General features: G+C 55.0%; 410 protein-coding genes, 11 tRNA genes, 1 other RNA gene and 3 pseudogenes (2 of these 425 running past the window's edge). 263 read left to right on the top strand and 162 right to left on the bottom strand.

Annotation, left to right across the window (positions count from 1 at the left end; all coding sequences use genetic code 11):
- The 4 genes from F6Y09_RS11120 to F6Y09_RS11105 all read left to right on the top strand — a co-directional run.
- Positions 1–49, top strand: the 3' end of a protein-coding gene (locus tag F6Y09_RS11120) for a hypothetical protein (RefSeq protein ID WP_152206981.1). Its footprint begins 209 nt before the window's first position; only the last 49 of its 258 coding nucleotides appear in the window; its start codon lies beyond the left edge, outside the window; its stop codon occupies positions 47–49.
- Positions 46–693 carry a patatin-like phospholipase domain-containing protein gene (locus tag F6Y09_RS11115; protein WP_152206980.1) on the top strand — a complete coding sequence of 216 codons (648 nt, stop codon included), beginning with the start codon at positions 46–48 and terminating at the stop codon, positions 691–693. The genes F6Y09_RS11120 and F6Y09_RS11115 overlap by 4 nt, the downstream gene beginning before the upstream one ends.
- Positions 694–714: 21 nt before the next feature.
- Positions 715–1644, top strand: coding sequence for a metallophosphoesterase (locus F6Y09_RS11110; protein WP_152206979.1), 930 nt, complete (start codon positions 715–717; stop codon positions 1642–1644).
- A gap of 115 nt (positions 1645–1759) precedes the next feature.
- Positions 1760–2590: an STY4851/ECs_5259 family protein gene (locus tag F6Y09_RS11105; protein ID WP_179959402.1), complete on the top strand. Its 831-nt coding sequence runs from the start codon at positions 1760–1762 to the stop codon at positions 2588–2590.
- Between the two features lie 14 nt (positions 2591–2604).
- Here the strand turns inward: F6Y09_RS11105 and F6Y09_RS11100 are convergent, their stop codons facing one another.
- Positions 2605–2922 carry a type II toxin-antitoxin system CcdA family antitoxin gene (locus F6Y09_RS11100; protein ID WP_343031107.1) on the bottom strand — a complete coding sequence of 106 codons (318 nt, stop codon included), beginning with the start codon at positions 2920–2922 and terminating at the stop codon, positions 2605–2607.
- Positions 2923–3045: 123 nt separating this feature from the next.
- Between F6Y09_RS11100 and F6Y09_RS11095 the strand changes: the two genes are divergently transcribed.
- A complete protein-coding gene (locus tag F6Y09_RS11095; protein WP_152206978.1) occupies positions 3046–3960 on the top strand; it encodes an AEC family transporter in 915 nt (304 codons plus the stop codon).
- A gap of 6 nt (positions 3961–3966) precedes the next feature.
- Here F6Y09_RS11095 and F6Y09_RS11090 read toward each other — a convergent pair whose 3' ends face one another.
- A complete protein-coding gene (locus tag F6Y09_RS11090) occupies positions 3967–4923 on the bottom strand; it encodes a zinc ABC transporter substrate-binding protein (protein WP_152206977.1) in 957 nt (318 codons plus the stop codon).
- A gap of 166 nt (positions 4924–5089) precedes the next feature.
- Between F6Y09_RS11090 and gltX the strand changes: the two genes are divergently transcribed.
- From gltX to F6Y09_RS11075, 3 genes are all read left to right on the top strand, one after another.
- Positions 5090–6577: a glutamate--tRNA ligase gene (gene gltX / locus F6Y09_RS11085; protein WP_152206976.1), complete on the top strand. Its 1488-nt coding sequence runs from the start codon at positions 5090–5092 to the stop codon at positions 6575–6577.
- A gap of 119 nt (positions 6578–6696) precedes the next feature.
- A tRNA-Ala gene (locus F6Y09_RS11080) sits at positions 6697–6772 on the top strand.
- Positions 6773–6782: 10 nt separating this feature from the next.
- Positions 6783–6858: transfer RNA gene (locus tag F6Y09_RS11075), tRNA-Glu, on the top strand.
- A 109-nt stretch (positions 6859–6967) separates the two neighbouring features.
- On the opposite strand, the gene F6Y09_RS11070 is transcribed toward F6Y09_RS11075, so the two are convergent.
- Positions 6968–7819, bottom strand: a complete 852-nt coding sequence (locus F6Y09_RS11070) for a 6-pyruvoyl trahydropterin synthase family protein (RefSeq protein WP_152206975.1) — start codon at positions 7817–7819, stop codon at positions 6968–6970.
- 79 nt (positions 7820–7898) lie between these two features.
- Here F6Y09_RS11070 and F6Y09_RS11065 point away from each other — a divergent pair, with 79 nt between their 5' ends.
- Positions 7899–8567, top strand: coding sequence for a nucleotidyltransferase family protein (locus tag F6Y09_RS11065; protein ID WP_152206974.1), 669 nt, complete (start codon positions 7899–7901; stop codon positions 8565–8567).
- On the opposite strand, the gene F6Y09_RS11060 is transcribed toward F6Y09_RS11065, so the two are convergent.
- Positions 8533–9069: a hypothetical protein gene (locus F6Y09_RS11060; RefSeq protein ID WP_246180473.1), complete on the bottom strand. Its 537-nt coding sequence runs from the start codon at positions 9067–9069 to the stop codon at positions 8533–8535. The two genes, F6Y09_RS11065 and F6Y09_RS11060, sit on opposite strands and share 35 nt — an antisense overlap.
- A gap of 136 nt (positions 9070–9205) precedes the next feature.
- Between F6Y09_RS11060 and F6Y09_RS11055 the strand changes: the two genes are divergently transcribed.
- Positions 9206–12130 carry an insulinase family protein gene (locus F6Y09_RS11055; RefSeq protein ID WP_152206973.1) on the top strand — a complete coding sequence of 975 codons (2925 nt, stop codon included), beginning with the start codon at positions 9206–9208 and terminating at the stop codon, positions 12128–12130.
- A gap of 24 nt (positions 12131–12154) precedes the next feature.
- On the opposite strand, the gene ppsR is transcribed toward F6Y09_RS11055, so the two are convergent.
- A complete protein-coding gene (gene ppsR, locus F6Y09_RS11050; protein ID WP_152206972.1) occupies positions 12155–12970 on the bottom strand; it encodes a posphoenolpyruvate synthetase regulatory kinase/phosphorylase PpsR in 816 nt (271 codons plus the stop codon).
- A 198-nt stretch (positions 12971–13168) separates the two neighbouring features.
- Here ppsR and ppsA (F6Y09_RS11045) point away from each other — a divergent pair, with 198 nt between their 5' ends.
- Together ppsA (F6Y09_RS11045) and rraA are read left to right on the top strand one after the other, a co-directional pair.
- Positions 13169–15544 carry a phosphoenolpyruvate synthase gene (gene ppsA / locus F6Y09_RS11045; RefSeq protein ID WP_152206971.1) on the top strand — a complete coding sequence of 792 codons (2376 nt, stop codon included), beginning with the start codon at positions 13169–13171 and terminating at the stop codon, positions 15542–15544.
- Between the two features lie 24 nt (positions 15545–15568).
- Positions 15569–16057 carry a ribonuclease E activity regulator RraA gene (gene rraA / locus F6Y09_RS11040; RefSeq protein ID WP_152206970.1) on the top strand — a complete coding sequence of 163 codons (489 nt, stop codon included), beginning with the start codon at positions 15569–15571 and terminating at the stop codon, positions 16055–16057.
- A gap of 67 nt (positions 16058–16124) precedes the next feature.
- On the opposite strand, the gene F6Y09_RS11035 is transcribed toward rraA, so the two are convergent.
- On the bottom strand, positions 16125–16796 hold the full coding sequence (locus F6Y09_RS11035) for a TIGR04211 family SH3 domain-containing protein (RefSeq protein ID WP_152206969.1): 672 nt from the start codon (positions 16794–16796) through the stop codon (positions 16125–16127).
- Between the two features lie 107 nt (positions 16797–16903).
- Positions 16904–17203 carry a YciI family protein gene (locus tag F6Y09_RS11030; RefSeq protein WP_152206968.1) on the bottom strand — a complete coding sequence of 100 codons (300 nt, stop codon included), beginning with the start codon at positions 17201–17203 and terminating at the stop codon, positions 16904–16906.
- A 147-nt stretch (positions 17204–17350) separates the two neighbouring features.
- Between F6Y09_RS11030 and F6Y09_RS11025 the strand changes: the two genes are divergently transcribed.
- Complete coding sequence (locus tag F6Y09_RS11025) at positions 17351–18226, top strand: PHP domain-containing protein (RefSeq protein ID WP_152206967.1); 876 nt, start codon at positions 17351–17353, stop codon at positions 18224–18226.
- On the opposite strand, the gene F6Y09_RS11020 is transcribed toward F6Y09_RS11025, so the two are convergent.
- Both F6Y09_RS11020 and rne read right to left on the bottom strand, forming a co-directional pair.
- Positions 18211–18750, bottom strand: a complete 540-nt coding sequence (locus tag F6Y09_RS11020; protein ID WP_152206966.1) for a YecA/YgfB family protein — start codon at positions 18748–18750, stop codon at positions 18211–18213. The two genes, F6Y09_RS11025 and F6Y09_RS11020, sit on opposite strands and share 16 nt — an antisense overlap.
- A 77-nt stretch (positions 18751–18827) precedes the next feature.
- The gene (rne, locus tag F6Y09_RS11015; RefSeq protein WP_152206965.1) at positions 18828–22133 is read right to left on the bottom strand and encodes a ribonuclease E; all 3306 of its coding nucleotides are present in this window, start codon (positions 22131–22133) and stop codon (positions 18828–18830) included.
- 608 nt (positions 22134–22741) lie between these two features.
- Here rne and rluC point away from each other — a divergent pair.
- The 3 genes from rluC (at position 22742) to F6Y09_RS11000 (ending at position 25591) form a co-directional block, all read left to right on the top strand.
- Complete coding sequence (gene rluC / locus F6Y09_RS11010; protein ID WP_152206964.1) at positions 22742–23809, top strand: 23S rRNA pseudouridine(955/2504/2580) synthase RluC; 1068 nt, start codon at positions 22742–22744, stop codon at positions 23807–23809.
- Positions 23810–23885: 76 nt separating this feature from the next.
- Positions 23886–24533 carry an HAD family hydrolase gene (locus F6Y09_RS11005; RefSeq protein WP_152206963.1) on the top strand — a complete coding sequence of 216 codons (648 nt, stop codon included), beginning with the start codon at positions 23886–23888 and terminating at the stop codon, positions 24531–24533.
- 44 nt (positions 24534–24577) lie between these two features.
- Positions 24578–25591: a S49 family peptidase gene (locus F6Y09_RS11000; protein WP_152206962.1), complete on the top strand. Its 1014-nt coding sequence runs from the start codon at positions 24578–24580 to the stop codon at positions 25589–25591.
- Here F6Y09_RS11000 and F6Y09_RS10995 read toward each other — a convergent pair.
- On the bottom strand, positions 25558–26184 hold the full coding sequence (locus F6Y09_RS10995; protein ID WP_152206961.1) for a Maf family protein: 627 nt from the start codon (positions 26182–26184) through the stop codon (positions 25558–25560). The two genes, F6Y09_RS11000 and F6Y09_RS10995, sit on opposite strands and share 34 nt — an antisense overlap.
- 183 nt (positions 26185–26367) lie before the next feature.
- Here F6Y09_RS10995 and F6Y09_RS10990 point away from each other — a divergent pair, with 183 nt between their 5' ends.
- The 17 genes from F6Y09_RS10990 (at position 26368) to thpD (ending at position 42838) form a co-directional block, all read left to right on the top strand.
- Positions 26368–26919 carry a YceD family protein gene (locus F6Y09_RS10990; protein ID WP_152206960.1) on the top strand — a complete coding sequence of 184 codons (552 nt, stop codon included), beginning with the start codon at positions 26368–26370 and terminating at the stop codon, positions 26917–26919.
- Between the two features lie 82 nt (positions 26920–27001).
- Positions 27002–27181, top strand: coding sequence for a 50S ribosomal protein L32 (rpmF, locus tag F6Y09_RS10985; RefSeq protein WP_152206959.1), 180 nt, complete (start codon positions 27002–27004; stop codon positions 27179–27181).
- A gap of 36 nt (positions 27182–27217) precedes the next feature.
- Positions 27218–28222: a phosphate acyltransferase PlsX gene (gene plsX, locus F6Y09_RS10980; protein WP_152206958.1), complete on the top strand. Its 1005-nt coding sequence runs from the start codon at positions 27218–27220 to the stop codon at positions 28220–28222.
- 106 nt (positions 28223–28328) lie between these two features.
- The gene (gene fabD, locus F6Y09_RS10975; RefSeq protein ID WP_152206957.1) at positions 28329–29267 is read left to right on the top strand and encodes an ACP S-malonyltransferase; all 939 of its coding nucleotides are present in this window, start codon (positions 28329–28331) and stop codon (positions 29265–29267) included.
- A gap of 44 nt (positions 29268–29311) precedes the next feature.
- Complete coding sequence (fabG, locus tag F6Y09_RS10970) at positions 29312–30055, top strand: 3-oxoacyl-ACP reductase FabG (RefSeq protein WP_152206956.1); 744 nt, start codon at positions 29312–29314, stop codon at positions 30053–30055.
- Between the two features lie 121 nt (positions 30056–30176).
- Complete coding sequence (gene acpP, locus F6Y09_RS10965) at positions 30177–30410, top strand: acyl carrier protein (protein ID WP_152206955.1); 234 nt, start codon at positions 30177–30179, stop codon at positions 30408–30410.
- 155 nt (positions 30411–30565) lie between these two features.
- Positions 30566–31813 carry a beta-ketoacyl-ACP synthase II gene (gene fabF / locus F6Y09_RS10960; protein ID WP_152206954.1) on the top strand — a complete coding sequence of 416 codons (1248 nt, stop codon included), beginning with the start codon at positions 30566–30568 and terminating at the stop codon, positions 31811–31813.
- 7 nt (positions 31814–31820) lie between these two features.
- The gene (locus F6Y09_RS10955) at positions 31821–32630 is read left to right on the top strand and encodes an aminotransferase class IV (RefSeq protein WP_152206953.1); all 810 of its coding nucleotides are present in this window, start codon (positions 31821–31823) and stop codon (positions 32628–32630) included.
- Complete coding sequence (gene mltG, locus F6Y09_RS10950; RefSeq protein WP_152206952.1) at positions 32630–33694, top strand: endolytic transglycosylase MltG; 1065 nt, start codon at positions 32630–32632, stop codon at positions 33692–33694. The genes F6Y09_RS10955 and mltG overlap by 1 nt, the downstream gene beginning before the upstream one ends.
- A complete protein-coding gene (tmk, locus tag F6Y09_RS10945; RefSeq protein WP_152206951.1) occupies positions 33691–34332 on the top strand; it encodes a dTMP kinase in 642 nt (213 codons plus the stop codon). The genes mltG and tmk overlap by 4 nt, the downstream gene beginning before the upstream one ends.
- Positions 34333–34418: 86 nt before the next feature.
- Positions 34419–35249 (top strand): AraC family transcriptional regulator, encoded by an 831-nt coding sequence (locus F6Y09_RS10940; RefSeq protein ID WP_152206950.1) that lies wholly within the window; start codon positions 34419–34421, stop codon positions 35247–35249.
- 126 nt (positions 35250–35375) lie between these two features.
- The gene (locus F6Y09_RS20560; protein ID WP_425481836.1) at positions 35376–35570 is read left to right on the top strand and encodes an aldehyde dehydrogenase family protein; all 195 of its coding nucleotides are present in this window, start codon (positions 35376–35378) and stop codon (positions 35568–35570) included.
- Between the two features lie 307 nt (positions 35571–35877).
- Complete coding sequence (gene putP / locus F6Y09_RS10930; protein ID WP_152206949.1) at positions 35878–37368, top strand: sodium/proline symporter PutP; 1491 nt, start codon at positions 35878–35880, stop codon at positions 37366–37368.
- A gap of 170 nt (positions 37369–37538) precedes the next feature.
- On the top strand, positions 37539–38546 hold the full coding sequence (locus F6Y09_RS10925; RefSeq protein ID WP_152206948.1) for a TAXI family TRAP transporter solute-binding subunit: 1008 nt from the start codon (positions 37539–37541) through the stop codon (positions 38544–38546).
- Between the two features lie 104 nt (positions 38547–38650).
- Positions 38651–40834, top strand: coding sequence for a TRAP transporter permease (locus F6Y09_RS10920; RefSeq protein WP_246180469.1), 2184 nt, complete (start codon positions 38651–38653; stop codon positions 40832–40834).
- 2 nt (positions 40835–40836) lie between these two features.
- Complete coding sequence (locus F6Y09_RS10915) at positions 40837–41577, top strand: sulfite exporter TauE/SafE family protein (protein ID WP_246180493.1); 741 nt, start codon at positions 40837–40839, stop codon at positions 41575–41577.
- Positions 41578–41884: 307 nt separating this feature from the next.
- Positions 41885–42838, top strand: a complete 954-nt coding sequence (gene thpD / locus F6Y09_RS10910) for an ectoine hydroxylase (protein ID WP_152206945.1) — start codon at positions 41885–41887, stop codon at positions 42836–42838.
- A gap of 106 nt (positions 42839–42944) precedes the next feature.
- Here the strand turns inward: thpD and acnB are convergent, their stop codons facing one another.
- Positions 42945–45539 carry a bifunctional aconitate hydratase 2/2-methylisocitrate dehydratase gene (acnB, locus tag F6Y09_RS10905; RefSeq protein ID WP_152207021.1) on the bottom strand — a complete coding sequence of 865 codons (2595 nt, stop codon included), beginning with the start codon at positions 45537–45539 and terminating at the stop codon, positions 42945–42947.
- A 192-nt stretch (positions 45540–45731) separates the two neighbouring features.
- Here acnB and F6Y09_RS10900 point away from each other — a divergent pair, with 192 nt between their 5' ends.
- The gene (locus tag F6Y09_RS10900) at positions 45732–46337 is read left to right on the top strand and encodes a MiaE family protein (RefSeq protein WP_152206944.1); all 606 of its coding nucleotides are present in this window, start codon (positions 45732–45734) and stop codon (positions 46335–46337) included.
- 199 nt (positions 46338–46536) lie between these two features.
- Here the strand turns inward: F6Y09_RS10900 and F6Y09_RS10895 are convergent, their stop codons facing one another.
- Both F6Y09_RS10895 and F6Y09_RS10890 read right to left on the bottom strand, forming a co-directional pair.
- Positions 46537–47418 (bottom strand): LysR family transcriptional regulator, encoded by an 882-nt coding sequence (locus F6Y09_RS10895; protein WP_152206943.1) that lies wholly within the window; start codon positions 47416–47418, stop codon positions 46537–46539.
- Positions 47419–47537: 119 nt separating this feature from the next.
- The gene (locus F6Y09_RS10890) at positions 47538–48326 is read right to left on the bottom strand and encodes a universal stress protein (RefSeq protein ID WP_179959401.1); all 789 of its coding nucleotides are present in this window, start codon (positions 48324–48326) and stop codon (positions 47538–47540) included.
- A 241-nt stretch (positions 48327–48567) separates the two neighbouring features.
- Here F6Y09_RS10890 and F6Y09_RS10885 point away from each other — a divergent pair, with 241 nt between their 5' ends.
- Both F6Y09_RS10885 and F6Y09_RS10880 read left to right on the top strand, forming a co-directional pair.
- Positions 48568–49338 (top strand): ferredoxin--NADP reductase, encoded by a 771-nt coding sequence (locus F6Y09_RS10885; protein WP_152206941.1) that lies wholly within the window; start codon positions 48568–48570, stop codon positions 49336–49338.
- Between the two features lie 87 nt (positions 49339–49425).
- Positions 49426–50238, top strand: coding sequence for a hypothetical protein (locus F6Y09_RS10880; RefSeq protein WP_152206940.1), 813 nt, complete (start codon positions 49426–49428; stop codon positions 50236–50238).
- 9 nt (positions 50239–50247) lie between these two features.
- Here F6Y09_RS10880 and F6Y09_RS10875 read toward each other — a convergent pair whose 3' ends face one another.
- Together F6Y09_RS10875 and F6Y09_RS10870 are read right to left on the bottom strand one after the other, a co-directional pair.
- Entirely contained in the window at positions 50248–50973 is a 726-nt protein-coding gene (locus F6Y09_RS10875; protein ID WP_152206939.1) for a UDP-2,3-diacylglucosamine diphosphatase, read from the bottom strand.
- Positions 50970–51488, bottom strand: a complete 519-nt coding sequence (locus F6Y09_RS10870; protein WP_152206938.1) for a peptidylprolyl isomerase — start codon at positions 51486–51488, stop codon at positions 50970–50972. The genes F6Y09_RS10875 and F6Y09_RS10870 overlap by 4 nt, the downstream gene beginning before the upstream one ends.
- A 136-nt stretch (positions 51489–51624) precedes the next feature.
- Here F6Y09_RS10870 and F6Y09_RS10865 point away from each other — a divergent pair, with 136 nt between their 5' ends.
- The 3 genes from F6Y09_RS10865 to F6Y09_RS10855 all read left to right on the top strand — a co-directional run bounded on the left by F6Y09_RS10865 (position 51625) and on the right by F6Y09_RS10855 (position 56993).
- Complete coding sequence (locus F6Y09_RS10865; RefSeq protein ID WP_152206937.1) at positions 51625–53301, top strand: glutamine--tRNA ligase/YqeY domain fusion protein; 1677 nt, start codon at positions 51625–51627, stop codon at positions 53299–53301.
- Between the two features lie 21 nt (positions 53302–53322).
- Positions 53323–54705, top strand: a complete 1383-nt coding sequence (cysS, locus tag F6Y09_RS10860; RefSeq protein ID WP_152206936.1) for a cysteine--tRNA ligase — start codon at positions 53323–53325, stop codon at positions 54703–54705.
- Positions 54706–54812: 107 nt separating this feature from the next.
- Entirely contained in the window at positions 54813–56993 is a 2181-nt protein-coding gene (locus F6Y09_RS10855) for a malate synthase G (RefSeq protein WP_152206935.1), read from the top strand.
- Positions 56994–57060: 67 nt separating this feature from the next.
- Here F6Y09_RS10855 and folD read toward each other — a convergent pair whose 3' ends face one another.
- Positions 57061–57918 carry a bifunctional methylenetetrahydrofolate dehydrogenase/methenyltetrahydrofolate cyclohydrolase FolD gene (folD, locus tag F6Y09_RS10850; protein WP_152206934.1) on the bottom strand — a complete coding sequence of 286 codons (858 nt, stop codon included), beginning with the start codon at positions 57916–57918 and terminating at the stop codon, positions 57061–57063.
- Positions 57919–58147: 229 nt separating this feature from the next.
- Here folD and F6Y09_RS10845 point away from each other — a divergent pair.
- The 10 genes from F6Y09_RS10845 to F6Y09_RS10800 all read left to right on the top strand — a co-directional run bounded on the left by F6Y09_RS10845 (position 58148) and on the right by F6Y09_RS10800 (position 67627).
- Positions 58148–58224, top strand: a tRNA-Pro gene (locus F6Y09_RS10845).
- Positions 58225–58265: 41 nt separating this feature from the next.
- Positions 58266–58342 (top strand) — tRNA-Arg (locus F6Y09_RS10840).
- Between the two features lie 157 nt (positions 58343–58499).
- A tRNA-His gene (locus F6Y09_RS10835) sits at positions 58500–58575 on the top strand.
- Between the two features lie 94 nt (positions 58576–58669).
- A tRNA-Leu gene (locus F6Y09_RS10830) sits at positions 58670–58754 on the top strand.
- A 235-nt stretch (positions 58755–58989) separates the two neighbouring features.
- Positions 58990–60294, top strand: coding sequence for a trigger factor (gene tig, locus F6Y09_RS10825; RefSeq protein ID WP_152206933.1), 1305 nt, complete (start codon positions 58990–58992; stop codon positions 60292–60294).
- 162 nt (positions 60295–60456) lie between these two features.
- Positions 60457–61092, top strand: coding sequence for an ATP-dependent Clp endopeptidase proteolytic subunit ClpP (gene clpP, locus F6Y09_RS10820; RefSeq protein ID WP_218944145.1), 636 nt, complete (start codon positions 60457–60459; stop codon positions 61090–61092).
- 76 nt (positions 61093–61168) lie between these two features.
- Entirely contained in the window at positions 61169–62452 is a 1284-nt protein-coding gene (gene clpX / locus F6Y09_RS10815; RefSeq protein WP_152206932.1) for an ATP-dependent Clp protease ATP-binding subunit ClpX, read from the top strand.
- A 213-nt stretch (positions 62453–62665) separates the two neighbouring features.
- Entirely contained in the window at positions 62666–65083 is a 2418-nt protein-coding gene (gene lon, locus F6Y09_RS10810; protein WP_152206931.1) for an endopeptidase La, read from the top strand.
- A 237-nt stretch (positions 65084–65320) separates the two neighbouring features.
- Positions 65321–65593 carry an HU family DNA-binding protein gene (locus F6Y09_RS10805; protein ID WP_152206930.1) on the top strand — a complete coding sequence of 91 codons (273 nt, stop codon included), beginning with the start codon at positions 65321–65323 and terminating at the stop codon, positions 65591–65593.
- Positions 65594–65767: 174 nt separating this feature from the next.
- Entirely contained in the window at positions 65768–67627 is a 1860-nt protein-coding gene (locus tag F6Y09_RS10800; protein ID WP_152206929.1) for a SurA N-terminal domain-containing protein, read from the top strand.
- Positions 67628–67716: 89 nt separating this feature from the next.
- Here F6Y09_RS10800 and F6Y09_RS10795 read toward each other — a convergent pair whose 3' ends face one another.
- Positions 67717–68613: a MurR/RpiR family transcriptional regulator gene (locus F6Y09_RS10795; protein WP_152206928.1), complete on the bottom strand. Its 897-nt coding sequence runs from the start codon at positions 68611–68613 to the stop codon at positions 67717–67719.
- 209 nt (positions 68614–68822) lie between these two features.
- On the opposite strand from F6Y09_RS10795, the gene zwf reads away from it, so the two are divergent.
- The 3 genes from zwf (at position 68823) to F6Y09_RS10780 (ending at position 71718) form a co-directional block, all read left to right on the top strand.
- Entirely contained in the window at positions 68823–70298 is a 1476-nt protein-coding gene (gene zwf / locus F6Y09_RS10790; RefSeq protein ID WP_152206927.1) for a glucose-6-phosphate dehydrogenase, read from the top strand.
- Entirely contained in the window at positions 70291–71004 is a 714-nt protein-coding gene (gene pgl, locus F6Y09_RS10785; protein WP_152206926.1) for a 6-phosphogluconolactonase, read from the top strand. Before zwf ends, pgl begins: the two co-directional genes overlap by 8 nt.
- 63 nt (positions 71005–71067) lie before the next feature.
- The gene (locus tag F6Y09_RS10780; protein ID WP_152206925.1) at positions 71068–71718 is read left to right on the top strand and encodes a bifunctional 4-hydroxy-2-oxoglutarate aldolase/2-dehydro-3-deoxy-phosphogluconate aldolase; all 651 of its coding nucleotides are present in this window, start codon (positions 71068–71070) and stop codon (positions 71716–71718) included.
- A gap of 87 nt (positions 71719–71805) precedes the next feature.
- Here the strand turns inward: F6Y09_RS10780 and pyk are convergent, their stop codons facing one another.
- Together pyk and gap are read right to left on the bottom strand one after the other, a co-directional pair.
- Positions 71806–73254: a pyruvate kinase gene (pyk, locus tag F6Y09_RS10775; RefSeq protein ID WP_152206924.1), complete on the bottom strand. Its 1449-nt coding sequence runs from the start codon at positions 73252–73254 to the stop codon at positions 71806–71808.
- Positions 73255–73317: 63 nt separating this feature from the next.
- On the bottom strand, positions 73318–74322 hold the full coding sequence (gene gap, locus F6Y09_RS10770; protein ID WP_152206923.1) for a type I glyceraldehyde-3-phosphate dehydrogenase: 1005 nt from the start codon (positions 74320–74322) through the stop codon (positions 73318–73320).
- Positions 74323–74513: 191 nt separating this feature from the next.
- Here gap and edd point away from each other — a divergent pair, with 191 nt between their 5' ends.
- Together edd and F6Y09_RS10760 are read left to right on the top strand one after the other, a co-directional pair.
- On the top strand, positions 74514–76334 hold the full coding sequence (edd, locus tag F6Y09_RS10765; protein ID WP_152206922.1) for a phosphogluconate dehydratase: 1821 nt from the start codon (positions 74514–74516) through the stop codon (positions 76332–76334).
- Entirely contained in the window at positions 76331–77299 is a 969-nt protein-coding gene (locus F6Y09_RS10760; protein ID WP_152206921.1) for a glucokinase, read from the top strand. The genes edd and F6Y09_RS10760 overlap by 4 nt, the downstream gene beginning before the upstream one ends.
- An 87-nt stretch (positions 77300–77386) precedes the next feature.
- Here F6Y09_RS10760 and F6Y09_RS10755 read toward each other — a convergent pair whose 3' ends face one another.
- Complete coding sequence (locus F6Y09_RS10755) at positions 77387–78133, bottom strand: nitroreductase family protein (RefSeq protein WP_152206920.1); 747 nt, start codon at positions 78131–78133, stop codon at positions 77387–77389.
- A 56-nt stretch (positions 78134–78189) separates the two neighbouring features.
- Here F6Y09_RS10755 and F6Y09_RS10750 point away from each other — a divergent pair, with 56 nt between their 5' ends.
- Positions 78190–78792: a uracil-DNA glycosylase family protein gene (locus F6Y09_RS10750; protein ID WP_152206919.1), complete on the top strand. Its 603-nt coding sequence runs from the start codon at positions 78190–78192 to the stop codon at positions 78790–78792.
- A 48-nt stretch (positions 78793–78840) separates the two neighbouring features.
- Here F6Y09_RS10750 and glpD read toward each other — a convergent pair whose 3' ends face one another.
- Positions 78841–80337, bottom strand: coding sequence for a glycerol-3-phosphate dehydrogenase (gene glpD, locus F6Y09_RS10745; protein WP_152206918.1), 1497 nt, complete (start codon positions 80335–80337; stop codon positions 78841–78843).
- 205 nt (positions 80338–80542) lie between these two features.
- Positions 80543–81301 carry a DeoR/GlpR family transcriptional regulator gene (locus F6Y09_RS10740; protein WP_152206917.1) on the bottom strand — a complete coding sequence of 253 codons (759 nt, stop codon included), beginning with the start codon at positions 81299–81301 and terminating at the stop codon, positions 80543–80545.
- 312 nt (positions 81302–81613) lie between these two features.
- On the opposite strand from F6Y09_RS10740, the gene glpK reads away from it, so the two are divergent.
- Complete coding sequence (gene glpK / locus F6Y09_RS10735) at positions 81614–83107, top strand: glycerol kinase GlpK (protein ID WP_152206916.1); 1494 nt, start codon at positions 81614–81616, stop codon at positions 83105–83107.
- A gap of 29 nt (positions 83108–83136) precedes the next feature.
- On the opposite strand, the gene F6Y09_RS10730 is transcribed toward glpK, so the two are convergent.
- Positions 83137–85047, bottom strand: a complete 1911-nt coding sequence (locus tag F6Y09_RS10730; protein ID WP_152206915.1) for a sigma-54-dependent Fis family transcriptional regulator — start codon at positions 85045–85047, stop codon at positions 83137–83139.
- A gap of 288 nt (positions 85048–85335) precedes the next feature.
- Between F6Y09_RS10730 and F6Y09_RS10725 the strand changes: the two genes are divergently transcribed.
- The 6 genes from F6Y09_RS10725 (at position 85336) to F6Y09_RS10700 (ending at position 91376) form a co-directional block, all read left to right on the top strand.
- A complete protein-coding gene (locus F6Y09_RS10725; protein WP_152206914.1) occupies positions 85336–86424 on the top strand; it encodes an ABC transporter ATP-binding protein in 1089 nt (362 codons plus the stop codon).
- A 6-nt stretch (positions 86425–86430) separates the two neighbouring features.
- A complete protein-coding gene (locus tag F6Y09_RS10720; RefSeq protein WP_152206913.1) occupies positions 86431–87531 on the top strand; it encodes an ABC transporter ATP-binding protein in 1101 nt (366 codons plus the stop codon).
- Positions 87528–88394, top strand: a complete 867-nt coding sequence (locus F6Y09_RS10715) for a carbohydrate ABC transporter permease (protein WP_152206912.1) — start codon at positions 87528–87530, stop codon at positions 88392–88394. The genes F6Y09_RS10720 and F6Y09_RS10715 overlap by 4 nt, the downstream gene beginning before the upstream one ends.
- A gap of 16 nt (positions 88395–88410) precedes the next feature.
- The gene (locus F6Y09_RS10710) at positions 88411–89211 is read left to right on the top strand and encodes a carbohydrate ABC transporter permease (RefSeq protein ID WP_246180468.1); all 801 of its coding nucleotides are present in this window, start codon (positions 88411–88413) and stop codon (positions 89209–89211) included.
- A gap of 10 nt (positions 89212–89221) precedes the next feature.
- The gene (locus F6Y09_RS10705) at positions 89222–89497 is read left to right on the top strand and encodes a DUF2160 domain-containing protein (RefSeq protein WP_152206910.1); all 276 of its coding nucleotides are present in this window, start codon (positions 89222–89224) and stop codon (positions 89495–89497) included.
- A gap of 136 nt (positions 89498–89633) precedes the next feature.
- Positions 89634–91376, top strand: coding sequence for an ABC transporter substrate-binding protein (locus tag F6Y09_RS10700; RefSeq protein WP_152206909.1), 1743 nt, complete (start codon positions 89634–89636; stop codon positions 91374–91376).
- 139 nt (positions 91377–91515) lie between these two features.
- Here F6Y09_RS10700 and F6Y09_RS10695 read toward each other — a convergent pair whose 3' ends face one another.
- The 5 genes from F6Y09_RS10695 to F6Y09_RS10675 form a co-directional block, all read right to left on the bottom strand.
- Entirely contained in the window at positions 91516–92772 is a 1257-nt protein-coding gene (locus F6Y09_RS10695; RefSeq protein WP_152206908.1) for an ABC transporter substrate-binding protein, read from the bottom strand.
- A 276-nt stretch (positions 92773–93048) separates the two neighbouring features.
- Positions 93049–93546 (bottom strand): hypothetical protein, encoded by a 498-nt coding sequence (locus F6Y09_RS10690; protein WP_152206907.1) that lies wholly within the window; start codon positions 93544–93546, stop codon positions 93049–93051.
- An 11-nt stretch (positions 93547–93557) separates the two neighbouring features.
- Positions 93558–93830, bottom strand: coding sequence for a hypothetical protein (locus F6Y09_RS10685; RefSeq protein ID WP_152206906.1), 273 nt, complete (start codon positions 93828–93830; stop codon positions 93558–93560).
- A gap of 165 nt (positions 93831–93995) precedes the next feature.
- Complete coding sequence (locus tag F6Y09_RS10680; protein ID WP_152206905.1) at positions 93996–95015, bottom strand: polysaccharide deacetylase family protein; 1020 nt, start codon at positions 95013–95015, stop codon at positions 93996–93998.
- A complete protein-coding gene (locus tag F6Y09_RS10675; RefSeq protein WP_152206904.1) occupies positions 95012–95707 on the bottom strand; it encodes a DNA-J related domain-containing protein in 696 nt (231 codons plus the stop codon). The genes F6Y09_RS10680 and F6Y09_RS10675 overlap by 4 nt, the downstream gene beginning before the upstream one ends.
- Before the next feature lie 137 nt (positions 95708–95844).
- Here F6Y09_RS10675 and ttcA point away from each other — a divergent pair, with 137 nt between their 5' ends.
- From ttcA to F6Y09_RS10645, 6 genes are all read left to right on the top strand, one after another.
- Positions 95845–96813 (top strand): tRNA 2-thiocytidine(32) synthetase TtcA, encoded by a 969-nt coding sequence (gene ttcA / locus F6Y09_RS10670; protein WP_152206903.1) that lies wholly within the window; start codon positions 95845–95847, stop codon positions 96811–96813.
- Positions 96814–97606: 793 nt separating this feature from the next.
- Positions 97607–99208, top strand: coding sequence for an arylsulfatase (locus tag F6Y09_RS10665; RefSeq protein WP_152206902.1), 1602 nt, complete (start codon positions 97607–97609; stop codon positions 99206–99208).
- 79 nt (positions 99209–99287) lie between these two features.
- The gene (locus F6Y09_RS10660; RefSeq protein ID WP_152206901.1) at positions 99288–99476 is read left to right on the top strand and encodes a hypothetical protein; all 189 of its coding nucleotides are present in this window, start codon (positions 99288–99290) and stop codon (positions 99474–99476) included.
- 110 nt (positions 99477–99586) lie between these two features.
- Positions 99587–101524 (top strand): DUF3604 domain-containing protein, encoded by a 1938-nt coding sequence (locus F6Y09_RS10655; protein WP_152206900.1) that lies wholly within the window; start codon positions 99587–99589, stop codon positions 101522–101524.
- A gap of 50 nt (positions 101525–101574) precedes the next feature.
- Positions 101575–102414 carry a peptidyl-prolyl cis-trans isomerase gene (locus F6Y09_RS10650; RefSeq protein ID WP_152206899.1) on the top strand — a complete coding sequence of 280 codons (840 nt, stop codon included), beginning with the start codon at positions 101575–101577 and terminating at the stop codon, positions 102412–102414.
- The gene (locus F6Y09_RS10645; protein ID WP_152206898.1) at positions 102411–103409 is read left to right on the top strand and encodes a HupE/UreJ family protein; all 999 of its coding nucleotides are present in this window, start codon (positions 102411–102413) and stop codon (positions 103407–103409) included. The genes F6Y09_RS10650 and F6Y09_RS10645 overlap by 4 nt, the downstream gene beginning before the upstream one ends.
- Before the next feature lie 58 nt (positions 103410–103467).
- On the opposite strand, the gene F6Y09_RS10640 is transcribed toward F6Y09_RS10645, so the two are convergent.
- The 9 genes from F6Y09_RS10640 to ccoN form a co-directional block, all read right to left on the bottom strand.
- Positions 103468–104160 (bottom strand): sulfite exporter TauE/SafE family protein, encoded by a 693-nt coding sequence (locus F6Y09_RS10640; protein WP_152206897.1) that lies wholly within the window; start codon positions 104158–104160, stop codon positions 103468–103470.
- Positions 104160–104477: a cbb3-type cytochrome oxidase assembly protein CcoS gene (ccoS, locus tag F6Y09_RS20555; RefSeq protein ID WP_246180467.1), complete on the bottom strand. Its 318-nt coding sequence runs from the start codon at positions 104475–104477 to the stop codon at positions 104160–104162. Before ccoS ends, F6Y09_RS10640 begins: the two co-directional genes overlap by 1 nt.
- 39 nt (positions 104478–104516) lie before the next feature.
- Complete coding sequence (locus F6Y09_RS10630; RefSeq protein ID WP_152206896.1) at positions 104517–106976, bottom strand: heavy metal translocating P-type ATPase; 2460 nt, start codon at positions 106974–106976, stop codon at positions 104517–104519.
- The gene (locus tag F6Y09_RS10625; RefSeq protein ID WP_152206895.1) at positions 106973–107488 is read right to left on the bottom strand and encodes a FixH family protein; all 516 of its coding nucleotides are present in this window, start codon (positions 107486–107488) and stop codon (positions 106973–106975) included. The genes F6Y09_RS10630 and F6Y09_RS10625 overlap by 4 nt, the downstream gene beginning before the upstream one ends.
- A 52-nt stretch (positions 107489–107540) precedes the next feature.
- Positions 107541–108974, bottom strand: coding sequence for a cytochrome c oxidase accessory protein CcoG (ccoG, locus tag F6Y09_RS10620; RefSeq protein WP_152206894.1), 1434 nt, complete (start codon positions 108972–108974; stop codon positions 107541–107543).
- 105 nt (positions 108975–109079) lie between these two features.
- The gene (gene ccoP / locus F6Y09_RS10615; protein WP_152206893.1) at positions 109080–109970 is read right to left on the bottom strand and encodes a cytochrome-c oxidase, cbb3-type subunit III; all 891 of its coding nucleotides are present in this window, start codon (positions 109968–109970) and stop codon (positions 109080–109082) included.
- Entirely contained in the window at positions 109967–110152 is a 186-nt protein-coding gene (locus F6Y09_RS10610) for a cbb3-type cytochrome oxidase subunit 3 (protein ID WP_152206892.1), read from the bottom strand. The genes ccoP and F6Y09_RS10610 overlap by 4 nt, the downstream gene beginning before the upstream one ends.
- 5 nt (positions 110153–110157) lie before the next feature.
- Positions 110158–110766, bottom strand: coding sequence for a cytochrome-c oxidase, cbb3-type subunit II (gene ccoO, locus F6Y09_RS10605; protein WP_152206891.1), 609 nt, complete (start codon positions 110764–110766; stop codon positions 110158–110160).
- A 14-nt stretch (positions 110767–110780) separates the two neighbouring features.
- Entirely contained in the window at positions 110781–112211 is a 1431-nt protein-coding gene (ccoN, locus tag F6Y09_RS10600; protein WP_152206890.1) for a cytochrome-c oxidase, cbb3-type subunit I, read from the bottom strand.
- Between the two features lie 224 nt (positions 112212–112435).
- Between ccoN and F6Y09_RS10595 the strand changes: the two genes are divergently transcribed.
- Together F6Y09_RS10595 and rlmM are read left to right on the top strand one after the other, a co-directional pair.
- Complete coding sequence (locus F6Y09_RS10595) at positions 112436–113086, top strand: alpha/beta family hydrolase (RefSeq protein ID WP_246180466.1); 651 nt, start codon at positions 112436–112438, stop codon at positions 113084–113086.
- A gap of 136 nt (positions 113087–113222) precedes the next feature.
- Positions 113223–114299: a 23S rRNA (cytidine(2498)-2'-O)-methyltransferase RlmM gene (rlmM, locus tag F6Y09_RS10590; RefSeq protein WP_152206888.1), complete on the top strand. Its 1077-nt coding sequence runs from the start codon at positions 113223–113225 to the stop codon at positions 114297–114299.
- Here rlmM and F6Y09_RS10585 read toward each other — a convergent pair whose 3' ends face one another.
- Positions 114300–114584 carry an antibiotic biosynthesis monooxygenase family protein gene (locus tag F6Y09_RS10585; RefSeq protein ID WP_152206887.1) on the bottom strand — a complete coding sequence of 95 codons (285 nt, stop codon included), beginning with the start codon at positions 114582–114584 and terminating at the stop codon, positions 114300–114302.
- A 106-nt stretch (positions 114585–114690) separates the two neighbouring features.
- Here F6Y09_RS10585 and tusA point away from each other — a divergent pair, with 106 nt between their 5' ends.
- Positions 114691–114927, top strand: a complete 237-nt coding sequence (gene tusA, locus F6Y09_RS10580) for a sulfurtransferase TusA (protein ID WP_152206886.1) — start codon at positions 114691–114693, stop codon at positions 114925–114927.
- Here tusA and dsbD read toward each other — a convergent pair.
- Positions 114911–116863 (bottom strand): protein-disulfide reductase DsbD, encoded by a 1953-nt coding sequence (gene dsbD, locus F6Y09_RS10575; RefSeq protein WP_152206885.1) that lies wholly within the window; start codon positions 116861–116863, stop codon positions 114911–114913. The two genes, tusA and dsbD, sit on opposite strands and share 17 nt — an antisense overlap.
- Before the next feature lie 196 nt (positions 116864–117059).
- Between dsbD and F6Y09_RS10570 the strand changes: the two genes are divergently transcribed.
- The 3 genes from F6Y09_RS10570 to pdxB are packed head-to-tail and all read left to right on the top strand — an operon-like array spanning position 117060 to position 120148.
- Positions 117060–117632: an elongation factor P hydroxylase gene (locus F6Y09_RS10570; protein ID WP_152206884.1), complete on the top strand. Its 573-nt coding sequence runs from the start codon at positions 117060–117062 to the stop codon at positions 117630–117632.
- Between the two features lie 40 nt (positions 117633–117672).
- Positions 117673–118980, top strand: a complete 1308-nt coding sequence (locus F6Y09_RS10565; protein WP_425481834.1) for a DEAD/DEAH box helicase — start codon at positions 117673–117675, stop codon at positions 118978–118980.
- Positions 118981–118996: 16 nt separating this feature from the next.
- Positions 118997–120148: a 4-phosphoerythronate dehydrogenase PdxB gene (gene pdxB / locus F6Y09_RS10560; protein WP_152206883.1), complete on the top strand. Its 1152-nt coding sequence runs from the start codon at positions 118997–118999 to the stop codon at positions 120146–120148.
- Positions 120149–120157: 9 nt separating this feature from the next.
- Here the strand turns inward: pdxB and F6Y09_RS10555 are convergent, their stop codons facing one another.
- The 3 genes from F6Y09_RS10555 to F6Y09_RS10545 all read right to left on the bottom strand — a co-directional run bounded on the left by F6Y09_RS10555 (position 120158) and on the right by F6Y09_RS10545 (position 122837).
- Positions 120158–120340, bottom strand: a complete 183-nt coding sequence (locus F6Y09_RS10555) for a PA1571 family protein (protein ID WP_152206882.1) — start codon at positions 120338–120340, stop codon at positions 120158–120160.
- Positions 120341–120478: 138 nt separating this feature from the next.
- Positions 120479–121366 (bottom strand): protease HtpX, encoded by an 888-nt coding sequence (gene htpX / locus F6Y09_RS10550; RefSeq protein WP_152206881.1) that lies wholly within the window; start codon positions 121364–121366, stop codon positions 120479–120481.
- A gap of 256 nt (positions 121367–121622) precedes the next feature.
- Positions 121623–122837: a pyridoxal phosphate-dependent aminotransferase gene (locus tag F6Y09_RS10545; protein ID WP_152206880.1), complete on the bottom strand. Its 1215-nt coding sequence runs from the start codon at positions 122835–122837 to the stop codon at positions 121623–121625.
- A gap of 212 nt (positions 122838–123049) precedes the next feature.
- Here F6Y09_RS10545 and F6Y09_RS10540 point away from each other — a divergent pair, with 212 nt between their 5' ends.
- Entirely contained in the window at positions 123050–123547 is a 498-nt protein-coding gene (locus tag F6Y09_RS10540) for a glutathione peroxidase (RefSeq protein ID WP_152206879.1), read from the top strand.
- Between the two features lie 14 nt (positions 123548–123561).
- Here F6Y09_RS10540 and F6Y09_RS10535 read toward each other — a convergent pair whose 3' ends face one another.
- The gene (locus tag F6Y09_RS10535) at positions 123562–125898 is read right to left on the bottom strand and encodes a hybrid sensor histidine kinase/response regulator (RefSeq protein WP_343031102.1); all 2337 of its coding nucleotides are present in this window, start codon (positions 125896–125898) and stop codon (positions 123562–123564) included.
- A 64-nt stretch (positions 125899–125962) separates the two neighbouring features.
- Positions 125963–126736: a hypothetical protein gene (locus F6Y09_RS10530; RefSeq protein WP_152206878.1), complete on the bottom strand. Its 774-nt coding sequence runs from the start codon at positions 126734–126736 to the stop codon at positions 125963–125965.
- Positions 126737–127011: 275 nt separating this feature from the next.
- Between F6Y09_RS10530 and F6Y09_RS10525 the strand changes: the two genes are divergently transcribed.
- Positions 127012–128022 (top strand): LysR family transcriptional regulator, encoded by a 1011-nt coding sequence (locus tag F6Y09_RS10525; protein ID WP_152206877.1) that lies wholly within the window; start codon positions 127012–127014, stop codon positions 128020–128022.
- Here F6Y09_RS10525 and F6Y09_RS10520 read toward each other — a convergent pair.
- The 8 genes from F6Y09_RS10520 to cspD all read right to left on the bottom strand — a co-directional run bounded on the left by F6Y09_RS10520 (position 128011) and on the right by cspD (position 135205).
- Positions 128011–128976: a GNAT family N-acetyltransferase gene (locus tag F6Y09_RS10520; RefSeq protein WP_152206876.1), complete on the bottom strand. Its 966-nt coding sequence runs from the start codon at positions 128974–128976 to the stop codon at positions 128011–128013. The two genes, F6Y09_RS10525 and F6Y09_RS10520, sit on opposite strands and share 12 nt — an antisense overlap.
- Positions 128973–130124 (bottom strand): cupin domain-containing protein, encoded by a 1152-nt coding sequence (locus F6Y09_RS10515; protein WP_152206875.1) that lies wholly within the window; start codon positions 130122–130124, stop codon positions 128973–128975. The genes F6Y09_RS10520 and F6Y09_RS10515 overlap by 4 nt, the downstream gene beginning before the upstream one ends.
- Before the next feature lie 2 nt (positions 130125–130126).
- The gene (purB, locus tag F6Y09_RS10510; protein ID WP_152206874.1) at positions 130127–131494 is read right to left on the bottom strand and encodes an adenylosuccinate lyase; all 1368 of its coding nucleotides are present in this window, start codon (positions 131492–131494) and stop codon (positions 130127–130129) included.
- A 141-nt stretch (positions 131495–131635) separates the two neighbouring features.
- Entirely contained in the window at positions 131636–132277 is a 642-nt protein-coding gene (gene hflD / locus F6Y09_RS10505; RefSeq protein WP_152206873.1) for a high frequency lysogenization protein HflD, read from the bottom strand.
- Entirely contained in the window at positions 132274–133452 is a 1179-nt protein-coding gene (gene mnmA / locus F6Y09_RS10500; RefSeq protein WP_246180465.1) for a tRNA 2-thiouridine(34) synthase MnmA, read from the bottom strand. Before mnmA ends, hflD begins: the two co-directional genes overlap by 4 nt.
- Before the next feature lie 100 nt (positions 133453–133552).
- Complete coding sequence (locus F6Y09_RS10495; RefSeq protein ID WP_152206871.1) at positions 133553–134002, bottom strand: NUDIX hydrolase; 450 nt, start codon at positions 134000–134002, stop codon at positions 133553–133555.
- On the bottom strand, positions 133999–134619 hold the full coding sequence (locus F6Y09_RS10490; RefSeq protein WP_152206870.1) for a pseudouridine synthase: 621 nt from the start codon (positions 134617–134619) through the stop codon (positions 133999–134001). The genes F6Y09_RS10495 and F6Y09_RS10490 overlap by 4 nt, the downstream gene beginning before the upstream one ends.
- A gap of 256 nt (positions 134620–134875) precedes the next feature.
- On the bottom strand, positions 134876–135205 hold the full coding sequence (gene cspD / locus F6Y09_RS20705; protein WP_152206869.1) for a cold shock domain-containing protein CspD: 330 nt from the start codon (positions 135203–135205) through the stop codon (positions 134876–134878).
- 240 nt (positions 135206–135445) lie between these two features.
- Between cspD and clpS the strand changes: the two genes are divergently transcribed.
- Together clpS and clpA are read left to right on the top strand one after the other, a co-directional pair.
- Complete coding sequence (gene clpS / locus F6Y09_RS10480) at positions 135446–135805, top strand: ATP-dependent Clp protease adapter ClpS (RefSeq protein ID WP_152206868.1); 360 nt, start codon at positions 135446–135448, stop codon at positions 135803–135805.
- Positions 135806–135823: 18 nt separating this feature from the next.
- Entirely contained in the window at positions 135824–138094 is a 2271-nt protein-coding gene (clpA, locus tag F6Y09_RS10475; RefSeq protein ID WP_152206867.1) for an ATP-dependent Clp protease ATP-binding subunit ClpA, read from the top strand.
- 51 nt (positions 138095–138145) lie between these two features.
- Here the strand turns inward: clpA and infA are convergent, their stop codons facing one another.
- The 9 genes from infA to F6Y09_RS10430 form a co-directional block, all read right to left on the bottom strand.
- Positions 138146–138364 carry a translation initiation factor IF-1 gene (infA, locus tag F6Y09_RS10470; RefSeq protein WP_152206866.1) on the bottom strand — a complete coding sequence of 73 codons (219 nt, stop codon included), beginning with the start codon at positions 138362–138364 and terminating at the stop codon, positions 138146–138148.
- Positions 138365–138490: 126 nt separating this feature from the next.
- Positions 138491–139225, bottom strand: coding sequence for an arginyltransferase (locus F6Y09_RS10465; protein WP_152206865.1), 735 nt, complete (start codon positions 139223–139225; stop codon positions 138491–138493).
- A 30-nt stretch (positions 139226–139255) separates the two neighbouring features.
- Entirely contained in the window at positions 139256–139987 is a 732-nt protein-coding gene (gene aat / locus F6Y09_RS10460) for a leucyl/phenylalanyl-tRNA--protein transferase (RefSeq protein ID WP_152206864.1), read from the bottom strand.
- Between the two features lie 24 nt (positions 139988–140011).
- The gene (trxB, locus tag F6Y09_RS10455; RefSeq protein WP_152206863.1) at positions 140012–140965 is read right to left on the bottom strand and encodes a thioredoxin-disulfide reductase; all 954 of its coding nucleotides are present in this window, start codon (positions 140963–140965) and stop codon (positions 140012–140014) included.
- A gap of 64 nt (positions 140966–141029) precedes the next feature.
- The gene (locus F6Y09_RS10450; protein ID WP_152206862.1) at positions 141030–141941 is read right to left on the bottom strand and encodes an AAA family ATPase; all 912 of its coding nucleotides are present in this window, start codon (positions 141939–141941) and stop codon (positions 141030–141032) included.
- Between the two features lie 3 nt (positions 141942–141944).
- On the bottom strand, positions 141945–142868 hold the full coding sequence (locus F6Y09_RS10445; RefSeq protein ID WP_152206861.1) for a carbon-nitrogen hydrolase: 924 nt from the start codon (positions 142866–142868) through the stop codon (positions 141945–141947).
- Positions 142865–143899, bottom strand: a complete 1035-nt coding sequence (locus F6Y09_RS10440; protein WP_152207017.1) for an agmatine deiminase family protein — start codon at positions 143897–143899, stop codon at positions 142865–142867. The genes F6Y09_RS10445 and F6Y09_RS10440 overlap by 4 nt, the downstream gene beginning before the upstream one ends.
- Before the next feature lie 205 nt (positions 143900–144104).
- Complete coding sequence (locus tag F6Y09_RS10435) at positions 144105–144416, bottom strand: hypothetical protein (protein ID WP_246180464.1); 312 nt, start codon at positions 144414–144416, stop codon at positions 144105–144107.
- Between the two features lie 94 nt (positions 144417–144510).
- Positions 144511–145089, bottom strand: coding sequence for a PilZ domain-containing protein (locus F6Y09_RS10430; RefSeq protein ID WP_152206860.1), 579 nt, complete (start codon positions 145087–145089; stop codon positions 144511–144513).
- 118 nt (positions 145090–145207) lie between these two features.
- Between F6Y09_RS10430 and F6Y09_RS10425 the strand changes: the two genes are divergently transcribed.
- Together F6Y09_RS10425 and F6Y09_RS10420 are read left to right on the top strand one after the other, a co-directional pair.
- The gene (locus F6Y09_RS10425; protein WP_152206859.1) at positions 145208–146449 is read left to right on the top strand and encodes a lipoprotein-releasing ABC transporter permease subunit; all 1242 of its coding nucleotides are present in this window, start codon (positions 145208–145210) and stop codon (positions 146447–146449) included.
- On the top strand, positions 146442–147158 hold the full coding sequence (locus tag F6Y09_RS10420) for an ABC transporter ATP-binding protein (RefSeq protein ID WP_152206858.1): 717 nt from the start codon (positions 146442–146444) through the stop codon (positions 147156–147158). The genes F6Y09_RS10425 and F6Y09_RS10420 overlap by 8 nt, the downstream gene beginning before the upstream one ends.
- Before the next feature lie 5 nt (positions 147159–147163).
- On the opposite strand, the gene F6Y09_RS10415 is transcribed toward F6Y09_RS10420, so the two are convergent.
- On the bottom strand, positions 147164–147664 hold the full coding sequence (locus tag F6Y09_RS10415) for a DUF2062 domain-containing protein (RefSeq protein ID WP_425481833.1): 501 nt from the start codon (positions 147662–147664) through the stop codon (positions 147164–147166).
- 113 nt (positions 147665–147777) lie between these two features.
- Here F6Y09_RS10415 and F6Y09_RS10410 point away from each other — a divergent pair, with 113 nt between their 5' ends.
- The 8 genes from F6Y09_RS10410 (at position 147778) to murB (ending at position 156196) form a co-directional block, all read left to right on the top strand.
- Complete coding sequence (locus F6Y09_RS10410; protein WP_179959400.1) at positions 147778–150213, top strand: ComEC/Rec2 family competence protein; 2436 nt, start codon at positions 147778–147780, stop codon at positions 150211–150213.
- Positions 150214–150277: 64 nt separating this feature from the next.
- A complete protein-coding gene (locus tag F6Y09_RS10405) occupies positions 150278–150904 on the top strand; it encodes a MotA/TolQ/ExbB proton channel family protein (protein WP_152206855.1) in 627 nt (208 codons plus the stop codon).
- 5 nt (positions 150905–150909) lie between these two features.
- Positions 150910–151332 (top strand): ExbD/TolR family protein, encoded by a 423-nt coding sequence (locus F6Y09_RS10400; protein WP_152206854.1) that lies wholly within the window; start codon positions 150910–150912, stop codon positions 151330–151332.
- The gene (gene msbA / locus F6Y09_RS10395; protein ID WP_152206853.1) at positions 151322–153100 is read left to right on the top strand and encodes a lipid A export permease/ATP-binding protein MsbA; all 1779 of its coding nucleotides are present in this window, start codon (positions 151322–151324) and stop codon (positions 153098–153100) included. The genes F6Y09_RS10400 and msbA overlap by 11 nt, the downstream gene beginning before the upstream one ends.
- Positions 153097–154095 (top strand): tetraacyldisaccharide 4'-kinase, encoded by a 999-nt coding sequence (lpxK, locus tag F6Y09_RS10390; protein ID WP_152206852.1) that lies wholly within the window; start codon positions 153097–153099, stop codon positions 154093–154095. The genes msbA and lpxK overlap by 4 nt, the downstream gene beginning before the upstream one ends.
- A 57-nt stretch (positions 154096–154152) precedes the next feature.
- On the top strand, positions 154153–154341 hold the full coding sequence (locus F6Y09_RS10385; protein ID WP_152206851.1) for a Trm112 family protein: 189 nt from the start codon (positions 154153–154155) through the stop codon (positions 154339–154341).
- 34 nt (positions 154342–154375) lie between these two features.
- A complete protein-coding gene (gene kdsB / locus F6Y09_RS10380) occupies positions 154376–155140 on the top strand; it encodes a 3-deoxy-manno-octulosonate cytidylyltransferase (protein WP_152206850.1) in 765 nt (254 codons plus the stop codon).
- Between the two features lie 24 nt (positions 155141–155164).
- A complete protein-coding gene (murB, locus tag F6Y09_RS10375; RefSeq protein WP_152207015.1) occupies positions 155165–156196 on the top strand; it encodes a UDP-N-acetylmuramate dehydrogenase in 1032 nt (343 codons plus the stop codon).
- Positions 156197–156283: 87 nt separating this feature from the next.
- Here murB and F6Y09_RS10370 read toward each other — a convergent pair whose 3' ends face one another.
- On the bottom strand, positions 156284–158017 hold the full coding sequence (locus F6Y09_RS10370) for a proline--tRNA ligase (RefSeq protein WP_152206849.1): 1734 nt from the start codon (positions 158015–158017) through the stop codon (positions 156284–156286).
- Positions 158018–158123: 106 nt separating this feature from the next.
- On the opposite strand from F6Y09_RS10370, the gene F6Y09_RS10365 reads away from it, so the two are divergent.
- Positions 158124–158546, top strand: coding sequence for a PaaI family thioesterase (locus F6Y09_RS10365; protein ID WP_246180487.1), 423 nt, complete (start codon positions 158124–158126; stop codon positions 158544–158546).
- A gap of 22 nt (positions 158547–158568) precedes the next feature.
- Here the strand turns inward: F6Y09_RS10365 and F6Y09_RS10360 are convergent, their stop codons facing one another.
- Complete coding sequence (locus F6Y09_RS10360) at positions 158569–159066, bottom strand: Lrp/AsnC family transcriptional regulator (protein WP_152206847.1); 498 nt, start codon at positions 159064–159066, stop codon at positions 158569–158571.
- A gap of 133 nt (positions 159067–159199) precedes the next feature.
- Here F6Y09_RS10360 and leuA point away from each other — a divergent pair, with 133 nt between their 5' ends.
- The gene (gene leuA, locus F6Y09_RS10355) at positions 159200–160903 is read left to right on the top strand and encodes a 2-isopropylmalate synthase (RefSeq protein WP_152206846.1); all 1704 of its coding nucleotides are present in this window, start codon (positions 159200–159202) and stop codon (positions 160901–160903) included.
- A gap of 89 nt (positions 160904–160992) precedes the next feature.
- On the opposite strand, the gene F6Y09_RS10350 is transcribed toward leuA, so the two are convergent.
- The 3 genes from F6Y09_RS10350 to xseA all read right to left on the bottom strand — a co-directional run bounded on the left by F6Y09_RS10350 (position 160993) and on the right by xseA (position 164874).
- Entirely contained in the window at positions 160993–161202 is a 210-nt protein-coding gene (locus F6Y09_RS10350; protein ID WP_008169155.1) for a cold-shock protein, read from the bottom strand.
- A 293-nt stretch (positions 161203–161495) separates the two neighbouring features.
- Positions 161496–163388, bottom strand: a complete 1893-nt coding sequence (locus F6Y09_RS10345; protein WP_281347961.1) for a propionyl-CoA synthetase — start codon at positions 163386–163388, stop codon at positions 161496–161498.
- A gap of 103 nt (positions 163389–163491) precedes the next feature.
- Complete coding sequence (gene xseA, locus F6Y09_RS10340) at positions 163492–164874, bottom strand: exodeoxyribonuclease VII large subunit (RefSeq protein ID WP_152206844.1); 1383 nt, start codon at positions 164872–164874, stop codon at positions 163492–163494.
- Between the two features lie 154 nt (positions 164875–165028).
- Here xseA and guaB point away from each other — a divergent pair, with 154 nt between their 5' ends.
- Positions 165029–166492, top strand: coding sequence for an IMP dehydrogenase (guaB, locus tag F6Y09_RS10335; protein WP_152206843.1), 1464 nt, complete (start codon positions 165029–165031; stop codon positions 166490–166492).
- A 67-nt stretch (positions 166493–166559) separates the two neighbouring features.
- Positions 166560–168137: a glutamine-hydrolyzing GMP synthase gene (gene guaA / locus F6Y09_RS10330; RefSeq protein ID WP_152206842.1), complete on the top strand. Its 1578-nt coding sequence runs from the start codon at positions 166560–166562 to the stop codon at positions 168135–168137.
- Positions 168138–168302: 165 nt separating this feature from the next.
- Here guaA and F6Y09_RS10325 read toward each other — a convergent pair whose 3' ends face one another.
- Positions 168303–168728, bottom strand: a complete 426-nt coding sequence (locus tag F6Y09_RS10325) for a GFA family protein (RefSeq protein WP_152206841.1) — start codon at positions 168726–168728, stop codon at positions 168303–168305.
- 213 nt (positions 168729–168941) lie between these two features.
- Positions 168942–169604, bottom strand: a complete 663-nt coding sequence (locus tag F6Y09_RS10320) for a dienelactone hydrolase family protein (protein WP_152206840.1) — start codon at positions 169602–169604, stop codon at positions 168942–168944.
- Positions 169605–170024: 420 nt separating this feature from the next.
- On the opposite strand from F6Y09_RS10320, the gene malQ reads away from it, so the two are divergent.
- From malQ to glgC, 5 genes are all read left to right on the top strand, one after another.
- A complete protein-coding gene (gene malQ / locus F6Y09_RS10315; protein ID WP_152206839.1) occupies positions 170025–172154 on the top strand; it encodes a 4-alpha-glucanotransferase in 2130 nt (709 codons plus the stop codon).
- A 160-nt stretch (positions 172155–172314) separates the two neighbouring features.
- Positions 172315–174315 carry an alpha-1,4-glucan--maltose-1-phosphate maltosyltransferase gene (locus F6Y09_RS10310; protein ID WP_152207014.1) on the top strand — a complete coding sequence of 667 codons (2001 nt, stop codon included), beginning with the start codon at positions 172315–172317 and terminating at the stop codon, positions 174313–174315.
- 60 nt (positions 174316–174375) lie between these two features.
- Positions 174376–177708 (top strand): maltose alpha-D-glucosyltransferase, encoded by a 3333-nt coding sequence (gene treS / locus F6Y09_RS10305; protein ID WP_152206838.1) that lies wholly within the window; start codon positions 174376–174378, stop codon positions 177706–177708.
- The gene (gene glgB, locus F6Y09_RS10300; protein WP_152206837.1) at positions 177701–179917 is read left to right on the top strand and encodes a 1,4-alpha-glucan branching protein GlgB; all 2217 of its coding nucleotides are present in this window, start codon (positions 177701–177703) and stop codon (positions 179915–179917) included. Before treS ends, glgB begins: the two co-directional genes overlap by 8 nt.
- Before the next feature lie 73 nt (positions 179918–179990).
- Positions 179991–181253 (top strand): glucose-1-phosphate adenylyltransferase, encoded by a 1263-nt coding sequence (gene glgC / locus F6Y09_RS10295; protein WP_152206836.1) that lies wholly within the window; start codon positions 179991–179993, stop codon positions 181251–181253.
- A 37-nt stretch (positions 181254–181290) separates the two neighbouring features.
- Here glgC and treY read toward each other — a convergent pair whose 3' ends face one another.
- The 3 genes from treY to F6Y09_RS10280 form a co-directional block, all read right to left on the bottom strand.
- The gene (gene treY / locus F6Y09_RS20355) at positions 181291–186012 is read right to left on the bottom strand and encodes a malto-oligosyltrehalose synthase (RefSeq protein ID WP_218944141.1); all 4722 of its coding nucleotides are present in this window, start codon (positions 186010–186012) and stop codon (positions 181291–181293) included.
- Entirely contained in the window at positions 186009–188150 is a 2142-nt protein-coding gene (gene glgX, locus F6Y09_RS10285; RefSeq protein ID WP_152206835.1) for a glycogen debranching protein GlgX, read from the bottom strand. The genes treY and glgX overlap by 4 nt, the downstream gene beginning before the upstream one ends.
- A 392-nt stretch (positions 188151–188542) precedes the next feature.
- A complete protein-coding gene (locus F6Y09_RS10280; RefSeq protein WP_179959399.1) occupies positions 188543–191290 on the bottom strand; it encodes a cation-translocating P-type ATPase in 2748 nt (915 codons plus the stop codon).
- Between the two features lie 833 nt (positions 191291–192123).
- On the opposite strand from F6Y09_RS10280, the gene F6Y09_RS10270 reads away from it, so the two are divergent.
- The 6 genes from F6Y09_RS10270 (at position 192124) to F6Y09_RS10245 (ending at position 200794) form a co-directional block, all read left to right on the top strand.
- A complete protein-coding gene (locus tag F6Y09_RS10270) occupies positions 192124–192432 on the top strand; it encodes a hypothetical protein (RefSeq protein WP_152206834.1) in 309 nt (102 codons plus the stop codon).
- Entirely contained in the window at positions 192404–194014 is a 1611-nt protein-coding gene (otsB, locus tag F6Y09_RS10265; protein WP_152206833.1) for a trehalose-phosphatase, read from the top strand. The genes F6Y09_RS10270 and otsB overlap by 29 nt, the downstream gene beginning before the upstream one ends.
- The gene (locus F6Y09_RS10260) at positions 194011–196581 is read left to right on the top strand and encodes a glycoside hydrolase family 65 protein (protein WP_246180462.1); all 2571 of its coding nucleotides are present in this window, start codon (positions 194011–194013) and stop codon (positions 196579–196581) included. The genes otsB and F6Y09_RS10260 overlap by 4 nt, the downstream gene beginning before the upstream one ends.
- Complete coding sequence (gene ppsA / locus F6Y09_RS10255) at positions 196578–198986, top strand: phosphoenolpyruvate synthase (protein WP_152206832.1); 2409 nt, start codon at positions 196578–196580, stop codon at positions 198984–198986. Before F6Y09_RS10260 ends, ppsA (F6Y09_RS10255) begins: the two co-directional genes overlap by 4 nt.
- A gap of 123 nt (positions 198987–199109) precedes the next feature.
- Entirely contained in the window at positions 199110–199757 is a 648-nt protein-coding gene (locus F6Y09_RS10250) for a phosphoribosyltransferase (RefSeq protein WP_152206831.1), read from the top strand.
- 53 nt (positions 199758–199810) lie between these two features.
- Entirely contained in the window at positions 199811–200794 is a 984-nt protein-coding gene (locus tag F6Y09_RS10245; protein WP_152206830.1) for a ribose-phosphate diphosphokinase, read from the top strand.
- Between the two features lie 26 nt (positions 200795–200820).
- Here the strand turns inward: F6Y09_RS10245 and F6Y09_RS10240 are convergent, their stop codons facing one another.
- Complete coding sequence (locus F6Y09_RS10240) at positions 200821–201840, bottom strand: phosphotransferase (RefSeq protein ID WP_152206829.1); 1020 nt, start codon at positions 201838–201840, stop codon at positions 200821–200823.
- A gap of 432 nt (positions 201841–202272) precedes the next feature.
- Between F6Y09_RS10240 and tadA the strand changes: the two genes are divergently transcribed.
- Genes tadA through F6Y09_RS10220 form a run of 4 tightly spaced genes read left to right on the top strand, consistent with a single transcriptional unit; the run spans position 202273 to position 205589 of the window.
- Positions 202273–202767: a tRNA adenosine(34) deaminase TadA gene (gene tadA, locus F6Y09_RS10235; RefSeq protein WP_281347903.1), complete on the top strand. Its 495-nt coding sequence runs from the start codon at positions 202273–202275 to the stop codon at positions 202765–202767.
- A 3-nt stretch (positions 202768–202770) separates the two neighbouring features.
- A complete protein-coding gene (gene galE, locus F6Y09_RS10230; protein WP_152206828.1) occupies positions 202771–203760 on the top strand; it encodes a UDP-glucose 4-epimerase GalE in 990 nt (329 codons plus the stop codon).
- A 46-nt stretch (positions 203761–203806) separates the two neighbouring features.
- Positions 203807–205150, top strand: coding sequence for a UDP-glucose dehydrogenase family protein (locus F6Y09_RS10225; protein ID WP_152206827.1), 1344 nt, complete (start codon positions 203807–203809; stop codon positions 205148–205150).
- Between the two features lie 10 nt (positions 205151–205160).
- The gene (locus F6Y09_RS10220; RefSeq protein ID WP_152206826.1) at positions 205161–205589 is read left to right on the top strand and encodes an HIT domain-containing protein; all 429 of its coding nucleotides are present in this window, start codon (positions 205161–205163) and stop codon (positions 205587–205589) included.
- A 7-nt stretch (positions 205590–205596) separates the two neighbouring features.
- Here the strand turns inward: F6Y09_RS10220 and fabR are convergent, their stop codons facing one another.
- On the bottom strand, positions 205597–206232 hold the full coding sequence (gene fabR, locus F6Y09_RS10215; RefSeq protein WP_152206825.1) for an HTH-type transcriptional repressor FabR: 636 nt from the start codon (positions 206230–206232) through the stop codon (positions 205597–205599).
- Positions 206233–206691: 459 nt separating this feature from the next.
- On the opposite strand from fabR, the gene F6Y09_RS10210 reads away from it, so the two are divergent.
- From F6Y09_RS10210 to nadA, 15 genes are all read left to right on the top strand, one after another.
- A complete protein-coding gene (locus tag F6Y09_RS10210; protein ID WP_152206824.1) occupies positions 206692–206937 on the top strand; it encodes an FmdB family zinc ribbon protein in 246 nt (81 codons plus the stop codon).
- Between the two features lie 39 nt (positions 206938–206976).
- A complete protein-coding gene (gene aspS, locus F6Y09_RS10205; RefSeq protein ID WP_152206823.1) occupies positions 206977–208785 on the top strand; it encodes an aspartate--tRNA ligase in 1809 nt (602 codons plus the stop codon).
- Positions 208786–208829: 44 nt separating this feature from the next.
- A complete protein-coding gene (ruvC, locus tag F6Y09_RS10200) occupies positions 208830–209351 on the top strand; it encodes a crossover junction endodeoxyribonuclease RuvC (RefSeq protein ID WP_152206822.1) in 522 nt (173 codons plus the stop codon).
- A gap of 43 nt (positions 209352–209394) precedes the next feature.
- Complete coding sequence (gene ruvA / locus F6Y09_RS10195) at positions 209395–210015, top strand: Holliday junction branch migration protein RuvA (protein ID WP_152206821.1); 621 nt, start codon at positions 209395–209397, stop codon at positions 210013–210015.
- A gap of 125 nt (positions 210016–210140) precedes the next feature.
- Positions 210141–211169, top strand: coding sequence for a Holliday junction branch migration DNA helicase RuvB (gene ruvB, locus F6Y09_RS10190; RefSeq protein WP_152206820.1), 1029 nt, complete (start codon positions 210141–210143; stop codon positions 211167–211169).
- A complete protein-coding gene (locus F6Y09_RS10185) occupies positions 211162–211593 on the top strand; it encodes a YbgC/FadM family acyl-CoA thioesterase (protein ID WP_246180460.1) in 432 nt (143 codons plus the stop codon). Before ruvB ends, F6Y09_RS10185 begins: the two co-directional genes overlap by 8 nt.
- Positions 211594–211666: 73 nt before the next feature.
- Complete coding sequence (gene tolQ, locus F6Y09_RS10180; RefSeq protein ID WP_152206818.1) at positions 211667–212359, top strand: protein TolQ; 693 nt, start codon at positions 211667–211669, stop codon at positions 212357–212359.
- Positions 212360–212392: 33 nt separating this feature from the next.
- Positions 212393–212836: a protein TolR gene (gene tolR, locus F6Y09_RS10175; protein ID WP_152207009.1), complete on the top strand. Its 444-nt coding sequence runs from the start codon at positions 212393–212395 to the stop codon at positions 212834–212836.
- 13 nt (positions 212837–212849) lie between these two features.
- The gene (gene tolA, locus F6Y09_RS10170) at positions 212850–213902 is read left to right on the top strand and encodes a cell envelope integrity protein TolA (protein WP_152206817.1); all 1053 of its coding nucleotides are present in this window, start codon (positions 212850–212852) and stop codon (positions 213900–213902) included.
- A gap of 95 nt (positions 213903–213997) precedes the next feature.
- Positions 213998–215269, top strand: coding sequence for a Tol-Pal system beta propeller repeat protein TolB (tolB, locus tag F6Y09_RS10165; protein WP_246180485.1), 1272 nt, complete (start codon positions 213998–214000; stop codon positions 215267–215269).
- A gap of 79 nt (positions 215270–215348) precedes the next feature.
- Positions 215349–215927, top strand: a complete 579-nt coding sequence (gene pal / locus F6Y09_RS10160) for a peptidoglycan-associated lipoprotein Pal (RefSeq protein ID WP_152206815.1) — start codon at positions 215349–215351, stop codon at positions 215925–215927.
- 30 nt (positions 215928–215957) lie between these two features.
- Positions 215958–216713 (top strand): tol-pal system protein YbgF, encoded by a 756-nt coding sequence (gene ybgF / locus F6Y09_RS10155; protein WP_152206814.1) that lies wholly within the window; start codon positions 215958–215960, stop codon positions 216711–216713.
- A gap of 74 nt (positions 216714–216787) precedes the next feature.
- Positions 216788–216863: transfer RNA gene (locus tag F6Y09_RS10150), tRNA-Lys, on the top strand.
- A 69-nt stretch (positions 216864–216932) separates the two neighbouring features.
- Positions 216933–217008, top strand: a tRNA-Lys gene (locus F6Y09_RS10145).
- A 194-nt stretch (positions 217009–217202) separates the two neighbouring features.
- The gene (gene nadA / locus F6Y09_RS10140; protein WP_152206813.1) at positions 217203–218264 is read left to right on the top strand and encodes a quinolinate synthase NadA; all 1062 of its coding nucleotides are present in this window, start codon (positions 217203–217205) and stop codon (positions 218262–218264) included.
- A 42-nt stretch (positions 218265–218306) separates the two neighbouring features.
- Here the strand turns inward: nadA and F6Y09_RS10135 are convergent, their stop codons facing one another.
- Positions 218307–219785, bottom strand: a complete 1479-nt coding sequence (locus F6Y09_RS10135; protein ID WP_152206812.1) for a M48 family metalloprotease — start codon at positions 219783–219785, stop codon at positions 218307–218309.
- A 117-nt stretch (positions 219786–219902) separates the two neighbouring features.
- On the opposite strand from F6Y09_RS10135, the gene F6Y09_RS10130 reads away from it, so the two are divergent.
- From F6Y09_RS10130 to F6Y09_RS10045, 19 genes are all read left to right on the top strand, one after another.
- A complete protein-coding gene (locus F6Y09_RS10130) occupies positions 219903–220130 on the top strand; it encodes a sulfurtransferase TusA family protein (protein ID WP_152206811.1) in 228 nt (75 codons plus the stop codon).
- 45 nt (positions 220131–220175) lie between these two features.
- On the top strand, positions 220176–221258 hold the full coding sequence (locus F6Y09_RS10125) for an AI-2E family transporter (RefSeq protein ID WP_152206810.1): 1083 nt from the start codon (positions 220176–220178) through the stop codon (positions 221256–221258).
- 135 nt (positions 221259–221393) lie between these two features.
- On the top strand, positions 221394–222269 hold the full coding sequence (gene dapA / locus F6Y09_RS10120) for a 4-hydroxy-tetrahydrodipicolinate synthase (protein ID WP_152206809.1): 876 nt from the start codon (positions 221394–221396) through the stop codon (positions 222267–222269).
- A 41-nt stretch (positions 222270–222310) separates the two neighbouring features.
- Positions 222311–223375: an outer membrane protein assembly factor BamC gene (gene bamC, locus F6Y09_RS10115; protein ID WP_152206808.1), complete on the top strand. Its 1065-nt coding sequence runs from the start codon at positions 222311–222313 to the stop codon at positions 223373–223375.
- Positions 223376–223421: 46 nt separating this feature from the next.
- The gene (gene purC / locus F6Y09_RS10110) at positions 223422–224135 is read left to right on the top strand and encodes a phosphoribosylaminoimidazolesuccinocarboxamide synthase (protein ID WP_152206807.1); all 714 of its coding nucleotides are present in this window, start codon (positions 223422–223424) and stop codon (positions 224133–224135) included.
- A 38-nt stretch (positions 224136–224173) separates the two neighbouring features.
- On the top strand, positions 224174–224911 hold the full coding sequence (locus F6Y09_RS10105) for a TIGR04219 family outer membrane beta-barrel protein (protein WP_152206806.1): 738 nt from the start codon (positions 224174–224176) through the stop codon (positions 224909–224911).
- 46 nt (positions 224912–224957) lie between these two features.
- Positions 224958–225965 carry an NAD-dependent epimerase gene (locus F6Y09_RS10100; protein WP_152206805.1) on the top strand — a complete coding sequence of 336 codons (1008 nt, stop codon included), beginning with the start codon at positions 224958–224960 and terminating at the stop codon, positions 225963–225965.
- 266 nt (positions 225966–226231) lie between these two features.
- Positions 226232–227593: an integrase family protein gene (locus F6Y09_RS10095; protein WP_152206804.1), complete on the top strand. Its 1362-nt coding sequence runs from the start codon at positions 226232–226234 to the stop codon at positions 227591–227593.
- Entirely contained in the window at positions 227586–228191 is a 606-nt protein-coding gene (locus F6Y09_RS10090; protein ID WP_152206803.1) for a hypothetical protein, read from the top strand. The genes F6Y09_RS10095 and F6Y09_RS10090 overlap by 8 nt, the downstream gene beginning before the upstream one ends.
- 86 nt (positions 228192–228277) lie before the next feature.
- Positions 228278–228487 carry a helix-turn-helix transcriptional regulator gene (locus F6Y09_RS10085; protein WP_152206802.1) on the top strand — a complete coding sequence of 70 codons (210 nt, stop codon included), beginning with the start codon at positions 228278–228280 and terminating at the stop codon, positions 228485–228487.
- Entirely contained in the window at positions 228484–228720 is a 237-nt protein-coding gene (locus F6Y09_RS10080) for a hypothetical protein (protein WP_152206801.1), read from the top strand. The genes F6Y09_RS10085 and F6Y09_RS10080 overlap by 4 nt, the downstream gene beginning before the upstream one ends.
- A complete protein-coding gene (locus F6Y09_RS10075; RefSeq protein ID WP_152206800.1) occupies positions 228707–229051 on the top strand; it encodes a helix-turn-helix domain-containing protein in 345 nt (114 codons plus the stop codon). Before F6Y09_RS10080 ends, F6Y09_RS10075 begins: the two co-directional genes overlap by 14 nt.
- Complete coding sequence (locus F6Y09_RS10070) at positions 229044–231455, top strand: phage/plasmid primase, P4 family (RefSeq protein WP_152206799.1); 2412 nt, start codon at positions 229044–229046, stop codon at positions 231453–231455. The genes F6Y09_RS10075 and F6Y09_RS10070 overlap by 8 nt, the downstream gene beginning before the upstream one ends.
- Before the next feature lie 484 nt (positions 231456–231939).
- Positions 231940–232224, top strand: a complete 285-nt coding sequence (locus F6Y09_RS10065; RefSeq protein ID WP_152206798.1) for a hypothetical protein — start codon at positions 231940–231942, stop codon at positions 232222–232224.
- Positions 232225–232378: 154 nt separating this feature from the next.
- Positions 232379–233470, top strand: coding sequence for a phage major capsid protein (locus F6Y09_RS10060; protein ID WP_152206797.1), 1092 nt, complete (start codon positions 232379–232381; stop codon positions 233468–233470).
- 378 nt (positions 233471–233848) lie between these two features.
- Complete coding sequence (locus tag F6Y09_RS10055; RefSeq protein WP_152206796.1) at positions 233849–234166, top strand: hypothetical protein; 318 nt, start codon at positions 233849–233851, stop codon at positions 234164–234166.
- Positions 234167–234168: 2 nt separating this feature from the next.
- On the top strand, positions 234169–234411 hold the full coding sequence (locus F6Y09_RS10050; RefSeq protein WP_152206795.1) for a hypothetical protein: 243 nt from the start codon (positions 234169–234171) through the stop codon (positions 234409–234411).
- Between the two features lie 10 nt (positions 234412–234421).
- On the top strand, positions 234422–234592 hold the full coding sequence (locus tag F6Y09_RS20145) for a hypothetical protein (RefSeq protein ID WP_179959398.1): 171 nt from the start codon (positions 234422–234424) through the stop codon (positions 234590–234592).
- 379 nt (positions 234593–234971) lie between these two features.
- Positions 234972–235565, top strand: a complete 594-nt coding sequence (locus tag F6Y09_RS10045) for a DVUA0089 family protein (protein WP_152206794.1) — start codon at positions 234972–234974, stop codon at positions 235563–235565.
- A gap of 251 nt (positions 235566–235816) precedes the next feature.
- Here the strand turns inward: F6Y09_RS10045 and F6Y09_RS10040 are convergent.
- The 4 genes from F6Y09_RS10040 to F6Y09_RS10020 form a co-directional block, all read right to left on the bottom strand.
- A tRNA-Val gene (locus F6Y09_RS10040) sits at positions 235817–235893 on the bottom strand.
- A 67-nt stretch (positions 235894–235960) separates the two neighbouring features.
- The gene (locus F6Y09_RS10035; RefSeq protein ID WP_152207008.1) at positions 235961–236917 is read right to left on the bottom strand and encodes a DMT family transporter; all 957 of its coding nucleotides are present in this window, start codon (positions 236915–236917) and stop codon (positions 235961–235963) included.
- Positions 236918–237357: 440 nt separating this feature from the next.
- Positions 237358–237951 (bottom strand): YceI family protein, encoded by a 594-nt coding sequence (locus F6Y09_RS10025; protein ID WP_152206792.1) that lies wholly within the window; start codon positions 237949–237951, stop codon positions 237358–237360.
- Positions 237948–238742 (bottom strand): CDP-alcohol phosphatidyltransferase family protein, encoded by a 795-nt coding sequence (locus F6Y09_RS10020; protein WP_152206791.1) that lies wholly within the window; start codon positions 238740–238742, stop codon positions 237948–237950. The genes F6Y09_RS10025 and F6Y09_RS10020 overlap by 4 nt, the downstream gene beginning before the upstream one ends.
- Before the next feature lie 119 nt (positions 238743–238861).
- On the opposite strand from F6Y09_RS10020, the gene F6Y09_RS10015 reads away from it, so the two are divergent.
- From F6Y09_RS10015 to F6Y09_RS10000, 4 genes are read left to right on the top strand one after another with little or no spacing between them, the layout of a single operon-like run.
- Positions 238862–239899, top strand: coding sequence for a zinc-dependent alcohol dehydrogenase (locus F6Y09_RS10015; RefSeq protein ID WP_152206790.1), 1038 nt, complete (start codon positions 238862–238864; stop codon positions 239897–239899).
- Between the two features lie 46 nt (positions 239900–239945).
- Positions 239946–240344 (top strand): 6-pyruvoyl trahydropterin synthase family protein, encoded by a 399-nt coding sequence (locus F6Y09_RS10010; RefSeq protein ID WP_152206789.1) that lies wholly within the window; start codon positions 239946–239948, stop codon positions 240342–240344.
- A gap of 13 nt (positions 240345–240357) precedes the next feature.
- A complete protein-coding gene (locus tag F6Y09_RS10005; RefSeq protein WP_152206788.1) occupies positions 240358–242259 on the top strand; it encodes a glycosyltransferase in 1902 nt (633 codons plus the stop codon).
- A gap of 4 nt (positions 242260–242263) precedes the next feature.
- Positions 242264–243247 (top strand): lysylphosphatidylglycerol synthase transmembrane domain-containing protein, encoded by a 984-nt coding sequence (locus tag F6Y09_RS10000; RefSeq protein WP_152206787.1) that lies wholly within the window; start codon positions 242264–242266, stop codon positions 243245–243247.
- Here the strand turns inward: F6Y09_RS10000 and F6Y09_RS09995 are convergent.
- On the bottom strand, positions 243195–244061 hold the full coding sequence (locus F6Y09_RS09995) for a RibD family protein (RefSeq protein WP_152206786.1): 867 nt from the start codon (positions 244059–244061) through the stop codon (positions 243195–243197). The genes F6Y09_RS10000 and F6Y09_RS09995 overlap by 53 nt on opposite strands.
- 150 nt (positions 244062–244211) lie before the next feature.
- Between F6Y09_RS09995 and F6Y09_RS09990 the strand changes: the two genes are divergently transcribed.
- Together F6Y09_RS09990 and F6Y09_RS09985 are read left to right on the top strand one after the other, a co-directional pair.
- A complete protein-coding gene (locus F6Y09_RS09990) occupies positions 244212–245012 on the top strand; it encodes an enoyl-CoA hydratase-related protein (protein ID WP_179959397.1) in 801 nt (266 codons plus the stop codon).
- 81 nt (positions 245013–245093) lie between these two features.
- The gene (locus F6Y09_RS09985; protein ID WP_246180458.1) at positions 245094–245501 is read left to right on the top strand and encodes a helix-turn-helix domain-containing protein; all 408 of its coding nucleotides are present in this window, start codon (positions 245094–245096) and stop codon (positions 245499–245501) included.
- A 119-nt stretch (positions 245502–245620) separates the two neighbouring features.
- On the opposite strand, the gene galU is transcribed toward F6Y09_RS09985, so the two are convergent.
- Positions 245621–246493: a UTP--glucose-1-phosphate uridylyltransferase GalU gene (galU, locus tag F6Y09_RS09980; RefSeq protein ID WP_152206783.1), complete on the bottom strand. Its 873-nt coding sequence runs from the start codon at positions 246491–246493 to the stop codon at positions 245621–245623.
- A gap of 241 nt (positions 246494–246734) precedes the next feature.
- Between galU and F6Y09_RS09975 the strand changes: the two genes are divergently transcribed.
- The 6 genes from F6Y09_RS09975 to F6Y09_RS09950 all read left to right on the top strand — a co-directional run bounded on the left by F6Y09_RS09975 (position 246735) and on the right by F6Y09_RS09950 (position 254500).
- Positions 246735–247412 carry a GntR family transcriptional regulator gene (locus F6Y09_RS09975; protein WP_152206782.1) on the top strand — a complete coding sequence of 226 codons (678 nt, stop codon included), beginning with the start codon at positions 246735–246737 and terminating at the stop codon, positions 247410–247412.
- A 44-nt stretch (positions 247413–247456) separates the two neighbouring features.
- On the top strand, positions 247457–248341 hold the full coding sequence (gene prpB / locus F6Y09_RS09970; RefSeq protein WP_152206781.1) for a methylisocitrate lyase: 885 nt from the start codon (positions 247457–247459) through the stop codon (positions 248339–248341).
- Between the two features lie 256 nt (positions 248342–248597).
- Positions 248598–249725: a bifunctional 2-methylcitrate synthase/citrate synthase gene (gene prpC, locus F6Y09_RS09965; RefSeq protein ID WP_152206780.1), complete on the top strand. Its 1128-nt coding sequence runs from the start codon at positions 248598–248600 to the stop codon at positions 249723–249725.
- Positions 249726–249804: 79 nt separating this feature from the next.
- On the top strand, positions 249805–252402 hold the full coding sequence (acnD, locus tag F6Y09_RS09960; RefSeq protein ID WP_152206779.1) for a Fe/S-dependent 2-methylisocitrate dehydratase AcnD: 2598 nt from the start codon (positions 249805–249807) through the stop codon (positions 252400–252402).
- A 10-nt stretch (positions 252403–252412) separates the two neighbouring features.
- A complete protein-coding gene (prpF, locus tag F6Y09_RS09955) occupies positions 252413–253615 on the top strand; it encodes a 2-methylaconitate cis-trans isomerase PrpF (RefSeq protein ID WP_152206778.1) in 1203 nt (400 codons plus the stop codon).
- Positions 253616–253777: 162 nt separating this feature from the next.
- The gene (locus F6Y09_RS09950) at positions 253778–254500 is read left to right on the top strand and encodes a lytic transglycosylase domain-containing protein (RefSeq protein ID WP_152206777.1); all 723 of its coding nucleotides are present in this window, start codon (positions 253778–253780) and stop codon (positions 254498–254500) included.
- Positions 254501–254576: 76 nt separating this feature from the next.
- On the opposite strand, the pseudogene F6Y09_RS20850 reads toward F6Y09_RS09950, so the two are convergent.
- Positions 254577–254660 (bottom strand): annotated as a pseudogene (locus tag F6Y09_RS20850) (PEP-CTERM sorting domain-containing protein); the annotation flags it as partial.
- Positions 254661–255325: 665 nt separating this feature from the next.
- Here F6Y09_RS20850 and prpD point away from each other — a divergent pair.
- Both prpD and F6Y09_RS09935 read left to right on the top strand, forming a co-directional pair.
- Positions 255326–256810, top strand: coding sequence for a 2-methylcitrate dehydratase (prpD, locus tag F6Y09_RS09940; RefSeq protein WP_152206776.1), 1485 nt, complete (start codon positions 255326–255328; stop codon positions 256808–256810).
- A gap of 208 nt (positions 256811–257018) precedes the next feature.
- Entirely contained in the window at positions 257019–257756 is a 738-nt protein-coding gene (locus tag F6Y09_RS09935; RefSeq protein WP_152206775.1) for a PEP-CTERM sorting domain-containing protein, read from the top strand.
- Positions 257757–257846: 90 nt separating this feature from the next.
- On the opposite strand, the gene F6Y09_RS20845 is transcribed toward F6Y09_RS09935, so the two are convergent.
- The 3 genes from F6Y09_RS20845 to F6Y09_RS09920 are packed head-to-tail and all read right to left on the bottom strand — an operon-like array spanning position 257847 to position 258484.
- The gene (locus F6Y09_RS20845) at positions 257847–257954 is read right to left on the bottom strand and encodes a hypothetical protein (protein ID WP_425481842.1); all 108 of its coding nucleotides are present in this window, start codon (positions 257952–257954) and stop codon (positions 257847–257849) included.
- Positions 257927–258238: a hypothetical protein gene (locus F6Y09_RS09925; RefSeq protein ID WP_152206774.1), complete on the bottom strand. Its 312-nt coding sequence runs from the start codon at positions 258236–258238 to the stop codon at positions 257927–257929. Before F6Y09_RS09925 ends, F6Y09_RS20845 begins: the two co-directional genes overlap by 28 nt.
- A gap of 27 nt (positions 258239–258265) precedes the next feature.
- Complete coding sequence (locus tag F6Y09_RS09920; RefSeq protein ID WP_152206773.1) at positions 258266–258484, bottom strand: hypothetical protein; 219 nt, start codon at positions 258482–258484, stop codon at positions 258266–258268.
- Positions 258485–258871: 387 nt separating this feature from the next.
- Between F6Y09_RS09920 and F6Y09_RS09915 the strand changes: the two genes are divergently transcribed.
- The 8 genes from F6Y09_RS09915 (at position 258872) to F6Y09_RS09880 (ending at position 268114) form a co-directional block, all read left to right on the top strand.
- Positions 258872–260284 carry a TIGR03013 family XrtA/PEP-CTERM system glycosyltransferase gene (locus tag F6Y09_RS09915; RefSeq protein WP_152206772.1) on the top strand — a complete coding sequence of 471 codons (1413 nt, stop codon included), beginning with the start codon at positions 258872–258874 and terminating at the stop codon, positions 260282–260284.
- 38 nt (positions 260285–260322) lie between these two features.
- Positions 260323–261012, top strand: a complete 690-nt coding sequence (locus F6Y09_RS09910; protein WP_425481831.1) for an XrtA/PEP-CTERM system exopolysaccharide export protein — start codon at positions 260323–260325, stop codon at positions 261010–261012.
- A 51-nt stretch (positions 261013–261063) separates the two neighbouring features.
- On the top strand, positions 261064–262593 hold the full coding sequence (locus tag F6Y09_RS09905) for an XrtA system polysaccharide chain length determinant (protein ID WP_152206770.1): 1530 nt from the start codon (positions 261064–261066) through the stop codon (positions 262591–262593).
- Positions 262593–263534: a P-loop NTPase family protein gene (locus F6Y09_RS09900; protein WP_246180452.1), complete on the top strand. Its 942-nt coding sequence runs from the start codon at positions 262593–262595 to the stop codon at positions 263532–263534. Before F6Y09_RS09905 ends, F6Y09_RS09900 begins: the two co-directional genes overlap by 1 nt.
- A 109-nt stretch (positions 263535–263643) precedes the next feature.
- Entirely contained in the window at positions 263644–264819 is a 1176-nt protein-coding gene (locus F6Y09_RS09895) for an outer membrane beta-barrel protein (RefSeq protein ID WP_246180450.1), read from the top strand.
- Positions 264820–264924: 105 nt separating this feature from the next.
- Positions 264925–265791, top strand: a complete 867-nt coding sequence (locus F6Y09_RS09890) for an XrtA system polysaccharide deacetylase (protein ID WP_152206768.1) — start codon at positions 264925–264927, stop codon at positions 265789–265791.
- 9 nt (positions 265792–265800) lie between these two features.
- The gene (locus F6Y09_RS09885) at positions 265801–267123 is read left to right on the top strand and encodes a FemAB family XrtA/PEP-CTERM system-associated protein (RefSeq protein ID WP_152206767.1); all 1323 of its coding nucleotides are present in this window, start codon (positions 265801–265803) and stop codon (positions 267121–267123) included.
- 1 nt (position 267124) lies between these two features.
- Positions 267125–268114: a GNAT family N-acetyltransferase gene (locus F6Y09_RS09880; RefSeq protein ID WP_152206766.1), complete on the top strand. Its 990-nt coding sequence runs from the start codon at positions 267125–267127 to the stop codon at positions 268112–268114.
- An 11-nt stretch (positions 268115–268125) separates the two neighbouring features.
- Here F6Y09_RS09880 and F6Y09_RS09875 read toward each other — a convergent pair whose 3' ends face one another.
- On the bottom strand, positions 268126–269064 hold the full coding sequence (locus F6Y09_RS09875; protein WP_179959396.1) for a polysaccharide deacetylase family protein: 939 nt from the start codon (positions 269062–269064) through the stop codon (positions 268126–268128).
- A 139-nt stretch (positions 269065–269203) separates the two neighbouring features.
- Positions 269204–270382 carry a carboxylate--amine ligase gene (locus F6Y09_RS09870; protein WP_152206764.1) on the bottom strand — a complete coding sequence of 393 codons (1179 nt, stop codon included), beginning with the start codon at positions 270380–270382 and terminating at the stop codon, positions 269204–269206.
- Positions 270383–270498: 116 nt separating this feature from the next.
- On the opposite strand from F6Y09_RS09870, the gene F6Y09_RS09865 reads away from it, so the two are divergent.
- From F6Y09_RS09865 to F6Y09_RS09830, 8 genes are all read left to right on the top strand, one after another.
- Entirely contained in the window at positions 270499–271614 is a 1116-nt protein-coding gene (locus F6Y09_RS09865) for a glycosyltransferase family 4 protein (RefSeq protein WP_152206763.1), read from the top strand.
- The gene (locus F6Y09_RS09860; protein WP_152206762.1) at positions 271614–272165 is read left to right on the top strand and encodes an arsenate-mycothiol transferase ArsC; all 552 of its coding nucleotides are present in this window, start codon (positions 271614–271616) and stop codon (positions 272163–272165) included. The genes F6Y09_RS09865 and F6Y09_RS09860 overlap by 1 nt, the downstream gene beginning before the upstream one ends.
- A gap of 2 nt (positions 272166–272167) precedes the next feature.
- Complete coding sequence (locus F6Y09_RS09855; RefSeq protein ID WP_179959394.1) at positions 272168–273475, top strand: O-antigen ligase family protein; 1308 nt, start codon at positions 272168–272170, stop codon at positions 273473–273475.
- Positions 273476–273535: 60 nt separating this feature from the next.
- Complete coding sequence (locus F6Y09_RS09850; RefSeq protein WP_152206760.1) at positions 273536–274774, top strand: glycosyltransferase family 4 protein; 1239 nt, start codon at positions 273536–273538, stop codon at positions 274772–274774.
- Positions 274743–276734 carry an asparagine synthase (glutamine-hydrolyzing) gene (asnB, locus tag F6Y09_RS09845; protein WP_152206759.1) on the top strand — a complete coding sequence of 664 codons (1992 nt, stop codon included), beginning with the start codon at positions 274743–274745 and terminating at the stop codon, positions 276732–276734. Before F6Y09_RS09850 ends, asnB begins: the two co-directional genes overlap by 32 nt.
- Before the next feature lie 241 nt (positions 276735–276975).
- Positions 276976–277881: a hypothetical protein gene (locus F6Y09_RS09840; RefSeq protein WP_152206758.1), complete on the top strand. Its 906-nt coding sequence runs from the start codon at positions 276976–276978 to the stop codon at positions 277879–277881.
- Positions 277882–278210: 329 nt separating this feature from the next.
- Positions 278211–279458, top strand: coding sequence for a glycosyltransferase (locus tag F6Y09_RS09835; protein ID WP_179959393.1), 1248 nt, complete (start codon positions 278211–278213; stop codon positions 279456–279458).
- 219 nt (positions 279459–279677) lie between these two features.
- Complete coding sequence (locus F6Y09_RS09830) at positions 279678–280628, top strand: IS30 family transposase (protein ID WP_343031108.1); 951 nt, start codon at positions 279678–279680, stop codon at positions 280626–280628.
- Between the two features lie 120 nt (positions 280629–280748).
- On the opposite strand, the gene F6Y09_RS09825 is transcribed toward F6Y09_RS09830, so the two are convergent.
- The 8 genes from F6Y09_RS09825 to F6Y09_RS09795 form a co-directional block, all read right to left on the bottom strand.
- A complete protein-coding gene (locus F6Y09_RS09825; protein ID WP_246180483.1) occupies positions 280749–281885 on the bottom strand; it encodes a glycosyltransferase family 4 protein in 1137 nt (378 codons plus the stop codon).
- Positions 281886–281890: 5 nt separating this feature from the next.
- Positions 281891–282052 (bottom strand): hypothetical protein, encoded by a 162-nt coding sequence (locus tag F6Y09_RS20140; protein WP_179959392.1) that lies wholly within the window; start codon positions 282050–282052, stop codon positions 281891–281893.
- Positions 282053–282113: 61 nt separating this feature from the next.
- Entirely contained in the window at positions 282114–282992 is an 879-nt protein-coding gene (locus F6Y09_RS09820) for an ATP-grasp fold amidoligase family protein (RefSeq protein WP_218944140.1), read from the bottom strand.
- 224 nt (positions 282993–283216) lie between these two features.
- Entirely contained in the window at positions 283217–285025 is a 1809-nt protein-coding gene (locus F6Y09_RS09815) for an ABC transporter ATP-binding protein (RefSeq protein WP_152206753.1), read from the bottom strand.
- 65 nt (positions 285026–285090) lie between these two features.
- Positions 285091–286224: a glycosyltransferase family 4 protein gene (locus F6Y09_RS09810; RefSeq protein ID WP_179959391.1), complete on the bottom strand. Its 1134-nt coding sequence runs from the start codon at positions 286222–286224 to the stop codon at positions 285091–285093.
- Positions 286225–286258: 34 nt separating this feature from the next.
- On the bottom strand, positions 286259–287284 hold the full coding sequence (locus F6Y09_RS09805; protein ID WP_152207005.1) for a polysaccharide deacetylase family protein: 1026 nt from the start codon (positions 287282–287284) through the stop codon (positions 286259–286261).
- A 156-nt stretch (positions 287285–287440) separates the two neighbouring features.
- Complete coding sequence (locus tag F6Y09_RS09800) at positions 287441–288484, bottom strand: sugar-transfer associated ATP-grasp domain-containing protein (RefSeq protein WP_152206751.1); 1044 nt, start codon at positions 288482–288484, stop codon at positions 287441–287443.
- 374 nt (positions 288485–288858) lie between these two features.
- A complete protein-coding gene (locus F6Y09_RS09795; RefSeq protein WP_152206750.1) occupies positions 288859–289902 on the bottom strand; it encodes a sugar-transfer associated ATP-grasp domain-containing protein in 1044 nt (347 codons plus the stop codon).
- Positions 289903–290190: 288 nt separating this feature from the next.
- On the opposite strand from F6Y09_RS09795, the gene F6Y09_RS09790 reads away from it, so the two are divergent.
- The 3 genes from F6Y09_RS09790 (at position 290191) to xrt (ending at position 294240) form a co-directional block, all read left to right on the top strand.
- Positions 290191–291351: a glycosyltransferase family 2 protein gene (locus tag F6Y09_RS09790; protein ID WP_246180448.1), complete on the top strand. Its 1161-nt coding sequence runs from the start codon at positions 290191–290193 to the stop codon at positions 291349–291351.
- Between the two features lie 9 nt (positions 291352–291360).
- Entirely contained in the window at positions 291361–292536 is a 1176-nt protein-coding gene (locus tag F6Y09_RS09785; protein ID WP_152206749.1) for a DegT/DnrJ/EryC1/StrS family aminotransferase, read from the top strand.
- A gap of 132 nt (positions 292537–292668) precedes the next feature.
- Entirely contained in the window at positions 292669–294240 is a 1572-nt protein-coding gene (gene xrt, locus F6Y09_RS09780) for an exosortase (protein ID WP_152206748.1), read from the top strand.
- A gap of 192 nt (positions 294241–294432) precedes the next feature.
- Here xrt and F6Y09_RS09775 read toward each other — a convergent pair whose 3' ends face one another.
- Positions 294433–294750 (bottom strand): hypothetical protein, encoded by a 318-nt coding sequence (locus F6Y09_RS09775; protein WP_152206747.1) that lies wholly within the window; start codon positions 294748–294750, stop codon positions 294433–294435.
- Between F6Y09_RS09775 and F6Y09_RS20135 the strand changes: the two genes are divergently transcribed.
- Positions 294749–294886 carry a hypothetical protein gene (locus F6Y09_RS20135; protein ID WP_179959390.1) on the top strand — a complete coding sequence of 46 codons (138 nt, stop codon included), beginning with the start codon at positions 294749–294751 and terminating at the stop codon, positions 294884–294886. The genes F6Y09_RS09775 and F6Y09_RS20135 overlap by 2 nt on opposite strands.
- Here the strand turns inward: F6Y09_RS20135 and F6Y09_RS09770 are convergent, their stop codons facing one another.
- From F6Y09_RS09770 to F6Y09_RS09740, 7 genes are all read right to left on the bottom strand, one after another.
- Positions 294887–295267 (bottom strand): PA14 domain-containing protein, encoded by a 381-nt coding sequence (locus F6Y09_RS09770; protein ID WP_152206746.1) that lies wholly within the window; start codon positions 295265–295267, stop codon positions 294887–294889.
- A gap of 367 nt (positions 295268–295634) precedes the next feature.
- Positions 295635–298322, bottom strand: coding sequence for a tetratricopeptide repeat protein (locus tag F6Y09_RS09765; protein WP_152206745.1), 2688 nt, complete (start codon positions 298320–298322; stop codon positions 295635–295637).
- Between the two features lie 63 nt (positions 298323–298385).
- Entirely contained in the window at positions 298386–299759 is a 1374-nt protein-coding gene (gene prsR / locus F6Y09_RS09760) for a PEP-CTERM-box response regulator transcription factor (protein WP_152206744.1), read from the bottom strand.
- A gap of 125 nt (positions 299760–299884) precedes the next feature.
- Positions 299885–302065 carry an XrtA/PEP-CTERM system histidine kinase PrsK gene (gene prsK / locus F6Y09_RS09755; RefSeq protein ID WP_152206743.1) on the bottom strand — a complete coding sequence of 727 codons (2181 nt, stop codon included), beginning with the start codon at positions 302063–302065 and terminating at the stop codon, positions 299885–299887.
- Positions 302066–302114: 49 nt separating this feature from the next.
- Positions 302115–303065 (bottom strand): SDR family oxidoreductase, encoded by a 951-nt coding sequence (locus tag F6Y09_RS09750; protein WP_152206742.1) that lies wholly within the window; start codon positions 303063–303065, stop codon positions 302115–302117.
- On the bottom strand, positions 303065–303880 hold the full coding sequence (locus F6Y09_RS09745) for a lysophospholipid acyltransferase family protein (RefSeq protein ID WP_152206741.1): 816 nt from the start codon (positions 303878–303880) through the stop codon (positions 303065–303067). The genes F6Y09_RS09750 and F6Y09_RS09745 overlap by 1 nt, the downstream gene beginning before the upstream one ends.
- Before the next feature lie 14 nt (positions 303881–303894).
- Complete coding sequence (locus F6Y09_RS09740; protein WP_343031097.1) at positions 303895–304788, bottom strand: D-hexose-6-phosphate mutarotase; 894 nt, start codon at positions 304786–304788, stop codon at positions 303895–303897.
- Between the two features lie 492 nt (positions 304789–305280).
- Between F6Y09_RS09740 and F6Y09_RS09735 the strand changes: the two genes are divergently transcribed.
- From F6Y09_RS09735 to F6Y09_RS09665, 16 genes are all read left to right on the top strand, one after another.
- On the top strand, positions 305281–305892 hold the full coding sequence (locus F6Y09_RS09735; protein ID WP_246180446.1) for a 2OG-Fe(II) oxygenase: 612 nt from the start codon (positions 305281–305283) through the stop codon (positions 305890–305892).
- Between the two features lie 111 nt (positions 305893–306003).
- Positions 306004–306100: signal recognition particle sRNA small type (ffs, locus tag F6Y09_RS09730), an RNA gene on the top strand.
- Between the two features lie 175 nt (positions 306101–306275).
- Positions 306276–308222 (top strand): DNA polymerase III subunit gamma/tau, encoded by a 1947-nt coding sequence (gene dnaX, locus F6Y09_RS09725; protein ID WP_152206739.1) that lies wholly within the window; start codon positions 306276–306278, stop codon positions 308220–308222.
- Between the two features lie 69 nt (positions 308223–308291).
- The gene (locus F6Y09_RS09720; protein ID WP_152206738.1) at positions 308292–308612 is read left to right on the top strand and encodes a YbaB/EbfC family nucleoid-associated protein; all 321 of its coding nucleotides are present in this window, start codon (positions 308292–308294) and stop codon (positions 308610–308612) included.
- Between the two features lie 41 nt (positions 308613–308653).
- Positions 308654–309256, top strand: coding sequence for a recombination mediator RecR (recR, locus tag F6Y09_RS09715; protein WP_152206737.1), 603 nt, complete (start codon positions 308654–308656; stop codon positions 309254–309256).
- Positions 309257–309301: 45 nt separating this feature from the next.
- Positions 309302–310441 carry a ribonuclease D gene (locus F6Y09_RS09710; protein WP_152206736.1) on the top strand — a complete coding sequence of 380 codons (1140 nt, stop codon included), beginning with the start codon at positions 309302–309304 and terminating at the stop codon, positions 310439–310441.
- Entirely contained in the window at positions 310438–310731 is a 294-nt protein-coding gene (locus tag F6Y09_RS09705) for a YcgL domain-containing protein (protein ID WP_152206735.1), read from the top strand. Before F6Y09_RS09710 ends, F6Y09_RS09705 begins: the two co-directional genes overlap by 4 nt.
- Positions 310728–311174, top strand: a complete 447-nt coding sequence (locus tag F6Y09_RS09700; protein ID WP_152206734.1) for a YcgN family cysteine cluster protein — start codon at positions 310728–310730, stop codon at positions 311172–311174. The genes F6Y09_RS09705 and F6Y09_RS09700 overlap by 4 nt, the downstream gene beginning before the upstream one ends.
- Positions 311175–311276: 102 nt before the next feature.
- On the top strand, positions 311277–311618 hold the full coding sequence (locus F6Y09_RS09695) for a hypothetical protein (RefSeq protein WP_152206733.1): 342 nt from the start codon (positions 311277–311279) through the stop codon (positions 311616–311618).
- 69 nt (positions 311619–311687) lie between these two features.
- Positions 311688–313898 (top strand): VWA domain-containing protein, encoded by a 2211-nt coding sequence (locus F6Y09_RS09690; protein WP_152206732.1) that lies wholly within the window; start codon positions 311688–311690, stop codon positions 313896–313898.
- Positions 313899–314003: 105 nt separating this feature from the next.
- Complete coding sequence (locus tag F6Y09_RS09685) at positions 314004–314849, top strand: AAA family ATPase (protein WP_152206731.1); 846 nt, start codon at positions 314004–314006, stop codon at positions 314847–314849.
- 35 nt (positions 314850–314884) lie between these two features.
- Entirely contained in the window at positions 314885–316063 is a 1179-nt protein-coding gene (locus F6Y09_RS09680) for a vWA domain-containing protein (RefSeq protein ID WP_152206730.1), read from the top strand.
- Between the two features lie 331 nt (positions 316064–316394).
- Positions 316395–316568 (top strand): hypothetical protein, encoded by a 174-nt coding sequence (locus F6Y09_RS20130; RefSeq protein ID WP_179959389.1) that lies wholly within the window; start codon positions 316395–316397, stop codon positions 316566–316568.
- Between the two features lie 189 nt (positions 316569–316757).
- Positions 316758–318437, top strand: a complete 1680-nt coding sequence (locus F6Y09_RS09675; RefSeq protein ID WP_152206729.1) for an AMP-binding protein — start codon at positions 316758–316760, stop codon at positions 318435–318437.
- 192 nt (positions 318438–318629) lie between these two features.
- Complete coding sequence (gene hrpA, locus F6Y09_RS09670; protein ID WP_246180480.1) at positions 318630–322505, top strand: ATP-dependent RNA helicase HrpA; 3876 nt, start codon at positions 318630–318632, stop codon at positions 322503–322505.
- Between the two features lie 102 nt (positions 322506–322607).
- On the top strand, positions 322608–323729 hold the full coding sequence (locus F6Y09_RS09665; RefSeq protein ID WP_152206728.1) for a beta-ketoacyl-ACP synthase III: 1122 nt from the start codon (positions 322608–322610) through the stop codon (positions 323727–323729).
- Here the strand turns inward: F6Y09_RS09665 and F6Y09_RS09660 are convergent.
- The gene (locus F6Y09_RS09660) at positions 323726–324136 is read right to left on the bottom strand and encodes an acyl-CoA thioesterase (RefSeq protein WP_152206727.1); all 411 of its coding nucleotides are present in this window, start codon (positions 324134–324136) and stop codon (positions 323726–323728) included. The two genes, F6Y09_RS09665 and F6Y09_RS09660, sit on opposite strands and share 4 nt — an antisense overlap.
- Before the next feature lie 103 nt (positions 324137–324239).
- Between F6Y09_RS09660 and F6Y09_RS09655 the strand changes: the two genes are divergently transcribed.
- From F6Y09_RS09655 to cysB, 6 genes are all read left to right on the top strand, one after another.
- A complete protein-coding gene (locus F6Y09_RS09655) occupies positions 324240–325025 on the top strand; it encodes an MlaA family lipoprotein (RefSeq protein WP_246180444.1) in 786 nt (261 codons plus the stop codon).
- A 70-nt stretch (positions 325026–325095) separates the two neighbouring features.
- Positions 325096–326577 carry a DUF3336 domain-containing protein gene (locus F6Y09_RS09650; RefSeq protein ID WP_152206726.1) on the top strand — a complete coding sequence of 494 codons (1482 nt, stop codon included), beginning with the start codon at positions 325096–325098 and terminating at the stop codon, positions 326575–326577.
- Between the two features lie 50 nt (positions 326578–326627).
- Positions 326628–328397 (top strand): ExeA family protein, encoded by a 1770-nt coding sequence (locus tag F6Y09_RS09645; RefSeq protein ID WP_343031096.1) that lies wholly within the window; start codon positions 326628–326630, stop codon positions 328395–328397.
- 1 nt (position 328398) lies between these two features.
- Positions 328399–329142 (top strand): general secretion pathway protein GspB, encoded by a 744-nt coding sequence (locus tag F6Y09_RS09640; RefSeq protein WP_152206725.1) that lies wholly within the window; start codon positions 328399–328401, stop codon positions 329140–329142.
- Entirely contained in the window at positions 329142–331322 is a 2181-nt protein-coding gene (gene dinG / locus F6Y09_RS09635) for an ATP-dependent DNA helicase DinG (RefSeq protein WP_152206724.1), read from the top strand. The genes F6Y09_RS09640 and dinG overlap by 1 nt, the downstream gene beginning before the upstream one ends.
- Positions 331323–331483: 161 nt before the next feature.
- Positions 331484–332461: an HTH-type transcriptional regulator CysB gene (gene cysB / locus F6Y09_RS09630; RefSeq protein ID WP_152206723.1), complete on the top strand. Its 978-nt coding sequence runs from the start codon at positions 331484–331486 to the stop codon at positions 332459–332461.
- Between the two features lie 30 nt (positions 332462–332491).
- Here the strand turns inward: cysB and F6Y09_RS09625 are convergent, their stop codons facing one another.
- Entirely contained in the window at positions 332492–333214 is a 723-nt protein-coding gene (locus F6Y09_RS09625) for a phosphoadenylyl-sulfate reductase (RefSeq protein ID WP_152206722.1), read from the bottom strand.
- Between the two features lie 192 nt (positions 333215–333406).
- Between F6Y09_RS09625 and thrH the strand changes: the two genes are divergently transcribed.
- Positions 333407–334027 carry a bifunctional phosphoserine phosphatase/homoserine phosphotransferase ThrH gene (gene thrH, locus F6Y09_RS09620; RefSeq protein ID WP_152206721.1) on the top strand — a complete coding sequence of 207 codons (621 nt, stop codon included), beginning with the start codon at positions 333407–333409 and terminating at the stop codon, positions 334025–334027.
- On the opposite strand, the gene pabB is transcribed toward thrH, so the two are convergent.
- On the bottom strand, positions 334024–335382 hold the full coding sequence (pabB, locus tag F6Y09_RS09615; RefSeq protein ID WP_246180442.1) for an aminodeoxychorismate synthase component I: 1359 nt from the start codon (positions 335380–335382) through the stop codon (positions 334024–334026). The two genes, thrH and pabB, sit on opposite strands and share 4 nt — an antisense overlap.
- Before the next feature lie 453 nt (positions 335383–335835).
- Here pabB and F6Y09_RS09610 point away from each other — a divergent pair, with 453 nt between their 5' ends.
- From F6Y09_RS09610 to F6Y09_RS09565, 10 genes are all read left to right on the top strand, one after another.
- Positions 335836–336690 (top strand): DUF58 domain-containing protein, encoded by an 855-nt coding sequence (locus F6Y09_RS09610; protein WP_246180441.1) that lies wholly within the window; start codon positions 335836–335838, stop codon positions 336688–336690.
- On the top strand, positions 336687–338744 hold the full coding sequence (locus tag F6Y09_RS09605) for a transglutaminase TgpA family protein (protein WP_152206719.1): 2058 nt from the start codon (positions 336687–336689) through the stop codon (positions 338742–338744). Before F6Y09_RS09610 ends, F6Y09_RS09605 begins: the two co-directional genes overlap by 4 nt.
- A 3-nt stretch (positions 338745–338747) precedes the next feature.
- Entirely contained in the window at positions 338748–339767 is a 1020-nt protein-coding gene (locus F6Y09_RS09600; RefSeq protein ID WP_425481829.1) for a DNA polymerase III subunit delta', read from the top strand.
- 113 nt (positions 339768–339880) lie between these two features.
- Entirely contained in the window at positions 339881–340231 is a 351-nt protein-coding gene (locus F6Y09_RS09595) for a PilZ domain-containing protein (RefSeq protein WP_152206718.1), read from the top strand.
- A gap of 151 nt (positions 340232–340382) precedes the next feature.
- On the top strand, positions 340383–341159 hold the full coding sequence (locus F6Y09_RS09590; RefSeq protein WP_281347883.1) for an alpha/beta fold hydrolase: 777 nt from the start codon (positions 340383–340385) through the stop codon (positions 341157–341159).
- Entirely contained in the window at positions 341149–342051 is a 903-nt protein-coding gene (locus F6Y09_RS09585; RefSeq protein ID WP_152206716.1) for a DUF4892 domain-containing protein, read from the top strand. Before F6Y09_RS09590 ends, F6Y09_RS09585 begins: the two co-directional genes overlap by 11 nt.
- A 34-nt stretch (positions 342052–342085) precedes the next feature.
- Positions 342086–343300 carry a patatin-like phospholipase family protein gene (locus tag F6Y09_RS09580; RefSeq protein ID WP_152206715.1) on the top strand — a complete coding sequence of 405 codons (1215 nt, stop codon included), beginning with the start codon at positions 342086–342088 and terminating at the stop codon, positions 343298–343300.
- Between the two features lie 122 nt (positions 343301–343422).
- Positions 343423–344328, top strand: a complete 906-nt coding sequence (prmB, locus tag F6Y09_RS09575) for a 50S ribosomal protein L3 N(5)-glutamine methyltransferase (protein ID WP_152206714.1) — start codon at positions 343423–343425, stop codon at positions 344326–344328.
- Between the two features lie 36 nt (positions 344329–344364).
- A complete protein-coding gene (gene aroC / locus F6Y09_RS09570; RefSeq protein WP_152206713.1) occupies positions 344365–345462 on the top strand; it encodes a chorismate synthase in 1098 nt (365 codons plus the stop codon).
- 45 nt (positions 345463–345507) lie between these two features.
- On the top strand, positions 345508–346671 hold the full coding sequence (locus tag F6Y09_RS09565) for an MFS transporter (protein WP_179959387.1): 1164 nt from the start codon (positions 345508–345510) through the stop codon (positions 346669–346671).
- Here the strand turns inward: F6Y09_RS09565 and F6Y09_RS09560 are convergent.
- Positions 346665–347531, bottom strand: coding sequence for a LysR family transcriptional regulator (locus F6Y09_RS09560; protein WP_152206712.1), 867 nt, complete (start codon positions 347529–347531; stop codon positions 346665–346667). The genes F6Y09_RS09565 and F6Y09_RS09560 overlap by 7 nt on opposite strands.
- Before the next feature lie 168 nt (positions 347532–347699).
- Between F6Y09_RS09560 and leuC the strand changes: the two genes are divergently transcribed.
- The 21 genes and pseudogenes from leuC to cobA form a co-directional block, all read left to right on the top strand.
- Complete coding sequence (leuC, locus tag F6Y09_RS09555) at positions 347700–349118, top strand: 3-isopropylmalate dehydratase large subunit (protein ID WP_152206711.1); 1419 nt, start codon at positions 347700–347702, stop codon at positions 349116–349118.
- A gap of 10 nt (positions 349119–349128) precedes the next feature.
- Positions 349129–349767 (top strand): 3-isopropylmalate dehydratase small subunit, encoded by a 639-nt coding sequence (gene leuD / locus F6Y09_RS09550; protein ID WP_152206710.1) that lies wholly within the window; start codon positions 349129–349131, stop codon positions 349765–349767.
- Positions 349768–349782: 15 nt separating this feature from the next.
- A complete protein-coding gene (gene leuB / locus F6Y09_RS09545; protein WP_152206709.1) occupies positions 349783–350856 on the top strand; it encodes a 3-isopropylmalate dehydrogenase in 1074 nt (357 codons plus the stop codon).
- 118 nt (positions 350857–350974) lie between these two features.
- Entirely contained in the window at positions 350975–352090 is a 1116-nt protein-coding gene (gene asd / locus F6Y09_RS09540; protein ID WP_152206708.1) for an aspartate-semialdehyde dehydrogenase, read from the top strand.
- Positions 352091–352559: 469 nt separating this feature from the next.
- A complete protein-coding gene (locus tag F6Y09_RS09535; RefSeq protein ID WP_152206707.1) occupies positions 352560–355523 on the top strand; it encodes a FimV/HubP family polar landmark protein in 2964 nt (987 codons plus the stop codon).
- A 95-nt stretch (positions 355524–355618) separates the two neighbouring features.
- Positions 355619–356485, top strand: a complete 867-nt coding sequence (truA, locus tag F6Y09_RS09530) for a tRNA pseudouridine(38-40) synthase TruA (RefSeq protein WP_152206706.1) — start codon at positions 355619–355621, stop codon at positions 356483–356485.
- Positions 356482–357111: a phosphoribosylanthranilate isomerase gene (locus F6Y09_RS09525; RefSeq protein WP_152206705.1), complete on the top strand. Its 630-nt coding sequence runs from the start codon at positions 356482–356484 to the stop codon at positions 357109–357111. Before truA ends, F6Y09_RS09525 begins: the two co-directional genes overlap by 4 nt.
- The gene (gene trpB / locus F6Y09_RS09520; protein ID WP_425481841.1) at positions 357104–358312 is read left to right on the top strand and encodes a tryptophan synthase subunit beta; all 1209 of its coding nucleotides are present in this window, start codon (positions 357104–357106) and stop codon (positions 358310–358312) included. The genes F6Y09_RS09525 and trpB overlap by 8 nt, the downstream gene beginning before the upstream one ends.
- A 29-nt stretch (positions 358313–358341) precedes the next feature.
- Positions 358342–359154 carry a tryptophan synthase subunit alpha gene (gene trpA / locus F6Y09_RS09515; protein WP_152206703.1) on the top strand — a complete coding sequence of 271 codons (813 nt, stop codon included), beginning with the start codon at positions 358342–358344 and terminating at the stop codon, positions 359152–359154.
- Between the two features lie 50 nt (positions 359155–359204).
- A complete protein-coding gene (gene accD, locus F6Y09_RS09510; protein WP_152206702.1) occupies positions 359205–360131 on the top strand; it encodes an acetyl-CoA carboxylase, carboxyltransferase subunit beta in 927 nt (308 codons plus the stop codon).
- A complete protein-coding gene (folC, locus tag F6Y09_RS09505) occupies positions 360115–361419 on the top strand; it encodes a bifunctional tetrahydrofolate synthase/dihydrofolate synthase (protein WP_152206701.1) in 1305 nt (434 codons plus the stop codon). The genes accD and folC overlap by 17 nt, the downstream gene beginning before the upstream one ends.
- A gap of 143 nt (positions 361420–361562) precedes the next feature.
- A complete protein-coding gene (locus F6Y09_RS09500; protein WP_152206700.1) occupies positions 361563–362237 on the top strand; it encodes an SPOR domain-containing protein in 675 nt (224 codons plus the stop codon).
- An 83-nt stretch (positions 362238–362320) separates the two neighbouring features.
- Positions 362321–362866, top strand: a complete 546-nt coding sequence (locus F6Y09_RS09495) for a CvpA family protein (RefSeq protein ID WP_152206699.1) — start codon at positions 362321–362323, stop codon at positions 362864–362866.
- 36 nt (positions 362867–362902) lie between these two features.
- Positions 362903–364426, top strand: coding sequence for an amidophosphoribosyltransferase (gene purF / locus F6Y09_RS09490; RefSeq protein ID WP_152206698.1), 1524 nt, complete (start codon positions 362903–362905; stop codon positions 364424–364426).
- A gap of 11 nt (positions 364427–364437) precedes the next feature.
- A complete protein-coding gene (locus F6Y09_RS09485) occupies positions 364438–365661 on the top strand; it encodes an O-succinylhomoserine sulfhydrylase (RefSeq protein WP_152206697.1) in 1224 nt (407 codons plus the stop codon).
- A 75-nt stretch (positions 365662–365736) separates the two neighbouring features.
- A pseudogene (locus F6Y09_RS09480) lies at positions 365737–368086 on the top strand (DNA translocase FtsK); the annotation flags it as partial.
- Positions 368059–368343, top strand: a complete 285-nt coding sequence (locus F6Y09_RS20840; protein ID WP_425481840.1) for a DNA translocase FtsK — start codon at positions 368059–368061, stop codon at positions 368341–368343. The pseudogene F6Y09_RS09480 and the gene F6Y09_RS20840, both read left to right, overlap by 28 nt.
- Before the next feature lie 8 nt (positions 368344–368351).
- Entirely contained in the window at positions 368352–368993 is a 642-nt protein-coding gene (gene lolA, locus F6Y09_RS09475; protein WP_152206695.1) for an outer membrane lipoprotein periplasmic chaperone LolA, read from the top strand.
- Positions 368993–370330, top strand: coding sequence for a replication-associated recombination protein A (locus tag F6Y09_RS09470; RefSeq protein ID WP_152206694.1), 1338 nt, complete (start codon positions 368993–368995; stop codon positions 370328–370330). Before lolA ends, F6Y09_RS09470 begins: the two co-directional genes overlap by 1 nt.
- 141 nt (positions 370331–370471) lie before the next feature.
- Positions 370472–371746 (top strand): serine--tRNA ligase, encoded by a 1275-nt coding sequence (gene serS, locus F6Y09_RS09465; protein WP_152206693.1) that lies wholly within the window; start codon positions 370472–370474, stop codon positions 371744–371746.
- Between the two features lie 110 nt (positions 371747–371856).
- Positions 371857–372603, top strand: a pseudogene (cobA, locus tag F6Y09_RS09460) (uroporphyrinogen-III C-methyltransferase); the annotation flags it as partial.
- A 121-nt stretch (positions 372604–372724) separates the two neighbouring features.
- On the opposite strand, the gene F6Y09_RS09455 reads toward cobA, so the two are convergent.
- Positions 372725–373798, bottom strand: a complete 1074-nt coding sequence (locus F6Y09_RS09455; RefSeq protein WP_152206691.1) for a 3-deoxy-7-phosphoheptulonate synthase — start codon at positions 373796–373798, stop codon at positions 372725–372727.
- Between the two features lie 247 nt (positions 373799–374045).
- On the opposite strand from F6Y09_RS09455, the gene F6Y09_RS09450 reads away from it, so the two are divergent.
- Positions 374046–375887 (top strand): DUF1631 family protein, encoded by a 1842-nt coding sequence (locus tag F6Y09_RS09450; RefSeq protein WP_152206690.1) that lies wholly within the window; start codon positions 374046–374048, stop codon positions 375885–375887.
- Positions 375888–375911: 24 nt separating this feature from the next.
- Positions 375912–376313: a PilZ domain-containing protein gene (locus F6Y09_RS09445; RefSeq protein ID WP_152206689.1), complete on the top strand. Its 402-nt coding sequence runs from the start codon at positions 375912–375914 to the stop codon at positions 376311–376313.
- A 51-nt stretch (positions 376314–376364) separates the two neighbouring features.
- Here F6Y09_RS09445 and F6Y09_RS09440 read toward each other — a convergent pair whose 3' ends face one another.
- The 7 genes from F6Y09_RS09440 to gloB all read right to left on the bottom strand — a co-directional run bounded on the left by F6Y09_RS09440 (position 376365) and on the right by gloB (position 385627).
- Positions 376365–377162, bottom strand: coding sequence for an enoyl-ACP reductase FabI (locus F6Y09_RS09440; protein WP_152206688.1), 798 nt, complete (start codon positions 377160–377162; stop codon positions 376365–376367).
- Between the two features lie 80 nt (positions 377163–377242).
- Positions 377243–378862 carry an ABC transporter ATP-binding protein gene (locus tag F6Y09_RS09435; RefSeq protein ID WP_152206687.1) on the bottom strand — a complete coding sequence of 540 codons (1620 nt, stop codon included), beginning with the start codon at positions 378860–378862 and terminating at the stop codon, positions 377243–377245.
- Between the two features lies 1 nt (position 378863).
- Positions 378864–379892: an ABC transporter permease gene (locus F6Y09_RS09430; protein WP_152206686.1), complete on the bottom strand. Its 1029-nt coding sequence runs from the start codon at positions 379890–379892 to the stop codon at positions 378864–378866.
- 1 nt (position 379893) lies between these two features.
- Positions 379894–380970, bottom strand: a complete 1077-nt coding sequence (locus F6Y09_RS09425; RefSeq protein WP_152206685.1) for a microcin C ABC transporter permease YejB — start codon at positions 380968–380970, stop codon at positions 379894–379896.
- Between the two features lie 50 nt (positions 380971–381020).
- Entirely contained in the window at positions 381021–382796 is a 1776-nt protein-coding gene (locus F6Y09_RS09420; protein WP_425481839.1) for an extracellular solute-binding protein, read from the bottom strand.
- A gap of 93 nt (positions 382797–382889) precedes the next feature.
- Positions 382890–384656 (bottom strand): lytic transglycosylase, encoded by a 1767-nt coding sequence (locus tag F6Y09_RS09415; protein ID WP_152206683.1) that lies wholly within the window; start codon positions 384654–384656, stop codon positions 382890–382892.
- Between the two features lie 176 nt (positions 384657–384832).
- A complete protein-coding gene (gloB, locus tag F6Y09_RS09410; protein WP_152206682.1) occupies positions 384833–385627 on the bottom strand; it encodes a hydroxyacylglutathione hydrolase in 795 nt (264 codons plus the stop codon).
- A 124-nt stretch (positions 385628–385751) separates the two neighbouring features.
- On the opposite strand from gloB, the gene F6Y09_RS09405 reads away from it, so the two are divergent.
- The 4 genes from F6Y09_RS09405 (at position 385752) to F6Y09_RS09390 (ending at position 389581) form a co-directional block, all read left to right on the top strand.
- The gene (locus tag F6Y09_RS09405) at positions 385752–386549 is read left to right on the top strand and encodes a class I SAM-dependent methyltransferase (protein WP_152206681.1); all 798 of its coding nucleotides are present in this window, start codon (positions 385752–385754) and stop codon (positions 386547–386549) included.
- Positions 386542–386988, top strand: a complete 447-nt coding sequence (gene rnhA / locus F6Y09_RS09400) for a ribonuclease HI (RefSeq protein ID WP_152206680.1) — start codon at positions 386542–386544, stop codon at positions 386986–386988. Before F6Y09_RS09405 ends, rnhA begins: the two co-directional genes overlap by 8 nt.
- 12 nt (positions 386989–387000) lie before the next feature.
- Positions 387001–387726 (top strand): DNA polymerase III subunit epsilon, encoded by a 726-nt coding sequence (dnaQ, locus tag F6Y09_RS09395; RefSeq protein WP_152206679.1) that lies wholly within the window; start codon positions 387001–387003, stop codon positions 387724–387726.
- A gap of 145 nt (positions 387727–387871) precedes the next feature.
- Positions 387872–389581: a FimL-related protein gene (locus tag F6Y09_RS09390; RefSeq protein WP_152206678.1), complete on the top strand. Its 1710-nt coding sequence runs from the start codon at positions 387872–387874 to the stop codon at positions 389579–389581.
- A gap of 52 nt (positions 389582–389633) precedes the next feature.
- On the opposite strand, the gene F6Y09_RS09385 is transcribed toward F6Y09_RS09390, so the two are convergent.
- On the bottom strand, positions 389634–389948 hold the full coding sequence (locus F6Y09_RS09385; protein WP_152206677.1) for an SCP2 sterol-binding domain-containing protein: 315 nt from the start codon (positions 389946–389948) through the stop codon (positions 389634–389636).
- 215 nt (positions 389949–390163) lie between these two features.
- On the opposite strand from F6Y09_RS09385, the gene sohB reads away from it, so the two are divergent.
- Positions 390164–391234: a protease SohB gene (sohB, locus tag F6Y09_RS09380; RefSeq protein ID WP_152206676.1), complete on the top strand. Its 1071-nt coding sequence runs from the start codon at positions 390164–390166 to the stop codon at positions 391232–391234.
- Between the two features lie 64 nt (positions 391235–391298).
- Positions 391299–392297 (top strand): YhdH/YhfP family quinone oxidoreductase, encoded by a 999-nt coding sequence (locus tag F6Y09_RS09375; protein ID WP_152206675.1) that lies wholly within the window; start codon positions 391299–391301, stop codon positions 392295–392297.
- A 53-nt stretch (positions 392298–392350) separates the two neighbouring features.
- Here the strand turns inward: F6Y09_RS09375 and F6Y09_RS09370 are convergent, their stop codons facing one another.
- From F6Y09_RS09370 to metH, 4 genes are all read right to left on the bottom strand, one after another.
- Positions 392351–392854, bottom strand: coding sequence for a DUF934 domain-containing protein (locus F6Y09_RS09370; protein WP_152206674.1), 504 nt, complete (start codon positions 392852–392854; stop codon positions 392351–392353).
- Positions 392847–394499, bottom strand: a complete 1653-nt coding sequence (locus tag F6Y09_RS09365; RefSeq protein WP_152206673.1) for a nitrite/sulfite reductase — start codon at positions 394497–394499, stop codon at positions 392847–392849. The genes F6Y09_RS09370 and F6Y09_RS09365 overlap by 8 nt, the downstream gene beginning before the upstream one ends.
- A gap of 467 nt (positions 394500–394966) precedes the next feature.
- Entirely contained in the window at positions 394967–395185 is a 219-nt protein-coding gene (locus tag F6Y09_RS09360; protein WP_152206672.1) for a DUF2970 domain-containing protein, read from the bottom strand.
- A gap of 36 nt (positions 395186–395221) precedes the next feature.
- Positions 395222–398920 carry a methionine synthase gene (gene metH, locus F6Y09_RS09355; RefSeq protein WP_152206671.1) on the bottom strand — a complete coding sequence of 1233 codons (3699 nt, stop codon included), beginning with the start codon at positions 398918–398920 and terminating at the stop codon, positions 395222–395224.
- Between the two features lie 213 nt (positions 398921–399133).
- Here metH and nfuA point away from each other — a divergent pair, with 213 nt between their 5' ends.
- The 3 genes from nfuA to F6Y09_RS09340 all read left to right on the top strand — a co-directional run bounded on the left by nfuA (position 399134) and on the right by F6Y09_RS09340 (position 401444).
- Entirely contained in the window at positions 399134–399721 is a 588-nt protein-coding gene (gene nfuA / locus F6Y09_RS09350; RefSeq protein ID WP_152206670.1) for a Fe-S biogenesis protein NfuA, read from the top strand.
- A gap of 203 nt (positions 399722–399924) precedes the next feature.
- A complete protein-coding gene (locus F6Y09_RS09345) occupies positions 399925–401049 on the top strand; it encodes a DUF445 domain-containing protein (protein WP_246180440.1) in 1125 nt (374 codons plus the stop codon).
- An 11-nt stretch (positions 401050–401060) separates the two neighbouring features.
- On the top strand, positions 401061–401444 hold the full coding sequence (locus F6Y09_RS09340) for a hypothetical protein (protein ID WP_152206669.1): 384 nt from the start codon (positions 401061–401063) through the stop codon (positions 401442–401444).
- On the opposite strand, the gene F6Y09_RS09335 is transcribed toward F6Y09_RS09340, so the two are convergent.
- The 6 genes from F6Y09_RS09335 to F6Y09_RS09310 form a co-directional block, all read right to left on the bottom strand.
- Positions 401418–402479, bottom strand: a complete 1062-nt coding sequence (locus tag F6Y09_RS09335; protein ID WP_179959386.1) for a glycosyl transferase family protein — start codon at positions 402477–402479, stop codon at positions 401418–401420. The two genes, F6Y09_RS09340 and F6Y09_RS09335, sit on opposite strands and share 27 nt — an antisense overlap.
- Positions 402480–402522: 43 nt before the next feature.
- Complete coding sequence (locus F6Y09_RS09330; protein ID WP_179959403.1) at positions 402523–402840, bottom strand: TusE/DsrC/DsvC family sulfur relay protein; 318 nt, start codon at positions 402838–402840, stop codon at positions 402523–402525.
- Positions 402841–402845: 5 nt separating this feature from the next.
- Positions 402846–403118 (bottom strand): sulfurtransferase complex subunit TusB, encoded by a 273-nt coding sequence (gene tusB / locus F6Y09_RS09325; RefSeq protein ID WP_152206667.1) that lies wholly within the window; start codon positions 403116–403118, stop codon positions 402846–402848.
- 18 nt (positions 403119–403136) lie between these two features.
- Positions 403137–403484: a DsrE family protein gene (locus F6Y09_RS09320; RefSeq protein ID WP_152206666.1), complete on the bottom strand. Its 348-nt coding sequence runs from the start codon at positions 403482–403484 to the stop codon at positions 403137–403139.
- A 4-nt stretch (positions 403485–403488) separates the two neighbouring features.
- On the bottom strand, positions 403489–403905 hold the full coding sequence (tusD, locus tag F6Y09_RS09315) for a sulfurtransferase complex subunit TusD (protein ID WP_152206665.1): 417 nt from the start codon (positions 403903–403905) through the stop codon (positions 403489–403491).
- A gap of 112 nt (positions 403906–404017) precedes the next feature.
- Positions 404018–404737, bottom strand: coding sequence for a Bax inhibitor-1/YccA family protein (locus F6Y09_RS09310; RefSeq protein WP_152206664.1), 720 nt, complete (start codon positions 404735–404737; stop codon positions 404018–404020).
- Positions 404738–404969: 232 nt separating this feature from the next.
- Here F6Y09_RS09310 and F6Y09_RS09305 point away from each other — a divergent pair.
- Positions 404970–405060: transfer RNA gene (locus F6Y09_RS09305), tRNA-Ser, on the top strand.
- 154 nt (positions 405061–405214) lie between these two features.
- Here the strand turns inward: F6Y09_RS09305 and hemH are convergent.
- The 7 genes from hemH to F6Y09_RS09270 all read right to left on the bottom strand — a co-directional run bounded on the left by hemH (position 405215) and on the right by F6Y09_RS09270 (position 410750).
- Positions 405215–406306, bottom strand: coding sequence for a ferrochelatase (gene hemH, locus F6Y09_RS09300; protein ID WP_152206663.1), 1092 nt, complete (start codon positions 406304–406306; stop codon positions 405215–405217).
- Between the two features lie 130 nt (positions 406307–406436).
- Positions 406437–408194: a SulP family inorganic anion transporter gene (locus F6Y09_RS09295; RefSeq protein ID WP_152206662.1), complete on the bottom strand. Its 1758-nt coding sequence runs from the start codon at positions 408192–408194 to the stop codon at positions 406437–406439.
- A gap of 3 nt (positions 408195–408197) precedes the next feature.
- The gene (locus F6Y09_RS09290) at positions 408198–408629 is read right to left on the bottom strand and encodes a protein tyrosine phosphatase family protein (RefSeq protein ID WP_152206661.1); all 432 of its coding nucleotides are present in this window, start codon (positions 408627–408629) and stop codon (positions 408198–408200) included.
- Between the two features lie 45 nt (positions 408630–408674).
- On the bottom strand, positions 408675–409541 hold the full coding sequence (locus F6Y09_RS09285; RefSeq protein ID WP_152206660.1) for an MBL fold metallo-hydrolase: 867 nt from the start codon (positions 409539–409541) through the stop codon (positions 408675–408677).
- Between the two features lie 9 nt (positions 409542–409550).
- Positions 409551–409985, bottom strand: coding sequence for a YeeE/YedE family protein (locus F6Y09_RS09280; protein WP_152206659.1), 435 nt, complete (start codon positions 409983–409985; stop codon positions 409551–409553).
- A gap of 4 nt (positions 409986–409989) precedes the next feature.
- Positions 409990–410427: a YeeE/YedE family protein gene (locus F6Y09_RS09275; protein WP_152206658.1), complete on the bottom strand. Its 438-nt coding sequence runs from the start codon at positions 410425–410427 to the stop codon at positions 409990–409992.
- Entirely contained in the window at positions 410424–410750 is a 327-nt protein-coding gene (locus F6Y09_RS09270) for an ArsR/SmtB family transcription factor (protein ID WP_152206657.1), read from the bottom strand. Before F6Y09_RS09270 ends, F6Y09_RS09275 begins: the two co-directional genes overlap by 4 nt.
- Positions 410751–411157: 407 nt before the next feature.
- Here F6Y09_RS09270 and F6Y09_RS09265 point away from each other — a divergent pair, with 407 nt between their 5' ends.
- Complete coding sequence (locus F6Y09_RS09265; RefSeq protein ID WP_152206656.1) at positions 411158–411637, top strand: phasin family protein; 480 nt, start codon at positions 411158–411160, stop codon at positions 411635–411637.
- On the opposite strand, the gene F6Y09_RS09260 is transcribed toward F6Y09_RS09265, so the two are convergent.
- The 10 genes from F6Y09_RS09260 to F6Y09_RS09215 all read right to left on the bottom strand — a co-directional run bounded on the left by F6Y09_RS09260 (position 411628) and on the right by F6Y09_RS09215 (position 420136).
- Entirely contained in the window at positions 411628–412254 is a 627-nt protein-coding gene (locus F6Y09_RS09260) for a TetR/AcrR family transcriptional regulator (RefSeq protein WP_152206655.1), read from the bottom strand. The two genes, F6Y09_RS09265 and F6Y09_RS09260, sit on opposite strands and share 10 nt — an antisense overlap.
- A 25-nt stretch (positions 412255–412279) precedes the next feature.
- Entirely contained in the window at positions 412280–413092 is an 813-nt protein-coding gene (gene xthA, locus F6Y09_RS09255) for an exodeoxyribonuclease III (protein WP_152206654.1), read from the bottom strand.
- 91 nt (positions 413093–413183) lie between these two features.
- The gene (locus F6Y09_RS09250) at positions 413184–413963 is read right to left on the bottom strand and encodes a hypothetical protein (RefSeq protein ID WP_152206653.1); all 780 of its coding nucleotides are present in this window, start codon (positions 413961–413963) and stop codon (positions 413184–413186) included.
- A complete protein-coding gene (locus F6Y09_RS09245; RefSeq protein WP_152206652.1) occupies positions 413960–414484 on the bottom strand; it encodes a DUF2878 domain-containing protein in 525 nt (174 codons plus the stop codon). Before F6Y09_RS09245 ends, F6Y09_RS09250 begins: the two co-directional genes overlap by 4 nt.
- Positions 414481–415752, bottom strand: coding sequence for an SAM-dependent methyltransferase (locus tag F6Y09_RS09240; RefSeq protein WP_152206651.1), 1272 nt, complete (start codon positions 415750–415752; stop codon positions 414481–414483). The genes F6Y09_RS09245 and F6Y09_RS09240 overlap by 4 nt, the downstream gene beginning before the upstream one ends.
- On the bottom strand, positions 415740–416624 hold the full coding sequence (locus F6Y09_RS09235; RefSeq protein ID WP_152206994.1) for a DUF1365 domain-containing protein: 885 nt from the start codon (positions 416622–416624) through the stop codon (positions 415740–415742). The genes F6Y09_RS09240 and F6Y09_RS09235 overlap by 13 nt, the downstream gene beginning before the upstream one ends.
- Positions 416625–416650: 26 nt before the next feature.
- Positions 416651–417916 (bottom strand): NAD(P)/FAD-dependent oxidoreductase, encoded by a 1266-nt coding sequence (locus F6Y09_RS09230; RefSeq protein WP_152206650.1) that lies wholly within the window; start codon positions 417914–417916, stop codon positions 416651–416653.
- Positions 417913–418713, bottom strand: a complete 801-nt coding sequence (locus F6Y09_RS09225; RefSeq protein ID WP_152206649.1) for an SDR family NAD(P)-dependent oxidoreductase — start codon at positions 418711–418713, stop codon at positions 417913–417915. Before F6Y09_RS09225 ends, F6Y09_RS09230 begins: the two co-directional genes overlap by 4 nt.
- Positions 418710–419183 (bottom strand): nuclear transport factor 2 family protein, encoded by a 474-nt coding sequence (locus F6Y09_RS09220; RefSeq protein ID WP_152206648.1) that lies wholly within the window; start codon positions 419181–419183, stop codon positions 418710–418712. Before F6Y09_RS09220 ends, F6Y09_RS09225 begins: the two co-directional genes overlap by 4 nt.
- Complete coding sequence (locus tag F6Y09_RS09215; RefSeq protein WP_152206993.1) at positions 419180–420136, bottom strand: acyl-CoA desaturase; 957 nt, start codon at positions 420134–420136, stop codon at positions 419180–419182. Before F6Y09_RS09215 ends, F6Y09_RS09220 begins: the two co-directional genes overlap by 4 nt.
- 166 nt (positions 420137–420302) lie before the next feature.
- Here F6Y09_RS09215 and F6Y09_RS09210 point away from each other — a divergent pair, with 166 nt between their 5' ends.
- Positions 420303–421319: an NAD(P)/FAD-dependent oxidoreductase gene (locus F6Y09_RS09210; RefSeq protein ID WP_246180439.1), complete on the top strand. Its 1017-nt coding sequence runs from the start codon at positions 420303–420305 to the stop codon at positions 421317–421319.
- Here the strand turns inward: F6Y09_RS09210 and F6Y09_RS09205 are convergent.
- A complete protein-coding gene (locus tag F6Y09_RS09205) occupies positions 421302–422768 on the bottom strand; it encodes an HD domain-containing protein (RefSeq protein ID WP_152206646.1) in 1467 nt (488 codons plus the stop codon). The genes F6Y09_RS09210 and F6Y09_RS09205 overlap by 18 nt on opposite strands.
- Positions 422769–422902: 134 nt before the next feature.
- Here F6Y09_RS09205 and F6Y09_RS09200 point away from each other — a divergent pair, with 134 nt between their 5' ends.
- The 6 genes from F6Y09_RS09200 to F6Y09_RS09175 all read left to right on the top strand — a co-directional run bounded on the left by F6Y09_RS09200 (position 422903) and on the right by F6Y09_RS09175 (position 427470).
- Positions 422903–424087 (top strand): PP2C family protein-serine/threonine phosphatase, encoded by a 1185-nt coding sequence (locus F6Y09_RS09200; RefSeq protein WP_152206645.1) that lies wholly within the window; start codon positions 422903–422905, stop codon positions 424085–424087.
- A gap of 11 nt (positions 424088–424098) precedes the next feature.
- Positions 424099–424590 carry an STAS domain-containing protein gene (locus F6Y09_RS09195; RefSeq protein WP_152206644.1) on the top strand — a complete coding sequence of 164 codons (492 nt, stop codon included), beginning with the start codon at positions 424099–424101 and terminating at the stop codon, positions 424588–424590.
- Between the two features lie 72 nt (positions 424591–424662).
- The gene (locus F6Y09_RS09190) at positions 424663–425730 is read left to right on the top strand and encodes an NAD(P)H-dependent glycerol-3-phosphate dehydrogenase (RefSeq protein ID WP_152206643.1); all 1068 of its coding nucleotides are present in this window, start codon (positions 424663–424665) and stop codon (positions 425728–425730) included.
- Between the two features lie 18 nt (positions 425731–425748).
- Positions 425749–426198 carry a SixA phosphatase family protein gene (locus tag F6Y09_RS09185; RefSeq protein ID WP_152206642.1) on the top strand — a complete coding sequence of 150 codons (450 nt, stop codon included), beginning with the start codon at positions 425749–425751 and terminating at the stop codon, positions 426196–426198.
- A 38-nt stretch (positions 426199–426236) separates the two neighbouring features.
- Positions 426237–426806 carry a DUF1285 domain-containing protein gene (locus F6Y09_RS09180; protein WP_152206641.1) on the top strand — a complete coding sequence of 190 codons (570 nt, stop codon included), beginning with the start codon at positions 426237–426239 and terminating at the stop codon, positions 426804–426806.
- Positions 426807–427008: 202 nt separating this feature from the next.
- Complete coding sequence (locus F6Y09_RS09175) at positions 427009–427470, top strand: FKBP-type peptidyl-prolyl cis-trans isomerase (protein WP_152206640.1); 462 nt, start codon at positions 427009–427011, stop codon at positions 427468–427470.
- A gap of 71 nt (positions 427471–427541) precedes the next feature.
- Here the strand turns inward: F6Y09_RS09175 and F6Y09_RS09170 are convergent, their stop codons facing one another.
- Entirely contained in the window at positions 427542–429194 is a 1653-nt protein-coding gene (locus F6Y09_RS09170) for an electron transfer flavoprotein-ubiquinone oxidoreductase (protein ID WP_152206639.1), read from the bottom strand.
- A gap of 700 nt (positions 429195–429894) precedes the next feature.
- Here F6Y09_RS09170 and F6Y09_RS09165 point away from each other — a divergent pair.
- From F6Y09_RS09165 to F6Y09_RS09155, 3 genes are all read left to right on the top strand, one after another.
- Complete coding sequence (locus F6Y09_RS09165; protein ID WP_152206638.1) at positions 429895–430644, top strand: electron transfer flavoprotein subunit beta/FixA family protein; 750 nt, start codon at positions 429895–429897, stop codon at positions 430642–430644.
- Complete coding sequence (locus F6Y09_RS09160; RefSeq protein WP_152206637.1) at positions 430644–431585, top strand: electron transfer flavoprotein subunit alpha/FixB family protein; 942 nt, start codon at positions 430644–430646, stop codon at positions 431583–431585. Before F6Y09_RS09165 ends, F6Y09_RS09160 begins: the two co-directional genes overlap by 1 nt.
- Positions 431586–431694: 109 nt before the next feature.
- A complete protein-coding gene (locus F6Y09_RS09155) occupies positions 431695–431976 on the top strand; it encodes a peptidylprolyl isomerase (protein ID WP_152206636.1) in 282 nt (93 codons plus the stop codon).
- A 60-nt stretch (positions 431977–432036) separates the two neighbouring features.
- On the opposite strand, the gene F6Y09_RS09150 is transcribed toward F6Y09_RS09155, so the two are convergent.
- The 3 genes from F6Y09_RS09150 to F6Y09_RS09140 form a co-directional block, all read right to left on the bottom strand.
- Entirely contained in the window at positions 432037–432876 is an 840-nt protein-coding gene (locus F6Y09_RS09150; protein ID WP_152206635.1) for an ion transporter, read from the bottom strand.
- 110 nt (positions 432877–432986) lie between these two features.
- Positions 432987–433448: a hypothetical protein gene (locus tag F6Y09_RS09145; RefSeq protein ID WP_152206634.1), complete on the bottom strand. Its 462-nt coding sequence runs from the start codon at positions 433446–433448 to the stop codon at positions 432987–432989.
- 14 nt (positions 433449–433462) lie between these two features.
- The gene (locus F6Y09_RS09140; protein WP_246180438.1) at positions 433463–433804 is read right to left on the bottom strand and encodes a hypothetical protein; all 342 of its coding nucleotides are present in this window, start codon (positions 433802–433804) and stop codon (positions 433463–433465) included.
- Between the two features lie 208 nt (positions 433805–434012).
- Here F6Y09_RS09140 and F6Y09_RS09135 point away from each other — a divergent pair, with 208 nt between their 5' ends.
- Together F6Y09_RS09135 and F6Y09_RS09130 are read left to right on the top strand one after the other, a co-directional pair.
- Positions 434013–434432 carry a hypothetical protein gene (locus F6Y09_RS09135; protein WP_152206633.1) on the top strand — a complete coding sequence of 140 codons (420 nt, stop codon included), beginning with the start codon at positions 434013–434015 and terminating at the stop codon, positions 434430–434432.
- A 61-nt stretch (positions 434433–434493) separates the two neighbouring features.
- Positions 434494–435732, top strand: a complete 1239-nt coding sequence (locus F6Y09_RS09130; protein WP_152206632.1) for a saccharopine dehydrogenase family protein — start codon at positions 434494–434496, stop codon at positions 435730–435732.
- Between the two features lie 25 nt (positions 435733–435757).
- Here the strand turns inward: F6Y09_RS09130 and cydC are convergent, their stop codons facing one another.
- Genes cydC through F6Y09_RS09110 form a run of 4 tightly spaced genes read right to left on the bottom strand, consistent with a single transcriptional unit; the run spans position 435758 to position 441642 of the window.
- Positions 435758–437482: a thiol reductant ABC exporter subunit CydC gene (cydC, locus tag F6Y09_RS09125; protein ID WP_152206631.1), complete on the bottom strand. Its 1725-nt coding sequence runs from the start codon at positions 437480–437482 to the stop codon at positions 435758–435760.
- A complete protein-coding gene (gene cydD / locus F6Y09_RS09120; RefSeq protein ID WP_152206630.1) occupies positions 437475–439193 on the bottom strand; it encodes a thiol reductant ABC exporter subunit CydD in 1719 nt (572 codons plus the stop codon). The genes cydC and cydD overlap by 8 nt, the downstream gene beginning before the upstream one ends.
- Positions 439194–440195: a cytochrome d ubiquinol oxidase subunit II gene (cydB, locus tag F6Y09_RS09115; RefSeq protein ID WP_152206629.1), complete on the bottom strand. Its 1002-nt coding sequence runs from the start codon at positions 440193–440195 to the stop codon at positions 439194–439196.
- The gene (locus tag F6Y09_RS09110) at positions 440182–441642 is read right to left on the bottom strand and encodes a cytochrome ubiquinol oxidase subunit I (RefSeq protein ID WP_152206628.1); all 1461 of its coding nucleotides are present in this window, start codon (positions 441640–441642) and stop codon (positions 440182–440184) included. Before F6Y09_RS09110 ends, cydB begins: the two co-directional genes overlap by 14 nt.
- A 190-nt stretch (positions 441643–441832) precedes the next feature.
- Here F6Y09_RS09110 and F6Y09_RS09105 point away from each other — a divergent pair, with 190 nt between their 5' ends.
- From F6Y09_RS09105 to ltaE, 6 genes are all read left to right on the top strand, one after another.
- The gene (locus F6Y09_RS09105) at positions 441833–442456 is read left to right on the top strand and encodes a class I SAM-dependent methyltransferase (protein ID WP_152206627.1); all 624 of its coding nucleotides are present in this window, start codon (positions 441833–441835) and stop codon (positions 442454–442456) included.
- 87 nt (positions 442457–442543) lie between these two features.
- Positions 442544–442630 (top strand) — tRNA-Leu (locus tag F6Y09_RS09100).
- A 285-nt stretch (positions 442631–442915) separates the two neighbouring features.
- Positions 442916–443752 (top strand): hypothetical protein, encoded by an 837-nt coding sequence (locus tag F6Y09_RS09095; RefSeq protein ID WP_152206626.1) that lies wholly within the window; start codon positions 442916–442918, stop codon positions 443750–443752.
- A gap of 521 nt (positions 443753–444273) precedes the next feature.
- On the top strand, positions 444274–444969 hold the full coding sequence (locus F6Y09_RS09090) for an aspartate/glutamate racemase family protein (RefSeq protein ID WP_152206625.1): 696 nt from the start codon (positions 444274–444276) through the stop codon (positions 444967–444969).
- A 3-nt stretch (positions 444970–444972) separates the two neighbouring features.
- Entirely contained in the window at positions 444973–445356 is a 384-nt protein-coding gene (locus tag F6Y09_RS09085) for a DUF2750 domain-containing protein (RefSeq protein ID WP_152206624.1), read from the top strand.
- Between the two features lie 132 nt (positions 445357–445488).
- Positions 445489–446502: a low-specificity L-threonine aldolase gene (ltaE, locus tag F6Y09_RS09080; protein WP_152206623.1), complete on the top strand. Its 1014-nt coding sequence runs from the start codon at positions 445489–445491 to the stop codon at positions 446500–446502.
- A gap of 20 nt (positions 446503–446522) precedes the next feature.
- Here the strand turns inward: ltaE and F6Y09_RS09075 are convergent, their stop codons facing one another.
- Complete coding sequence (locus F6Y09_RS09075; protein ID WP_152206622.1) at positions 446523–446939, bottom strand: globin family protein; 417 nt, start codon at positions 446937–446939, stop codon at positions 446523–446525.
- A 127-nt stretch (positions 446940–447066) separates the two neighbouring features.
- Between F6Y09_RS09075 and F6Y09_RS09070 the strand changes: the two genes are divergently transcribed.
- Positions 447067–447855 carry an enoyl-CoA hydratase gene (locus F6Y09_RS09070; protein WP_152206621.1) on the top strand — a complete coding sequence of 263 codons (789 nt, stop codon included), beginning with the start codon at positions 447067–447069 and terminating at the stop codon, positions 447853–447855.
- 26 nt (positions 447856–447881) lie between these two features.
- On the opposite strand, the gene F6Y09_RS09065 is transcribed toward F6Y09_RS09070, so the two are convergent.
- Positions 447882–449237 carry an MBL fold metallo-hydrolase RNA specificity domain-containing protein gene (locus tag F6Y09_RS09065; RefSeq protein ID WP_152206620.1) on the bottom strand — a complete coding sequence of 452 codons (1356 nt, stop codon included), beginning with the start codon at positions 449235–449237 and terminating at the stop codon, positions 447882–447884.
- A 215-nt stretch (positions 449238–449452) separates the two neighbouring features.
- On the opposite strand from F6Y09_RS09065, the gene F6Y09_RS09060 reads away from it, so the two are divergent.
- Entirely contained in the window at positions 449453–452170 is a 2718-nt protein-coding gene (locus F6Y09_RS09060) for an HAD-IC family P-type ATPase (protein ID WP_152206619.1), read from the top strand.
- A gap of 8 nt (positions 452171–452178) precedes the next feature.
- Here the strand turns inward: F6Y09_RS09060 and F6Y09_RS09055 are convergent, their stop codons facing one another.
- From F6Y09_RS09055 to F6Y09_RS09025, 7 genes are all read right to left on the bottom strand, one after another.
- Positions 452179–452829: a cyclic nucleotide-binding domain-containing protein gene (locus F6Y09_RS09055; protein ID WP_425481828.1), complete on the bottom strand. Its 651-nt coding sequence runs from the start codon at positions 452827–452829 to the stop codon at positions 452179–452181.
- A 176-nt stretch (positions 452830–453005) separates the two neighbouring features.
- Positions 453006–453491, bottom strand: a complete 486-nt coding sequence (locus F6Y09_RS09050) for a DUF192 domain-containing protein (protein WP_218944138.1) — start codon at positions 453489–453491, stop codon at positions 453006–453008.
- A gap of 21 nt (positions 453492–453512) precedes the next feature.
- Complete coding sequence (locus tag F6Y09_RS09045; protein ID WP_152206616.1) at positions 453513–454274, bottom strand: ABC transporter permease; 762 nt, start codon at positions 454272–454274, stop codon at positions 453513–453515.
- Between the two features lie 53 nt (positions 454275–454327).
- The gene (locus F6Y09_RS09040) at positions 454328–455248 is read right to left on the bottom strand and encodes an ABC transporter ATP-binding protein (protein ID WP_152206615.1); all 921 of its coding nucleotides are present in this window, start codon (positions 455246–455248) and stop codon (positions 454328–454330) included.
- Positions 455249–455421: 173 nt separating this feature from the next.
- A complete protein-coding gene (locus tag F6Y09_RS09035) occupies positions 455422–456888 on the bottom strand; it encodes a PhnE/PtxC family ABC transporter permease (protein ID WP_152206614.1) in 1467 nt (488 codons plus the stop codon).
- Positions 456889–456896: 8 nt separating this feature from the next.
- Complete coding sequence (locus tag F6Y09_RS09030) at positions 456897–457547, bottom strand: phosphonate ABC transporter ATP-binding protein (protein ID WP_152206613.1); 651 nt, start codon at positions 457545–457547, stop codon at positions 456897–456899.
- A complete protein-coding gene (locus F6Y09_RS09025; protein WP_152206612.1) occupies positions 457547–458416 on the bottom strand; it encodes a putative selenate ABC transporter substrate-binding protein in 870 nt (289 codons plus the stop codon). The genes F6Y09_RS09030 and F6Y09_RS09025 overlap by 1 nt, the downstream gene beginning before the upstream one ends.
- Positions 458417–458635: 219 nt before the next feature.
- Here F6Y09_RS09025 and senB point away from each other — a divergent pair, with 219 nt between their 5' ends.
- Positions 458636–459619 carry a selenoneine biosynthesis selenosugar synthase SenB gene (senB, locus tag F6Y09_RS09020; RefSeq protein WP_246180437.1) on the top strand — a complete coding sequence of 328 codons (984 nt, stop codon included), beginning with the start codon at positions 458636–458638 and terminating at the stop codon, positions 459617–459619.
- On the opposite strand, the gene selD is transcribed toward senB, so the two are convergent.
- On the bottom strand, positions 459580–461373 hold the 3' portion of the coding sequence (selD, locus tag F6Y09_RS09015; RefSeq protein WP_152206611.1) for a selenide, water dikinase SelD. The gene runs 477 nt beyond the window's last position; 1794 of the gene's 2271 nt are visible here — the last part of the coding sequence; the start codon falls outside the window, past its right edge — the gene reads right to left on this strand; the stop codon is at positions 459580–459582. The two genes, senB and selD, sit on opposite strands and share 40 nt — an antisense overlap.

Raw genomic sequence — 461373 nt, 5'->3', positions numbered from 1 at the left:
AGGGAAAATTGACCCCATTATCAAGTTGCTCAGTGAGAGGGATTCATGATCGAAAACTTCAAAACCGACCTGGTGGTTCGTGTCGCCCCCATACCGCGAGAAGAGATCCTGAAAGCCATGGGCTATTCCAAGCCCGGCTCTGCACATTTAGAACGCCTGCAAACCGTACTGGATGATCCGGACTTCAGGCTGAACGATAGCGGTTTTGACTTCAAGTACAGCAGTGAGGGTTTTCTGCGAGCACTGTGTGTAGCCAGCGGCATGGACCTGGCGCTGGCGGAACAGCGGATAAGCCGCATTAAAAAGTACCTGGAAGACGAGCGAACGGCCTTCAAACCCTATATTTGGGTGAATACCGAATTCAAGCGACAAAACCAGCCCCTCTTTGCCCTGGCTGCCTGCGAACACCAGCGTTATCTGGAGTTCCCCAAGGGCTTCTGGCGGCTGGCTATCGACAGTCAACTGGGGTTGGCTCAATGTCGTGTTCGGGAACATGTATATGAACGTGGTGTAACGCTTGGCATCTGGGGGCAGATCAAGCAGTATTGGTTCTATTATAAAAACGAAGCAGCCTACCTATTGGCGCTGAACGGCGAAGTAATTGGCAAGCATGAGGGGTCTGTACCCAATAGGGCTACAGGAAGCAGGGAGCTGAATGTCGTTTCCCCTGCAACTCGTGAAGCCCAGCAGTAATCGTCTGAGGAAGAAGTAACAATGTATGACCTGATCGGCGATATCCACGGCTACGCCACTGAACTTAAAGCACTGCTCACCAAAATGGACTACCAGGAAATTGGCGGTGTGTGGCAGCACCCTCAGCGCAAGGCCATTTTTTTGGGTGACTTTGTGGACCGGGGCCCTGAGCAATTAGAAACCGTCATCATCGCCCGCAGGATGGTCGAAGAAGGTCACGCGCTAGCCGTAATGGGTAACCACGAATTCAACGCCGTAGCATGGGCCACAAACGATCCAGAAGCTCCCGGTGAGTATTTACGCCGCCACACTGATAAAAACCTGAATCAACACAAAGAGTTTCTCACTCAGGTACGTGAGCAGGGGTGCGAGGTTTACCACAATCTCATTGAGTGGTTTAAAACCCTGCCAGTGTATCTGGACTTGCCCGAGTTCCGTGTCGTGCATGCCTGCTGGCACCCGGAACACCTCGCTGTGATCGCCAAGTACACCGATGCAGAGAGCCGTTTACTGCCTGAGGCCTGGGAAAAAGCGAGTAGAAAGGGGACCGAAGCCTACGAGGCCATTGAAACCCTACTCAAAGGCCTAGAAATTCCGCTGCCTGGCGACCACCACTTTTTTGACGAATATAAAAACAAGCAAACCAACATCCGGACCGAATGGTGGCAGCAGGGTGAATTGACCTACCGTGATCTGGCCATGGTACCTGGTGACGCAATTGACAGGATCCCCCATGAACCGGTGGCATCTCATATCTTGCCGGGATACGACGGATTAAAGCCCGTATTTGTAGGGCATTACTGGCTGAAGGGCGAGCCTGCTCCGCTGACTGACCACATCGCCTGTCTTGATTACAGTGTGGCCAAGGGAGCTGGCGGAAAGCTATGTGCATATAGATTTCATGGTTGTAAGAAAATTAATCCGGCCAACTTTGTCTGGGTTTCAGCATGACTACTTTTAAAAGTACCAAAACTAGCTGAATCCGCGGGTATCACTGAAAGCTTTACTCACCAGATTTTCTATTGTTCAGCAAATAAATCCAAAAACGGCAGTAATGAGGAATTACATGGATGTCGGGAGCAGAAGTAAATCGAAAGCCTGGATCAAAGAATTTCTATTCGTCCGTGGAATGATTACAGGTCCAGATGCCAGCCCACTGTATTCTTATCACGTCACTGACGAAGAATACGCTGAGTTACCCAGCGTTCTTCGACAAGCTATAGCCGATATTGAGAGCCCATCCCATTCCTCATATTGGTCCGCTGCATTCTGTTTATTCGTGGCCGAAAAATATCGTCGAGAGTATGACGGCTCCAGCTTGGGGTGGTCGTGGAAAGGCTTCGAGAAGCCCTTATCAGTCGAGCTGACGAGTAGCCGTCACAGTGAGGTAGTCAAAAAAGGATTGGAGTTTTGGAAGCGTCCGATTCGTTTTAGAACTAACGGCTATGATTATCTCGGCTCTCTTTTTGACGAGGGCGGGCTTCCATGGCGTTTAGTGCAGAGCGAAACGCACGGGTTTGGCCGAGCCGTCCGAGGTGCCGTAAATCAGTATTATCGAGTGAAACAGGCCGGCCGCGACGTTGCATCGGTGATTGAGAACTACGCAGATTTTTTCCCCCAAACTTTCCGCACGTCTGAAAAATATCTTCTAATCGCATCAATCGTCGAATGGCTGATGCAGCTAGCTGAAACTCATCCAATTTCATCCGTTGAACAGCCAGCAGACTATTTGGACGAGCATGCTCCAGGTTGGCGAAAGAAGTCGCCTCTGCCGTTGGGCGAGTACAACGCTCGAAACCTAATCAATGATTGGCTAAAAGATGCTGGGCGGAGCCGTACTGAGAAAAAACAGCTAGGGATAAATTTTATTGGTATCATGATCAGTGTTTACGTATAGGTCGAACTGCTCCATCAGAATACCCGATGTTTGTCAGAGAAAAGACCGTTCTGTTCTGCAAGTTCATTACAGGTTTCAATGGCTTCGCGGTTATCTTGCCGCCATCGGTTGCGCTTTTCCTGTCGAACTTTTTCAGTCAGCGCCCACTCAAGAGTCGCAGAAAGGTTGATGTTCAGGCTGCGTGCCTCTGCCAATAACTCTCTGTTTATGGAAAGGTTTGTCGCTTTTTTAGGGGCTGCGTTGTCAGGTTGCATCACATTGGGTCCAAGCATAGCATATGCGCATCTATTATGCGTATTATCGTAATTTGGAGCATTTAACAAGTCAAGCAACCGGACGGCTTCACCGGCGTAAACCGGTCAAGATCGCCACCCATCCCTCAACCATGCCCCGCCCAATCAATCACTGCTATCATGCCCCGCTAACGAGACGAAATCTGCTTTGGAGTCAGCAGCATGTCGGTATTGATTGAGGCCCTGGTGCCGGTCTTTGGCCTGATTATCATGGGTTACCTGCTCAAACGCTGGAATTTCCCCGGCGAGGGTTTTTGGCCTCTGGCAGAACGCCTGACTTATTACGTGCTGTTTCCGTCCATGCTGCTGTTCAAACTGGGGAATGCGCAATTGGCGCCGTCGGCCTATCTTGAGGTGGCCGTGCTCATTATGGCCATGCTGGCGGCGATGACGGTGCTGCTGGTGATCTGTCAGGTTATCTGGCGCTGGCCGGGGGCGGTTTATTCGTCGGTCTTTCAGGGTGCCATCCGTTTCAATTCCTACGTGGCCCTGGCCGCTTCCGGGCTGCTTCTGGGCGACACAGGTATCTCTCTGATGGCCATTGCGGTGGCAGTAATGGTGCCGACTCTGAATGTGCTTTGCATTGTGATGTTTGCGTTGGTGGCCGGGCAGGGTGGCATAAAACTCAAACCGGTGCTGAAGGCGGTGGCGACCAATCCGTTGATCATCGGTTCGCTGGCGGGGGTTATCTGGAGCTTTTTCCGTATCGGCTTTCACCCGATCATCGCCGGGCTGCTTTCACCCCTCAGTGATCTGGCTTTGCCGTTAGGTTTGATGACGGTGGGCGCCGGGTTGCAGTTGAAAGCCCTGAGAGGGGCCTCTGTGCCGTTCCTGGTGGCTACTGCCGCAAAACTGGTAGCCTTTCCACTGATGACGGCCGGCCTGGCGCTCCTGCTGGGCATAGACGGTCTGTTGCTGCAGGTCGTCATACTGTTGTCAGCGTTGCCAACCGCCTCTTCCGCCTACATTCTTGCCCGTCAGCTTGGCGGCGATGCCCCGTTGATGGCGGGCATCATCAGTGGCCAGACCTTGCTGGCCACGGTGACAATTCCGTTGATGCTGGGTTTGCTCTGGTAGCAGGCGTTACCCGGGCAGGCAGGCCATCACTGCGTCGGCCAGCTGTTGCTGGAAATTCAGGTAACCGTCGGCGTCGGCAGTAATGTCCGAAGCCAACGGGTCCCAGGTGCTGAGCCTTGCCTCCACACCTTCGGTGATGGCGCGCCACCAATCGCGATCAAACTGCGGTTCGATCAGCAAGCAGGGCTGGCTGCTGGCTTTGAGTGTGTTCTGCACCTCCGCCACATGGCGAGCCCCGGGCGAGCGTTCCGGGCTGGGTGTCAGTACGCCGGCAATGGCCAGCCCGTAGTGTGCCGCGAACCGCCCGAAAGCGTCGTGGTAGGTAAACAGCGAGATGCCTTCTGCGGCCTTGAGTTGTTGCCTGATGGCGTCCTCTCGGGTGCCGAGGGCTTGCCGGAAAGCGTCGAGATTCTGCTTCAGTTGCGACTTGTCCGCACCAGGCTGTTCGGCCAGCCGGTCATGGATGGTTGCTGCCATTTGCATGGCGAGGGCCGGGTCCAGCCAGATGTGGGGGTCTTCACCATCGCCATGCTCGTGCCCGTCATGATCGCCATCGGTATCCTGCTCTTCCTGATGGGCGTCGTCTTTGCCTTCGTGTTCGTTCGGGTGAGGGACCTCGGTAGTGGCGGAGGGCGCAAGGGCTGAAAGCGCATGGGTGCGATGCTCAAAATCTTCCCCGCCCAGTATCCGGGTCAGAAACGTTTCCATGTCCGGACCTACCCAGAAGATCAGGTCAGCCTCATCCATGGCGCGACGCTCGGACGGTCGCATGTGGTAGGTGTGGGGGCTGGAGCCGGCGGGTACCAGCGTGGTGACGTTGGTACCCTCGGTAGCAACGGCTCTCACCAGCAGCTCAAGGGGTTTGATGGAGGTGACGACATTGATGGGCTCGGCGTGTGACAGCCCCGTCAGGAGCGCTAGTCCCAGGAAAAGACTGGTAGCCCGTATACGATGGTACTTCATGGGTTGCATGATCTCTGAGTGATATTGATATGTTATATTATTACACTATCATCACAAGTTGAAGTGAGTGTTGAGGGTTCATGGGATTTTTTTTGTGGGCCGGTATAATGCGGTGCACTCAATTCAACGGCTGCCACAGACTGGCGCTCGTCAAACAGGATTTATCATGACTGTACGTACCCGTATCGCCCCGTCACCCACTGGCGATCCACACGTTGGCACCGCTTACGTTGCGCTGTTCAACCTGTGTTTTGCCCGCCAGCATGGTGGCCAGTTCATTCTGCGGATTGAAGACACCGACCAGGCTCGCAGTACGGACGAGTCGGAGCAGGATATTCTGAAGGCATTGCGGTGGTTGGGCCTTGAGTGGGATGAGGGTCCCGATGTCGGGGGACCACACGGGCCTTACCGGCAATCCGAGCGCAAGCATTCCTATCGCCATTACGCTCTGGATCTGGTGGAGAAGGGTCACGCTTTTTACTGCTTCCGGACGCCGGAAGAACTGGATGTGATTCGGGAAGCGCGCAAGGAGGCCGGTCTTAACCCGGGCATCAAGGGGGACCTTGAGCTCCCGGAAGCGGACGTGCAGCGTCGGCTGGCGGCGGGCGAGCCCTATGTTATCCGGATGAAGGTGCCGGAAGAGGGCGTCTGCCGGGTCGACGACATGCTGCGGGGCGTGATCGAAATCGACTGGTCCCAGGTGGACTGTCAGATATTGCTCAAATCCGATGGTATGCCCACCTACCATCTGGCCAACGTTGTGGATGATCACCTGATGGCGATCACTCACGTGCTGCGTGGGGAGGAGTGGATCAACTCGGCACCCAAGCACCAGTTGCTCTATGAATACTTCGGTTGGGATATGCCGGTGCTGTGTCACTTGCCGCTGTTGAGAAATCCGGACAAGAGCAAGCTCTCCAAACGCAAGAATCCGACCAGTATCAATTTCTATGAGCGTATGGGGTTCATGCCTGAGGCGGTGCTCAATTATCTGGGTCGCATGGGCTGGTCGATGCCGGATGAGCGTGAGAAGTTCTCACTGGCCGAGATGGTCGAGCACTTTGATATCCAGCGGGTGTCTCTGGGCGGCCCGATATTCGATGTCGAGAAACTGCGGTGGCTGAATGGCCTGTGGTTGCGGGAGAACCTGTCGGACGAGCAGTTCATGGCGCGTCTCAAGGACTGGTGGTTCCGTCCGGAAGCACTGGCCCCGCTGGTGCCGCACCTCAAGGGCCGGGCAGAGGTGTTCAGTGATGTGGCCCCTATGGCCGCCTTCATGTTCTCCGGTATGCTGGGTGTCACCGCTGAGCAGTTTGTTCATAACAAGCTGGATGAAAGCGAGATCAAGCGGGTGCTGCAATTCACGCTCTGGCGTTTCGAGGCCCAGCGTCACTGGAGCAAAGAGACGCTGTTTGCGGACGTCAAAGCCTTGTCCAAGGCCATGGAGCTCAAGATGGGGGATTTCATGTTTCCGATTTTTGTTGCCATTGCGGGCACTCCGAACTCCTGGTCGGTCATGGACTCCATGGCGATGCTGGGTCCGGACATGACCCGTGCGCGGCTCCGGCATGCCCTCGAAGTGTTGGGGGGCTTTTCGAAGAAGGAAACCAAGCGGGTTGAAAAGGAGTTTGCTGCGTTTTCTAGCCTTTCCTGACCATCCCTGAGCATCCTGCGATTGATCAACTTTTAGTCATTGTCTGAAGTTGATTGAAAAAATGGATCGCAGGGGGTTGACGGGGCGGGAGTGGGTCACTAATATACCGCTCCGTTGATGGGGCCATAGCTCAGCTGGGAGAGCGCGACGCTGGCAGCGTCGAGGTCGACGGTTCGATCCCGTCTGGCTCCACCATTATTACTGTGTCCCCTTCGTCTAGTGGCCTAGGACACCGCCCTTTCACGGCGGTAACACCGGTTCGAACCCGGTAGGGGACGCCACTATTCAGAGTTCCGGTTTTGCACGGTTGCTCTACAAAAAAACCGCTCTTGTGAGCGGTTTTTTTGTGTCTGTTGTTTGAAGGTTTGGCTCTTTGGTTATCGCTGTCGTTTAACGCAGTGCAAACGCGCCTTTACCAACGCCTTCAAATGCCTTCACCTGAATTTCGTCGTCGGGGTACTGGGTTTTGCATTGCGAGGCAATGTGGTCAGCGATCAGCTCTACGGTGGTGTCGGTTGCCATCATATAGACCCGCGGGAGGGGCAGTGTCAGGCTGAACTCCCCCTGTTCGGCCTCGTAGTCAAAGGTGATGTAGGGGATACCCTTGGCGTCGACAAACTGTTCGGTCACGTCTTCCTCTGAGCCCACGTAAATATCCGACCAGCACCGGGCCCAGTCACGCTCAAGGTCGGTATCACGGTGGCCATTACGGCGGACCTGTATGGGGGAGCGATGGCCGTGGGCAATGCGTTGGCAATTACCCAGGTGCTTCTTGAGGCCGTGGACATAGTGGTAGTAGGCGCCATCAATTTCTTCTTCCCGAAGCTCAATCTGAACACCTTGAACGTTGGCCGGCAGCACCGCTTTCAGTTCTTTCTCCAACATGCTCGCCACCACAGAAGGCACCACCACGTCGCCGTCAATAAAGACGACGGCTTCCTGAGGGGAGCGATGGACAATCCGGGTGCCATCCTTGAGCTGCCATTCGAATTTGCCAGGGGCTTCTTCATCGATGCGAAGGCCGCTATAGTCTTTCGGAATGACCAGCCGATGATCAACGCGCTCGTCAATAATCCGCTTGATGGTGCGTTTGACGGCACTGAAATCGAACACCATGCCTTGCTCGTCAAGTTCACCGGTGAGAATCACATCTGCGATCCAGCTTTCGCCCACCAGGCCCCGTGTCGGGTCGAGGTATGCAAAATCAATGACGGTGAGGTTGTCGACGAAAAGGTGATTCATTAGAGCGGTCCGATAAACGTTATGCTTGAATGGCGGTGAAATTCTACCAAAATTCCGCCAATGTGAGTGAGAAATTGTGATGGCCGAACAACTCGCTGCCCGCCAGAAGTCTGCTTCGCGACCCGCCTTGGTGCTGGCGGCTGGCTCGTCGAGCAGAATGGGCAGGGCAAAGGGGCTGTTGTCCTGGGGCGAACTGACTCTGCTTGATCGTGCGGTTGACCAGGCGCGAACGCTGAGTTCGGAGGTGTGGGTGGTGGCGGGTTGCTACTACCCTCTGCTGCGATATCGCACCGGGCGCCGGCCGACCCGATGGGTGTTTAACCCGGACTGGCGGGCGGGGCTGTCGTCTTCGTTAAAAACGGGGCTGGCTGCATTGCCTGCCAGGGCAGTGGGTGCCTATGTTTTACTGGCAGATCAGCCGTTGATTTCGCCATCGGGCCTGATGCAATTGCGAGCAGCGGCCGAGCGTGAAACGGATTTGCCTGTGGCGACCGATTATGGCGATCGTCCTGGCGTGCCCGCCTATCTGCCCCGGGCATTATGGGCTCAGCTGTCTGATCTGGAGGGCGACCGGGGCGCCGCGGGCGTGCTGGCCGCCGCAGGTGCCGTGCGAATCAGACTGCCCGGCGCCGAACGGGATGTGGATACACCGGAGGATTGGCGCGAGGCTCGCCAGCACAGGGAGCGCTCTATGGAGCGCTCTATCGCACTCTCTATCGCACTCCGGTCGGAAGGCGGTCATGGTTGAGCTGCTCCCAGGCTCGCATGTGAACATCCGCTTCGTACTGGTAGGGTGACTTGAACGGCGTCAGGACAAAATCAAAAACCAGGAAGAAAAACCCGACCGACGCCCAGGCAATCAACAGAGTGTTGATGGTATTGGCCTGTACTTCGGGGTTGGCGCCCACGAACGATTCCAGTGCGGGCAGCACATCGTTGATCAGTACTACCGGGTTGAAGCTGGACAATACCAGCGGAACCCAGAACGCGATAAACACCGGGAAAAAACCGAACGACCAAAGTGTCCGTCGTAACGTATAGATAGCAATTGCGCGCCAGTATTGCTGACGAAGCTCCGGCACCCTGCGGACCCGAGCAAGGTAATCACGGCGTTCGAGCCAGTAAGCCGAAATGCCGTGTTGATATAGCCGGGTTTCCGGTAATGTTGCACTGGCAGCGTGAGAGGGTTGCCCGGTTTCGGATTTCTGGTCCGAAGCGGCGTGCGCGGCATCAGGAATATCGATTGTCATAGTGGTCGGCTTTTCCCGGCTTCAAGTAGGTTCTTCAACACTTTATTGTAGTTGAGAGTCGTACGGCATCTCTGCATGATAATCGATACAACGTGTTAACCTACAGACCTTAACTTGAGAAAGACGGAGTGTATTAATGACAGCAGTGAGCGAAAGCGGTATTCATCCAGCGTTTGAGAAACTGCGCAGTCACCGGATTGCGGCCCTGAACGTTACGGTCGAGGAGTATCGTCATCGCAAAACCGGTGCGCAGCACCTTCACATGGCTGCTGATAATGAAGAGAACGTGTTTTTTGTCGCCCTCCGTACCTTCCCGATGGACTCGACCGGCGTAGCACATGTCCTCGAGCACACCGTGCTGTGTGGCAGTGAGAAATTCCCGGTTCGTGATCCGTTTTTCATGATGATCCGGCGGTCCCTGAACACCTTCATGAATGCGTTCACCAGCAGTGACTGGACGGCGTACCCGTTTGCCAGCAAGAACCGGAAGGATTTTGATAACCTGCTGTCGGTCTATCTGGATTCGGTCTTTTTCTCCAGTCTGGACCCCCTGGATTTCGCCCAGGAAGGTCACCGGATCGAGTTCGAGAAGCCCGACGACTCCCAGTCCCCGCTGGTCTATCGGGGTGTGGTTTACAATGAAATGAAAGGCGCGATGAGTTCCGCGACCTCGCAGCTGTGGCAGAACCTCTCGAGCCATCTGTTCCCGACCACAACCTACCACTACAACAGCGGCGGCGAGCCAGATCATATTGTTGATCTTGAGTATGATGAATTGCTGGCGTTCTATCGCCACCACTACCATCCGAGCAACGCGACCTTTGCCACCTATGGCAACATCCCGGCCCATGAGCACCATGAAAAGTTCGAATCGCTGGCACTGTCACGGTTTGACCGGCTCGATATTGACCTGCCGGTTCGGGACGAAAAACGTCTGTTTGCGCCTGTCCGGGTAGAGCAGGGTTATGGCGTCAACGAGGGCGAGTCCACGGAGCACAAGACCCACATCGTGATGGGCTGGCTGTTGGGCCACAGTTTTGATCTGCAGAGCAATCTCGAAGGCCAGTTACTGGCCAGCGTGTTGTTGGATAACAGCGCGTCACCGTTGATGCGCGCGCTTGAAACCACCGATATCGGCCATTCGCCGTCGCCCTTGTGTGGCCTGGAAGATTCCAACCGCGAGATGACCTTTGTATGTGGTATCGAAGGCACGGAGCCGGGCAAGCTGGCGGAACTCGAAACCCTGATAGAGCAGACGCTGCAAACAGTGGTGGACGAAGGTGTCAGTGAGGAGCGGCTGGAAGCCATCCTGCATCAGCTTGAGCTGCACCAGCGCGAGATCTCCGGGGATGGCATGCCCTATGGTTTGCAGCTGATCATGACCGCGATATCACCCATGGTGCACGGGGGTGATCCGGTCGCCCTGCTTGACCTGGAGCCGGTGCTGGCGGAAATGCGCGAGAAGATTCGTGATCCGGATTACATTCCCGAGCTGATCCGCCGTAACCTGGTTGATAACCCTCACCGGGTGACGCTTACCCTGCGCCCGGATGACAAACTTGAGCACCGCCGACAGGCAGCGATCAAAGCGGCTCTGGCTGACCAGAAGGCAAAACTGACCGAGGCGGAAACCACCCGGATCATCGAGCGTGCGAAAGCTCTGGAAGAGCGTCAGCAGCGCAAGGACGATGACTCTATCCTGCCGAAAGTGGATCTTACCGATGTACCCCTGAAAATGCCGGAGCCGGCGGCGCGCTACGCGGGCGATATTTCCGCGGCGCTGTACGCCCAGGGCACTAACGGTCTGGTTTATGAACAGGTCATTTTACCGCTGCCGGCCATGTCCGATGACGAGCTGTTGTTATTGCCGCTCTACACAACCTGCCTGACGGACGTGGGCTGTGGTGAGCTCGACTACTTGCAGATGCAGGACCGGATTTCCGCTGAATCCGGCGGCATATCGGCGTTTGTGTCCGCCCGTGGCCGTATTGATGATGTTCAGAGCCTGTCCGGTTTTCTGGTGCTGAACGGCAAGGCGTTGGCCCGTAATCGGGAGTCTCTTACCGCGCTGCTGAAAGACGTGTTCAGTGGCGCCCGGTTTGACGAACAGGATCGTATTCGCGAAATGGTTGCCCAGGTTCGCTCCCGTCGGGAGCAGTCGGTCACGGGCAGCGGCCATGGCCTTGCCATGAGTGCTGCCAGCCAGGGTCTGAGTGCAGGCGCGTGGCTGGGCTTTCGTCTCGGTGGCCTGGAAGCGATCCGGGCTATCAAGGCCCTGGATGACGCCCTGGATGAGCCGGCGGAGCTGGCGAAACTGTGCTCACGCCTGGCCTCTTTGCATGAGCGTATGCAACAGCAGCAAAGACAGTTTCTGGCAATCGGGGAAGAAGAGCACCTTGACCCCATGCTGGAAGATCTTCGCGAGCTTTGGCACAGCGCTGAGCCTGCCGCCGGTGAAGCCTGGGATATCGATCCTGTCAGTTATCAAACCCGCCAGGCATGGTTAACCTCCACCCAGGTGAACTTCTGTGCGAAGGCCTACGCCACTGTGGCAATCGACCATCCGGATGCCGCTGCCCTGACCGTACTGGGTGGCTTCCTGCGCAACGGGTACCTGCACCGGGTCATTCGCGAAAAAGGCGGAGCCTACGGCGGTGGTGCGGGCCAGGACAGTGTGAATGGTACGTTCCGGTTCTTTTCATACCGTGATCCACGCCTGAGTGAAACCCTGAGCGATTTCGACGCCGCGGTTGAATGGATGCAAACGGCAGAGCACGACCCGCAGGAACTGGAAGAGTCCATCCTTGGCGTCATGGGTCAGTTGGACAAGCCCCGGTCGCCAGCCGGTGAGGCGCGTCATGCGTTCCAGAACCGCCTGTTTGGCCGCACGCCTGAGCAGCAAGCCCGGTTCCGGGAACGGGTGCTGGCAGTGACTCTGGACGACCTGAGACGCGTCGCCCGGACCTGGCTGAAGCCGGAAACCGCCAGCACAGCGGTGGTGACCAGCCCGGATCAGCGGGCGGTGGTTGAAGAGCTCGGCCTGACTATCGAAGAGCTGTAAGCTGGCCGCCTCAGGCGTAATCGCCTACCGATTGCGCTTGAGGCCGGTGCTGACGATGATTCGGGTTGAAATTTCTTCTACCGAAGAAGTCGTCGTATTCATGTAGGGAATGCGTTCGCGGCGATACATCAACTCGATCTCTTCGACCTCCAGCATGCATTGCTTGATCGACGAATAGCGGGAGTTGGGGCGCCGCTCGTTGCGGATCGTTGCAAGTCGCTCCGGCTCTATGGTCAGCCCGAAGATTTTCTCCTTGTAAGGTTTTAACGCCTCGGGGAGTTGCTGGTCCTGCAGGTCCTCTTCGGTGATCGGATAGTTTGCCGCTTTGATGCCGTACTGAAGTGCCAGATACAGACATGTCGGTGTTTTACCGCTCCGTGATGCTCCCACCAGAATCAGGTCCGCTTCGCTGTAATGGCGAATACGCGCACCGTCGTCGTTATCCAGTGCAAAGTTTACGGCCTTGATCCGTCTCTCGTAATTACTCTCGTTGCTGATCGCGTGGGAACGCCCGACCGTGTAAGAGGAGGATACGCTGAGCTCGGTTTCGAGTGGGTGCAGGAAGGTACCGAAAATATCCACCATAAAGCCGTTGGCTTTGCCGATAGCCTCACGGATGTCGTTATTGACGATGGTGTCAAAGACCAGAGGTTTGGCGCCATCGATTTCCGCCGCCTGATTGATCCGTTTCACCAGGTCATTGGCCTTATCAAGATCGTCGATGTAAGGCATGGTGCGACGCTCGAAATCGATCTTCTCGAATTGTGCCAGCAAGCTATTGCCCAGCGCCTCAGCGGTCAGGCCGGTTCCGTCAGAGATGAAAAACGCGGTTCGTTTCATAATCGGCTGTCTGGCTCCATTAAAGCTTGATTTGAATCTTGATTTGATTAGAACCGGGCGAAGTCGATGCTCCGTCCGCCGGGGCCGGTTGGCTAGGTAATCCTTGAAGGTTACAGTATGATACAGGGCAAGTTCGAGAGCCGTGGAGTCATTTTTGTACCACGGCTCTTTGCTTCAATGACTCAAGGGAGACGCGCTTTGGAAGAGTACATCATCTGGTTTGAGAACCTGGGCATCGCTGATGTTGATCGGGTAGGCGGTAAGAACGCCTCGCTCGGGGAAATGATCAGCAACCTTGCCAATGCAGGCGTCACGGTGCCAGGCGGGTTTGCGACGACAGCCTTTGCCTACCGTGAGTTTCTCGCCAAAGACGGGCTGAAAGAGCGCATTGACGAGGCCCTGGATGCGCTCGATATCAATGATGTCAATGAACTGGCTCGAGTCGGCGCGAAGATTCGGAAGTGGATCATAGAGACTCCGTTCCCCTCTGCGCTGGAAAAGGAACTTGAAACTGCTTACGACGCATTGCGTAAGGACAATAGCAATCTCGCAGTTGCCGTTCGGTCCTCTGCTACCGCTGAAGATCTGCCGGATGCGTCGTTTGCCGGTCAGCAGGAAACCTTCCTCAATATCGTTGGCCTCGATCAGGTGAAACTGGCCGTCAAAGAGGTGTTCGCCTCCCTGTTTAATGATCGCGCCATATCTTACCGGGTGCATCACGGCTTTGATCACAAGCTGGTAGCGTTATCCGCGGGCATTCAGAAAATGGTCCGCAGTGAAACCGCCTCCAGTGGCGTGATGTTTACCCTGGATACCGAGTCCGGTTTCCGGGATGTGGTATTTATCACGTCCTCTTACGGTCTCGGCGAAACAGTGGTCCAGGGTGCCGTAAACCCGGACGAATTCTACGTTCATAAACAGACCCTCGAAGCTGGCCGGCCAGCGGTTCTGCGCCGCAATCTGGGCAGCAAGGCAATCAAGATGGTCTACTCCGGCAGCCAGGAAACCGGTCGCTCGGTGGATACCGTGAAGGTAGAGCCTGAAGAACGGGGTCGCTTCTCGATCACGGATGCCGAAGTTTCGGAATTGGCCCGTCAGGCCATCACCATTGAAAGGCATTACCAGCGCCCGATGGATATCGAATGGGCAAAAGACGGCGACGACGGCCTGATCTATATCGTGCAGGCCCGTCCGGAAACGGTGAAAAGCCGTGCCTCTGCAAACGTCATGGAACGGTACCTGCTCAAGGAGCAGGGTAAAATCATCATTGAAGGCCGGAGCATCGGTCACAAGATTGGCAGTGGCCCGGTCAAGGTCATTACCAGCCTCAATGAAATGGATCGCGTGCAACCCGGCGATGTGCTGGTAACGGATATGACAGACCCTGACTGGGAGCCGGTCATGAAGCGCGCCTCCGCCATTGTGACCGACCGTGGCGGGCGTACCTGCCATGCGGCCATTATTGCCCGGGAATTGGGCATACCGGCGGTGGTGGGGTGTGGCGATGCCACCGACATTCTGAAGGACGGTCAATTCGTCACGGTGTCTTGTGCCGAAGGCGATACCGGCATGATCTACGAAGGCAGCCTGGATTTCGAGCTGCGTGAAAATACCGTGGAGTCGATGCCTGCAATTCCGTTCAAAATAATGATGAACGTGGGCAACCCGGACCGGGCATTCGATTTTCAGTCGTTGCCCAACGAGGGTGTTGGTCTCGCCCGGCTTGAGTTCATCATCAATCGCATGATTGGTGTACACCCGAAGGCGCTGCTCAACTTTGACGGTTTGCCCCGGGATATTCGCCAGACTGTTGAAAAGCGCATTTCCGGCTACAGTTCACCGGTCGACTTCTATGTCGACAAGCTCGTTGAGGGTATCTCTACGCTCGCGGCGGCTTTCACGCCCAAGAAAGTCATTGTCCGGTTGTCCGATTTCAAGTCCAACGAATACGCCAACCTCATCGGTGGCACGCTCTATGAGCCGGATGAAGAAAACCCCATGCTGGGTTTCCGGGGCGCGTCCCGCTACATTTCCGAAACGTTCCGGGACTGCTTCGAGCTTGAATGCCGCGCCCTGAAGAAAGTCCGGGACGAGATGGGCTTCAATAATGTCGAGATCATGGTGCCCTTCGTCCGGACGGTTGGCGAAGCCCGACAGGTGGTCGAACTGCTGGCTGAAAATGGTCTGAAGCGTGGCGAGAATGGTCTGCGGCTGATTATGATGTGTGAGTTGCCGGCCAATGCGATTCTGGCGGACGAGTTCCTGGAGTCGTTCGACGGGTTCTCCATAGGTTCCAACGATCTTACCCAGCTCACTCTGGGGCTGGACCGGGATTCCGGTATCGTTGCCCACCTGTTTGACGAGCGTAATGATGCGGTGAAAGCACTGCTGTCCAACGCCATCAAGGCCTGCAAGAAAGCTGACAAGTATATCGGTATCTGTGGTCAGGGGCCTTCCGACCATCCTGACCTGGCCAAGTGGCTGATGGACCAGGGCATCGACAGCGTGTCCCTGAACCCGGATTCCGTGCTGGATACTTGGTTCTTCCTCGCTGAAGAACATGTGGATTTTTAACAGACTGAACGCAGGAGAGTGCGAGTGCCTATCGTGACCCCCGATCTTTGTGATGATTACCCCGAGGTGCAGGTTGTGGAGCCCGGGTTCAGGAACTACGGCGGCATCACTGCCTTCGGCGGTGAAATCGTGACGGTGAAATGCTTTGAAGACAATTCCGTAGTTAAAAAGCAGGTTGGCTTGCCCGGGGAAGGGCGGGTCATGGTGGTGGATGGGGCCGCTTCCAAAAAGGTGGCTCTGTTGGGAGATATGCTGGCCGAGAAGGCCGCCGAGAAGGGCTGGGCAGGCCTCATTATCAATGGCTGTATCCGGGACGTTGATATCGTGGGCACCACGGCCTTGGGTGTTCAGGCGTTGGGGGCGCATCCGCGGAAGTCTGAAAAGCGTGACCTGGGCGATCTCAACGTGCCGGTTACCTTTGGTGGGGTAACCTTTTACCCGGGCCATTACGTCTACGCGGATAACAACGGCATTGTGGTGTCGGAGAAACCGCTGGACGTCACTGGCAATTAAAAGTGGGATGTTGGCCGGGGCTGTATTGAAGCGCCCCGGCCGATACCTTGAGAATCAGAAGCTTGTTTCAGGCCCAGTTATCGTTCTTGCGCGACGGCTTGAGCAATGGGATAACAACCGCCAGGAACATACCCAGCAATACCAGCCCCGCACTTAACAGCATGAAGTCGGATTCGCTTTTGGCTTCAAGGCGTTCCTTTTCCGCGGTAAGAACTTCCAGGTCATTGCGGATTTTCTGATTGGTTTCCTGCAACTCCCGGTTGCGGCGATCCAGTGTCAATGCGTTGGCGGAAACTGTTTTGACCTCCTCAAGTTCGCTGGCCAGCGACTGGGAACGGCTCTCGAGGGTTTCCTCGGAGGCGGCTAACTGGTCACGCTCGGCCTGAATCGATTGCAGTTGTTCCCGCACTTCCGCCAGTTGATTCTTGGTCGCTTCAAGCTCTTTGGTAGCTGCGGCCAAGCGATCCCGGGCAATCGGCTGTTCGGATAGAAAACGGGAGACTACCCAGCCTTCAAGGCCTTGCGGAGTGCGGATCCGGCTGTAGCCGGAGTCACTGCGCTCCAGTAACTCCACGGGGGTACCGCTACGCAGGCCATTGTGCAAAATCCGGTATTCTGTTCCCTGGCCACCGCGAAGGGGGACAAAGAGCGTGTCATCGATATAGACCGTTTGCGCCTGCGCTGCTGTGCAGCTGGCGACGGTCAAAAGTATGAAAGCAAGCAGACGAAATGAGATCACAAAATACGATTCCTGCGTGTCGTGTTCAAAGGCGCAATTTTGGCACAGTTCCTGAGCCAATCAAGCCGGTCTTTATTACAAAAAACTCATACTGGCCAGCCGATGGATCAGGGCAGAACCCGCTTGAAGGGCTTGACCACAACGCTCTCATATACTCCGGCGGCAACGTAAGGGTCGTCATCAGCCCAGGCCTGGGCTGCTTCAAGCGAGTCAAATTCGGCGATGACCAGACTGCCGGTAAAGCCGGCGTCGCCCGGATCCGGCGTGTCCAGAGCCGGATGGGGGCCAGCCAGCATCAGGCGACCCTCTGATTTGAGAGCTTCGAGTCTTTCCAGATGCGCCGGGCGGGCCGACATGCGTAGTGAAAGACTGTTCGGGATATCCTGGCTCATAATGGCGTAGTACATTTCTCGACACACTCCGGTTATGGGGTCAGTACAGGTAGATGCTATTTTAGTTGGCACTAATAAATTGTTACTAAACTGGTACACTCAGCGTAGTTGTTACCACAGGCCGGCTGCACGCTGGCAAGCCGACCCCAAAACGGATATTACGTGACTATACCTCAAGCCCGACCAGCCTGCATTGATCTCCACTGCCACAGTCGCATCTCAGACGGTGCATTAACACCCCGTGATCTGATATTGCGAGCAGAAGCAAACGGGGTCACCCATTTGGCGTTAACTGATCACGATACCATTGGCGGTATAGAGATGGCTCGCGCGGTTGCGGAGGAAGTGGGTATCACCCTGATTACCGGCATCGAACTGTCGTGCGTCTGGAAGTCGCTGACTATCCATATTGTGGGGTTGGACTTTGATCCAGATCAGCCTGAATTTGTTGCAGCGGTGGCAGAGCAGCACGACAACCGCTGGCGTCGCGCACGCACTATTGCCGATCGTCTCGAGAAGCTTCGGGTACCCGACTTATTGGCGAAGGCGACAGCCCTTGCGGATGACGATGTGCCGGGGCGGCCCCATTTTGCCAAGGCGTTGATCGAAGCCGGGGTAGTCAAAGATATGAACCAGGCCTTCAAGCGCCATCTGGGCTCGGGCAAGCCTGGTGATGTAAAGGCATTCTGGCCGGAACTTGAGACCGTTGTCGGCTGGATTCGCCAGGCGGGGGGGCTTGCAGTCATTGCTCATCCAAGAAAGTATAAAATGACGGCAACCAAACTGCGATCGCTGGTATCCGACTTCGGTCGTTGTGGCGGTCGGGGGATTGAGGTATCAACCTCCGGTCAGTCCAGTGGTGATCTGGGCTTTCTGGCGGAACTGTGTCGGCGTGAAAAAATGCTGGCGTCCCAGGGCAGTGATTTCCACTTTCCAGGCGCTGCCTGGTGTGAGTTGGGAGTGATACCGGACTTGCCAGAAGGGTTGGACCCGATCTGGCAGCATTTTAAAACTCCGGTCAATCAGGCCGGGGCGTGAAACAGCAGGTAGAGATCGGTTAAGGATTCGGGAATGGCTTCGGCCATTTGCTGAGTCAGCTGTTCGCTGTCTCTGACCTTCTGAAAATCCTCGTCATCAAATAGCCCCGACAGGGTCATCATCGGCACCAGTAAATCGGCGGTCTCAGCTTCGTCAATCTTCAGCCAGTCTTCCTCGTTTTCCAGGAAGGTATCAACGAAGCCGGCACACCAGTTTTCGAGAGCGTTTATGGGGTCGCCGTCTTCCGGCTCCGGAAGTTCAAGCGACTGTCCCATATCCAGTAAATGTGCCAGGGCATCTGCCAGTTGCAGAGCCAGGGTACCAAACGTGTCGGGCACACCGGCCTCCGGTAGGGCGTCCAGACCCGTTGCCAGCAGGAAAATCCTGTCTGTCGAGAGCTGAACCGGCCCGACGACACTGGCGCAGACGACGCCATGAAGCCCAAAGAAATCCAGAGCATCTTCGCCCCAGGGTTCAGCGAAAAGGATGTCTTCAAGTGCTTCGATTTCCGCATTGGATAGCATTGCATTGCTCCTGGCGATCAGCCGTGGCATTCGGAAAGCGGGAAGGGCCAAAAGAGGCGCCTTCCCGTCAGGTAGGTCTAGGAGTCTTTTGCTGACTCCTCAGAGCTGGACGTCTGGCTTCCGGCTTTGGCTTCTGCTGCGGCTTTCTCTGCGGCCAATTGACGTTTCCGAACCTCCCGGGGGTCATTGTAGGCGCGACCTGGGGTGGTTTGCATCGCCAGTTTCGGGTTCGATGCCTCGGTGGAATCAGACGACACGGCATCTGCCGGTTGTTGCGCAGCGTCCGGCGCTTGCCCGGATTCCGGTTTTTGCTCAGGTTCCGGCTTTGCGGCTGGCTGGGGCTTTTCCTTTGCCGCTTCTTTAGCCGGTGGAGCCTTGGCTGCGGGCTCGGGTGTCTCATGGGTTATGTGGCCAGAGTCTGCCGGGCTCTCGCTGGGCCTGGTTTCTGGCGCAGCAGAGGCCTTCTCGGCGTTCTCGGTGCTGTCTTTAACCGCCTCTTTGGTAGCAGCCGGCTTCTTGCTGCCTGCTCTGGGCCTACCCGGTGTACGGGGCTTTCGGGCAGCAGGTTTTTCGTCGGCTGACTTTTCTGGCACGGCGGTTTGCTCGGCGACCGTATCTTCCGGTGCGGCCTTGTCTTCTTCTTTAGCCGGGCTGGCCGCGGAAGCTGGCGATGCCGCTGGAGTCGGAGCTTCGGGAGTTTTATCTTCCCTGGCTTGCTCTGGTGCGGCGGTGGGTGCGTCCGCTGCCTGGTCCTTCGCAGGTTCTTCCGGTTGCTGGGTTGCCGGAGTCACGTCGGGCTTTGCCGCGCGCTCTGATTGCTCAGCTTTTGCCTGGTCTGTCTTTTCGCCCGGGGCCTTTTCCGCGTCAGTGTTCAACTTGTCGGACACTTGCGGCTGCTCAGCAACTGGCTTCTTGTCCGCAGTGGACTCTGCTGCCGGCGTGGCGGTACCCGCCGCTGCGGTTGCGGCTTCGGTTTGAGCACCTTGGCCTGAAGCTTCGGATTTCGCCGTATCACGGCGCTTCTGCGGCTCCGCTTTCGGCGTCTCCTGGCTGGCGGCGGTGGCTGCCGTTGCGTGCGGCTTGTCAGCGGCCTGGTCCGTGCCCTGGCTCTCTGCTGCACTGGGCTTGCGATCGGCCGGGTTGCTCACCGGTGTTTCTACCGGGGAGCCGTCCCGGGAGCGCTGGCGACGGGGCCGGCGGCGCTTTTCATCACCTCCGGTCTGGTCGCTACGGGTTGTCTGGCTCTGTTCGCGATTACCGCTTGGCTCGCGCTCGCCGCTAGGCTCGCGATTACTTTGGGGTTTACGCTCCGCATCCCGATTAGCTGCCGGTGTGCGTTCTTCTTTGCGGGCAGTTTCCTTGCGACCGCTGTCCGCAGTCGGGGTTTGTGCGGCGCTTTGACTCTGGCCCTGGGTGCGGTTCTGACCGCGGTTGTCATCCCGGTTATTGCGGCCACGGTTACTGCCATCCCGGCCACCGCGGCTCTTGTTACGGGTGTCATCGCCTGCGCTCTGCCCGGTCGGGCGACGCTCAGTGGTGCGATTCTCCGGGCGGCTATCACCACCTCTGGCCACTCTTGATTTGCGGCGATCCTGCCGATCCGGTGTGCTCCGTGCGCTCTGAGCAGGGCGCGCAGGCTGGGTTCTTTGGCCGGAAGTTTCTTCTTCACCGTTAAAGAAATTGGAGATTTTCCGGGACAGTTTGGCAAACAGCCCTTCTTCGTCCTCGACCTTGTTGACCGCCGCCACAGGGGCTGCTGCAGGGGAGGGCGCAGTCGTCGGGCGAATGGCCTTTACGGCAGCTTCTTCACGAACCGGTTCCCGACTTGCGGGCGCTTCGATGGCCTCTTCTTCCCGGACCGAGTATTCCTGTGCTACCTGATAGCTGGAAGTGCGCTCCGCACCGGACTCATCATCCCGCATCCGCAGGATTTCAAAGTGCGGTGTTTCCATATGAGTGGCGGGAACAATGACGATTTCAACTTCCTGGAGTGCTTCGATGTCGGCAATTTGCTTGCGTTTCTCGTTCAGCAGGAAGGTCGCGACGGAAATGGGCACGATGGCGCGCACTTCGCCGGTTTTATCTTTTGACGACTCTTCATAAATGAGTCGCATGATGCTCAGGGCAAGGGATTCAATGCCACGAATGGTGCCCTGTCCGTCACAGCGCGGGCAGACTTCGGAGCGCGTCTCGCCGAGAGAGGGGCGCAGGCGTTGTCTGGACATTTCCAGCAAGCCGAACCGCGAGATTTTTCCGACCTGTACCCGGGCACGGTCAATTTCCAGCGCTTCGCGAACTTTCTGCTCAACGTCGCGCTGGTGGCGGGCAGGGGTCATATCGATGAAGTCAATGACGATCAAGCCACCCATGTCACGCAGGCGAAGCTGGCGGGCGATCTCTTCCGCCGCTTCGAGGTTGGTTTGCAGCGCAGTTTCCTCAATGTCGTGACCTTTGGTGGCACGAGAGGAGTTGATGTCGATTGAGACCAGAGCTTCGGTCGGGTCGATTACGATGGAGCCACCGGAGGGAAGCTTCACTTCACGCTGGAAGGCGGTTTCGATCTGGCCTTCAATCTGGTATCGGCTGAACAGGGGGATTTCGTCCTGATACAGCTTGATCTTGTTTTCGAAGGAGGGCATTACTGCACGAACGAAGTTCAGCACGTCCTCATAGACCACCGAAGAGTCTATCAGCACTTCGCCAATGTCCTGGCGCAGGTAATCCCGCACGGCCCGGATAATAACGTTGCTTTCCTGGTGGATCAGGAACGGCGCCTTGCGTTCGCCCGCGGCCTGGCTGATCGCCTCCCAGAACTGGACCAGGTAATCAAGGTCCCATTGCAGCTCTTCAGCAGTGCGCCCGATCCCTGCGGTCCGGACGATGATGCCCATGGACTTGGGAACCTGAACACCACTCATGGCTTCTTTGAGCTGGGCCCGCTCTTCACCTTCAATGCGACGGGAAATGCCACCGGCGCGGGCGTTGTTGGGCATCAGAACCAGGTAGCGGCCAGCCAGCGAGATAAACGTGGTGAGGGCTGCGCCCTTGTTGCCGCGCTCTTCCTTGTCAACCTGGATGATGACTTCCTGTCCTTCGGAGAGCACTTCCTTGATGTTGACCTTGCCTTCAATCTGGCCGGGCGATTTCTTGAAGTATTCTTTTGAAATTTCTTTCAGTGGCAAAAATCCGTGACGATCAGCGCCAAAATCCACAAATGCGGCTTCCAGGCTAGGTTCTACCCGGGTGATGCGGCCTTTGTAGATGTTGGATTTTTTCTGTTCGCGGGAGCTGGATTCGATATCAAGATCGAAAAGGCGTTGTCCGTCAACGAGGGCGACGCGCAACTCTTCTGGGTGAGTTGCATTGATCAGCATTCTTTTCATGGAAAGTCGTGTTTCCTGTCGTTAGATGAAGACAGAAAACCGACTGAAGCGTACCTGCGAAGTATAACCTGCGCACCACCGCCGGTTCAGACGGCGGCCAGACGAATCAGATGGGGGCGGAAAGACGACCCGCTCGTCCGAAAATACCAAAGACTGTCTCGCTGCATTGAAGCAGGAGATGGTCAATGGAGTTCGTTGTCTGTTGATGCATGTTGTCCGTTTTCAAGTTCACGCTGGCGCCTGGGTCTCACGTCGTATTCGTAAGCTGGACGGCCCGGCCCTGCGTGTTGCTAGTGATTCTTCGAGATAGCGCCCGTCGGTTTTCCGTACGGTTATTTTAAAAAAAACTCTGTTCCCGGGTCCTCGGCTGCACCAGATTTGAGGTGAGCTGGCTTGCGCCGGCAACAATGAACACGCCTACGCCCTTACTTATCGGGACGCCGGCGTTCAATCTCTCTGATAGTGTCGGTATACTTCACCCGCTCCGGCGGTTGGCAGTCTGGCCATGCCGTAGACAAACGGAGAAGATCGCCGGAATATAACAGCAATTGTCTGGCTCATCAATCCCGCGCGCCCGCTGGTCGGCGCGCCAGCAACGACCTGGTGTTATGTCTGATTCCAAGCACAAACGATCCGGCCCGAAGCAAACCAAGCAGGGCTCCGGCCAACCCCCGGTTTCCCGGCCAGCGGTTTCTCCGGAGGCACCGGAAGATGGGGCGTCCACGTCGTATCGCAGTGACGTCCAGTTCGTGACGATAGATCCGGATGATGCCGGCCAACGCCTCGACAACTTCCTGATGGCGCGTCTCAGAGGCGTACCCAAAAGCCTCATCTACCGGGTTATTCGCAAGGGAGAGGTGCGCATTAATAAAGGCCGCACACGTCCCGACTCGAAACTGAATGCCGGAGACCTGGTGAGGATTCCTCCGGTTACCCAGAAACTGAAAGAACAGAAGCCTGCGCCCGGCACCCGGGTTCAGGGTGTTATGGAAGCCGCTATTGTCTTTGAGAACGATCAGATGCTGGTGGTGAACAAGCCCTCCGGGATTGCGGTTCATGGTGGAAGTGGTCTCAGTTTTGGTCTCATTGAGGTGTTGAGGGCAGCCAGGCCCGAGGCCAGGTTTCTGGAGCTGGTGCACAGGCTCGACAGGGATACCTCGGGTCTGGTGATGATTGCCAAGAAGCGCTCGGCCTTGAGGTTCCTGCAGCAGGAGCTGCGGGATAGGCGTATAAGAAAGCATTATCATGCTTTGGTCGCCGGAGACTGGCTGCAGACTTGCGAGCGTGTTGATGAACCCCTGCTGCGCTTCGAGCTCCCGAACGGTGAGCGCCGCGTACGTGTCGATGAGGCGGGCAAGGCCTCACTTACCTTGTTTCGGCTTTTGGAGTCTTACAGCGGGTACAGCCTCGTGCAGGCGTCCCCCGTCACCGGACGTACCCACCAGATAAGAGTGCACAGCGCCTGCGTTGGTCATCCGATTGCGGGCGACGACAAGTATATGGATGATGTCAGCCTTAAAGCTTTTCGCCGGGGCGGCGGCGCACGACTGATGTTGCATGCTTTCGGGCTGCAGTTTGCATTGCCGGTGACGGGAGAGCCGATGGATCTGGAGGCGCCCTATGATGAGGCGTTTTCAGCTTTCCTTTCCTTGCTGGACGGTCGTAAACGCTCGTAATGCGTAACGGCTTGTAATAGACGGTACCGGATAGACAGAACCGGCAGTGAAGCACACAACGGAGAATCGGGCAGGTATGACAATTAAAGTCGCAATATTCGATTGGGATGGCACGCTGGTGGATTCGGTAGAGCATATCGCCGGCAGTCTGCATCAGGCCGCCACCGAGCTTGGTTACCCGGCCCTGGAGTGGGATGCTTACCGCAACATTATCGGTTTGGGTATGGTTGAGGCGCTGGAATCGCTTTATCCCGGTATCACTCGGGCAGAGATGACGCGGCTGCGTGAAGGTTACGGACGGTATTTTTTTGCCAAGGTCACAACGCCCCGTGAGGTTTTCGCGGGTATGGTCGAGGTGCTGGTTGATCTCAAGACCGCTGGATTGGGGCGGGCTGTTGCGACCGGTAAAAGCCGGCGGGGCCTTGAAGGTGCACTGGTCTCCAGTGGGCTGGGGCCGCACTTTGATCTGACCCGATGTGCCGATGAAACCCGCTCCAAACCCGACCCCGCGATGCTGGCCGAGATCATTGCCTTTTATGGAATCCGTCCTGACGAGGCAGTCATGATCGGAGATACGATTTATGACATGGAAATGGCGCAGCGCATCGGTATGCCTGCAATTGGTGTTGATTGGGGCGTTCATGACGAAGTCACAATGTCGGTCTATGAGCCCAAAGCGGTGGTGAGCTCTGTCGCAGATCTGCGACGCGAGCTGGGGCTCTGAAGGCTTAGCCAGTATCTTCTTTTCTATTAATCAGGAACGTTTAAATGACAGATTGGGAATCAGGTCAGAAGCCAGACTGGGACAGCAAGTCCACATCGCCCTCGTCAGCCATAAAAGAGCCGGAGTCCAGGCGTGACTGGAAACTGATTGAAAAACTGGTGATGTCCCTGCAGTCGGAGCAGCGCAAAAGCCGGCGATGGGGAATATTCTTCAAGCTACTCACGTTTTTCTACCTGTTTGCAATTTTGTTGATGTTCAAATTTCCTTTCAGTAGCAGTCTCGATTCGGCCACGACTGATCACACCGCCATTATCGAAGTGAATGGCTCGATTGCCTCCGATGCGGATGCCAGTGCGGACAACATTGTGGGCGCCATGCGCGAAGCATTTGAAAATGAACGCTCCAGGGCGGTTCTGCTGCGCATTAACAGTCCGGGCGGCAGCCCTGTGCAGTCAGGGTACATCTATGATGAGATCAAGCGCCTGAGGGAAAAGCATCCGGATAAAAAGCTGTATGCGGTTATTTCCGACATCGGTGCTTCCGGCGCCTACTATATTGCCGCCGCCGCGGATGAAATCTATGCGGACAAAGCGAGCCTGGTGGGCTCTATCGGCGTGGTATCCGGTGGGTTCGGGTTCACGGGGATTATGGACAAACTCGGTGTTGAGCGCCGGCTGTATACCGCCGGCGAAAACAAGGCGTTTCTGGATCCCTTCTCGCCGGAGAGTGAAAGTGAGGTAAATTTCTGGGAGTCGGTTCTTGCCACCACTCATGAGCAGTTTATCGACCAGGTGAAGGCAGGGCGGGGCGACCGGCTCGCGAATGATGAGCGGTTGTTTTCCGGTTTGATCTGGACCGGGGAGCAGGCGGTCGAGCTTGGTCTCGTAGACGGCCTCGGGAGTGCCAGCTACGTTGCCCGGGAAATTGTTGGCCAGGAAGAGCTGGTGGATTACAGTCGTCGTGGCTCGCCGTTCAAAGAGTTGCTGGATCAGTTCGGCGTGTCAGTGGGTAGCGGTATCGTGGATCAGATTGTGGAGTCACGGCTGGAGTTACGGTAAGCCTCGGTAAGGGGGTTCAGCCCCCAGGCTTTCAACAGGTCGATCAGGGCGATCAGGGGTAACCCGATCAGGGTATTCGGGTCCCGGCCGTCGAGAGCGCTGAAGAGCGCAATCCCGAGACCCTCCACTTTAAAGCTGCCGGCGCAATCGTAGGGTGTCTCGGTCTTGAGGTAATGTTCGATGTCCTGGTCGGACAGTGGCCGGAAGTGAACATGAAAGATTTCACAGCGACTTTCCATTCGTCCGGTTGCGGAATCCAGCAGCGCCAGACCGGTATGGAAACTCACCACCTGCCCGCTGCAGGCTTTTAACTGAACACGCGCCCGGGTGTGATTGCCGGGCTTGCCAAGCTGGGTGCCGTCCGGCAGGGCAGCGACCTGGTCTGAGCCGATAATCCAGTGTTCCGGGAATTGCGCAGCCAATGCTCTGGTTTTTTCTTCAGCAAGGCGCGTCGCCAGTGCGGGTGCAGACTCTGCGGGTTGGCGGGTTTCATCAATGGCCGGGCTGGCGGTGACAAAATTTACGCCGAGCTGACTCAGAAGTTTCTTGCGATACGGCGATGAGGACGCTAACACGAGGTGTGGGTCTGGCATGTCGGTGCTTCCTTGAATTGATGCCTCCGGACAATAGAGCGCATCATAAGGGCATCGGGTGCAGGCACGGAAGTATTTTCGGTTACGAAGATGGGTAAAAACCCGTAATTTATAGCGCCGACCTGCTCAAATACTGATGAAGTCTTTGACAGCAGCCGGTCAGATCCCTAAAATTGCGCGCCTATGTCAAACACCGAATTGCCTAAAACCGTCGATCCATACCGGCTTGCGGAGCAGAAAACCGAACTTGAGGGGTTTATACCCCTCCATGCATTGGCGCGGTTTCTGGAATGCACGCTGCCCCAGGAAGCATCGAGCGGTGATGCCGTTTGTCACGTCAAGCTGAAATTTGATCAGGATGGCGAGCGCCGAAGATTGGTTGAGGGCGAGCTGGGAGCGGAAGTTGTGCTGGAGTGCCAGCGTTGCATGCAGCCTATGTCGGCAACACTCACTTCACAGTTCAGGCTCGGTTTCGTAACAAGTGATAAGCAGGCTCAGCAGCTGCCGAAAGATTTGGAGCCCTATCTCGCGGAAGATTTCAGCGCGAATTTATGGACTCTGATAGAAGACGAATTGATATTAGTGGTGCCTCCTTTTCCCAAGCACGAGCGAGAGGAATGCCCTGCCTCGGCAGCGCTGGAGGAGTTGGAGCCTGATTCGTCAGCTCCAGCTACTGAAGAGCCGCGGGATAACCCGTTCAGTGCTCTGGCAGGCCTGAAAACCAAGAAGCATTAATTCCGGGAGTAGCTGGCAATGAAATTCTGGTGCCGGCTCTCAGATTTTACGAACGTTAGTATTTAAAGTCAGGAGCTAGATCATGGCTGTACAGAAGAACCGAAAAACACGCTCAAAGCGTGGCATGCGCCGTTCACACGACGCCCTGAGCGCCGCAACACTGTCTACAGATTCCACGACGGGTGAGATCCATCTTCGACACCACGTGTCGCCAGACGGTTTTTACCGTGGCAAGCAGGTTGTTGAAGCGCGCGACGAGTAGTCGCGCCATCAACACCCGGCAATGCGAGTCAGTTAGATGGTGAGCCCAATCACCATTGCGGTAGATGCAATGAGCGGTGACCTCGGTCCTGCGGTTGCGGTCTCGGCGTCCCTGATTGCAGTGCGTGAAAATGAAGCCTTGAGTCTTGTTCTGGTCGGTAGTCCAGGTGAGCTCGAGGCTTTGTTGCATCCGACCCATGAGCGCATCCGGATTGTCGAGGCCGCTGATGTGGTCCGGATGAATGAACGGCCCTCCCATGCTCTTCGTCACAAACAGAATTCGTCCATGGCTGTCGCCCTCCGTCTGGTGCGGGACGGCGAGGCCCAGGGCTGTGTCAGTGCAGGCAACACCGGTGCACTGATGGCATTCGGGCGATCGATTCTGAGAATGTATCCGGGCATCGAGCGCCCCGCCATCACCAAGCTCATTCCTTCCTTGCGTGGCCGTTGCCATGTACTCGATCTGGGCGCCAACGTTGATGCCAGCGCGGAGAACCTGTATCAATTTGCGCTGATGGGCTCGCTGATGGCATCTGCCATTAATGATCTCCAGGAGCCCCGGGTCGCGCTGCTGAATGTGGGTGAAGAGGAGATTAAGGGCAACGAGCAGGTTCGCCTGGCGTCCCACATGCTTGCCCAGTGTGAAACCCTCAACTACATCGGTTACGTGGAAGGCAGTGATCTGTTTCGTGATGTCGCCGACGTGGTCGTCTGCGACGGGTTTGTGGGTAACATTGCCCTCAAGACCGGCGAAGGGGTTGCCGGCCTGCTGATTGAATTGCTTGAGCAGGCTTTCGCGAGAAATCTGTACGGGCGTGTTGTGGGTTGGCTCGCCCGCCCGATCCTCGGTCGCGTGCTCAGGCTGATGGACCCCTCTCGCCACAATGGCGCGAGTCTGCTTGGCTTGCAGGGCGTCGTCATCAAAAGTCACGGTAATGCCAATGAGCGTGCGATGCTGGCGGCGATACGTCAGTCAGTCTGTGAGGTGGAGCTTGAAGTCCCTCGCCGGATCAACGAGCGGCTGGATGATTTGTTGCTCTGACCGGATACCCCGTTTTTACCTCTCCCGCCTGGCATGGCTCATGGCCGCGTTACCTTGTACTATTGGCTAATCTCCCGGAACCAACAATCACGGTAAGATCGCGCTTATGAAATCAGCCTTTATTTTTCCAGGACAAGGGTCCCAGTCTGTTGGCATGCTTGGTAATTCCGCCGCCGACTGGCCCATCATTGAGCAGACTTTTGCTGAAGCCTCCGAGGTGCTGGGCTATGACCTCTGGCATCTGTGTCAGAAAGGACCCGCCGAAGAGCTCAACCAGACCATGGTCACTCAGCCGGCTCTGTTGACTGCCAGTGTTGCATTATGGCGTCAGTGGTTCGTATCCGGGGGTAGCCAGCCGGATTTCGTGGCCGGCCATAGCCTGGGGGAATACAGTGCCCTGGTGGCAGCGGAAAGTCTCAACTTTTTTGACGCGGTTAAACTGGTACGTTTGCGCGGTGAACTCATGCAGACAGCGGTTCCCGTCGGAGAAGGCAGCATGGCGGCTATTCTGGGTCTTGAGGATCAGGCCGTTATAGATGCGTGTGCCGAGGCCGCACAAGGCGATGTCGTTGCCGCGGTGAATTTTAATGCTCCCGGCCAGGTCGTTATCGCCGGTTCACGGGTAGCTGTTGAAAGAGCTGTCGAGGCGTGCAAGTCAGCAGGTGCTCGCAAGGCCATGGCTTTGCCTGTTAGTGTGCCGTCCCATTGCGCGCTGATGAAAGATGCAGCAGAAGAGCTTGCGTCCGCGCTGGATGAAGTGCGCTTTAACGATGCTGTCATACCGGTTATCCAGAATGTAACCGCCTCGGTTGAGCAAAATAGCGAAGCCCTGAAAGCTAATCTCGTGAAGCAGCTATACTCTCCTGTATTGTGGACCGATTCGGTCAACGCGCTGATTGCAAGGGACGTGACCAAAGCGGTTGAGTGTGGAGCGGGGAAGGTACTTGCAGGACTGATCAAGCGTATCGATCGCAGCCTGACGGTATACAGTCTGGAAACACCGGACGCGATGTCCGCTGCAGTGGCTGCTCTGAAGCAGAATTAATTCATTTGTTCCTCCGTGGACGAAAAGGGTGAAGGAAACCAACCATGTCACTTGACGGCAAAATTGCTCTTGTAACCGGTGCAACCCGTGGAATCGGTAAATCAATTGCCAAAGCGCTCGCCGAACAAGGTGCACAGGTAGTAGGTACTGCTACCAGCGAAGCGGGGGCGGAATCCATTACCGCAGAGCTCAAATCTGGCGGTTTCAACGGGTTCGGGATTGTTATGGATGTTTCCGATCCGGCCAGTATTGACGCAGGCCTCAAGTATGTTTCAGACCAATTGGGCGCACCCCAGATTCTTGTCAATAATGCGGGTATCACCCGTGACAACCTGCTGATGCGAATGAAAGATGACGATTGGTCTGCTGTGATCGAGACGAATCTTGCGAGTGTATTTCGAACCAGCAAAGCGGTTCTCAGAGGTATGGCAAAAGCTCGCTGGGGGCGTATCATCAACATCAGTTCGGTCGTTGCCGGTATGGGCAACCCTGGCCAGGTCAATTACTGCGCGGCAAAAGCAGGCGTGGAAGGCCTTACCAGAAGCCTGGCAAAAGAAATGGGCAACCGTGGGATCACGGCAAATTGCGTTGCTCCGGGTTTTATTGACACAGATATGACTCGAAAACTGGACGATAAGCAGCGTAACGCTATGATGGAAGTCATACCCGCTGGTCGTTTGGGGGATCCGGATGAAGTCGCTGCAGTTGTGGCGTTTCTGGCTTCCGAGGCAGCCGCTTATGTGACGGGTGAAACCATTCATGTGAATGGCGGCATGTTTATGGGGTAAAGCTTTGCGCAAGCCCTTGTAGCACAAGACTTTAGACCACACCCCTGCTTGTTTGCAGGTAGGGATTAAACTAAACTGGCAATCCAACAAGTTGCTTGGTTGACATCAAAGTGAGGAAATTATGAGTACAGTTGAAGAGCGCGTTAAGAAGATCGTCTGTGAACAACTCGGCGTGAAAGAATCCGAAGTTCAAAACTCATCTTCTTTTGTAGAGGACCTTGGCGCTGACTCACTGGACACCGTTGAGCTGGTCATGGCACTTGAGGAAGAGTTTGAGACTGAGATACCTGACGAGGAAGCAGAGAAGCTCGCCAGTGTTCAGGACGCGATCGACTATATCGTCTCGCACTCCTGATACTCCGCTCGATTAATACGCCAAGCATGAGCCGTCCTGAAGTTCGCTGAAAGGACGGCTTTTTTATTGGTGCGTATTACGTTTGAACCAGAACTATCAGACTTGAAGGCCGGGCCATCAGGTTATTCTGATGGTCTGCTTAGGTGAAGGGCATTATGGCTGAACGACGTGTTGTGATTACAGGTTTGGGCATGCTTTCCCCGCTCGGGAACGATGTGGCATCGTCATGGGAAGGTATCAAGGCAGGGCGTAGCGGTATTGCGCCTATCGACCGCTTTGATGCGACGGGCTATAACACAAGGATTGGTGGTGCTGTTCGGGATCTTGATTTCGAGTCTTACCTTTCTTCCAAAGACACCCGTAAAATGGACGCCTTTCTGCAATATGGCCTTATTGCTGCGCAACAGGCTATCGAAGACAGTGGCCTGACAAGATTCGAACAACTCGACAAAGAGCGCGTCGGAGTGGCTATCGGCTCCGGTATCGGCGGGCTTGAATTTATTGAAAAAAATGTGATTGCGCTGCATGAGAGCGGGCCCCGCAAGGTGTCGCCATTTTTTGTTCCGGCCACGGTTATCAACATGGTGGGCGGTAATGTGGCCATTCGATTTGGCTTCCAGGGCCCGAACATTGCGATCACCACGGCGTGTACCACAGGCACCCACAATATCGGCTACGCTGCCCGAACGATTATGTATGGGGACGCAGATGTGATGGTGGCCGGTGGTGCCGAAATGGCAACTACCAAGACCGGTATAGCGGCCTTTTCTGCCGCAAGGGCGCTTTCAACCCGCAATGACGAACCGGAGCGGGCCAGTCGTCCCTGGGACAAGAACCGGGACGGGTTTGTGTTGAGTGATGGTGCCGGCGTCATGGTGCTTGAGGAGCTTGAGCACGCACTGAAGCGCGGAGCGACCGTTTATGGTGAGGTGATCGGGTTTGGTATGAGCGACGATGCCCACCACATTACCTCTCCGCCGGAGTCTGGCGAGGGTGCCCAGCGGGCCATGAATAATGCGATTCGGGATGCAGGTCTTAACCCTTCGGATATCCAGTACATCAATGCTCACGGGACTTCCACCCAGGTCGGTGATGTCGCCGAGGTTGCTGCGGTGAAAAAAGTGTTTGGTGACCATGCCTATAAGCTGGCAGTTAGCAGTACCAAATCGATGACTGGCCACTTGCTGGGTGCTGCCGGAGCGGTTGAGGCCATTTTCTCTCTGCTGGCCATTCGTGACGGCCTGTTGCCGCCCACAATCAATCTCGACGATCCCGATGTGGGTTGTGATCTGGATTTCGTTGCGAACAAAAGCCGCAAGGCTGATGTTCGTGTGGCGCTGTCCAATTCATTTGGTTTTGGTGGTACTAACGGCACCCTGATCTTCAGCCGCTACGAAGCCTGAACGACTTGTGGCCACTGTAATCTGGGCGGATCAGCAGGACATTCCGGCGAGTGACCGGGGCCTGGCATACGGCGACGGGGTTTTTGAAACCATCCGGGTCCAGGCCAATCTTCCGACCCTGAGGCAGCGCCACGTGGCCAGGCTACTGGAGGGCGCAGAGCGGCTGGCAATCCCGTTGCCGACTGTGCAGCTCCACAGCGTCATTGATGAAGCCATAGAGCGCTACGCCTGCCCGGATGACTGGGTGCTCAAACTGATCCTTACCCGGGGCAGTGGCGGCCGGGGTTACCGGCCAGCCGCGGTGGCAGCGCCGAGACTGATTGTCAGCGCTCATCCGATGCCTCCGATGCCCCCCAGTGAAGGTGTTGTGGCCTGTATTTCTTCCCATCAACTGCTCGTGCACCCTCGTCTGGCGGGGCTCAAGTCCCTCGCCCGTCTTGACCAGGTGATGGCGAGTCAGGCCATGCCTGATGAATGCTTTGAAGCACTGATGGTGAATGGTACCGGTCATTTGTTGGAAGGCACTCGAACCAACATACTGGTGCTATTCGGGAATGTATGGTTGATGCCGGTGGTTTCCACTCTGGCAGTGGAAGGGACCATGCTGGGCCAAATTGTAGCCCTGCTGCGGAACCGGGGCGAAATCGTGTGTGAACAGGCTATTCTGCCCACATTCATCACCCAGCCGGAATTTCTCGGCCTCTGGCTAATGAACAGTGTCATCGGCATTGTTCCGGTTAGCCAGGTGGACGGAACCCGGTTGCCTGTTAATGCCCGCCTTGCGACAATCGTTGGCCAACAACTCTTCATGGACTAATGCTTTTGATTAAATCCCTCGTTATTGCCCTGCTGTGCGGGCTTGTCCTGGCTGTTACCGGTACCGGTTTGTGGGTGTGGCAAGGTTTGCAGAGCCTTGATTCACCGAGCGTACTGGAAGAGCCGGTTATGTTTGAGGTGCCTTCCGGCAGTTCGTTTGACGCAGTGGCCCGTTCCATGGAGTCGGAATCGTTGGTTGCAGACAGCTTTTGGCTGCGTCTCTACGGCAGGATCTATCCAGAGCAGGCCCGGATCAAAACCGGCGAATACGAATTCAGCAATGGAGAGACACCGAAGGACATGCTCGATGCGATGGTGGCTGGGCGGGTAAAAACCTGGAGTATCCAGTTTATCGAGGGCAAGACGTTCAGCGATATGCGTGCTGCGCTCGCGAGCAACCCTCAATTGGCCAAGGTAACGACTGACTGGAGCGCAGAACAGATCATGACAACGCTGGGTGCCGAAGGCGAGCATCCCGAAGGGCGGTTTTTCCCGGATACCTATCTGTTCAGTGGGCAGGAGAGTGATCTTGATATTCTGCGTCGTGCCTATGAAAAGATGAACAGAGTGCTCGCAGAAGAATGGGAGGCCCGGGCGGAGGGTTTGCCTTACGAGAGTCCCTATGAAGCATTGATCATGGCTTCAATTGTCGAGCGTGAAACCGGGGTGCCAGAAGAGCGTGATGAAGTTGCCGGTGTCTTCGTGCGCCGCCTTCAGAAAGGTATGCGATTGCAGACAGACCCCACGGTCATCTATGGCATGGGAGACCAATACGAAGGCCGGATTGGACGTAAAGATCTGCAAACCGATACGCCCTATAATACTTATAGAATCAACGGCCTGCCACCTACGCCTATTGCACTGACGGGGCGTGAAGCAATTCACGCGGCACTGCATCCGGCAGAGGGTGACACGTTTTATTTTGTCGCCAAGGGCGATGGCACTCACCAGTTTTCCCGTACCCTGGCAGAGCACCAGAAGGCCGTCAGAGCCTACCAGCTCCAGCGACGTTCGGATTATCGCTCTTTTCCCCCGGCAACTGCCGAGAAGGATCCCGAGGAATGAGCGGGCGAGGACGTTTCATTACCTTTGAGGGCACCGAGGGCGTTGGTAAATCGACACAATTGCAGCAGGCTGCCGCAACGCTCAGGTCAGCAGGGATTGTTGTGGTAGTGACTCGTGAGCCAGGTGGCACGCCCATGGCGGAAGCAATCCGGGAGTTATTGTTAGCGCCCAGGGCCGAAGCTGTTAACGAAACCACGGAATTGCTGTTGATGTTCGCTGCCCGGGCACAGCATCTGCACACGCTGATACTGCCAGCATTGGCGGCGGGACAATGGGTGCTATGTGACCGTTTCACCGATGCGACGTTTGCGTATCAAGGGGGAGGGCGAGGTGTTTCCACTGACCGGATCGAACAGCTCGAGACGTTGGTGCAAGGGGATATGCGCCCGGATCATGTCATTTTGCTTGACGCTCCGGTAGAGGTTGGTATGGCCAGGGCAAGAAAGCGTGGTGAGCTCGACCGGTTTGAGCAGGAAGCCATTGCATTTTTTGAGCGTATACGAGCTGTTTATCTGGATCGTGCCAGCAAATCGCCCGCTCAGTATCGAGTGATCAATGCAGTTCAGCCCCTGGATAGTGTGACCGAGCAGGTGACGCTATTGCTTCGGGAAATCATCAGCGAGGCCATGACTGATTGATGCGGTCTGACCAGTTCCGTGCAAGTCCCTTCTGAGTCTGCTTTAATAAAGTTACGTAGTTACCGGGGGTGCACCACTATTCGCCTATGCTGAACGCACGACTTATCAAGTTGCCTGAATCCGCTTGCCAGCACCAGCATGAGCACCATCAGTTGGTAATTGGTGTAGGGGGCGAGGCCGAACTCAGTGTTGATGGTATTGGTTCCAGACTGGATACCTGGAATGCCTGTCTGGTGCCAACCGATACTCGCCATGACTACTGTGGCGATGAGCGTAATCATGTGCTCGTCATCGATCTTGACCCATACCTTCCTGCCCTAAATAATCCCGCTCATGGTGATTATGAACGCCTGGCGCCGCTGTTTGATCGAGCTCGCAACATCGGCATGGATAACCGCATGCAGGGGTTGGTTCAGCTTTGTGCCGGAGAATTCAGCCGGGCCCCGGATAACGAGGCGATGCATCGCCATCTCGCTACCGGCATTCTGCACTGTATGTCGGAGCGGATTGACCGAGCCAGTAAAGTCCCGGCAAGCCGAACCGGGTTGAGCCCGGATACTGTTCGTCGCTATATTATGGAAAATCTGCATAAAAAAATCACGGTATCGGATCTGGCCAGGGTTGCCTGTCTGAGTGTCAGCCGTTTTCATGAAACATTTCGAGCGCTCACCGGTATAACGCCCCACCAGTTTCTGCTGCAAACCCGACTTGAGAAGGCGATTCAACTGCTCTGGGAAACCAGCCTTACGATATCGGAAATCAGCTTTCGCACAGGCTTCTCCAGCCAGAGCGCTTTAACCAATGCGCTGCAAAAACATCGGGGAACTACCCCGTCCGCATTGCGCTTTAAAGAAGCAAAAGCACCGGTAATGGGTTTGCAAAGCGAAGAATCGGACGTTTTCGTAAAAGAAGCATAGGTTTTTGTAAGTCATTAAATTTCAGCCACACTAAATTAGGGTAACGGATTTCTGTGGTCGGAAAGCCGTCGATTACTGTCGCGACTACGCCATTCGGGGCGCTCGCGCTTTACCTCCGTTATCAGTTTGCCTGGGTCGGCTGGTGAAAGTTATGAGCTATATTTCGAGGGCAGCGGCGTTTTCTTCTGTAACAGCCCCTGGAATCTACCGTTAGCTATTTTCGCCGGTCACTTGTTGACCGCCCTGGTGGCGGGTCATACGGTCATTGCCAAATCGGCAGAGCAGGCTAGTCTGGTAACAGGTCGTGCGGCGCACCCATAGTGGCAGTGGATTCACAGCTTACATAAACCGCAACCAGATTGGTGCGGCGGTGGGAGGTAATGCATCGTTGATTTTGCCAGGAATCGAAAAGGTTTGAAGAGCGAAGCAGTGCAGCGCGGTACGCACCCGAATCTGGACCATAAGGAGGTAAATATTGAGATGCAGTCGCTGGCGTTGTAGGCAGTAGCACACTATTACGTGATCAGGAGAAGAGTTACAACAACAAGGTGCGCGACTATCGGGATCAACACGGTAACCGCGACAAACGGTCGAGGCTATGCCCGACCTAATGACCTGGAGAAGTTTCATGGCTATTGGTGTTTGGATCAGTCTATTCCTTTATTTTGCGCTCATGATCGCCATCGGCGTTTATGCAATGCGCAGATCTACGTCTTCATCCGAAGATTACATGCTGGGTGGGCGAGCGCTCAGTCCAAAGGTAGCAGCGCTTTCGGCCGGGGCCTCGGACATGAGTGGCTGGTTGCTGCTGGGGCTACCCGGGGCACTGTTTGCATCGGGCCTGGGTTCGGCCTGGATCGGTATCGGTCTGCTTGTGGGCGCGTTCTTTAACTGGACCCTGGTAGCGCCGCGACTGCGTGAACAGACGGTTCACTATGGTAATGCGATTACGATTCCGGCCTTTCTGGCTAACCGGTTTCCGACACAGGCGCTTTCCCTGCGTACGGTGTCCGCCATTGTTATTGTTATCTTCTTCGCGGTTTACACAGCTTCCGGTCTGGTGGCTGGCGGCAAGCTGTTTGAAAGCGCGTTTGCCGGAATTTTCAACTTCGGTGGCCTGAGTGATTATGCTGTGGGTATCACCATCACGTTGGGTGTGGTTCTGGCCTATACCGTTGTCGGCGGTTTCCTGGCGGTGAGCATGACGGATTTTGTTCAGGGCTGCATCATGATGCTGGCGTTGGTGATCATGCCGGCGGTTGTGCTCTTTGGCGAAGGCGGCGGCGGTTACGCCCAAGCGTCACAGACCCTGAATGAAGTCGATCCCTCGCTATTGTCGTGGACAGAGGGGTTGACCTTTATCGGCTGGCTGTCGGCGGTTACCTGGGGACTGGGTTATTTCGGTCAGCCCCACATCATCGTGCGCTTCATGGCGATCCGTACGCTGAAAGACGTACCGATTGCCCGGAATATTGGCATGGGCTGGATGACCATTTCCCTGATTGGCGCAATCTCTCTGGGTGTGTTCGGCCGGGCTTACGCGATTCGTAACGGTTTGGACGTTGAAGATCCGGAGACCATCTTTATCATTCTGTCGAACCTGCTGTTCCATCCGCTGATCACTGGTTTTCTCTACGCGGCTTTGCTTGCTGCAGTCATGAGCACCATTTCCAGCCAGCTGCTGGTGTCCTCATCGTCACTGACTGAAGACTTCTATCGCCTGTTCCTGCGCAAGGAAGCGGCCGACAAGGAATGCGTATTCGTCGGCCGTATCTGTGTGGTCCTGGTGGGTCTGGTTGCCGCGGTGATCGCCTCCGACCCGGAATCCCAGGTACTGGCGCTGGTCAGTAACGCATGGGCAGGCTTCGGGGCGGCGTTTGGTCCGCTGATCATCCTGTCCCTGATGTGGCCGCGGACCAACGGCGCTGGTGCTATCGCGGGCATGGTTGCCGGTGCTGCCACCGTCATCATCTGGATTTCGCTGGGCTGGAACGGCGGGTTTATGGGTGGTCCTGGCGTGTACGAGATCATTCCAGGCTTTATCGTTGCCTGGGTTGCCATTATGGTTGTAAGCCTTAACACCGCCGATGCTGGCGAGTACCAGGTGATTACCCGGTAATCCCAAGCGTAACCACCATTCGGAGTGAGCAAGAGGGCGCCACAACATGTGGCGCCCTCTTTTTTTACGAAGGTATCATGGTCGTACGAGCGCCCAACGGCTATTCTGTCCAGGTGGCCATCCGGTCTGCGCGCGTACAACAACAAATAATACGAATGACGGGGAATTCCATGCAAAAGAAATCTTTTCTCAACTCAGCTCTCGGGCTGATTGCCGCCGCTACATTGAGTTTTTCTTCGGTTGTTTCGGCCGAGGGTAACTATGTGATGGGTACCGCGACAACGGGCGGCACCTATTATCCGGTCGGGGTTGCTCTGTCGACACTGATCAAGGTTCGCCTGGAACCCACCAACAATATATCCGTTTCTGCAATCAGTTCAGCGGGTTCCGGTGAAAACCTCAAGCTGATGGACGAGAACCAGATTCAGTTCAGCATTCTTCAGGGGCTGTACGGCGCCTGGGCATGGAACGGCAGTGGTCCGGTCCCCAAGGCTTATAAGAACCTGCGCTCGATTTCGATGCTTTGGCAGAACGTTGAGCATTTCGTCGTTCGAAGCTCGGTGGCGAAAACCGGCACCATGGATGACATGAAAAACCTGTACGGAAAGAGTTTCTCTATTGGTGCCAGAAACTCCGGCACTGAAGGCTCCGGACGTTTCATTCTCGGTAAGCTGGGGGTTGATCTGGAGCAAATGGATATTGCGTATCTTGGCTATGGCCCAAGCGCCGATTCCCTGCAGAACGGTAATATCGACGGTATGAATATTCCGGCCGGTGTGCCTGCTTCCGCCGTCACCCGTGCCTACGCCAATATGGGCAAAGATATTACCACTCTTGATGTGACCGAAGAGCAACTGGCGAAGATCAACAGCGAGTTCGAACTCTGGACGCCCTATGAAATTCCGGCTGATACCTACCCTGGTCAAACCAAGGTAATCAACACCATTGCCCAGCCCAACATACTGTCTGTAAGGGCGGATGTGCCGGAAGAAGACGTCTATCAAATCACCAAAACCATCTACGCTAACCTTCCTTTTCTTAACAACATCCATCCAGCCACGAAAGCCATGGCGCTTGAAAAAGCGATTGCGGGTTTGCCGATGCCACTTCACCCCGGTGCAGAGCGGTTCTATCGTGAACAGGGTCTTGATATCCCGGAGCGTTTGATCGCGAAATAGGCCAGAGATGAAAAAGGGCGTAACAGTTCACGCCAGGTCGCTATGCATCGTAATTCACCTCAGGGGCTTGGTGAGAACCAGCCCCCGGCTATATGGAGTTCTCCTTGAGTACGTCTGACCATCTGCCTGAAAAGTCGGATTCCAATCCGTCACTGGATAAAATTCGCGAAGAAAGCGCTGCTGAATCCCGGGAAAGGCTGGATCATCCGGTTATCGGGCGTGCCATATTTGCGATCGCAATTGTCACCGCGCTCAGCCACATCTATTTCAATACATGGTCGACGCTGTCCGAGCTTTGGATATCAGCCATCCATTTCGGACTGTTCGGCTTGTTGTGTGCGCTCACCATACCGATGGTAAAAACCCGGAATACAGGTACCGGACGGCTGGTCTTTGCCATCGATCTCATGATGGGTCTTGCCGCCCTTGGCTGTGCGTTCTACCTCATTGGCTTTGAAAATGCCCTTTACGCAAGGGGAGTTACCTTCTCCACTGCCGACTGGGTGGTCTCGGTGGTGGCCGTGGGGCTGATCCTGGAGTTCGCCCGGCGCACGACCGGGTGGTTTATCCCGGTGCTTTGCGTGGTGGCACTGACCTATGTCGCCTGGTGGGGTCAGTATGTCGACGGCCTGTTCAACTTCCCCGGACTGACCTGGGAAACCGTGTTGTTCCGCTCCTATATGGGCGGCCAGGGCATGCTGGGATCCATCGCCCGAATTTCCTGGACCTATGTGTTCATGTTTATCCTGTTTGGGGCCTTTCTGGTCAAGTCCGGCGCCGGAGATTTTATTGTCGAACTGGCGCGCTGTGCAGCCGGGCGTTTTGTCGGTGGGCCGGGCTTCGTGGCCGTCTTCGCCTCAGGCTTGATGGGGTCGGTATCCGGTTCCAGCGTCGCTAACACGGTGTCCACCGGTGTCATAACCATACCTCTGATGCGTAAGGCGGGTTTTCCGGCGCGCTTTGCTGCCGGTGTTGAAGCGGCTGCTTCCACCGGTGGCCAGTTGATGCCCCCCGTCATGGGCGCAGGCGCTTTTATCATGGCTTCCTACACGCAAGTGTCCTACCTGACGATTATCAGCGTGGCGGCATTGCCGGCATTGCTTTATTTCCTGTCGGTTGCGATGTTTGTGCGCATTGAGGCCAAGCGCAGTTACGCTGTTAAACTGGACGATGGCGACGCGCCCACCCTGAAAGAGGTTTTGAAGGACGGATGGCATTACCTGTTGCCACTGATTGTTCTGGTGGCGTCGCTGATCTATGGTTTTACCCCCACCTACGCAGCAGGCATTGCGATCTTGTCGGTTATTGTGGCGTCCTGGCTATCCAAAAAGCCGATGATGCCGAAGGATATTCTGGAGGCGCTGGTGCAGGGTACCCGGAATATTGTCACGACGGCGATTCTGCTCATTACGGTGGGTCTTATTGTAAACGTGGTGTCCACGACAGGCATTGGCAATACCTTCTCGCTGATGATTACCGAGTGGGCAGGGGGAAGCTTGCTGATTACTCTTTTACTGGTAGCACTGGCTTCGCTGATTCTCGGTATGGGGCTACCGGTAACGGCTGCGTATATTGTGCTGGCAACGTTGTCGGCACCGGCCATTTACACGCTTATTGCCCAGAGTCAGATACTTGAACTACTGACCAGTGGTCAGTTACCGGAGCAGGCAAAGGCCATTTTCATGTTGGCTGCGCCAGACCAGATGGACTTGCTGGGCGCCCCCATGGACATGGCGACAGCTCAGCAATTGTTGTCGTTGGTACCGGAATCGTTCTCCTCACAATTGCTTGAGCAGGCGTTATCACCCCATGCCATCGCCATGGCACTGGTGTCTGCGCACATGATCATTTTCTGGCTATCCCAGGACTCCAACGTGACGCCGCCGGTCTGCCTGACCGCATTTGCGGCGGCAGCCATCGCCGGAACCCCCCAGATGCGCACCGGTTTCACGGCCTGGAAGATCGCGAAAGGGCTCTACATCATCCCGTTGCTGTTTGCCTACTCGCCGCTGATCTCAGGTGATATTGGTGAGATGGTGCGGGTCTTTGCCTTCGGGTTGTTCGGTGTTTACGCCATTATTGCGGGCCTTGAAGGCTATCTTGAGCACCCCCTGAGGTGGTGGGTCAGGCTGGTTATGTTCCCGGTTGGCGCCCTGATGCTGTGGCCTCACGACAGCCTGATGCTCGATTTGGCGGGCCTCGGGATATTTATTGCCATCCTGGTCTGGAGTGCCCGAAAGGGTAACCGACAATCGGGCAGTCAGAGCCAGAGGCCGGTTACGGCGTGACGATGTTGGATGTGGTGGCGCTGCTGTTACTGGGTGGCGTTGCAGGCTTTATCAATGTGCTGTCGGCCGGTGGGTCGATGCTCACGCTGCCGCTGCTGATGTTTCTCGGCCTGCCGCCCCAAGTGGCCAATGGCACCAACCGCGTCGCCATAACACTTCAGAGCATTACGGCCGTGGGTGGTTTCTTTCGGGGTGGCCACGGCAACCTTGGAGTCAGCTTTCGCCTGGCTGTGCCCGCTGTCCTGGGTTCGCTCCTCGGGGCGTGGGTAGCCACGTGGGTGTCCAGGGAGATCTTCGAGTTTGTGCTGGTGGCGGCCATGATTGGCGCCTCTGTCTTCATGGTCTTGCCCCAGCCTGCGCTTGATACCCGGCCGTTAACACCTGACCGGCTGGGACCGGTGATTTACTTCGCGATGTTCCTGATCGGCCTTTACGGTGGTTTTATACAGGTGGGCGTAGGTGCGTTGTTTATTGTAGTCCTGTACCGGATGCTCAAAATCGATTTACGGCAGGTCAATGTTCTGAAGGTGTTTATTGTGCTGCTTTACACACTGCCTGCTCTAGCTATTTTTGCGATCAGTGATCAGGTGCGTTGGGGGATGGGGCTTACCCTCGCTCTTGGTAATATCTGTGGTGCGATGGTAGCCGTGCGGGTCAATATGGGGCACCGCGGTGCCCAATGGATCAAGTGGCTGACCCTGGTAATGGTGGTTGCGATCCTTGTCCGGCTGATCTGGTATTGATCAAAGCTGATGTGTAAAAGTAACTGTTTTAACAAGTAAAATTAGTTGTTCGATGGCGTGCATTACCTCTTTGTATGGAAAGTTTAATGGGTATTTCGGCCCCGGGTGGTTGATTCGATCAACCAAAATCTTCAGGCTGGTCCCCAATGTCAGTGCGTTGACGCTGACCTTCATTCGGCCGACAGCGTTACCTGCGCGTCGGGCTCGCAGTTGCTCCGGAATTCCCCTTTTGAGTAGTGCCTGAAAGCAATCCCTGAATCGGTCGAACACATTGATTGAAATACAGATAAATCAAGGTTCACCCGACATGATTAAAAAGCACGACCCATTTCCGACCCGCCTGAAAAAGCATCTTGATCCTTTCACCCGACTGGACCCTATCGTGCACTCCCGCAATCAGCGTCGTTGGGAAGGCCCCCTTGACGAGGTCGCTCTGTCCCGCTACGAACGTGATGGTTTTCTCTGGTTTGAGGGATTTTTCTCCAAGGAGCGCGTGGAGCCTTTCTTCGACGAACTGCGGGAAATGGCCAAAGATGAAAAGCTGATGGAGTCAGACCAGATCATCCGTGACCCCGCCAGCGGCGCCATACGATCGGTGTTTGGTATGCACGAGCTATCCGAGAATTTTGACCGGCTGACCCGGGACCCCAGAATACTGGGGATGGTGCGTCAGCTCCTCGGCAGCGAAGTTTATATCCATCAGTCACGGATCAATGACAAGTTCGGTTTCGAGGGTAGTGGCTTTGACTGGCACTCTGATTTCGAGACCTGGCACGCAGAAGATGGCATGCCAAGAATGCGGGCGGTAAGCGCCTCTTTGATGCTGACGGAGAACACCGAATTTAATGGTCCGCTGATGTTGATCCCCGGTTCCCATCACGTGTTTGTGCCCTGTGTCGGAGAGACCCCTGACATGAATTGGCAGGATTCTCTGAAGGCCCAGCGCCTTGGAGTTCCGGACCGGAAAGGTCTGGGCTGGATGGCAGACCGGGGCGGGATAAAGGCGCCCAAGGGCCCCGCTGGTTCCTTGCTGCTGTTTGAGTGCAATACCCTGCATGCGTCGAACGAGAACATGTCTCCGTGGCCGCGTTCGAATCTCTTCTTCGTTTATAACAGCGTCGACAATACTCTGGAGAAGCCGTTTGCGGGAACGACTGAACGTCCTGAGTTTCTGGGTAACCGCAAAAACACCGAGGCATTAACCATGCACGATGATTTCCCGGAATTGTCCAATCAGGGGGTCAAGCCATTGCGCGCTTAAACCGGCTATTGCTTTTCGAGGCTGTCCATCCCACAAAAAAACGCCAGCCCTGGGGCTGGCGTTTCTGGTTGACCCTTCCGGGCCATAGCTGGAATCAACTAACGACTCAGGCGACGTTCGCTTCCGCGGCGCGCTTGGTGTATTTGTCCATTTTGTCGAAGCTCAGGTACTTGTAGATATCCTTCGACATGCTGTTGAGGTCCTTGGCGTACTCCATGTACTCCGCTGGTGTCGGCAGCTTGCCCAGGACCGCGCCCACTGCCGCCAGTTCCGCAGAGGTCAGATACACATTGGCACCATCGCCGAGGCGGTTGGGGAAGTTACGGGTTGAGGTGGACAGCACTGTGGACTTCGCCGCGACCCTGGCCTGGTTACCCATGCAAAGGGAGCAGCCCGGCATTTCGGTGCGCACACCGGCAGTGCCATAGATGTTGAAGTAGCCTTCTTCCATCAGCTGGGCTTCGTCCATCTTGGTTGGCGGTGACATCCACAGGCGAGTCTTCAGCGGCTCCTTGTTCTGGGCCAGCAGTTTACCGGCTGCACGGAAGTGACCAATGTTGGTCATGCACGAACCGATAAAGACTTCGTCGACCTTGTCGCCAGCCACTTCAGACAACAGACGGGCGTCGTCCGGGTCATTCGGGCAGCACACGATGGGCTCTTTGATGTCCGCCAGATCAATTTCGATCACGTGGGCATACTCGGCGTCTTTGTCCGCACGCATCAGCTTGGGATCGGCCAGCCAGGCTTCCATGTTCTTGGCACGACGCTCCAGGGTACGCGGGTCGCCATAACCTTCTGCAATCATCCAGCGCAGCATGGTGATGTTGGAAAGCAGGTATTCCGCTACCGACTCTTCCGACAGGTTGATGGTACAACCGGCGGCAGAGCGCTCGGCAGAGGCATCGGAAAGCTCGAAAGCCTGTTCGGCAGTCAGGTGCTCAAGGCCTTCGATTTCCAGGATGCGACCGGAGAACTCATTGATCTTGCCTTTCTTCTCGACGGTCAGCAGGCCCTGCTTGATGCCATACAGAGGAATCGCATGGACCAGATCACGGAGCGTGATCCCGGGCTGCATTTCACCCTTGAAGCGAACCAGGACGGACTCCGGCATATCCAGCGGCATAACGCCGGTAGCAGCAGCAAAAGCCACCAGTCCGGAACCGGCGGGGAACGAGATGCCCATCGGGAAACGGGTGTGGGAATCGCCACCGGTGCCGACGGTGTCTGGTAGCAGCATGCGGTTCAGCCAGGAGTGGATGATGCCGTCACCCGGACGCAGGGCAACACCGCCACGGGTCTGGATGAAGTCTGGCATGGTGTGCTGCATTTCCACGTCAATTGGCTTGGGGTAAGCCGCCGTGTGGCAGAAGGACTGCATCACCAGGTCCGAGGAGAAGCCCAGGCACGCCAGGTCTTTCAGCTCGTCACGGGTCATCGGGCCAGTGGTATCCTGGGAGCCGACTGTCGTCATCAGGGGTTCACAGTAAGTGCCTGGTCGGACACCCTGGTCTGCTTCCAGGCCACAGGCCTTGCCGACCATTTTCTGACCCAGAGTGAAGCCTTTGGTGCCGGCTTCCGGATCTTTGGGCAGGCGGAACAGATCGGTGGCGCCGAGTCCCAGGGTCTCGCGGGCCTTGTTGGTAAGACCGCGTCCGATGATCAGCGGAATACGGCCACCGGCCTGAACCTCATCCAGAATCACGTCGGACTTGAAACTGAACTCAGAGATCGTTTCACCGGCTTCATTCAGAATCTTGCCGTCGTAAGGGCGGACTTCAATAACGTCGCCCATGTTCATGTTGTCTACCGGGGCTTCAAATACCAGTGCGCCGGCATCTTCCATGGTGTTGAAGAAGATCGGGGCTACTTTATTACCGATACAGATACCACCGGTGCGCTTGTTGGGTACGCCGGGCATGTCGTCACCGAAAAACCACAATACCGAGTTGGTAGCAGATTTACGTGATGAGCCGGTGCCGACTACATCACCTACGAAGGCGACAGGAAGGCCTTTGGCCTTGAGCTCTTCAATCTGGGTCATCGGGCCGGTAACACCGGGTTCGTCCGGGATCATGCCGTCGCGAGGCATCTTGTAAGCAGCGCGGGCGTGCAGCGGGATGTCAGGGCGTGACCAGGCGTCCGGGGCTGGCGACAGGTCGTCGGTGTTGGTTTCGCCGGTGACCTTAAACACAATCATTTTGGTGCTTTCAGGTACTTTATTACGCTTGGTGAACCACTCGGCATTGGCCCAGGATTCCATTACGCTTTTGGCAACTGCATTGCCCGCGTCCATCTTTTCCTTCACGTCGTTGAAGGCATCGAATACCAGCAGCGTCTTTTTCAGCTGTTCACCGGCCAGTTCGGCCAGGTCACTGTCATCCAGCAGCTCCACCAGGGCGGCAATGTTATAACCGCCCTGCATCATACCGAGCCATTTGACGGCGGTTTGCTTGTCGATGAGGGTGCAAGTGGTTTCGCTTTTGGCGAGCGCAGACAGGAAAGCTGCTTTTACATAAGCGGCTTCGTCAACGCCCGGCGGTACCCGGTTTTCGAGCAGGTAGACCAGAGTCTCCTCTTCGCCGGCAGGCGGGTTTTTCAGCAGTTCGACCAGTGCTGCGGTTTGCTCGGCGTTTAGCGGCTTCGGGGGAATGCCCTGGGCTGCACGCTCTGCAACGTGTTCACGATAAGCTTCTAACACGATATGGACCCTCATCAGTTGGGATGTCCCGCGCGGGCCACTGGGCTGGCGGGAGTTTTATTGGCGGAAAAGGCCGCGAATTGGCGCTAGATTCTATAGGAAAGCCCGTTCAAAGTTAAGTTGGACTATAGGCGGGGCCTCGCATCAGCTTGTGTATAATGCACTTTTCCGAACAGTCGACGGTATTTTTATATGCTTGATGCACTCCGCGATATTCACGATTTTCTGCCGTGCCAAACACCCGGTCGTTGGATTGAGAACGCTTTGGCAGCCCAGGACGTGATGCTTATAGACCATGCCCACTGCGAGAAAAAAGCGGCTTCCACGGCGTTGAGTTTGATGTACCGGTACGTCGATAACCCGGATCTGCTCAGCAAAATGTCCCGCCTGGCCCGGGAGGAGTTGCGGCATTTCGAGCAGGTGCTGGCCATCATGAAGAAGCGCGGTGTCACTTACGGTCACCTGACTCCCGCCCGATATGCGGCAGGCCTGCGGGAACCTGTCAGAACTGAGGACCCCGGCAAGCTGGTGGATGTGTTGATTGTCGGCGCGATCATTGAAGCCCGTTCCTGCGAACGTTTTGCCGCATTGGCCCCGCACCTGGACGATACGCTGGCGGATTTTTATCGGGGCTTGCTGAAATCCGAAGCCCGGCATTACCAGGATTATCTCAAGCTGGCGAAAGATGCCGCTGGTGAGTCTATTGGTGAACGCGTTGAGGTATTTCTGGAACGGGAGCGCCAGCTAATCGAAGAGCCCGATACGGTGTTTCGCTTTCATAGTGGACCAGTGGCGTAGAATTTTTCTCAGACTCAAGTCTTTTCCAGACCACTGACGTGTCTGCTGGAGGCAGGGTAAGGGTCTTTTTCAGAACCGTCTGCAGCCAGGGATGGCTGCAGTCGAGCCCTACAGGGATGTATTCACGGGCGTGTTCTGAAAAAGACCCTTATCCTGTCTCTTTACACTTAATTCGGAATCCAATCCTGATCCTGCTCTTTTAAAGCTTCCGGCAAAGCTGCATCCAGCGATCAATCCCGGCACTGCGATATTTCTGTTTGTGCAGAATAAAGTAAAATTGGCGGTCAAAGTTTCGGTGGCTCGGTACTTCGAGCGGGACCAGACTGCCGCGCTTGAAGGCGTCTGCCAGACAGACCCGGGATAGACAACCGATACCCAGCCTGGCTTCCACAGCACGCTTTATGGCTTCTGTGTGCTCCAGTTCCAGCAAAATTTCGAGATCGGGCAGCAGGCCATGCATGCCGCGTTCGAAGGTTTGCCGGGTGCCCGAGCCTTGTTCCCGCATGATCCAGGTCGCGGCTCGAAGGTCCTCGTCCCTAAGCGTGGGGCTGTCAGCCAACGGGTGATCTGGACTACAGAACACCACCAATTCATCACCCCGCCAGGGGATGACTTCCAGTTCTGAAGACTGCAATTCGCCCTCGATCAGTCCGATATCAAGCTCGTAGTCACTGACCCGTTTGGCAATGGTGCGCGTGTTGGCCACTTCAAGGGACACTTTCGGGTGAGTAGGGATTTTCATATATTGGGCCATAACGCCCACGGCCAGATAGTTTCCGATAGTGAGGGTGGCTCCAACCTTGAGGGCGCCAACCTCAGTATGCTTGCTGAAAGCCTGCTCCAGTTCACCGGCCCGGGCCAGCAGGGCCTCAACCTTCGGGCGATACAGGCGTCCCAGTTCGTTCAGTTGAAGACGTTTGCCGACCCGGTCAAAAAGTTGGATATCAAACTGGTTCTCCAGTTCTTTCAGGGCGCTACTGGCCGCAGACTGGGACATTGCCAGGGATTCAGCAGCTCGTGTAATGTTCTGAAAGTGTGCAGCGGCAAGAAAGACCTCCAGTTGGCGAAAACTGTACTTCATAATCGATCGACTCGAATGAATTGATGAATTTGTTCGATTAGATCGATACGGTAGCCGTCCGCTGGCGTCAATTCAATAACGGCCACCACGGGTGGCCGTTTAGGGGGTCAAGGGAGGGGTCAAGGGACCATAAGTATGGGCTGGGAACTTGCGCCCGCAACTTTTTCCGTGGTGCTGCCAAGCGGCAGGTCGGTGATTGGTGTGGCACCGCGTTTTCCGAGCACGGTGAGTACCGGCCTTTCCCTCTTTATAGCCTTCAGGATTTCCGCCACGGCCCGACCGGTTACAATATTTCTGTGTACGTTAGCGTGTCTGTTTGCCAGCAAATCTATCCGTTCCTCGATGTCTTTGTCATCGGCACCGGCGTCGTCTGGCCTTACCCACAGCACACGGCCATCGTGTCCCGTGGTAATCAGTTGCTCGAAGCAGGCCTGGGCATTGAGTGAGGCGGCGGAACCGTCTGTCGCATACAGGATCTCCTCTTCCGCGGCGGGCGGTGTCCCGTCTATCGGGATGACCAGCAGGGGCAGCTTGGTCATCCTTGCCAGGTTAAGGGCGATATTGCCGAAGAAGAGTTCCTTGGTGGCGGAATGACTGCGATTGCACACGATGATTCCGTCGGCATGAACGGTTTTGGCAATCTCCAGCACCTGGCTGGCTACAAAACCCCTACCTATCCTGTAGTCGGTGGAAACATCCAGCTCACTGGCGAGCTTTTCACCCAGAGCCTTGAGCTTTCCTTTCACGACCCCTTCTTGATCTTCCGTGTGGAGGCGTTTGTGGGTTTCGATGACATACACCAGGGTGAGCTTTCTGGTACCAAGCAGTTTTAATATTAACGGCAGACGCTTCATCGCGCGCTCCCAGTCATTGGTATAATCAACAGTCAGTATCAGATGATTCAGCATCCGGTGCCTCCTCATTGCTTGCGTTTCAGGCTTCACATACCGGGATGATTGCCTTCCGGGAAACAGCTATCTGTCAGCATAGTTCAAAGGCCGGCATTTTGGAGGAGTGAAAATTGTAAATCGAATTTGTCGAATAAGGTTATGAGAATATCCCATTTTGTCGATAGGTTGCTGCTGCGGTATACTGGATGTAACTTTTAACCATGATATTGCGTGCAAGCGCTTTGGAGACAGTCCGACCATGAGCAACATGAATCGAGAGCGTGTAACGAGCGTGCACCACTGGAACGATACCTTGTTCAGCTTTACCACGAGTCGCGATCCGGGTTTTCGTTTCAAGAATGGCCACTTCACCATGATTGGTCTGGAAACCGACGGTAAGCCCCTGATGAGGGCTTATAGTATTGCCAGCGCCAACTATGAGGAAGAACTTGAGTTTTTCTCCATCAAGGTGCCCGACGGCCCGCTGACCTCAAAGCTGCAGAAAATCGAAATTGGGGACGAAATCCTGGTGAGCCGCAAGCCCACCGGCACGCTGATTGTTGATCACCTCATACCGGGTCGTAATCTTTACCTGATCAGCACCGGTACCGGTCTGGCGCCGTTCATGAGCATCATCAAGGACCCGGAAGTCTATGAGCGCTATGACAGGGTAATCCTGACCCACGGTGTGCGCCACAAGTCCGAACTTGCCTACCAGCAGGACATCGATGATCTGCCGAACAACGAGTTCTTCGGCGAAATGGTGCAGGGCAAGCTGCTCTATTACCCGACGGTTACCCGGGAAGAGTTCCGCAACCAGGGCCGTCTCACGGATCTGATGGAAAGCGGTAAGCTGATGTCTGATCTGGGCCTGCCAGACTTTGACCTGGAGAATGACCGCTTCATGGTATGCGGAAGCCCGGCCATGCTGAAAGACACCTGTGCCATTCTTGACCGCCAGGGTTTCAAGGAAGCCAGACACGGCGACCTGGGCCACTATGTGATTGAGCGTGCGTTTGTAGAGAAATAATCAGCTTTGATTCCACGTGCTCCGAAAACCCCGAAGTTTCTGACTTCGGGGTTTTTTTAGCCATGAACTGCAAGTCGGAGCCTTTCAATGGTATTTGTTACAAAGTGGAGCTTGCTTATTGTTGCCCTGCTGATCCTGGCAGGCTGCAATGAGGAGGCCGTGGATGCGGACCTGTCACTCAGTAGCGCTGAGCTTGACTGGGTGGGCGAGCAGGTGTTTCAGAATGAATGTGCCGGGAAGGAGACCTGTCTGGTCCACTGGAACGTGGGGGAAGCGTTTCCGTCGCTGGGTATCGGGCATTTTATCTGGTACCCCGAGGCGGTGGACGGCCCATTCGTAGAGAGTTTTCCCGCCTTGATGGCATTTATGCGGTCACGGTCGGTAGAGCTGCCGAAGTGGTTGGATAAGCTGGCGCCTATGGTTGCGCCCTGGCCAGATCGGGCCACGTTTCTGGCTCAACAAGACAGTGAGCGCGTCGGCTCACTGCGGGAATTTCTGTGGCAAACCCGGGGCCTGCAGGCGGAATACATTTTCGTTCGTGCCAAAGCCTCGATGCGCAAGGTCATCGAAGCGGCAGAGTATGACCAACAGAGTGCCATCGCGAAAAGGCTTTCAGAGTTGAACGCAACACCGGGAGGCACTTATGCTCTGATTGATTACGTCAATTTCAAGGGTGAAGGACTGGCGCCTCGTGAAACCTATAACGGACAGGGCTGGGGATTGCTCCAGGTGTTACAGGAGATGGGCAACATGTCATCCGGCGAGGCACTGGACCAGTTTCGTAATGCAGCCGCAAGTGTGCTCACTCGCCGAGCCGACAACGCGCAAAACCCGATCGAGCGGGAGCAATGGTTGAGAGGCTGGCTCAAGCGTCTTGAAACGTATCGGGAGCCAGCATAAGAAAAGCGCCTAAAGCGGCTCTTTCTTCAGTTCCGGTGGCTGCTCACTGCTTGCTTCCAGCCACCAGGCATTCTCCGCCCAGTCGCCTAATACAATGCGCTTCGCTGGCTGACCGTTGACCTCGAGTTCGTGTTCGGCCGGCCGGTGGGTATGGCCATGAATCAGCCGCTGCACGCCGTGGGACTCCATGACTTCCACCACTTCCTTCGGAGTCACATCCATGATGAGCTCTTCCTTGCCTTTGTTTCTGGCCATACTGATGTCCCGTAGCTGACGAGCGACCAGCTGCCGGTCTGCCAGGGGTCTGGCAAGGAAGGTTTTCTGCCACTGCACATTGCGCATGCTGGTGCGGAACTTCTGATATTCCACATCCGCGGTGCACAGGCTGTCTCCGTGCATCAGCAGAGTTGGGGTGCCGTAGAGATCCACCACCACAGGATCGTCCAGCAGTGTGGCGCCGGCGCGGTTGCAGAAGTCGTCACCAATCAGGAAATCGCGGTTACCGTGCATCAGGAAAACCCGCGTGCCCGAGTCACTGAGGCTCTGAAGGGCCGCGGCCACTTGCTCTTGCAAGGGCGTGCGCTCGTCGTCACCGATCCAGGCCTCGAAGAAGTCCCCCAGGATAAAGAGTGACTGTGCTTGCGCTGCCCGGCGCTCGACAAACCGGAGAAAGGCCGCGGTGATATCAGGGCGCGACTCTTCCAGATGCAGGTCTGATATAAACAGCGTGGTCAAGCCGCGCCTCCGTCTCCGGTATCTCCGATCACATGGGCTTTTTCGATCATCACATCCTCCCCCGGTACATCCTGATGACCATGGTTCAGACCCGTTCTGACCGCCCGAATGGCGTTCACCGTGTCCATGCCATCGACTACCTTGCCAAAGACGCAGTAGCCCCAGCCCTCGGCATTCTCAGCGGTATGATCAAGAAAACCGTTGTTCTCGACGTTGATAAAAAACTGTGCGGTTGCGGAATGCGGGTCCATGGTGCGGGCCATGGCGACAGTGCCTGCCATATTGCTCAGACCATTGTTGGCTTCGTTCTTGATGGGTGCGCGGGTCTTACGGGGCACCATGCCGGGCTCAAATCCACCGCCCTGGACCATGAAATTGCTGATCACACGGTGAAAGATCAGGCCGTCGTAGAAACCGTCACGGACATACTGTTCGAAGTTTTTTGCGCTCTCAGGGGCTTTCTCGTAATCGAGCTCAATGGTGATATCGCCATGGGTGGTCTTCAGCAAGATCATTCTGGTGTCCTGTTCAGGTTTAAAGGAATTCATAATAAGGCTTTATTGTACGGGAGAGTTTGTTCCCATGCATGAGTTAGCCCGCCAAATATGCGTATAATATGGCGCTTAAGTTCATCCCATCAGTCGAGACCTTATGAGCGCCGAGTCCAAGAAAGCCCATAATTTTATTCTGAGCCTCATTGACGAGGCTATTCGCGAAGGCAAGCATACGGGCAAGGTGGTAACCCGTTTTCCACCAGAGCCCAACGGGTACCTTCATATCGGTCACGCCAAGTCGATCTGCCTGAATTTCGGTATCGCGGAGGCCTTTGCCGGGGAGTGTAACCTTCGTTTTGACGATACCAATCCGGAGAAAGAATCCCAGGAATACATCGACGTCATCAAGCAGGATGTGACCTGGCTGGGTTACCAATGGGCCGGCGACGTACGCTATGCCTCGGACTATTTTGACGCGATTTATGATTTCGCGGTCGAGCTGATCCAGAAAGGTAAGGCCTATGTCTGTGGCCTCAATGCTGAGCAGATGGCGGAGTACCGTGGCACGCTCAGAGCGCCGGGGCGCGACAGCCCGTTCCGTGACCGGCCGGTTGATGAAAATCTGGCGCTGTTCCAGGCCATGCGGGATGGCAAATACAACAACGGTGAACTGGTGTTGCGGGCCAAAATCGATATGGCGTCGGCCAACATCAACTTGCGTGATCCTATCCTTTACCGGATTCGTTATGCCGACCACCACCAGACCGGTGACAAGTGGTGCATTTACCCCATGTACGACTTCACCCATCCGATCTCCGACGCCCTGGAGGGGGTGACTCACTCCCTGTGCACGCTGGAGTTTGAGGACCATCGGCCGCTCTACGACTGGGTTCTGGAAAATATTTCCAGCCCCTGTCAGCCCCGGCAAATCGAGTTCGCCAGGCTGAACCTGAACTACACCATTACCAGCAAGCGCAAACTCAAGCGCCTGGTGGACGAAGGCCACTGCGACAGTTGGGACGACCCGAGGATGCCGACCCTCTCCGGTATGCGCCGTCGCGGCTATACGCCGGAATCCATCCGCACGTTCTGTGACATGGTTGGCGTCAACAAGGCCGGTGGCACCGTCGATATGGGTATGCTGGAGCATGCCATCCGTGAAGACCTCAACACCCGGGCGCCCCGCGCCATGTGCGTAATGCGGCCCCTGAAGGTAACCCTGACGAACTACCCGGATGACCAGACCGAGACCCTCACACTTCCGGTGCATCCGCAGAATCCGGAGATGGGGACGCGGGATGTACCCTGGACCAGAACCCTGTTCATTGACCGTGAGGATTTCTCGGAAGCGCCCCCGCGGAAGTGGAAGCGGTTGGCGCCCGACCAGGCTGTCAGGCTTCGGGGCGGGTATGTGATGACCTGCCGGGAAGTAATCCGGAACGCCGCAGGCGAAATTGTCGAGCTGCGCTGCGAATACGATAAAGCCACCCTCGGCGTTAACCCTGAAGGTTACAAACCAAACGGTGTGGTTCACTGGGTGTCTGCCACTGACAGCGTCGCGGTTGATATCAACCAGTATGATCGCCTGTTCAATTCTGAGTCGCCGGACAGCGACAAGGACGGTGATTTTGTCGAGCACCTGAACCCCGAGTCCCTGGTGCGCCTGGAGGGCGCAAGGGCGGAGAAGAGCCTTGCGTCGCCCGGGCAGACGTTGCCTTATCAGTTCGAGCGCGAGGGGTATTTCTTCTTTGATGAGCAGGCGTCGACTGCCGGCCGTCCCGTGTTCAACCGTACCGTTACGCTCAGGGACTCCTGGGCCAAAACAAATTCCTGATTGCGAGCCAGGCGAACTAACGTGATTCGAATCTACAATACCCTCAGTCAGCGTAAGGAAGAGTTCAAGCCACTGGAAGCCGGCAAGGTCCGCATGTACGTATGCGGGATGACCGTGTACGACTTCTGCCATCTGGGTCATGCCCGGGTGCTGATTGCATTTGATGTGGTGACACGATATCTGAGGCACCGGGGCTTTGACGTCCATTACGTGCGCAATATCACGGACATTGACGATAAGATTCTTCGCAGGGCAGAAGAGAACGGTGAGACCTTTACCGCGCTGACTGAGCGGATGATTGAGGCGATGCACGAGGATGAGGCGAAGCTGGGCATTTTGTCGCCCACTGAGGAGCCTAGAGCGACGTCGTTTATCGATGAGATTCTTGCAATGATCCGCGTGCTGATTCAGAAAGACTACGCCTATGCGGCCGATAACGGCGATGTCTATTTCTCGGTCAATGCCTTCAAGGGCTATGGCAAGCTCAGCAAGAAAAAACTGGAGGATCTGCTGGCAGGCGCACGGGTGGATATTGCCGAAGCCAAGCGTAGCCCGGCGGATTTCGCCTTGTGGAAAGCGGCCAAAGCGGGTGAGGTGAGCTGGCCCTCGCCCTGGGGCGATGGCCGTCCTGGCTGGCATATCGAGTGCTCGGCGATGGCGACCGGTTGCCTTGGCAACACCTTTGACATTCACGGCGGTGGTCCTGATTTGTTGTTTCCCCATCATGAAAACGAGATTGCCCAATCCGAGGCGGCGACAGGGGAGACCTTCGTCAAGGTCTGGATGCATGCCGGTGCGGTGCGGGTGAACAAGGAAAAAATGTCCAAATCCCTGGGTAATTTTTTCACTATCCGTGAAATTCTTGAAAAGTATCCACCAGAAATCGTCCGTTACTTCCTGGTGTCGAGTCACTACCGGAGTCAGGTAGATTACTCGGAAGAGAATCTGGAGGAGGCCAGCCGCACATTGACTCGCCTGTATCAGGCGCTCCGGGGGCTGGTGCCTTCGAAAGATGCGCCTGAGGGTGAGAGTGACGCGCTCTTTCACGCCGCCATGGACGATGACTTCAATACCCCGGAAGCGATCACCGTACTGCATGCAGTGGTGTCGGACATCAACCTGCACCGCCGCGAACGCCGCGACGAGGAGGCTCGGGCGAGTGCGGCAGTGTTGGTCAGGCTGGGGAAAATTCTCGGGTTGCTGCAACAGGATCCGGAGGCCTTTTTCCAGGCTGGCAGCAGCGAGAGCCTGTCAGCTGACGAGATCGAACGCCTTATTGAGGCGCGGAAGCAGGCTCGAAAAGACCGGAACTTCGCCGAGGCAGACCGGGTTCGGGATGAACTGGCCTCTAAAGGCGTTATTCTCGACGATTCACGGGAAGGGACCAGTTGGCGGAGAGGTTAGTGTCCCGGAAATGAATCACGAGTTTTTTTGACGTAAACTGCTGCATCCCATAAAACTTTATCCGCCTGTTAAAGGCGGGAAAATGATAAAACACGAGGCAAACAACGATGACAGAACGCGTTCAAGTCGGCGGTCTTCAGGTCGCAAAGGTCCTGCACGATTTTATTAACAACGAAGCTATTCCCGGTACCGGTGTTGAAGCAGCCGCTTTCTGGGCCCAGTGCGACAGCATTATCCATGACCTGGCACCGCGCAATAAGGCCCTTCTGGCCAAGCGGGACGAGTTCCAGGCCCAGATCGACAGCTGGTACACCGAGCGCAAGGGCCAGCCGATCAATATGGACGAGTACAAGTCGTTCCTGATCCGGATCGGTTATCTGGTCGATGAGCCAGCGGACTTCAGTATCTCAACGGCCAACGTGGACCCTGAAATCGCCACTATGGCAGGCCCACAGCTGGTTGTTCCGGTGATGAATGCGCGCTTTGCGCTGAACGCGGTGAATGCCCGCTGGGGCAGCCTTTACGATGCGCTTTACGGCACTGATGTGCTGTCCGAAGACGACGGCGCCGAGAAGGGCCGTGGCTACAACCCCGTACGTGGCGCCAAGGTTATTGACTACGCCCGTAACGTGCTGGATTCGTCTGCACCTTTGGCTGCCGGCAGCCACCAAGATGCTGCCAGATACAGCATTGAAGGCGGCAAGCTGATAGTAAAACTGCAAAACGGTGATGCCACCGGCCTGAAAGACGAGTCGGCGCTGGTGGGCTTTACCGGTGCCTCCGCCGAGCCTACCGGTGTGTTGCTGGTCAAGAACGGCATGCATTTCGAAATCCAGATTGATGCTTCCCATCCGATCGGCAAGACTGACGGAGCTCACGTCAAGGATGTGCTCGTTGAGTCAGCGCTGACCACCATCATGGATTGCGAAGACTCCATTGCAGCGGTCGATGCCGATGACAAGACCGTAGTTTACCGCAACTGGCTGGGCCTGATGAAAGGCGATCTGGTCGAGCGTTTTGAAAAAGGCGGCGAGCAGGTTACGCGGAAAATGAACGGGGACAGAAGCTACAGCGCTCCCGACGGTGGTGAAGTCACACTGTCAGGCCGCAGCCTGATGTTCATTCGCAACGTTGGCCACCTGATGACCATCAATGCCATCCTCGATAAAGACGGCAATGAGATTCCCGAGGGTTTGATGGATGGCCTGATGACCTCATTGATCGCTATCCACGATCTCAAAGGTAACGGCCCGTTGAGCAACAGCAAAACCGGCAGCATGTATATCGTCAAGCCAAAAATGCACGGCCCGGAAGAAGTCGCCTTTACCAACGAGTTTTTCGGGCGTGTTGAAGATGCTCTCGGATTGCCGCGATTTACGCTCAAAGTCGGCATTATGGATGAAGAGCGGCGCACCAGTGTCAACCTCAAAGCTTGTATAGAGGCTGCCAAGGATCGGGTTGCGTTTATCAATACCGGGTTCCTCGATCGCACCGGAGACGAGATTCATACCTCCATGGAGGCTGGGCCGGTGGTGCCCAAGGGCGCGATGAAGCAGGCCACGTGGATTGCAGCCTACGAGAATTCCAATGTCGACGTTGGGCTGGCCACAGGGCTGAAAGGCAAGGCCCAGATCGGTAAGGGTATGTGGGCGATGCCGGACATGATGGCTGAAATGATGAAAGTCAAAATCGGCCATCCAAAAGCGGGTGCCAACACTGCCTGGGTGCCGTCACCCACCGCCGCTACCTTGCATGCGCTGCACTATCATCAGGTCAATGTGGCAGAGGTTCAGTCCGAGCTTGCCAGGCGTGAGCCGGCCAAGGTTGAAGACATCCTGACAGTACCCCTGATGACTGACTGGTCCTCGTTGAGTAAGGATGACGTGCAAAAAGAGCTGGATAACAATGCCCAGGGCATCCTCGGCTACGTGGTGCGCTGGATTGACCAGGGTGTAGGTTGCTCAAAAGTGCCCGATATCAATGATGTGGGCTTGATGGAAGACCGTGCAACGCTGCGTATTGCGTCCCAGCACATCTGCAACTGGATGCACCACGGGGTTTGCACCGGCGAGCAGGTCATGGAAACCATGAAGCGTATGGCGGCCGTGGTGGACCGTCAGAACGCCGGTGACCCGGCCTATCGTCCGATGGCGCCAGGCTTTGATGATAGCGTGGCGTTCCAGGCGGCCTGTGATCTGGTGTTAAAAGGGCGGGAGCAGCCCAACGGGTATACCGAGCCATTGCTACATGCGTACCGCCTGAAGGCAAAAGCCAAATTCGGTCAGTAAGGTCTGGTTGTATTAAAAAACCCCGCTCCGGCGGGGTTTTTTAATGGGCAAGTACTCGTTGAGCCAGTTAACCCTTATGCAGCTCGTTGGCCGCATACAGCGTGTTTTGCAGCAAGGTTGCAATCGTCATGGGCCCCACGCCGCCGGGAACGGGGGTAATGTAAGCGGCGCGCTCCGCGGCCTGCTCGAATTCAACGTCGCCCTTGAGCTTGCCGTCAGCCATGCGGTTGATGCCGACGTCAATCACGGTGGCGCCGGGCTTGACCCATTCGCCTTTAATCAGCCCGGGCTTGCCGGCAGCCGCGATCAGGATATCGGCATCCCCTACAAAGCGTGGCAAATCATCGGTAAACCGGTGGGCGACGGTTGTGGTGGCACCTTTCAGCAAGAGCTCCATCGACATGGGGCGGCCCACGATGTTTGAGGCCCCGACAATGACCGCATGCTGGCCTTTGTAGGGTGTATCGATGCTGTCAAGTAAGGTGATTATGCCCGCAGGAGTACATGGGCGAAGCGCCGGACGACGCTGCATCAGGCGGCCAATGTTGAAAGGGTGGAAGCCGTCGACATCCTTGTCTGGCCGAATCTTCAAGAGAATCGGGTCTGCGTCCAGATGTTCGGGCAGGGGAAGCTGGACCAGGATGCCATCAATCACAGGGTTCTCGTTGAGTTCGTCTATTAACGCCTCAAGCGCGTTCTGTGATGTGGCCGCTGGGAAGTCATAGGATAACGAAAGTATGCCTGCCTCGTCGCAGGCTTTGCGTTTGTTGCCAACGTAGACCCGGGAGGCGGCGTCCTCTCCCACCAGTACAACTGCGAGCCCAGGCCTGCGCAATCCCTGCTGGAGGCGGGACTCGACACCTGCAGCCACTTGTTGCCGTATCGTAGCGGCGATTTCTTTTCCGTTAATCAGTTTGGCAGTCATGGTATAATCTTGTGCGGTTAGGGTGGTCCTGGCGAACGCAGGACTTGCATGAAGGCGCGTATTGTCGCATGCTTCGCCTCCTTCGCCAATGTCGCGGCTCTTTGTCGCGGGGGCGGCTGGAGGTAGTGGTGCGAATGTTCAGGTTTTCCTGAAAACGTTATTGACGGGTCGCATTTCCGCCGGTATGATTCGCGCCAACTTTGCTGAGGTATCTGTTGTTCAGGTCGATCGGGGTATAGCGCAGCCTGGTAGCGCGCCTGCTTTGGGAGCAGGATGTCGGGAGTTCGAATCTCTCTACCCCGACCATTTTCAATCTGGATGATCGGATCAGATGGGCGAAAAGTTAAGCGCCCGTAGCTCAGCTGGATAGAGCAACGGCCTTCTAAGCCGTGGGTCGCAGGTTCGAGTCCTGCCGGGCGCACCATACGCCGTCGGTCAGGTCACACCACAGCGTCCCAACATCAGGCAAAGTTAATACGTGGATCGTGAGATTTACGGGTCAGGAGATTAGTCTGCTGACCGTCAGGCATTTAAGGTATTGCTCAAGACACGCCCGGCGTGCTCTGTAGGTAATTGATGTGGTGGGCGTAGCTCAGTTGGTAGAGCTCAGGATTGTGACTCCTGCGGTCGAGGGTTCGATCCCCTTCGTCCACCCCAACTTTTCTGCTCTGATTTGATTTCCGTGTCCGTAAGATTTTAAACTTGAGTTGCTCAGGTTGTCGCGGGTTTCACGGTAGGATTCTGGTTTTAAGCTCCGGTGGTGGAATTGGTAGACACGGTAGGTTTAGGTCCTACTGCCGAAAGGTGTGGGGGTTCAAGTCCCTCCCGGAGTACCACACTGAAAAGCCTCCAGATTTTGGGGGCTTTTTTATGTCTGAAATTCAGGGCAGGAATCTGAACCGGCATGTTTGCCGATACAGAAATGATCGACGGTTGGTGATTCTCTCCTTGGAGAAAACCGTGGTAAACTATGGCTTTTGATTTTCGCGAGTTCTGCGCCAGACCCATTTCAGAGGGCGCTCTGCCTCGCAACTCATTCATTTTAGTGAACCGGCAATTTGAGGATCTTTCATGCAAGTGTCTGTTGAAACGACATCTAACATCGAGCGTCGAATGACGATTGGTGTGCCCGCCCAGGAAATCGACCAGGCGGTTGAAAAGCGCCTCCAGCACACTGCCCGCACCGTCAAGATGAACGGTTTCCGTCCGGGCAAAGTACCCATGAGTGTGGTAAAGCGTCGTTTTGGAGACGGTGTTCGCCAGGAAATTGTCAGTGAAGTGATGCGTGAAAGCTATGTCAAGGCGCTGGAAGAACAGGATATCGCCCCGGCAGGCTGGCCCAGATTTGAGCCAAAAACCATGGAAGCTGGCAAGGATCTCGAATTCGTTGCCATTTTTGAAGTGTTGCCAGAGATCGAGCTGGGTGATCTAAGCAAGATCGAGGTTGAAAAGCCCACAGCGGATATCACCGAAAAAGACATCGATACGATGATTGATAACCTGCGTCGCCAGCAGGCAACGATGAAGTCAGTCAAGCGCAAGTCAAAGAAGAAAGATACCGTCAATATTGATTTCAAGGGCTTCATCGAAGGCGAAGCGTTCGAGGGCGGGTCTGCTGAAGGCCATAAACTGACCCTGGGTTCCGGTCAGATGATCCCCGGTTTTGAAGATGCCATTATTGGCGGTAAGGCCGAGGAAGAGCTGGAAATCGAAGTGACCTTCCCGGAAGACTACCAGAACGAAGAGCTGGCCGGTAAACCTGCCAGGTTCGAGGTCAAGATCAACGAAGTGGAAGAACCGATCCTGCCGGAGCTGGACCAGGAATTTTTCACCAAATTCGGTATCGAAGCAGAAGATGAGACTGCTTTCCGTGAAGAAGTGAAAAAGAATATGGCCCGCGAGCTTAAACAGGCGGTTTCCACCAAGGTCAAAAACGACGTAGTCGATGGCTTGCTGGAAGTTACCGAGCTTGAAGTTCCACAGACGCTGGTTGATCAGGAAATTGATCGTCTTCGCCAGGATGCGGTTCAGCGTTTTGGTGGTCAGATGGATCCCAAGCAGCTGCCGGCGGAACTGTTCTCCGATCAGGCCATACGTCGAGTCAAAACCGGCCTGCTGTTTCAGGAACTGGTCAAGAAAAATGACCTGAAAGCAGCACCTGAGCAAGTGGACGAAAAGATCCAGGAAATTGCTTCAACGTATGAACAGCCTGAAGAGGTGATCGCACACTTCAATAGCGATCCCCAGCAGAAAACACAGATTGAATCCGCCGTGTTGGAAGATGCAGTGGTCGACTTTGTGCTCTCGCAGGCGAAAGTGACAGAAAAGAAAGTTAAGTACGAAGAGGCGGTGCAGTCTGCCCAGCAGCAGCGATAGGCCCTTTTGAGGCTTTGAGGCTTTAAACAGGAGCAGATTGGAAGCAGCCGGCATGTCCGGCTGTTTTCATCTTGGCCACATGCTGGCACAGTAGCGGCTGCAAATTGACAATGTTCACAGCCCCGAGGGCTGTTAAACGTCCAGAAGGAGTTCAGGCGCATCATGACGCAAAAACCTACTTATGGTTCCGCTATGGATCCCGGCGCGGCACTGGTTCCAATCGTTATAGAGCAGACCGCCCGTGGTGAGCGCTCGTTCGATATATATTCCCGTTTGCTCAAGGAGCGGGTGATTTTTATGGTAGGTCAGGTAGAAGATCACATGGCCAATCTGATTGTGGCCCAGATGTTGTTCCTCGAGTCTGAGAACCCTGATAAAGACATCCATCTTTATATCAACAGCCCCGGTGGCTCTGTCACTGCAGGTATGTCGATCTATGACACCATGCAGTTTATAAAGCCCGATGTTGCCACCTTGTGTGTGGGTCAGGCTGCCAGTATGGGGGCATTTCTTCTGGCTGGCGGGGCTGCCGGCAAACGTTCCTGTTTGCCGAACTCCCGCGTCATGATCCATCAGCCTCTTGGGGGCTATCAGGGGCAGGCGTCGGACATAGAAATTCATACCCGTGAGATTCTCAAGATCCGGACCCAACTGAACACAATTCTTGCCCATCATACCGGGCAGGACCTTGAGACCATCGCTCGTGACACCGATCGTGACCGTTTTATGGATCCCGAGCAGGCGAAAGAGTATGGCCTGATTGATTCGGTACTTGATAAGCGCGTATCGAATAAATAATACTGGATCAGAACGCTACACCTTTTGCCGGCGTAAGATGAGAGTCGGTCCGGCAAACAAAGATAGAGGTATTTCAATGGCAGATGAAAGAAACGGCAGAAGCGACGATAACGGCAAGTTGCTGTACTGCTCGTTTTGTGGAAAGAGCCAGCACGAAGTCCGGAAGCTCATAGCAGGGCCCTCGGTGTTCATCTGCGACGAGTGTGTCGACCTGTGCAATGACATTATCCGTGAAGAAATTCAGGAGAGTGCTCAGGAAGATACCAGTGATCGCCTTCCCACGCCGGCTGAAATCCGTGAAACACTCAATGAGTACGTAATCGGGCAGGACCGCGCCAAAGTTGTGCTCTCCGTGGCGGTTTACAACCACTACAAGCGTCTTCGTTATGGTGAAGGCAAGGCGGAAGTCGAACTTGGCAAGAGTAACATTTTGCTGATCGGTCCCACCGGTAGCGGTAAGACCCTGCTGGCAGAAACCTTGGCCCGCATGTTGAATGTACCATTTACCATTGCCGATGCGACTACATTGACCGAAGCCGGCTACGTTGGTGAGGATGTCGAGAACATCATCCAGAAGCTGCTGCAGAAATGTGATTACGATGTCGACAAGGCCCAGCGGGGCATTGTGTATATTGACGAGATCGACAAAATCTCCCGCAAGTCCGATAACCCGTCGATTACCCGGGACGTATCGGGTGAGGGCGTCCAGCAAGCGCTTCTGAAGCTGATTGAAGGTACGGTTGCATCGGTACCCCCGCAAGGTGGCCGGAAGCACCCCCAGCAGGAGTTCCTGCAGGTGGATACAGGGAATATCCTGTTTATATGCGGCGGTGCATTTGCCGGTCTCGACAAGGTGATTCAAGAGCGGTCCGAGCGTAGCAGTATTGGCTTTTCCGCGTCGGTCGTAAGTCAGGATGATCGTAAAAATACGGGTGAGATCATCAAGGACGTCGAGACCGAAGACCTGGTCAAATACGGACTGATTCCCGAGTTTGTTGGCCGCCTGCCGGTGGTTGCAACATTAACGGAGCTGGATGAGGCAGCGCTGGTTCAGATACTGACCGAGCCGAAGAATGCGCTCACCAAGCAGTACCAGAAACTTTTCGACATGGAAGGTGTCGAACTTGATTTCCGGGAAGATGCGTTGCGGGCAGTGGCCAGGAAGGCAATGGTAAGGAAAACCGGTGCTCGTGGCTTGCGCTCTATTATGGAGGCAACCCTGCTCGATACCATGTACCAGATTCCTTCTGAGCACGATGTGTCCAAGGTCGTTATCGATGAAAGCGTTATCAGCGGTGATTCCGAGCCGTTCAAGATATACGCCAACAAGGATCACGCCAAAGCTGTACCCGAGGATTGAATGTAACTCTGTCTTTTAATCCACGGATTCAGGAATAGATATTAAAAAAGGGCGGCAACGCCCTTTTTTTTGTTTTGCGTTTAACCACAAAAAGTTACAGCGGAAGCCGGGTTTATATCGGCGTGTTAAGAGTGGTGTAAAAAGTTTGTAATTTCACCTGGCGCCCCAATAGAGGGTGTTATGCTGAATTAAATTGTCATCAGAGGATTCCTTATGACCCTGATACCGGAAGAGTCTTTGAAAGAGTACCCCATGCTCCCGCTGCGCGATGTGGTGGTGTTTCCTCACATGGTGGTGCCTTTGTTTGTCGGGCGCGAAAAGTCCATCCAGGCCCTCGAAGCGGCGATGGAGGGCAGTAAGGAGATTCTGCTGGTCGCCCAGCGCGACGCTGGCACTGACGAGCCCGGCCCGAAGGACGTCTTCAATATGGGCACTCTGGCCACGGTGCTGCAAATGCTCCGTCTGCCGGATGGCACCGTCAAGGTGTTGGTTGAAGGTAACGCCAGAGCCAATATTGAGTCGATTGCAGAGGATGACTATCTGACCGGTCGGGCCGTGCTGATGGATGAAGATTCTTTGCCCGAACGTGAAGAGGACATCCTGGTCAAGACGCTCATGGGTGAGTTTGAAAAGTACGTCAAACTGTCGAAGAAAGTGCCCTCAGAAGTGTCCAATGCGCTCACCGGCATTGATGACCTTGAGCGTCTGGCGGACACCATGGCTGCACATCTGGAACTTCGGATTCCTGAAAAGCAGGAGCTTCTGGAGGCCTTGGACGTGCGTAAACGGGTTGATCTGCTATTAGGCAAACTCGATGGCGAGATCGATCTGATCGAAGTTGAAAAACGCATTCGTGGTCGCGTCAAGAAGCAGATGGAGCGCAGCCAGCGAGAGTACTACCTCAATGAGCAAATGAAGGCCATCCAGAAAGAGATGGGCAACATGGGCGAGGGCAACAATGACTTTGAGGAGCTTGAACAGAAGCTTGAAGAAGCGGGTTTGCCGGAGGAAGCTCGCAAGAAAACCGAAGTGGAGCTGAATAAGCTCAAGATGATGTCACCGATGTCGGCGGAAGCAACTGTCGTGCGAGGGTACATTGACTGGATGCTGTCGGTACCCTGGAAGAAGCGAAGCCGTGTCCGTCACGATATTGAAAAAGCCCGGGCGATTCTCGATGAAGATCACTACGGCCTGGACGAGGTCAAGAAGCGTATCCTTGAGTACCTCGCAGTGCAGAGCCGGGTCAAGAAGATCAAGGGTCCTGTGCTTTGCCTGGTAGGCCCCCCGGGGGTCGGTAAAACCTCACTCGGACAATCCATCGCCCGTGCTACCAATCGCAAGTACACGCGTATGGCGCTTGGCGGCGTGCGTGATGAAGCGGAAATCCGGGGGCATCGCAAAACCTATATCGGGGCATTGCCCGGCAAGCTGCTTCAGAAGCTCGCCAAGGTGGGGGTGAAGAACCCTCTGTTCCTGTTCGATGAAATCGACAAGTTGGGCATGGACCATCGTGGTGACCCGGCCTCTGCGCTGCTCGAGGTGTTGGACCCTGAACAGAACCATACTTTTAACGACCATTACCTTGAGGTCGACTATGACCTGTCGGATGTAATGTTTGTATGTACCTCGAACTCCATGGATATACCCTCTGCGTTACTCGACCGGATGGAGATTATCCGCATTCCCGGTTATACCGAGGATGAGAAGGTCAACATAGCCATGAAGTACCTGTTGCCCAAGCAGATAAAAGCGAATGGGCTGGGCAAGAAGGAGCTGGAGGTTCCGGAGGAAACCCTGCGTGACCTTATTCGCTACTACACCCGTGAAGCGGGTGTCAGGGGGCTTGAGCGCGAAATCGCTAAACTGTGTCGGAAAGTTGTCAGGGAGCATGTCGAAAGTGGTGAGCAGACCTCTTTGGTACTTACCCCCGAGTTACTTGAAGACTACTCTGGCGTGCGTAAGGTCAGTTTCGGTCTGGCCGAAGAGAAAAACCAGATTGGCCAGGTGACAGGGCTGGCCTGGACGCAGGTGGGTGGTGAACTCTTGACCATCGAGTGCGCTCTGACCAAGGGTAAGGGGCGAGTCATCAAAACCGGCTCGCTGGGCGATGTGATGCAGGAGTCCATTCAGGCTGCCCTGACGGTTGTCCGAAGTCGTGCCCTTGGCCTGGGAATCTCCGATGATTTCCATGAAAAATTCGATCTGCATGTTCACGTTCCGGAGGGTGCGACGCCAAAAGATGGCCCTAGTGCCGGTGTCGGCATGTGTACAGCACTGGTCTCTGCGCTGACCAAAATTCCGGTGCGGGCGGACGTCGCTATGACCGGGGAAATCACCCTGAGAGGTCAGGTACTGGCTATTGGAGGGCTTAAGGAAAAGCTTCTTGCGGCCCATCGTGGTGGTATCAAGAGAGTGATTATACCGAATGAAAATGTCAGGGATCTCAAAGAGATACCAGACAATATAAAGCAATCTCTTGAAATTATTCCAGCCAAATGGATAGACGAGGTTCTGGACGCCGCGCTGGAATACCCACCAACGCCCCTAACGGAAAAATCCGGCTCTGAAGCAGCATCCGGCAAGGCACGGGATGATGATGCGGAAGGTGCAGAACGCATAAATACACATTAAAGAAGGTTTGTGTTGTTGACAGGCGAGAGAACCCATTGGTATAACTGTTTCGCCGTGAAGCAGCCAATACCAAGGCCTCCCGCGCAAAGTGTACGTATTCCGAAAGCCGGTTTAATGCCGAAAGGAATAAGAAAATCGAAGAATGGAATTCTCTGACCGCTTATGCGATAGTCGAGAACGTCCGAGAAAAACAAACCAACCTATAACATCTTCAACCTGAAATCGAAGGGGTTTAGTGTGAACAAGTCCGAACTTATCGATGCAATTGCAGAGTCAGCAGATCTTTCCAAGGCCAACGCCGGTCGCGCACTTGATGCGATGATTGGTTCCGTTACAGGAGCCCTTAAAAACGGCGACCAGGTCACCCTGATTGGTTTTGGTACCTTTGCGGTAAAAGAGCGTGCAGCCCGCACCGGTCGTAACCCGCAAACTGGCGCAGAAATCAAGATCCCGGCCTCTAAGGTACCTGGCTTCAAGGCAGGCAAGGCCCTGAAAGACGCCGTTAAGTAACGGTCTCTTTCGAAAGGCGGTGCCGGTTCACAGGTGCTGCTGAAGTAACCCTCACAGTGTTACTGGTGGTACAGAGCGTTTCTGGGTCAGCCTGTCGAGGGCGGGGTTACTTCTTACGAATTCGAGGCGCATTCCATCCGGGTGCGCCTTTTTACGTTCAGCGAGTCGAGATATATGCTTCAAGATATCCGTGAAAATGCCCAAGGTACCATTGCCAAGATCATCATCGGGCTCCTCATAGTGTCGCTTTCCATCTGGGGAATGGACGCCATAATCGGTGGGTTCTCCGGAGAACCTCAAGTGGCTACCGTCAATGGCGAAGACATCACTGAGCGGGAATTCCTCAGGGTCGTTCAGATGGAGCGCCAGCGGCGGCTCTCGGACATGGATGCTCCGGACCCCGCGCTGCTTGACGATGATCGTATCCGTACCGACGTGCTTGAAGCTCTGGTTCGTGAACAGATCATGACTCAGGATGCTGCCGCCCAGGGGCTCGAGCTGTCCGACGCCGATATTGACCAATTGATTACTCAGATGCCCCAGTTCCAGGTTGACGGACAGTTTGACAGTGACCGGTTTGTCATGGTTGTCCGCAATATGGGTATGGGCGTTGCTGAGTTCCGGAACGCCATGCGCAACCAGATGGTGATCAACCAGATCCGGAGCGGGCTCACCCAGAGCGGTGTGGTGGCCCCCGCCGTGGTGGATAACCTACTTCGCATTCAATATCAGACCCGTGATTTCCGGACGGTGTCACTGGATGCTGACAGTGTGAGTTCTGAGGTGGAAGTGTCTGATGAAGAGATCGAGGCTTTCTACCAGGATAATGCATCGCAATTCACTGTGCCTGAGACAGTGGTTGCTGAATACATCTCTCTGTCGCTGAGTGAGCTTGCAGAAACGCAACAGGTCAGCGATGAGCAGGTGGCTGAGCTTTACCAGAGCCGGGCCCCGGAGATGGCTTCGGAGGAGCGCAGAGCTTCCCACATTCTGATCGAAGAATCGGATGATGCCGCTGACCAGCTAGTCGAGATCCAGGAAAAGCTGTCTGCGGGAGAGGATTTCGCGGCCTTGGCAGAGAGTTACTCGGATGACACTGTGTCGGCGAGAGACGGCGGTGATCTTGGCTTCGCCAGCAGGGGAATGTTCGACAGTGCTTTTGAAGAGGCGTTGTTTGGTCTTGAGGTCGGAGAGGTATCCGAGCCTGTCGAGACGTCCTTCGGTACTCATATCATCAAGCTGGTGGAGGTTCGCCAGTCCGAGGCGCCACCGCTTGCGACCATGGCAGAGGAACTTCGCAGGGAGCTTGCTGAAGACGCCGCTGGCAAGCGGTACGCGGAAATGCGTTCGGAGCTGGCGGATATGGCGTACTCGGAAGGGAACCTGACGGGTCCTGCGGAGGAGCTTGGGGTGGAAGTTCGGGAGCAGGCGGGTATTACCCGCGAGGGCGGAGAAGGTCCGTTTCAGCATCCCGGTTTGGTGCGCCAGCTGTTTTCCGACGATGTCTTGCAGGACAAGTTCAACACCGAGTTGATTGATGTCGGCAATAACGAATCCGTGGTCGCTCGGGTCAAAAGTTATCAGCCGCAAGGGCAGCGGGAGCTCGCTGAGGTTCGCGATCAGATTCGTGAACGACTGGTGCAGCAAAAGACCCGCGAGCGTTTGGCCGAGCGTGGCCGGGATATGATCGCCAGGTTGCAGAATGGTGAGTCTCTGGAGGAGCTCGATCTTGGGGTAGACAATTGGACCAGTCATGAAGCGACCGATCGCAATGATGGCTCCCTGGCCCCGGAGGTGCTTCGCAGCGCATTCTCTCTGGAGCGTCCGGCTGAAGGCGGTGTTACTTATGGTTTGTCAGAGGGCAATGACCGCGCGGTGATTATTGCGCTGGATGGTGTTACCGATGGGAATGTGGAAGATCGGGCGGCAGAACGAGAGCAGTTGCAGCAGTTCCTGGCCAGCCAGAAAGCCCAGCAAGAGTATCTTGCCTATCAGCAGTACTTGAGAGATAAGGCCGATATCGAGCGGCCCTGATCCTCGAAGCGCCAAAAAAGCCGGGAAAGTAACATGTGGTTGCTCTCCCGGCTTTTTTGTTTCAGGTATCTTTTTTTCCGATATCTTTTTTAACTACCTTTGTCAGGCTTTGTCTCATCCGGGGGCAAGCGTGTGGCTTTGAGGCTGTCCTTGATCTTTTTCAGGTGGTGATGGAAGTCCGTGCCGCGCTTGAGGGTGACCCCGGTTGCCAGGATATCGATCACGGTCAGATGTATGATGCGGGATGACATGGGCATATAAACTTCGGTGTCTTCAGGGGCGGTTACACCAAGTACCACGGTGCACTTGGCTGCCAGAGGAGAATCCGGGGTTGTGATGCCGATTACGGTGGCACCGTTTTCTCGGGCAATTTGCGCAATGTTGATCATTTCGCGGGTGCGCCCGGTGTAGGAAATCACCACGATGACGTCCCCGGTTCCACTTCCAGCAGCAACCATGCGCTGCATCAGAGCGTCGTCGTAAGACATGACCGGGATGTTGAAGCGGAAAAATTTGTGCTGGGCGTCCAGTGCGACTGGAGCGGAGCCGCCCATGCCGAAGAAGTTTATCTGTTTGGCCTGGATCAGGTAATCAATTGCGTTAGCTAGCGCCTTGTGCGAGAGCGCTTGCCGGGCTTTGTCGAGACCGGCGATGGTGCTGAGTACGATTTTATCCGCAAACTCGGCGACAGTGTCCCCGGGCCCGATATTCTGGCCCACGTAAGGTGTTCCGGTTGCTATGCTTTGAGCGAGACGGATCTTGAAATCCGGAAAGCCTGTAGCAGAAAAACTACGGCAGAATCGGTTGACCGTGGGCTCGCTGACCTCGGCGGCCCGCGCCAGGGCGGCGATGCTGTATCGGGTTGCGGATGTCGGATCCTGAAGAATGGCCTCGGCAACCTTGCGCTCGGATTTGTTCAGGCTGTCGAGTCTGGCCTGAATCACTTCCAGCACGTTTTCATCTTGATGGGAATGGTTGGCTGCCATGAATCGGAATCTCCTGTCGCACGGTGTGATTGGTCCCTGAGAGCGGGATTATACCGGTTTTAGTGTTGATAAGTTGTAGTAAAAATATCAAGAATAGGGATTTATTGTTGGTATTTCCTGACTTTGCTGTCATTATTTGCATAAAATTACTACAAATAGATGAGGACTCGGATTTTTCGGAGTCTCTCACCAAAATGAGAGAGTGAGTCATGGTCCAACAGATTGACACCCGCTGTGACCTGATCATGTTTGGCGCCCTCGGTGATCTCGCCCAGCGCAAACTGTTCCCGGCACTGTATCAACTGGAATGTGCACATTTACTGGCAAAAGAGACCCGGATTCTGGCACTGGCACGGGCCAAGATCGACACCGATGGCGCCCGCAAGCAGCTGGCATCCCGAATCCGCGAGCATGTCCGCAAGGATGAGCTGGACGAGGAGGTGCTGGCACGGTTTCTCGGGAGAGTTGATTACCTCTGTTTCGACTTCAGTGACGAGACCGGTTACGCGCCCCTGAACAAATGGCGTCAGCGAGGGGGTGGTGAGCAGATCGTATATATGGCAACGCCACCGTCTCTTTACGGCATGATCGCCCGCAACCTGAAAGCTGGCAACTGTTGCAACGAATCAACCCGGGTCGTGGTGGAAAAACCCATTGGTCACGATCTGGAATCCTCCAAGGTCATCAACGACCAGCTCGCGGAGGTGTTCAATGAAAACCAGTTGTTCCGGATTGATCACTACCTCGGTAAGGAGACCGTGCAAAACCTGATCGCCTTGCGGTTCGCAAACAATTTATTTGCGACCCAATGGAATCAGAACCACATTTCCCACGTCGAGATCACCGTGGCTGAAAGTGTCGGCATTGAAGGGCGCTGGGGGTATTTCGACAAAGCCGGGCAAATGCGCGACATGATCCAGAATCACTTGCTGCAGTTGCTCTGCCTGATCGCCATGGACCCGCCCTCCGATCTGTCTGCTGACAGCATTCGTGACGAGAAAGTGAAAGTGCTGAAGGCGCTCCGGCCTATTACTCCGGATTTGATGGAAACCCATCTGGTGCGGGGGCAGTACACCGCGGGCACGAGCGATGGCAAGCCGGTTCCCGGCTATCTGGAAGAAGAGGATGCAGCCAAGGGCAGTGCTACCGAAACCTTTATTGCACTCAAGGTTGAAATCCATAATTGGCGGTGGGCCGGCGTACCGTTTTATATTCGTACCGGCAAACGCTTACCGGAAAAACTGTCGCAGATTATTATTCACTTCAAGCCGGCACCGCACTATATTTTTGACCCCGATCAAAAGCATTTGGCTAACAACAAGCTCATTATCCGCTTGCAGCCGGATGAAGGTATGTCCCTGCAGATTCTCACCAAAGATCAGGGGCTCGATAAAGGCATGCGCTTGCGACAGGGACCGCTGGAACTGACGTTCTCGGAAGCCTTCAATGCCCGACGCATACCCGATGCCTATGAGCGCTTGCTGTGGGAGATCATGAAGGGTAACCAATATCTGTTTGTGCGACGTGACGAAGTTGAATACGCCTGGCGCTGGGTCGATCAGGTTATCTCGAATTGGGAAGATCACGCAGCCTCCCCGAAGCGCTATGCTTCCGGAACCTGGGGGCCCGTTGCCTCCATTGCGCTGATTACCCGGGACGGAAGGAGTTGGTACGAGGATGTCTGATATCCACTGGCCTGAAGAGGTAACACTGGTGCTCATGGAGGAGCCCGCAGACGTTGCGGCGCGACTGGCGTCGGATGTGGCGGGAAAGCTTGCCGACGCCTTGCACAAGCGTAACCGTGCCAGCCTGGCGGTCTCGGGTGGCAGCACGCCGAAAGCATTCTTCGAGATGCTGAGCAGTGCGCCGCTGGAATGGGCGCGTGTGGATGTGACTCTGGTGGATGAGCGTTGGGTAGAAGCGGGCGACCCCGCCAGCAATGAGCGACTGGTCAGGCAGCATCTGATGCAAAACGCAGCTGCATCGGCAAATTTTATCGGTCTCAAGCAACCCGGGAACTTTGGCGGGTCCGGTCAGGTGGCCTGTGAAAGCGCACTCCAGGGGCTTGCCTGGCCCCTGGATGTAGTTGTGCTGGGAATGGGGAATGATGGTCATACCGCTTCGTTCTTCCCGGACGCACCAGAACTGTCGCAAGCGCTCGACCCGGATAATCCGGCGAAGAGTATCGCCCTTACACCACCTTCTCAGCCCCAGCGCCGTGTCTCACTGACCTTCAGTGCGCTCAATGCGGCGGGCTTCACGGCGCTGCACCTCAAGGGCCATGACAAAATGGAAACGCTGGAGAAGGCGCTCGACAACCTTGCGGACGTCCGCGCTATGCCGGTGCGTGCCTTTCTTGGGCGGTCGGTGTCGGTATTCTGGAGTCCGTAAGGTCGTTGAGCCAGGCACCATCAGATTTACAGGCCTATCAAACTTAATGGAAGAGCAACCACTATGTCCCAGTTAGCCATGCATCACCGTCAACAGGTTCAAGCCATGCTTGCGGCTTGTCCGTTGGTGCCTGTCATCACCATCCATCACCCCGATCACGCGGTACCGCTCGGAAGAGCTTTGGTGCAAGGTGGTATCCGTATTCTCGAGGTAACGCTGCGCTCGGAGTATGGCCTCGACGCGATACGGCAATTGCGTAAGGCCTTGCCGGATGTCTGGGTTGGTGCGGGTACCGTTACACAGATCAGCCAGTACCGGGAAGCCGAAGCCGCAGGTGCGCAGTTTGTGATTACTCCAGGCGTGACGGAGTCGCTTCTCGCTCACGGGCTGAACGCTCAAGCGCCTTTGCTGCCCGGAATCTCAACCATTTCCGAAATGATGATGGGCTATGCCCTGGGGTATCGGGAGTTCAAGTTCTTCCCGGCAGAAGTTTCAGGTGGCATCAAGGCGCTCCAGGCATTTGCCGGGCCGTTTGCAGATGTCAGCTTTTGTCCGACCGGCGGGATTCGCCGTGAAACAGCGAAGGACTATCTGGCACTGGATAACGTGTTGGCGGTCGGAGGTACCTGGTTGACGCCTGAAGACAAGATCGAGGCGGGTGACTGGAATGCTGTTACCGAAATAGTGACCGGAAGTCTCAGCGATATATCCTGAATGCAATTGAAGACTTATTTGAAAACTATTTATTAATTCTGCTGGCAGCCCGGCGAAAGGCTGCCAGCAGATTGCGCTACCTGGCTGTCAGCGAATCTGAGAGCCGACCCGGACAATTTTCATGGAATTAGTGCCACCCTGAGCGTTGGCGTAATCACCCTTGGTCATCACCACCAGCGCACCTTCCTCGACCACGCCACGGTTCAACAGTTCTGCGACGGCCATGGCATTGACTTCTTCGTTGGGTAATTGCTGGGAGTCAAAGGGTACGGTCTGCACGCCTCGATACAACGTGACGCGGTTCTGTGTACTGGTATGGCGGGAAAACGCAAAAATCGGCAAGCTCGATTTAATGCGCGACATCAGCAGTGGCGTAGCACCGGTCTCTGTCATGCAGATGATGGCCTGTACGCCATCCAGGTGGTTGGCGGCATACATAGCAGAGAGCGCAATGGCCTCGTCCACCAATTCCATGGATTCATGCATGCGATGACCTGAGGTGTGCGTAGAGGGGTGCCGTTCCGCTCCGGTACAAATGCGCACCATTGCTTCTACCGCTTCCACCGGATAGTCGCCGACCGCGGTTTCTGCCGACAGCATAACGGCGTCGGTATAGTCGAACACTGCGTTGGCAACGTCCGACACTTCAGCTCGGGTGGGCATCGGGTTTTCAATCATGGATTCCATCATCTGGGTTGCCGTGATCACCACCTTGTTAAGGATGCGTGCGCGGCTGATGATGTTCTTCTGCACGCCGACCAGTTCGGCGTCGCCGATCTCCACGGCAAGATCCCCTCTGGCCACCATCACGGCGTCGGAAGCCTCAATAACCGCATCCAGGGCGTCGTTGTCGTGGGCCAGTTCAGCGCGTTCGATTTTAGCCACCAGGCCTGCGCTGGAGCCTGCTTTTTTCAGCAGCGCACGAGCGGTATGCATGTCATCAGCCGTGCGTACGAACGAGACGGCCACGTAGTCGGCACCAAGCTTGGCCGCGGTGACGATGTCCTGCTTGTCTTTTTCGGTCAATGCATCTGCTGACAGGCCGCCACCGCGCTTGTTCAAACCCTTGTTATTGGACAAGGGGCCGCCGATCAGAATGCGGGAAGTTATGCTGCGTTCGTCAACCTCCTCGACTTCCATCTCAATACGGCCGTCGTCCAGTACCAGGATATCCCCCGGCTTGACGTCATTGATCAGTTCTTCGTAATCAATGCCGACCCGTTCTGCGGTGCCAGCTTCCTTGTCCATGGCCGCATCGAGCACAAAGATCTGGCCACGCTTGAGAGCTACCTTGTTGTCAGTGAAACGGGCAACCCGCAGCTTTGGCCCTTGAAGGTCAGCCATAATAGCGACAAAACGGCCCTGGGACGCTGCCGCATCCCGCACCCGATTGGCTCGCTGGATATGATCATCGGCACTGCCATGGGAGAAGTTCAGTCGCGTTACATCAACGCCAGCCGCAATGATGGCAGCCAGAGACTCCGGAGAATCAGTTGCGGGGCCGAGTGTTGCGACAATTTTGGTGCGCCTGAGCATGGTTTGTTCCTTTGTTTGACGGTGGCCGGATCAATATGTTGGGTATCGGAAGTTGGTGACAACTCAGCGGCTCGCTCTCATCAGAGCCAGGGCATTATCCAGCATGCGGTTCGAAAAGCCCCATTCATTATCGTACCATGCCATGACTTTAGCGTGACGACCCAGAACACGAGTATGGTTGGCATCGTAAATACTGGACAGCGGGTCGTGATTGAAGTCGACACTGACCAGTTTTTCACTGTTGTAGCCCAGCACCGGATTGTTCTCCGCCGCGGCTTTAACGATCTGATTGATCTCTTCTGCCGACGTATCCCGTCCAGCCATAAAGCTGAAATCCACCAGCGACACATTGATTGTAGGGACCCGCACCGCCAGTCCGTCGAGCTTGCCTGCCAGGGCCGGTAGCACCTTGCCGATGGCCGCTGCTGCACCGGTTTTGGTGGGGATCATGGATTGAGTGGCGGAACGTGCGCGATACAGATCGGTATGGTAAACGTCGCTCAGCTTTTGGTCGTTGGTGTAAGAATGAATGGTGGTCATCAGGCCGCTCTCGATACCGATAGCTCCATGGATCGCCTGAACTACCGGCGCCAGGCAATTGGTGGTGCAGGATGCGTTGGAAATGATCTGGTGGTCGGCCGTCAGGGTGTTGTGGTTAACGCCGTATACGATCATGGCATCGGCATCGGCCGATGGTGCTGAAATGATTACTTTGCGTGCGCCAGCGATAAGATGGCCGGCGGCTTTGCTCCGGCTGGTAAACAGGCCAGTACACTCCATCACCACATCAACGTTATGATCTTGCCAGGGCAGTTCTTCAGGATTGCGTATGGCTGTAATCGCGATCCGGTCGCCGTCGACGGACAGTGATTCCTGGTCGTGGCTGACTTCGGCGCTGAAACGACCGTGAACGCTGTCGTATTTCAGCAGGTGGGCGTTGGTTTCGGCATCGCCCAGATCATTGATCGCAACCACTTGCATGTCGTGGCGGTAGCTATTCTCGTAAAGTGCGCGAAGTATATTGCGGCCGATACGACCAAAACCGTTGATTGCAATACGAATAGTCATCTGAGGACTCCGTTTTCGGTATTTGTTGGCGTTATTATGTTCGATTTCGAATGTAGTAAATATAACAACAAAAAAAGGATTAATGAACTTTTAATCGTGATAAAGACAATAAAAGAACGTAAAGTTACTTGCATAAGGGTGGGTTATTGAATTTCCTGCTTTCAAAAACGAGTAATGATGGGAGAGAACCTATGCACCAGACAGTTGAAAAGGTTACCCGGCGCATCATTGAGCGCAGTCGTGGCACCCGCCAGGACTACCTCAGTCGTATGGATGCTCTCAGAGCATCGTCGCCTCAGCGCGGGGTGCTGTCTTGCGGCAACCTGGCCCATGGTTTCGCGGCCTGTGGCAACGCCGACAAAGCCACCCTCAAATTAATGAACAAGGCCAATGTCGCTATCGTCTCTGCCTATAACGACATGCTATCTGCCCATCAACCTTACGAGCGCTTTCCGGACCTGATTCGCGAAGCCGCCCATGGCATGGGCTCTGTAGCCCAGTTTGCCGGGGGAACGCCAGCGATGTGCGACGGTGTTACCCAGGGCCAGCCCGGTATGGAACTGAGCCTGTTTTCCCGGGATGTGATTGCCATGAGTACGGCGATCGCCATGAGTCACAACATGTTTGATGCCACGGTGCTGCTGGGCATTTGCGACAAGATCGTGCCGGGGCTGTTGATTGGCTCGCTGAGCTTTGGTTACCTGCCGACGATACTGATCCCTGCCGGCCCTATGCCGTCGGGCTTGCCGAACAAGGAAAAGCAGCGGGTTCGCCAGCTCTACGCCGAGGGTAAAGTGGGCAAGGATGAGTTGCTTGAGGCCGAAAGCAAGTCCTACCACAGCCCGGGGACCTGCACGTTCTATGGCACCGCCAACAGTAACCAGTTGCTGGTTGAAGTCATGGGTTTGCACCTGCCGGGTGCCGCTTTCATCAACCCCGATACACCCTTGCGAGATGAGCTGACCAGAGCGGCTACCGAGCAGGTCGTGAAGCTGTCCAGACCTAATGGCGGCACACTGGGGCTGGCGGATATGGTGGACGAAAAAAGCATCGTGAATGCCCTGGTGGCGCTGCTGGTTACTGGCGGCTCCACCAACCACACCATCCACTGGATCGCCATCGCCAGGGCAGCAGGTATCATCATTGATTGGAACGACTATGCAGAATTGTCGTCAGCAGTGCCCTCGATGACTCGAATCTACCCCAACGGCGAGGCTGACATCAACGCGTTTCACGATGCCGGTGGTACACCGTTTCTGATTCGCGAGTTGTTATCAGAAGGCTATCTCCACGAGGATGTTGAAACAGTGATGGGCCGGGGGCTTGAGCCCTACACCCGGATGCCTGCCCTGCAAAACAACCAGCTGGTGTGGTCACCGGTTGCTGCTGAAACCCTGAATCCTGCCGTCTTGAGCAGCGCTGCGGAGCCGTTCGCACCCGACGGTGGCATGAAGGTGCTGGATGGCAACCTGGGTCGGGGTGTGATCAAGGTGTCGGCGGTGAAAAAGGAGCACCACAGAGTGGAAGCACCGGCGGTGGTTTTTGATGAGCAGAATGATCTGAAAGCGGCCTTTGAGGCCGGCGAGCTCGATAAGGACTGCGTCGTGGTGGTTCGATTCCAGGGGCCGAAGGCCAACGGGATGCCGGAATTACACAAGCTCACACCCTATTTGGGCGTGTTACAGGACCGCGGTTTTCATGTGGCACTGGTAACGGATGGTCGAATGTCTGGTGCCTCCGGTAAGGTACCGGCTGCCATTCACGTCTACCCGGAGGCCGCCAACGGTGGGCCGCTGGCGAAAGTTCGTAATGGCGACAGGATCTGCGTCGATGCGGAAGCCGGTAAACTGACCATAGCGCTCGCAGATGAAGAGTTGGCTCGCCGGCCGCAGGCCACGGCAGATCTGACTATGTCCCATACCGGTTTGGGACGTGAAATGTTTGGCTGGATGCGTCGGGCAGCAAGCAGCCCGGAAGAGGGCGCTAGTTTTTTCTGGAATCACGAGGCATGACGGCAGAAACCTATGCTCTGGTAGGAGATATCGGTGGCACCAATGCACGCTTCGCGTTGTTGCAGGAGGGTAGCGTCAAGCCGTTGGCTCTTGAGGTATTGCCCTGCGCGGACTACGCCAACCTTGATGAGGCTGTGGTCGATTATCTTGCCCGGGCGGGTGTCGATTCCGTTGACGAGGTATGCTTTGCTGTTGCATCCCCAGTGACGGGTACCCAGGTCAGAATGACTAACAACCATTGGCGGTTCGATATCCATGCCGTTCAGCAACAGTTCGGCTGGCGGACCTTCAAAGTCATTAATGACTATACTGCCATGGCACTCGGCGTGCTTCATGTCACGAACGACAAGCTGGTTCACGTCTGCGGCGGCCCGGGTAATCCGGCTCGCCCGAAGCTGGTTATTGGCCCCGGTACCGGCTTGGGCGTGTCCGGTCTGATGCCGATTCGCAACGGATGGGTCCCGCTGATAACCGAGGGAGGTCATGTTGATTTTGCGCCCACGGACGAGACCGAGGCGGCTATCCTGAGGATACTCCATGCCCGTTTCGGACGAGTGTCGGTGGAGCGGATTCTTTGTGGCCAGGGTCTGCTCAACCTCTATCAGGCCCATGCCGAGCTCCAGGGTTTGGCGGCGCCTCTTGATACGCCAGACAAGATTACTGCGGCCGCGCTGGAGCGCCAGGGCACTCTGGCGCACCAGGTGTTATGCCACTTCTGCACCATTCTCGGTCGGGCGGCGGGGAATGCAGCCCTGACTCTGGGTAGTCTGGGCGGGGTCTATCTGTGTGGTGGCATCCTTCCCCGGTTTATCGACTTTTTTCTTGGTAGCCCGTTCCAGAGTGGTTTTGAGGACAAAGGGCGGATGCGCCCGCTCATGGAGTTCACGCCGGTATATCTTGTGACCGATACATATACCGGTTTGCTGGGCGCCGCTGAAGCGCTGGGAAATCCTGAAGTGCAATGAGCAAGTCGGCCGGCTGAAGCGGTGTGGCAGTGAGCGTGAGGTTTAACGGATAGTTCGTTATTTGAAGTAGCGCACTGGCCACCCAACCTAAAGTTGATGAATAAAATCCGACGGATCAAACCGGTACTGTTGGTGATAGATGCCATTGTCGGCTTGCCTGCCCGCAGCCAGCACCATAATCACATTGCCGTCCTTGGGGACACCGAGGATGCGACGAACCCGGCAGTCGTCAAAGCCCTCCATGGGGCAGGAATCATAACCATGGGCGCGCAATGCCAGCATCAGGTTTTCAGCGGCCAGGGCAGTCGATTTGGCCGCCCAAACTTTCATCTCACAACTGGAATACGGCCCCCGTGGGACCGGGCGGCGCAGGCCTATTACTGAGCTGGCCGCTTTTTTCACCATGCCCAGCAGGCCGAACGGCCCCTGGTTGTAATGAAGCGGGGCAACTCTGGAGTAATATTTTTCAACGATGCGTGGCCGCTTGTCCCCGGGCCATTCGTCGAGGTTGCGCTGGCTGTTCTGCCGCCAGGTATTGGTACGGGCAACAATGCCGATCAGTACCGGCGCTGTTTTAGCCGCATTCTGACCAAGGCAGGCGGTGGCGAGTTGCTGCCGGACAGCAGGCGTTCGCACCACATAAAATTCCCAGGGTTGAAGATTGCTGGAATTGGGCGCCAGCATCGCAAGCTCAAGGCAATCATCCAGAATCCGGTCGGGTAGAGGTTCCGCGGTAAACCGCCGGATGGACCGCCGGCTGCGAACGACTTTGCGGAACTCCTCGACGTCTATTTCGGGTAGGTGGTCACTTGTTTCCGGTTGTAGTCGGGCCATCTGGCATACTCTCATCAATAGCAGTTTAAAAAACACAGTTAAGACAGGATATCACTATGAGTCAGGCAGACGATTCGTTTGCGGAGCTCCTGAAACAAGTCAGGCAATGCACCCTGTGCCGGGACGTGTTACCCGAGCCGCCCCGTCCGGTTATTCAGGCCAGCCGTCAGGCTCGTTTGCTGGTAGTCGGCCAGGCGCCAGGGCGCCGTGTTCACGATACCGGGCTTCCATTCAACGATCCCAGTGGTGATCGACTCAGAACCTGGATGGGCATCGACAGGGAGACTTTTTACGATGAGCAGAAGATTGCCATCGTGCCCATGGGGTTCTGTTACCCGGGCACTGGCAAGTCAGGCGATAACCCGCCCCGGCCGGAATGCGCTGCCACGTGGCGAACGGCATTGATGGCGGGACTGGACAACATTGAGCTTACCCTTGCTATCGGCCAGTATGCCCAGGCCTGGCACCTGGGACAGAACAAAAGCAAGCGTTCAGTGACAGAAGTCGTGGCCGATTGGCAATCGTTCTGGCCCGAGGTAATTCCACTCCCACACCCAAGCCCTCGAAATAATATGTGGCTGCGACGCAACCCCTGGTTTGAGGAGCGGGTTGTGCCGATGCTGCAGGCGCAAGTGAAACTGCTACTCGCGCCTCGCTGACCCGGGACACTGGTACAACAATTTTTTCAAGCCCGGAAAATCAGACCGCTATCGAGGGCTTTCATCGAGATATGCCTGCAGTGCATTAACCTGCTCATCTTTCATGCGCAAGCCCTGTTTGGTGCGACGCCAAACTATGTCCTCTGCGCTGATCGCCCATTCGTGCTCACGTAAATACTCCACTTCTGCCGCGTAGAGATTGCCGCCAAACAGTTGCCCCAGGGATTCAACAGAGCAGTGGTCCCGAAGAATTTCATAGGCCCGGGTGCCATAAGTCCGGGCGTACCGTTTCGCGAGTTTCTCCGGCAGCCAGCGAAATTCCTTACCGAACTCTGCCACCAGCGCATTCCAGTCGGTGAAGTCGCCGCCCGGAAGCGGGGCATGTTTGGTCCATTCCGGCCCGGCGCTGGGAAAGAAGCTGCAGATCTTGTCAGTCGCGGCTTCGGCGAGCTTGCGGTAGGTGGTTATCTTGCCGCCGAATACCGAAATCAGCGGTGCATTGCGGGTTTTGCCGCCGCCATCGACCTCAAAGGTGTAGTCCCTGGACGCTTTCTGGGCCGAGCCCTCATCATCCATCAGGGGGCGGACGCCGGAATACGACCACACAACGTCCTCGGGCGTTATCTTATGCTTGAAATGGTGGTTAACGATGGAGCAGAGATAATCGGTTTCTTCTGCCGAGATCATAGCCTTCCTGGGGTCGCCCTCGTAATCCACATCAGTGGTGCCGATCAGCGAGAAATCGTCTTCGTAGGGAATCACAAAAATGATTCGGTTGTCGGCATTCTGCAGAATGTAAGCTTCCGGCTCGTTGTGTATTTTTGGCACAACAATATGGCTGCCCTTGACCATACGAATTTGCTTGGGCGCAGGGATGGTCATGGTGTCCTTGAACAGTTTACTGACCCACGGACCGCTGGCATTCACCAATGCGCGGCATTGAAAGGATGTGCGCTCACCGGTTTGCTGGTCTTCCAGCACCACGTTCCATAGCTTGTCATTGCGGTCGGCCTTGACGCATTTTGTCCGGGTCTTGATGGCGGCGCCTTTTTCTTCCGCTGCTTTGGCTGTCAGCACCACCAGACGCGCGTCATCCACCCAGCCGTCAGAATACTCAAAACCCCTGGTGATCTCATTGACCAACGGGCCATCGCGGCGGAACCGAATGCTTCTGGAACCCTTGAGTGTTTCACGTTTGGCGAGATGGTCGTAAAGGAACAGACCGGTGCGAATCATCCATGCGGGGCGCAGATGAGACTGGTGAGGCAGTCGGAACCGCATCGGCCACATAATATGGGGTGCATTCTTGAGCAGTGACTCACGCTCGGCGAGGGCCTGACGAACCAGCTTGAACTCATAGTGCTCAAGGTAGCGCAAACCACCGTGAATCAACTTGCTGCTATTGGAGGAAGTGGCTGACGCCAGGTCGTTCATCTCGCAAAGTATGACGCTGAGGCCGCGTCCGGCGGCATCCATGGCAATGCCGGTCCCGTTTACGCCACCTCCTACTACAACAAGGTCGACTATTGAGTTATCAGAGGTCATTTCTCGCCGTCTCCTGACAGTCAGAGAGCAATATGGCCAGGATTGCCTACATTTTTTCGATATTGAAACCTGGACAAGGTACGACTGGCATTATGCGAAAAAGATAAGAATTCGTAAAGGAAAAAATAGAAAACAAAACGAACATCAAGCAGCAATAGGCGATCGTGTAAGCGCGACTACGCCGGTTGGGAAAACAAGCCGGCACTCAGACTACATGAAGCTCCACGCCATGTTCCCGAAGCATTTTCTGGATCTCGTCCGGAGGATCCTGGTCGGTAAAAAAGTGATCCGCCTGAGTGATGTCCCCGAGTCTGACCATGGCATTTCGACCGAATTTGGAGTGGTCTGCGGCGAGTAGTACTTTGGCCGAATTGGCAATGATGGTTTGAGCCACCCGTACTTCACGATAATCGAAATCGAGCAACGAGCCGTCGCTGTGGATGCCGCTGATGCCAATGATCCCGAAATCCATCTTGAATTGATTGATAAAGTCCCGGGTGGCTTCTCCCACGATACCGCCATCGCGGTTTCTGACCTCGCCGCCGGCGACGATGACATTGAAGTCTTCTCGTGCGGACAATATTGACGCCACATGGAGGTTGTTGGTTACTATACGCAGGTTGCTGTGGTCCAGAAGAGCCCGCGCGATGGTTTCGGTAGTGGTGCCAATGTTAATGAATAATGACGAGTTATCAGGAATGTAGCGGACCAGCTCCTTGGCGATGCGTTCCTTGGCTTCGAGTTCCATGATTTTACGAGTCTGGTAAGCTGTATTGACGGTGCTCGAGTCAATGCCTGCGCCACCATGATGGCGCCTGACCTTGCTCTCCTTGGCCAGCTGATTGAGATCTCGACGGATGGTCTGGGGGGTCACCTGGAAATGATCTACCAACTGCTCGGTCGTGACAAACCCGTTTTTCTGAATAAGCTCGATGATAAGATCCTGCCGCCGTCGCTGTGCCATTCGCCTGTGCCTCTTCCGGGCAACCCGTGCCGGGCGGGGCAGGGTTGCATGTTCATCTTTTTTGGGTGGTGCGGTGAGTCCGTCAACGCAGATGCCAGCACCTGATAATCTTCAAGTGTAGATAAATCAGGTAGTTAAGATGTGAATCAAATGCTTTATAGCAACTATTGTCAATAGCTCGATCTTTTTCGAGCTGCGTACCTGTATTTTGCCATTCAATGGATAATATTCCTTGGAATAATTGTCTATATTAGTAAAAATACGAACATATTGGAAAGTCCCGAACAAAAACAGAATACCGAGGCGGACATTATGAGTCAGTACATCCTAGCCATCGATCAGGGTACGACGAGCTCCCGGGCCATACTTTTCAATGCGGCCGGGGCTATCCACTCTATGAGTCAGCAAGAGTTCACACAGCACTTTCCCCATAGTGGCTGGGTCGAACACAACCCTGAAGATATCTGGAATACCGTACGTGACACTTGCCAGGATGTTATCCGCAAAGGTGGAATCAAGGCGTCACAGGTCGTCGTAGCAGGTATCACCAACCAGCGCGAGACCACGATCATCTGGGATCGCGAAACCGGCATACCTGTCCATAACGCGATCGTGTGGCAGGATCGGAGAACCGCTGAATATTGCGAATCACTGACGGAGCAGGGTCTCGAGTCCTTTATCAACGATAAGACCGGATTGCTGATTGACCCCTATTTCTCGGCTACGAAAATCCGCTGGCTTCTTGAAAATGTGCCCGGCTGCCGTGAGCGGGCAGAACAGGGCAAACTGGCGTTTGGCACAGTGGACAGCTTTCTGCTGTGGCGGTTAACGGGGGGGAGCTCCCATTACACGGATGCCACTAACGCCTCGCGTACTCTGTTATTCAATATTCATAGCCAGGAATGGGATGCGGACCTGCTGGAGCTTTTCGGTGTACCGGCCTCCCTGTTGCCGGAAGTGAAAGATTCGTCGGATGATTTCGGAAGCATAGACAGCGACTTGCTGGGGGCCAGCATCCCGGTATTCGGCATTGCCGGGGATCAGCAAGCTGCATTGTTCGGCCAGACCTGCTTTAAGGAGGGCATGGCGAAAAGTACATACGGTACCGGTTGTTTTCTGGTACTCAACACCGGGGGAAAAGCACTCAAGTCAGAGCATCGGTTACTGACCACGGTGGCCTATCGTCTCAATGGGGTACCGACCTATGCGCTGGAAGGCAGCATTTTCGTTGCTGGTGGGACGATCCAGTGGCTGCGGGACGGCCTTAAACTGATCAGTATGGCCAGCGACTCCGAACCTCTGGCGGAGCAGACGCCAGTGGATCACGGAGTTTACCTGTTGCCTGCGTTCACAGGTTTGGGCGCCCCCTACTGGGACCCGAACGCCCGTGGTGCCATTTTCGGCCTTACCAGGGATACCGGTATCAAGGAGATCGTTACAGCGGGTTTGCAGTCGGTGTGTTATCAAACCAAAGACCTGCAGAAGGCCATGGAGCGAGATGGTCTGCGCCCCATCGCCCTGAGAGTGGATGGGGGTATGGTAGCCAACAACTGGGTTCTGCAGTTTTTGTCGGATATTCTTGGCGCCACCGTGGATCGGCCGAAAATGGTCGAAACAACGGCGCTCGGGGTGGCCTACCTGGCTGGTCTGAAAGCCGGTATTTTTGCCTCCCTGGAGGCTCTTGAAGACCAATGGCAGTGTGACCGGCGGTTCAGTCCGGAGATGACCAAAGGAAATCGTGACAGTCTCTACGATGGCTGGGTTCTGGCGGTTAACAGGTTGCAAAGCGACAGAACAACCCCTTGAACTTTCGGCGGCCAGGTAACAGGCCGTCGCTATTTAACGCCCAGCTCTTTTAACTGCTTGTAAACCGTGTTGCGGCTGCAGCTGAGATGCCGGGCAGTGCGGGAAACATTGCCCGAATAGCGGCTGTAGATTTCCAGAATATTGGTGGCAGCCCCTCCCGTCTTTGTATTCTCTGAGCGCGACGCAGTGGCAACCAGAGGGAGTGGTTCGCTATGTGGCTCGGTGGCAGGAACCGGCTCCTTGCCCAACGCTTCCATTTCTCTTAAAAAGTCGTCCGGCAAATGCCACATATCGATGGGGTCTTCGCACGCCATGGCCAGGGCAACCTGCATCACACTGATTAGCTGCCGGATGTTTCCGGGCCACGGATGTTGTTCAAGCAGATCCAGCATGCTCTCTGGCATTTCACCGGGCTGATCGACGTCCCGGTGGCGTCGGTGCACTTGCTTGATGATCTGACGGCGGTCGTTTCGTTCTCTCAGGGCCGGTAATCGAATATTCAGGCCACTGACCCGGTAGTACAGATCCTGCCGAAACCGGCCCTCGTCCAGGCTCTCTTTCAAACAGCGGTTGGTGGCAGACACCAGACGGATATCTATCGGATAGGCTTCGGTAGACCCCAGCGGTGTTACCTCCCGCTCCTGCAACACCCGTAGCAACCTGGCCTGGGCACTGAGTGGCATCTCACCGATTTCATCGAGAAACAGCACACCCTGGTGAGCCTTGCGGATCAGCCCCGTTGCGCCCCGGCTGCTGGCGCCGGTAAAGGCGCCCTTTTCGTAGCCGAACAGTTCGGACTCCACCAGTTCGGCGGGTATGGCTGCGCAATTCACCGCTACAACCGGGAAATTCCGGCGGGCACTTATATGATGAAGGGCTTTCACAAATACTTCCTTGCCGACCCCGGTCTCTCCCTGAATCAGCAACGGAATGTCCCTATCGATGATTCTGCGGGCCTGATGGATGCATCGTTTCATTACCGGATCGCCGAACTCCATGTCTTCCAGCCGGATGTCAGTGCGGCTGACCTCCGATGGCTTTTCGGGGCCTGAAGGTACTGCAAAACGCGGTCCTGTATTCACCGACTCCATGGGCCGCCTGATCACACCGTAAAGCTTGCGGCCAGCAGCGGTCTTGAGCTCTAGTGCTGCCAGATCTGCCTGGTTTTTCAAGTTCGCCAGGGGCAGGTCAAATATCTCGGTGATAGTTCGCCGGGCAAGGGGGCGGTCCAGCAATCGCTCCGCCCGTTGGTTGCTCGCCACGACCAGACCCTCGGTATTAAACGCCACCAGGCCGGACCATTGACTGTCGAGGTTGTCCGCGTTGGTGTTAAAGGTAAGCACAAAGCAGGTCGCAGTGTAGTTTTTCACCATCAGTCGATTTTCCACCGATTGCGACATCAGGCGGACCATCCCCAGAGTGTGGGCCTGAGGCAAATAAGCATCACTGGAAACGTTGAGAACGCCCATCAGGTTGCGGTCGACATCGAAAATAGGCGCGGCAGAACCAATCATGATCCGGTTGGCCTTCAGGTAATGCTCACTGCGCTGAACCTGTACGGGATGTCCGCATGCGATGGCTGTGCCGATGGCGTTGGTGCCGTTGGATTGCTCCTGCCAGCAAGTGCCCTCGCGGAAGAACGGTTTCTTGTCGGAGTCGATGAATCGCCAGTCCCCCCAAGTGTTAAGGATTCGGCCTTTCGGGTCAGTCAGCAGAATCATGCACTGGCTATTGGACAGGATGTTTTCATAGTAGGGCAGAACTTCGCATTCTGTTGTTTCCACCAGCAACCTGTACTGCTCCCGGAGCTGTTCGCTTTCGGAAGGATTCATCTGCACCAGGGCAGGACGGGTGCTGTGGCTCAGCCCATAAGTCCGGCACCGCTCCCAGGACGCGTTTATCACTTCGGTGAATTCTCTGCTGCGAGCCAGGCTGTTCATCGCTCAGGTCCCTGTCTTGTATTTGTTCGGGTGTTTCGTATGAAACCACGTCGAGGCGAGCAGGAGGTGTTCAGTGTTCAGTATCTTGTTCATACACTGTTGATGTCAATGTTCAGAGTGATCAATAAAATTCGGAACCGAACATGGTGAATCCCGGATGAGACTTAAAGGACACGATAAAGCTCATTAGAAACAGCTTATTATAAAATAGTGGTAGGCGTTAATACGGATTTGGTATGTTCATTGCGTTGTCATATTCGCAATCGAACAAAAACAAGGACCAAATCTATGTCGTTAACCCTGGAAAATGTCTCCCGTGTGGTTGATGGCGTCCCGCATATTGCCGGAGCTGATATCACCTTTGAGGCGGGCTCCTTCAATGTTCTTTTGGGTCGAACCCTGGCAGGTAAGACCTCGCTTATGAGGCTAATGGCAGGGTTGGATAAACCGGACACCGGCAGAGTGCTGGTGGATGGGCGGGATGTCACGAATGAGTCGGTTCAACGCCGCAATATTTCAATGATCTATCAGCAGTTTATCAACTACCCGAACCTGACTGTCTGGGAAAATATCGCATCGCCTTTGCGCCTTGCCAGGATGAAAGAGGCTGAGGTTACCCGCAGGGTCAAGGAAACGGCCTTTATGCTGCAGATAGAACCTCTGCTCCAGCGTTATCCCCTGGAACTTTCCGGCGGCCAGCAGCAGCGTACGGCCATGGCTCGCGCACTGGTCAAGGATGCCAGCCTGATTTTGTTCGATGAGCCCCTGGTCAACCTTGACTATAAGCTGCGGGAAGAACTGAGAGCAGAATTGCGGGAACTGTTCAAAGAGCGCAACTGCATCGCTGTCTACGCCACAACGGAAGCTAACGAAGCGCTTGCTCTGGGTGGCGTTACAACGCTGTTGCACGAGGGCAATATTATCCAGTCGGGACCGGTGACGTCGGTGTACCGTCAGCCTTCTAGCGTAGCTGCGGCGGAACTGTTCAGTGAACCGCCGATTAACCTTATCAAGGGGCGGGTAACAGAAACCGAAGTCACCTTTGATGACTACGCCCATCACCCGCTGACCCGCAACCTGAGTAATCTTGTGCCTGGCGCCTATCAGTTCGGCGTGCGCCCCAGTCACATCAGTCTGGTGCCCCAGCATGACGATGATCTTGAGCTTTCAATGAGTGTTGAATTAGGGGAAATCAGCGGGTCTGAAACCTTCATGCACGTGAAGAATGATCACTTCCAGTTGGTGCTTCAGTTGATGGGGGTACACGAATACCACACCGATACGCCCATCAACGTGTATCTGCCGATCAGCAAGCTGTTCGTTTTCGCGGTGGACGGGGCCTTGATTCAAGCACCCGCCCATCTGTCCAGGGAGTAAGCCGACATGGCGGAAATTCAATTAAAATCACTAGCTCACAGCTACAGTAAAAACCCCTCCGGCCCGGAGGACTATGCCATTCGCCAGATGAGCCACGTTTGGCATAACGGTGGCGCATACGCTTTGCTCGGCCCCTCCGGGTGCGGGAAGAGCACCATGCTCAATATCATTTCCGGTTTGCTTCAGCCCTCCGAGGGCGAGGTTCTGTTTGATAACGTCAAGGTCAACGAGCTGTCGCCGAAAGATCGCAACATCGCCCAGGTATTTCAGTTCCCGGTGGTCTATGACTCCATGACGGTGTTTGACAACCTCGCGTTTCCGTTACGCAATGCGGGGATGCCCAAGGCCAGGATCAACGCCAAGGTGGAAGAGATTGCCGCCATTCTTGAGCTGGATAACGTGCTGCACAATAAAGCCAAGAACCTGACGGCGGATGAAAAGCAGAAGGTGTCCATGGGCCGGGGCCTGGTTCGGGATGACGTATCGGCCATTCTGTTTGACGAGCCGTTGACGGTTATCGACCCCCAGCTGAAGTGGAGACTGCGCCGCAAGCTCAAGCAGATCCATGAGCAGTTCAATATTACTATGGTCTATGTAACCCACGACCAGCTTGAAGCGTCGACTTTTGCCGACAAGATTGCGGTGATGTACGACGGTCAGATCGTCCAGTTCGGAACACCGAGAGAATTGTTTGAAAATCCCAACCACACTTTTGTTGGATATTTCATTGGTAGTCCGGGCATGAACCTGATTCCGGTTCAGCGCACGGAGACTGGCGTCGAGTTCGATAATATTCCGCTGATTATCCATCCGGATTTGCTGAGGCATATAGATGCCAGCACCTCGTCAAATATTAAAATCGGGATCCGTCCTGAATTCGTGTACCTGTCCAATACCCCATCTGATGACACCTATGAATGTCAGGTGAACTACATCGAGGATCTGGGCACTTATCAAATTGTTGCACTGGAACTCGGATCCCGGTCATTGCTGGCACGGATCGATGAGGACCAGATGATAGAAGGCGATACCGTGTATATCGGGTTTCCCCGGCAATGGTTGAAGCTTTATATCGATGAATTTCTGGTCGAGGGGGTGGCAGAGTGAACAAGGTACCCAATAACAAAGCCTGGTGGCTGGTGCTGCCGGTTTTCATCCTGGTGGCGTTTTCCGCGCTTATCCCGCTGATGACTGTGGTCAATTACTCGGTTCAGGACATCTTTGGCCCGGGCCAGGCCTACTTCGTGGGCACGGAATGGTTTGAAGAGGTTTTGGGTAACGAGCGGTTGCAGGCCTCCCTGGGTCGTCAGTTTCTTTTTTCCGCAGCTGTGCTGTTTATCCAGATTCCCCTGGGAATCGGCATCGCGCTGATGATGCCAACGACCGGAAAGCGCGCCTCGCTGTGCCTGATTCTGCTGGCCATCCCGTTGCTGATTCCCTGGAACGTCGTGGGTACCATCTGGCAGATATTTGGTCGCGGGGACATTGGTCTGTTCGGCTGGGGCCTGAACCAGCTCGGGGTCGATTATAACTACACCGCCAATACGGGAGATGCCTGGGCAACCGTGCTGTTGATGGATGTCTGGCACTGGACACCGCTGGTGGCGTTGCTCTGCTACTCCGGCCTGAGGGCGATACCGGAAGCTTTCTACCAGGCGGCGGAAATCGACCGCGCCTCCAGGTGGGCCATCTTCCGTTATATCCAGCTGCCTCGCCTCAAGAGTGTCCTGGTGATTGCGGTGCTGCTGCGTTTTATGGACAGCTTCATGATTTATACCGAGCCCTTTGTGCTGACAGGTGGCGGTCCGGGCAGCTCAACCACGTTCCTGAGCCAGACCCTGACCACCATGGCCATCGGTCAGTTCGATATTGGTCGGGCGGCGGCCTTTTCACTGATCTACTTCCTGATCGTGCTGTTGGTGTCATGGCTGTTCTTCACTGCAATAACCCACCTCGACAAACAAAAGTGAGGGCCTGGTGATGAACATGAATAAACGCAAAGGTTTTGGTATTACGGCATACATTATCCTGCTGATGCTGCCTATCTATTGGTTGCTGAACATGTCGTTCAAGACCAACCAGGAGATCCTGGGACAGCTGACGTTTTTCCCCCAGAACTTCACGCTGGCGAATTACGCGACGATCTTCACGGATCCAAGTTGGTACTCCGGTTACATCAACTCGATGATTTATGTCTCGATCAACGTGGTGATTACCCTGTTGGTGGCTCTTCCTGCAGCCTATGCCTTCAGCCGCTATAAGTTTGTGGGTGACAAGCATCTGTTCTTCTGGTTGCTCAGCAACCGCATGGCGCCACCCGCGGTGTTCTTGCTGCCGTTCTTTCAGCTCTATTCCTCTATCGGCTTGTTCGATACGCACATAGCGGTAGCGCTGGCGCATTGCCTGTTCAACGTCCCGCTGGCGGTATGGATTCTGGAAGGCTTTATCTCGGGCGTTCCTAAAGAGTATGACGAGATGGCCTATATTGATGGGTACAGCTTTCCGAAGTTCTTCGTGAAGATATTTATCCCGATGATTCGCTCAGGGATCGGTGTCGCGGCGTTCTTTGCTTTCATGTTCTCCTGGGTGGAATTGCTGTTGGCGCGAACCCTGACCTCGGTAGATGCCCAGCCCATTGGAGCGATCATGACGCGAACCATGGGGGCCAGCGGCATTGATTGGGGCGTGCTGGCTGCAGCGGGGGTATTGACCATTCTTCCGGGTTTGTTGGTGGTCTGGTTTGTCCGTAACCACATTGCCACCGGCTTTGCCCTCGGTCGGGTATAGGAGACGCATTATGATTGCCTGGATGAACTGGACCTTACCGGTCGCCATTTTCTTCGCCGTAATAGCCGCTATTCTTGTGGTGATGACGGTGTACGAAGTTGTTTCTCCCTGCACGGAGCGCAAGGGGTTTCTGCCCATCGCAACCACCCGGGGTGACCGGTTGTTTATCGGTCTGCTCACGAGTGCCTACATCAACCTGATGTTTCTGGGTTTAACCGAACTCAGCCTGTGGATCGCCCTGGCGGTCTCGGTGGTCTGGGTGGCCATACTGCTCCGCTGGGGCTGACTGACAGAGTTGTCCGAGTTGATGTTTTTTCGCAAACGAACTAATGTTTATTTTGTGGTCGAAAACGATCACCGGGTTGTTTTTGACCTGCCACATGACGGGTGACCGAATACTAACAATACAAACGAGGTTGGGTATGTTTAAAAATAACAAGTATCCGAAAGCGCTTTTACTAACCACGGCAGTGGGCGCTGCGAGTCTGGGTATGAGCCTGCAGGCTCATGCGGATCAGTATTCCGATGCTGCTGAAAAGTGGGTGTCTGAAGAATTCGCCACCTCAACTCTCAGCAAAGAAGAGCAGCTGAAAGAAATGGCCTGGTTTACGGAAGCGGCCAAGCAGTTCCGTGGCATGGAAATCAACGTGGTGTCTGAAACCATCGCCACTCACGAGTACGAATCCAATGTGTTGGCGAAAGCCTTCACTGACATCACCGGAATCAAGGTTAACCACAATCTGATTCAAGAAGGTGACGTCATCGAGAAACTGCAGACTCAAATGCAGTCGGGCCGCAATATTTTTGACGGCTTCATCAATGACTCCGACCTGATCGGTACCCATTACCGTTATGGGCAGGTAGTTCCCATTTCCGACATGATCGAAGGTGACGCCAAGGACCTCACCCTGCCGACACTCGATCTTGAAGATTTTATCGGTCTGGATTTCACCACTGCTCCTGATGGCAAAATTTACCAGTTGCCCACCCAGCAGTTTGCAAACCTCTACTGGTTCCGTGCCGACTGGTTTGAGCGTGAAGATCTGAAAGCGCAGTTCAAGGAACGTTACGGCTACGATCTTGGTGTGCCCGTTAACTGGTCTGCCTATGAGGATATCGCTGAATTTTTCTCAGTCCACGTGAAGGAGATCGACGGCGAGCGCGTATACGGCCATATGGACTACGGCAAAAAAGACCCCTCCCTGGGCTGGCGTTTCACTGACGCCTGGTTCTCCATGGCCGGCGGTGGCGATAAAGGCCTGCCAAATGGTCTGCCCGTAGACGAGTGGGGTATTCGGGTTGAAGATTGCCGTCCTGTTGGCTCCAGCGTAACCCGTGGTGGTGCTACCAATGCTCCCCCAGCCGTGTACGCCACCCAGAAGTATGTGGACTGGCTGCGTAAATACGCGCCACCTGAAGCTCAGGGCATGACGTTCTCAGAAGCTGGCCCGGTTCCGGCTCAGGGTAATATCGCGCAACAGATCTTCTGGTACACCGCCTTTACTGCAAGCATGAACAAGGAAGGGTTGCCGGTGGTGAATGCTGACGGCACGCCGAAGTGGCGTATGGCTCCGTCTCCGAAGGGTCCCTACTGGGAAGAAGGCATGAAGCTGGGCTATCAGGATGTGGGTTCCTGGACATTCATGAAGTCCACGCCTAAAGAGCGCCGTCTGGCGGCCTGGCTGTATGCCCAGTTTACCGTTGCCAAGACCGTATCCCTGAAGAAGACCCTGGTGGGTCTGACACCGATTCGGGATTCCGACATCCGGTCGGAGGCAATGACCGACGCTGCTCCCAAGTTAGGTGGCCTGGTCGAGTTTTACCGCAGCCCGGCACGGGTCCAGTGGTCGCCAACCGGCACCAACGTACCCGACTATCCCAAGCTGGCTCAGCTGTGGTGGCAGTATATTGCCCAGGCAGCCAGTGGTGAGCGTACGCCGCAACAAGCTCTTGACGGCCTTGCCGAAGCGCAGGACAAGATCATGGAGCGTCTTGAGCGTGCCAACGTTCAGGATATTTGCGGCCCCAAGCTGAACGAGCCGCGCGAAGCCAGTTACTGGCTGGACCAGCCGGGATCACCGAAGGCGAAACTCGTCAACGAGAAGCCACAAGGTGTGACGGTTGCCTATGAGGAGCTACTGAAAAGTTGGGAGCAGACTGAATAAGGTTTGATTCCACTGGGGGTTACCGGCCCGGCCCTGCCGTGACCGGTAATCTTCCCTCCACGACCGGACAGCACGATGCCCACCCGCGCCTTACGCGCTTGCTTGGCGATTGGATAAGTAGGCATTCTAACGGAGCGGGTTACTGCAAGGTCAGTGGTTTGCCCGCTTCGCGACGTTCCTGGCGCCACTCATCCGGCGTCTGAATCGCGGTTGCTCCCTCGAGATGGCTGATTATCTCGAAATAGTCGTTGCCGAGTTCGCCGGCCATGACCTGATCCCGCGGCTTACTTTTTACTACGTAGACGGTTTGCTGGTTCTGGTGGTCCAGAGCACGCCAGGTTTGCTCGTCTTTCAGCAGGGTATAGCTGTGACCTTCCAGAGCGCGAATCAGTGCTGCGGTAGTGGTCGAACCGGCGCGCTCAACTGCGTCTTTGTACTGATACACAATGCTGTAGGCGGAGGCCGCTGCCGTTGACGGCATAATTTCGTAGCGACTTGAGAAACTCTTCACGAATTCTTGCCCACGCTCGTATCCGAACTGGAACGGTGCCTGCCATACCCAGGGCGAGGCTCCGATGACGCCCTCCATGATGGTCTGCCCCGCCTGCCTTGCCATCCCCAGTGTGATGTTGGGAACCACAATCTGCATTTTGTCTTTCAGGCCCATCTCATAGGCCAGCGTGATTGCCCGCACCATGTCATCACCGAACAGCACCATGACCAGAACCTCCGCCCCGCTTTGGTCAGCTTGTTCCAGTGCGTTCTTGAAATCCGCAATGTAAGCCTGGGGGAAAGGTGTGGTTACACCCGGATGTGCATTGGCGTCCTTGGTGTTTGAAAATTTCCGAACCGACTTCTCGGTCGACCAGCCCCAGGTATAATCCGCTGTGATGTAGAAATACTTTTTGTTGGCCAGTTCTGTGCTCAGGTATTGACTGAGAGCCTTGGCTGCCATCCAGGCGTTATAGGATTCCCGGAACATATGGGTGTGCCCGGCACTGCCGGTGGTTGCGTTGGAGTAGGTCAGGGTGCCGAAATAAAGGCGGTCCCGGGCTTTTGCGGCCAGGCCGGAAGAAATGGCCACCGCACTTGAGACGCCCCCGAACACCATCCCGACGTTGTGGTTGTCGATAAGGTCTGCAGTATTTTTGGCACCTCTATCCGGATCGCCGCCGGTATTACGAATCACCAGCTCCACCTGCTGGCCACGGATTCCTCCGGCCGCATTGATTTCATCAACCGCGAGAAAAGCTCCCAGCCGCTGCTGTAGCCCCTGATCTTTGTAGCGGCCGGTTTGCGGATAGTTAAGACCGATTTTCAGGGTTTCTGCGGCCACTGGCGCGGCAGCCAGCAATAACAAAAGACCGCTTATAACTATCGTTTTTCTACGGATCATGTTCAATGCTCCCATGAGCGCTATTCGGGCAGTTCGGTACCCGTTTTTATTATTCAGACAGTTGCGGCTCAGACACTACTCAGCGTCGATCAGTGTCCGGCCCGGAGTAGAGCTGGACAATGGGACCAAGGTCCAAAATCGGGATACAGGTTGTATGCAGGTGTAACGCTCTGTGAGCGTATTACCCAAGTTTGTTTCTTGCCGTGCTTCGGAACGGGATAGCGGGAAGGAGAAATAGATAGCCCGCAAGTTAAAGCTTACGGGCTAAAACAGCGATTAACGCTCTGAACTGTTTCGGCGGGGGCCTGACTGGCTCTTCATGAAGGTATCGAGTCCTTCAGAACCCATATCTGAAAGCACTTTACCGATGGAGTGACGGGCCTCAGGATTTACCCCGAGTAGGAAACCGGTCGCGAAGGCACCGCCGGCAACCAGAGGGAAGTTCTTCTTGAGTATCCGCTCCAGGCGCCTGGAGGCATCCTTCATTGCCACGGCATCCCGCATGAGTCCCGACAGGTCGTCCGTCGGGGTTTCGGTGGAATGCGGCAGCGCTGAAGGACGGGCGCCCATCATGGCACGACAAACCAGCACCAGCAGCAGCGCCAGCACCAGCAGCGCAAGACCGGTCAATGCGGCGGCGGCTGCCGACGTGAACCACAACTCCAGGGTCAGATAGAGACCTGCCACCAGGAAACCCAGCCCCACGAAACCAACCAGAATCGAGAAACAGAGCATCGCTACAGACAGCATGGCCTGTATCAGAGTTTCACGCATAATGGCTTACCTTAGCGGCGTGATTGCACTAGTAGACCGGTGATCAGGCCAATAATGAAAGTCAGCAACACGCTGCTGAAGGGTTTTTCTTCGATTTGTGATTCCACCGCTTTACCGGCTTGCCGGGCATTCACCCGAGCTTGGTCGATGCCGTCCTTGACCTTGTCATAACCTTTTTCGCTGCGGTCGGCCGCGATGGTTTTGAGGGTTTCAGTGATAGAGCGCATGTCTTCGCGCAGTTGAGTGACCTCGTTACGCAGTTTATCTACATCCTGTTCTGCCATGGTGTTGCTCCTTATAAGGTTATTTGAATCAGTGGCTATGCTTTTTGTGCCCATTCAGCATAGCTCACCTTGCAAGTAGTTATAGCAAATAAGGCACTTTAATAGGGTAAATCACATGACAATCTATACACAAATCACACAAATCATCGAAGATGCAGTTCTGAATCAGTCTTCCGGTTGGCTAAGATTCACCCACTGATGTGACAGCCAGTAAAAGCGCCCATCACCGGCCGGGTAGGTACAATTATAGCGAAAGCGTCGACTGTTGAACGCGGCATCTGCGGTCATGGCAACTTGTTGGCCATCCTTTTGAATGGTCAGTTTGCCCTGACCGGAAGCGAAACAGGTCAGACGACCCGGGTCCAGCGAGTCGGGCAGAGTCATGGCTAATTCGGGTGGGTTATCCGATATTACCGCACTGGGTAACTGGTCTGCCGCAACAGGCAATGCCTTGCTGAGCAGCTTGTGTTCCAGGCTATCGAGTTGGCCATAAGCGGTTGCCATCGGGAATCGCGGGAGCCGGGTGATACCGGATGTGGCGCCAATCGGACCTGACTGCTGGCCGAAACCGAGCCAGTCCCGCTCTGCAATCGCCTGTTCCAGCTTGTGGTCGAATTCGCCATAGGGATAGGCGTGCATGGGTATGCGGACATTCAGCCGGTCTTCAAGCGCTGTCTGGGCCCCGTCCAGGCTGGCGGTGATCCGGGCTTGCCATTGATCCTCTGGTTCCCCGGGTTTCTGGGCCAGGTGGCCATGATCCTTGCTGTGATTGGCGATTAAAACGCCGGGTTGATTGGCAAACTCAGCCAGCTGATCCCAGGTCATGAAGCCGCGTCTCCCGACAGCGTCGGTGTTGACGAAAACCGTAAACGGAAACCCTCTTTCGAACAGCAACGGAGCTGCGGTCTGATAAACCGAGCTGTAGGCGTCATCAAACGTGATGGCAACCTGTCTGCGGTTATCCAGTTCGCCTGCCAGCGCCGCTCGGGTGCCACTCTCCAAAGCCACCACTTCCAGCCCGAGACTCTCGATCATCCCGAGCTGGTCCTCGAATAATGAGGGCGTTGTGCTGGTCGCCGCCGGTGTCGAGTCGCTGACATGGTGATACTGCAGCACCACCAGGTCAGCATTCGCCAGGGGTGCTGTTGCAATCAGCGCTGCGGTGGCCAAGGTACCTGCTCTCATAAACTCTCCTGTTTCAGCGGGTCGCTATCCCGGCTGTAGTGACGCCGCAAGGTGCCGAAGGCCTCATTCAGCCGTTGTACCCGGTCGGTATTGCCACCCCGGTCCGGGTGTGCCTGCATTACCGCTCGACGGAATCGGTATTTGACGTCCTCAAAATGGGCCGGCAGCTCTCCAAAGCCCAGTGTATCCGCCGCTTTCTCGGCTTCGTCGGAGGCAGGGCGTTGCCCAACACGACCTGACCAGAAATCATTCATCATCTTGCTGATGTTGTCCGCCGACAAACTGTATTGGCGAAGGTCCAGATAAAAAGCTCTGAGTTTATCCACTTCCGCCACCGGACCCTGGCCAGCTACCGCCGACGGTGTCGTCAGCCGGATTGCCAGCGGTGAGATATCGATACCTTCGCTCTGGCCACCCAGTGCGTCGCGGAGCCGGTAGAGCACATGGAAAACCAGAAAGTGGACGGGATAGAGGTCCGCCGGGTCTGCGAAATCCACATGATCCAGCAATTGCCAGGGCGGACTCTGCAGTGCCTTGATCAAGGCGAGCTCAGAGACACCGCCAGGTTCGTTCCGGAGGAGGGCTTCCACTGCAATCATGAGATGCTGAACACGCTCGGTAACCGCCGGTGGAATGTCCGGCGGTGCTGCCAATGGGCTGGATTTTGATGGAGGCTCGGAAGTAAACGTCATAGGGCTATGGTAAGACAGGCACGCCCGTTACGAAAGTCTCTCCAGTCCTCGGGCCAGGTTTTTCCTGGTGGTGTGACGAAAGCCGCGCTCCTCACGTATAATTGCCAGCTCATTGTTTACGTAAATGTGTTCCAACTATGTCTCTTTCGACCGTTTTTGTTTCTGAGAAGTCTGAATCCACCAATCCACCTGCAACGGCAGGTGATTCGTCATCACCACTGCCGCCGGAGGCAGTGGTGGAACCCGGCCGCAAGGCCCAGCTTGAATACAACAAGCTGCAAAAACGCTTACGGCGGGAAGTCGGCCAGGCTATTTTCGATTTCTCCATGATCGAAGCGGGTGACAAGGTCATGGTTTGTCTGAGCGGCGGCAAAGATTCCTATGCCATGCTAGACATTTTGATGAGCTTGCAAAAAAGTGCACCGGTCAGATTCGAGATTTTGGCGGTCAATCTCGACCAGAAACAGCCGGGTTTTCCGGAACAGGTATTGCCTGAGTATCTTTCCGACCTTGGCGTCGAATACCACATCATCGAGAAAGACACCTACAGTATTGTCAAAGACAAAATCCCCGAAGGTAAAACGACCTGCGGCCTTTGTTCACGGCTGCGTCGGGGTATTCTATACAACTTTGCCGAGCAGCACGGAGTGACCAAGATTGCACTCGGCCACCATCGGGACGATCTGCTGGAAACCCTGTTTCTTAACATGTTTTACGGGGGCAAGCTGAAAACCATGCCGCCCAAGCTGCGCAGTGATGATGGTCGCAATGTGGTCATCAGGCCGATGGCTTACTGTCGGGAAAAAGATCTGGCCCGGTACGCCGTGATGCGTGAGTTCCCCATCATTCCGTGCAATTTGTGCGGGTCTCAGGAGAATCTTCAGCGCCAGGTAGTCAAGGACATGTTGCAGGGCTGGGACAAACAGCACCCCGGGCGTCTGGAAACCATGTTTCGCGCTGTATGCAACGTGACGCCGTCCCATCTGGCGGATACCTCCCTGTTTGATTTTTCGCTGGGCAGCAAACCGTCAGTTGGGGATCAGACTGATTCCGTAAATGGCGAGAAGGAGCCGGATTACAGCCGGTTGGATGTGTTGAATCTGTAGCCTAGAGGCCAGCCCCAGCGCAAAACGCATGTCCTCATCATAACCAATCGGTGCATTTTCGAACGCGCTGACGCTCTTATAGCCTGGGCTGCCCATAGCAGCAGGCGAACTTGTGTTCACCCCGGTCACATCGGCTGAACAAGCAGGTAATTGGCGTATTCCTCGCGTAGGGGCTTTGGCACCTTCAACATTCGCAGGCGGACCTGGACATTCAGGTCCGCGTTGGTCAGGCGAGTATTCTGCTCCCCGTCCTCACTCGTCGCTTCCGTTGACAGCTCTCAGGCTCGACTCTGCGTGCAGCAAGCGCGTTGAATTTAATAACGGCCAGCAGCGATTCGAAGTCAACATTGTTCGGTTGGCAAAGAAGTGAACATCCTGAAAAATAAAAAGTCGACCTTGTATTTTAATAAATACTTTCTAGTATTAATTTCGATGGTCAATAATTGACCAGTTTTGCACTTTGTTTGTGGTTGTTTTCCCCCCAACGGATACGCAGTTGTAACGAAAATTGCCGAGTTTGATTGTTTCCGCGGTTTGAGCGCAGGGAGCGTCTCGCATGTCCGTAATCAGCCTTCCGCAAGCTACGCTGCCGCTGGCAGGTATTGCTGTTATTTCCCGCAGAGTTCTCGTTGTTGTTGCCCTGGCTGGCAGGAACATCCTGCCGATTGTAAACCGGAGTAATATTTTCCCGCTGCTGGCAGCAAGATTACATGCTGTATTCCTACCCCGAAGTAGCCCAGTCCGAGCGTAAACATGAGTTCATCAGCACAAAATCTGCATGGAGAGTGGAATCATGAAGACGTTAACCTTACTGCTATTGGCCGGCTGTCTGCTGTCGCCGACCCGGGCGCTTGCCCAGGAGAATGAGAAAAAGCCAAACATCCTTGTGATCTGGGGCGATGATATCGGCACCTGGAATATCAGCCACAACAACCGCGGCATGATGGGCTATGAGACGCCCAACATCGATCGTATCGCCGATGAAGGCATTGCCTTCACCGACTATTATGCCCAGCAATCCTGCACTGCCGGGCGAGCCGCCTTTGTCGGCGGCATGACGCCGGTCCGGACCGGCATGACCAAGGTTGGGCTGCCGGGTGCATCAGAGGGCTGGAAGGAATCTGACATCACGGTCGCGGCGGTCATGAAATCCCTTGGTTATGCCACCGGACAGTTTGGAAAGAACCACTTCGGCGATCGGGACGAACACTTGCCAACCAATCACGGCTTCGACGAGTTCTTCGGTAATCTCTACCACCTCAATGCTGAGGAGGAGCCGGAACATCGCGACTATCCGGGCGACTACGTCCTGCCCAGCGGCGAGACTTTTGAACAGAAGTGGGGGCCGCGCGGGGTGCTCAAAGTGACGGTTAACGATGACGGCACTCAAGCCATCGAAAATACCGGTCCGCTGACCAAAAAACGCATGGAAACCATCGACGAGGAAACTCTCCAGGCGGCCAAGGACTTCATCAAACGGAAGCACGAGGCCGGTGAGCCCTCCTTCACCTGGTGGAATGCCACGCGCATGCATTTCCGCACCCACGTAAAGGAAGAGAATACTGGCATCAGCGGCGCGAGCGGTAACGAGTATCACGACGGCATGGTCGAACATGATAGGCATGTTGGCGAGCTTCTCGACCATATTGATGAACTCGGCATCGCTGATAACACAATTGTGTTTTATTCGACCGATAACGGCCCGCACTACAACACCTGGCCGGACGCTGGCACCACGCCGTTCCGTAGTGAGAAAAATTCCAACTGGGAGGGGGCATATCGCGTACCTGCCTTTGTGCGCTGGCCGGGGAAATTTCCCGCGGGCGAAACGATTAACGGCATCGTTGCCCATGAAGACTGGATGCCCACTTTTGCCGCCGCTGCCGGCAAAGGCGATCTCAAGGAAGACCTGCTTGATGGCTACGAGGCCATCGGTCGTGATTACAGGAACCATCTAGATGGCTACGACATGACCGAGTACCTGTCCAAAGCCGGCAGCTTCGAAGCGATTGAGGACGACATTGCGGCATCCCCTCGCAAGGAGTTCTGGTACTTCAACGATGATGGCCAGATGGTGGCAATCCGCCTGGGTGACTGGAAGTCGGTGTTCTATGAAAACCGCGCTGAGGCCTTCGAGGTCTGGCGGGAGCCGTTTATAGAGTTGCGTGTGCCGCTGCTTTTCAACCTGCGCCGCGACCCGTTCGAGAAGGCACAGCATAACTCCAACTCCTACAACGAATGGTTCCTCGATCGCGCTTTTGTCTTGGTTCCGATGCAGGCGGCGGCGGCTCAGTTTGCGCAGACCTTTATCGAATACCCGCCGAGCCAGAAGCCTGGTTCGTTCAACCTTCAGGGGATCGTCGACAAGCTCAAGGAAAGCAGTGGGGCGCGTTGATCGTTCATCGCATCTCCTCAAAGCGCGCCCGTCGCAGTCACCGGGCGCGCTCCCCTCAACCGACCCAAGGGATGGACCAATGTTCTCAAGACTTTTTTTGATTGTATTTTTTCTGGTCCCGAATCTCGCTTTGGCGGCTGAGCCACCGCCGTCCTGGAATGATGGCGAAAGCCGGACTGCCATCCTGAATTTTGTCGACGCTGTCACCGCCGAGAGCAGTCCGGATTTTGTTCCGCAGCCCTCGCTCGTGTTCCTGTTCCCGAAGTAAACAACGAATGTGACATGAGAAAACCGATAAGGGCGCTGCGCTAGAGGCAGAAGGTTGTACGCAAATGCGGAAGGAACAATCGCCTCAAAAATAGAAAAAAGGAGCCTGACATGAAAAATCTGATTGCAAATTCAATGCTGGCTGTATCGCTCGCTTTGTGGAGCCTCGGGTCGGCGGCTCAGACCAAGGAGAAGAGTGAGGGCGGCAACCTCAAGCCGTCGGATAAGGAGCGGTTCTTCAATCAGTCGGGCTACTCGCCCTATGCCGGACGGAACTATTCGACACGTCCGCTTTGGGGCGAGCAGCACCTCCATACCTCGTGGTCAGGTGATGCCATCGCAGCCGGAACCAGTGTAGGCCCTGATGAGGCACTGAGCTACGCGCAAGGAGCAGAAATCACCTCTAGTTCCGGGCAACAGGTCAAGCTATCCCGGCCGTATGACTGGATGGTTGTGACCGATCACTCGGACGCTCTTGGCGTGATGACCGGTGTGCTGGCCGGTAACCCGGAGCTGATGGAAGATCCTGTGTTAAAGAAGTGGCATGAAGCGATGAATGCCGGTGGTGAAAAGGCGTCTGCCGTCGTGATGGAGATTATTACGCTCCAGGGCCAGGGTAAGCTACCGAGTGCGATGAGTGACAAAGAGGTCCAGCTTGATATGTGGCAGAAAATGACCGAGATCGTCGAGAGTCACAACGACCCCGGTCACTTCTCGGCGATGATCGGCTATGAATGGACATCAAACTATGGCGGCGGCAATAACCTGCACCGCAACGTAATCTACCGGGACGGCAAGGCGCTCGCCGACCAGGTTCGCCCGTACACGACATTCGAGTTCGACAGTGACATTCCTAACCACCTTTGGGACTGGATGGCCATGTACGAAGAGGAAACCGGGGGCAAGGTTCTCGCGATACCTCACAACGGCAACCTGTCCAACGGGCTCATGTTCGCCACCGAAACACCGGACGGCGAACCCATTGACGAGGAGTGGGTCAAGCAACGCCAGCGTTGGGAACCGCTTTACGAAGTCAGCCAAAGCAAAGGCACGTCTGAGCAGCACCCAAGTCTGGCACCCACAGACGAATTTGCTGACTTTGAAATCTGGGACAAAGGCAACCTCAACGTGGTACCCAAAGAACCCGGCATGATCGAGTATGAATATGCCCGCGAGGCGCTGAAACGCGGTCTGGCGCTCGAAGACGAGTTTGGCACCAATCCATTCAAATTTGGCCTAGTGGGATCCACGGACAATCACACCGGCATTTCATCAGCAGAAGAGAATAACTACTTTGGCAAGTTCCCTTCCAGTGAACCTGGCCCGGAGCGTTCCACCGGCAATGCTTTCGATTTTGAAGGCCGTACGGTGAAAGACTGGAAGCTGGGCGCCTCTGGACTGACTGCGGTTTGGGCGCAGGAAAACACCCGTGAATCCATCTGGGACGCGATGAAACGCAAAGAGGTGTATGGCACGACCGGCACACGGATGATGGTGCGCTTTTTCGGCGGTTGGGATTTTGAGGAGAGCGATACTGTTGGCCGCAACCTCGGTGCGGTGGGTTATGGCAAGGGCGTCCCCATGGGTGCTGACCTTCCTGCTGCTCCGGAGGCATCGTCTGCACCTTCGTTCCTGGTCGCGGCCATGAAGGATCCAGATTCCGGCAACCTGGACCGGATTCAAATCGTCAAAGGCTGGCTCGACGAAAACGGTAACACCCGGGAACAGATCTATGATGTGGTCTGGGCCGGTGATCGCGAGCCCGGCGAGGATGGCAAAGTCCCGATGATTGGCAGCACTGTGGATGTGGAGAAGGCGAGTTGGACAAACAGCATCGGCGCTTCGGAGCTTATCACTGTCTGGAGTGATCCGGACTTCGATGCGAGCCAGAGCGCCTTCTACTATGCACGTGTTGTCGAAATTCCAACACCGCGCTGGACGGCCTATGACGCGGCCTATTTCGAGGATGCAAACTTTTCTGATGACGTTCCGATGACTGTCACAGAACGCGCTTACACGTCGCCGATCTGGTACTCCGCATCCAATTGACAGGGAAGTTTTTGCTGATGACTCGCTTTATGGTCACTGGAATTTAGATCATGATTATTCGCCGCGTCGTTCGCTCGCCGCTGGCTCATTTCTTTGTCCTCGGCGGGCTGATTTTTGTCTTGTTCGCCGCGATCAGCGACGAACCGCCTCCTTCGTTACAGGAGGATATCGTTCTTACGCCGGGCGAGGCTCAGCGTCTTGCGGATCAGTTTGCTGATACGTGGCGGCGAACGCCGACCGCTGAGGAGCTTGAAAGCCTGATGCAGTCCTGGGCTCAGGAAGAGGTCTTCGCCCGGGAAGCAATCGCGCTGGGTCTCGACCGGGGGGATGCGATCATTCAGAGTCGATTGAGCCAGAAAATGCAGTTTGTGGCGGAGTCCGCCGCGGGTTCAATTGAGCCAACCGACGAGGCGCTCGCGGCTTATCTCAAAAACAATCGTGATCGCTTTGCCCGCTCCCCCGCTTTTGCTATCGAGCAGGTTCTTCTGCCAGCCAATGCGAACCGCGAGGTTATCGACGGGTTTCTTGCCGAACTGGAGAATGGTTCGGTCGCCTCAGCCGTGGGTGAGGCGACGCTGCTCCCCACCGCTCTTCCCAAGACGCCGGCGCCAGCCATTGATGCAATATTCGGCAGGGGCTTCCATGACGCACTGGAGCCCCTTACGCTGGGGCAATGGTCGGGGCCGGTTGCAAGCAGTCGTGGCCGCCACCTGGTCAGGGTGACTGATAGAGAAGACGCGCAACTTCCTCCGCTTGCCGATATTCGTGATCGCGTTGAAGCGAAATGGCGGGCCAGCAGGGCCAGGGAGATGCGTGAAAGTTATGGCAAAGCCTTACTCGATCGCTACGACATTACCTTACCTTCGGCGGCGGACGTATTAAGCCAATGACGCGAGGTATCTTCATCCTGCTGGTCGCTCTTTCAAGCTGGCTACCGCTTTCGGCGTCAGGTCATGCGCTCGATCCTGGCTATCTGGAACTGTCGGGCCTGGGTGATGAGCGTTGGCGGGTGACCTGGCGAGTGCCTGATGTTAACGGACGGCCGATGCCGATACAGGTGATCCTGCCGGCAGCCTGCGAAGCGACCAGTCCGCCCGAACCCAGCTTCGATGGGCGAGCCTGGGTGGCAGGATGGATAGCGACCTGCCGCGGTGGACTGGCCGGTGGGGAAATCAGGATTGCGGGACTCGAGAAGATGCGAACCGACACACTCGTCCGCTATGAACTGGACCCCGGCAAAACACAGGTTCATCGACTGACATCGGATAGCATCGCCTTTCAGGTGCCGGATGAGGCGGGTGTCTGGGATATTGTGGCGAGCTACGTGGTCCTCGGCATCACCCATATTCTGGAAGGCGTGGACCATCTGCTTTTTGTCTTTGCGCTTCTGTTGCTGATCAAGGATTGGCGGCGGCTGTTCTGGACGATCACCGCGTTTACCGCTGCACACAGTATGACACTCGCATCGGCGTCTCTTGGCTGGATCAGTCTACCTTCCCCTCCGGTGGAAGCCGTTATCGCGCTTTCCATCGTCTTCCTCGCTTACGAGCTGGCGCGTCCGCCTGAGCAACGCGATGCCGTCACCGAACGCTTTCCCTGGCTTGTTTCCTTTGCCTTCGGTCTGATTCACGGTCTGGGATTTGCCGGAGCACTGGCTGAAATAGGGCTGCCCGACGGCGATATTCCTCTGTCACTGTTCGCCTTCAACGTGGGGGTTGAGATGGGGCAGATCCTGTTTATCGTGGTGGTGCTCGCCCTCGGCGCACTGCTGCGGCGCCTGTTCGTTGAAGTTGATCGCCATTCCCGCGTGTTGACTCAGATTGCAAGCTATCCCATTGGTGGTGTCGCCGCTTTCCGTGTCATTGAGCGTATGACGGGATTCTAGGTGTGCAGTGTCATGGGCGTGTTCCAGCTTCCTGGTAGTCTGAAAACACTTACCTCCTTCAATGTCCCATCATCCAGTGGCCCAACGGGATGGTCCAGAGCCCAAAACCGATCAATAGCAGGCCGGCAAGCTGCCGGAAGTGGCGCTGGGTGCGGAGGTGTTTGATCCAGCTTGCTGCATAGCCAGTAGCCAGCATGGAGGGCAGGGTGCCCAGCCCGAAACACAGCATCGTCAGGGCAGCTGTGGCTACCGTGGGTTGCAGTGCCGCCCAGCCAAGGGTGCTGTAAACCAGCCCGCAGGGCAGCCAGCCCCAGAGCATGCCCAGGGCGAGAGCCTGCCGGGGGTGTTTGACCGGAATAAAGTGCCTGGTCAGCGGCGAGAGTTTTCGCCAGAGCGGTGCGCCCAGCCGTTCTACGTGACGTATACCCTGCCACCATTGACCCATCGCAAGCCCCATACCGATTAACAGCATGCCCGCCACAGTTCGCAAAATACCGCCAAGATGAACCCAGCTATCGGCTGCCCTTGTACTGAGCAGGGCGATCAGGGATGCCAACAACACATAACTGCCGATGCGCCCGCCATTGAACGCCAGCAGCATCAATGTCTGGCGCCAACGGAAGCCCGGGCCTACCGGTAACGCCATGGAGAGCGACGCACTGATCCCGCCGCACATGCCCAGGCAATGGGTGCTACCCAGAAAGCCGATCAGGAACGCGCCGGGATAGCTGAGGTATAAGTCCGGACCCATTAGCGAGGAGCATCCGGTCCGGAGTTTCGGTCAGAGGCGGGGGGCGTCTGTCCGGGCTCCGGTTTCTTTTCTTCGGGTTTGTTCTCTTCGGATTTGTTCTCCTGGGGATCCTGTTCTTGCGCTTCCTGCTTTTCTGCCTTGGTCAGATCCTGGCGGGCATCCTTTGGAATCATGTCTTTGTCATCGTCGTACAGGATGCGATGAGCCGGGCCATCCAGGTCATCATACTGGCCGTTTTTCACGGCCCAGGAAAACAGCAATATACCCAGCGCTACAAGCACCAGGGTGACCGGCACCAGTATCAGTACTATTTCCACGGTGAGACCTCAGGTTGTTTCATTGCTGTTGATACCGTATCAGGCTGTCGGGTAAGCGCCAACCGACGTTGTAACCGGTTTTGTCCGGTCCTGGGGCCCACTTTGGCTCCGGTTAAGACGCAAGGCGTTCAACACCACCAGCAACGAGCTCAGGGACATGCCTATGGCGGCCAACCACGGCGGGACCAGGCCGGCGGCGGCTACCGGCAGGGCGCACAGGTTGTACCCCAATGCCCAGCCAAGGTTCTGGCGAATGACCCGCCGGGTTTGTTTGCCCGCTTCGATAGCCGCGACCAGTTGCCGTAACTGGCCATTCAATAACACGGCGTCTGCCTTGAGGCGGGTCAGATCGGCAGCGGACCCCATGGCAACCGAGACGCCCGCTCCGGCCATGGAAGGTAGGTCATTGAGGCCGTCACCGACCATCATCACCGTATGGCCGTCGTTCTGAAGTGCTTTCAGGTAGGCCAGTTTCTGTTCCGGTGAGGATTGCCCGACTGCTTCGTCGATTCCGAGTTTCGCGGCTACCCGAGCGACATGGTTCGAGCGGTCACCGCTGAGTAGTACGGTTTTCATTCCGGCCTGCCTGAACCCGGAGACCGCTTGAAACGCATCTTCCCGGAGCTGGTCGTCAAGGGTAAAACAGGCGAGCCATTGGTTTTCATTGGCGAGCCAGACTTCAATGCCATCCCCCGGGGTGTGGTCTGGCTGCGGATGCGCTACCCGAGCCCTCACGAAGTCAGCATGGCCGATGAAAAATGTGTCTCCCTCTGCGGTGCCCTGCAATCCGCCTCCGACGTGGTTTTGTATGGAATCCATCGGGTGCTGCCGGATCCCGGCGAATGCCCCGGCGATCGGGTGCTCGGAGGCCCGTTCCAGCCCGGCCGCCAATTCCAGGCAGGTTTTCGGGTCCAGGCCAGCGAAGGTGTGGGTCTCGATGAGCGTAAGCTCGCCCCGGGTCAGGGTGCCTGTTTTATCGAAAACCACGGTGTCGATTGTGCTGAGGGATTCCAGGGTATGCCCCCGGGTAGGGAGAAATCCGAGTTTTCTGAGCCTTAACGTCGCACTGGTAATGGCGGTCGGCGTGGCGAGTGACAGCGCGCAAGGGCAGGTAACCACCAGAACAGACAGGGTGATGGCGAACGCGTTGTCTGCACCGAAATACCACCATCCCAGCCACACCAGAGGCGCGATGATCAGCACGCGGCTGACAAAGATCCCGGCGATCCGGTCTGCCGTGCGAGCGATGGGTGGCTTCTCGGCCTGGACCCGATCAAGAATCCGCAGGATGCCTGACAGTCGGGTTTTTGCGCCAGCCCGGACCACCTCCAGCAGCAGGGGACCTTCGCCGTTAATGCTTCCGGCGTAAGCCGTATCTCCGGGATGGCGGGTTTCGGGCAGGTATTCGCCAGTCAAGGCCGCCTCATTGAGCGTTGAATGGCCCTCCACTATGGTGCCGTCAACAGGAATGGTTTGCCCCGGTTTGATGGCAATCTGATCGCCAGCTTTCAGGGTGTGTACTGCGACGATGTCTTCTGTGCCGTTATGTCGTAAAGATGCTACCGAAGGCTGGTATGTCCCCAGGGCGTTACCGGTGAGGCCGGCGCGATAACGGGCCTGCATTTCAATATAGCGCCCCAGCGAGAGGAAAAAAGTGAACATGCAGACCGATTCGAAATATACCTCCTCGCCACCGAACACAGTAACCCAGGCGCTGGCACCAAAGGCCAGCCCGATGGCCACAGCGACCGGAACATCCATGGTCATGTGACGGCTTCTGAAATCTCTCAGGGCATTGCTGAAAAACGGGCGCGCGCTGTACAACACCACGGGGGTTGCCACCAGAAGGCTGAACCAGCGGAACAGTTGGATGAATTCTGCGGAAAGATCGTTGATCAGTTCAAAATAAAGTGGAAACGCGAGCATCATGCTCTGCATGGTGCCAAGGCCGGCGACGCAGAGGCGGATGATAGCTTTGCGTTTTTCAATTTGCAGGGCTTTTTCCGCTTCATCGGCCTGATAGGGACGAGCAGAGTAACCCAGGGTGTGAACCGCAATCAGAAGATCGCTGAGCTTTACCCGGTCGGGTGCCCAGACCAATCGCGCACGTTGGGTGGAGTGGTTGACGGTGAACTCGATGACACCGTCTTGCAAGGCTAGATGGTTTTCCAGCAACCAGATGCAGGCGGCGCAGGTGATTCCCTCAATCAACAACTGGGCTTCCAGACCACCCTTGACCGGAACCACAAAGGAATCCTGCACCAGTTTATGGTCAAGCTCCCGAATTCTTTGCAGTTCTGATGCGGTAAGAGCTTTGGGAGTAACCGCAGGCTCCGTGCGGTGACTGTAGAAACCTGCAAGACCCTCTGCCGTTATGGTTTCGCAGACCGCCTTGCAGCCGTAACAGCAGAACGAGCGGGTCTCTCCCTCAAGTTCCAATGTTATCGTAGGGAGTCCGATAACCGGCTCTTCGCAGTGAAAACACGACGTTTGGGTCACCCCTGGCCTATGATTCCCGGGCTGAGCTCCAGCGGCCGACCGGCGGGAAGGCTGGTTTCACCTTTGAGCCGCCACTGGTTTTCCGGGCCCCGCAAGTCAAGATACCAGCGTCCGTCGAGGCCTTTGGGCAACGCAGCAGAATAGCGCCCACCGGAAGTGGGCTGCAATTGGATGGTGCGATCCCGTTCCGCCAGAGTCGGATGGAACAGATTGAGAATCAGATAGGGAAAACGGCGCTCTCCGGAGGTGCTATCCAGCGTCAATTCAAGTCGCTCACCTGAAAAGTCCAGTTCGGCATACAGGCCGAGGTCGGCCGCTTTGGTGTCCCTGGCCAGTTCGGCATTGATACCCCGGCCTTCTTTGGAGTAGTCGTCGGAGACCATGTCATTATCGGAATTCAGTGCCACGGTGATCGCTATGGTGCACCAGATAACGGACATGCCGGGGAATATCAGCAAGAACCAGAACCAGGGCTGGCGATACCAGGGTGACACGTTCGTTGATTCAGTCATGATGCGTCTTTCGCCTTCTTGATAAGGTCACTTGCAGGCCCTCTCTGTTTTCTTACTGAGGGTTTGGACCCACGAAGCGGCTTTCGGTTTCAATGACCAGTGGTTCGCCCGCCGTCGATTCAATCCGGAAGGTCAACTCTGTGTTGCTCTCGGTAATGGCTTCCGGGTCCACTTCTACTACGGTCGGAATGGAGACGTTTTCACCACTGTTTACGGTTATGTCCGTCGTGGTCACAATGTTAGCGGTCTCCATTCCCTCAACACTGAGGCTGAAGTGTTGGGGCACTTCGGACAGGTTGGCTATTTTCAGGGTGTAAGAGTTTTCCACCAACCCGCGGCCGTTGTATTGAAACAACGAACCCCGATCCCGCAACACGTCCAGCTGAGCTGGCACCCGGGTCATAATGGTAAAAGCCAAGGCCCCTATCATCAGTGCCAGCAACGCGCCGTAACCAAAGGTTCTCGGCCGCAAAAGTCTGGACGGCATACCCTCGAGTTCGTTCTCGGCCGCGTAACGAATCAGTCCCTTCGGATAATTCATTTTTTCCATGACGTCATCGCAGGCATCAATACACAGGGCACAACCAATGCACTCGTACTGAAGGCCATCACGGATATCGATGCCGGTAGGGCAGACCTGCACACACAGGCCACAGTCAATGCAGTCACCCAGGCCCACCTCCGCTGGATCGACTCCTTTTTTGCGACCACCCCGGGGTTCTCCCCGGTTGGGGTCGTAGGAGACGGTGCGGGTATTCTGATCAAACATGACTGACTGGAAACGGGCATAGGGACACATGTAAAGACAGACCTGCTCCCGCATCCAACCGGCATTCATGTAGGTCGCGACCGTGAAAAAACCGACCCAGAAATAGGCCCAGCCGTTAGCGTTGAGGGTGATCAGATCAATGCTCAGATCCCGCACCGGGTAAAAGTAACCGACAAAGGTAAGTCCCGTTGCAAAAGCAATCAGCAGCCATACCGCGTGCTTCATGGTTTTCTTGATCACTTTCTCAGTGGAGCGGGGGGATTTGTCCAGCTTCATGCGCCGGTTGCGGCTGCCTTCGATCCGCTCTTCCACCCACATAAAGATAAAAGTCCAGACCGTTTGGGGGCAGGTGTAACCGCACCAGACCCGGCCAAACAGGGTGGTGATAAAAAACAGCCCGAACGCTGAAATAATCAACATGCCTGACAACAGAATGAAGTCTTTTGGGAAGAAGGTGGCACCAAACAGGTGGAATTCCCGTCCTGGCAAATCAAAGTAGATTAACGGCTGGCTGTCTATGGAGACCCAGCAAAAAAGGAAATACATGCCCATGAGTGCCCAGAGACTCACCGTGCGAATCTTCTGGAACAGTCCGTGGACTTCCTTTACGTATATTTTCTTGCGGCTGGCGTAAAGTTCTACCGTCTCGATCTTGTTGTTCTTGTTGGAGGCGTCAGTCGCGGGATCAATTTGTTTGACCGGAATATGACTGCTCATTTGTACCTCCCTCCCGGGAAAAGTCTTTTCAAGCCTGGGTCCTTAACGGCGGCCCCAGGCTTCAAAAGACTGGGCGAGCCACTTCACCGAAGTGGCTCGCCTCGATCAATTCGACAAGCTGAAGACGTATGCAGCTAGAATCTGAATCTGATCACTGCTTAGGCGATCGCTTTGCTTCGGCATGTTGTTTTGCCGACCGTAGAGCACTGTTTCCTCTATCCAGTCATAGGTGCTGCCATACAGCCAGGCGTCGTCTGTCAGATTGGGGGCACCCAGATCCGGGTTGCCTTTTGCTTCAGGCCCATGGCAACCGGCACATCCCTGAGCATAAACTTCTTTGCCTGCCTCAGCGGCTGCCTTGTCTTTTTCACGACCACTAAAACTCAGAACGTAGTTGACCACCTGGTCTACCTGTACCGAGGTCATGTTGGGCATGAAGCCTTTCGCCGGCATGTTGCCTTGCCGCCCGTTATTGAGGGTGTGAAGGATATCTTCTGGTTCACCGCCATATAACCAGGCATCGTCGGTCAGGTTGGGGAAGCCGATGGCGCCCCGCGCTGCCGAGCCATGGCAGACTGCACAATTATTGGCGAACAGCCGCTGACCCATCTGCATGGCTCTTCCGTTGTCGGCGAGCTTTGCTACCGGCACGCTACCAAACTCGGCGTAGATCTCGCTGTATTTGGCATCGGCCTGTTGCACTTCATTTTCCCACTGGGAATGCTGAGACCAGCCAAGAAATCCTTCAAAGTTGCCCAGCCCCGGATAGAGCGCCAGGTAACCAAGTGAGAAAACACAGCTGCCAATGAACAGATAGAACCACCATTTAGGCAGTGGATTATCAAGTTCTTCAATACCATCAAAAGAGTGGCCGGTGGTCCGGTCAGTCTCCTGGTCTGTACTCTGGCCTTTTCGTGTTGCCCAGAGCAACCACCAGCAGGCAAAAATGGTACCCAGAGTGATCACAGTGATCCAGAGGCTCCAGAAGGTACTCATTGCTTTTTCTCCGTCTTGTCCTGTTCCCGGGTACGCTGATCGATTTCGTCATCGTCGAATGGAAGGTTTGCAGCTTCATCATTCGATTTTTTGCGATGGGAGCTGTAGGCCCACCAGACGATACCGAAAAAGGCGATCATGACCAGAAGTGTCTGTATTCCACGTAGATCGTTAATATCCATAGGAATCACCGCTTCGTTGAAATCACTGTGCCGAGCTGTTGCAGGTATGCGACCAATGCTTCGATTTCATACTTGCCCTTGACGGCTTCGATTGCGCCTGCCACGTCTTCGTCCGTATAAGGCACGCCCAGGCGCTGGAAAACCTTCAGTTTTGCGGCAGTGTCGGTGTGGTCAACCTTGTTGTCGAACAACCAGGGGAAACCAGGCATGTTGGATTCCGGCACCACGCTGCGGGGATCATAAAGGTGCATGCGGTGCCAGGAGTCAGAATACCGTTCACCTACCCTCGCCAGGTCAGGACCGGTGCGCTTGGAGCCCCACAGGAACGGATGTTCATAGACTGACTCTCCCGCAACAGAGTAGTGGCCGTAGCGTTCGGTTTCGGCCCGGAAAGGTCGAATCATCTGGGTATGGCACACATGGCAACCTTCACGGATATAGATATCCCGGCCCTCAAGCTCCAGCGGAGTGAGCGGCTCAAGTCCCGCTACCGGCTCGTTGACGCTTTTCTGGAAGAAAAGCGGCACAATCTCAGCCAGGAAACCACCACTGATAACCAGAATAATAAGCACCGCCATGAGCCCGATATTCTTCTCAATAGTTTCGTGTTTCATCTCTGCTCTCTCTATCAGGCCGGTTGAACTGCTTGGTTATCCAGCGCAACGGCATCTTTCTGGCGGATGGTCATGCGAACGTTATAAGCCATAACCAGCATACCGAAGAGGAAAATCACGCCACCCAGGAACCGCACAAAGTATCCCGGTGTGGAGGCTTCAAGGGCTTCTACAAAACTGTAGGTGAGGGTGCCGTCATCGTTAATCGCACGCCACATGAGGCCTTGCATAATGCCGTTTACCCACATCGCGACGATGTAAAGTACGGTCCCAACCGTTGCCAGCCAGAAGTGAAGGTTGATCAGCGGCGTGCTGTACATCGCCTGAATACCCCATAGCTTTGGCACCAGATGATAGACGGCACCAATGGTAATCATTGCGACCCAGCCCAGGGCACCTGAGTGCACATGGCCGATTGTCCAGTCAGTATTGTGGGACAGAGCGTTGACGGTTTTGATCGCCATCATCGGACCTTCAAACGTCGACATGCCATAAAAGGACAATGAGACCACCAGAAACCGCAGGATCGGGTCGGTGCGCAGTTTGTGCCAGGCCCCGGACAGGGTCATCATGCCGTTGATCATGCCGCCCCAGGAGGGTGCCAGAAGAATCAGCGACATGACCATGCCAACGGTCTGGGCCCAGTCTGGCAGAGCGCTATAATGCAGGTGGTGGCCACCGGCCCAGACATAAGTAGCGATCAGCGCCCAGAAATGAACGATGGACAGACGATAGGAATAAACCGGCCGTCCAGCCTGCTTGGGCACAAAATAATACATCATGCCCAGGAAGCCGGCGGTCAGGAAGAAACCAACCGCATTATGGCCGTACCACCACTGAATCATGGCGTCGGTGACACCACTGTAGACAGAGTACGACTTGAACGCTGACACAGGCAGGGCAAGGCTGTTGCCAATATGCAATACAGCAACCGTCAGAATAAAGGCCCCATAGAACCAGTTTGCCACATAAATATGCGGGGTTTTACGCTTGGTAATGGTACCGAAAAACACCACCGCGTAGGTCACCCAGACCAGGGTAATGAGAATATCAATGGGCCACTCCAGCTCGGCATATTCTTTCGTGGAGGTGTAGCCTAACGGCAAGGTGATTGCCGCCGATACCAGCACCAGTTGCCAGCCCCAGAAGGTTGCTGCGGCGAGACCGTCTGAAAACAGTCGTGCCTGGCAGGTACGCTGCACCACATAGTAAGACGTAGCAAACAATGCACTGCCACCAAAGCCAAAAATCACGGCGTTAGTATGTAGCGGTCGGAGACGACCGAAATGAGTAAAGGCAAAATCAAGGTTGGCTGCCGGCCAGACAAGCTGCGCTGCAATCAGCACGCCGAGGCTCATTCCGATAATGCCCCATACCACCGTCATGATGGTAAATTGCCTTACCACCTTGTAGTTGTATGTCAGGTTTGAATTTACTGTGCTCATAGTCTTACCAGTGAGTTCAGGGTGGGAAAGATTCGGGCGCAAGTATGGAGAATCCGAATATTGTTTGCAATGACTCAGATCAAGTCACTATGCCGCTCAAATCAGCAACATGGGTGATTTTACCGATGTTTGAAATAGCTGTTTTTACAACCTTGTTTAGCGCATTTGGGATCAGTAGGTTAGCCTGACCCGTTCAATCTATGATAGTTGCTGTTGGAGCACCTGTGAAATACCTCGACTTGACGACAGAAGGAAGTGGAAAGTCGGTAATTTTACTCGCTCATGGTGCGGGTGCTCCGTCAGACTCCCCTTATATGAACAGTCTGTCGTTTGCGCTTGCTTCCCATGGTCTGACCGTGATCCGTTTTGAGTTTCCTTATATGAAGGCGCGCCGGGAGGATGGCCGCAAGCGACCGCCGGGGTCAGCGCTTAAGCTGCAGTCATTTTTTGTTGATGAGATCAGGCGTGTCAGAGAGATGATCGGCCCGGAACGACCACTTTTCATCGGGGGGAAGTCGATGGGAGGTCGCGTTGCGAGCCTGGTGATTGCTTCGGAGGCCCTTGAGGCCAGCGTTTCTGGTGCAGTGTGCTTCGGCTATCCATTTCATCCTCCCGGCAGGCCGGACAAATGGCGAACAGAGCATTTTCCAAATCTGAATCGTCCCTTATGTGTGCTGCAAGGCAGTCGCGACCCCTTTGGGAAACGCGAGGAAGTCATGGCGTGTCAGAATGTCACTTTGCATGCTGAGCTTCACTGGCTTGAGGGTGGGGATCACGACTTTAAACCGCTGCGCAGCCTGGGGACGACGCAACAAGCGCTGATTACCAAAGCGGCAGGAGAGGCCGGTCGCTTCATGATGGGCCATAGGTTGTGACATTCAGGTTTCCGTAGGGCAGCGTAAAGGCCAGTATCAGCAGAACAACTCTTATCCTGGTCAAAGACGTCAGCAGCCAGGACAAATATTGGCCGTCAGGCTGTCAAACAGTGTTAACTTCTCGATCAGGTGTTTTATGGATCAGATTATTGTGTTCTGCCGCCCGGGTTTTGAATCCGAGGTAGGTCGGGAACTTACCGATATGGCAGCGTTGTCGGGTATTTTTGGCTACTTCCAGCCCCAGCCGGGGGGTGGAAGTATCCGTTTTACCCTGAGTGGCGGGGAAAGTGCGGCGGAGCTGATGAATCTTCTGCCGTTGGAGCATCTGGTCTTCTGTCGCGACTGGTTCGAGTTACTTACCGAGGTCGGCCTTCCTGAGTCCGATCGTGTCGGGGCAATTATTCATGGGTTGCGTGATGTTCGCTCCCGATTAGCTGGCTGTAGTCGCGTTGAAACCCGGATTCCTGAGGAGAATGCAGACCATGATCTGGGCAATTTTGCCCGTAAGTGGACGGCGCCTCTGTCCAAAGGCTTGCGGGGGGCAGGGCTGTTAGGAGAGCCCTCCGCGAACCCTGATCACAACCGTCTCGAAATTTATCTGCCGGATTTCTCCTCCGCCTTACTCGGAATCAGTCATGCCGGTAACCGATCACCTTTCCCCGGCGGCATCCCTCGCCTTCGGGTGCCATCGGCCGCGCCGAGCCGGTCTGCAATGAAACTGGAAGAAGCGTGGAAAGTCTTTATTCCCGCAGAACGCACCCTCGATTTGCTGGGCGGTGGCAAAAAAGCGGTGGATCTGGGTGCGGCACCGGGTGGCTGGACCTGGCAACTGGTCAAGTACGGCATGCTGGTGACGGCTATTGATAACGGCCCGATGGAGCCCGATCTGATGGCCAGCGGTCATGTAGAGCATATTGAAGCCGATGGTTTTCGATGGCGGCCCCATCGCTCGGTTGACTGGATGGTGTGCGATATTGTTGATCAGCCTCGGAAAACCGCCCGACTGGCCGTTGACTGGTTTGCCGACCGCCTGTGTCGTTACAGCGTGTTCAACCTCAAACTGCCAATGAAAAAGCGGTATGAGGAGTGGCTTCTGTGCCGGCAGATTATTACCGAGGGGCTGTCTGAAGCCGGTATTCAGTATCGGCTGCAAGCCCGGCACCTTTACCATGACCGGGAAGAGATTACCTGCTTTATTGAACGTCTGGATTAGTCAGCTTTGTTTCAGTACCGTGATCTTCTCATCCTGATCCATCATCGGCATCAGCTGAGTCATCAGCTCCTTGCGTTCTTCGGAGTGGTACCATCGATGCCAGTCGGTGGTAGAGCGCCAGTTGCACAGGGTCAGTCGATGGTTAGGATCGTTAGCATCGACCAGAGTTTCACCTGAGACAAAGCCAGGGGCGCTGATGGCTTGCCGAAGAACGGATCTGGAGCATTCTTCATAGGCGGATTCCAGGGACTCGGCAATGTGACGTTCAATCAAAACCCGGATCATGTAGTACCTCGTTTCGCGCTAGACTGATTTTGTGGTTCTATATTTGATAGTTATAAACAATAATTTAGCATGTGGTTCTTGTTTCCCCAACTGCAGGAGTGATCTTTTGGACGAACCTGACTTCGATCTTGAGCTGGATGCCCGCGGCCTGATGTGCCCGGAGCCGGTAATGTTGTTGCACGGAAAAATGTCCGAACTGGTCGAGGGTGGCATATTGAAAATCGTCGCGACGGATCCTTCCACTACTCGTGACGTGCCGCGTTTCTGCCAGTTTCTGAACCATGAGCTGATGCTGGAAACCCACAGCGGAGAGGAGTTTATTTTCTTTATCCGGCGGGGTTAGCAATCGTGCTGCTCTGCAGATATCTGCTGGCGCCACCGAGGTGGTCGAGAAACTCATCGCGATCCATTTCGCCGAGTACTCTGAGGTTCTGAGCCTCTTTGCCGCCGGGCTGATAAAACAGAATAGCGGGCGGGCCGAACAGTCCCAGCTCATCAAGAAACTGCTGCTGCTCCAGTGTATTGTCTGTCAGATCAATTTGCAGCAGTGTGATCGGACCAAGTGCACCGATCACGGTCGGATCGCTGAAGACATTCCTTTCCATTATCTTGCAGCTGATACACCAGTCAGCGTAGAAATCCAGCATGACAGGTCGACCAGCTGCGGCAGCATTTTCGAGCTCCCTTCGAACATCCTGCGGGCTTTCCAGTCGGGTGAAGTCGGCGTGGACCACCTGGCCGGCCCCGGCAGAGCTCTGGTTCACCAGATAAGGAGCGAGCGGGCGCATCGGGTCATTCGCGCCGGAAATCGCGCCAGCCAGCAGGGCCAGGCCATAGACGAAAACAACCATGCCCAGACCTTTCCAGGTGCGTTGCCAGCCCGGCTTTGCGGCATCAAATGCGCCGAGCTGGACGCCGGTGATGGCGGCCAATAACCCCCAAAGCGTCAGGGCAATCCAGCCCGGCACCATGCGTTCGATCAACCAGATCGCGACAGCCAGCAACATCACACCGTAGAAGGCTTTCACCACATTCATCCAGGGGCCGGAAGCCGGCAGGAATTTCCTGCCTCCCACGGCGACCAGAATCAGGGGAATGCCCATCCCCAGGCCCAGCGCAAACAGGGCGATGCCACCTGCGACCGCATCCTGGGTGGTGCTGATATACAGAAGACTGCCAGCCAGTGGAGCCGACACGCAGGGCGAGACCACCAGGGCAGACACGGCACCAATCAGGAAGGTGCTGGCGACTCGTCCACCGGTCAGGTTGCTGCTGGCCTCGTTCAGCCGGTCCCGCAGAAAACGGGGTAACTGCAGGTCAAAGACGTTGAACATGGCTAAGGAGAACAGTACGAACAGGGTGGCAAAGGTCGCGAGCACCCAGGGCGACTGTAATTGCGCCTGCAGGTTAAAGCTTGCGCCAAGCAGACCGGTGATCACCCCTGCCGCAGCATAAGTCAGGGCCATACCCAGCACATAGCTGAAGGCAAGTAGCAGCGCATGAGCGGTTGTTTGGGTATTTCGGCTTGAGACCAGTGCGGAAATAATCGGCACCATTGGCAATACACAAGGCGTGAATGTCAGCCCGAGTCCGAGTGCCAGGAACACCAGTGCCACCACCGCCAGGGATTGCTGGGCCAGAAAGCCGGCAAGGCCGCTGGCGGAGCGGGTATCAGAAGGAGCTGATGGTGCTGGTAAGGTGATGTTGGTGGTGCGGGAGGCTGCCGCTGTGCTGACCGTGGGCTCGGCGTTCCCGGAACCTGCATAATAAAAAACATCCCGGGTCTGGGGCGGGTAACATAAGCCGGCATTTGCGCAGCCCTGATAGGTAACCTTCAACTGCGCCTCGCGAACACCATCGGGCAAGGTCACCGCAACCTGTGCGTCTACCGGATCATAGAGCACGGTTACCTTGCCGAAGAACTCGTCTTCGGTTTCCGTGCCTGCTGCTGAAAACACTGGTGGACCCAGTACAACGCCCTCAGTCTCGGAACGAACTGAAACCCTTTCTTTATAGAGATAGTGCTCAGGGGCAATGTCCCAGGACAACACGACGCCGTTGTTGCCGATAGTGAAATCGAACGGCAAGGCTTCATCCACAGGCAAGAAGCCATCGTTCGGGTCAGACGTCAGCCAGTTCGCCTGGACCGAAAAAGAGAGCAACAGAATAAACAGTGCGATCGTCGCGACAACGGTAACGTAAAGGGCGGAAAGCGGAAATCGATAGGCGCGTGCAATCCGATGTGTGGCGGACAGTTCAGGCTGTTGCGTTGGGGGCATAGTCTCGTCTGTTTGGTTGCTTGCGCCCGAAGGCTTGAATTATTCAGATTGTTACCGGCCTTTGGTAGATCTTCAAGGCAGTTCAGGTAACTTTTCGAGTAAGTTTCTGGTTAACTATTTCTGCAACTTTGAGTGACCGGTTGAAATAAAGTTCCCACTGGTATTGAACGCGCTAAAGTCGCACAATAGCGAACGCATGAGCCACCATTCGAACGATCTTATCATGCTGTTCAATGACTTGTTCCGGGGATCCTACCGGACAGTATTGGTCGGCGACGGCGATGAACCAGAATACATTCCTGCAGAAAGGCCAGACAGTCTTGCCAGGGTTGTGTTTACGCGCGACTATTTCTCCAGCGCGCTTCATGAAATCAGTCACTGGTGTATCGCCGGTTCACATCGCCGCACGCTTCTGGATTATGGTTACTGGTACTGCCCGGATGGCCGTACCGCTGAACAACAACAGGCGTTTGAACAGGTGGAAGTCAAGCCTCAGGCATTGGAATGGCTGTTTTCGATAGCAGCAGGCAAGGCCTTTCACCTCAGTACCGATAATCTGTCTGGGAGTGGGGCCGCAAACGCCACGGAATTTCGCCGTCAGGTTGTTTATCAGGCCAATACCTATTTCAGGAACCGCTTGCCGGTGCGGGCCGCATTGTTTCACCAAGCGCTGTTGGATTTTTACGGAACAGCACACCGGTTTATTGACGACTGGAACGCAGGGTGTAACGCCGAACCAGATTCGGTAGCTTGCTGCGTTACCGATTAAATGTGAATTGTCAGCCCGCTCAAGGGCTGTGGAGATACACGTGCCATCAGACACAACCCGAACAAACGCTCAAAGACCCGAAGTGCCGGTCGTTGAGGGCAAAACCCGCTTTGTTGATCTGGGTCTCGACCAGCGCTTGCTGGATGCGATTACCGATATCGGCTTTGAGTACTGCACACCGATCCAGGCGGAAACCCTGCCCGTTACCCTTGCAGGCAAGGATCTGATTGGTCAGGCCCAGACGGGTACCGGTAAAACAGCGGCTTTCCTGATCAACGGTATCCAGCGCATGCTGGAGAACCCTATTCCTGAGTCAGATCGGTTCGCCTCCGAGCCTCGGGTGCTGGCCCTGGCCCCGACCCGTGAGCTGGCCATGCAGATTGCCAAGGACGCTGAAGAGCTCTGTGGTTACACCGGTCACAACGTTGTGACGGTTGTCGGAGGCATGAATTACGATAAGCAGCGGGATCAGCTGCAAAACGAAGTGGTGGATATTCTGGTGGCGACGCCGGGGCGTCTGATCGACTTTTTGGGCTCCCAGGACGTGTTCCTTGACCAGCTTGACCTGCTGATTCTGGATGAGGCCGACCGTATGCTGGATATGGGCTTTATACCGGACGTCAAACGCATCATCCGTAAATGCACACCCAAGGAAAACCGGCAGACGCTGCTGTTCAGCGCCACCTTTAACCAGGATGTACTGAATCTTGCGTCCATGTGGACCGGTAATGCCGAGTTTGTGGAGATCGAACCCGAGCAAAAGACGGCCGAACGGGTTCAGCAGACCGTTTACTTTGTCGGTGGTGATGAAAAGCTGACGGTGCTGGTTAATTGCCTGAAGAAAGAGGGCGTGGAGAAGGCGCTGGTCTTTGCCAACCGTCGCGATCAATGCCGGGACCTGGACGAAGACCTCCGCAATCAGGGCGTCAAGACCGCGCTGATGTCCGGTGAAATTCCCCAGAACAAGCGTCTGAAGACACTCGACCAGTTCAAACGGGGAGACATTCAGGTCCTGGTCGCCACCGATGTGGCCGGTCGTGGTATCCATGTTGACGGGGTGACCCACGTATTCAATTACAATCTGCCAGACAGTGCGGAAGATTATGTCCACCGCATCGGGCGTACCGGACGGGCGGGGCAGAATGGTATATCCATCAGTTTCGCCAGTGAAGACGACGCCTTCTCCCTGCCAGCTATCGAGCGGTATATCGGTCAAAAACTGACGTCAAGTGTGCCCGAGGAAGATCTCATGGAACCGCTTGAACAACCAGTTATTGCCCGGCGTCGAGGCGGCAACCGTCGTCCTCCGGCAGCCCGCAACCAACGTCCGCGCCAGCGGCGAGCCTGAACGGACGGGATTGACCATGTTAATCGTAGCCGATGAGAACATCCCGCTGCTGGACGCGTTTTTCGAGGATATCGGACAGATTCGTCGGGTGTCCGGTCGTGATATGACCGCAGACGATGTGCGAAACGCCGACATACTGCTTGTCCGCTCGGTCACCCGTGTAGACGAAGCGTTATTGGAGGGAAGCGGGGTCAAGTTTGTCGGTACGGCGACCATCGGTACCGATCATGTGGACAGAGAGTATCTGGCCAGCCGTGAGGTGACGTTTTGCTGCGCGCCGGGTTGCAACGCAAACAGCGTGGTGGAGTATGTTCTCAGCGTGCTGTCGCTGTGGGCGGAGCGCACGGACCAGACCCATTGGACAGGCCGCAGTGTCGGTATTGTAGGCGCCGGCAATGTGGGTGGGGCACTCTGGCGCACACTTGTAAAGCTCGGATTCGATATCAAGGTGTGCGATCCGTTCCGTGAGTCAGAGGAGACAGACTCCAACCTGTTTGTCGATCTGGAGGAGGCTCTGGCCTGTGATGTGGTGAGCATCCATACGCCGTTGACCCATGATGGTGAGCATCCGACCTTCCAGATGATTGATGCCACAAGGCTGGCCGGAATGAATGCCGGTCAGTTGCTGATTAACAGTAGCCGGGGCGAAATCATTGACGAAACAGCCCTGCGTGAACGCTTGCAGCAGCCTGATGCACCGACAGTCGCCCTCGATGTGTGGGAAAACGAGCCGGACATCAGCCCCGAAACCTTGGCGCTTACCTGGTTGGCCACGCCCCATGTAGCTGGCTACAGCCTGGAAGGGAAGGTGCAGGGCACCGAGATGATTTACCAGGCGCTATGTCGTTTTCTCGGGTTGCCCGCGCGCAAGCGCAGCGGCCAGTTCCTGCCTGAACCCGCGCTTGCCAAGATTGCTTTCACCAGCTCTGCCCAGGCATCGGAGGCCTCCAGTACAGCAATTCGGGCCTGTTACGACCCCAGGCGGGATGATGCACGACTTCGAAACATGATGGCCACGGTGTCTGCTGAGCGAGGTAGGGAATTTGACCGACTTCGTCGGGACTATCCGGTGCGACGGGAGTTTTCCAGCGTCAAGATCCAGCTCAAAGGCACCAGCCGGTCTTTGCAGGACGTCTTCAAGGGCTTGGGCTTCAAGCTGAAACTTTGACTTCCAGCATCAGGACGATGCCTGATCGCGCTCCGATGGGTGGTTGGAGGACTCAACGATAGAATCCAGGGACTGGCGCACCATGGTATCGGTAATCGGCATTTCCTGACCGTCAGAAAGAATGATGGCGGCTCCGTTCATTAGATCCTCCGACTGCTGCTTTTGCTGCATCACTTCCTTTTTCTCCGTCATAGTGTTTCTCCAAGTGTCCATCTCAGACTAGCCCATGATTATGACTGAAAGATTACGTTCTAAGTGATCTTCCGAGGTTATTCTGGCGAGATATTGGGAATCTCGCCATCCTGCTTTGGCACAATATGGCAGAAAAGTTCAAGCCAAAACCGGGTTCTGTTTTAACGCGTCTATCCGTTTCTCCAGCGGTGGATGGGTCATGAACAGCGCGCTCAGGCCACCACGGGCCCCGCGATTAATGCCAAATGCCTGCAGGCTGTCCGGCATCTCATCGGGTATTTCGCTCTCCTGCTTCAATCGTGCAAGGGCACTGATCATGGCGCCCCGGCCCGCCAGTTGGGCCCCGGCGATGTCAGCGCGAAACTCACGGCGCCGGGAGAACCAGAACACAATAGTGCTGGCAAGAATGCCCAACACGATTTCCGCCACAATGCTGACGACAAAAAAGCCGATACCGTGGCCGCTTTCATTCCTGAAAACGACCCGGTCCACAAATGACCCGATAACCCGTGAGGCAAAGATAACAAAGGTGTTGACCACCCCCTGAATGAGCGCGAGCGTAATCATATCTCCGTTGGCCACGTGTCCGATTTCATGGCCGAGTACTGCCTGAATTTCATCCTTGTTGAAACGATGCAGCAAGCCTTCGCTGACCGCAACCAGGGCATTGTTTTTGTTCCAGCCGGTTGCGAACGCATTGGATTGCCTGGCCGGAAAAATCGCGACCTCTGGCATACCAATACCCGCCTGTTTGGCCATCTGGGCCACGGTATCCACCAGCCAGCGCTCAGCAGGCGTGCGAGGGTTTTCGATTACCTTGGCCCTGGTGCTCCATTTGGCCATGGGTTTTGAAATCAGCAACGATATGAACGAGCCCGCGAAGCCGAAAATACCCGCGAAGATCAGCAGGGACTCATAATTGATGCCGTACTGGGTCAGGTAGCTGTCGACACCGAGTATACGAAGGGTAAAACTGGCCACCAGAATGACCGCAAGGTTGGTGGCCAGAAACAACAGTATTCTCATGGACTGGTACCTCGGAATTCAATCAGTGAAGGTGCGGACCGCCTCGTTCGGGTTTGGTACCATCATTGGGTTTTGGTCGCACTGAATCAACAGGTTTACAACGTTTTAATCAACTTTAGGCTTCGGGAAGCGTCAGGAACCGTTGAGAAAAGTGGCGCGGACCACGTGGCGGATGCGGGCCGGAATACCGTTGCGCAGCGCCTCCCCTATAAATATAGAACTCTTCAGCATGAATGTCCGCCATAAAAACGCTGGCCTACTGCTGATAGGTCGCCAGGAAATGCGCCAGGCGCTTGATGGCGTCTTCAAGCGCGTCTTCCCTGGGCAGGAAAACAACCCGAAAATGTTGTTTGTCCTCAATATTGAAGGCCGAGCCCTGAACCAGTAGGATTTTTTCCTGCACCAGAAGGTCAAGAACCAGGCGTTCGTCATTCTGGATCGGGAACCGCTTCGGGTCGAGATGGGGGAACAGGTAGAGCGCACCCTTGGGCTTCACGCAACTGACACCCGGGATATCATTCAGAAGTGACCAGGCGGTTTCCCGTTGCTCATAGAGGCGCCCGCCGGGGGCCACCAGGTCATTAATTGACTGGTAACCGCCGAGCGCTGTCTGGATTGCGAGTTGCGCCGGAACATTGGCACACAACCGCATGGAGGCGAGCATATCAATACCTTCAATCAGATCCCGGGCTTTGTGTTTGGCGCCACTGATGATCATCCAGCCTGACCGGTAGCCTGCGGCCCGGTAGTTCTTGGACAGGCCGTTGTAAGTAAAAAACAGCACGTCGTCGGCCAGTGAGGCGGTAGAGACGTGTTCTACGCCGTCATAGAGAATCTTGTCATAGATTTCATCCGACAGAACAATCAGGTTGTGCTGACGAGCGAGTTCTATGACCTGCTCCAGCAGTTCGGTGGAATAGACAGCTCCGGTCGGATTATTGGGGTTGATCAGAACAATGGCTCGGGTGCGGGACGTCAGCTTGCTCTTGATGTCGTCAATATCCGGGTACCAGTCCTGCTTCTCATCGCAGCGGTAGTGCACGGGCTTGCCGCTGGAAAGTGTTACAGCCGCGGTCCAGAGTGGGTAATCGGGTGCCGGGATGAGAACTTCGTCGCCGGTGTTCAACAGTGCCTGCATGGACATGACGATCATTTCGCTGACGCCGTTACCCAGGTAGATGTCATCGATATCCACTTTGTCGATACCCCGCTGCTGGCAATAGTGCATCACCGCTTTGCGGGCAGAGAACAAACCCTTGGATTCCACGTAGCCCTGAGCGGAAGGCATGTTGTAGATCACGTCCTGCTGGATTTCCTCGGGCACATCCAGATCAAAGGCGGCCGGATTACCGATATTGAGCTTGAGCACCCGGTGACCTTCCTCCTCCAGGCGACGCGCCTCACGCAGAACCACGCCACGTATTTCGTAACACACGTTATCGAGCTTGGCGGACTTCTTGTAGTTCTGCATAAACGGACACTTCCTGAGTCTGGGGGCGAAACCCGTATTCTAGCGGAGCACGAGGCGCCGGTAACAGGTCAATGGTGATGAATTGTGATGAAAAATGGCACGAATTCCATGGATTTACCAGTCACCGATTGGTGATTTGACCCAGTAACAGGCAAAATAATTGATTGAGCAAACTGTGCGCAACATAATTTTGAATACTCCAAGGGGAAAATATGACCTCCGCTCTTTATGACATTGACGTCCAGGATATCAGTGGTCAGCAACATTCATTGGCGGACTATAGCGGCCAGGTGCTGCTGATCGTGAACACTGCCAGTAAATGCGGGTTTACGCCGCAGTTTGAAGGTTTGCAGTCGCTTTACTCCGACTTCAAGGAAAAAGGCTTCAGCGTACTGGGGTTTCCCTGCAACCAGTTCCTGAATCAGGACCCTGCAGATAACGATGAGATCAGTCAGTTCTGCAGGCTGAACTATGGTGTCGACTTCCCGATGTTTGCGAAGATCGAAGTTAACGGTCCGAACGCGCATCCGCTCTATGAGTTTCTCAAGTCCGGAGCGAAAGGCCTGCTTGGTTCCGAGAAGATCAAATGGAACTTCACTAAATTTCTTATTAACAGGGAAGGGCAGGTAGTGAAGCGCTATCCTCCAACCGCCAAGCCGGAATCAATCCGGGGCGATATCGAGAAGTTGCTCGCTTCTGCGCCAGCTTGAGGCCAGTCAGGCTGTTAGTGATCCTGAGGGCGCGCCCAACGCTCGATCGTTTTCTTCAGCCCCTGCCTGTCATAGGGTTTGGTAATGTAATCATTCATTCCTGCCGCGAGGCAATCGTCTTTATCACCCTGCATGACATTGGCCGTAATGGCGATGATGGGGAGGCGCTGCCAGTCGGGGTTCTGGCGGATTTGGCGGGTGGCTTCATACCCGTCCATGACAGGCATCTGACAGTCCATCAGCACCATATCGTAATGGCCGTTGGTCAGCGCGGCGATCGCTCGCTCTCCGTTCTCGGCGAGGTCTACGCTGAAGCCCAGTTTTTTAAGAATGCCGCTTGCGACAATCTGGTTGACCCGATTGTCTTCGACAAGTAACAGGCGCAGGTGTTGCGCGGGACTTTCTTCGTCACTTGCAGGTAGCGCGGCCGATGATATCGCTTCGATGCCACCAGCCGCACGGTAAAGCGTCCGATGAAGCTCCCGGCGCCGCAACGGCAGCGCCAGGACTTGCCAACTCTGACGAAGCGGCAGTTGGCTGCGTTGCTCAAGCACAATCACCTGACTGGCTCTCCATTGGTCCGCAATTTCAAAGGCACCCGGTTCAGCAAGATCTATAATCAATACCGCCTGATAGTCCGGGTTCAGATCGTTATCCGTAATGTCATCGATATTTCGCAGCGACAGATTCCAGCTGTGTAACTGTCGCTCGACCGGTATTCGGTGGGGGTTGTTGTGGGGCACGACGAGATAAACGCCATTGGTTTTGAGCGTCGCGGGTATCTCAAATACCGGTGTCTCTGACGGATGAACCGGTAAGGGTAGCAAAACCGTGAAATGTGTGCCCTGCTTCTCCTCTGATTCCACCAGGATCTGGCCGTGCATACGTTCAACCAGTTGCCGGCACAGTGTCAGGCCCAGGCCGGTTCCACCATAGCGGCGGGTCGTGTCGGACCCGGCCTGGGAGAAGGGTGCGAAAATGCGCCGCAGCCCGTCATCGGACATGCCGATGCCCGTATCAATGAGGTCGAGCCGCACATTGCCCCCGGTCTGTGTGACCCGAATCCTGACTTCTCCCGCGTCCGTGAATTTGATGGCATTGCCGAGCAGGTTGTTGATAATTTGCCGGGTACGCGTCGGGTCGCCAAGAAAGCTCTCAGGCAAACCCGGTTCGATGTCTACAACCAGTTCGATGCCTTTTCGCACTGATTGTTGAGAATGCAGAGTTGCGCACTCTTCCATCAGGGTCCGGAGATCGAAAGGGATGGCTTCGAGGTTTAGTTTGCCCGCCTCTACCTTGGAAATATCGAGGATGTCGTTCAACAGCCCCAGCAGGCTTTGGCCGGCATTCTGTGCGATTTCAAGCCGATTGCGCTGGCTGGCTTCCAGCTCGCCTTCCAGTGACAGGCTCAGCATACCGAGTATACCGTTCAGCGGGGTGCGGATTTCATGGCTCATGCTGGCAAGAAAATTGGCGCGTGAGCGCGCTCGCCGCACGGCGTCTTCCTTGGCCCGAATCAGGGCCCGGTTGCCTCGTTGTAAGGCTTCGTTCTTATCGGATATTTCGCGGGTACGATCATCCACTTCTTTTTCCAGCTTGCCGGAGTAGTTCTTCATCTCGCTTTCGGCGGCGCGGAGCTGATCGAGGCTTGAGTCTATGGTGTCCAGGTGCCGGTTGATAATGCCCACCATCTGTCCGATTTCGTCCTCTTCATGGTTGTGGGGGACTGGCAGGCGAACTTTTTCCGGGGTCTTGGGTTCAACCGCACTCAGCGTTTCGATAACGCGAAGCATCGGTTTGGTCAGCATAAAATAAAAAACAATCAACAGCATGACCGAAAGTGCGAGACTTTTAACAAAGCCGAGAACAATGGTGTATCCCGCGCGGCTCAGGAATTCGGTTCCATAGTGATAGGTATCGATGGTGATGGTCAGACTGCCCAGGGGTATCTCGGCCAGCTGGGGCACCCGGAGATCGGTTGAATAAAATCGGCTGGGCTCGAAAAGCATATCGCTGAGCCAGCGATAGCGCGATTGGGGACTGCTACGGCTGGCGGCGGCGAGAGTACGGTTTTCAGAATCGACAATACGGGCGTCGACAATAGCCGGGTGCTTGATCAGTCCGTCCAGCAATTCTTCTGCCAGGCGGGCGTCAATATTATAGGCGATCTGGGAGGCCGGGCTGTGGCTGATTTCCATCAGCGCCTGGATCTCGCTGCTCATGTTCGCGCGAGCGTGGACATAGTCCAGCGTAACCTGGCCAATATTGAGAACAAAGCCTACCAACATGGCCAAAAGCACGGTATTTCGTGTCAGCCTGAAGGAAAGACGCTTGTTGAATGCGGTTGTCAAAACCTGCTACATCCCTGTTTTTCTGCCTGAGATCAAAGTAATCCCTCGAATCAATAGCTGGCCGTTATTTGTCGTAATCGGCCATCTTTTTCCATTCATCGTCGTGCAGGAAAGTGTCCCACTCTTTATCCATTCGACGTTGCTTGTCGGATGAGTCACTGGTGGAACCGCCGGCCATCAGCGCTTCCAGTTCCTTGATGCGGGTCCGGAAGCTTTTGACGGCTTTAAGCGCCAGCGGGTTATCGCTTGATTTGCCCAGCTCGGTACTGGCCAGGTGATAAGCGTGGATCGCTTTGCGAAGCTGGTCCTGGCGGATGAATTCCCGGGCCTGGAAAACATGCAGATCGGCATGGGTTTTATGTACAAGGAACAAAACATATTTCAGATTCTTTTTCGCCACCGCGCCATCAATGCGGCGGCTTTTATGAAGAGACTCAATCAGTTTGAAAAGACTCTGCAGTAATTCTTTCACATAAGCGGATTTTTCGGGGGAGTCAATTTTGACCGGAGCCCGCTGATCATTACCCTCGACAACTTTCTGTTTCAGCTGTCGGGCTTCGCTCAACCACTGGGTGGCAGGCAACTGGGTTTTCAGGTTGGCGAGCTCACCACAGATCTCTTCTATGCGGGTAAGAAGCAGCAGCTTGAGGTCGGCGGTCAGATACTGGCCGGGAATTTCATTGAGCAAACGATTGGTGCGGTTATAGCTGTCTTCCAGAGCCGTTACTTTTCGCGCTCGCTCCAGTTTGGCCCGTTCCCGCATTTGGCTGAGGACAACGAGGCCAATGGAGACGAATACGATAACAGCAAAAAATATAACAATTGTTGTTGTATCCATGCAGTCTGACGCTACCTTCGCTGTTGGTTAGCCATGTCTGCCGTCGTGAGCCATTACGTGCGCACTGGGTTCGGCAAGTGTCCGAAAGGTTAGCAGAAATTCCCCATATAATCCGTTAGCAGATGTTAACAGCCAGAGCTGGTTTGCGATCTCTTTATTTTGGCAAACGATCACGACAGCCTCTTTGTATCAGCCTTTTTTATTGGTAACCTTGCTAGTATTCATTTCAGAAATGCAGCCACTTTCTCAAGTGTTGCGACAAGGGCGGGCGCAGGATGGATATTTCTCGGGTGGATCTTAATCTGCTGGTGTATCTGGACGTGTTGTTACGGGAAAAGAACGTCACCAAGGCGGCAAACCATCTCGGCATCACCCAGCCCGCCATGAGCAATGGCCTGCGCCGGTTGCGGGACCTGTTTGGGGACCCGATACTGGTGAGAACCAGCGAGGGCATGACGCCAACGGAACGGGCAGTGAAGCTGCAGCCGCTGGTGAGAAGTATTTTGTCCGATATCGAACAGGCAGTGCAGGAGAAGACACCCTTTGCTGCCATGGAAAGCCAGCGGGTTTTCCGCATTATGGCCAGCGACTATGCCGAATCCTGTCTGATGCCTCGTGTTCTGCGACGTATTCGACAGGAAGCGCCGCACGTCACACTCGATGTGTTAACACCCAGCGACGTCAGCTTTCTGGATGTCGAGCAGGGCCGACTCGACATGGCGATCAACCGATTCGACAAGATTCCCCAATCGTTCCATCAAAAGACGCTCTGGACGGAATATTTTGCCTGTCTGATGAATGCTGATAATCCCATACTCAGGCAGCCCTTTACCCTGGATTCCTATCTGGAAGCGAGCCATATCTGGGTCAGCAAAACCGGGTTCGGTGTGGGTGTCGGGGTCAACCCGAAAGATGTGCAGCGGCTGGGCTGGGTGGATGAAGCGCTCTCCCGGATGAACCGCAAGCGCCGGATATCGGTATTCACCCGGCATTATCAGGTGGCGATGTTGCTCGCAGAACAACACGACCTGATTGCGACTCTGCCGAGCCGGGCAGCCTGGCTGCAGAAGGATAATCCTGGCCTGGTGGTCAAGGTACCGCCGTTTGATATTCCCCCGTTTGAGCTGAAGATGGCCTGGAGTCCGTTGCTGCAGCACAATTCAGACCATCAGTGGCTGAGGCGGGTGATCATCGGGGTCGCAGAAGAAGTGGATACAGAATTTGCGCCGTTCGGGCGGCAGTTTGAAGCGCCTGATGGTTACATGTCGAGCCACTCAGAGCGGTAACTGACGCAACTCCAACGATGGACTCCCAGATTCCCACATCCGCTGGAAATTGTCGGCCAGGCGTTTTACGTGCCCCGGTGCCGAGAAATTCGCAAAGCCTTCTGCCGTGTCAAAACCATGACGATAAACCAGCGCCGACCGGTCAGCCAGCATGAAGGGCTGGCTTCCGCAGGGATGATCCGGGTTGACCAGACGCAGCTCGATCTTGCTGGGGAGCCTACGCATGAGCTCGACGATCTGATGCCGGCGTTTTACCAGTGGTTTGTCATCGTGAATCAGCAGCTTTACTTCGCTTAACCGGTGGCGACGGGCCAGGGCGGACAGGATTTCCCGGAAACGGTGACGGTCGTAAAGATCATGCCCAAGAGTCTGGTCGTAAAGCCACAGCCTTTGCCTGGCCTGATTGACCACCGAGTCGGACAGCGCAACCAGGTTTGCCTCGGAATCGAACAGCCAGGCTTCGTCGTCATGCCCCATCACCAGGGGCTTGGTGCGGTGCTCCCATTGCGATGTCACCAGTGCTGGTGCGTAACAGCGCATGTCAACGTGCTGGATGCCAGCATCCTCGTAAGGCATAGAGCACACGTGAAAGCCTGCACGCTGATAGAACGCCACGGCGGCAATCTGGGCGGAGAGATAGAGATCCGGACAGTCCGATGCCGCTTCCCGAATCATGTGTTGTAGCAACTGCTCACCAACACCTTGTCTACGGTACGCTGGCAACACTGCCATGCGACCGATGTTAGCGGTTTGCGTAAGGGAGGGGAACATCCGGGCCACGGCAACCGGAGTGTTGTCCGGAAGCAGAGCGAGGAAATGATCCGCGATGCTGTCGGTGTCGTCCCATTCCATCTCCGGAGGCACGCGTTGCTCGTCAATAAAGACGCTCTGCCGGATTTCCTTGACCACCTCTGGAACCAGTTGCCAGCTGTATTTGCGGATTCTGAGCGTCATTCCAGTATCAGATTTCCCTGGTTGTACAAGGCGGTGATAAGGCCCAGCAAGGTCTCGTCTTTGAGGTAGCCAGCCATGACATCGGTATCAAGCCGGTTGCCGCGGCACAAAACGGGTGCCAGACCACGGGCATCGCCCCGCAGCAGATACCGCTCCCCGTCGACAAAGAGCGCGGTTTCACCTTCAAACTCATGGTAGGCAAAGCGCGAACCCTCGTTCCATCGCAAGTTTGCACCGTCTTCAATCTCTGCCAGCAAAGCGTCGGGTGTGACCGGTGACTCTGGTGCCATAATGATGCTGGTGGATTTTGGCATGGTGGCGTACTGGCCAAACCAGTAGGCAAGTTGTTTGAGGTCACCTGTGTACCGGGCGATCACATCGCCGAGGTTGCGGATGACCTCCGGGGAAATGGCGCCGGGGTTTTCCGGGCATTGAAGTTCCGGATCTGCAAGCGGTTTGTTGGTCTCGGGCTGAGCGCAGAGAAAGTCGGTGAAGCCGGTTAACACGTCGTCCACGGACGGGGCCCGGAAACCCACGGAAAGCGTGATGCAGTCGTCTTTGGCAATGCCGTGGTGGCCGACTCCCGGTGGCAGATACAGCATGTCCCCCGGGGCCAGTGTGACGGTTTCTTCTCCCTGCCAGCGGCTGAGAATCCGTAGGGGCGTGCCCTCTACCCGGGGCGAGGTTTCGTCGCAATGGCCGCCAAATTCCCAGCGGCGGTAACCCTCTGCCTGCAGCAGGAACACGTCGTACTGATCAAAGTGCGGACCCACGCTGCCACCGGCGGGGGCGTAACTGGCCATGATGTCGTCCAGCCGCCAGTTGGGCACGAAACGAAAGGCTTCCAGAAGATCAGCTACCTCGGGAACCCAGTGGTCCAGACCCTGAACCAGCAGCGTCCAGTGAGTCTCCGGCAGTTGCTCGAAGCGCTCGGGAGGAAATGGCCCGTTCTCAAGTTGCCAGGGTTTGCCGTTATCATCTTCAATCACAATGCGGGATTCGACGCTCTCCTCGCAGGCCAGTCCGGCCAGTTCATCGGCTGATACAGGGCTGGTAAAGCCGGGGAAAGCCTGGCGGATGACAAGAGGTTTCTTCTGCCAGTAGTTCCGCAGGAAGATGTCTGCTGAAAGGCCGCCGGGAATGTCCATGGTCAGATGTTCCGGGCCTGGTCTTCCGCATTACCGGCATAACGGGCCGGTGTCAGCGTGCGTAATTCCGCTTTTGCCGCTTCCGGGATCGCCAGGCTTTCCACAAACGCTTTGATAACCTCCGGCGTCATGGCTTTGCCACGGGTCAGCTCTTTCAGTTTCTCGTAGGGTTTCTCGATGTTATAGCGACGCATCACCGTTTGAATCGGCTCCGCCAGCACTTCCCATGCATGGTTGAGATCATCATCCAGCCGGCCGGGATTGATTTCCAGCTTGCTCAGGCCTTTGAGTGTCGCCTCATAGGCGATCAGGCTGTGAGCGAATCCGACGCCCAGGTTGCGAAGCACCGTCGAGTCGGTCAAGTCGCGCTGCCAACGGGAAATCGGCAGCTTTGCCGACAGGTGACTGAACAACGCGTTGGCGATGCCTAGATTGCCCTCGGAGTTCTCAAAATCAATCGGATTGACCTTGTGAGGCATGGTGGATGAGCCCACTTCGCCTTCCACGGTCTTCTGCTTGAAGTAGCCCAGGGAAATGTAGCCCCAGATATCGCGATCAAGATCAATCAGAATGGTGTTAAAGCGGGCGATGGCGTCGTATAGCTCGGCGATGTAGTCGTGGGGCTCTATCTGGGTGGTATACGGATTCCAGTCGAGCCCCAGCCCTTCGACAAACTGCTGTGCATTGGCAGCCCAGTCAATATCCGGGTAGGCGGAAAGGTGAGCATTGTAATTACCCACCGCCCCGTTGATTTTACCCATCAGTTCCACCTGACGAATCTGTTTGATCTGCCGGCGCAAACGATGCACCACGTTGGCGAACTCCTTGCCGACCGTTGAGGGTGAAGCCGTCTGGCCATGGGTGCGGGAAAGCATGGGTTGGCCAGCGTGTTCGTGGGCCAGCGCAGCAAGTTTGTCGATGACGCGATCCATGGCTGGCAGCAGGCCCAGATCGAGCCCCTCACGCAGCATCAGCGCATGGGACAAATTGTTGATGTCTTCGGACGTGCAGGCGAAGTGAACAAATTCGGTGACCGCGTGAAGTTCTGGCACGCCAGCGATTTTGTTCTTGATAAAGTATTCCACTGCTTTTACGTCGTGATTGGTGGTGCGCTCAATGTCCTTGATGCTGGCAGCGTCGCCCAGATCGAAGTCGCTGACAAGGGCATCCAGTGCGTCATTGGCGTCGTCGGAAAAAGCCGGCACCTCAGAGATCTGCGGGTGGGAGGCCAGTTGCTGCAGCCAGCGTATTTCAACGGTTACCCGGTTTCTGATCAGGCCGTACTCACTGAAAATGTCGCGGAAGACGCGCACTTTTTCTCCATAGCGGCCGTCGACCGGAGAAATGGCAGTCAGGGCAGTGAGTTCCATCGAAAAACCTCGCAGTTCATAACGGCTGACAGGCCGGGCAAATAGTGACAATGCCAGCCCACAGACCTGTTGGTTTAAAAGTCAGTTGGTAACAACAGTTGGTAAAAAGGTGCCATATAATACACCACTGATGGACGGTGTTCAGTGGTAAACGGATTCGTTCGCCTTTTCAGCCAGTTCCCGGGCGGTGGCGATAACTTTCTTGCGATTGAAAATAAGGTGCCAGCGTCGGCCACCGGTCTGGCGCCAAAGCACGGCAGAACGGATGCCCGCGAGCAGCAACGCGCGGACCTTGGCGGCGTTTTCCTCGACCCGAAGCTGGTTCGGATCACCGGTTACCTGAATGCGCAGCTTGAAAGTGCTGATGGTATCGGCGTAGATCGATGCCAGGTTACTCGTCAGGTTGCGGTGCCCGTAACCGAAGTGGTTTGCGGTATGGCGGGCCTGTTCGATGCGGCTGGAGATCACATCCAGCATATCGTTGCGCTTGTTGAGCTTGGCTTCGAGCTGGATCAGGTTGAGGCCATAACGCAGGATTTCCATGTCCTGCTGTTTGCTCTGCTCTCCCAGCACGCCGGCGAGGGCGTTGAGACCTTCGCGCAGATCTTTCAGCTCGCCATAAACCGCCAGCGTTGATTCCGGATTAGTGGCAAAGAGTGACCGAATGCAAGCCTCAAAGGTCGAGTTCGAGCATTGGCCCTGATGGGCAATTTGTTGTACGAGGGCTGCAGCCTGGAAAATACCTGCAAGCGCCAGTGTCTGTTCCTGGATGGATCGGCTCAAGAGAATGCGCCTGTTGTTGGGGTTACTTCATCGCCACTGGCGGGTTCGGACTCGCCATCCCGCCAGGTTTGCTCGATTACGCCGCCACCGAGACAAACGTCGCCCTGGTAGAACACTACGGACTGGCCAGGAGTGACGGCGCGCTGGGTGTCATCAAATACAACCCGGACACCGTCTCCGTGGATGCTGACGTCACATGCCTGATCAGGCTGACGGTAGCGAGTCTTGGCCATGCAGCGGAAGTTTCCGGCTGGTGGCTCACCGGCCACCCAGTCCACTGGCCCGCCGATCAATCCGCGGGAGAACAGGAGTGGGTGCTGTTTGCCCTGGACCACAACCAGTACATTGCGGTCCAGGTTTTTCTCCGCCACGTACCAGGGCTCGTGGCCAAACTCGCTCATCCCACCGATGCCCAGCCCCTGGCGCTGTCCGATAGTGTGGTACATCAAACCCTGATGGCGCCCGATAACCTGTCCATCCGGTGTTTCGATATCGCCGGGCTGGGCCGGAATGTACTGCTTCAAAAAGTCCCTGAACTTGCGTTCACCGATGAAACAGATGCCGGTGGAATCTTTCTTGTCGTGGGTGACAAACCCTTGTTCGGCTGCTATGCGCCGAACTTCCGGCTTCTCGATTTCGCCTACCGGAAACAGGGTTCGGGCAATCCGGTCACCAGACACTGCGTGCAGGAAATAACTCTGGTCTTTGTTCGGGTCCAGACCTTTAAGCAGCTGTGTGCGGCCACCGCCGTCAGCAAGGGTGTGCTGGCGGCTGTAGTGACCGGTGGCAATATAATCAGCGCCCAGAGTAACGGCATAATCCAGAAACGCCCGAAATTTGACCTCCTTGTTGCAGAGGATATCCGGGTTGGGGGTACGACCGGCCTTGTACTCGGAGATAAAATGCTCGAACACCCGGTCCCAGTACTCGGCCGCAAAACTGGCGGTGTGCAGGGTGATGCCAATTCGGTCTGCCACGGCCTGTGCATCTGCCAGATCGGTCATGGCGGTGCAGTATTCAGTGCCGTCGTCTTCATCCCAGTTTTTCATGAACAGACCTTCGACCGCGTAACCCTGGTCTTTCAGAAGCCAGGCTGCGACAGAAGAGTCCACGCCGCCGGACATACCGACAATGACACGGGTTTGCCCGGGGGCTGTGTTTAAAGCAGAAGTCATAAACGGCTCTGACATAACATCGGAAATCAGGCCTCAACGCCATCCGGCCGCTGAGACAATGGTCTGGATTCAAGCGGCAAAGTTTATCACTTTCAACAGATCAGGTCTGCGATTCAACGATGATGTCCAGTGGAAAGCGCCGGCCATTACGGTAATCATCTATGCACTGGAGGACCAGTGGGCTGCGAAGTGCCGGCTGTCGCGCCCGGATGTCGTCATAGCTGAGCCAGTGAGCGGCGATAATGCCGTTATCGAGCTGCTCACTGACCCTGTTTACAGCGCGGGCGGCAAAGCAGAAGCGATAATACGTAACGCCGTTGGTGGGGGCAAAGTAGGTGTAAAGACCAAGGAAATGCTCGGGCTCGACACGCCAACCGGTTTCCTCAAGGGCTTCCCGGCGGGCAGCATCGGTGATCCGTTCACCGGGTTCGATATGACCGGCCGGTTGATTGAATACTACGTTTCCTTCGCTGAGTTCTTCCACCAGCAAAAATCGGCCATGGGAGTCTTCTACGATAACCGCAACCGTCGCATGGGGTGCCCAGGTCATGGTGTTTTTCCTTTTGATGGTTTTGGTTTGCGGGACCGGGCTGGTCGTCGGTGTATAGTCTTTGCCGGTTCCGGGGCATGGATTTCGAGGGTCTTAAGGGTGCCCGGTGCAAGCCCGTCAATAGTCCACGATCCTACGCTGTAACGAATCAGACGCAGGGTAGGGAAGCCGGTAGCGGCGGTCATCCTGCGAACTTGTCGGTTACGGCCCTCCCGGATGGTTAGCTCAAGCCAGGAAGTAGGAATGGCTTTCCGCTCCCGGACCGGTGGCTGGCGGCGCCAGACATCCGGCTCTGGTATTTTCCGGACTTCAGCGGGCAGGGTTCTCCCATCCTTCAGGGCAACCCCGTTGCTGAGTGCCATCAGCGCCTCGGCCGTGATGTCGCCCTCCACCTGAACCCAATAAGTCTTAGGCATTTTGTGTTCTGGCGCGGCGATTTTCTGCTGCAACTGCCCGTTATCTGTAAGCAACAACAAACCTTCAGAGTCGAAGTCCAGGCGGCCCGCCGGGTAGACCCTGGCCACCTTTACGTAGTTGGCCAATGTATCGCGACCGTCAGTATCGGTGAACTGGCACAGCACATTGAAAGGTTTGTTCAGGAGGATCAGTTTTGCCATGTACAGGAGAGGCCCGGTCAACGTTGCGGTTTCGCCCCTGGCGTGAAGAGGCCAACGACTGAGACCCAAGTCTAGCATTCATCGGTAGCTGTCTTCAGTTCGCCAGACCCGCCTGATTGGAAAATGGAGGCAATGAAACAAATACAGCGCCCTTTTCGGCGCTGTATTTGTTTCACAGAGTCATTTGTTGGGGACAAAATCCCACAACACGTCTCGTTAGAGCGTGAGCTGACGCGGGTGCTTCTGTCAGCGTTATTCAGGCGTTTGCGGCCCTCGGATGATCCGGGTAGGCTTCATCCTCGGTGTTGTCGCTGGCGTCATCCTGGTGGGAGTCATCCCGCTGGGACGCTTCTTCGCTTTCAGTGGATTGTTTCTGCGTTTGTTCCACAGGAACAATGTTCACCGCATGAACACCCTTGTCACTGGGCTTCTTATCAAAGTTAACCGCCTGACCGGCTTTCAGGGTTTTGTAGCCTTCCATTTGCACAGACGAAAAGTGTGCAAACAGGTCATCACTACAACCCTCTTCGATAATGAAGCCATAACCCTTGGCGTTATTGAACCACTTAACTTTGCCTGTTGGCATTTTGAACTCCCCTGTTCTGTCATTACCTGTCGTTATTATTTGCATTAAAATTACATGGCTTAACACAATTTTACATTTCAGTAGTAACTGTTGACCAATATTGGCTCCGAGTCAATAGCCAAATCTCTGGTTGTTACGGGGGGTGAGACGTTAATATGGAAGAAGCTTTCGAAGCGGTCCTTGAAAACGGGCTCGCGCACAACCATCTTATGAACATGCACCGACATTCGGTAAAGAATCATGCGGATTATTGAGAATTCTCTACTAGTATTAAATCAGGAGGGCAACGATGAACCAGGGCGTCAAGACGACCTCAGCGTTGCACCGGCAAAGCCGGCCCTCAAACGGCCAGCCCGCTTTCGGGTGATGCTTTTGAATGACGACTACACGCCCATGGATTTTGTTGTTGAAGTATTAATGAGGTTCTTCGGCATGAATGAAGAAAAGGCGACGCAGGTGATGCTGCTCGTCCATACGCAGGGAAAGGCCGTATGTGGGGTATATACCCGAGACATCGCGGAAACGAAAGCAGCACAGGTGAACCAGTACTCTTCTGAGTGCGAACATCCGCTGCTGTGCGAGATTGAACGTGCGGACTGATAAACCTTGGGGTGGCACATGCTTAGCAAAGATCTTGAAATTACGCTGAATACCGCCTTTAAAAATGCGCGCGACAAACGTCATGAATTCATGACTGTCGAGCATCTGTTGCTGGCATTGCTGGATAACGACTCCGCCCTGGGGGTTCTCAAGGCGTGCGGCGCTGACCTGCAACGGCTTCAAGAGGAGCTGGCAGAGTTTGTTGATTCCACCACACCGCTGATTCCCAGTAGTGACAGTGAGCGGGAAACCCAGCCGACACTGGGTTTCCAGAGAGTCCTGCAAAGGGCTGTATTCCATGTCCAGTCTTCCGGCAAGAAGGAAGTCACCGGCGCCAATGTTCTGGTAGCAATCTTCAGCGAGCAGGAGAGCCAGGCAGTCTATGTGCTCAAAAAACAGAATATTGCCCGGATCGATGTGGTCAACTTCGTCTCTCACGGCATTTCTCGCGTTCAGGGTGCCGAAGATCAGGAAGGCGCTGATCAGGCGTCCCATGAGGAGGCCGGTGAAGAGGGTGGCTCTTCGAAACCACTTGAGGCTTATGCGTCCAACCTTAATGAGCTGGCGCGACAGGGCAGAATCGATCCGTTGATTGGTCGCGAGCACGAGGTTGAGCGGGTGGTCCAGATTCTGGTCCGTCGCCGCAAGAACAACCCGTTGCTGGTTGGTGAAGCCGGCGTGGGCAAAACCGCCATTGCAGAGGGGTTGGCCCGTCGTATCGTCGACAAGCAGGTGCCCGAGATTATTTCTGATGCGGTAGTGTATTCTCTGGACCTTGGCGCCTTGCTGGCAGGCACCAAGTACCGTGGTGATTTTGAAAAACGCCTTAAGGGTTTGCTGTCTGACCTGAAAAAGGAAAAACACGCCATTCTCTTCATTGACGAAATTCACACCATCATTGGTGCTGGCTCGGCCTCTGGCGGCGTGATGGATGCTTCTAACCTGCTCAAGCCAATGCTTGGCTCAGGGGAGATCCGCTGCATTGGGTCTACGACCTTCAAGGAATTCCGCGGCATCTTTGAGAAAGACAGCGCTCTGGCCCGGCGTTTCCAGAAAATTGATGTGAACGAGCCGAGTGTCGAGGACACCTACCAGATCCTGAAGGGTCTCAAGCCACACTTTGAGAAGCACCATGATCTGAAGTACACCGACAAGGCGCTCCGCGTCGCGGCAGAGCTGGCTGAGCGGTATATCACAGACCGCCATTTGCCAGATAAGGCTATCGATGTGATCGATGAAGCCGGCGCGCGGCAACGTCTGATGCCTGCGGCCAAGCGGAAAAAGGTGATCGGGGTGTCAGCCATCGAGGATGTGGTTGCAACGATCGCGCGCATACCGCCGAAGAATGTTTCTTCCAGCGACAAGGATTTGCTGCGGAATCTGGAGCGGGACCTCAAGATGGTGGTATTTGGTCAGGATCCGGCCATCGAATCCTTGTCAACGGCTATCAAGCTCGCTCGTGCCGGCCTGAAATCCCCGGAGAAGCCAGAGGGTGCGTTCTTGTTTGCCGGTCCTACCGGGGTGGGCAAAACCGAGGTTACCCGTCAACTCGCCAAGGTATTGGGTATTGAGTTGGTCCGGTTCGATATGTCCGAGTATATGGAGCGCCATACCGTGTCACGGCTGATTGGTGCGCCTCCCGGCTACGTCGGGTTTGATCAGGGCGGTTTGCTGACGGAGTCTGTTAACAAGCACCCCCATTGCGTGCTGCTGCTGGATGAAATAGAGAAGGCGCATCCGGAAGTCTTCAACCTGCTGTTGCAGGTGATGGACCACGGCACGCTTACGGACAACAACGGTCGCAAGGCAGACTTCCGCCACGTCATCCTGGTTATGACCACTAACGCAGGTGCCGAGAACATGGCACGACGTTCGATCGGTTTCAGTGAGCAGGATCACAGCACTGATGGCATGGAGGTGATCACCAAATCCTTTACGCCCGAGTTCCGCAACCGGCTCGACAGCATTATCCAGTTTGCCGATCTGCAGAAAGAGACCATCACCCACGTGGTGGACAAGTTCCTCACGGAGCTGCAGGCCCAGCTGGATGAGAAGCATGTTGTTATTCACGTTGATGAGCCCGCCAAAGCCTGGCTGGCAGAGAAGGGCTATGATGTGAAAATGGGAGCGAGGCCTATGGCCCGGTTGATCCAGGATAAGATCAAGCGCCCACTCGCGGAGCAGATCCTGTTTGGCAGCCTGTCGGAGAACGGTGGCGAAGTGTATGTCAGACTCAAAGGTGATGAGCTCGAATTCGAATACGAGAATGAGCCAGCAGAAGCCGTCTGATCGCCAAGCCAAAAAAAGCCCCTCATTGAGGGGCTTTTTTTTCGCTGGCGGTCAGCGAGCGCGGTAGACGATGCGACCCTTGGACAGGTCGTACGGTGTCAGTTCTACCTTGACCTTATCGCCAGTCAAAATCCGAATGTAATTCTTGCGCATTTTGCCGGAAATGTGTGCGGTCACCACATGGCCGTTACTCAGTTCGACCCGGAACATGGTGTTGGGCAGGGTATCAACGATAACCCCTTCCATTTCAATAGCATCTGATTTCGCCATTCAGTAAAAACCTCGTTTTAAGTGCGGTTTGCACTTTTGATAATTATAAATTGCGCAATTCTGCCTGAATTGTCGTCATTTGGCAAAATATCCGGGGTATAAAAACCGCTGGTCCGGGATTTTTCGTTAATCCGACGAGTTTGTGCCCGAAGGGACTGGCAGCCTTTGCCAGTGGCCGTTTAGCAAAGCTTCAATAGGACGGAAGCGGGTTTTATAATTCATTTTGCGGCATTCACTTATCCAATAGCCCAAATAAAGATACGGCAAGTTCTGGCGCCGGGCTTCGTCAATTTGCCAAAGGACCGCCATGGTACCGAGACTGCGGCTTACCTCGCGGGGCTCAAATACGGTGTAAATGGCTGAAAGTCCGTCATCCAGGGCATCCACTACCGCGAGACCGATCAAATCATTGCCTTTTCGCATTTCGAGAAAATAACTCTCGGTCGCACCCTCGACCAGAAATGACGCAAACTGCTCGCGTGATGGCGGGTACATGTCGCCGTCTGCGTGCCGTTGTTCAATGTAGCGTGCGTACAGGTCGTAATAGGTCTCCGAGAAGCGGGCCGGTGCGTAATGGAAGGTGAGGTCGTTGTTGCGGCGTTGCACTCGCCGTTGGCTGCGGTCGGGACTGAATTCCTGCACGTTGAGCCGCACCGGGATGCAGGCATTGCAGTGTTCGCAGTGAGGCCGGTAATAATGAGAGCCGCTACGCCGAAATCCCAGTGCTGTCAGCTGACTGTAGAGCCGTTTATCAACCTTTGCCCTGGGATCGACGAACATGGTGGTGGCATCCCGGTCATCCAGGTAGCTGCATTCATGAGCAGGTGTTGCAAAGAAAACGAGCGTTTTCAGGCTACTCATTTTTGAACCTCGGTCTGGTTCCGGCTGTCATCATTCCCTTTCGTATCCGGCTGGCGACACTCCTTGCCAGCGCCAGTTCATTGCCCAGGATGTATGACCCGGCTTGGCTTTAACGTATTTTCTGAGTATAGATAAAAACTCGCTTCTTGCGATACATCGGGCGCCCATCCGCAACAAATGTCCACTTTCTACCTGGCAATCCATTAACCGGTAACCCCAGGCATCCAGTTGGTGGGCAAGGGCCACCATCAGCACCTTGGAGGCGTCCGTTTCCAGAGAAAACATCGACTCGCCAAAGAAACATCGTCCCAGGGCAATACCGTAAAGACCCCCTACAAGTTCTCCAGAAGGGTTCCATGCCTCGAACGAATGGGCAGTACCCTGGTGATGAAGAGTGGTGTAGGCGGCGATCATATCGTCTGTAATCCAGGTGCCTTCCTCGCGAACCGTAGCGCAGCGATGGATGACGTCTGAAAAGGCCTGGTCAGAGGTGATGCTGAAGTAGCCCTTGTTGAGGGTACGTTTCAGGCTTCGGGAGATATGGACTTCATCGGGAAACAGCACACAACGCGGGTCAGGAGACCACCAGAGTATCGGCTGATCATCACTGAACCAGGGGAAGATGCCGTTTTGATAGGCGTGTACCAGGCGCTCGGGGGCCAGGTCCCCACCCAGAGCCAACAGGCCATCAGGCTCCTCCAGCGCTTCTTCCGGTGGTGGAAACCAGAGGAATTCCGTATCGAGCCAGGGTAGAGACGTCATGGGCGCGCGCCTGAATAAGGCAAGTCAGTCCGGCTGATCCAGGAAGCGCTCGGCATCAAGGGCTGCCATGCAACCAAAACCGGCTGAGGTTACTGCCTGACGGTAGACATGATCGGCAACATCGCCAGCTGCGAATACACCTGGAATACTGGTCTGGGTTGCCATGCCTTCGAGGCCGGACCGGATGGTCAGGTAGCCGTTTTCCATCTCCAGCTGGCTTTGAAACAGATCAGTATTCGGTTTGTGGCCGATGGCGATGAAGACGCCTGCCAGATCGATGTCCCGGGTGGTGTCATCCTTGGTACTCCTGATGCGCATGCCAGTCACGCCGGTTTCATCACCGAGTACCTCGTCCAGGGTGTGATCCCAGACCAGCCGGATGTTGCCAGTCTCGGCTTTCTCGAACAGCTTGTCCTGAAGAATTTTCTCTGCCCGGAGACTGTCCCGGCGATGCACGAGCGTTACTTCTTCTGCAATGTTGGAGAGGTAAAGAGCTTCCTCAACGGCGGTGTTACCGCCACCGATCACGGCTACTTTCTGTTTGCGGTAGAAAAATCCATCGCAGGTCGCGCATGCGGAGACGCCTTTTCCTTTGAAGGCCTCTTCGGAGTCGAGACCCAGATACATAGCGGTCGCGCCGGTTGCGATAATCAGTGCATCGCAGGTGAACTCTCCACTGTCCCCCTTGAGGCGGAAGGGCCGGGAGTGCAGGTCAACCTCGTTGATGGTGTCGTATACAATCGTGGTTTCAAACCGCTCCGCGTGCCTGAGCATGCGCTGCATCAGCTCAGGGCCCTGGACGCCGTCGTCATCGCCCGGCCAGTTGTCCACATCGGTGGTGGTGGTCAGCTGGCCACCAACTTCAATGCCAGTGATCAGGGTCGGATTAAGGTTGGCGCGGGCGGCATAAACGGCCGCCGTGTAACCAGCGGGGCCGGAGCCGAGGATGATCAAACGGGAATGTCGGTTGTCTTTCATGATGGGTCTCTCGTTGCGGGTTCCGTTAGCCTGATGTGACCTATTAACTGGTGCTTTTTTCAGATTATTCAATCACTGAAACGGTATTTAACAATTGCCGCACCCGGTCTGCACTCTTGCCGGTTTGTCCCTGCTCGAGCCGGTGCTCGGCAATGGAGGGAAAAACCGCCTGTATATCATCGGGCAAGACATGGTGCCTGCCGTTCATCAGCGCCCAAGCCCGGGCCGCACGCACCAGCCCGAGCCCGGCCCTGGGGGAGAGCCCGTAGACGATGCCAGGCATCCGGCGGCTATGATCCAGCAAGCGCTGGACATAATCGAGCAGAGCCGGGCTGGTAGACACCCGGCCGACGGCTTCCTGAAGCGCCAGCAGGTCCCTGTGGCTGAGTTGTGGTTGCATTTTTGCGGTCAGTGTTCTTCGGTCTTCGCCTTCCAGCAGCTCCCGCTCCGCTCGCGGATCCGGGTATCCGAGTTTCAGCCGCATGAGAAAGCGGTCAAGCTGAGACTCTGGCAGTGGGTAGGTGCCGCCCTGTTCAAGCGGATTCTGGGTGGCGATAACAAAAAACGGTCGAGGCAGGGGACGGGTTTCGCCTTCAATTGACACCTGCTGTTCTTCCATGGCCTCAAGCAACGCACTCTGGGTCCGGGGCGACGCGCGATTTATCTCATCGGCAAGCACCACCTGAGCAAAAATAGGCCCTTGATGGAACACCAAAGCTCCGGCTTCCTTGTCATACATTGAAAAGCCCAGTACATCGGCAGGTAGCAGATCACTGGTGAACTGAATACGCTGATAGCTGAGACCGGTGACCCGGGCGAGAGCGTGAGACAGGGTGGTTTTGCCCATGCCTGGGATGTCTTCGATCAACAGATGTCCTCTGGCAAGCAAAGCGCACAAAGACAAGCGGACCTGATTATCCTTGCCCAGCAGAATGCCGTTGAGTTGAGCTATCGTCGCGTCCGTCAGTTTCTTCATCTGTCAGTCTCGTACCCGCTTGAGAATGTCACTATAGGCGTCAATGCGCCGGTCACGGAGATACGGCCAGATTCTGCGAATCGATTCACTGCGGTTTCGGTCGAGGGTCACGCTGAGAATGGTCTCGCTGCTGTCATCCGCGCGTGCAAGGACCTCGCCTTGCGGCCCACAGATAAAACTGTTGCCCCAAAAACGAATTCCATCCCCCTGACCATTGGGCTGGGCTTCGATGCCAATCCGGTTCGGTGCGATGACCGGCAGGTTGTTGGCAACGGCATGGCCGCGCTGGACGGTAACCCAGGCATCCAGCTGACGCGCCTGTTCGGCGGGTTCGTCGGTTACGTCCCAGCCGATGGCGGTGGGGTATATCAGTAGTTCGGCGCCAGCCAGCGCCATCAGACGTGCGGCTTCCGGATACCACTGGTCCCAGCAAACCATTACGCCAAGACGCCCCACAGAAGTGTCGATGGGTGTAAAGCCGCTGATACCGTTATTAAAAACCGCGTCACCAGGGGTGAAATAGAACTTTTCATAAAAGCCGGGGTCGTCAGGAATATGCATCTTGCGATAAATACCGGCGATTGCACCGTCAGTCTCGAACACCACGGCGGTGTTGTGATAAACGCCATTCATTCGCCGTTCAAAAATAGAGCCGACCAGGACAATGCCCAGTTCAGCGGCCAATAATGATAAGCGTTCGCTGGTGGGACCGGGTATAGGCTCCGCCAGGTCAAATATGGCGGTGTCTTCGGTCTGGCAGAAATAAAGTGTGGTATGCAATTCCTGCAGGACGATGAGCCTGGCGCCGTCGCCGGCAGCTTTTCGTACCAGTCGCTCGGTAGTGGCCAGGCTGGTCTGCTTGTCGCTGCTGCCAGTCTGTTGGATGGCGGCAACCTGTAAAAGGCCGGATGTCGGGGGTGTACTCATAACGTCACCACGCCCTCTGGAAGCTGCATGGTCACGCAATGCAGGCTGCCATGCTGGGCGATAAGCGGACGACAATTAATAGCAATAATTTCGCGATCCGGGAAGATGCCTGCCATCACTCGAACGGCTTCGGTATCTTCCGGAACATCGTAAACGGGCATTAAGACCGCCCCGTTAATGATCAGGAAGTTGGCGTAAGTGGCCGGCATGCGCTCGCCTTCACCGTCGTACAGTGGGGCCGGCCAGGGTAGTGGAGTCAGACGATAAGGTGAGCCGTCCAGTTGCCGGAACTGCCGTAGCTCCTCTTCCATGGCGCTGAGTGCGTCGAAGTGTTCGTCATCAACGTCTTCGCATCGCACGTAACAGATATGGCCCGGGCCACAGAACCGGGCCAGGGTATCGATATGGCTGTCGGTGTCGTCGCCAGCCAGATAGCCATGGTTCAGCCAGAGTACCTGTCGGGCGCCAAGAGTCTCTGACAACAGTGATTCGATCTCTTTGCGGTCGAACGTGGGGTTCCTGGTCGTGGTTAACAGGCACTCGCTGGTGGTTAGCAGGGTACCCTGACCATCCGATTCAAGAGATCCGCCTTCCAGGATGAAATCAACCGTATCCAGGGGCATGTCCCCAAAGGCACCCTGACGTGCGAGGTTTCGATTCAGCGCATGGTCCTTGTCGCAGGGAAACTTGCCGCCCCAGGCGTTGAAGCCAAAATCCATCAATCTGATGCCCGTCGGTGATAATACCGAGATCGGCCCATGATCCCTGGCCCAGGTATCATCTGCCGGGGCGTGAACTGCTTTAACCCGACCGGGAAGCCCGTTGGCTTCGGCATACTGGTCAAGCTCACGGGCAATCCGGGTCAGTGTGGCGGCATCTTCGCAGCTGATCAGAACGTGCTGGAATCGCAGAGTCGCTTTCGCGATATCATGAAATACCGGTTCGACGTCTGACAACACCTCTTTCCAGTCGGTGCCAGCATGGGGCCAGGTCAGCATTATAGCGCTTTGCGGTGCCCATTCGGCAGGCATCCGGTAAGTTGGTGTGCTCAAATTTTAATCACCTTTAGTGCCGGGCGCGCAACTCGGTCAGCCAGAAGAATGCTCACTGTATCGTATGCCGGGTGCGATAATGTTTTTTGGGGCCACGCCCGTAACGCAAAGCCGGTATTCTAGCGATTCAATCGTCTGACGTCAGGACGCTGTGGCTGTTTTTTGAGACAACTCTATCTGCGGATCAGCGTTGGGGTTTGACAACCGTGTGTATGACCCGGTCACTCTCGAAATACACCACGAATTCCGGATAGAACAGCTGAACGATAGGGGGCTTTCCGGTCGGCCCTTTGGTGCCGGTCGGGCCACCAAAACGCCCTTCAACGGTCTCACGGGTCTGGCCTGTGCGGGGCAAGTCCATGGCACCCCGGCTATCCGCCTGGGACATAATCGGCACTCGAACCTGCTCAGCGGAAACAGGAAGGCTGGCCAGCAATATGCCTGCGATAATCGGCGCGATGGTTAACTTGATCAGGGTCTGTACAGTGGCTTTCATGGGGATTCAACTCCTGCTGTGAATCGTGATGTACGTTGTTTTTATGGATAAAGCGTAATTTTAATTAAACCGGACCTTGTCTGCCATGTCTGTCTCATATGTCTGTCGGGACATCCTGTTGGCGCTGGCGAATCTGCCATCGCATGACATGGCGCGCAATCTGCTGTCGGTCGGCATCCTGAATGTCGGTAAATTCGGCGTGAACCCTTCCCCCCCCGGTCTCCAGTGGAGCACTGCTAATCACTTTTGCCACCGCTTGCGGACGATATAATTCGGGAGGCAGTGTCATCCGCAGGTCGATTTCGTCATTAACAACCAGGGTGTTTTCCGGGTCAATGAAGGATATGCCCCCTTCACTGAGGGTCGCGTTCTGCCACTCATGCGGTTGCAACGGATTTTGCTCAAAGGCCATAATGCGCGCCAGTGTATCGACCTTGCCATTGAGCGACTTGATCAACGTCGCCAGCAGGCGGTCGTTTTCTGCCAGACTGGCCAGTTGGTTCCGGACGTCGAAATCGAGGCGCCGAAGCTCTGTCCGCAGGCCATCAAGATGGTCATTTTCGAAAGTATGCTCAGGAGTATCAACGCGTTCCGCGCAGCGTTTGAACTCGAGCCCGATCCGGTCTTGAATGCGATAGTAGTCGCGCCGTTCCGAAGCTGATTCTGAGTCCATTGGCGCCCCCGTGTGGTGTGCTTTTTTGTTTGATAACGCTAGTTTAGCAGCTTCCTTGCGGATCGTGCGCCGGGAAGGCTTTCGTTGACTATAACCGGGTAGCGGTAGGCTCCACCACATGTTCAAACCATTATCGTTATATGTCGGTTTGCGGTATACCGCCGCCAAACGGCGCAATCACTTTATATCGTTTATTTCACTGACGTCCATGATCGGGCTGATGCTGGGCATTGCTGTGTTGATTATCGTGCTATCGGTGATGAACGGCTTTGACCGCGAACTCAAGCAGCGGATCCTGGGTATGGTACCGCACGCGGTCATTCAGGGTGATGACCTGCTCGACGACTGGCAGCAGGTCGACAATGTCGTCTCGGAGCATCCCTCGGTCATTGCTGCTGCGCCATTTATTCAGGGCCAGGGCATGGTGACTGGTGGCGGCAATGTCCGGGGCGTTGCTATCAATGGCATCCTGCCGGAGCAGGAAAGCAGCGTGTCGATCATCGAAAACCACATGACCGAGGGTAAGCTGGAGGATCTCCGCTCCGGCGAGTTCGGTATTATTGTCGGCAAAACGCTGGCTACCAGCTTGCGTCTGCAGATTGGTGACCGGTTAACGGTGGTCTTGCCGGAAGCTTCCGTCACCCCGGCGGGTGTGCTGCCACGGCTTAAACGCTTCACCGTCAAAGGTATTTTCAGTGTCGGCGCTGAATTGGACGGTAACTACACGCTGGTCCACATGGACGATGCCTCCAAACTGATGCGCACCAATGGCAAGGCCCAGGGCGTGCGCCTGTTGGTGGACGATCTGTTCAAAGCGCCCCGGGTGGCGGAGGAGGCGGCCCGCAATCTCGGCGGCAGGCACTACGTGTCGGACTGGACCCGCACTCATGGCAATCTGTTCCAGGCCATCCGGATGGAGAAAACCATGATCGGCCTGTTGCTGATGTTTATTGTGGCGGTGGCGGCCTTCAACATCGTGTCGACGCTGGTCATGGTCGTAACGGATAAAACTGCCGATATCGCCATCCTGCGGACCATAGGTGCCACGCCCGGCCGGATCATGAGGATATTCATCGTCCAGGGCGCTGTGATCGGTGTTTTGGGCACCCTTGTCGGCACGACGTTGGGGGTGCTCGGGGCTACCTACATCAGCGATATTATCGGCTGGATCGAGGCGATCCGAGGCAGTCAGTTCCTGAATGCCGATGTTTACTTCATCAGCTATCTGCCTTCCCAGCTGCGGTGGGAAGACGTATACATCATCAGCGGCGCGGGCATGGCGATGAGTCTGCTGGCGACCATTTATCCGGCATGGCGTGCATCCCGCGTTGATCCGGCAGAGGCCCTGCGTTATGAGTAATCCCGAACAGCCCATTGCGCCGGACCAGCCGGTCATCGAGTGTGACCTTATTACCCGAACCTATAATGAAGGGCCGGGTAAGCTGACCATATTTTCGGATATCTCTCTGAGTGTTGCGGCAGGTGAGACGGTTGCGATTGTGGGTAGCAGTGGTGCCGGTAAGACCACGCTGTTAAATTTATTGGGCGGGTTGGATAAACCCTCAACGGGCCATATTGCCATTTGTGGTAAGGACATCCATCGAATGTCAGAAGCGGCCCGAGCCCGGTTTCGCAACCAGTACCTCGGTTTTGTCTACCAGTTTCACCACCTGTTGCCCGAGTTTACGGCACTTGAAAACGTGATGATGCCCTGTGTGCTGGGTAGTGTGTCGGTTCGGGATGCCTCAAGACGCGCCGAGAGCATATTGTCCGAGGTGGGTCTGGGCGCAAGGCTGGACCATAAGCCGGGTGAGCTGTCTGGTGGCGAACGGCAACGGGTCGCTATCGCCCGGGCGTTGGTAAATGAACCTCAATGCGTGCTGATGGACGAACCTACCGGTAACCTTGATGAACAAACCGGAGAGGGGGTGCGCAAAATGATCGCTGCTCTGAGGGATCGGCTTGGGATTGCCTTTGTGGTTGTCACCCACGATATGGGTATGGCCCAAAGCCTCGGTCGGGTACTTCGCCTGGAACAGGGAAAGCTGGTGGAGCAGTTGGCCGGATAGGACGATCAGTCAATAGGGGGCCGGCGCCGGCCCCATTCGGAACGTACTTTTCGGCGCCAAAGGTATTGAATCGTCAGGTAACTTACGCAGGCCGCTACCGTTGCGATAATGATCGAGCCGAAATAGAGCGGGATGCCGATATCAACGATTCGGTTGCTGATCCAGGACCAGTTTGCCTGAAACTCAAAGGTCATGACCGGACGTCCCAGGAGCCAGGCTCCGACTTTGTAGTTGAAGTAGAATATCGGGGGCATGGTCAGGGGGTTACTGATCCAGACGAGGGCAACGGACAGTGGCAGGTTGGCGTTGAACCAGATGGCGAAGAATGCGGCAGCCACCATTTGGAAAGGCACCGGCAGGATGCCCCAGAAAATACCGATAAAAAAGGCTCTGGAAACACAATGACGGTTGATGTGCCAGAGGTTCGGCTCATGCAGGATATCGCCGAGGAAGTGGAGTGAACGGATCGCCCTTACTTTTTCCGGTGTCGGCAAATATCGCTTCATGAACTTCTTCGGCATGTCGACGGGCTGCCTGTTGTAAAGGGTGATTCAGCTGAATTGTAGGCGCTGAGTCCTGAAAATTCGTCGAGGGGCAAGGATTGCCCCGGGAGTTAATTGTGCGAGCAGGGATTGCTGCCTTTTCTTGCGGCGTCATCTTACTGTATAGCAGCGGGATTCTGCTACCTTGGCCGGAATTGATTTTCGGCTTTGTGGTGCTGATAATGTCCGCTTTGCTAATCACCCGACAGTCCGGTTTGACGCCCGCTGTCATCCTGTTGTGTGTTGGTCTCGGTTTAGCCTGGGCCAACTGGCACGCAAGCAATCGCATGCTGTCGGCGCTTCCCGCCAGTGCCGAAGGCTCGGATCTGGTGGTGGAAGGTTTTCTCTGTGACATTCCCTCCCCGGGTATATTCAACAGCGTTCGCTTCAGCTTTTGTGTCAGTCGCTGGGTCTCCTCGGTGTCTGACGCAAATACCTTGCCGGATAAGCTGAGGCTGGCGTGGTATGGCCAGGAGGCTACCCGTGAGTTGGCCCCTAATCTGCGCCTGACGGTTCGGCTCAAGCGTGCCAACGGCTCAGTCAATCCGGCTGGTTTTCGCTACGAAACCTGGCTCTATCGACACGGTTTCCGGGCAACCGGAACCTTGCGCGAAGCGTTACCCCTGAAACGAGAGCCCTGCTATCTCGTCTGCCAGTATCATCAATGGCGAAACGCCATGGCAGCGGGGTTGGAGTCAAGACTCGGCCATATAACCTATTATCCGCTTGCCGAAGCGTTACTCATCGGTCAGCGCGGCCAGATGACCCCCGCCCACTGGCAGGTACTCCAGGATACCGGCACGATTCATCTGGTGGCGATCTCCGGCTTACATATCGGTTTGATTGCGGTGGGGCTTGGTATGCTGGCGAGCCAGGTACTGGTGCGTTTGCCTCAGCATTGGTTGACACCGTCCCGCAGCAGAGCCATCGCCTTCGGCCTGGTCATCGCCGGGAGTTCCGCTTATGCCCTTGCAGCGGGCTTCACCGTTCCTACCCGGCGTGCCCTGATGATGGTTGTCATAGCAGGCTGGCTGGTTTTCCGGGCCGGGCGAACGGGACCGTGGGCAGCCTGGCTGTTAGCCGCCTTTGCTGTTCTGTTACTCGACCCGTTTGCGCCCCTTGACCGGGGTTTCTGGTTGTCATTCGGCGCAGTGGCAATACTGATTCTGGTGTTCTCCGGTCGGGTTTCGCCACCCTCTCCGGTCATTGCGTTAGTGCTGGCCCAGTGTGGGGTGTTTGCGGGGCTGTGGCCGATACTGGCGATAATGGGCCAGTCGCCAGCAGCGGTGGGTTGGCTTGCCAATCTGATAGCCATTCCCTGGGTTTCTCTGGTAGTCATGCCGGTGTTGATGATCGGTGCCTTTCTGATCGCACTGCTGCCGGAGACATCATCCTTCGTCGGCCAGGTTTTTGACGGGGTGCTCGGTATTCTCTGGTGGTTTCTTGAACTGATTGGCAGCTTGCCTGCGCCGACTCTGGCAGCCTCGTTCGGTCTAGCGTTGGCCGCTGCGGCACTGGTGCTGGTGTCATTATTGTTTCCGATACCGCGGTTGCGCCTGCTGGCCGTGGCATTATTGGCGGGTTGGCTTGGCACTTCTCTCAATCTTGGTAGTATCAATCCTGGTAGTATCAATCTCGGCAGTAACGATCCTGAAAGTAGCGATCTTGACCATGTCGAGGTCACAAACCCCTGGGTCGAGAACCCTGAACTCTGGGTTTGGGATGTCGGGCAGGGGCTGTCGGCGCTGTTTCGTCATCAGGATCAGGTGCTGCTTTACGATACCGGACCGGAAACTCCCTCCGGCTTTTCCGCAGTTAACAGCGTGGTGTTGCCAAACCTTGCTTACCTCGGGGTGCGCAAAATCGACACGCTGGTGATAAGTCATGGCGATACGGACCATGCCGGTGGCCTTGAGGAGCTGTTTGAGAATATCACCGTGACCCGAATTCTGTCCGGGCAGCCTGAGCGGTTGCTGACAGACCAACCGGGTGCGGTGCTTCCCGACATCACCCCCTGCGAGTCCGGAAAATCGCTCCTGGTGGGCGAAGCGAAAGTTCACTTATGGCAAGCGTCGTCTGCAATCGCCGCTGCTGACAGTAACGATGCGTCCTGTGTGGTGGCTATCCGCTATGGTGCAACGGAGATCCTCTTGCCAGGCGATATTTCCCGGAATGTTGAACAACGCTATATCCGGCAGGTCGGACGATACGATGCTGAATATCGAATCCTGGTCGCCTCCCATCATGGCAGTAATACATCGTCCGGGCAGGCCTGGATTGAGGCCTTGGCTGCTGATGACGTGGTTTATAGCGCAGGCTACCGACACCGGTATGGGCATCCCCACGAGAATGTCATCGCTCGCTTCAGGGCCGCCGGGACGCGGCAGCTCAATACGGCTTATTCGGGCGCCCTGGTTTTCAGGCTGGAGGGGGCGGAAGTTTCGGTCGAGGAGTGGCGGTCAAAGACGCCGTTCTGGATTCGACGTGAGGAAGATCACTGGATTGCACCCTGAGGGTGGCCAACGCCAGCGGCTATGCTAAAGTAGCGCGGCTTGTAACTAATCAGGGAGACCAAGCGTGTTCGAGCTTTTGAAAGCGGGTGGCATCATTATGGTGCCGATTGTAGCCTGTTCCATTCTTGCCCTTGCCATCATCCTGGAGCGGTTCTGGTCTCTCAGAGAGTCCAGGGTTGCACCTCAGACCTCCATCAACGAGCTCTGGCGCTGGATTAAAAAGAAAGAGCTCAACGGGCGCAAGCTCAAGGCTTTGCAGGGTTCATCGCCCATGGGCCGGATACTGGCCAGCGGGCTTATGAATGCCAAGCATGGTCGGGAGATCATGAAAGAAAGCATTGAGCACGAAGCCAGCCAGGTCATCCACGAACTGGAGCGTTTCCTGAATCCGCTGGGTACGGTTGCCACAATCACTCCGCTGCTGGGTCTGCTGGGCACGGTCATTGGTATGATCAAGGTGTTTGCTGAAATCCAGTTGGCCGGCGTTGGTGATGCCGGCAACCTGGCCGGTGGTATATCCGAAGCACTGATGACGACGGCTGCCGGCCTGAGTGTGGCAATTCCGGCGCTGATCTGTCACCGCTATTTCCTCCGCCATGTGGACGAACTGGTGGTGAATATGGAGCAGGAAGCCATCAAGCTGGTTGAAGTGGTTCACGGCGACCGCGAAATCGACGTGGAAGGAGCCTGAGTGTCGTGAAGTTCAAGCGCCAGCGAAGTCAGGAAGTCGGGGTCGATCTCACGCCACTGATCGATGTTGTGTTCCTGCTGCTTATCTTCTTCATGGTGTCAACGACGTTCACCCGTGAGAGTCACCTCAAGGTCGATCTTCCGGAAGCGAACGGTGAAGCAGCGAAAACTGAGGTCAAACAGTTAGATGTGGTGATCAACGCCGAAGGACAGTATGTGGTCAATGACAGGACACTGATCAACAACCAACGTGCCACCTTACAGCGTGCGATCGAAGAACTTGCGGCCGGTGATACCAGTCTGCCTTTCATTATCACGGCTGATGCCCGAACGCCCCACGAATATGTTGTCCGGGCGATGGATATTGCCGGCAAGCTCGGGTTCGCGAGGCTCAGCATCACCACTGAACGGATCGGCGATGAGCGTTGAAAGTGAGAAGTCCGGGTCGCCTGTTGTTGAAGAACCATCCAACTGGCAGACCTACAAGCGGCTTGTAGCCTATGTAAAACCGTTCTGGTTTGCATTCTCTCTGGCGGTATTGGGGAATATCATCTACGCCGCCGCGTCCACTGGTATGGCGGCGGCGATGGAATACGTTATAACCGCCCTGGAAAACCCGACGGATGAAAATCGCATCCAGCTGACGCTATTGATTGTCGGGGTGTTTGCCTTTCGCGGTCTGGGTACCTTCCTCAGTCAGTACTACATCAGTTATGTCGGCCGGCAGGTCATAAACGCGTTGCGCACCCAGGTGTTCGATCGCATGCTGGCGTTGCCCTCCCGCTATTTCGACGAGAATGCTGCTGGCCGTCTGGTGTCAAAACTGACCTACAACGTCGAGCAGGTTGCCGAAGCCACCACCAATGCGATTACGATCACGCTCCGGGAAGGCCTCACGATTATCGGGCTGATGGGCTTCATGCTCTATACCAACTGGAAGCTCACGCTGGTGTTTCTAGCGGTGGGCCCGCTGATAGCCCTGGTGGTGAGCTATGCCAGTAAACGTTTCCGTAAACTCAGCAAGCGTATTCAGGGTTCGATGGGGGATATCACTCACGTGGCCTCCGAGTCGATCAACGGTTACCGGGTGGTGCGGACTTTCGGTGGCGAAGACTATGAGCGCCAGCGATTCGGAGACGTCAGTCAGCGTAATCTGACCCAAAGTCTCAAGCTCGCTTCCACCCAGGCCATCAGTATTCCCATTATCCAGGTGCTTGTCGCCATCGCCATCGCGGCGCTGGTCTGGACCATGCTGGCGCCGGAAATCCGGGGCAACATGAGCACCGGCGAACTGGTTGCCTTTATAACCGCTGCGACCACCATGGCAAAACCGATTCGCCAGGTCACCTCGGTCCATGCAAAAATTCAGAAAGGCGTCGCCGCGGCGCACGATGTGTTTGGCACCATGGACGAGGCACCCGAGCAGGACGACGGCCAGTACGCGCCCGAGCGAGTTAACGGGGATATCGAGCTCAGAAAGGTTTCATTCCGCTATCGGGATGAACTGGACAATGTGCTCGAAGACATTAATGTCCAGATTCCCTCGGGACAGAGTGTGGCGCTGGTTGGGCGCTCCGGTAGCGGAAAATCTACCATGGTCAGCCTGCTGCCGCGTTTCTATGATTACTCCGGGGGCGAAATCCTGATCGACGGCCACGAGCTCAAGGATTTCCGATTGACTGCCCTGCGTGCCCAGATAGCTCTGGTTACTCAGAACGTTGTGCTGTTCAATGACACCATTGCCGCTAACATAGGTTATGGCTCGCTGCGCGATAGCAGCCGTGACGATATCCGCGCAGCCGCAGCCAAAGCCCATGCGCTGGAATTTATTGACCGCATGCCGGACGGGCTGGATACCATGATCGGTGATAATGGCGTGATGCTCTCCGGTGGTCAGCGGCAACGGCTGGCCATAGCGCGGGCCCTGTTGAAAGACGCACCCATACTGATCCTCGACGAAGCCACCTCGGCCCTCGATACCGAATCCGAACGCCATATCCAGGCGGCTCTGGATGCGGTCATGGAAGGCAGGACCACACTGGTGATCGCCCACCGGCTTTCCACCATCGAAAAGGCCGATCGCATTCTGGTGATGGATGCGGGCCGGATTATAGAGTCCGGTCGCCACGCCGAGCTGTTGGCTGAAGGCGGCGTCTATGCGCAGCTCCATCAGATGCAATTCAGCGAGACCGGATGAACCGCCGTGTTGACCGATGGTGGTACGGCGCAAGTCGGCCGCTCTGGATACTCTGGCCCCTGGCGTGGCTGTATCGTTATGTAGCGGAGCGTCGCAAACACAAGGCGCTTGCGACTCGGGCCACCGGCGCAGCGTTTGCGGCACCGGTTATCGTTGTCGGCAACATCACCGCCGGTGGTACCGGCAAATCACCCCTGACAGCCTGGCTGGTAGAAACCCTCCGGAATGAAGGCTGGCGCCCGGTGATCCTGACCCGTGGCTACGGTGGCCGGGCGGAACACTACCCGGTAGAGGTTATCAATGGCATGTCGGCGAATGTCGCCGGGGACGAGCCTGTCATGCTTGCCTCAATGACCGGTTGCCCGGTAGTGGTTGACCCGAAGCGGGTCCGGGGAGCGGCGTGGGCCATCGAACAGCAACTCGGTGACATCCTGGTGTGTGATGATGGCCTGCAGCATTATCAGTTGCCACGCCAGCTCGAAATTGCGGTGTTTGATGGCGAACGCGGCGTCGGCAACGGCGCACCGATTCCGGTGGGCCCGATGAGGGAGCCGGTTTCCCGGCTGGCGACAGTAGACTTTGTGGTATTCAACGGCGAACCCAAAACTCCGCTGGCCATTACTCATCCGAATCTCTATGTCATGAACCTGCAGCCTCGGGCGTTACGACATTTGGGTTCCGGTGAAATCCGGGAGCTCAGCTGGCTTTCAGGCAAGCAGGTCAAAGCGGTTGCTGGCATTGGCAACCCATCACGTTTTTTCAATACATTGAATGAATTGGGTGCGATAGTTCAGGGCAATTCTTTTCCGGACCACTATCAGTTCAGGCGGGATGACCTCCAGGTAGAGGAGGGTCAGCTCCTGGTCATGACGGCAAAAGATGCGGTGAAATGCCAGGCCTTCGCTCATGATCGGTGCTGGGTACTGGAGGTAGCAGCAACCCTGCCGCAGTCATTCCGTGAAGCATTGCTCCTCGCCGTGAAAAGCATAAACTGAGACAACGTTGCATGGGGACATGCAGGTATCATGGATTAAATACAGCGAGACCGGACCATGGATAAAAAACTGGTAGCCATGCTGGCATGCCCTGTTTGCAAGGGTGAGCTCAAGCTGGACCGAGAAAGACAGGAACTTATCTGCTATGGCGATGCCATGGCGTTCCCGATCAAAGAGGGCATTCCAGTGATGCTGGCTGTGGAAGCCCGCACCCTGACTACCGATGAGCGACTTGGCCCGCGCTGAGTTTTGTTTCCAGATAGCACAGCAGGAATCTTTCATGTCTTTCACGGTGGTAATCCCCGCCCGCTATGCCTCAACCCGATTGCCAGGCAAGCCGCTGGCGGACATCGGTGGCAAGCCCATGATTCAGCATGTCTGCGAACGGGCGGCAGAAAGCCGGGCAGAGCGGGTGGTCGTCGCGACCGACGACGATCGCATTCGTTCAGCCTGCGAAGCATTCGGCGCAGAAGTGGTGATGACTTCGGCCTCTCACGCCAGCGGTACGGATCGGCTTGAGGAAGTGGCCCGAAAGCTGGGTTTTGAGGCGGACGCGAGAATCATTAACGTGCAAGGCGACGAGCCGTTGATACCGGCCGCCCTGATCAACCAGGTAGCTGACAACCTGGAGCGCTATCCTGATGCTGCTATCGCGACCCTGTGTGAACAGATCTTTGATATTGACTCTGTGCTGAACCCCAATGTCGTCAAGGTGGTATTCGATTACCGTGGTATGGCCCATTACTTCAGCCGGGCGCCGATTCCCTGGGCCCGCGATGCCTGGGCCGGAGGAGCGGTTCCGGAAGAACTGCCCGCAGGGGCCGAGTATTTCCGGCATATCGGGATTTATGGATACCGGGTGGGTCTGTTGCAGGATTTCGTGACCTGGCCACCGGCGCCGACAGAGCAGGTTGAGTCTCTGGAACAGTTAAGGGCCCTGTATAACGGTGCCAGGATTCATGTGGACGTTGCTTGTGAGAATCCGCCAGCGGGCGTGGATACCGAAGCTGATCTTGTCCGTCTAATTGCACACATGGGATTTTGATCGTGATCCGGAGCAAGCATTTTGATTGATCCGCCGACCAATCTCAGGGCAAAGATCGCGCTGACGTCAATGACCACTCTGCGGTGTCCGGCGACGGCCCGGTTTTTTGTCGACGTGACGCAAGAGCAGGACTTGGTCAGGGCATTGGACTGGGCTGCTGAGCAAGGTCTGGGTACTCTGATTCTTGGCGGCGGGAGTAATCTTGTGCTGGCGGGCGATGTTGACGGTCTGGTGATACGGCTGGCAATCCCGGGGCGCCAGTGGGAAGACGTTTCCGAAGAGGGCGCAACGCTGGTTCTGGGGGCTGGGGAAAACTGGCATGAGGTGGTGCTTTATGCCGCCGGTTCCGGCTATCGGGGTATTGAAAACCTGGCCTTGATACCGGGAACCTGTGGTGCAGCACCAGTGCAGAATATAGGCGCTTACGGGGTGGAGCTCAAAGATACCCTGGTGAGTGTCAACGCCTGGGATTGCGAGGGGCGACAAATGGTCACACTCGAGAGCGAGGCGTGCCAATTCGCCTACCGGGACAGTGTGTTCAAGCGCGAGCCCGGCCGCTATCTCATCGTACAGGTAAAGTTACGCCTGTCCCGCACCCGGCCGCTGTCCCTGGGCTACGGCGATGTGGTGCATTATTTTTCCAATGTCCCCGACAAGGCTGCTTTGACGCCGCTGGATGTGGCGGAAGGTATAATGGCGGTGCGCCGGAGAAAACTGCCGGACCCGGAGCAGATTCCCAACGCAGGCAGTTTCTTCAAGAATCCCGTGGTTTCCCAGGCTACGTGGGAGCAATTGAAGTCAACGTTTCCCGATATTGCTTCCTACCCCGGTGACACTGGCGTCAAGCTGGCGGCAGGCTGGTTAATCGATCAATGCGGCTGGAAGGGCTATCGCAACGATAAAGTCGGTGTGCATAACCATCAAGCGCTGGTGTTGATTAACCACTCCAACGGCACGGGCAAGGAAATTCTGGCGTTGGCAGAACGTATCAGGGCTGACGTTGCCGACGTTTACGGTGTTGAGCTCGAGATCGAGCCTCGTATTGTTTCCGGTTAGTCCGCCAATGGGTTAATAAAGGCCCGGAGGCATCTGAAATGCGTTTCTCAGACTACCTCCAGCCTCAGGCCGGGTCCGTTGGCAGGTTTAGTGATCGCGCCGGGGAGAGGCATTAACAAGAAAGGGAACAACCTCCGCCAGAGGCAAATCCTGCTTGTCGGCATCCTTGCGGCCCTTGTATTCCAGGGTGCCGGCCGCAACGCCCCGGTCGGATACCACGACCCGGTGGGGAATGCCCACCAGCTCCATATCCGCAAACTTTACGCCCGGCCTTTCGTTACGATCATCCAGCAACACATCGAAGCCGGCCTGGGTGAGTTCGGCGTAAAGTTTCTCCCCGGCTGCCATGACATCCGGAGATTTGTGGGCATTCAGGGTGACCACCACCACATCGAAGGGTGCAATTGCATCGGGCCAGAGAATGCCACGATCGTCGAAATTCTGTTCGATAGCGGCCGCTACAATGCGGGACACACCGATACCGTAGCAACCCATTTCCACAATGGCGGTTTTGCCATTCTCATCGAGCACCGTTGCATTCATCGCCTTGCTGTATTTGTTCCCCAGTTTGAAGATATGACCAACTTCGATGCCGCGGCGAATCTCCAGAGTGCCGTTGCCATCGGGGCTGGGGTCACCTTCCACTACGTTTCTCAGGTCCTCAATGCGGTCCAACACAACATCTCGCTGCCAGTTCACACCGGTGAGGTGGACGTCATCCTTGTTGGCGCCACAAACGAAGTCAGCAAGGTGGGCAGCACTGCGATCGACGATCACGGGCACCGGCAGGTTAACCGGGCCGATTGATCCGGGAGAGCATCCCGTGGCCAACTTTATTTCTTCATCCGTTGCCATGGTCAGGGGTTCGGCGACCCCGGCCAGATTCTCAGCCTTGATCTCATTGAGGTTATGGTCGCCTCGCAGAATCAATGCCACCAGACCCTGGCTACCATCTTCGGCGGCCTCGCCGTGCACCAGCAGTGTTTTCACACTCTGGTTCTCAGGCATATTCAGGAACCGGGACACTGCCTCAATGGTCCGCTGTCCGGGTGTCGAAACCTCGGTCATGACCTGGGCGGGGGCAGGGCGATCACCTGCGGGTACTACGGCCTCCGCTTTCTCGATATTTGCGGCGTATTCGCTGTCGGTACTGAACACAATGGCGTCTTCGCCGGAGGACGCCAGCACGTGAAATTCATGGGAGGCATTGCCACCTATAGCACCGGAATCTGCCTGCACCGGTCGGTAATCGAGCCCGAGGCGATCAAAAATAGCACAATAGGTCCGGTGCATGACCTGATAGGTTTCATCAAGAGATGCTGCACTCAGGTGAAAGGAGTAGGCATCTTTCATCAGAAATTCCCGGGCGCGCATTATGCCAAAGCGTGGCCTGCGCTCGTCCCGGAATTTGGTCTGGATCTGGTAGAAGTTTGCAGGCAGCTCTTTATAGCTTTTCAGCTCATTACGCACCATGTCGGTGATGACTTCCTCATGTGTGGGGCCGAAGCAGAAGTCACGTCCGTGACGGTCCTGCATCCGCAAAAGCTCGCCACCATACTGTTCCCAACGCCCGGATTCCTGCCACAACTCCGCAGGCTGGACAGCCGGCATCAGCACTTCCTGGGCGCCGCTGCGGTCCATTTCTTCGCGGACTATGCGTTCAACCTTGCGCAACACTCGCAGGCCCAGCGGCAGCCATGTGTAGAGACCCGACGCAAGTTTGCGAATCATACCGGCTCTCAGCATTAACTGATGGCTGATAATCTCGGCGTCGGCGGGCGTTTCTTTTTGGGTGGCAATCAAGTAACGGCTTGCTCGCATGGTGTTTTCCGTGAAAAGTGATTCAGGGTTTATTTGTCAGAGTCTGGCAGTTATTGTACGGAGCCTGCCACACAAGGTACAGATCGATGGAGCGGCCCCTGTGAGTTTGACTGCTGAAGAGATTCAGACCCTGATCTGCGCTGGCGTGCCGATGGCCAAAGACATCGGTTTTACAATTCAGGCGGCAGGTTCGGGTTACGCGCGGGCCAAAGTTCCTTTTAACCAACGGATGGTGCGTCCGGGCGGCACCCTTTCCGGCCCAACCCAGATGGCACTGGCCGACGCCGCGATGTATGCGGCCATACTGGCGACGCTGGGAAAAGTGGAGATGGCGGTGACCAGCAACCTGTCCATCAATTTTCTGCAAAAACCCGAACCCATGGATCTCGTTGCCGAAGCCACGGTGCTGAAAATGGGTCGCCGGCTGGCCTTCTGCGAAGTTCGACTGCTCTCTGGCGAGCCGGGGGAGGAGTTACTTGTCGCCCATGTGACCGGAAGCTACGCCTTGCCGGGACGGCCGAAAGCCTGAGCCGGGTACCAGGACAGCGGGTTCACGTTAGATAGTTGAGCGGCAATGCCGTACTGTCGATAACCCGTCGGAGTACAAAGCTGGAATGCACCCCGCTCACGCCCTGAATACGGGTGATCCGGTTGAGTAAAAAGTGATGGTAATGGTCCATGTCAGGCACCACGACCTTGAGCATGTAATCGGCGTCCTGGCCGGTAATGATGTAGCACTCCTGCACTTCAGGAAATTCCGACACCTGTGATTCGAAGGCCGCAAAGCGCTCCGGTGTGTGGCGATCCATACCAATCAGCAGGATTGCGGTCAGTGCCAGCCCGAGTTTCTTATGGTCCAGTATGGTCACTCGCCGGACAATAATCCCCGCCTGCTCAAGGGCCCTGACCCGTCGTAAGCAGGGCGACGGGGAGAGTCCGACCTTATCGGCAACTTCCTGGTTCGTGAGTTCCGCATTCTGCTGCAGTAATTCCAGAATATTTCGGTCAATTCGATCCAGCTTGATCAGGGAATCCGGTTTTTTAGCCATTTAATGCTCAATTCTGGTTAGGAGATGGTGTAATATTCTAAAAATATAGAAAAAGCCCTTAAAAAAGCAATCATTATCTCGACTGCGTGGCGTAACCTGTATCAAGTCAATGAATCAGTTAAGGATAGCAACCATGGCGTTTGATCATCGTAAGTACGTCCCGTTCACACCTGTTGCAAAAACCGATCGCCGCTGGCCGGATCGTGTTATCGAGCGCGCGCCCCGGTTGTGTGCGGTAGATCTCAGGGATGGCAATCAGGCCCTGGTCAAACCCATGAGCGTGGCCCAGAAGCAACGCATGTTCGAGCTGCTGGTCAAACTCGGATTCAAGGAAATCGAAATCGGTTTCCCTGCTGCCAGCCAGCCCGATTTCGACTTCTGTCGTAAGCTGATCGAAGAAAACCGTATTCCTGACGACGTCCACATCCAGGTGCTCACCCAGGCCCGGCCTGAACTGATCGAGCGTACTTACCTGGCATTGGAGGGCGCGAAGCGGGCCATTGTTCACGTTTACAATTCCACTTCAACCGTGCAGCGGGAGCAGGTATTCAATCTTGACCGTGCAGGCATCAGGGATATCGCAGTGGATGGTGCCCGGATTGTTAAGGCACATGCGGCAAAACGGCCAGAAACCGAGTGGACGTTCCAGTATTCGCCAGAGAGCTTTACCGGAACCGAACTGGATTTTGCCGCAGAAGTTATTGATGCGGTCAATGATGTATGGCGTCCGGATCAGGGCCAGCCGGTAGTGATCAATCTTCCTGCGACCGTTGAGATGGCAACACCCAACGTGTTTGCTGATCAGATCGAGTGGATCTGCGACCACGTGAAATATCGCCAACACATCAGCATCAGCGTGCATACCCACAACGATCGAGGCTGTGCTGTGGCAGCGGCTGAGCTGGCCGTTATGGCGGGCGCTGATCGGGTGGAAGGCACTCTTATGGGGAATGGTGAGCGCACCGGCAACATGGATCTGGTCACCATGGCGATGAACCTTTATTCCCAGGGTATTGATCCGCTGCTGGATCTTTCCGGCATGGCCGAGATTACAGATGTAGTCGAGGCTTGCACTGAAATTGCCACCCATCCCCGCCACCCCTATGCCGGTGAACTGGTCTTTACGGCCTTTTCCGGCAGCCACCAGGATGCCATCCGCAAGTGCCTCGCATTGCGTGAGGATTCCGATCCCTGGCATGTGGCTTACTTGCCGATCGACCCGAAAGATCTGGGTCGGCGTTACGAAGAGGTGGTCAGGATCAATAGCCAGTCTGGCAAAGGGGGTGTGGCTTACGTACTGGAACGTGATTACAACATCAGTCTGCCACGCTGGCTGCAGATTGAATTCAGCAAGGTGGTCCAGCGTGAAGCTGAAGCCGAAGGTGGCGAAATCGATTCGCTGACCATTCACCGACTGTTTGAAGACCGCTACCTGAAGGTTCACGCGCCCTGGCAGCTTAATGCCTATGATTTGCACCGGGACACTGACGGCGTCCAGGCCAGGGTGAGCTTTGGTACTGGTGCTCTGGAACAGACGCTTTCTGGCCGAGGGCTGGGTGCCGTAGAGGCTCTGGCTGCCGCATTGGAAAAGCGGTTTTCTATCAAGCTTGCGGTTGAGGCCTACGACGAGTTTGCGTTGGGTGAGGGCACCGATGCCAATGCGCTGGCCTGTATCCGTCTGCTGGTCGACGGGGAGGTGTGCAGTGCGGCAGCTCTCGCTGAGGACACCACATCGGGAACCTTGCAGGCGTTACTGTCGGCAGTGGCCCAGAAGGTGGGCGATACAGTGGTCGGTAACGATCATGCGCCCGTTGAAGATGAAGCGACGATCAAATAAAACAGAACGATACAAAAAGCCAGCCCTTGTGGCTGGCTGGCTTTTTGTTGTCCAATGCCCGTGAGGGGCAATGGCCGGAATTCATAACCTCAGACCGGGGTTACGTTTTCCGCCTGGGGACCTTTCGGGCCCTGGGTAACGGTGAACTGCACTTGCTGACCTTCTGTCAGCGTGCGGAACCCGCTTGCGTTGATTGCACTGTAGTGAACGAAAACGTCACTGCCGCCGTCCTGAGCGATGAAACCAAAGCCCTTGGACTCATTGAACCACTTGACGTGGCCGGTTTTAGTATCAGACATTGATTTTTCCTGTAGTTCCGAAATTTTTGCCCTCACGGGACCTTCGATTGCTTTGGACAAACAACACCGAAGCAACGCTTGCTGAGAAATCGAGAGGAGTACCAAGGAAGGGGCAACGAAAAGCACAAGAGCAGGACGTTGTGACACTTTCACTGAATACCGTTATCTTTTCACAGCAATTTCAGTATAGACGGTGTCACCAGCCCGTCAAAGTTTATTTTGGCCTGTAGGTTTATGGTTTAAAACGATTTTTATTATTACGGGCTGCCGGATATCACGGCAGCCCGGTCCGGTTAGCGTTTCAAGTGCTGATCGATCTCCTCCAGAATGGCGGGGTCATCAATGGTGGAAGGCACGGAATATTCCTCGCCATCGGCAATCTGACGGATAACTCGCCTCAGTATTTTTCCGGAGCGGGTTTTGGGTAGTCGCTCTACCACTATCGCTCTGCGGAAGCAGGCCACCGCCCCGATACGATCTCGTACCATTTCTACCAGTTCTTCTTCGAGTTCATCCTGGGATATGGTCGCACCATCCTTGACCAGTACCAGCCCGATGGGAATCTGCCCCTTGAGCTCGTCGTGGGCCCCGACCACGCAGCATTCAGCCACGGCCGGATGAGCCGCAACAACTTCTTCCATTTCACCGGTTGAGAGTCGGTGCCCGGCCACGTTGATGACGTCATCGGTGCGACCCATGATGAAGACGTAGCCTTCTTCGTCAATATAACCGCCATCACCGGAACTGTAATACCCGGGAATGGGTTCCAGATAGGTTTTGCAGAACCGGGCATCGTCACCCCAGACGGTGGTCAGGCATCCGGGGGGAAGCGGTAGCTTGACCACGACCTGGCCCTGGTCCCCGGTGGGAACGGGGCGACCCTGATGGTTGACGATTTTCACATTGAAGCCCGGTGTGGGCATGGTGGCTGAGCCGGGCTTGGCTGGCAGCGATTCGATCCCTACCGGGTTACAGCAAATTGCCCAACCGGTCTCTGTCTGCCACCAGTGATCCATGATCGGCAGTCCAGTGTGCTCATGGAGCCAGTCGTAGGTCGGCGGATCCAACCGTTCCCCGGCCAGAAAAATACGGCGCAGTGAGCTGACATCGTAGCGTTTGAGCTGATCTGCTTCAGGGTCTTCCTTGCGAACGGCGCGAAAGGCGGTGGGTGCGGTAAACAACAGGTTAACCTTGTGGTCCTGGCAAACCCGCCAGAAAGCGCCGGCATCGGGAGTTTTAACCGGTTTTCCCTCATAGAGAATGCTGGTGCAACCGGCAAACAGTGGTGCATAGACAATATAACTGTGTCCAACCACCCAGCCCACATCAGACGCCGCCCAGTAAACATCACCGGGGGCAGCGCCGTACACGAGGGACATGCTGTATTTCAGTGCAACAGCATGTCCACCGTTGTCTCTGACTACACCTTTTGGTTTACCGGTGGTGCCGGAGGTGTAAAGAATATAGAGCGGATCTGTGGATTTAAGGGGTACCGGGTCAGCAGGGCTGGCACTGGCAAGCAATTCTTCCCAGTCGAAATCTCGCCCGGGGGTCATTTCGGCCTGCACCTGTGGCCGCTGCAGCAAAATGCAGCATTCAGGCTTGTGCTCGGCTTCTTCCAGGGCCCTGTCGACCAATGGTTTGTAGGGAATGACCTTTTTCACCTCGATCCCGCAGGATGCCGTAACAATCGCTTTCGGCTTGGCGTCGTCAACGCGCACCGCCAGTTCGTGAGCGGCAAACCCACCAAATACCACTGAATGCACCGCACCAATCCTGGCGCAGCCGAGCATGGCGATAACGGCTTCCGGAACCATGGGCATATAAATGACAACCCGGTCACCTTTTTCGATGCCCCGGCTCTGCAGGGCACCCGCGAAAAGAGCGACCTGGTGGGTGAGTTCTTTGTAGGTCAGGAACCGGGTTTGGCCGGTGACAGGGGAATCATAGATCAGAGCTTTCTGATCGCCCCGCCCAGCCCGGAGATTGGCATCGAGGGCAACATCGGAGGTGTTCAGAACGCCATCAGGGAACCATTCCCCATGGCCGTTTTTCTTGGCTTCCCAGATAACAGAGGGCGGCTTGATCCAGTCCAGCTGAGCGGCCTGTTCGCGCCAGAAATCCTCGGGTTCATTTATCGATCTTTCAAATTCAGAGTGATACCCCATTTGCTCCACCTCCCTCAGGGATGCATTTTTATCGTTATTATTTATTAATATCCTCCGACTTTAGGCACTTTAAAAATGAGGGGTACTAGACCATAGGCTAACGAAAAGCAGGCTGTACGGTTTAGTCGGAGCCTCTAATCGGGGCGAGGTCAGGGGAGCCGGAGTGAATGCGCGTGACAGTGGCCTCTACAGAGCCTCGGGCGAGTTGAGCGGTCAGGGTATCGCCAGGTTTCAGTTCGGCTGCATTTCTGATCACCGACTGGCTCGCTGTCTGGACGATGGCGTAGCCGCGATCGAGGGTTGCCAGCGGGCTAACAACGTTGAGGGACTGGCTGATATGGCTCAGTCGTTCAGATTTATGGGCAAGCAGCCGCTTCATGCTGCTATGAAGTTGCTCCGATACCTGGCCAAGCCGGGTTTGATTGAGGCCAAGCTGGCGCGCCGGGGACTGCATCGCAAGCCGATTGCCAAGGTGCTCCAGCTGCGTTTGTTCACGGCTCAGGCGGCTTCGGATAACGGCTATCAGGCGGCTGTCGAGCTCGTCAAGGCGCTGAGCTTTTTCCATCAGTTCCCGGCGGGGGTCCCGCAACCTGGCGCCGAGGTGGCCCAGTTGATTGCCCAGCCGTCTGAGCGTCGTTTGCAGGGACTGCACCAGGCGCGCTTGCTGGCCCTCCAGATGCCGGAGCCAGTCATGCTGGTCCGGCGACAGTTTTTCCGCGGCGGCTGACGGTGTCGGTGCTCTCAAATCTGCCACAAAGTCCGCTATCGTAAAATCCACTTCGTGTCCGACCGCGCTGACGGTGGGCAAAGGGCAGCTGGCGATAGCGCGGGCTACAGACTCGTCGTTAAAGCACCAGAGGTCTTCCAGTGAACCACCGCCACGGCCAATGATCAGCACGTCAGCCCGGCCATGGCGTTCGGCCCGGTGGATGGCGGCGACAATCTCTGTCGCTGCGGATGCGCCCTGAACCACCGTGGGATAAACGGTTACCGGTATCGAGGGGAAGCGCCGGGCCAGCACCGTGAGAATATCGTGGATGGCAGCCCCGGTGGGCGAGGTGACCACACCGATATGACGGGGCACGGCCGGGACAGGTTTCTTTCGGGCCGCATCAAACAGTCCCTCGGTCTGAAGCTTGAATTTGAGTTCCTCGAACGCCTGTTGCAGCGCGCCTAGGCCCGCCGGCTCCATGTGCTCCACAATGATCTGATAGTCGCCACGATTTTCATACAGGCTGACCTTGCCACGGATCCGTACCTGATCGCCTTCTTTCGGGATTTCCCGAATACGTTGGTTAAAACCCTTGAACATGGCACAGCGTACCTGGCATTTGGCGTCCTTCAGGGTGAAGTACCAATGCCCGGAACCCGGCCGTGAAAAGCTGGAAAGCTCACCAACTACCCAGGCCTGAAGAAAACTGACCTCCAATAAATGACGAACCTGATGATTGAGTTCGCTAACAGTCAGAGCGCCAGGGCGGATTGAATTAACAGGTATATCCATAAAATATAGGGGATTTCCGAAAAGACTTATGGGTCAAAAATAGCGAAAATTCAAAAAGATGCAACAGTCTTTTCAAACAGTGCCGGTTTACTGTGAACCGCCACGGATTTATAATAGACCGATTAAACTTAGCATGTTCAAAAGGCGGGTCCCAATGTTGCGTATTGCCGAAGAAGCCCTCACATTTGATGACGTCCTGCTCATCCCGGGATATTCAGAAGTTCTGCCACATCAGGTTGACCTTAAAACCCAGTTGACCAAAGGTATTGCACTGAATATCCCGCTAATTTCGGCCGCAATGGACACTGTCACCGAAGCAGAGCTGGCGATTGCGATGGCGCAGGAAGGCGGCATCGGCATAATGCACAAGAATATGAGCCCTGAGCAACAGGCAGCGGCGGTTCGTAAGGTTAAAAAGTACGAGAGTGGTGTGGTTAAGGACCCGATCACTGTGTCACCTGGCACTACGGTTCGCGAATTGCTCGATATCACCACCGCCAATAACATTTCAGGGTTGCCCGTGGTGGATGGTCGCGATCTGGTCGGTATCGTCACCGGCCGGGATATACGTTTCGAAAGCCGGCTCGATACCCGTGTCTCCGACATCATGACGCCAAAGGACAAGCTCGTTACAGCACCTGAAGGCGCTGATCTCGAAGAGGTTAAAAACCTGCTTCACAAGCACCGCATCGAGAAAGTTCTGGTCGTCAACGACGAGTTTGAGCTGAAAGGTCTGATTACCGTCAAGGACATCCAGAAAGCGAAGGATTACCCGTTGGCCTGTAAGGATGAGCAGGGGCGGCTGAGGGTCGGTGCGGCGGTCGGAACCGGCGGCGATACCGAGGCCCGGATTGCCGCACTGGTCGAGGCAGGGGTCGACGTTATCGTTATCGATACTGCCCACGGCCACTCCAAAGGCGTGATTGACCGGGTTCGCTGGGTCAAGATGCGCTATCCCGATGTGCAGGTTGTCGGCGGCAATATAGCCACCGCTGAAGCTGCCATTGCACTGGCTGACGCGGGTGCTGATGCAGTCAAGGTGGGTATCGGTCCTGGTTCAATCTGCACCACCCGTATCGTTGCCGGAATCGGCATGCCCCAGATAACAGCGGTGTCCAATGTGGCCGCGGCCTTGAAAGACCGTGGCGTACCGCTGATTGCTGACGGCGGTATTCGTTTCTCCGGTGATATTGCCAAGGCCATTGCCGCTGGCGCTTACTGTGTAATGATCGGTGGCTTGCTCGCAGGTACCGACGAAGCCCCCGGTGAGGTGGAACTGTTCCAGGGCCGCAGTTACAAAGCCTACCGCGGTATGGGGTCAATTGGCGCCATGGGACAGGGGTCCAGTGACCGCTATTTCCAGGATGCCAGCAAAGGCGTTGATAAGCTGGTTCCGGAAGGCATCGAGGGCCGGGTAGCCTGTAAAGGCCCCATGCGCAATATCGTTCATCAATTGATGGGTGGTCTTCGCGCCTCCATGGGCTACACCGGCAGTGCCTCAATGGAAGAGATGCGGACCAAACCACAGTTCGCGCGAATCACCAATGCCGGCATGCGCGAAAGCCATGTCCACGACGTAACGATCACCAAAGAAGCACCGAATTATCGCGTCGGCTGATTATGCCCATACTTCCGCGCGGCTCAGGTTATGGAACCGCGCTGTTCAACTCTGACCTGAGGACCCCATGGCCCAGAACATCCATGACCACCGCATCCTGATTCTTGATTTTGGCTCCCAGTACACCCAGCTTATCGCCCGCCGGGTGCGGGAAATAGGCGTTTACTGTGAGGTCAGGGCGTTTGACATCACGGACGCTGAGCTTGACCAATTTAACCCTAAAGGTATTTTGCTCGCGGGCGGTCCGGAGTCGGTCACCCAACTGGGCGGCCCGAGGGCGCCAGAGGGTCTGTTCGACCGGGGAATTCCGGTACTGGGCATTTGCTACGGCATGCAAACCATGGCCGAACAGCTTGGCGGCAAGGTTGCCAGTTCCGAGAAGCGGGAGTTTGGCTATGCTCAGGTCAAGGTCCGGGCGGAAGGTGCGTTGCTGAACGGTATCACCGATCACCTCACCAGCCAGGGTGAGTCTCTGCTCGATGTCTGGATGAGTCATGGCGACAAGGTCGTCACCATGCCTGAAGGGTTTGAACTGCTGGCTTCGACCGAAAGCGCGCCCATCGCGGCAATGCAGGACCTCAAGCGCAAGCTCTTCGGGGTGCAGTTTCACCCGGAGGTTACCCATACCTTGCAGGGTCAGCGCATCCTCGAGCATTTCGTGTTGGATATTTGTGGCTGTGATGCGCTCTGGACCCCGGCCAAGATTGTCGACGACGCCGTGCGCCAGATCCAGGCTCAGGTGGGTTCGGAGAAGGTGCTCCTTGGATTGTCCGGGGGTGTCGACTCGTCGGTGACTGCAGCGTTGTTGCACAAAGCAATCGGCGACCAGCTCACCTGTGTGTTTGTGGATAATGGCTTGCTACGCCTGCATGAAGGTGACCAGGTCATGGATATGTTCGGCCGCAATATGGGGATCAAGGTGATCAGGGCCGATACCGAAGAGTTTTTCCTCTCGCGCCTCAAGGGTGTCAACGATCCCGAGCAGAAGCGCAAAGTCATCGGTAACAGCTTCATCGAAGTATTCGACCGCTATGCCACCGAAATCCGGGATGTGAACTGGCTGGCCCAGGGCACGATTTATCCGGATGTCATCGAGTCCGCGGCGTCCAAAACCGGTAAGGCCCATGTCATCAAGTCTCACCACAATGTCGGTGGCTTGCCGGAGAAGATGAAGCTGAAGCTGGTGGAGCCTCTGCGTGAGCTGTTCAAGGACGAGGTGCGCCGGATCGGTCTGGAGCTGGGCTTGCCTTACGATATGGTCTATCGGCATCCGTTCCCGGGTCCGGGTCTGGGCGTGCGGATTCTGGGTGAGGTAAAGAAGGAATACGCAGACATCCTGCGTCGGGCAGATGCCATTTTCCTCGAAGAGCTGCACCGGGCGGATCTTTATCACAAGACCAGTCAGGCTTTCGCGGTGTTTTTGCCGGTCAAGTCCGTAGGCGTAGTCGGCGATGCCCGACGATACGAATACGTAATTGCGATTCGGGCGGTGGAAACGGTAGATTTCATGACCGCTCGATGGGCGCGTTTACCTTACGAACTGCTGGAGACGGTATCGAACCGGATCATTAACGAGATCTCCGGCGTCTCCCGGGTAACTTACGACATCTCCTCCAAGCCACCGGCAACCATTGAGTGGGAGTGACCGGAATTGGCAGGCACTGGCTGGCATCTTAAGCAGAGCCGGTTCGGGAACTTTGTACTGGTACCGCCGCTATAAGAAAGCCCCTCCTGGAGGGGCTTGCTATCCTGACACCCATTAATAAAAAACATCTGGATCAATGGCGAACGATCCTTATAGACCAGGATTTTACTCCGGCAAGGTTTCTCCCGAACCGCCCATTTCTGCGGGCATGTCCTTCATCTTGGGCAAACCATCGTGGATGGGAAGTACCGATTCCTGGTAATGCACATGTAATGCCGGTTTGAAATCCAGGCTGGGCAGGTTCGCAACATACACGTCAACCAGTCCCATGCCGGGGTGGTCAGTGAAGACGTGGCCACCGCAGTTCTTGCACCATTTGCGATAGCTTTTTTCGGTAAGATTGAAGGTATCTATCTGGTCTTTACCGGCAAGAATCTCAAGGCTCTCAGGGGGCCAGAGTGACAACGCATTGACCGGCCCGGCGGACCAGCGGCGACATGAATCACAGTGGCAATAGCCCATCGCTTCCGGCTCGCCTTTAACCTGAAATTTTACCTTGCCGCAAAAGCAGCTTCCCTGATGTTGGTTCATGATTGGTCTCTCTTGTTTTTGTGAAGCGTCCAAGTATGCGTAGCTCTGTTGAGTCTCCTCACCTCAACTGTTGCAAAAGGTTGCAGAATTGTCCAGGTAACTCAGAGCGATATTCAGGCAGTCGCGGAATGATATCGTTTGGCAGCATGATAGTCCCAAGCTGGTGGGCAGTCATGCACGCACCGCCAGCAGTTCCGAGTGATAGGCCGAGCTTCAGGGGTAAGTTACGGTCAGATGATCTTTGAACCAGTCCGCGGCTGCTTCCTGGACGATAACGATCTTGCCGGGCTCCTCAAAAAGATGGCTTGCTCCCGGCACGATTTTTACCTCGTGATGACAGTGCAGCTTCGCAGCCGCCTCCCGGTTGAGCTCAATGACGGTGGTGTCCAGACCACCGACGATCAAAAGGGTCGCTGCCCGAACTCGCGAGAGGGCGTTGCCGGCGAGGTCGGGGCGCCCGCCCCGGGACACAACCGCCCGGACGTGATCGGGGTTTTCCGCGGCCGCGACCAGCGCTGCGGCCGCACCGGTGCTGGCGCCAAACAGGCCCAATGGCAGCGCGGCTGTCCCTGCCTGTTCCTTGAGCCAGCCCACGGCTTCGCTCATACGCCGGCTGATCAATGGAATGTCGAAGCGGTATTGCCGGGTTCGGGCATCCACTTCGTCTTCGCCGGCAGTGAGAAGATCGAACAGCAAAGTGCCCAGACCCGCTCCGTTAAGGAATTCTGCCACGGCCTGGTTGCGGGGGCTGAGACGGCTGCTTCCGCTGCCGTGGGCGAAGGCGACAATTCCGAAAGCGCCCTCGGGAATGTCGAGGATCCCTTTCAGGGATGCGTCCGAAAGCTCCAGGACGACAGAACGGGAGTTGGAACCCATAGCCTTGCCTCATCTTTCCAGAAATGACTAAGCAGCCGGCGGATTCGCAATCTTGCATGGGCAATTTTATCGTGCAACTCCGGTGGCTGTGCTGCAATTCTTAAACCGTCTTTTTAAGTCTAGTCAAGGCGTGGTTGAAGGGAAATAAAAACCGCTGCTCTGAGCTGACTCGAATACGCAGGCGGCGTTTGACTCCGGGAGGTGACGCAGTGCGGCGCGTAGGCGGCAGATATGCCCGACGTTGACAGCGCAGGGAGCTTTACTACACTTTTGAGATCCTGGATTTTGCTGCCTTCGGCAGACACCCCCGATCACGTGGGGCGTCTATTTCTCCGAGGCCGTGACTGTGGCCTGACCGGATATCACCCAGCTATGGGAAATCTCTCGTAGCGCTGCGTCCGAGCAGGATCAGGAGCGCCCATGAATGAGAATGCTTTAAGAAAACTCGCCCAGGCTGCCGGTCTGATCCTTGAATGGTCTGACAGCGAGGGCTGCACCCAATACATGGAGCCCGACACCCAGGAGCTTTTGTTGTCGCTCCTTGGGTTTCCGGCCAGCAGCGACGAAGAAATACAATGCAGCCTGGAAGAGTTGCAGCGACTTCACCACCCGGAAGATCCGGCTCAGCTCCCGCCGTTGGTTACTGCCGACCAGGGATTTGCCGTTACATTACCCTGTCCTCTGGCTCCCGCTACCGACTATGTGATTGAGCTGGAGAGTGGCCAGCGCCAGACTGGCGAGACCGATGAAAACGGCCGGATTCCGGCTATCAGCGAGGCCGGCTATCATCAGCTGAACATCGGAGATAGCCGGCTGACTCTGGCGGTTGCTCCGGCGAAATGCTTTTCTGTCGCAGAGAGCGTGGGCAAAAGCCCTGCGGGACGTTCCAGTGGCCAGCCGACGCAACTATGGGGTCTGGCCACGCAGCTTTATTCACTACGCCGGCCGGGCGATGGTGGGGCAGGGGACACCCGGGCGCTGGAGGATTTCTGCCGCAGTGCCGCGGGTGAGGGTGCATCGGCGGTAACTGTGAGCCCGACCCACGCCATGTTCAGTTCGGATCCGGGGCACTACAGTCCCTATTCCCCCTCGAGCAGGCTTCTGCGCAATGTCCTTTACTGTGCCCCCGAAAGTATTTTTGGCGAGTCGAGGGTTCAGGCAGCCGTCACCCGTTGCGGCCTGCAGCAACACCTTGAGAATCTGGAATCGCTGGAGCTGATTGACTGGCCTGCAGTGGGCAAGGCCAAGCTCACATGGCTGCGAGCCCTGTACGAGGATTTTACTGAGGGCAGAGGCAGGAACAGGAATGACAGTGCCCTGTACCAGCAGTTCATGAGATTTCGGGAGCAGGGCGGAGAAACGCTGGAGGATCACTGCAGATTCGAGACCTTATCAGAACGGCAGGGGCCCGGTAGCTGGCGGACCTGGCCAGAAGAATTTCGCGACCCTGCGAGTGCTGCCGTGCAAAAGTTTGCTCTGCAGCACTTCGTTGAGGTGGGCTTTCATGCGTTCTTGCAGTGGCTTGTAGCGGATGGCCTGCAGCGGGCGCAGGACGCTGCCCTGGACGCCGGCATGGCGGTTGGTCTGATTGCGGACCTTGCCGTGGGTGCGAATGATTCCGGCAGTCAGGCGTGGAGCCGTCAGGAGGAAATGCTCACCGGTGTCTCCATTGGCGCGCCGCCAGACTCCATCAATGTGCACGGCCAGGACTGGGGTCTCTGTTCCTTTTCCCCACATGGCCTGATACGTTCGGGTTTCCGGAGTTTTATCGACATGTTGCGGGCAAATTTCACCGAGGTCGGGGGGCTTCGGATTGATCACATTCTGGGTTTTCTGCGTTTGTGGCTGGTGCCGGAGGGAAAACGGCCAGACCAGGGAGGGTATGTGCGTTTTCCGCTCAATGACCTGTTCCGCCTCACAGCGCTGGAGTCTGTGAGGCATAAGGCTGTCGTGATGGGAGAGGACCTGGGCACAGTGGCGCCTGGATTTCGGGAAAGGCTTTCGGACCGCGGCATTATGGGCATGAATGTTCTCTGGTTCGAGCGCGATAACGTGGGGGACTTCCCGCCGCCTGAGCAGTGGTCGCCGGCGGCAATGGCCACGACGTCCACCCATGATCTGCCTACCGTGGCCGGCTGGTGGGCTGGTCGGGATATCGAATGGAGGGGGAGGTGTGGCCTGCTGCCTGAAACCGAGACAGTCGAAACCGAACGGAAAACCCGGGCGAAAGACCGCGCCAGGCTGGCGCGGGCGCTCGGCCTGCCAGTGCATCCCGCCGCTGAAGAGCTCCAGGCCCCGGATATTCCCGTCTCCCGCGTTCTGGCCGGCTGCGCGCAACATCTTGGCCGTACACGCTCTCCCCTGGCTATTCTGCCGGTAGAAGACTTGCTCGGGCTTGAGGAGCAGGCGAATCTTCCCGGCACCATTACGGAACATCCCAACTGGCGACGCCGATGGTCACCAGATTCGCAGGAAATGCTGAGTGTTGAAGCTGTCCGTCAGCGTCTGGGTGAGCTCAATAGCGGCCGTGTTGGGTCCCGGAAGCATTGATTTACAAAATTGCCTGATGGAGACTGGCCTTATGCGCCGCTGTCTGAACCGGATCCGGGAGGCTTTTTAAAAGCACGAACGCTGATACGGATTCAGGGCCTTTCATGGAGAGACACTGTGAAGGACACAGGAGGCGAGCATGACAGATGACGACGTTCGAATGCGGGAGGCCAGCGCAACAGATAACGACCGGAAGGGGGCGCTGAGTGCAGCCAAAGCTCCCCGTATTGCCATTGAGTCGGTTGAACCCAGTCTCAATCATGGCAGATTCGCATCGAAAGCCATCGTCGGCGACCCGATTCCCGTAACCGCCGTCATTTTTGCCGACGGTCACGATCTGCTGTCCGCCGTGGTTCGCTGGCGCAAAGAAGGCGGAGACTGGCATACCCAGCCAATGGCCCGTGTTACTCCGCTTGGCAATGATCTTTGGGAAGCAGAAATAAGGCCGGAAGATATGGGCCGGCACCACTTCATGATCGAAGCGTGGTGGGATGTATTCGGCACCTACCGTGATGAGCTCTACAAGAAGCACCATGCTGGCGTGACGGTAGGCCTGGAGCTCGAGGAAGGTCGTCTTCTGATTGCCGAAGCGCTGGGCCGCACCAGAGGGCAAATTCGCAAAGCCCTGAATGCCCTGCATACGCAGCTTGAAGATAGCAGTACGGATAGCGGCAAGGTTGCGCTCATGCTGGACCCGGATACCCACGAACTCATGGAAAAAGCAGACCCCCGCCGCCACCGGGTCCGAAGCGCCACTCTTTATCCTTTTTACGTCGATCGGGTCAAAGCCAGATTTGCAAGCTGGTATGAGCTGTTTCCCCGTTCCGAAACTGATGACCCGAACCGGCACGGCACCTTCAGGGATGTCCAGAAACGGTTGCCCATGATCCGCGACATGGGATTTGATGTGCTCTATTTTACCCCGATCCATCCCATCGGTCGCACCCATCGCAAGGGCAAAAACAATACGCTGGAGGCAGGCCCGGACGATGTCGGCAGCCCTTATGCGATTGGCAACGAAGAGGGGGGGCATGAAGCCATTCATCCGAAGCTGGGCACCTTTGCGGACTTTCAGGAGCTGGAAAGGGTCGCTGCCGCGCACGGTCTGGAAATTGCCCTGGACTTTGCCATCCAGTGCTCCCCGGACCATCCCTGGCTGAAGAAACACCCCGGCTGGTTTTCATGGCGTCCTGACGGGTCGATCCGCTATGCCGAGAATCCGCCAAAGAAGTATCAGGACATCGTCAATGTGGATTTCTATGCCGAAGATGCCATACCGGACCTCTGGCTGGCATGGCGGGACGTAGTGCAGGGCTGGATCGACCAGGGTGTGCGCATTTTCCGGGTCGACAATCCCCACACCAAGCCCTTTCCTTTCTGGGAATGGCTTATCGACGACATACGCAGCCGGGACCCGGGGATTATCTTCCTGTCTGAAGCTTTTACGCGACCAGCAGTCATGCTGCATCTGGGCAAGCTGGGGTTTACCCAGAGCTATACCTACTTCACCTGGCGTAATACAAAAGCGGAGCTGGCGGAATACCTGACGACCCTGTCCCGCCCGCCTTGGCGCGACGGGTACCGCCCCAATTTCTTTGTTAATACCCCGGACATCAATCCGTATTTTCTTCAGTCCTCCAGCCGTGCGGGATTCCTGATTCGGGCCGCGCTGGCCGCTCTGGGTGCGGGTTCCTGGGGCATGTATTCGGGTTTTGAGCTATGCGAAAACGAGCCGATGCCGGGCAAGGAGGAGTATCTCCATTCGGAAAAATACGAGGTGCGATCAAGGGACTTCAGCGCCCCGGGCAACATTATTTACGAGATTGCCCAGCTCAACCGCATCCGCAGGGAGAATCCGGCGTTTCAGACCCACCTGGGTATCAGTTTTCATTCCATCAACAACGACCGTCTGCTTTATTTCTGCAAGCGCACTTCCGATAACAGCAATGTGATTTTCGTGGTGATCAGTCTTGATCCCTTTGACCCCCAGGAGGGCAGTTTCGAGTTGCCGCTTTGGGAATTCGGGCTTCCAGAACACGCTGCCCTGGATGCGGAAGATCTGATGACCGGACATAGCTGGACCTGGCACGGGAAATGGCAGTGGACCCGTCTTGATCCCTCGGGCCTGCCCTTTGGCATCTGGAGGGTAAGCTTGCCCTGAATTACAGCTGCCCGCAGGAAAAGCCCGAATTCCGAGTGACATGAGGAGGCAAACACCACGATGGATGCCAGAACCGAGCAGGAGAATCCGTTAGCAGAGGTGTTTCTGAACGATCCCCTCTGGTACAAGGACGCCGTAATCTATCAGGTGCACGTGAAGTCATTTTTTGACGCCAATGATGATGGTATCGGTGATTTCAAAGGGCTGATCCAGAAGCTGGACTACATCGTGAGCCTGGGGGTCAATGCCGTATGGCTGTTGCCATTCTATCCGTCCCCCCGCCGTGATGATGGCTATGACATTGCTGAATACTGCAACGTGAGCCCGGACTACGGAACACTGGAAGATGCCCAGGCATTCATTACTGAAGCCCACCGACGCGGTCTGAGAGTCATCACCGAGCTTGTCATCAATCACACCTCAGACCAGCATCCCTGGTTTCAGCGGGCGCGAAGGGCCCCGCCAGACTCGCCGGAGCGGGCGTTCTATGTCTGGTCAGACACCGATGACAAATATCCGGGTACCCGGATTATCTTCACTGACACTGAAGCGTCCAATTGGTCCTGGGATCCGGTGGCCAATGCCTATTTCTGGCACCGCTTCTATTCCCACCAGCCCGACGTCAATTTTGACAATCCCCAGGTTCTGGAGGAGCTTCTAAAGGTCATGGAATACTGGCTGGATATGGGGGTGGACGGGCTTCGGCTGGATGCTATTCCCTACCTGGTGGAGCGGGAAGGCACCAACAATGAAAATCTGCCTGAAACCCACGACGTCCTGAAGCGCATACGGGCGGTCATTGATGAACGTTACCCCGACCGGATGCTGCTGGCCGAGGCCAACCAGTGGCCCGAAGACACCCGGCCCTATTTTGGTGACGGCGATGAATGCCACATGGCATTTCATTTCCCCCTCATGCCACGGATGTACATGGCCCTGGCACAGGAGGACCGTTTCCCGATCACTGATATTCTTCGACAGACGCCAGACATTCCGGAAAATTGCCAGTGGGCGATCTTTCTGCGTAATCATGATGAACTGACTCTGGAGATGGTCACCGACGAGGAGCGGGACTATCTGTGGAACCATTACGCCGCGGACCGCCGTGCCAGAATCAACCTGGGCATACGTCGGCGCCTGGCACCGTTGCTGGAAAGGGACCGCCGACGGGTGGAACTGCTTAACAGCCTGCTTCTATCCATGCCCGGAACCCCCATTCTCTATTACGGTGACGAAATCGGCATGGGGGACAATATCTATCTGGGCGACAGGGACGGTGTGCGCACACCCATGCAGTGGTCCATGGACCGGAACGGGGGCTTTTCACGGGCCGATCCCGCCCGGCTGGTGCTGCCCCCCATCATGGATCCGTTGTACGGCTTCCAGTCAATCAATGTAGAAGCCCAGTCGGGGGACTCCCATTCCCTGTTAAACAGCATGCGTCGGATGTTAACGGTGCGGGGGCAGCACCGGGCCTTCAGCAGGGGCGGCATGCGTATGCTGTATCCCGCTAACCGTCACATACTGGCCTACATGCGTGAGCTGACGGACGCAAACGGCGAAACACAGTCGCTGCTTTGCGTCGCCAATGTAGCTCGCACTGCTCAGGCGGTGGAGCTGGATCTCTCCGGGTTCCAGGGCAGGGTACCGGTCGAAATGACCGGAGGAAGTGCCTTTCCGCCAGTGGAGGGAACCTATTACAACCTGACGCTCTCTCCCTACGGATTTCTCTGGTTTCTGATGGCCAGCGAGTCACAAATGCCTTCCTGGCACATGCCGCCCCCCGAACCCATGCCGGATTACGTCACCCTCATTACACGACGTCACCTTCAGGAAGTGCTTGAGCCGGGGCCCCGCAGAGAACTGGAAAGGGAAGTCCTGCCGAAGTATCTACCGAAGCGCCGCTGGTTCGGAGCGAAGCAGGCCCGGATTGAATCGGTGAATGTCCAGTATGCAGATCCCATTGGCGATTCGGGGACCGAATTCCTGATGAGTGAGATTGAGGTCCGCCACACCGATGGCTCAGATCGCTATCAGTTGCCCCTCGCTTTTGTCAGCGCGAATGACAGAGCCCCGGTACTTGCCCGGCAACTGGCTATGGCCCGGATCCGCCGGGGCCGGGAGGTCGGCCTGCTGACCGATGCAGTGGCGCTGGAAGATTTTGGCCTGTGTCTGCTCGACCATTTGCGCAAGGGCGACCAGCTCCCCTGTGGCAGGAGTGAACTGCGGTTCTCGCCCACCTCGCTGTTGCAGGATCTCGAGCTCCCCGCTGATGTTGAGGTTGTGTCTCAGGGCGTGGAGCAGTCCAACAGCTCCATCGTCATTGGTCGCCGGGTGGTCCTCAAGGTGTTGCGCCGCCTTCAGGCAGGTGTTCATCCCGAAGCCGAGATTGCCCACTACCTTACCGACAATGGCTTCACCCATGTGCCGCCCTTTTATGGCGACGTGGCGCGCCACGAAGAAGGGGAGGATCCCCACACGCTGATGCTGGCCCAGGGTTATATCGAAAACCAGGGCGATGCCTGGTCATGGACTTGCAACACACTGGAGCGGGCCATTCACGAAGCCACGCTCGAAGACGTCGGCACGCTGGAGAAGGGCTTCGGTCCATTCGATGAACTGGAAGCTTTTGCTGCGAAACTGGGACAGCGTCTCGGGGAGTTGCACCAGGTGCTGGCCAGACCCAGTGAAAACCCGGCCTTCCAGCCCGAGCTGGCGGGCGAGGAGCAGGTCAGCCTCTGGGTCAGGCGGGTCGGACTGCGAGTACGGGAGGCACTTGATCTGTTACACAAACACGCCCGGAATACATCAGAGGAGGACCAGCATCTGGCCAGCCAGGTCCTGGCACAGCGCGATGGTCTGGTCAGTCTTGCCGAAACCCTGGCTCACAGAGCCAAGGGTAGTCTGTTGACAAGAATTCACGGTGACCTGCATCTCGGTCAGGTTCTGGTTGCCCATGATGACGCGTACCTCATTGATTTCGAGGGTGAGCCGGCCCGCCCCCTGAGCGAGAGACGTGCCAAGGACTGCCCCTGGAAGGATGTGGCCGGCATGCTGCGATCTTTCGATTACGCGGGCGCAGTCACGGGCGACCGGGCAACGTCATCGGAGATCAGCCTGAATGCGAGCTACCAGAGCCAGGAAGTAGCCGGCCAGTACCGACGCACTGGCAGCCAGGTATTCCTGGAGAACTATCGCCAGAGCGCCGCAGGTATTGCTCACCAGTGGCAGAACGCAGATGGCGAGGAAGCCGCCCTGCAGCTGTTCCTGCTGGAGAAAACCGCTTACGAAATTGCGTATGAGGCTGCTAACAGGCCCACTTGGCTCAGGGTTCCATTGCGCGGACTGGCTGCTATCGCTGACCAGATGAACAAGGGAGAAGGGCATGTCTGAAGCGACTGAAAAAACCACCATTGATCAGAGTGTCTGGCTTCCCCGGTCGGATGCAGAGGCCTTGGCAACTGCCCATCATGGCAATCCGTTTTCCGTGCTTGGTATTCATGAAACCGCAGACACCATGGTTATGCGGGTCTATGTGCCCGGTGCGCTGGGAGTCGATGTGCTCGACAGCCAGGACAGCACCTTGCGCTGCAGCCTGACGTCGATCCAGATACCGGGCCTGTTCGCAGGCCTGGTGCCCCACGCCGCTCCTTACCGACTGCGAATTCGGTGGCCGGACGGTGCGACACAGGAGACAGAGGATCCTTATTCATTTGGTCTTCTTCTGGGTGAACTGGATCTTTATCTTGTTGGCGAGGGTACGCATCGTGAGATCGGGCATTGCCTTGGAGCCCAGCCCACTGAAGTTGACGGCATAGAAGGTGTCCGGTTTGCAGTCTGGGCCCCAAATGCCCGGCGGGTATCTGTAGTGGGCGATTTCAATAACTGGGACGGGCGTCGTCACCCGATGCGCAAGCGCGAGCCGACGGGCGTCTGGGAACTGTTCCTGCCACGGCTCGGTCCCGGAGCGGTGTATCAGTACGAGGTGCTCAATGTTCATGATGAGGTGGTGCTCAAGGCCGATCCGGTGGCACTCGCCACCCTGGCACCGCCCAGTACCGCTTCAGTCGTCGCTGATACGTCCCCTTTCAAGTGGAGTGACGATGACTGGATGGCCCGGCGGGGTGACGTCCAGGCCCCTGTCAGCCCCGTCTCTGTGTACGAGGTTCACGTTGCCTCCTGGCGCAAGCACGGTGGTGACCAGGGCGAAATATACGATTGGACGTCGCTGACTGAGTATCTGATTCCCTATGCAGTCGAGCTTGGCTTCACCCACATCGAACTGCTGCCCATCATGGAGCATCCTTTTGGCGGATCCTGGGGCTATCAGCCCCTCAGCCAGTTTGCCCCGAGCGGACGTTTTGGCAACACCCGTGACTTTGCTGCTTTCGTTGATTCCTGCCATCGCGCCGGGCTGGGCGTCATTCTCGACTGGGTGCCTGCGCACTTTCCCACCGACCCCCATGGCCTGGGCCGCTTTGACGGTACCGCGTTGTATGAATACGAGCACCCATTCGAAGGCTTTCACCAGGACTGGGATACCTATATCTACAATCTGGGCCGGCGTGAGGTGCATGGCTTCATGCTGTCCTCCGCGCTGCAATGGTTGCGGGACTACCATGTGGATGCCCTGAGAGTGGATGCGGTTGCTTCCATACTGCACCGGGATTATTCCCGCAAAGAAGGTGAATGGATTCCCAATGAATACGGTGGTCGGGAAAACCTGGAGGCCGTGGCCTTTCTCCGCCATCTCAATGATGTGGTGAGAGAGGATGTGCCCGGCGCCCAGGTTATCGCAGAGGAGTCGACTGCCTGGCCCGGCGTCACTGAACCCACCGCCAGTGGCGGGCTTGGCTTTGCCTACAAATGGAACATGGGCTGGATGCACGACACCCTGGAGTATATATCCCAGGATCCGCTCTACCGTACCTGGAGTCACGATAAACTGACCTTTGGCCTGGTCTATGCCTTTTCGGAAAGATTTGTCCTGCCCATTTCCCACGATGAAGTGGTCCACGGGAAAGGTTCCCTGATCGGTAAAATGCCAGGAGACGAATGGCAGCAGTTCGCCAATCTGAGGGCCTATCTCTCCTTTATGTGGACTCATCCGGGCAAAAAACTGCTGTTTATGGGCTGTGAGTTCGGTCAGTGGCGGGAATGGAGCCATGATCGCGAGCTGGACTGGTCGCTGCTCAGTTATCCCAGGCACAAAGGTGTGCAGGATCTGGTCAGAGACCTCAACCACCTTTACCGAGAGACTCGCGCACTGCATCAGGCTGATGCGGTGCCAGAGGGCTTCCAGTGGGTGATCGGTGACGACCGGAAAAACAGCGTATTTGCCTGGCTGCGCCTTGATCAGCCGGGTAACCCGGTACTTGTCATTGCCAACATGACGCCCCTTATCCATAGCGACTATCGGGTTGGCGTGTCCCGAGCGGGAGCCTGGACGGAAGTATTCAACAGCGATGCTGCAGTCTATGGGGGCAGCAACGTCGGTAATGGTGGCCAACTGCTGGCTGACGAGGCGCCGCTTCATGGCCAGCCATTCAGCCTCTCCCTCACGCTGCCGCCCTTGGGGGTGGTGGTATTTGGCCCGGAGTAGAGACTGTAGTTTCGTGGTGTTCTCTGACACCTAGGGGGGTAATCGACAACAATCCCATGCAAAGGACGAACCCATGCTCGCAGAGAAGCGTTTCGTTAGCCGTCTTACTCGTCAGACACTCGCCCTGGTACTTGCCGGAGGCCGGGGCAGCCGTCTCCATGACCTCACCAATTGGCGTGCCAAACCGGCCGTGCCGTTTGGTGGAAAATTCCGGATAATCGACTTTCCGCTTTCCAATTGCATCAATTCAGGGATAAGCCGGGTGGGTATTCTGACCCAGTACAAGGCCCATTCACTGATCCGTCATATCCAGAGAGGCTGGGGTTCATTCCGGGGTGAAATGGATGAATTCGTGGAACTGCTTCCGGCCCAGCAGCGAATAGAGACGTCCTGGTACCAGGGCACAGCGGATGCCGTCATGCAGAACCTCGACATTATCAAAAGCCACAGGCCGGAGTATGTACTTATCCTGGCCGGCGATCATGTCTACAAGATGGACTATGGCACCATGCTTGCGGCCCATGTGGAGGAAGGGGCGGACGTGACTGTGGGTTGCGTGGAGGTCCCGGTGGAGGAAGCCTCGGCCTTTGGCGTGATGTCAGTGGACGAAAATTACCGTGTTACAGAATTCCTGGAAAAACCTGAGCATCCGAAGGAACTGCCTGACAAGCCGGGCCGAACACTGGCCTCAATGGGTATTTACGTATTCAGCACCCGCGTGCTTTTCGAGGAGCTCGAGCGTGATTCCGAGCTGCATACTTCCTCCCATGATTTTGGCAAAGACATCATTCCCTCCATTATTGAAAGATTAGGTGTTGTCGCTTTTCCCTTTTGCGACCCGGCCCGGAAAACCGGCGCATACTGGCGGGATGTGGGCACCGTCGATGCTCTCTGGCAGGCAAACCTGGAACTTGTCGGGGTCAGTCCCGAGTTGAACCTTTACGATTCGGAGTGGCCGATATGGACCTATCAGGAGCAGCTTCCCCCGGCCAAATTTGTATTTGATGAAGACGGGCGCCGGGGAATGGCGGTCGACTCCATGGTGGCGGGGGGATGCATTGTGTCGGGGGCGGTGGTGAGACATTCCGTCCTGTTTTCCCGGGTGCTTGTAGATTCCTTCAGTGAAGTCAATGATTCTGTGATCTTTCCCGATGTCAGTATCGGCCGGAATTGCCAGATCCACAGAGCGATTATAGACGTTGGCTGCAAGATTGCGGAGGGAAGCGGGGTAGGTATTGACCTGGAAAAAGACCGCGAACGGTTCCACGTCAGCCCGGGAGGGATTGTGCTGGTAACACCGGAAATGCTGCAACAGGATTATCCTCACGGCCTGTGAGGTGGTTGCGCCTCCCCTGGGCGGAAAAGCATTTCTTTTAGGACGGGGACCGGGAAACCAGTAGCGCCACCGGGAACTCGGCGAACAACTGCTCCGCCATCAGTAAGGGACTGTTGTCGAATGACGTTACCTCCACGGACTCTCCGGTCAAATGGTTCCGGTAGTCACGGGCAGCGAGTTGTTCAGGCAACTCGATACCGGAGTTCCCCCAGTCCAGGCGCCTCATAATATTGCCCGAGCCGCTGGCCGTCGCACCTGCCAGACGGCCGAGCAACCTCGGCACCGCTACGATGAGTGTATCGCCCTCGTGTTCGCGGGCAAACGCGAACAGATTGTCGGCTTGCGCGCCCCGGGTCCGCAGAACAATATAGGCGCCCTGGCTGAACAGGTCCGCATGCTGGCGTCGCAGGGACAGGCACTTCCAGGTGAGATAGCATTTGATACGGCCGTCCAACATGTCATCGGTCAGCATGGAAAGCGCAGTGCGATCAATGGACTCTCCGTCAAACTGCGCCTTCAGTTCCTGCAGTGTTTGCCTGCGCTGGTCGTAGTTCACCGGACGGCGATTGTCCGGATCCACCAGGTTGAAGTTCCAGAGCTCGTCCCCCTGATAGGTATCGGGCACACCAGGTGCAGTCAGTTTGAGCAGGAGCTGGGCAAGGCTGACGTACATCCCCAGGTTGCTGACCGATTTCTGGAAGCCGGTGAAGTCCTCCAGAAACTCTGAGTTTGCCGGATCCAGAATGGCGTCGATGAATGCGGACAGGCTTTCCTCATAACCCGCATTGCTGTTGATCCAGGAGGTGTGCTGCTTGGCTTCCTTGACCGCCTTGAGCATGTAATCCCGTATCCGCGCCCCGAACGCTTCCATGTCAATAGAAGGCAGGGACTCCATGGGCCAGGCCCCGACCAGGGTCTGATAGAGCAGGTATTCGGTGTTTTTCTCGGGCCAGGCGCTGTCGTTATCCTGGTGTTTATGGCGGGCATTGATGGCAGTCCAGTGATTGACCTTTTCCCGCCACTGGTCCGGAATTTCGGAAAGAACCCCTATACGTGCACGGGTATCGGCAGACCGCTTGGTATCGTGGGTGGAAGTATCGACCATGCTGTGAGGCCAGTTGGCCTGGCGCTCAAGGTTGGCCTGGTGAAATGCCGCAGGGCTGATTCCAAAGACACCCGGTTTGCCACCCACCTCATTGAGCGCCACCAGCCTGTGGTAAACGTAAAGTGCGGTGTCCTCCAGGCCCTTGGCCATGACCGGCGAGGTATACTGCTGGAAGCTCATTGAGAACTGGATCAGCCGTCGGCGCAGGGCTTCTGGCAGGCCTTCGCCTAACTCAAGAAGCAGAGCGTCCCGGATGAAACGGAATGCCGTGATATCCGCCGCCCGGCTTCTCTTCATGGCATCCTGGACCGCGCGGTCTACCTGGTCCCGGTCCTCCTCAGTAACGCCGTGGTCGGTGATGTAGGTACGATACACAGGGAAACAGGCGACTACCTCGGTAAGGGCCTGCCTCAGCCCGTTCAGGGTGAAGTCCCGGCTGTGTGGGTCGGCATCCGCAATACGTGCAAGCTGGTTTGCAAGCACCGCCATCTCGCTGGCAAGGGATGTCTGGACTATCAGCTTTTTCGAGCGATAACAGATGTCCTGAAATTCCATTCTGTGACCGACAAAGGCTTCGTAGATGCTCTGCATTTCATCTGCGCTATCGGGATCGATAAACAGGCCGGTGCAATCGGCGGCGAATTCATAACCCGTGGTGCCGTGAATGGGCCAGGCCCGCCGCAGCCTTTCGCCTTCGCTGAGAATCTTTTCGGCTATGAGATAGGCTGGCCTGTCGCCTTGCAAGCGATGGAAATACTGTGCCGGGTCGCACAGTCCGTCGGGATGGTCTATCCGCAGGCCCTGGACCTTTCCTTCCCGGACAAGGGCAAGCGCAAGGCTGTGGGTCTTTTCAAAAACCGCATGTTCTTCCTGCCGAAGACAGGCAAGGTCATTGATGTCGAAAAACCGGCGGTAGTTGATTTCGTCTGCGGCCACGCGCCAGTAGGCCAGTCGATAGGCCTGGGCTTCAAGCAGTTCATGCATGGGGCTGCTGATTCCGCTGCCCAGAGCTTCGGATTTGTTGATCTCCCGGACGACGCCCTTCAGGTGTTGCTGGAGAGCGGGGCTGTTCTCGTGGAGAAATTTAAGCCGTTGCTTGAGGAATTCCTTGTCCCGATTGCGTGCGGTCAGTTCCTCTTCCAGAGTGCTGCTGCGAGGCGGAAGGTTCTCAAGGGCCGTCATGAGACTCTGAAATTCCATCAGGGTAGGCTCTTCGCACCCGAAACGTTCCTTCAATTTGCCCGGCTGCCGATTGAGAATACGGGGGTACTGGCGCGGATCAATCGGGAAACGATGCTCATAATAATGCACCGAAAAAGTGCCTTCGTGCTGGTCAAAGGCGAGCTTTAGCTGCGTCTTATCAAGTACATCGCCGTAATGGTCACCGAGGACGGGGATCAGCACCTGATTATTCATGCCCCGGCGCAGGGGCGTCCAGTCAATGTCGAAAAAGTGTCCAAACTGCGACGCGGGGCCATTTTCCAGAACATCCAGCCACCAGAGGTTGTCGTCCCCCATGACTCCCATGTGATTGGGTACCATGTCGAGGATATGCCCCATACCCAGCGCTCTGAGTTTTGCGACGAAGTCGTCGAAGTCCGCCTGGCTGCCAATCTCGGGATTGAGACTACCGTGGTCAACAATGTCATAGCCGTGGCTGCTACCAGACCGAGCCTTCAGGTAGGGTGAGCAGTAACAGTGACTGATGCCCAGGTCATGGAGATAGGGGATCAGGTCTGTGGCATCGCGGAAGCTGAAATCCCTGTTGAGCTGGATTCGATAGGTGGCGGTGGGGATAGCGTTTGCGTCACGGGCCGAAGCGATAAAAACGGCAACCGACCAGGGCAGCAGGTTGCCGTTCTTCAGCGCATCCGGCAGCTTGGCAGGGAGGTAATAAACCCTATCTCCCGGATCCGGCCCGCGGCCGGGGATGGGACAAAGATGAGGCCCGAGATTGGCCAGCATGGTAAGGATGTAACCGTCTCTTAACTGCCAGGTTACCTTCACGGCCGTGTCACCCGACGCGTGGAACGTTCCTGCGCCCGGCAGGGGCTGGTGGCCCTTTTCACTATAGATTTGTCTCCGTACAGCCAGCAGATCCCTGAAATGGCGGTGACGGTCGGCATGGTAGGGCGACTCGAGGCAGTCCCACGCCAGTTTGCTTTGAAGGAAGGACTGTTCGGAATTGGGGTCGGGAATACGATCCTTCTTCCCGGCTTCCGAGAAATCCTCAAATCGGGAAAATTCCGCCTGGCGCCCTGAGGTTACTGCTTCGGCGAGCTCTCCGGAAAAATCGCAGAAAAACTGAAAGGGCGTTGTCGCCCCGAATTCTTCGCCCATAAACAGAAGCGGTGGCTGGGGGGCCAGCAGACGCACCGCTGCGGCAGCAGAAATGGCTGCTGCCGGGGCGAGGGCGTCAATCCGTTCTCCGAAGGCGCGATTGCCCACCTGATCGTGATTTTGCAGAAAGGAAACAAAGGCCTCGGAAGGAAGCTCCGTACTCGACTCACCCCGGCGCGCGTTTCCGCGATAGGGAGAAGGTTCTCCCTGGTATGCAAAGCCCTCTGCAAGGCACCGGCCCAGAAACCAGTTCGGTTTCTGAGTATAGTCGGCATAGTAACCGTCGCTTTCGCCGGTGAGCATCAGGTGCAGGCAGTGGTGAATGTCATCATTCCACTGGGCATTATAAAAGCGGGGTGAAAGCTCCGGCGTGCGGGCAAGATAACGGGCAGAATTGCAGTCGTTCTCAAGCACCAGATGGATCTGGCGGTTGCGGCCGGGACCCTCATGGACCCGGGTGGCGAGCTCCTCAAGGAAGCACGGACTGGAGTCGTCGTGGATGGCGTGGACGGCATCCAGCCTCAGGCCATCCAGATGATATTCCTCCAGCCAGTAAAGGGCACTATGGATAAAGAAGTCCCGGACAGTCTGGCTGTTTTCATCGTCGAAATTGATCGCTGCGCCCCATGGGGTCTGATGGTGTTCGGTAAAAAAAACCGGCGCATAGAGGTGCAGGTAATTGCCGTCGGGTCCGAAATGATTGTAGACAACGTCCAGAAAGATCATGATCTGGCGCTTGTGTGCGGCCTGAATCAGACTTTTCAGCTGCTCGGGCCGGCCATAAGTGTGGTCCGGGGCAAAGGGCAGGACGCCGTCGTAGCCCCAGTTCCGGCTCCCCGGAAAGTCCGACAAGGGCATAAGCTCAATGGCGGTAACACCAAGCTCCGCGAGGTAATCCAGCCTTTCTTCAATGCCCTGATAATCACCGCCTTTACTGAAGGTTCCAGTGTGTAATTCGTAGATGACGGCCTCGTGCCAGGGCCGACCGCGCCATTCCCCGTCCTCCCAGGCAAAAGCCGAGGGGTCAATGACTTCACTCGGCCCATGGACATCCTCCGGCTGAAAGCGCGAGGCAGGGTCCGGCACGCTTTCAGCTGCCCGGACACGGTAGCTGTACAGGGACCCGGCTCCGGCGCGGTCGGTTTCCAGGCAGAACCAGCCTTCCCCCCTGGGCTCCATAGGCAGACAGGTCCTGTTCTCGGCCTCGTGCAGACAGAGTTCGACTTCCGAGAGGGCGGGCGCCCAGAATCCGAAACGCACCTTGCCATCCGGCTGGAGGCGGGCACCAAACGGCATCTCGTGATTTCGGTTCACGATTCGTCCCTCTGGTGGTGGAACAATACCAGGGAGTATCCCCCGACCGCGCATTCGGTGCCGGGATCCCAGCTCCGCGAAGAGGCAGGAACGTCGGGAATGAATGTGTTTACCAGGAGGTTCCAGGAGGCTATGCCGGCAATATCCGGAATAGTGAAAGGCACATCGTCGTGATGGGCATTCAGGAACAGCAGGAAGTCGTCATCTTTCAGGCGTTCCCCCTGTCTGTCCACATCCGGCAGTCCGGAGCCGGTTATAAGTACGCCAAGAGCGCGGGCAAAGGTCGTGTCCCATTCCTCCTGGCTCATTTCGAGGCCGTCGGGGTTGAGCCAGTAAATATCCTTGGTGCCGGGGCTGTTAACGGGCTGACCGCGGAAAAAATGACGGCGCCGAAAGGCAGGATGGGATTTGCGGATGCGGATCAGGTGACGGGTAAACTCCAGGAGCTGGCTATCTTTTTCGCCCAGCTCCCAGTTCAGCCAGCTGATCTCGTTATCCTGACAGTAGGGATTACTGTTTCCCCGCTGGCTGCGGCCGAATTCGTCACCGGCCAACAGCATGGGAACCCCCGCCGACAGGAACAGAGTGGCGAGAAAGTTGCGTTTCTGGCGCTCCCGCAGCGCCAGGATCTGCGGATCATCGCAAGGTCCTTCCGCTCCGCAGTTCCAGCTCCGGTTTTCATCTTCTCCTTCACCGTCCGGATCGCCTTCCTGGTTGGCCGAATTATACTCCCGGTTGTAACTGACGAGATCATGAAGCGTGAAGCCGTCATGAGCGGTAATGAAGTTGATGCTGGAGCAGGGGCTGCGACCGTTTGAGTAAAAAAGATCAGCCGAGCCGGTCAGGCGCGTGGCCAACTCGGAAATAAGGTCGCCTTTGCCCCGCCAGTAATCACGGACCGTGTCCCGGAATTTATCGTTCCACTCGGCCCAGCCCGGCGGGAAATTGCCAACCTGATAGCCACCTTCACCCAGATCCCAGGGCTCAGCAATCAGCTTTACCCGGGACAGGACCGGATCCTGCTGGATGATGTCAAAGAAAGCGCCGTACTGGTCAAATTCGTGCTCCTCCCGGCCCAGGGTGGCGGTCAGATCAAACCGGAAACCGTCCACGTGCATTTCCTGAACCCAGTAGCGCAAGCTGTCCATGATCAGTTGCAGGACCTGCGGATGCCTCATGTCCAGCGTGTTTCCAGTGCCGGTGTAATCCATATAATGACGCAGGTCGTCATGCACCAGTCGGTAATAGGCGCTGTTGTCTATACCCCGGAAGCAGAGCGTGGGTCCCAGGTGGTTGCCTTCGCCGGTATGGTTATAGACAACATCCAGGATCACTTCGATGCCTGCGGCGTGCAGCGCTTTGACTGCAGCCTTGAACTCCGTGACGGCGTCGCTGCTGGCGTACTCGGGCGAGGGTGCAAAAAAGCCAATGCTGTTGTAACCCCAGTAGTTGGTGAGGCCCTGATCCTTGAGGTGACGGTCATTGATGTAAGCGTGAATGGGCAGCAGCTCCACCGCCGTAATGCCAAGCTCTTTGAGGTAGGCGATTGCCGGTTCTGTTCCCAGTGCCGCATAGGTTCCCCTGATGTACTGTGGCACGTCCGGGCGCAGCTTGGTAAAGCCCTTGACATGGAGCTCGTAGATTACCGTTTCGTGCCAGGGTATAGCTGGCGGAGCATCTCCTTCCCAGTCAAAACTCCCGTCGATGACCCGGGAGCGGAGCATGTCTTCAGCGCTATCGCTGTCGTCAAAGGAAAGGTCTTCTTCCTTGTCACCAACACAGTAGCCAAACATCGCATCGCTCCACTGGAGTTCTCCGAAAATGGATTTGGTGTAGGGGTCCAGTAAAAGCTTGTTCGGATTAAAACGGTGCCCCTCCTGGGGAGCATAGGGCCCGTGAACCCGGTAACCGTAAAGCAGCTCGGGCCCGACGTGGGGCAGGTAAGCATGCCACACAAGTCCGGTGCGCTCAGGCATGACGATACGTTCAATTTCCTGCTTGCCGGAAGGATCGAAAAGGCAGAGCTCAACGCGTTCGGCATGTTCGGAAAAAAGTGCGAAATTTACTCCGTTTCCATCCCAGGTAGCGCCAAGTGGTTGTGGTTGCCCCGGCCAGATGCGCGGCTTTTCTTCACTCATTGCTCAATCCCACCTATTGTGCAGGCAGCTCACCGGCCTCCAGAGCAGCAAGAAATCTCGATGACGGGTGCTCAGGGAGGACGGCGATCTCCCTGTTTGCTGCGCAAATGCACAGGGTGTCCCGGAGTTGACAGCGAAGCGGGGCGGCACAACGGGCCGGTCCGCCCTGGTTCCATTTCTGTCATCCCTGCTGCGCGCTTCATCCCTTAACGGCTTTATTGAGGGGGATCATGGATTTTGACTGGCGTCAAAACACGCATTTGCTCTGACTCTAGCTCAGCTTTCCGTGTCAGACAACCTCACCTGAAAAGTAACAGAGGTTGTAATCCCATGAGGGTTGGCATAAACGGGATTGGCGGGTCAGGGCGGTTTGTGGAGAACGTGAAACGGAATCAGTAATGGCTGTGGCGCCTGATATCGCGAAACTCCCGGCGCCTCTGTATCTCCCGCACTATTTGTCCCACCAGCAGTGGAATGACACTCATTGCCAGAATCAGAAGCCAGGGCTGCCAACCCAGGGGCCGGGTATCAAGCAGGCCTGAGAGCAACGGCAGGTATACCGCGGCGGCGAGCAATACGATGCAAAGTGCCAGTGCTCCCCACACCCAGGGATTGCGCGTTATCTCGTTCAGCAGAATGGAGGACTTCGGGTTCCGTAGAACGAAGGTAAACCAGAGCTTGCCGAAAGCGAGAGTGAGAAAAGACACCGTTACTGCTTCCTGCTTCGTCAATCCCAGCCAGTGATCTGCCAGCAGCAGAGCGCCAAGCACACAAACTGCCAGGAGGGCAGCAAATCCCGTGATCTCCGTCCAGTGGGTTCGGGTCAGCACGGATTCCCGGGGGCTTCGGGGCGGCTCTTCCATCTCATTGCCGCTGGCCGGACCCAGCCCCAGAGCGAGAGCGGGAAAGACATCGGTGAGTACATTGAGATAGAGAATCTGCAGAGGAAGTAGCGGCAGAGGCCATCCCGCGGCAATGGCTATTGTCACCGCCAGCACCTCGGCCACATTTGTGGTGAGCATGAACACCACGGACTTGCGGATGTTGCCGAAAATGACCCTTCCCTGCCGCACCGCCGCAACGATAGTTTCAAAGGCGTCGTCTTTCAGGACCATGTCAGCGACCTGCTTGGCCGCCTCCGTCCCCCGTTTGCCCATGGCAATGCCGATATCGGCTTTTTTCAGGGCGGGCGCGTCGTTGATGCCGTCACCGGTCATGGCCACGATCTCTCCCCGATTCTGATAAATGGTCACCAGATCGAGTTTCTGCTCAGGACTCACCCGGGCAAAGATGTTGGCACGGTAGATCTTCTCCTGCTGGTCCTCGTCAATATCGTCGGGGGAACCGATATTGCGCCCCAGCATGCCGACTGTCTCCGGGTCATCCTTGCCCCCGACGATCCCCACGGCCCGGGCGATTGCCGTGGCGGTCTCTAGCTGATCGCCGGTCACCATCTCCACCCGGATACCCGCCGCCTGACAGGTGTCTATCGCCTCTTTGACGTTTTTGCGGGGCGGATCAAGCAGGCCCACAAGGCCGAGGAAGCACAGCCCATTGTAGGGATCGGCATCCTTGGCTACCGTCCGTTTTTCGGCCATTGCCAGCAGGCGCAAACCCTCGCCTGCCAGTTGGCTGGCGCGCTTGACCCATTGACGGCGGGTCTCGTCATTCAACGGCTCGGTGCCGTCATCCGCCAGGATATCGCTGCAGACATCCAGCACTGCCTCGGGAGCGCCCTTTACGGCCACGTAATACTGGCCCTCATCCCGGTGAAAGGTGGCCATCTTCTTGAGTCGGGGCTCAAATTGTTCCACCCGGACCTCGGGCCGCTCTTCCAGCAACGATTCCCGTTCCAGTCCCAGGTCTTTTCCTCCCGCCAGAAGCGCGACTTCAGTGGGATCGCCGCGGGGATTGTCCTCTCCCTGTTGCTGATCGAGGGAAGCGCCATTACAGAGCAGACCCACCTCCAGGACGCGGCGAACCCCCTCCCTGTCCGCCAGCGCCTCGCCGGCTCCGATTTCCTCGAGTACGAGCTCGCCGGTGGGGGTGACGATTTTCTGCAGCCGCATCCGGTTTTCCGTCAGGGTGCCGGTCTTGTCCGAAAAGATCACCCGGGTGGCCCCCAGAGTTTCCACCGCAGTGAGCTGGTTTACCAGAGCGTTGCGGGCGGCCATCAGGTACATGCCGCGAGCGAGGGCTATGGTGGCGACGATAGGAAGGCCTTCAGGAATGGCCGCCACACCGAGGGCCAGTGCCGTCTCGATCACCAGCGTGGCTTGTTGCTCCCGCACCAGAAAACCCACCGCGGCGACCACGATGGCAATAAAAATGGTCAATACGGCGAGGCGACGCCCCAGTTGATCCAGCCGCTGCTGCAATGGCGGGACGGTGCCCTCGGCCGATTCCGCAAGCGCCGACACCCGGCCCAGTTCCGTCTCCGGGCCAGTGGCGGCCGCAGCACCCACCGCCGTGCCGTCGGCGATGCTGGTGCCCTTGTAGAGCATGTTATTGCGATCGGCGAGATCGGTATCCGCTGCCAGGGCATCGGTTAATTTACTCACCGGAACGGACTCACCGGTAAGGGGTGCTTCGTTGACCCTCAGGTGTTCCGCCTCTAACAACCGCAAATCGGCGGGGACGAGGTCGCCGGCCTCCAGCACAACGATATCGCCGGGCACGATTTCCGATGCGGCAATCTCCCGCTCACGGCCTTCCCGCCGGACCCGGGTCATGTGCTCTCCCAACCGGCGCAGGGCGGCCATGGATCGTACGGCCTTCCATTCGCTGAAAAAGCCGATAGCGGTATTGACCAGCAGCACCGCCAGGACTGCAAAACCCTCCGGCAGGCGGCCGGTGGCAAAGGCCAGAACGGCGGCGCCGCCCAACAGGTAGATGACGATGCTGTGAAACTGCCCCAGAAGAATTCGCCACCAGGGCCGGCTTTCCGACACCCGCAGCTGGTTCGGCCCGTAGCGCTTCAAACGCGTCTGCGCCTCCTCGTCCGTCAATCCATTTTCTTTCTGGACGTCCAGTTCCTTCAGGATGTCCTCAATGTCGGCAGCGTGCCAAGTGTCTTTTTGGGGGGCGCTCCTGCTGCTGTCGCTATCGTCTTGATGGTCATGCCGGGGAGAGTCGCTCACGGGGGATTACCGTCCTTGGGGCTGCCGGTTCACTGCAGGGTATATTGCCTTTCGACTCGGACGCGGTGCCCGTATCTGCCAGCATTTTCGCTTCTCTCAAAAAGGTAGCTTGAATATCCGTAATGTGAAGCCGTTATAACAACAATTCGCGACCTGGATGTTGTTCAGGCAGGGGACCACCGTCAGAGCATTTAGCCTTGCCCGCAGCTACAGTGCCTCGTTCACCGCCTCGAACCCCGAAACCCAATTTTTTCACCCTGACGACCTCTCTCCCAGCCAAAGCAGCCTGCAATAAACTGTGACCGAATTAATGGATAAAGGCTGAGGACTCGCAAGCACGTCGGTCGCATTTTTGGTTAATACCGGTGATAGAGCCAGGGCTGCTTCGATCATTCAAAGGGTTAGCAAGGAGCAGTAACCATTAAAGCGTTCAGATTTTCGTCCCGAAAAGGGAAGGGGCTGAGTCACGACCAGAATACCGGGTTGTTGCGCGCGGAGCTGTTCAGTATTGAGCAGCTGAAGCGTCACGCGATCACCCTGGCGGGCCAGCATAAAATCGACCTGCACCCTGGAGCAGACAGGCTGCTACCGCGACTGGCAGACAATGCGCGGGTTCTGCTGGCGGCTTACGACGTCGTCACGGCAGCCGCCGCGTCTCGCCGGTGGCCAGTCGGCCGGTTTTCCCCGTATTTACGACATGGCGCTGGAGTTGATCTGCCATATGGACGGCGGCGTCGTTTGTGGAAGTATTTTACGACCGGCTCCAGGCGCAGGGGCAGCTCGTGTAGCGAAATAGCGGCGGCTGGACCTAATACACCGGGGCGGCTGGCTGGGTGTACCGGCTGACCGTCGAAATCCTGCTGGGACTGCAGCTGGAAATGGACCATCTGCGCATTGCACCCTGTGTCCGGGCCGATTGGAATGGCTACAAAATCCATTACCGCTTTGACCTCATCGACAATGGCGCAAATTTCCAATTTGTCTATCCTTTAAACAGGGAAGACGGGCGTTCGCTGTTGGAAAATTTCCCCGACAATCTTCTGACTTCTGACCGCGTGTCACGTTATTGGCAGGGACCGTCAATGACGATTTCCAAAATGGACAGGAGACAACATGAGCGTCAGCACAGGTGCCGGGGTTAATGCCCCGATGATCGCCCCGTTGGAAGCCGTGCTGTTCGATATGGACGGCGTGATCACCGATACGGCGAACGCGCATGCCGCCGCCTGGCAGCGCCTGTTCGATGAATTCCTCAAGGCTCGTGCGGAGCGCTGCGGTGAGGAATTTCATCCGTTCGATCCCCATTACGAGTACCGTCAATACGTGGATGGAAAGCCCCGGCTGGACGGTGTCAGAAGTTTCCTCGAATCGCGCGGCATTGAGCTGCCGTACGGTGACGACGACGGCTCTGAGCGCGAAACGGTGTACGGGCTCGGTCAACGCAAGGATCGGTATTTCAATGCGTGGCTGGAGGAAAATCAGGTGCGTTCATATCCGGGAACGCTCAATTTGATCGACGACTTGCGCGCCGCCGGTATCAAGGTCGCGGTGTTCTCTGCCAGTCGTAATGCCGAGGCGGTGTTGCGTAACGCCGGATTACTCGACCGGTTCGACGCCAGGGTCGACGGCAGCGACGCGGCCGAGCTCGGCCTCCCCGGCAAACCGGATCCGGCGATGCTGCTGGAGGCGGCGCGGCGTCTGGATACCGCGCCCGGGCGCACTGCAGTTGTCGAGGATGCCATCGCCGGCGTCGCAGCTGGCGCGCGGGGCGCGTTCGGCCTGGTGATTGGAGTCGCGCGCGGCGACTTTGACGATGATCTGAAAACGGCCGGCGCCGGTGTTGTCGTGCATGACCTCAGTGAGCTTCGTTTTTCCCCGGCCGAAGGCCTGACGGTCAAGACGCTGGCGAATCTACCCCTGGTGTGGGATCGGGAGCACGAGATCCGGCAAGGTCTGGCAGGCAAGGCGCTGGCGGTGTTTCTGGATTACGACGGCACCCTCACACCGATTGTCGAGGATCACACCAAAGCGCTGCTCGCCGAGGACATGCGCGCCGCCGTTGCGACACTCGCCCGGCACTGCGATGTGATCATCGTCAGCGGCCGCGATCTCGCGCGACTGCAGGAGCTGGTCAGCCTGGGTCATGTCTGGTACGCAGGCAGCCACGGCTTCGACATCGCCGGACCGCAAGGGTCCGGGGTACATCTGCAAAAAGGTAAGGAGTTTCTGACCGAGCTCGACGAAGTGGAGCAGACATTACAGGAGCGCCTGACCGACATCGAAGGGCACTCGGTGGAACGCAAGAAGTTCTCCATCGCCGTGCATTACCGGCAGGTCCCGCAGGCCGAGGTGGGCAAGCTGCGGCCGATTCTGGACAAGATACTTGTCGAGCATCCGCTCCTGCGTCTGGGACACGGCAAGAAGGTGTTCGAGATCCGGCCCGACATCGATTGGAACAAGGGCGAGGCGGTACTCTGGTTTTTACAGCAGCTTGCTCAGGAGCGGCCCGGACTCGCGCCGCTGTATGTGGGCGATGACATCACCGACGAGGATGCGTTTCATGCGCTGGCGGGACGCGGCCTGCGCGTTGCCGTGCGGTACGACGAGTCACGCCAGACCGCGGCGGACTACGCGGTGGCCGACACCCAGGACGTGAAGCGCTTACTCGACCTGCTGGCGTTGATCGCCGCCAGCGAGGAAACCGGACACGGAGCACAGCCATGACAACCAAGGTCACGCCCAAGCCATTGGATGGCCAGACTTCGCCGCAGCGCCAGTCTGCCACGGCGGAAAAACAAATGAGCGCCTGGTCCCTTATTTACAAGGGTTACGCGCCCGAACATGAGGGCCTGCGTGAAGCGCTTTGCGCACTCGGTAACGGTTATTTTGTCACCCGCGGCGCGGCGCCGGACGGCCCGGCCGACGCGGTGCACTATCCGGGGACCTACCTCGCCGGCGGCTACAACCGCCTGACGAGTGAGATCGCTGGACGCGAGGTCGAGAACGAGGACCTGGTCAACTTTCCGAACTGGCTGTCGTTCACCTTCCGGATCGACGATGGAGCCTGGTTCCGGCTGGACCAGGTCGAACTGCTGTCGTTTCGCCAGAAACTCGACCTCCGGCACGGTGTACTGCGCCGCGAACTGCGGTTTCGCGATGCTGCGGGCCACACCACACATTGGAAGGAACGCCGCCTCGTCAGCATGGCCGACCCGCATCTGGCCGCGCTGAACATCGAGCTCACGGCGGAGGACTGGACCGGACGGCTGACGGTGCGCAGCGCCCTGGACGGCAGCGTCACCAACAACGGCGTGGCCCGCTATCGCGATCTGGCAGCTCAGCATCTCGATATTCTCGACCTGGATCACCGGGGCGCCGACACGGTCCTGTTGCGCTGTTGCACCAATCAATCGCGGATCTGCGTCGTACAGGCGGCACGTACACGGCTGTATCGCAGCGGGATGGCAGTCGAGTCCGATCGGGAAACGCAGATACAGGAGAAACAGATCGCACAGGAAATTTCCTGTCGTATGGATGAACAGACGCCAGTCGTAGTCGAGAAGATCGTTGCGCTGCACTCGTCGCGCGACTGGGCGATCTCAGAACCAGTCGTGGCGGCCCTGCGGACGCTCGGGCAGGCCGGCGACTTCAGCGCGCTGCTCGCGGCGCACTCGCTGGCCTGGAAACAGCTCTGGGAGATGTGCGACATCGAGCTCGAAGACCATGCTGCGCCGGAAACCGAACTCAAGCTGCGGGTCCACATGCTCCACCTGTTGCAGACCGCGTCCGGACATACCGTCGACCTCGATACTGGCATCCCGGCTCGGGGCTGGCACGGCGAAGCCTACCGCGGGCACATTTTCTGGGACGAGCTGTTCATCTTTCCCTTCCTCAGCCTGCGCATCCCCATGCTGACACGGGCCCTGCTGCGCTATCGCTACCGGCGCCTGCCCGCAGCGCGGCGGGCGGCGCAGGCCGCCGGTTTTCGGGGCGCCATGTATCCCTGGCAGAGCGGCAGTGACGGCAGGGAGGAGACGCAGCGGTTGCACCTGAACCCGAAATCCGGACGCTGGCTGCCCGACAACAGCCACCGGCAGCGCCACATCAACGCGGCAATTGCCTACAACATCTGGCAGTACCATCAGGCGTCCTATGACTGCGAGTTCCTGTATAGCTACGGCGCGGAGATGTTGCTGGAAATCGCGCGCTTCTGGATGAGCGCGGCCACCTACAACCCGGCGCTCGACCGCTACGAGATCAAGGGGGTCATGGGGCCGGATGAGTACCACACCGCCTACCCAGATGCGGACCCCGAAGAGGCGGGTGGCGTCGACAACAACGCCTACACGAACGTGATGGCCGCATGGGTGCTCACCCGGGCACGCGATGTTATCGATCTTCTGCCCGGGACGCTGCGCGATCAGTTGTGCGAGCGCCTCGGGCTGAGTCTTGATGAAATCGATAGCTGGCATGAGATCGCCTGTAAGCTGCGGGTGCCGATAAATGCTAACGGTATCATCGGCCAGTTCGACGGCTACGACGAACTGGAGGAGTTCGACTGGGACCGGTATCGGGAGAAGTACGGCGACATCCATCGCCTGGACCGCATCCTCGAAGCCGAGGGCGATACGCCGAATCGTTACAAGGTCTCCAAGCAGGCCGACGTGCTGATGCTGTTTTATCTGTTCTCGGCAGATGAGCTCGCGCTGCTGTTCGAGCAGCTCGGCTATCCGTTCGACCACGACACTATCCCGAAAAATGTCGACTACTATCTGGCGCGCACGTCCCACGGATCGACCCTTAGTCAGGTCGTGCACTCATGGGTTCTGGCGCGGTCGGATCGTCTGCGCTCATGGCACCTCTTCCAGCAAGCGCTCGACAGCGACATCGCCGACATCCAGGGTGGCACCACGCCGGAGGGGATTCATGTCGGCGCCATGGCCGGCACCGTCGACCTGATCCAGCGCTGCTACCTCGGTGTCGAGATGCGTGCCAATGTCCTGCATTTCGATCCGGCGCTTCCCAGAGACCTGCGGCGGATCAAGGTACGGCTGCATTATCGCCGCCAGAACCTCGACGTCGATGTAGATCACAACGTGCTTCGAATCCGCAGCGGGTCGGTCACGACCAGCCCGATCACGATCGCCTATCGGGGCCATTACCGCGATCTCGCGCCCGGCAACGACTGCCAATTCCGTCTGTTCAAACCGCAAGAACGTGACCGCAACGAAAACCGCGACAAACAATCTCTTTCCAGCGCCGCCAACACACCCAAGGAGCCTGGCCCATGACCAAGCACACCGCACTCGTGCGCCGCCTTATGGATCTGCGCCGCACGGACACTGCCATCGTCGGCGGCAAGAATGCCTCGCTCGGGGAGATGATTGGCGCGTTTCGGGAATCGGGCATCCGCGTGCCGGGCGGATTCGCGACCACGGCCGACGCCTATTGGAGTTTTCTCGAGGAAAACAGACTGGCTGAACCCCTCGCCGAGAAACTCGGCGCGCTCAAGAAGGACAAGCGCGACCTGGCCGCGACCGGCAAGACCGTTCGCAAGATGATACTGGATGCAGACTTCCCGCCGCCGCTGGCGGAGGCGATTCTGCGCGCCTATCACGAGATGGCGCGTCGCGGCGCAAGCAAGCTCGCCAGCGTTGCAGTGCGCAGCAGCGCGACGGCGGAGGACCTGCCGGAGGCCAGTTTCGCCGGCCAGCTTGAGACCTTCCTGAATGTCCGCGGCGACAAGGCCTTGCTCGAGGCCTGCAAGAAGTGTTTTGCCTCCCTGTTCACCGACCGGGCCATCGTCTATCGGGAGAATCATGGTTTTGACCATATGAAAGTCGCGCTTTCCGTGGGCATTCAGGAGATGGTGCGCTCGGACAAGGCCGGTTCCGGCGTCATGTTCTCCATCGACACGGAGACCGGGTTTCCCCGGGCAGTGCTGATCGACGGCGCCTGGGGGCTGGGGGAGACCGTGGTCCAGGGCATAGTAGAGCCTGACGAGTACCTGGTGTTCAAGCCGTTGCTCGAGGATCCTTCGCTGCGCCCGATTATCGCCAGGACCCTGGGTGCCAAGGCGAAGAAGATGGTTTACGCCAGGAGCGGTGACGCCACCTCGAAGCTGGTGGACACGCCCCGGAAGGAGCGCACCGCATTTGTGCTGAGCGATGACGAGGTTCTACAGCTGGCCCGCTGGGCCTGCGTCATCGAATCGCACTACGGCCAGCCCATGGACATGGAGTGGGCGAAAGACGGCGAGTCAGGCGAGCTATATATCGTACAGGCCCGTCCCGAAACCGTGCAATCGCGCCGCGAGGCCGGCATGCTCAGGAGTTACCACCTCAAGCAAAAAGGCCGCGAGCTGGTGCGCGGCCAGGCGATTGGTGACTCCATCGCTTCCGGCGAAGTGTGTCGTCTGAAGAGCGCGAATGAGATCGGCCAGTTCAAGGCAGGTGCGGTGCTGGTCACGGGGACGACCGATCCCGACTGGGTCCCGATCATGAAGAAGGCTTCGGCGATCGTCACCGACCACGGCGGGCGCACCAGCCACGCCGCGATCGTGAGCCGGGAGCTGGGCCTGACGGCTATTGTGGGCGCGGGTGATGCAACGAAGGTATTGGAGGATGGCCAGGAGGTTACCGTCTCCTGTGCCGAAGGCTCGGAGGGTAGGGTGTACGAGGGCATCCTGGATTTCGATGTGCGCGAGATCGACACGGCGGAGATTCCGAAGACCCATACCCGCATCATGTTGAATCTGGCAAATCCTGCCGCGGCCCTGCGCTGGTGGAGTCTGCCGGCCGACGGGGTGGGGCTGGCCCGTATGGAATTCATCATCGGCAACCAGATCAAGATTCACCCGATGGCCCTCGTTCACTTCGACTCGCTCTCGGACAGGAAGACCCGTCGTCGGATCACCGAGCTGACCAAGGGGTATGACGACAAGTGCGAGTTTTTCGTCGATAACCTGGCCCGCGGCATGGCCCGTATCGCCGCCGCCCGCCACCCCGATCCGGTCATCGTGCGCATGAGCGACTTCAAGACCAACGAATACGCGGATCTGATCGGTGGTGCCCAGTTCGAGCCCAGGGAGGAAAACCCGATGCTCGGCTGGCGTGGCGCGAGCCGCTACTACAGTGGGGAATACCGTGAGGGCTTCGCGCTCGAATGCCGCGCCGTGCGCCGTGCACGGGAAGAGATCGGCCTGAAGAACATCGTGATCATGATTCCCTTCTGCAGAACCCTCGACGAAGCCGACAATGTCCTCAAGGAATTGGCCGACAACGGGCTCTTACGCGGCCGCGACGGGCTTGAGGTCTTTGTCATGGCAGAGCTGCCCGCCAATGTCTTTCTCGCCGAGGAGTTCGCCGAGCGCTTCGACGGGTTTTCCATCGGCTCCAACGACCTGACTCAACTCGTGCTGGGCATCGATCGCGACAGTGACCGGTTGAGCGGGCTGTTCGACGAGCAGAACGCGGCGGTGAAATGCGCCATCTCGGATCTGCTTGCCAAAGCGCGCAAAAGCGGCATCCACACCGGCCTCTGTGGCCAGGCACCGAGTGATCATCCTGAGTTCGCCGCCTTCCTGGTGGAGCACGGCATTGACAGCATCTCCGTGAGTCCGGACAGCTTTCTCAAGGTCAAGACCATCGTCGCGGACGCCGAAAGCAAGCAGAAGAAGGAGGCGGGCAGTTCATGAAAATCGCCATTTCAAAACATCTTCGTGCCATGCCTCGACGATTTTATTTCCCTTCAAACTCGGCTTGACTAGACTTAAAGAATCGGTTCATGAGTTGCAGTCACACACTACCGGAGTTGCACGATGAAACTGCCCATCCAAGACCGTGAATCCGCCGGCCGCGAGCTGGCCCGTGCCCTTGAAGACTATCGCAACCGTAAGCACCTTGTCGTGCTGGCATTGCCTCGGGGAGGGGTTCCCGTGGCCGCTGAAATCGCACAGCACCTGGGCGCTGAGCTGGACCTGATGATTGTCAGGAAACTGGGTATGCCCGGCCATGAGGAACTCGCTATGGGCGCCATCGCCAGTGGCGGTGTCCGCGTTCTCAACCGCCAGGTGCTCGATTACGGTGGTGTCAGTGATGAGACGATTGAGAGGGTGGCCGAGCGCGAGCTCCAGGAGCTTGAGAGACGGGAGCATGCCTACCGCGGGGATCGCCCATGGCCGGATATGAGCGATGCTACCGTCATTCTTGTAGACGACGGCCTCGCCACGGGGGCCACTATGGGTGCAGCGCTGAAGGCACTCAAAGTCCACCGGCCCCATGAAGTTATAGTGGCCGTTCCCGTGGCTCCGGCCGACACCATCAGAAACCTCCGCAACAGCGCCGATAAGGTAGTTTGCCTGGAGACGCCCGCCTATTTCAATTCCATCGGCCAGTGGTACCAGGATTTCCACCAGGTTTCTGACGACGAGGTGCGACGGCTGCTTGCTCGTTTCTGGAAAGAATGAAGCAAGGCGATGGCAGCCGAGTGGTTTACCAATGATATAACTGGAGTTCACCCATGAGGCCCGACGACCGGATAGCGCTCTTTTGTCTGGACAGCGGCAGCGATTTCGCTTCGCACGTGGCGGCCCATCTGGGGGTGCCCCTGGGGGAACACGAAGAGCGGGATTTCGAAGACGGGGAGCACAAGATTCGCCCGCTGGAAACGGTTCGCAACCGCGATGTTTTCGTGGTTCAGTCCCTCTACAGCAGCCACGGCTTCAGCACCAACGACAAGCTGGTGCGTTTGCTGTTTTTACTGGCTAGCCTCCGGGACAATGGTGCAGCCCGGGTCACCGCCGTTGTGCCCTACCTGTGCTACTCCCGCAAGGACCGGAGAACCAAGTCCCGTGATCCCGTCACCACCCGCTATGTCGCTCAGCTCTTCGAGGCTGTAGCTATCGATGCAATGGTGACCGTGGACGTTCACAACCGCGCCGCTTTCGAGAACGCCTTTCGCTGCCCGGCCGTGCATTTGAGTGCCAGGGAGGCGTTCATCGACTTCCTCCTCCCCGATCTCCGGGACAAGGGCATCACGGTAGCGTCCCCGGATGTGGGCGGTATCAAGCGTGCAGACCTGTTCCGCGAGTCATTGGAGCGGCGGCTGGGGCACTCCGTCGGCAGCGCATTTATGGAGAAGCACCGCAGCCGCGGAGAAGTGAGCGGATCTGCGGTGGTTGGCAGCGTCAGCAACCGCACCGTGCTGATCCTGGATGACCTGATCGCAGGGGGAGGCACAATGCAACGGGCTGCGGAGGCATTCAGGGAGCAGGGCGCAGAGGAGGTCATCGCCATCGCCACCCACGGTATTTTCTCCCACGAGGCTGGGGAGAATCTGGCTTCACCGGCACTGGCCAGGGTGATTGTCGGCAATACCATTGCTCCGGCACTGCCGGTCACACTGCTGAAGACCAAGGTCGAGCTCGTCGATATCACAGTCGGTATCGCCGACACGATCGCTGCTCTGCATGAGGGAATAGAGGTAACGGATCTGGAGTCCTGAATCCGGCTTTTTTCGGTGCTGACGCTTCAACCAGCAATACTTCCTCCATAGTTAAAGGCCATGGTCAGGTAATCCATTGCCTTTTGCCGCCAGGGACCGCGCCTCTCGTGGTAATCGTCGTCCAGGTGCCAGATGGCGAGCTTGGCCCGTTCTGAGGCTCGGTAAGCTTTGTAGAACGCTACCAGGCGGGCTTCCGGTTCATCCCCGGTGATTCGCCCATAGACCTCGAACAGGATCTTGCCCACTCTGTCCTCCCCAAGCTTTTCGCACTCCATCGCCAGAAAGGACAATTCATCCACCGGATCCCGAATTCGCAGGTCGCGGCTGAACTCCAGACAGTCGATCACCACGGGTGGTTCCGTCAGGCAGATATGCTCTGGACGCAGATCACCATGGGCCTCTACGAGGGCGCCGGCCGTCGCGCGATCAGCAAAGAGCGCCGAATTCTTGTTGAGCAAAGTCATTTGCAGATCACAGACCGGTTTGACCCGATCCTCGGGAAGGGAGTAATCAACCAACTGGCGGTAGTTATCGCTGATGCCGCCCCGCAACCGCTCCAGGTAATGCGCCCCCGAGATCTGCACGCTTGCAGCACGGTGATAAAACCGGGCAAGCAAGTCGGCGACAGCCATGACGCGCTGGTAATCCACGGCTGCGGATTTAATCTGTGCTTCCAGCATCGCCGCCGCTGGCAGGCGGCGCATGACCACCAGCCAGTCAACGGGAACCCCCTTTCTGCCCAGCGTCAGCCCATCGCGAGCCACAGCGCTCAACGGCTCCACACCGATATAGGTATCGCCACCCAGTCGGCGGTTGAGGCGAACCTCCTCGACACAGTTTTTATAGCGGCCATCAATGGTCGTGAAATCGAACAGTAGATGAGCTACCGGCTTTTTAAGCTTGTAAACCCGTGGGCCGACGAGGAAGACCCAGGACATGTGGGTTTCGAGCACCTCGACCCTGTCGGCCTTGACCGGATAGGAAACGGCATTTGACAGGAACGCTACTTTCTCCTCGATTCCGGGCTGACGCGAGGGCTTAACCATGGGCCAGATCCATGCCGCCGGGGCAAAAATCGTTTTGGATATCAACAACAAGGATCGTATCGCCCTCTTGAATGTCCGGTTTGCTGCGCATAATTACCTCGCCGTTCGCCTCTCAGTAACTAGTCAGTTTAGCGCATGCTGATTCAACCCGATTGCTCCGGGCAGACCGGGTGATGATCAATCAGCACAGTTTTAACACTGTGGCAGGTGCACACTGAGGCGCGGACGGGCAAGATGTGCGCTCGACATGTGCATAGCCAAGATTAAAGTCGAGTAATTCGTGTAAACGTGCTTTGAACCGGTGCTTTTTTTCGGTAGGTTTGCGTTTAAATTTGCTCGGGTTGATCGATAGTCCTACAGACTGTTGATTATTAAATCGAAAAATTTGAGTCGCTATTGAATGAGTGCAGGCGGCCTATCGAGGCGTTGGCAGTGAATGACGAGTTCTGGATGAATCGCGCCCTGGCGCTGGCAAAATCTGCCGCTGATGAAGGCGAGGTGCCAGTGGGTGCCGTTGTGGTCCGGGACAATTGCGAAATAGGTGCAGGGTATAATGCTCCGATCAGTGGTTGCGACCCCACCGCTCACGCGGAAATCATGGCACTGCGGGATGCCGCCTGGCGGGTGGGTAATTACCGCTTGCCCGGAGCAACCCTTTACGTCACGCTTGAACCCTGCACCATGTGTGCCGGGGCTATTATTCACAGCCGTGTTTCGCGTCTTGTATATGGCGCCTGTGAGCCCAAAGCCGGTGCGGTCATCTCCACGCGCCGGACGTTAGAAGAAGAAGCCTTCAACTGGCGGGTTGAGGCAATCGGAGGCGTACTTGAACACCCATGCAGTGAGGTGATATCCGACTTTTTTGCTGCTCGTCGTGAGCAGATTCGCCGTCGGCGTCATGGTCATTCAGGGAACGAACAGGAGTAGTCCATGAAAGTGCTAGTTACCGGCGGTGCCGGTTATATTGGAAGTCACGTTGTACGTCAGCTGGGCGACGCAGGTCACGACATCGTGGTGTTTGATAACCTTTCTACCGGCTATCGCTGGGCGGTTACCTATGGCGAGCTTGTCATCGGCGACCTGGCGGACGAAGAGGCGATCGAGGCCGTCTTCAGCCAACACGATTTTGAAGCCGTTCTGCATTTTGCGGCCAACATTGTAGTGCCGGAATCCGTTACCAATCCTCTCAAGTACTACAGCAACAATACCCGCAACACCCTGAATCTTTTGAAAGTGATCGAACGTCATAACACGCCGTACATGGTGTTCTCGTCTACCGCTGCGGTATACGGTATGCCGGAAGAAAAAGTGCTCGCCGAATCCCAGCCCCTGGCGCCCATCAATCCTTACGGCGCATCGAAAATGATGAGCGAGCGCATGATCATGGATCTCGCGGCGGCGTCTTCCCTGAACTATGTCATTTTGCGGTATTTCAACGTTGCGGGCGCCAATCCCGATGGTCTGCTTGGCCAGGCAACACCGGAGGCAACGCACCTGATCAAGGTTGCCTGTGAGTGCGTTACCGGTCAGCGTGAGGGAATGAGCGTGTTTGGTACCGACTACGACACCCGGGATGGCACCTGTGTTCGCGATTACATCCATGTCGAGGATCTTGCTAAAGCTCATGTTATGGCCCTGGAATTCATGCGCAAAGGGGGCGAGTCCCAGGTTCTGAATTGTGGCTACGGTCGCGGCTTTACCGTCAGTGAAGTCATTGATGTGGTCAAAAGGCTGTCCGGGAATGACTTCCCGGTGGAGAGGGTGGGGCGTCGTGCCGGTGACCCGGATGCCCTCATGGCGGACAACAGTAAAATTACCCGAACACTGGGCTGGACCCCGGACTACGACAACCTGGACACCATTGTTGGTACAGCGTTGGCGTGGGAAACTATCTGGCAAAAGCGGCGTCAGTCCCGGTAACCATTAAAAGCGATTTGAAATCACTCTTAAGGATGGAGTTTAAAGGATGAAGATCACCATTTTTGGCACCGGCTACGTCGGCCTCGTCACAGGTGCATGTCTTGCGGATGTCGGTCACGATGTGCTTTGCATGGATGTCGACGAAAACAAGATCGGTAAATTGAAGAATGGCCAGATTCCCATCTATGAGCCTGGCCTGGACAGCATTGTTAATCATAACGTGGACGCCGGCCGACTGAATTTCACCACCAACACCGAGCAGGCTGTGGGCCACGGTGAACTGCAGTTTATCGCCGTGGGTACGCCTCCGGATGAGGACGGCTCTGCCGATCTGCAGTATGTAACTGCTGTTGCCCGCGCCATTGGCCAGTACATGACCGACTACAAGGTGATTGTCGATAAGTCGACAGTGCCGGTCGGAACCGGCGACAAGGTTCGTGATGCAACCCGGGCGGAACTGGATCGTCGTGGTCTGGAACTGGAGTTTGATGTTGTATCAAACCCTGAGTTCCTCAAGGAAGGGGCCGCGATCAACGATTTCATGAAGCCTGATCGCATCGTGATCGGTACTGACAGTGAGCGTGCACAGGAGTTGCTGCGGGAAGTCTACTACCCGTTTAACCGCAGTCATGATCGCATGATCTATATGGATATTCGTTCCGCTGAGCTGACCAAGTATGCAGCCAATGCCATGCTGGCGACCAAGATCAGCTTCATGAATGAAATCGCCAATCTGTCCGAGCGCCTCGGTGCCGACATTGAGGCGGTCAGGCGGGGTATCGGTTCCGACCCGCGCATTGGCTACCACTTCATATATCCCGGTTGCGGTTATGGCGGCTCCTGCTTTCCAAAGGATGTCACGGCATTGACCAGGACAGCACGGGATTGCGGTTACGACGCCCGGTTGCTCAATGCCGTTGACGAAGTTAACGCGGCCCAGAAGCATGTACTTTTCGACAAAGTCAGCCACTACTTTCAGGGTAATGTGGAGGGCAAAGTGGTTGCACTGTGGGGATTGGCGTTCAAACCCAATACGGATGATATGCGCGAGGCTTCCGCCCGAATATTGATGGAAAATTTGTGGAAGGCAGGCGCCCGGGTGCAGGCGTTTGACCCGGAAGCAATGGAAGAAACCCAGCGTATCTATAGCGACCAGGAAGGTCTGCAGCTTTGCGGAACCAAAGAGCAGGCGTTGAAAGGTGCGGATGTGCTGGTGATCTGTACCGAGTGGAAAGAATTCCGCTCCCCGGATTTCGCCAGCGTCGCAGCCGCGCTGAAAGAACCGGTCATCTTTGATGGCCGTAACCTGTATGAACCGGAAATGCTCGAACGCTATGGCCTGATCTACTATGCCATTGGCCGTGGGCGTAACCAGTTCAGCGCGATCTGAGCCTCGGGCCATGGCATTTGAACTGCATCCCCGACTTGCGGAAGACACCATCAGCCTGGGTCATACCGGGCTGTGTGATATACGGCTGATGAACAATGCCAACTGGCCCTGGCTGTTGTTGGTGCCAATGCGGGAGGGTATGCGTGAAATATATCAACTGACCGAGCAGGATCAGCTGGGTCTATTAAGGGATTCCTCTGCTCTTAGCAAAGGCATGATGGAGTTGTTCGATGGCCACAAGCTGAATGTGGCTGCGCTCGGTAATATGGTGCCGCAGTTACACGTGCACCATATAGTCCGCTATGAGGGCGATACAGGTTGGCCCGGCCCGGTATGGGGAGTGCAACCGCCATTGCCGTATTCCCCGTTGGCCCTTAATCGACGGATCAAGGTACTCGCCGAACTGATCACGGAAGTGGTTAATAAAAGAAGCCAATAGAGCGTTTTTACGCTTGTTCCGCCCGTTTTTTCGATATTTTTGCCAGCGTCTGGGACCCCACCAGAATCATCCGCAATTCCGTTTTCAGTTTGGTTTTCAGAACCTCTTTCTCCTTGGCAGTCGCATCCAGCGCTTCGGCGCCATGGTTAAAAACCAGGGTGACCATGGCTTCGGCCACCAGGCGGGGATCGTAGAGGGGTTTGTTCTGCTCGTCGGCAATCCGGCAAAGATCGTCGGCCAGCTCCGTAACAAAATGATCAATCTCGGCTTGGATCGCAGTGCGGAAAGGCTTCGAAACGCCTGTACGTTCACGAAGTAACAGTCTGAAAAGGTTAGCGTTATTTCCAAGATACTCCATAAAGGTTTCGACGGATGTGCTGATGGCGCTGCCATTACGGGCAATGCGTTTGCGCGCCTGACGCATCAACTGACGAAGAGCGAGTCCGCTTTCGTCCACCAGCGCCAACCCTAATTCATCAAGCTCGGTAAAGTGACGGTAGAAGGAGGTCGGTGCAATACCAGCGGCCCGTGCCACCTCCCGGAGACTCAAACTGGAAAAGCCACGGTCCGCACTTAACTGGCCAAGTGCAGCATCCATCAGCGCACGGCGTGTTTTTAACTTCTGTTCAGCTCGGGCTGACAAATTGGTGCTCCAGAGGCCGGATGACTAAGCGAAGTATTCTAGTCTTCAGTTCGCACCCCGTCATCTTTGGAGTCAGGTGTCGCACCAAAGCTGATTGAGGCTGCTACAGAATCCGGAGTGGAGGGGGCAGGCCATCCCTTTCCAGACACGCCGTGAATACATCCTTGTAGGCTCGGTGTTGCCATCCATGGCAACACACGATCTGGCAAGGGGTGGCCTGCTCCCTCCACGGACCCCACCTCGATAATAGAGCCCTCAACCCACAAAGATTCCCATCGCCCCCTGATTTTAAGGTTGATTGTGTTTATAATGGTGCGCTTTTTACAGGGTCCGCCAAAACCTGCAAAGTTGCCTTTAAATCGGCTTCTTTAACAGTGACATACGGCGTATCCGATGATGTGAGCAGGGCTGGTTTCCGCGAGGAACAGCTAGTGTTGGTTATATTATGGGGTATCTGAAATGCCGATTTATGAATACGTATGTGACGACTGCGGGTTTGAGAAAGATATTATCCAGAAAATGAGCGACGCACCTCTGAAAGATTGCCCATCATGCGAAGCGGTGGCGTTCAGGAAGCGAATCTCTGCGGCGGGTTTCCGGCTATCCGGCACTGGCTGGTATGAAACCGATTTTAAAACCGGAAAGAAAAAGAATCTGGTGGAAAAGAGCAGTTCATCAACACCTACAGAATCCTCTGCGGGCTGAAAACACATTCATTCGAACACAGAAACAACGGGACAGGGTATGCGCAGTCACTATTGCGGTGGAATCGACGAATCTCACATTGATCAGGACGTTACACTTTGTGGTTGGGTCCACCGCCGTCGAGATCACGGCGGCGTCATTTTTCTTGATCTGCGCGATCGGGACGGCATTTCCCAGGTGGTGTTTGATCCGGACACCCCGGACAGTTTTTCGCTGGCTGAAAAGGTTCGCAGCGAATATGTCATTCAGGTGACGGGTCGCGTTCGCCGGCGTCCGTCCGGAACTGAAAATGCCAACATGCCGACCGGGCAGGTTGAAGTTCTTGGCACCGCGCTGACCATTCTCAATGCTGCCGCCACACCCCCGTTCCCGCTCGATGAACATGTGGATGTGGGTGAAGATGTTCGTCTGCGGTATCGCTTTATCGACCTGCGTCGCCCGGAAATGCTGAACCGCCTGCGTTTCCGGTCACGGGTCACCAGCTATATTCGCAACTTCCTTGATCGCCAAGAATTCATGGACGTGGAAACCCCGATCCTCACTCGCGCCACGCCCGAGGGGGCCCGTGACTACCTGGTGCCAAGCCGCACCCATGAGGGCTCGTTCTTCGCGTTGCCCCAGTCGCCGCAGCTTTTCAAACAGCTGCTGATGGTCTCCGGCGTTGACCGTTACTATCAGATTGCCAAATGTTTCCGGGACGAAGACCTCCGGGCGGATCGTCAGCCTGAGTTTACGCAGATCGACATTGAGGCCTCTTTTATCAATGAAGATATCCTTATGGGTCTGACCGAGACGATGATCCGTGACCTGTTCCGTGATGTGCTGCAGGTAGAGCTGCCCGAGTTCCCCCGCATGCCTCATGCCGAGGCCATGCAGCGTTATGGCAGTGACAAGCCCGACTTGCGTATTCCGCTTGAACTGATTGATGTCGCTGACCTGGTCGCAAGCGTTGATTTCAAGGTCTTTGCCGGCCCCGCCAACGATGCCAAGGGACGTGTTGCCGCCCTTCGGGTGCCCAAAGGTGGCGTAATCAGCCGTAAACAGATCGATGACTACACCAAGTACGTGGGCATTTACGGGGCCAAGGGCCTGGCGTATATCAAGGTCAATGATCTGGGCAAGGGGGCTGAAGGCCTGCAGTCGCCAATCATCAAGTTTCTGGGTAACGACGTTGCGCTTGCCATTATTGAGCGCGTGGCTGCTGAAGATGGCGACATCGTATTCTTCGGGGCAGACAAGACCACCGTGGTCAACGAAGCCCTGGGAGCTCTGCGGGTCAGGATTGGCCATGATCTCAAGATGCTGACCAAAGAGTGGGCGCCGATGTGGGTGGTGGATTTCCCGATGTTCGAGGAAACCTCCGATGGCGGCCTGCACGCTATTCATCATCCGTTCACCGCACCGTCCTGCACGCCGGAACAATTGATTGCTTCGCCCGAGGCCGCCTTGTCCCGAGCCTACGATATGGTGTTGAACGGCACAGAGCTTGGGGGCGGGTCGATTCGTATTCATGATGAAGCCATGCAGCAGACTGTATTCCGTATTCTGGGCATTGATGAAGAGGAAGCCCGGGCCAAGTTTGGTTTCCTGCTGGATGCCTTGAAGTTCGGTTGTCCTCCCCATGGTGGCCTTGCGTTTGGTCTAGACCGGTTGGTCATGCTGATGACCGGCGCGACCTCCATCCGCGACGTTATCGCGTTTCCGAAAACCCAGAGTGCTAACTGTCTGATGACGCAGGCGCCCGGCCTGGTGGATGAGCAGCAGTTGCGAGAACTGCACATCCGGCTGCGGAAGCCTTCGGTCAAGCAAGTGCCTGATTCGATTGGGAATGTGGAACCAAGCGAATAGAGTGACGGTCACCGTCCCCGGGATTTCAGCAGCAAGGAGAAAGTGTGGCCATCATACTCGGTGTTGATCCGGGCTCGCGCATTACCGGTTATGGCCTTATCCGCTGTGAGGGCCGCCACACCGAATATCTCGACAGCGGCTGCATCAGGCTGGGTGAAAAGCCGCTGGCGGAGCGGCTGCAAATTATTTTTCACAGTCTGGCCACACTGATCGGCGAATACCGGCCGGATGAATTTGCCATCGAGCAGGTATTTATGGCCCGCAATCCGGATTCAGCTCTCAAGCTGGGTCAGGCACGGGGGGCGGCGATTGTCAGCGCTGCCAACAGTGGTCTTGCGGTCCATGAATATTCTGCCCGTCAAGTGAAGCAGGCCGTGGTGGGCAAGGGCAGTGCGGACAAAACCCAGGTGCAGCACATGGTGCAGACCCTGCTGGGGTTGTCGAAAAAACCCCAGGCGGACGCAGCCGACGCGCTTGCCATCGCACTCTGTCATGCCCATATGAACCAGAGCATGAACCGGATTTCAGCGGGTGGTCGCGTCAGGGGCGGGCGCATCCGGCCATAATGACAATCGGTATGAACAGGCCAAAGGCCTGGGGAGAATCCATTTGATCGGTCGCATTCACGGCATTCTCATTGAAAAAGCTCCCGGTCAGGCACTCATTGAGTGCGCCGGACTTGGCTATGAAGTAGACATCCCCTACACCACCTTTTTCCATCTCCCGGATGCCGGACAGGAAATCACCCTCCATACCCATTTTTCCGTTCGGGAGGATGCTCACAGCCTTTTCGGCTTTGCAGCGCGGCTCGACCGTAACGTTTTCCGTTTGTTAATCAAGGTTAATGGCGTCGGCCCCAAGCTTGCACTGGCCATTCTGTCTGGCCTCGATGCCCATCAGTTCATCCGGTGTGTGGAGGCACGAGATGCAAACTCATTGGTCAAGCTGCCGGGTGTCGGCAAGAAAACCGCTGAACGTCTGCTGATAGAGATAGCTGATCGCATCGGTCAACTGGAAGGGCAGTTTACGCCGGGCAGCCTGCCGGGCACTCCGTCGGCAGCACCCGCGCGGGATACCCACAGCCCGCGGGATGAGGCGGAAGCCGCTTTGATCGCGCTGGGTTATAAACCCCAGGAGGCCAGCAAGGCCGTCAACAGGATTGCCGACAAGGACATGAGTCGGGAAGAGCTTATCCGACTGGCGCTCAAGAACATGATTCCTGCGGGCTGAAGGCCAGAAAACTGGTGGTCTTTCTGTCGAGAGCGTAACGTGACAGTCGAAGCACCCCTTGTACAATAACCGTCGCTTTGGGAAACATATAAACGCAATGTCGATCTCCAGCTTTGAGCACCTTGATGATTGAGTCCGACCGATTGATTACGGCTCGACCGGGCCAGTATGAAGAAGTTCAGGATCGCGCTATTCGTCCAACGCGGTTGGCCGAATATGTCGGCCAGCCAACGGTCCGCGAGCAGATGGATATTTTCATCTCTGCGGCCAGGGGTCGGCAGGAAGCGTTGGATCATGTGTTGATATTCGGCCCGCCAGGTCTGGGCAAGACCACACTGGCCAATATTATTGCTAACGAAATGGGTGTTGCGATCAAGACCACTTCGGGCCCAGTGCTTGAACGGGCGGGCGATCTGGCCGCCATGCTGACCAACCTGGAAGAGGGCGATGTTCTTTTCATCGACGAGATCCATCGTCTGAGTGCTGCCGTGGAAGAAGTGCTCTATCCGGCAATGGAAGACTATCAGCTCGACATCATGATTGGCGAAGGTCCGGCGGCGCGCTCGATCAAACTCGATCTGCCAGCGTTTACACTGGTAGGCGCCACCACCAGGGCCGGGTTATTGACCTCCCCGCTACGAGACCGGTTTGGCATTGTTCAGCGTCTCGAGTTTTACAACACCGCAGATCTGACCCACATCGTATTGCGGTCGGCAGATCTGTCCGGTGTCAGTATTGAAAAGGCGGGGGCTCTCGAGATCGCCAGACGCTCCCGAGGTACGCCGCGCATCGCCAACCGGCTGCTGCGACGGGTGCGAGACTACGCCGAGGTCAAAGCCGACGGTATTATCACTGAAGAGATTGCTGATCAGGCTCTGAATATGTTGAAAGTGGATCATCTGGGGTTCGATCATATGGACCGCCGCCTGCTGCTGGCGATGATCGAGAAATTCGACGGTGGCCCCGTCGGGGTCGAGAGTCTGGCGGCTGCCATCAGTGAAGAACGTGGCACGATTGAAGATGTGCTGGAACCTTTTCTTATCCAGCAGGGTTACATGGTGCGGACCCCGAGAGGGCGTATGGTCACGTCCCATGCCTACCTGCATTTTGGCATCGCCTCCGGAAAACCCGGGCAGGAGGATTTACTTGATTGAGTCCGCGACGTCGCTGTTCGCCCTGCCGGTTCGAGTCTATATAGAAGATACCGATGCAGGTGGTATTGTGTTTCATGCCAAGTACCTGCATTACATGGAGCGGGCCAGGACGGAATGGGTACGCAGCCGTGGGGTCGGGTTACGTGCAGGGCTGACCGAGAATATCAGCTATGTCGTGCAAAGGCTGTCGATACACTATGCGGTGCCTGCGAAGCTGGATGATCAACTGCGGGTAACTGCTGATCTGGTGAGGGGAGGCAGGGTCTGGATGGAATTTAACCAGCGGGTGGAGCGGGAATCCGACGGTGCGCTGTTAGCGGATGCGGTTGTCAAGGTCGCGTGCGTGGCTCTGGACACCGGCCGCCCCCGGGCGTTGCCGGAGGCCATGAAGACTCTGATGCCGGCAGCACAGAGCCAGGGTTAGTTAACGAATAAAGTCTTACCGTGAGAGTCGAACGCGCTCTCTGACCTTAAAAACGGAAAACCAGGAGTAGAAGGTGGATTCAGAACTCTCAGTTTGGTCTCTCATCGCCAATGCAGGCTTGTTGGTGCAGCTGGTTATGCTGATACTGGCACTCGCATCGGTCATATCCTGGGCATTGATTTTTCAGCGTTTCCAGGTTTTCCGTAAAGCCAGGCAGGCGCAGTTGGCGTTTGAAGAGCGGTTTTGGTCGGGCATGGATCTCGGTCAGCTCTATCGTGAGGTGAATGCGGATCCAACGCCGTTTTCCGGACTCGAAGCCATCTTTCGTTCAGGCTTCAAAGAGTTCTCCCGGCTCCGGCAGCAGAGTCGGGATGCGGATGCCGTGATGGACGGCGCCCAGCGCGCCATGCGTGTCGCCTTCTCCCGGGAACAGGAACGGCTTGAAACTCATCTGCCGTTTCTCGCAACCGTCGGTTCGACCAGTCCCTACGTGGGCTTGTTCGGCACGGTTTGGGGCATCATGAATTCGTTCCGGGGGCTGGCCCAGGCGCAACAGGCCACGCTTGCCACTGTCGCGCCGGGTATCTCCGAAGCTCTCATTGCCACAGCCATGGGGCTGTTCGCGGCGATTCCGGCGGTTATTGCCTATAACCGTTTTTCCACAACCTCGGATTCGCTGCTCAAGAACTATGAGACCTTTGCCGAGGAATTCTCCAGCATTCTGCATCGTCGGGTGCATCACAGCGAGAAAGCCCCAGCGGCCTGAACCTGATCATCTGGCAGGAGTACGAATGTGAGCATGAAAGGTATGGGGATGATGCCCCACGAACGCCGCAAGCCAATGTCGGAAATCAACGTGGTGCCGTACATCGACGTGATGCTGGTGCTGCTGATCATTTTTATGGTGACGGCGCCAATGCTTGTCCAGGGTGTAAAGGTTGATCTGCCCAATACAGTATCCGACCCGATCCAGGCGGAAAAAGATGTCGAATCCGTTATCGTCTCGGTGGATAGTAACGGTGCTTATTACCTTGAGGTTGGAGGCGAAGGTAGTGAGCCCATGTCACTCGACGAGGTTCAGAGTCAGGTCGCTAAAATCCTCTCCGGACGGACTCGTAGCGAAGTTCTTGTCCGCGGTGACGAGTTTGTAAATTATGGTGTGGTGGTTCGGCTGATGTCAGCATTGCAGGGTGCCGGTGCGTCCAGTGTCGGCCTTATTACCGAAAGCTCGCCAAACGAGTAGGGGTTAACGTTTCGTGATTGACCAGCAGCGAGAACCGATAAGCACAGGGCAGCCAGCGTGGAAATCCCCTGTTGCACTTTCCCTGCTGTTGCACGGGCTGATTGTTGTGGTTGCGCTGGCCGGTTGGCACTGGACCAGCCCGGTAGAGGAGCCGACACCCAGAAGTATTGCGGCACGCCTGATTACCAGTCAGCCACCCGTACAGCAGCCAGAGCCTGTTCCAGCACCTGCTCCTGAACCCGAGCCCGAGCCTGAACCTGAAGAGGATCCTGAAGAAGCAGAGGCCGAGCGTAAGGCCGCCGAGGAGCGCGCCCGGCAACAGCAAGAACAGGAGCGCCAGGCAGAGCAGGAGCGCCAGCAAGCGAAGGAGCGTGAAGCCCGACAGCGTGAGGAGCAGGCGGCCAAGCAGAAACAGCAAGAAGCAGCGCGCCAGAAAGTTGAAGCCGAGGCCAAAGAGCGGGCTCGCCAACAAGCAGAGGAAGAGCGCAAGCGTCAGCAGGCAGACGAGCAGCGTGAACGAGAGGCCGCGGCCAAAGCCGCGGAAGAGGAACGACGCAAGCAGGAGGAAGCTGAGCGTAAGCGCCAGCAGGAGGCCGAAGCCAAGCGACAGGCGGAGGCCAAACGTGAAGCGGAGGCCAAACGCCGGGAAGCTGAGCGCAGGCTGAGAGAGCAGCAATTGGAAGCACTCGCAGATTCGGCCCGCGAATCTGAAGAGGCCGCACGCCGGCAGGCAGAAGCAGAGGCCGCAGCGCGCGCGAGAAGCTCGCAAATGCAGACAGATAGCCAGAGGTACCAGGCACTGATTCGCGAGCGTTTGAAAAACGGCTGGTATATGCCGTCTTCCGCTACTAGTGAGATGACGGCGACCCTTAGAATCACCTTGTTACCAACGGGTGAACTTTCATCTGTCGAGCTGGTCAGGGGGAGTGGTAATACCGCCTTCGATAACTCCGCGCTGAGTGCAGTGCGCGGGGTTAACCGTTACCCGGTGCCCAGTGAGCGGGATACGTTTGAGAAATACTTTCGCCAGTTTACGATCGAATTCAACCCCGAGTTGCAGAGATGACCATGGATATCGAGAACATGACAAATCACACCCAGATTGAACGGCGCCAGCAAGGTCGGCATTACGCCCTACGCTGCCAGTGGTTGCGTGTATTGATGCCCGTATTGCTTTTGATGGCAATGGCTACGCCCGCAAGTTCTGAATTACTTATTCGTATAACCGAAGGTGTTGATTCAGCCATCCCGCTCGCCGTAGTGCCATTTTCGAAAACCGGCAATATGCCTGGTGGTGACGACGTCAGTGACATCGTCCGGGACGACCTGACGATGAGCGGTGAGTTCAAGCCCCTCAGCCCTGAGCGGATGCTCAGCCTGCCCTCCAGAAGCGACGATGTTTACTACCGGGACTGGCGCTTGCTGGGGCAGCGTTTTCTTCTGGTGGGCGAGCTGAGCCAGCAGGGAGACCGTATTCAGGCGCGTTACGAGTTGTTTGATGTGAACGGTGAACGGCGCCTTCTGGGGGAGACCGCCACGGCTACAGCCGGCGACATGCGCGGCCTGGCTCATCACATCAGTGACAAGGTTTACGAGGCGCTCACCGGCGAGAAAGGGGCCTTTTCAACCAAGCTCGCCTACGTAACTCTCGAAACCGGTGGTGGCAAACGAATTTACAAATTGCAGGTCAGTGACGTGGACGGTAAGCGGGCCCGGGTACGGCTGGAAAGTGATGAGCCAATCCTGTCTCCAACCTGGTCGCCAGACGGTAAGAGTCTGGCCTACGTTTCCTTCGAGACCGGTCGCCCGGCTATATACACCCATGAGCTGTCCAGTGGTAAACGCACCCGCGTAGCCTCCTTTCCAGGGCTGAATTCCGCCCCGGACTGGTCACCGGATGGCAAATCCCTGCTGGTGACCTTGTCCAAGGACGGCAATGCTGAAATCTACAAGATGGATCTGGCCTCCAAATCCCTCAAGCGGCTGACCAATCATTGGTCGATTGATACGGAAGGCAGCTGGGACGCTGACGGAAGAGGGTTGCTTTTCACCTCCGACCGTTCCGGTGGTCCGCAAATTTATCATAAAGAGACCGAAAACGCTGAGCCCAGAAGGCTGACCTTTGATAGCAGCTACAATGCCAGGCCCCGCTTCAGCCCGGACGGGAAACATATTTATTACGTTCATCAGCGTCAGGGTGCCTTCCATATCGCGCGGATGAATATAGAGACCGGGAATGAAACGGTTCTGACCCGCACCGGGTTGGATGAATCGCCAAGCGTAGCGCCGAACGGTCGCATGGTGATTTACTCCACCCAACAGAATGGTGAGAGTGTGCTGACGGTCATGTCTGCTGAAGGTGGGGCAAACTATGTGCTGCCCTCGGCAAGCGGTGATGTGAGGGAGCCCGCCTGGTCGCCATTTATGCAATAGTTTTACTACCGGTTCGGATGCAGTTGGGTCCGAACATACTCTAACGTGCTAAACACACTTAAAATATGAAGGAACGGTTATGATGTTCACGATGCGAAACAAGGCATTTGCCCTGGTACTCTCACTCGGTTTTATTGCTGGCTGTAGTTCCACCGGCGACACCATGGAAGACGACGGCTTCGGTATAGATAGCTCTGCTACTGGTCAGAGCGGTGGCAGCACCGTATATGACGGCACTGACGGCAGCGGCGTGTCATCCAGCGGCTTGACCGACTCCGAGCGCATGGAGGCCCAGGAGCGTGCATCACAAGCCGAAGTTCAAGCGTTGCGTGATATCACCACCTTCTACTTTGACTTCGACACCGCTGAAATCAAAGCCGAATCCCGCGACGTTCTGGCTGCTCATGCCCGCTACCTGTCAGATAACCCGGGCACTCAGGTTCGCCTGGAAGGGCATTCCGATGAGCGTGGCACCACCGAATACAACCTGGCGTTGGGTGAGCGTCGTGCCAACGCGGTACAGCGCTTCCTCATTGTCAACGGTGCTTCCCGTGGCCAGCTTGAAACCGTAAGCTATGGCGAAGAAAAACCAGCGGTCTCAGGTTCCAGCGAGAGTGCCTGGGCCCAGAACCGTCGCGTTGAAATGATTTTCCAGTAAGCGCGAAGATTGCAACCAACAGGACCCACCATGAGAAACCTCCTCATGGCGACAGTTGCGCTATCGCTTAGCGGTTGCGCACTGGCGCAGTCATCGGCACCAGTACCAGTAGCTCAGAGCAGCCAGTCGGAAGCCCGCCCACAAGCGGGCGACAGTCAGGCTAACGCTGAGTTGTTTTTTATGATTGAGCAGCTGCAGGGCGAAGTGCGTCGTTTGCAGGGAGAGCTTGAAGAACAGCGACACCAGCTTAATCGGCTCTCAAACCAGTCAAAAGAACGTTATATCGATCTTGACCAACGACTGCTCGATCTTGCCGGGCAGCTGCAGGCAGCTCCGGCATCAGGCGGTGGCTCATCGGCAGAGGCTCCGGAAGCCAGCATAAAGCCGGTTACCCGTGAGTATCGTCAGCCGACTGATGCTGAGCGACAGGCGTATCAGAAGATCCAGGCGTCAATCCGCGACAGGAATTACGATGCCGCGATTGACGGTATCTACGGCTTCATTTCGGAGTATCCGGAAGGTGACCTTACCGTTAACGCCTATTACTGGCTGGGAGAGGTGTACCTGGTCAAACCTCAGCTCGAGCAGGCCAAGCAGGCGTTCACCATCGTAGCCACCCGGTTTTCAGATCACAGAAAAGCGGCGGATGCGATTTACAAGCTTGGCGTCACCTATGATCGCTTGAATGAAAAAACCGAAGCGGTTCGGCAAATGGAGAGAGTGGTATCCAGTTATCCGGCAACCAACGCCGCGTCACTGGCTAAAGAGTATCTGAATAGGCGTTGATGTTGTCTGCGTTGAAATAAAACATGAAAAGGGTTGAAGCGCGGCGAAAAATCCGTACTATATGCGCCTCGTTTGGGTCGTTAGCTCAGTTGGTAGAGCAGTTGGCTTTTAACCAATTGGTCGATGGTTCGAATCCATCACGACCCACCATTATTGAAGTTGATCGCACGCGGTGGTAAACGAGTGTGCAGTCAAGGCAGTGATACGCCAACCCGTTATGGGTCGTTAGCTCAGTTGGTAGAGCAGTTGGCTTTTAACCAATTGGTCGATGGTTCGAATCCATCACGACCCACCAAATTGATACCTGCCTGAAGCTTGCGTTGAGTCAGGGTTTGTGTCGGAAAAAGAGCCCAAGGGCTCTTTTTTTTTGCCTTCAAACCCCAATCCATGGTTATAGTGAAGTCGTACAACAGTCCCATGACAATTGCGAAGGGCCCCGGTACAAACTCGTAAGCGAGGGGTTTGAGCGCGTTAACCACGAGAGATGCAATGATACGATCCGATAACCGTATTCTGGTTCAGGAGCACCTGGCACATGAAGCGGAGCCGAGACCGCTTAATGCAGACAAGCGGGCCGAACTGGAAGCGCGTATCAAGCAGGCGCTGAAGGATCGCGATGCCGTATTGGTGGCTCATTATTACACGGACTCGGATATCCAGCGGCTTGCCGAGGAAACCGGCGGTTGCGTGGCGGATTCGTTGGAAATGGCCCGTTTCAGCAACCAGCATCCAGCCTCGACCGTGGTGGTCGCTGGCGTCAAATTCATGGGCGAAACAGCAAAAATTCTGAACCCGGAAAAACAGGTTCTGATGCCAACACTGGAGGCAACCTGTTCACTGGACATCGGCTGCCCGGCAGACGAATTCGCTGCATTTTGTGATCAGCATCCGGATCGTACCGTGGTGGTTTATGCCAATACGTCTGCGGCCGTAAAAGCTCGGGCAGACTGGGTTGTCACCTCCAGCTGTGCTCAGGCGATCGTGGAGTCCCTGGATGCCAACGGTGAAAAAATCCTGTGGGCGCCGGACAAGCATCTCGGCCACTACGTCCAGAAGACTACTGGTGCCGACATGTTGTTGTGGGACGGCTCCTGTATCGTCCACGAAGAATTCAAATCCCGCGGCCTGGAAGATCTGAAGGCCCTTTATCCCGATGCGGCTGTCCTGGTACACCCCGAGTCTCCGGATGCAGTGGTTGAGATGGCCGACGTAGTCGGCTCCACATCCCAGCTGATTAACGCCGTGCAAACGCTGCCTAACGAACGTTTTATTGTGGCGACAGACAACGGTATCTTTTACAAGATGCAGCAGGTAGCGCCGAACAAGACGTTAATCGAGGCGCCGACAGCAGGTAATGGAGCTACCTGCCGTAGCTGTGCGCACTGTCCCTGGATGGCGATGAACGGGTTGGAGAACCTGCTTTATGTGCTGGAAAACGGTGGCCAGGAAATCACCATCGACGCCGACCTGCGGGAGCGAGCATTGGAGCCGTTACGCCGTATGCTTGATTTTACTGCCAGTCGGAACCTCAAGATCGCTGGGAACGCCTGAGCCTCGCGAGAGGGTTGCGCGGGATCAGACGCGGGTCCAAGTTCAGCGCCGGCGGGCGAGGGCGTCTGATACCTGCGAGAGACGCTCAGTGATGATCTGCCGCAGCGGAGCTTCAGGAGGCGTTTTCTCCTGGGCTTCCCTCAACTGCCTTTGCGCAGACTCCAGGTCCCCCATCAACAGGTCATATTCTGCCCGGGCGCGGTGTACCCCAACAATGTTCCTCGCCTGACCCTCGGCCTCGGCAAGCTGAAGCCACAGATCTTCCCGGTGCGGGTATTCCCGCGTCAGCGTTTTGAGATACTCGGCGGACTGCTGCGCGTTGCCGGCGCTGCGCTCAACGTCCGCCAGCATGGTGATGATCGGAGCGTTGCCGGGATTCCGCTGCACGGCATTTTGCAATAAAGCCCTGGCTTCCTCGGTCTGCTTCAAGGTGTGCAACGCTTCAGCCAGAGTAACCACGTAGGTAATGCGACCCGGTTGCCTTGCCAGTAGCGCTTCGAGTTTCTTGCGGGCATCCTGTGGCCGATCCGCTGCCAGATAGGCCACCGCCAAACCATAATGGGCGGCCTCTTCCCAATTTGCGCTATCGTTTGCCAGATAGCCTTCGAACAGATCCACCGCATCCCCCGGAGATTTTGCGTATCTGACCTGCAAGCGGGCCCGCACAAGATGATATTCAAGGGCGTCGGTGACGCCGCCCTCCGGATATTGTTCCGCGCGACTGCGGCTGTCCGACACCCGGCTCTGGGTGAGCGGGTGGGTTGAGAGGTATTCCGGCAGGCGGTTTCCCTGCAGGCGATTCTGCCGCATCATTACCTCAAACATTTCGGGCATGCCTCTGGGGTCCATGCCAGCGTTTGCCAGGACATCAATGCCAACCCGGTCTGCTTCCTGCTCATTAGAGCGGCTGTATTGCAACATGTTCTGCACCGCCATGGCCTGGGTCCCGGCGATAGCTGCAATGCCAACGTCCGACTGGGTAACCGCCGACAGAATGATGCCAGCGATCATTCCGGCCAGGGTCAGTGGCGCACTGGTCTCTTGCTGCTCCATTCGGCGTGCAAAGTGACGCTGGCTGAGGTGGGCAAGCTCGTGGGCGATAACCGAGGCAAATTGCTGCTCGGTGGCGGCATTCAGAAAAAGTCCGGCGTTGACCCCGATAATGTTGCCGGGCACCGCAAACGCATTCAGCGCCGGGCTGTCGATTACAACCAGAGACAAGCGCTTGTCTTGCAGTGGCACAAAAGGCACCAGACGATAGACAATGCTGTTCATGTAATCGGTGACCAGCGGATCCCGTATCTGTTCGGCTGACACTCTCAATGAGCGCATCACCTGACGGCCAATTTCCGCTTCCTGCTGCTCGGAAATAAGGCCACCGCCAACACCGCCCAGCGTTGGCAACAGGGATTCGTTTGCAATAACGCTATTGAGCGGCAGCGAAAGGGCAACGGCAAGCGCCAGACCTTGTCCTGCCTTTCTTGTGAACTTCTGGTAAAACGCTGCACGAACGAATTTCATAGGTTGCCTGATATACTTCCTGACAATCAGTGCAATGCAGGGGACTCGCCGGCATAATGCACCGCTTGATAGTTGAACCAACAAGCCACCGAAAACGCAACGGTTTATATTAGACTCATGGCCGATAATGTTCTTGATGCGTCCGGGCTTATTTGTCCCATGCCGCTGTTAAAAACCAAACTCAAGCTGAATGCCATGCAACCGGGCGAAGAGCTTGAGGTCATCGCGACCGATGCCGGGTCAGCCCGGGATATACCCGCGTTCCTGAAGCTATCATCTCACATATTGGTTAGCACGTTGGAAACCGACGGTTGTTATCACTTCGTTATACGACGTGGAAATTAACGTTTTGTTCCGGGCATGCTGTTTCGTGAAGTTACGGAGACATTGATGGTACGAATTTTACGTGGTCTGGCGCATAAATACTTTTCAGATGACGAAGCAGTCATACTTTTTCTGCTGCTGATCTTCGGCACCCTGATTGTTATCCTCTTTGGTCGAATGCTGGCGCCGGTCATTGCCGCTGCCATCATTGCCTTTATTCTTCAGGGTCTGGTTACCAAGCTGACCTCTCTGGGCATTCCCGAAGTTGTCTCGATTATCGGGGTGTTTCTGGTTTTTCTTGGCACTCTGATTGGCTTTCTGTTCGGGCTTCTACCCTTACTGTGGACGCAGGTAACGTCGTTGGCGGGAGAGACTCCCCGGATTTTCCGGGAGATGCAGACCTATTTCGAACTGCTGCCCCAGCAATACCCGAATCTCATTTCAATTGAACAGATCAATAACCTGTACCAGCAGGTGACCAGCGAAGCAGCTCGTATGACCCAGTGGCTGGTGTCGTTCTCCATTGCCAGTATTCCGGATCTGATGGCGCTGCTGATTTACATGGTATTGCTTCCCATACTCGTGTTTTTCTTTCTCAAGGACCGCAGCCTGCTGCTCGGGTCGATCTCCCGCCTGTTGCCCCATCAGCGGCCGATGATGGTCCGAATCTGGAATGAGGTGAATCTCCAGTGTGCGAATTATGTTCGTGGTAAGGCTGTCGAAATATTAATTGTTGGTGGCGCCACCTATGTCAGCTTCAAGCTGCTCGGAATGCCTTACGCCGCCTTGCTGTCACTACTCGTCGGGATAAGCGTGGTGATTCCCTATATAGGTGCTGCTGTTGTGACCATTCCGGTGGCAATGATCGGCCTGTTTGCTTTTGGCTGGGGTAGCCAATTCATCTGGGTTATGGTGGTCTATGGGGTCATCCAGGCGCTCGACGGCAATGTCCTGGTGCCTATTCTGTTCTCGGAAGTGAATAATCTGCACCCGGTAGCTATCATCGTGGCCGTGCTGTTTTTTGGCGGGATATGGGGGTTGTGGGGTGTGTTTTTTGCCATTCCCCTTGCAACCATGCTGAAGGCAATCTTCTCTGCGTGGCCGGTCCAGAACGTCTCGCAGCCCTTGATAAAGCCAGGCGGCAAGTAATTTGCCCCGGTCCGCACCCACACCAACCGGCAGGTTTCTTCTCGGGCTGAGGTTGGTAAGCTATTTATTCGGTTGTTCTCTTGTGTCATCTCACGGCCAACATTACCATTAGCCTTTTATTCCGACGGAGTTTTTATGATTACTGGTAGCCTTGTCGCACTGGTAACACCAATGCACCCGGATGGCAGCATCCACTGGGAGCATCTGGACAACCTGGTGGACTTTCATCTTGATAACGGAACCCACGGCATCGTTGCGGTAGGGACTACAGGCGAGTCCGCTACGCTGGATCCGGATGAACATTGTCGCGTTATCGGCCAGATCATAAAACGGGTCAATGGGCGCATTCCGGTCATTGCCGGTACCGGCGCCAATTCAACACGGGAAGCAATAGAGCTGACCGGTGAGGCCCATAAACTGGGGGCTGATGCCTGTTTGCTGGTGGTGCCGTACTACAACAAGCCAAGCCAGGAAGGCCTGTATCGTCACTTCCGCGCCATCGCCGAGGCCGTTCCCGTCAACCAGATACTGTATAACGTACCCGGCCGGACGGCCTGTGACATGCTCAATGAAACCGTTGAGCGCCTGGCCGATATCCCGAATATCATCGGCATCAAGGACGCGACTGGCAATATACCTCGCGGAGCCGAGCTCATTCGTGCCGTGGAAGGACGCCTGGTGGTCTATTCGGGCGACGACGCGACCGCTGCGGACCTGATGCTGGCCGGAGGCAAGGGCAACGTTTCCGTGACCGCTAACGTTGCCCCGAAAGGCATGTCGGCCTTGTGTGAGGCTGCGATTGCGGGTAACCGGGAAGAAGTTGAGCGCATCAATGAAGCTTTGATGCCACTGCACAGAAAGCTCTTCCTTGAAGCGAATCCTATCCCGGTGAAGTGGGCTCTGGAACGTATGGGAATCATCGGTGAAGGTATTCGTCTGCCGCTCACCCCGCTGGATCAAAAATTCCATGGTGAAGTCGAAGAAGCACTCAAAGCGGCGGGTGTACTCTGAGCCGTTTTAAATTCTTGCAAACGACGCCCTGGAGTTACCCAATGGCAGTGCAGTCAAAAAAAGCCCTTGCAGGCCTGGTATCCGGATTTATCCTGATGATCGGGTTGGCAGGGTGCAGTCTTATCGATGATCGTTCCGAAGAGTACGTCAATGCCTCCGAGGGTGAACCGCTGAAACTGGCTGACGGACAGGTCATGGCGCGCCAGGGCGAAGCCTTTCCGGTCCGGCAGATTGACCGTGGCAACCGCGGCGAGATGAACCCGTCTGATATCCCACAACCGCCCGATATGACCTCCGAGATACTGGAGGAGAACTACATCATCGAGGAAGTGGATGATCAGGCCTGGGTATTGGTCAATGACGTGCCGGGCCGGGTCTGGCCGTCAGTGGCAGCGTACTTTAATGACCGCGGGCTGGGTGTGGTTGAAGACAGTACTCAGCTCGGCGTTATGCAGAGCGATATCGTCAACTTCAGCCAGCGTGCCCGTACCCTGTTGCAGTTGCCTCAGAATCAGGATGGCGAGCAGTTGGTCGTGGTTCAGGCCAGGGTAACGCCGGGCGTTCGTCGCAAAACCACCGAAGTTCAGCTCCGCAGATTGGAAATTAATGAAAGCCCGGACCAACTGCTGCAATGGCAGTCTGATTCAGACAGCCTGGCGATAGAGAAAGAACTTTTGGCGGATCTGGCGTCCTATCTGAAAGATCGTGAAGACACCAAATCCTATTCCCGCGCCGCTCTTGCGATGACGACATCACCAAAGGTCGCCATGGTGTCCCGGAACGGCGTAGCTGATGCCATTGAAATGATCGTCGGGTTCGATCGTGCCTGGGCAGAGGTCAGGCGGGCGTTGAATGAAGCCGAAGTGCCTGTGGTCGATCTTGATCGCAGCAATGGTTTGTTCTACGTCGATTTCCGCTCCAAGGAAGAGCGTGATCCAGGCTGGTTCAACTGGTTTGCTGACGAGCCTGTTCCGGAATATACCTTCGAGGTCCGGCTAGAAACGCTGCAGGACAGGGTGCTGGTCACCACCGCAAGATCTGATGAATACGACGGTACTGACCGTTCGCAAAGGTTGCTGTCAGAGCTGTTCGAATATCTTTATTAATGGATGTGCACCAGTGTATCTGGCCTGGCGCAACGGGAGAACATGAATGGAAAAGCGCGAAGAGCTCTATACGGGCAAAGCCAAATCGGTCTACCGGACAGATGACCCGGACCGGTTCGTGTTGTTGTTTCGCGATGACACCTCTGCCTTTGACGGCGAAAGAAAAGAGCAGCTCAACCGCAAGGGTATGGTAAACAACCGTTTTAACGGGTTTATCATGGAGAAACTGGAAGCCGCAGGGATTCCCACGCACTTCGAAGGTTTATTGTCTCCTGTCGAGTCCCTGGTCAAGAAGCTGGACATGATTCCGGTCGAATGCGTCATCCGCAATGTCTCGGCAGGCAGTCTTTGTCGCCGCCTGGGTGTGGAAGAGGGCCAGAACCTTACGCCCCCGACGTTTGAGCTGTTTCTCAAGAACGACGCGCTTCATGACCCGATGGTGAACGAATCACTGGCGATCACCTTTGGCTGGGCCTCGGCAGACGAACTGTCACAGATGAAGACATTGACCTATCAGGTCAATGAAGTGCTCAAATCGCTATTCGACGCTGCCGGCATGCTGTTGGTGGATTATAAGCTGGAGTTCGGACGTTCCGGCGACAAGATAGTGCTGGGGGACGAGTTCAGCCCCGACGGTTGCCGTATATGGGATAAGGCGACCCGTAAGAAAATGGACAAGGACCGGTTCAGGCAAGGACTCGGGAATGTCATCGAAGCCTACGAAGAAGTCGGTCGTCGTTTGGGTATTCAGTTTGACTGATACCGCCCGGCGGTGAAACAACCATAACAAGGTAATTTATGCGAAAACTACTATTGCTAACCGGTACCTCCCTGGTGCTTGCAGCACCGCTTGCCAGTGCCGATATCGTCGGGTTTGGCGCTAACGTCAGTTATTGGGATTCCGAACTGAGCGGAACAGCGACTAACCGGAATTCCGCCATCGATGTTGAGGATGACCTGAACCTCGACAGCGATTCCAATGCCAACCTCAGTGCTTATATCGAGCACCCGGTTCCGCTATTGCCAAACGTCAGGCTGAACTACACGTCTATCAAACAGAGTGGACGGGGTGAGGTGGGGGCCGCTGGTTTTGATGGCATCCTTCCGGGCGCAACAGTGGATTCCGAACTGGATCTCGACCAGTTTGATATCACGCTTTATTACGAGCTGCTCGACAACTGGGTCAACCTGGATGCCGGTCTCACCGTGCGCACATTCGACGGCGAGCTGTTAGTTGAAAAACGCTTACCGCCCAGCCAGGTCAGCCGTACCACGATCGATGGCACTATTCCCATGGGATACCTGGCCGCGCGCTTTGATCTGCCCCTGACCGGCGCTTCCGTGGGTGCCGAAGGCAACTTCATCAGTTTTGATGGCGATTCCATTTTTGACTACAATGCCTACGGTCAATACGAGTTCGCTGTTGTGCAATTACGTGCTGGCTATCGCCAGTTGAGCATCGATTACGAAGACAGTAACGACGCACTGGATATTGAAATTGGCGGACCCTTCATCAGTGCCGGTCTGGTATTTTAATGGTAGTACTCAATAACGTCGGACTATTCTATTCAGGGAGAAAACTTTGAAAATTCTCGTGACAGGGACTGCCGGGTTTATCGGCTCGCATCTGGCCCATCGCCTGCTGGATCGTGGTGACGAAGTCATTGGCGTTGATATCGTCAATGACTATTACGATGTCAACCTGAAAGAAGCCCGTCTGGCGCGCTTAACCTGCAAGGCCGGCTTTACCGAGGTGCGAAAGGACATATCCGACCGGGCCGCCATGGAGGCCCTGTTTCGTGAGCACAAACCGGAACGGGTAGTGAACCTTGCGGCTCAGGCCGGGGTACGCTACTCCATTGAGAATCCGAATGCCTACGTGGACGCCAACCTCGTTGGCTTCATGAATATTCTCGAAGGTTGTCGCCACAATGGCGTCAAACATCTCGTTTATGCCTCCAGTAGTTCGGTGTATGGCGCTAACGAGGCAATGCCGTTCTCGGTACACGACAATGTCGATCATCCCTTGAGCCTCTACGCAGCGTCCAAGAAAGCCAACGAGCTGATGGCCCACACCTACAGCAACCTGTACCAGTTGCCGACCACCGGGCTGCGCTTCTTCACCGTCTACGGCCCCTGGGGCAGGCCAGATATGGCGCTGTTTATCTTTACCAAAAAGATTCTGGCTGGCGAACCCATCGACGTGTTTAACCACGGGCACCACAAACGGGACTTTACCTACATAGACGATATCGTTGAAGGGGTAGTCCGCACCCTCGACAACGTCGCTTCACCAAATGACCAATGGTCCGGAAAGAATCCCGATCCCGGCACCAGCATGGCGCCTTACAGGCTCTACAATATCGGCAGTAACAATCCGGTAGAGCTTTCGCGCTTTATTGAAATCATAGAGGAGCGACTGGGACGGAAAGCCGAGAAGAATCTGTTACCGCTGCAACCGGGCGACGTACCTGCTACCTACGCCAATGTAGAGGCACTGATTGACGATGTGGGGTACAAGCCGGCGACTACCGTGGACGAGGGCATTGCCAACTTCGTTGATTGGTATCGGGAATTTTATAAGGTATAGCCGCTTCGGCGGTTACCTTTAATTACCGGTCAGAAGTGACATTTCTGCAGACATAAAAAAACTCCCTGATGGGAGTTTTTTTTATGTGGTAGGACCAGGCAGATTTGAACTGCCGACCTCTGCCATGTCAAAACAAATAAGCTCCATTGAAATCAGGCACTAGAACGGTAAAACAATAGGTTATCGCCATTTTGTGTTCATGGTAGACCACGTTTGTTCATCATTGTGTTACGATTAAGGTCACAGATTGGTGACACGGGTGACACATGGCCAAGGTAAAGCTAGACACAAGCATTTCAGATTCAGCCGCTAATAAGTTCCTCAAAGACTCGGCAGACAGAGCAACCTTGTGGTGCGAGAAAGTAACAGGCTTGCACCTACTCAAGACCAAAACCGGTGGAAGCTGGCGCTATCGGTATCAAGATCTGACCGGCAAGCGCCGTACTGCTACCGTCGGTCGTTACCCTGCAATGAAGCCACAGCAAGCCGCAGAGAAGGCTATGGGCTGGCGCAATGATGATGCGGACGTTCTGGCAGAGAAGGCGGAAAAGAAAGCTCTCGCTATCACTCAAGAACAACGTGCCGCCCATCGGACTTTGAAAGCCTACCTCGACGGACCATATACGCGTTACCAGTCGCGCCGCAGTGCCGGGGAGGGGACGCTTGCGATACTACGCTCTAACTTCAAGGGGCTACTCGACAGGGATCTCGCCGGTCTTACCCGTGCCGACATTCACGCCTGGCAGGCAGAAAAGGAAAAGAAAGGCCGCGCTCACGCCACCCTAAAGCGAGCCTATGGCGCGTTACGGACCTTGTTAAAGCAGGCAATGGTTGACGGTGTGTTAGATGAGAACCCTTTGCAGCACGTTTCTTTAGAGAAGCCGCTCGATAATGAGAGAGCCGCAGAGCTACGCCAGAGACGAGAAGCCACTCGGCGGTTATTGACCAAGGATGAACTGGCGGCTTTTCATACTGGCCTTGATACTTTCGCGGAAGAAATCCGACAGGGCAGACGCAACAGCCGGAAGCATGGCAAGCCCCATTTACCAGATCTCGACAACGTGGCTTATCCCCATTGGTTTGTTCCGTTTGCAAAGTTGAGCCTGTTCACAGGTATGCGCCCCGGTGATCTTTATTCTTTGCAGTGGCAATCAGAGCTGAATCCGACTTTTGGCCGGCTGACCAAAACGCCAGAGAAAACTAAGCACCACGGCGAGGACAAAGCCGCCCGTGTTGAGATGGATCTCCCGCCGCAGGCATTGGCAGTGGTTACGTCCTGGTGGGAGCAAAACGGCAAGCCTGATTCCGGCCTGGTTTTTCCGTCTCCGGTAACTGGCAAGCGTATGGATAAGAACGCGCATGACAAGCCCTGGAAGCGTGTTAAACGGTTAGGCGGGCTGCCGAATGACCTAACCCTATATGCACTAAGGCACCACTTTATCAGTTCGCTGGTGGCGGCTGGCGTGCCAATGTTCGCAGTGGCAAAACTGGCAGGGCACAAATCCGTGGCGATGATCGAAAGCCACTATGGACACCTATGCCCGGACGCGGCAAAAGATATCTTGCGACAGTATGGCGCAGGTGTTGAGCAACGGGAGGTTGTGGCGGTTGGAGGTAAAAATGCCTAGAAAAATACCTTTGCAGCACACTGGCGGCATGGTGGACGAATCGCTAAAGGCTCGAACCGACCTCCTATTTGTGGATCTTCCGAAAAGTGGCGAGTTACTGGAGGTTGTTAAAGTTCTATTTGGCAGATACAGATGCCTAACCCAAAGCAGAGACACCGAGCCCTCCAGAGCCGAAGAAATACGCCATGCCGAAAAAACATTGCAGCTAATTGACGAATTGCAGGAGCATTTGAGCAAGACTCCCGAATCAATCAAAGCGCAAATTGGCTTATATGAATGGCGGTTAAACCGCGAATTCAATTTGCAACCATTTGGAGGGCTGAATCAGGAGTTGAATGATTTACGGCTTTTCGCTGGGCGAGCACTGAATGACGTAAAACAATGGAAGTCCAAGACAGGAGAGCGCCCAAAGCAGGAGGAGCATGATCTGCTGTCACAAGTCTCAAGCCTACTGGAGCATGAAGGACTGACAAAGCTCGGTTCGGCTGACCTGGCATCAAAAATACTGCGCAGTGAGGGTGTCAGAGTACCCGAAGATCCTGCAAAAGCCCGTGAGGTCATTTTAGCTGTACGCAAAAGGGAGCACCCCCGAGACTGACCGCAACGAGGGCGAGTCTCGGTTGTTCAACGCCTGCCCCTGCATCTATTTAATAGGTATCACCATGAACAACATAGGTGATACCCATGCAACAGAAAGCCCCAACGGAACAAGCCTTTTACCGTCCAGCCGATGCCTGCCGTTATCTAGGTGTAGGCAGAACCAAGCTACACGACCTGGCTGAAACGGACCCTAACTTTCCCCGCAAGATCCGAATTTCCCCCCGCTGTGTTGGATGGACCCGTCAGCAGCTTGATAGCTGGCTGGAGTCAAAAGTCCGGGAGGTGTCGGCATGAGCCAATCCAACTACACCGGCGCCGAGATCCTTAAGAACCGCGAGCTGCTTATGGATATTGAGCTGCTGCTCAACCCACTGCGGGGCTCGCTTTATGACAACGATGATGACTGCGAAACAAAGGTGGTAGGGGCAGCCCTGGCTAACAGCGCGCACACCCATCTGCTCACCGTTCTGGCCTGGCTTGAAGATATGCAGGATAAAGCAGAGGAGGCTGACAATGGAGAAGCATAAACCAGCCCTCGACCACCAGCCGCAAACTGGTGACGAGAGCGTAAAGCAGGTTATTCAGTACGATCATTTTACCACCTTTTCAGGTGATATTTCTGCACTTTCCACAGATGATCAACGATTCAGAGTCCTGGAGTACCTTCGGCATAACCGCGCTCTTACCACTCTACACGCTCGCCATCATTTAAACGTGATGCATCCCGCTGCCCGCGTCATGGAGTTACGGAAGGGGGGCCATAACATCGTGACTCACCGCCGACAGGATGCCGATTCAGCGGGACGCCTTCACAGCGTTGCGGAGTATGTCTTGATGCCGGAGGTGATGAATGAGTGACTCTAATCTGAAGGCAGACATCCAGGCCGCTGACCGTTTTCTGATGTTGCTTGATGAAGGCGAGGAGCAATTTACATTCCAGACGTTTGCCGATAGCCCAGAGGCCAAGGCAGAGGACAAGGAGCGGGAGCGCAATAAGCAGCCCAAGAGATACCCACACCTATTTCACGGCACGTTGAAACAGCACGCGCCTGCCCTTGAACGGCTGAACCAGAGAGGCGCTGGTGTTTTCGTGACAGTGAGCCAGACCGATCTGAAAGGCCGCAAGTCCGAAAACATAACCCGCGTGCGAGCAGCCTTTGCCGATACGGATGGCGCACCTCTTGACCCTATTATGAAAGCGGAGCTTGAACCGCATTTTGTTGTAGAGAGTAGCGCCGGCAACTTTCATCCCTACTGGCTAACCGATGGCTTGCCACTGGTTCAATTTGAAGGAATGCAGCGCAGGATAGCGGACCGTTTCGGCACTGACCCTAGCGTAATAGATCTGCCTCGCGTGTTACGCCTGCCTGGCTTCTATCACCGCAAAGGCGAGCCATTCATGGTTCAGGTGGTGCATGAGTCCGGGGGATTGCCGTACACCGCTGACACGCTCCTGGCTACCTTCCCGCCACTGGAAAAGGAGGGCACCAGCAAGCAAACGCGCCAGCTTGAAATCAGCGAGGATGACGAAATCTTTAAGGCATTGAATGACAGCGGCCTGATTCGATCAAAGCGGCCTGATTCAGCTTTTAACGTGGCTTGCCCTTTTGAGTCCGAACACACCAGAGAATCAGGGCAGACCGAAACCGTCTATTACCCCGGCAATACTGGCGGATTCAAAACGCCCAGCTTCAAATGTATGCACGCCCATTGTGCAGACCGGCGGCTCAATGACTACCGGGAAAAGCTGGGATTGTGTGGCGAGCCAGAGCCGCGCCAATACGCTGAAATCCTGGTAGACGCTCAAGCGCTGACCTCTGACAGTGAGAATGTCGAAACTCTGATTCAGGAGGCCAAAGAGCTTTCACCTGTTCAAAAGCGCCGAATCCATAAGGCGATCAAGGACGCTACCGGCCTCCCGTTTTCGGTGATTAAGGAAACAGAGCGATCAGGCGAGGACAGTGAGGAGCTAGACGACCTCGCATTGGCGCGTAGCCTTGTGGCGGACATTGGCCCTGATAACGTGCTGGCGGCTCAGACGTTCGTGTTCATGTGGAGGCCCAGCGGTGTCTGGCAGAAGCAGGAAGACCGGAGCGTTAAACAATGGGTACAGCACCACATTGCCCCGCTTGCCGAATCGGTACGCAAGAGCAACGTGGAGAGTGTGACGGACCTGTTCAGGACCGAGATATTCAGACCGAATCATATGTTTGATATTGGTCCGCCCGAATGCGTGAACACGCTAAACGGGGAACTGATGTTAGATAACGCGCAATGGGATCTGGTGGCGCATAACCGGGAGCATTACCGAACTACACAAATTCCGGTGAGCTATGACCCCCAAGCAACCGCCCCCCGGTTTATTCAGTTTCTGGCTGAGGTGTTCAAGGGTGACCCGGACGCAGGAGACAAAGCCCAGGCATTGCTGGAAATGATGGGCTATACCCTGATGGCCCATTGTCGGCATGAGAAGTTCATCATCCTGGTGGGGGCAGGCGCTAACGGTAAATCCGTGTTGTTGTCCATTCTGGAAGCCCTGGCAGGATCGGAGAACGTGGCGGGCGTCCAGCCTTCACAATTTGATCGCTCGTTTCAGCGCGCCCACCTACACGGCAAGCTGGCGAACATAGTGACTGAGATAAAACAGGGCGAAGTAATTGACGATGCCAGTCTGAAAGGCATTGTGTCGGGTGAGCCGACAACCGTTGAACACAAGTTCAAAGACCCGTTTGTTATGCGCCCGTTTGCGACTTGCTGGTTCGGTACCAACCACATGCCCCACACCCGCGACTTTAGCGACGCGCTGTTTCGCCGCGCCCTGGTGGTGGAGTTCAACAACAAGTTCAAGCCGGAGCTTGGCAACTGTGACCCACTCCTGAAAGACAAGTTGATTGACGAGCTACCGGGGATCTTAAGCCTTGCCTTAGACGCCTATGCAGACGCGTTGCAAGTCGGCTTCACCATGCCGGAGAGTTGCAAGCAAGCCCGCGATCAGTGGCGTCTGGAAGCGGATCAGGTGGCGCAATTTGCCGAGGCTGAATGTGAGCCTGACCCCTTAGAACGCCTGGAGCCGCAAAAGCTATTCAATGCCTATCGTGCATGGGCGCAGGAAAACGGTATTCACCGCCAGCTAACACAAAAATCTTTTTCTGACCGTCTGAAAGCCCTTGGCTATGACACCCGCAAATCAAACGGGAGGCGATATACCGCCGGCCTTAAGTGTCAGCGCGCAATCACAGGAGTATTCAGCCATGCAGCTTAAGGGACGCAAGGGACGCGTGTTTCGACATTCCGTGATGCAAATAAAAGATATTTCAGTCTTTAAGGCCGACCTTGATATGTATTTTGTGGAGATTGAGAAATGTCAGATAACCCGTCCCTTGCGTCCCTTGCGTCCCTCCCGTCCCTGCATAGCGGACCCCTTGAGTCGCCACAACGCAACACAAGACGGCGATCCAGTGAAGACGCAGCACCCGAAGCATAGGCAGAGGTAAGGGGGCGGCCTAGCACTCCGGGCCGGCTCGATAAGGGAAACCTCACATACCCTCATGCACAGATTCAGCCCTGGTTAACGAACCTGTTAACTGCGACGTTAACCGAATTAGCCCGCCACGTGTGGGCTTTTTTGTGCCTGTATTCTTCGTTTTTAGGGGGATTTACTGTATATTTAAACAGTATTATGTTATGTTATATCATAACAACAGGTCGTTAAGTTCCGGCCTTCACTGACAGACCAGGAGACTCACGTGGGCCGGCCAAGAGGCAAACCGAACGCCAAGCCAACCAAGGCGAACATTGAAAGCTATTACCGGATGCTGAAGACCGCAGCGGGTAAAGGCGACGTTACGGCCATGAACGGGCTTATCGCTGCATCACAGCGGGATGAGCTTTTGGTTGTTCAAGAGCGCGAAAGGCTCAACCGTGACGCCCGGGCCGCGAAAGATACCGGCGATTTCTCAGCCCATGTTCACGCCATCAAGAACAAGCTGTGTTTTGAGATCGACCAGGCCCAAGCCGCCGGTAAGTTATGAATCATTCAGGGCATAGCCGCGCGATGCTGCTATCGACCCGACCCGCCGGGATTCCCTGCTCAGGCTTCCGGTGTACCCGTTCAAAGCTGCGTGACGCTGCTGGGGATGAGCACTCAAGCCGAAAGGCACCAGTAATTGAACAAGGCACAACATTATGAGCAATGAAGCACTAGAGCTGGCCAAAACCGAGCTAGCCAAAATCCGAGAAGCGATGGACACCAAGCACGGAAAAATGCAGGACCAGCTTGACGACCTATCCCAGAAAAGCACTACCCCGACAGGTTTTGGTATGAAAGCAGTTAAAAGCGTTGGCTCCATGATTTCCGAAGATGCCCAGTTCGAAGCCCTGCGCAATCGTTCCAGCAAATCGGCAATCATTCCGATCACTGAGAGCGTCCAAACCCTGCGTAAGTCGGTTGTTGGTGATGCAGGCGGTGTCGGTGACAGCCCATACAGCGTTGAAGCAAACCGCGCTAACGGCATCATGAACGACCCGCGCCGCCGGTTGTCCCTGCTGGATCTGATGCAGCGCATTATGGTCAGCTCAAACAGCTTTGAGTTTACGACCCTGGACGGGTTTGTAGACGCCGCTGCTTACCAGCTGGCAGAAGGCGACGCCAAGGCAACGCAGACCCTGCCGACCGCACTGCAAACCGTACCGATTGCCACGATCGCGGTACTACTAGGGGCTTCTGAACAAGTAATTGCCGACGCCCCGCAGCTGCAACAGTTCATCAACTCCCGCTTGATCTACGGTGTGACTCAGAAACTTGAGTCCGAGATCATCAACGGCGCTGGTGGCGTTAGTCAGATCAACGGCCTACTCAACCAGGCTACTGCCTTCACAACTACCCTTGACGCAACTGCGGCTGATGGTATCGGTGAGGCAATCGCAGAGCTTGAGAGTACGGGCTGGATGGCCGGCGCTGTAGTCCTTCACCCGAAGGCATGGCAGACAATCAGATCCGAGCGCAACACCGCCGGGGAATATGTCGCCTCTGGCTGGGATAGCCCCGCAGGTCCGAACCTCTGGAACGTGCCAGTGGTCACCAACGCAGCCATGCCGGAGACAAGCGTCCTTGTCATGGACCCGTCACAGGTTGCCCTGCTGGATCGTCAGCAAGCGCAGTTTGAAATCGGACGCATCAATGACGACTTCCAGACGAATACACTCCGGATGAGATCGGAATTGAGAAGCGGCCTTGCCGTGATGGCACCGTCTGCCGTGCTGAAGTTCGCTATCTAAGAAAGTCTCCCGAGCCAGGCGGGCCGCTTGCGGTAAACCTGGATGAGCGTTTGTCGGTTGTCTAGCTCAATTCAAGACACAACCGAAAGCCTGCGGTATTTGTGGTGAGTACGCGGCAGGCACTTACAACCACCCGAGCCAGGCGGGCCGCTTTGCGGAAGGACTGGATGAGCGTTTGTCGGTTGTCTCGCTCAATTGGAAACACAACCGAAAGCCTGCGGCACTTTGGTTGGTGCGCGGCAGGCACTAATTCAAGGCAGCGGCATGGGGAGGGGGGTAATCCGAGCCTCCACCGCCGAACCGCTAAGACCGCCCGTGTAACTTCGTTTATTTCAAAAGGAGTACACCGAAAGTGTTTGAGATTCACGAGGTAACGCCATGAAGAATCCACCCAAGCACCTGAAAGTTGATGGCCGAAAATTATGGCGCGACTTGTCCGACGAGTACGGCATCGACGACGCCGCCGGCCTGACCCTGCTGTGTACCGCTGCTGAATGCCTCGACCGCATGAGGGCCGCTCAGAAGGCCATAGGGGAACAGGGCGAAGTGGTAGACGACCGTTATGGCGTACCCAAGCAACACCCCGCTTGCGCTCTTGAGAAAGACTCACGTAATGGCCTGCTGGCAGCTCTTAAAGCCATGAATCTAGACCTGGAGCCGTTACGCGATGGCCCCGGACGACCTGGAGGGATTTAGTTATGCCAACCACCAGAAAGCGCCGCAGCCGTGGAACTGCCAACCACTACCCCGCAGAGCTTCACCACGTTTTTAGTATTGGTTGCGGGATGAACAGCTATGACCAGGACTGGCTAGAGGGTCAATGGCGGCAATATGGCCGCAGCTTCATGGACAAGAATCCGAACAGTAATTGCTTTGCCCTGACAGTTTACGGGCCGCCGGAATCAATCGAGGCGCGTCCAATTGAGAAAAAAGAGATTTGAGGAACCGACCATGCAGACTATCGAAACACCGACACAACTTTTCTTCGCTGTGATTACTCACAAAAGCAAACGGGTTGCCGAGCTAGTCGGTGATGATCCCAAAGCCCTGGAAGAACGCGCACATCGTTACGCGGCAAATCTGAACATGCACCGCGCCGTGGTACAGGTAAGGCCAGCGTAAACGGGACCGGGAGGGGTAAGCAAATCGCCAAAACGCCCCTTTTCCTAGACCGTAGATCCAGACACTTTTACGTTTCCGCAAAATTCATGTTTTGGGCATAGCGCCAATGACCCCTCCCGATCCTGCCCAGCACGGAACTCTCTCCACCGCATATGTGCGAGGAGAAGTCTCATCCACATGCTCACCGGGCAGACACGGTAACGCTATGGAGCGTCCAAAACCTCGGTACAGCTCACTTATCTGACGATTTTTTTTACACTATTCCGATGACTTCTGGACGCGAGATTTTATAACGATCTGGTTTAAAGAGTGTTTTATATATTGGCATCTTTATTGCGGCAGCTCGCCAAGCTATTACTCTATCGGGAGCCACCAGATTATGAAATTCATCCTTCTTCTTATTGCTTCCTGTTTAAGTGCGAACTCTCATTCCATCGTTATTCTCGGCGAGATGCCAGACCAAAGTTTAATAAACTTTGAAGTCCACTCCGATAGCACTGTATCTTTCGACATACTCTCCTTCTATTATTTTGAAACCTTTTTTGACAGTACATTGACAGTGACTCGGGTTAACGATGGAGAGGTAGTTGCCTACAACGATGAGGAAGGTTATTACGGCGGCCCCGCTTATGAAGGCGACCCACTGCTATTTGGCAATGATGGATCTCTGATTCAATACGACTCTTACCTTGAACTGCGGCTTACTGCGGGAAGCTATAAGCTTGACATAGGCGTATTTGGGGATAGAGTTTACCAGAAGGCAACGCTGGAGGAACAATATCTGGCGCAGGCAGGAGGATGTATCTACAGATTACAATGCTTCGTCCCATCTTCTACAGGTAAAGGCCAGTACCAGCTTACGATGCTAGGCGATTCTTTTAGCGTCCCTGAACCAGCATTCCTATCGCTATTAGCACTTGGTCTTGCTGGTCTAGGATTTTCGCGTCTACGTCTAAGCTCTAAGAACTATTAGCCCTGCGAGGCCAAAGCTGCCAAGCGTACAGGTTGCTTGTGACGCCATGCCTATGTAATTGCGGACTATTTTAAACACCATCCCTAGCAAGATCCGCCATCGGGCAGGCATCGCTACCGCTGGGCAATCCATGCGAGCGGTTTTGTTCTGATTCTGAGGTCACAGATCGGTGACACGAGAGGGTGATATGTGGCCAGATACAAAAAAAGCCACCGGGCTTAAGCTCTAAGTGACTCATTTCGTTAAAAATTTGGTAGGACCAGGCAGATTTGAACTGCCGACCTCTGCCATGTCAAGGCAGCGCTCTAACCAACTGAGCTATGGTCCTATCCCGTGACGGGGACGAAATATACTGATCCGGGCCGGGGCGGTCAACCACTTTATTAATTTTCCGGTTAATTTGCCCCGATTCGCGAATGCTTTACCCAACTCCTGATCGCTCTGCTGACAACAGTCCAGCGGTTGATCAGCAGGGCGGCAAATATCAGGGCGCAGCCACCAAGTTGGGTTGCCGTCATGCTTTCATCAAACCACCCTGCCGCAAACAGGGCCACCCAGACCGGTTCAACAATCAGGATTACGACCCCGTGGCTGTGGACGGAGAGGCTCTGGGCATAGGTTTGCACCAGAAACCGCCCCGCCGTGCCGATCACCGCACTGGCAGTGACCCACCAGGCCAGGGCCATGGAAAGGCCACTCAGGGTCGGTGTCCAGGGTTCCAGCAGGGCAGAGAGCAGCGTTGTTACCAGAGCGACTGTCAAAAGCGTAACGGCGGTGAGAGGTAGCGCGGGCACACGGTCTTTTTGGCGGGTTTCGCCGGCCCGGTTTGTCACCATGCGGTTATTGGCGGCGCGAGTATTGAGGGTGAAAAAGAGCGCAAAAATAAAGGCCGCGGATATGAAGAAGAGTTGTCCCAATTCCGGCCGGAAGCCGTTTTCCAGCGAAAGCAGCGCCAGGCCACTCACGGCAACGGGAATGGCAATCCAGGTACTGGCAGGTTGCGCCTCCTTGAACAACACCCGGGCGATGATCGGGACGATCACCACGCCCAGGCTGGTGAGAAAGGCGCCTTCACCGAGATGGGTGCCGAGAAACAGGCCCGTCACCCAGCAACTCATGGCGATACCAAACACCAGCCCGACTCTTACGCTCTGGATCAGTTGCTCCGCCGACATTCTTCTCAGGTGGCGATGCGCCAACAGGGCCAGAATGCTCCCGGCCATCAGAAATCGAACCGCCATAAACATCAGGGGCGGCATCAACTGTACGGCCTCTTTGGAGAACATCCAGCTGATCGCTGCCAGCAACGTAGAAACCAGCAATAACAAGTCGGATTTGCGAGCGTCAGTCATGGCCATTCAGGGGCGCTCCGGGCACAAGGTAAAAGCAGCAGGACAGGCTGAAATCCTAACATGAATAGCAAGCGAAGTACTTCCCGATAGGTGAAGCTCGAAGAGTTTCAGGCACAAGGCCCGGGCGGGCTCGTTGGGGCAGGGTTGTTTCGCCAATGGCCCGTCCCTGGGCCACCAAGTAGTTACAGAATCAGTTGTTCAGAGTGTTATAGACCAGGGGGGACATATCCGTGCTGGCAGAGCCCGGCACTTCAATATATCGGTCTCCAGCACCCCACCATTGCCACCAGGCGCGCTTGTTGTATAAACGCCGGTTTCCCGGGCGTCGAACCGGAAAGGGATAACCAGATGATTGCCGGACACCCGGGGCGGGTCTAAGCCCTCGAAGTCGAGGTCTGGTCAATTACGAGCACCAACTGTAACGCTGGTCACATGTCTGTTCAGTCTTTGATCGCTTCCAGCTCAAATTGCAGCTTTATGTCGTCGTCGACCATATTCAAACCATAGGTAATGCCCCATTCACTGCGTTTTATGGTGGTCTCGGTAGAGATGCCTACGGTGAATTTTTCATGACCGAAGGGGTATTCTGCAGCCTTGTTAAAGGTGACATCGAGAGTGACCGGTCTGGTTTCGCCACGCAGTTCCAGGTTGCCAGAGAGCTTGCCGGTCTTATCGCTGGTGGGTTCAAAGTCACCCACTGTGAACACGATTTCCGGATATTCATCCACGTAAAGGAAGTCCTCTTTACGCAGATGGTTGTCCCTTCGCTTGTGGTTAGTGAAGACGCTGTCCGCCTGGATCGTGACCGTGCCAGCACTGATGTCGTTGGTTTCAGAATCGTATTCGAAAGAGCCTTCAGCTTCGGTAAACATCCCGATTACATTAGCAAAGCCAAGGTGCATGACCTGGAAGCTGATAGAGAAATGTTCGTCATCAATGGTATAGCTGGCGGGCTCGGCTGAGGCGGTTATCGGGGCCATGGCCAGAACGGTGGCGAGCGTTGCCGGGGTTAGCAGATCAGTGGAGAACTTCATGTTGCGCTCCTTGTTTGTGAGTCGGTATTCTGGCTTATGTTCGAACGTCTATGACGCACCAGGCAGGCAGTATCTACCGCAAACGAGTACACCAGCAGAACCAGTGCCAACGCCAGTGTCCAGAAGGCAAATTCAACGCTGACCATCGGCAATATCGCAATCATCAGTGTGGCGATCTGCCAGACACACACGGTTTTGCGCCGGAAACTCTCTGGCAGCGGTAACTGCAGCACAGGCCAGAGCCTGCCGACGATAATAAAAGCATAGCGCATCATGCCCAGGGCCAGCACCCAGAGCCCGGTTTTGTCGAGATTAATAAGTGCAATACATAAAACGACAATCAGCAGGGCGTCCAGCTCCATGTCAAACCGTGCGCCAAAATCGCTCTTGAAACCTGACCGACGAGCGATGGCGCCATCAACACCGTCCAGCAGCAGAATGGCCAGGCCTGTCAGGGCGAAAGGCCAGGCCACTTCGGACAGAATATCCGGAAACCAGGCCAGCGTAGCGAGCGTAACGGTCAGGGCGCCACGCAACAGCGTGACGCGATTGGCCCAGCCAAAGTCCCGATAGGCTGGTCCCGTCTGCCAGCCCTTAAGGACGAGCACCGCAAAAATGGTATAGAAGATTGCCGCAAGGCCGTAGACCGTTAATTTAACGGAGACGTCGCCGATGAACGCAAAATCAGCCAAAAACAGGAAGGCAAATACCAGTACCAGGCCGATACTTAATTCCGGCACCAGATTGGCACGCTGACAATTCGCATCTGTCCTGATCCTAATAGAATCCATTCCGGCCTCTGCACGTAAGCTATTGGGGTAGTATAGCGGCACTGACTACAAAGATTTTACGGCCTGCGCCTTCGAACAGATGGGCTGGTAACTGCAAATTCGTAAGCAAGGGAGGCTTGATGTCAAAAGCACACGCTGAACAGACCACGGCACTTACCCCAACCCATACCCCAGAGGCCTTCTGGGTTACGGGGGCTGCCGCCGGAGAAATTCGGGCAACACCACTAGCCAGCGAACCAGACACGGACTCCGAGATGGTCGAGGTGGAAACCCATTATTCCGGTGTCAGTCGGGGCACAGAGAGCCTGGTCTTTCTCAACAAAGTGCCGGAAAGCGAATACCATCGAATGCGCGCCCCCTTCCAGGCCGGAGAGTTTCCGTATCCGGTACGCCATGGCTATGCCAATGCGGGTAAGGTGATCGCCGGCCCCGTTTCTTTGCTCGGTAAAATGGTGTTCTGTCTTTATTCCCATCAAACCCGCTACCGGGTACCAGCGGACGCTGTCCTTCCGCTACCCGACGACGTGCCGGCTCATCGCGCCGTGCTGGCAGCCAACATGGAGACTGCCGTAAACGGCCTTTGGGATGCATCACCCCGAGTCGGTGATCGTATTGCCGTGGTGGGTTGTGGTGTGGTGGGAACGCTGATGGCGTACCTTGCCAACAAAATTCCGGGCACCCGGGTGACGGCTATTGATATCAATGCCGAGCGCCTGCCATTGCTCGATTCCCTCGGCGTCAGATTTGCGACCCGGACCGACCTGCAGGATCACGACCTGGTGATCCATGCCAGCGGTCATCCGGACGGGCTGGTTACCGCCCTGAAGCTGGCCGGCCAGGAAGGGCGGATTATCGAGATGAGCTGGTTCGGCGACCAGAACGTAACTCTGCCTTTGGGGCGGGCTTTTCATGCGCGCCGTTTGACACTTCGTTCCAGTCAGGTTGGCAGTATCAGCCCGGCCCAGGCTCCCCGCTGGCACTATCGGGACCGACTGTCACTGGCGCTGTCCTTGCTGTCCGACCCGGCCCTGGATGCCCTGATCAGCGGCGAGAGCCAGTTTGAGGAGTTGCCCCAAACCATGGCCGTATTGAGCCAGGCGGGCAGTTCAGAGCTTTGCCATCGAATCATTTATCCACCGGCAACCGCGGTTAATTAACCAAAAACCACCATTCAGCCGGGATCACTATTTAGCAGGAGCCACTATGTACAGTTTGACCGTAAGAGACCACATGATGATCGCCCACAGCTTCAAGGGCGAAATTTTCGGCCCGGCTCAGGCCCTACATGGCGCCACCTATGTAGTAGATGTGAGCTTTGAGCGGGAGGCTCTGGACCAGGACGACCTGATCGTTGATATCGGCCTCGCCAGCGAACAGCTCAAAACGATCCTGGCTGAGTTCAACATGAAGAATCTGGATGAACTGCCGGCCCTGGCGGGCCGCAATACCACCACCGAAGTGATGGCAAAGGTGGTGTTTGACCGCATGAAAGCAGCCATCAAGGCCAACGCTCTCGGGGCAACCGGCAAGGGCCTGAGTGCACTGAAAGTCACACTTGGCGAATCCCATGTTGCCTGGGCAAGTTACCGGAGCGAGCTCTGACAAAGGCATTCTCATGACCCAGCCCTGGACGTTCATAGTACCCGGCACCCCCGATCAACGAACCGGCGGTTACACCTACGTGCGCCGCATAGTGTCGGCGCTTCTGGATATGGGGCAATCGGTAGACCTGATCGGCCTGGAGGGCCGATTTCCGGAAACTGATGCGGTGGCCGCCCGATCGATGGACAACACGTTGCAGGCGCTACCTGAACACTCTGTTGCCATTCTAGACGGGCTGGCTATGGGCGGGTTGCCTGAGACCCTGGCAAAGCATGCCGGTCGATTGCATCTGATAGCACTTGTGCATCACCCCCTGGCCGATGAAACCGGCCTGGATGAAGAGTCACGGCAAGGCCTGTTCGCCAGCGAGAAGGCTGCCCTGGGTCATGTCGAGGGGGTTATAACAACCAGTCATTTTACCGTTCAGGAATTGGTCCGGTACGACGTGGCCGCTGATCGGATCCAGACCGTCGAGCCCGGTGTCGATGTCTTCCCCGAGGCACCTGCGTTGGCCGCCACGGAAGCGCACCGTCCGGTTCAGTTGTTCTCAGTCGGCACGCTGTCACCCAGAAAAGCCCAGGATCAATTGGTGTCAGCTCTCGCAGCAATAAAAAAACTGCCCTGGCAATGCACGCTGGCGGGATCTCCTGACCGGGCCCCGGAATACGCCCGGGATTTGCAGTCACAGATTGAGCAATTGGATCTGCAGGACCGCATCGTCCTGGCCGGAGAAATGGACGATAAAGAGCTGGCCCGGAGTTTTGACAGGGCGGATATATTTGTCCTGCCGTCCTTGTTTGAAGGTTACGGCATGGTGATTGACGAAGCATTGGCTCGGGCCCTGCCGGTGATATCCTCGGACGGCGGTGCGCTGGCTCAAACCGCTGACCGGCCAGGTATAAAACAGTACGTGGCAGGGCAGGTGGCTGACCTGGAGAGCTGCCTGAAGTCCTGGATCGCAGAGCGTGATTCACTTTTGCAAGCTCGGAATCACGCCCGAGCTTCCAGGCTACAACTGACTTCCTGGCTGCAGGCCGGGACAGCATTCAAAACGGCGGTCGAAGCGCTCTTACAACCTGCTCTTGACCACAGTGTTTTTGATGGTGACTGGCTGGCCTTGCGGGAAAGTGCTGACCATGAAGCCCGGGACGTTACCCTCACCAGTCAGCTGGCGGATTGGTTAAGTCATCGCTTTAATGAGTCCGGACGGGCGGTCGAGATCGTTGACCTGGGGTCCGGTTCCGGGTCGAATTGCCGTTACCTTGCCCCCCGACTGGCTGTTCCCCAACGTTGGTTGCTGCTGGACCAGGATGAACGGTTGCTGACTCACGCCATCAAGCATCTTCCTCAGAGCGCGTCGACTGTTCATGCGGATTATCAGCTGGTTCGGCTGACTGCCACGAACCTGAGCGAGGTGTTACCTCAGAATGTTGATCTGGTGACGGCCTCGGCACTGATCGATCTGGTGTCGGAGCCGTGGCTCGAGGCCTTGGCTGACGCCGTCATCGCCCGCCACACGGCCTTATTGATCGTGCTGTCCTACGCCGGTGAATTCGGCTGTAACCTGGCCCACCCCGATGACGAATTGATTCAACAGGCCCTCAATGCCCACCAGGCTCGGGACAAGGGACTAGGGCAGGCATTGGGCCCCGAGGCCGCCAGTATTCTGGAGCGATTGATGAAGGCTCGCGGGGCCGTTGTCAGCGAGGCCTCCAGCGTGTGGCGGCTGGGGTCAGATCACCAGTGTCTGCAGCTCGCCTTGCTCAAGGGCTATCGGGATGCGGCTGTGGAGCAGATGCCGGAGTATGCCGGTCGCATCCGGCAGTGGTTTGAAGATCGCACCCTGTCCATCACCAGGGGTGATCTGGTGGTTTCGGTGCATCACCGGGACCTGCTTGCGCTGCCGGGGCACTGACGCGATGCCACGCTGGTTGTCGCACCCCGTTATGCGCTGGCTGATCACCGCGTTGTTGCTGGGCATTGTTATCACGTCGTTGGACAGCAAAACCATTGTTAGTCAGTTGGCGATGATTGACCCGGCATTCTGGGTTGCAGCTCTGGCGGTAACCATCGTACAGGTAGGATTATCAGCATGGCGCTGGCGTTACACTGCCTTGCGCCTGAACCTCGAATTACCCTTCTCCAAAGCAGTCTCCGAATATTATCTGGCTACCTTTATCAATCAGGTCTTGCCTGGGGGTGTACTGGGAGACGTTAACCGTGCCTTGCGCCATGGCACGGATGCCAACGCCCGCACTTCCGCCCTGCACGCGGTAATGATTGAGCGGCTTTCCGGGCAGCTGGCATTGACGCTGGTCACCGGGATCTTGTTGGTTGCATTCTGGCCGTTTGCGGACGTTAGCGCCGGATTGGTTTCTCGAACTGTGAGCACCAGTGCATCATTGCCGGTGTTGATACTGGCTGTGCTGATACTGGTGGCAGCCGGGATGGTTTACCGTAGGCCACTTGCACGCTTCGCCGGGCACGGCGCAAAGGCACTCAGGCTCTCGTTGTTTAATCGCTCCTCAGTGCTGATCCAGCTCGTCAGCTCAGTGCTGGTAGTGGCTACCTATCTGGCAGTTTTTGCAATATTGGCTCAGGGTCAGGACCTCAGAGCGTCGCCAGGGGCGACTATGGAGCTGCACCACCTGCTGCCCCTGAGTGCAGGCTTGCTGTTGGCCATGATGTTGCCGGTTACGATTGCGGGCTGGGGCGTGCGCGAGGGGGCGGCGGCCCTGTTGTGGCCCTTGGCAGGCCTGCCTGCAGAGCAGGGGGTCGCGTTGAGCGTTGCGTATGGCCTGCTGGTTCTGGTATCCAGCTTGCCAGGCGCGGGGGTCTTGATTGCCGGGGCTAGCAGGGTTGGTCAAAGTTCAGATCAAACAACATATCCGAACCAAGGTTGACCATGGTGGCCGCAGGTCGCAAAGCCTGATCAATCGAATCGATTTCCGGTAGTGAAAACGCAGGCTGGCCGCTACCAATAATCATCGGGGCGACCATGACATGCAGGCGGTTGAGCAAACGGGCTTTCAGAAAACTGGAGACGGTCAGTCCGCCACCTTCGATAAACACCCGCTTCAGTCCGAAGGACGCCAGCACTGACAATATCAGGGCGGGATCACCAGGCTGACCGGCCGGGGGCAGGCAAGGCACTTCGGTGACGCCTTTTGTTGGCAACAGTTTTGACCCGGGTGCAAACGTGCCGCTCACAAGTCGCAGTGTTGGGGCTTGTTCGTCGGTAAACAGGTGATGGCCTTCGGGCACGCGTTTTCTTGGATCAATGACCACCCGCACCGGGTTCACACCCTCAACCTTGCGAACGGTAAGCTGCGGGTTGTCCGCAGTGGCCGTACCGGCGCCCACCACCACGGCATCCGACAGGGCTCTGATGCGATGAAGGTGGGCAATGCCATCAACACCGTTGATCAGCTGACAGGCGCCGCATTTAGTGGCCGTGCGACCATCGAGACTTTGACCCAGCTGAGCGACAACATGCTGATTTCGGAGGGCACTGACGGGTCGGCAAAGAGGCAGGAACAAAGTGAAAAGACCCTTCGCAGCATCGGTGGCGGGCAGGCATAAATGCCACTCCGATCTGGCGCCAAGTGTCAGGGCAGATTGTCCCGTGCCGGGCAGGACCAGAGTGGTGTTCTGACGGTTAACCGACTCCTGAATGAGTTGCCACGCAGTTGAAACATCAATTGTATCTGCTGCCATTCGTTCCATGCCTATGGATAACTGTGTCAAAAGATACGAACAAAAACGTCAGCGAATCACTTTTCGGGGTATTTAATGCTCGATTGCCAAACACCTTTTGCTGAGTTGTAATGGTTTAACTTTAGAATGTTTTTCAGGGAGTGTCCCGGTTTGCAAGATGAACATCAGGTCACGGTTACTCAGGAGGGTGCGATTGCCACACTGGGGCTTGCAAATCCGCCCCGTCATGAGTGGTCCGAGACAATGCTGGAGCAGTTTCACAACCACATACTGGCACTGGGCCGCGAGGTAAACTGCCGTTGCCTGATCATAATGGCGGAGGAGTCCGGGGAAGGGCGTGGTAATGCCTGGTTTTCTGCCGGCCTGGACCCGGATATTCTGGCCATAAAAGACCCGTTAAAAGGGGCCAATCTCGGTCGCTTGTTCGCTCAGGCCTTTAGCGCCCTCAGAAGATTTCCTGGGGTGACGTTGGCTGCGATCACCGGAGATGCGCACAATGAAGGCGTTGCACTGGCGCTCAATTGTGACTTCCGGGTGTGTGCGGATACCGCTCGATTCCAGTTTACAACCGGTTCCGCCGGGCGGCTGGCATTTGGTGGGGGCACCCAGTTGCTGCCCCGACTTGTGGGGGAGTCCCGGGCCAAGCGGATCATCCTGTTAGAAGAACCCCTCGACGCTCAGGAGGCGCTGTCAATCGGCCTGGTGGACGAGGTTACCGCTGTCGGAGAAGTGGTGCTTCGTGCCACTCAGTGGGCTAAGCGAGCAGTGCGCCAGAGCCCGAAAGCGAGCCGTGCCGCCAAGCAGTTGATAGAACATGCGCGCATGAGGCCGTTGGAAACCGGCTTTGCCGCTGAGCGCGACTGGCTGGAGCAGATCATAGACAGCGGTGATCCGGCCGAAGCGCAGCAAGCTGCGCAAGAGGGCAGAAGCCCGAACTGGTCGAATCCATAATGAACGTAACCGGCGCCGTTTGAGCGGGCACATTGGTGTGTTTGACAGTGGAGTTATCGAGGGCGAGCAGTTATGCGTTACATGCAGTCATTTCATCGACGTTTAAAGCACCTGCGGGACAACCTTAAACTTTCCCGAGCAGATGTTGCCCGCATATGCAGTGTGGATGAAGCTGAGGTGGACCGCTGGGAGTCATCAGACCCCAGGCGCCGAAGTTACCCGGGCGTCATCGAATTGATGGATCTCTGTCTCAGGACCGGAACAACCCTTGAAATCCTGCTGGATTTTGAAGGCCTGGTCGATGCAGGCCAGCTCGAACTGCCCGGCCTGACCTTCGGCAACGGAGCTGACCTGAACGAGTGTCTCGTCCAGCTCGAAAAAGAAATCGGACGCCTGCAACTGACAGAAGACGAAGCCGAACTGCTACGCCGCTTCCGCATAAACACCAACGAAAATCAGCGCATGGTCATGCAATTGCTGAATCGTTGACCGCTTAAAAAATTCGCGGTTAAAACCGCTCCTACAAGGAACGCCAAAACTTGAGGCTAACTTTATATTGTAGGAGCGACTTCAGTCGCGAATCAGGCCAATGCCAAATTCACGGCAGATCACTTCTTCGCTTTTTTGCTACCACTTGCCGAGGTGTCCTTACCGGCTTTATAAATGTTCTCGTAAACATAGTTTGTTGCTTCTACAAAGCCATCAATGCTGCCGCAGTCAAAACGACGCCCTTTGAATTTGTAGGCCAGCACACAACCATTCTTGGCTTGTTCCAACAGCGCGTCTGTAATCTGCACCTCGCCGTTTTTACCCGGGGGCGTGCGTTCAATAATGTCGAAAATATCCGGTGTCAGGATATACCGACCGATGATCGCCAGGTTGCTGGGGGCATCTTCTGGTGCCGGTTTCTCGACCATGTCTGTAATCCGGTAAAGCCCGTCCTTCATGGACTCGCCCGCGATAACCCCGTATTTATGGGTTTCGTCAGCCGGCACTTCCTCAATGGCAACGATGGAGCACCGGAACTGGCTGTAAAGCTTGACCATCTGCGCCAGAACACCGTCTTCGGCGCCATCTGCGACACAGAAGTCATCGGCCAGTACCACCGCAAACGGGTTGTCACCCACAAGATTGCGGCCAGTAAGGATCGCGTGTCCCAAGCCTTTCATCTCGTTCTGACGGGTAAACGCAAAGCTGTTGTTATCAATCAGGTCGCGAATGGATGCCAGCAGGTCTTCTTTGCCGGACCCGGCGATCTGGTGTTCCAGCTCATAACTGATGTCGAAGTGATCTTCAATGGCACGTTTACCGCGGCCTGTTACAAAACCGAACTCGTGTATCCCGGCATCAGCAGCCTCTTCAACCCCGTATTGCACCAGAGGTTTGTTAACAATCGGAAGAATTTCTTTCGGCATCGCCTTGGTGGCAGGGAGAAAGCGGGTTCCATAGCCGGCAACAGGGAAAAGGCACTTTTTGATCATTTTGGCATCCTTATCAAAAAACATGACGGGGCAGAGCTGGAGCTATTGAACTGTTAAGTGTACCGGACTTTTTAAACAAACAGGAGGCCGGAAAACACCAGCTTCCAATTTGGAAATGCTGGTAATGAGGGAGCACGCACCGTGTGCTGATGATATGCGCAGCCTCACGGATTGTTGACAATCTGGCCGGTAAGGCGTAAATTTTTCGCTTATAAATCCCATATTGTTAACAAAAGTAACCATGCACGCGACAATTCAGTCCCAAACCAGGGCAGACGATGCCTTTGAGTCTCTGCAAACCGCTATCGTAAAAGGCGATTTGGCGCCTGGTGAGAAAATTGGCGAGATTGAATTGTGTGCGCGTTTTAATCTGACGCGAGGGCCATTGCGGGAAGCCTTAGGTCGGCTTGAATCCCGGGGCTTGTTAGTGCGCCGTCCCCATGCCGGGGTAAAGGTGGTGTCGGTCAGCGCGGATGAGCTTATCGAGCTGTATCACATTCGCGAAATCATGGAAGGTCTGGCCGCGCGACAGGCTGCCGAACGCATGACTGACGCAGAGATTGCCGATTTGCACGCCACCCTGGACAGCCACGAAGCGATGATCGAGCAAGCCCACGGGCAGGCGTATTACCAGGGTGAAGGCGACTACGATTTTCACCACCGTATTGCCACCGGCAGCCGGAATGCCAAACTTGCACAGATGCTGCTGGGTGACCTGTACTACATGGTCAGAATGTACCGCTACCGGTTGAGTACTTCGGCCGGCCGGCCGCAGAAAGCTTTGGGTGAGCATCGGCGCATTGCTGAAGCGATTGCCCAGCGGGACGGTGAACTGGCTGAATTCCTGATGCGCAGACACATCAATGCCGCCAGAAAAAACATAGAACAGAAAATCAGAGACGGTGTTCTGGATATCTGAAGGCTTTCCGGAAGACCTGACCCTATAACCACAGGAGCTCCACTATGTCTCATAAACCATCACCCGGTGCCCGTTTCCGTAAGGCGCTGAAAGATAACCATCCCCTCCAGATTGTCGGCACCATCAATGCCTACACCGCCATGATGGCTGAGAAAGTCGGGCATCAGGCTATTTATCTGTCAGGCGGCGGCGTGGCTAATGCATCCTATGGTTTGCCGGATCTGGGCATGACATCACTTAACGATGTGATTGAGGATGTTCGTCGCATTACCAATGCCTCCGATACGCCGCTGTTGGTAGACATCGATACCGGTTGGGGCGGGGCTTTCAACATTACCCGTACCATTCAGCAGATGGAGCGTGCAGGCGCTGCGGCCGTCCATATTGAAGACCAGGTGGCACAGAAACGCTGCGGGCACCGGCCCAACAAGGCCATTGTTTCCAAAGACGAGATGGTAGATCGCATCAAGGCCTGTGTAGATGCCCGGGAAGACGAAGACTTCTTTATAATGGCCCGCACCGACGCCTTCCAGCAGGAAGGGCTGGATGCCGCCATTGACCGTGCCCAGGCGTGTATAGAAGCCGGTGCCGACGGCATTTTTGCCGAGGCGGTGACCGAGCTCGAGCATTACAAGGCGTTCTCTTCCGCTGTTGATGCGCCCATCCTGGCCAACATCACCGAATTCGGCGCGACACCTTTATACAATCGGCAAGAGCTCGCAGACGCCGGTGCTGCCATGGTGCTGTATCCCCTGAGCGCATTTCGCGCCATGAACAAGGCAGCCCTTGAGGTTTACCAGAACATTCTGACCAAGGGCGACCAGAAAGACGTCGTAGACAAAATGCAGACTCGCATGGAGCTGTATGATTTCCTGAATTACCATGAATTTGAACAGAAGCTGGACCAGTTATTTCAGCAGAAGAAGTAACATTCGTCTGAATAAAGAATCGCGGTTGAAACCGCTCCTACAGGGTGGACCCGGTGCTCGGGCAAATTGTAGGAGCGACTTCAGTCGCGAAATGAGGCGACCGTCAACAACAAAGATCGCGGTTGAAACCGCTCCTACGGGTCTTGGGCAATATTGTAGGAGCGACTTCAGTCGCGAAGAGAGATTAGCGCCAAGGCCATCGGCCGAGACCGCACCTTTTAAAATACGACATCGTAAAAATTCAAAGGGGAACACAATGGCTGAGCAAAAACAGAATAGCGCGGGCCTTCGCGGCCAGGTTGCGGGCGAAACCGCGCTGTGTACCGTCGGCAAAAGCGGCGCTGGGCTGACGTATCGTGGCTACGAGATCGCCGACCTCGCCGAGAACGCCCAGTTTGAAGAAATTGCTTATCTGCTGCTGCGGGGCAAGCTGCCCAACCGTCAGGAGCTCGATGCCTATAAACAGAAGCTGAGTGGTCTGCGAACCCTGCCGGACTCACTCAAGTCTGTGCTCGAGCTGATCCCCAAAGATGCTCATCCGATGGACGTCATGCGCACCGGCTGCTCGATGCTGGGCAATCTGGAAACCGAACGGGATTTCAGCGAGCAGGACGACAAGATTGACCGCATGCTGGCGGCTTTCGCCAGTATTATCTGTTACTGGTACCGCTTCGTCACCGACGGCGTCCGCATTAAAACCGATGGTGATTGTGATTCTATTGGTGGACATTTCCTGGAATTGCTCCACGGCAACAAGCCCAGCGAGCTCCACGAGCGCGTCATGAACGTGTCGCTGATTCTTTACGCCGAGCATGAGTTCAACGCCTCTACCTTTACTGCCCGGGTTTGCGCTTCCACGCTGTCGGACATCCATAGCTGCGTGACCGGCGCCATCGGCACCCTTCGTGGCCCCTTGCACGGCGGTGCCAACGAGGCAGCCATGGAACTGATCCAGCGTTTCAAAACGCCGGACGAGGCAGAGAAGGGCCTGCTGGGAATGCTTGAGCGCAAAGAAAAAATCATGGGCTTCGGGCACGCCGTCTACAGCGACTCCGACCCGCGCAACGGCATCATCAAGAAGTGGTCCGAGAAGCTAGCTGAGGAGGTCGGAGACAAGGTGCTCTACCCGGTGTCAGTGCGTTGTGAAGAAGTTATGTGGCGGGAGAAGAAGCTGTTCTGCAACGCCGATTTCTTCCACGCCTCGGCTTATCATTTCATGGGTATTCCTACCGAACTGTTCACACCGATCTTCGTGATGTCCCGGGTCTCCGGCTGGACCGCCCACGTGAAGGAACAGCGTGAAAACAACCGTATTATTCGCCCGAGCGCGGACTATACCGGGCCGTCGGACTCCAAGTGGGTGCCCATCGACGAACGCCCCTGAATGATCTGTCTGCCGCTGCATGCCCGCTCTGATGTTTTCAGCGGCGCCAAAATGTTCTTCTTTAATTGAGTCTCTAGCCATGAACACCGACTACCGCAAGCCCTTATCCGGCACCGATTTCGATTATTTCGACACCCGTGAAGCTGTCGATGCGATCCAGCCCGGCGCCTACGACAAACTCCCGTACACTTCCCGTGTGCTGGCGGAGAATCTGGTACGGCGCTGTGATTCCGCCATGCTGACGGATGCTCTCAAGCAATTGATCGAGCGCAAGCGGGACCTGGATTTTCCCTGGTACCCAGCCCGTGTGGTATGCCACGACATCCTCGGTCAGACCGCGCTGGTGGACCTGGCGGGTCTGCGGGATGCCATTGCCGAGAAGGGCGGTGATCCTGCCAAAGTTAACCCGGTGGTACCCACCCAGCTGATCGTTGATCACTCCCTGGCTGTTGAGCACGCCGGATTCGAAAAAGATGCCTTTGAAAAGAACCGCGCCATTGAAGACCGTCGTAACGACGACCGTTTTCACTTCATAAACTGGACCAAGACCGCCTTCAAGAATGTCGATGTGATTCCCCCAGGTAACGGCATCATGCACCAGATTAATCTGGAGAAGATGTCGCCGGTGGTCCAGGTGCGTGATGGCGTGGCCTTTGTGGATACCTGTGTCGGCACCGACAGCCACACTCCGATGGTCGATGCCCTGGGCGTCCTCTCGGTCGGCGTTGGTGGCCTGGAAGCCGAAAGTGTGATGCTGGGCCGTGCCTCCTATATGCGCCTGCCAGACATCGTCGGTGTAGAGCTCACCGGTAAAATGCAGCCCGGCATTACCAGCACCGATCTGGTGCTGGCGCTGACCGAGTTCCTCCGAAAGGAACGGGTGGTCGGAGCCTATCTTGAATTTTACGGCGAAGGTGCCTCCAGGCTGACGGTTGGCGACCGCGCCACAATCTCCAACATGACTCCGGAATACGGCGCTACGGCTGCCATGTTCTACATTGACGAGCAAACCACGGATTACCTCAAACTCACCGGCCGTGAAGACGAGCAGGTACGACTGGTGGAGCAGTTCGCCAGAGAGACTGGCCTGTGGGCTGACACGCTGACAAATGTCGAGTATGAGCGGGTACTGACGTTTGATCTTTCATCGGTGGAACGCACAATGGCGGGGCCGTCCAACCCCCACTCACGGCTGCCTACCGCTGAGCTGACCAGCCGCGGTGTGGCCGGCAAGTGGGAAAAAGAAGAGGGCAAAATGCCCGACGGTGCTGTCATTATTGCTGCCATCACCAGTTGTACCAATACCAGTAACCCCCGCAACATGGTGGCTGCCGGCCTGATCGCACGTAACGCCAACAAGTTGGGACTCACCCGCAAACCCTGGGTGAAATCCTCCCTGGCGCCAGGTTCCAAAACCGTCAAGATGTACATGGAAGACGCCAACCTGCTATCGGAACTGGAAACTCTCGGTTTCGGCGTGGTGGCATTTGCCTGCACCACCTGTAACGGCATGAGTGGCGCGCTGGATCCGGTTATCCAGAAAGAAGTGATCGACCGTGACCTTTACGCCACGGCCGTGTTGTCCGGTAACCGTAATTTTGATGGCCGGATTCATCCATACGCCAAGCAGGCTTTCCTGGCATCGCCGCCTCTGGTGGTCGCTTACGCCATTGCCGGTACCATCCGCTTCGATATCGAGAAAGATGCCCTCGGCCACGATCAGAATGGCAATCCCATCACCCTGAAAGACATCTGGCCGGCGGACGAAGAGATCGACGCCATCGTCAAGCAAAGCGTCAAGCCGCAGCAGTTCCGGGATGTGTACATTCCCATGTTCGACCTCAGCCGGGACCCCCAGGCGCTGGTCGACCCGTTGTATGAATGGCGTCCACAAAGTACCTATATCCGCCGTCCGCCATACTGGGAAGGTGCTTTAGCAGGCGAGCGCGCCATGAAAGGTATGCGCCCGCTGGCACTGCTACCGGACAATATCACCACCGACCACCTGTCACCGTCCAACGCCATCATGATGGACAGCGCCGCCGGGGAATACCTGCACAAGATGGGTGTGCCGGAGGAAGATTTTAACTCCTACGCCACGCACCGGGGCGATCACCTGACCGCCCAGCGTGCGACCTTTGCCAACCCGAAGCTGATGAACGAAATGGTTCGTGACGACAAGGGTGACGTCAGGCAGGGCTCCTACGCGCGACTCGAGCCGGAAGGCAAGGTCACCCGCATGTGGGAAGCGATCGAAACCTACATGAGCCGCAAGCAACCGCTGATCATCGTGGCAGGTGCCGATTACGGGCAGGGTTCCTCCCGTGACTGGGCCGCCAAAGGCGTGCGCCTGGCTGGCGTGGAAGCCATTGCTGCGGAAGGCTTTGAGCGCATCCACCGTACCAACCTGATCGGTATGGGTGTTATGCCGCTGGAATTCGATGCTGGCGTTACTCGCCACACGCTGCAACTGGACGGTACAGAAACCTACGACGTGGTAGGCAATTACAAGCCACGAGCCATACTTACGCTGGTCATCCACCGCAAAAATGGCGAAAGCGTGGAGGTGCCAGTGACCTGCCGCCTCGATACCCAGGAAGAAGTGTCAATCTATGAAGCCGGCGGCGTACTGCAACGCTTTGCGCAGGATTTCCTGGAATCGGAAGCCGTTGCCTGAGGAGTCGATGATGAGCCAGACCAAAACCCACGCACCACAGATCAGGATCCCCGCAACGTACATGCGGGGAGGTACCAGCAAGGGCGTCTTCTTCCGCCTGGATGATCTGCCCAAGGCAGCCCGGACTCCTGGCATAGCCCGGGATCAGCTATTGCTCAGAGTGATTGGCAGTCCCGACCCCTACGAGAAGCAGATTGACGGTATGGGTGGTGCTACCTCCAGCACCAGCAAGACCGTCATTCTGTCCAAACCCACCGTGCCGGACCACGACGTGGATTACCTGTTCGGTCAGGTCTCCATCGACCGGCCATTCGTGGACTGGAGTGGCAACTGCGGCAATCTGTCCGCAGCAGTCGGCGCTTTTGCCATCACCAGCGGATTGATTGATCCCGCCCGTATCCCCCAAGACGGCATGGTAACGGTGAGGATCTGGCAAGCCAACATCCAGAAAACCATCATCGCCCACGTTCCCATTACCAGCGGGGAAGTGCAGGAAACCGGGGATTTCGAGCTCGACGGCGTTACCTTCCCCGCTGCTGAAGTACAGATTGAATTCATGGATCCGGCCGATGGCGACGGCGCCATGTTCCCGACGGGCAATCGGGTGGATGATCTGGATGTGCCCGGTGTTGGCACTCTCCGGGCTACCATGATCAATGCTGGCATTCCCACTATCTTCGTGAATGCGGAAGACATTGGCTACACCGGCGCCGAGTTGCAGGACGCGATCAATAGCGATCCCAGAGCGCTGGCCATGTTCGAAACTATCCGTGTCCATGGCGCGGTGCGTATGGGATTGGTCAGCACCATTGAAGAAGCTTCCAATCGCCAGCACACCCCAAAAGTCGCCTTCGTTGCCAAACCGGCGGAGTATGTGTCTTCCAGCGGTAAGCAGGTCACTACCGATCAGGTTGATCTGCTGGTGCGCGCACTGTCGATGGGTAAGCTTCACCACGCCATGATGGGTACTGCGGCAGTAGCCATTGGTACCGCCGCGGCGGTACCGGAAACCCTGGTTAACCTGGCCGCCGGTGGTGGAGATCGCACCGCCGTGCGTTTTGGTCATCCTTCCGGCACCTTGAGAGTTGGCGCAGAGGCCACCCAGGTGAATGGTGAATGGACGGTGAAAAAAGCGATTATGAGCCGCAGCGCCCGGGTGTTGATGGAAGGCTGGGTGAGAGTGCCTGGAGATTCGTTCGATATCAGTGGTTGAATTGCTGACGGGTTCCGTTCCCAGAGCGGCTTTCGGTACTATAATCAGTTCAGATTTACCGACACTATAGATAACCGAAAGAGATAAGCGTAAGAGATAAGCGTAAGAGATGAGCGAAAGCGCCGGCCAGCGCTCACGAAGACCAGCACCTGTGAGGCCCGAATGAATCTTGCCGTCAAAGCTTCCAGCCCTTTGGTCATTGGTATGTTATTGGTGTTCCTCGCCCCACAGTTGGCTTTCGCCGATACTGTGCGGCGGGTTAAGCATCCGGATGGCAGTGTGGAGTTCACCAACCTACCGGCAGCCAGGCAGGCGCCGCTGGCAAGTACCAAAAAAGAAACCATTTACCGATACCAGAACAATGATGGTGTATTGGCGTTCAGCAAAGTACGTCCAATCGGTGTCGATTTCGATGTCATTCGCTTTGAATGCTACGCCTGCCAGCCAGAGTCCAAGGTGGACTGGCACAAAACCCGACTTTACGTAACTCCCTATCAGGAAGAGATCGAAACGGCTGCGCAGCAGTTCGACGTCGATCCCGCCCTGGTCCGAGCGGTGATTCATGCTGAATCGGCCTTTAATCCGAGGGCTTTGTCCTCAAAGGGCGCCCAAGGCCTGATGCAATTGATGCCGGGTACGGCTGATGAGCTGGGTGTCAGCAACGCGATGGACGTGGCTGAGAATATCCGGGGCGGGGCAAATTACCTTGCCAAGATGCTGAAAATTCACAATGGCGATATCAAGCTGGCCACTGCCTCCTATAATGCCGGCCCTGGCGCCGTGGCGCGTTATGGTGGTTTGCCTCCCTTTGCTGAAACCCGTGCCTATGTGAAGCGTGTGGGGATTCTGCACCAGCGCTACCGCCAGAGTTATGCTGCAAATTAGGGTTCAATGCCGCCTTCTCGCCAATAAGAAAGCCCTGGAGCAGTGCCAGGGGATTTTATTGCTATGAACAGTAAATTCAGAATGGCCTGCGGCGGCGAGCCAGCCCGATTCCCGCAAGTCCCAGGCCCAGAAGCACAAGGGTGCCTGGCTCAGGGGCAGGGCTAGGAACAGGACCGGGGCCCCCGCCATTATCATCGGCAGTGGTGATATTAAGTGTGAAGAAGCTCGCTGGGAATAACACGGTATTTGCACCAGTAGGCCCAGTGAGATTCATGGAAGGCTCGTCCGGAAAAGGAAAAGCACCATTACCAGCACACAACAAGTTGTTGGTCACTCCGGCTCCGCATTTGCTCCAGCTGACGGTGATATTGACGTCGGTGATTTCACCGGAATCCGCAATATACACGGAGCGTTCAATCGCCGAGCCGTCAGCAACTCCGCCGTTGGAATTGGTAGCCGTAATCAAAGCGGCCTGCGTCGGTGCAGTTGCTGCGACCAATAAAACTGACAAAGGAATCAGGAAACTCCTTTTTTTCATTTTGATGTTCTCCGTTTCGTGTGTTTCTGCTTCCCAGCCATAAAGAAATAAACATGCCTAATCGTAACTTGCTCATAGTTATTCAGAAAAAATTTGCTTCGTAATTGACATGTAAAGCATACGGACGCGTTAGGCTTGCGTTATCCCGGGTTTGAAGATCATGGCTATGAAGGAGTGCAGTATTCCAAGAGCTCCTGTGGATATGCCTATTGCCTTTGCCACCGCTATACTGACTACTGTATCTACTACAAGTTTCGATATTCACACAGCCGAAAACGGGAGAGATTATGACCTCTAATGTCGATCAGAACGCCCGCCCGGACTACGACGACGTCCTGCAAAAGATTGCTGATTACGTCCTCACCTACAACATTGACAGTCCGGAAGCCTGGGATTCAGCTCGAAACTGTCTGATGGATACTCTCGGGTGCGGCCTGCTGGCTTTGCGATTTCCCGAATGCACCAAACACCTCGGTCCAATAGTGGAGGGCACCACCGTTCCAAATGGCGCCCGTGTGCCCGGCACATCCTTCCGCCTTGATCCGGTAAAAGCTGCATGGGATATCGGCTGTATCATTCGCTGGCTGGATTATAACGATACCTGGCTTGCCGCAGAGTGGGGCCACCCTTCGGACAACCTGGGTGGCATCCTGGCAGTGGCAGACCACCTGTCCCAGAAACGGGTAGTGGAAGGCAAGCCCCCGTTGACCATGAAGCGCGTGCTGGAGGCCATGATCATGGCCCATGAAATTCAGGGCATACTGGCGCTGGAAAATTCCTTTAACCGCGTGGGGCTGGATCATGTAGTGCTGGTAAAGGTTGCTTCGACTGCCGTGACAGCAAAGCTGATGGGAGCGACCCGTGAGCAGTTGCTGTCAGCCTTGTCTCATGCCTGGGTAGATGGCCAGGCCTTGCGAACCTATCGTCATGCCCCGAACGCCGGCTCCCGGAAATCCTGGGCAGCAGGGGATGCGACATCCCGCGCAGTTCGGCTGGCGGACATTGCGATGCGGGGGGAAATGGGCATACCCGGAGTTCTGACTGCGCCCCAGTGGGGCTTCTATGATGTGCTGTTCAATAAAACCAATAAAGATCAGAAGCTGAAGCCTGAAGACAAGCGCCAGTTTTCGTTACCCCAGGACTTCGGCTCCTACGTCATGGAAAACGTGCTGTTTAAAATCTCCTTTCCGGCCGAATTCCATGCTCAGACTGCGGCCGAGGCTGCTGTAACTCTTCATCCGGAAGTGAAGGACCGGTTGCAGGACATCGACAGGATCGTCATTACGACCCACGAGTCCGCCATTCGCATTATCTCCAAGCAGGGCAAGCTCGCCAACGCTGCCGACCGTGACCATTGCCTGCAATATATGGCGGCAGTGCCGCTTATCTTCGGCAATCTGGTCGCGGAGCAATACGAAGACAGTTTTCACGAAGCCAACCCGATCATTGATGAGGTCCGTGGGAAAATGGAGATCCTTGAAGACGAACGTTTCACCCGGGAATACCTTGAGGCGGATAAACGTTCTATCGCCAATGCCATCCAGGTGTTCTTCAAAGACGGCACCAGCACAGAGAATGTTGTCGTGGAGTATCCCATAGGACACAGGCGTCGCCGGACAGATGGGATTCCGCTGCTGGAGGATAAATTCCGCAACAACCTCGCTACTCGATTCCCCGCTCAGCGCTGCCAGCAGATTTTTGATCTGTGCAAGGATCAAAAAGCGTTGGAAATCATTGCGGTGCATGAATTTGTGGCAATGTTTGTCATTTAGCTCACGAGGTTCAAAAAGGACTTGAGTGTAAAATTCAGGCTTTTGCAGGAGACACTTTCGTCAGGTCTTTTTACACTTTTTTATATTCCAAATATTAACTAATAGTAAATTCGTTATAACCTATGGTGTTATAAATGTGGCTCTTTATTTGCATCTCCTCACGACTGAATAACGCAAATTAGCGGAATGAAGTTTCAAGGAGCATTAAGTGATTGTCACTAAAGTAAATAATTTGTGTGCAGGTGTTGTATTGGCAACCCTTGGTTCCGTAGCCACGGTTCATGCTGCGCCGATTCTCAGCATTAGTGCTCAGGGTTTAAGTGACGCCCAAGCTGCCGAAGCCAACTTTCTCGCAGGCCTCGAAGGCGGTTACACAACGGAGACCTTTGACTCTGGTTACACAGTAGGTGCAACTGGGCAAAGTCTGACCATCAACAACGTGGTGGGCACAGGAACTTTTACCAGCAACGTGCAGGGAACTTCCGGAGTTTGTAACAGCCAAGGGCTGGCCTGTAGCGAAGGTCTCGCAGTGCTGAATTCAGACAACAACCAATTTGGAGGGCGTTTTGCCATTTCCGGTGATAATTGGCTGGACAGCGTCGACGCACAGGATATGTCGCTCACTCTGATGCCAGGCCAAACCTCAGCCGGTTTTTTCCTGACAGATCCGAATGACTCAGGGGGGCTGTTTGAAATCGGTGGCAGCACTTGGAATGCTTTCTCTTTGCTTGGGAACTCATCTCTAAACAACGGGGGCGTTTATTACGATTCCCTGTATGACGCAGAGGGTCTGACTGACATCAGTATCCGTGCCAACAACAGCGATGACTATGGTATCGATAATCTGACCATGGGACTGGTCAAGGTTCCCGAACCGGCAACGTTGGCGCTGATGGCACTTGGTTTGTTTGGGCTGGTGAGTTTCAGTCGTCGTAAGCCGTCCTGATCAGATAGCTGCAATAAGCTTGATACCAAAAATCCCGGCACAGCCGGAATTTTTTATGAACACAACTCCCGAGCCCAATTGAAAACCACTTTAAAATACTTCGACACCCAAATTTAAGCCAAAAAAGACCGAGGGCCTCAGACCCTCGGGTTTCGCACAAAGCGTTGCTGTCAGACCAACCATGCCGAGGCCGAGCAGGGCAAGTGTGCCTGGCTCAGGTATTTTGCCAGTGTTACGTTGTCAATAGCCCAGCCGTCGTTGTCGCCAGCGCCGTTGTCAAAGACCAGCGAAGCCCTGGAAAAGAACACATCGGAGAACACGGTGATGTAGACAATGTTGCCGTTGTTCATTGGGCTGATCAGTTGCAACTCATCGGTAGTGCCATCATCAAATTCGAGCTTCAGGGATGCGCCCTGGTCGTTGGCGTCAGAGATGTAGAAGCCGAAGGCATTGTAATTGCCATCGATGATATCCCAGAGCACTGAGTCTGCGTCGTTGCTGTCCAGCCACTAGGAGTCGTACTCGTCGCTGCGGCCGAATGCGCCGAGGCCTGTAAAGTCGTTAAATGTTTCTTTTACTTGATTATATGAGCCGGCTAAAAATTCGGCTTCAGCCGCTTGGGCATTCGTCAGGCCGTAAGCAGCTTCAAACTTGTACAGCGTTGCACTTGCAGAGCTGGCTGCGCCAACAAGGGCAAGGCCCAACAAAGCTTTAGAGAATAGTTTCATAATCAATTACTTCCTTAATAAACGTCTTCCAATTTAGTTCGTCTATCTCATAAGCAATGATCTTCAACGCGATGTCCATACCAACAATGAAAAAATTTTCAATAACACATGGTTAGATAGTAGTTGGGGCTTTATCATGTGGGCTGGTGTAAAAAATATCGACGGCCATTACGGTACTTGTAATCTTTAAAGAACACCGTTTAGCTAATTCAGGTTCGTCGGACCCTGCCGCTCAGGCGACTGTAAGCATAAATTTACAATTATTAACGCTATTAACCTTTACAGGTAGATTGAAGTTCCTCTCAATTGCCGTACAATCGCCGTTCATCGCACAACCTCAGCATCGGACGCGTTGCCAGACATTGAGTGAGCACACAAGGAGTTGACGTGGCCCACGTCAGATTGTTCAGACACTACATACACCTGCCGTTCGTCATCCTAGGCCTGATCGATTTCATGGTGCTTGTGCTCGCCTTCAGTGCCGCCGTGTTCTTCCGGTACTTTGGCGACGCCCCTCTTTTTACAGAGAATTTCGGTTTTGTGTTGCCTTCGGCAGTGGCTTTTTCAGCGGTCAATATTATTGTGATGATTGCCCTCGGCGTTCACCAGGCCCGGTTGGAAGAAGGCTTGTCCGGGATGATGCTGCGGACGATTATGGGGCTTATCGTCAGTTTGCCTCTCTGCGGGGCGGCCTATCTGATTTCCTCAGACTGGCTCTGGTATCTGGCGGGTGATGGGGTGCTGACGACGGCGTCGGTTTTCGGGTTTTTCCTGATTGGCATATTCCGCACCCTGTTTTTCTCTTTGGTCAGTGCTGACGCGTTCAAACGCCATGTGCTCGTATTGGGTGCCGGCCATCGTGCCAGGCAAATACTGGAAGACCTCCACACACCTTTTAATCGCAAAGGCTTCACTCTGGCAGGTTTTGTCCCTTTACCGGACGAGCCTATCGAGATCGATGAAAAGCATCTGATAGACCTGCCGCTCTCCCTGCACAGCTATGTTCTTGCCCATCCTATCCGGGAAATTGTGGTCGCAGTCGACGACCGCCGTAAGGGTCTGCCTATGGAAGACTTGCTTGAGTGCAAAATGGAAGGTGTCCGAATTGTCGATGGTGCTACCTTTTATGAGCGCGAATCCCGCAAGGTGGCGCTTGAGATGATTACCCATGGCTGGCTTGTTTTTTCAGACGGCTTTACTGTTTCCACAGTCTCGGGTTTCGGTAAGCGTGCGCTGGATATACTGGCCGCTGCTACCTTGCTGTTGGCGGGCCTGCCCTTGATGATTCTCACAGCCATAGCAATAAAAGTCGAAGACGGCCTGAAAGCGCCAATCTTTTACAGTCAGGAGAGGGTTGGGTTGAATGGCCGCGTGTTCAAGGTTCACAAATTCCGCTCAATGGGCATGGATGCCGAGAAAAACGGGGCGGTCTGGGCAAGCAAGAATGACTCGCGGGTCACCAGAGTCGGTGACTTCATTCGCAAAGTCAGAATCGACGAACTGCCACAAATTTTCAATGTACTGAACGGTACAATGGCATTTGTGGGTCCCCGGCCGGAAAGACCGGTATTTGTGGAGCAATTGATTGAGGCTATCCCGCTTTACAATGAGCGGCACCGGGTAAAGCCGGGTTTGACTGGCTGGGCGCAACTCTGCTTTGCTTATGCTGACAACGAGGAAGATACCCGCGAAAAGCTGCGGTATGACCTTTACTACATCAAGAACCAGAGCGTTTTGTTAGATCTGTTGATTATAATTCAAACAGTGGAAGTGGTATTGTTCAAGAAAGGATCAAGGTAGTTCCGAGAAGCACGCAGTTCGGAACATGGATACATTGCATGGACCCACATATTCAGAGAGGCATATCGATGTTGCGCAGATTATCTTTGCGGAAGTTTTCAGGTTTCGGGCGGTTTTTAGCATTCGCTGCTACTATTTTGCTCGTCGGCTGTGCGGTAACCCCGTCATCATCGCCGGAGAAAATAAGGGCGGCTCTTAGTTCGAACACTGGTGGTGATACGCCGCCTTACATTTTGGGCGCCACCGACGTAGTAACGGTTTCAGTCTGGCGTAATCCGGATCTCAGCACGTCAGTTCCGATTCGCCCCGATGGCAAAATTTCGGTTCCTTTGATAGGTGACGTTCAGGCTAGCGGGCGCGCCCCGCAAGAGCTTGCCAGAAGTATTGAGGTAGATCTGAGCGGATTCATTCGGGAGCCCCAGGTGAGTGTGGTGGTGACCTCCATGGGCAGTCATGAATTTACTGATCGCGTCCGCGTAACCGGTGCGGTTGCAAACCCGATCTCACTACCACATCGGGACGGCATGACTGTACTGGATATGCTGCTTAGCGCAGGGGGCGCTAATCCCTTCGCTGCACTGAACAACGCAATGCTTTACAGGCCATACCAGGGTGAGGTAGTGGCCATCCCGGTTCGGTTGGACGATATCCTGAGCCGGGGTAATATAAAAACCAACTACCGTATGCAACCAGGGGACATTCTGACGATTCCGGAACGAAGCTTCTAAAGCGCAGTCTTGGATCAATCAGGATGATCACATGAATTTCGGATATTAATTATGGCATTACCTCTATCCCATCTACCTAAAGAGATTATTCGCGAAGTTAAGACCCGTAAGTGGTTAGCTTTCCTCGTGTTTGCTGGCGTCAGTTTCGCGGTTCTTGCTGCAGGCTTCCTGTGGCCCTACAAATACAGCTCTCAGGTTGTGATTTACGTTGATGATCAAAACATTATCGGGACCTTGATGGAGGGCAGTGCTGTCACTACGAAAATAAGTGAGCAGGCGTCCACGGCAAGAGAGACCCTGTGGGGACGTAGTGTTCTTGAGCAAATTGCGAAAGATCCTGACATCTATGGGGCTGGTGCGGAATCAGCTGCGCCAGCGCAAATTGAAGGCCGCATCGGGTCACTTCGCGATAATACGACTGTTGAGGCGCGTGGGGAGAATTATTTCAGTATTGGTTATAGAGCGACCTCTCCGATGGAAGCCTTTCGTACCGCTCAACGGTTAGGTCAGGTCTTTATCGAAGAAACCAACCGCAGAAAAAAAGTTGAAAGTCGTGGTGCTTATGACTTCATTGATAAGCAAGTCAAAAGTTATGAGGAGCAATTGGCAAATGTGGAGGCCCGCCTGCAAATTTTTCTCTCCGAGAATGTTGACGGCACTGAAGCAGAAGCTAACTCCCGAATGGCAAACCTCCGGAGCCAGCTGGAACTGGCAGAGCTTGAAAAGGCTGAACTGACTACTCGAATGAATTCCCTGGAGAACCAACTGACTGGTGTGGATCAAACCATACGCCAGGGCAGGACAGTAGACATTTATCAGGAACGAATTCGGGCCATGGAATCCCAGTTGGACGAGCTGCGACTCAGATATCTTGATACCTATCCGGACATCGTTATTTTACGGGAGCAAATAGCGGAGCTCCGTAAACAGCGCGACCAGGCAATCGCTAGTGGCCAGCCGACCCAGGACTCCTCGCTGATGAGCGAAAGCACCATCAACCCGCTCTATCAGGAGTTGGGTGGCGTCTTGTCAACCACCCGAGCGGACATGGAAAGCCTTGAAACCCGAATTCGGTCTCTCAAGGGTCTTATCGCCCAGCAGGAGAGTCGAATGGAGCGGATCCAGGCCAATAAAACCGAATATTCCGAGTTGACCCGGGATATGGAGGTCAACAAGCAGATTTATGATGACCTTCTGAAACGACGTGAGAGGGCGCGGGTGTCAATGCATCTGGACATAGAAGGACAAGGTCTGAACTTTCGTATCAACGAAACAGCTCAATATCCTTTGGTTCCTGAGGGACCCAAGTTCCTGATGTTTGCAATCGCAGGTCTTTTTCTGGGAATGGCGGCACCCTTTGGCGCTGTTGCAGGGTTGCTTCAGGTCGATCCTCGTGTCCGGGCCCGGGAACAGTTGGAAGAGCATACTGAGTTCCCTGTGCTGATCGAAATTCCAAACGTCAGGACACCGTTTGAAAAGAGACGTGACAGCCGAGCCACTTTTGCCGTGAAGGTATGTTCACTGATCGTCGTAGTGGTGTATGTCGCGATTGCAGTAACGTCTGAATTAGGGATTTTCTGATGACTGAATCCAAACAGAACAGGAATGACGGTACCGAGACAGTTCCCGCTGGCAAAAAGAAAACTGATAAGCCTAGCACTGGCGAGATTGCCGATCTTAATCATACGCCTGGTGATTTGCCGGAAAAGTCCGAATCCTATTGGATGAAGCAGAAGGATAGAGACAACGGTGGCGTGGTGAGCTACTCCGAATGGGATGATTCGAGATTGCTGGTGCCCAGTTCCCTGGAGCTTGGGCCGGGCGCTGTCGACAAATACGTCATCAGCAAGCAAATTGCACGAATGCAGGAACCGCGCACCCTGACCTGTGATGATCTGGACGAGCGCCGAATAATATACCCTGAGTCCCCAAACCGCGATCTGGTCAACCGCTTCAGAAGCCTGAGAACTCAGTTATTGGAGAGGTCCGGCGGTAACAACTTCACCATGGTGGTGAGCGGTGCCAGTGAGGGCGCTGGAGCCTCTTTTATAGCCTTGAACCTGGCAGCGGCGTTTGCATTCGATGAAGCCAAAACCGCATTGATAATCGACTGCAACCTCCGTGACCCGGCTTTGCACTCAACCCTGGATATAGTCCCGGAGAGCGGCCTGACCGACTTTCTTGATGATCCGGATTACGACATTGCCCGCATTCTTTACCCTACAGGTATTCCGAGGTTGCGCCTTATTCCTGCTGGCAGCCGGCGAGAAACATCGTCAGAGTTCTTTACATCCTTCCGGATGAAGCAGTTCCTTCAGGCGATCAGACGCCGATATCCGGACCGTTTTATTGTTCTGGACACGGCCCCGATTTCAGATTCACCGGATGCCCGCATCCTCACCGAACTTTGCGACTACACGTTGATGGTGGTGCCGCATGGTAAAATAACACCTGGCAGGGTTGAGGAGCTGTCCATGTCGTTCAATCAGCAAAAGTTTGTGGGGACGATCATCAATGGTTAGATTCACTCGATCACGGAAGATCCCGCTCGTTGCGAGTCTTTCGTCTGGTTTCGGTATCGTTTTAATATCCTCTCAACTTCTGGCAGAGCCCCTTCGACTTTCTGTGGGAATGGATAACCGATACAGCGATAACGTTGGCCAGGCTTCGACCAACGAGCAAAGTGATCTTGAAACTCGCCTTAATGTTCGGGCGGAACACAGAACCGACCCCGGTCGCTGTAATTCCTATCTTTCAGCTAATTTAGGTTACGGTTATTTCCATAGCAATACCTTTGATCCTGAGGTTTACACCAATGGTAGTTTCGCAGGGGATTGTGAGTTAGCTGAAAGACTTGTCTGGCAGGTTTCGGACGACCTTCGGCAGGTGAACCAGAACAGCAGGAACCCTTCTACTCCCGAGAACACCACGCGCAAGAACATTTTCCGGACAGGTCCCCGTTATAGCCTCGAATTGGGAGAAGTGGATACCGTTGACCTCTCTGCCCAATATGAGCGTACGGATTTCGAAGGCCAGGACGAACCGGATAGTGATCGCGTAATTGGCATAGTTGCCTGGAATCACTTGTTCAGTGAAACCCTTTCCGGGGGTGTCCGTGTCGATACCAATCGTGCGGAGCTCGACACCGGAGAAGAAATTGACCGCAACACGGTCAGTCTCACGTTCGGCCAGGGATGGGTTGCAACACATCTGAGTGGTTCAATTGGATATAGTGAGTTGGAGCGGACATTCAACGGGGAAACTCAGGAGAACGACGCAATCGTCGGTGATCTCATGCTGCGAAGAGAGATCAATCCGACCGCAGATGTTTACGTGCAAGCGAGTCGCGAACTGACAGACACGACATCGGATTTTGATACCCGGTTCGACGATTTCGAATTTAATCTGCAGGAAACAACGATTGTGGAAGTGACCGCACTGAATGCAGGTATTAACAAACTATTCAGTGACGCCGGCTCGCTAAATGTCGTATTTAATGCCAGCCGGTCAGATTACCTCCAGACAAATAATAAGGAAGATGTTTTAGGAGTATCTACCCGCTATAGCCGGCCTGTTGTTGAACAATTGTCGTTTAGTGCGGGCGCTGGCTATAGCTTCTTTCGGTATGAGGACGAAGGCACGGAAGATGACCTCTTGAGGCTTGATATGGGCCTCATTTATCAGCTAAACCGTCAACTCAATCTCACCGGCCGTATTGGGCGTAATCAGCGCACGAGCGACGACGTTCCGAACCGGGAATATACCGAAAACTGGTTACTTATCGGAGTGAATTATCGCTTCTTATAATTTGTTGGCAAAGGGCGAGCCGGTACCTGCATAACGTCCTGATAGCGTCTGAAAAGCACCTGAAAAAATAGCTGCCAAAAAATTAATCAGAGAAGTGAGTTAACCATGCGACAGATAAAAAACGCCCTGACCGTCGATGTGGAAGATTATTTTCAGGTTGCGGCACTTGCGGAGGCCGTCGAGGTCAAAGACTGGCCTTCAATGGAGTATCGGGTGGAAGCCAATACCGATAAGCTTCTTGAACTGTTTGAAGCGCGCCAGACCAAAGCCACATTTTTTACTCTGGGGTGGGTAGCTGAGCGGTCACCGGCCCTGGTAAGACGAATTCAGCAAGCCGGTCACGAGATTGCCAGCCACGGTTATAGCCATCAGTTGGTGTATAACCAGAGCCCCGAGGTGTTCCGCGAGGAAACCCGAAAATCAAAGCAGCTCCTTGAAGACATCACCGGCGAGTCGGTCAACGGTTATCGTGCAGCCAGTTATTCCATTACTGCTGAGTCTCGCTGGGCGCTCGATATCCTGTGTGAGGAGGGCTTTACCTGGGACTCATCCATATTTCCGGTGCACCACGACCGCTATGGCATGCCGGGCACACCGCACCAGCCTTATCTCCTGGAAGCACCCTCTGGAGGCATATTGAAAGAATTTCCGCTTTCAACCTGCCCGGTGGGCAGCTATCGCATGCCCATTGCCGGAGGAGGTTACTTCAGGTTGTACCCTTACGCTCTGAGCCGTTGGGGGCTTGGTAAAATTAATCGGGCAGGGCAGCCGTTCATATTCTACCTGCATCCGTGGGAAGTAGACCCCGGCCAGCCGCGTCTCAAAGTCAGCGCTTTCTCCAGGTTCCGGCACTATAACAACCTGTCGGTGTGCTACGACCGCTTGCGTCGCTTGCTGGGTGACTTTGAGTTTGGTTCCGTGTCCGATGTGATGGATGCCATAGAGTTCAATGCATCCCCGGTCAAGGTCTAGCATCATTTTATGGAAGAACTTGCTCAGTCAACGCCACCGTCCCCCAAACAGCAATTGGAAGATCTGAAAGCCCTCAAGGGCAGCCTGAGCCGTCAGATCGGTCAGGCAAAAAAAGCCGGGGAGGATCCAGATACCCTGATTCACCGTCTCAAAGGGGTGTCGGATGAAGTCAAAGCGTTGCAAAAGGCCGAGAAGAAAAAATTAAACCAAGCTGAAGATACCAACGCATTATCCGAAGAATCAAAGCTCCCGAGTCGTGCCGGCCCCATCCGGAATATCTCAACCAAACCGGTCCACCAGATCGTTGCGGTTGTTCGCGGGGCAAAGGCAGAATTGGCCTGGGATGAATTTGTTAAAAATCATCCCGCTGCCACCCCCTACCATTACATTAACATCCGCAGTTTTATCGAGCAGACGTATGGTCACACCACTCATTACTGTTACGCACTATCCGCGGACGGTGAAATGCTGGGTGTCTTGCCACTCGTTCAGCTCAGTAGCAAACTGTTTGGTAATTTTATCGTGTCCGCGCCCTATTTTAACTACGGGGGGCTGCTCGCGAACAATCAGGAGGCGGCCACCAAGCTTGTCGCTGCGGCCAATGAATGGCGACAGAACGTTGGTGCCAGTCATATCGAGTTACGGCATCTCCAGAACAGTGGGCTTGAACTGCAACAGCGATGCGATAAAGTAACGTTTTTGCTACCTCTGCCGACTACACCGGAATTGCTCTGGCAGAGCTTCCGCCCCAAACTTCGTGCCCAGATACGCCGGCCTGAGCGGGAAGAGCCAGAATTTCTGGTAGGCGGTCCGGAGTTGCTGGATGATTTCTATGACGTGTTTGCCAGTAATATGAGGGACCTCGGTACACCCGTTTATGGCAAAAACTTTTTCCTTAATCTGCTCCAACATCTGGGCGAATCAGCCCGGCTGGTGGTTGTGAAGCTGAGCGGGAAACCTGCAGGTTGTGCGTTTTTAATTGGTCACGCACCGCAGATGGAGATTCCCTGGGCATCCACATTGCGGGAATTCAACTCCACCGGCATCAATATGTTCATGTACTGGAAGGTACTGGAATATACCATTGCTAAGGGCTACAAGGTGTTTGACTTCGGGCGGTGCAGTAAAGATGCAGGTACCTACAAGTTCAAGCAGCAATGGGGTGCTCAGCCGATACCCCTGCACTGGGATTATTGCTTGCCAACTGGTAAAAGCCTGCCGGAACTCAACCCCCACAACCCCAAGTTCAAACTACTGATTGCGGTATGGCAGCGTTTGCCGGTATGGCTTACGAGGCTGATCGGCCCGCATATTGTGAAGAGCCTGCCTTGATATGAGCCTCTTTCAAACCGACGCATGGCAACGCGCCTGGTGGGAAACATGGGGGGAGGAAAACAGGCTTGAACTGGTAAGAGACTGGGCTGAAGGCAGGACCGGTATCTACACCTCAACATACCGCATAAAAGGGTTTCTGCCGGTACGCTCCATCGAGTTCGTGGGTAGCAACTACCGCAAAATAAGATCTACCAGAACCGAATACAACACCTTCTCGACCGCCTATGACACCCCGTCACTGGCCATCGCCCAGTTAAAAAAGCTGATGGACCGGCGCCCCTGGGCAGAAGCCATTTTCAATGATCTGATTGCAGGTTCAGATGAGGTAACTGAACTTCTTGCTTTGGCTCGTAACAAACACTGGCTGATCAGAGTGACCGCCGAGGATATCGCGTGGAAGATTCGTACTGACCGATCATTTGATGACTACCTGAAATCCTTGGGGCGAAACACGCGGCTTCGCCTTTATAACCGCCGTCCGGTGTTGGAATCCATCGGCAGTATTTCCCACCAGAATGTGTATGAGAACAACTGCGACCCCAGTGAATTCTTCCGCCACCTCAATGACTTCCATCAGCGCCGCTGGGGGAAACCGGTTTATGGCACCAGGGCTCTCGCTTTCAATACTGCCTTTCTGAAAAGAGTAGTTAGCGAGGGAGGCGAGCCCCAGCTTCTGGCCCTTCGATGCGATGATCAATTGATATCCGTGCTTTATAACGTGAAGTATCAAGGGTGCGTCTATAATCTCCAAAGTGGCTTTGATGAGGACTTTCACCCGAAACTCGCTGTCGGCACCCTGCATCTCGGCTACGCTATCGAGCGGGCTTTTCGGGAAGGGGGCGTACACAGCTTTGATATGCTGGCCGGATCGGGCAAGAATGAAAATTACAAGCAGCGTCTCGCCACCGAGAATGAGCCACTTGTATCCCTTATGCTGGTAAGGCATCCCATACTCAAACTACTTTACCGCCTGAAAGACAGGGGTTGAGAGGCTAAGGGTCATCGGCGAGACATTTTTTCCTTGGCATACTCCAGCCAACTACAATACTGTTTGAACTGAGTCATATCGTTCGGAAAACTGAATCGCTTTAGGGCGTAGAGGTTGTTGTTTGCTTGCGTCAGATGAACATAGCCAGGATCGGCTGAAAGCGCGCCAATCAATCCTGCCTGCTTGACGATCTCCTGCTCCCTGGCACCAAAATCCACCCCTTCGCGCCCGCTCGGGTAACAGAAAATCGGAACGGGATTCGCGATATTGACTTTCAGTGCTTGCCAACTTCCCAGGATCTCATTACGGGCCTGCTCATCACTGATTTGGGCCAGAATCGGATGGCGTTGGGTGTGTGGCCCGAACTCAACATAGCGGGATTCCAGGCTGCGGGCTTGCTCCCAGGTTATCGGCTGATACTCATCAGGGGCTTCCTTCGGAAGATTAACTTCCAGGCGCTCTGCAAAATATTCCACGGCCACTTCGGCAGCCTGGTTCGTTGAGCGCTTGTGGAGATTTCGAAGATTTCTAACCAGCAGTCGTTTATCCCCCGCAGTGGCGAAGGATATTTCCTTGGCACCATCCCCAAGATCAATTTCCAGGCGTTTCTGCAAAGTGTGTTTAAACAAATACTCTATCTTATAGTCCCAGGACCAGTAACGTTGGTCCTGCATGTCCGTGGCCAAAAATAACGTAACAGGTGCCTGGTAATTTTCGAATACTGGCAAGGCGGTTTTGGCCTGGTCGTAAAACCCATCATCAAGGGTAAACGCGACGGCTCTTGGTGGCAGTGGATCGCCACTGATGACAGCCTCCACCACCTGTCGGACTGACACCACGGTATAACCGTTAGTTTTGAGAAACGTAAGTGCAGTTTCAAGGTGTGCCTGAGAATGACCCTGTATGCCTCGGGATTCGTCCGCGAACCGGTGTAAGAGAAAAACCGGCACTACCCGGCTTCTGAGGGGTTGCATCAGTTTGCAAATTGGCTCGCTCGTTAACAGATTAATCGCAACTTGGGATAGCATCACCCTGAAACAACTCCAGTAAAGCATCCGAAAATGATTGTGGGGCGTGGAATACTCAACATTATTTTACCAGTGCCCTTATGTACTCCTTAAATTCCAGCCATGCCGGCATCACGTCGTCCAGACGGTTAACTTCGTGCTTTTGATGACGCAGTCTAATGGAAAGAAAACTGATCAGTCTCATAATCTTTTTATTCCATGGCTGGCGCCCCTTCAAATACAGGTAAAGGCTGTCGAGATCGCCCAAAAGCCAACGTAGCCGCTGATCAGTATGGTAACTCTCTGTGCTGTCTACGGGTTGTCCAAGCTGCGCCTTTGCCAGCATCAAGGGAAAATCCACGCCAGAGTCTACCGCCAGTTGCAAAGACCCCCAGAAGCGGGTGTTGACCTCCATGAGATAAGCCTTACCTTCCGGGGTAATCCGGAACTCGACCATTGCAACCCCATGCCAATTAACTGCCCCTAAAAGCTTCTGCGCGGTTGCCCTGAGTTTCTGGTCCGCCGGTACACTCCGGCACAGTACGCTGACGCCACCCTCGGGCGGCTTTTCCCGGAGACGCTCGTGGGCAAAGAACTGTACCGGTTTGCCATTGTTATACAAGCAAAACACTCCGCCGCCGTGGCCGGGAATAAAGGATTGCAGCATGAAAGGCGACATCTGGAGATAAGGTGCCCGTTCCAGAGCCGCTTGCAGCCCGGAAGCATCGTGAATAACTTTCACATGGGTGTGTATCCAGTCCTCCCCGGTATAAATACGCGATAAAGCTGGCTTGAGCACGCAAGGGTAGCTAAGTGAAACGCCCTCCAGTTCAGCAGCATTTTTGAACATTCGGCTTTCCGGAACATCAATGCCCAGACTTTTTGCAAGCTCCACAAGGGAAATTTTGTCAGAAAGGGCCATTACCGTTTTATAGGGTGCAAACGGGAGCTCGATATTCGGTAATTCATCCCGGTAAAAAAGCAGTAGCTGGCTGGTCACTTCGGTGGTGGGCATTACCAAATCGAAATGTTGGTGGTTTGTGAGATTTTTAATCCAGGCAATAAACTCGCGAGGCGTTTGACCTGGTTCAGGATGCTGGAGATAAGCCTGACTGTAGCGAGAGGCGCCAGCGAGCGCCTGTACAGTGGTGTCAGCCGTAGTGATAAGGTACTGGCCGGACTTGCCCAGTGAGCGAGTAACCGCAAGGGCACTCCGCTGGTTGGCATCCAGAACCAGCACGCTGAGCAAATTAGAATCCATTCAAAACCTCTTGGAAAGACCTAGTATTAATTCTAACAAATCCGTGTAGAAACATCACTGGCTCCAGTTATTTACGTAGGTTAACATAGAACGAATACACAGAGCGGATCAATGGAATGGGCAAACATGGAATGACTCCCACGGTACTTCATGTGATTGATACCACTGGCCCGGGAGGAGCAGAAACGGTTTTTCTGGCCCTCGCTGAGGGCTGCATAAAACAAGGCTACCGGAGTATCGCTTTGATCCGAGGGCCGGGCTGGGTAGAACAACAGCTCAAACAACGCTCGATTCCTTATTATATCCGGGATTGTAAGGGCTCGCTGAATCTCCGGTTTCTTTTTGAACTGTTTTCAATCATCCGAAAAGAAAAAGTTACTCATATCCAGTCTCACCTGCTTGGCTCTAATGTCTACACATCTATTATGGGGCTATTTACCCGGCTACCTGTCACGGCCACATTTCATGGTCATGTGGACATTTCCCCAGACGAACGTTTTCGTAACGCAAAGCTGGCCCTCATAAAAATGGGCTCCAAACATGTGGTGTCTGTAACGGAAGATCTGAAAAACACCATAAATCACACTACCAATTCCTACTGCCGGCTCCATCCAATAGTTATTCCCAATGGCATCGATTTAAATGAATTGGAAAAACAGCCTGTTCATGGACTGGAGAAGTCCGACAAGCCTCTTATTCTGGGGTGTTTGGGGAATATAAGACCCGCAAAAAACTATCCTCTCGCCATTGAGTTGGTGGGACTTTTGAAAAGTAAAGGTATAAACGTCAGGCTTCGAATCGCCGGTGACGGCACTAAGAGTGGTGGCATCGAGCTTATAAGGAAAGTAAAAGAGTTGGGGTTACAGGAAAACGTTGAGTTCCTGGGTTTTATCGACGACGTACCCGGTTTTTTCGGGTCAATTGATGTGTTCATGATGACATCTTCATCAGAGGGACACCCGCTGGCGTTGACCCAGGCGCTTGCAGCGGCCAAGCCGATTCTCTCCACCCGCAACGGCGTCGAACGCGTGGTGCCTGAGCACTTACTGTTTTTAGCTGATGAGCATACCGCAGGATCCCTTTTTACAGCGCTGGAAACACTTCAGAAAAGCACACAGAGTACTGAAGGTTCAGAACGCCTGGTAGAGGGAAGAAAGTACGTAAAGGACAACTACAGCGAGGACGTAATGCGCGAGCGGTACACCAATCTCTATGAAATTGGGGCAGCATAATGTTCCGTGAATACATCATGAACAAATTCGGCAGCAAAAAGGGTTTGCTGAGTTATTTGCGGGACGAGTTCTCCTGTCGGGTTGGCCTTTTTCGGCAGTACAGTCGATGGGAAACGCCGCCCGAGCGACTGGTATTCGTTTGCCAGGGAAACATCTGTCGAAGCGCGCTTGCAGAATGGGTCTTCAAAAACCATTCAGACATCGATGCCATTTCAATGGGCCTGAACACGAACACCGGCAAAGGTGCGAATCCTCGGCTATTAAAAATTGCGTATGAATCAAAAAATATAGACCTATCGTCCCATAAAACCACAAGTGTAGAAGACTACGTGCCCAGTGCTGGCGACGTCTTTGTGTGTATGGAAGCGAGCCACATCAAGGCCATCCAAAGCCTTGGGTACAGCGGACCCTTCCTACTCCTGGGATCTTTCGGGAAAAAGAAAACGTTTCGCATCAACGATCCCTATTCCGCTAACGACACCTTCATGAGCAAAACCATTGATGACATCGTCTACCATACTGTTGAATTGGCAAAAAGCCTAAAGAGGTAATGGTGTTTTCCGTACTCAAAGATGACTTACAAGCACTCCGGCAGGGTTTGAAAGGGCAGGATTTGATTTTTTACCTCGGTCTGGCCTTTATAGTGCTGTATTACCTGCGTCCCCAAGTCATCATTCCCGGGCTTAATATCATACCCTGGATCGAGATCACTATATTGGTTGGCTTTCTGACCATGATCGGTAACAGCAGGCTCAAATTCACCGGCACCCATTTTCTGGTATTTCTTTTTGCGACTCTGGCCGTGCTATCGGCTATGAACTCGCTTTACCCCAATATATCTTCCCAGGGTATCACCACGCCCTTTATTTTTGCTTTTGAGGTTTTGTTCCTGTCGAACTGTGTGAAAAACGTCAAGCAGCTACAACTGCTGCTGATCGTCTTCTTTCTGTGTATTTTCAAGATGTCTTTTTTTGGCGCACGTACCTGGATTAGCCGCGGGTTTGGCTTTGCCGGCTGGGGCCTACAGGGGCCCGCCGGCTTTTTCCAGAACAGCGGTGAGTTCAGTTTGCTAATGGCGATAGGTGCGGTAATGTCCATTCCGTTGATCCTGTACATGAAGCCAAAAACGAAGCTTTACTGGTTATTCCCCATAACGGCGGTTATGACTGTTATGGCCGCAAGCTCTAGGGGAGGGCAACTGGCACTTCTCGTAGGGCTCATTTACTTGTTACTGGCTTACAGGAAAATTCGCTTTAAAAACCTGGTGTATGTCATTGTTTTCGTGTCGGTCGCCTGGGCGCTCTTCCCGGAAGAGCAGAAAGCTCGTTTTGAAACCGCAGGTTCGGATCAGACCTCCACGACTCGTCTGAATTATTGGGAGGCTGGAATCGATATGGCTAAGAACTACCCGTTGCTCGGCGTGGGCTTCAGGACATTCCCGGAACACTATCAAAGGTACTACAAAGTAAATGATGGCAGCTACCTGGCGAACAGAAAAGAAGTCGCCCACAATTCACTTATTGAGGTGATTTCAACACTGGGAATTCCAGCCCTGATTTTATATCTTTGGTTCCATTTTTCTGTCTTTTCCAACAAGTCCCTGCTTAAAAAATACATAGACCCAGGGCCGGAGCTTGAATTTCTTGAAAGCTTTCGGATATGCCTTAACGGGGCTGTCTTAACTTATTTTGTGGGCGCGCTTTTCATGTCGATAACGTTTTACCCTTATATTTACTTCCTTCTTTCGCTAGCAATAATTAAGCGTTCTTTAACAAGAAATGTTTTATCAAAAAATCCCAAGAAACGTCGATCTAAAATCAGCAGAGAAAATCAGTTAGCAGATATTGGAGTTTCGAATTAGAAGATTTTGAGCTATGTCTTGAAAAACCAAATTTTATTTTAAAGCTAATCAGTGAGCATTATGAAGATTCTCTGGCTATCCCATCTCGTGCCTTATCCACCAAAAGGCGGTGTTCTTCAACGTTCCTTCTATTTGTTGAGAGAGCTCTCCAAATATCATGAAATTGATCTGTTGGCATTTAATCAGAAAGACCTGATAGCACCTCTATACAAAGGAAATATTGAGCTGGGATTAGCCGATGCGCATAAAGAACTGTCCAAAATATGTAATGACGTTAAATTCTTCGATATCCAATGTGATTCCAAAGCTTCAGGGAAAATGCTTTTAGCTTTTACTAGTCTATTTTCACGGTATCCTTACACTATTAATTGGCTTCGTTCTGACGCATTTACTAAAGCGTTATCGGAAAAAATTGTTCTTAAAAACTATGACCTCGTACATCTCGACACAATAAGTCTGGATATTTACAGGCCTCTTTTAGATAACCTCCCGTGCATTTTGGACCATCATAATATCGAATCTCACATGCTTCTTCGGCGATCTCGACAAGAGAAATCATTAATAAAACGGGCTTATTTCTTTCAAGAGGGGTTTCGTTTACAACGTTTTGAAGAAAAGGTTTGCTCAAAATATCGGGGACACATTACTTGTTCGGATATAGATTCAGAAAGACTACGTAAGATATCCCCCTTGTCTAGTATTAAGACGATTCCAAATGGCGTAGATACCAATTTTTTTGCGCCTAAAGGACTAAAACAGGAGGATAAAACTCTTGTTTTTGTGGGAACAATGAGTTGGTATCCAAATATTGAAGCTGCGCTTTTTATCTGTCGTGAAATAATGCCTCGTCTAAGATCGTTGCATTCTGGAATTCGACTCCGGATTATTGGCGCTAGCCCACCAGAACAAGTGAGAAAGTTTGGTATCGAGCACGACGATATCGATGTACTGGGGTTCGTAGATGAGGTTCGAGACTATATTGAGCAGGCTGCCGTCTATGTATGTCCAATTATGGATGGTGGTGGTACCAAGCTAAAAATTCTCGATGCGCTTGCCATGGAAAAACCGATTGTTGCTCATAAAATAGCCAGCGAAGGAATTAATGTTACTGACGGCGTTGACATTCTGTTGGCTGATCGAGCTGACGAATATGTTGAATTAATTGTGCGTCTTATCGAATCTCCAAGTGAGCGATTGCGTTTGGGAAAAGCAGCACGAAAGCTCGCTCTTGAGCAATATGATTATACATCTATTGGAAAGAGCTTGAGTGACTACTACGGCAAACTGGCAGGAAGCTGATATGTGTGGAATTGCTGGCTGTACAATTGCTCGGCTCACAGGTGAAGAAGTTCAAAGCCAGGCCGAGCGACTAATAAAATCTCTACATCATCGTGGCCCTGACGGAAACGGGTTTTGGCAAGATGAAAATAATTTGCTCTTTACGCACAACCGCCTGGCCATTTTAGATTTGTCTGAACATGGCCATCAGCCGATGTTAGCCGCGAGCGGCCGTTATGTGCTTACGTTTAATGGCGAAATTTATAATTTCTCCAAGTTAAAGTCTGACCTGGAACGTGAAGGTACTAAATTCAGGGGTCATTCTGACACGGAGGTGATTCTTGCTCTCGTTGATGCTCACGGTATTGAGCAGACCTTAGACATGATCGATGGGATGTTTGCATTTGCTCTGTATGACCAGAAACGGAGTGAGCTGACAATTGCTAGAGACAGGATGGGTGAAAAGCCACTCTTTTATGGGTGGATTAGCGGACGGTTTGTTTTCGCATCGGAGCTGAAGGCGCTAAAATCGCTCAATTATCCGCTCACAATTAACAGGGATTGCATAGGGGACTTTCTCACCTATGGTTATATTCCTACCCCGCATTCCATCTATCAAAACATCTATAAGCTGCCTCCTGGAACAAGCCTTACGCTCGCTAGAAAAGATAATTACGGCGTACCTGAATCGTTCAGTCCTTACCCGGGCCCCAAGTATAGTCCAAGGCCCTTTTGGGATCTTAAGAGCGTGAAGCAGGCAAGTAGCTATATAGAAAAACCTGAGCTTGCAGTAGAGCTGCTCCAACAAAACCTCGAAGACACCATTTCCCGGCAGTTGGTAGCTGATGTTCCGGTCGGGTGTTTCCTTTCGGGCGGCATAGATTCAAGCCTGGTCACCGCACTCGCGCAGAAGCAGTCTGCGCGACCGATCAAAACATTTACAATAGGCTTTGAGGTAGAACAGTTTAACGAAGCGCCCTTTGCACGAGAGATTGCGAATCACCTAGGCACAGACCATCACGAAACCTACGTCAAAACCAAAGATGTTCTAGAACTGATCAGCAATCTGCCGACCGTTTATGATGAGCCATTTGCAGATCCCTCACAGCTACCCTCGATACTTGTTGCCGGTATAGCGCGTCAAGAGGTGACAGTGTGCCTTTCTGGAGACGGTGGTGACGAGCTATTTGCTGGCTATAACCGATACACAACAGCTTCCCGCTCAATCAACGCATTCAACTCTTGGCCCAACCTTATAAAAATGAATCTTGGCCGATTTCTGTTAAGCCTTAACTCAAACCTGATTGACCGGGCCTTACTTAATCTTCGCAAGCTACCGGGGATGAGTCAGACTAAACAAGCTAACCTCGGAATCAAGTTGAAAAAACTCGGGTTTTTAATGAAAGCTACCAGCGACCACGAAGTTTATCTTTTTCTTCTTAAATTTAATGGACTTCACCCTGATAGTACTATAACAACAACCACTCTTGATCAGCGAGTTTCCAATTTATTCGACTCACCGGACGATTTCATTACTACTGCGTTACTTGTTGATCAGTTGAACTACTTGGTTGATGACAACCTCACCAAGGTAGATCGGTCCGCAATGTCCGTCTCGCTAGAAACCCGTCTTCCTCTGCTTGACCGACAGATAGTAGAGCTTTCGTGGCGAATTCCCACGGTAACAAAAACCCAGTACAACCAGACGAAATGGCCGCTAAGAGAAATACTCTATAAACATGTCCCTAAATCCATGATAGAAAGACCAAAAATGGGGTTTTCGGTTCCTCTTTCTGAGTGGTTAAGGAGTGAGCTGAAATCCTGGTCACTTGATCTACTCCACAGTCCCAGTATAAAAAGCCTCGTTAATGTTGAACACTACAGGGCATTGTGGGATGAACACCAGAGCGGCGCGAATGATAATGCACTTGTTCTTTGGCCTGTTTTAGTTTTGTCCCAGTGGCTATCAGAAAGCTATTGAAATAGGCGATTTGTATCAATCTGCAGTGCTCTGAGATTTTAGGTCAACCGATGTTTCTGACGTTTGAGATTTTTAGTTGTTATGTAAATTACACGGAATTTGTTCAAAATTTAAAGCCTAGATACTTTTTGGAAAGCAAAATCGTGATAGTTTAGTTTCAAGACATGACTCGCTTTGAACGTCCACAGTGAAGCTGAAATATAATGAAATTGAATTTTGCAGTTTCAATCAAGGTACTAATATGAAAATCTTAACTTCAAGAATATGCTCGGCATTTTTAATACTGATTTGTTCCCAAAATTCGTTAGCTTTTACTGTAAAAATCTCTGGTGAAGGAGGATTGATAGGAGAAAAGGCTGAGTCTCAAAACTGTAAAGCATTGGAAGAGGAGGCCTTTACTACGAATGCCGGTGGGACTGTTTATAGTAGCGATCAGGCCTACAGCGGTAGTCGTTCCATAAAAATGACGATAAAGGAAGGAAGTACAGGGTTTGGTTCTTTTGGAGGAACTTTACAGTTTGGTAAATGCGAGCATATTGCAGGAAGTGATCTCGTAAAAGGTGATGAAATCTGGATAAGAACTCGCATGTATTTCCCGAAAGGTTTTGAGTTTAATCAAGGCCGTAACAAGTTTATGAGACTTCGTACTTATAATATAATTGATGGTAAAAGAATTAGTGAAGGATATAATGATTTATATATAAATGGTCACCCTGAACATAATAATTTTAAGCCGTTCTGGTTTATCTTTGAGGGTGAACAAAATTGGTATTATATTGGGAATCGAGACGATTACTTTGAGTTCGGGAAATGGAAAACGGTAGAACTTTATTTAAAACTCGATAATAAAAAAGAGTCTGAAGGTGGCAACGCGCGGGTACGAGTGTGGGTAGATGGAAAGCTTATTGGGGATACGGGTGAACGCCGAACCCTTAAAACCGAAACTAGTTATGTTACTTATTTTAGTTTATTTACCTGGTACGGAAATGAAGGATCGCCTAAGACTCAGTCACTTTATCTGGATGACTTTTTTTTGACAGTAAGCACACCCGAGGCAACGGACGATTATGGGAACCATTATATTGGAATGGGAAATCCCGCAAAAATGACAAGTCCGAGTTCACCTAATAACTTTGTGGTTCAATAAAGGATGCGATAGTAAATGTAACCGCCAACCAAAGTTGAGTTTTTATGCGCTGGCTCATGGTTCTTCGGGCCAGTTCGTAAAAACACGGGAGGATCCAATATTTGATTTTGTAAATTGGAAAAACTCAATTTTGACAAAGGCGGTTAGGGTATCAAACACAACTAATTGTAGGTGCAATTAGTTGTGTTTGTTTTTTAAACAGAATTTTACGTATAGTTCGAATTTTATACTATACTTGAAGTTAATTAGCACTGATGGTTAATCATTAAATGATAAACGTATACAAATTAAATTTTATGTTGCGCCACCCGCAGATTATAAGATGGTTTTTGAAAGACTTTGCTGATGCGAAGTTGAGACCGGTAATTTCGGTGTTTTATTTTCTTTTTTCTTTGGTGACGTATCCGTTTAACAAGAAGGCATCTAATGAATATATTATGTTTTCGCATAGATTATCGAACAATAATATACCGTTAATTAACCGTATTATTTATTTGCGTAAAAGTGAACTTATTGAGCACTCTTTGAAGGAGTCAAACAAAATACCAGATCAGAAAAGCCTAGAGTTAGCGATAAAGCGAACTTTAATTATTAAGGCTCCCAAAATCTTGGAGAATGGAAATCTTGAAAAAGGTATAATGCTTATAAAGTTTACTGATTCTTTTCTAGTAATGTTTTCTAAATTCGACTTTAACGCTATATCCGAAAAATTTCATATTGTTCTTGAGCCAAGCTGGGCAGGATATTGTTTGCCTCAAATCTTAGTTTGGGCCTCTTTAAGACAGCCAGTAATTATTCAGGCAAGCGGTAAACAGGATTTTAAATTTATCTCCGGCTTTAGTGATAATTTATATCCAATTGATATTGGAAGTGGCAATTGGGTAGATGATAGCCATTTCAAAGTTCTAGAATATTATAATCAAAAAAAATATGATGCTGTTTACGTTGCTAATTATAATAGTATAAAACGGCATCATGTTTTGTTTAAAGGTATAGAATTATTGAAGCCAAAAATCGATCTGAAAGTGGCTTTGATTTGTTCAAGCCATGGTGGGCAAAGAGACTTAGTCGCGCTTTTGATTAAATACTATAGAGCTGATAAAAACGTTTCGTTATTCGAAGATTTATCAAAAGTGGAACTCAATGAAATTCTTAATCAAAGCAAAACCAATATGCTTTTGTCTATTAAAGAGGGAAGTAACAGGTCGATATTTGAGGGATTCTTCTCCGGCACGCCGGCAATATTATTGAATGAGAATGTTGGAGTTAATAGGGAACACGTTAATAGTTACACGGGTATGATTGTTGAAGAGAGAAGGTTGTCTGACGCTTTAGAGAATATGTATTATAACTATAATAAATTTTCACCAAGCATTTGGGCAAAACAAAATATTTCTTGTGAAGCGTCAACTCATAAAATCGTAAGTTTAATTCGTAGGATTGAAGATAATGAGCAATGGGCCAATAAAAGTGAAATAGCACTAAAGGTGAACAATCCTGAAGCTACCTTAAAATTCCCATTAACTGATCCCGAAATCGAGCTTTCTCAAGTTTTAGAATCCTACGTTAGAGATTAACAAATAATTTACCTTTTAGTAAGTTTCGAGGTAAGCAATCCGAAGTCTTCCCCTTTGTAAGCCTAGTTGTCCAGTTGGCAATTTCGTTTGATTTTAATCAGTTGAGGACGACATGAGAACAATCATGCCACGCTATTCTGAAGAACGTAAAGCCGCAGTGCTCGGGTAATCCCCCATTTTTAAAGGGGGCGGACTCAATCAGTCAGCGCAACACCATTAATCTTCCTTCCAAGTGAGAGCAATGGTGATGCAAGCACGAAACCTAATGAATGCCGAGAGGAAATCTCCAGAGGACTGGCCGCTGGAGTTTCAATGCGTTCCATCGCACTCTGCCTGGGCCGAAACCCTTCAACGATCAGCCGGGAAATACAGAGGAATGGAGGCTGCCATATATACCGTGCTGTTGATACTGATCTTGCGGCCTGTAAGCGCGCTTTGCGACCCAAAATCTGTCTGTTAGCGATTAATCATAGACTTCAAAAAGTCGTTGCCAACAAGCTCCCGCAAGACTGGTCTCCGGAGCAAATTGCAGGGTGGCTTAAGTTGAATCTTGCGGGCGATAAGTCCATGCAGATATCTCACGAAACAATTTACAAAAGCCTATTCATCCAGACCCGGGGCGTGTTTAAAAAAAAACTTCGAAAGCATTTGAGGACCGGGCGCAAATTCCGTCACTCGCGAAAGTATCAGTCTGGCTACAGACAAAGAATTATCGACGGCGTCTCCATCAGTGAGCGGCCAGCCTGTGGTGCGGGGAATAGTTATATCGCCATTGTTGTTGAGCGGCAGACCCGCTTTACGGTCTTGGTCAAAGTGGATGGAAAGGAAACAAAATCCGTTGTCGGTGCGCTGGGCCAGCATATGAGCCACCTGCCAAGCATCCTTCAGCAAAGCCTGACTTGGGATCGCGGAACAGAAATGATGAGTCACCGGGTATTTACAATGGCCACCAATATGGCCGTCTACTTCTGCGATCCGCAGAGCCCATGGCAGAGAGGGACCAACGAAAATATAAATCGACTGCTGAGACAGTACTTTCCTAATGGCAGCAGCCTATCGGGGTATTCTCAAGAAGATCTGGATCGATATGCGGCGCGACTATACAACCGACCCAGAAAAACGCTGAGATTTCCTACGCCAGCAGATAAGCTAGCAGAGGTGTTGCGCTGACCGGTTGAGTCCGCCACTCTGGTTTTTCGGGGGGATTACCGTACAAATACCGAAAAAATGGTGCCGATATAATCTAATATTTGTCAATGCAAACCAATGCGAGCGCAAATTATCAGTCCTTCAGTCCTTCCGTAATTTTTCAAAAATATCTATTAGTCCTCTAGCTTGGGCGGCCTTGGAGTAATGTTCCAAAACCTTTTCTCGAGCCATTTTCCCCATTTTTTGCCTTGTGATTTTATCACTTAATAGCGTGTTTAATTTCTTTGCTGCAGTTACGTAATCACCTATTGGGAAGGTTAATCCCGTGTTGTCTGTCACTGCCTCATTTAACCCTGGTAAATCAGATACTAATAGAGGCAATTCTGTAGCCGCCATTTCGAGTGTCGACATTGGAAAAGAGTCCCACTCGGTTGAAGCTATCATTCCTATAGAGCAGCTTTTGAGAATATCCGGTACGTCGCTACGGTATCCTCCGAAAGTAATATGATCATTTACCTCGGGCTCCTGCAAATATTGAGAGAAGCTTTCTTTTTCACCTTCTCGGTTGCCCAATATCAGGAATTGAACATTTTTGAAGCCTATGTCACTGATTAGTACTTTCGCTGACTGTAAGATGACATGTACGCCTTTTCTTCGTTCCATATGCCCCGAGAAAATAACTATGTGTCTATTTGTGGGTATATTGAAGCACTCATGCGCGTATAAAGACTTTTCCGGGTCAGGTTGAAATTTGTTGGTGTCGATTCCACTTTTTATTACGGATGTTTTGGATATCGGTATCCCCCGTCCTAGAAATGCAGTCTCTCGCATTCCTGTGGATTGGAAAATGTAGTGGTCAGGGCCGTATCGCTGCATGGATACTTCAAGTTTTTTAAGGAACAACTTCCATCCCGTGTTCCGTGAGCTCATGGGAGCTCCCCAGTAGGAGACAAAGGTTTTTACACCCCCCTTTCGCAAGGCACGGTACATCGGGCGGGATACAGGTTGGTCGAACCCTAACAAAAGAGTAATTCCGTTTTCTTTGATATAATGTTCAGCCTCGCGAAGTTGTTTAGGGTCGGACCATGAAGTATCCAACTGAACAACATTCATCAGATCTTTAGGCAGCGAAGATGTCATGCCTCCGTCTAAACTCGCGTACGCGTAGTGAATCTTGCCTATATCACCCGTAAAATGCCGGGCGACATCTAAAAAGGTATGTTCGTGGTTTGAAGGGGCATACCCAGGATTTGATTCGCAGTGAAATAACACCATCATCCCGGTCACGATTTCACATCCTTTTTTTCTGTCTCTATTGGAAAAAACATTTTATCGATACCGGTTAACATCTTGTAGGAGCTATCGCTTGCAGTTTTGGCCTTCTTTTTCAGATTGTCTGTCATCGCTCCAAAGAAGTCTCGCGATTTTAACGCTTCGTTTTCCATGAGACAAGGATTCCCCCTACATGATATACGGAGTTGGTTTGGTATGAAGTCGGTATCGAAATTATTGAGGTTTAAATAACCTGTTAATTAAAGAAATCCATATAATATTGATTCGAGATGTTAAAGGCATCTTAGCTTCGGCAAGGCTGAAATTTTCTCCAAACAAATAATCGAACTCTTCTGGTTCAAAATGGGAAAAGCCGCCTCCTGGATAAAAAGTGATCTCAGCAAAATAAAAGCCCTCAGAATTAGCAAGAAAGTCAACTCTGCAGAAGTTGAAATCGGAAGACAAATCCTTTGCGATCTCGAACATATCGTCAAAGAAATCTGGTCGATTCTCTGGACAATTACTTTGATCATTATTTCCTTTTTTGCATTTTAACCGATGCCAATTGGTATCATAGATGTCGAGGGTATGTCCATTGCTCCTATTCGAGTCAACTTGTATATATGAAGGAGTGCCCGAAAAGCAAAAGAATTTGTAATCTTTCAATGGAGCGCGAAGAAAACGTTCAATAATGATCTTAGGTTTTATATTTTTATAAGACCATTCTCGAAGCAAATGATAGTGATTATGACTCATCCATTCTTTTAGTTGAGCGACAACCTTTTTTTTATCAAGTGCCGACTTGTCTTCACAAATAATATTCGTATTCCAAGAGTGGTTACACTTTATGACAAATTCATTTGGTAAAATATTAAAATCAATATCTTCAGGTCGGTCGTATACGCCAATTAGCTCATTAAGTATTCCTTCGTGACCTTTCGCCTGGATGTGTCGCCTCACTTCATACTTATCTGCCAAGCTAGTCATTTTTGGATTTTTAACGTAGAGTTTTTGGACCTGTAGTTTTTCATTGAACGTTTTGGGGTGGTAAAAATCGACATGCCTACCGAAGGCACGTGAAAATTTTCGGTCAATAATAAATTCGTCGCTCATAGATTTTCGAATTAAAGTTTTTAATTCCTCTAAGAAGGTATACATATGTAGACAATTTCCTGAATTCGACGTATAAAATTTAATGTTTCAGATTTTTTCTATATTGAGAATATCTATTTTAACTGACAGCTGCTAAAAATTACGTAGCTATCTATCACCTAAATACTTTCTTCTTCATCAAAATAATTCAGACCCAGATTTTCACGAAGGCTTGACAACGTTAATTATCCCGGCTCCTCAATTGAGCGTTCCATCATTTCTTTGAAGCCTTCGTTTCCTGAGTGCACCTCCTCGTAGGTGCCTATACCCTCCAGACGACCTTCTGCCATTAGAATGATTTTGTCCGACATTTTGATTGAGGCTGGTCTATGGGAGATGACCAATATGATTAAATCATCCTTGAGGGAGTTCAAGGTTTTCATCAACTTGTACTCTGACTCCATGTCCAGTGCGCTGGTAGGCTCATCAAGTACCAAGAGATCAGTGTTCTTGTAGAGGGCCCTCGCAATACCGATACGTTGGCGTTGTCCACCACTCAAAAGCTTTCCATCCTGACCCAGATTGGAATAGATGCCTTTGGGCAGTTTTTCAACAAACTCTTCGGCATTGGCAAGCCGCAGTACGTTGTTTACCCGTTCAACATCAATATCGTTTTCAGGAAGACCGAAGGCGACGTTGTTTATTACGTTGTCATCAAGGATAAATATGGTTTGAGCTACGTAACCGAGCTTTCGTCTAAAGGAGGGTAGCTTTTCTTTAGTCAGGACTTCACCGTTTACCACGAGATTGCCCGAACTCAGATTCAATAAGCCCAGAATTATATCAGCAAGGGTAGACTTGCCGGATCCGGAGTGCCCGACCAGAGAATAGATTTCCCCTTTCTTAAGGCTAAGCGACAAGTCATTGATGGCTGGCGCGCTGTGCGCATCATAAGAGAAGCTCGCGGAAGATAGCTCAACATGATGGATATCCATGGGCTGCAACGATACGGATGAATCTTTTGGTGTTTCGACGATCGAAGTTACCTGATTGCGTATAATTTGAGCTACCGAGCCGTGGCCGCTGAGGCTTGACATGGATTTATAAATTTGTTGCATCGTTGGCAACAGCTTGTAACCTGCCAACGCATAGATACTCAGGATTGGGACGACAGAACGAATATCATCCTGGGTGACCAGCAAAACAAGAGCCAATATCAAAATGGCGCCGAAGGAAATCGATTCAATGATAAACTTTGGCAATTCACCGGATAATGCTATAAACGCCTGGGACCTTAGCCCTTTAACGTTGATGGTATTGAACTGCTTTATATACTTGTCTTCCATTGAATCCAGTTTTACATCTTTTATTCCAATGAACGATTCGGATAATATGCTTTGAACTTGATTATTTTTATCCGAAATTACTGCACCATGATGTGATAATTTATTACGAAGAACAATATAGGTAACCAGATAAGACCCGCCGATTAGTGCTCCTGCGACCACCGCCAGAAGGGGGTCAAGAACAAGCAAGCCGATCATGATCAATATGGCGACAAATAATTGCGCTGTCAGCAACAGGAAAGGTTGGACAAGCATGTATACGAATCGTGGTATTTGATGAGCGACCACTGAGATTTTTTTGTTGTAGTTTTCCGTTTTATGAAACAAATAGTCTTTGAGCAGAAAGTTCCGATAGACCACTTGTTGCAGTCTGCTTCCCAATAACACCGAGAATTTATAGCTTAGCCAGATTGTTATGCCTGCGACTGAATTTGACAACAGAATCAATATCAGGGATCCGGCGGCGGTAGCCATTATAAATTGAAGGTCATTGGTGAAGCCTATGGCTTCGTATATATAAGAAAGAATCTCATTGGTGTGGATGATGTCGGGATTGGAGAGTATAGATATGAATGGGCCTATACTTGCAATCCCGATCACCTGGAAAAAGGCGGCGATAAAAAATACGAACTGCAGGCCGATATATTTTCTTTTGGTTTGGCCATCAAGCACAGCCAAGATATTTTTTATCACACTTAATATATACATGAATAGACTCTGATAGATACTGCTTGCGACATTTCGATCACATGGAAGATCCGGCTAGCCGCTGCTTATGTGTTTTGGATTAGGCGTTGCTTTTTCTGTGAGATAGCTTGGTAGAGCGCTTCGTACTTTTGTACATTTTTACGTTTACTGAACTCTTTTTTGACATGGCTCTGTCCGTTGGCCGCAAGTAGTCTGGCCTTTTCTGGTTGTTTTATGAGTTGTGCAACCTTGCTGGCGTAGCCCGTCGCACTATGATTATCTACCAATACTCCGCTATTCCCATGGTCCAACACTTCCGGTATGCCGCCCGCGTTGTGGGCAACCACGGGGACATTTCGCAATAACGCTTCCAGCAGGGTCATGGGCAAGCCCTCGTGGTCCGAGGGCATCATCAGTAAATCCATTGATGCCCATTCGGAGTCCAGATCTTCGACAAAACCCCGGAAGCGGATGAATTTTGCCACGCCTTTCGTTTTTGCGTACTGCTTCATAGTTTCCAGAAGCGGGCCATCCCCGCAAATACTACCTTCAACTTCTAGTTTATGGTCGGTTCTGAGGCTGGCAATGGTATCAATAAAAAGATCCATACGCTTGACCGATACGCAGCGGCCGACAAGGTTGATCTTGTAACATGCATCTGATTTCGGTAGGTCTTCAGATTGTTCAGGGGGAGCGGCCGGAATGTCGTCGGTGTCAATGAAATTCCGTATGAGAACGGTTTTTTTGGGGTAGCGGGGCTCCAGCACAGTTTTCAGGTGCTGGGACACGGCAACCACAGCATCGTAACAAAACCCTGTCATAATACTGTCCAGCAACTGGGTCAGCTTTTTCCTGGGGGCGAGCCAAGTTGACTGATACTCAGGGCTTCCGTGTGTGGTTTGAACGGACCGTTTAACACCGGTCAGGTATCGAGCGGCTGTGCCCAAGACATTCTCCTTGAAACCATGGGTATGAAGGATGTCGGTGGAGCTTTGTCGTAGGTGTTTGCAGATGGTTTTTATCTGGCCCAGAGGCGATAAGTCCGACTCATCCGCAAGAGTGACGTTTATACCCAAAGTCATGAGCTTGTCGAAAAGAACACCTGGGTTGAATACCACAACTGTTGGTTTGATAACACCGTTGGCCTGTAGTCCGGAAATAAGCTGGAATGCCTGTGCTTCGGCGCCTGCCCAGATGTCCCCGGATACGATGTGGGTCACTACAAGCTTTCTGTCTGAGCCGCTCGTTGCCAAGTTATGGTCTCCCGAGTGTTGCCAGAAAGCTCAGGGGTGTACTGCCATTGCCATCGTGAAAGTTAAAACGGCGAAGGCCAAACGGGTTTGATGGGGTTTTGTTCCAACCCTGTTCGGTGGTACACGCTGCGGTAAAATACCCCCGGACGAGCTGTTCACCTTTGCCGGTGATGTCGCCGTTCGGGTAACAGAAGACATTGACTGGCTGGAGACCGAGCGCTTCCAGGTCACTGCGGCTGCCGGCAATTTCGTTTTCAAGGTCTGACGGATCGGCAAGATGATTCAGCCGATAATGATGTCGGGTATGGGCCCCGAAAGTGACCAGCCCGCTTTTGAGCATGGTTTCCAGTTCCTGTTTGTTGAGCAGGGGCCTGGCATTCACAGTCGCCTGACTCAGCGCCGGGAGCGCGGTGCGCGTTAGCTCCAGGTTCGTTTCGATTGTGTGGTCGTCCAGTTCCTTGAGACGGTTTATCACCGAGTCGGCCTGAAGGATCGTATAAGACGATGTAGGATTCGTGCTTGTCAGCATGTCGCTCAGGTAAGGTCGCAGCCATTGCAGTGCTTCATGATCAAGATAGTGGGCTCGGTTGATAAGTAACTCCAGCACCTGTTCTGGCCAAAACTGCCAGGGTGTATTGATGCGCCGGGATACGAGAAATATAGTTGCAGGCACATGATGCTTTTTAAGCACCGGGAATGCATGTTCGTAGTTGTCTTGCCAGCCATCGTCAAACGTGACGGCTACGGCGAATCGCGGTAATACTTGGTTTTGCCGTTGGGCATCCAGCCAAGTATTCAGTGAAATAAACTCCGCCCCGAGCTTTTTTAGCAGGGTGATATGCATGTCCAACGCTTCTGGGGTGGCTATCATGCCGGGTTGTTCCGTCTGCCTGAGCGCGGACTGGCCAGGCAGGATACGATGATAGGTCAGAATAACCAGTGAGGGCGAACGTTTAAGCTTGATTTTCCCTAATGCGTTGGCAGCGAACAGGCTGTTGCGAATCTTTTTAAGTACCTGTTTTACCATTTGCACGATCACTGATCCTCATTAACGCAAAAATAACAACGGCTTGTATGCCGTCGTGTTAGCGAAAAATGATACCATAAATAGCAACTCCAATCATTATACACACGGTTAACCTTGGCCCGCTTTACACGATGAAAGTGCACCCTGCAGTTCCCTCTAACGGAACTTTTCCCATTCCATATCGACGAAAGCCGGTCCTTGTGTCGCTTCAGTGAGTTTTATACCGTTGTGTCCACCGTTCCACTCTAAAACAACCACTTCACCTTCTTTGTCTAAAGTTACATCCCAGCCAATACATCTTACGAAGGGCACCTTCAGATGGAGAGACGTGACAACATCAATGCATTTTTTAAAATCAGGTATTTTTACATTAGCAAAGCTTTTATCGCTAGCTGGATGCGAGCGAGTAGTTGTCCAGGATCCCGTATACCCAACATTACTTAACACTCCGGTAACCAAATCAATAGGGATGGCGATGGCTGTGGCCGACTGAACGTGTGTATCATGCTCTGAGCCTAAACGTAAATAGGAGCCTTTGGCCGATGCTTTACCCTCATCGTCGACTGCGGTAGTTATGCGAATTGTTGCGACAGATTTAGGCGTGTATTCGTTAAATAATGGATGTTGATCTACATAACGTTGAAAAACACCATTGCCTAAATACTCGACATCTACAGCATTGAAGCTGATTTTGTCAAATAAATGAATGCCATGACCTTTAAAGGATCTGTCAGATTTAAATATAACGAGATTACAATCACTAAATAATAGGTCTTTGAAATCTTTCGGCGAGTGAACTCGATACGATCGATCAAGAAACAATCCGTTGACGAAGCTCCCTAAGTCAGGAAACTCTTTTGCCTGGAAAAAAATGCTGTTTAGTGGCTTTAAGCTTGCACAGGCACCATAGTGGCCGTTTATTTTAGGGACTACTTGTGATCCATAAAAGTTGTCGGGTATCCATCCCCGCTTGAATTGTCCTGCCATAGTTGAATAAACGTAAAGCCACGGTGCATATTTTTTGTCGCCTAATATATCTAATGCATAATCGTCGCACTCACGGATCATTTGCTTTGACAGGGGGCCACGCTCAGGTTCAATATTCTTTAATATTTGGCGTACTTGATATGCATGAGCTTCGTGATACGGGAGCTCTTTGTTTCGAGCTATTCTTACAGCTTTTTTTACGATATTTTCCATTTTTTAATCCACAGTTGATTGATTTCACATGCTTCAATGAAAACATTCGCAGGCCAGTTGCACGGCCTGCCGGATGGCGTTCCGAGCCGCCCTTTTTAAATTAAGCAATCTGCACGATCATCCACCCATCCCTGATGCGGAACACTAACGACCTCATCGCCAATCGTGTGTGGTCCTCTTTAATGTGGCCACAATGGAATAAACTCATTACAAATGCCCAAGCTCCCCACGGTCCGAGGCAATGGAGGGCAGGGGAAGTGCGTCTCAAAGCTGGAAACGGCTAAGTAATTATCAGCTTTGGCAGTAATTACTTCGCTCTGGTGCTATCAGAACCTGGCCTGCGAAGTTTGTTGAGGTGCTGTGAGAAAGCCGGGTTAACGGAATTTTTCCCATTTTAGATCGGCGAAAGAAGGTCCTTGGGTCGCTTCAGTGAGTTTTACACCGTTGTATGCACCGTTCCACTCTAAAACAACCACTTCACCATTTTTATCTAGAGTTACATCCCAGCCAATACATCTTACGAAAGGCACCTTCAGATGGAGAGACGTGACAACATCAATGCATTTTTCAAAATTAGGTATTTTTACATTAGCAAAGCTTTTGTGGTTAGCTGGATGCGAGCGAATAGTTGTCCAGGATACAGTATATCCAACATCACTTAAGACTCCTGTCACTAAATCAATAGGAATACCGATGGCTGTGGCCGACTGAACGTGACTGTCATGCTCTGAGCCTAAACGAAGATAGGAGCCCCTGGCGGATGCCTTACCCTCATCGTCGACTGCGGTAGTTATGCGAATTGTTGCGACGGATTTAGGCGTGTATTCGTTAAATAATGGATGTTGATCTACATAACGTTGAAAAACACCGTTACCTAAAGTTTCAAAATCTCCAACGTTGAATTTAGTTCTGTCAAAGATATGAATTCCATAGCCTCTAAAGGATTTGTCAGATTTAAATATAATGCGGTTACAATCGGTAAATAATAGGTCTTTGAAATCTTTCGGCGAGTGAACCCGATACGATCTATCAAGAAACAATCCGTTGACGAAGCTTCCTAAATCAGGAAACTCTTTTGCCTGGAAAAAAATGCTGTTTAGTGGCTTTAAGCTTGCACAGGCACCATAGTGGCCGTTTATGTTAGGAACTACTTTCGTTTCATAGAAGTTGTCGGGTATCCATCCCTGCTTGAATTGGCCGGCGACAACGGAATAAGCGTAAAGCCACGGTGCATAGTTTTTGTCGCCTAGTATATCTATTGCATAGTCGTCGCACTCACGGGTCAACTGCTTTGACAGGGGGCCATGCTCAGGTTCAAGATTCTTCAATCTTTGTTGTACTTGATATGCATGAGCTTCGTGATACGGCAGGTCTTTTTTTCGAGCTATTCTTACAGCTTTTTTTAAGATATTTTCCATTTTTTAATCCACAGTTGATTGATTTCACATGCTTCAATGAAAGCATTCGCAGGCCCGTTTGATCGGCCTGTCGGTGGGGCATTGCGAGCCGCCGTTTAATAATTAAACAATCTGCACGATCATCCACCCATCCCTGATGCGGAACACTAACGACCTCACAGCTAATCACATGTGGCACTGTTTACTGGTGCCGAGGTCGCTCCAGTTATACATACAAGTAATTTTGATAGGCTATCTCAGTGGCGACTGTTGTGCTATTAATGTGCCTTAATTTTATCAGATACAGGGATGATTCGGATGTGGAAAGTGGTGTTCTGGGTTGCAGTGTTTGGCTCTTTGTACAGCTATTTTATCTATCCACTGGTGCTTATGGCACTGCCAGCGAAGCGTGAGTTACCCCGACCATCTGCCGGGCCCGTCGCGGCTGATACTCAAACTGCCTCACCATCCGTCTCTCTTATTATTACGGCTCATAACGAAGCCGGGCGTATCCGGCAGAAACTGGAAAACACGCTCGAGCTGGTTTATCCGACCCTTGAAATCATCGTGGCTTCTGACTGCTCGGTCGATGAGACCGACGATATTGTCCGGGAGTATCAGAGCAAGGGCATACTGCTTTCCAGAACCGATGAGCGGTTGGGGAAGGAGAACGCGCAGAAGGATGCCATTGCCATGGCAACCGGGGACATCATTGTGTTTTCGGATGTGGCGACCAGCATTCCGCCAGATGCCATCACCGCACTGGTCCGTTACTTTGATAATCCCACTGTGGGTGCGATTTCCAGCGAGGATGTGTTTGTCAGCCGGGATGGCGGCGTAGTAGGCGAGGGCGCTTACGTTAAATATGAAATGTGGCTGCGCAAGCTGGAGTCACTCCGGGGTGGTCTGGTTGGCCTCAGCGGGTCTTTTTTTGCGGTGCGACACGTGTTGTGCCGGCGCTGGGACATTCATGCCCCCAGTGATTTCAATACTGCGCTGAATTGCGCACTTGATGGCTACGTAGCGGTTTCCGCCCCTGACGTGCTGGGCCACTATCACGACGTGGCGGCCCCCGGCAAAGAGTATCAGCGCAAGCTTCGGACTGTTATTCGTGGCTGGACAGCCTTGGCCCGGCATCCGGAAGTTCTTAACCCCGCCAGGTTCGGGTTGTTTGCCTGGCAGGTATTCAGTCATAAACTCATGCGTTGGGCGGTGCCCTGGTTTTTGCTCATTCTGTTTGTGGTGTCAGTCATGCTGGCAGGCAGTGGTTGGGTTTACAGCCTGGCACTGGTACTTCAGATTGTTTTTTACGGAGTGGTTCTGGCAGCTCATCTGTCACCGGCGGTGCGTGCTAAAGGCTACATCCGGATTCCGTATTTCTTTGTGCAGGTGAACTACGCCATTGCCCATGCAACCCTGCAATTCGTGGGAGGGCGCCGGATGACGGTCTGGTCGCCCTCCCAACGCTAAGGACATAGTTTGGGACTTTCCAAATTGCGGCCGGTTGGCAGCCGGGTACCTTTGCCAACGGTTGGCACCAGTGTCATAACGGCGCCCTGGACTGACCACTACGAATCGACTTTTGTGAACAGCGGCACCGCTGCCCTGTCGCTCGCGGTGAAATTATCGGTTGACAGCAGAAAGGCCCCACAGGTCCCCGAAGTGATTATCTCCGCTTATGGCTGCCCGGATCTTGTTGCTGCTGTGGTGGCTCAGGGGGCTCGTCCGGTTCTGGTTGACATGGCAGAGGCGCGGCCCTGGATGAACCTTGACGCGGTAGAGAACGCGCTAACCGATAATACCGTGGGAATCGTAGCGGCGGGTTTTCTGGGTATCCCGGAACGGTTAGCTGCCCTTAGGCGGGTGGCGGATAAAGCTGGTATCAGCTTGATTGAGGATTCCGCCCAGATGTTCCCGCCTGCCAGTTCTGGCAATGGCTTGGCCGATTACGTTGTCCTCAGTTTCGGGCGGGGTAAACCCATTAACCTGATGGGAGGGGGGGCACTTTTAATCCGTCAGGGTATGGCCGAACAAAGTGCTGACATGGTGGCGGAGCTTCCTCGAACAAAGGTCTTGGGGAGCAGCGTCTGGCTGTTCAAGCGCTGGTTATTTAACTTTCTGTTAACGCGGCCAATGTACGGTGTAATGGAACGCTTTTCGTTTCTGGGTATCGGGCAGACGGTGTTCCATCCGCTGGAGTCCATTAGCCGCCAGGTGCCTGTTGACGGCCTGCTGCACGCTGGCATGGAAGGCTACAATAACCGCAAGGACAACAGTTCAGCTTATTCAGAAGTTCTGGCGGAACTTACCCGTCAAGGTTGGGCCCTATTGCCGGTAGCCTGCTCCGATGGGGCTTCACTGAAAAACGTTGACCGCCCGTCCTCCACATTGCTTCGTTACCCGCTGCTCGCGCCTTCTCGGAAAATTCGCGATAAGGCGCTTCTAGAGCTTAATCGAAACGGTATCGGCGCCAGCACTTTCTATGGTAAGGCGCTGCCATCAATAGAGGGAGTTGGCGAATTTGTGGCTGTGGACGTGCAGAAATTTCCCGGTGCTTGTGATTTTGCGGAGCGCCTCATCACGTTGCCTACCCACGAGGATGTTTGCACCCGGGACATTCACGCTGTCGCCGAAGTTTTGCTGGGGCAGTACTGAGCTCGGTGTTTTCCGCGGGGAGCCAGAAATGTTTGTTATTAATGCTGATTGGCCACCAGGACGGATGCGAAGCCCTTTGAAACAGGGTACATTCCGGTGACATCACACTATCAAGAGTTGAGAACCCAACACATGGAACGTATTCGCAGTTTGGCAGGTTCACGCTGGTTTTCGCCCTCATTGTTTCTAGTCTTTTTTGTGGTTGCCACCTGGCCGGCCTGGCTGACACTTGCAGACCGCTGGCTCAAGTTTGATGAGTCCTATTCCCACGGTTTCCTTATTCTGGCGGTTAGCGCGTATCTAAGCATCGCTGTCTGGCGGCGGGAGCGCCCCAAGCCCGGATTTTATTGGCCGTGGGTGTTGCCCCTTCTTGCCGCTGCAGCAGTTTACTCCGCAGGAAGCATCCTTCTGATCGGTACCTTTGAGCAGCTGGCGTTAATTCCTATCCTGCTCGGTGGCTTGCTGGTCTTATGGGGATGGCGTCAAACGCTGGCTTTCTTTGTGCCTGTGGGCTTGATGGCTTTCACTCTGCCTCTATGGGGCTACCTTACCTGGCCGCTACAATTGATTTCGGTGGCCGTGAATCAATTCATGCTCTCCTGGTTTGATATTGAATTTATGGTGGAAGGCGTTTTCGTTTATTTCCCCAATATTGGTGCTTTCGAGATTTCTGAAGACTGTTCCGGGCTTCGCTATTTTTTGGTTGGCGTAACACTCGCATTTCTTTATGGGGAGCTCAATTTCGATCGTTTGCGTAGCCGAATTCTGCTTCTGGTTGTGGCAATGGCGCTTGCTTTGCTCGCCAACTGGGTTCGTGTGTTTATTATTATTTACATAGGTTATGAAACCAACATGACCTCGTCGTTAATTGACGATCATGACATGTTGGGGTGGTGGGTTTTCGCCGCCACATTGATACCGCTGTTTTTTATAGCCCGTCGGCTGGAGCTTCGGGAAAGACGGGCAGCAACGGTTAATCGCAGCGAAAAACCGTTAAACCACAACCACAGTGGCCTGCGCAGCATGCCCGGTTTTGGCCTGGTTTTCGCTGTTCTGCCGTTGCTGGCCATCGCCATGATCTCTTGGCTGGCAGTGCCTTCAGAGGCCGATTCGAACACATCGAATGTTCGGCAGCACAGCGTTGCCCTGGTCGACACCGATAGTTGGCTGCCACTCTTTGAGCAGAGACTGGCGGGCTGGCAACCCAGTATGCAGAACCCGGACCGAATTCTTGAAAAAACTTACATGAAGCGGGAAGGCCTCGGGGTTGAGGGTGAGGACGGCGAGCAGATATTTATCGGACTTTATACCTATAACTTTCAGCGGCCCGGCGGCGAGGTAGTCTATGACCGGAATCGCCTGTATGACCCCTCGGCACAATTGCTGGAACGTACCTTCGCTATTGAGTCCGAGACATCAGCTCCTCTGGGCGGTTTGACCCTTCGCTATCGTCGCTCGGACGAAGAGATTCATATTGCCTATGGGTACTACGTGGAGGGGCGCTGGGAAACAAATGAGCTTCAGGCCAAACTGGCACAGCTACCGGGGATACTGAACGCGCGGACGGATGCGTCCCTGCTGGTAATCGGATTGCGCTGTGAGAACTGCGAAAGTGAGGAAAGGTTGAAGCAGCTCGCTCCGGAGATCCAGATTCGAGCCATTGACTATCTCGACAAACTTTATGAGTCCGGCAACGATGCCTGATGAAAGCGGGTCTTTGCCGGTTATACTTTCCTACTGCGATCTCCGAGACTGCGTTGATTTGCCTTGCTAAGAGGGATCGACGCACATTCCGGGCCAATATCCAAAAACATTAAATGTCAGTTAGATAGCTAACCTTGTCAGATAAGACTTTAGAAGATATGACATAGCTATCTTGGCGATAGATGTTCAGAGTCAATTCAAGAGCTTGGATACCACCTTGGACCGGGGGCTCTTCAGGCCTCTGGTATCTACTACGACAATGGCAAAGTGCCAGCGCCCCCGGGTGAGGCTCTTGAAGCTGTAGAAGGTCTCGTCACTGTCCACTTTAAGGACTTTTGACAGGTCTTTAGTGTTCAGTCCGTAAAAGATTCCATAGCGTTGAATTTCGCTGAGAGCTATGGAGCTGCCGTCCGTTCGAATCAGGGGCGCTGTCCAGGCCAGGTCGACACTATCAAGGGAAATGTCAGGCTGACTTTGTTTCTCAGTGGGTATTTTGGAGTCCGGTGTCATGATCGTTTTTGATAGTGGAATCGTGCAACCGGCAGCGACATCGGTGATGGTAAAGGTTGCGGCGGCGTTGCCGGAGCGTTCAACGTACTCAACGATTATTGAAGCGCTTTCACCGGGTTTGAGGGTGGCTGTGTAACTATACGACTTGTTGCTTTGTTGCTTTGTTGCTTTGTGGCTTCCATTGATCGATGACGAAGAGATTTTTAAAGAACAACCGCATACCGTCGTCGCCCTTCGTGGTGAAGCGGTATTGGCGGGTGCCACTGAAAGGGGGTGCGGTGAACAGACCACTCCAGCGAACGCTGAAATTATCCGTCGGTAACCATTTGATGGGGCTGCTGCTACCCCAGTTAAAGTTGATATCGCTGTCGATGCGTGAAGTTACAGGTTGGTTGAAGCTGGTGCCTTTGAAGTATTCTCCGAGGAAGCCTGGCTGCGGCGCCGCGTCTGAAATTTGGGTAAAAGTGCAAGTGCCAGCTAGAAGTAGCGAAAGTCCCGTACGAAGTAGCTTTGTCATGGCTATCAGTAGGTCTCTATTGTGGTTAGTTTGTGCAGCAGAGCCAAATCCTGGCTGGCCTGCGCTGCAAATAAGGTGTCGTGATTTTATGCGGTGACGGTTATCCGTTTTTTAATTCGCAAACACGGTAATTCGGTAAGCGGAGTGGGGCTTAATTAAAGTTAGTTCAAGTTGTAACGTAGGTTATTGAAATCCGATATTGTTGAAAACTGAATCGCGACTGAAGTCGCTCCTACAGGTCGCTCAAGTGCCGCGGGTTTTTGTGTTCGTTTTCAACCGTGAACCGAGATCGACGTCACGTATGAGACTGCGGCATAAGCCGCCCCCGCAGGGGCGTTGTAGGAGCGGTTTCAACCTCGATCAGGCGTTAAATCTTCTCCAGGATGGCTTTGGCTTTGCCTTGTTCACCAGCCGCTTTGTAGGCCTCGGCAAGGTGCAAGGCTATATCTTCAGATTCCGGCTCCAGCTCATGGGCTTTTTCGAGTATGGGTAGGCTGTCTGCCTGTCTGCCGGTAGTGAAGAGTATCCAGCCGTAAGTGTCTGCGACGGCGGCGGACTCGGGACTCAGCTGAAACGCGCGCTCTGCGATTTCCAGGGCGCGTGGATCTTCCGATTGCTGGTAGAGCCAGGCAAGGTTGTTCAAAATGATAACGTTTTCTGGTTGAGTTTCCAGCAGTTCTTCGTAGTTCGCTATCGCTTCATCGAACTTTTTGGCTTCCTGATAAGCCAGTGCCAGAATGAAGGTTATCCGGTCTTCGCCAGGAAAAGCGGTTTTCGCGCCTTCCAGAGCTTCAATGGCTTTTGCGGGCTGATCCGAACGTTGCAAAGCCTGTGCATAACGAACTTCGGTATCGGCAGTTCGCTGCTTCTGCAATGCGAGCTGGTAAAGCTCTGCGGCTTCCTTGTGCTTTCTCTCCCGAGACATCTGGGCGGCTTCTAATAGGAACGGGCGAGCCGAATCCGGATGTACAAGTTTGGTTTCCTGCAAAATATCGAGGGCTTCGGACTTGCGGTCAGTTTGAAACGCAACTGTGGCCGCCTGTAAATTGATGTCCTCATTTTCCGGGAACAGCGCTCTGGCCCGATCAAGAATGGCTTTAGCCTGGTCAAGCTCTTGTGTCTGAATTTTCTTTGCTGCCACGCCATTGTAAATCCCCGCAACAAAAGGCGTGAGACGAGCGGGCGTATTGGCTTCTGTGGGCTCAAGCAAAATTGCGGTGTGTTCGTCGGTGGCCTGGTCATTGCCTTCCAGCAGTGCATACTCCAGCAAAACCAAACGGGGGCCAGTGGCGTCGGGCTTCTCTTCAAGCAGTTGCGTTAAAAAGCTTTTGCTTTCTTCCACGGTGAGGGTGCCCGCAAGTGCTTGCAGTGCCTGACGATTGTCCGGAGCCATGGTGACGGCGGCACGCAGGTGTTTACCGGCTTCCTCGGTGTTGCCCTGGTCATTGGCAAGATTTGCCAATGCGATCAGAGGTGTTGGATTCTCGGTGGTCGCTGCTGCCGCTTGCTCGAAGTAACGTTTGGCTTCCCCGATATCGCCCTGCCGTACCGCAAGTTGGCCGCGAGTCAGTTTGGCTGCGATGCTGTCGGGTTGCTCTTTCACCCAGGCGTTCGCTGACTCAACTGCAGTATCGACGCTACCAGCCGCAATATGGGCCTGAATCATGAGCAGACGAGCATCGGAAGATTCCGGATCGCGCTTCATGACCTCTTCAGCCTGGGCTATAACCTGTTCAGGCTTGTTTTGCTGAAGAAGATAGCGGGCATAGCGTAACCGGAGGGCATTGTTATCAGGGTTGAGCTCCAGGGATTTTTCGATAAATTCTTCTCCGGCCTGGCTCTCTCCACCCGCAAGTGTGGCAATGCCGACCAGGGCCAGGATACCGGGATCAGTATCTTTCTCATTGAGGCCCTCGAGAATGGCCCTGGCTTCGTCAATATCCCGCATCTGAATCTTGGTGGCCGCAAGCAGTTTGGCAGCGTCTTCCGCATCTTCGTTCCGGGCTACCGGGGCGAGCAGTCTCTCGGCTTCTTCCATCCGGCCCTGGCGAAACCGGATCATCCCCAACATCAGCGCGGTTTGCTCATGATTGGGAGACTGGGAAAGGATCTCTTCCAGATATCTTCCAGCTTGCTCCAGGTCGCCCTCGTTGAAGGCATCCCGGGCTGCCACAAGGTTGCCGCGAATAGTGCCCGGGGCAGACTTGGCCAGAATTTCCTGATATACGAACGCTTCAGCGGATTTATTCTGGGCCCGGAGAACCCGAATAAGAGACGCAATGGTTTCATACTTCTGATACGTCATGATGTCGTATTGGCCGATGTCCTCCAGCGCTTGTATGTATGCCTCTTCAGCTTGTGGCCAGTTTTCTCTAGCCTGGGCGAGTTGCGCTCGCCAGAGCCAGAGTTCGGGATCGGTCTCATCTATGGCAATGGCTTCTTCAATCAGCGCTTCGGCCTCGGTCATCTGGTCTTTTGCGTAGGCTACCCGGGACAGGCCGATCAGTGGCTCGACGGCTGAGGGATCGAGATCTTTCGCTGCCTCATACGCAGCCTCTGCCTCGTCAATTTGACCGTTACCCAGCAGAATGTCGCCGCGAAGCAATGCAGCTTCCAATTCCTGGGCGCGGTCCGGATCAGTTATCTCATCCAGATTGCCGAGTGCTCTTTCCGGCTCCCCCCTCAGGTGCCAGGACTTGGCTAGGATCAGGTTGATCCGGTTTCGGGTTATGCCGTCCATGACGTCTTCGCTAATGTATTCTGCCAGCAGGTTGGCCTGACGTTCAGCGTTAACGGCATCCCCGGCAGTCAACAGGTTGTCAATGATGACAAAATGGGGTTCGGCATTGGACGGCTGAAGGTCGATAGCGCTTCTTGCTTCCAGAGTACTGGCCTTGAGCTCTCCCTGGCGCTGGAAAAACCGAGCCTGGTCCAAATGGCTTAAGTACTGGATCTCCTCCTGGCTCATGTCATTGGCGCTTTCACGGCACCCCATGAGTCCAAGCCCTAGTGTGATTATGAGCAGTATGGTGCGTACTAACGGAAGTGATTTCATGACCCGTCTCCTTTTTTCCATGATTTGTGTCGTCCTTACTGCCGGTTGAGCCCTGAATCGGGGTCAGACACTAGAGGCTTCGGGGGACGTTTCTATTTTGTATTTGTCAGTGAGGTTGTAAAGCGTTGGCCGGGTGATGCCCAGCAACCGTGCAGCTTGCGCCATGTTGTAATGGCTGGTGTAGAGCGCTTGATTGATTGCGTTCCGTTCGGCGGTCTCTCTGACCTGGCGCAAGTTTAGCAGGCCATCCGCTCCTTGCTCATCTCCATTCAACTCCAGGTCGGCGGCGGTAATCCGTTTGCCGTCGGCCATAATAATGGCTCGTTTGACCTTGTTGATCATCTCGCGGACGTTGCCAGGCCACGGGTGTGAATTGATGGCGTTGATGGCGTCCTGGCTGAAGGTGAGGTTGGAGCGGTCCATCTGCTTACCCAGGGATTTGATTAACGACTGCGCAATGACCAGAGCGTCTCCACCCCGGTCCCTGAGGGCGGGCACATCCAGGGTGACTTCGCTGATGCGGTAGTAGAGATCTTCCCGGAAGGTTCCCTGGCCGATCAGGTCTTTGACATCCCGGTGGGTGGCGCATACGACCCGAACGTCAACCGGTACAGGCTGAACGCCACCAATTCGGTCAACGGTCCGCTCCTGCAGAAACCGGAGCAGCTTGGCCTGCAACGCCATGGGCATGTCGCCTATCTCATCCAGAAACAGCGTGCCGCCGTTGGCGGATTCGACCTTGCCTTTTTTACTTTGGGTCGCGCCGGTGAATGCGCCTTTCTCAAAGCCGAAAAGTTCACTTTCCAGCAGATTTTCCGGAATAGCGGCGCAATTGATCGCTGCAAAGGGTTTGTCGCGGCGATTGCTGAGGTCATGAACCGCCCTTGCAAGCAATTCTTTGCCCGTTCCGGTCTCGCCGGTGATCAGCGTGGTAACGTCGGCCGGTGCTACTTTTTCCAGAGTACGGCAGACGGTCAGCATTTGAGGACTTGCCGCTACAATGCCTTTGATGGAGGTGCCATTGCGGTCGCGGGAGAGCTCAAGATTTTCCCGTTCAAGCTCCGATAGACGAAGTGCCCGGTTGACCACAAAGGTAAGGATGTCGGCATCGAGCGGCTTCTGATAGAAGTCACTGGCGCCCATACCTATAGCCTTGACGGCGTTTTCCTTGTCTTCCCGCCCGGTGACCACGACCACTTTGGTCTGTGGGCTCAGGCGCAGAATGTCTTCTAGCAGGGCAAAACCCTGGCTTGCACCGCCCGGGTCCGGAGGTAGGCCGAGATCCAGTGTGACTACGTCAGGTTCGAGGCGCCGAAGGGCGGCTAATGCAGATTCCCGGTCGCTGGCTACGGCGATCTCCAGATCGTCACTAAAGCACCATCTCATCTGACTTTGCAGACCGGGATCGTCTTCCACGATTAAAAGTCGTTTACTCACAACAGCGCTAAATCCTTTTTCTGTTTCGTGATATTCGATCGATTCTTTAATTTAAGTTTCAACAGAACTTTGACGTTTTGCAATGACAATAGAGGCTGCATGTCAAAAACACCAATGAATTGTCGTTAGTCTTTTTCCTTAATCGGCCTCATCGACCGGATTTGCTCACTCTCAGCGAGCTGCAAGGTCTGTACTGTGGTGCCCGGCTTGTTCATTTTGTTATCTTGAGTTGAAGCGGAGATGGGCTCAGGAGAGGCAATGGGTAAACGTACCGAGAAGCAGGAGCCAACCCCGGGTTCGCTGGTAACATCAATATTGCCACCAATGCGTCTGACGTATTCCCTGGCTTGATAGGCACCAATCCCCATACCTGTGAGGCCTTTGGTACTCTCAAAGGGCTTGAACAGCTGCATCTGGATGAAATCCTCTGTCATGCCGGTGCCACTATCCTGAATGAACAGCACCACTTGTCCGCTGGCGGTTTTCAGTGCCAGGCTCACCTGACCATCTGGCGGTGTCGCATCTTGCGCATTCTGGATCAGGTGACTCAGTACACTGCGCAGTTGCTCCGGGTCAGCGTGAACAATGACTTGTTCCTTTGGTCCTTCCACCGTGGGTTGCGGCTGATTTCTCGCGTGGTGCGCTGCCAGCTCCGATATGAGCGTGTACAGGTCAATTGGCTGAACGTCTCCGGCGCTGTCGCTGGGTTTGCGAATATGATCCACCAGATTGGTCATCTTCTGGACTGCGTGATCGGTAGTGCGAATCATATCGTCGATAAAAGCCGGATTGTCCCGGTGTTTGGGGGCATTCTTCACCAGCAGGGAGAGCTGGGCAATAATCGTTTTGAGGTCATGGACCATGAACGCTGAGGTTTTACTGACTGCCTCGAACTGCATTGCCCGGGAAAGCCGGTTCTGGGCATCCGCCTGGGCGAGCAGGTTGGAGGTCTGGCGTGCTACCACACGCACCAGATCAAAGTTTTCCCAGTTCAGTTCGACTCTGGAGTAGGGGGCTCCGATCAGGGCAATGCCGTAAAGTTCATCGCCCAGATACATCGGAATGATCAGCCAGCCGTCCGGAAACTTGAGAATGGAGTCGGGGATTTCAATCAGGTTGTAACGTATCGGGTCCAGCCGGTATTCGTTAAGATCGATAATCCATTCCCGCTGCTGAAAAAATCGCACCAGTTCGGCTTTGTTGTCGATGGTTGTGTATTTGGGCGGTGCAAGATTAACGGATTTGCTGAGTACGTAATTACCTTGTTCGTTCTGCACCCAGAGCACACCGGCATTGCTTTCAACCAGGCCTGAGAGGATGCGAATGACCCGCTCGGGAAGTGGCGGATCATCACTGAGGTTAGAGAAAACCTGAGTCATCTTCAGCCACTCTTCACGATAGTCGTATTTGTAATCGAAGAAATTTTTGCTGATCTGAATCATTACCCGCGCCCGGAAGCGCCGCGAAACCAGAAGCGTGGCAAACAGTGTCATCAGCATGGTGAAGAAAAGCACTTGTAGGGCTTCCCCCCAATCTCCGCCCAGGATGCGAACGTAGTAGCCGCCGGCAGCGACAAACAACATGTAACCGCCGGCAAAAACCAGCGTGCCGACATGGAAGATGGCAGAGCGGGAAAGCTGAAAATCGACCGGCTGCTTACGGGTGTTGATCATGTTGACTGCAAACAGCGGCACGATCAGAGCATTGACGCCACCCCGGGCATTCCAGAATGCGCTGGAGATTTGCCCGAACAGCAGGGCGTCGGCATACATGAAAAAGTCGAACGCGAACAAGGTGCCGATACCGATACAGATGTACTTGACGCTTGAGCGTCCGAAGGAGACGGAATTGCGCCAGATTTGCTCCACCAGGCAGATACCGAGCAGTGATAGTGCGATCTGACCGATGACTTTGGTTTTGCCATCGAGGATGTTCCAGTCCAGCAAATATTCAAGGGCAGTCACCGACAGTAGACTCAGCAACAGGATGACGGTTGCGCTGCCCAGGACCGAACGGATTTTTAAAGCCAGCTCCCCGTTTCTTGAGCCGTCCCTGATCAGGGCAAACAATACGGCAATCCAGGCTGCGTCTCGAAGTAACTCCAGCAGGTAGCGGTAAAAAAATGGCGGCTGACTCCAAAGAGTCTGTGCCACCAGGGAGGATGCCCAGAGGAGGGATGCAACAGCTGCCAGGAACAGGGCTTGATCAGTGTCGCGCCGCAGGTATCGGGTGGCAATAAGGATAGCGAGCAGCAGAAAAGCAAGTGCCGCTCCGGAATGGCTGATCAGGCTGAAATCTGTGACCATGCTTAATCACATCCTGTGATACGCCAGCCGGACCCGCGCCCGGCTGGCGTTAAATGGGTTTTTTGTTTTCCCGATAGAACCGGAAAATTTCCTTCAGCGGCCTTTGCGGCGTGAAATTAAAAGCTTTGGCGAACGAGCGACCGTCTATCACGACCGGATACTTGAAGAAGTCCATCAGGTACGATGGAAAACTTCTGAGCCTGAGGGCCCGTAAAATCAGTCTCGGCAAGATCGGTGGTATCGACGGTATTGGAATGCGTTTGCATCCGCACAGGGCCAATGCGTGTTGATAGGCCACCCAATCTTCCGGAGCTACATTATAAATGCCTTTATGGTTTTTCTGATAGGCAAGCACGATGGCATCGGCCATGTCATTGATATGAATAAACTGCATCATCGGTGAAAAGCCGGCCAGCACCGGGGCATGCTCGCTGGCGAGCAGTGTGCTGATGGAGTTCCGCACTCCGGGACCCACGATATTGCAAGGGCGCAGAACGGTAATGTTCAGGTCCGGATAGCGCCACAAGTAAATATTGGCCAGATTTTCCAGTTCCACTGAGTCAATCAGATCAGCGCTCAGACCGGCGCCTTTCAGGGGTGCCTCTTCATCTATGAGAGCCGGATTGTAGGCGACGGCACCATAGACGTGGTAAGTCGATAACACAACCACCCGTTTGATACCGTATTTGTGGCTCAGATCCAGCAGTTTCTGGCTTCCCAGTACGTTGGCATTATAGCGCCGCATCCGGGTGAGCTGACTCGACATGACGCGTCCGAGGTGGATGACACCATCGAAGTCATAACGCCGGAAAAGATCCTCGAAGACCCGTTTGTTGAAATCGATGCAGTAGCTGGGGATGTCGTCACCCAGGTAAACCTGCTCCCGGAAATCTACGGCAACCAGGTCACAATGATCTCTCAGGCGATTGATGACCTGCTGTGCCAGGGCGCCGGCTGCACCGGTGACCAGAATATGGGGTCGGCGTGTTGTGGTAGTCATCAGAACAGCCTTTTTCGTTCACTGAGGCCTTTGTCAATCAGCTCGCTGATTGCTGCTTTTACCTGTTCGACCCTTTCGGTGACAAGTTCTTCCGGGATTTCAGTGTCATCAAAAAACATCGGCGCCCCGAAATTGAGGTGAACTTTAGCGGGGAAGACCACCGGCAGCGCGACCGGCGCGTAAGGAATGCCTAGGGCTTTCGCCAGCGGTTTGATATTGGCGATGGCCGGTATGCTTTCTTCACAACCCACCACGCCCACGGGCACAATGGTTGCCTTGTGTTTCATGGCCAGATGCATAAAGCCGTTGCCGAATCGTTTGAGCTGATACCGATCCCGATACAGCTTGCCGGACCCACGTATGCCCTCGGGGAACACGATAACCGCTTCGTTGTTGGCAAGCATTTTGGCGCAATTGGTCGGGTCGCCCAGCACTGCTCCCATTTCATTAAGCAGGTTGCCGAGATAGGGAACAGTCGGAAAAAAACGCTCAATCATTGCCCTGGGCATTCTGGGGTCGGTCTCGCGGGAGGCAAGGGCATAACCTATCAGCACGCCATCAAGGGGTAATTGTCCGCTGTGATTGGCAACGATCAGAACCGGGCCTTCAGCGGGAACCTGGTCAACGCCATCGCACACAACCCTGAAATACTTTTCGTAGAGGTGCCGGGTGAGCGAAAAACCGATTTTCATTACCTCATTGTTGTAGCCCCAGGGGTCATAGCCAAGGCTGCCGATGGGCTTGCGGATACGGGTAATTTGCGCCTCCAATGCAGCAGGGACAAGTTTTGCTTTCAGGTAGGAACGTAAACTCATGCACTGTCCTTTTGTCAGCCCCGTGAGAGCATCATGGCGAGAGTATAACTGTGCCCCTCGTTCAACACTTGATAATCATTGGCACAATTTGCAGTTTCAACACAGAGCATGCGTCTCCATGCATCCGCAGGAAAGTCACTGAGTCGCGCAGCTTTCTCAGGGCCGGGGTTCCAGACCACTGTTGAATCGCTGCCTGATGGCGACAGCTTGCGGATGCCACCGGGCGTCGCAATGCGGAGTATCTCGCCGGATTCGTAAATTCTGTCGGTTTCACCCGAAAAGCGCACTGGGCCGTTTTGCACTTGCGTGCTCCAGTTGTCAAGGGTGTCGATATAACTTGCTTGGTCGAGGCCCCGCACCCGGGTATCGAAAATATCGGCTGTCGGCAGATAGGTGTGCAGGGCCTGGGTAAGGGCGAGTGGCTCGCGCCCGGCGTTAGTGGTTGTTAAAGCAATCTGGAGACCTTTATTAGAAAAATTGAACGTGAGCAGGGCGCGGCTGCGACCAGTCCAGAGATGAGAAAAATCCTCATTGGCGTCCAGAGAAAGGCTGACTTCCACTTCATGTGCGGACTCCCGAACATCTTCCAGCTTCCAGACTGCGGTGCGGGCAAAGCCGTGGGCGCTGTCTGCCAGGATGCGCTTGCGAACCTCGGGCGGGTTTTTGTCAGGATTTCCGAACCACGGCCAGCAGATCGGAATACCTCCCCTGATTGCACGGCCGGTTTCAAAACGGGCTGTTTCACTCAACCACAACCAGTTGGTTTGCCCGCTGGGTGAAAAATGAATCAGATGCGCGCCCTGAAGGAACAGCTTGGCGCTGAAAAGTGGATGATGAATCTGTAAGCTTTCAAGCTGGCCCATCGTTATCCAGCGGGTAAAGGACCAATGTCCCGGAGCGGTGGTCAAATTCTTACCTCTTTGTTATTTTCAAATTCCAACAAAATGATTGTTTTCAACTCCCTTTAAACTCCCACCCGTAGGCGCGACTTCAGTCGCGAAACCCTACATACGTCGATGCTAACCCTATATCACTAGCCAAAACGAAGCTATTAGTCCACCCGAAGAATGGCATACCTGTATGCATTTTCTCGCAACAAGCCTCTGTGCAGGGTTTTGCGCCCGAGCTGAATTTTAGACCCGAACAACTTCTAATCTTTCATGTATTGTATTTAATTCATAGTATTAAACGGTGAATTTAACGAGGAAGTTAAGTTTTATCGGCAGCATTATGCTGCAGTCATCCGATAAATCCTCCATCATATAACACCGCTCATTCGGGCCTTTTGCAGGAATACGATATTCAGGATGGACGTTAACGATTTATCTACGTTCTCAGTGGCCGCTGGTCGGCCTGGCTCGCGTTTGTCTGCCTCAGAACCCAAGGGGATTGAAGGAGCCATGGCGCAGGTCTGCAATGACCTCACGGAGTACGGGTGGGCGAACTTTTCGGTGTTTGAGTATTTGCCGTCTGAGCTGATTATGGAGTTGAAGGCAGAAGTAGAGCTGCTCCACCACAACGGCATTATGAAAGAAGCGGGAACCGGACGGGGAGCAGATCATTCCCGGGACCGTTCGATTCGGCGTGACCGTATTGCCTGGCTCAAGGGCGATACGGCAGCCCAAGTATCGCTCTTTCGGTTTTTTGAACGGGTGCGTGTCGACCTGAACAGGTTGCTGTTCCTCGGGTTGAATCGCTTTGAGGCCCATTATGCCAGCTATGAACCCGGTGACTTTTACCGGCAGCACATTGATAGCTTTAAGGGAAGGCGGTCCCGGATCGTCAGTGTGGTGTTCTATCTGAATGACCAATGGCAGGCCCAGGACGGTGGGGCGTTGCGGTTGTACAACCGGGATTCGCCCGATGAAATTTGCGGTACGGTGTTGCCCGAAGCGGGTAAAATGGTGCTGTTCATGAGTGAGGAAATACCCCACGAAGTACTGACGGCCCAGCGCACTCGGTACAGTGTGGCGTGCTGGTTCCGACAGGACGAAGTACCCATTCCGCTGTGAACCCCGCACGGGAAATGAGCGGAGCGGAGGTTTTGGGATTGCTGCCGCCCTCGTCGCCTGCTACTATGCGCGCCGCATCCCACCGAGTGGGTGCGAACGTTATGGTGGCTCCGCTGGTGCCTTCGCAACATGAAATCGTGAACCCGGTCAGGCCCGGAAGGGAGCAGCCGAAGCGATCGAATTGTGTGCCGGAGTGTTGCTGGTGGGGCCACCCCCAGATTTCCCCACCAAAATTATTCAAGTCATTTATTTCAATGCCTTGAAGTATCCTCTTAATATTTTTCTTGCTTTTTTTGGCTATTTCCCGCCTTTTCATCCGGCTTCTTCTGCGGAGCGGTCCGTGCTAAGGTTGACCTTATTTACAGCCGCAGTTGACGCACATCATGAGCTATCAGGTACTCGCCAGGAAGTGGCGCCCCCAAACGTTTGAAGACATGGTCGGGCAGGAACATGTCCTGCAGGCACTTGTGCATGCCCTGGAACATCAGCGGTTGCACCATGCGTACCTGTTCACCGGCACTCGCGGTGTCGGAAAAACCACGATTGGCCGTTTGTTGGCACGCTGCCTGAACTGCGAAACCGGTATAACGCCGAAACCCTGTGGTGTGTGTTCAAGTTGTGTCGAGCTGCAGGAAGGCCGGTTTGTTGATCTGATTGAAATTGATGCGGCCTCACGGACCGGCGTCGATGACATGCGGGAGCTCACCGATAACGTCCAGTACGCCCCCTCTCGTGGCCGCTTCAAGGTCTACCTGATTGACGAAGTGCACATGCTTACCAATCAGTCGTTCAACGCCTTTCTGAAAACACTTGAGGAGCCGCCGGAGCACGTCAAATTCCTGCTGGCGACGACCGATCCCCAGAAACTCCCGGTCACCGTGTTGTCCCGATGTCTGCAATTCAATCTGAAACGCATGACACCTGAACACATCGCGGGCCACCTGCGTCATGTATTGACCGAAGAACACATCCCCTTTGATGACCCGGCTTTGTGGCTGCTCGCCAGGGCAGCGGATGGAAGCATGCGGGACGCCCTGAGCCTGACTGATCAGGCCATTGCGTTTGGCAACCAGAAGCTCGCAGCATCCGATGTCAGCAGCATGCTGGGGACTATCGATCAGCGTGACATCGAACAGCTGGTCAAGGCTCTGGTACAGAACGACGGCCCGGCATTATTGTCTGAAATCCGGCGGATCTCCGACTTTGCCCCGGATTACGGGGCAATACTGGCGGATCTGTTGTCACTGTTTCATCGGGTCACCATGGAGCAGGTTATTCCGGGCAGTGCAGACAACTCTTTGGGGGATGCCGAGCAGGTTCAGACACTGGCGCGGCAGTTAAGTGCGGAAGACGCCCAGCTGTTTTATCAGGCCGCGCTGATGGGCAGGAAGGATCTTACTATCACGCCCGATGCCCGCATGGGCTTTGAGATGACACTGCTCCGGATGTTGGCGTTCCGGCCGGGCACCGACAGGGGAGAGCCCCCAACCGTATCCTCCTCCGGTGCTGCCAGAGCCACGGCAAGCGTTCAGGAGGAACCCGACCCTGCGGCCGCAACGGCTACGCCATCAGTAGACGAGCCCGAGCCAGCTTTAACGGCCAATCCGGCGTCCACGCCGGAACCTGAGCCCGCAGCCGAACCGGAACCCGAGCTGGAGCCTGAGCCGATTTCTGAACCCGAGCCAGGTCCTGAACCGGAGCCGGTAGACAGCCCCCAGGCACCAGAGCAACCGTCTGGGCAGGAAGCTCCGCCAGTTGTTGCGGCGAGTTCAGAAAATACAGATAGTTTCTATAATGCAGAGCGTTCCGAATACGCAGAACTGGACGCCTATGCAGATAGCCAGGTCACCGACGGAGATGATGAGCCGGAGCCCGTTCTGGCTGAAGCTTCAGAGGCGTCTTCGGGCGACCCGGAGCAAGCCGTCCCGGCGCCGCAAGAGTCCGGTTCTGATAGCAGGGACTTTCACTGGCCAAGGGATTTTCGTGGTCTTGAGATCGTGGGTATGCCTGGCAACCTGGCCAGCCACTCGGCGTTTCATAAACACGGTGATCTGATCACCCTCACTATTGACGAGGGGCATGCCCGGTTACTGACTGATCGCCATCAGGACCGTATAAAAGAAGCCCTGGCGACCCGTTTCGGTGATGACGTAACACTCAAGATCGAAGAGGGCGATGCCGAAGGCAATACCCCGGCAATCTGGGAAGAGCAGTCCCGTGTCGCCCGGCAACAAGCCGCGGAAGAGGCGGTACGCAGCGACCCGCTGATCCAGTCGATCGTGGAACGTTTTGAAGGCAGGGTAGTCGAAGACAGCATACGACCAGCCTGACTCTTTGATGTAGGCGTATGTGTTTGCCGGTCTTGAATTATCAAACATCAGACAGAGGAGTAGCGAGAAATGAACGGCATGGGTGACCTGATGAAAAAAGCCCAGAAAATGCAGGAAGAGATGCAGAAGGCTCAGGAGGAGATTGCCAAATCGGAAGTTACCGGTGAATCCGGTGCAGGCTTGATCAAAGTAACCATGACCGGGCGTCACGACGTACGGAAGGTTGATATTGATCCGTCACTGATGAGTGAGGACAAGGATATTCTGGAAGATCTGCTGGCCGCCGCCGTCAATGACGCCGTACGTCGGGTGGAGGAGAATCAGAAGGAGCGGATGTCTGGTATGGCTTCCGGTATGGGCTTGCCGCCCGGCTTCAAGATGCCTTTTTGATCGGTCAGGTTCGATGTATGATTTTTTCCTGAGGAACTGGAATGGCGTTTAGTCCGCTTGTTGATGAATTGGTTGAGTCGCTGCGCTGCTTGCCGGGAGTGGGCCAGAAAACGGCACAGCGAATGGCGTTTCATCTGCTCGAAAGAGGACGTTCTGGCGGTGAGCAGTTGGCAGATGCGCTAGCCCGGGCAATGACCGGCGTTCGCCGCTGCGAAACCTGCCAGAACTTCTCTGATACGCCTACTTGCACCTTGTGCCAGAATCCTGAGCGCAACACAGGTACCGTTTGCGTAGTGGAAAGCCCCTCTGATTTGCTGGCCATAGAGCAGGCCGGGGACTACCGCAGCAGCTATTTCGTGTTGATGGGGCATCTTTCTCCTATTGATGGGGTGGGACCGTCGGATATCGGTATTGATGTTCTGCTCCGTCGGGTTCGGGAAGAAGGTGTCACGGAGCTTATCCTCGCCACTAACCCCACTGTTGAGGGTGAGGCTACCGCGCACTATATTGCTGACCGGCTCGACGGCACCCCGGTGCTGATTACCCGTCTTGCCCACGGTATTCCTGTGGGTGGCGAGCTTGGCTACGTTGACGGTTTCACCCTTACTCATGCATTCCGGGGGCGCAAGCCCCTGGCGGACTGAGCCAACCTGAAAGTTACTGCAACCTGAAAGTTACTGAGAGCTACTATGGTTTCCAATTCCGATCCAGCCCACGTTCACTGGGTTACAACCCCCGGTGCACTGGACGACTGGTTGCTGTCTGAACCTGACGAAGCCCTGGCGCTGGATACGGAATTCGAGCGAATATCCACATTTTATCCCATCCCCGGCCTGGTTCAGCTGGGTCTGGGAGAACAGTATTGCCTGGTCGATCCGTCGGTGGCGGAACAATCTGCTGAGTTCCGGCGGGTTCTGGCCGACCCTGAGCGCCCCAAGTTACTCTATGCAATGAGCGAGGATCTGGAGCTGTTCCGGCACTGGCTGGGAGTGAACCTGGTCGGTGTTCTGGATCTTCAGATCGGCGCTTCCCTGGCGGGGGCAGGGTTCTCGGTGGGTTATGCGCGTCTGGTTGAGCGCTTGTTCGGTCACGCTCTCGACAAATCCGCGACCCGCTCGGACTGGCTGGCACGGCCTTTATCGCCAGAGCAGGAAAGCTATGCTTTGGACGATGTGCGTTATTTGAAACCGCTTTATGAGTGGGTGCTGGAGGGCCTGGCGTCGAAAGGGCTAACGGCAGCCCTGACTGAAGAATCGGCCCGTTTTGCCGATGACCTTAACAGTCAGGCGGAGCCCGACCAGTATTATCTGAAGGTCCGTGGTGGCTGGTATCTCAATCAAAAGCAGCAACAGTTATTGCAGGCGCTGGTTCGCTGGCGGGAGATTGAATGCCGGGAGCGGGACAGACCCCGGGGCCGTGTTCTGGCGGACAATATTCTGATCGCCATTGCAGAGTCTGCTCCGGCCAATACCGGCAAACTGGCGTCATTGCCGGACATGCCGCCGGTGGTGGTTCGGCGCTACGGCGAGATCTTGCTTGAAATAGTGAAACAGACAACCATACCGCCCGGCGCGGGCTTTGCGATGATTACGCCGCCCTTGACCCGGGACGAGCAAGGTATCTACAAAAAGATCAAACGGGTATTTGCGGACATCGCCGAGCAGCGGAGTGTACCGGTGGAATTGCTGGCGCCACGGCGCCGGCTGGAAGCCTTGGTGCGGGAAGGTATGAACGATCCGGAACAAACTTCCGGAACACTCTTTGAAGGTTGGCGCGGCACCATGACCACACCGGCCAGAGAACAAATCAGGGTAATACTGACATCATGAATGAGAGAGAGTTTGTTTCCGTGTTCCGGAGCAGCAAGAGCACGGATACCTATATCTATGTGAAACGGGGAAAAACCTGGAACGAGCTGCCGGAGCCACTCAGAAGTGCCTTCGGTCGCCCGGTGCATGCCATGGACCTGCTGTTGACGGCAGAGCGCAAACTGTCCCGGGCGACCGGTGATGAGGTGCTGGGTTCTATCAAGGATCAGGGCTTCTTTCTCCAGATGCCTGAAAAGCTGGAAAGCTATCTGGTTGAATTCAAGGAAAAGGTCGGGAAGCGCACAACGTGATCGCTGCCATCCCGTTTTGGCAACGTAAACGCCTGGACGAGATGACCCCGACTGAATGGGAGTCACTGTGTGATGGCTGTGGCAAGTGTTGCCTGGCCAAACTGGAGGATGAAGACACCGGTGACGTTTATTACACCGATCTGGTGTGCCGCTACATGGACCGGGAAACCTGCGGTTGCACGGTGTACGAAACCCGGCTGCAAAAAGTCCCCGCCTGCACCGTGCTGACACCGGCTACCATAAACGACTACCATTGGCTCCCGTACACTTGCGCCTACCGGACCCTGTCCGAAGGCCGCCCACTGGCGGACTGGCATCCGCTGCGCTCGGGCGATCCGGAAACCGTCCACCAGGCCAGCGTATCCGTCCGCCATCGGGTAATTTCCGAAGCCGATGTGCCAGAAGACCAATGGGAAGAACACATAATACATTGGGTTTTATAACCAAAAGGCCTCGAACATTGATCGCGGTTAAAACCGCTCCTACGGGGGAGGTTTTTGTAGGAGCGACTTCAGTCGCGAATAAACGAATAAAGGAAAAATGTTATGGATACTGAAGCCCAGCTGGCCTACGGAATTTTCTGGGCCCTTTATGCGGTCGCCTTTGTGGTTTTTTTCTACATGGTTACCCGGCTGTTCCGCCTGATACCTCTTTATGCCTTGCGTACGCTGCTGCAAGCGGCGCTGGTGGTTATTTTCCTTACGCCGGTGGAGTCTTCAGAGGCAGTCAACTGGTGGATTCCTGCGTGGCTGCATGCTGGCTACGAGGGCATTCTTGGCAACGCCGATGAAGCCGCCCGCGCGTTCTTCAACCTCGGTTTGGCATCGCTCGCTATGCTTCTGGTCTGGATACTGGATCTCGTGCGCTATCGGTTGGTGCGCAAGTAATATCATGGGCCCAACGGCCAGGCGCCGGGCTCTGACCCCACATAAAAATAACGAAAGGCCAGGCCGCCAATGAAACACCTGTTTAAAGGGGTTTGGGCATATCTGCTGCTGTCATTCGCGGTTCCGGGTGTGTTAGCGCAATCCGCAAACCAAGTGCCCGATTTACCGGCCCCCGCGGACGTTCGCGTCATTGTCGATATTTCCGGAAGCATGAAAACCAATGACCCTGAAAACCTTCGGCAGCCCGCTGTCAGGCTCATCGCACGCCTGCTCCCCGACGGCACCAGCGCTGGCATCTGGACCTTCGGCCAATACGTTAACATGTTGGTGCCGTTCACCGAGGTGGACGACGCCTGGCGCCAACGTGCCCTGGAGCGTTCCAGCCAGATTAACTCGGTCGCCCTTCGTACCAACCTGGGGGAAGCACTTGAAGTTGCCAGCGAAAGTTACCTCAGCGGTGGTGATCTCTCCAATACCCAGTTTATTCTCCTCACTGACGGTAAGGTTGATATTGCCCCGGACGACAATATCAACGAAACCGAACGGCAGCGGGTGCTCGGCGAACTGCTGGAACGTATCAAAACATCAGGCGCACGAATCCATACCCTTGCACTTTCTGAGGAGGCCGATCTTGACCTGTTGACCGCACTCGCGAGTCGCACTGGCGGCAGTCGCTCAATTGCAGACAACGCCAGCGAGCTGAGCCGGGTGTTTGTGACCGCGCTCAATACTGCGGTGCCCCAGGAACAATTGCCCATCCGCGATAGCGGCTTCCAGGTCGACAGCGGAGTGGAGGAATTCACGGCGTTAATTTTCAGCGACAGCCAACAGGGCGGGGCCGAGTCTTCCGGTGCCCTGACGCTGGTGACCCCAAGCGGAGCGAAGATAACCAGAAACTCTCGCCCCGATAACCTGCGTTGGGTCAGCGAGACCGGTTACGATCTTATCACTGTGGACCAACCCCAACCCGGTACCTGGGGGCTGGAAGGCACTCTGGGTGATGGTAGCCGGATTACCGTTGTCAGTGACCTGCGGATGGTGGTCAGTGATATCCCTGCCCGTTTCTATCGTGGCCAGATAGTAACCATTAATACGGCATTTTATGAAGAACAGTTGCAGATCACGAATCCGGATTTCCTGCGTGTGATGGACGTCAGCCTGATGCTGACCACTGACGATGGCCGCAGTGGCCGAAAGGTCTTAGCGGAAAATGACCCGCCTGAGGACGGAGTCTACCGTGATGTGATCCGACGCCTGGAACAGCCAGGCGATTACCGCATTGATCTGGTTGCCAGTGCCCCGACCTTCAGCCGCAAATTCAGTGGTGTCATTGCTTTGCGGCCTCCGGTGCAGATCGTCGTAAACGCCCGCGGCGCGCCGGATAATTCGGAATACGGTGTCACAGTGACTCCCGAGCATCCTGATCTGGACATTGAAGCTTCCAGTATCGCATTGACGGTTACGTCTCCGGACGGGGAGGTGGCGACATCGCAGTTGCCGTACTCGCCACAGAGTCGGCACTGGCAAGGCGCCGTCACACCAGAGCAAGGGGATGGCGCCTATACCCTTGCGCTTCGGTTTACCGGTTCGACCCTTGATGGCACCGATGTCAGTTACACCCCGGAATCTTTCCAGGCTCGCTTTCCCCGGGAAACCGGCGCCCAGAATGTGAGGGTCCCGCTGGCCCCGGCACCTCAGGCTTCCCGGGCATTACAAGCGTCAGAATCGTCCGGACCCGAACCTTCTCGGGAGCCCGCAAACACCCGACCGCAGGAAACCCCGGACACCCGTGCAGTATCCCCTGAGGATGAGGAGATAGCGGCGGCGGATAGTGCCGAAGTAGCCACTCACGCAGATGGACCGATCGACATAAGTCAGGTCGAGCCCCCTTCAGAAGCTGATGAAGTAGTTTCTGATCAGGTCGCTGACGTTGGCATCTCGCCGTTATTGCTTGCGAGTGCAGGGGGTTTGGCAGGGCTCGTCGTTTTTGCGGGCGGCTTGTTCTGGTGGCAAAAACGTCGATCCGGCAAACAAGGTGTGCCCTTATCAGACGAGGCTGGGCCCGCAGATGACGAACCCTTGCCGGTTGTTGAAGACGAGGGTGAGCCAATACCTCAGCTCGAGCCGGAAGTGGAGGGCGCCATTCCCACGGAGCTGGAAGACGACTTTGGACTGGAAGATTTTGACCTGTCTGATATCGATAAGCTGCCGGATATGGACGAACAGACGCCACCGGACAACGATCAGGCGGAACAAGCCGCAAGGCAACCTGAAAAATAGCCAGGCGGGTAAAAGTGTAGGCTGCTACGGTTTTACCCGACCCGGGAAGGCTTTATACTTGGTTTTATCGTTTTGAATCCAGACTCACAGAACAGGATCACTTGCATGAAATTTACCGGTACCGAGAACTACGTTGCAACGGAAGACCTGCAGATTGCGGTCAATGCGGCCATTGCGCTGCAACGTCCACTACTGATCAAGGGTGAGCCGGGCACCGGTAAGACATTGCTCGCTGAAGAAATGGCGGCTTCGCTCGGGATGAGGCTGATACCCTGGCATATCAAATCCACCACCAAAGCCCAACAGGGCCTGTATGAGTATGACGCAGTATCACGCCTGCGGGACTCCCAGCTGGGGGATGAGAAGGTCAAGGACATCAGCAACTACATTGTCCCGGGTAAGCTATGGGAAGCCTTTGATTCGGACGAGCAGGTGGTGCTGCTGATTGACGAGATCGACAAAGCCGACATCGAATTTCCCAATGATTTGCTGCTCGAGCTTGATCGCATGGAATTCTTTGTTTACGAGACCAAGAAACTGGTCAAAGCCAAACATCGGCCGGTTATTGTGATCACCAGTAATAACGAGAAAGAACTTCCGGATGCCTTTCTGCGCCGGTGTTTCTTCCACTACATCAGTTTCCCGGATCGTGACACCATGCAGAGCATCGTGGACGTACACTTCCCGAACCTGCAGCAGGACATCGTCCGGGATGCACTGGAAGTATTTTTTGATGTTCGCAAGGTACCGGGACTCAAAAAGAAGCCATCCACCTCCGAGCTGATTGACTGGCTGAAGCTGTTGATGGCGGATGAACTCTCCGCCAAGCTTCTGCAGGATCGGGATGCCAGCTCGGCGTTGCCGCCACTGTACGGTGCACTGGTCAAAAATGAGCAGGATGTTCACTTGCTGCAGAAGCTTGCGTTTATGGCCCGGCGGCGCCGGGGCTAGTGTCCCTTATTCACCCTGATGGCAGGGGGTAGCTTATGCTGATTGATTTTTTCATGGAGGTTCGCCGGGCGAAAGTTCCGGCCAGCCTGCGGGAGTTTCTGGATCTGCTGGAAGCGCTCAAGAGTCGTGTTGTATTTGCCAATATGGAAGAATTTTATTACCTGGCCAGATTATGCCTGGTAAAAGATGAGAGCCATTATGATAAGTTTGACCGCGCTTTCGATGCCTATTTCAAGGGTATTGAAAATCTCGACGAGCTAATGCAGGCACTGATTCCAGAAGACTGGTTGCGCGCCGAGTTTGAGAAGCAGCTCTCTGATGAAGAGAAAGCGAAAATCGAATCGTTGGGTGGGCTTGAAGAGCTGATTGAAGCCTTCAAGAAGCGTATGGAAGAGCAGAAGGAGCGACACGAGGGCGGTAACAAGTGGGTTGGGACCGGCGGCACCTCACCGTTTGGCGCCAACGGTTACAACCCGGAAGGTTTCCGCATTGGCCAGAAAAACGGTCGCCACGGACGCGCCGTCAAGGTTTGGGAAAAGCGGGAGTTCCGCGACCTGGACGACAGCATTACCCTGGGTACCCGTAACATCAAGGTGGCGATGCGCCGGCTGCGTAAATTTGCCCGACAAGGCGCCGCTGACCAGCTCGACCTGGACGATACCATCAGCTCCACGGCGCGGAACGCGGGCTACCTGGATCTGAAAATGGTCCCGGAACGGCACAACGCCGTCAAGGTGCTGATTTTTTTCGATGTCGGCGGTTCGATGGACCCCCATGTACGAGTCTGCGAGGAGCTGTTCTCGGCAGCTCGGGTCGAGTTCAAGCACATGGAGTACTTCTACTTTCATAACTTCATTTATGAAAGTGTCTGGAAAGACAACGTCCGGCGCATGAACGAAACCACGAGTACCTGGGATATCCTGCATAAATATACCCCGGACTATAAAGTCATTTTTGTGGGCGACGCCACTATGGCGCCCTACGAGATTGCTCAGCCGGGTGGCTCGATCGAACATTGGAATGAAGAGGCGGGGGCTACCTGGTTTCAGCGCCTAAGCGACCATTTCCGCAAAGTGGTGTGGCTGAATCCGTTACCCGAGCAGTACTGGGGTGGCGGTGGCTCACTTGGAATGACCCAGCAATTGGTGAATAATCATATGTACCCGCTGACCATCGAAGGGCTGGAGTCGGCCATGAAACACCTCAGCAAATAAGCCGGATACCCGTTGGGTAGGCAAAAAAGGGGTAGGTAAAAAAGGTAAGCAAAAAAAAGCCGATGCAGTTGAGGTGCATCGGCAAAGCTCGGCATATCAGGCGGACACCACCACAGGGTAGAAAGAGTGATGCCGCCGATCTATCTCTTAGCAATCGTTAAGCCATTTATTTTAATGTATTGAATTAAAACAATTATATAAATTTTGATCCCCGGTTTTCCGCAATACTTTTTCGAGCGCACCCACATTTGTAAAGCTTTTCGACAGACGATTTGTTGTTCAGGGATCTGGATGCCAACCTTGAATACCCATGCTGCTGGTAGCGGACTTCATGGATAACGATATCGATGCGTTGAAAGCAGATGTTGCAGAATTGAACCAGTCATGGTTTGACCGGAAAGATCTGCAGATTACACTGCTGCGACTAAAGTTGAATATTGACGCCTGCAGACGCTACCTCATTGGCTTCAAAACTGATATTCTCACGACTCTTTTTAATAGCTGAGACTTTAGTCTGGTTGTTTTTAAACCAGTTTTCCTATGAGTGCCATTCGTGACTGAACGGCCACATGGCGGCTAACGAGTGTCGGTAATCAATAACAGAAGTCGGGCCTGCGCGGCCAAATAGGGCGCCAGGATCTGACAAGCACCTGTCAAATAATATAAGCATAAGCAATAAACAGGAGATGGCGTGATGGATTTAGCGCAGTTCTATCAGGATAAATACCCACCTGGCGTTCCCAGCGAAGTTGACCTTAATAAATATCAGAGCATGGTGGATGTTTTTGATCAGGCGGTGAAGAAATACGCCGATCGTCCTGCCTTCAGTGCCGTCGGTGTCACGCTGACTTATCGTGACCTGGACACCCAGAGCCGGAACTTTGCCGCCTGGCTGCAGAATAAAACCAATCTGAAACCCGGTGACCGGATCGCCGTTCAGATGCCCAACCTGACTCAATATCCGGTAGTTGTATTTGGCGCGATGCGCGCCGGATTGATCGTGGTGAACACCAACCCTCTCTATACCACTCGGGAGATGGAGCACCAGTTTAACGACTCAGGTGCCAAAGCCCTGGTGGTGTTGGCGAATATGGCTTATAACGCCGAAAAGGTATTGCCGCAAACCAGCATTGAACATGTGATCGTCACTGAAATCGCCGATATGCATCCACCGCTCAAGCGCACGCTGATGAATGCGGTGGTAAAGCACGTGAAGAAAATGGTGCCGGTTTTCAACTTGCCCCAGGCTCACAAGTTGCCTGCGGTGCTGGCTGCTGGCGCTCGTGAAAAATTTACCGAGGTGGCCTGCAAGCAGGACGACATCGCGGTGCTGCAATACACCGGTGGCACAACCGGCGTGGCCAAGGGTGCGATGCTGACCCATGGCAACCTTGTAGCCAACCTGCTGCAAACCCGTCCGATGATGGAAGATATCCTCACAGAAGGTAAGGAAGTAATCATTGCGCCCCTGCCGCTGTATCACATTTATTCTTTTACCCTGAACTGCGGCATTATGCTGGAGGCTGGCGCCCACAACGTGCTGATTCCCAACCCCAGGGACATTCCGGGGTTCGTCAAGGAGCTCAAGAACTATAAGTTCAGCGGTTTCCTCGGTCTCAACACGCTGTTTGTAGCGCTTTGCAATAATGAAGAATTCAAGTCACTGGACTTCAGTGCGCTGAAACTGACGTCGTCAGGCGGCATGGCGCTGACCAGTGACACAGCGAAGCTCTGGACCCGAGTGACCGGCTGTGAAATCAGTGAGGGCTACGGTATGACCGAGACCTCGCCGGTGGTCACCTTCAACCCCCACAGTGCGATTCAGCTTGGTACCATTGGTTTGCCGGTTTGCAACACTCAGATTAAAACCATTGATGACGATGGCAATGAGACACCGCTGGGCGTACCGGGTGAACTTTGCGTCAAAGGCCCGCAAGTCATGCGCGGCTACTGGCAGCGCCCGGAAGAGACCCGGCAGTCTTTTACCGAAGACGGGTACCTGCATACCGGCGACATCGCCCTGATCCAGGAAGACGGTTACGTTCGCATTGTCGACCGGAAGAAGGACATGATTATCGTGTCCGGCTTTAACGTTTATCCGAACGAGATCGAAGACGTTGTGAGCGGTCATCCCAAGGTACTTGAGTGCGCCGCAGTCGGCATTGTCGATGACAAGAGCGGTGAAGCCGTCAAGGTGTTCGTGGTGTCCTCGTCCCCGGACCTGACCGAAGGCGAGCTTAAGGAATTCTGCCGTGAGCGGCTGACGGCGTACAAGGTACCGAAGAAGTTTGAGTTCCGTGATGATCTGCCCAAGACTAACGTGGGTAAAATACTGCGCCGAGAGCTCCGCGACGAAGACGCGAAAAAGAGTTAGTCGACGCCCGATTACGGTTCTGGTCGCGATATACTGCTGGCCAGGGCAAAAGGCATCGAAAAGAACCCTGCTCAGGCAGGGTTTTTTTGTTTTGTTGACTTAACGGTAATGATCAGGATATGGGTTTTCATGGGTAGCAAGACAACAGACGACGAGCAGGTTAACGCCGCGGTATTGGCCACAGACGCTGGTATGAAAGCTGTGATGGACCAGTTGTCACACTGCAATCAGTGGGAAGCTGCCCGCATTCGCAAACTCGTTACCCGAAAAAAAGGTTCCCTGACATCGAATGACAGGGGAAAGATCAACCAGTGGCTCGAACGGGGGCTGGCCCGTGTGCAGCAACGGCAAGCGGGTCATAAGCCGGCAAACTACCCGCCGGGTCTGCCGGTATCAGAACGCATTGACGATATCCGGGCGGCGCTGGAACAGCACCAGGTTATTATCGTGGCCGGTGAAACCGGATCTGGTAAAACCACGCAGATCCCCAAGCTGTGCCTCAACGCTGGGCGTGGTACCCGGGGCCTGATAGGGCATACGCAACCCCGCCGTATAGCCGCCCGCAGCGTAGCGGCGCGCTTGTCTGAAGAGCTCGGGGAGAACCCGGGGGAACGGGTCGGTTTCCAGATCCGCTTTACCGACACCACCTCCGAGCAGTCCCAGATCAAGGTCATGACTGATGGCATCCTGCTGGCAGAGGTTCAGCATGACCGGTTCCTTGACCGGTACGACACCCTCATTATTGATGAGGCCCATGAGCGGAGCCTCAATATCGATTTCCTGCTGGGCTATCTACGTCAGCTATTGCCATCGCGCCCGGACCTCAAAGTTATCATCACCTCGGCTACCATCGAGGTGGAGCGGTTCAGTCAGTTTTTCAACAATGCTCCAGTGATCGAAGTATCCGGTCGTACCTATCCGGTCGACGTCTGTTTTCGGCCATTGGCTGGGGATGACGAAGACAAGGATCAAGGCTGGACCGAGGGTGTACTTTCTGCGCTGGAAGAAGTTGAGCAGCATGAGCGCAGCATGGGTCAGCCGCCGGGCGATGTGCTGGTGTTCCTGCCCGGTGAACGGGAAATCCGCGCCATGAGTCGTAATCTGCGCCATGCGGAGTTGCGTCATACCGAGGTGATTCCACTGTATTCCCGGCTTAGCAACAAAGAGCAGAACCGGGTGTTCCAGTCCCACAGTGGCCGTCGTCTGGTGTTGTCCACCAACGTGGCTGAAACCTCACTGACGGTACCGGGCATCCGCTATGTGGTGGATACCGGGGTGGCCCGCATCAGCCGGTACAGTGTGCGCTCCAAAATCCAGCGTTTGCCCATCGAGCCCATTTCACAGGCCAGTGCCAATCAGCGGGCGGGACGTTGCGGCCGGGTTGCCCCCGGTATCTGTTTTCGGCTTTATGATGAGGCGGATTTTCTCAATCGCCCGGAATACACAGACCCGGAAATCCTGCGCACCAATCTGGCATCGGTCATCCTTCAGATGGCCAGTTCCGGACTGGGAGAAATCCGGCGCTTCCCGTTTCTTGAAGCCCCGGATAACCGTCAGATCAACGATGGCTACAAGCTGTTGGAAGAACTGGGCGCGGTGGATGACAAGCGCAGGCTTACCAGCCTCGGGCGTACCATGGCAAGGCTGCCACTGGACCCGAGGCTGGCCCGGATGCTGGTCACCAGCGCCGAACTGGGCAGTCTGTCGGAAACCTTGATCATTATTGCCGGGCTCAGTATTCAGGACCCTCGAGAGCGCCCCCAGGACAAACGGCAAGCTGCCGATCAGGCCCATGCGCCGTTCAATGACACCGATTCGGATTTTGCGACCCTGCTGAATGTCTGGAATTTCTATGAAGAGCAGCGCCAGACGCTGTCACAGAACCAGTTAAAGAAAGTGTGTCAAAAGCATTTCCTGTCCTGGATGCGAATGCGCGAGTGGCGGGATATTCATCGCCAGTTGGCGTTGATCTGCCGGGAACAGAAGCTCACACTCAATAAAACACCCGCTACCTATGACAGCCTTCACAAGGCCGTTCTGGCGGGCTTGCTTGGTCAGGTTGCCACCAAACTGGAGAAACGCGAGTATCTGGCAACCCGTAACCGAAAGGTGCTGATTTTCCCCGGCTCGAAGGTCGCGAAAACTTCGCCCAAGTGGATTGTGGCGGCGGAAATTGTCGAGACCAGTCGGGTGTTTGCTCGCGTTGTAGCACGGATTGAGCCCGAATGGGTCGAACCGCTGGCGGCTCATGTGGTAAAGCGGCAGTATTTCGAGCCTCACTGGGAGCGCAAGCGAGCTCAGGTGATGGGCTATGAGAAAGTGACGCTTTACGGCCTCGACGTTATCCCCAGACGCCGGGTTGCCTACAGCAAGGTCGACCCGGCAGAGTGCCGGCTGCTGTTCATCCGGCGGGCACTGGTAGAAGGCGATTACGATACCAGTGCTTCTTTTATCGAGGTCAATCGCCAGTTGCTCGATTCGGTTGAGAATCTGGAGCGTAAAACCCGGCGACGTGACTTGTTGGTGGACGAACAGGCTCTGGTGGATTTCTACGATCAGCGCCTGCCGGCTGACATTGTCAGTGGCCGGCATTTCGAGACCTGGTGGCACTCCCTTGACGAGGCCGGCCTCAAAAACCTGGAGCTGTCGGAGGAAGATGTGCTGCAGCGCCCTCTGGATAGCGGAGCAGGCGCGCAGTTTCCGGATCACCTGGAATGGGAGGGGGTAAAGTATCCGCTCGACTATCAGTTTGAGCCCACAGAAACCGATGACGGGGTGACATTGAAAGTGCCGTTGATGGCACTCAAGCAACTACCCGCACAACGCTTGGAATGGCTGGTGCCCGGACTGGTACGGGAAAAATGCATTGCGCTGGTGAAAAGCTTACCGAAATCGGTGCGTCGGAATTTTGTTCCGGTGCCGGACTTTGTGGACGCCGCACTGGATAATATGACGGCCTCCAATGAGCCGCTGACCCAGACGCTCGGTGAGCAACTCCGGCGCATGACCGGTGTTCGGATTGCGCCTGATGCCTGGCAAGCAGTAGAGCTTTCCAGCCATCTCAGGATGAATCTCCGGGTTGTGGATGACAAAGGCGAGGTTGTCGCTCAGGGCCGGGATATCGAAAAACTGCAGGACCGGCTTGATAAACAGGCAGAGGCTGCACTCAGGACCTCCGAATCCGCCACTGACAGTCACATCGAGCAGATCACCGCCCGGGACTGGGAGTTCGGGACATTGCCGGCTTTCGTGCAGACCGAGCGGGGTGGCATGCAGGTAACTGTCTACCCGGCGCTGGAAGACCTGGGAGCAGAAGGTGCCAGGACGACCCGATTTCTTGATCCCCTGACCGCAGAAGACAGTACCCGTCGTGCCGTTGCGCGGCTGATTCTGATTCGGCTCAGTAACACCCTTAACGATATCGAACGACGGTTGCCCTTTTTCAAAGCCTCGGGTCTGTTGTTTGCCCCGGTTGGTAAGGCCAGTGGTTTGCTGGATGATCTGCTGTTGGCGACAGCGATGTCACACTTTACCCGGGAGGTCTTGCCCCGTTCCGCCTCAGAGTTCCAGGCCATGTTCGATGCCGGGCGGGCGGATTTCATACCGGTATTGGAAGCGGCGGATGAACGCCTGAATAACGCCCTGAAAGGCTATAACAGATTGATGAAACAGCTCAAAGGCAAGATCAACCTGGCGCTGGCGAACAGCATGGCAGATCTGAAATTTCAGCTCCAGAACTTGGTGTATCCCGGTTTTATCAGCGCCACTCCGGACCAATGGCTGGCGCATTTCCCCCGCTATTTCGACGCAGCCGACGTGCGGCTCGAGAAAATGCCCAGGGAGATGGGTCGGGAGCGGGAATTTCTGCACACCATAGAGCCTTTGTGGGCCCGCTACGCTAAAAAGCGGGATGATCACCAGCGTCAGGGAGTGCGTGATCCGGAACTGGTGCTGTATCGCTGGATGCTGGAAGAGTATCGGGTCTCGTTCTTTGCGCAGCAGTTGGGCACCGATCTTACCGTGTCGGTAAAACGTCTCGATAAGCAGTGGGAAAAGGTGCGAATCTGATCCGGTTTATTGGCTTGGCGCGGGCAGGGTATCTTTGCTTGGGTGTGTTAAGATTCATCGCATAACAGAACTGTATTTCACTAACATGTCGTGGGGTAATGCGTGATTAAAGCCGTCATTAGCGGAACCGGACTTTATACTCCGCCAGCAACGATTGATAACGATGAACTGGTGCAGGCCTTCAACGCCTACGTTGAGCTCTATAATGAGCGGCACCGCAACGAGATTGAACGGGGCGAACTTGTTGCCATGGAGCCATCGGCATCCAGTTTTATCGAGAAAGCTTCAGGCATCAAACGCCGTCATGTCATTGACCGGGAGGGCATACTCGACCCGGAGCGCATGTGCCCGCATATTCCGGACCGCAGCAACGATCAGCCGTCGGTACAATGTGATATGGCGGTGGCGGCCTGTAATGACGCGCTGACCCGCGCGGGCAAGACTGCAGCGGACGTCGATGCGGTGATTGTCGCCTGCTCCAATTTGCAGCGGGCTTACCCGGCAGTGTCGATTGAAGTTCAGGCAGCACTGGGCATTGACGGTTTCGCCTATGATATGAACGTTGCCTGCAGCTCGGCAACTTTTGGCCTACAGGCTGCGGTGAACGCCGTTGAGAACGGGACTGCGCGCGCCGTACTGGTGGTCAGCCCGGAAATCTGTTCGGGCCACCTGAACTTTACCGATCGGGACAGCCATTTCATTTTCGGAGATGCCTGCACCGCGATTCTGGTAGAGCGGGATTCGGACGTTGCTGACGGCCAGGGCTTTGATGTTCTGGGCACCCGGCTAATAACCCGGTTTTCAAATAACATCCGTAATAACTTCGGTTTCCTCAATCGGGCGGACGAAGAGGGCGTTGGCAAACCGGATAAATTGTTTATCCAGCAGGGAAGAAAAGTCTTCAAGGAGGTCTCTCCGCTGGTGGCCGAGACCATTCAGGGACATCTGGCGAGTTTATCGCTGACGCCGGACTCTCTGCGGCGAATGTGGTTACACCAGGCCAATCTGAACATGAATCAGCTGATCGCACGCCGCGTTCTGGGCCGGGACGCCACCGAGGACGAAGCCCCGGTGATTCTGGACGAGTACGCAAATACCAGCTCCGCAGGATCGATCATCGCTTTCCATAAACACCAGGATGATCTGGTGTCAGGAGATCTTGGCGTTATCTGCTCGTTTGGAGCCGGGTACTCAATTGGCAGCGTGGTGGTTCGCCGCCGTTAAGAGGATGTCGCCAGTGCCCGCAGCGTGTCGGGCAATGGCGCGGATTTTCGCGCTTCGCGATCAAACCAGACAACTTTTGCGTAACCCTCGGAGTAGAGGGCGCCGCTTTGTTTGTCCACAATTTCATGCCAGGTGTCGAGACTGGTATTTCCGGCTTTTCCAGCGTATGTTCTCACCTCGACTGTGGCCGGGTGGCTGAGTTCCTTCAGAAAAGTGGCGCTGGTCTTTATGATGATCGGGCCGGTGGGCTCACCCTTCAGACCCAGTTTGAGCGAAGACAGCCAGGTAATGCGCGCTTCTTCAAAAAACCGGAAATAAACCGTATTGTTGGCGTGGCCGTAAGCGTCCATGTCGCCCCAGCGAAGGGGCATTTCAATAACGTGGACAAGATTACCGGGCTCAGACATAAGGATTCCTCTGGGTGATTCAGGTCAGCAATGATAAGTGCGCCTGATAAACAACGGCTATTGTCGACGATTAAACCGTCAAGTCAAAATTTCGGGCCTGAACATGACCTTACCCTCTGCAATGAATACCACCCGCATAAAAGTCGTGTTCCTGCTTTTATGCCTGAATCCGCTCGCCGTGACTGCACAAACCGACGGCGTCGATGCTGACATCCGCTATGGTGCCGCACGACAATCAGACCCTTATGAAAACTGGAACCGCAAAGTCTACAACTTCAACGTGTTCATTGATGACTGGTTCTTGAAGCCTGTGGCGCAGGGTTATCGAGCCATTATGCCTTCCCTGGCGGATAGGGCGGTTACCAACTTTTTCGGCAATATCGGGGAAATCGGTAACTTTGCCAACAGCATCTTCCAGTTGAAGGGCGAGGCGGCGGTGGTGGCTGTGGGCCGTTTTACCTATAACACCGTTTTCGGGTTGGGCGGGCTGTTTGATGTGGCGACGGTGTTTGAGTTGCCCGAACGTCCGGAAGATTTTGGCCAGACCCTGGGCCATTGGGGGATGGGCAGTGGGCCCTACCTGATGCTTCCGTTCCTGGGGCCCTCAACCGGGCGTGATTTCACCGGTTTTGTGGTAGACGTTACAACGTTACCGGGCCTGACAACGGTGGTGGACGAGCCTGATTATTACTATCTGATCGGTCTGCAGGTCGTTGACCGACGAGCAGATCTGATTCCCGCTGAACGCTTTATTTCCGGCGATCCTTACACCTTCGTCAGGAACGCATATCTGCAAAGACGGGCGTATCTTATTAATGATGGTCAGCCCTCCTCTGACCCCTTTGCCAGTGGTGAGAATGACGAGGATCTGATGCTCGAGGATTTCTGATCTTTCTACGTGGATCGGGCGTCTGTGGTGGTCAGCTATGATTGATGCGTGATCGAATGGAGCAGACACAATGACTAGTGGAAAGATTCGAAAGTTTCGCAAGATGCTGTCGGAGGCGCCAAACTACGAAGTCTGGAAAGGGGCGGCGCTGGAGCTGGATTTTCTGGAGGGAAACGTTGAGTGGAAAGAGGATTTTGTTTCCGATCTCTACCACTATGAACTGATTTACGACCGCCTCAGCAGTCTGCGCCAATACCATCAGCAAAAAGATTACGAACGGCTCAAGCGTGCCCTACGTGAGGGGCTTCATCACGATCTGGGTAATATGGGCAGCGCGGCGCTTTATACCCGCTCCAGGGTTGGCACGAAACATCTCATTGAGGAATACATCACCGAAGTCTGTGAGTCCCTGGACTTTCTTTGTGACCAACCGGTTGCCGGCGTATCCGATGAAGACAAGATCCCGTTTTTCCGTGACACCCTGACCAGCTATGGACGGCCGGCACTGCTACTTAGCGGTGGGGCTACTTTGGGAATGTTTCATCTGGGTGTGATCAAAGCGCTGTGGGAAAGGGGGCTGTTGCCACAGGTAATCGCCGGTTCCAGTGCCGGGGCGGTTATAGCCGCCATGCTCGGTGTTCATACGGATGCCGAGATTCCCGAAATGCTGAATCCGGACAACCATCACCTGACCGCCTGGAAATACAGTGGCGTGGTTAACGCCCTCAAGGGGCAGGGGCTGATGGATCAGGCTCAGCTGCGGGCATGTTTGCGCGCTAACATTGGTGAATTCACCTTTGAGGAAGCCTTCCAGCGCACCGGCCGGTCCATCAATATCAGTGTGTCGCCGGTGCAGGCCCATCAGAAAGCCCGCCTGCTTTGCGGCTATACCGCACCCTATCAGCTGGTATGGAGTGGCGCTCTGGCAAGCGCAGCGGTACCCGGTATTTTCCCTCCTGTTACCCTGATGAAAAAGGACATGCATGGTAATGAGTTGCCTTACATGCCCAGATTGCAGTTTGTGGACGGGTCGGTGGTCAGTGATTTGCCAATCGAGCGCCTGATGCATTTGTACGATGTGAATTTCACCATCGTCAGCCAGGCTAACCCCCACGTTGTGCCGTTTCTGAACCGGATGGGCGACGATGAGAAACTGGCTTTGGCGGGTTTACCGTTTCACCTCTTCAAGTCGGAAATGCAGTTCCACGGTCGGGGGGTATTCGATTACCTCCGCAAACGGGTCCGCCCGGAGCTGCTGCGGCAGGTGGCAGGGCAAATATACGCAATCATGGCCCAGCGTTACTCCGGTGATGTAACCATTGCGCCTCACTATGAGTTGCGACACTATCGCCGAATGCTCAGTAATCCGGACCCGGCGTTTGTCCGGCAACTGATACTGGAAGGTGAGCGTGCCACCTGGCCGAAAATTTCGATGATTCGCGCCCACGGTAAAATTTCAAAGACTCTGGAACGCTGCATTGCCCGCCTTCGGGACCGGCAAAAGCGGCACAAGGCCGAGCTCCGCCTTATTTCATCCACTGAACCTGTCTGAAGGGTAATGTCTGCTTTGATCCGTTAGTGACGTCGCAAGACCCTGACGGTATGATTGTGAACCCGAGCGCACCTGACTGGACACGCATGTATTACGATTTTTTCGGCTTTCGTGAGCCCCCGTTCTCGATTGCACCCGACCCACGCTATCTTTATCTGAGCGAACGCCATAAAGAGGCGCTGGCCCACCTTATGTATGGGGTGAAAGGTCAAGGTGGTTTTATTGTGATTACCGGCGAAGTGGGGACAGGCAAGACGACCGTTAGCCGCTGTTTTATCGAGAACGTTCCGGACCACGTTGATATTGCCCTGATTCTCAACCCCAAACTGTCCTCCCGGGAGCTGTTGTCCAGTATCTGTGATGAGCTGGGCATAGACCATCCGGCCGACTCCAGCATCAAGCGGATGATTGACCTGATCAATGCCAACCTGCTTGAGACCCACGCTGCCGGCCGTCACACGGTGTTGATGATCGATGAGGCCCAGAACCTCTCCGCCGATGTGCTTGAGCAACTGCGGTTACTGACCAATCTGGAAACCTCCGAAAAAAAGCTGCTTCAGATCGTGTTGTTGGGCCAGCCGGAATTACAGGAAATGCTCTCCCAACCAGAACTGCGCCAGTTGTCCCAGCGGGTAACAGCGCGTTATCACCTGGATGCCATTGAGCGCAGCGAATTGCCCGCGTATCTCAGCTATCGGCTGAGTGTGGCGGGTCAGCGAGCCGAGTTATTCAGCCCGGGTGCTGTGAAGCTCCTGTTCCGGCGCAGCGGGGGCGTGCCGCGACTGATCAACCTGATCAGTGATCGCGCCCTGCTGGGCGCCTATGCAGAAGGCCTTCACCACGTCGACGCTCGCCATATAAAAGCGGCAGCAAAAGAAGTCCTGGGCCGGACGCCATCCCGCAAAATGAAACCGCGGGAAACACAAAATTTGCTTATCGCAACCGTGGTGGTGAGCCTGTCGGTAGCGGTTGTTTTGACTGTGGGATTATTTCCCAAAGGCACGGTGAGCTTTGGTGACGAAGGCCCGGTGCAGGCGGGCGTCGTTGAGCGCTCAGAAACTGCCCCGGTGGTGCCCGTCGTTGAAAGGGAGCTGCCATCAGATCAAAATGATGAATCCGGGGCCGCTTTGGTAGCGGAACCAGAGCCTTCGCGAGATCCTCCAGTTGAGGAACAACCGGTGGCAGAACAGAGTTTGGCGTTTGCGGTAGAGGCCAACGGTGTAGCGTTGGACAATGCGTTTCAGTCCCTGTTCGGGGTGTGGGGCATTAACTATCAGCCTGGAGATAATCCGGTCGCCTGTGATTTTGCAGAGACTACCGGCCTGAGGTGTTTGCACCGACAGGGCAACTGGCAAAGCCTGCGACAAATCAACCATCCGGTGATTCTGGAGCTGAGGGGTGATGAGGGCGAGCAGCGATTCGTCACTGTGATTTCGCTTGCCGGCGACAAAGCCACCATAGCCTCCGCCACGGGGCCTCGTGAAGTATTAATGAGTGATATCGAACGGCACTGGTTTGGTGATTATTCACTTGTCTGGCGCCTGCCTCCTTACATGCGATCCGATGCTAACGCCGGTGCAAGTGCAAACCGGGAACTATGGCTGAATGCCCAATTGATGCAGGTGGTTCGGCGCTATGCCCGTGATGCTTCAGAGCGCCAGCGTCTGGAGGCCCTGGCGCTGGACGACCAGATCCGCTGGTATCAACAGGAAAAGGGCCTGGTGGATGATGGAATCGCCGGTGCCATGACGTTGATCCAGCTAAGCCATGATTTGAACCCGAATGTCCCGCACCTTGTCGCCGAAGAGGATGCGAGCTGATATGTCGTATATTCTCGATGCACTGAGGAAGTCAGAAAGCGAGCGCCGGCAAGGACGGGTCCCGGATCTCGGCCAGCAGGTGCAACTGATACATCGGCCGAAGAAAAAGGCTGTTTCGGTGACGGTCTGGGTTGGCATCGGGCTGATCCTGAATGCCCTCATTCTGGCCGCCATCTTCTGGCCCGGTATCGGGTTTATGTCCCAGGGGGTCACCCTGTCTACAGATAAGAGCTCACCAGCGCCACAGGTTGTAAAAGACGATGTCTTTGTGCCTGCACCGGTTGTTGAGGCGCCCGCTGCCCCGGCAAAAGACGAAGCAGAGGGTGCCGCACCATCGACCGCCACAGAGACACTCGACGAGAGGACGCCGCAGCCTTATCCAGAGCTGGTCAACGAGAGTGAAGAGCGCCCGACGATGATCGTTCCTTCCTGGAGTGCGCCTCTGGAGGATTATCCCCAAGGTGTGAGCGAAGGCCGAGGGTTTGGTTCAGGTGAGCGGGTTCCGCATCTGGTTGAGTTACCCATGTCATTCCAGCGTCGGGTGCCGACCCTGATTTTCAACAGTCACATCTACGCCTCTGATCCGTCTGCCCGGCGGGTGATGATCAACGATCAGTACCTGCGCCCGGGCGAGCAGTTTTCCGGAATTCGTGTGGATCGAATTACGCCCGAGGGCGTCGAGCTGAGCCTCGATGGCCAGCGCTTCCGGGTCGGGGTGGTACGCGACTGGATAAGCCCCCGCTGATGGCATTATCTGAAGCTGTCAAATCGTCGATCCAGCAAGCCTACCGCGATGTTCTCAGTGGTAAGGGTATTCGTGCCCGCTACGGTCAGCGGCTGATGATTGCCGAAATCGCCCGCTATATCGGCAATATCACCGCCAATGATGGTGAGCGCACCTCAGCCCCGGCGGCCTGTGTTGTCGAGGCCGGGACGGGCACCGGCAAAACCCTGGCGTACCTTGTCTCGGCGATACCGGTGGCTCAGGCTCTGGGTAAAAAGCTGATAATCTCTACCGCAACGGTCGCCCTGCAGGATCAGATTGTTAACAAGGACCTACCGGATCTCAAGACGCACAGCAAGCTGGACTTCACCTGGTCCCTGGCCAAGGGTCGAGGGCGCTATCTCTGTTTGTCCCGTCTGGAAACCCGCCTCCATGAAGAAGGTGTGGGTGACAGCGAGAGCATGCCACTGTTTGTTCTCGACGGGCCCCGTAACGACGAGCCCGGTACCCGGGAATTTTTTGAGGACATGCTGGCCCGCTATGGCGCCCGTCAGTGGGACGGCGACCGGGACCACTGGCCGAGCCAGATTCCCGACGATACCTGGCGCCAGGTCACTACCGATCACCGGCAGTGCACCAACCGGCACTGTAGCTATTTCGACAGCTGTGCGTTTTTTGATGCCCGCAAAGGTCTGGATGACGCCGATGTGATTGTGGCCAATCATGACCTGGTGCTGGCAGATCTGGCGCTGGGTGGCGGCGCGATTTTGCCGGAGCCTGAAAACGCGCTGTTTATTTTCGATGAAGCCCATCACCTGCCGGATAAAGCGCTGAATCATTTTGCGGCGTCTGTGCCGCTCAATGCCACCCGGCAATGGTTGAAACAGCTGTCCCAGGCACTGGCGAAGATTCCTCCCTATCTGACCCCTGGCACCCTGGCGGCCAAAGCGGTGGATAAAATCAGCGCTGCATCACGGGACCTCGACAACGTTATCGTTCAAGTCTACGACGAGGCGGAACAGAACACGGTCTGGGAATTCAGCGAGGAGCGCCGCTCAGCGCAATGGCGGTACCCGGAAGGGGAACTGCCGGACGCAATGGCTGAGCTGGCGGCCTCTGCTCAGATATCCACTGCAGCCCTGGCTCGCCAGCTCGGCGTATTGGTTGACGAGCTCCAGAAAGCGTTTGACGATAAGCGTGAACATGATATTGACCGGGACACCGCCGAGGTCTGGTTTCCCATTCTGGGTGGCTTTCACAGCCGCGCTGAAGACCAGCTCCGGTTATGGGTTGCCTGGTGTGAAAAACATCGCACGGCCGAAGGTGAAAACTCTGAGGGCACTCAGGGCAAGCGGCTGAAAAATCCGCCGCCGGCGCGCTGGGCGATCCGACAACATTGGGACCATGGGGAAGATATCACGTTCTACAGCAGCCCGGTGCTGGCCAACAGCCTGCTTCATACCCGGCTCTGGTCGCGGGTTTACGGCGCTATTCTGACCAGCGCTACCCTGACAGCACTGGGGCGTTTTGACCGTTTGCAGGCCAGAGCAGGGCTGCCAGAGGACAGCCGCTTTTTGGTGGTACCCAGTTCCTTCCGCTATGGCGAAATGGCCACCGTGGAAGTGCCGACCATGCCCGCGTTGCCGACTGAAACAGAAGCCTTCACGGACGCACTGGTAGCAAAGTTGCCGGGTCTGTGGGCAGGCGAAAAAGCGACCCTGGTGTTGTTTACTTCCCGGCGGCAAATGCATGTGGTGCGGGACAGGTTGGCCCCGGAGTACCCGGAGCTGATTACCACCCAGGACGATATGGCTAAAGGTGAGGTGTTACGCCGGCACTGTGAGCGGGTCGACAATGGTCGGCCCAGCGTGCTGTTCGGAGTGGCCAGTTTTGCCGAGGGTATTGACCTGCCAGGCACCTATCTTGGCCATGTGATCATTACCCGGTTGCCGTTTTCGGTTCCGGATGATCCGATCGAAGCCAGCCTCGCGGAGTGGGTTACCCGTCGCGGTGGCAACCCGTTTATGGAAATAACGGTGCCCGATGCCTCCATCAAGCTGGTCCAGGCCGTAGGTCGATTACTCAGAACCGAATCTGATACCGGACGGGTGACGATTCTGGACCGGCGCATCATCAGCAGACGTTATGGACAGCTGTTACTGGACGCGCTGCCGCCGTTTCGCCGCCTGATCGAGCATTGAAATAGTCGTTCTTATTATTTGAAGGCAATCCGTTATAAAGAAGGTTTTGGTCTACACTGCTTATCAGGCATTATCTATTCTTTAAAAGTATGAATGTGAATATTTTTATACGCATAGCATACTCGACGGTAAACCGAACACATCAGAAAACGGGTGGTTAAATGAAATTACAGCAGCTGCGTTATATCTGGGAAGTGGCGCACCATGAGCTAAACGTGTCAGCCACCGCCCAGAGCCTGTTCACTTCCCAACCCGGTATCTCGAAACAGATCCGCCTGTTGGAGGATGAGTTGGGTATCGAGGTTTTCGCCCGCAGTGGTAAGCATCTCACTCGAATTACCCCCGGTGGCGAAACGATTATCCGTGAGGCCGGTGAGATTCTTCGCCGCGTTGAGGGCATCAAGAAAATCGCCCAGGAATTCAGCAACCAGCGTAAGGGCGATCTCAGTATAGCAACCACCCATACCCAGGCTCGTTACGCCTTGCCGCCCGTTATCCAGGGGTTTATCGAATCCTTCCCGGATGTGTCTCTGCACATGCATCAGGGCACGCCCATGCAAATATCCGAGATGGCCGCCAACGGCGCGGTGGATTTTGCTATTGCGACCGAAGCGATGGAGCTGTTCAGTGACCTGATCATGATGCCCTGCTATCGCTGGAACCGCTCGGTGATCGTGCCAAAGAACCATCCGCTGGCCAGTGTGCGGGAGCTTACCCTGCCGGTCCTGGCGGAGTATCCATTGGTGACTTACGTGTTTGGCTTTACCGGTCGCTCCAAATTGGACGAGGCATTCCAGTCTGGGGGTTTAACACCAAGAGTTGTATTCACGGCGGCAGATGCTGACGTGATTAAAACCTACGTCCGGTTGGGTCTCGGGGTGGGGATCATCGCGAGTATGGCGTTTGATGAGAAAGTCGACACCGACCTTGTCGCTCTGGACGCCCGCAAGCTGTTCAGCCCGAGTGTGACCCGCATCGGGTTCCGCAAGGGCACGTTCCTGCGCGGTTATATGTACGATTTCATCATGCGGTTTGCGCCACATCTCACCAAGGAGCGAGTGGACAACGCCGTCGCCCATCAGGGCAGCCGGGCGGAAATCGAAGAGTTGTTCCGGGACATCGAACTTCCCACCTACTGACGCCGTGTGAGTGGGAAGTTCACGTTGATGTCATTCTGTGGCGATCACTTTGCCCGCGTGCAGCCCGCATTCCTTTTTCGTGGCCTCTTCCCACCACCAACGTCCTTCCCGCTCATGCTGCCCGGGCAGAATTGGCCGGGTGCAGGGTTGGCAGCCGATGCTGACAAAGCCCTTTTCATGGAGTGTGTTGTAGGGCGCCTCTGTCATCCGGATGTAATCCCAGACTTCCTTCGAGGTCCAGTTTGCCATTGGGTTGAATTTCACCAGCGTGCGGGTATCGCTTGAGAACGCCTCATCCCGCTGTACGATCGGCACATCATTCCGGGTGTCCGGGCTCTGGTCTCGACGCTGGCCGGTAATCCAGGCATCAACACCAGCGAGTTTGCGGCGTAACGGGTTGACCTTGCGAATCCCGCAGCACTCGGAGTGGCCATCTTCATAGAAACTGAACAGGCCTTTGTTGCTGACCAGGGCCTCCACTTCAGCGGCATCCGGAAACAGGATTTCGATATCAATCTTGTAGTGGCGGCGAACCCGGTCAATGAACTCATAGGTTTCTGCGTGGAGCCGTCCGGTGTCCAGGGTAAAAACCTTCAGATTGTCGGTCATTTTGTGGGCCAGTTCGATCAGCGCGACGTCTTCCGCGCCGCTGAACGAAATAGCGATGTTATCATACCGGGCCAGAGCCACCTTGATGATCGCTCTGGGAGACTGGCCCTGAAGGTCATCTTTCAACTGGTCGATGTCGGTCATAAACTCTCACGGTCGGTGATTATTTTGGGGTAAATCTACCATTGTCCGGCGTCGGGCTGAAGGAATCACCGCGTCTAACCTTATGCCGACGCGAACAGGCGATGCAATTCAGGGTGGTTTTTTCTATGATACGCGCACCGGAGCCCGGCTATAGCTTTTTGGCTCTTAATTCAAAGCTGACAGGAGATTCTTGTGGAACTTGCTTGCCTTGACCTCGAAGGTGTTTTGATTCCGGAAATCTGGATCGCATTTGCGGAAAAAACGGGTATTGAAGAGCTCAAGGCCACCACTCGGGATATTCCGGATTACGATGTGCTTATGCAGCAGCGCCTGCGAATCCTGGATGAGCACGGTTACGGTCTGCCGGAGATTCAGGAAGTCATTGGCACGCTGAACCCGCTGGAAGGCGCCCGGGAATTTATCGACTGGCTGCGGGAGCGGTTTCAGGTGGTGATATTGTCCGATACGTTTTATGAATTTGCGATGCCGTTGATGGCGAAGCTGGGCTACCCGGCATTGCTTTGCCACAAACTGGAGGTCAGCGAGCAAGGCCGCATCACCAACTACCTGTTGCGCCAGCGGGACCCGAAGCGCCAGTCAGTCAGGGCTTTCCAGCTTCTGAATTACCGGGTGATCGCTGCTGGTGATTCCTACAACGACACCACCATGTTGAAGCAGGCCGAGGTGGGCATTCTGTTTCATGCACCGAAGAATGTTATCGATGAGTTTCCGCAATTCCCGGCCGTGCAAACGTTTGATGAACTGAAAGCGGAGTTCCTGAGCGCCAGCGAGCTCCATCACCAAACGGATTAACGCAAGTTTTCCAGCAGCTTCATGAGGGGGCGCACCTTGGTCAGCGTCTCCTCATACTCGCTGGCCGGGTCGGAATCCGCCACAATGCCGCCGCCGCCCCAGCACCGTACTTTGCCTTCCTCGCAATAGAGTGTCCGAATCGCGATATTGCTGTCGATCCGGCCATTCAGCCCCCAGTAAAATACTGAGCCACAATAGGGCCCGCGCCAGCAAGGCTCCAGCTCCCTGATGATTTCCATGGCGCGAATCTTCGGAGCACCGGTGATCGAGCCACCCGGAAAGGCATTCAGCAGTGCCTTGAACGGATCAGTACCCGGCATAAGCTCGCCCTGCACATGGCTCACCAGGTGATGAACATTCTGATAGGACTCCAGCTCGAACAAGCGGTCGACCTTGACGCTGCCGGGTTGGCAATTGACGCTGAGATCATTACGCAACAGGTCGACAATCATCAGGTTTTCGGCCAGATCCTTTTCTGAAGTCTGTAATTCTGCAGCCAGCTCCGCATCCTCCTCCGGGGTGTCGCCCCGACGGCGGGTGCCCTTGATAGGGCTGGTTTCAACGCAGCCACGGTCGATTGCCAGGAAGCGCTCAGGGGAGATCGACAGCAGGGCTTGCCCTTTGCACCGGATAAAGGCGCCAAAGGGTGTCGGGTGACCATCGCTGAGCGCCACGAACGCTGACCAGGGATCGCCTTCAAACGTGCCCTGAAATTGCTGGGCAAGATTGACCTGATAACAATCCCCAGCCTGGATGTAGTCTGTCACCCGGTGTATCCGCTCAAGAAAGGCATCCCGGGATTGTAATGCCTCGAATGACTGTGTCATACGCCAGGGCAGTGGCGGTTCGGTCTCAGGCTCTCGCCGCCAGGCAGCCAGCTTTGCCCGGGTCTTGGTGTCGCAATCTTTATGAAGGAACAGGGAATATTCGCCGGTGGTGCGGTCGTAGCTTGCCATCCACAGAAACAGACCGGCGCTGAAAACCGGCGCCGGCGTTTGGGGGCAAAGCGCCTGAAGTCTGGGTTCCCGTAAATAGCCGAATTCGTAACTGATGAATCCGACCCAGCCGCCGGGCAGCGGATGTTTGACGATGGACGCATCAACCAGAAAGGGCTCCGCGGCCTCAGTGAGAGCCTGACTTACAGGCCCCGACGGGACCCGCCCGTATTGCCGTGCGCAGGTGGATCGGTCAAAGTTAACCTGACGGTGGGCGCAGGCTGAAAAGTGTTGGTAGCGGCCCGGGTTACCATGATCTGCCGTACTCCCCAGAAACACGAAATCGGGCTCCTTGCTGGCATGAAACCGCAAGCGCGCGTACCGGGATGCACTCAAGGACTCGATGTGATGGTGGTTCAAGCCGACTCCCCGATGAATGAAAACAATGCCAAGCAGCTCACAAAACGATTATTGCAGCCTTTGTAAAGAGACTGATCTAAGGAGCCTCTGAATAGCCTTTGGTTATCTTATTTTACAGAAAGTATGGGTGAAGAGCGGCCGGAATCCACCAATAATAGAATTGGAGTCGGGTATTTGCGGCGATGTGGTGCTTTTTAAGGCTTTTCGGGTGATGGTGTGATCAGTTTGGAGTCTCGCCAGGTATCTTTAGGTTTGTGTGTGCTTGAAGGGTACATTGAACCTGAGTTTAATCGGCATGCCCGATAATGATGGTCGAACCGATACAGAGAGTGATGGATGGTTAAAGCGCTAAGAAGACGGTGGAGTCGGTGGGTTCACAAACGAATCCCCAGATCGGATACCCAGCGTTGTGTTCAAAGAAACATATTTATATTGCCCACCGGTGCCGGGGTCGTGTTTGCCTTTTTATTGGTCATCATGCTGCTCACTGCAATCAACTACCAGAACAGTCTCATCTACCTGATGACCTTCCTGCTCGGCGCTGTTTTTGTCGCCGCCATGCACCAGACCCATCGTAACCTGTCTGGCCTTGAGCTGGCTTTGATCAAGGCTGGCGAAGGCTTCGCCGGTGACGATATTCCCTTTACTTTCCGTGCCGCCGCGTCGGATGAAAATGCCGCTGCGATCCAGCTGTCAACCACTGATCGCCACCTTGAGCATCAGAATGTTCTGGCGGGCGAGCCCCTGGACCTGGTGTTTCTGGTCAAGTCGACAGCCCGGGGGTATCTGGGCATGGACCAGCTCCGCATTGAAACCCGCTTTCCTTTTGGCTTGCTCAGTGCCTGGTCCTGGTTGCGTCCCGTGGCCAACGGCGTTGTGTATCCCCGACCGATCTCACCGCCCGACAAAGGCATGTCCTCAACAGAGGGTGATGATGAATCCGAGGAACGCTCCGCTGATGGTCATGATCACGCCGAGTTGAGGCCCTGGCGCACCGGTGACCTTAGCCAACGGGTACTCTGGAAGCGCTATGCCCGCAGTGGCGATATGATCATTGCACACTGGGAGGGCGAGCAGGGCAGCCCCCAGTGGCTGGACTATGGGGCTTTCCCGGGCGTTGACCAGGAATTGCGGTTAAGTTACCTCAGCGCCCAGGTGCTGGAGCGGGAAAAATCCGGCCATCCTTTCGGTTTGAGGTTGCCCGGCCAGGTTATCGACCCGGATGGGGGCGCGGCTCACAAAGTGCGCTGTTTGCGGGCACTCGCGCTATTCGGTGTTCCGAATCCGCTCAATCGGGTGGCTGCATGAAGGTCAAGGGGCACAGTGTTCCCACTCGCGCCCTGATCTGGCTGATCATCAGTTTCGGTATTCTGATACTGCCTCAGTTTGATCGCTTGCCCCTGTGGTTGACCGCTGTCTGCGTCACCCTGGGCGGCTGGCGGTGGCTGGCGCAACTGGGTCATTTACGATTGCCGGGCCGATTGCTCCGCACCGCCATCATGCTGGCTACCGTCGCCCTGTATGTCATAACGGTAAACGGACGCTTCTCGGTGGATACTGCGGCGTCCTTCTTTGTGCTGGCGGCTGGTCTTAAATGGCTTGAAACCCGTGCCTCCCGGGATTTTTATGTACTGTTTTTCATCCTCACCTATCTGGCAGCAGTGAACTTCCTGTTCCAGCAGGGGATCGGCTGGACGGTGGTAAATCTGATCGGCGTGGTGTGTCTGCTGATCGGCCTGCAAGTCCTTAACGCGCCTACCCTGGCAGGGGCGATCAGGGCCAGTTGGAAACGACTGGGTATGATGACGCTCAAAACGCTCCCCATTGTGGTACTGCTGTTCGTGTTTTTTCCCCGCATGGCGCCGCTCTGGAGTGTACCGCTGGTGTCAGATCGGGGCACAACCGGCATCAGCGACACCATGACGCCTGGCTCGATCTCAGACCTGGCGCAATCCAGTGAGCGGGCGTTCCGGGCCGCCTTCGGCGGTGCGATTCCGGTCCACCGGGACCGCTACTGGCGAGGCCTGATTCTGGACCGCTTTGACGGTGAAACCTGGGATCAGAGGGATGACGCTGCTTTCATCAGGCCCGGCAGAGTGGCCCTGGACGGTGGTATCGGCGAACTGGAGTCTAATCAATACGATGTCCTGATGGACGCCACAAACCAGTATTGGGCGTTTGCCCTTGAAAACTCTGTGGCGGTGTCGGACAACGTCCGTGTCGGGCCCGGTGATCTATTCCGCTTCAAACGCCCGGCGGATACCAGTGTGCGATATCGCATGGCGGTAGAGCCTGCCGGTGCCAATCTGGAGGGCAGCACTTCACTGACAGATCTGGACCGCCGCCGTTACCTCCAGTTGCCGCCCACGGGAAATCCGAGGGCGCGAGCACTCGCGGAAAAAATGAGGCAGAAAACCCACGGTGCGAGGGAACTGGCACAATCCATTCTGGAACGCTTCCGTTTTGACGAGTATTTCTACACGCTCCGGCCGCCGGTGATGCCGGAGAACGGTATCGATAATCTGTTATTTGATGAGAAACGCGGATTCTGTGCGCATTACGCCAGCGCGGCGGCGTTTCTGCTGCGCGCAGCGGGTGTGCCGGCTCGGGTGGTGGTCGGCTATCAGGGCGGTGAGGTGGTCGGGAAGAGCGAGTATGTGCTGGTACGCCAATACGATGCCCACGCCTGGGTAGAAGTCTGGCTCTCTGATGCCGGCTGGACGCGGATGGACCCGACGGCGGCTATTTCTCCTGATCGCATCGAAAGCGGACTGCGTGACGCCATGGCAGAGGAGGGCTCTTTTTTGGCAAACAACTGGACGTCACCGCAACGCTACGGCGATCTGGCCGTTGTGCAGTGGGCTTCGCTGTACCTGGACCGAATCAACTATCAATGGCAGCGGTGGGTAGTCGGATATCAGGGCCAGTCGCAAATGGACCTTATGTCGCGATTGCCCGGGGGGGTTGGCTTGCGGGAGCTGGGTTATTTCAGTGCGGGCCTGGTCGGGGCGGCGTTACTGATAGCCGGATTGTTCAGCTTGTGGCAGCAACACTCCGGTCGGTCCCGTGACCCCTATAGCCGGTTGATCCAACGCTGGCACCGGTTGCTGGAGCGCAAGGGGCTTGGGATAGAACCCGGTGACACCCCGGAACAGCTTGCCCGCAGAGTCGGAGATGAGTATCCCGCAGCGCAAAAGCCGGCAGCGGCCTTTGCCCGGGGTCTGAACAATCATTACTATGGAGTCTCACACAAAGCGCTGCGGCATGCTCGCAAGCAAGATCTTGCCCGTATGCGGCGGTTGTTGGCGGTTTTCCGCACAGCGTTGCACCAAACTGACAAGCGTCATCAGAAACCGAGGTAAATCTTGCGCACACCGAAACATGCAATGCCCTGGCTCGATGCGGCGAGGACATCTTTACTCGGCAGATTCAGCGCAGGCCAGTTACCCCACGCGCTCCTGATTGCCGGTGAGAAAGGCGTGGGCAAGCGAGCATTCGCCGAGCAAGCGTCAGCGTTTCTGGTGTGCGAGCGGCCATCCGGCGAAAGCCTGACCGCTTGCGGCACCTGCAAGCAATGTGAATTGCTGGCAGGAGAGTCTCACCCGGATGTGCGGGTGTACACCCCGGAAAAATCCCGCATGATCAAGGTTGATCAAATCAGAGCGCTGTCAGGCTTTGCGGTGGCATCTCCCCAGGTCGCGCGTCGGAAACTCATTATTGTTGATCGCGCGGATCAGCTGAATATCAACGCTGCCAACGCGCTGCTCAAAACTCTGGAGGAGCCCTCGGCGGATGTAGTGCTGTTGTTATTGCAGGAAACCGGACGCCCGATTTTGCCGACACTGACGTCACGCTGTCAGCGACTGCTGATTCCGACGCCAGAGGCTGAAATCGCCATGGACTGGTTGCAGGGTAAACTGGCCAGTGCGGGAGCCGAGTACAGTGCAGACCTGCAACGGCAGGCGTTGGAACTGGCCGGGTTTGCCCCGAGACTGGCGTTCGATTATCTGGCCGGTGATTTTCTGGTACTGCGGGCTGACGCTTTGAAAGCCTTCAGGCGCTATATGAAATCTGAAATCCCGGTCTCCGAGGCCTCGAAGCCCTTCAAAACTCTGGGTCTGGAGGCCACGCTGGGGCTGATGGAAGTGTGGGCGGCAGATCTGGCCCGAGTGGGAGCTGGCGGGAGCCCGCGAGACAGCGAGGCGGCAGAGATGCTGACTTTTCTGGCCTCGGTGAACCCCGCTTTTCGGGCGCATCAGCTACGGGATGCCGTCCATGAGGCCAGGTCCGCCAGTATTTACAATGCGAATCCCGAGCTCGAAGCGCAGCGACTTCTGATACAGTGGCGTAGCCTCATGCCTGCTCGCAAACGCCGGGCCGGATAAAGGCAGTGCCAAGGTGAATCGTTATCAGGCCTGCTATGATTCGTTAACAGGTTAATGTGACGGGCAAGGCGGCAACGCTGTCAAGACAATAACGTTGATGGAAGGATTAAGTTATGGGGCCTGGTATCGGTGCACGCAGTGGCATTCTGACCCTGACAATCAAGGATAAAGCGGTGCTATATGCGGCGTATATGCCTTATATACGCCAGGGTGGCCTTTTTATACCCACCCAGAAGCAGTACCAGCTTGGCGATGAGGTTTTTTTGTTGCTTAACCTCATGGACGAACCGGAGAAAATCCCGGTAGCCGGCAAAGTTGTCTGGATTACGCCGAAAGGAGCTCAGGGCAACCGTGCAGCGGGCATCGGCGTTCAGTTCAACAGTGACGATGAAACCGCCAAGAACAAGATTGAATCCTATCTTGCTGGTGCCCTGAGCTCAGACCGACCGACCCACACCATGTAAGGCACTACCCGGTTCAATGACCCAATCTCTCGTATCCGAACCCAGTCAGGCTAGCGCGGCAAGCTGCCATGAAATGCGCTGGTCGTTGCCGCACATAATCCTGGCAGGTCTTCACTGGCCCGTGAAGGCATCTTCGGCCCGGCGTTCGCCCGTGATTATGCTTCATGGCTGGCTGGACAACAGCCTTTCTTTCAGTCATCTGGCGCCGAGCCTACAGGACTTTACTGACGTTTACGCGGTGGATCTGGCGGGGCATGGCTTGTCAGACCACAGGCCATCGGGTCAGAATTATTTGCTGGCAGATTACGTTGCCGACCTGGCCATGCTCATTGACAGCGAGTTTGAGCAGCCGGTTGATCTGGTCGCTCATTCTCTTGGTGGAATTGTCGCCATGCTGTATACAGCCGCCTTTCCGGACAAGGTTCGCAAGCTGGTCATGATCGACAGTCTCGGGCCGATTACCAAAGCGGAGGATGATGTTGTCAGTCAGCTTCGAAAGAACATTGTAAAGCGCATCGCAGGATCAGGACGCAGGGCCCATTATGCAACCCTCGTTGACGCCGCAAAAGCGCGAGAGGGCGGACTTAGTCCGCTTTCTCATCAGGCCGCGATGACGCTGGTGCCGCGCAACCTGAAACCTTTGCATGACGGCCTTGCATGGAGGACTGACCCGAAACTGCGGCATCCATCACCGATGATGTATACCGAAGCCCAGGCGATTGCTTTTTTACAGGCGGTCAACACCGATACGCTCCTGATTCTCGCTGAAAACGGTCTCCTGAGTGCCAGAAAATCCTGGCAATCGAGGCTCGAGGCAGTCCCTTCCTTCAAGCAGGTCGTAGTACCAGGTTCACATCATTGTCACCTTGATGGTGATACCGGTCCGGTAAAGGGCGCGGTCAGGGGGTTTTTGTTTCATGAGCTTTAATGTTCTCGGTTTCGGTCGTGTTATTGGTTGTCTGGCGCTTTTAATGCTGGGGGTCTCCACCGCGCAAGCGGAAAAGATAGAGCCCTTTCCGCTGGCTACTGTCGAATCAGAACGCCCGATTGTCTCACCGAGCCATCGGGTCTTGCTGAGTGCCGTTCGGGAAGTCAACAATGAGATTCGGTCTGCTTCGATGGTCCGGCTGGCTGTACAGGGTGTGGGCCAGAGATTGCAAATCAGTCCGGACTCGGGTCGCGATGAAGCCAGGGATTACTATCTGCAAGAGTTGGCCGCGCGTAATGCGGTCACCTTGTTCGACTGTACCGGTAGGGACTGCGGTCGAAGCAACGTATGGGCGAATCAGATATTTAATGAGGCCACACTTTATGGCCGCGACGCCGATCAGGATTATCTTGCTGCTGCTTACCGGGACGCCGAGGGCGCTATCCAAGTGGTGCTGGTTTACACCGTGACTCGGGGCAACCAACGGGAATACGCATGGATAGAGCAGTTCTCCGTTCCCGAAGGCTCGGTGATACCGGGGTTTCACGCCAGTTCCTCCCGTTTGCGCGGGCCAATTATCGTGCCCTGGTCGGGCGGTGTGACTTACCGATTTGACTGGGATGCCAATGACCGCCGGCTCCTGCAGAGCTGGACGCAGTCCGACACCGATAAAGTGTTGCTGGTGAGCTATTCGACTCTTGGAGATCAGGCGGAATTGGAAGAATCCATGCGTCGGGCCAGGGATGCTGTAGAGTCGATGACCGTGTTGCTTGGTAAAAGCGGCGTTAGCAAAGATCAGATAACGCCGATCATTGTCGGGCCTGCGCTCGCCTTTAGTGACCCCGGACGACAGGGTGACAGAATCGAAATTATGGTGGTCAGGGCTCCTTGAGCCTGACATACCAGAAGCCATGGAGATACAGCGGATGAGTAAGGCTCCCGACCCGGCAGAACACGCCCCGGACGATAAGGGCAAGGCGGGTGAGACTCGCAGCGAAAATCAGGTCGCCGCTGGCAAATCCGCCGCAGTCACCTCTGACAAACTGGCTGTTCAGGGCCAATCTGACAGCGGGGTCACGAAGACAAAACCGCCCAAGCGAAAAACCGTTGCCCTGACTCTGGGGAGTGGTGGTGCCAGGGGTTATGCCCATATCGGCGCAATCGAAGCTTTGGTAGAGCGGGATTACGAGATTATTTCGATTTCCGGCTGTTCCATGGGGGCCTTGATCGGCGGTGTTTACGCTGCTGGTAAAATGAAGGACTACAAGGACTGGGTTACCGGGCTGGGTCAGTTTGACGTGTTGAAGCTGCTGGATATCTCGCTGTCAGCGGCCGGAGCGATTCGGGGCGAGAAGATATTTACGGTGGTGCGGGACATGCTGGGGGATATCCGGATTGAGGACTTGCCCATCTCGTTTACGGCGGTGGCCACGGATCTTTTAGCCCACAAGGAAATCTGGTTTCAGGAAGGGCCTCTTCACAAGGCCATTCGCGCTTCCGTGGCCATTCCGAGTGTGGTCACGCCGGTCGTGCTCAACGGTCGCGTGCTGGTGGATGGCGCTTTGCTGAATCCTTTGCCGATCGTACCGACGATCTCATCCCACGCTGACCTTATTTTTGCCGTAAACCTCAGTGGCGAAGATGACCGGCGCCATCGCATACTGGATGCAGCCTTTGCCGATGAGCCGGACAGTGATCTCGAGGAGTGGGTCGGCAGAATGCGCGGGAAGGCATCCCGTTGGTTTGACTGGGACCTGTTGAAAAGTTTTGGCGGCAAGCCACCGGGCGTTGAAGAGACTGCCGAAGAAAAAATCAGTAAAGAAGCGCACAAGAAAGAAATCGAGAAAAAGCATTCTGACCACAAACCCGATGAAGATCCTGACACCATCGCCTGGGACAAGCTCGGTATCGGCAAGTTTGATGTGATGAACCTGGCCATTGAAACCATGCAAAATGCATTGGTGCAGTACAAGCTGGCAGGGTATCCGCCGGATCTGCTGATCAATATCCCGAAAAATGCCTGCAGTACCTATGACTATCATAAGGCCCCGGAGCTGATCCAGTTGGGCCGGGAACGCATGATGGCGGCCCTGGATCGTTTCGAACGCGATGAGAGCAGCTCCGGGGCGTTGTCACTGTAGCGTGGATTTTCCAGGCTTTCCCGGCAGCGCCGCTTTCGGGCTGCAGATGTCTTAACAACCACGTATAATGCGGCTCAGCGGCGGGAATCAACGCCACCCAGGAATCCAGGAGCCAGCCATCTGTGACTCACCCGATTGATGAATTGAAAACCGTCCGTGATTTTCTGCGCTATGCAACTTCACGATTTGCCGCGTCGGATCTTTTTTATGGTCACGGCACTGACAATGTGTGGGATGAGGCGGTACAGCTGGTGATGCGTACCCTGCATCTGCCTTTGGAGAACAATACGCTGTTTCTGGACGCCAACCTGACCTGGGACGAGCGTCACCGGATTCTGGAGCGGCTTGAGCAGCGGATCGACCAGCGCATACCCTTGGCGTATCTGTTGGGAGAAGCCTGGTTCATGGGTATGCCGTTCCAGGTTGATGAACGTGTGCTGGTACCGCGTTCGCCGTTGGCGGAGCTTATTGCGTCGGGCATTCAACCCTGGCTTGGCGATTACACTGTGGCGCGCATTCTGGATCTGTGTACAGGCAGCGGCTGTATCGGTATTGCGGCAGCGACGGTTTTTGACGAAGCCGAGGTTGATCTGTCCGACATATCAACGGACGCATTGGCCGTGGCAGAAGCCAACATCGCCATGCATGAGGTGGGTGACCGCGTCAGAACAGTGCAATCCGACGTTTTCGCCCAGCTTGACGGACGATATGATCTCATCCTGAGCAATCCTCCGTATGTTGATGCCGGTGATATCGCCAGCATGCCGGACGAATTTCATCATGAGCCAGTGCTGGGGCTTGCAGCGGGTCATGACGGTCTCGAGATTGCTCATCGTATTCTGGCCAAAGCGGCCGATCACCTGAATCCTGGCGGCCTGTTGATTGTAGAAGTGGGTAACAGCTGGCCTGCCCTCGAAGAAGCCTACCCGAACCTGCCGTTTATCTGGCTGGAGTTTGAGCGGGGTGGCGACGGGGTGTTTCTGCTGACGGCCGAAGACCTGGTCGAGAGGTCGGCCGCGAAGAAGTAGAATCTGGTTTAATCTAACAATATAAGATGCTGAATTATGTCTGGAAATACTTTCGGTAAGCTGTTTAGTGTGACCACCTTCGGTGAGAGCCATGGCCTGGCTCTTGGGTGCATCATCGATGGCTGTCCACCAGGGCTGGAACTGTCTGAAGCCGACATCCAGGGCGATCTGGACCGGCGCAAGCCCGGAACTTCCCGACATACAACCCAGCGCAGAGAAGCGGATGAAGTCCGCATTCTGTCCGGTGTGTTCGAGGGTAAAACCACGGGCACCCCGATCGGTATGGTGATCGAGAACACCGACCAGCGCTCGAAAGATTACTCGAAAATATCCGAGCAGTTCCGCCCGGCGCACGCAGACTACACTTACCAGCACAAATACGGTTTACGGGATTATCGCGGTGGGGGTCGGTCATCGGCCCGGGAGACTGCCATGCGGGTCGCAGCGGGTGCAGTGGCGCGCAAGTTTTTGCAGGAGCGCCTTGGTATCAGGATACGGGGTTACCTGGCGCAGCTGGGTCCCATCGTCATCGACAAACTGGACTGGTCCCAGGTTCATAAAAATCCGTTTTTCTGCCCCGATGCCGACAAGGTGGCAGAACTGGAGCAGTACATGGATGCCCTACGCAAGGAAGGCAACTCGGTAGGCGCCCGGATCAATGTCGTCGCCGACCACGTACCCCCGGGACTGGGCGAACCGGTGTTCGATCGCCTTGACGCCGATCTTGCCCATGCCCTGATGAGCATTAACGCCGTCAAGGGTGTGGAGATTGGCGCCGGTTTTGACTGCATCGCCCAGAAGGGCACCGAGCATCGGGATGAGATGACGCCGGAGGGTTTCCTGTCGAACCATGCCGGTGGTGTGTTGGGGGGAATTTCCTCCGGGCAACCGATCCTGGCCAGTATCGCCCTCAAGCCAACGTCCAGTCTGCGATTACCGGGGCGCAGTATTAATGAGCGCGGTGAGCCGGTGGACGTTATCACCACCGGACGTCATGACCCCTGTGTCGGTATCCGTGCAACGCCTATTGCCGAGGCCATGATGGCCATCGTGCTGATGGATCACTACCTCCGGCATCGTGGTCAGAATGCGGATGTCGTGGTATCCACTCCGGATATCGAGTCCGGGCGATAGGGCTTTCAGCCCAGTCCCCGTTGATGGTGCCCCCGTAACCCACAGGTGACCGCTATTTACTGGCGATTGTCCAATCTCTATTTCTGGTTCTTTGCCCTGCTGGGGGCGTTGTTGCCCTATTGGTCGCTGTACCTGGAGGGACGGGGGTTCAGTTATCTGGAGATCGCTACCCTGATGGCGACTATCCAGCTGACCAAGGTCATAGCGCCGAATGTCTGGGGCTGGTTGGGGGATCGTTCGGGTCGTCGGGTGCGGCTAGTGCGTTTTGGCTCAGTGCTGGGCGCTCTTTGTTTTCTGGGCGTGTTTCTGGAGCCCGGGTTCTATGGCTTGCTGCTGGTCATGCTGGTGTTTACCTTTTTCTGGAACGCCATTCTTCCGCTTTACGAAGTCATCACCCTGACGGGGCTGGGCAGGGACCGGGAACGATACGGTCGGGTGCGGCTCTGGGGATCGGTGGGGTTCATTGTCTCGGTTGCCGGAATCGGCTGGCTGCTCGACATTCTACCCCTGGACTGGCTGCCCTGGCTGTTGCTTCCACTGTTCGGGGGCATCGTGATGGCCTCTTTCCTGGTGCCGTCAGAGCGCCCGACAATCAAGCCACCAACGGGTGCCAGAGACCGCCTGGTGACGATTGTGTCGGACCCTGCGGTGCTGGCATTTTTTGTCATGAACATGTTGTTGCAAGTGTCCCATGGCGCCTACTACACCTTCTTCAGCATCCATCTTGAAAAAATCGGCTATGGCAAACTGGCCACTGGTCTGCTCTGGTCGTTGGGCGTGGTGGCGGAAATTGGTATTTTTCTGATCATGCACCGCATCATGCGCGCGTTCAGCGTCCGTCAGATTGCCCTGACTGCGTTATCGCTCACGCTACTGCGTTGGATCATGATCGCGGAAGTATCGGACGTACTGGTGTTGCTGGTCATTGCCCAGTGCCTGCACGCGGCCTCCTATGGTGCGTTGCATGCCATTTCGGTTCAATACATACAGGGGTATTTTGGCCAGCATCATCATGGCCAGGGGCAGGCACTTTATAGCGGTCTCACGTTTGGGGCCGGGGGTGCGATCGGAGCCTGGCTCTCCGGTTTCATCGTTGATGCCGCCGGCACGCCGCTGGCATTCTGGGGCAGTGCGGCTGCGATTGCTCTCGCGCTGGTGGTGGCCTGGTTATGGCTGCGACCGCCGCCGGTCGCAGCAGCGCCTCAGTGAAGCTCTGCCGCAATGTCCAGCAGGGTTCTCGCCGGTGCCGATAAGGTTCTTCCTCGCAGGCCGACGGCCCCCAGGACCCGCGAAACATCCTGGTTGATCGCAAGGACCGTCAGTGATTCATCCACCATGCTTCGGGGCAGCACGCTCCAGCCCAGCCCGACACTTGTCATCATTTTGATGGTTTCCAAGTAGTTGGTTGGCATTTGCGGTTTCAGTGTCAGGTCTGCATCCAGAAACAGGGCACTGATTGCACGGTAAGTGGCCGTGCCCTTATCTGGTAACAGCGCTGGAAAGTGGGCGAGGTCCCGCAGAGAGGGCATGGCAACTTCGGTGAGGGTGTGTTCATTGCCGACCACAAACGCCATGGGGTCTGGCCAGCGGGTATGTATCTCGAAGCTGCGATCCATGCTTTCATTCAAGGTAACGAAGGCAAGCTCTGCACTACGCTTGCGCATCTGGTCGAAAGCACTTTCGGAATCCATGAACTGGAGGCTGAGACTGACCTCCGGAAAGTCCCGGTTCAGCCGACGGAGCCAGGCGGGCAAGTGATGAAGTCCGATGTGGTGGCTGGCAATCAGCGACAGCTGGCCACGCACGTCACCTTCGAAGGCTGACAACGACAGTCGGGCGTTGTGCAATTCATCGAGGATGCGGCGAGCGTGGGGTAGCAGGCGCGTACCAGCATCCGTTAGCCGGAGTTTGCGTTGGCTTCGATCAATTACCAGTGCACCCAGCTGGTTTTCAAGGGTCGCTACGCGTTTGCTGACGGCGGGCTGGGTAAGATGAAGAGCGTCCGCGGCTTCCGAGAAGGAGCCTTCGTCGACCACCGCCAGAAAGGCCGCTAACACTTGGGTATCCATACAGTCACCTTCAATCTAATTCCAAAGTGGAATAGAGTTTATAATAAACATGAATTGAGGTTATGCGCCAGCCGGGTATATCATTTGGTGATCTGACAGGGCTCTCGGAACTATTCTCAAGAACTATATTTAGAACTATTCTCGGACACTAAGCCTTTGGAGGCTTCCATGGCGGGCAAGACGTTATACGACAAATTGTGGGATGACCATCTGGTCAAACAGCGGGACGACGGCTCTGCGCTGATCTACATCGACCGGCATCTGCTGCACGAAGTGACATCGCCGCAAGCATTCGAAGGGCTGCGATTGGCAGGTCGCAAACCCTGGCGGCTGGATGCCAATCTGGCGACGCCGGACCATAACGTGCCGACCACCGACCGTAATCTTGGCATCGACGGCATTGTTGATCCGGTGTCGCGGATTCAGGTTGAGACCCTCGACAACAATTGTGACGAGTTCGGGATTTTGGAATTCAAGATCAAGGACCAGCGTCAGGGTATCGTGCATGTCATCGGTCCGGAGCAGGGTGTGACCCTGCCGGGTATGTCGATTGTCTGCGGTGACTCTCACACCTCTACCCACGGGGCATTCGGAACTCTGGCCCACGGTATCGGAACCTCGGAAGTCGAGCATGTACTGGCGACCCAGTGCCTGGTTCAGCAGAAAATGAGGAACATGCTGGTTCGCGTAGACGGCACCCTGGCGCCGGGGGTCACCGGCAAAGATGTGGTGCTGGCTATCATTGGTAAAATTGGCACTGCTGGCGGTACCGGGTGTGCGATCGAATTCGGTGGGGAGGCCATTCGTGAGCTTTCCATGGAGGGCCGGATGACGATCTGCAACATGGCCATCGAAGCCGGTGCCAGGGTAGGTATGGTCGCCGTGGATGACACCACGATTAATTATGTCCGGGGTCGTCCGTTCTCGCCATCCGGTGAATCCTGGGACCGGGCTGTCGAACATTGGCGCACCCTGCACAGTGATGCTGACGCGGTATTCGATAAAGTGGTGGTGCTGGATGCTGCTGACATCGGCCCGCAGGTCACCTGGGGCACGTCACCGGAGATGGTGACCGGCATCGACGGCCAGGTGCCGGACCCCGCGAACGAAGCGGACCCCATCAAGCGTGAGGGTATTGTCCGGGCACTCAAATACATGGGCCTGACCGCGAACATGCCGATTTCCGACATCCGGCTTGATCGGGTGTTTATCGGCTCTTGCACCAACTCCCGAATCGAGGATCTCCGGGAGGCTGCAGCGGTGGTAAAAGGCCGCACAGTGTCGCCCACGCTCAAGCAAGCGATGGTGGTGCCCGGTTCTGGCCTGGTAAAGGCACAGGCGGAACAGGAAGGGTTGGACCGGATATTCCTGGAGGCGGGCCTTGAGTGGCGTGACCCCGGCTGTTCCATGTGTCTTGCAATGAACGCGGACAAGCTCGGTCAGGGCGAGCATTGCGCCTCGACGTCAAACCGGAATTTCGAGGGTCGGCAGGGCTTTGGTGGCCGCAGTCATCTGGTTAGCCCGGCGATGGCAGCAGCCGCAGCGATTGCCGGCCATTTCACCGACGTTCGCGAATTAATCCACTGAGGAGAACGCCATGCGCCCGTTAAAGCAACACAAAGGAATCGTCGCTCCCATGGACCGCGCCAATGTGGATACGGACCTGATTATTCCGAAACAGTTTCTCAAGTCCATCAAGCGTACCGGGTTCGGACCCAACCTGTTTGATGCAGCGCGCTATCTGGATGAGGGCCAGCCGGATCAGGATTGCTCCGAGCGCCCTCTGAACCCTGATTTCGTGCTCAACCAGCCCAGATACAAAAACGCCAGTGTGTTGCTGGCACGACGTAATTTTGGCTGCGGCTCGAGTCGTGAGCACGCGCCCTGGGCGTTGGATGACTATGGTTTCCGGGTCATTATCGCCCCGAGCTTCGCCGACATTTTCTATAATAATTGCTTTAAGAATGGCCTGTTACCTATTGTTCTTGATGAACAAGTTGTTGATCAGTTATTTGGTGAATGTGAAGCTTCCGAAGGTTACGAGTTAGCAGTCGACCTGGAGAATAAATCGGTAGTGACGCCTTCCGGTGAGTCCTTCAGCTTCGAGGTAGACGACTTCCGCCGTCACTGTCTGCTGAATGGTCTTGATGATATCGGGGTCACCCTGGAAAATGCCGAACTGATCAAACAATACGAGGACGCCCGGCGGCAGAGTGCGCCCTGGTTGTTTCACTGAAAAAGGGAAGGATGAATGAGCCAGTCAGTACTGTTATTGCCCGGTGACGGCATAGGCCCGGAAATTGTGGCAGAAGCCGACAAAGTTCTGCGCAAGGTCAATGACACTTTTGACCTGAACCTGGATTTTGATACAGCCCTGGTGGGTGGCGCCGCTATTGATGCCACCGGCGGCCCGCTGCCGAAAGAAACCCTGGATAAAGCCCGGAAGGCGGATGCGATTCTGCTTGGAGCGGTTGGAGGCCCTAAGTGGGATCACCTCGAGATGGCGTTGCGGCCCGAAAAAGGTTTGTTGGGGCTGCGTTCAGGGCTGGAGCTCTTTGCCAATCTGCGACCTGCAATCCTTTACCCGCAGCTGGCCTCCGCTTCATCGCTGAAGCCGGAAGTCGTTTCCGGGCTGGATATTCTCATTGTGCGCGAGCTCACCGGTGGTATCTATTTCGGCCAACCACGGGGTGAACGTGTGCTGGAGAACGGCGAGCGTCAGGGTTTCAATACTTATGTCTACAGCGAGTCTGAAATTCGCCGCATCGGCCGTGTTGCCTTTGAAGCGGCCCGGCAGCGCAACGGCAAGCTGTGTTCCGTAGATAAGGCCAACGTACTGGAGGTGACGGTGCTGTGGCGTGAGGTCATGAATGAGCTCGCGAGGGACTATCCCGAGGTCGAACTCAGCCACATGTATGTCGACAACGCTGCCATGCAGCTGGTTCGCGCCCCGAAACAGTTCGATGTGATTGTGACCGGTAACATGTTTGGTGATATTCTTTCTGACGAAGCGGCTATGCTGACCGGCTCCATCGGCATGTTGCCCTCAGCCGCTCTGAATTCCGAAAAGCAGGGTATGTATGAGCCGTGCCATGGGTCAGCACCGGATATTGCCGGGCAGGGTATTGCCAACCCTCTGGCAACCATTCTGTCGGTAGCCATGATGTTGCGATACAGCCTGAAGGCCGAAGAGGCGGCTTGTGCGATCGAAGCCGCCGTCAGCAGTGTTCTGGATCAAGGTCTGAGAACTGCCGACATCATGTCAGCAGATGGCCGCCGGGTAAGCACCCGGGAAATGGGCGAGGCTGTACTGGCAGCGCTCTGATTTAAAAGATTTTCAGACCCGACGGTAGCACGATGCCGTGACCGCGGGATCATCCATCCGGTCCTGAACCGGCGAGACAGGTTCAGGGTTGGCATAAAGTGAGGTTCAAAGGTCGCATATGAAGCGAGTTGGACTAGTTGGCTGGCGTGGCATGGTTGGTTCCGTGCTCATGCAGCGTATGCAGGAAGAAAACGATTTCGCCGATATTAACCCGGTGTTCTTTTCGACGTCCCAGGCCGGACAACCTGCGCCCGATGTTGGCAAAGCAGATGTGCCAGCACTAAAGAACGCATTTGATCTGGACGCATTGAAAGAGCTTGATGTGATCGTGACCTGTCAGGGTGGTGATTACACCAGCGAAGTTTTCCCGAAACTCCGTGAAGCGGGTTGGCAGGGTTACTGGATAGATGCGGCATCCACGCTGCGTATGGCGGATCATTCGGTTATTGTGCTGGACCCTGTTAACCGGAACGTCATCGATGAGGCCCTGGACAAAGGCATCAAGGATTATATCGGTGGCAATTGCACCGTGAGCCTGATGATGCTGGCTTTAGGGGGCTTGCTGGAGAAAGACCTGATCGAGTGGGTCTCCCCCATGACCTATCAGGCGGCCTCCGGCTCCGGTGCCCAGAACATGCGTGAGCTGCTGTCCCAGATGGGGGAGCTGCGAGACAGCGTCGGCGATCTCCTGGATCAGCCATCATCGGCCATTCTGGAGATTGACCGGAAGGTCACCGAAACCCTGCGCTCTGAAGGATTCCCGACCGAGCATTTCGAAGTGCCACTGGCCGGCAGCCTGATTCCGTTTATCGACAAACAACTGGATAACGGCCAGAGCAAGGAAGAATGGAAAGCTCAGTGTGAGACCAACAAGATTCTGGGCCGCAGCGATCAGCCGATTCCGATTGATGGCATATGTGTGCGTATTGGTGCGATGCGAAGCCATAGTCAGGCTTTAACCATCAAACTCCGTAAAGATCTGCCGATAAGCGAAATAGAGTCAATCCTGGCGGATGCCAATGACTGGGTGAAAGTTATTCCCAACGAGCGGGATGCCAGCATCCGGGAGCTGACCCCGGCGAAGGTCACCGGGACCCTGAGCGTGCCGATCGGACGTATTCGAAAGTTGGCGATGGGGCCGGAGTATATTTCTGCCTTTACCGTCGGGGACCAGTTGCTCTGGGGGGCGGCGGAACCGCTCAGGCGCATGCTGAGGATTTTGCAGGAGCGCTGATTGGATGGTTTGAATGCCAGGGGATCGCGGTTGAAAGCGCTTCTACAGGAAGCCTGCCAGTGCTCAGGTGAATCGTAGGAGCGGTTTCAACCGCGAAAAAACGGAACTGAGTACGGTATTGCGTAATTTAACAGGAGCGAAGGCTGTAAACAGTCTTCGCTCCTGTTATTTTTACGAGCGGGATATTTGCGCTGCTTCTGATCATTATTTAACCTCTTGTCACGTTTCATAATCACTTGGTTACAGACTGAAACCAGTGTTGACAGTAAGTTCCACCAACTTCGTGAAAGAATGGTCCAATGAATGTATGTGATTGATTGATAAAACTGGCTTTATCAACAATACTTGCGCGGATGAAGATTCGGTAACACCCATAATAACTAGACATATCAAGACGAAAGTCATCCAACCTCGTCCGATTCTGTTTGAAAAAGCAGTGCCGAATAACGGAGACTGGTAAGGAAAAAGCATGAAGGTACGCAAGCTTGCGGTTGCCCTGGCGTTGGCAGGAGGGCTTGGCTCTGGTGTTGCTCAGGCACTTGGGTTGGGTGAAGTAGAACTTCAGTCCTTTCTTAACGAGCCATTGGATGCAGACATCCGTCTGTTGAAAACTGACGGTGTCAGTCCTGACGAAGTATTCGTCGAACTCGCATCCCAGCAAAGTTACGAAAGGCTTGGTCTTACCCGAGACTTTTTCCTTAGCAATCTCAGATTTGAGGTTGTTACGTCACCCAACGGCGAATTGATGGTCAACGTCACTTCCCGTGAGCCGGTGCGTGAGCCATACCTCAACTTTCTGTTGGAAGTCACCTGGCCCAGCGGTCGACTGATGCGTGAGTATGCCGTTCTGGTAGATCCGCCGGTTTATGCCGAAGAATCCGGGCTCCAGGAGCAGGTGCAAGCCCCGTCTTCTTCGGCCGCCCGCCCGGAATCTTCCCGGCAACAGGCCGCCCCGACTCGGCAGTCTCAGCGTCAGACCTCCACGTCTTCCTCCAGGGTGTCTGCAGGTAACACATTTGGGCCGACCAGTGCTTCTGACACGCTGTGGGGGATTGCCACGGCTGTTCGGCCGAATGATAGTCTCACTCCTCAGCAGGTCATGCTGGCACTGCAGGATCTGAACCCGGATGCCTTTATTGATAGCAACATCAATAAGCTCAAGCGGGGGGAAGTGTTACGTATTCCGAGTCTTGACCAGATTCAGGCCCGGACCCGTGCCGAAGCTGTCCGCCAGGTGACTGCCCAGAATGAAGCGCTAACTCGTCCCGCACGGGAAGTGGATGGCACCGATCAGGCACCACAAACTGTCGCCTCAGGATCAGCCATTGGCCAAAGCGGTGATGAGCTTCGGTTAATTGTACCTGGCGATGGGCCGCGGACATCAGAGGACGGTGCGTCTGCGGGATCGGATGGCAGCAGTATCGGTGGCTCGGACGTGGATCGTGCCGTGGCCCTGGAAACGCTGGACCAGTCGCGCCGTGAGAACGAGGAGCTGACGACACGGGTTGATGACCTTCAGTCCCAGGTCGAAACCCTGCAGCGACTGATAGAACTGAAAGATTCTCAGTTGGCTGACTTGCAGACCATGGCTCAGGCAGAAGACCCGTCTGTATCAGATGGGGCCACTACCGAAGACGGTACCGGGGCAGTTGGCGATAATGCCCCGGAAACAGATGCTGATAGCACTGCGGATACAGGTGTCGGTAGTGATCTGGCCGCTGAGGCAGCCGACCAGGAAACCTCAGAGGCAGTCAATGAGAGCGCTCAGGGTGACACTTCCGGGACTGTTGCAGGGCAGCAGCCGGAATCCGGTCAGACCTTGATCGATGGCGAAACAGCCGTGGATGCGGGTTCGGACCTAACGGCTACCTCACCAGCAGAGCCTGCCGAACAGCAGCCTGTGGCCAAAATCCCTCCCGCAGAGCCTGCCGTTGACAAGGGGTTCCTGGGCAATGCGATAGATGCGATCACCAACAATCCGCTATACCAGATTGCACTTGGCGGCGGTCTGATTCTGTTACTGCTATTGCTGCTACTGCTTGCTCGTCGCAACGCGAACCGTGAAAAGGCGTTTTACGAGCAACTCAACAGTGATTCAGACAACGATTCCGAAGCTTTCGATCTGACGCTTGATGAACAGGAAGAACCCGGTGAGCCCCAGGGCGAAAGTGACCCGATTGCAGACGCCGACGTCTATATTGCGTACGGTCGGTTGGATCAGGCTGCACATTCTCTGGAAACTGCCATTCCCCGCGCGCCTGGCCGTGCGGATTTACGTCTGAAGTTGCTTGCGGTCTATGCCGACAGTAATGATCGTGGCGCATTCGAGAGGCAGTTCAGTGAACTGGAAACCCTGGAGGACGAGCAGGCAATTGAGGAAGCTTCTGGGCTGAGGGTTCGCCTGGATGAAGCCGAAGCCATGCCCAGCATCGATGATCTCGAATCTCAGCTGCGTTCTGATCCTTACGTCTCTGATGTGTCTTCGGAAGGCAGCAGGGAAGAGGCTTCTTACTCATTCAATGAAGCACCTGAAATGGAGCCGCGCGATAGTGAGTTTGATACCTCATTTGAAGACTTCGAACTTGAGGATGACCTGGACAATTCTTTGGAAAGTGAAGAGCTTGAAGAGGCCGACAAACCCTTTGAGTACGACATTTTAGATCTTGGAAAGCCATCCGGTGACGATGCGCTGCAAGCTGAGGACACGCTGGAGGATGATCTTTCAGACAGTGAGCTCGATGAGTTGAGTATCGGTTTTGAAACCGACGATCAACCGAAAAGTTCTGTTGTCAGCACTGCCGACGAATCTGACGAGTTTGCCTCCCTTGATCTGGACGATGATGGAGCTATCGATCGCCTGCCAGAAGAGGACGAGGACGAGGACGAATTACCCTCCTTGGAAGACGATGTGCTGACCACCTCCGAAGACGGGTCACTCGACGAGTCCTTTCTGGACGAGCTCGATGCGGAGCTTGAAAAAGTCGCGAGCGAAGACAGTGATGAAGAGGCGCTGGACTCTGATGAAAGTCTTGTTGATCTTGAGTTAGATGTCTCCGATGAGGATCTGGCGCTGATGGAAGAAGTGGCGGATAACGGAGAAAATTCCGACGACATACCGTCTCTCGAAGATGAGTTGGGCGCCGATGAAGGCGCACCGCTTGTTAAGCCAGATGCGGACCGGAGTGGTGAGCAATCAATCGCCGGGTCTGCAAGGTCAGTCAGCCGGGATATTGATGAGTCTGATCTGGGCGATGACGACGACTTCGATTTCCTGTCTGGTACTGATGAAGCAGCTACCAAGCTTGATCTGGCCCGTGCCTACATCGAAATGGGAGATTCGGATGGCGCCCGGGATATTCTCGAGGAAGTGTCCATTGAAGGGAGTAGTGAACAAAAAACGGAAGCACAGGACCTTCTTAAAGATATGGCCTGATCCTTTATAATTGCAACATAGCGCGCAAAACGCCGGTTACCTGAAGGTAACCGGCGTTTTTGCATTTCACCTTGTATCAATAGCCGGTAGACCTCTTGTTTCAGACTCCGCTTAAATTAACAACCGACACCCCGATAGGTAACGGTCGTGTCGCTCTGGTGTTCGAATATGACGGTGCCGGATACCATGGCTGGCAATTCCAGAAGTCAGGCGTACCGTCCATAGAAGGTGCCTTGGTGAAGGCTATATCCAGGGTGGCAGACCACCCCGTTGAACTGGTCTGTGCCGGGCGAACCGATGCCGGAGTTCACGCCAGTTACCAGGTCGTGCACTTTGATACCCCGTCGGTGCGTGATATGCGAGCGTGGGTGATGGGCATCAATACCGGATTGCCACCGGCTGCAGCGGTACACTGGGCCGGAGCCGTGGCTGAAGATTTCCACGCCCGTTTTTCGGCCACTTTTCGACGCTATCGGTATATTATTTTCAATCATGAGGTGCGCCCGGGCATTTTGAGGAAACAGATATCCTGGACATTTCGCCCGCTCGAAGCTGAAGTCATGAACAGGGCAGCCCAGGTGTTACTTGGCGAACATGATTTCTCCGCGTTTCGGGCCGCTGGATGTCAATCGAGAACACCAAACCGTCGTCTGGATTTCATTGAGATCAGGCGACACGGTGAATATCTGGTGCTGGATGTGAAGGCCAATGCATTCCTTCATCACATGGTTCGGAACATTGCCGGTGCACTCATGGCGGTGGGTTCCGGCAAGCGACCGGAGCGCTGGATTCATGAGATACTCACAGGAAGAGACCGCAAGTTGGCGGGTGTGACTGCGCCGCCAGATGGGCTTTATCTGGTTGACGTAGGTTACCCTGATCATTTCGGGATACCGAAAAGCATGCCGGGGCCAGGTTTTGTACGCCCATGGGGAAATGACATAATGAGCGAAAACGGATGAGTGTTCGTACCAAAATATGTGGTATCACCACCCTACACGACGCGCTCGCGGCTGCAGACAGAGGGGCCGACGCTATTGGTCTGGTCTTTTATGAATCCAGTCCAAGATCGGTGGATCTTGTTTCAGCATCTGAAATCGCTCGTTCAGTTCCCGCTTTTGTTAATGTGGTAGGCCTGTTCGTGAATCCGACAAAGGCTTTTGTTGAAAGCGTTTTGGCACGAGTTCCGCTGGACACTCTGCAATTTCACGGTGACGAGTCACCGGAATTCTGTCAGCAGTTCGGCCGCCGCTGGATCAAGGCGGTGCGGGTTACTTCCGAAGCGGATATTGTAAACGCCTTTGATGCTTACCAGAACGCCTCAGGGCTGCTGGTTGACGCCTACGATCCAGAGCGTTATGGCGGAACGGGGAAGGGCTTTGACTGGTGTTTGATTCCTTCAGAGCGTCCATTGCCGCTTATATTGGCCGGTGGGTTGGACTCTGATAATGTGGCCCGTGCTATAACGCAGGTCAGGCCGTGGGCTGTCGATGTGAGTGGTGGTGTTGAGCGCGAGAAAGGCATCAAGGATGTCGCTCGCATGAATGATTTTTTGAGAGAGGTTCACCGTGTCGATAAAACTGACTGAAGATATGCTGGCGATGCTACCCGACACCCGCGGCCATTTCGGTGATTATGGCGGGCGATTCGTGTCGGAAACCCTGATGGACTCCCTTATGACCCTGGAGAAAGAATATCTCCGGTTGAAGAAAGATCCGGAATTCCAGGCCCAGTTTGATTACGATCTGGCCCATTACGTTGGTCGTCCGAGCCCGCTTTATTTCGCAGAAAGACTGACCAAAGTTGTTGGTGGCGCACAGATCTGGCTAAAACGCGAAGATCTCAATCATACCGGCGCCCATAAGATCAACAACACCATCGGACAGGCCCTGCTGGCCAGTTTTCTGGGTAAGAAGCGTGTGATTGCCGAAACCGGTGCGGGTCAGCACGGTGTCGCCACTGCGACTGTGTGCGCACGCCTGGGGCTTGAGTGTCATGTCTTTATGGGCGCGGAGGACGTGCAGCGTCAGTCACTGAATGTCTTCAGGATGAAGCTGCTTGGGGCTCAGGTCCACCCGGTGACCAGCGGTACCCGAACTCTCAAAGATGCCATGAACGACGCCATGCGCGACTGGGTGACCAATGTAGACGACACCTTCTATATCATTGGTACCGTGGCAGGTCCTCATCCCTATCCATTATTGGTGCGCGACTTCCAGGCCGTCATTGGTCGCGAAACCCGCGAGCAGTGTCTGAAGCAGGCGGGCAGATTGCCCGATGCACTGGTGGCCTGTGTCGGTGGGGGCTCCAATGCGATCGGTATGTTCTACCCGTTCTTTACCGATGAGTCTGTGGAACTTTATGGCGTAGAGGCCGGTGGTCTCGGTATTGAGACCGGTAAACATGCGGCACCTCTGTCCGCTGGTCGACCCGGCGTGCTGCACGGCAATCGAACCTATCTGATGGAAGACGAGAATGGCCAGATTTCCAGTACTCATTCAGTCAGTGCCGGCCTTGACTACCCGGGTGTAGGGCCGGAGCATAGCTGGCTCAAAGACATCGGCCGGGCGCATTATGTGTCGGTCACTGATGACGAAGCGCTGGATGGCTTCCGCAAACTGACCCGGATTGAGGGTATCATGCCGGCCCTTGAAACCGCCCATGCCGTGGCTTACACCATGAAGCTGGCAGCGGAAATGGATAAGGACAAGATCGTTGTGATCAACGTGTCCGGGCGTGGGGACAAGGATATTCATACCGTGGCGCAACTTGACGGTATTGAGCTTTAATACGGATTGCCATTGACAGAGGAGCAGGCATGAGTCGCATCGAAGGCGTGATGAAGGCATTGAAAGACCAGGGCCGCAAGGCACTGATCCCGTACATTACTGCCGGCGACCCGGCCCCGGATCAAACAGTTGGTCTGATGCACACGCTGGTGGCTGCCGGTGCTGATATTATTGAGCTCGGTGTGCCGTTTTCTGACCCCATGGCGGATGGCCCGGTGATACAGCACGCTTGTGAGCGAGCGCTGGTGCACGGGACTTCCTTGCGGCAGGTTCTGGGTATGGTCAAGACATTTCGGGAAACCGATGACTCAACCCCGGTCGTGCTGATGGGATACCTCAACCCGATGGAGGCCATGGGGTTCGAAGCGTTTGCTGATTCGGCAGTGGATTCAGGCGTCGATGGCATTCTGACCGTTGATTTGCCGCCGGAAGAGGCGGATCAGGTGGCACCGCTGTTTACGGCGCGCCATCTTGACGCCATTTTCCTGCTTGCCCCAACGACCACGGATGAAAGAATCAGTGCAATCAGCGAGCACTGTTCCGGTTATGTGTACTATGTTTCTTTTAAGGGTGTGACCGGTGCTTCCAATATCAATGTGGAAGAGGTCGCTGCCAAGGTTAAGCATATTCACGAACTGACAGCGCTGCCGGTGGCCGTTGGCTTTGGCATTCGCGATGCAGAAACAGCCGCTGCGGTCGGGTGGGTATCCGATGGTGTAATTGTCGGCAGCGTGCTGGTCGATACAATAGCCCGAAATCAGGATGACCCGGCACAGCTCAAAAAAGCTCTGACGGATCTTCTGCACCCAATGCGTCAAGCGCTGGACGGACTTGCTTCCTGATTCAGCACCACACGCTCTGACTGGCAAGCATCAAAGGACAGGATGACAACATGAGTAACTGGCTGGACAAGATTATGCCGAGCATGATTCGCTCGGAATCCAAACAGCGCACCAGTGTGCCCGAGGGGCTTTGGAAAAAGTGTCCGAAGTGTGGGGCTTTTCTCTACAAGCCTGAGCTGGACAAGAATCTCGATGTTTGTCCGAAGTGCAATCATCACATGCGTGTTACCGCGCGTCGTCGCCTGGATATTTTTCTCGACGAAGACGGTCGGGAAGAACTTGCCTCTGAGCTGGAGCCCTGGGATCGCCTGAAGTTCAAGGATACGAAACGCTATAAAGAGCGTCTCGCCCAGGCTCAGAAATCCACGGGGGAGAAAGACGCTCTGGTTGTCATCCGGGGCACCACCCTGGGTGTGCCGCTGGTTGCATGCTCATTCGAGTTCAACTTCATGGGTGGCTCCATGGGGCAGGTAGTCGGTGAGAAGTTCGTACGTGCCGCGAATGTTGCATTGGAGGAGCGTATCCCGCTGGTCTGTTTTTCTGCCAGCGGCGGTGCCCGGATGCAGGAGGCCATCCTGTCGTTGATGCAGATGTCCAAAACCGCAGCGGTTCTGGAACGGATGAAACAGCAAGGCATCCCCTACATTTCGGTGCTCACAGACCCGGTCTTTGGTGGGGTTTCAGCCAGCCTGGCTATGCTGGGTGATCTGAACATTGCCGAACCCAATGCTCTTATCGGCTTTGCCGGCCCTCGGGTTATCGAGCAGACGGTACGGGAAAAATTGCCTGAGGGGTTTCAACGCAGTGAGTTCCTGCTCGAACACGGCGCTATCGACATGATTCTGCACCGTCACAAGATGCGGGAGCGGATAGCCGCAGTGCTGGCAAAGTTCACCGGGCAGGAGCGGCCGGCTGAAGAAGCCCCCATCGAATTTGAAGTGTCGGAGAAGCCGGAACTCAATGCCCCGGAAGCCTGATCACAACGAGCCACTGCCGACCGCACCAGCCACTGGCGCCTCTCTGGATCAGTGGCTTGGTTACCTGGAAACCGTTCACCCTTCGGAAATTGACCTTGGCCTTGATCGCGTGCTTGTGGTGTTGCGACGCCTGTTCCCCGGGCCGATTAAAGCACGGGTCATAACCGTTGCTGGCACCAACGGCAAAGGCAGTACGGTTACCTGCCTGGAGGCCATCTTGCGCGGGGCAGGGCGGGCAACTGGCGCGTACACGTCGCCCCACCTTAGTCGCTACAACGAACGTATACGGATCAACGGTTCGGACGTCCAAGATGGCGAGATCATTTCAGCGTTTGAAACCATTGATGCGGCCCGTCGCAATGTGTCCCTGACGTATTTCGAATTCAGTACCCTGGCTGCGTTTCTGATTATGCAAGCGCGAGGTGTAGAGGACTGGATTCTTGAGGTCGGTCTGGGTGGTCGTCTGGATGCGGTCAACGTCCTTGACGCCGAGTTCGCCATTATCACGTCGATAGATATTGACCATACAGCCTTGCTCGGCACGGATCGCGAATCCATTGGCTTTGAGAAGGCCGGCATTCTGAGGTTTGGCAAGCCTGCAATCTATGCGGATGCGGAACCTCCAAGCTCTGTGGTGCAACAAGCCATTGCCCAGAAAGTGCCATTGTTGCAATACGGAACGGATTATTCGGTTACTGTTGAGAGAACTGGCCTATCGATCAATATGGTAGCGTCAGGACGATGCATCCGGGTGCCTGCGAGTCCGTTGCCGGAGACGTCGGTGGCCGCCGCGGTGCAGGCAAGCTGCTTGCTGCAGCCTGAAATTACCGATCAGATCATCAGAGATAGCCTTCAGGCAGTGAGGATGCCGGGGCGGTTCGAGCTCATTGGCACGGCGCCTGCCGTTTACGCCGATGTGGGGCACAATCCCCACGCCGCTCGCTGGCTGGCCCGCAGACTGGAATCGCTGAAGAGGGAAGGTGTCGAGATATTTGCGGTTTACGGTTGCCTCACTGACAAGGACACCCAAGGGGTAGTGGCAGCCATGGCAGGCGTTGTGGACCATTGGCTGCCCGCGGGGCTTTCAGTCCCGAGAGGGGTTGAGGGGGCTGAGCTCGCAGAGCGATTGGGGCGGGTTTTACCCGATCATCAGGTATTCACTGTTTCAAACACCGTCAGCGAGGCCCTGGATCTGGCATTATCGCAGGCGGAGGCAAAAGACATCGTGATTGTGTTCGGCTCTTTTTTCGTGGTTGCGCAAGCCAGAAGCGATCTGAACGTAGTCTGAAGCGGCTGCATAACGTTATTAAAGATCAGTCATGGACCGGCAGGGCTTTTGAGTTATAACGTGTCGCCGGTTAGTATCCGCAGTGATTAATGGTTAGGTGGCCCAATATTCGGGTGGTGGATTTCACAGGAGGAGCAGTTAACGTGGATGGACTCAAGCAACGGGTAATCGGGGCTGTGGTTCTGGTGTCATTGGCAGTTATCTTTGTGCCAATGCTTTTTGACGAGCCTCACACCGAGCGTTCAGCTCGTGTCATCGATATTCCCGAGCAGCCGCCATTTCCCGAAGTAGAGACGCCACCCGTGTTTGCTGAAGAGGCGCCTTCCTACCGTCTGGAAGAACCTGCGCCGGGCGTTACAGCGGAGCAGCCAAGACCTGATGCCGAGTTGCCCGCCGCTCGGCAGAACCCGGTAGCACCGCCAGCACCAACCTTCAGTGCCACCGACTCGCAGTCAGAGCCGCAACCAGAGCCGTTCGACAGTCCGGCTACGACAAGCCCGGCTCCGACACAGCCACAACCTGAGGCCGGCTCACAATCTGCCCAAGAGACCGAGTCGGCGGAGTTCACCCGCTCCCTTGAGGGTGCCTGGGTAGTGCAATTGGGTAGTTTTGGTAACGCCGATAACGCTCGCCGCCTTCGTGACAACGTGCGGGCAAAAGGTTACGACTCCCATATCCAGCGGATAGAGCGGGGTGACACCACCTTTACCCGGGTGTTCTCGGGGCCATTTGCTGAAAAAAGCGACGCCGAGAAAGCCAAAAAAACGCTGGATTCCGAGTTCGGTGTCAACGGCCTGGTAACATCCGGAGATCGGTAAGCTTCGGACTTTCCCCTTTACCTGTTTGGTGTGACCGGGTTTCCTGATAGAATTCGCGCTCTCGTTTTACCACTGAGTTGCTCATGAATGCGCTGATCTGGATTGACTGGGTCATCATCGCCCTGATTGCGGTATCCACACTTATCAGTCTCAAGCGCGGCTTTGTCAAAGAGGCGCTCTCGCTGGTGACCTGGGTTGCCGCGTTCATTCTGGCCCGCACCTTTCATCCCCAGATGCAGTCCCTGCTGGAAAGCACGGTAGAAACTCCGATGGTGCGACTGATTGCAGCCTTTGCCATCCTGTTTTTCGGTACACTGATTATTGGCGCGATCATTAACAACATGATCAGCCATCTGGTTCGGGCAACGGGCCTTACGGCGACGGACCGGGTATTGGGGATGGGCTTCGGTCTGCTCCGGGGCGTTGTCGTGGTGATTGTTGCGATTGCGTTTACGCGCTATACACCGCTGTCAGATGACACCTGGTGGCGAACATCCATAATGATTGAACGTCTGGCGGTGGTCGAAGACTGGTCACGCCGTACACTGGGAGATGAATTCGGGCGGCTTCTGGGCCCGGCATCCTCAAGTGAGCCTGACGGGGCAGCGTCTGAAACGTCGTCTCGCTAATATTCGGTTTTTAATGCTCTGGAGAACGCAGCATCCATGTGTGGAATAGTCGGCATTGTCAGTACCACCAACGTGAATCAGACGATTTACGATGCGTTGACGGTTTTACAGCACCGGGGCCAGGATGCAGCGGGTATAGTGACGTTTCAGGATGAGCGCTTTTTTCTGAGGAAAGATAACGGCCTGGTTCGGGATGTGTTTCACACCCGCCATATGCGGCGCCTGGTGGGCAACGTGGGCATCGGCCATGTGCGTTACCCAACAGCTGGCAGCTCCAGTTCGGCGGAAGCGCAGCCGTTTTATGTTAACAGCCCTTATGGCATAACCCTGGCCCACAACGGCAACCTGACTAACGCTGACGATCTCAGCCGGGACCTGTTCCGCACTGATTTGCGCCATATCAATACCAATTCCGATTCCGAAGTCTTGTTGAACGTGTTCGCCCATGAGCTGCAAAAACAGGGCAAACTGAACCCGACCAAAGATGAGATTTTTGCGGCAGTCCGGTCTGTTCATCAGCGTTGTCGCGGCGCCTACGCAGTCATTGCCATGATTACCGGTTACGGTATCGTCGGGTTCCGTGATCCGAAAGGCATTCGCCCGGTATGCTATGGCGTCCGCAAGACTGAGGCCGGTGAAGAGTTCATGATAGCGTCTGAAAGCGTGGCGCTCAGCGCGGCCGGTTTCACCCTGGTTCGCGACATTGCACCGGGGGAGGCGGTGTACATTGAAACCGACGGTACTTTGTATACAGAGCAGTGCGCCGAGGACCCACACCTGATTCCGTGTATTTTCGAGCACGTCTATTTTGCTCGTCCGGACTCCATTATCGATAAAGTGTCGGTCTACAAAGCCCGCCTCAGAATGGGTGAGACTCTGGCGGAAAAAGTTCTCAGAGAACGACCAAACCACGATATCGACGTGGTCATGCCTATCCCCGATACCAGCCGGACGTCCGCGATGCAGATGGCGCACAGGCTGGGTGTCAAATTTCGGGAAGGTTTCATCAAGAATCGCTATATCGGACGTACCTTTATCATGCCCGGCCAGACCCTGCGCAAGAAGTCCGTGCGCCAGAAGCTGAACCCCATTGGCCTGGAGTTCAGAGGCAAGAATGTGATGTTGGTGGACGATTCGATTGTGCGGGGCACTACCTGCAAGGAAATCGTGCAAATGGCGCGGGACGCCGGTGCCCGGAAAGTCTACTTTGCCTCCGCCGCACCCCCGGTTCGCTACCCCAATGTTTATGGCATTGATATGCCCGCAGCCAGCGAATTGATTGCCCACGATCGCAGTATTGAAGAAATACAGACGCTGATTGGAGCCGACTGGCTTCTGTACCAGGATCTGGAAGACCTGATTGCCTCTGTCAGCGATGTGAACCCGGATATCGAGGGATGGGAGTGTTCCGTGTTTGATGGCAATTATGTCACCGGTGATATTGATAAGGCCTATCTGCAGCGTCTGGAGGAGCAGCGGAGCGACGACAACCAGTCGAAAAATAACGCCGGGCAGGACATGGATAACGGCATCATCGATCTTTATAACGACGAAGACTGAGGCACTGAATTATGACCTACCGTCGTGAAGAACATAACTGGATTCCTGAGTCAGACCTGGAGGGTGTCTCGGTAGACACCCTCGCTGTTCGTGCCGGCCAGATCAGAACCGGTCAGCTAGAACATAGCGATGCAATATTTCCGACCTCAAGCTTTGTCTACGGCAGCGCCGCACAGGCAGCTGCCCGGTTTTCCGGTGACGAACCCGGCAACATCTATTCCCGGTTTACCAACCCGACGGTGCAGGCATTTGAAGCCAGAATTGCGGCGATGGAAGGTGGCGAACGTGCAGTGGCCACTTCCTCCGGTATGGCGGCGATTCTGGCCACCTGCATGGCACTGCTTAAAAGCGGCGATCACGTTATCTGCTCGAGGGGAGTTTTCGGCACGACCAATGTACTGTTCCAGAAGTACATGGCCAGGTTCGGTCTTGAAACGACCTTTGTATCGCTGACGGATATGGATGCCTGGCAATCGGCAATTCGTCCGGAAACCCGGATGTTATTCATCGAAACGCCCTCCAATCCATTATGCGAAGTGGCGGACATGTCCGCGCTCTCTGCTCTGTCCAAGGCAGCCGGGGCGTTGTTTGTCGTGGATAACTGCTTCTGTACACCGGTGTTGCAGCGTCCGTTTGAATTCGGTGCAGACATCATCATTCACTCGGCAACCAAGTACCTCGACGGTCAGGGGCGATGTGTGGGTGGTGCTGTAGTAGGCCCCAATAAACTGATGGAAGAAGTGTACGGATTCCTCAGGTCTGCGGGGCCGACTATGAGCCCTTTTAACGCCTGGGTGTTCCTTAAGGGTCTGGAAACCTTACCGATTCGTATGCGTGCCCACTGTGACAATGCGCTAGAGTTGGCAGTATGGCTAGAACAACAGCCGGGTGTTGAACGGGTGTTTTACGCCGGGCTCGAAAGCCATCCGCAGCACCAATTGGCGTCGCGACAACAGAGCGGCTTTGGCGGTGTGCTTTCGTTTACGGTCAAGGGTGAGCGGAAGGCGGCCTGGGCTTTTATTGACGCCACCCGCATGATTTCTATTACGGCCAACCTGGGTGATGTGAAAACTACCATCACCCATCCAGGGACGACGACTCACGGTCGTTTGTCGCCGGAAGACAAGGCCAGCGCCGGTATTACCGACAACCTCGTCAGGATTTCAGTGGGTATTGAGTCAATAGACGATATCAAGACCGATCTGAAACGCGGTCTCGCAGCATTGGCTGAGTAATGTATTACCCTGGATGTCAGGGCAGTACCCGGGTTTTCAGGCTAAATGGAAAAACAAGGGAATATCCGAGCATTCATGGCAGAGCCAAAAAAGGCGACTAAGACGCCTGAACTGACTGACAAACAAAAGCGTTTTCGACGTCTCGTCGCTCAAGGCGCCCGGGAAGGCGCCGTCATTGCGCTGGTTGCCCTGTGTATATATCTGAGTATGGCGCTGCTGACCTTTAGCAGTAGTGATCCCGGCTGGGCAAGCATTGGGCACGAAACCCAGGTCTCCAACTATGCGGGCCGTACTGGTGCCTGGCTGGCGAGTCTGATGATGGATTTCTTTGGCCATGTTGCATTCCTGTTTCCGGTAATGATTGCCGGCTTTGCACTGATGCTTGTGCGCCTTCGCCATGAACCATTGGATCTGCACTGGCCGTTGTTTATGGTGCGGTTCGGCGGTTTCCTGCTGATTCTGTTGTCTGTATCAAGTCTGTTATCCCTTTATTCCGTGCTGGGACTGGAGGCATCCTCCGGCGGGGTGCTGGGAGTGGAAGTCTCCGAGGCCATGGTGCGCCTCTTCAATTTACCTGCTACCACCTTGTTGCTGGTCGCTATTTTTCTGTTTGCTCTGACCGTTGCGTTGGGCCTTTCGTGGTTCCATTTAATGGATCGGGTGGGTTCGATCACTATCCGGAGCATTGAGGCTGCCCGCGCCATGTTCTCGCCAGATCCGGAAAAGGCAGCCAAGCCCGAGCCTAAATCCTCGGCGCCCCAGCAGGACCTGTCGGCTCGTTTGGCGCCGAAATCCTCAGGGAGAAAGCCCGAGCCGCCTGTAATCAATGACCGGGTGGCCGGAGCCGGGGAGATGCGTGCCTGGTGGCAGCGCTTGCTCGGAATGGGTAAAGCCAAAAAGGCAGACACTGCCCTGAAACCGCGTAAGGAACCCGGCTTTGATGGGGTGGCCGCCCTGGGGGAAGAGTCGGCCCGTCTCGAGAGCTTTTCTTCCCGGGAAGCAAAAGCAGCCGAAGCGTATGAGCCGATCTCAGTCAGGACCACTAACGGTTCCGGTAAGCCTGCCAAGGCAGCAAGTGTGGTACCAAAATCGCTCAAGATTTCTCCGTTCAAACGGGATGAAACCCAGCACGCGCCGAAAGGCGAAACCCAAGCTTCTCTGTTCGACGATATTGAGAGCGAAATTCCCCCGATATCGCTGTTGGATCCGCCTGAGGAGCACAAGGAAAGAGGCTACTCCGAGGAATCACTGGAACATATGTCCCGTCTGCTGGAGGAGAAGCTTGCGGATTTCGGTGTGTCTGTTGAGGTGGTGGAGGTCAATCCTGGCCCGGTGATTACACGCTTTGAGATCAAGCCGGCTGCCGGGGTGAAAGTCAGCCGTATTTCCAATCTCGCGAAGGATCTGGCGCGGTCACTGGCAGTGCTCAGTGTGCGTGTGGTAGAGGTGATCCCGGGTAAATCCGTGGTAGGCATCGAGATCCCCAACGAAGAGCGGGAGATGGTTCGCCTGAGTGAAGTGCTGATTTCAAAAGTCTTTCAGGAATCGTCATCGGCGCTGACGCTGGCTCTGGGTAACGATATTGGTGGTAACCCGATGGTCGCCAACCTGTCGAAGATGCCCCACCTGCTGGTGGCGGGTACGACCGGTTCGGGCAAATCCGTCGGGGTGAACGCGATGATCCTCAGCATGCTGCTGAAAGCCACGCCCGATGAGGTGCGCTTCATTATGGTGGACCCGAAGATGCTTGAGTTGAGCATTTACGATGGCATACCGCATTTGCTGGCACCGGTCGTCACAGACATGAAAGAAGCAGCCAACGCCTTGCGTTGGTGTGTCGCGGAGATGGAGCGTCGTTACAAGCTGATGGCAAATCTGGGTGTTCGTAACCTGGCGGGATACAACCGTAAGGTAAAGGATGCCCAGGAAGCCGGCGAGCCATTGATGGACCCTTTCTGGAAGCCAGATGAGTACCTGGATAGCGAGGAGCAGTTCCGTCCCGAGCTCGAAACATTACCCTTTATTGTGGTGGTGATCGACGAATTTGCTGACATGATGATGATTGTCGGGAAAAAGGTCGAGGAGCTGATCGCCCGGATAGCCCAGAAAGCCAGGGCAGCGGGTATCCACTTGATACTGGCCACCCAGCGCCCATCGGTGGACGTTATCACCGGTTTGATCAAGGCCAATATTCCAACCCGGATCTCGTTTCAGGTATCGTCCAAAATCGACTCGCGTACAGTATTAGACCAAGGCGGTGCGGAACAGTTGCTGGGCCATGGTGACATGCTTTATCTGCCGCCGGGTTCCGGTCTTCCAGTTCGTGTACACGGCGCGTTTGTCGATGATGACGAGGTTCACCGGGTGGTCAGTGCCTGGAAAGCCCGGGGTGAGCCTGTGTTCGTCGACGATATACTTAATGGTGCCGAAGGCGAGCATTTGCCCGGTGTCCCGAGCCTGGCTGAAGGCGGCGACAACGAATCGGACGCATTGTTTGATGAAGCTGTGGCGTTTGTGACGGAAGGACGGCGGGTGTCTATTTCATCGGTACAACGTAAATTCAAGATCGGCTACAACCGTGCTGCCAACCTGGTCGAGGCCATGGAGGCATCAGGTGTTGTCAGTTCAGCTGGTAATAACGGCGCCCGGGATGTTCTGGCACCGCCACCACCAAGAGACTAGGAGTACGAATGATGGGAATAAAACAGTTTGGAATGCTGGTACTGACATTGGTGATAGGCGTTTCAACGGCACAGGCGGCAGATAGCGATGCGGCAGAAAAACTGGCCGCAGAGCTGAAAGGGTACACCACCTATCAGGCCGACTTCATTCAGATCGTTGTGGATGGTAACGGTAGCGAAGTTCAGGAAAGCCGTGGTTCTCTTAAAGCCAAGCGCCCCGGGTTGTTTTACTGGGAAACAGACCGCCCCATGGCGCAGTTCATTGCGTCAAATGACGAGAAAGTCGAGGTGTATGATCCCGATCTGGAGCAGGTCACCATTCACGCTCTGGACCAGCAAGTTGCCAATACACCGGCGATGCTTCTGAGCGGAGAAGTCGGCAACCTGTCTGAAAATTACGAGGTGTCGGTGCGGGCTATCGGTGAAAACTCCAACACCTATACGCTGATACCGACAAGCCAGGATTCACTGTTTGTGTCCCTCGACATGACGTTTTACGACGGCAAACTTGAGGAGATGCGCCTCGAGGACTCGTTGGGTCAACGCAGTATCCTCAGTTTCAACAACATTGTGTTGAACGATGAGATTGCCGACTCGGATTTCGTTCTGGACTATCCTGACAATGTGGACGTGATTCAGGGCGAAAGCTGATGCAGGAAGGCCTTTTTGAGGACCGGCAAGGCTTCCAGCCTCTGGCCGCCCGCATGCGGCCTGCGACGCTGGATGAGTACGTCGGCCAAAATCATCTGGTCGGCCCCGGCAAACCCCTGCGCCGTGCGGTGGAGCACAGCCAGCTTCACTCGATGATCCTCTGGGGGCCACCGGGCGTTGGTAAGACAACCTTTGCGCGATTGCTGGCCAACCTCAGCGCGCTCAGTTTTGAGACCGTGTCTGCGGTGCTGAGCGGCGTGAAAGATATCCGCGCGGTGGTCGAGCGGGCAAAGTACCGCAAGCAGTCCGAAGGCCGGGATACGCTGCTGTTTGTCGACGAAGTTCACCGCTTTAACAAAAGTCAGCAGGACGCTTTTCTTCCCCACATTGAGGATGGCACCTTTGTGTTTGTGGGAGCGACCACCGAAAACCCCTCGTTTGAACTCAACAGCGCGTTGCTCTCCAGAACCCGGGTTTATGTACTGAAGAATCTCGAAGAGCCGGACCTGCTGCGATTATTGCACCGTGCGTTAACAGCGCCGGAGGGTCTCGATGGGAAGATTGCGGTGTCCGATACCGTACTCGGCATGATTGCCAGCGCCGCCGGTGGCGACGCCCGAAGAGCCCTGAATATTCTCGAAGTGGGCACGGATCTCGCCGAGCCCGATGAGCAGGGCTCGCCCCGTATTACCGAACACCATCTTGAACAGGTTCTCCAGACCAGCTTGCGCCGGTTTGATAAAGGTGGCGACGTGTTTTACGATCAGATTTCGGCACTTCATAAATCGGTCCGGGGGTCGGACCCTGATGGGTCGCTGTACTGGATGTGCCGGATGCTGGACGGTGGGTGTGACCCTTTTTATGTGGCGAGACGTCTGGTCAGAATTGCCAGTGAGGATATTGGCAATGCGGATCCACGGGCGCTCCGGCTTTGCCTGGACGCCTGGGAGTCCCTGGAGCGGCTGGGTAGCCCGGAAGGGGAGCTGGCACTCGCCCAGGCCGTGACTTACCTTGCCCTGGCGCCCAAAAGCAATGCTGTCTATAACGCCTACAACCGGTGCCGGGCCGCAATTCAAAATGAGCCGGATTACGATGTTCCGGTCCACCTCCGCAATGCTCCTACTAAACTCATGAAATCTCTCGGCCACGGTGACGACTATCGCTACGCCCATGATGAGCCCGACGCTTTTGCCGCCGGTGAAGTCTATCTGCCCGAAGCCATCAAGGATCACCGTTTCTATAATCCGGTCAGCCGGGGAATGGAGATAAAACTGGCGGAGAAGCGTGACTGGCTTGATCAGAAGAACAGAACAAGCCCGACAAAGCGATTTCCCTGAAGTCGGAATTGACCTGTCCGGATGGTCTAACTCTTTACGACAGGTATAATGCCGTTACTACTTGATCGGAACGTGGCACCCGACATGGAATCATCGGTTGCTTGTTGCCAATGTTGAACCCCTCAGACACACAGGATACCCATGCTCGACCCAAAACGCGTCCGGAATCAGACCGAAGAGATCGCCCGTCGACTGGCCGTCAAAAACTACAAATTTGACCAGGCAGCTTTCGAGAAACTCGAAGAACAGCGCCGAACACTCCAGGTACGCTCCGAGACGCTGCAAAGCGAGCAGAACAAGCGTTCGAAATCCATTGGCAAAGCCAAGGCTGCAGGCGAGGACATCAAACCGCTGTTGGACGAAGTTGATAACCTCAAAACCCAGCGCTCCGAAGCAGAGGAGCAATTCAAGGTACTCCAGGACGAGCTGAACAATTTTCTCGCTGGTATTCCCAACGTCCCTGATGAGTCTGTTCCCACAGGAGACAGTGAAGAAGACAACGTCGAAGTCCGCCATTGGGGAAAGATCCCCAGCTACGATTTCGAACCCAAAGACCACGTCAGCCTCGGTGAGAACCTGGGGGGGCTTGATTTCGAGATCGCAACGAAGCTGGCCCACTCCCGGTTTGCCGTTATGCGTGGCCCGCTGGCCAGACTGCATCGGGCGTTGGCCCAGTTCATGATGGATCTTCATACCCGCGAACATGGCTATACCGAAGCCTATGTGCCGTATCTGGTCAACGCAGATGCGCTCTATGGTACCGGGCAGCTGCCCAAGTTCGAAGCAGACCTGTTTAAAACCGAGGGTGAAAAACCGCTTTACCTTATTCCGACTGCAGAGGTTCCCGTTACCAACCTGGTGAGCGATACCATTCTGGATGCTGGCGAACTTCCGATCAGCCTGGTTTGCCATACCCCCTGTTTCCGCAGTGAAGCCGGCTCTTACGGCCGGGATACCCGAGGCATGATCCGGCAACATCAGTTTGATAAAGTCGAAATGGTGCATATTGTCCGGCCCGAGGACTCAGAGGCCACTCTCGAAGCGTTAACCGGCCATGCGGAGAAAGTTCTTCAGCTACTTGAGTTGCCGTATCGGGTAGTCCAGCTCTGTGGCGGTGATCTCGGCTTTGCAGCAGCATGCACCTATGACCTCGAAGTCTGGCTGCCCGGGCAGGACAAATATCGGGAAATATCATCGTGTAGCAACACCCGTGATTTCCAGGCCCGTCGCATGGGGGCGCGCTGGCGGAACCCGGAAACTGGTAAACCGGAGCCGGTGCACACTCTCAATGGTTCTGGTCTGGCAGTCGGACGTGCTTTGATTGCCGTGATGGAAAACTACCAGCAAGCTGATGGCAGTATCACAGTGCCAGAGGTTCTCAAACCCTACATGGGAGGCACTGAAAGGATTCAATGAGCGATAAGAGCGATAAGAGCGATCATCAGGCTGTGTCAGAGGCGCGCAGAAGCTTGCCGTCATTGCCCCCTCGTTTCAGGGTCAACCCGGTCACCCAAAGTAGTAATAATTCCGCGGGGGAGGTTTTTCTGGTGGGTGCCGGGCCGGGTGATCCGGAACTGCTGACGCTGAAGGCCTATCGACTGATTACCACTGCCGAAGTTGTGCTCTATGACCGCCTGGTATCCCAGGAGATCATGGAGTTGATTCCACCGGAGGCGGAACGGATTCATGTTGGCAAGCAGCGCGCCAACCATACTTTGCCCCAGGACCAGATCAACCAACGACTGGTTGAATTTGCCCAGGCGGGCCGTCGCGTGGTTCGTCTCAAGGGGGGTGATCCGTTTATTTTTGGCCGTGGGGGCGAGGAAATTGAAACCTTGGCCTCAGCAGGCGTTCGTTTTCAGGTAGTACCGGGTATCACCGCAGCATCCGGATGCGCGGCCTACGCTGGTATTCCGTTGACCCACAGGGATTTTGCCCAGTCTGTCCGTTTTGTGACAGGTCATCTCAAGAATGATACGTGCGACTTGCCGTGGACCGATTTTGTCCAGAATAACCAGACTCTGGTGTTTTATATGGGGCTCGTGGGGTTGCCGATTATTAGCTGTCAACTGATGGCCCACGGAATGTCTCCATCCATGCCAGTTGCGCTGATTTCAAAAGGCACAACACCGGATCAGCAAGTTATTGTGGGTGAGCTTGATAGCATCGTCAGGAAGGTGGAAGAGCGACAGGTTCCTGCGCCGACGCTGATCATAATCGGTCAGGTGGTGCAGTTGCGGTCCCGTCTGGACTGGCTGGGTGAAAGGCCCTGAGGCGGCCCATTAGACAAATGCCCCCTAAAGATCGCAGTTGAAACCGCTCCTACCGGTACGGAGGTGGCGGTGGACCAGGTAGGAGCGGCTTCAGTCGCGAATCATTAAACCTGAACCGGGTCTATTTGATCCGGTTTGGCAGCACATCCTTCAGTTTGTCCCGCATTTCCCGCAGCGCTTTTTCCGTGGTTGGCCAGTCAATGCAGGCGTCGGTGATGGAAACGCCGTATTTCAGGTCGGCCAGGTTTTCCGGAATAGACTGGTTACCCCAGTTAAGGTGACTCTCAATCATCAGGCCCTGAATCGAACTATTACCTTCCAGAATCTGGTGGGAAATATCTGCCAGCACCAAAGGCTGGATACCAGGGTCTTTACTGGAATTGGCGTGGCTGCAGTCCACCATGATCGATCTCCGCAGTCCTGCTTTATCCAGAGCCCGCTCACACAGTGCTACGCTGACCGAATCGTAATTCGGTTTGCCGCCGCCTCCACGCAGGACCACGTGGCCGTAGGCGTTGCCTTTGGTGCGCACAATCGAGACCTGACCTTTCTGGTCGATTCCGAGAAAACTGTGGGGGTGAGAAACCGAATTCATGGCATTGACGGCAACATCGAGATTGCCGTCAGTACCATTTTTGAACCCGATGGCCATGGAGAGCCCGCTGCTCATTTCCCGGTGGGTCTGGGATTCGGTGGTGCGTGCGCCGATAGCTGACCAGGAAATTGTGTCCTGCAGGTACTGGGGAGAGATCGGATCAAGGGCTTCGGTAGCCGTGGGCAGGCCAAGCTCAGCGATATCCATCAGCAGGCGACGGCCAATATGCAGGCCTTGCTCAATGTCAAAGGAGTCATTGAGGTGAGGGTCGTTAATAAGACCTTTCCAGCCGACTGTGGTGCGAGGCTTTTCAAAGTAGACCCGCATGACGATACAGAGTGTGTCGCTCAGTTCGTCGGCAAGCGCCTTGAGCTTGCCGGCATATTCATGGGCCGCTTCGACGTCGTGGATGGAGCAGGGGCCAACCACCACAAACAAGCGGTGGTCCTTTCCATCCATGATGTCATAGATGGCCTGTCTGCCGCGGCTGACGGTTTCGGCCGCCGCCTCCGAAAGAGGTATGGCTTGTTTCAGTGCCTCAGGTGTAATCAGTGCTTCCTGACTGGCCACATTGATGTTCTCGAGTTTAATGCCGGACATGCGTTGGTGATCCCCGATATCGGTCTTTCCCAAAGGCGGCCAGAATGCTTGGGCCAAGGCCTGTAGGGTTTTTTAAGAAGGTTTTTAATGTCAGATATACTGCGTTATTTACCACGCTAATGCAACGAAGCCACAAACCGATACTTAGCCTTTCTGGACCTTGTGGGCGGGCCATGCTGCAATGACACACACTTGATAACCTGCAACTCTCTGGTTCCTTTTCTGTCGCTTGGGAAAACTGTGTTGAATGCCACCTAAATACCCTGAAAACGACCGGCCTCTGGACTCCACTGACAGCATCAGTCAGCGCATAGACGCCATTTTGTCTGGTATTCGGGTGCCGGAGCTCCCCTATCCGGTGGGCCGGGGTAACCCGGAACAGACCCCGGACTGGCGACCGCTGTTATTGTCCTGCTGGCAACTGCAGCGTGATGAATCGGTCACTCATCTCATGCAGTCAGTCTCACTGCCCTGGACCGTCAGACAAGTCAATTCGGCCTACATGGCCGACCGAATCATGGATGTATTCCTCCGTACTTCCGGCCTGCACTCGGCACTCATACGCCGCGTAGCTCGGTTGAGATTTTTTCTTGCCTGGCGTATGGGATTCGACAGTTCGGCTGCCTTTGAGGGCAGCATTCGCAACTGGCTGGATGGGCTTGTGGACTGGCAAGGGTGGAGCGATTCAGGCGGACGCTCTTCTCGAGCGCTACTTGACCAGCTCGACGCGCTGTTGATTGCCGTCAAAAAAAGCTTTGAAGCCGACCACATTGAACCTTTTGCTGTGTTCGCAAGCCAATGGGCCAGCGAAGCGGAACAGCGTCATCAGAAATCGGAAAGGCTCCACCGACGTTTGCTCGATACAGAACACGGCGCAGCAAAGCAGCGGCGGGCAGAGCAGACAGCCAGGGCCTGTGTAGGAAGGGCGCTGGGCAATAGAAAGTTGCCAGAGGGCATTATCGCTTTCATTTTCGAGTACTGGTTGCCTCTGTTACGTCAGATCGCCTGGACTAGCAGGCTTGAGGGCGATGACTGGCGGCACGCCGGTAAGCTTCTGGAATGGCTGGTATGGATTGGTGATCCTACGCTGTCAGATAAAGACCGGGACCGGCTCTACCAGGTGGGTGAGCAAATCGGCGATCGCATCAGCGATGTCTGGAGCCGTGTTCAGGGCCAGGCGCTACCTCAGCAGGCATTGAAAGATGTCGAGCTGGTTATGGTGGCACGGCTTCGCGGTGAGACGCCGGAGCGGGTTCCGGTCATCTCGTCGGAACGTCCACTGGAATTTGACCCGCGCTGGCTCACGCCGGTGCCCGTGAACGCCCAAACACTCGAACAGGCGCAGGGAACCTGGTTTATTGAGGGTGACGGAGCGGAAGAGCAGCGCCGTTATTTTCTCGATTTTCTTGATGATTCCCGGGATGTGCTCTGGACCAATGGCTTTGGTGTCAAATTAGCGCTGACTCCCTGGCACGATTTCGTGCTGGCACAGCAACAGGGAACGCTCAAACCGCTGCCGCCCCTGAACAGTTTCGGCAAGGTTCTGGTGGATACGGTGGAGGCCCTGAGTCGGGTATTGACAGCCCAGCGCCAACAGCGGGCGAAGGCGGCAGCAGATGCCCGGGCAAAGGCGGAATGTCTCCGGCAAGAAAAAGAAGCCGCAGAAAGCCAACGAGCCCGGGAAGAGGCCGAACGTGCCGCGGAAGCGGCCCGGTTGCGGGCTGAGCAAGACGCGCAGCGAGTTGCGGACGAGGAAGCGGAGGCCCTTCGGATACAACGGGAACGCAACGCGCTGGCCACCTCGCAGGTGGAAAGTATCAAGCTGGGCGCCTGGATAGCTCTGGACTCCGAAGCCCGGGATGACAGGGGAGGCGCTTCATCGATTGTCCGGCTAAAACTTGCGGTCAGGATAAACGCATCAAGAAAGCTGGTGTTTGTGGACAGATTGGGATTAAACAGGACGGAATACACCATAGACGATCTTGTCAGCCGGGTCGCACGGGGTGAGATACGCGTGCTCGGTGGCGCTGCCGAATTTGACGACACCCTGTCGAGAGTGGTCGGCCGCATTCGTGTTGGGCGCACCTGATACGGGACAAGAGGAAATGGCTATATGAGTATTGATAATTACAGTCTGGGAGTGGCAGGCAAGGATGCTGAACACGACCAACGATCCGAATTTCGCCTGACCGGCCGTGCCACGGTTGCCCTGCAACTGGAGGCGCCCGACCTGGACGAGGGCGATCCGGGTAAAACCATTGTTTGTCACACCCAGGACTTGTCGTCCTCCGGGGTTCGGGTACAGGCTCGCGAACCAGTTCCTGTGGGTGCTTTGTTACCGCTCTCAGTGACCTTTGAAGGTGAGCAGACCGTCTATGAGTTAACAGGAGAGGTTGTCTGGGCGGAGTCCCGCAAAAGCGGCTACTGGATAGTGGGCGTGCAGATACTTGAATCCGACGACACTTCCTTTGTGGAATGGGTTGATGCCGTCGCCAGGGCACTGACGGAAGATTGAATCAGTGGGATCGGCGCCCGTGAGGTTTCACCGGGCGCCGGAATGCCTGCCTTATTCCTCGCTCTTTTCGTCGGGATTTGCCATGGCGGTGATGTTGAAGCCACCGTCTACATAAAGGATCTCGCCCGTAATGCCACTCGCCATGTCGGAACACAGGAAAGCGGCGCTGTTGCCAACTTCCGAGATGGTGACGTTGCGGCGAATTGGAGCCCGCTTGGCGTTTTCAGCGAGCATCTTACGCATGCTCTTGATGCCGGATGACGCAAGCGTCTTGATCGGCCCCGCGGAAATGCCGTTCACCCGAATGCCGTCCTCGCCCAGACCGGCGGCCATGTAGCGCACGTTGGCTTCCAATGAGGCTTTGGCCAGGCCCATGACGTTGTAGTTTGGCAGGACCTTTTCTGCACCCAGGTAGGTCAGCGTCAGCATCGAACCGTTTTCCCGCAGCATTTTACGACCGGCTTTCGCCAACGCCACAAAACTGTACGAGCTGATGTCGTGGGCAATACGGAAGCCTTCGCGGGTAGTGACATCCACATAGTTGCCATTGAGTTCGTGGCCCGGAGCAAAGCCTACGGAATGGACAATGATATCGATACCATCCCAGTGTTTGCCCAGCTCTTCAAACACTGCTTCTATTTCATCATCGTTGGCGACGTCGCAGGGGAAGGTCAGTGAGCTACCCCAGCCTTCGGCAAAGCCTTCAACCCGTGATTTCAGCTTTTCGCCCTGGTAGGTGAAGGCAAGTTCAGCACCTTGTTGGTGAAACGCCTCTGCAATACCCGCTGCAATGGATAGCTTGCTGGCAACTCCGACAATCAGAGCACGTTTTCCGGTGAGTAATCCCATGATTCTTTTCTCCATTGTTGGAATATTCCTGACACGCATTATCCGTTAACACCGAGGGTGCTGGTAACACTCAATTGGTCTTAGTCAGCCCCGCTAATCTGCGGTTCTTTGGGGCTACTTTGATAAAACAGGGCTGCGCTGAGCAACTCCTTGGTGTAATCCGCTGTCGGCGTTTTAAAAACCTTCCCCGCGGGGCCATATTCAACAACCTGACCATGCTTGAGTACCAGCAGTTTATGACTCAGGGCCCGTACGACGGCTAAATCGTGACTGATAAATATATAGCTTAGACCATAGCGAGCCTGCAGTTCACGGAGTAACTCAATTACCTGTTTCTGTACCGTCCGATCAAGTGCCGAGGTTGGCTCATCCAGAATAATCAGGTCAGGCTGGAGCACCAGCGCCCGGGCAATTGCAACACGTTGTCGCTGACCCCCAGAAAACTCATGGGGGTAGCGATGGCGAGCTTCCGGAGCAAGACCCACGTCCACGAGCGCCTGGATCACTTTCTGATCGTGATCCTTTCCGGCCGGCTCGTGGACTTCGAGACCTTCGCGAATGATTTCAGCGATCGACATGCGAGGGCTCAGACTGCCGAACGGGTCCTGGAACACGATCTGTATCCGGCGCCTGAACGGCCTGAACTGTTTCTGGTTCAGGTTCTCAAGTGGCTCACCCAAAAAACGCACCTGGCCCTGGCTACTGGTCAGTTTCAATAGCGCGTGTCCGATAGTGGTTTTACCACTGCCGCTTTCCCCGACAATGCCCAGCGTCTCACCTCGGCGCACCGAAAACCCGACATCCCGGACCGCGTGGAAAAATTCCAGGGGTTTGCCCAGAAGGGATTTCCTGGTGGTAAACCTGACGTCCAGGTCACGAACATCGAGCAACTCGGCAGTGTCGTCGGCCAGAGTAAGAGGGGCGGACGGCGGCTCTGCGTCCAGCAGTTTTCGGGTATAGGGATGTTGGGGTGAACTGAACAGCGTCTCAACCTCAGCTTCTTCTACTTTACGACCCTGCTCCATGACCACAACGTGGTCGGCGTAACGCCGGACAATCGACAGATCATGGGTGATAAGCAGTACTGCCATGCCAAGCTTTTTCTGAAGGCCTTTAAGCAGTTCAAGGACCTGGCGTTGAACCGTGACATCCAATGCGGTGGTGGGTTCATCGGCGATCAGCAGGTCAGGTTCATTGGCCAATGCCATGGCTATCATTACCCGTTGCTTCTGACCGCCGGAGAGCTGATGGGGATAACTTCCGAGGCGGCTTTCAGCAGCCTCAATGCCGACCAGGTTAAGAAGCTCAATGCACCGGCTACGAGCCTGCTGTGCTCTGAGCCCCAAATGCAGTGTCAGGGTCTCTGAGATCTGCCTCTCCACGCTATGCAGGGGGTTCAGAGACGTCATCGGCTCCTGGAAGATCATGCTGATCTGTTTGCCGCGAATCTGCCGCATGCGTTTAATTGGCGCAGTCAGCAGATCTTCGTCCTGATAGCGTATGCGACCGGTGGGGTAAGCGACGTGGCGTTCGTCCAGCAACCGCAAGATGGAAAGTGCGGTTACGGACTTTCCAGAGCCGCTTTCACCCACGATGGCCAGCGTACGGCCTTTATTCAGGGTCAGCGACAGTTTGTCGACGACGGCATCGCCTCCGTCGAAGGTTATGGAGAGATCTGAAATGTTCAGCAGTTCCGTCATGTCAGTTCTTTCTCGGATCAAAGGCATCGCGCACTGCTTCACCCACAAAGACCAGGAGCGTCAGCATGATGGCCAGCGTAATGAAGGCGGAAATACCCAGCCAGGGCGCATGCAGGTTGGCCTTGCCCTGGGCAATAAGCTCGCCCAGTGAAGGCGACCCGGATGGCAGGCCGAAACCCAGAAAATCCAGCGAGGTAAGCCCGGTGATGGCGCCGGTGAGAATGAACGGTATGAACGTCAGGGTCGCCACCATGGCATTGGGCAAGATGTGTCGGAACATGATCATCCGATTGCTTAACCCCAGTGCTCGGGCCGCTTTGACGTACTCAAAATTACGCGCCCGCAGGAATTCGGCCCGTACCACATCTACCAGCCCCATCCAGCTGAACAGCAACATGATTCCCAGCAACCACCAGAAGGTCGGCTGGACAATGCTGGCAAGAATGATCAGCAGGTACAGCACCGGCAGACCGGACCAGATTTCAATAAAGCGCTGGCCGACCAGATCGATCTTGCCGCCATAAAAACCCTGGATGGCTCCCACAATCACGCCGACGATGCAGCTGAGAATGGTCAGTGTGAGGCCGAACAGGACTGAAATCCGGAACCCGTAGATCAGCCGGGCCATCACATCCCGGCCCTGGTCGTCGGTGCCCAGCCAGTTCACAGAGGAGGGTGGCGCCGGGGAAGGTTCATCCAGATCGTAGTTGATGGTGTCGTAGTAAAACCGGATGGGCGGCCAGATGATCCAGCCATTGGCCTCGATCTCTTGGCGAATGAAGGGGTCGCGATAGTCAGCCTCGGTCGGTAAAAAACCGCCGAAGCGTTCCTCCGGGATGGACTCGACTATCGGAAAGATAATCTCATCCTGATAGGACAACACCAGCGGTTTGTCGTTGGAAAAAAGCTCTGCCACCAACGACAGGCCGAACAACAACAGAAAAATCCACAGAGACCAGAAGCCGCGACGGTTGTTGCGGAAATTGCCCAGCCTTCTGCGCTGAATCGGTGTCAGGGTGATGCCAGCCATATCAGTGCTCCCTGCTCTCGAAATCAATTCTGGGGTCGACCAGCACATACGTGATGTCACTGACCAGCTTCAACACCAGCCCCATCAGCGTAAAGATAAACAGGGTGCCAAAGATAACCGGGTAATCCCGGTTGAGTGCGGCCTCAAAGCCCAATAACCCAAGGCCATCGAGCGAGAAAATAACTTCAATCAGCAGGGAGCCGGTAAAGAACAGCGCCACCAGTACGCCAGGTAAACTGGCAATCACAATGAGCATGGCATTACGGAATACGTGACCATAAAGGACCTGGCGTTCTTCAAGGCCTTTCGCCCGCGCCGTCACCACATACTGCTTGCCGATCTCGTCGAGAAAGGAGTTTTTGGTCAGCAGGGTCAGGGTGGCAAAGCCGCCAATGACATTGGCGAATACCGGTAAAGCGAGGTGCCAGAAATAGTCACGAACCTGCTCGTGCCAGCTCATATCTTCAAAACCGGGGGAGGTAAGCCCGCGGAGTGGAAACCAGTCAAAGTAACTGCCACCAGCGAACAGCACGATCAGCAAGATGGCAAACAGGAAGCCCGGTATGGCATATCCGACCACGATCACCGAACTGCTCCAGACATCAAAGCGCGAACCGTCAGAGACCGCTTTGCGGATACCCAGAGGAATCGATATCAGGTAAATAATGAGCGTTGACCAGAGTCCCAGTGAAATCGAGACCGGCATTTTGTCGATAATGAGTTCTGTGACGCTGCGGTCACGATAGAACGAATCACCAAAATCGAAGGTGGCGTAGTCCCCGAGCATTTTGAAGAAGCGCTCGTGGGCAGGTTTGTCGAAGCCATACATGACTTCGAGTTCTTGCAGCAGCTCATCCGGAATGCCACGGCCGCTGCGGTTATCGCTGGCAGCCGACACTTCACTGCCACCACCACCGGTGGCCCGGCTGAGAGTTCCGCCGCCATGGCCTTCCATTTCTGCGATCAACTGCTCAATAGGGCCGCCGGGGGCCGCCTGAACGATTACGAAATTGAGCAGCATTATGCCGATCAATGTGGGAATGATCAGCATGAGCCGTCGGAGTATATAGCTGCCCATGGTTTAGGTGAAGCTCCGGAACAGTCTGGAAAATAATAGCACCGCTGTGTTCAGCGTTCGGCCCACCAGTTGGTAAGATCCACACCGTTCTTTGGTGTCATCTCGGGCCGCTTCAGGGATTTCCAGTAGGCAATGCGATCCACGTCAAGATACCATTGAGGCACCACATAATGACTGTGCAAAAGTACCCGGTCGAGGGCTCGGACTCTGGTTACCAGCGCCTCGCGATCCGGCGACTGGATCACGAGGCTCACGAGTTCATCGACTACCGGGTCATTCACGCCCATATAGTTGCGTGACCCGGTGACATCGACATTATCGGAGTGCCAGTATTCCCGTTGCTCGTTGCCGGGGGAATCGGACTGGGGCAACACCTGGGTGATGACATCGAAATCGTAACTGCGGACACGCTGAATATACTGATTGGTGTCGACCAGCCGCACGCTGACATCGATGCCCAGTTTCTCGAGGTTGGCCTCGAAGGGCAGCACGATGCGCTCGAAATTCTTCTGGTGGAGCAGGACTTCAAAGCTGAGTTTCTGGCCGGTTTCGGTATTGGTCATCTTGCCATTTGTGATCGCATAACCGGCTTCACGTAACAGTCCGACCGCGTGTCGAAGATTATCCCGCAGGCTGTTGCCGTCGGTGGTGGAAGGTGGTGCATAGCGCTGATTAAAGACGGCTGGCGGTAACTGGTCGCGGTACGGTTCCAGAATTTCGAGTTCCTTGCCTTCGGGCAAGCCGCTGGATGCCAGCTCGCTGTTCTCGAAGTAACTGCTGGTGCGGCGGTACTGGCCATAGAACAGGTTGCGATTCGCCCAGTCAAAATCAAAGGCATAACCGATGGCCTCGCGCACTTTTGGATGACTGAATTTATCTTTTCGGGTGTTAAAGATAAAAGCCTGCATGCCTGCCGGGCGCTGGTGATGAACAGCTTCTGCGATGATCTCACCACTGATGAATTTGTCACCTTCATAGGCAGTGGCCCAGTTCTTGGCAGACGACTCGAGCCGGAAATCGTAGTTTCCTGATTTGAAGGCTTCCAGTGCAACGGTGTCGTCCGAGTAATAATCGTAGTGAACAGTGTCAAAATTAAACCGGCCTTTGCGAACACCGAGGTCCTGGGCCCAGTAATTCCTGGCGCGCTCGAAGGTGATGGAGCGGCCCGCATCAAAACTCCCCACCTCATAAGGCCCGCTTCCCACAGGAATATTGAGGCCGTCCTGATCGAATTCCCGATCTTTCCAGTAGTGCTTCGGCAGGATCGGCATCTGGCCGAGAATGAGTGGAAGTTCGCGGTTGTTTGTCTCGCCAAAATCGAAACGTATCCGGTGGTTATTTTCAACCGTAACCTTTGATACATCGGCGTAGTAATTACGGTAGAACGGATGCCCCTTGGTGGTCAGCATCTCGAAAGAAAAAGCCACGTCGTCTGCGGTAATAGGCTCGCCATCCTGAAAGCGGGCTTCAGGCCGGAGGTTAAAGGTAACGTAACTGCGGTCTTCCGGTGTTTCCAGGGATCCGGCAATCAGGCCGTAGGCGCTGAATGGCTCATCGTCCGACGGGGCCAGCAGTGTGTCATAGACATAGGTGTCTACGCCTGCGGCTGCAACACCCCGGATAACAAAAGGGTTCAATGAGTCAAAGCCGTTTGCGACCACCGCCATCCTGATCGAACCCCCTTTGGGCGCATCCGGATTAACATAGTTAAAATGGGAAAAACCTTTCTCGTAGGCCGCCTCACCATGCATGGCAATGCCATGCTGAGGCTCCGGCGTCTCACCATAGGCTGGCAGGGCGAGGCTCAGGGCGCCAAAGACGGCCATTGTTCCGAGGAGTGTTACTTTGAGAGTCGAGGAAATCCAGGTTGAGGCCATGGGTCTCGCTTTTCTGTGTTGTTGTGTCCCGGACCCCTAAGGTCAGGGGCTGTTTCGAATATCCACGTAGAGTACCAGACTTTGCCCGGGCTGAAGATAACGAGCGGTGTTGAGATCGTTCCAGCTCGCGATATCCCTCACATTAACTGAAAAGCGATTTGCGATCGTGGCCAGGGAATCACCTTTGCGAACACTGTAACCGACTTTGCGTACCATGGCTTTATCGCGACCCCGGCTTGCCACCACCGTGCTGGACGGCTTCGCCTCCTTGGACCAGATTACCAGATTTTTGCCCGGGAACAGCGGGTCGCCTGGAGCCATGCCATTCCAGGCTGCCAGCTGACGCACACTGACGCCGTTGTCTCGCGCAATATCCCAGAAAGTGTCGCCACTCTGGACCTTATGCTCAAGGCGCTGGCCTTCGCCACTGGCTTGCTTCTTGGCCAAGCGTTGTGACTGGCTGAACACGTAATCGCCGGTGCCACCCCTTGCGGTTGGAATCAGTAGCCGCTGGTCCACCCGGATCAGGCTACCTCTCATATTATTGACCTGCTGAATCACAGCAGGAGTGGTGCCAAATTTATTGGCGATGCGTATGAGGCTGTCGCCAGATACAACACGGTAGTTTTGCCATGCCACTCGCTTGTCGGGGTCAATTGCTGCCAGGCCAGCCCGAAACTGTTCGGCATTGGCAACAGGCACCAGAAGGCGATGTGGGCCATCAGGTGAAGTGGCCCAGCGGTTAAAGGAAGGGTTGAGCAGGTAAATTTCGTCAATGTCCACACCGGCGAGTTTTGCCGCCTGAGCTAGATCAATCTGTGATTCGGTAGCTACGATTTCAAAGTACGGCTTGTCTTCAATGATCGGAAGTTCAATGCCGTAGGCTTCCGGATTATCGAATATTTTTGCCAGCGCGATGAGTTTCGGCACATAGGCGCGGGTTTCAGTCGGCAGGTGCAGGGACCAGAAATCGGTTGGCAGGTTCTTTCGGGTATTTTTCCGGATGGCGATGGACACCGTGCCGCCGCCACTGTTGTAGGCCGCCAGAGCCAGGGTGTAATCATCGTCAAACCGGTCCGCCAGTCGCTGCAGGTAGCGTAAAGCGGCATCGGTTGAATCGACTACGTCCCGGCGCTGATCGTGCCACCAGCTCTGCTTGAGGCCAAAATACTTGCCGGTTGAGGGAATAAACTGCCACATGCCGGCGGCCCGCCCGTGAGAATAGGCGAAAGGATCAAAGGCGCTTTCGACGATGGGCAGCAGGGCGAGCTCCCCCGGCATTCCCCGGGCTTCGATTTCATTGACAATATAATGAAGATAACGACCGCCACGCTCTACCACACGGTCGATGTAGCTCGGATGCTTTACATACCAGTTCAGTTGCTGCTGAACACGCTTATCGGTGACAGAATGATCCAGGGCAAAGAGGCCTCTGAGGCGGTGCCAGAGGTGTTTGTCGACAGTTATGTCTTCCTCTGCAATGCCATCCTCATCGGAGTCCAGACGTTCCCGAGCTTTTTCGGCCTGCTTCTTGAGCTCGGGTTCAATAGATTCATCGAGAGGCGTGCGGCTGGCGCCATCCAGATTAATGCCTGCCTCACGAGCTTCAATCGACCGTTTCAGGCCTTCATCACCTGCGGGGACCGTGACATTCTGTGAGGCAAGCAGGATTTCCCCGCTCCCAGGGTACGCAGTGCTTTTCGTCTCCTGACTCGCACCGGTGCTCGATGAAGAAGAGCCAGAGCTCAGAGAAGAGCACCCGCTGAGAATACTGAAACAACAAAAGGCGGTAAGACTTCTGACCGTCATCATAATTTTCCGGCTGTCGGGCTGGCGCGGCGTCCGCTGGCAAACCCTTTGGAGGCTTAATACGTTGGTAACACCTGGGTAATAAACTGAACTGTTCGATTCGGATTCTATGAGATCGAATTTCAGGGGGTCAAGAACGTTGACGTTACGTCATTGACACCTTGTGTTACACGCTTTCAGAAATGATCCTTACCGTGACGAACCGCTGCAAAGATTTGATTTTCGTCATCGGCAGGTAAATGCTTGTCAGCGGCATAGGTCCGGGCAACTGCAATAACCATCGGGTCATCCCAGCGAAGGAAGGGATTCAATTGCTTTTCCCGCCCCAGTGTTGAAGGAACTGTCGGGGCGGAACGCTCCCGCAATGCCTGGCAGTCGGCTTCGAACTCTGCAAGATTGCTATCTTCCGGCAGCCAGTGACGCGCAAATCTGAGATTGGCCAGCGTGTACTCATGAGCGCAGTAAACGCGAGTAGCGTCGGGAAGTGACCTGAGACTTGCCAGGGACTGGCGCATTTGCGCCGGTGAACCTTCAAACAATCTGCCGCAGCCACAAACAAAAAGCGTGTCGCCACAAAACAGAATGGGCCCGCCGTCTACCTCTGTTTCCGAGAAAAATGCGATGTGATCAAGCGTATGTCCGGGCACCGCCATAACGGCGAATTCACAGTCCTCCCAAACGACCTTGTCCCCCGGATGCACGGTGTTTGTGACGCCCTTGAACGGCGAGCCTGCCGGGCCGGTAATACGCTCGAGACCATGGCGCTCGGCCAGGGTCGCGACACCGCCGGTATGATCAGGATGGTGGTGGGTGATCAGAATAGTATCGAGCTGTAAATTATGGGCTTCCAGATAATCAGTGACGGGGTTCGCCTGGCCTGGATCCACAATCAAAGCTTTGCCAGTCATACTGTCTGCCAGACACCATATATAGTTATCACTGAAGGCTGGTATCGGTGTGATGGTTAGCATGTAACCTCGCATGGGCCTGATTGAGTGTGCCTGTTATGATAAAGCAATTAGGCTCATGCTCCCAACTATCCGATAACCCGGGCCGGGTCCGGAAAGGTGTCAGGAGAAATGTCAGGAATCAATAATGAAAGAAAGCAACGGGGTGAACTACGCAGAACGCCACCAGCAGTTTGAAAACTGGTTTCAGTCGCCCTTGGGGCGTGCGCTGCTGGCGGATCAGAGACAGTGTATAGATCAGCAGGTGGCACAGATGACCGGTGCCAGGCAGCTGCACGTGGGCATCAGTCACCGGTTGCCGGTTGCCACTAACAGCGACTTTGGTCAGCACATTCTGACAACACCACGGTGGGAAAACGATCTGCCGGACGGTGTTGCCGTTTGCGACGCTGACGAATTGCCGTTCCCTTCAAATTCGATGAATCTCGTCATTCTGCATCACAGCGCAGACTTTTCTGCCTATCCTCACCAGGTCATCAGAGAAGGGTCCCGAGTATTGAGGGGGGGCGGGCAGATGCTGATTATCGGTTTCAATCCGGTTAGCATCTGGGGGCTCCGCAAGCTTTTGTTCCGCCATACCAATGGCCCCTGGGGCGGCAGGTTCCTGTTTCGCCGGCGTATGGAGGACTGGCTGAGTTTGTTGGATTTTCAGGTCGATGAGGCCCGAAGTCATTTTTTTCGTTTGCCGGTCCAGTCTGCGGGAACCATAGAAGGCCCCACACTTATTGAGCGCACGGGAGCTTGCCGTTTTATTCAGATCGGCGCCTATTACTGTATCCTTGCCACCAAGCGGGTTTGCGCACCCATTGCCCGCAAGCCGGCCTGGCACCAAAAGAATGTGATTGCTTTGCCAGCGACGGGCAACCTCGGAATTTCCCGGGGTTACCAGCGCTCAGATAAAACTCATGGGAGTGGACATGGCTGAAAGTGTTGTGGTGTATACCGACGGTGCCTGCAAGGGTAACCCGGGGCCCGGTGGCTGGGGCGTGGTATTACGGTATCGGGGAGTGCTCAAAACCCTGCACGGGGGGGAGAGCAATACCACCAATAACCGGATGGAGTTGATGGCGGCCATCCAGGGTTTGAAAGCGCTCAACAGGGATTGCGCTGTCGAGCTCTTTACTGACTCCCAGTATGTCCGGAAGGGCATCACTGAATGGATGACGAACTGGAAGAAAAATGGCTGGAAAACCTCGGCGAGAAAACCGGTTAAAAATGATGATCTGTGGCGCGCGCTGGATGAAGAAGTTGGTCGTCACAAAATCAACTGGCACTGGGTTAAAGGGCACGCGGGTGTTCCCGACAACGAACTTGCGGATGATTTGGCGAATCGGGGTGTTGAGGAATTGCTGGCTGCCAACTAAACAGGAAACACTATGAGACAGATTGTACTGGATACCGAAACCACCGGTATCGACCCGGCCCAGGGCCACCGCATAATTGAAATAGGCTGTGTAGAGCTCGTCGAACGTCAACTCACCGGACGTCATTACCATGTCTATGTTAATCCCGAGCGGGACATTGAGGCCGAGGCGATTGCAGTCCATGGTATTACCAATGATGCCCTGGCTGATAAACCGCTCTTCCGCGATGTTGCCGAGGAATTTTTTCAGTTTATTGACGGTGCCGAACTGGTTATACACAACGCGGCTTTCGACATCGGTTTCATGGATGCGGAATTTGCGAGGCTGAGAAACAAGCGGGTGACCCGGGAATTCTGCGGTGTCGTTGATACTCTGGCGCTTGCGCGCGCCAAACATCCGGGGCAGAAAAACAATCTGGATGCCCTGTGTAAGCGCTATGGCGTTGATAACAGCAATCGTGAGCTCCACGGTGCATTGCTGGACGCGGAAATTCTGGCGGATGTTTATCTGCTGATGACCGGCGGCCAGACCGCGCTCTCGTTGGATGCCGGTAGCGATAACGCCAGTGGCGTGGAAGCCGTTCGGCGGCTTGCGGCCGATCGCAAGCCTTTGCGGGTGGTGAGGGCGCGCCAGGAAGAAATGGCCGCGCATACCAGAATGCTGGATACGATCGAGTCGTCCAGCGGCCAGGTTCTCTGGCGCGAGATTGAGCAAAAAGGACAATCTGTCGAGCAGTAAACCTACCGGTTATGAACCTGTGCAGACGTACGTTTTGTTACATTTAGAGTTTCTTGAGCTACTTGAGTTTTGTGTTATAAGTAATGGTTAGTTCGGAAATTTTAGCTGCGGCTCTCTGCACGTTGAAAACGGGAAGTGTCAATTTATGGTTCAATCGTCAATAGCGACGAAATCGCAGTCGTTTGATCTGGTCAAGGCGGAAATAGAACAAACGATCAGACAGGCAGAAGCCTGTCTCGGGCGTTTTCAGGAAAACAGGGAGAGCGGGGAAGACCTTCAGAACTGTGTCGACTATCTGAACCAGTTACGGGGAATCTTCATTCTGGTGGAACTGCGAGGCGGAATCCTGTTGTGCCAGGAAGCAGTGGCTATGGCCAACGATGTGCCGGTCGGTGCTAATGATGATAAGAACATCCTGCTCACTACTTTAAGCAGTGCTCTTTTTATCCTTCGTCGATATGTCGAATATTATCATCAGCAACGGGCAGACCATCCGGAACTACTGCTTCCCATTATTAATGACTTGCGAGAAGCGCGTAAAGAAAAGCCCTATCCTGAATCTTGCTTTTTCGATGTCGACGTTAAACACCGCGCAAATTTCGGTTTCAGTTTGGCGATCACACCGGTTGAAGGCGACGAAGCCGGTTACGAGGTTTACGCCCAGCGAATGCGTTTGATGTTCCAGATTGGTCTGCTGGGTGTGTTGAGGGAACGCAATGAAGCCGTTAATAAAAAGCTGATCGGGCGTGCAGCCCGGGGATTTGCCCGGCTCTGTAACGGGGCGTCCATGGGTCAGATGTGGTGTTTGCTTGCGGTAGTCGCCGACACCATGCTCGACCGCGACATGGCTTTTGGAAAGGCCCGTAAGCGCATGCTGATGCGTGTTGAAAAGTACACGCGCGAAATCGTTTATGTGGGCAAAGTGGCAACGGCCAAAGATGCCCCGGATTCCCTCTTCAAGGATCTTATCTATCTTTTATTCCGTAGCGGGTCGGCCAACCCTGAAGTAGCGGAGATTCTCGAAGCCTATCAATTGGCACCTTCCGAATATCCTGAAGTCATGATGGAAACGCACCGCAAGCGTCTATACGGACCCGGTGCTGATGTTCTCAAATCCTTGTCGGATGCCCTTCAGGAGGAATTGAACCAACTCAAGGACAAGCTGGATATTGTGGAACGGGGAATTGAGCCGGACATCGCCGAGTTGTCAACGATTGCGGCATCGCTTGAGAGCCTTTCCAATACCCTGTTGATGCTGGATCTGAAGCAATTGTCCGGACTGGCAAAAAATCAGGCCGGCAAGTTGCGCTTATGGGAAGCTGAAAAGCGTTTGCCCTCGAGTGATGAGCTCTATGTGCTCGCGGATGCGGTTCTGAGCATTGAAGAAGCCGCCATGCAAATGGTAACCCGCGGCATTACCAGTGAAACCGATGCATTGGCGGGCGTCAAAGTGTCTGATCGCGAACAGTCACCGTATCGCCGGGAGGCCATGATCGTTGTCGCAGACGAAGCTCGTGGAGCGCTGATTCTCGCAAAGCGGGCCATTACGGCTTTCATAGAGTCCGACTACGACAAAATGCACCTGGCTAATCTGCCGGCAACATTACACAGCATCTGGGGAGGGTTCGTGATGCTTGATGACCCGGATGCTGCCAATGTGCTCCAGCGCGTTGCTGTATGCATACAGGAAAAGCTTCTCGACGAACGTGAGCCGCCTTCAGTGTCGGTTCTCGAAGCCCTCGCCGATGCGTTGACCTCGTTTGAATACTACATAGAAAGCATCGGTACCCGGGACGATCGCAACATGGACCTGCTCAAGTTGGCTGAGTCCTCCCTCGATGATGTTGGCCTCTGAAACAAAAAAAGCCTCTGGTCGAACGACTCAGAGGCTTTTTCCACAGTTCGGATCAACTCAGTGTAAACAGTTCACCCAGCTTGGTTGCCAGCATCATGTCGCCTTCGGCACGTAGCTGACCCGCCATAAAGGCCTGCATACCATCAGTCTCGCCGGAAACAATGCCTTTCAGGGTTTCTGAGTTCATGATCAGAGTGACTGACGGATCCGCATGGTCACCTTCAACCAGCTGACAGGTGCCATCATGGATGATCAGGTGATGATTGGTATCGTCTTCAATGTCAAACTGGAACACCAGATCAAGACCTTTGGCGGCATCCGCGTTGAAGTTATGTTCGAGCTTTTCAAATACCTGAGCTGCAGACATTATTTTACCCTTTGTATTGTGTTTCATGCGCTTGGCTAACCGATCTGACTGTAGGGGGAGGGCCAGGCGGTGTCAAGCTTGATCGAACGCTTGTTTTAATTTTGTGAGGTGGTTATTTCGGACTCCCGGCGCCTTTCAACGGGCAAAGTCTTGTACCCTGCTTTTGCTCGGTTACAATCAAGCGACCTTTAAAGTATCCATGCTGGAGATGCGACTTGGAATTTTTCACAGAGTACGGGCTGTTTCTGGCCAAAACGGTAACATTGGTTGTCGCGTTATTAATTGTCGTGGCAACCATAGTGTCAGCCATGCACAAGGACAAAGGGGGCGACGACAGTGACGGCGAACTTCAAGTCCGCAGACTTAACGACAAGTATCGTCAGCTGAAGGAATCAATCCAGGCCAGGATGATGGGTGAGCAGGAACGCAAACTCTGGCAGAAGCAACAGAAGAAGAAGCACAAAGCGGAAGCCAAAGCCGAGAAGAAAAAAGCCAAAGCAAGCGGCGCTGAGCTTGATGAGACTGCTCGCCCGCGGGTTTTTGTGCTGGATTTTGATGGCGACATTAAAGCCAGTGATACGGATTCTCTTCGAAAATCCATCACGGCGGTACTCAGCGTTGCTGATGTCGGCAAGGATGAAGTGGTTGTGCGATTGGAAAGCGGCGGTGGGCTGGTGCACTCCTACGGCCTCGCTTCAGCTCAACTGGACAGGATCAGAAGCAAAGGCATTGCGCTGACGGCGTGTGTCGATAAAGTGGCTGCCAGTGGCGGGTACATGATGGCTTGTGTGGCGGACCGTATCATTGCCTCACCATTTGCCATCCTGGGATCTATCGGTGTGGTTGCGCAGTTGCCAAACTTCCACCGGTTACTCAAAGACAATAAGGTCGACTTCGAAGTGCTGACCGCGGGTGAGCACAAACGGACCCTGACCATTTTTGGCGAGAACACAGAAAAAGGCCGGCAGAAGTTTCTTGAAGACCTCGAGGATACACACGGATTGTTCAAGGATTATGTCAGTGAACGGAGACCGAGCCTGGATATCGCTGAAGTCGCCAATGGTGATATCTGGTTTGGTCGCCGAGCGTTGGAAGTGAAACTGGTTGATGAAATCAAGACCTCCGACGAATATCTCATTGAGGCCTGCGAGCGAGCGGAGGTAGTGTCGGTAGGGTATCGCCGCAAACGCACGCTGCCTGAAAAACTCGGACTAGCCGCAACAGTGGCAATGGAGAACACGGTTCTGCGTTTACTCAGCGCGTTCCGAAACCAGAAGATGCAATAGACATCTTTTGCAGTGAGCCAGCGCCAATAGCTCTGGAACAATCAACTAAAGCAAAGGTGAGACGATGACCAGCTCAATAGAATACAAAGCATGGCGAGTCCACGAAAAAGACGGTGCCTATGTCGGCGCTGTCGAAACCTGCAATACTGACGATCTGCCCGAAAACGAAGTGCTGATCAAAGTCAGCCACTCCTCTCTCAATTACAAGGATGCGCTGTCAGCGTCCGGAAATAAGGGTGTAACGCGGACTTTTCCTCACACCCCGGGTATCGATGCGGCGGGTGAAATTGTTGCCTCTACGGTAGCCGACCTGGCCGCCGGCCAGGCTGTCATCGTTACCGGCTACGATCTCGGTATGAATACCCCCGGTGGCTTCGGCGAATACATTCGGGTTCCGGCCAGATGGTGTATTCCAATGCCTCGTTCCTGGGACGCCAGAACGGCCATGGTGTACGGCACGGCCGGTCTTACCGCCGGGCTTTGCGTGGCCAAGCTGTTGAAAATGGATGTCAAGCCAGAGCAGGGCCGGATAGCGGTTACCGGTGCCAGTGGCGCCGTCGGCAGCATCGCTACCGAGCTGCTGTCAAAGTTGGGCTATGAGGTTGTGGCGATCAGCGGCAAAGCAGACCATGCCAAGTCATTGAAAGCCCTGGGTGCAGCAGAAGTGGTCGGGCGGGATGTGTTGGCAGAGAATAAAAAACCAATGGCCAAGCCTGCCTATGCCGGCGCGATAGATACTGTGGGTGGCGATCCACTGGCGGAGCTGCTCAAGTACATTCAGCCGGGGGGCTCGGTTTCCTGTTGTGGCCTGGTGGCCGGCACGCAGCTACAAACCACTGTGCTACCGTTCATACTGCGGGGCGTTAATCTGCTGGGTGTTGATTCAGTTGAAATTCCATTGGCGGAGAAGCAAGCCGTTTGGGATAAGTTGAGCGGTCCCTGGGCCTGTAAGCACGCCGAGAACAACGCTCGTGATATTGGCAAGGCGGAGTTGGATGAAGCGCTGAAGGCGTTCCTGAGTAGCTCTTCGGCCGGTAAGATTGTACTCGATCACGGCAAATAACGAGCGGAGATTTCGGGCAGGATGACGCTTCTGCACATCCTGCCCGGAACGAATTACAGAGCTCTACGACGAAACAGTGGTTCCTCGGTATCTGTCGCTGCCTGGTAGGCCTGACTGAAAAAGTTCAGACAGTGAGCGGCAAGCTCGATGTCTTTATCCGCACGCAGTGCATAGCTGTCGAACCCGCAACGTTTCATGAACTGAAGCTGGTCCAGCAGTACATCGCCTATCGCCCGCAATTCGCCCTCGTAGCCAAAGCGCTCCCTCAGCAACCGCGCCGAACTATAGCCTCTGCCGTCAGTGAATTTGGGAAAGTTGACAGCGATAATCGACAGTTCGTCAACGGCGTCTGCCAGCATTCCGGGCTCATCGTGGCTTTCCAGCCAGACACCCACAGTTTCTTTGTTCGGGTATTGCGCCCGGTTTGCCAGCCACATATCCGCTGGAATCAAGACCCGACCCTCTGGCAGTGTCAATACCTCGCCCTCTTCAGGACGGGGTACCACCGTCCAGTCATCCGCTTTGATCTGGCCGTCCGAAGTTATAATGTCAGGCATAAACACGCTCCTTGAACGGCACAATTCCGATGCGGCGATAGGTGTCGAGGAAGGCTTCCTCTTCAGTCCGGTTTTCCACATAAACGTTGATGATCTTCTCGATCACTTCCGGCATGTGCTCACTGGCAAATGAGGGGCCAAGCAGTTTGCCAATGGCAGCATCACGCTGGGCCGAACCGCCAAGACTGATCTGGTAGAATTCTTCCCCTTTTTTATCGACACCCAGCACTCCGATATGACCGACATGGTGATGTCCACAGGCATTCATGCAGCCTGAAATGTTGAGGTCAATATTGCCGAGGTCGTACACGTAATCCAGATTATCGAATTTGCGCTGAATGGACTCTGCAATCGGAATCGATTTCGCGTTCGCCAGGGCGCAATAATCGCCACCGGGGCAGCAGATGATATCTGTCAGAGTATTGAGGTTGGCGGTGGCAAAACCCATGGGCTTGATGGCTTGCCAGAGATCGTACAATTCATCCTGACGCACATCGGCCAGCACCGCGTTCTGCTGATGAGTGACCCGCGCTTCACCAAAGCTGTAGCGATCGGCAACATCCGCAATCTGTTCAAGCTGGCGATCGCTGACATCACCAGGAGGGGTGCCGGTTTTCTTCATGGTCAGTGTGACGATGGCGTACCCTGGCTTCTTATGGGCATCGACGTTACGAGTCACCCATTTGTCGAAGGCTTTCGATTCGGCTCGTGCCTGGACCAGAGCTTCCGGATTATCTTCCAGAGCGGCATAACCTGGCTCCGTGAAATAGGCCTGAATCCGGGCAATGGCTTCATGGGTCAGTCTGGAAGGAGAGTCTTTGATATGGGACCACTCGTCTTCAACTTTGTCAGCAAAGCCTTCCGGTGTCAGCGCTTTTACCAGTATCTTGATGCGGGCTTTGTACTTGTTATCCCGTCGACCGTAACGGTTATACACCCGCAGAATGGCTTCCAGGTAAGTCAGCAGGTCCAGTTCGGGCAGATATTCCCGTATCACCGGCCCGACCATGGGCGTTCGCCCAAGGCCGCCGCCCACGTAAACTTTAAAGCCAAGGTCTCCGGCATCGTTACGGACGGTCTCGAGACCAATATCGTGAACCTGCACCGCAGCCCGATCCGTATGCTCGGAAGCGTTAACAGCAACCTTGAATTTGCGTGGCAGGAAGGCAAATTCCGGGTGGTAGGTAGACCATTGACGAATAATTTCGCAATACGGGCGTGGGTCAACTATCTCATCGGACTGAGCACCGGCGAACTGGTCCGTGGTGGTGTTGCGGATACAGTTGCCACTGGTTTGGTTGGCGTGCATCTCGACTTCGGCCAGTTCCGCCAGAATATCCGGTACATCCTCGAGGGCCGGCCAGTTAAGCTGGACATTCTGACGGGTCGTGAAGTGCGCGTAGCCCTTGTCATAATCCCGGCTGACCTTTGCCAGACGGCGCAGTTGCTCCGACCGGAGCATGCCATAAGGCACACAGATCCGTAGCATCGGTGCCAGGCGTTGCACGTAAAGGCCATTTTGCAAACGCAGTGGCAGAAATTCCTCTTCTGCCAGATCGCCTGCAAGGGCGCGGGCAGTTTGGTGGCGGAATTGTGCGACGCGTTCGGCGAGTATCTGCCGATCGTATTCGTCGTAAACGTACATAGAGCAAAATCCTGGTCAGTAGAAATCGAAGAGTGTTGACGACTATATTTTTCAGTCACGGCTGCGATAAGCTGTCTGTGGCGCTGAACGTGCAACCTGACAAGTGTTGAGCGCACGTACCGCGCGATGGTAAAAAAGATACCAGTTTCGGTTTATGCTTAAAATGATTATTTAAAGATATGCTAATAACAGATAGTGCTAAAAGCCTGTAGACGTTTTTGCCGAATCTGAATAGGCTATACGTGTTTTAGAGAGCGAATGGCTCTGGCGATAAGTTCCAAACAACAACGAGGATAGAACATGAGTAAAAGCACACTGAGTGACAGTCAGGTCGACGCCGTCGCAGCAATCGTGCTCATCATACTGGCGGTGTCACTGGCGGTATTCTGGGTCGCCGGCCAGTAATCGAGAAAGAGCAATCGAGAATCAGAAGCCAGTTGCCGGGTCGGTCAGACCGGCAGCCGGTGTTACCCGGACAACACCCAGCGTACGATCAGTATCAGTGTCCCTACAAACCCCGCCGTGAATAGAATTCCCACCACGATATAAGGCCATGGACTCTGGCTTTCGAAGTCTTCTTCATGGCGCTTGCTTGACTGCACCCCCAGCGCGCCCGCGAGCACGCTCTGGAAGACCTTCAAAAGCCCGGGGCCTTTCTTTTTACGCTGTTCTTCATCACCTGTCATAGTGCTTCCCAATCCATTTTCCTGGTTATCATTGCGCTATTCCGCGGGATCATAGGCAAGGCTTGGCGCGAGCCATCGTTCTGCGTCTGCCAGACTCATGTTTTTGCGCGTGGCGTAGTCCTGCACCTGATCCTTGCCGATTCGGCCAACCGCGAAATACTTGGCTTCCGGGTGGGCAAAATACCAGCCGGACACCGCTGCGGCCGGGAACATCGCGAAGTGCTCAGTCAACTCTATGCCCGCGTTTTCAGGGGCCTGCAGCAATTCAAAGAGGGCTTCTTTCTCCACATGGTCCGGACAGGCAGGGTAGCCCGGCGCGGGCCTGATGCCTTTGTAGCGTTCGCGAATCAGATCGTCACGTTCCAGGGCTTCGTCGGGGTCATAACCCCATAATTCTTTTCTGACCCGCTCGTGGAGCCGTTCCGCAAATGCCTCAGCCAGTCGGTCTGCCAGCGCCTGCACCATAATGGCGTTGTAGTCGTCGTTGGCTTCCTTGAATTCGCGCACCATTTCTTCGGCACCGATACCGGTCGTCACCGCAAACCCGCCGATGTAGTCACACTGATCTGCGGTCTCTGGTAACAGGTAGTCCGACAGTGCCATCATCCGCTTGCCCGGCGCTTTTTCGTCCTGCTGGCGAAGGTGATGAAGGGTAATGAGCTCTTCGGTTCGGGACTCATCCGTATAGACCACCACATCATCGCCGCGACGGTTGGCGGGCCAGAACCCGATGACGCCGCGAGCCGTCAGGCGCTTTTCCTCAACTATCCGCATGAGTATCTGCTGGGCATCATCAAACAGGGATTTGGCCGCTTCACCGCGCTTCGGGTCATCGAAAATGGCTGGATACTTGCCCGACATATCCCACGCGATGAAGAACGGTGACCAGTCGATGTATCTCACCAGCTCTGCCAGATCGTAATTGTCAAAGCTCCGGATGCCGGTGAAGGTGGGCTTGACCGGCGTAAACCCTTCGAAATCGATCTCCGGTGCCCGCTCCCGCGCTTCTTTCAGCGAAACCAGCTTCACCCGATCCCCGCGGTTCTTACGCCTCTCGCGGACGTCATCGTATTCAGCTCGGGCGGCGTCAACCAAACCGGGTTTTGCTGTCTTGCTGAGTAACTGTGAGGCCACATTCACGCAGCGAGACGCATCGGAAACATAAAGCGCTATGTCATTTTTGTACTGTGGCTCGATCTTGACCGCAGTGTGGGCCTTGGACGTGGTCGCACCGCCAATCATCAGCGGAATCTGGAAATCGAGACGCTGCATTTCCCGTGCTACGTGAACCATTTCATCCAGTGAGGGTGTGATCAGGCCACTGAGGCCGATGATGTCAACATTGTGCTCAACGGCGGCGGCCAGAATTTTGTCACAGGGCACCATGACACCCAGGTCGATGACCTCATAGTTATTGCACTGGAGTACCACGCCGACGATGTTCTTGCCGATGTCATGGACGTCGCCTTTCACCGTTGCCATCAGGATCTTGCCTTTGGCTCGCTGGTCTGCTGACTTCTCGGCTTCGATGTAGGGAATAAGGTGGGCAACAGCCTGTTTCATGACCCGCGCACTTTTCACCACCTGCGGCAGAAACATCTTGCCGTCACCAAACAGGTCGCCAACCACGTTCATGCCATCCATAAGAGGGCCTTCGATAACGTGAATCGGGCGTTCGGCACGCTGGCGGCAGGCTTCGGTGTCTTCAATGATATGGCTGGTAATGCCTTTGACGAGTGCGTGTTCGACCCGTTTCTCAACCGGCCACTCACGCCAGGCCAGGTCTTCTTCCTGGGTCTTGCCGCCTTTATTCTTGAAGCGCTCGGCGATTTCCAGCAACCGGTCGGTTCCATCAGCCCGGCGGTTCAGCACAACATCTTCTACCAGCGCTTTCAGTTCGGGTTCGATCTCATCATAAATAACCAGTTGGCCGGGGTTTACGATCCCCATATTCAGACCGGCCTTGATGGCGTGATAAAGGAATACCGAGTGAATGGCTTCACGCACGGCATCGTTGCCACGGAAAGAAAATGAGACGTTGCTGACACCCCCGGAAATCGACGCATAAGGCAGGTTCTTGCGAATCCATCGACACGCATTGATGAAATCGACGGCGTAATTGTTGTGCTCTTCAATACCGGTCGCAATGGCAAATATATTGGGGTCGAAAATTATATCGGCAGGATTGAAGCCGATACCGAGCAGGGTGTCATAGGAGCGTTTGCAGATTTCGGTCTTGCGCTCGTAAGTGTCGGCTTGTCCTTGCTCATCAAAGGCCATGACCACGACAGCAGCGCCATAGCGCATGCAGGTTCTTGCGCGGGCAACGAACTCGTCTTCACCTTCTTTGAGACTGATGGAGTTCACCACCGCCTTGCCCTGAATGCAACGAAGGCCCGCTTCGATGACATCCCATTTGGAGGAGTCCACCATGAGGGGCACGCGGGAAATGTCAGGCTCGGAGGCCACCAGCTTCAAAAACGTCACCATGACGTCTTTGGAGTCCAGCATGCCTTCGTCCATGTTGATATCGATAATCTGCGCACCGTTCTCGACCTGGTCCCGGGCAACGCTGAGAGCCTCTTCGTATTGCTCTTCCTTGATCAGCCGGAGAAAGCGTTTGGAACCGGTAACGTTGGTTCGTTCACCCACGTTGATGAACAGGGTGTTTTCATCCGCTGTGAACGGCTCAAGCCCGGACAGGCGCATGCGCTTGGGCCGTTCGGGAATTTTGCGGGGAGGGTATTTTGACACCACCCGGGCAATGGCTTCGATGTGATCAGGCCGTGAGCCACAGCAGCCCCCGATTATGTTCAGGAAGCCATCGCGGGCGAAGCCTTCAATAATGTCCGCCATTTCTTCGGGCGTCTGGTCATACTCGCCGAACTCGTTCGGCAGACCCGCGTTGGGATGTGCGCTGACGTAGGTTTCAGCTTTGTTGGAGAGCTCTTCAACATAAGGCCGCAAGGCGTCAGCGCCCAGGGCACAGTTAAGCCCGGCAGAAATGGGCTTGGCGTGCGCAATAGAATTCCAGAAGGCTTCCGTGGTCTGGCCAGAGAGGGTGCGGCCAGACGCATCGGTAATGGTGCCGGATATCATGATGGGCAGCTCTGTGCCGCTGTCTTCAAAGTACTGTTGAGTGGCGTATATCGCCGCCTTGGCATTCAGTGTGTCGAAAATGGTTTCGATCAGGATCAGATCACAACCGCCCTCGACCAGGCCGGACACAGCTTCGTAATAATTGTCTACCAGAGTCTGGAAGTCGACATTCCGGAATCCGGGATTGTTTACATCCGGTGAAATCGAAGCCGTTCGGGACGTTGGTCCTACTGCACCCGCCACAAAGCGCGGCTTCGCCGGATTCTTTGCGGTGTATTCATCGGCAATTTTACGGGCCAGCTGTGAGGCGGCGACGTTCAGTTCTTTGGCGATGGACTCAAGGCCATAATCCGCCTGGGAAACCTGGGTCGAGTTGAAGGTGTTGGTTTCAATGATGTCCGCGCCGGCTGCCATATAATCCGCATGGATATTGCGTAGCAGGGCAGGCTGAGTGAGGTTCAGAAGGTCGTTGTTGCCCTGAACATCACGGTCATAATCGGCGAACCGCTCGCCCCGGAACCCAGCTTCATCCAGTTTCAGATTCTGGATCATGGTGCCCATGCCGCCATCAAGGATGAGAATACGGTTTTCCAGTGCTTGTCTCAATTCAGTGAGACGGGATTCACGGTTGTTCATAAAGGCTGGTTCCGGAATTCAGATAGTGTCGTTAAGACGCAGAATGATAGCAAAAATGCGCGATTGCGTCCCGGTTGATCATAAGCTGGATCAAGTCGCGGCTTCAATTGCTGAGGTTTCAGGCGGTCATAAAGGCTGACTATTTTACTGGGTCTTTCAAGTTTCAGCGAAGTCACTTAAAATAGATGTTGAACTTTCTAACAGGTGGATTACATGGCCCTGGTCACAGTGACAGATTCTGCGCGGGACTACCTTGCGCAACTTATCGAAAAGCAGGACGTGGAAGGCATGGGTGTACGGATATTCGTAACCCAGCCGGGCACCAAGCATGCCGAGACCTGTCTGGCTTACTGCCCGGCGAACGAGATCGTGCCGACGGATGAACAGGTTGATCTGGAAAAGTTCACCCTTTATCTCGATCATACGTCAGTGCCGTTTCTGGAAGAAGCCTATGTGGACTATTCCAAGGACCAGATGGGTGGCCAGCTGACGATCAAAGCGCCGAATGCGAAGGTACCTAAAATCGACGATGATGCGCCATTGAATGATCGCATCAACTACGTACTGGCATCGGAAATCAACCCGGGCCTTGCATCCCACGGAGGCGAAGTGTCGCTGGTTGAAGTGGTGGATGAATCCGTTGCGGTACTTCGTTTTGGTGGCGGATGCCAGGGTTGCAGCGCAGTGAGCCTGACCCTGAAGCAAGGTGTTGAGTCGACGTTGAAAGAACGGGTGCCGGAAATCACAGCGGTACGTGATGTGACGGATCACACCGTCAAGGAAAACGCCTATTACCAGTAATCCCTGGTAGTCAGCGGTCGTGCGGATGTCATCACTCCGGCGATAAAAGAGCCAGCGTAGCAATGCGCTGGTTTTTTTATGGTGCTCGGGTATCGTATTTATCTGATCTGCACTGAGGATTTGCTTTGGTCGACGTTGCGCTATGGTCAGTGCCTTTGATGGCAGCGATCGTGGGCTGGTTTACAAACTGGCTCGCAATTCGGATGTCTTTTCGCCCTGTCCATTTCATTGGTATTGGCGGCTGGCTGGGCTGGCAGGGTGTCATTCCCCGCAAGGCAGAAAAGATGGCGCATATCTGCATCGACCGGACCCTCGACAAGTTCGGCAATCTCAATGCAGTTTACCGGAAGCTTGAGCCCGAGCGCATTGTTGAACAGGTTATCTCCCAGGTTAATCCACGCCTTGATGAATACATTGATGAAGTGATGTATGAAATCCAGCCGGTGCTCTGGGACAACCTGCCCAATTTCCTCAGGCAGCGAATCTATCAATGGGCGAGGGAACAGTTGCCGTCGCGGATTGAGTCTCTGGTCGAGGACTTCGGCGACGATCTCTCAGACCTGGTCGACCTGAAAGCATTGCTGAGCCGCGAGCTCAGGAAGCATCCCGATCTGATGAACCGGATATTCAGTGAGGCTGGCAGCGTCGAGCTTCGGTCTGTCATCAACAAGGGCGCGTGGATCGGCGGTTTGCTCGGAGCTCTGATTCTGCCCCTCTGGATGCGGTACCCGGAACCCTGGCTGTTGCCCGTGGCGGGCTTTATTGTCGGCTTTGCAACCAACTGGCTCGCCATAAACCTGATCTTCCGCCCCCTTGAGCCGCGGCGGTTTTTCTTCTGGCGTGTGCAGGGGCTGTTTCTCAAGCGACAGCCTGAAATCAGCGATGTCTGGAGCCGGCTGGTGGCAGAGGAACTGATTACCGTGGAAAAAGTGGCGGACGCCATGATTCATGGGGAGCGCGGTGACCGGACCCGCGCCATCATCCAGAAACACCTCAGGCCATTGCTGGACAATTCGGTGGTGATGAAGCTTGGCAGCCAGGTTACTATCGGTATGTCAGGCTATACTGAGCTAAAGAAAGCAATGAATAACAAAGCATTATATGCAACACATGAAGTGTTTTCTGATCCTGTCTTTAACCGGGAAAGAGCGCCGGTGGTTGCAGGCGTGCTGGCTGAGCAAATGAAATCCCTGGAGCCAGTGGAGTTCCAGGATATTCTGAGGCCGGCGTTCAAGGAGGAAGAAATCAAACTGATGTTGGTGGGCGGTATACTCGGGAGTATCGCAGGCGCCATTCAGTCCGGGTTGTTCCTTTTCTGGTCGGTATAAGGAGATTCATCATGGCATTCTGGCAGCAAATATTCATCCAGATCGCGGTCACCGGTCTGACTGTCCTATTGGTATTGGGCGGGTTTTATCGCTGGGTGGTCAAACCATACCTGGACCGCCAAGTGAAACAGCTTGCAGATATTGCCGAAGGCATCGAACCCCGGGTTACCCGGGGCGTCAAGACCGGAGTTTCAGAGACACTCCGAGAATTGCCCGAAAGCACCATGCGAGATTCCACCAAGCAGTTTCTCAAGTTCGGATCTGGTCTGATGGAAAACGGATTGAGCAGTTTTCTCGGTGGTTCGGAAGAGCTCCAGCGCCGGAGCAAGGCAAGCCGCAACACCGACGAAGCCGGGAGAAAACCCGGTTCAGAGACCCCGGGCGACCGGAGCTGAATCAAATCGGGTCCGTTCCCGGGCTTGCCACAGGTTTCTTGCCTGAGTCAGAGCGGCCTCCTGGCTGCCGGCCTGCCCGGACTCGTAGAGTGCCAGCGCCGCTGTCGACAGGATAGCGGCTTCCCCGTAGCTGTCTTCCTGACGTCCTTGCCACAGCGCCAGCATTTGCTCTGCATTCAATGTTTCCGGCTTAACGTGGCGGCGATCAAATAACGCGGGCCAGTTATCCTCTTCGAGTATCCCGTCGCCATTGTGCTGGCGGGCACGGAACACTTTCAACACATTATCCGGATTACGCTCAATCTCGCCACCTTCACCCCGTATGACTGCGATCCGTTTGTACCCCAGCAACAGTCCGGCTTCCTGATGAAGTCCTGCATAGGGTGGGTGGAAGATACCCTGCAGCACGAGAGGCGCATTGAGCGGATTTATCAGCCGTGACAACGAATGCACCGGGGAGCGGAGCCCGAGGATCGGTCGCAGATCGATCATTTCGGCCAGTTTGGGGGCCACCACCGCCAATGGCAGGTAGCTCAGGTGTTCGCGATCCAGTTGTTGGGCTACCTCAGCCCAGTTCTGAGCGGGGCTGAGGCCGAAGGATTTCATGACTTCGGTCAGATAAAGCCGCTCCGGTGTGTGGCCTTCGGCGCCATGCACAAACACTCTCAAGCCGTGCTGGGCCAATAAAAGTAACGAGAACAGAAACCAGGGTGCATGCCGCCGCTTTCCGGCGTAAGACGACCAGTCGATATCCGTCCGCAAATCCGCAGGTGCGCCGGCCCCGGATCGAACCGCATCCACAAAACCGGCGAGTTCATCCGGTGTCTCCTCCTTGACCCGCAATAACATCAGGAAAGCGCCTACCTGAACCGGCTCTGCTTCGCCCGCCAGAATCATCGACATCGCATGGCGCGCTTCGGCACGATTCAGCGAGCGGGAGCCCCGCTTGCCCTTACCGAGAATGCGCACATAGGGAGCGAAAGGATGTTCACCGGGCTTTGGCTCAGGCAGGGCGGTGGTAATGTCTGTGGTCATGGTATTTCCTGTCGTATTCGTCGGTGTGGGTGCGGCCCCTTCCTCAGAGGCAGTTGGTCGGTCGGGGTAAACCAGCAATTCGGCAGGCGGTTTTTGCCGGTGTACCGGGAAACAGCTGCATCAGATAAATGCTGTTGCCCTTGATCTCGCCCAACTGTTCTTTCACTGCTTTGACAAACAACCGGTTCGACGGTGGCGATATTTCATATTGTTTATAAAATTGGCGTAATAACTCTATAATTTCCCAATGCTTTCCCGTAAGTAAAATTTCACTTTCAGCCGCGATATTAATGGCGACAGACGGGGACCATTCATCGGCATTCTCCAGAAACCCTTCGTTGTTTCGCTGTGGTACGGGCATTGCCATCACCAATTCATAACCCGCTGATGGGTTTCCGTTAAGACTACGAGGCCAGCGTAGCCGATCATTTTGACACCCGTTACTGAACTTTCCGATAACGCACGCGCGTTGACGTCTGCGCGTAATGCATAACAGGGCGGCAATGGCAGAGATTCAAAAACCAACGCCATAACGGCGTTCTCTATCAGCACCAGAGTGTCATCCTCTGCCAGTGCCCTCAAGCAGGCCGGAAAACGCGGGTGGTCCGGCGCCTTGTTGATAATGTGAAGTGTCGGCATGGCGGCCTTCCGTAATAGTTAGAGGACTACAACAGCGTCGAACTGTTTATAGAACGCCGGGGTGAGGTCAGTTTCGCTTGCGGACTGGGAAAGCTGATCCGACGATAACCGGTATTGGCGAAGGGCGGCTTTATCTGCCAGCAGCGCCGATACGCCAAAAATGGTGGCTGCCGACAGGTTCCGCTCGACAGACTTCTGGCTTAACTGATCAGCAGACTGGCCTGGGCGCAGCCAGTTTACACCGGCGCCGCGGAACAGGAGTGTCACGGGCCGATCAAAAGCGGCCAGGGAAAAGGCCATGTCGAGGGCTTCCCGCCCGTGCCAATCGCCGTAGGGTAGGCGATCAATGACGATGAGTGTATGCATGGCGCTAGTCCGTAGGCAGAAAGTAGAGAATACGTGACGATGTCATTGTCGCTTCAACCCAGTCTCCAAGGCCCGCCATCTCGAATGGTTCGGCAATGTTACTGGCCGGCTGTTCATACCGGGTCTGTTCTGCACTGTCGAGAATGCCCCTGCGCAATGCGGAGGCAATACACGCGACTGCCGGTGTACGAGTCTGCATCAGAAATTCGCTCCAGAGCTGTGTCCAGTTCACCTCATCGCTGGGAGGCGTTACAAGGCTTGATGCCAGATAGACACCGTCACCGTAGAGAAACACTCTGTCCAGCTTGTGACCACCTGAAATTAGCGCTTTTGCGAAGGCGAGGGCGCTTTGCGGAGCCTGGCTGGTGTAGGGAGCACCGGATATAACCAATGTGTAGGATAGCGCTGGTGATCGAGTCATAAGTAATCAAAGTCAGAAAAATCGCGTAGAAGGGCTCAAGGTAAAAAGCATCTTAACCCGGAAACGAAAAAACCCCGGCACTGTACCGGGGTTTTTGTGGAAGCTGACGTGATCAGTCGTCGCCACCAAAGGCACCCAGCAGGTGAAGCAAGCTCGTGAACAGGTTGTAGATGTTCAGGTACAGGGCCGTTGTAGCCATGATGTAGTTGGTTTCACCACCGTTGACAATGCGGCTGGTGTCAAACAGGATAAAGCCTGACATAAGCAGCACTACCGCGGCACTCAGCGCCAGGCTGAAAGCACTTACAGCAACGCCGAACATGCTTGCGACCAGCGCGCCGACCATACCGACGATCACCACCACAAGGCCTGCTACCAGCATGCCGCGCATGAAGCTGAAGTCTTTCTTGGTAGTGAGCACGTAGCCAGACAGCGCGAGGAAGACCACTGCAGTTCCGCCCAGGGCCTGCATTACCACCTGGCTGCCATTAGACATCGCAAGGTAGTGCATGAGGGTGGGTCCGAGTGCAAGGCCCAGCAACCCGGTGAACGCAAAGACAACAGCGATGCCGGCTGAACTGTTAGCGGTGCGGGGTAGAACCAGCCAAACCAGGCCGAGCGCGCCGAGCATGCACATCAAGCTGACGCCGCGGCTCATTTCAATTGCCATGGACACACCTGCCATCGCGGCACTGAACAACAGTGTCATCGCCAACAGGGAGTAAGTATTCCGCAGGACTTTTGTAGCCTCTGCGCTTATGCCGGTGCCCGCCGAAACCTGGCCTGAATAAGCACCTTGGCCTTGCTGGACATTGAATCGTTTGTCTACCATCTTCATCTCCGGTTATAGCAACACTGAGGAAAAAGTTCTCTCCCCCCATAATAATGTCGAAAGTGGAACTTTCAATCATTTAAGACCGAAAAGTAGTAATAAAGATCCTTCAGTAAGAGAAATAAGCAATCCAGCCGTCAAGGCGTTGACACATAGGCCTAATCCGGTATCATTCACACCGCTGTCGCGATGACAGTTAGGTAGTAAGAAGCTAGGAAATTAATAGCAAAACGGTGGGTTGGCAGAGTGGCTTAATGCAGCGGTCTTGAAAACCGCCGACGGTTAGTAGCCGTCCCGGGGTTCGAATCCCTGACCCACCGCCATTTTTCAATGTGCTATCAATACCCTTTGTGAACTGCCCCTCAAGTTCTTTTATCTCCATCTCCCAGATTCAGCCTTCAACATCTCAATTTATTCAGACTGACTCGCCGTCCTTATAGCCGGGCAGTGCCGGCCATTAGGTCGACTCTTATGCGGCTACACCTCGGATCCCAGAGATTTTGCGCGCTCAGCACGGGCCGCCAGGACTTCGGGTTTATTGTCCGGTACTGTCCAGCCCTGCAGGTTGTCCTCGATCAGCGAGACCAGTGCTTTTATATGACCGGGGGTCGCATTGAGTGCGGGAATGTAGCTGAATGCCTTGCCACCTGCTTTCATGAAATAGTCCCGGTTTTCCTGGTCGATTTCTTCGATGGTTTCCAGGCAGTCGGACGAAAAGCCGGGGCAGAACACGTCGATGGAAGCCACACCCTGCTCGGGCAGGCTCTGAAGAGTTTTGTCGGTGTAGGGCTGCAACCACTCCTCCCGACCGAAACGGGACTGGAAAGTAGTCATGTACTGATCCTTGGTCAGGCCCAGCCGCTCTGCCAACAGGCGTGAGGTCTTGTGACATTCGCAATGGTAGGGGTCACCGCGCATCAGGTATTTCAGGGGCACACCATGGAAGGAAAGAATGAGCTTTTCATGCCGTCCGTTGTTGCTCCAGTAGTCTTCAATATGGCGGGCCATAGCTTCAATGTAAGGCGGATAGTCCGGGTAATGACTGATAAAGCGAAAATCCGGCAGCCAGCGGCGCTTTACAAAATCGCTGGCAATGGCGTCAAACGTGGACGCTGAAGTAGAGCCGGAATATTGCGGGTACAAAGGCAGGACAAGGAGTTGACGGACGCCCTGGCTTTGCAGGTCATCCAGTACGCTGACTATCGAAGGGTTCCCGTACCGCATGGCAAACGCGACAACAACATTCTGGCCATATTTGGCATGAAGGCTCTTGCGAATTTCCTCACACTGGTTAGCGGTGTGAGTAAGCAGAGGTGATCCTTGCTGTTCCCAGACTTCCCGGTAGGCCTTTGCCGAGCGGGAGGGCCGGATTCTCAGAATGACGCCATGCAGGATCAGCCACCAAAGTAGTCTTGGAACTTCCACCACTCTGGGGTCTGCCAGGAACTCACCAAGGTAGCGCCTGAGCGCGGGCGTTGTGGGGGCGTCCGGAGTACCCAGGTTCGTCACCAGAATGCCGAGTTTTTCGGCCTGATTGTGACGAAAACCGTTCTCACCTTTATATTGCATATCCTGATATCACCTAACGTTTTGAAAGTGGTTGTAATAATCCCAAAGCTCAAGCGTTAGCATTTACGAAGCAGATGCGGAGCGGGATGAGTCAGCCTGATCAATACGGCATAATTAGCCAGACGGGACACTAGGACTGCACCTCGACTTCCTCCGTCCCCGGACTGTCCTCTTCGGCTTTGTGTAACTTGCACCATGCCCGATAGGTGCTCAGAAAAACTTCGCCCGTCAACGCCTTCAGAAAGGTGCTCTTGTCCAACCGGTCCATCACTGGCCCTTTGACCTCCGATAAATGCAGCCGGATACCGGCATCACTGAGGCGCCCGTTTATCGCTTCGAGGCTCTCGAGTGCCGAGGCATCGATGTAGTTTACGGCCGGGCACATCAGGACGAAATCCGTTAACTGTGGTTGCTCAAGAATCAGCGTGTAGATGCGATCTTCGAGATACCGGGCATTAGCAAAATAAAGGCTTTCGTCCACCCGCAAAATCATCAGGTGAGGATCGGTCTCGGTCTTGTAGCGATGAATATTGCGAAAATGCTCACTGCCATAGATTCGTCCCACCAGTGCACTGTGAGGGCGACTGGTGCGCCAGAGGTAGAGTATCAGCGAGAGCGCAATGCCCGTCAGAATACCCGCGGTCACTCCGATCAATAGCGTAACGGCGAGAGTGCTGATCAGTGCGGCGCCATCATGTTTTGAATACATCCAGGTCTGTCGGATGACTGTGACGTCCACCAGCGTGAGCACCGCAATAATGACCGTGGCACCAAGAATGGCATGGGGCAGGTAGTAGAACAATGAGGTAAAGAAAAACGTCACCACCCCGATACAGACCGCCGTTAGCGCACCAGCTGCCGGCGTGCGGGCACCGGCGTCAAAATTGACAATTGATCGCGAGAAACCGCCGGCAACCGCAAAGCCACCGGACAGGGCAGAGGCGATATTGGCGGCTCCGAGTCCGAGCAGCTCCTGATCCGGGCTGATCCTTTCCTTGCGTCGTGCAGCGAGTTTATGGGCCAGTGACACGGATTCAACAAATGTCACGATGCTGATCAGGAATGCCGGTACCAACAGCGCCTGAAATAACGCGAGTGGTCCATCGGGCATACCAAGTGCCGGCAGGCCCGAGGGTACATCACCGACCACCGAAAGCCCCAGGTCGTCCAGATTCATTATCGCCGCCAGACTGGTGGCAACCACCACGGCAATGATGGGCCCTGACCTCACAAGCATGCCCGAAATTCGCGCCTCAATGCCCAGCCGGGAGAGCCCAAGGGCGAGGTAGTGTCGCACCAGATAAAGGAAGACTAGCGCTAACATGCCGACCAGCAGGGTCGGACCGTGAACGGCACCCGTGGATAGCCAGAAGGACTGCGCCAGTTCAATGAGATTATCGCCAGCTAGCTCGATGCCGAAAATATGCCGCAGCTGGCTGGCAGCAATCAACAAACCGGAGGCTGTTATGAAACCGGAAATCACCGGGTGGCTGATAAAGTTGGAGAGAAAACCCAATCGAAGCAACCCCATGATGAGCAGCATAAGGCCTGAAACCAGTGCCAGAGCTACGGAGGCCACGGCATAACCCGCGGTGCCAGCCTCGGCAACATCACCGACGGCCGCCGCACTCATCAGGGAGATCAACGCAACCGGGCCTACGGCCAGGGTGTTGCCGGTACCGAAAATGGCGTAGGCCATTGCCGGTAAAATGCTTGCGTAGAGGCCCGCTTCGGGGGGCAAGCCCGCAAGCAGGGCAAACGCCAGGGACTGAGGGATAACCAGGATTGTTACGATGATGGCGGCGGAGGCATCACTCGCCAGCAGGTTTCGGTTGTAGCTACGCAACCAATCAATACAAGGGAAATAGTCCAGCAGTCGCCGGCCCATCAATCAGGCGCCTTTGGATGCTTGCTGAATCAGGCGTGGCCTGAGTGGGCTGAGATCATAACCCGCTTCACGGGCCCGATTTATGAGAGGATCAGCGGGAATGAAGGGGGCGTTGCTGAGCGCCCAAAGCACCGTACACCGCATGCCGGACCGGCAAAAGGCAAGGATAGGTTTTTGTGCTGATTTCAGTATGGGGGTGAAATCGTCCACATCGCTGTCGAGAATATTGCCGGACTGGACTGGCAGGTATACCCACTCAAGACCATTTTCGCGGGCGGCCGCTTCCAGGTCCGCCATTGCAGGCTGGCCCGGCTCCTCAGCGTCCGGACGGTTAGCCACCAGGGTTTTAAAGCCAAGGCTGGCAACTTCTTCGACATCCGCGACCGTCAGCTGGGGGGACACTGAAAGATTATCATCCAGTTTCTTGAGGTTCATTGTAATGCGTCTCCGGTAGCTTGCATGAAGGTATTGAATAAAAACTCAGAACAGGTTCAAAGGAACCTTGAGGTAGCGATGCCCATTGTCTTCCGGCGGTGGCAATTGGCCAGCGCGCATGTTCACCTGCACCGAAGGAATAATCAATCTGGGCATTCCAAGGGTGGCATCTCGTTCAGTGCGCATCTTAACAAATTCATCCTCACTGATGCCGTCGTGAATGTGGACGTTATGTTTTCGCTGATCGTCTATGGTGGTTTCATGCTGGAACCAGGCTCTGTCCGGAGCCTGGTAATCATGACAAAGAAAGACCCGGGTTTCCGGTGGTAAGGCCATCAACTTGCGGATCGATTGATACAGCGTTCTGGCATCGCCCCCCGGAAAGTCACAACGGGCGGTACCGTAGTCAGGCATGAAAAGGGTATCACCAACAAAGACAGTATCGCCAACAACATAAGACAAACAGGCAGGTGTGTGCCCGGGCGTATGCATTACACGACACGGCAGGTTACCAATGAACAGCTCACTGCCATCCTCGAAAAGCATGTCGAACTGACTACCGTCGCGCTCAAACTCGGTGCCCGCATTAAACACTTTACCAAAGATGTCCTGAACCAGTTTTATATTGGCACCAATACCGGTCTGTCCCCCCAGCTTTTCATGCAAGTAGACTGCAGCCGACAGGTGGTCGGCATGAACATGGGTTTCGAGAATCCATTCTACTGACAAACGCTGCTGCTGAACGAACTCGATTATGGTATCGGCTGACAGGGTGCTGGTCCTGCCAGCGGCGTAATCAAAGTCCAGTACAGAGTCAACTATGGCGCATGCCTGAGTGGTCGGGTCTCGCACCACATAGCTGAAGGTGTTGGTGTCCTGGTCGAAAAAGTGGGTAACGGTCGGCGTCATCATAAATAGACCTCAGGCCCGGTTCCGGGCACGTTCAATGAATTCAAAGATTGTCATACCCGCGATCATAGCGACCACGAATACTATTGCTTTGATCTCGCCTGCGCCCACCGCCACCAGTGCCGGGCCCGGGCAGAAGCCAGCCAGTCCCCAGCCAGCGCCAAAAGTCAGGCTGCCAACAACAAGGCGTCGGTCGATGTGTTGGCCGGAAGGCAGGTTCATTTCCTTTCCCAGCAAAGTATAAGAGCGCTTACCGGCGATGGTGAACGCTACCAGTCCTATGGCTATCGCTCCTGCCATCACCAGCGCGAGGGAGGGGTCCCAGTCGCCCGCCAGGTCGAGAAAGCCGAGCACTTTCTCCGGATTAGCCATGCCTGACAGCAACAATCCAAAACCGAACACCAGTCCTACGATGAACGACACGAAGGTCTCTTTTTTAGTATCCATAGCATCAACCTCCAAGCACGTGGCGAAGCAGGTAAACCGTGACAAACCCTGCTGTCATAAACGCGATTGTGGCTACCAGTGAGCGCGGCGATACGCGGGATAGCCCGCAAACGCCATGGCCGCTGGTACAACCAGAGCCATATCGGGTGCCAAGTCCGACCAGTAATCCGGCAACGATGATCATGGGTATTCCGGCGTTGATTTCGATCGCCGGCAAGCTGAACAGTGCCCACGAAATCAGGGGCGCAACAAGCATGCCGACCAGAAAGGCGATACGCCATGTCCGATCTGACCGGGGCCCGGTCAGCACACCTCCAAGAATGCCACTGATGCCCGCTATTCGCCCATTCAGCAGCACCAACCCGGCGGCTGCAAGACCTATCAAAACACCCCCAGTCAGGGCACTCCAGGGGGTAAATGCTTGCCAGTCAACTGTAATCATTCTGGATTTCCTTCCTCTGGGCAGAACAAATCATAAAGCTGCTGGAGTATAACCAGCACCTTTGGCTCGGAAATCTGATAATAAACATTCTTACCGTCCTTACGTGGCGCAATCAGACCCTCCCGACGCAAAACACCAAGTTGCTGAGATAATGACGGTTGTTGAATGCCGGTTAACGCAGCAAGTGCGGTCACACTTAACTCGCTCTGGCTGAGTTGGCAAAGCAGCAGTAACCGATCCCTGTTAGCGATCGATCTCAGAAAACTGCTGGCTTGGCCCGCGGCGTCCTGCAACTGTTCAATATCAATGGTCTGTGCGTTCATGGCTGGCCTTGATTTATAAAAATATAATATATTTATTTATATAATATAGAAAGTGAACAGAAAGTGCGGGAAAAGACGTACGAAAAGCCAAAAAAAAGCCCGGCGCTGATGGCCGGGCAGAGGCGTGCGAGTAGTATCCATGAAAGACTTCCAGACAAACTAACGTCAGCAGGGACGCTAGTAATTGTATTATTGACTAAATTTTAAACACTTCAAGTTTTTGCACACATCCCCTCAGTTCATTTTGTCATATTCATTTTGCGTTTATAGCGACATAAATATCTGACCATTTTTCAGTCATTTCCGGCGCTATAAACCACTGAAATTTACCCTTGGCTGTAATATAATGAATTCGTTTGCAAGCGCAGACAGGTCCGTTTTCCGGTTTTCTTCTCAGAGGTGCAGTTATGTCAGACCAGAACGACAAAAAGTCGGATCACGACGTTCAATTGGCGGGGAAGATCAAGGACTCCGCCCGTCAGATCTGGTTGGCCGGTCTTGGAGCCTACACCAAGGCTGAAGAAGACGCGGGCAAGTTTTTTGAGCGGCTGGTCAACGAGGGTGAAGAGCTTGAAAACAAAACCCGCGGTGTTGTTGAAAAGCAATTGAAATCAGTGGAAACCCGGGTGGAAGACGTTCGGGAAAAAGCCACTGGTACCTGGGATAAACTGGAACACCTGTTTGATCAGAGAGTATCCGGTGCATTGCGGAGGCTGGGCATTCATCGTCGGGATGAAATTGAAGCTCTGGAAGCACGAATCGAGGCACTGGAGGCTGAGTTAAAGTCCCAGAAAGCTGCCGCCCGTAAAAAAGCGCCGGCTAAAAAGACGCCCGTGAAAAAAATTACCCGTAGCACCGCAGCCAAACCAAAACCTGCTCAGAAATAATCTTCGCTCATCGCCTGCACCTGCTGACGTTCTTCTGCCCCCAGAAAGGGTGCCAGCAGGTTCATCATCTGATAAACGCCTCGCCCGGGGTTTACAGCGTCACGATCATTCATATGATACAGACTGTCGAAACTGACCCAATAACATAAGGTCAGGTTTAATTGCTGACAAAGGGAATCAAGTTCTGATCCGGATAGCGTCATGACTTCCTGATTCTTCAGGCTATTGCACAGCGTCCGGAAGGCGAGTTCCTTTTTCTTCAGTAACTTCCGGAAATGGCTTTGTAAACTGTCATACCGTGACAGCACATTGACCAGATCCTGATACAGGAACCGATAACGGGCGACCGCTTCAAACAAAAGATGCAGGAAAATACCGATCTGGTCGAGATCAATAACCACGTCTTCCGGCACATTGAGAAGATCAAGTAGTTCCTGCTCGTACGCTTCAAACAGCTGCGAGACAATGTCGCCTTTGCTTTTGAAATGGTAGTAAAGGTTGCCGGGGCTGATATCAAGTTCGTCAGAGATCAGCAATGTGGTGACATTGGGCTCTCCCAGTGAGTTGAAGAGCGCAAGTGAGGTATTCAGAATTCTGTCCCGGGTTTTGACTTTCATCGGCGCGTCCTGCGAAACGGTGACATCAAAGTTCGAATTCAGCCCAAACCGGACAGTGATCTGATGGCCGGTCCATGGCACGGATATCATATGAGATTCCGGCGGCTCTTACTTTGGGCAACAGCGAATCACTGGCCATGATCAGGTCAATCCGCAACCCGCGTTTGGGCTCCCGCTCAAAGCCTCTACTCCGGTAATCAAACCAGCTGAATGTATTGGCTTCTTCGGGGTGCAGGTAGCGGAATACATCGGTGAGTCCCCGTTGCTCAACCTGAGACAACCACTCCCGCTCCTCAGGGAGAAAACTGCATTTCCCGGTTCTCAGCCATCGTTTGGCATTGTCTGCGCCGATGCCGATATCGTTGTCGGTCGGCGATATGTTCATATCGCCCATCACAATGAGGTTCGGGCTTTGCTCTTTGAGCCGGTCGATTTGTTCCATCAGGTCAGCGTAGAACTTCTGCTTGGCGGGGAACTTGATCGGATGGTCGCGACTTTCGCCCTGAGGGAAATAGCCATTCACCACCGTCAGTTTGTCACCGTTTACCGTAAAATGGCCGATGATCAGGCGGCTCTGGGAATCGTCGACATCATCGGGAAAGCCTTTGACAACCAGGTCCGGTTCCAGGCGGGATAATAGCGCCACCCCATAGTGTGTCTTCTGACCATGAAAATGAACGTGGTAGCCTAACGCTCTGACGGCTTCGACGGGAAATTCTTCATCGGTGACCTTGGTTTCCTGTAAGCCAATAAAATCAGGATTGCAGGCTGAAATAACAGCTTCAAGCTGGTGCAGGCGGGTCCGGATACTGTTGACGTTAAAAGAAACGAACTTCATGGGCGCAGACTCGATCTGTTGACGGTTGTTAACTCGGAAGTTTATCACAGATATCAGCGACCGCTTGCGACGTGGTTGAAGCAGGGAATGTTCAGGGTGTCAGGTTGCAGCTCACAGCGGTTTCGGTCTGATATTGGATATGGGCAGTGTAGTTTCGTTCCTCATTTTCCCGAATGTTGGTGAGTCCGACGTAGTCCGTCAGTGCTCCTTCCGTGCTATATCCGAGAATAATCGGGTCCACCAGGAACCGGGTAACAAATCCGCTGGGGCGTATTTCCAGGACGACGTCACCGCTGATTCTGGAATCGGAAGTTTGCTCGAGAACGAATGCGTAGTGTTCACCACGGGTGGGAGCCAGAAAGCGGAAATCTATGGCCTGATCGTCCTGAATTTTCGGCCAGTTCCGGCGCACAAAATTATCGAATCCGGCATCCCCAACAACATTCTGGTCAACGGGTGTCGTAAAGGTTTTCGTGTCACCTTTGTTGGTATCCCAGGTTATCTGCAGCTGACGGTCCTCCTGGTTTGCGATCACCATGCGTTCGTCAAATTCCGGCTGCCGAAAATCAAGACTCGGCCTCAGAGGCGATTCCGTATAGCTCAGGGTTTTAGAGGCGAACGCCGAATCCTCGCCTTGCTTGAAGTAGTCCACCTGGTGCGACATGGGCTGCCAGATGTTGTTGATGCATTGACCCTCCACCTGGTGATGTTCTTCATACAGCAAGACATCATCATTATTGATATCAAACGCTTTACCCGTGAACTCCCACAGGTCGGTGTCACCAGACTGAGCCGAAGCCAGTGACGGCAGGGTTCCGATCAGTGTCAGGGCGGCAAGCAACGCTGGTTGAGAAATCTTTTTGGCGATCATGAGGCGAGCTCCGGATAAAAGCGCTGGCGAATATGCATGAGCGAGGGAAAGATCACCAGCCATCCTACGGCCAGTGCTATCAGGGAAACCGGCAGGTCTGGCAGGGTCACAGCCCCCAGTTTGCTGGCGCTCCAGTAGGCAAAGGGTCCGGCCACCGGTGCAAATACAAACGGGAACCATGCTTTTTGCCCCATCCAGGACAGTGAGTGGGCGATAGTCGTCATGAACACTGCCCATACTCCGACCAGCCAGATGGGCGTCCAGATCACGGCGGCGCCCGATGTGTCTGCCATAACGCCGGTGCGGAACCAAAGCCCATCCAACACGGTGCCCAGCACAGTGCCTAGCAGAATAAATTGCCACTCCCGTGCGGCGTTCTGGCTGACCAGAACCAGGTGAACTGCCACCAGACCGAACGCAATCGCGGCGGTTAACATGCCGGGGAACGCCACGCACAGGAACCAGCCGGCCTGAAACAGCAAGAAATTGATCAGGTTACGAGCGATGCTGGAGGTAATCATAAGCTCAACAGGTTCGCTCGTTTGTTGCCCGGCTTGGCCAGCAAAATCTGTGAAACGCCGATTGCGCGCTCCCGGAAACCAGCCTCGCAATAGGCAAAATAGAAACGCCACAGTCGGCGGAAACTCTGGTTGTAACCAAGCTCGCTGATACGGTCTTCATTTGCCACAAAACGGTCACACCAGTCCCGCAGCGTACGGGCGTAGTGAAACCCGATGTCCTCGGCATGGGTCAACACCAGATTACTTCGGGTTCGGACGGAGTCGAGCATAGCGCCGAAGGAGGGGATGAAGCTGCCCGGGAAGATAAAGCGCTGGATGAAGTCCACGTTCTTTAGCGCCCGCTGGTATCGCTGTTCCGGCATATTGATGGCCTGAATCAAAGCCAGCCCGTCGGGCTTCAGCAGGGCATCAATCTGACCGATATAACTGTCGAGGAACTGCGGGCCAACCGCCTCGATCATCTCAATGGACACCAGCTTGTCGAACTGGCCAGACAGGTCCCGATAATCATCAAACAACAAGGTAATGCGGTCTGACAGACCTTCCTCTTCTACCCGCGCTTTTGCCAGCTCGAGTTGCTCCCGGGAAATCGTGGTGGTGCTGACGTGACAGCCATAATGTTTCGCTGCATGGATAGCAAAACCACCCCAGCCGGTGCCAATTTCCATCACCCGGTCACCCGGCTGCAGATCCAGTTTCTTACAAATGGCATCGAGCTTGTAAACGGCAGCTTCCTCAAGGGTTGATGTTTCACTCGGATAGATAGCCGATGAATACATCATGGTGGGGTCGAGGAAGGTTTCAAACAGGTCATTACCCAGATCGTAATGGGCTTCAATGTTCTTGCGGGAGCCGGTCGGGGTGTTCCGGTTGAGCCAGTGTAAGCCTTTCAGTGCTGGCTTGGTCACCCAGCTGTACCTGTCCTCAAAGGCATTCATGCGATCCAGGTTGCGGGAGAAAAAGCGCAACAGGGCGACCAGATCCGGGGAACTCCAGTCCCCAGCGACATAGGATTCCGCTGCGCCAATACTGCCGCCGCTAAGCAGATCCCGCCAAGTGGAGCCGTCCTGCACGATCAGCTCTGCCGCCGGGTGATCAGTATTGCCGTCGCCGAAAATCTGGTCATCGTAGCCGGACTCACGAATTGTCAGGATTCCATCTCTCAGATCGTTCAGCTGGCTGCAGACTAAGTTGCGGGCCACTCGGTCGGTGAGCGAGCCTTGCATCTTACGGTCAGTGGTCTCCAGTGATGAATTCATGTTCTCCATGAGCTTACCTTTGCTTTAATTGTCGGGTCGCTACTTGCCTGATCTACGGCTTCGCCCTGGTCATTGGTGCCAAGGCGATAATTGGGATCGGCAGGGTCCAGCTTGTCGGGGTGGGTTTCGAACCGGGCCCCTTTGAGCTTGAGCTTGAGTGCATGCCAATAAATGCCTGTGACCACCTTGAATGACTCCAGAGGAAACTGCCGCAGGCTCTTATGCAACGTTTTACGAGTGAGGGGTACTCTCTGGACTGCCAGAGTCGCATCAAATATTTTTTCACCCTCCTTGTGCACATTCATGTGAATGCGCAGTTCGCGGTTTCGGAAGCTGAAGAGCCAGTGGTAATCCTGATCCATCGGATTGTAGGGCGACACATGAAAGCGTTTTCGAAAGCTGAACGCCTGGGTGTTCCAGCCACCTCCTGACTCCCTCGGTTCGCCGCGTTCGAGGCAGTACACGTGGCGTTCATGCCAGGGCGTATTGGTAATCTGTGCCGCTATAACGCGGGGCACAGCGCCATCCGCGGAGTCTGCTCCGGCGTCATAACAGAAATAGAAACTGACCGGGTTGAACACATAGCCGAAGTAGCGCGGATGGGTGATCAGCTCAATTGCACCGTCGGGGTACCAGCCGGTAGCCGCCTCAACCTGTTCCGATACCGCACGCTTGAGGTCAGGTTGCTCGGGCGCAAAATAATCTTTCCTGCGCAGAGACAGCCAGTTAAAACGTTCCAGCGAAAACCAGCGGCTCAAGCGCGTCACGGTGGACCATTCATCAAGATTTAACGCCAGCATACCGGTGTGATATTCAAACTGATGGGCTACCGGCGTTCGCCGACGGTGTCGAACGATGCCTTCCAACCACTGGCTTGCCAACGGCTTGGCGTCTGAGGCTGTCATCGTCAAAGCTCCACTCCGAGCGCTTCCGTGACCCGTAATGCACTGCGGACGCCGTCCTCATGGAAACCGTTAAACCAGTAAGCGCCACAGAAATGGCTGCGGTTCTTGCCACCGATCTCCTCATACCGGTTCTGCGCGGCGACGGCTTCCAGGCTGAAGACCGGATGGGCGTAGCGATACTGTTCGATAATTTTGGCCGGATCGATGTCGCGGCTGCGGTTCAGCGTGACGCAAAATGTCTCCGGCGCGTCATGGAAATTCTGGAGAATATTCATGTTGTAAGTGACGGAGACCGGCTCCGTGCTGTGACGCGGGATAAAGTAATTCCACGCCGCCCATGCGCGCTTCTCGGTCGGCAGAACAGAGGCGTCCGTATGCAGGACGACTTCATTGTCCTGGAAAGGTATTGCACCCAGAATTTCCCGCTCCACCTCGCTGGCATCGACAAGCATGGAGAGTGTCTGGTCGCTGTGGCAGGCAAAGATGACCTGATCAAAGCGATGCGCTTCTTGATTAACGGTCACCAGAACATGATCTTCAAAACGTTGCACGCCGGTGACCGGACTGTTGAGGTGCGTATGTGGCCCCAGGGTTTCCATCATTTTGCGGACATAAGTTGCCGAGCCGCCAGAAATAACACGCCAGGTGGGGCGGTCATCCACGGACAGCATGCCGTGATTGTTGAAAAACTGCAGGAAGAAGCGAATAGGAAACTGTTCCAGTACCAACTCCGGCGCTGACCAGATCGCCGAACCCATCGGTACAATGTAGTTATTGCGAAAGAACCGGGAGTAGCCGTTCCGGTTAAGGTAATCACCCAGGGTTTCGGAATCGTTGATGGCGTCGGCGGCCAGATCCTCCCTGGACTCTTTATTGAATCGCAGAATCTCCCGAATCATCTTGAGGAAAGGCAGGTTGATCAGGTTGCGGCGCTGGGCGAACAGGGTATTCAGATTCGTGCCGTTGTATTCAAGACCGGTGCTGGGGCAATCGACACTGAAACTCATGTCGCTGACCTCGGAGGCAACGCCCAACCTGTCCATCAATTTGATGAAGTTCGGGTAGGTCCAGTCGTTATAAACGATAAAACCCGTATTAACTGGCCAGGTGCGGCCGCCGGCTTCCACCGGGCAGGTATTGGTGTGGCCGCCGGCGTAATTGCCGGCTTCAAAAATTTCAATATCGTAGGTGCGGGACAATAGCCAGGCCGAAGTGAGCCCGGCTACACCGGCTCCCACAATGGCAATGCGCTGGCGGGGTTCGGTCATTTATTATCTTCCTGCTGTTCATTGTTTTTGCGGGTCATGGCGGCGGCCATGCGGTCAATCAGGCCCTGGGGCAGGGCGCCTAACAGCTTGAGCGTCCAGGTAAACCGCTTTGGAAAGTGAATCTCGGACTGGCCTTTGTTCAAACCTTTGATTATTCGGTTGGTGGCATCTTCTGCGGTAATCAGGAATGGCATGTCAAAATCGTTCTGGTCCGTCAGGGGTGTTTTCACAAAACCCGGAGAAACCACAGTGACCTCGATCCCTTCTGCCGCCAGATCTGCTCGCAAGGAATGCGCAAAATAGGTCAGGGCGGCTTTGGACGCACCATAGCCCTCTGCACGGCCGAATGGAAACCACCAGGCTGACGAGCTGACTATGACAAGTCGCGCAGCCAGACCCTGGCTCCGGGCTGCCCGCAGAAACGGTAAAACCGCCTCGACGCTCCTGGACGTGCCAATCACGTTAGTGACGATATTCTTTTCGATCACCTCGCTGTCATACTTGGCCACGTCCAGATATTCACAGGTTCCGGCGTTCAGTATGGCCATCTGTACGGGTTGGTGCTGATCCAGAACAGCACCAATGCGGTCCAGGTCCTCTTTATTCGTGGTATCGCCAAGGGCGGGCGTAAGCCGGTCAGGAGCGAGCTTCGCCAGTTCCCGAAGCGGCTCTTCCCGGCGTCCGGTGGCTATCAGGTGGTGACCGTCCTTCAGCAGGCCTTCCGCCAGGGCGTAACCGATCCCCGAGGTCGCACCGGTCAACCAGATTGTAATGGGTTTCGACATCAGATTACTCATGCAGCGTGCTTCCTTAGCCAGCGTACCGCACTGCCCAACACCGGCAAATTTTCATACAGAAGTTGTCCGGCATCAAAGTAGTCTCGATGGACCGTAACAAGTTCGTCTTCGAGGTGCAGACGGGTAATGCCATCTACTTCAATCAACTCTCCCCGCCGAATACGTTTGTGCCGAAGTTTCATGACCCAGGGCAGGCATATATCATTTCCCGACCCGATATCATCGGAAAACTCGAAACGGCACTCGATAACATTCCCATAAGCCCCGTCGAAGTAGACTTCCAGCGCCTCAAGTCCCTGTACCGTGACAAAAGGATCGGTAAACGTGACCTCAGGATGATATACCTCGCTCATCGCCCCCAGATCGTCCGAAGACATCTGATTAAAAAGCGCTTTGAATCGCTCAGTAACTGATTGCAGATGAAGTCCTGGCAATTCGGGAGTGTTTGGCCGGTCTTGGGGTTGGCTCATGTTCGCCTCCTGCGGGCTTGGTCAATACGGTAGGTTTCTTCCTGAATATGCCTTGGTAATGGATTGAGGTCGTGGACAATGCCAATTTTCTCAAGGGCCCAGAGGATGTAATAGGTAAGATCAATCTCGTACCAGCGGAAGCCCTGGCGGACCGACTGAGGCCAGCGGTGATGATTGTTGTGCCAGCCCTCGCCGAGGGTGATCAGCGCCAGCCAGAAATTGTTTCGGCTGTCATCACTGGTTTCAAATCGACGGCTGCCCCAGACGTGCGCCAGCGAATTGATCGAAACTGTGGCGTGGAAAAGGGCCACCGTCGAAATAAAGAACCCCCAGACGACCAGCTGAAAGCCATTGGTGCCGAGCCCGGGTGCCCAGGCTGCCAGGCCTTCGCCTAGGAGATAAATAGCGATGATCGCAGCCATGGGAACCAGCGAATCGAAGCGGTTGATGAGTCGGAGTTCGGGGAATTTCAGCCAATCCCTGACCCGGCGCTCGTCCATCGCAAAGCCTGCGTCGCAGGTGAACCAGCCCACGTGAGACCACCAAAAACCGTTCTGGTGTGGCGAGTGGAGGTCTTCGGGATCGTCTGAGTGCTGGTGATGGTGCCGGTGATGCGCGGCCCACCAAAGAGGTCCTCGCTGGGCCGCGCTGGCACCAACAACGGCAAATATGAATTGCCAGAAACGGTTGGTCTTGAACGTTTTGTGGGAAAAATAGCGGTGGTAGAAGCCGGTAATAGCAAACATTCTTGCGATGAAGAACGCCATTGCGAAGCCTACTGCAAACATACTGGTACCCGTGACAATAACCAGAGCACACGCCAGATGGAGTGCTATGAAGGGAATTACACGGATGAAATTAAAAGAGCGTGAGCTTGTATCCAGATGATCTGAATGGGCGTTCGAGTCGAACCACCTCAAGATGTTCGCTAACAAATTTTGCACTCGGGTCATACCCTGCTTACCCTTTCTATAGATAGTCATAGTAGCCGAACGGCCAACTGCCTGTTTATCTGCTGGGTTTACGTCAACCACACAATGATTGGATGTACTCAACACAATGTTTAATGAATCTCGATCACCGCGGAACATACGTCGAATCGCCATCATCGGTTCAGGCATGTCCGGGCTGGCAGCGGCTCTTCTTCTGAAAGCATCGGCGGTCGAGGTTACGCTTTTTGAAAAAAGCCGGGGGCCGGGCGGAAGGCTGGCGGCCAAACGCTTGCCTGACAGCCTTGGCGGGGGCTCTGCGGATATCGGGGCGCAATACTTCACGATTCGCAATCCGGGGTTCAGGGAGCTGCTTGAGCGCTATGTCGGCCCGGAGCATTACACCACATGGTCCGCACGACTGCGATACCAGTCAGACAGCGGCGAGTGGGGGCTGTTCAAAGATTCGGAGCGTTACGTGGGTCTGCCCCGGATGACAGCCATTTCCCGGGCGCTATCAGAATCACTCACTATTAATGCCCGGATTCGAATCGACAAATTTGAGCGCATAGATGATGATCAGTGGCGGCTCCGGGATACCGAAGGCAAGGATCACGGATGCTTTGATGCTGTCATCATTACAGCTCCCCCGGCCCAGTCCCGGGACCTGTTGGCAGCGAGTGGGCTTACCGGGCTGTCGCAATTTCTGGAGCCCCATGTCAGCCAGATGCAGGCCTGCTGGACCGTGGTGGCACGTTTTCCCCACTCCCTGGGTCTGGACTATGACGGTTTTCAGCCGAAGAGCGACATTTTGCAATGGGCTGCGAACAACAGCAGCAAGCCGGGCCGTGAGGGTATTGGTGAGTGGTGGGTGCTTCATGGGCGCCCGGACTGGTCCGACCAGTATCAGAATGGGTCGCCGGAATTTGTCACTGAAGCTTTGGTTGGCGCCTTTGCTCAAGCGACAGGAGTGGTTGAACAACCGGATCACATCTTGACGCATCGTTGGTTGTACGCAAAATCTGCAGCCACCGAGGGCCCCGGTCATCTCTGGTTCAATGATGAGCGCATCGGTGTTATCGGTGACTGGGTGCAAGGGGGCCGGGTAGAAGGGGCCTATGAGAGCGCCGAAAGTCTGGTCAATCGACTGTGTTCCGATGGCAGCCTGAGCCCAAACACCCAAGACACCTCAAGGACTCCGGAGTAACGCCGGACGGCGGTAAAAATGCGTGATGGTGCCGTCGCCAAATTTGCTGAAGAACGCACTGACGTCCGTAATCTTTCGCAAGCTGCGGGAGCGGCGGATGGGATCACGAACCAACACCTTTATGCCATTGAAATTGTCCTGAATGTTGGAAAACCTGGCATGCATGGAGCAGGTCACCACATCGTTACCGTCCAGGTGAAGCTGCTCTGCCAGAAACACACTGTGTTCATCAATGGCACTCTCTGACAGATCTTCCCGGGTATCCAGGTGGTCCAGCTTGATGCGGTCAACGATGCATTTGGAGTAGCTCTTCGGCCGTTTGCGAGCAACCTTGCGAAAAGCTTCCCAGAAGAAGTTGTCCGTCAGCTCAGCAAAATTCTGCATGTTGCTAAGGCAGGTATCTACCCATTCGAAGCTTTCCGGATCATCCAGCACCTCGTTGATGGCTTCCCGAAGCAGCCAGTCAAATCCCAAAGCAGTTTTGTGGGCGTAGACTTTGCGGTACATCTGGTGGCGGCTGTACACAAAATCCTCCAGCGCACCGAGCCCTTTCTGGGTAATTGCCAGCCCCAGCCAGGGTTGCTCCACGTCCCAGCCAAACCGAAGGTTACTGAGTAGGTGATCCAGGTTGAATCCACCGATGGTGACGGAGGAGTGAAAACCGTCTCGCAGCATGTAATCTGCCCGGTCTGCATCGATTTCACCTGACACCACTGATGACAGAAGATCCATTACCAGGCCCGGGATGGAGGCCTCGTTCAGAGCCCCGGACTCGGCGTCCGGCCCTGCAATGAAGCCCCAGAAGGTGTGCGCGTGACGGCAGAAAGATTCACTGGGGGTCACGTTGGTCGTTTCCATGATGCCCAGAATGTCTTCGGCATGCAGACCGGCGGCAGCCAGATCAATGGATTCAAGCACATCGTAAGCTACCCGAACGGAGTAGTGCTCGTGCTCCAGTTCAACGGGCTGCTCCGTGTAAAATGCCCGGTAATTGACGTCCTCCCACAGATCTTCAAAGCGATCCGGGCGGGACATCAGGTCATGGATCTTGCGGGCTTGGGTAAATTGATGGGAAAAACTGGAGTGACCACTGTCATGAAGCAGACACGCAAGCCGGATGGTTTTTGCCAGGTAGTCGATGGCATCCAGCTGGCTCAGGCTGAGATCGACCTGCTTGCTGAGCTGACGCTCGCGTAGATAAGCATCAATCATGGCCCTGAACATGCGCCCGCCCACATGCATTACACCGATGCTGTGCAGAAAGCGGGAGTGGGTAGCGCCGGGAAAAACCAGGCTTAGAATATCATTTTGGCAGATATTCCGGAGTCGCTGGAAAAGCGGGTGATCGATAACCTGTATTTCATGGCGATACAGCGGAATGCCGCCGTGCACAGGGTCCATAATCAGTTTGTCATAGGCTCCAAGGAGGTCATTGACGGCACTTCGCATGATGAAACATCTCCGAAAACAGGGTAAAACGCGAATCTTGTCTTGTTATATCACACCGTCGTGCCAGAATAGCCACTAAGAGACGTGAAGACGCGGTTTTTATCGTTTACTGCTGGTAGTTTAGGGTGACCTCCATGGCATCGCGCACAGAGCGCATTTTGATAATAGACCCTGACGAACACGCAAGATCCGAGCTTGATAGACACCTCGAAGCGAAGGGTTTTTATGTGCGCGGGTATCCTGATCTCGCGGCGGCAAGAGGGTTGTTTGAAGACCACATTCCCGATGCAATCTTTGTCGATATGACGCCTGCGGCTATTTCCGAGCTGACCGACAAGCTTGGAAGTCTTAAGAGTTACGTTCCCCTGATTGCCTACTCCAGAGTCGAAACAGCAACCGAAGTGGTTGCAGCGTTGCGTGCCGGCGCCTCCGATTTCGTGATGAAGCCCTGTAATGACAAAATGCAGCTTGATGATGTGCTTGGGAAATTGTTCGATCGGGTACGGATCAACCGCCTGAATCAGCTGTACCGCCAGGAGCTGGAAGAAGCCAACCGGGATTTGCGTGCCGGCATCGCAGAGCTGCGGGCCGACCAGCGGGCAGGGCGCAAAGTCCAGATGAAGATGTTACCGGATCATGATCAGCACATTGGCGCTTTTGATATTGACCACCTGATCAAACCCTCGCTGTATCTGAGCGGTGACTTCCTCGATTACTTCAGCATTGATTCCGATAAAACACTGGTGTACATAGCCGATGTGTCGGGTCATGGCGCCAGCTCGGCCTTTGTTACCGTTCTGCTGAGAAATCTCACCAACCGTTTGCAGCGCAATATGAGAAGAGGTTCAAGCGACGATATTCTGTATCCGGATCGGTTCCTTGAACGTATTAATACCGAACTACTGGACACTGGCCTTGGGAAACACGTAACGGTTTTTGTGGGTATTATCTCGGAATCGGAGCACACGCTCAGATACGCCGTTGGCGCCCACTTCCCGATGCCCATTCTGTCTTTTGATGATGGCAACCCGCGGTTTTTGGAGGGCAGTGGGCTTCCGGTCGGGCTGTTTGAAAGCCCGGAGTGGGAGGTTTACGAAACACCGCTCGACAGGCCATTCAGGTTGATTCTGTTCTCTGATGGTATTCTTGAGGTGATAAAAGCAGATAACCTTGCTGAAAAGGAGAGTAGACTACTTGAACTCGTATCGGGAGGTAGTCACACTATCGCTTCTTTAAGTGAAGCTCTTCATCTTGATGAGATCTCGGAGCTACCGGATGATATCGCTGTCGTGTCGGTAACGGATATTAAGTCGAAATAATGGCAATGATGATGGCTGGTTATAAAATCCTGCAAGCTGAAAAACAGGGCATCTATGTTCTCAAGTTTATTGGGGAAATCCGGCTGAACCTGTGCTCAACGCTGGACCATCTGGTCGAATCCATCACCCAGGATCCTGCCTTCAAGACCGTCGTTATTGACCTCACTGAAACCGATATCATTGATAGCACCACCCTTGGCCTGCTCGCAAAGATTGCCATGGCGGCTGAAAAACGCAGCCAGTTCTTGCCTACCCTGATTTCCACCAACCCCGATGTGACACGTATCATTACGTCCATGGGGTTCGATAAAATTTTCATAATTCTCAAAGAACCCGCCTCCTGCATTGAGGAACTCGAAGAGATTCCCGTCCTGAAAGCCAGTGAACAACAGGTGAGGGACAAGGTTCTGGATGCCCACAAAGTACTAATGAGCCTCAACAGCCGGAATCGGGAAGAGTTCAAAAATCTCGTCCGGGCGCTGGAATGTGAAGAACCGGGCTGACCGGACACCTCGATACCAATTACAATCAAGCAAGCAACTAACAGATGCACCCGACACCTGACTGGAATTACTATGTCTGAAAATCAAGGATCGGAGTCCTCAAGCGCCTCCAAATCAGTACACAAAGTGGCTGTTCTCGGCGGGGGCAGTTTTGGCACAGCCATGGCCAAAGTGCTGGGTGAAAACGATCACGAGGTCCACTTCTGGATGCGCGATCCGGCCCAAGTGCTGGAAATCAGTCAACACCGCACCAATAGCCGCTACATGCCGGGCGTTACGCTGGCAGGTACCATCACCCCTACCAATGACCTTCACAGTGCTGTTGACGGAGCTGAAATTGTTTTCGTCGCCATCCCCAGTAAAGCTTTTCGCAGTGTTATTCGCGAACATGTAGACGATTTCAGTAATGGCCAGATTGTTGTCAGCCTTACCAAAGGCATCGAGAAAGAAGGCTTCAAATTGATGAGCGAGATCCTGCAGGAAGAAATTCCGCGGGCTCGTATTGGCGTGCTCAGCGGTCCCACTCTGGCAGGCGAAATCGTGAACCGGGATCTGACAGCGGTCGTCATCGCTGCCAAAGACCCCATGGTGCGAAGCAAGGTTCAGGAATTGCTGGGTTGCAATTACCTCCGGGTTTACGCCAATGTTGATGTGTACGGTGTTGAGCTGGCGGGTGCGTTAAAAAACATTTACGCCATCGTATCCGGAATGGCAGCCGCGCTTGATCTGGGTGAAAATGCCAAGGCTATGCTGATCACCCGTAGTCTCGCAGAAATGAGCCGTTTCGCGGTCAGCCTTGGCGCTAATCCCATGACCTTCATGGGGCTTGCGGGCGTCGGAGACCTTGTGGTGACCTGTACCTCTCCAAAAAGCCGCAACTACCGTGTCGGGTATGCGGTGGGCAAGGGTGCGAAGCTCGACGATGCAGTAGCGGAAATAGGGCAAGTTGCCGAAGGCATTTACACGCTCTTGCTGGTTAAGGAAAAATCGGAAGAAATGGGCATCTATATGCCATTGGTTCGCGGGCTGCATGACATTCTTTATGGTGGTGCCTCGATCAAGGCCGTTATCGGCAGCCTGATGATGGCGGCACAGAACTCGGACGTTGAGTTCATATTACCTCGCGTACTGTCCCAGTAACTTATCACGGAGTTGCCAATGTACTTGCTGATCATGCGCCATGGCGAAGCAGGCTGGCACACCCAGGACCAGCAGCGCACCTTGACGGAATCCGGTCGCTTCGCCTCGGCCGCTGTTGCCAAGCAGATAGCGGCGTCCCCATGGCGGCCCGAGCTCATCTGGTGTAGCCCGTTGGTCAGGGCGAGGCAAACGGCGGCGATCGTCTCTGAGCTTATTAATTGCCCGGTTGAAGAGAAAACCTTTATTACGCCCGATGAAGACCCGGGCGAATGTCTGGACCGGCTTATAACGGCAGCTCACGACAACCTTATGCTGGTTTCGCATATGCCGTTTGTAGGCGCGTTGTCTACCCTCCTTGTCGACGGCCACCGACACGGCATCCCCTTTATGACCAGTCAGGCAGTATTACTGGATATGCCAATCGCCGGCCCCGGTTGTGCGGACATCAGGGCGCAGTTCTTACCATAACGAATCGTTGCCACCATCAACGGCCAGGAGCTTACAGAATGAGCCAGGAACCGAACGCAATAGAGGCACAGCTGAAGGCTGCCCGCAGTGGCGAACAAGGGCTGCCGCCGGTTGATCAATGGCACCCGGAGCTGTCTGGCGATATCGATATACGGATTGCCCGGGATGGCAGCTGGTTCTACAAGGGCGAGCTGATGGAGCGCCAGGCGCTGACCAAACTGTTTTCCACCATCCTGAGGCGTGAGGACGACAACGAGTATTATCTGGTCACTCCGGTCGAGAAGTGGCGTATCCAGGTGGAAGACACGCCGCTGCAGGCGCATTCGCTCAGAGCCATCGGCGAGGGCGAGCTTCAGGAACTGTACCTGACCACCAGCGCCGAGGAGGTATTAATGATCGGAAAGGCGCATCCATTGGTGGTGGGCACCTATCCCGGGTCCGACGAGCCAAGGCCCCTCGTTTATGTTCGCCATGGTCTGGAAGCTCGTCTGGTAACGTCGGCGTTCTACGACCTTGCCAGCTATGTGGTTGAAAACCCGAAAGGTTCCGACAACAGTTTTGGTGTCTGGAGCGACGGTTTTTTCTTCGAAATCGGGCAGGGGGCTTGAATTACCAAAACGCGCCCTTACTTTTAACTGTGGGAAAGGCAGTCTGACCTTTGTTAGACTTGTTTTCTGAATGTTGTCAGAGCTTGGCTCCCTTACGGGCCCGGTGATCGTCAGTTCCTCCGTACAGTCTGCTGTGCAGGGCAACTCTCGGTTATCCACGTTTTTAAATTCATACAATCATTGCGACACGCAAGGAGATCACATGGCCCAACCTCGTGTTGTCACCATCCATTACACGCTCACAAACGATGAGGGAGAGCAGCTTGACTCCTCCCGTGGCGAAGGTCGTGAGCCGCTGACTTATCTGGAAGGTGCTGAGAATATCATCGGTGGACTTGAAAACGCATTGAACGACAAAGATGCAGGCGATGCGCTGAAAGTCTCAATCGAGCCCGCTGAAGGCTACGGTGAAGTTAACGAAGAGCTGGTTCAGCCAGTTCCCCGTACGGCTTTCGAAGGCGTCGAATCTATCGAGCCAGGCATGCAGTTCCAGGCGCAGACTCCGGGCGGCCCACAGGTTGTTCGTGTTGTTGAAGTGAGTGACGAGACCGTCACCATCGATGCAAACCACCCACTGGCAGGGCAAACTCTGCATTTTGACGTGGAAGTTGTCGAAACTCGCGAAGCGAGTGAAGAAGAAGCTGAGCACGGCCACGTTCACTGATTATCGTGATGTAGTCGACCAATAAAAAAACGGCCCGCAAAGGGCCGTTTTTTTTTGGTCGATTGAACCTGTTACATGTTCGGATAGTTGGGACCACCACCTCCGGCAGGAGTCACCCAGGTGATGTTCTGGGCCGGGTCCTTGATATCACAGGTTTTGCAATGAACGCAGTTCTGCGCGTTGATCTGGAACCGTTTACCGCTGCCATCATCCTTTTCAACCACCTCGTACACGCCTGCAGGGCAATAACGTTGAGCAGGCTCGTCGTATTTTGGCAGGTTGTGCTCGATAGGAATGTCCGGGTCTGTCAGTTTCAGGTGAACCGGCTGGTCTTCCTCGTGATTTGTGTTAGACACAAATACCGACGTCAGGCGATCAAAGGTCAGTTTGTTATCCGGCTTCGGATAAGTGATCTTCTTTGAGTGGGCCGCTTCTTTCAGCGTTGCATAATCCGGTATGGTGTCATGGAATGTGAAGGGCAGGCTACGGTGCAAGATGTTCTGTTCAAAGAACGCGATGCCACCACCGATGATGTTTCCGAACTTGTGCATGGACGGACCAAAGTTGCGTTCATCAAACAGCTCTTTATACAGCCAGCTGCTCTTGAAGCGATCCGCAAAGCTGGTGATTTCTTCCCCGTTTTTGCCTTCCTTCATCGCTTCGAATACTGCTTCCGCGCCAAGCAAGCCGGACTTCATGGCAGTATGGGAACCCTTGATCTTCGAGCTGTTCAGGGTGCCTGCATCACAGCCCAGTATCAGGCCACCGGGAAAGCTCATTTTCGGTAGCGAGTTAAAGCCACCCTTAGTCAGGGCGCGGGCACCGTAGGAAACCCGCTTGCCGCCTTCCAGGTGTTTACGGATTTCCGGGTGCAGCTTCAGTCGCTGGAACTCTTCAAACGGACTCATATACGGATTGCTGTAGGACAGGTCTGCGATCAGGCCGACGTAAACCTGCCCGTTTTCCAGGTGGTACAGAAACGAGCCGCCGGTAGTGCCGGTTTCCGTCAGGGGCCAGCCCGTTGTGTGGACTACCAGGCCCGGCTCGTGTTTGGCCGGGTCAATGTCCCACAGTTCCTTGATGCCGAGACCATAGTGCTGCGGGTCTTTGCCCTCGTCCAGCTTGAAATCCCGGATCAGCTGCTTTCCAAGGTGGCCGCGGCATCCTTCGGTGAACAGAGTGTATTTAGCCCGCAGTTCCATGCCAGGCATATACCCGTCTTTTTCGCTGCCATCCCGGGCAACACCCATGTCCCCGGTGATGATCCCTTTTACCTGACCATCTTCAATAATGGTTTCAGCCGCGGCAAAACCAGGGTAAACCTCGACACCCATGCCTTCAGCCTGTTCCGCCAGCCAGCGACAAAGGTTACCCAGGCTGATGATGTAGTTGCCATGGTTATGCATGCTTTTGGGAACGAAAGCCCCCGGCACCTTGGTGGCAGAATCTTCACTTCGAAGAACAAAAATATCGTCCCGGGTAACAGGGGTGTTCAGCGGTGCGCCTTTCTCTTTCCAGTCCGGAAAAAGTTCGTTCAGGGCGGTCGGCTCAAACACGGTACCAGCAAGAATATGGGCACCAATCTCAGAACCCTTTTCGACGACGCAAACAGTCTTCTCTTCGCCAGCTTCTTGAGCCAATTGCATAATACGACAGGCGGCCGATAAACCGGCCGGCCCACCGCCGACGATCAGAACATCAAATTCCATCGATTCGCGTTCCACGTTGGTCTCCTCAAACTTCTTGGTGGATATAAGGATCATCGCACTGACCGGCTGTTGTTGCGTAGCCCGGTGCAAGATACGTTGAGTGATCCTGTTCTCTCTTTTAATTTAGGCCAGCCTGTGGGGCTGCGTCCAGAACAAGGCCTCTATAATAGCGGACTTAAGGGTTTGAAACGACAATGAAAGCCCCCGCAAGACTGACCCAATGGCAGACAAGGGTATAATATTCGGGAATTCAAACAAACGTTTGTTTGAAATTACTGCTCTCATTTGGCATTGTAACCACAGTGTATTGCCGCCATGCTTGGAATCTACGGTGGTCAGCAAAACAGGCCAGCGAGTTGGCAAGACGGTATGTCAAGCCTCGCATAAAGCCTTACATTTGAGGCGATTAGTAGTATCGTCTCAGTTGGCGGAGACAGTCAAGCGCGGGGTCAGTGACCCCGGATGCAGTGTTCATGCGTCCACCGGGTCTATTGACCCGTTTCTTATTTGCCTTCAGTATTATGGCCCCCCGAGGATGAATGCGCTTGTTTCCTTGGTATGGGCCAAAATAGAAAAGCTGTTGATTAATGGTCGGTTGTTGCCGAATTCAACTGACAGAACGGCAATCAGGAAGATTATGAAGAGCCACCTCCGGGAGGCCAACGGGCAATTTAATTGCGTGTCATCAAACCCATTGTAGAAGAACGAGGAATCTATGAAGGTTCTGGTCGCTGTAAAACGAGTTATCGACTACAACGTCAAGGTACGCGTCAAGCCGGATAACACCGGCGTTGATCTTGCAAACGTCAAAATGGCAATGAACCCATTCTGCGAAATCGCGGTTGAAGAAGCGGTTCGCTTGAAAGAGAAAGGCGTTGCCAGCGAGATCGTCGTGGTATCCATCGGGCCGAAGGCCTGCCAGGAACAGATTCGTACCGCTCTGGCACTGGGCGCGGATCGTGGTATCCACATTGAAACCGGTGAAGAGGTTCAGTCTCTCGAAGCCGCCAAGCTGCTGAAGGCAGTGGTCGAGAAGGAAGAACCCAAGCTGGTTATTCTGGGCAAACAGTCCATCGACTCCGACAACAACCAGACCGGCCAGATGTTGGCTGCTCTGACCGGCATGGGGCAGGGTACATTTGCCTCTGAAGTGGTTGTGGAAGGCGAAAAGGTCAACGTTACCCGCGAGGTAGACGGTGGTCTGATGACGGTTTCACTGAGCCTGCCGGCGGTGGTCACAACGGACCTGCGCCTGAACGAGCCCCGCTACGCTTCCTTGCCCAATATCATGAAAGCCAAGAAGAAGCAGCTGGATGTCATGAGCCCGGAAGATCTGGGTGTCGACATTGCAGCCCGTCTGTCCATACTGAAAGTTGAAGCTCCGGCTTCACGTCAGGCCGGCGTGAAAGTGGCTGATGTAGCTGAGCTGGTCGATAAACTGAAGAACGAAGCGAAGGTGATCTGATGAGCATCCTTGTTATTGCTGAACACGACAACAGTGAACTCAAGCAGGCGACGCTGAGCGTTGTTGCTGCAGCCAAGGCCGTTGGTGGTGACATTGATGTGCTGGTGGCGGGCGAAAACGTTGGCGATGTTGCCGAAGCTGCCGCCAAAATCGATGGCGTCAACAAGGTGCTGGTCGCCGACAACGCCGTCTATGGTCACTTCCTGGGTGAGAACCTGGGCGAGCTGGTAGCGGAAGTCGGCAAGGGCTACAGCCACATTTTTGCCGCTGCCGGTACCGTTGGGAAAGACTTCATGCCGCGGGTAGCCGCGCTGTTGGACGTTGCCCAGGTATCCGACATCATGCGGGTCGAGTCGGAGGACACGTTTGTCCGTCCGATCTATGCCGGTAACGCCATTGCTACGGTCAAAAGCAGTGACGCCATCAAGGTAGTCACCGTTCGTCCGACGGCTTTCGATCCGGTCGCTGCTGAAGGGGGTTCCGCTTCCGTTGAATCACTGGATGTAGTGAAAGATGCGGGCCTGTCCACCTTCGTGGGCGAGGAGCTGGCGAAGTCGGATCGTCCGGATCTTGCCAGCGCGGGCATCGTGATCTCCGGTGGTCGCGGCATGCAAAACGGTGAGAACTTCAAGATGCTGGAGCAGATTGCGGATCTGCTGGGCGCCGCTGTCGGCGCCTCCCGTGCCGCTGTCGACGCGGGCTTCGTGCCCAACGACATGCAGGTAGGCCAGACCGGCAAGATTGTCGCCCCGCAACTTTACGTTGCAGTAGGTATCTCGGGTGCCATTCAGCATCTGGCGGGCATGTCCGATTCCAAAGTGATTGTGGCGATCAACAAGGATGAAGAAGCACCGATCTTCCAGGTAGCGGATTACGGCCTGGTGGCGGACTTGTTCCAAGCCATACCGGAGTTTGAAGAAGAGTTGAAAAAAGTTATTTAATTAACTGATTTCAGTTGAAAAAGGGCGCTTTATAGCGCCCTTTTTTATGGCTTTTTTATGATGCCGTAACGCGCTATTATGCTTGCTCACTTATATTGGAGAATTGATCATGGCAAAAGCCTCAGCCCGTCATCTTCTGGTTGCCGACGAAGCAACCTGCAATGAACTCAAAACCCGCATCGCCAATGGTGAAGATTTCGCCGCCTTGGCGCGCGAGCACTCCAGTTGCCCGTCCGGCAAAAGCGGTGGTGAGCTTGGTGAATTCGGCCCCGGCCAGATGGTACCGGAATTTGATAAAGTCGTATTTTCCGCACCGGTAAACGAAGTACAGGGCCCGGTTAAAACCCAGTTCGGTTACCACCTGCTGGAAGTAACCGCACGACAGGACTAATCACGTCCCGGGAAAAGCCGAAGCGGTGGAACACCGTTTCGGCACCCCGGTTTAATCATACTATTTTGGTTGCTTCTGGTTATCGCTCACCATTCGTACCAGTTCATCCAGCCTGTTCTGTACCTCGTCAAGTTTCCTCGCCATTTCATCCCGTTCGTCATGAGCCTGCAGGGCCTGCTTGGCATTTTTCTCTTCACTCATAACCTCAAGAATGGTTCCTACCATCATGTTTAAAAACACAAAAGCGGTGAGAAATATAAACGTCAGATAGTAAACCCAGCTCAGCGGATAGACCTCCATGGTGCCATACATCACATCGGTCCAATCCTCGAACGTGGCTACCCTGAAGAGCGTCAGCATGGCTACAGCAACGTCGCCCCAGAGGAATTCATCGATTTTGGCGAAAAACATCGATCCCATTGCAGCGTAGATGTAGAAAATAATGAACATCAGCAGCGCTATATAGCCCATGCGCGGAATGGCTTTGAGCAAAGAGTTGATCAGGAAACGCAGCTCCGGGACCACCGACACCAACCGCAATACACGGAATACCCGCAACAGTCGGCCAAGAAGCACCGCTTCCGAATTCTCCAGTGGAATCAGGCTGCCGATTACTACCAGAGTGTCAAACAGGTTCCAGCCATCCAGAAAAAAACGCCTCTTGCTGGGACAAACACTGAACCGGAACAGAATCTCGATAAGGAAGAAAACAGTAATGCCCATATCCATCACTGCCAGGGCCTGGGAAAACAGCGGAGGCACATCGTAGGTCTTCGCGCCAATGGTGAGCGCGGACAATACGATGATGGAGATGACAACCGTCTGGAAGATGCGGCTGGTTTCCAGTTGCCTCAAGTACTGCAACACGGAGGACTGTGCGCTGGACGATGCCGGGGACATAATGCGATGAAGCTCCTGTGTAGCGGGCCAAAGGGTCAGGCGCTGATTGTAGAGTGACCGGACAGGGAACAGAAGCGGTATAGTAAAGTGGTCAGAGGAATCGGCTGCTTTCAGGCGGGATCGCTATTGTTTTTTTTCAACAGCTGGCTGCGTCGCTTCTTGGCCTTGTTGCTCAGGATAACGTCCGCCAGTACGTGCAATGTCTTGTTGGTGGAACGTAGTGACCTGTAGAAAGTGCGGCTGGTATTGTCGTGGGTGCGCCGGACCTGTTGGGCATTGGCACGGAACTTTTCACTGGTGGCCAGCCGGTCTATAACCTCAAAGGTGGTTGATGCGATAGTCCGGTGCACCGTCTCGACCGCTGCAGCGCCGCTGCGGACCGTCTCTTCCAGAAGGCGGTTCCGGTTTCTGGTTTCCTGAAGTTCCAGTTGACCCTTTTGAATGACGCTGACACCTGATGCCAGACGACACCCCAGTCGGCGCAGCGCGCGCTGGTTTTGCCGAGTCAGGTGTGCTGCAGCCGCCACAGCTCCGGTGCATAGCAAAGCGAGTAACCCGGCCAGCATCATCATGGTCTGTCGCTCATTTATCGATACTCAATGTTCATTTCCACATCTATACCGCGACTACTGAGCTGTTCACCCATTTCTGTCATTACCTGTTGATAGACCATTTTCCGAACCATCACCGGTAGGTGGTCTGCCAGCACCCTGGCCGAACGCGACTCCCGCTTGGCGACAGTAATCGGGTCGAGAACTTTGACCGTGAGCACCATATCCGGTTCCGGTAGGACATCGACGGCACCGTCAATCGCCCCCAGCGTTTTCATCGCTTCAGCCAACGCGCTCTTCTGCAACTGCAATTGCCAGAACAGCACAATGGTCAGTGATAACAACACTGCAAACATCGCTGCCAGTATATATGCCACCTCGAGTCCTCCTTGGTCAGTCCGCGAGCACTTTGACAAAAGCTCCTCGCGCAGTGTGCGATACTATGCCGGTTAAAAGATCAGCCAGCCAAGACACTAGGGGCGCTCTTGTGAAAGAGAACCACCAAACAGTGACATACGTATTTGCGGCGTGCAGGCAATTCGGCACACAATGCCATCTTACTCCCTCCAAGACAGGATTCAGATAATGGTTTGGTTCAAAGCGTTTGTCAGCGGATTTCTGGCCACACTTATTTTTCACCAGGGCCTGTTTGCGGTCTTTTTCTATGCGGGCATTGTGCCTGCGGAGCCTTTCAATCTCTCCCCGGTGCCGCCTCTTGGCGTTCCCGCCGTCATCTCGCTGGCCTTTTTTGGTGGCTTATGGGGCATGGTGCTCTGGGCCATTATCGGGCGGATGGGCACTGCCGGGTTCTGGTCACTGATGATTCTTTTGGGTGCCATTGGCCCTACGGTGGTCGCCATGCTGGTGGTCTTTCCCCTCAAGGGCGTGGAGCCTAACGCACAAATGTGGATCGGGGGTTTGATTCTGAACGCCTTCTGGGGTTTGGGAGTGGCAGTATTTCTCTCGATCATGGGCGCCCGGAAAAAGAGCATCTCGTCGTTTTGAGATCAGTTGCTCCTGGATTGAACAACGTCATTGATAACCAACGCTCGAATAAGGAAGACGAATGAGCCAACAACCTTTTGATATTGTGGTATTCGGGGCCACCAGTTTTGTAGGTCAGATATTGAGCCGGTACCTGTTGGACACTGTCGGTGCAGACGGGGAGGTCCGCTGGGCCATCGCGGGCAGGTCTGAAGGCAAACTGCTTAACCTTAAAACCGATCTCGGCATGGCAGCTGAGAACCTGTCCATCCTCACCGCCGATGCGGCCGACGAGGCTTCACTACGCGCTCTGTGTGAACAGACTCGCGTGGTGATCTCCACTGTTGGCCCCTACGCACTTTACGGGGAGCCGTTGATAAAAGTATGTACCGAACTTGGAACAGATTACTGTGACCTGACCGGCGAAGTGCAGTGGATCCGGAGGATGATTGAAACCTACGAAGCTCAGGCGAAGGCTTCCGGTGCCAGAATTGTGCATTGCTGCGGTTTTGATTCGATTCCGTCAGACATGGGGGTCTACTTTCTCCAGCAACAGGCAAAGCAAACCCTCGGCGCTACCTGCACCCAGGTCAAAATGCGGGTGCGGACCGCCAAGGGCGAGTTTTCCGGTGGAACCGTTGCCAGCCTGATGAACGTTACCAGGGAAGCTGCGTCCAATCCGGCTTTACGCAAGGAGTTGGCAAATCCATTTTCCATATGCCCACCGGAACATCGCTCCACGGCTCGCCAGCCCAACGTGAAATCGGCGGAATTCGACCCCGATTTCGATGTCTGGCTGGCGCCTTTCGTGATGGCTGCCATCAACACCCGTATCGTACATCGCTCCAACGCGTTAATGGGCGCAGCGTACGGCAAGGAATTCCTGTACGACGAAGCCATGATGACCGGTAAAGGTATCAAGGGCCGTCTGGCGGCCTACGGTATTACCGCTGCGATGGGTGGCTTCCTGGTGGCGTCAGCGATCAAGCCGACGCGCTATGTGCTTGAACGCTTTATCGTGCCCAAGCCGGGCGAAGGCCCCAGCGACAAAGCCCAGAAGAACGGTTTCTACGATTTGCGCTTTATCGGCAAAACCGCCAAAGGCCAGAGTATCCGAACCAAGGTTACCGGGGACATGGACCCGGGCTATGGCTCAACCAGCAAGATGCTGGGACAGGCAGGATTGTGTCTCGCCCTGGACATCAGCAAAACCGACAAAGCGGGCGGATTCTGGACACCGTCGTCACTCTTTGGAGACCATCTGCTGGACCGATTGCGGGCGCATTCCGGCCTGACGTTCGAACTTCTGGAGCAACGCTGAGATTACAACGGCTGCCGTTACACTGTCAGCCAGGGCTCTCCAGCGTCACCACGACATCGACCTGAGTCAAGGCCTCCGGGGAGTGGGCGAAACAGATCATCGTTTTGCCCGCCAGCCGGTGCGAAAGCCGGTCCCTGATCAAGGCTCGGGTAGCTTCGTCGAGGCCAGTGAAAGGTTCGTCCAGAATAACCAAACCGGTGTTACGAAGAAGCGCCCGGGCCAGAGCAATACGGCGGGCTTCGCCGCCGGATACTTGCTTGCCGTAGGCGCCCAGCCACGTATCCAGTCCCTCTGGCAGTTCGTCGAGCAGATCAGTGAGAGCCACGGTTGCCAGCACGCTGAAAAGCTGCGGGTCGCTCGCGCCCGGATCGCCTAGCAACAGATTGTTCCGGAGCGTGTCGTCAAAGAGCTGCGTTGCCTGGGTAAGGTAGGTGACCCAGGCATGACGGGAGCCGGGGGCAACCGGGCCTTGCTTCGATGCCAGTTTGCAGCAGCCTGTGCTGGCTGTTACCAGGCCAGCTGCCATATTGGCCAGAGTGGATTTGCCACAGCCTGATGGACCCACAAACCCTACCTGCTCGCCGGGCCGAACCGAATATGAAAAACCGGGGAGCGGTGGCTCATCCACTTTTTGGTCATTGGTTGCATCCTCCGCTGCCAATCCATTCAATTTAACGCCAACCCACGCCAAACCGGGCGCGGAAGGCTCTGTTCTTGTTGAGGCTTCTGCACTCTCCATAACGCCGGAATTTTCCGATTCCCCGGCTGGCGTCGCCTGGCCATGGCTGCTGTCGCGGTTCAGGCGTTGCGCTGCTGCGAGGGTGGCGCCAAGGCGGGCAAAGGCTTCCGGCAGCATCCCATACACTTCATTCATGGCCAGCAAGGCCAGGGGGATCATTGAAATGACCGGGCCCGATGTCGCCCCGGTCTGGAAGATCTGCAACCCAAGCCACAGTGCCGCCACCATTGCACCATTCACCAATAACAGGGAGATGGCGCCATGCCATCCGCTGCGCTGGTCAATGATGCTTTGGTCCTGTGACCATTGTTCCGCGTCGGCCAGCAGTCTGTTGCGGTAAGGCTGGACAACGCCCGCCGCAGTCAGCTCAGCCTGGCCCTCAAGGTATTGGATAACCTCGCCACGAAGAACTTCCAGTGAGGCTTGTTGCCGGAATGAACGCGCGCCGGTGCGCCAGAATAGCGCCAGGGTTGCAACCGCAAACGCCAAGGTCAGAAGCGCGGCCACCACCAGTGCAAGGACATGGCCTGCGAGTAAACTCAGTACCACAACCAGCCCCAGGCTCAGCAGCGCAGCCAGCCCGGTCGGCGCCACCAACCGCAGGAAGAGGGTGTCCATGGCATCCACGTCGGTGGTCATGCGGGCAAGCCAGTCGGAACCCCGGCCCCGAAGCTGAGTCTTTGAAGCCGCCAGGCTGCAGAACACCTGTACACGGATGTCCGCCAACAGTCGCAAGACCGTATCGTGGTTATAGACCCGCTCCAGGTAGCGGCCGACCGTGCGGGTGAGAGCAAAAGCGCGGATACCGCCACCGGGCACATAAACGTCAAAGGTGACTGCGGCACCGGCGGCCATCAGTATGCCTGCCAGAGCGGTAGCGGTGATAAACCAGCCAGATAATGCCAGCAGCCCGAGACCTGCGAGCAGCGTAATCAGCATCAGAGCCGCACCCAAAAACAGCCGTAACTTGCGCTGACCGATCAGCCTTAACCAGGGCAGCAGTTCATGCATTCTGGATGCGCCCTCCGTGGATGCGGATAACCCGGCTGGCCAGGCTCAACAGGGAAGGGTGATGAGTAGCGAACACCAGAGTCTTACCCTGGGCACGAAGCCTCTGGAGCGATGCAAGAACAAAGCGTTCAGATCCAGCGTCCAGTGCAGCGGTGGGTTCATCAAGCAGTATCAGGTCGACGTCGGCCAGGAACAGACGCGCCAGGCCAAGCCGACGGGCCTGACCTCCGGACAGTCCCTCTCCGGCTTCCGAAATCTGACTATGGATTCCACGGGCCCGACTCGCCAGCAGGTCGCCAAGCCCGGCATTTGTCAGTGCGGCTTCTATTGCCTGATCGGTGGCATCCTGACAGGTCACTCTCAGATTGTCGGCCCAGCTGCCCTGCACCATGAACGCATGCTGCCCCAGCCAGCCAAAACTCTGCTTCCCCGCCGGCTGGCCAAAAACCCGAACACCACCGTCGCCGGGGCAGATAAAGCCTGCCAGGAGATGCAAGAGCGTTGATTTCCCACCTCCCGATGGCCCTGTCAACGCGATGGATTCGCCCCGGTGAATGGTCAGGCTGATATCGTCCAGGCCGACCCGGCCGTTCGGAAAAGCAACCCGGGCTGACCGAACGATGATTTTTTCATCATCCACGACAGATGTCGCTGTAGCGGGTTCGGCTGATTGTTGGTCGCGGCTGGGTCGGTCATTGGCAGCCACTGGCCCGGGCTCCAGGCGCTGGAGGATCTCTTCTGTGGCCCCAAGAGCCGAGGCACGGTCGTGGTAATGCTGGGACAGCAACCGCAGCGGCTGAAAAAATTCAGGTGCAAGCAGGAGAATGAAAAGACCTGAGAACAGCGTTAACTCGGGTGCCGGGCCAAAAGACAGATAGCCCAGCAGGCCAAAACCCACGTACATGGCGATCACTGCGATGGCCACGGAAGAAAAAAATTCGAGTACGGCGGATGACAGAAACGCCACCTTGAGCATTTTCATCGTCACCCGGCGATATTGATGGGAGCGGTCGTGGATGCTCTCGGCGGCTGTTTGCGTTTGGCCGAACAGCTGAAGGGTTGTGAGGCCCCGAATCCGGTCCAGAAACTGACCGGACAACCGTCCGATCAACTCGAAATGATCCTGGTTCAGTTTTTCTGCCCCCATGCCTACCAGCGCCATAAACAGGGGAATCAGCGGTGCGGAAACAATCAGGAATATCGCCGCCAGCCAGTCCAGCCAGGCGACTATGATTACAATCATCAGGGGCACGGCAATACACAGAACTTGCTGGGGCATAAAGCGGGCAAAATACCCGTGCAGCGCTTCTACATGCTCAACCCACTCCCGTGCCAGAGTGCCTGCTGAGGTGTCCAGCAAACGAACCGGCCCCAGCCTCTGCCAGCGTGCCATAAGCTCTGTACGGATGTTCTGACGGATGGTATGACTGCACAGCGCAGCGCAGCGGGCCTGAAACCCCTGGGCGATGGAGCGACCGGTGATCGCCAACACCAGCCCTGCGAAAAAGGGCAGCAATGAGGTTGCACTCTCATCGAGGATAACAGCAGCGTGGATGATCCACGCCAACAACCCCATTTGCAGTGCCGTAAACAGCCCCGCAAGCAACCCTGCAGCCATCGTGCGGGTTACCAGTTTTCGGTTTCCTGCAGCCTGCGCCCTGAGCCATCGCGCAGCAGTGGGCCTGGGCGCATCCTGGGTGGTTTCAGCCACTCAGTGGTAACCCTCGCCAGCGCGGACCTTGCCGCGGAACACCCAATAGGTCCAGGCGGTATAACCGAGCACCACGGGGACCACAAATACCAGGCCTACCAGCAGGAACAGCTGCGAATCATAGGCCGATGCGGCGTCCCAAATGGTGTATTCCGGCGGCACAACGTATGGCCAGCGGCTTACCAGCAAACCAAGGTAGGTAAAGATGAACAGGCCCATGGTGGCTACAAAGGGCATGCCCTCATAACGCTTGCGCACTGAGCGGAAGATCTGGAAGGCACAGGCGAGGGCCAGCGCCGGCAGAATCCAGATCACTCTGATCGCCGAGAACCAGCGGTCCCGAACCATGTCATCGATAAACGGAGTCCAGATACTGACCAGAGCGAACACCAGAAGCACGGCAACCAGCAAGGGCGGGGTAATCCGGTAGGCCCAGTCCTGAATATAGCCCTCTGACTTCATGATCAGCCAGGTTGCCCCGAGCAGCGCGTAGCCTGCCATCAGGCCGAATCCCGTCAACACGGTGAACGGTGTCAACCAGTCCAGAGCACCCCCTACGTATACGCGGTTAGCCGTCTCAAAACCCTGGATATACGCACCGACAACGGCACCCTGAGCGAATGCGGCTACGGTTGAACCGCCCGCGAACGCCCAGTTCCAGAGGTAGCGCGATGTATTCGCCTTGAAGCGAAATTCGAACGCCACACCCCGGAAAATCAACCCGGCCAGCATCAGGAAGACCCCGATATACAGCGCCGGCAGCACGATGGAATACACCAGCGGAAAAGCCGCCAGCAGCCCGGCGCCGCCGAGTACAAGCCAGGTCTCGTTACCGTCCCAGACCGGGGCCACCGAGTTCATCATCACATCCCTGGCGGTATCGTCCGGTGCAAACGGGAACAGGATGCCAAGGCCGAGATCAAAACCGTCCATCAGAACATACATTATGACGCCAAAGCCGATAATGAATGCCCAGATTAATATGAGTTCAGATGCCGCCATTTTGCGATCCTCCCTGATTGGTTGGCGGACCGAACTTGCCAATTTTCATGCCCGGTTTGTTGTACTCGAATGGAACATGGGTTGCCGATAACGGGCGCATGGGCCGGTCGCTGTCATACTCTTCCTCGACTACCTGATCTTCAAGGCCGACATAGAGCACCCGCAGCAAGTAATAAATGCCCGCGCTGAACACCAGCGCATAGACCACCACATACCCGATCAGGCTGAACAGTGCCATCGCGCCCGTGAGTGACGGGGTCAGGCCCTCTGCGTGAGTCATCATGCCGTAAACCAGCCATGGCGCACGGCCACTTTCCGTGACTACCCAGCCCGCCAGCACCGCAAGAAACGGCGTGATGCTCATGAACCGAAGCCCCTGCAGGAACCAGCGTGCTTCCCACAGTCGGCCCTTGAACCTCAACAATAGCCCAGTCACGGCAACAGCAATCATCAACAGACCCAAGCCCACCATTATCCGGAATGCCCAGAACACGAGGGCGACCGGTGGCTGCTCGTCCTTGGCGACTTCATTCAGACCCGGCACTTCACCGTCGATATCATGGGTAAGGATCAGACTCGCCAGGCCGGGTATACCCACCTCGTAGTGATTTGACTGGGTGTCGTTATCGGGAATAGCGAACAGCAGCAATGGCACTCGGGTGCTGGTTTCCCAGTTGCCCTCCATCGCCGCGACTTTCATGGGTTGGTGTTCCAGAGTGTTGAGGCCATGAAAATCCCCGAGCACAGCCTGAGTGGGCGCGATAATCAGCAGCAGCCAGAGGCAGATCGACAGGGCTTTCCGGTTTGCCTCAACCTCACGACCAAGCAACAGATACCAGGCACTCACACCGGCCACCACAAACCCGCCGGTCAGGAAAGACGCCAGACCCATGTGCGCAAATCGATAGGGGAAGGACGGGTTAAAAATGGCCTCAGTCCAGGACACCACGTGGAAAATTCCATCCCGTAGTTCTATGCCCGCAGGCGTATGCATCCAACTGTTGGCGGACAGAATCCAGAACGACGAAATAAACGTGCCGACCGCAACCATAACAGCCGCGAACAAGTGCACACCTTTAGGTACTTTGTCACGGCCGAACAGCAAAATCCCGAGGAATGCGGCCTCCAGGAAGAAGGCGGTGACCACCTCATAGCTCAGCATCGGCCCCAGGAAATTCGCCGAGGCCTGGGCGAAATTACTCCAGTTGGTGCCGAACTGGAACGACATCACGATGCCGGAAACCACCCCCATACCGAACACCACCGCAAATACCTTGGTCCAGAAGGCAGACAGGCGTAGCCAGACCGGGTTGTCGGTTTTGAAAGCCAGTGCCTCGAGAAACGCAATGAACGATGCCAGACCGATGGTAAACACCGGAAAGATCGCGTGGAATGAGATTACAAACGCAAACTGAATGCGCGACAAAATGAGGGGATCTAATTCCACAGGAACCTCCGGTAACCATCAAAATCAATAATCAGCTTGCGCCCGCCTGGCACTGCCTTTATCGCATCTTGTATATTGTTATTACCGGCGAATGTCTGCCATGTTGCAGATCACTAAAATATTGCATAGTTGTTAGGTGTTTAACGCAACTAAGGCCGTTAAATTCCTAAAACGGAGTATAGGGTACACCATGGGTTTTTACGATACGTACATCTTGCCCCACATCATTAACAAGGCTTGCTCCGTAGGCCAGGTAATGAAACTCCGACAACGGATAGTGCCGCGGGCAACCGGCGTGGTTCTGGAAGTGGGTATGGGTTCAGGCATCAACCTGCCACTGTACGATAGAAACGAAGTCATCAAGGTATACGGGCTGGAACCCTCAGAGGGCATGCGCCTGAAAGCCCAGTCCAATTTACGCCATTCACCGGTGGAGGTGGAATGGCTCGACCTGCCCGGGGAAGCCATCCCGTTGCCGGACAACAGCATAGACACCATTGTGCTGACGTTTACCCTCTGTACCATCCCGGACTGGGAAAAGGCCCTGGGCCAGATGTTCCGCGTGCTGCGCCCGGATGGAAAACTGCTGTTCTGCGAACATGGCCAGTCACCGGAGCCGGGAGTGGCGAAGTGGCAGAACCGGGTAACCCCCGGCTGGAAAAAGATCGCCGGCGGCTGCCACCTCAACCGCCCGATAACGGATTTCCTGACGCACGCCGGCTTCACCATCAAAGAGCTCGACAACCTGTACATGCCAAAAGCCCCCAGAATGGCGGCGTACATCTATTTGGGCCTTGCAGAAAAGCCCGCTTAGCAGCAACAGGCAAAGCAGGGGGCTAACAGAATTGCGTTCAAGGGCACGGCCTTATACAATCCCGACCCTCTTCTCAAAGATCCTCCTGCCCGGATGGTGAAATTGGTAGACACAAGGGACTTAAAATCCCTCGGCCGTTAGGCTGTGCCGGTTCAAGTCCGGCTCCGGGCACCATTAAAAACAATTAGTACTGTCCTTCCCGCCTTTAATTCAATCAACTCAAATTTCCAGTGGTGAAAGCGTAAACTGAACCGGCGTCTTTCAGTAACATGCTGTGACGCGATTAACGCAATGTAACCGTTGCATGCACAACCGTTACATACTAAAGTTAGGTGCAAACCTAGAGTGGTTTATGAGTAGTATGGAGTCCCACCTAGTTTGCCTGGCTCGCCAATTGGCTCCGGCATTACTTTTCGGAAAAGGGACATTGGCCGAAGCTGATATGTAGGAAAAAAAAAGATGTTTAAAAAGCCCGGAATTGTGTTGACAAGATTTTCTCTGATCTTCGCCATGCTTTCATTGGCCGCCTGTGGTGGCGGTGGTGGTGGCGGTTCATCGGATAATGGAAGTGATCCAGTGCCGGATGGTGGAAGTGACCCAGTAATTGTGGAGTCAGTCCTTAAACCAGGTGTGTTCAGTTCGACGATTACGTACGACTCAGGAGACACGGAAGAAGCTTTCGCGCTAATCAGCCCCTCAGGTGAGTACTCGATTTTCTCCAGCGAGAGTCAAACTGGAACCTTCGGGACACTGACGTTTCGTAGCGATGATACATTTTCTGGCAACGGGACAAGCGTTTTCCTGAATGGTACCTGGCAGTCTATCGATGGATCTGTTGAAGGTGGTGTTGTCGATCCCGAAGTATTTACCGCAACATTCGCTGCGGCCACAGCAGAGCCCGAGTTTGGCTTGGACGTGACAGGAACCCGCGAAAATGAGGTAAGTGATCTTCGGGTGACAATGGAGGATATCTCTGGAACTTATTCCATGATGACCGGCCAATTGACCACGACGGTGACTATAAATCCAAGTGCTGACGGAGGAGCAGTAACGGGATCTGACGGCACGGGCTGCTCCATTAATGGCACTATCGTCATACCCGATCCTGCCTATAACATTTTTGAGGGAGTTCTTTCGTTAACCAACTGCCCCGCTTTGAATGGGGTGTCGCCTGATCAGCGGAATGGCGATTATCCGGTTGTTGGATTTTTACAAACCTTAGAAGCTGGGGACAAGCTGCTTGCATTCGCTGGTACCAATGGCGAAGTGAGATCAGTGTTTATTGGCGACAACTAATAATGGATGTATTTTGCGGGAAGTCCCTGGGCTGGCCTCATTGTCATTAAACTGATGAATAGGCGGTATAGTCCGCTCCCTTAGCAAGATCGAAAAAGCCCGGGAATGGTTAAGGCCACCCGGGCTTTCTAATGGAGTGATACCTCTACCCAGGCATCGAAAAATATCGGGCAATATAGGCCCACTTAAAAGCCATCCCACGCTGAGATAAGTTCCGCGCCACCTCCTGCCAGCTAAAACACGACACTGCATATTTTCGCTTCATCTGAACAGAATCAACCTCTTCATTTTTGCCAAGATAAGATCCAACCCGGCTCTTTCCACTGCCGAAATTCGTTGACAGTTGGTAAGCCATTAAATAATGGAATCCTGAATAACACGTTGCTCTTTCGTTGAAGGATCATGGCAAGTTGTTTCCAGCTGATAGTCCAACAGGATACGCTGTCTTTGACTGTCCGGGTGAAGCATGCATATCCAAAAATCGGTAATAGTCAGCGCAGCTCCTCGCAGGGACAAGCCCCATGAAAACCATAGGTCTGATCGGCGGCATGAGTTGGGAATCCACTCAAACCTATTACCGCTTACTCAATAAGAAAGTCGGTGAGCAATTGGGCGGACTGCATTCGGCCAGGCTCGTTCTGTACAGCGTCGATTTTGCCGAGATTGAAGCTCTTCAGCATCAAGACAACTGGGAGGCTACTGCCGGGATTCTTGCATCGGCAGCGCAGGCTGTTGAGGCTGCGGGCGCTGACTTTCTTGTGATTTGTACCAATACCATGCACAAGGTCGCGCCTCAGATTGCGGAATCAACGGATTTGCCACTGCTGCATATCGCGGATGCCACCGCCAGGGTGCTGCTGGAGGACGGGGTAACCTGTGTGGGGTTGCTGGGTACACGATTTACGATGGAGCAGGATTTCTATCGCGAACGGCTCGTGGCTCACGGAATCGAGGTTCTGGTACCGGATGATAACCAGCGGGAGCTTGTCCATACCGTTATCTACGAAGAACTATGCCGCGGGGTGATTAACCCTGATTCCAGGGCTGCGTATCTTGATATAGTGTCGTCTTTGGCTGATCACGGGGCCCAGGCCGTGATCCTGGGTTGCACGGAAATAGGCCTGTTGATTCAAAGCTCAGATACCCCTGTAAAACTGTATGATACGACGGAAATACATGTGGATCAGGCGATAAAGCTTGCCCTGGAAGGAATGTAAACTATGAGCAGCGATCAATTGAAGCAAGTGCTGGATATGGATGGGGAAGAACGGTTCGACTACTTTTTGAGCAAAGTGGTTGAAGACCGGGAAATCTGGATACTGGTTAATGCCGAGAATCGATTTCTTAAGCTTGTTGCGGAAGATGGCGGCTATGAATATTTGCCGGTCTGGCCGGACTCGGATTTTGCCCGGGAATACTCGAAAGATTCCGATGGACTGGTGCCCAAGAGCATTTCGTTGCCGGAATTTTTCAAGAAATGGGTTCCGGGCCTGGAGAAGGACGGTCTGGAGATCGGTGTCTTTCCGGGGTCCGATAAAACCCTGTGGATCACAGAGCCATCAGAACTGAAAAGTGACCTGCAAGACGAGCTGTCCAATATTTGAGCCAACGCGCAGCTATTCTTGCCCTTCGTCTTATGCCTCGATTTGGCAGTCTGATGCTGTTGCCTGGGAATAGCCCATCAGTTGTCTACGTTCTGACAGGCTAATCAATATCAAACTTGAGGTGCTTATCCAATGACCATTGACCTGCGCAGTGACACCGTTACCCGACCTACACCCGCCATGCGGGAGGCCATGAACAAGGCTTCCGTCGGGGATGATGTGTTCGGGGATGATCCCAGTGTGAACGCGTTCGAGGAAGCGGTTGCTCAGCGCGCGGGCTATCCGGCGGCGTTGTTTTTCCCTACCGGCACCCAAAGTAATCTGACCGCGTTAATGTCCCACTGTCAGCGGGGGGATGAGTTTATTGCCGGTCAGCACGCTCATCTGTACAAGTATGAAGCCGGTGGTGGCGCAGTGCTGGGGAGCATTCAGCCTCAGCCGGTCCGGCACCAGCCGGATGGGACTTTGTTGCTGGATGATATTTCCGAGGCGATCAAGCCGGATGATTTTCACTTTGCCCGTACCCGGCTGCTGGCGCTGGAAAACACCTTTCACGGCAGGGTTATTCCCCAGGAGTATATTCAGAAAGCAACATCGTTTGCTAAAGAGCAGGGGCTTGCAACCCATCTCGACGGGGCGCGCCTTTTTAATGCGTCGGTTGCCACCGGGCTGCCGCTGTCGGAGCTTTGTCAGGGCTTCGATTCGGTGTCGCTGTGTTTCTCAAAAGGCCTTGGCGCACCAGTAGGCTCGGTGCTGGCGGGTAGTGAGGAATTCATTGCGACGGCAAGGCGGATCCGGAAAATGCTTGGTGGCGGCATGCGTCAATCCGGCATTCTTGCGGCGGGTTGTCACCACGCCCTGGACAATCATGTTGAACGGCTGGCAAAAGACCATCAGCATGCGTTGATGTTAGCAGAAGGGCTGGCAGGTATTACTGGCGTTGAGGTTTTATCCTGCGATACCAATATGGTGTTTGTCAGAATTCCAGAGCAGGATTGCGAGGGGCTGCGGGACTATATGGCTTCCCATGATGTGGTGATGATGCCATCAGCGCAAACGCGCCTGGTTACGCACCTGGATGTGTCTGCTGATGATATTGAGCGGGTTATCGGGTTGGTGCACACTTATTTTTCGGACAATCCATAGAGCTTGCTGATCCGCACCCGTCAGCAATGGTCGTACTTGAATTTCATATAGGTGATCCCGAGGCTCATCACCAGCCGCCAGGCCAGCTCGACATTGTCATTGAATTCGGGGTCATAGTCCTGAACGGTGGCCAACAGGCTGTCCAGCCATAAGTCGTATAAAGCGGGTTTGATGTCCAGTTCCCGGGCGCTGTGCATGTAGGCGATCTTTTCGAGCACATTGTCTGCAGCGCCGCTGGCGTAGAAGGCAATCAGGCTGTAGAAGGATTTTTTAAGCATCCGGCGCTGCTTTTCCATGTCGGTGTCCAGGAACCGTTCGCTGACCAGCTCGGACGATCTCAGAAAGTGCCGATAAAAGCTTTCGAAAAAATCCGTTCCATCCTTGCCTGCCGCAAGAACGCGTTCGTAGCTGGCATCGAAAATATTATCGTAGGACATGGAACTCGCCCCTTGAGGGTGGGTAAGGTCTATCTTAACTGTAGCAAAGATTCTGCGAACACCATTCGACACGATCCACAAACTCTTCAATACTGGTCTTGAACACCCAAAACAATACGGGGCTTTTATGACAATGTCCGATTCGTTCGTTCTCCTGCACACTGATGATGGCATCACCACACTGACGCTGAACCAGCCTGAGCGCAGAAACAGTCTTTCCATGGCCATGCTGGAAGCATTGTCCAGAGCGCTCAGCGAACTCGCCGAAGACGATAACACCCGGGTGGTCGTGCTAACGGCAACCGGTCCGGTGTTTTGTGCCGGTCATGATCTGAAAGAGATTCGGGAACAGTTTGATCAGCGGGACGCCCAACACCGTTTATTCGAGCTCTGCAGCAAAGTCATGCTGCAGATTGTCGGGTTGCCCAAACCGGTGATTGCCAGGGTTGATGGTGTTGCGACTGCCGCAGGCTGCCAGCTCGTGGCCAGTTGTGACCTGGCGGTTGTCACTGCCTCGTCCCGCTTTGCAACTCCGGGGGTCAATATCGGGCTGTTCTGCTCAACACCGATGGTGGCGTTGTCCCGCAACGTCTCCCGCAAGCATGCCATGGAGATGCTGTTAACCGGCAACATGGTGAGCGCTGAAAGGGCAGAGCAAATTGGCCTGGTCAATCACGTGGTGGACGCAGCATCGCTTGATGAGACGGTCCATACCCTGGCCACGACCATTGCCGGAAAATCCAGCCACACACTCAAAATCGGTAAAGAGGCATTCTATCGCCAGCTTGAGATGGGGCTTGCGGATGCCTATGACTACACCGCAAATGTGATGACTGAAAATCTGGCGGCCATGGATGCCCGGGAGGGTATTTGCGCCTTCCTTGAGAAACGTAAGCCGGACTGGAAAGGCCGATAATGACCAGTCTGGCCAACGGCACAGGGTTATAGCTCGACGCTGCTGAACAGCTCCGGTACTTCCGCATCCCACTTCATCCGCTCCTCAACGTGCTTGCGCATGGCGTCGGCGGCTAACGGTTCGCCGTGGGTGATAAAGACTTTCCGCGGCTTGATGTCAGACTGACCAAGCCAGGTGAGAATTTCCTCGTAATCACCATGGGCTGACAAAGTATCGAGGTTATAAACGCTGGCCTTTACGGGAATGTATTCGCCGTGAATCTTGACCTGTTCTGCTCCGTTCACCAGAGCATCTCCTCGCGTGCCCTGGGCCTGAAAGCCCGCAAACACAATACTGTTCCGGTGGTTCGGCGCCAGCGCCTTCAGGTGATGGAGAACCCGACCGCCACTTGCCATGCCGCTGGCGGAGATGATGATTGAGGGTGTCCGGCGGGCGGTCAGCTCAATGGACTCCTCGACTGTTCGTATGTAGGTGGTCCCGGCATCGATTTCTCGGCATTGCTCTGCCGAGAGGTGATGTTCGCGGTGGAAGCGATGAAAGACTTCCGTGGCGGAGATTGCCATGGGGCTGTTCAGATAAACCGGCACATCGGGAATGCGTTTTTGGCTCTTCAGTTCATGAATCAGATACAACAAAAGCTGCGCGCGGCCCACTGCGAAGGAAGGCACCAGTACGATGCCACCCCTTGCCATAGTCTCACTTATGATGGTCGCCAAGGCTTCCGTCGGGTCGATCGCGGGGTGTAATCGATTGCCATAGGTCGACTCCAGCACCAGGTAATCCGCTGCCCCCAGTTTGGCCGGCGGGCGCATGATCGGATCGTTCTGGCGCCCGACATCCCCGCTGAACACGATCGTTTTGCCCTCATGGCTCAGGGCAATGCAGGATGAACCCAGTATGTGGCCGGCAGGGCTGAAAAGGACGTTAACCCCGGCAGCCGGCACGCAGTCCTGGTTAAAATCATGCACCTCGAACTGCTTCAATGCCTTCAGTGCATCTTTAACAGTGAACAATGGCTCCGCCGGTGAGTGCCTTGAAAAGTGTTTCCGGTTGGCATAACGGGCATCCTCTTCCTGAAGATGACCAGCATCCGGCAACAGGATCTTGCATAGCTCATAGGTCCCGCGGGTGCAGTGAATCTTGCCGGTAAATCCTCGTTTCACCAAGCGGGGCAGGTACCCGCTATGGTCTATATGGGCGTGGGTGAGAAGCACGGTATGAATGGATTCCGGCGGTACCGGAAAACTGGCCCAGTTACGCCTGCGAAGCACTTTCACTCCCTGATATAACCCGCAATCCACCAGTATCCGGTGCTTCGATGTTTCAATCAGGTGCCTGGACCCGGTTACGGAATCCACTCCTCCCAGAAATTGCAGTCTCATCAACAGTATCCTCGTCGGGAACGGAATTTCCCCAAAGGCTCAGGTGTATTGAAATGGTGTTCCCAACTTTAGGCCGCCGCTGCCCTTATCTGCTTGATCTGTATCAAACCTGAGCGGTTCATTATCCGCAGAGCCGTTGACCTGAAACAAACTCCCCGTGCTGTGAAGCCTCACTATAAGAGGCATGTTTCCGCTGATCGGAAGAGGCCAAATTCATGGATTCGGACAATGCCTGGCACAGTCAGGAGCCTGCGGCCGTATTGGCAGAGCTTGATTCAACCCCGGACGGGTTGACAGAGGAGGAGGCCCGTTCACGTTTGGCCACCTATGGCCCTAACCAGCTAAGCGAGCAAGCTGGCAGGACCTTCCTGCGGCGAGTATGGGACCAATTCCAGAACGCTTTGATTTACGTATTGATGGGCGCTGCATGCATCACCGCATTGCTCGGCCACTGGGTAGACACCGGCGTTATAGTTGCGGTGGTGGTCATCAATGCCCTGGTGGGCGTGATTCAGGAGGGCAAGGCTGAGAAGGCGCTGCTGGCCATCCGGGCGCTGCTTTCGATTACAGCCATTGTTCAGCGATCAGGACAACGGCACACAGTGCCCGCTGAATCGTTGGTGCCTGGCGATCTGGTACATCTGCAATCCGGTGATTCTGTGCCTGCAGATCTTCGCCTGTTGAGGGTTCGGGAGTTGCGGATTGATGAGGCGATTCTGACGGGAGAATCCGAGCCTGCCTCAAAAACCGTTGAATCTGTGGCAACCGATGCACCGTTGGCTGAGCGATTCTGTATGGTTTACTCCGGAACACTGGTCACCGCTGGCACCGCAACGGGCGTTGTCGTGGCGACGGGAGCCGATACCGAGGTAGGTCGCATTAGCGGGTTACTCAATGAGGTGGAACCCCTCGCTACACCGCTGCTGCGCAAGATCAACCATTTTGCCCGCTGGCTTTCAGTAGCCACCCTTATACTGGCCGGTACCACGCTGCTGGTAGGCTGGCTCTGGCGGGGCTTCAGTATCCAGGAAATGTTTCTGGTGGCGGTAGGACTTGCGGTGGCGCTGATCCCTGAGGGGTTACCGGCGATTCTCACCATTACCCTGGCGGTCGGAGTGAGGCGCATGGCCAGGCGCAACGCCATCATTCGACAGTTGCCAGCGGTAGAAACCCTGGGATCATTAACCGTTGTCTGTACCGACAAAACCGGCACCCTGACCCGGAACGAAATGACAGTTACCGACATTATCACACGCGCAGGTTATTCCGCGGTCAGCGGCGTGGGCTACGACCCGGATGGCGAACTGGCGCATGACGGGCTGCCGTTAGACGTCAGCGCTCATCAGGATATTCAGCTGCTGGCCCGGGCGGCATTACTTTGTAATGACGCCACGCTCCACTTTAATAAGCAGCAGTGGCAGATTACCGGGGATCCAACCGAAGGTGCCCTGGTCACAATGGCGCTCAAATGTGACCTGGACAGCGTTGCGGAGATTCAGGCACAACCCAGGCTGGATGTTATTCCGTTTGAATCAGAGCACCGGTTCATGGCGAGCCTGCATCATGACCATAATGGCAGGCATTTCGTTTTCATCAAGGGCGCACCGGAGCGGCTGTTGGAAATGTGTCGCTACGAGCTCAACGACACAGCATCGCAACCCATTACTAAAGGGTATTGGCAGGACAGGGCGCATTCGCTTGCAGAGGATGGCAAACGGGTATTAGCCCTGGCCTACCTCGAAGTGCCCACAGGGAAAACGGAGTTGGTGTTTCAGGATGTTCTTGACGACCTGACGCTGCTGGGACTGGTGGCGATGATCGATCCACCCCGTCCCGAAGCGATCAGTGCAATTGCTTCTGCCCAGGCTGGAGGTATCCGGGTCAAGATGATCACCGGCGACCATGTGGGTACGGCCGCGGCCATCGCCCGGAGCATGAACATTGGCTCCGGACTCTCCCCGGTTAATGGTGCCATGCTGGAGAAGCTGAATGAGGAAGAGTTGCAGGTACTGGTAGCCGAGCGGGATGTATTTGCCCGTACCAGTCCGGAGCATAAGCTGCTGTTGGTTCAGGCCCTGCAATCCCGGAACCAGGTGGTGGCCATGACCGGTGACGGTGTCAATGACGCACCTGCGCTCAAGCAGGCGGATGTCGGGATTGCTATGGGCCACAAAGGCACTGAGGCTGCCAAACAGGCAGCTCGAATGGTACTGGCGGATGATAACTTTGCGTCTATTATCCACGCTGTTCGTGAAGGCCGAGTAGTCTACGACAATATCAGGAAGTCGCTGTTGTTTATTCTTCCTACCAACGGTGCAGAAGCGCTGAGCATACTGGCAGCTGTTATACTGGGCTTTATGATGCCGATCACGCCTGTGCAGATTCTCTGGATCAATATGGTGACGGCCGTTACCTTGTCGCTCACGCTGGCGTTTGAGCCAGCCGAGAATGACGTCATGGAGCGACCGCCCCGGTCACCTGCCGAATCTTTGTTCACCGGATTTCTGATCTGGCGGGTCGGCTTTGTTTCTGTCTTGATGGTGATGGCTGTATTCGGGTTGTTTGTCTGGTTTCGGTCTCGGGGCACAGATCTCGATACGGCCCGAACTATCGCCATTAACACACTGGTTTCGTGTGAAATATTCTATCTTTTGAATACGCGGATGATGACCGCTTCAGCTCTGGATTGGCAACGTCTCTGGACCAACCTGACCGTGTGGTACGCCATTGCTGCCTTGATTGTTATGCAGGCTATGTTTACTTACAGCGGCCCATTCCAGAAGTTGTTCGACACCCGCCCTTTGTCACTGACTCACTGGGGTGTCATTTTGATGGCCGCTCTTGCGGTCTTTGGCGTGGTCGAACTGGAGAAGTTTGTCTTTCGCAGGTCAGGTGCCGTCTCACGCTATACGCCGGCACCCCATAATTCCTGAGAAAGAAACTAGCCGGTTGCGACACAAAAGTCGGGGTTCTGTCGCAACTGGCGTTGCAAGGCATCCAGGTCAAGCAATTCAATATCCCGGCCGTCGAGTCTGATCTGTTGCTGTTTTTGCATGCGGCTCAGCACACGGCTGACCGTTTCCAGGGCCAGGCCAAGGAAATTTGCAATTTCACCTCGGGCCATCGGTAGCCGGAAACGTGTCGCTGATAATTTCCGCCTGGCCTGACGTGAGGAGAGTGTCAGAAACATCGAGATGATGCGTTCTTCCGCTGTGTTGTTGCTTAACAGCATCCCTAACTGCTCGGCTCCGGAAATTTCCTGGCTCATCAGGCGAAACAGGTAATGTTGAAGATGGGGCAGTTCCCGGGACAACTCTTCCAGCCGGTGAAAAGGAATCTCACAGACTGCGGACCGTTCCAGCGCTATAGCGGAGGAGGTGTAGCGCTCGCCAGTCAGGCCGTCCAGCCCGAACATTTCACCGGGCAGGTAAAACCCCAGAATTTTCTCATCACCCCGTTCACTGATGCGGACTGTTTTAACGGCACCACTTTTTACCACATAACAGGACTCGAAGGTGGCGTCCTGGGTGAATACAGCACTGCCACGATCGTAAGGGGTTTCTCTTTTAACTGCGGCGTTCAGGAGGCTCATGTCGCCAGTGCCAACCGCCAGAGGCAGACACAAACTACTAAGACTGCACCGATCGCAACTGGACGAAATAGCATGTAAAGACCGGGTCGGGATCGAATCCATGGAGCTAATCTTCCAATGAAAAGTATATCTTAACAGTATACCAATATTTACATAAACGATACGCACGGGAACAATTAATCGCAACCCTTGCCACGGCTGAATCGGTCACCTACAGCAAAATCGTTCTGAGCAAAAAAACCCTTATTCATTTCCAGCGCCAGTTCAAAGGCGGCGCCCGACGGATAGGTCGGGCATCGCAGGGCCTCGCTCGGGCAGGGCTCCATGGAATTGATAGCGCGGATCTTGCCTGAACGATCAATAAACGCGATATCCAGGGGGATCAGTGTATTGCGCATCCAGAACGCATGGGAAGGCGGCCGGGTGTCGCTATAAACAAATAGCATGCCGGATCTCTCATGGAGTATCTGCCGCCCCATCAAGCCTTGCTGTCGTTGTTCGGATGAGCGAGCTACCTCAATATCAATAGCCATGGTCTTTAAATCATTAATCAGGCAGGCAGACTCCACGTCGAACGACAGCTCATTGCTATGGACGCAACCTGCCATCGCCTGCAGCAGCAGACAGACCACCGGGATCCGTGCACGTTGTGAAGCCTTCATCAGATTCGCCTCCGGTGTCATTCAGCTACGCAGGCGATAGCCGGTTTTGAATATCCACCAGATTCCGGCCATACAGGCGAACAGGAATAACAGAGTCATGCCCACGCTGATGCCAACATGCACATCAGACACCCCGTAAAAAGCCCAGCGGAAACCGCTGATAAGGTACACCACCGGATTAAATAAGGTGATGGTTTGCCAGACATCCGGGAGCATATCAATGGAGTAGAAGGTGCCTCCCAGAAAAACCAGAGGTGTCACGATCATCAGCGGTACGATCTGGAGCTTTTCAAATCCATCCGCCCAGATACCGATAATGAAACCAAACAGGCTGAAGGTAACAGCGGTGAGAACCAGAAAGGCAAACATCCAGAACGGATGCAGAATCTCATAGGGCACAAACAGCCTGGCTGTAATCAGGATGATCAGCCCCAGAATGACGGACTTGGTAGCCGCAGCCCCTACGTAGCCAATAACCACTTCAACGTACGAAACCGGCGCCGACAACACCTCATAAATGGTGCCGGAAAACTTCGGCATGTAGATCCCGAAGGAGGCATTGGAAATACTCTGCATAAGGAGTGACAGCATGATCAGCCCCGGAATGATGAAGGCGCCGTAGCTTATGCCATCGATATCGCCCATTCGCGAGCCAATCGCAGAGCCGAACACCACAAAATAGAGACAAGTGGATATCACCGGCGAGGCAATGCTTTGCATCAGCGTTCGCCACATGCGGGCCATTTCAAACTTGTAGATTGCCCGTATTCCGTGCGTGTTCATCGTGTTCTCCAGAAAAGATGTACCAGAACCAGGCGGATTAGCCGGTAGCCGTATTATTCGTTAACAAGCCCGACGAAAATCTCTTCAAGAGAGCTTTCCCGAGTCTGAAGATCCTTGAAATCGATGCCCTGGTCACCCAGTTGCCGAAGCAATCTCGCCACGCCTGCCTGCTCCCGCTGGGCATCAAAGGTGTAGACCAGCTCATAGCCGTCCTCGGACAGTGCCAGCGGTTCAAGGGCCAGAATGCCGGGAATCTTGTCCAGCGGAGCCTGCAGATGTAACCGAAGTTCTTTTTTGCCGAGCTTGGCCATGAGGCGGTGGGTTTCTTCCACCAGAATAATTTCACCTTCCCGAATTACCCCGATGCGATCCGCCATTTCTTCCGCTTCCTCGATGTAGTGGGTCGTCAGAATAATGGTGACGCCCTTGTCTCGCAGCCCGCGGACCATGTTCCACATATCCCTGCGCAACTCCACGTCGACGCCGGCGGTGGGTTCATCAAGAAACAGAATCTGGGGCTCATGGGACAGTGCCTTGGCGATCATCACCCGCCGTTTCATGCCACCGGACAAGGCCATAATCCGGTTGTTGCGCTTGTCCCAAAGGGAAAGGTCACGAAGCACTTTCTCCAGATGGGCAGGGTCAGGCGCTTTGCCAAACAGGCCACGGCTGAACGCGACGGTATCCCATACGGTTTCGAACGCGTCCGTATTGAGTTCCTGGGGAACCAGGCCAATTTTGGAACGGGCCTGACGGTAATCTTTGACGATATCGTGGCCGGCCGCCAATACGCGCCCTTCGCTGAGGTTGACGATACCGCAGATGATACTGATCAGCGTGGTTTTCCCGGCTCCGTTTGGCCCGAGCAAGGCGAAGATTTCACCTCGTTTGATATCGAGGTTTATTTTCTTGAGGGCGTGAAATCCGTCTGCGTAGATCTTGCTCACATTCTGGATGGAGATGTCTGGCTGCACGATGGAATCCTGTTGGTGAGGAATCGATAGGAAAAATCGACACCAGGCACCGTGATCTGGAGGTGCCGAAAAAGCTGCGATATTTTCTCACGATGACAAGGCCTTGCGGAACCCTGAATTGCACCTATACGCCGGTTTGGGCACTCCGGATGGGCACTCGTTAACGGTGCGAGTCAGCAAGTCGGCATGGTCTGCAAGGCGAGGCGCCGTCGGATGAATCGCGACAATCCGTCAATTCCGATATTTAACATGGCTGTGATCAGGATCAGTACCATGGCACGGTCAAACTGAATGTTCTGGATGGCGCTATCAATGTAAAACCCCAGCGTTGCCACACCCAGAATGCCCAGGATGGCCGTCTCCCGCATGATGATTTCCCAACGGTAGAATAGAAATGCCAGGAACGAGCTGTAAACCCGGGGTACCAGTTCATAGCTGTATCGATTCAGGCCGCGAGCCGCATCAGCCCTGAGCTTGATGTTGTTGCTCTGTCGACCAATGAGATGACCGATAATGCCACCGTTATGCAGCGCCAGGGCGACAACGGCGGGCAACATGGACGGCCCCCACAGCTGCAGCAGGATATAAGCCAGAATATACTCCGGCGTGGATCGTGCGATAACCAGAAAAATATGCCCGGACGTGCGTCGTACAGGGCCGCCGAAATGGGTTGAGATCAGCGGGAATGCCAGCAGAGCCAGCAACCCGGTAAAGACCAGCGCTATCTGGGTGAGAACCACAGTATTCCAGATACCGGGTATCGCCTCAGTCAGCATCAGGTCACCAAGCCAGGCTCCAAACTCTCCCAGGCCTTCATTATTTCTGATCGGGGAGGGAACAATATCCTCGGTAAAAAACCGCGCTACATTGCCCCACACAATCGGTAAGCCTTCCCCCAGAAAGAAGGGCGCACCAACCACATAGATCGGCAGCAGCTTGGGCTTGACCCACCAGGGAATGGTCGCAATCAGCACGTAAAACAGAATCAGCAGGGCGCCGGCTTCCGAGTACTGGCCCTGGGAAAAAGAACTCTCCAGATAGAAGCCGATCGTGGGCAGCCCGACAAAGCCCAGGATGGCGCTCGAACGCATACCGCATTCCAGGCGATAGGAGGTATAGGTGCGAATTCTGTCCCACACGTCAGGCACTCTGGCGTACAGGAACATGGAGATGGCACTTGTGCCCGTTGGCAACAGCGTTCTGGGTTCCGGGTCAGCTTCATCCAGAATTTCCGAATAAACCTTGGCGAAGATACCGGAATAGGGGATCGCAATGGCAAGTACCCCGGTGAGCGGATGAAAGCCAAAGAACTGCAGGAAAATCAGCGCCCAGAACAGCTCATGAATAGCACGAATGAAGGCTGAAAAAAGCCGGACAATCCGCCATCGGTACATCAGCGCCAGCAAAAAGCCACACATGCTGCCCAGGGCGACGCCAGTAAACGCAAACGCAACCGTTCTCAGAATGGCCGTTGCCAGGCCTTCGGTTGAAAAAAAATCGGGTGTTACCACCCCGAGGAAAAACCTGCCCAGGTCCCGCCACGGGTTTATGGAAGTGATTGCGATATCCGAGAAGGCCAGCGCGATAATGGCGATAGCGACAAACAGGAAGGTAGTACGAACGGTAGGGTAGGAGAACATGTATCGGCTCAGTACAACGGCAATATGTCGGTTTCAGACAGCCGGGAACTGGCTTCATCAAGTGCAATCTGGCCATCCTGTATGCCCACGATTCTCTGGCAGTACCGCAGGGCCAATTCGACGTCGTGCAGTGCTATCACGGTAGTTTCGTAGGCCTCATTAAGCAGCGACATGACAACATGGGCCATGGGGCCGTCGAGCGCTGACACCGGCTCATCTGCCAGCAGCATGGTGGCGTCCCGGTAGATTGCACGCGCGATCGCCACCCGTTGTCGCTGGCCGCCGGAGAGGCTCGATACGGTGGCCCGGACTTTTCCCAGAATGCCCAACTGATCCAGCAACGGCTCAATATCTGCACGCTCACGCTCGAAAGGGCGCATAAGCGTGACGATGTTGTACCAGTTCGGATGCTGGTCAAGCCTGGCCATATAAACGTTGTGAAACACCGGCAGGGCGTGGACGAGCCCAAGATCCTGTGGAATCAGTGAAGCCTGGCTGTTGGCCTGCTGATACAACATCCGGATCAGGGTCGATTTGCCAGCGCCGCTTTTACCCACCAGGGCAATTCGTTCTCCCGGCTTGATATCAAGTGAAAGCGGGCCAAGGACCCGCTCACCACCAAAAGAAGCCGTGACACCGGACAGCTTGATGCCTGTCATCAATCAATGATTCCGAGTTGCTTTGCAACTTCCTCGATCGGCTCGTAGTCATCATTGGAGGCGGGCACAAAACCAGACCTTGGGAAGCTTTCAAGTAGCTTGGGATCGTCCAGTGCCAGCAAGGCCTGCTTTACCCGCTCTTTGAAACCGTCACCAAAGCGTTCATTGACGTCACCACGAATACTCCACTGATAGTTGGGGTAGGCGGGTGTCTTCCAGATGATCTTGACACTGTCGGTGTCAATATTGCCGTCTTCCAGTTCCTTCTCCCAAACCTTGTAGTTCAGGGCGCCAACTTCATAGGTGCCAGCTTCAACCAGTCTCAGTGTCCGGGTGTGGTTGCCACTGAAACCCACCCGTGTGAAGACTTCCTCGGGCGCTTCTCCGAAAATCTTGCGGATGTGGTATTCGGGAATCAGGCGGCCGGAGGTTGAACCTTTGGAGCCAAAGGTAAAGGTCTTGCCACGCACCTCTTCAGGTAAGGTATCTGACCGCTCCAGACCGGTGCTCTTGTGAGCAATGAAGTAGTTGAAGAACTCCTGGTCTTCCACGCCCTGAGCCAATGCTTCTGAATCTTCAACCAGCGCACGGGCCTGAACGCCGGACAGCCCGCCGAACCAGGCCAGTTGTACCTGGTTATTGCGGAATGCTGAAATAGCCGCTGCGTAGGACTTAACCGGAATATAGCGAACTTCGACATCGAGTTGTTTGGAAAGATAATCCGCTATGCCACGGAAACGTTCTACCAGCTTGGTTTCGTCCTCGTCGGGAATGGCCGTGAACACGAACGTTTCGGCGTAAGCTGGCACTATCGATATCAGGGCGAGAAGGAGTGAAAGCGCAGTGTGTCTGATTAATCGTGAAAACATAGGCGAACCCTTGCGATGGTCAGTGGATAGATACGTCTGAATCATGCCCCATGATGGCAAGCGACGGACAGGATACTCTTAATCCAGATTATGATGAACCTACATACGTGCAGGAGCCCGGTTCAGCCTTTGTTTTTTCGACTGATTGTTACTATTTTTCCCAGTTTGACGTACAACATCATCCGTTCTATCAAAAGACTTGAGTGAGGCGTTGCTTCGATGCTGCATATCTTGATTGTGACACCCGCCGAACCGGACTCGAAAGCGGGTAACCGCGCTACTGCCGAGCGTTGGGGGAATTTGCTGGTAGACCTGGGGCACAGTGTTTCCATCATCACCCGGTATCATGGCGAAGCCGCAGATCTTATGATTGCTTTGCATACCTGGCGCAGCCACCAGGCGATTACGCAGTTTCATGCCAGACATCCGGGGGTGCCCTTGATCGGTGTCCTCACCGGGACGGACGTCTACAGCCCTCAATTTCGAAATGAACCCGCAACCCATGAGTCTATGGCACTGTCAGATGCACTGATCGGTTTGCATCGGGCGGTGGCAGAGGACATTCCCGAACAGTTCCGTGCCAAGGTCCGGATCGTGCTTCAGTCGGCTGAAAAACCGCTTCAGAAAAATGCTCCCGCGACTGATACCTTTGACTGTTGTGTTATCGGTCACTTGCGGGATGAAAAAGACTCCTTGCGAGCGGCACTGGCAGCCCGGCGTTTGCCGGCCGACTCCCGAATCCGGATAGTCCAGGCAGGTAAACCCCACAGCCCGGATTGGCGGGCGAGGGCGGAACAGGAAGCAACGCTCAATCCGAGGTTCCGTTGGCTTGGGGAGATTGACCGAGCAGGGGTGAGCTCACTGATGACGACGAGCCAGCTCATGGTTATCAGTTCCCGAATGGAAGGCGGCGCCAACGTGGTATCTGAAGCCTGCCGGGCAGGGCTGCCGATTATCGCCTCGGATATCCCCGGCAATCGTGGATTACTGGGAGACGCCTATCCCGGCTTCTATCCTGTGGCGGATGATCAAGCCCTGGCGAGGCTGTTACTCAGGGCTGAGCGCGACGCTGAGTTTCTGTCGGGGCTTCGGAGCAACATTACCCGGCTTGCCGGAGATTTTACTCCGGCTGCCGAACAAGCCGCCCTGGCGGCGGCCATTGGTTATGCCTTCAACAGGATAGGTTCGATTGCATCCCCCTGAGGGACAATTCGACCGATAATGGCGGTGTGGGCATAGCCAAGTGCTTTGAGCTCCGCCACGCAGGCATCTGCCTTGTCTGCCGCGACACTTGCCAGCAAGCCTCCCGCTGTCTGGGGATCAAAAATCAACGGGTATCTCGGGTGCTTGACCCACTCTTCCTGATTGCGGATGCCGCGACGAAGGCGAATGTTTGCGGGTTGAAGCGAGCTGAGAATGCCGGCTGCTGCGGTTTCTTCGGCGCCAGGAAGTACCGGGATGGAACCCAGATTCAACTCGGCATCTACGCCAGACGGTCGCGTCATTTCAACCAGATGCCCCAGTAACCCGAAGCCTGTGACGTCAGTACAGGCTTCTGACCCGTACCGACGAAGACAGCGGGCGCCCTCCAGATTCGACTGCATCATCGAGGTCAGGGCACTGTCAATCCACCGCCCGCGGGCTGCAAGTTTTGCGTGCGCTGCAAACAACGTCCCGGTACCAATTGGCTTGGTCAGAATCAACACGTCGCCGGCCTTGAGACCACTCTTGCTCATCACTTGTTTCGGATCAATCAGGCCATTAACCGCAAACCCGAGCGCCAGCTCCCGACCTTCACCGGTATGGCCTCCGACCAATGCGCAACCCGCTTCGTTCAGAACCTCCACCGCACCGGTCATCATCTGGAAAACAATGTCTTCGACTTTGGATTCGATACCGTAAGGGACGGTGGCTACTGCAGTCGCACTCTGGGCTTCCGCGCCCATGGCAAACACATCGCCGAGGCTGTGGTTTGCTGCAACACGGCCGAACACATAGGGATCGTCGATGAACGACCGAAAAAAATCTACCGTATGAACCACGGCTTTACCCGGTGGCACAATGAGTACGGCGGCGTCGTCAGGGGCATGGAGGCCGACCAGGATGTCGTCGCGCTCGATCGGTCGTAATTCACCAAGCGCCCGGGACAACACAGTACTGCCGACTTTTGCGCCACAACCGCCACAGCGCATGGCCACGGCTGAAATAGCCTGGGAAGCTTCTTCCTTGTTCTGGGCCGCTGAGGTGTCCGGCACATTGGCATTCTCTGCCATCGCCGGCAGATTATTGAACTTGGCCATAAACCGGCGGTCGATCCAGTCTTTCCAGCGCCAGACCAGTTTGCCGGAGCGCGCTTTGTCACCCCTTGAGGCGATGGCGTACTTGTCACCCGTGCTGATCAGGGCAAGCCATTTTTTCTGGGGTACAAACGGCTTCGGTTTGCGGCCCAGTGCGGCAAGCCGAAGGTTATCGGCAAGCGGGCGACCCTGACGCACCGCAAACACACCGGCTTTTTCACGGGGGTACTTAGTAACGTTGGCGATATCGCCCGCTGCAAAGATGTTCTTGTCAGTTTCAGTCTGAAGGGTGTCTTCAACACGAATAAACCCGTCGTCGTCCAGTGCCAGCCCTGTAGCTTGCAGCCACTCGGGGCCGCCGGCACGGGTGACCCAGAGAATCTCGTCCGCTTTCAGAGTCTCTCCGGACTCGGTAACCAGTTTACCCGCTTCCACTTCTGTGACCGGGAAGCCGAGATGCATCTGAACGCCGCGGGATTTGAGGCATTCTTCGAACTTTGCCCGCACCTTCTGATTATGGGTCGGAAGAATCGTTGTAGCGGCGTCAAGCAAATGGAACGATAGCTGGTCTGGATCACCGCCCCGGGCCTTGAGTTCCCGGCGCAGCCGAAACTGCATAGCCAGGGTGAGTTCAACCCCACCGGCACCTGCGCCCACCAC

Origin of the sequence: Marinobacter changyiensis, from assembly GCF_009193265.1 — a bacterium.
Lineage (GTDB): Bacteria > Pseudomonadota > Gammaproteobacteria > Pseudomonadales > Oleiphilaceae > Marinobacter > Marinobacter changyiensis.
Note: the sequence above shows the minus strand (reverse complement) of the source record. Positions and strands in the feature narration are given on the sequence as shown.

Coding starts and splice junctions, on each gene's coding strand:
- tusD (WP_152206665.1), bottom strand. CDS start 403,905: ATGACTCGATCACCAGCGCTATCCTACACATTGGTTATATCCGGTGCT.
- F6Y09_RS09920 (WP_152206773.1), bottom strand. CDS start 258,484: ATGAAACTATTCTCTAAAGCTTTGTTGGGCCTTGCCCTTGTTGGCGCA.
- leuD (WP_152206710.1), top strand. CDS start 349,129: ATGCGCCCGTTAAAGCAACACAAAGGAATCGTCGCTCCCATGGACCGC.
- F6Y09_RS11095 (WP_152206978.1), top strand. CDS start 3,046: ATGTCGGTATTGATTGAGGCCCTGGTGCCGGTCTTTGGCCTGATTATC.
- gloB (WP_152206682.1), bottom strand. CDS start 385,627: ATGCTAACCATCACACCGATACCAGCCTTCAGTGATAACTATATATGG.
- F6Y09_RS10495 (WP_152206871.1), bottom strand. CDS start 134,002: ATGACCTGGGCACCCCATGCGACGGTTGCGGTTATCGTAGAAGACTCC.
- F6Y09_RS10090 (WP_152206803.1), top strand. CDS start 227,586: ATGCCTAGAAAAATACCTTTGCAGCACACTGGCGGCATGGTGGACGAA.
- F6Y09_RS09975 (WP_152206782.1), top strand. CDS start 246,735: ATGCACGCGACAATTCAGTCCCAAACCAGGGCAGACGATGCCTTTGAG.
- clpX (WP_152206932.1), top strand. CDS start 61,169: ATGGCAGATGAAAGAAACGGCAGAAGCGACGATAACGGCAAGTTGCTG.
- F6Y09_RS09750 (WP_152206742.1), bottom strand. CDS start 303,065: ATGACTACCACAACACGCCGACCCCATATTCTGGTCACCGGTGCAGCC.
- prpF (WP_152206778.1), top strand. CDS start 252,413: ATGAGCCAGACCAAAACCCACGCACCACAGATCAGGATCCCCGCAACG.
- F6Y09_RS09675 (WP_152206729.1), top strand. CDS start 316,758: ATGGATTTAGCGCAGTTCTATCAGGATAAATACCCACCTGGCGTTCCC.
- F6Y09_RS10650 (WP_152206899.1), top strand. CDS start 101,575: ATGATTATTCGCCGCGTCGTTCGCTCGCCGCTGGCTCATTTCTTTGTC.
- F6Y09_RS09450 (WP_152206690.1), top strand. CDS start 374,046: ATGCCACCTAAATACCCTGAAAACGACCGGCCTCTGGACTCCACTGAC.
- F6Y09_RS10885 (WP_152206941.1), top strand. CDS start 48,568: ATGAGCAACATGAATCGAGAGCGTGTAACGAGCGTGCACCACTGGAAC.
- F6Y09_RS09800 (WP_152206751.1), bottom strand. CDS start 288,484: ATGGAAAATATCGTAAAAAAAGCTGTAAGAATAGCTCGAAACAAAGAG.
- ccoN (WP_152206890.1), bottom strand. CDS start 112,211: ATGAGCACAGTAAATTCAAACCTGACATACAACTACAAGGTGGTAAGG.
- F6Y09_RS09050 (WP_218944138.1), bottom strand. CDS start 453,491: ATGAAGGCTTCACAACGTGCACGGATCCCGGTGGTCTGTCTGCTGCTG.
- F6Y09_RS11055 (WP_152206973.1), top strand. CDS start 9,206: ATGACAGCAGTGAGCGAAAGCGGTATTCATCCAGCGTTTGAGAAACTG.
- F6Y09_RS09375 (WP_152206675.1), top strand. CDS start 391,299: ATGACCAGCTCAATAGAATACAAAGCATGGCGAGTCCACGAAAAAGAC.
- glgX (WP_152206835.1), bottom strand. CDS start 188,150: ATGAGTGAAGAAAAGCCGCGCATCTGGCCGGGGCAACCACAACCACTT.
- F6Y09_RS09825 (WP_246180483.1), bottom strand. CDS start 281,885: ATGATGGTGTTATTTCACTGCGAATCAAATCCTGGGTATGCCCCTTCA.
- lpxK (WP_152206852.1), top strand. CDS start 153,097: ATGAACCGCCGTGTTGACCGATGGTGGTACGGCGCAAGTCGGCCGCTC.
- F6Y09_RS09135 (WP_152206633.1), top strand. CDS start 434,013: ATGGTTTGGTTCAAAGCGTTTGTCAGCGGATTTCTGGCCACACTTATT.
- F6Y09_RS10645 (WP_152206898.1), top strand. CDS start 102,411: ATGACGCGAGGTATCTTCATCCTGCTGGTCGCTCTTTCAAGCTGGCTA.
- dapA (WP_152206809.1), top strand. CDS start 221,394: ATGATTACTGGTAGCCTTGTCGCACTGGTAACACCAATGCACCCGGAT.
- tig (WP_152206933.1), top strand. CDS start 58,990: ATGCAAGTGTCTGTTGAAACGACATCTAACATCGAGCGTCGAATGACG.
- kdsB (WP_152206850.1), top strand. CDS start 154,376: ATGTCTTTCACGGTGGTAATCCCCGCCCGCTATGCCTCAACCCGATTG.
- dinG (WP_152206724.1), top strand. CDS start 329,142: ATGGCATTATCTGAAGCTGTCAAATCGTCGATCCAGCAAGCCTACCGC.
- F6Y09_RS09605 (WP_152206719.1), top strand. CDS start 336,687: ATGAAGGTCAAGGGGCACAGTGTTCCCACTCGCGCCCTGATCTGGCTG.
- F6Y09_RS10795 (WP_152206928.1), bottom strand. CDS start 68,613: ATGGCAGCCAACCATTCCCATCAAGATGAAAACGTGCTGGAAGTGATT.
- F6Y09_RS09385 (WP_152206677.1), bottom strand. CDS start 389,948: ATGTCTGCAGCTCAGGTATTTGAAAAGCTCGAACATAACTTCAACGCG.
- F6Y09_RS10005 (WP_152206788.1), top strand. CDS start 240,358: ATGACCCAGCCCTGGACGTTCATAGTACCCGGCACCCCCGATCAACGA.
- purB (WP_152206874.1), bottom strand. CDS start 131,494: ATGGAACTCACTGCCCTGACTGCCATTTCTCCGGTCGACGGCCGCTAT.
- ppsR (WP_152206972.1), bottom strand. CDS start 12,970: ATGAAACGAACCGCGTTTTTCATCTCTGACGGAACCGGCCTGACCGCT.
- otsB (WP_152206833.1), top strand. CDS start 192,404: ATGAGCGTCAGCACAGGTGCCGGGGTTAATGCCCCGATGATCGCCCCG.
- F6Y09_RS10700 (WP_152206909.1), top strand. CDS start 89,634: ATGTTTAAAAATAACAAGTATCCGAAAGCGCTTTTACTAACCACGGCA.
- F6Y09_RS09895 (WP_246180450.1), top strand. CDS start 263,644: ATGGATAACCGATACAGCGATAACGTTGGCCAGGCTTCGACCAACGAG.
- F6Y09_RS09470 (WP_152206694.1), top strand. CDS start 368,993: ATGCAGGAAGGCCTTTTTGAGGACCGGCAAGGCTTCCAGCCTCTGGCC.
- F6Y09_RS09095 (WP_152206626.1), top strand. CDS start 442,916: ATGTTTAAAAAGCCCGGAATTGTGTTGACAAGATTTTCTCTGATCTTC.
- F6Y09_RS09160 (WP_152206637.1), top strand. CDS start 430,644: ATGAGCATCCTTGTTATTGCTGAACACGACAACAGTGAACTCAAGCAG.
- F6Y09_RS09850 (WP_152206760.1), top strand. CDS start 273,536: ATGAAGATTCTCTGGCTATCCCATCTCGTGCCTTATCCACCAAAAGGC.
- F6Y09_RS10420 (WP_152206858.1), top strand. CDS start 146,442: ATGAGTAATCCCGAACAGCCCATTGCGCCGGACCAGCCGGTCATCGAG.
- F6Y09_RS09815 (WP_152206753.1), bottom strand. CDS start 285,025: ATGTATATATTAAGTGTGATAAAAAATATCTTGGCTGTGCTTGATGGC.
- F6Y09_RS10640 (WP_152206897.1), bottom strand. CDS start 104,160: ATGGGTCCGGACTTATACCTCAGCTATCCCGGCGCGTTCCTGATCGGC.
- aroC (WP_152206713.1), top strand. CDS start 344,365: ATGTCTGGAAATACTTTCGGTAAGCTGTTTAGTGTGACCACCTTCGGT.
- F6Y09_RS09775 (WP_152206747.1), bottom strand. CDS start 294,750: ATGACACCGGACTCCAAAATACCCACTGAGAAACAAAGTCAGCCTGAC.
- F6Y09_RS09265 (WP_152206656.1), top strand. CDS start 411,158: ATGTCAGACCAGAACGACAAAAAGTCGGATCACGACGTTCAATTGGCG.
- F6Y09_RS10445 (WP_152206861.1), bottom strand. CDS start 142,868: ATGAGTACACCCCCGACATCCGGCCTTTTACAGGTTGCCGCCATCCAA.
- F6Y09_RS09200 (WP_152206645.1), top strand. CDS start 422,903: ATGGCATCGCGCACAGAGCGCATTTTGATAATAGACCCTGACGAACAC.
- F6Y09_RS10890 (WP_179959401.1), bottom strand. CDS start 48,326: ATGCTGAATCATCTGATACTGACTGTTGATTATACCAATGACTGGGAG.
- clpS (WP_152206868.1), top strand. CDS start 135,446: ATGCGGATTATTGAGAATTCTCTACTAGTATTAAATCAGGAGGGCAAC.
- F6Y09_RS09075 (WP_152206622.1), bottom strand. CDS start 446,939: ATGTCCTACGATAATATTTTCGATGCCAGCTACGAACGCGTTCTTGCG.
- hrpA (WP_246180480.1), top strand. CDS start 318,630: ATGAAAGCTGTGATGGACCAGTTGTCACACTGCAATCAGTGGGAAGCT.
- prpC (WP_152206780.1), top strand. CDS start 248,598: ATGGCTGAGCAAAAACAGAATAGCGCGGGCCTTCGCGGCCAGGTTGCG.
- F6Y09_RS10585 (WP_152206887.1), bottom strand. CDS start 114,584: ATGATCCGGGTTTTGATTGAACGTCACATTGCCGAGTCCCTGGAATCC.
- F6Y09_RS09735 (WP_246180446.1), top strand. CDS start 305,281: ATGGCGCAGGTCTGCAATGACCTCACGGAGTACGGGTGGGCGAACTTT.
- F6Y09_RS09070 (WP_152206621.1), top strand. CDS start 447,067: ATGACAATGTCCGATTCGTTCGTTCTCCTGCACACTGATGATGGCATC.
- msbA (WP_152206853.1), top strand. CDS start 151,322: ATGAGCGTTGAAAGTGAGAAGTCCGGGTCGCCTGTTGTTGAAGAACCA.
- F6Y09_RS09215 (WP_152206993.1), bottom strand. CDS start 420,136: ATGACCCGAGTGCAAAATTTGTTAGCGAACATCTTGAGGTGGTTCGAC.
- F6Y09_RS10880 (WP_152206940.1), top strand. CDS start 49,426: ATGGTATTTGTTACAAAGTGGAGCTTGCTTATTGTTGCCCTGCTGATC.
- F6Y09_RS09370 (WP_152206674.1), bottom strand. CDS start 392,854: ATGCCTGACATTATAACTTCGGACGGCCAGATCAAAGCGGATGACTGG.
- F6Y09_RS09225 (WP_152206649.1), bottom strand. CDS start 418,713: ATGAGTAATCTGATGTCGAAACCCATTACAATCTGGTTGACCGGTGCG.
- putP (WP_152206949.1), top strand. CDS start 35,878: ATGGCTATTGGTGTTTGGATCAGTCTATTCCTTTATTTTGCGCTCATG.
- ruvB (WP_152206820.1), top strand. CDS start 210,141: ATGATTGAGTCCGACCGATTGATTACGGCTCGACCGGGCCAGTATGAA.
- F6Y09_RS10220 (WP_152206826.1), top strand. CDS start 205,161: ATGGCATTTGAACTGCATCCCCGACTTGCGGAAGACACCATCAGCCTG.
- F6Y09_RS10125 (WP_152206810.1), top strand. CDS start 220,176: ATGGTACGAATTTTACGTGGTCTGGCGCATAAATACTTTTCAGATGAC.
- F6Y09_RS09190 (WP_152206643.1), top strand. CDS start 424,663: ATGTCTGAAAATCAAGGATCGGAGTCCTCAAGCGCCTCCAAATCAGTA.
- F6Y09_RS09680 (WP_152206730.1), top strand. CDS start 314,885: ATGCTGATTGATTTTTTCATGGAGGTTCGCCGGGCGAAAGTTCCGGCC.
- pdxB (WP_152206883.1), top strand. CDS start 118,997: ATGTTAATCGTAGCCGATGAGAACATCCCGCTGCTGGACGCGTTTTTC.
- F6Y09_RS09240 (WP_152206651.1), bottom strand. CDS start 415,752: ATGGAGAACATGAATTCATCACTGGAGACCACTGACCGTAAGATGCAA.
- aat (WP_152206864.1), bottom strand. CDS start 139,987: ATGACGTCTCTACCCTGGCTCGATACGGAATTCCTCTGGTTTCCACCA.
- F6Y09_RS09055 (WP_425481828.1), bottom strand. CDS start 452,829: ATGAGCCTCCTGAACGCCGCAGTTAAAAGAGAAACCCCTTACGATCGT.
- F6Y09_RS10675 (WP_152206904.1), bottom strand. CDS start 95,707: ATGACGTTTACTTCCGAGCCTCCATCAAAATCCAGCCCATTGGCAGCA.
- F6Y09_RS10015 (WP_152206790.1), top strand. CDS start 238,862: ATGTCAAAAGCACACGCTGAACAGACCACGGCACTTACCCCAACCCAT.
- F6Y09_RS09840 (WP_152206758.1), top strand. CDS start 276,976: ATGAAAATCTTAACTTCAAGAATATGCTCGGCATTTTTAATACTGATT.
- ltaE (WP_152206623.1), top strand. CDS start 445,489: ATGACCATTGACCTGCGCAGTGACACCGTTACCCGACCTACACCCGCC.
- F6Y09_RS10865 (WP_152206937.1), top strand. CDS start 51,625: ATGAGCGCCGAGTCCAAGAAAGCCCATAATTTTATTCTGAGCCTCATT.
- lon (WP_152206931.1), top strand. CDS start 62,666: ATGACCCTGATACCGGAAGAGTCTTTGAAAGAGTACCCCATGCTCCCG.
- rnhA (WP_152206680.1), top strand. CDS start 386,542: ATGGCTGAAAGTGTTGTGGTGTATACCGACGGTGCCTGCAAGGGTAAC.
- F6Y09_RS09420 (WP_425481839.1), bottom strand. CDS start 382,796: ATGGCCGTCTTTGGCGCCCTGAGCCTCGCCCTGCCAGCCTATGGTGAG.
- F6Y09_RS09445 (WP_152206689.1), top strand. CDS start 375,912: ATGAGTATTGATAATTACAGTCTGGGAGTGGCAGGCAAGGATGCTGAA.
- F6Y09_RS10085 (WP_152206802.1), top strand. CDS start 228,278: ATGCAACAGAAAGCCCCAACGGAACAAGCCTTTTACCGTCCAGCCGAT.
- F6Y09_RS10415 (WP_425481833.1), bottom strand. CDS start 147,664: ATGAAGCGATATTTGCCGACACCGGAAAAAGTAAGGGCGATCCGTTCA.
- F6Y09_RS09365 (WP_152206673.1), bottom strand. CDS start 394,499: ATGTACGTTTACGACGAATACGATCGGCAGATACTCGCCGAACGCGTC.
- F6Y09_RS10665 (WP_152206902.1), top strand. CDS start 97,607: ATGAAGACGTTAACCTTACTGCTATTGGCCGGCTGTCTGCTGTCGCCG.
- F6Y09_RS10130 (WP_152206811.1), top strand. CDS start 219,903: ATGGCCGATAATGTTCTTGATGCGTCCGGGCTTATTTGTCCCATGCCG.
- F6Y09_RS10660 (WP_152206901.1), top strand. CDS start 99,288: ATGTTCTCAAGACTTTTTTTGATTGTATTTTTTCTGGTCCCGAATCTC.
- F6Y09_RS09795 (WP_152206750.1), bottom strand. CDS start 289,902: ATGGAAAATATCTTAAAAAAAGCTGTAAGAATAGCTCGAAAAAAAGAC.
- rluC (WP_152206964.1), top strand. CDS start 22,742: ATGTCTGATTCCAAGCACAAACGATCCGGCCCGAAGCAAACCAAGCAG.
- F6Y09_RS10760 (WP_152206921.1), top strand. CDS start 76,331: ATGACGGCAGAAACCTATGCTCTGGTAGGAGATATCGGTGGCACCAAT.
- F6Y09_RS09360 (WP_152206672.1), bottom strand. CDS start 395,185: ATGACAGGTGATGAAGAACAGCGTAAAAAGAAAGGCCCCGGGCTTTTG.
- F6Y09_RS09430 (WP_152206686.1), bottom strand. CDS start 379,892: ATGGCTGGCATCACCCTGACACCGATTCAGCGCAGAAGGCTGGGCAAT.
- F6Y09_RS10655 (WP_152206900.1), top strand. CDS start 99,587: ATGAAAAATCTGATTGCAAATTCAATGCTGGCTGTATCGCTCGCTTTG.
- F6Y09_RS10995 (WP_152206961.1), bottom strand. CDS start 26,184: ATGCCAGACCCACACCTCGTGTTAGCGTCCTCATCGCCGTATCGCAAG.
- F6Y09_RS10925 (WP_152206948.1), top strand. CDS start 37,539: ATGCAAAAGAAATCTTTTCTCAACTCAGCTCTCGGGCTGATTGCCGCC.
- F6Y09_RS11020 (WP_152206966.1), bottom strand. CDS start 18,750: ATGCTATCCAATGCGGAAATCGAAGCACTTGAAGACATCCTTTTCGCT.
- F6Y09_RS10690 (WP_152206907.1), bottom strand. CDS start 93,546: ATGCGTGAAACTCTGATACAGGCCATGCTGTCTGTAGCGATGCTCTGT.
- F6Y09_RS09105 (WP_152206627.1), top strand. CDS start 441,833: ATGGGTTTTTACGATACGTACATCTTGCCCCACATCATTAACAAGGCT.
- F6Y09_RS09185 (WP_152206642.1), top strand. CDS start 425,749: ATGTACTTGCTGATCATGCGCCATGGCGAAGCAGGCTGGCACACCCAG.
- xseA (WP_152206844.1), bottom strand. CDS start 164,874: ATGGATATACCTGTTAATTCAATCCGCCCTGGCGCTCTGACTGTTAGC.
- htpX (WP_152206881.1), bottom strand. CDS start 121,366: ATGAGAATACTGTTGTTTCTGGCCACCAACCTTGCGGTCATTCTGGTG.
- F6Y09_RS09585 (WP_152206716.1), top strand. CDS start 341,149: ATGAGCTTTAATGTTCTCGGTTTCGGTCGTGTTATTGGTTGTCTGGCG.
- F6Y09_RS10610 (WP_152206892.1), bottom strand. CDS start 110,152: ATGGATATTAACGATCTACGTGGAATACAGACACTTCTGGTCATGATC.
- F6Y09_RS10425 (WP_152206859.1), top strand. CDS start 145,208: ATGTTCAAACCATTATCGTTATATGTCGGTTTGCGGTATACCGCCGCC.
- F6Y09_RS11000 (WP_152206962.1), top strand. CDS start 24,578: ATGACAGATTGGGAATCAGGTCAGAAGCCAGACTGGGACAGCAAGTCC.
- F6Y09_RS10060 (WP_152206797.1), top strand. CDS start 232,379: ATGAGCAATGAAGCACTAGAGCTGGCCAAAACCGAGCTAGCCAAAATC.
- F6Y09_RS10530 (WP_152206878.1), bottom strand. CDS start 126,736: ATGGATACAACAACAATTGTTATATTTTTTGCTGTTATCGTATTCGTC.
- thpD (WP_152206945.1), top strand. CDS start 41,885: ATGATTAAAAAGCACGACCCATTTCCGACCCGCCTGAAAAAGCATCTT.
- dnaQ (WP_152206679.1), top strand. CDS start 387,001: ATGAGACAGATTGTACTGGATACCGAAACCACCGGTATCGACCCGGCC.
- pgl (WP_152206926.1), top strand. CDS start 70,291: ATGTCTGATATCCACTGGCCTGAAGAGGTAACACTGGTGCTCATGGAG.
- F6Y09_RS10350 (WP_008169155.1), bottom strand. CDS start 161,202: ATGTCTGATACTAAAACCGGCCACGTCAAGTGGTTCAATGAGTCCAAG.
- F6Y09_RS10720 (WP_152206913.1), top strand. CDS start 86,431: ATGGCGGAAATTCAATTAAAATCACTAGCTCACAGCTACAGTAAAAAC.
- xrt (WP_152206748.1), top strand. CDS start 292,669: ATGGAACGTATTCGCAGTTTGGCAGGTTCACGCTGGTTTTCGCCCTCA.
- F6Y09_RS20130 (WP_179959389.1), top strand. CDS start 316,395: ATGGATAACGATATCGATGCGTTGAAAGCAGATGTTGCAGAATTGAAC.
- F6Y09_RS09290 (WP_152206661.1), bottom strand. CDS start 408,629: ATGAACCTCAAGAAACTGGATGATAATCTTTCAGTGTCCCCCCAGCTG.
- edd (WP_152206922.1), top strand. CDS start 74,514: ATGCACCAGACAGTTGAAAAGGTTACCCGGCGCATCATTGAGCGCAGT.
- F6Y09_RS11090 (WP_152206977.1), bottom strand. CDS start 4,923: ATGAAGTACCATCGTATACGGGCTACCAGTCTTTTCCTGGGACTAGCG.
- F6Y09_RS09455 (WP_152206691.1), bottom strand. CDS start 373,798: ATGTCCGGCATTAAACTCGAGAACATCAATGTGGCCAGTCAGGAAGCA.
- F6Y09_RS09210 (WP_246180439.1), top strand. CDS start 420,303: ATGTCCGGGCTGGCAGCGGCTCTTCTTCTGAAAGCATCGGCGGTCGAG.
- fabD (WP_152206957.1), top strand. CDS start 28,329: ATGAAATCAGCCTTTATTTTTCCAGGACAAGGGTCCCAGTCTGTTGGC.
- F6Y09_RS10625 (WP_152206895.1), bottom strand. CDS start 107,488: ATGACTGAATCAACGAACGTGTCACCCTGGTATCGCCAGCCCTGGTTC.
- F6Y09_RS09880 (WP_152206766.1), top strand. CDS start 267,125: ATGAGCCTCTTTCAAACCGACGCATGGCAACGCGCCTGGTGGGAAACA.
- F6Y09_RS10020 (WP_152206791.1), bottom strand. CDS start 238,742: ATGGATTCTATTAGGATCAGGACAGATGCGAATTGTCAGCGTGCCAAT.
- F6Y09_RS09025 (WP_152206612.1), bottom strand. CDS start 458,416: ATGTTTTCACGATTAATCAGACACACTGCGCTTTCACTCCTTCTCGCC.
- F6Y09_RS10755 (WP_152206920.1), bottom strand. CDS start 78,133: ATGGCCCGACTACAACCGGAAACAAGTGACCACCTACCCGAAATAGAC.
- F6Y09_RS09625 (WP_152206722.1), bottom strand. CDS start 333,214: ATGACCGACATCGACCAGTTGAAAGATGACCTTCAGGGCCAGTCTCCC.
- F6Y09_RS10450 (WP_152206862.1), bottom strand. CDS start 141,941: ATGAAGAAACTGACGGACGCGACGATAGCTCAACTCAACGGCATTCTG.
- F6Y09_RS10855 (WP_152206935.1), top strand. CDS start 54,813: ATGACAGAACGCGTTCAAGTCGGCGGTCTTCAGGTCGCAAAGGTCCTG.
- F6Y09_RS09770 (WP_152206746.1), bottom strand. CDS start 295,267: ATGACAAAGCTACTTCGTACGGGACTTTCGCTACTTCTAGCTGGCACT.
- F6Y09_RS09805 (WP_152207005.1), bottom strand. CDS start 287,284: ATGGTAAAACAGGTACTTAAAAAGATTCGCAACAGCCTGTTCGCTGCC.
- prpD (WP_152206776.1), top strand. CDS start 255,326: ATGACCTCTAATGTCGATCAGAACGCCCGCCCGGACTACGACGACGTC.
- F6Y09_RS09640 (WP_152206725.1), top strand. CDS start 328,399: ATGTCGTATATTCTCGATGCACTGAGGAAGTCAGAAAGCGAGCGCCGG.
- F6Y09_RS09995 (WP_152206786.1), bottom strand. CDS start 244,061: ATGGCAGCAGATACAATTGATGTTTCAACTGCGTGGCAACTCATTCAG.
- F6Y09_RS10440 (WP_152207017.1), bottom strand. CDS start 143,899: ATGCCTGCCGAATGGGCACCGCAAAGCGCTATAATGCTGACCTGGCCC.
- ccoP (WP_152206893.1), bottom strand. CDS start 109,970: ATGAGTACCTTCTGGAGCCTCTGGATCACTGTGATCACTCTGGGTACC.
- F6Y09_RS09865 (WP_152206763.1), top strand. CDS start 270,499: ATGGGCAAACATGGAATGACTCCCACGGTACTTCATGTGATTGATACC.
- F6Y09_RS09270 (WP_152206657.1), bottom strand. CDS start 410,750: ATGAACGCACAGACCATTGATATTGAACAGTTGCAGGACGCCGCGGGC.
- F6Y09_RS09030 (WP_152206613.1), bottom strand. CDS start 457,547: ATGACAGGCATCAAGCTGTCCGGTGTCACGGCTTCTTTTGGTGGTGAG.
- F6Y09_RS09260 (WP_152206655.1), bottom strand. CDS start 412,254: ATGAAAGTCAAAACCCGGGACAGAATTCTGAATACCTCACTTGCGCTC.
- F6Y09_RS10900 (WP_152206944.1), top strand. CDS start 45,732: ATGCTTGATGCACTCCGCGATATTCACGATTTTCTGCCGTGCCAAACA.
- pal (WP_152206815.1), top strand. CDS start 215,349: ATGATGTTCACGATGCGAAACAAGGCATTTGCCCTGGTACTCTCACTC.
- F6Y09_RS09175 (WP_152206640.1), top strand. CDS start 427,009: ATGGCCCAACCTCGTGTTGTCACCATCCATTACACGCTCACAAACGAT.
- mltG (WP_152206952.1), top strand. CDS start 32,630: ATGCTTTTGATTAAATCCCTCGTTATTGCCCTGCTGTGCGGGCTTGTC.
- fabF (WP_152206954.1), top strand. CDS start 30,566: ATGGCTGAACGACGTGTTGTGATTACAGGTTTGGGCATGCTTTCCCCG.
- F6Y09_RS10780 (WP_152206925.1), top strand. CDS start 71,068: ATGTCCCAGTTAGCCATGCATCACCGTCAACAGGTTCAAGCCATGCTT.
- ttcA (WP_152206903.1), top strand. CDS start 95,845: ATGTCTCTTTCGACCGTTTTTGTTTCTGAGAAGTCTGAATCCACCAAT.
- F6Y09_RS09440 (WP_152206688.1), bottom strand. CDS start 377,162: ATGGGATTACTCACCGGAAAACGTGCTCTGATTGTCGGAGTTGCCAGC.
- F6Y09_RS10740 (WP_152206917.1), bottom strand. CDS start 81,301: ATGGCACAGCGACGGCGGCAGGATCTTATCATCGAGCTTATTCAGAAA.
- F6Y09_RS10260 (WP_246180462.1), top strand. CDS start 194,011: ATGACAACCAAGGTCACGCCCAAGCCATTGGATGGCCAGACTTCGCCG.
- F6Y09_RS09180 (WP_152206641.1), top strand. CDS start 426,237: ATGAGCCAGGAACCGAACGCAATAGAGGCACAGCTGAAGGCTGCCCGC.
- F6Y09_RS10070 (WP_152206799.1), top strand. CDS start 229,044: ATGAGTGACTCTAATCTGAAGGCAGACATCCAGGCCGCTGACCGTTTT.
- folC (WP_152206701.1), top strand. CDS start 360,115: ATGCCCCGGAAGCCTGATCACAACGAGCCACTGCCGACCGCACCAGCC.
- metH (WP_152206671.1), bottom strand. CDS start 398,920: ATGAACAACCGTGAATCCCGTCTCACTGAATTGAGACAAGCACTGGAA.
- glgC (WP_152206836.1), top strand. CDS start 179,991: ATGCTCGCAGAGAAGCGTTTCGTTAGCCGTCTTACTCGTCAGACACTC.
- F6Y09_RS09900 (WP_246180452.1), top strand. CDS start 262,593: ATGACTGAATCCAAACAGAACAGGAATGACGGTACCGAGACAGTTCCC.
- F6Y09_RS10000 (WP_152206787.1), top strand. CDS start 242,264: ATGCCACGCTGGTTGTCGCACCCCGTTATGCGCTGGCTGATCACCGCG.
- F6Y09_RS09660 (WP_152206727.1), bottom strand. CDS start 324,136: ATGTCTGAGCCCGGTAATCTTGTCCACGTTATTGAAATGCCCCTTCGC.
- F6Y09_RS11030 (WP_152206968.1), bottom strand. CDS start 17,203: ATGTACTACGCCATTATGAGCCAGGATATCCCGAACAGTCTTTCACTA.
- F6Y09_RS10045 (WP_152206794.1), top strand. CDS start 234,972: ATGAAATTCATCCTTCTTCTTATTGCTTCCTGTTTAAGTGCGAACTCT.
- galE (WP_152206828.1), top strand. CDS start 202,771: ATGAAAGTGCTAGTTACCGGCGGTGCCGGTTATATTGGAAGTCACGTT.
- recR (WP_152206737.1), top strand. CDS start 308,654: ATGGCGTTTAGTCCGCTTGTTGATGAATTGGTTGAGTCGCTGCGCTGC.
- malQ (WP_152206839.1), top strand. CDS start 170,025: ATGAATGAGAATGCTTTAAGAAAACTCGCCCAGGCTGCCGGTCTGATC.
- F6Y09_RS10320 (WP_152206840.1), bottom strand. CDS start 169,604: ATGGGTTCCAACTCCCGTTCTGTCGTCCTGGAGCTTTCGGACGCATCC.
- rlmM (WP_152206888.1), top strand. CDS start 113,223: ATGGATCAGATTATTGTGTTCTGCCGCCCGGGTTTTGAATCCGAGGTA.
- tolB (WP_246180485.1), top strand. CDS start 213,998: ATGCCCGTATTGCTTTTGATGGCAATGGCTACGCCCGCAAGTTCTGAA.
- F6Y09_RS10870 (WP_152206938.1), bottom strand. CDS start 51,488: ATGATCTTGCTGAAGACCACCCATGGCGATATCACCATTGAGCTCGAT.
- F6Y09_RS09535 (WP_152206707.1), top strand. CDS start 352,560: ATGAAGGTACGCAAGCTTGCGGTTGCCCTGGCGTTGGCAGGAGGGCTT.
- F6Y09_RS10540 (WP_152206879.1), top strand. CDS start 123,050: ATGACCTCCGCTCTTTATGACATTGACGTCCAGGATATCAGTGGTCAG.
- tusB (WP_152206667.1), bottom strand. CDS start 403,118: ATGCCGACACTTCACATTATCAACAAGGCGCCGGACCACCCGCGTTTT.
- F6Y09_RS09230 (WP_152206650.1), bottom strand. CDS start 417,916: ATGACCGAACCCCGCCAGCGCATTGCCATTGTGGGAGCCGGTGTAGCC.
- F6Y09_RS11060 (WP_246180473.1), bottom strand. CDS start 9,069: ATGACAATCGATATTCCTGATGCCGCGCACGCCGCTTCGGACCAGAAA.
- F6Y09_RS09905 (WP_152206770.1), top strand. CDS start 261,064: ATGGCATTACCTCTATCCCATCTACCTAAAGAGATTATTCGCGAAGTT.
- F6Y09_RS09650 (WP_152206726.1), top strand. CDS start 325,096: ATGACTAGTGGAAAGATTCGAAAGTTTCGCAAGATGCTGTCGGAGGCG.
- F6Y09_RS20145 (WP_179959398.1), top strand. CDS start 234,422: ATGCAGACTATCGAAACACCGACACAACTTTTCTTCGCTGTGATTACT.
- clpA (WP_152206867.1), top strand. CDS start 135,824: ATGCTTAGCAAAGATCTTGAAATTACGCTGAATACCGCCTTTAAAAAT.
- F6Y09_RS11070 (WP_152206975.1), bottom strand. CDS start 7,819: ATGAATCACCTTTTCGTCGACAACCTCACCGTCATTGATTTTGCATAC.
- F6Y09_RS10310 (WP_152207014.1), top strand. CDS start 172,315: ATGCGGGAGGCCAGCGCAACAGATAACGACCGGAAGGGGGCGCTGAGT.
- trpA (WP_152206703.1), top strand. CDS start 358,342: ATGAGTCGCATCGAAGGCGTGATGAAGGCATTGAAAGACCAGGGCCGC.
- prpB (WP_152206781.1), top strand. CDS start 247,457: ATGTCTCATAAACCATCACCCGGTGCCCGTTTCCGTAAGGCGCTGAAA.
- purC (WP_152206807.1), top strand. CDS start 223,422: ATGGAAAAGCGCGAAGAGCTCTATACGGGCAAAGCCAAATCGGTCTAC.
- ccoG (WP_152206894.1), bottom strand. CDS start 108,974: ATGAGCAGTCATATTCCGGTCAAACAAATTGATCCCGCGACTGACGCC.
- F6Y09_RS10685 (WP_152206906.1), bottom strand. CDS start 93,830: ATGGCAGAACAGGATGTAGATAAACTGCGTAACGAGGTCACTCAACTG.
- F6Y09_RS09425 (WP_152206685.1), bottom strand. CDS start 380,970: ATGGGCAGCTATATACTCCGACGGCTCATGCTGATCATTCCCACATTG.
- nadA (WP_152206813.1), top strand. CDS start 217,203: ATGATACGATCCGATAACCGTATTCTGGTTCAGGAGCACCTGGCACAT.
- F6Y09_RS11005 (WP_152206963.1), top strand. CDS start 23,886: ATGACAATTAAAGTCGCAATATTCGATTGGGATGGCACGCTGGTGGAT.
- F6Y09_RS10135 (WP_152206812.1), bottom strand. CDS start 219,785: ATGAAATTCGTTCGTGCAGCGTTTTACCAGAAGTTCACAAGAAAGGCA.
- F6Y09_RS10515 (WP_152206875.1), bottom strand. CDS start 130,124: ATGGACATTCCCGGCGGCCTTTCAGCAGACATCTTCCTGCGGAACTAC.
- F6Y09_RS10555 (WP_152206882.1), bottom strand. CDS start 120,340: ATGACGGAGAAAAAGGAAGTGATGCAGCAAAAGCAGCAGTCGGAGGAT.
- F6Y09_RS10385 (WP_152206851.1), top strand. CDS start 154,153: ATGGATAAAAAACTGGTAGCCATGCTGGCATGCCCTGTTTGCAAGGGT.
- F6Y09_RS10095 (WP_152206804.1), top strand. CDS start 226,232: ATGGCCAAGGTAAAGCTAGACACAAGCATTTCAGATTCAGCCGCTAAT.
- acnD (WP_152206779.1), top strand. CDS start 249,805: ATGAACACCGACTACCGCAAGCCCTTATCCGGCACCGATTTCGATTAT.
- F6Y09_RS09220 (WP_152206648.1), bottom strand. CDS start 419,183: ATGAGCCAACCCCAAGACCGGCCAAACACTCCCGAATTGCCAGGACTT.
- lolA (WP_152206695.1), top strand. CDS start 368,352: ATGATGGGAATAAAACAGTTTGGAATGCTGGTACTGACATTGGTGATA.
- gap (WP_152206923.1), bottom strand. CDS start 74,322: ATGACTATTCGTATTGCAATCAACGGTTTTGGTCGTATCGGCCGCAAT.
- F6Y09_RS09130 (WP_152206632.1), top strand. CDS start 434,494: ATGAGCCAACAACCTTTTGATATTGTGGTATTCGGGGCCACCAGTTTT.
- F6Y09_RS11065 (WP_152206974.1), top strand. CDS start 7,899: ATGGCCGAACAACTCGCTGCCCGCCAGAAGTCTGCTTCGCGACCCGCC.
- aspS (WP_152206823.1), top strand. CDS start 206,977: ATGCGCAGTCACTATTGCGGTGGAATCGACGAATCTCACATTGATCAG.
- guaB (WP_152206843.1), top strand. CDS start 165,029: ATGTTGCGTATTGCCGAAGAAGCCCTCACATTTGATGACGTCCTGCTC.
- glpD (WP_152206918.1), bottom strand. CDS start 80,337: ATGACCTCTGATAACTCAATAGTCGACCTTGTTGTAGTAGGAGGTGGC.
- nfuA (WP_152206670.1), top strand. CDS start 399,134: ATGGCCCTGGTCACAGTGACAGATTCTGCGCGGGACTACCTTGCGCAA.
- F6Y09_RS10750 (WP_152206919.1), top strand. CDS start 78,190: ATGAGTCAGGCAGACGATTCGTTTGCGGAGCTCCTGAAACAAGTCAGG.
- F6Y09_RS09765 (WP_152206745.1), bottom strand. CDS start 298,322: ATGAAATCACTTCCGTTAGTACGCACCATACTGCTCATAATCACACTA.
- F6Y09_RS09685 (WP_152206731.1), top strand. CDS start 314,004: ATGAAATTTACCGGTACCGAGAACTACGTTGCAACGGAAGACCTGCAG.
- F6Y09_RS10210 (WP_152206824.1), top strand. CDS start 206,692: ATGCCGATTTATGAATACGTATGTGACGACTGCGGGTTTGAGAAAGAT.
- F6Y09_RS10705 (WP_152206910.1), top strand. CDS start 89,222: ATGATTGCCTGGATGAACTGGACCTTACCGGTCGCCATTTTCTTCGCC.
- glgB (WP_152206837.1), top strand. CDS start 177,701: ATGTCTGAAGCGACTGAAAAAACCACCATTGATCAGAGTGTCTGGCTT.
- ybgF (WP_152206814.1), top strand. CDS start 215,958: ATGAGAAACCTCCTCATGGCGACAGTTGCGCTATCGCTTAGCGGTTGC.
- F6Y09_RS09485 (WP_152206697.1), top strand. CDS start 364,438: ATGACCTACCGTCGTGAAGAACATAACTGGATTCCTGAGTCAGACCTG.
- leuC (WP_152206711.1), top strand. CDS start 347,700: ATGGCGGGCAAGACGTTATACGACAAATTGTGGGATGACCATCTGGTC.
- F6Y09_RS09870 (WP_152206764.1), bottom strand. CDS start 270,382: ATGGATTCTAATTTGCTCAGCGTGCTGGTTCTGGATGCCAACCAGCGG.
- F6Y09_RS10570 (WP_152206884.1), top strand. CDS start 117,060: ATGAGCCACCATTCGAACGATCTTATCATGCTGTTCAATGACTTGTTC.
- F6Y09_RS09495 (WP_152206699.1), top strand. CDS start 362,321: ATGAATGCGCTGATCTGGATTGACTGGGTCATCATCGCCCTGATTGCG.
- plsX (WP_152206958.1), top strand. CDS start 27,218: ATGGTGAGCCCAATCACCATTGCGGTAGATGCAATGAGCGGTGACCTC.
- cysB (WP_152206723.1), top strand. CDS start 331,484: ATGAAATTACAGCAGCTGCGTTATATCTGGGAAGTGGCGCACCATGAG.
- tmk (WP_152206951.1), top strand. CDS start 33,691: ATGAGCGGGCGAGGACGTTTCATTACCTTTGAGGGCACCGAGGGCGTT.
- F6Y09_RS09250 (WP_152206653.1), bottom strand. CDS start 413,963: ATGATCGCCAAAAAGATTTCTCAACCAGCGTTGCTTGCCGCCCTGACA.
- tolR (WP_152207009.1), top strand. CDS start 212,393: ATGAAAGGTATGGGGATGATGCCCCACGAACGCCGCAAGCCAATGTCG.
- F6Y09_RS09245 (WP_152206652.1), bottom strand. CDS start 414,484: ATGATTACCTCCAGCATCGCTCGTAACCTGATCAATTTCTTGCTGTTT.
- rne (WP_152206965.1), bottom strand. CDS start 22,133: ATGAAAAGAATGCTGATCAATGCAACTCACCCAGAAGAGTTGCGCGTC.
- F6Y09_RS09295 (WP_152206662.1), bottom strand. CDS start 408,194: ATGGGCCGGCGACTGCTGGACTATTTCCCTTGTATTGATTGGTTGCGT.
- F6Y09_RS09950 (WP_152206777.1), top strand. CDS start 253,778: ATGAATCTTGCCGTCAAAGCTTCCAGCCCTTTGGTCATTGGTATGTTA.
- F6Y09_RS09145 (WP_152206634.1), bottom strand. CDS start 433,448: ATGATGATGCTGGCCGGGTTACTCGCTTTGCTATGCACCGGAGCTGTG.
- F6Y09_RS10245 (WP_152206830.1), top strand. CDS start 199,811: ATGAGGCCCGACGACCGGATAGCGCTCTTTTGTCTGGACAGCGGCAGC.
- F6Y09_RS10435 (WP_246180464.1), bottom strand. CDS start 144,416: ATGAAAGCCACTGTACAGACCCTGATCAAGTTAACCATCGCGCCGATT.
- F6Y09_RS09195 (WP_152206644.1), top strand. CDS start 424,099: ATGGCTGGTTATAAAATCCTGCAAGCTGAAAAACAGGGCATCTATGTT.
- F6Y09_RS10725 (WP_152206914.1), top strand. CDS start 85,336: ATGTCGTTAACCCTGGAAAATGTCTCCCGTGTGGTTGATGGCGTCCCG.
- F6Y09_RS10025 (WP_152206792.1), bottom strand. CDS start 237,951: ATGAAGTTCTCCACTGATCTGCTAACCCCGGCAACGCTCGCCACCGTT.
- F6Y09_RS11115 (WP_152206980.1), top strand. CDS start 46: ATGATCGAAAACTTCAAAACCGACCTGGTGGTTCGTGTCGCCCCCATA.
- F6Y09_RS10250 (WP_152206831.1), top strand. CDS start 199,110: ATGAAACTGCCCATCCAAGACCGTGAATCCGCCGGCCGCGAGCTGGCC.
- F6Y09_RS20140 (WP_179959392.1), bottom strand. CDS start 282,052: ATGGAAAACGAAGCGTTAAAATCGCGAGACTTCTTTGGAGCGATGACA.
- F6Y09_RS09405 (WP_152206681.1), top strand. CDS start 385,752: ATGAAAGAAAGCAACGGGGTGAACTACGCAGAACGCCACCAGCAGTTT.
- F6Y09_RS09860 (WP_152206762.1), top strand. CDS start 271,614: ATGTTCCGTGAATACATCATGAACAAATTCGGCAGCAAAAAGGGTTTG.
- F6Y09_RS09595 (WP_152206718.1), top strand. CDS start 339,881: ATGGGGCCTGGTATCGGTGCACGCAGTGGCATTCTGACCCTGACAATC.
- rpmF (WP_152206959.1), top strand. CDS start 27,002: ATGGCTGTACAGAAGAACCGAAAAACACGCTCAAAGCGTGGCATGCGC.
- ccoO (WP_152206891.1), bottom strand. CDS start 110,766: ATGAAACACGAAACTATTGAGAAGAATATCGGGCTCATGGCGGTGCTT.
- F6Y09_RS09205 (WP_152206646.1), bottom strand. CDS start 422,768: ATGCGAAGTGCCGTCAATGACCTCCTTGGAGCCTATGACAAACTGATT.
- F6Y09_RS09790 (WP_246180448.1), top strand. CDS start 290,191: ATGATTCGGATGTGGAAAGTGGTGTTCTGGGTTGCAGTGTTTGGCTCT.
- treS (WP_152206838.1), top strand. CDS start 174,376: ATGGATGCCAGAACCGAGCAGGAGAATCCGTTAGCAGAGGTGTTTCTG.
- F6Y09_RS09165 (WP_152206638.1), top strand. CDS start 429,895: ATGAAGGTTCTGGTCGCTGTAAAACGAGTTATCGACTACAACGTCAAG.
- F6Y09_RS10010 (WP_152206789.1), top strand. CDS start 239,946: ATGTACAGTTTGACCGTAAGAGACCACATGATGATCGCCCACAGCTTC.
- F6Y09_RS10695 (WP_152206908.1), bottom strand. CDS start 92,772: ATGATCCGTAGAAAAACGATAGTTATAAGCGGTCTTTTGTTATTGCTG.
- F6Y09_RS09060 (WP_152206619.1), top strand. CDS start 449,453: ATGGATTCGGACAATGCCTGGCACAGTCAGGAGCCTGCGGCCGTATTG.
- F6Y09_RS09320 (WP_152206666.1), bottom strand. CDS start 403,484: ATGCATACACTCATCGTCATTGATCGCCTACCCTACGGCGATTGGCAC.
- F6Y09_RS09580 (WP_152206715.1), top strand. CDS start 342,086: ATGAGTAAGGCTCCCGACCCGGCAGAACACGCCCCGGACGATAAGGGC.
- F6Y09_RS09745 (WP_152206741.1), bottom strand. CDS start 303,880: ATGAGTTTACGTTCCTACCTGAAAGCAAAACTTGTCCCTGCTGCATTG.
- F6Y09_RS09985 (WP_246180458.1), top strand. CDS start 245,094: ATGCAGTCATTTCATCGACGTTTAAAGCACCTGCGGGACAACCTTAAA.
- F6Y09_RS09720 (WP_152206738.1), top strand. CDS start 308,292: ATGAACGGCATGGGTGACCTGATGAAAAAAGCCCAGAAAATGCAGGAA.
- F6Y09_RS09275 (WP_152206658.1), bottom strand. CDS start 410,427: ATGATTACAGTTGACTGGCAAGCATTTACCCCCTGGAGTGCCCTGACT.
- F6Y09_RS09335 (WP_179959386.1), bottom strand. CDS start 402,479: ATGACCACAGACATTACCACCGCCCTGCCTGAGCCAAAGCCCGGTGAA.
- F6Y09_RS20135 (WP_179959390.1), top strand. CDS start 294,749: ATGATCGTTTTTGATAGTGGAATCGTGCAACCGGCAGCGACATCGGTG.
- F6Y09_RS10915 (WP_246180493.1), top strand. CDS start 40,837: ATGTTGGATGTGGTGGCGCTGCTGTTACTGGGTGGCGTTGCAGGCTTT.
- cydC (WP_152206631.1), bottom strand. CDS start 437,482: ATGCATGAACTGCTGCCCTGGTTAAGGCTGATCGGTCAGCGCAAGTTA.
- F6Y09_RS10225 (WP_152206827.1), top strand. CDS start 203,807: ATGAAGATCACCATTTTTGGCACCGGCTACGTCGGCCTCGTCACAGGT.
- asd (WP_152206708.1), top strand. CDS start 350,975: ATGAAGCGAGTTGGACTAGTTGGCTGGCGTGGCATGGTTGGTTCCGTG.
- glpK (WP_152206916.1), top strand. CDS start 81,614: ATGAGTCAGTACATCCTAGCCATCGATCAGGGTACGACGAGCTCCCGG.
- F6Y09_RS10360 (WP_152206847.1), bottom strand. CDS start 159,066: ATGGCTAAAAAACCGGATTCCCTGATCAAGCTGGATCGAATTGACCGA.
- F6Y09_RS09885 (WP_152206767.1), top strand. CDS start 265,801: ATGGAAGAACTTGCTCAGTCAACGCCACCGTCCCCCAAACAGCAATTG.
- F6Y09_RS10325 (WP_152206841.1), bottom strand. CDS start 168,728: ATGAACCAACATCAGGGAAGCTGCTTTTGCGGCAAGGTAAAATTTCAG.
- F6Y09_RS09645 (WP_343031096.1), top strand. CDS start 326,628: ATGATTGTGAACCCGAGCGCACCTGACTGGACACGCATGTATTACGAT.
- F6Y09_RS10080 (WP_152206801.1), top strand. CDS start 228,484: ATGAGCCAATCCAACTACACCGGCGCCGAGATCCTTAAGAACCGCGAG.
- leuB (WP_152206709.1), top strand. CDS start 349,783: ATGAGCCAGTCAGTACTGTTATTGCCCGGTGACGGCATAGGCCCGGAA.
- F6Y09_RS09310 (WP_152206664.1), bottom strand. CDS start 404,737: ATGGTAGACAAACGATTCAATGTCCAGCAAGGCCAAGGTGCTTATTCA.
- infA (WP_152206866.1), bottom strand. CDS start 138,364: ATGGCGAAATCAGATGCTATTGAAATGGAAGGGGTTATCGTTGATACC.
- accD (WP_152206702.1), top strand. CDS start 359,205: ATGAGTAACTGGCTGGACAAGATTATGCCGAGCATGATTCGCTCGGAA.
- F6Y09_RS09820 (WP_218944140.1), bottom strand. CDS start 282,992: ATGAGCGACGAATTTATTATTGACCGAAAATTTTCACGTGCCTTCGGT.
- F6Y09_RS10680 (WP_152206905.1), bottom strand. CDS start 95,015: ATGAGAGCAGGTACCTTGGCCACCGCAGCGCTGATTGCAACAGCACCC.
- F6Y09_RS10075 (WP_152206800.1), top strand. CDS start 228,707: ATGGAGAAGCATAAACCAGCCCTCGACCACCAGCCGCAAACTGGTGAC.
- folD (WP_152206934.1), bottom strand. CDS start 57,918: ATGACTGCCAAACTGATTAACGGAAAAGAAATCGCCGCTACGATACGG.
- xthA (WP_152206654.1), bottom strand. CDS start 413,092: ATGAAGTTCGTTTCTTTTAACGTCAACAGTATCCGGACCCGCCTGCAC.
- F6Y09_RS09695 (WP_152206733.1), top strand. CDS start 311,277: ATGGATACTGAAGCCCAGCTGGCCTACGGAATTTTCTGGGCCCTTTAT.
- hemH (WP_152206663.1), bottom strand. CDS start 406,306: ATGCAATATAAAGGTGAGAACGGTTTTCGTCACAATCAGGCCGAAAAA.
- F6Y09_RS09890 (WP_152206768.1), top strand. CDS start 264,925: ATGCGACAGATAAAAAACGCCCTGACCGTCGATGTGGAAGATTATTTT.
- F6Y09_RS09155 (WP_152206636.1), top strand. CDS start 431,695: ATGGCAAAAGCCTCAGCCCGTCATCTTCTGGTTGCCGACGAAGCAACC.
- F6Y09_RS10710 (WP_246180468.1), top strand. CDS start 88,411: ATGAATAAACGCAAAGGTTTTGGTATTACGGCATACATTATCCTGCTG.
- F6Y09_RS10055 (WP_152206796.1), top strand. CDS start 233,849: ATGAAGAATCCACCCAAGCACCTGAAAGTTGATGGCCGAAAATTATGG.
- F6Y09_RS09710 (WP_152206736.1), top strand. CDS start 309,302: ATGGTTTCCAATTCCGATCCAGCCCACGTTCACTGGGTTACAACCCCC.
- guaA (WP_152206842.1), top strand. CDS start 166,560: ATGGCCCAGAACATCCATGACCACCGCATCCTGATTCTTGATTTTGGC.
- F6Y09_RS09415 (WP_152206683.1), bottom strand. CDS start 384,656: ATGACGGTCAGAAGTCTTACCGCCTTTTGTTGTTTCAGTATTCTCAGC.
- cspD (WP_152206869.1), bottom strand. CDS start 135,205: ATGCCAACAGGCAAAGTTAAGTGGTTCAATAACGCCAAGGGTTATGGC.
- cydB (WP_152206629.1), bottom strand. CDS start 440,195: ATGGCGGCATCTGAACTCATATTAATCTGGGCATTCATTATCGGCTTT.
- F6Y09_RS10730 (WP_152206915.1), bottom strand. CDS start 85,047: ATGAACAGCCTGGCTCGCAGCAGAGAATTCACCGAAGTGATAAACGCG.
- F6Y09_RS09285 (WP_152206660.1), bottom strand. CDS start 409,541: ATGATGACGCCGACCGTTACCCACTTTTTCGACCAGGACACCAACACC.
- F6Y09_RS09045 (WP_152206616.1), bottom strand. CDS start 454,274: ATGAACACGCACGGAATACGGGCAATCTACAAGTTTGAAATGGCCCGC.
- acpP (WP_152206955.1), top strand. CDS start 30,177: ATGAGTACAGTTGAAGAGCGCGTTAAGAAGATCGTCTGTGAACAACTC.
- F6Y09_RS10990 (WP_152206960.1), top strand. CDS start 26,368: ATGTCAAACACCGAATTGCCTAAAACCGTCGATCCATACCGGCTTGCG.
- F6Y09_RS09085 (WP_152206624.1), top strand. CDS start 444,973: ATGAGCAGCGATCAATTGAAGCAAGTGCTGGATATGGATGGGGAAGAA.
- F6Y09_RS10035 (WP_152207008.1), bottom strand. CDS start 236,917: ATGACTGACGCTCGCAAATCCGACTTGTTATTGCTGGTTTCTACGTTG.
- fabG (WP_152206956.1), top strand. CDS start 29,312: ATGTCACTTGACGGCAAAATTGCTCTTGTAACCGGTGCAACCCGTGGA.
- F6Y09_RS10520 (WP_152206876.1), bottom strand. CDS start 128,976: ATGACGCTCAGAATCCGCAAATACAGCTGGCAACTGGTTCCAGAGGTG.
- F6Y09_RS09090 (WP_152206625.1), top strand. CDS start 444,274: ATGAAAACCATAGGTCTGATCGGCGGCATGAGTTGGGAATCCACTCAA.
- F6Y09_RS10465 (WP_152206865.1), bottom strand. CDS start 139,225: ATGAGTAGCCTGAAAACGCTCGTTTTCTTTGCAACACCTGCTCATGAA.
- ppsA (WP_152206832.1), top strand. CDS start 196,578: ATGACCAAGCACACCGCACTCGTGCGCCGCCTTATGGATCTGCGCCGC.
- pyk (WP_152206924.1), bottom strand. CDS start 73,254: ATGCTCAGGCGCACCAAAATTGTCGCAACACTCGGCCCCGCAACTGAT.
- dsbD (WP_152206885.1), bottom strand. CDS start 116,863: ATGCCCCCAACGCAACAGCCTGAACTGTCCGCCACACATCGGATTGCA.
- zwf (WP_152206927.1), top strand. CDS start 68,823: ATGGTCCAACAGATTGACACCCGCTGTGACCTGATCATGTTTGGCGCC.
- F6Y09_RS10050 (WP_152206795.1), top strand. CDS start 234,169: ATGCCAACCACCAGAAAGCGCCGCAGCCGTGGAACTGCCAACCACTAC.
- F6Y09_RS09525 (WP_152206705.1), top strand. CDS start 356,482: ATGAGTGTTCGTACCAAAATATGTGGTATCACCACCCTACACGACGCG.
- F6Y09_RS09910 (WP_425481831.1), top strand. CDS start 260,323: ATGGACCCACATATTCAGAGAGGCATATCGATGTTGCGCAGATTATCT.
- F6Y09_RS09035 (WP_152206614.1), bottom strand. CDS start 456,888: ATGTTCTCCTACCCTACCGTTCGTACTACCTTCCTGTTTGTCGCTATC.
- trxB (WP_152206863.1), bottom strand. CDS start 140,965: ATGAAAGACAACCGACATTCCCGTTTGATCATCCTCGGCTCCGGCCCC.
- F6Y09_RS10940 (WP_152206950.1), top strand. CDS start 34,419: ATGCTGAACGCACGACTTATCAAGTTGCCTGAATCCGCTTGCCAGCAC.
- purF (WP_152206698.1), top strand. CDS start 362,903: ATGTGTGGAATAGTCGGCATTGTCAGTACCACCAACGTGAATCAGACG.
- F6Y09_RS09340 (WP_152206669.1), top strand. CDS start 401,061: ATGGCATTCTGGCAGCAAATATTCATCCAGATCGCGGTCACCGGTCTG.
- gltX (WP_152206976.1), top strand. CDS start 5,090: ATGACTGTACGTACCCGTATCGCCCCGTCACCCACTGGCGATCCACAC.
- F6Y09_RS09390 (WP_152206678.1), top strand. CDS start 387,872: ATGGTTCAATCGTCAATAGCGACGAAATCGCAGTCGTTTGATCTGGTC.
- F6Y09_RS09330 (WP_179959403.1), bottom strand. CDS start 402,840: ATGCCCGTACCACAGCGAAACAACGAAGGGTTTCTGGAGAATGCCGAT.
- F6Y09_RS10240 (WP_152206829.1), bottom strand. CDS start 201,840: ATGGTTAAGCCCTCGCGTCAGCCCGGAATCGAGGAGAAAGTAGCGTTC.
- F6Y09_RS10370 (WP_152206849.1), bottom strand. CDS start 158,017: ATGCGAGCAAGCCGTTACTTGATTGCCACCCAAAAAGAAACGCCCGCC.
- clpP (WP_218944145.1), top strand. CDS start 60,457: ATGACGCAAAAACCTACTTATGGTTCCGCTATGGATCCCGGCGCGGCA.
- F6Y09_RS09690 (WP_152206732.1), top strand. CDS start 311,688: ATGAAACACCTGTTTAAAGGGGTTTGGGCATATCTGCTGCTGTCATTC.
- bamC (WP_152206808.1), top strand. CDS start 222,311: ATGGCAGTGCAGTCAAAAAAAGCCCTTGCAGGCCTGGTATCCGGATTT.
- F6Y09_RS09345 (WP_246180440.1), top strand. CDS start 399,925: ATGTCTTTTCGCCCTGTCCATTTCATTGGTATTGGCGGCTGGCTGGGC.
- leuA (WP_152206846.1), top strand. CDS start 159,200: ATGGCGTTTGATCATCGTAAGTACGTCCCGTTCACACCTGTTGCAAAA.
- mnmA (WP_246180465.1), bottom strand. CDS start 133,452: ATGACTTCTGCTTTAAACACAGCCCCCGGGCAAACCCGTGTCATTGTC.
- F6Y09_RS09655 (WP_246180444.1), top strand. CDS start 324,240: ATGACCTTACCCTCTGCAATGAATACCACCCGCATAAAAGTCGTGTTC.
- F6Y09_RS11110 (WP_152206979.1), top strand. CDS start 715: ATGTATGACCTGATCGGCGATATCCACGGCTACGCCACTGAACTTAAA.
- F6Y09_RS11105 (WP_179959402.1), top strand. CDS start 1,760: ATGGATGTCGGGAGCAGAAGTAAATCGAAAGCCTGGATCAAAGAATTT.
- dnaX (WP_152206739.1), top strand. CDS start 306,276: ATGAGCTATCAGGTACTCGCCAGGAAGTGGCGCCCCCAAACGTTTGAA.
- F6Y09_RS09150 (WP_152206635.1), bottom strand. CDS start 432,876: ATGTCCCCGGCATCGTCCAGCGCACAGTCCTCCGTGTTGCAGTACTTG.
- F6Y09_RS09560 (WP_152206712.1), bottom strand. CDS start 347,531: ATGGATACCCAAGTGTTAGCGGCCTTTCTGGCGGTGGTCGACGAAGGC.
- F6Y09_RS09705 (WP_152206735.1), top strand. CDS start 310,438: ATGAATGAGAGAGAGTTTGTTTCCGTGTTCCGGAGCAGCAAGAGCACG.
- F6Y09_RS09065 (WP_152206620.1), bottom strand. CDS start 449,237: ATGAGACTGCAATTTCTGGGAGGAGTGGATTCCGTAACCGGGTCCAGG.
- F6Y09_RS10545 (WP_152206880.1), bottom strand. CDS start 122,837: ATGCAGAACTACAAGAAGTCCGCCAAGCTCGATAACGTGTGTTACGAA.
- F6Y09_RS10490 (WP_152206870.1), bottom strand. CDS start 134,619: ATGGCAAAACTGATCCTCCTGAACAAACCTTTCAATGTGCTGTGCCAG.
- F6Y09_RS10430 (WP_152206860.1), bottom strand. CDS start 145,089: ATGGACTCAGAATCAGCTTCGGAACGGCGCGACTACTATCGCATTCAA.
- prsK (WP_152206743.1), bottom strand. CDS start 302,065: ATGGTCACAGATTTCAGCCTGATCAGCCATTCCGGAGCGGCACTTGCT.
- F6Y09_RS10800 (WP_152206929.1), top strand. CDS start 65,768: ATGCTTCAAGATATCCGTGAAAATGCCCAAGGTACCATTGCCAAGATC.
- F6Y09_RS09435 (WP_152206687.1), bottom strand. CDS start 378,862: ATGACGGAACTGCTGAACATTTCAGATCTCTCCATAACCTTCGACGGA.
- senB (WP_246180437.1), top strand. CDS start 458,636: ATGCTGCATATCTTGATTGTGACACCCGCCGAACCGGACTCGAAAGCG.
- F6Y09_RS10525 (WP_152206877.1), top strand. CDS start 127,012: ATGGATATTTCTCGGGTGGATCTTAATCTGCTGGTGTATCTGGACGTG.
- F6Y09_RS09280 (WP_152206659.1), bottom strand. CDS start 409,985: ATGGATACTAAAAAAGAGACCTTCGTGTCGTTCATCGTAGGACTGGTG.
- F6Y09_RS10895 (WP_152206943.1), bottom strand. CDS start 47,418: ATGAAGTACAGTTTTCGCCAACTGGAGGTCTTTCTTGCCGCTGCACAC.
- serS (WP_152206693.1), top strand. CDS start 370,472: ATGCTCGACCCAAAACGCGTCCGGAATCAGACCGAAGAGATCGCCCGT.
- galU (WP_152206783.1), bottom strand. CDS start 246,493: ATGATCAAAAAGTGCCTTTTCCCTGTTGCCGGCTATGGAACCCGCTTT.
- F6Y09_RS10105 (WP_152206806.1), top strand. CDS start 224,174: ATGCGAAAACTACTATTGCTAACCGGTACCTCCCTGGTGCTTGCAGCA.